Source organism: Streptomyces sp. RKAG293, assembly GCF_023701745.1.
Taxonomy (GTDB): Bacteria; Actinomycetota; Actinomycetes; order Streptomycetales; family Streptomycetaceae; genus Actinacidiphila.
The window spans coordinates 8,500,502-8,961,874 of sequence record NZ_JAJOZB010000001.1 but is presented as its reverse complement, the minus strand read 5'-3'; the positions used below and the strand labels follow the sequence as shown (position 1 = coordinate 8,961,874).

Below are 461,373 nucleotides of genomic sequence, written 5' to 3'. Positions count from 1 at the left end.
ATGGGTCACTTCGTCAATCAGTGGTCAAGTAGGCGTCATTGAACTCCACTTATGACGTTATATACCTTTTTCGGGCAGATGAGACCAGACTGTGAGAAGGCTCTCTGTGGCCCACGCCACTCCGGGAACTCCACGATCGCCCGAGGGCGCGGGCGACCAGGGGTGACGGTGTGTCAGTACTCCCGGGCCGTGCGCTGGACGCACAAATGGCCGCCGCCGCATTTCTGCGACAACGGCCATCGTCCGCACCATCACGACCAGCCCCCGGGACGGTCACCCGACCGACCGGCCGGACCCCGGGGCGTGCGGGTCAGCCGCCCTGACCGGCGTTTCCGACCGGGCCGACCTTCACCGGGGAGCCGGTGCCGTCCGTGACGGGCAGCGTGGCGCCTCCCGGCCAGGCGAGGGTGACCGTCTTCGTCTCGTCCGGCGGGGTCACCAGCAGCCCCGTGATGCGGACGCCGGAGCCACCCGACTTGTTGATCGGGTAGTTGATGCCGAAGAACGTCGACTGCCCGTCCTTCAGGATGGTCGAGGTGGCCCGCTCACCGGTGCGCTTCGCGGACAACGACCCCGCGTTGGTCTTCAGGTCGACCCCCGGGTACCCGGAGATGGCGCAGTCCCGGCCGCCGCCGTTCTTCAGCTGCACCGTGACGCTGCCATCGGGGTCGCCGTCGATGGTGCTTTCCTTCGCCGTGATCTCCAGCTCGTCGGTACGGCACTTGCCGACCTTGCCGTTCTGGTTGGAGCCGGTCCCGGCGGCCGTGCCCTGCCCTCCGGAACTCTTCCCTGCGGAGTTCTTGGCGCCACCCTGATCCGAACCGCCCGAGCTCGAACCGCCCGAGCTCGAACCGCCGGCCGAGGAAGACGCGGTGGACGCGGGCGACGGGTCGCTCTGTCCCGTGACGTCATCGCCGTTGCAGGCCGTGAGCGACAGGCTCGCGGCGACGGCCAGGGCGGCGAGGGTGAGCTGGTGAACGCGCATCGTTTCTTCCTCAGTATCGGTAAGTGGTGCCGGCTGCTCGTACGAGTGGGTACGAGCGAGCGCTTCTGATCACCAGGACCACCCGGCCGGGTGAACCGTTCCGCCCAACTGCCCGCTAATACATTCCTGTTACACGCACAGCCGCCGCCCACAGGGACGGACCCGTCAGTCTGCGGACCTCGACTCGCCGCCGCGAAGTGGTGCCCTGCGGCAAGAACCGGGGGGCCGTTCCATCCGCAGGCACCAATCGTGCGGCTCGAAGGGGACCTACTCTCCGTTCCAGCCATCCCTTCTGCCCAGAAAGGCCGCTCATGTTCGAGGAGCTGCACCGTCGCGCCGTCGTCGCCGACGCCCACAACGATCTGTTGACGGCGGTCGCCGCCCGGCCCCCGAAGCGCTGGGGCTCCTTCTTCAGGGAGCGCTGGCTGCCGCAACTGCGAGCGGGAGGGATCGACCTGCAGGTGCTGCCCGTGTTCATCGACGCGCCGTACCAACCCGAGGGTGCGCTGCGGCAGACGCTGCGGATGATCGAGTGTGCCCACGTCCTGGCCGAGGAGAACGCCGATCGGGTCGCGCTGTGCCGCACCGGCGCGGACATCGACGCCGCCCTGGTCCAGGAGAAGATCGCTCTCGTGCTCGCGCTCGAAAGCGCCCCCGGCGTCGGCGCGTCCACCGAGCTCTTCTCGACCCTGCACCGCCTCGGCGTGCGCATCGCCTCCATCGCCCACTGGGGCCGCACCCCGCTCGCCGACGGCAGCCGCGAGGACGCTACCGGCAGCCGCCTCACCGCTCCCGGTGTCGAGGCCGTCCGCGAGATGGAGCGCCTCGGCATCCTCTTCGACATCTCCCACCTCGGTCGGAGCGGCGTCGAGCATGTCCTGGAGCTGGCCACCCGCCCCGTGATCGCCACGCACTCCTGCGCCCGCGCCCTGCGCGACCACCACCGCAATCTGTCAGACGAGCAGATCCGTGGTGTGGCGGCGACCGGGGGGCTGGTCTCCGTGGCGTTCGTGCCCGACTTCCTCACCGATACCCAGGACAAGGTCCACGTCGACAGGATCGTCGACCACATCGAGCACATCGTCTCGCTGGTCGGCGCCGACCATGTCGGCATCGGTCCCGACTTCGTCCGCGAGGTCATAGCCGACACCACTCCGCCCTGCTGCGAGGACTTCGCGGACGCCGACGACCCCTCGTTCACCTTCCCCGGGATGGAGGCCCCGGCCGACCTGCCCCAGCTGACCAGGGCCCTGCTCGCCCGCGGTCTGCCCGAAGGCGACATTCTCAAGATCATCGGTGGCAATCTGCACGCATTCCTCGGCGCGCACCTCTGAACGCGGTTCCCGACGCGTACGGGCCCCGGCCGAACCGGCCGGGGCCCGTACGCGTCCTCGCCCCGGGAGCGATTGGTCGGGCCGGCTGAACAGCGCACGTCGATCCTGCCGGAATCGACAGATCCGCACGCGGGACGTTTCGAGACCCTGGGGCCATGACACCGGGAAACATGCTGATCGCCGATATCGAACGACTTGTCCGCTGCGAGTCGCCGTCCGAGGACCTGGCGGCGGTCGCCCGCAGTGCGGAGGTGGTCGCGGCGGTGGGGGCCGCGCGGATGGGCGCGGAGCCCGAGCGGGTCGTCATCGACGGCCGGACCCATCTGCGCTGGCGGTTCGGCGGCGAGCCCAGGGTGCTGGTCCTCGGCCACCACGACACGGTGTGGCCGATCGGCACGCTGGAGCGGCTCCCGTTCGAGGTCCGCGAGGGTGTCCTGCGCGGGCCCGGCTGCTTCGACATGAAGGCGGGGCTGGTGATGGCCTTCCACGCGGTGGCCGCGCTGGACGACACGGCAGGCGTGACCGTGCTGATCACGGGTGACGAGGAGCCGGGGTCGCCCACCTCACGTGCGCTGATCGAGGACGAGGCACGCGGGTGTGACGCCGTGCTGGTGCTGGAGGCCGCGGGTCCCGGCGGGGCGTTGAAGACCGCGCGCAAGGGCGTGTCCCGCTACGAGGTCCGCATCACCGGGCGGGCGGCCCATGCCGGGCTCGAACCGGAGAAGGGGGTGAACGCGGCCCTGGAATCGGCCCATCAGATCGTGGCCGTGGCCGCGCTGAGCGGCGGGGGCACCACGGTGACCCCGACCAGGGCCCGGGCGGGCACCACGGTGAACACGGTCCCGGGAAGCGCTGTTTTCGAGGTGGACGTGCGGACGTGGACGCAGGAGGAGCAGGACCGGGTCCACGGCGCCATGCTCGCCCTGCGGCCGCACCTCGACGGGGCCGAGGTAGCGGTGACGGGCGGCCCGAACCGCCCGCCCCTGCAGGCCGAGGCGTCCAAGGACCTGTTCGAGCTGGCCTGCCGGCTCACAGCCGAGCCGCTGACGTCCACGGCTGTCGGCGGCGCCTCCGACGGCAATCTGACCGCGGGCATCGGCATCCCCACCCTGGACGGACTGGGCGCGGTGGGCGGTGGGGCCCACGCCGATGACGAACACGTCATCGTCGGGGAACTGCCCGGACGCACACGACTGCTGGGGGACCTGCTGGGTTGTCTGCTCGAACGAAATCCGGGCGTCCGTTCCATCCAGCCGGACCAGCTGACCGTGACGAGCGACTGGAAGCATGATCAGCGTGATTGAAGACATCCGTCTCCTGGAGAGCGTCAGCGACCTGGAGGCCGTCCGGCGCCTGTATGAGCGCATCTGGCGCACCGGGGCGAGCAACCCGCCGGTGACCGCCGATTTCCTGCGCGCGCTGGCCAAAGCCGGCGGTTACGTGAGCGGGGCCTACGAGGACGACGAACTGGTGGGTGCCTGTTTCGGCTTCTTCGCTCCGCCGGCCCGCGAGGCCCTGCACAGCCATATAGCCGGCGTGCTCGCGCAGGCGCAGGGGCGCAATGTGGGGTTCGCCCTGAAGCTCCATCAGCGGGCCTGGGCACTGGCACAGGGCGCCACCGAGATCTGGTGGACCTACGACCCGCTGATCCGGCGCAACGCCTACTTCAACCTGGTCAAGCTGGCCGCCGAGCCGACCGAGTACCTGCCGGACTTCTACGGTCCGATGGATGACGACGTCAACCGCAGCGACCCCACGGACCGGCTCTTCGTCCGCTGGCGCCTCTCGTCCCCCGACGTCACGGCCGCCTGCGCGGGCACACCCCGGGAAACGGCGGTCGCCGCGGCCGCGATGCTCGACATCGGTCCGGAAGGGCGCCCCTGGGCACGGCAGACCGCGGCGAAGCTCGTCAAGGTCGCCGTCCCCGACGACATCGAGGCACTCCGGGCACATGATCCGGCGCTGGCCGCCGAATGGCGTGCGGCGCTCAGGGAGGTCCTCGGCGGGTTGATGGGGGACGGCGGAAGGATCGCCGGTTTCGACCGGGCCGGCTGGTACACCGTGGAGAGAGCATGAAGATCACCGGAGTAGAGCTCCGCACCGTTCGGATGCCGCTTGTGGCACCGTTCCGTACGAGTTTCGGGACCGAAACGGTCCGTGAGGCCGTCCTGCTGCGGGCGGTGGCCGACGAGGCCGAGGGCTGGGGCGAGTGCTGCGCGGGCACCGCACCCCTGTACTCCTCCGAGTACACGCAGGCCGCGGCCGACGTCCTGACCCGCTACCTGATCCCGGCCATGACGGGCGTCAGCGGCGCCCACCAGGTGGGGCCCGCCCTCGCCGCGTTCAAGGGTCACCGCACGGCCAAGGCGGCGCTGGAGATGGCGGTGCTGGACGCCGAACTCAGAGCGCGCGACCAGCCGCTGAGCCAGGCCTTCGGCGCCACCAGGACCCACGTCCCCTGCGGCGTCTCGGTAGGCATCACCGACACGATTCCGGAGCTCCTGGACGTCGTCGCGGAATACCTCGCATCGGGCTACCGGCGGATCAAGCTGAAGATCGAGCCGGGCTGGGACATCGAGCCGGTCGCGGCGGTACGCGAGCGCTTCGGCGACATCCCGCTCCAGGTCGACGCGAACGCGGCGTACCGGCTCCACCAGGCCAGGCACCTGGCCCGGCTCGACCCCTTCGATCTGATCCTGCTCGAGCAGCCCCTGGCCGAGGACGACCTCCTGGGCCATGCGGAGTTGGCGAAACGCCTCACGACGCCGATCTGCCTGGACGAGTCGATCGTCGACGCGCGCGCCGCCGCCACCGCGATCAAGCTGAAGGCCTGTCAGATCGTGAACATCAAACCCGGCCGCGTCGGCGGTTACCTGGAGGCCAAGCGCATCCACGACGTCTGTGTCGCCAACGACATCCCGGTCTGGTGCGGCGGCATGCTGGAGACCGGTCTCGGCCGGGCGGCGAATGTCGCACTGGCGGCGCTGCCCGGATTCCGGCTTCCCGGCGACACCTCGGCGTCCGACCGCTACTACACCACCGACATCACCCCGCCGTTCCTGCTCGAGGAGGGCCGGCTGCGGGTGCCGACCGGCCCTGGCCTGGGCGTGACCCCGATCCCGGAGCTTCTCGAAGCGGTGACGGTCAGCACGATGTGGATACCCGTATGAGCGGAAGAGCGCCTAGCATGATTCCGTCAGACAGGAAGAAAGGCCACGTCCCGGGGCCTCACGAGCTTCGGACGGGTGGGTGATTCTGTGACCGGCCTTGCCCGCGTTCTGGAGGAGCTCGGTTCGACCCTCCTCCACCTGGTCTGTGGAGAGCTGCCGCAGAAGGAGATCGGCGGCGTCGTCATCCACGACCCGCTGGACGAGCCCGAGCTGCCGGACAACGCCCTGGTCCTGGGGGTGGGTCTGCGCGACGACCTGCCAGGGGTCGTCGCCCGGCTCGGTGGGCGGGGAGCGGTCGGCCTCGTCGTCCGCGGACCGGTCGAGCCCGATGAACAGCTGGTCGCGGCGTCACGGGATTCCGGCGTCGCCGTCCTCGCGTTCACCCGCGGCGCCTCGTGGAACCATCTGACCGGCATGCTCCGCACCCTGACCGCGGAAAGCGATCCGTACGACGCGAACGGCCACACGCGTTCGGGTGATCTGTTCGCCGTGGCCAACGCCATCGCGGCCCTGCTCGACGCACCGGTCACCATCGAGGACCGCAACTCTCGCCTGCTGGCCTTCTCCAGCCGCCAGGAGGAGGTCGACCCGTCCCGCGTCCAGACCATTCTCGGCCGGCAGGTCCCGGTCCACTACACCCGCATCCTGGAGGAACGCGGCGTCTTCCAGTCGATCTACCGCAGCAACCGTCCGGTCTTCGTGGCCCCGCTGCCCGAGTCCGGCGAGCTCCCGCGCGTGGCCATCGCGGTACGCGCCGGCGATGAGATTCTCGGGACGATCTGGGCGGTCGTCCCCGAGCCCCTCGACGAGGAGCGGAGCGAGTCGCTCTTCGAGGCCTCCAAACTCGTCGCCATGCACATGGTCTGGCAGCGCGCCGACGCCGACAGCGAGCGGCGCCTGCGCGCGGACCTGCTGAGCGCCGCCCTGGGGAGCGGGCCGGGGAGCCGTGAGGCCGTGCAACGCCTCGGGCTCAGGGACGAGCGGGCGATCGTCATGGCGCTCACCGCGGCGCCCGCCGCGACCGAGGCGCCCGCCCAGGCGGGCGCGGACCGCAAACGCCTCGCCGATGCCTTCGCCATGCACCTCGCCGCGGCGCACCCGCGCGCCGTCGCCGCGCTGATCGGCGATGTCGCGTACGGCATCCTGCCGCTGGCCCGCCACGACGCCGAGGAACGCCCGAGGGTGATCGCCGCCGAGTTCCTGGCCCGGGTGGGCTCTCGCCTGCGCCCGCTGATCGGCGTCGGCCGGCTCGCCGACGACATCTCGGCGCTCGCCCGGTCGCGGTCCAGCGCCGAGCAGGCCCTGCGCGTCCTGCGCGCGGGAGTGCTCGACCAGCAGGTCGCGCTGTTCGACGAGGTCCACGTCGAGGCGTTGCTGCTGGAACTCGCCGACCTGGTCCCCCAGGCCGACCTGCCCAGCGGCGCCATCGCCCGCATCGTCGGCTACGACAGCGACCACCAGGCGAACCTCGCTGAGACCCTGCGCGCCTGGCTGGACGCTTTCGGCGACGTAGCGGAGGCGTCCGCGGCGATGTTCGTGCACCCCAGCACCTTCCGCTACCGCCTGCGGCGGGCCGCCGAGGTCGGAGGAATCGATCTCGGCGACACGAACGCCCGGCTGGCCGCGATGGTCCAGTTGCGCCTGATGCACATCAGATCCGCAGGCCGAGACTCCTGATCAGGAAGGCCAGCCACTCGGTCTCCTGCTCGACCGCGACCTCGTTCCCGGTCGCCGCGCCGTGTCCGGCGTCGTCGAACACATGGAGCAGGATCGGCGCGTCGCCCTCCTGGGCGGCCTGCAGGCGGGCCGCGAACTTCCGCGCATGCCAGGGCCTGCACCGCGGATCGATCGCCCCCGCCTGCACGTACACCGCCGGGAACGTGCCGGGACGCACCAGCTCGTAGGGCGACAGTCGAAGGAACCGTCGTACATCGGCGGGGTCGTCGGGGTCGCCCCAGGCCTTCCGGAGCACGAAGTCCATGTAGGGATCGCGGATCCCCCCGATCAGGTCGAGCAGGGGCGCGCGGGGCAGCACGGCGCGCCAGAGGTCGGGCCGGGTGGTGAGGGCGACTCCGCACATCAGGCCGCCGTCGGACCCTCCGGACAGGGCGAGGCGGTCCGGGGTCGCACGGCCGGTGGCGATGAGATGCTCGGCCACCGCGACGAGATCGGTGTCCCGCACCCGCTTGCGTTCCCGGTGCGCGGCCAGCCACCAGTCCCGGCCGAACTCGCCGCCACCCCGCAGATGAGCCAGGACCACGACTCCGCCGGCGGCGACGAAGGCGGCCAGATCACTCTGGTAGGACGGCAGCAGCGGCACGTTCGCCGCGCCGTAGGCGTACACCAGGACCGGACCCGAGCCCTGTCCCACCATGTGGTAAGGGATCGGGACGCCGTCGGACGCGATGGCCTGGTCCTGCTCCACGGTGGCGTCGAGAGTCACGGTGGGGGCGGCCAGCGTCTCGAGCGGTGCGCCCGGCCGGTGGCCGTACACGCCCCAGGAGCTGGTCGGTGTGGAGAAGGCGAACACGAAGGAGGGGGCGGGGTTGCCCACGGCCAGCCCCGTCAGCGGAAAGTGCGGTGCGGCCAGGGCCCCGCGTCCCGGCAGCGGCAGCTCCCCCACGACCGTCCCCGACCGGTCGAGGATCCGGACCCTGGCGAAGGTCCGGTCGAACTCGCTGAGATAGAGATGGTCTCCGACCGGGGTGAGCGACCGCAGTACCGTGTCGCCCTCGGGTACGAGGTCGACCCAGTCCGACGGGTCCTCCAGCGAAATGGCCACCACCCGCCCGCGCGGGGCGTCCACGTCCGTCACCGCGACATAGCGGTCGCCGACGATGTGTCCGGCGACCGTCCCCTGGCAGTCGGTGAGGAACGGCCTCCACTCCTGGCCCGGACGGCGGACCGCGATCGGGATCGGGCTGCCCACCCGGTGTGCGGCGACCTCCCATCGCTCGCCGGCCTGGATGAGCGTGTACTCCCGGGATGCCCCCACCGGGACGGGCTCCACCGTGGTGCCGGCCCCCAGGCGGTGGAAGAACACCGCCTGCCGGAACTCCTCCGGTGACCCGGTGAGCGCGAAGAAGTAGAACCCGCCGGAGTCCGGCAGCCAGGACACGCCGCCTGCCCACGCACTGTGCAGGACCTGCGGCGGGGCGCCGCCCAGCTCCCGTCCGCCGGCCACGTCGAAGAGCCGGATCGTGTTGTGCTCGGTGCCGTCCGGGCAGACCCCGACGGCCAGGACCCGTCCGTCCGGTGAGGGCGCCAGCCAGGACAGCACTCCCTCGTCCAGGCCCGCGATCCGCCGCCCCGGCCCGTACGGGGTCCCGGCGACGACCACGTCGGACCCGTGGACGCGAAACCATCGACCGGCCGCGTACCGGGGCAGGTCGGGCCGGGCTCCGGCGTGCTGGGCCAGCACCAGGTCCCGCACGGCGGACCGGTCCAGGCCGTCGAAGACGACGGAGGTGGCGAGTTCGGCCTGTTCCCGCTGCCACTCCCGCACCTCGGACGTCTCGTCCTCCAGCCATCTGTACGGGTCCGGCACCCGGACCCCCGCGACGTCCGCGACGACCTCGACGGTCCGGGCGGGCGGATACTTCATCGGTACTCCTGGAACTCGGCGCGGAGCCGTTCGAAGGCCCCGGGGATCAATGTGGCGTGGTCGAGGTGGATCAGTGCGTCGTAGTCCGCGCCCGGCTCGCCGGGCCCGGTCGGCTCCCGTTCCGCCAGGAGGACATCGCAGTCGAACGGCCGCGGTGACCGCTCGACGAACCGGATCACCGGCCCCGAGCCGCAGGTCATCCCGACGACGGCCAACTCGGGGCCCAGCGCCGCATCCAGCAGGCCGCCCATCATCGGGCGCCCCTCGAACGGCGTCCGCTGCACATGCGCGTTGTGCGCACTGACAACGATGCGTTCCTCCCGGTCCAGAACCCACCGCACAGTCTCTGCCATGAAGCGGTCCCTCGGGTAGGGCCTCCCGGCCGGGACCAGGTCCAGTTCCGCGAGGAACGCCGCGATGGAGGCCGCTGCCCGGCGCACCACCTCGTCCGAGGCTCCGGCGGCACGCGCCACCAGCGCATTCAGGCCCGCCAGCAACCGCTGCCGCTCGGCAGGCGACAGGGCCGCGAACCGGACCGCCGCCTCGGTCCGGCCGCCCAGTTCGCTCAGGCCGATCAGTTCTCGCAGGTCCCAGCCGGGCATCCGGTCCGAGATCACCCGAACCGCCGGTCCGGGCGAGGTGGCGGAGCCCGGCAGGTCCATCCCGTAGAAGCCGACCCCGGCGGAGCGCATCCACGCCAACTGCCGGTGCATCGGCGCGCACTCACCGAACCGGTAGGTGATGCCGTCCCGGGCGACGTCCGGCACCTCGCCCGGGCCGCCGCGGAGCCAGGCGTCGACGCCCAGCCCCTCGGCGAACCCGGACTCCATGACGAAGGCGGTGAACCCGTGCTGCTCCACCAGATACCGGAGGATCCGGTCCTTGAGCTCGTAGAACTCGGTGACGTTGTGCGCGTCCTCCCCGAGCGCGACCACCCGGACGTGGTCGGGCAGCTCGGTGATCAGCTGTGGAAATACCATTGTTCCGGCGCGTAGAGGCTGCTGAGCAGCGCTTGGAACGAGGACCCCGGTCCGGACAGCGTGTTCTTCCAGACCACCAGGGTGTTCGGGGTGGGCAGGAAGAGCGCGGGCAGGTCCTTGCCGAGTGCGGTGACCTCGGCGGAGAGCGCCTTGGAGTCCGCGCCGAAGGTCGATGCGTTGATCAGCTTGTCGGCCGCGGGGTCGGCGTAGGAGCCCAGGTTGAAGCTCCCGTCCGTGTTGAAGACCGTGTTGCTGCTCGGGTATCCGGCCGCGAGGTAGAGCGGTCCGTAGTCCTGCATCGCCCACTCGTTCGCCTTGGCCGGCGCGAAGGAGTTGCCGTAGTTGGCGTACATGTAGTTGAGGGACTTCGTCACGAGGTCGACCTGGATGCCGAGCTTCTTGGCCGCCGACGCGAAGGCCACGTCACGGGCGCCGACGTACTTGGGGGTGTCGGCCGAGGCGAGGGTGAACCTGAACGCCTGCCCCTGCTGGATCCCCGAGCCGCAGAGCGCGGGCTTCTCGCAGGTGGTCGCACCGTCGGGGACGACCTTCCAGCCGTGGTCGGCGAGCAGCTTGCGGGCCGCCTCCGGATCGTACGCATAGGGTGCGGTGCTGCCGAAGGCCGGCGGATAGGGTGAGTCGGCGCCGGCCGTGCTGTAGTTCTCCGAACCGGCGCCGCCGTAGATGCCGCGGCCGGCGATGTAGCCCTTCTGGTCGATCAGCCGCTGAAGGGCTTGCCGGACGTAGGGCTGGGCGATCACTTTGTCGAAGCCGTTGACGGTGTTCTTGAAGTTGATCGTGAGGGAGTCGAACCGGGCCGGCGCCGGAGCGCCGTAGACGTTGTACCCCTTGGTCTTCAGGGCGCCGACCTGCGAGATGAAACCGGAGTCCAGGGTGCCGACGGTGAGGTTGCCGGCCTTGAACTGGTTGAGGACCGCGGCGGCGGAGGTGAACGCCTTGAAGTCGACCTGGTCGAGCCGCTTCTCACCCGGCCCGCTGTAGGCCTTGTTCGCCACCAGGGAGAAGGAGCCGGTCGTCGGGTCGAAGGCCTTCAGCCGGAACGGTCCGTTGACCACCTGCCAGAGCGGGTTGGTCGCGAACGACTTCTGGTCGCTCGACTCCTTGGTGAGGTGGTCGTAGATCGCCTTGGCGTTCCTGGGCTGGGTGAAGTCCAGATGCGGGCCGCCGGTACGGGCGATGTTCCACTCGGCCGACGGCATGATGTACAGCAGGGACAGCATGGAGAGCAGGTAGGACGGGTTGTAGGCGGTGTCCAGGGTGAGGCTCAGGGTGTCCGTCGCGGTCGCCTTGGCGCTGATTCCGTCCGGGAACTGCCCCGGGGTGTAGAAGCTCCAGTTGGCCGGGCTCCCGGCCAGCGCGGCCTTGAGCAGATCGAGGGAGAAGACGACGTCATCGGCGGTGACCGGTCTCCCGCTGGACCACTTGTAGCCCTTCATCCTGATCGTCGCGGTCTTGCGGTCCTGGCTGTAGACCGGCAGTTCGGCCAGGCTCGGCCCGGTGTCGACGATCTGGTCGCCCGCGCCGCTCGGCCGGTAGAGCGAACGCCACAGCTGGCCGCGGGCGATCACCGTGCCGCTCGCCGAGGCCGGCGGGTAGGGGTAGATGTAGTTCGGGCTGAGCCCCGGCGTCAGCGCCACGACGGCCGTGCCGCCGTTCTTGGGCACGCCGGTCTGCTTCGGGGGCGTCTTGGCGATGTCGTCCGCCGTGCCACCGCCTCCGCCGCACGCCGCCGTCGCGAGCAGGACGACGAGCGCTGTCGAGATGCGTCCACGCATGGTGCTGTCTCCCTTAGTTCTGACTCGAAGGTGAAGTAGGTCGCCCGATGGCGTCCCTGAGCGCGTCCGCGAGCAGGTTGAGGGCGAGGACGGTGAGGACGATGCAGGCGCCCACCGGATAGACCAGCCACCAGTAACCGGTGGAGAGATAGCTGGCCCCGTCGGCGAGTTGGCTGCCCCAGTCCACCGTGGGGTAGGTCATGCCGAAGCCCAGGAAGCCCAGCGCGGAGACGACGATGATCGCATCGGCCACCTGGAAGGTGGCGTTGATGATGATCACGCCGAGAGCATGGGGAATCAGATGGGTGAAGATGATCCGCCGTCGTGAGGCGCCCATCACCTTCGCCGCCAGGACGAACTCCCGGACCCGCAGCGCCAGCACCTCGCCGCGTATCAGCCGGGCCGACAGGAGCCAGGAGAAGCCCCCGATGACGAGGCTCAGCGACACCGCGCTCGCCGCGAACCGGGCCGAGAGGATCAGCACGACGAAGAGGAACGGGATCGACAGCATCACGTCGACCAGGCGCATCAGGAAGCCGTCGACCACACCTCCGGCGAGTCCGGCGACCGCCCCGTAGACCGTGCCGATCAGGGTCGAGATGAGCGCGGCCAGCAGGCCGATCTCCAGCGACAGCCGGCCGCCGGTCATGAGCCGGCCGAGTACGTCGAACCCGTTGGTGTCGGTGCCGAGCAGATGGCCGGCTCCTGGCGGCAGGGCCGCGTTGATGAGGTCCACATCGGTCTGGTCGGTGTGGTGGATCAGGGGGCCGAGGAAGCAGAACCCGGCGATGAGCACCAGGACCAGGCCACCGGTGAGCGCGAGCCGATGCCGCATCATTTTCTCAACTCGATTCGGCGGTCGGCGGCCGCGACCAGGATGTCGGCGAGGAAGCTGCCCGCCACGGTCAGGAAGCCGCCGATGAGCGTGTAGGCGAGGAGCAGGGGATAGTCCTCGCGTTGCAGGCTGTTCAGGAAGAGCAGGCCGAGGCCCGGGTAGTTGAAGAGCGACTCCACGATGAGGTTCCCGGCGAGCACGGTGGGCACCAGCGTGCCGACGAGCGTGATCAACGGCAGGCTGGAGTTGCGGAGCAGGTGGCGCAGCAGGATCAGCCGTTCCGGCAGGCCTTTGGCCCGTGCGACCCGGATGTAGTCCTGGCCGAGCTGGTCCAGCGCCGAGGAGCGCTGGTACTGCGCGAAGACGGTGACGCTGCCGCAGGCCAGAGTGATCACGGGCAGGGCCATGGCGCGTGGATCGGTGAACACCACCCACGGTGAATGCGACTGGGAGGCTTCGGCCGGGAAGATCTGCAGCGTCTGGCTGAACACCGCGATCAGCAGCAGACCGAGCAGGAACGACGTTGTGGCGTACAGGACATAGGAGGCGGCCGTGGCCGCCCGGTCGGCGATGCTGTTGCGCCTGACCGCCTGGAGAATGCCGAGCGGTACCGCGACAGCCAGTGCGAGGAGCATTCCGGCGGCGGACAGCATCGCGCTGCGGCCGGAGTTCTGGGCGAGCAGGGTGCCGACGTTCTCGTTCAGCGTGTAGGAGCGGCCCAGATCGCCGTGGAGCAGTTGGCCCAGATAGCTGAGGTACTGCGTGATCAGTGAGCGGTCGAAACCGTGGTCGTGGTTGAAGGCCGCCACCGCCTGGGGCGAGGCCCGCTGGCCGAGCACGATCCGGCCGGGGCTGGCCGAGACCGTGTGCAGCAGCAGGAAGACGACCGCGGAGATACCGAGCAGGACGAGAACCGAGACCACCAGGCGGTGGAGCAGATATCTAGCCATTGCGGTTCCCTTGCAGCGGGTAGTGGCAGGCCACCAGCTGGCTGCCGGTGACCGGCGCCAGGGGTGGTTCGATCCGGGCGCACTTCTCCGTGCTCAGCGCGCAACGGGTGCGGAAGCGGCAGCCGCTGGGCGGATCGACGGGGCTGGGCGGTTCGCCGCGCACGCCCGTGCCGGCGCGTTCGCCTTCCGGGACCGCTGCCAGCAGGCCCGCGGTGTAGGGATGCGCGGCGGCGCCGTAGACCTCGTCGGTCGTGCCGGTCTCGACGAGCTTCCCGAGGTACATGACACCGACGCGGTCGGCGAGGTAGCGCACGACCGCGAGGTCGTGCGAGATGACCACGCTGCTGAGGCCGCGCTCGATTTGGATCCGGCGCATGAGGTTGAGGATCTGCGAGCGGATGGAGACGTCCAGGGCGCTGACCGGTTCGTCGGCGATCAGCACCCGGGGTTCCAGGGCGAGCGCGCGTGCCAGTCCGACACGCTGCCGCTGGCCGCCGGAGAGCTCGTAGGGGTACCGGTCGAGGACGCTCTCGGGGAGACCGACGTCGTCGAGGAGCCGCCGCACCCGCTCCGGGCGGTCACCGACGCCCTGGATGACCAGGGGTTCGCGAAGGATCCGGCCGACGCGCATCCTCGGGTCGAGGGCGGCACCGGAGTCCTGGAACATCATCTGGACGGCCTTGCGCGGCCGGATGACCCGGTCCCCTTCGAAGAGGACCTCGCCGCCGTCGGGGCGGTCCAGGCCGACGAGCATGCGGCCCAGGCTCGACTTTCCGCAGCCGGACTCACCGACCAGGCCGAAGGTCTCCCCGGCCGCCACCTCGAAGCTCACTCCGGAGACCGCCTTGACGGTCCGGCGGCCCGCCGGGTGCTCACGGACCAGGTCGACGACGCGCAGGAGTGTCCCGCCGCTCTCCTTCGACGGGAACCGTCGCCGCTGGCCGCCTTCGGCCGGGCCGGCGACCGGGTGCCAGCAGGCGTAGGAGTCGACGAACGGCGGCTGCTCCTCGCGGCACCGGTCCGTGGCCGCGTCGCAGCGCGGCGCGAAGGGGCAGCCGGGCTCGGGCTTGGCCAGGTCGGGCGGCGAACCCGGGATGCTGAACAACTCCTCGCCCTTGTCCTGGCCGAGGGTGGGGATCGAGGAGAGCAGAGCCCGGGTGTAGCGGTGCCGGGTCCTGCCGAAGATGTCCGCCGTGGGTGCGGACTCGGCCACCCGCCCGCCGTACATCACCCCGACCCGGTCTGCCCGCTGGGCGATCACCCCCATGTCATGGGTGATCAGGATCATCGACATGCCCCGCTGGGACCGCAGATCGTCGAGGAGATCGAGGATCTCGGACTGGACCGTCACGTCGAGGGCCGTGGTGGGTTCGTCCGCGATGACGATCTCGGGCTCGCAGACCAGCGCCATGGCGATCATCACCCGCTGGCGCTGGCCACCGGAGAACTGGTGCGGGTAGCCGTCCCGGTCGACGCCCACTCGGGCGAGCATCTCCAGGGCGCGGTCACGGGCGGCGCGCCTGGTCTCCTTGCGGTGCAGGCGGACGGGTTCTGCCACCTGCTCGACGATCTTCTTGGTCGGGTTCAGCGAGGTCAGTGAGTCCTGGAAGATCATGGCGATCTCGTTGCCGCGGTACCGCCTCGGCTCCATCGCGAGCAGATCCCGGCCGGCGAAGTCGATCGACCCGCCGGTCACCCGGCCCCCGGAAGGGAGCATGCCCATGATCGCCAGGCCCGTCATCGACTTGCCGGAACCGGTCTCTCCGACGATCCCGAGCGTCTCGCCGCGTTCCAGCTCGAGGCTGACGTTCGCTACCGGCCGGACGACACGGTCGCCACGCCGGATCTCGACCGACAGGTCCCGGAGCGTCAAACTCTTGCGCACATCCATTCGCCGATATTGAGGGCCGCGGCGCGTGCGCTGTTCGTCCGGGACGGTGAGTGTTCAGCCCTGCGTTCGTCCAGGCGAACGAACGTCGGCGCGACCCGTGTGCAGGTAGCGCGCCCGCCCCTCGCCGTCGTCGCCGAGGAACGCCACCGGTCCGTGGCCGGGCTCGACGGGGAGGAGGGAATCGCCGCGCCAGGCGGCCAACTCCGTCCGGTAGCCCTCGTCGCCGAGCTCCGCCGTGATGCCGAGGGGAACGTGCTCGAGCCAGAGCCTGCCCCGCTCGTCCTCATCCACCCTGGTCTCGCCCGTGCTCGACAGGTAGGTGCCGGCGTAGCGGTGTGTGTTCAGGCGGGCCGCCGGATCCGGGACCGGGTCCGCGGGCAGCTCCAGGACCCGGCCGAGGATCTCCTTCCGCAGCGGCTTGGGGTCACCGCCGTTGGTGAAGATCGCTACTGCGAGGTCGCGGCCGGGGACGACGCGCAGGACCGCCGACTGGCCGATGGTGTTGCCGTCATGGCCGAAGACCAGGCCGCCCGGCAGGTCGTAGAGCTCCCAGCCCAGGCCCCAGGCCGTGCCCCAGCCGATGTCCGGCAGCGCGACCTGCGGCTGCCGCATGGCCCGCGGGCCGTCGTCCGCGAGGTGCATCCGGGCGAAGGCCAGCAGATCGCGAGGGGTCATCGCGAGCATCGACCCCGCCGGCGCGTTCGAGCGGGCCATCGCCCAGACCGCGGACGGCTTCCCGTCGAGATGCCCGACCGCCGCGCGGTGGAGGATCGCCTCGTACGGGTCGTTCGCCGCGTGCGTCATGCCCAGCGGCGTGAACAGGTGATCCCGCAGGCACGCGTCGAAGGGCTTGCCCCGCACGACCTCGACGATGCGTCCCAGCACGCAGTAGCCCGCGTTGTTGTAGGAGAACATCGTGCCGGGCTCGAAGAGCTGCGGCACCTCGTCCAGCAGGTCCACGTACGTGGCCAGGCAGTCGTCGCCCTTGCCGGTGTCCGTGAAGACATCCCCTTCGAAACCGGAGGTGTGGCACAGCAGTTGCCGCACGGTCGCCTCCCGGAACCCGGGAAGGTAGGTCCGGACCGGGGCGTCGAGCGCTACTCGGCCTTCGCCGACCAGCTGCATCACCAGCGTCGCGGTGAGCACCTTGGTGACCGACCCGATCTGGAACACCGAGTCGACCGTCACCTCCACCCCCGTCGCGGTGCTCAGCACCCCGGCCGCCGCTTCGACCGTCTCCGCGCCCACGCCGATGGCGACGGCGGCCCCTGGCACACCATGCTCGGCCAGCAGCTGCGGCAGCCGCTCCCGCAGCCAATTCCCGATGTCCTGCAGTTCGTCCATTCGCGCAACCGTAGACGCCGGAAGGCACTCCCGGTTCGTCCACGGCGACCATCGTTTTCGCCTCATTTCGTGGAAACGACCAGGACCGGCACCGTCAGTGATCATGCGGCGATTGTGAAGCTGAGCTGTGGGCCCGCATAAGAAACCGTCGATGGACCGATGGGCGGCGCGGGCGGCAAGGTTTGGGGTCTCCGCCGTGTTCTCGGCGGATGTGCGTCGTACCGATCCCGAGAGGCTCCGCCGTGAAGGCACTGGTCAAGGCGAAGGCAGAACCGGGTTTGTGGCTGATGGACGTTCCGGAGCCCGAAGTCGGGCCCGGTGAAGTGCTGATCAAGGTGCTCCGCACCGGTATCTGCGGCACCGACCTGCACATCCGCAACTACGACGGCTGGGCGCAGCAGGCCGTGAAGACCCCGCTGGTGCTGGGCCACGAGTTCGTCGGCGAGATCGTGGAAGTCGCCGCCGGCGTCGCCGACTTGGCCCCGGGCGACCTGGTCAGCGGTGAAGGCCACCTCATCTGCGGAAAGTGCCGTAACTGCCTGGCCGGACGGCGGCACCTGTGTCGCAGCACGGTGGGCCTGGGCATCGGCCGGGACGGGGCGTTCGCCGAGTACGTGACGCTGCCGGCCACCAACGTGTGGGTGCACCGGGTGCCGGTCGACCTGGACGTCGCCGCGATCTTCGACCCCTTCGGCAACGCCGTTCACACCGCCCTGTCGTTCCCGCTCGTGGGCGAGGACGTCGTCATCACCGGAGCGGGGCCCATCGGCATCATGGCGGCAGCGGTCGCCCGGCACGCCGGAGCCAGGAAGGTGATGATCACCGACGTCAGCCCGTTCCGGCTGGAGCTGGCCGAGAAGGTCGGCGTGAGCCTGGCCCTGGACGTCAGCGGCTCCACCATCGCGGAGGGACAGCGCAGGCTCGGGCTGCGCGAGGGCTTCGACGTCGGGCTGGAGATGTCGGGACGGCCCGAGGCGCTGCGCGACATGATCGCCAACATGACCCACGGCGGACGGATCGCCATGCTGGGCCTGCCGGCCGAGGAGTTCCCGGTCGACTTCGCCAGGATCGTCACCTCGATGATCACTCTCAAGGGCATCTACGGCCGGGAGATGTACGAGACCTGGTACGCCATGTCGGTGCTGCTGGAAGGCGGCCTCGACCTGAGCCCGGTGATCACCGGCCGCTACTCGTACCGGGACTTCGAGGCCGCGTTCGACGACGCCGCCGGGGGCCGCTGCGGCAAGGTCATCCTCGACTGGACCGCCTAGGGCCTGTCCGGCCTCCGCCGGAACAGCCCCGCACCATCAGACTCCGCAGGTACTCAGACCTCCGCAGGAACAAGGAGAGACCCATCATGCTCGACGCCGTCCGCGAGGACCTCCGTGCCACCCTCGATGAGATCCGCTCGGCCGGGCTGCACAAGCCCGAGCGGGTCATCGGCACCCCGCAGAGCGCCTCGGTCGACGTCACCTCGGGCGGGCGCCCCGGCGAGGTGCTGAACTTCTGCGCCAACAACTACCTGGGCCTCGCCGACAACCCCGAGGTCGTGGCCGCCGCCAAGTCGGCACTCGACCGCTGGGGCTACGGCATGGCCTCGGTGCGCTTCATCTGCGGCACCCAGGAGGTGCACAAGGAGCTGGAGGCCCGGCTGTCGCGCTTCCTCGGCATGGAGGACACCATCCTCTACAGCTCCTGCTTCGACGCCAACGGAGGCGTGTTCGAAACGCTGCTGGACGAACGCGACGCGGTGATCTCGGACGCGCTGAACCACGCCAGCATCATCGACGGCATCCGGCTGTCCAAGGCACGCCGCTTCCGCTACGCCAACCGCGACATGGCCGACCTGGAGCAGCGGCTGAAGGAGGCCGCCGGAGCACGGCGCACGCTCGTCGTCACCGACGGCGTCTTCTCCATGGACGGCTATGTGGCCCCGCTGGACGAGATCTGCGACCTGGCAGAGCGCTACGGAGCGATGGTCATGGTCGACGACTCGCACGCGGTGGGCTTCGTCGGCCCCGGTGGGCGCGGCACCCCGGAGCTGCACGGCGTGATCGACCGGGTCGACATCGTCACCGGGACGCTGGGCAAGGCGCTCGGCGGCGCGTCCGGCGGCTACGTGGCGGCCCGCGCGGAGATCGTGGCGCTGCTGCGGCAGCGCTCCCGCCCGTACCTGTTCTCCAACTCGCTGGCCCCGGTGATCGCGGCCGCCTCCATCAAGGTCCTGGACCTGCTGGAGGACGACACCACGGGCGAGGGTGCCGCGCTGCGGGCCCGCCTCTACGCCAACACGGAGCTGTTCCGGCGACGGATGACCGAGGAGGGCTTCGAGGTCCTGCCGGGCGACCACCCGATCGCCCCGGTGATGATCGGCGACGCCGAGGAGGCCGGACGCATCGCCGACCAGCTCCTGGAGCACGGCATCTACGCCGTCGGCTTCTCCTATCCGGTGGTCCCGCACGGCAAGGCCCGGATCCGGGTCCAGCTGTCCGCCGCCCACTCGGCGCAGGACGTGGAGCGCGCGGTGGCCGCGTTCTCGGCCGCGCGAGCGGCACTGGCAGAATGACCGGGTGATCGACACCCGCAGACTGCGCACTTTGCGGGCCGTGGCGGACCACCGGACGCTGACCGCCGCGGCCGCCGCGCTGTATCTGACGCCCTCCGCCGTCTCCCAGCAGCTGGCCGCCCTCGAACAGGAGGTCGGTCACCAGCTGCTGGTCCGCGACGGCCGGGGAGTCCGGCTGACGGCGGCAGGAGAGATCCTGGCCGCGCACGGCAACACCGTGCTGGCCCAGCTGGAGCGGGCCGAAGCCGAGCTCGCCGCCTACGCGGCAGGGCATGCGGGAGAGGTGACGGTGGCCTCCTTCGCCACCGGTATCGCCACCGTGGTCGCCCCGGCGATGACGGCGCTGGGCACCAGCCATCCCGGCATCGGGCTCCGGGTTCGCGACGCCGAGGGCGACGCCAGCCTGACCATGGTGCTGGACGGGCACGCCGACCTGGCCGTGGCGGTGGAGTACCGGGGCGCGCCCCGTGAGGACGACGAGCGGCTGTCCCGGGTCCCGCTCTACGCGGAGCCTTTCGACGCGGTCCTGCCACGGAGCCACCGGCTAGCCGACAGCGCCGGCATCAGAGTCGCCGATCTCGCCGAGGAACCGTGGATCGGCCCCTACCCCGGCAACCCCTGCCACGAGGTGGTCATGCTGGCCTGCGAATTCGCCGGCTTCCAGCCCCGCGTGACGCACTCCTCCGACGATTTCCGGGCCGTCGCCGCCCTTGCCGGGGCCGGAGCGGGGGTGGCCCTGGTTCCGCGCTCCGCGCTGCGCGGAGTGGATCTGCCGGAGGTCGTGGTCCTACCGGTCGCCGGGGATCCACCGACCCGCCGGGTGTTCGCGGCGGTCCGGCGCGGAGCGGAGCAGCATCCGCTCATCCGACCCGTGCTGGACGCCCTGGCCATGGCTGCCGACCGCGCCCGGCCACGAGAAGACCCGCCTCAGCTCCTGGGCGTCAACGGGTGATGTCCGTCGCGGCGACCGCCTCGACGAAAGCACCGCTGGTCCTACGCGCATCGTCTCCGGCCTGATGGACACCAGGAGGCAATCCCCGGCTGAACTAGGTGATGGGGAAATCGAAATAGGTGTCCGGATAGGGTTCGTCGTTGAGCGTGTAATGCCACCACTCGCAGTCGTATGCGCTGAAACCGCAGGCCTCCATGATGGAAAGAAGGCACTGCCGGTTCCTCGCTTCGACGTGCGCGAGCCCTGGCGCCCCATGATGCGAGATGCAGTCCATCAAGTCATGGTCACCGCCCATGGGAGCGAGCTCACCGGTGGACAGATCATGGAGCGTGAGGTCGACGGTGCTGCCCCGGCTGTGGCCCGACTTCTCGGCCACGTATCCTCTTTCGAACATCTCGGCTCTGCCGATATTCGGATAGTGCCGTGACTTCGTCCGGCCATCCTCCGGCAGATTCGACCAGCGCAGAAAGCAGTCGACGGCGCGCTGCGGACGATAGCCATCCCAGAGGAGCAAGCCGAACCCAAGGGATTCGGCCTTCTCGCGCGCTCGTTCCAGGGCTGCGCACAGAGCCCTGGTACCGACAATTCGATTGGCCAGATACCCGTCCACCGGTTTGCCGGTGAAGTTGTCCCAGGTAGCGTACTTGGCATCCCAGCGTATTCCGGATGCCAGCTCGTCCACAAAGACGAAGTCGTCCTTCATCGCCTTTTTCCTGCCAATGCCAGCGACACCGTCCGGTCGATCACTTCGGCAAGCGGCATCCCCGCGGCCGCCATCATCCTCGGATAACGGCTGTACGAGGTCATGCCGGGCAGAGTGTTGACCTCGTTGAGGACCACCTCCCCGTCATCCTTGAGGAACAGGTCAACCCGCGACAGTCCCCTGCATCCCAGAGCGCGGTATACGGCCTTGGCTGTCTCCTGAACGAGCAATCGCGACTCTGCCGGGATGTCGGCGGGCACGATGACCGCCGAGTTGTCGGAGCCGATTTCCGGTGTGTCCTCCTGGTGGATTCTGAAGAATCCATGAGACAGGACGATCTGATCCACCTCACCCGCGATCAGATCCAGCTCGTTCCCCAGGATGGCGCATCCGATCTCGCTGCCTACGACCGCCTCTTCGATCAGCACCTTCGAGTCGTACTGCCGTGCGCTTTCCACCGCACTCGACAGCTCCTCCTTTCGGGACACCTTGGTGACGCCGAAGGACGACCCCGAACGAGCCGGCTTCACGAAGACCGGATAGGTGAGCCGGTCGGGATCAATGATCTCGTCCGCCGTGACGGTCCAGAAATTCGGCGTGGCGATTCCCGCGCTTCCGGCGACGAGGTAGGCAAGGGATTTGTCCATGCACAGAGCGGAACTCTGGATGTCGCAGCCGACGTAGGGGATGCCGGAGAGCTCCAGCAGACCCTGGATCGCACCATCCTCGCCGAGGGTGCCGTGCAGTACGGGCAACACGACGTCCAGACGGATCACTTCGTATCGTCCCTGCTCCTGCACGAGCAACCCGTGCACGCTGCTGTCCGGTGACAGCACAGCCGGACGGCAGCTGCCGTGCTCCCAATCCGCGCCGGGCCCGTCGCAGAGCGTCCAGGCACCGCTCTTCGTGATCCCGATATAGAAGGGCTCATACTTCTCGAGGTCGAGGTTCCGTGCGATCTCCTGCGCGGACTTGACGGAGACAGGGTGCTCCTCCGAACGGCCCCCGAAGAGGATTCCGACCTTCAACCTATCCATGCTGATTCCTGCTTTCAAATGTCAGGCAGTTGGTGAGGGAGTTTTCCACGGTGTCGCGCAGAGCGTGGTCCGTGTAGTAGGCGGTGTGCGGACTGATGAGAACGTTCGGCAGTTCCTGCAGCCGCAACAACGATTTGCTGTCAATGGGCTTGTTCCGGCAGTCGGCGTAGAATATTCCTTCCTCTCCTTCGATGACATCCAAGGCCGCACCGCCCAACCTGCCGCTTTCCAATACCTGCACAAGGGCCCCGGTATCGATCAGCGCACCACGTCCGGTGTTGACAATCAGCGCGCCGTGCTTCATCTGCTCCATGCGCTGCCGATCCAGCAGATGGTGCGTGTCCGCAGTGAGTGGCGCATGGAGGGTGACGATGTCGCTCCGCTGCAGCAACTCATCGAGCGGAACGTAATCAGCAGGGGCCTTGGGGTGATTGTCATAGGCCAGTATCCGGCAGCCGAAACCCCACAGCCGGTCCATGACCGCAGCACCGATGCGGCCGGTTCCGATCACCCCGACGGTCAGATCGCGCAGCTCTTTCCCGCGCAGTTCACTCAACCGGTAGTCGTGCATGTCTGCGCGACGGATGATGGATTTGGCGTCCCGCACTGCCATCAACATCAGCATCAGCGTGTAGTCGGCCACGCTGTCCGGCGAGTAGGTGACGTTTTCCACGGAAATTCCGACACTGTCCGCGTATTCCACATCGATATGGTTGTACCCGATGCTCCGCGTCGAGATGTACAGCACGCCGGCTTGACCCAGCGCAAGAAGAGCGGCGTTGGTGATCCGAGTCTTGTGGCCCACGCTGATGCATCGGCTTCCGGATGCCAGTTCACTATTGGCTTCCGATACCGGTGCGTCTGTGGTGATCGGCGTTACGCCGAAGCGAGGCGCCAGCTCTCGGAACAGAACGGCCTCATCCGGGCCGCACCCATAAATGGTGATGCGGGACAGGTCGCTGTAGGTCATGCCCACAGTCAAGGCGGCGTGACGTTGCCGGAACGTATGTGGTTTTCGATATGCCGGCGATACACCATGCTGCCTTGACTGGTGGCATGACCTTCAACGAAACAGCCTCCATGTGCCGCTGCCCCGTCACCCCGCTCCCGCTCGGCGGCCCCCGCGTCGCGCGGTCATGACCCCGCTCAGCCTCGGCGAGATCGCCGAGATCGTCGGCGGGACGGTCAAGGGCGACGGCGCCGTGACGGTGACCGCGCCGGCCGTGCTCGACGGCCGGCAGGTCGAGCCCGGCGGCCTCTTCGTCGCCTTCGCGGGCGAGCACGTCGACGGCCACGACTACGCCGGCCAGGCCGGCCGGGCGGGCGCGGTGGCCGTTCTCGGCTCCCGGCCCACGCAGCTGCCCACGGTCCTCGTCGAGGACGCCCGGTCCGCGTTGCAGGCACTCGCCGCCCACGTCGTGTCCCGGCTGCGCGACGGGCTGACCGTTGTCGGGCTGACCGGCTCCCAGGGCAAGACCAGTACCAAGGACCTGCTGGCGGCCGTGCTTTCGAGCGCCGGGCGGACGATCGCCACGATCGGCTCGCTCAACAACGAGCTCGGTGTGCCGCTCACCATGCTGCGCGCCGACGCGGCCACCCGGTTCCTCGTCCTGGAGATGGGCGCCCGCCATGTCGGCGACATCGCCGCACTCACCGGCCTGATCGCGCCCGACATCGGCGTCGTCCTCAACGTCGGTCAGGCCCACCTCGGCGAGTTCGGGTCGCGCGCGGCCATCGCCCAGACCAAGGGCGAGCTGGTGCAGGGGCTGGCGCCCGGCGGCACCGCCGTCCTCAACGCCGACGATCCCCGGGTCCTCGCAATGCGCTCACTCACCGACGGCCCGGTGCTGACCTTCGGGCGGGCGGCCCACGCCGACGTGCGGGCACTCGACCTGGCTCTTGACCGGCTCGGCCGACCGTCCTTCACGCTGCGGACCGCCGACGCCTCGGCTCCCGTAGTGCTGCCGCACGTGGGCGCCCACCAGGCACTCAACGCATCGGCTGCCGCGGCCGCTGGTCTGGCAGCCGGCGTAAACCTCGAGGTGGCCGCGGCGGCACTGGCCACCGCCTCGCTGTCGAGGTGGCGTATGGAGCCGCGCGACCTCACCGGCGGCGCGACGCTGCTCAACGACTCCTACAACGCCAACCCCGACTCGACCCGCGCCGCCCTGGACGCGCTGGCGGCGATCGAGGGCGGGCGCCGCATCGCCGTCCTCGGCGAGATGCTCGAGCTCGGCGCCGACAGCGAGGCCGAGCACCGCGCCGTCGGGGAGTACGCCGCCTCCCGGGCCGACGTCGTGGCCACGGTCGGCGAGGGCGCCCGGCCGATCGCCGACGGCGCGGGAGGGCGGGTGGTGGTGCTGGCCGACAACGACGCGGCCGTCGACTGGCTGCGCAGCCACCTCATCGCCGGCGATGTGGTGCTCGTCAAGGCCTCCCGCGGGGCACGCCTCGACGTGGTCGCCGCCGCGCTCGAGTGAGTCACTGGTACGCGGACACCAGGCCGAGGCCGTAGCCGTTGCCCTTGGCGACCGGCACCAGGCCGGACCTCCGGTCGGGTCCGGTCGGCGGTCGCCCCCACTTGGGCGCGGCCACCGGCCGGCAGGAGACCCTGACTCACCGCCCGCGCCGCCTCATGTGGAGTGCGAAGGCCCGGTAGATCATCGGCCGCAGCGGCAGGTCCCACTCGCCGACGTATCCCACCGCCTGACCGCCGGTGCCTACCTTGAACTGGATCAGCCCGACGTGCGGGTCGTCAGCATCGAGGGTGGGAGTGATGCCGCGCAGGTCATAGACGTCGCAGCCGGCCGCCAGCGAGTCGCGGATCATCGCCCACTGGCAGGCGTTGGAACCGCGCACCTCACGCTTCTCAGTCGAGGACGCGCCGTAGGAATACCAGGCGTGGGCGCCTACCCGGACCAGGATGGTGGCAGCGACCAGATCGCCCTGGTGGTGGGCCAGATAGAGCTTGATCCGCTCGGGGTCCTCGGCGCTCAGCGCCGCGAACATGGTCTCGAAGTAGCGCAGCGGCCGGGGCGTGAAGTGGTCGCGGTCGGCGGTGTGCACGTAGAGGTCGTGAAACGCCTTCAGGTCCACACCGACGGTGACCTCGACTCCCTCCTTGGCCGCCTTCTTGATGTTGCGGCGCCATTGCTGGTTCATGCCCCTGAGCAGGTCGTCCTCAGTCCTGCCGGCCAGCGGAACCTCGTACTTGAACTGCGGATGCCCGACCCCGAACCCGTCCTCCGGGCTCTGCGGCAGCCAGCCGGCGGCCCTGAGCCGGCCGGTCACGCGGGCGCCGACCGGGTCGGCCCACTGGCTCCGCAGCTCGGTGAGCCGCTGGATGCCCGGGTCGGCGATGCCCTCTTTGACCTGGGCGGCGCTCCAGGTGTCCGTGCACACCGGCGGGCCGAGCCGGATCGCGAACGCGCCGTGCGCCTTGAGATGGGCCGTCAGCGGATCGAGCCACGCGCGGATCTCGCCGGTCCAGTCGATGACCGGGCCCTCGGGCAGATAGGCCAGCGTGAACCGGTCGAACCGCGGCACCGGTCGGTGCAGGACGAGCCCCGCACCGACCAGCCGCCGACCGTCGAACCAGCCGAGGGACTCGCTGCGCCACTCGGTCTTGACGCGCCCCCATGCCGGGGTCTGCAGAAAGCTGACCGACCGCTGTGTCCGCACGAACGCCAGGTGCTCGGCGGCGCTGATCGGTTCGACGGTCAGGCTCACGCCCGCGGTTCGTGCTGGTTCGCTGTAGGACATGCCTTCAGTCAAGGCGGCGTGGCGTTGTCGGCGCGTATGTGGTTTTCGATACGCCGACGATATGCGCCGGTGTTCACCGGCTATGTACCTGTCCTGGTGTTCACCAGCTGATTCCGGCCGCCACCGGCAGGTGGTCGCTGCCGGTGGCCGGGAGTGACCACGAGCTCTTCGGCTGCACGCCGCGGACCAGGATCTGGTCGATCCGCGCCACCGGGAACGTCGCCGGCCAGCTGAAGCCGAAGCCGTCCCCCGCCGCGTCCTGGACCGAGTGCAGCTGCGAGGTGATACCCGCGAACGCGCGGTCGTCCATGGTGCCGTTCAGGTCGCCGAGCAGCACCACTCGCTCGTTCCGCTCGGCCGCGATGGCCTTGCCGAGCGCCGGCACGCCTCTGTCCCGCGAGTCCGTCCAGAAGCCCGCTCTGGGATTCACCCGCACGGACCCCAGATGGGCCACGTACACCGCGAGCGGCCCGTGGTCGGTGGTCACCGTGGTGCGCAGCGCCCGGTTGTAGGCCATCTTGACCTCCGCCGGCTTGGCGTCCCCCAGCGGCCCGGCGTCCGTCTCGATGTCGACCGGCCGGGTGTCGGACAGTGGCAGCCTGCTCCACAGTCCGACCGTGCCCTGCACCGTGTGGTACGGGTACGCCGTCGCCAGCTCCTTCTCGTAGATGCCCTGGACCTGCTCGGTCAGCTCCTCCAGTGCCAGCAGCTCCGCACCGGAGGCGGCCAGGTCGCGGGCGGTGCCGGCCGGGTCGGGGTTGTCGGCGCCGACGTTGTGGCTCACCACGGTGAGGTCACTGCCCGGGTGGGACTTGTCGCCGAGCAGCCCGCCGAAGAGGTTCAGCCACACCGCCACCGGCAGCAGCAGCGCGACCGCCGCGGAGGCGGAGCGGCGCCACACCGCCCCGACCAGCAGCACCGGGATGAACAGCCCGAACCACGGCAGGAAGGTCTCCACCAAGCTGCCGAGGTGCCAGATCCGATTCGGGATCTCCGCGTGCAGCAGCATCAACAGGCCAATGAGCAGTGCCAGCGCCGCGAGCACCGGACCGCGTTTCCAGGGCTCCGGCCGGAAACCGAAGGGGGCATCCCCTGCTCGGGCCCGGCGGAGAGCTGCGGGAAGGATCGGCCGGCGAACGCCCACGCGCCGGGTCCCGCCCGTGCCCGCCGCCGGGACACCGGCTCCGGCTCCTGTCGCGCGGGTATCCGACGGGCTGTCCTGCGCCGTCTCCGGCGTTGGTGGGGTTCTGCTCATACCGTCAGTCAAGGCGGCGCGGTGTTGCCGGCGCGTATGCGGATTTCGATACGCCGACGATATGCGCCGCCCCGTAGCCTGCAGAACATGCGTGTGCTGATCGTCGAGGACGAGCCCTACCTGGCAGAAGCCATCCGCGATGGCCTACGTCTGGAAGCGATCGCCGCCGACCTCGCGGGTGACGGCGACACGGCTCTGGAACTGCTGGGCATCAACACCTACGACATCGCCGTCCTCGACCGCGACATCCCCGGACCGTCCGGCGACGAGATCGCCAAACGCATCGTCGCCTCCGGCAGCGGCATGCCGATCCTGATGCTCACCGCCGCCGACCGTCTCGACGACAAGGCCTCCGGCTTCGGCCTCGGAGCCGACGACTACCTCACGAAGCCGTTCGAACTGCAGGAACTCGTGCTCAGGCTCAGAGCACTCGACCGCAGGCGTGCGCACACCAGGCCTCCCGTCCGGGAGATCGCGGGTTTGCGCCTGGATCCGTTCCGCCGCGAGATCTACCGCGACGACCGCTACGTCGCGCTCACCCGCAAGCAGTTCGCCGTGCTCGAAGTCCTCGCCGCCGCCGAAGGCGGTGTCGTCAGCGCCGAGGAACTCCTGGAACGCGCGTGGGACGAGAACGCGGACCCGTTCACCAACGCCGTACGCATCACGGTCTCGGCGCTGCGCAAACGCCTCGGCGAACCCTGGATCATCACCACCGTGCCAGGCGTCGGCTACCGCATCGACACGCACCCCGGGGCCGGATATACGGGAGATGGCCGTGGATAGGGCACCTGGGATGAGCGTTCGCCTCAAACTCACCCTCAGCTACGCCGGATTCCTCATGGTGGCCGGTGCCTTGCTGCTCACGGCCGTGTGGGTGTTCCTCCTCCGTTATGTCCCCGACCGTGCGATGCTCATCAACCCCGATGACACCCCGACGCATGGTGTCTTTCCCATCCGGTCCGGCCTCCTGAACGTCTTCGCGCCGAGAGCAGCCGCGGTCATGGTGTTCCTGCTGATGTTCGGCCTCGTAGGAGGGTGGATCCTCGCCGGCCACATGCTGGCCCCCTGACCCGCATCACTCACGCCACCCGCATGGCCACGAACGGATCACTGTCCCACCGGATCCGGCTACCGGGCAGCAAGGACGAGTTCCGTGAACTCGCCGACGCCTTCGACATCATGCTCACGCGGCTCGAGGCACACGACGCCGAACAGCAGAGATTCGCAGCCAACGCCTCCCACGAGTTGCGCACCCCGCTGGCGATCTCGAAGGCACTGCTCGACGTGGCCCGCACCGATCCGAACCACGACACGGGTGAACTCGTCGACCGCCTCCACGCCGTCAACACCCGGGCCATCGACCTCACCGAGGCACTGCTCCTGCTCAGCCGCGCCGACCGACGGTCGTTCACCCGAGAACACGTCGACCTGTCCCTCATGGCGGAAGAAGCCACCGAGACGCTCCTCCCGCTCGCGGAGAAGCATGGCGTCACCCTCGAGACCAGCGGCGACATCGCCCCGACGAGCGGATCGCCGGCGCTCCTGCTGCAGCTGACCACGAACCTCGTACAGAACGCGATCGTCCACAACCTGCCGGAACACGGCAGCGTATGGGTCCACACCAGCGTCCGCCCCAGGACCGTGGTACTCACCGTCGAAAACACCGGCGAGCAGCTCACCCCCCGGCTGGTCTCGACGTTCACCGAACCCTTCCAGCGCGGCACTGAGCGCATCCACACCGACCAGACAGGCGTCGGTCTGGGCCTGGCCATCGTCAAAACCATCACCCAGGCACACGACGGAACCCTCACCCTCACCCCGCGCCCCGCCGGCGGGATCCGCATCGTCGTGGAACTACCTGCGACATTCCCGTACGCCGGCGGGTGAGGACGAGCAGCAGCCCGGCCGTGCGCCGTGCGGCCCGGGTCGCGGGCTCCTGGACCGGCTCGGGAACCGTTCCCCCGTATCCTGCGTGACCTCTTGATGTGAAGTCGGCCGGTGAGGGGACGCAATGAGAACGCGGACGATGGTGAGCGTGGCGGTAACGGCCTGTGCGGCGCTGGTGGTGTGCGGGTGCGGTCCGGAGAAGTCGAAGGAGAACGCGGACACGAAGCCTTCGCAGCCGTCCGCGTCCACGCGGACGAACGAACCGTCGGCCACGCCGTCGGCGTCCGCTCCGACCGCGAAGCCGTCGGCCACTCCGACCGGCGTCCAGCCCGCGCCCAGGACGAAGGAACGCGCGATCCAGCGGTACGAGCAGTACCTCCACGCCCTCGGCCATGAGGACATCCGCACGGTCTGCGAGGTGGCCGGGCCCGGCGCGAAGAAGGCGGAGGACAAGGGATTCGGCCCGTGCACGTCGACGTACGTCGTCGTGTTCCAGATGATCTCGCCCGCGCAGAAGAAGGCCCTGCAAAAAGCGACGGTCGACCCGCAGCGGGTCGTCGTGCGCACGCCCGACAAGATCGAGATGCCGCTCGAATCGGTCAGGTCCTCCGCCACCTTCTCCGAGAGCGACCTCGGCGACTACACCCTGGAGTACCTCAAGAAGGACTGGTACATCACCGACGGAACCTGACACGCGCTACGCCGAGTGCTCCGCACCCTCACCTTCTGTCGGCGGTGGCGTCCCTGCTGGTCCCGCTGGTCGGTCCGCGCTATTGGTTCAGACAATTAACAACGATGTCGTTTCCATCTCGTTAACATTTTACTTCTTGACGACATGGCAATCGCCGAGTTGACTCCCGTGAACCTCGGCCGCAGCCTTGCGGCCTCGTCAGGGAGGCAACCCAAAAATGAACGCGGTAATGCGTCGTGCCGTCATAGGCTCTCTTGCGGTAACGATGACCGTGTCCGCGGCCGCTTGTGGCGAGACGGGCGGCGGCAGCGGAGTCAGCCGCAAGGACAAGTCGATCGGCCTGCTGCTTCCGGACTACGCCACGAAGCGGTACGAGAAGTTCGACCGTCCGTTGATCGAAGGCAAGATCACGTCGCTCTGCCCCGACTGCAAGATCGCGTACGAGAACGCCGACGGTGACCCGGCGAGACAGGCGCAGCAGGTCCGCGACATGATCACCCAGGGCGTCAAGGTCCTGATCCTGAGCCCGCAGGACGCGGTCGGCATCAAGGCCTCGGTCCAGGAGGCCGTGGACAAGGGCGTCAAGGTCGTGGCCTACGACCGCTTCGCCCAGGGTCCGGTCTCCGCCTACATCTCCTACGACAACGAGAAGGTCGGCGAGCTGCAGGGCCAGGCCCTGCTCGACGCCATGGGCGACAAGGCGACCCCGACTGCCAACGTTGTCATGATCAACGGTGACGACTCCGACCCGAACGCCGCGCAGTTCAAGGCCGGTGCCCACAAGGCGCTCGACGGCAAGGTCAAGATCGCCTACGAGGAGAGCGGTCTGTGGAAGGACACCGTCGCGAACCAGAAGGTCACGGAGGCGATCGGCCGCCTCGGAGCCAAGAACATCGACGGTGTGTACTCCGCGAACGACGGCATGGCCGGCGGGATCGCCACCGCCCTCAAGGGCGCGGGCATCAACGTTCCGCTGACCGGTCAGGACGCCGACCTCGCCGGCATCCAGCGGATCCTGGCCGGCCGGCAGAGCAGCACCGTGTACAAGGCGTTCAAGCCCGAGGCCGACGCGACCGCCGAGATCGCGGTCAAGCTGCTCAACGGTGAGGACATCAAGGTCATCGCGGACACCGTCGCGACCAGCGGCTCCGGCACCACCGTGCCCGCGAAGCTACTCCCCGCGGTGTCGGTGACCAGGGACAACATCAAGGACACGGTCGTCAAGGATGCCGTGTATCTCGTGATGCAGATCTGCACCGCCGGCTACGCCGCCGCCTGCGAGGCGGCCGGCATCAACTAGAACCCCGGCCCCCACCACTCCCCCGGTGGCTCAGGCCCGGACCGCTGTGATGACCACGGGGGCCTCCTCGCCCCGGCGCCGATCATTTGGCATGAGCTTCAGCGTGAGGGTGGTGCCGTCCCAGGTGACGGGGAGTTCCCGCGCGGGGTCGGTGGTGGGGGCCGGTGACCAGCCGAGCTTGGCGGACGCACCCTTGGCCACCTGCTCCGGCACCCCGACCCCGGTCCAACCGGTGGTGTCTCCGCCGTTGTCATTCCCAGGATCGATCACCGAGAGCGTCCCCGCCGAGAAGCTGTACGTCCCCGAACGCTCGACGTCGTTCATGTGCCAGGCGCCGGCCGTAATGGTGATCGTCGAGTACGAATCGTGGGTCCGGCCCGCCGGCGTTATCGTCAGCTTCCAGGTGCCGCGCGCGAACGCGTCCAGGGCAACGGCCCCGACGGTGAGCTTGTCGCCGGATTTCCCGGAGTTCCCGGAGTTCTTCTTCCCGCCACAGGCCGCGACAGCGACAGTGACCAGCCCGATCCCTGCGTACCTGAGCGCAGCCCGTCGACCCACGATCCGTTCCAGCTGCCTGAGGTCAGCAAGCACGATGAAACACCCCTCCGGTCCGAAATCCCCATGACGCGCCCGCACAGCAGCGCAGCCCACACCCGATCCCGACGGATGCCTGCGCCGCGCTGAGGCAGCAACTCCCCTGCGATGAGGTGCCGCCCCCGGCACGACTCACACGGAGCGTGTCACACCCCGCCCCCCGGAGTACGGCGCTCGGCCCGATTCACCCACCAGTGCGGCACCTGTTCGGCTGGCCTGCCAACGGACCAGCCGGGACGAGGAAGCCCGAGCCTGCCAGCCGGCTCGCCTGCTGCCCGGATCACCCGGTACCGGCGTCAACTCGCCTGCTGGACAGGCTCCGTTCTGGCCCTCTCGGTGGTGATGGCCCAGCGTTCGTGGTCTCTCCACGCTCCGTTGATGAACTGGAAGTCGGGCGAATAGCCCTCCCTCCTGAAGCCGAGACGCTCGACCAGCTTCAACGACGGCGTGTTCTCCGGTTGGATGTTTGCTTCGAGCCGGTGCAACTCCAACGTGCCGAAGGCGAACTGCATGACGAGTGTCAGGCCTTCGGTCATATAGCCACGGCCGGTCGTGGATGCGTAGGCCCTATAGCCCAGAGTTCCGCTCTGGATGGTGCCCCGGACGATGTTGTTGACGTTGATGCCGCCCACGATCGCGCCGGTGTCCCGCAAACAGATGACGAAGCCTTCATGAGTGGGCTGCTCGAATCGCTTGAGGTAGGTCTCGAAGGATTCGGCGGTGGAATCCCGGGCCGACAGCCAGCGCTGCGACATCTCAGAGCTCTCGCGGCCCAGGACGTCGAGCTCCTCGTAGTCCTGACGACAGACGTGGCGGATGGCCACGCGTGGCCCCTGCACAAGGTACGTGGTGGAAGGCATCCGGGAGATCCTACGCGGGCTTCGCCCAGCGAAGGCATGCGCCGTTCGGCTCCCTCGTCACGTGGCCCGCACGCGGGCTCTTCCTGCCTGGCACCTCGACCTTCGTCGCAGAGCCGTGGAGCGCCGCCATAGGATGGGGCCCATGCGAGGGTGCTGCAGCTCCTGACCTGATCCCGCCGCCCGACCGCTGCGCTCACCCCCGTCGACATGTGCCCACCAGCCGAACGCAGCGCCATCGACGCGCTGTTGTGCGAGGGCGGCACGGTCATACAGCCAGCCGGGCAGCGGGCCAGACACCTCAAGGGAACCGACGTGACCACGGCACGCCCCGTCCAGCCGGTTCGGCCCGAAGGCACCGCGCCCGCGCAGGTCTGGTACGCCGCCTACGGGTCCAACATGCACATGAACCGCTTGATGTACTACCTCGGCGGCGGGCAGCCTCCCGGCGCAGCGCGCAGCTACCCCGGCTGCCGTGACAGCCGGCCGCCGGCGCTCTCCGTTCCCGTGGAACTGCGCGGCGCGCTGTACTTCGCCACCGAGTCCCCGGTGTGGACCGGCGGCCGGGCCTTCTACGATCCGCACGCCATGGGGCGCCTGTACGCCCGTGCCCACCTGGTGAGCGCAGAACAGTTCTCCGACATCGCAGCGCAGGAGATGCACCGGGAACCGGGAACGGACCTCGACCTCACCGAGGTCCTGCGCGACGGCGTGGCCACGCTGGGACGCGGTCCCTACGAGACGCTGGTGTGCCCCGGATCGCTCGACGGCATTCCCCTGCTCACGTTCACAGCCCCCTGGACGGTCGGCGAAGCCGAGTGGACGTCACCCTCAGCCGCCTACCTCCGGCACCTGGCCCGCGGACTCCTGGAGGCCGGAGCCTGGGACGTGCCCGCCATCTGCACCTATCTGCAGGCCTGCCCGGGTGCGGCGGGACACTGGAACGCACACCAGATCGCCGACCTCCTCGCCCAGTGAGCCACAAGACGATGAGCGTCCACCACTAGTGACCTGAGTCGGAGGTTTGGCGTTAGTTCGGTATGAGCCGTCCGGGTCCGAAGATTCCGCCGTTGTTACTGACTGAGCCCCAGCGGGCCGTGCTGGAGGGCTGGGTGCGTCGGCGCACAACCGCGCAAGCGTTGGCTCAACGGTCGCGGATCGTGCTGGAGTGCGCGGACGGTCACTCGATCATGGAGGTGTCCCGTCGTCTGCGGATCGCTCCGGACACGGTCCGCACCTGGCGGCGGCGCTTCCTGGAGAACGGCTTGGACGGCCTGTGTGACGAGCCCAGGCCGGGTGTCCCGCGGAAGATTACCGACGCGGATGTGGAACGAGTGATCGTCAGGACGCTCGAGGAGACGCCGAAGAACGCAACGCACTGGTCGACCCGTTCCATGGCCGCAGCCACGGGCATGTCGCAGTCGACGGTCTCAAGGATCTGGCGGGCGTTCGCCCTGGCCCCGCACCGCTCGCAGACCTTCAAGCTTTCGACGGACCCGTTCTTCATCGACAAGGTCCGCGATGTCGTCGGCCTCTATCTCGATCCGCCGGAGAAGGCCCTGGTCCTCTGCGTGGACGAGAAGTCGCAGATCCAGGCCCTGGACCGGTCACAACCGGTGCTGCCGATGATGCCCGGCGTTCCAGAACGCCGCAGCCACGACTACATTCGCGCCGGCACCACGACGCTCTTCGCGGCACTCGAGGTCGCGACCGGCAAGGTGATCGGATCACTGCACCGCCGCCACCGGGCCATCGAGTTCAAGAAGTTCCTGGCCAAGCTCGACAAGGAAGTCCCGGCCGGGCTCCAGGTGCATCTGATCCTCGACAACTACGCGACCCACAAAACACCCGAGATCAAGAAGTGGCTGCTGGCCCACCCGCGCTTCCACCTGCACTTCACACCCACAAGTGCGTCGTGGCTGAACCTGGTCGAGCGGTGGTTCGCCGAGCTCACACAGAAGAAACTCAAGCGCGGAGTCCACCGCTCCGTCCAAGCCCTCGAACGCGACGTCCGAACCTGGCTGGCCGACTGGAACGACCAACCCCGGCCCTTCATTTGGACGAAGACCGCTGACGAGATCCTCGACAAGGTCGCCGCCTACTGCCACCGAATCTCTGACTCAGGTCACTAGGGTCTGTCGTCTGGATCTCCGCGGCGTCGCGGTGTCCAGCACGCACATCTGCCGCGTTGTCGTCGGACGCTCCGCGTCGCCTCCCTCCTCCGCCTTGCAGCTGCACGCACCGGACACCGCTCCTTCCCCCACGGAGATCCAGACGACAGACCCTAGTCGCGTGGGAAGCGCACTCCGTCCAGGCACTGCTGAATGAACGCCGGGGGACGCACCGACAGAATCGCGTCGGAGAACAGCGCCACGGCAAGCAGTGCGGTGGGCCACCACGGGTCGGGAGTACTGATCATGGTTGAGTCCCTTCGTGGTGGACGACGAAATGGATGACTTCCTGGAACTGGGCGATCGCGGCCTGCTGGTCGAGGGCGCCGTTGCCGACGGTCATGAGGATGCCCAGGTAGGCGAAGTAGAGGGTGCGCGCGCCGGCGCCCGCCTCGGTGGCGGTGAGCGGCGTGCGGGCCAGGAGGGTCTCGAGCTCGGTGAGCAAAGCCCGAGCGAGGGCCTGGAAGACCTCTGATGGATGGGTGCCGCGCACGATGACCGCGGCGTATTCCCGGGACAGCCCGAGGTCGAGGGCGAAGTAGGCGATGAAGGGTTCGACGAGGTTCAGGACCTCCTGGGCCGCCGCGGCGGGGAGCAGCGGTGTCATGTCGCCCTGCTCGTCCCGACCCTCCCGGCTGTGGCGCACAGCGGCGATCCAGATGTCGAAGATGGCGACGAGCAGGGCGTCCTTGTCGCCCGCTGACATGACGGTGCCGGTACTCACTTGGGCATCGGTGGCGATCTGGCGGATGGTGCTGGCGCCGAATCCCCGCTCGCGGAAGAGTCGTTCGGCCGATGACAACACTCTGCGTCGCGTCGCCTTCCGTTGCGCCGCTCTCGACTGAACATGTTCAGTGAACATGTTCAGGACGACAGGACGTGAGAACCGCGCGCACAAGAGGGCCCGACCCGACAAACATTCACGCCGCGTGAACGACCGTCAGGCGCGGCAACGCAGCATCGTCAGCGGAGGGTTGTCGTGGAGATCCGCCCAGAACTCCTCACCGAACGCGGCCACGCCGGGATCGGACACCGTCAGCGGAACCCAGGTCGACTCGGAGAAGCCGGCCGCCTGCAGAGACTTCTCGTAGACCTCGCGGTGGGGCGGGGTGGCGACGAACGAGATCGGCGGGTCGAGGAGCGCGGTGACCCGCACACGCGGCCCGAGATCGGACACCTCGCCGGTCGATTCGCAGCGGAACCCGTACTTGTCCAGGGGCGGCCCGTCGAAACGGAACTCGGGGCTCTGCATGAAGACGAAGAACTCGGCACCGTCCGCCAGGCTGCGGTGGATGTTGCGGCACATCCGCTCGATCGTGGCGACGTCCTCGGCGTAGTTGAACAGCTGGACCGCGACCGCGATGTCGAAGTACTTCGCGACGTCGCGCAGTTCGGCCACGTCGCCCACCTCGTAGCGCACGCCCAGCGGATCGCCGTCCTCCAACGCCTGCGCTGCGGCCACCATCTCACCGGAGATGTCCACTCCGAGCACCTCTGCCGCGCCGCGCCGCTTGAACTCCCGGCTGTAGAAGCCGGTGCCGGACGCCAGGTCGAGGACCGACTTTCCGCGCACGTCTCCGACCATCGCCAGAAAGCTGGGCACCTCCCCGTACTGCGCCAGCGGCAGGGTCTTGAAGCCCTCGAACGCCTCACCGATCTCGTCGTACAGCTGCGTGCTCATGGTGCTGTCCTCTCCCGCGCTTCGTCATATCCGTGGCCGGCCGGTTCCTCGGGAACCGCCAGGGCCTCTGGCGGACACTCTCCCCCCGCCCCGCAGGACAGCCGTATTGGCAGAAGACACAAAGATCGCGGACATCGTCCCGGCCTTCGTACGGGCCCGGAATGCGTGCACTGCAGCCCGCGGGTACCTCCTCGCGGTGCGGTCGGCCTCGACGAGGTTGCAGGCCGGGGCGTAACGGAACCACCCGTCCCCCGGCGGAACGACGCCCCAACCCCTTGCGGATCTGCGCCTGTTCATAGCCCCGGAGAGGAACATGTCCCGGCGACCGTCAAAGAGTCCTGACAACATCGCCGGGCTGCCCACGACTGCTCATCCGCGCTGTTCAACCCGGCGCTGATCCACGGCCGCGGCGTTCTCCAGGTGGCGGCGCGGCCGAGGTCACGGCGCCGGCTCGGGGCGCCGGGCCAGGACGGCGCCCAGCAGGAGGCCGGCGGCGATGGCCGTCACGAGGGTGATCATTTTGGTGAGGTCGTGGAAGCCCTGGATGGGGTAGCCGCCGGCCAGTGCGGTCAGCCCGCGCATGCCCAGGGAGCCGACGGTGAGGGTGAAGAATCCCGGCAGCAGCAGCACGATGCGTGGGGGTTGAGCGGGTCTGGCGGCCAGCCAGGTGGTGACCAGGCCGAGCAGTACGGCGGCGGTGAACGTGCCGCCGACCTCACCGATCAGCTTGGTGCCCGCGGTCTGCACACCCACGGTGGCGTACACCAGCACCAGGAGGATGCCCAGCAGCCTGACGGGGATGGCGAAGGCCAGAACGGTGCCGACGGTGAAGACGATCCAGGCCAGGAACAAGGCCCAGCGCGGCAGGTCGCCGTGGGCCGCCACGTCGAACAGCGCATGCCGTGATCTGCCGGTGATCACCAGTCCGAGGATGACTCCGAGGTAGAGCTGGACGAGCAGGAAGACCGCGTAGACCAGGCGGATCGCGCCCGTGGTGAGGAATCCGGCGGCCAACTCCGCGGTGGCCGCGCTGAGATAGTCGCCGGGAACGAAGTAGAAGAGAGCGGGCAGCATCAGCAGCACCGGGCCACCGTGTGCGGGCGTGCGGGCGAACGCCTCCAGCGTGATGAGGGAGACGGTGGCCGCGGCCACCAGCGGCAGCACCATGGCGAGTCTCGGCAGCCGCCCGGCGGCAACGGCCAGGGACGCGGTCACGGTGCCGAGGACGGCGGTGGTCCACACCTCGTACCAGGTGGGCTGCATCAGGGGTGCGAATCCGATGGCGAACAGGACGATGCCGGTCAGCTTGAGCCACCATGGGTACGGCGGCGGGGCCGACGTGATCGCTGCCAGCCGGCGGCCGGCCTCCGCGGCGCCCATTCGCCCTTCGGCAACCTGCGCGATCAGCGGCTTGAGCGCGATGACCCGGTCCAGCCGGAAGACCTCGGGAAAGCCGCGGACCGCGACGGTGGTCACCTGCCCGTGCGAGGCGATCGTGACGGTGGCGGCGTCGGGAACGACCAGCAGGCCGGCCTCGGCTTCCAGCCCGCGTGCCGCAGCCGTCACGGACCACTCGATCTGCTCCGCGCCCTCTCCGCTGGTCGTCAGCAGCAGCCGGGTCAGGCCTGCCAGGAACGCCGTCGTCTCCGGGTGGCGGTCGTCCGGTCGGTCCATGGCGGCCTCCCCGCGGCTGGCGCTGGGCGACGCCCGCACCCTCACAGCGTCGACCGCGCGTCGTCGATCGGCAGCCAGGGTGCGCCGTGCGGGTGACGGCCCCTTGCCGCCGCTACCACCAACCTGACTCGCGAATTCGAGCGACAGGAGGGCAGGGTTCATGGACGATGACGGCTCACGACTGATCGCTGACAGCAGCCGCCCTGCCGTTCGTCGCCGCGCTCGCCGCCGACCCGGCCATGGGCGTGCGGGTCACCCTCGTCGAGTTGCTGGCGGCCATGCAAGCCCCCGCTCTGGCGGACGAGGACTGGACCGCGACGTGGGCACTTCTGGCGGACCCGGACCCGGATCCGGCAGTACGGCGGGCGGCGATCCCGCTCGCGGGCGGGGGTGCGCGGCTCCTTGGGCGGTGCCGGGTGGAGAGCGACCCGGCCGCTCGGCTGCCGGTGCTGCTCGCCCTCGGCGAGGCCGCTTCCGGCAGGACCGGGCGCGACGCGGACGACGCGCGGGCGGTGGTGGCCGGCCTGCTGGCCGGGGACGATCCCGGTGACCCTCCCTGAACCAAGAGTGGACCGTAGGGGCGACGACTCTGTCAATCGATGATTGAAGAATAGCCATTTTGTGCATCTTCAAGCACGAATTGAGCGAGACTTGGCACGCCCTCTCGCGGCGGCGACCATCCCCTCACATGGGCCAGGAGGTAGGACGGCCCCTGCTCGGAGCCGACTTGATGCGATTGCGCGTGCCCTTGACCGTCCGTCCCGCGCGTGCCAGGCTCCCCGGCACGCAAGGTGGTTTAGACCACCGGTGCCCGGTCCCTAGCCGGCCCCTGAGCCACCGCCCGTCTCTCCTCCCCATGACCTGCGGGGCAGGAGAACCGCTGTCAGCGTCCTCCTGCTCCCCACCTGTACGGAGACTCTTCGTGAGACTGACACTGAGACGACTCGCCGGATCACTCCTAGGCGGAGTTCTACTGGCCGTTCCGCTGGCCGGCACAGCAAGCAGTGCACCGGCAGCGACAGCGGCGGAGGCGGTGAACACCGCGCCGCCCGGGGTCGTGCCGGCGCTCCAGGAATGGGCCGGCGGAACAGGGCGGCTGGTCCTCACGTCGACCAGCCGCATCGTCGTTCCGAGCGGATCCCCCAGCAGCCTGCAGAATCTGGCCACGCAGGTCGCCGCCGAGGCGGCCGAGCTGACGTCCCTGCACCTGGGGGTCGCCACCGGCACGGCCGGGGCAGGAGACATCGCTCTGCGCATCGACCCGGCTGCCGACTTCGGAGCGGCCAAGACCGCGTTGCGGCCCGAGGCATACCGGTTCAGCGCCGGCACCACCTCCGTCGACATCGTCGGCGGGAGCTCCAAGGGCGCCTTCTACGGCACCCGCACGCTGCTGCAGGCCATCCTGGGCTCGCCCGACCACGCCAGCGTTCCGGTGGGCACCGCGGTGGACTACCCGAACTACGCCGTGCGCGGGTTCATGCTGGACGTGGGCCGCCGCTACTTCACCCCGCAGTTCATCCAGTCCTACCTGCACTGGATGGGGTGGCTGAAGCTCAACACCCTGCAACTGCACCTGAACGACAACGAGATCAGTCCGCCGAACGGCGACTGGTCCCAGGCCCAGTCCGCCTTCCGGCTCAAGAGCACCAACCCCGCCTTCGCCGGTCTGGCCGCCACCGACGGCTCCTACACCCGAAGCGACTGGGACGCCTTCGAGACCACGGCAGCCGCCAACAGCGTCACGCTCGTCCCCGAGATCGACTCGCCCGCGCATGCCAGGGCCTTCATCAAGTTCCGTCCCACGCTGGGCCTCAACGGCGGCAATTCCGATCACCTGGACCTGAGCAAGCCGGCGACCACCACCTTCATGAAGAGCGTGTTCGCCGAGTTCGCGCCCTGGTTCCAGGGTCCGACCGTGCACATCGGGGTCGACGAGTACCCAGCCTCGCTGGCCGGCCAGTACCAGACCTACATCAACACCCTGGCCCCCTACGTGCGCTCCCTCGGAAAGACCGTCAACGCCTGGGGCAGCTTCACGCAGATGTCCGGCGGCGGTGCCGGCTACGACAAGGGCATGGTCATCAACAGCTGGAACAACGGCTGGTACGGGCCCAAAGCGGCGATCGCCGACGGCTACAAGGTCATCAACTCCAACGACGGCCTGCTCTATGTGGTGCCGTTCGCGAACTATTACCACGGTCAGGGGCTGGACGGTCAGTCCATCTTCACGAGCTGGGCGCCGAACGTCTTCGGAGGCGGCCAGGACCTCGCAGTCCAGGACCCGAACCTTCTCGGGGCGATGCCCGCGGTGTGGAACGACCTGGTCCACGCCACCTACTCCGAACTCGATGTCCACGGACTGATCGAGAAGAGCTTCAACGCCCTCGCGCAGAAGATGTGGTCCGGTGGCGCCGCCGGCACCGACTACACCGCCTTCCTCCACCAGGTGATCACCGTCGGCCAGGGCCCCGGCACCGCCTACCTGCCCGACACCCTCCAACCCCAACCCACACCGGGCGACCTGGCCTACAACCGTCCGGTGACGGCGTCGTCCGTCGAGACCCCGGCGTTCCCCGCGGCCTACGCCGTCGACGGAATCGAGACCACCCGCTGGTCCAGCGCCTACAGCAACAACCAGTGGTTGCAGGTCGACCTCGGCGGCGCCCGGCAGTTCTCCTCGGCACGGCTGAACTGGGAAGCGGCGTACGGGAAGGACTACAACATCCAGACCTCCAACGACGGCTCCACCTGGAACACCGTCGCCCAACGCCGCGGCCTGACCAGCGCCGGCCCCGACACCCTGACCTTCCCCACCACCACAGCACGCTACGTCCGCATGCAGGGCATCACCCGCGCCACCGCCTACGGGTACTCCCTCTACTCCCTCCAGATCATGCCCTGAGCCCGAACCCTCTCAGCGCGACCTCGGATCCTCACGACCCGGCGAAGGGGCGGTCAGGGGTGGTCGGGCGGGCAAGAACCTGGCCGCCGCCTCCTCCGCCCCGTGCCCCCCATGCCCCCGGTGGGTGCTCGGCGATCTTGCCTGCGACGTCCACGGCGATCTCGATCGCCCGTGCCGCGAGTGGGGAGTGGGTGCGACCCGCCTGCCACAGCAGGAAGATCTCACGTGGCGGGAGCGCCGGACCGAGTTCGTGGACGCACAGCAACTCATCAGTTCCGACATCGGCACCGTGGAGGGCGAGGTGTGGCAGTACCGCCACACCCATGCCGGCGCGCACCATCGACAGCACCGTTTCGTTGCCCGCGGTGCGGAACACGATCCGCGGGCGCACCCCGTGGCGGGCGAGCGTCTGCTCCAGCCGGGCCTGGTCGCAGATCGGTGGGTGCGCCACCATCGGTGCGGCGTCGAGTCGGGCCGGATCCACCGGTCCGTCGGGGAAGGTGCCGCGGCGGGCCACCAGTAGATAGGGATCGTCGAGCAGTTTAAGGTGTTCGACGTCGCCGTCGATGCGGCCGTCGAAGAACATCAGGTCGAGTTCACCGACGTGTGGCCGGTCGGTCTCCTCCTCGAACAGCCGGATGTCGCAGCCGGGGTGCTCGTCCCGGAGTCTGCGGACGACCAGCGGCAGGATCACGTTGGACACGCTCTGGAACGTGCCGATGTCGACCCGGCCATCACCGGCCTTGAACCGGTCCACGGCCGCTGCCATCACCTGGGCCTTCGCCAGCAGATCGCGTCCGTGCGCCAGCACCAGGGCGCCGAGCGGGGTGATCCGCACCGGTTTCGGCCCGCCCGGCCGGTCGAACACGGCGCCGCCGACAGCTTTCTCCAGAGCCGCGATCTGTTGACTCACCGTCGACTGGGTGTACCCGAGCCGCGCGGCGGCCCGCCCGAACGAGCCCTCGTCGTCGACGGCGGCCAGTGTGGTGAGATGCCGCAGTTCGACGTCAGCCATGCGGGCCGGACCCCCTCGCAACCGAAAGACATCGTAGATCATGATTGATGTGATCTAATTCTATCGCTTTTCGCGATGGACTGCCTCGCCTAGCGTGGGGTTCATGACCGATCACCTGTCCCACGGCGAGCGGCTCGTCGAGATCAACGATGTCGAGCTGTGCGTCGAGACCTTCGGAAGCCCCGCGAACCCGGCAGTCCTGCTCGTCGATGGTGCGGCCGCCTCCCTGCTGTGGCGGGAACACGACCTGCCGAGACCGTTGTGGGACGTGTTCGCAGCCGCTCTGATCCAGCACACCTCAGGAGGTAGGCCATGACCCGGTTGCGTTCGGCGCTCTGGCTGCCGATATTCGACGAACTCGCCGAACCGGCGGTGGTCGCACGTCTCGCCGCCGAGGCGGAGGAGGCCGGCTGGCACGGCGTGTTCGTATGGGACCACCTGCGCTGGCGGGCGCCGATCCGGCGGGTGGCCGACCCGTGGATCACACTGGCCGCGATCGCCACCGCCACCGAACGCCTTCGGCTCGGCCCCATGGTCACACCACTCGCCCGCCGCAGACCGTCCAAGGTCGCCAGGGAGACCGCGACGCTGGACCGGCTCAGCGGTGGCCGCCTCACCCTCGGCGTCGGTCTCGGCAGCGACCGCTTCGCCGACGAGCTGCGCGCGACCGGCGAGGAACTCGACGACCGGCGGCGGGGGCAGATGGTCGACGAGTCCCTGGAGATCCTCACCGCCGCATGGTCGGGCAGGCCGGTGCACCACCACAGCCGGCACTACACCGTCGACGGCATCTCCTTCCTCCCCCGACCGGTGCAGCGGCCCGGCGTCCCGGTGTGGGTCGCGGGACTTCCCGGCAACGTCAAACCGCTGCGCCGCGCAGCCCGGCACGACGGCTTCTTCCCGGTAAATCTGGAACACCCGGACCAGCTCGCCGACATCGTCGCCGGCCTCACCGAGCTCCGTGGGTACAGGGCGACCCCGTACGACATCGCCGTCGCCCTCCCACCCGGCACCGATCCGACGCCCTACGCCAAGGCGGGCGCCACCTGGTGGCTGACGGAGTTCCCGCCGGAGACGGTGTCGCTGGACCAGGTGCGAGGCGTACTGCGCGACGGGCCGGTGGAGCCCTGAGACATCGGCATCCCCACGACCGACGACATGTCGCAAATATCGAAACCAGTATCGAGAGGATACGGTGACCGTGATGTCCGACCAGCAGGGACCCCAGACGCCGCCGAGCTCCGAGCCCACCGCGGCTGAGCACGGGACCGGACGCACCGAACTCTTCGACTACGACGCGGAGTTGCGGCTGCACAACGAACACCTCCGCGCCGCTGCCCGCGTCGGCTCCGGCGACCGTGTGCTCGACATCGGCTGCGGCACGGGCCGGACCACGCGTGAGGCCGCCCGCGCCGCCGTCACCGGAAGCGCGCTGGGCGTCGACGTGTCCGCGCCCATGCTCGAACGGGCCATGCGGCTCAGCGACGACCAGGGACTGCCCAACGTCACCTACCAACAGGCGGACGCGCAGGTCCACCGCTTCCCGCCGGAGCATTTCGACCTCTGTATCAGCAGGTTCGGAACGATGTTCTTCGCCGACCCGGTCGCCGCGTTCACCAATATCGGGAGCGCCCTGCGCCCGGCAGCGCGCCTGGTACTGCTGGTGTGGCAGAACCGCGACCGCAATGAATGGGCCTCGGCGCTCCGCCGGAGTCTCACCCCCGCGACAGACACACCCAGCCCTCCCCCCTCCGGTCCTGACGCTTTCTCACTCGCAGACCAGGACATCACGGAAGGCATCCTGACGGCGGCAGGCTTCACGGACGTCACCTTCACCGACGTGCACGAGCCCGTCTACTACGGCCCGGACACCGCCACCGCCTTCGACAGTGTGCTCCGCCTGCTGAAATTCCAGGACCTGCTTGCCGACCTCGACGCCGCGACGGCCGAGCAGGCACGCACACGGCTACGCGCCACCCTTGCCGCTCATGACACCGGCAGCGGCGTGTACTTCGACTCACGTGCCTGGATCATCACAGCCCGCCGCCACTGACCACCACGGTGAGGCACCGTCCCAACGACATTGGCGGCTACCGTCGCCAAGCGTCGCCGACCAGGGGTCGACGCTCTCCTCAGCCCTTCAGTCCCGTCTGGGCGAGCCCTTCCACGAAGTGCCGCTGGGCGAAGGCGAACACGATCAGGACGGGAACCGCCGACATCGTGGCCGCGGCCAACTGGACGTTCCACATGGGGCCGCCGTAGTTGTCGACGAACTGCGTCAGCGCCGCGGCAGGGTGAACAGGCTGCGGTCGGACAGATACGCCACCGGCTCCAGGTGGAGATTCCACGACTGGAGGAAGGAGATGATCGCGACCGCGGCCAGCGCCGGCCGGTCCAGCGGCAGCGCGACCCGGAAGAACGTACCGAATCTGCCGAGGCCGTCGACACGGGCCGCGTCCTCCAGCATCGGTCGTTTCCCTTCGCGCACCCGCTAGTCGCTCTCGGCGCTACCAGCGCTGCCCACATTGTCGGCGTTGTCAGCCCTGTCGGCACCGGCCGAGGACCACACGCCGAACCACTGCTCGGCGCCGAACTCCTCGAACCGCCCCACCTCGGTGAACCCCAGCTTCGCCGCGAGGCGCACCGAGCGGTCGTTGGCGGTCTGGGTGCAGAGCACCACCGGCTCGCCGGGAAGCGCGCCGGCGAACCAGTCGAGCGCCGCTGCGCCCGCCTCGGCGGCGTACCCGCATCCCCACGCCTCCGGCAGGAACATGTAGCCGAGCTCGGCCTCCCCGCCATCCGGACGGACGTGGCCCGGACGCTCCGCGTCGCGCCGATCGAGCGTGACCATGCCGATCATCGCTCCGTCGAGATCGATGACGAAGAGGCCGGGGCGCCGTCTGGGCACCTCAGGCACCGCGCGCTCGAGCTCATCACGCGCTCGGGGCCACCGAGGTAGGTGCCCACCGCTGGCGAGGCCAACAGCTCGATGGACGCCGGACGGTCCCGGGCCTCGGGCTCGCGGAGTACGAGCCGCTCGGTCCTGATCGGGGCAGGTGGCCAGGCGACGGGTCCGAGCTCAGTCATGCCGGCCAACCTAACCAGCAGGCTCGGCAGCGATCAAGGCCGACGGACCGGTCGACCCACCGGCCGGAGCCCCACCTTCGCCAACGGGCCTGCAGCCACTCCTGTCAGAGACGCGGCCCGGCGGACCCCGTGCCGTCAAGCCGGCCGCCCCACCTCACCGGACGCTGCGCGCCGCACGGCACGCGAGCGGGCCCCCGATCGTGATCGGGAGCCCGCATGGTCACTACCTCTGCCCGCTGTTCACACCCGGCGCAGTGCGGAGCGGCCCGCGAAGCGCGCCGCGTCGCCCAACTCCTCTTCGATCCTGATGAGTTGGTTGTACTTCGCCGTGCGGTCGGAGCGGGAGAGCGAGCCGGTCTTGATCTGACCGCAGCCGGTCGCCACCGCCAGATCCGCGATGGTGGTGTCCTCGGTCTCGCCCGAGCGGTGCGACATGACAGCCGTCCAGCCCGCCTGGTGTGCCGTGGCCACCGCGGTCAGCGCTTCGGTCAGGGTCCCGATCTGATTGACCTTGACCAGGACCGAGTTGCCGACGCCGGTGCGGATGCCCTCGCGCAGCAGCGTCTCATTGGTGCAGAACACGTCGTCGCCGGTGAGCTGGCAGCGGTCGCCGACGCGGGCGGTCAGCTCGCGCCAGCCGTCCAGGTCGTTCTCCGCCATCGGGTCCTCGATGGAGACGACCGGGTAGGTGTCGATGAGTTTGGCCAGGTAGTCGGCGTTCTCGGAGGGGGTGCGGCGCACCCCCTCACCCCTGTAGTCGTACACCCCGTCGCGGAAGAACTCCGACGACGCCGGGTCCATGACCAGGCCGATGTCCGTGCCGGGGCGGTAGCCGGTGCGCTCGATGGCGGCCATCACGAAGTCGAGCGCCTCCTCAGCGGTACGCAGCGCGGGCGCGAAGCCACCCTCGTCGCCGACGCCCGTGGAGTGTCCGGCGGCCAGCAAATCGCGGCGCAGGGTGTGGAAGACCTCGCTGCCCATGCGAACGGCTTCGGCGAAGGTGTCCGCGCCCACGGGCACGATCATGAACTCCTGGAAGTCCAGCGGATTGTCGGCGTGGGCGCCGCCGTTGACGATGTTCATCATCGGCAGCGGCAGCAGGTGAGCGTCCGGGCCGCCGAGGTAGCGGTAGAGGGGCTGGCGGTGGGCCGCCGCGGCGGCCTTGGCGGCGGCGAGGGAGACGCCGAGGATCGCGTTGGCGCCGAGCCGGGACTTCGTGGCGGTGCCGTCGAGGGCGACCAGCGCGGCGTCGAGACCCGCCTGGTCCGCCGCGTCCCGGCCGCGCACGGACGCCGCGATCTCCCCGTTGACGTGGGCCACCGCGCGGTCGACGCCCTTGCCGTGCCAGCGCGCGGGGTCTCCGTCGCGCAGTTCCACGGCCTCCCGGGCACCGGTGGAGGCGCCGGAGGGGACAGCCGCGCGCCCCAGGGACCCGTCCGCCAGGACGACGTCGACCTCGACCGTGGGGTTGCCCCGGCTGTCGATGATCCGGCGGGCGGTGACGGTCTCGATGGCGGCGTCGACGGTTCCGGCTGCCTTTGCGGACATGGGAGGTCCTTCCCGTTGTCGTGTGCCGTGGCCCCGGCTGCGACAGCGCTGGCGCTGAGCCCGACAACACCAAACCATACAGCAATGCTGCCCAGTTTTGCTGTACAGCATTGCTGTACAGGCCAGGTGCGCAGCTTTGCTGACCAACGGGGTAAAGTGCCCTATGCCCACCCCGGAAGCCGCCGCCATCGCCGCCGAACTGCGCACCGCGATGGGCAAGCTCACCCGACGCGTCAAACACGAGGACCGCATCCCGCTGGGCCAGGTCGCCGTGCTCGGCACCCTCGACCGCGACGGCGCCATGACCACCAGCGACCTCGCCACCGATCAGCGCGTACGGCCCCAGTCGATGGCCCGCGCGGTGGGGCTTCTCATGGAACAGAACCTGATCACGCGCCGGGCGCATCCCACAGACGGCCGAAAGTCGCTGGTCGAGCTGTCGGACGCGGGCCGGGCCGCGCTCGAAGCGGAACGCGGCCGCAGGGTCGGCTGGCTCGCGCAGGCCATCGAGGCCGAACTCACGGACGAGGAGCAGACGTTGCTGGCACTCAGCGCCGCCCTGCTGGAGCGGCTCGCCACACGTTAGTTCCCCGACAGGCAACGGTGGCCGCACCTCGGTCGCCGTGGTGGAGCAGGGACGCTCGTGGTGGCCGTCTCCTCCGGGAGGTACCGGCACACTCAGATGCCTTGTGCTTCCCGCTTCCCGTCCAACACACTTCGGATATGCGCGTCGGGTTGGGTTTTGACCACTGGACCTGGGCTGTCGGCCTCGGCGTGTATCTGGTGTGCTGTGTCCTGGCCTGGCTCGCCGAGCGGCGAGGGGCAGGCGGGCGGTGCGAGAGGCTCAGGCGAGGATCGCTCGGCGGCTTGCCGAACTTGAGGCCGCGCTACCCGTGGCGCCCGATGCCGATCTGGCGTTGAACCCGGCTGAACTGGGGTATCTGGCCGACGGCTCGGTTGGGGCCATGCGGGCCAGCCTCGCGTGGCTGTGCCAGAGTGGCGCGATCGCCGAGTACCCCGACCTCAGCGCAGCGACCGCGCTACCTGCGGGAAGCTGGCCGTTGGCTCAGGCGATCCATGTGGCGGCCTCGGACACGCTCTCGCTGCGACGGTTGAACCCGTCCTACCGGGTCTACTACCAGCCGGATACCGACACTCCCCGGATCGACACATCAGCGACAGAACTGGCCGCGAACCTACAGCGCCAGAATCTGCTCCATAAGGGGCACGGACATCCCCAGGAGCGTTGGTCACGATGGCCCGCCATCGTGGCGTGGGGCGCGGCTCCGGTCGCCGGTACGGAACTGCTTCTCGACGGCTTCTGGTCGGCCGCGCTGATCGTCGCAGCCGCGGTGATCATGCTGTACAGCACGTACGGCCTGGTGAGGGCACCTCTGGATCCGGACGGCACGACTCAGGTGGGAATGAGCCTCCTCCGGCAGGCGCGAGAACGCCACTCGGCGCTGCGTCCGGAGCACAGACCCCACTACCGGAGCTTCACTCCGGACCTGCTGGCCACCGCCGTGGCCCTCTTCGGGTACGAGGTGCTCAAGAGCCAACACCCGAACCTGTACGAACTGGTCACCACGGAACCCTTCATCGGACTTGAGGACTACGGACCCTACGACTCGGGGACCTAACGCAGCGACGCCGGCAGACGCGAGCATCCAACCGCCGCCACGGGAGTGGCCGTTGACGTCCAACAGCCACTCCCCCAGGTCGATGACCGTCCTCCCGCGATCTGCGTTACGGGGGAACGGTTGCCGTCGGCCCGTCAGCAGACTTTGTAGTCGACCTTCGTCGAGTTGTAGGAGCACGCGCTCTGCACGCTGCCGGTGGAGCGGCGCAGGGTGGCGGTGTCCTTGTCGTTGTTCCAGACGTAGGCGGCGCGGCCCTGGTAGAGGTGTGCGCTGTTGTTGGTGCCCTTGCCGGTGTGGACGGCCACGATGGCACCGGCCTTGAGGGTGACGGCGGGGAAGGTGTAGCGGTGGTTGGAGGCGTCCGTCAGCGTCCATCCCTTGAGGCTGACCGATGTTGCGGTGGAGTTCTTCAGCTGGACCCACTCGGCGTCGAGGCTGGCGTTGCCGCCGAGGTCCGAGCCTGGCGAGTCGTAGTAGACCTTGTACAAGTGCACGGAGCCGACCGCTTGGGCCGGACCGGCCGTCAGGAGCGTGGCACACCCGGCAACTGCCGCCGACACAGCGGCAACAGAGCGAAATCGAGACATGAGGGGGCACCGATCATCCGGGCGCGATGCCTATGGCATCGCACGGAACGCTCAGCATAGGCGCCTCTCACCCTCCCATTGCGCGCTGTTACCGTCCCGCTACACGGGCGGGGTGCTGCCGCAGGCGGGGCCGCGATTCGCCTGGAGTCGATGCTCAACTGGTCTCTTCAGCTCCCGCCGGGGTGCTCGACCGCTGGTCGACCGATGCGGTGAGGCGTTGCAGTGCAGCATGGGCGGGTGGGCCCCAGGTGGGCTTGCCTCCGGGACGGCCGTGGACGCCGGCGTCGAACGCCCGCCACCCGATACAACGTCGCCAAAACCGTCGAACGAAACGACGGCGGTAACCCGATGAGGACGACCGGGTCGCACTCGAGCCCCCTACCCGGCCTCGTCCACGCGGAAGGCGCGCCGGTAGGCGGCGGGCGTGGTGCGCAGGGACTCGTGGAAGCGTCGGCGCAGGTTGACGGCCGAGGACAGGCCGGCCCGGCGCGCGATGGTCTCCACGGGCCGGTCGGTCTCCTCCAGCAGCGCCCGGGTGGCGGCGATCCGCCGGTCCAGCAGCCGGCGTCCGGGGCTGCTGTCCGGCCCGTTGTGGCCGCCGCCAGGGCACTACAGGATCATCACCGTTATTCTGGAGGTATGACGCATCCGTCGCAGAACACCGCGAACGGACCGCCGGACGCGCTTGCGGCCGCCCGGACGGCGGTCGGCGGGTATCTGGATCAACAGGTGGCGGCCGGCACGTCCGGCGCCGCGGACCAGCTGAGCCGATGGCAGGTCACGGGGACCACCGACGACAGCATCGCCGAGGCGACCGCGCAGGCGGCCTGGGACCAGGTCGGCGAAAAGCCCAGCGGTCTGTACGTCACCGGTCTGGAGGACCTGCGGAAGGAGTACGCCCGGCACTGGCAGGAGGCCGATCTCGTCACCCGCGGGTTGCGGCACCTCGGCCATGATGTGGCCGGACTCGACATCCCGCACGCCCCGGACGACGAGGGCGCATGAGTACGCCGTAGACGTTCGTCCCGAGTCGCCGTGGTGCTACGCCGCGGTCCGCAGTCGTCTGCCCCACGGGGACGCGATGGCGGGGATGGCGGGGATGGCGAGCAGCGAGGCGACTGAGAACGGCCGCTGCGCCATGTCACTGTCCCTCGGGCAGGTTCAGCTGCCAGGAGACGCCGAAGCGGTCGTTCACCCAGTCGAACTTCGCGGCTGGTGCGTACAAGGAGGGCCGGGCAGCCGGCGGGGTGCTCGTGGATGAGGCCGAGCACCGCCGCCCGCGCCGGTTACGCTCGTCGGCCGTAGCCGGGAATCAGGCCGCGTACTGGTGGGCCGAGTAGGTCAGGTAGCCCGCGTCACCGCCCTGGAAGTACGTGGCCTCGTCGACGGGGGCGATCGGAAGCCCGCCCCGCAGCCGCTCGACCAGGTCGGGGTTGGCGAGGAAAGCGCGACCGAAGCTGATGAGATCGGCGCCCAGGCCGAGCCAGTGGTCGGCGTCGTCCCGGCTGGTCTGCTTCGGTCCCATCGGAAGGACGGGGTTCATGACGAGGGTGCCAGGCCACGCCCGGCGCAGGGCGACGAGCACCTCTTCGTCGGCGGTGGCTTCGAGGTGCACATAAGCCAGTCCGAGGGGCGCCAGTTCGGCCAGCAGCGCGGTGTAGAGCTCGCGGACTTCGGTCTCCTCGACTCCCCAGAACGTCCCGCCCGGTGAGAGTCGGATGCCGGTCCTGTCCCCGCCGACGGCCTCCACAGCGGCGGCGACGGCCTCGACGGCGAACCGGATCCGATGGGCGATCGGGCCGCCGTAGCGGTCCGTGCGCAGGTTGGCGTTGGACGAGAGGAACTGTGAGATCAGATAGCCGTTGGCGCCGTGCAGTTCCACCCCGTCGAAGCCGGCGTCGATGGCGCGACGGGCGGCTTCGGCGTACGACCGCGCGTGCTCGGGCACTTCGGCGGTGTCCAGCGCACGCGGCATCGGCGCGGGCTGGAGCCCGGTCGGGGTGAACACGTCACCGGTGGCGGGGACGGCCGAGGGCCCGACCGGCTGCAGGCCGGTGGTGTCGGCATGCGAGACCCGGCCGCCGTGCATGAGCTGGGCGAAGATCCGTCCGCCGTTGGCGTGGACGGCAGCGGTCGTGGGACGCCATGCCTCGACCTGCTCGTCGGTGTGCAGTCCCGGCGTACCTGGGTTGGACTGCCCGATCACGCTCGGCTGCACCCCCTCGCTCACGATCAGCCCGGCGGTGGCCCGCTGGGCGTAATAGGCCGCCATCGACGGCGTCGCCAGACCTCCGGCGGCGGCCCGGACCCGGGTCATCGGGGCCATGACCACCCGGTTGGGCAGCGTCAGGCCGCCGAGCCGGTAGCTGGTGAAAAGGGTCGTCACGTCAGGACTCCTTCGTGCTCCACCGTGCCCGCGTATCGGGCACGACGGCTACGCTAAAACCTCACACCGATGTCAGAGGCAAGGGTCTGTGACGCAGAACTCAGCCAGGAGGGCTTTGTGCGGATCGGGGAGCTCGCGTCACGGGCCAACGTCAGCGTCCGGTCGGTGCGTTACTACGAGGAACAGGGGCTGCTCACCAGCACCCGCAGTCCCAGCGGGCAGCGGCACTACACGGACGGCGAGGCCGAGCGGGTCACGTTCATCCAGCGGCTGTACGCCGCGGGCCTGTCCAGCCGCACCATCGCCGAGCTGCTGCCCTGCGTCGACACACCCAGCGAGGAGAACTCCGACGCCGCGCTGGAGCGGATGGCGCTGGAGCGCGAGCGGCTCTCCACGCACATCGCCGACCTCGTCCGGACCAGGGCCACGCTCGACGCACTGATGGCCACGGCTCGGGCGCACCGGGAAAACGTGGGGACGACCACGGCCGGCTGACCGCCATCCCCAGCGGCCATGGCCTCCCCGGATCGGACCCTGACCTGGTGGCGCCCGGTCGACCGGCGAATCACGCCGCGCGCTTCAACTCCGCCGCACCGAAGGAGACGTCGAAGCGGTCGCACCAGATGCTGACGCTGGTGTAGACGGCGAGGTCGACCTCGGCCGGCAGATCGTAGTTCTGCTCGCCCTTGTTGCCCTTGAGCTTGCCGAGACTGATGTGCTTCGCGTCGTCGAAGACCCGCCAGCCCGCCGTGCCCTTCTTCACCGGCGCGTCGGTGACCAGGACCCGGAGGTCGGGGCCGTTGCTGGTGTCGAGGCCCTCCAAGCGCAACGTCCGCTTCCCGTCGGCGAGTTGGAGGATGCGTACGGAACCCTTCGTGGCGTGCTCGTGGCTGATCAGCTCGCCGGTCGCGAGGACGGACGGCGTCGCCCGCTCACCGTCGGCCTTGGCGGGGGCGGTGGTCGGCAGCGCGTCGTTGACCGTCTCGTCCACCCACAGCTTCCACGGCTGGAACCAGTACAGACCCACCGCCAGCAGCAGCACCGCGACGCCGGACAGCACGATGCCCAGCGGCTTCTTCAGAAAAGTGAGCAGTGCGGTGACCGCGCGCATGATGCTGATTCCCTCTCTCGTTCCTGGAAGAGGTCGGACCCCTCGTGTCATCCAGCTAAGCGGAACAAGGGACCCTGATGCGCGCTCACGCTGATGACGAGAGTCTTACGTGGTCGGCGGATTCCGTACGGCGTCGACGGTCGCCGCCGATCACCTGATCGACCTGCTCCGTGCCTGGGAGCCGAAGGAGTAGGAACCGGTAGTGTCGCCGCTGCGCAGAGCGAGCTGACGCGAACGGGGAGAGTGGGGCACGGATGTACGTCCTGGAACCGGGGGATCCGCGGCGGATAGGGGACTTCACGCTGATCGGCAGGCTGGGTGCCGGCGGTATGGGCCAGGTGTTCCTGGGACGTTCCGCGGGCGGGCGGGCCGTGGCGGTGAAGGTGGTCAAGGCGTCGCTGGCCGAAGTTCCGGAGTTCCGGGCCAGGTTCCGTCAGGAGGTCGCCGCGCTGCACCGGGTGGGCGGCGAGGGGACGGCGCCGGTGCTGGGTGCCGATACCGAGGCCGCGGCACCGTGGGTGGCCACCGAGTACGTGCCGGGACCTGCACTGGATCAGGTCGTCGGATCGGGCTACGGGCCGCTGCCCGAGGCCACACTGCATGCCCTGGCCGGGCGGCTGTCCCGTGCGCTGGCCGCCATCCACAGCGCGGGCCTGGTCCACCGCGATCTCAAACCGTCGAACATCCTGCTGACCGTCGACGGCCCGCGCATCATCGATTTCGGCATCGCCCGGGCGCTCGACACCGCGGCGGGCAGCGTGCGTACCTCCACCGGGGTCGTGCTCGGCTCGCCCGGTTTCATGTCACCCGAGCAGGTGCGCGGGCAGCCCGTGACGCCGGCCGCCGATGTGTTCAGCCTCGGCTCCGTGCTGGTGTACGCCGCGACGGGGCGGTTGCCGTTCGGCTCGGCCGACCTGGGGCCGCACGCGCTGATGTTCCGCGCCGCCGAGGAGGAGCCGGACCTCACCGGGGTGCCGCAGACCCTGACCGGTCTGGTGACCGCCTGTCTCGACAAGGACCCGCGGCAGCGGCCGACAGCCGAACAACTCGCCGTCCGCATCCCCGAAGCGGACGGGGACAGGCCGTGGCTGCCCGCAGAGTTGCTGGCCGAACTCGGCCGGCTCGCCGCCCGGATCCTCACCGCCGAGACACCGCCGCAGGTATCCCCCGCGGAGCCACCGCAGGTACGCGCCTCCGACACACCGCCGGTGGTACTCGCCGCGCAGACACCGCCGCAGGACTCGACAGCGCCGACGCGGTCCAAGCGGCGGTGGCGGTCACTGCTCGCCGCAGTGGTGGTGCTCGCCGCGGTGGCCACGGGCACTGCACTGATCCTGCGTGACGGCGATGAGAAGGACCCCGGGGCGGGCGGCGCACCGTCAGCTTCCGCGCCGGCCTCGACGTCGGCGTCACCGAGCACCGGGCCGGGAGTCCCGGCCGACTTCGTCGGCGCCTGGGAAGGCGTGGTCGAGGGCAATTCCGATCTGCCGAAGCGGGTACTGCGGCTGGAGATCTCACCAGGGCGGCCTGGCGACAAGGTCGCCGCGTACATCGACACCGACCGTGATCTGCAGTGCACCGGGCGCAGCAAGCTGGTCTCCACCGACGCCGACACCCTGGTCGTCGGCGCGGGCCAGGTGACCGCGGGGGTGCCGCAGGGGCGCTGCAAACCGCTGTCCCAGCAGACCCTCAAGGTGCGGTCACGGGACGTGCTGGTGTGGACCTCCGGCGGCCGGACGGCCGATTTCTACCGGTCGGCCGGCGGAGGGGCCGCGGTGCCGGACCAGTACGTAGGCGTGTGGGTGCCGGCCAACGTGACCTATCGGGAGAAGGCGATGATGGCGATCACCCAGGGCCCGGTCGGTGGCCGCCTGGTGCGGCTGTCGGAGAACGCGGGCATGGATGACGGCTCGGAGCAGCTCTGCGACAGCAGTTTCGCCATCGGCGCCGTGTCCCCGGTGCTGGCACTGAGCCCGCCGACCTACACCGCGGGGTCGGGGAAGGGCTGCCGCGAGCCCTCGGCGATCTTCCTCACGGTCGGCCGCGACGGCCATCTGCTGCTGTACAGCATGGACGCGGACGCGGAACCGTCAGAGTTCGTGCGGAAGACCTGACCGCCGCCCCGCACGAGAGCGGGACTCCCCTGGATCGCAGGCCGACGCAGCGGGTCGCCCGGCGTGCTTGACCCTTCGTCACTGATCGCAGGTCGCCCCGGAGCCGGTGGGCACGGCCCGCCCGGTGTCCCGGCTCCGGGGTCCCGTTCTCAGAGGTACTCGGTCGCGGCGTCGAGGAGCCAGTCCGCGACATAGTCGGCGAACGAGGAACGGACGAGGACCCAGAAGCCCCGCTCCCGGCCTACGAGTACGACCTGCGCGCGGGCGAGCGTCGTCTGCGCGCAGCGGCCGGGGCCGAAGGCGCGGGGGTGCAGGTCGAGGGAGCAGCCGTGGGAGAGCAGGTCGCCCGCTCGGGGGCCGGCGACCAGCAGGGTGGTGCGCTGGGCGGAGACGTCCGTGACGGCGGCGGCCTCGTCGCCGACTGCCGCACGCATCCGGGTCTCCAGGCCCTGCTGAGTGCCCGGCCGGCCGACGACGAGCCATTCGTCGGGTCCCAGCCAGAGGACGGCCAGGTCACGGACGGCATCACGGGCCCGTACCGCGGTGTCGGGTTCGAGAGGGAGCGGGAGGCCGAGGGCCAGGCCGACGGCGTCGGCGGCGGGGCCCTTCGGGTCGAGGCGGACGTTGAGCTGGGCGAGGAAGGGGAGTTCGGCCAGGCGGAGGTCACCGCCGGAGGTGCGGGTGGCGGCGGCGAAGCGGTCGGCGGCGTGCGCCAGGGGGCTGTGGCGGGTGGTCCGGGTGGCGGTCTCAGCCATCGCGGCGGGCTCCCTCGGGGTCGTAGAGGACGGGGCTGGCGACGGTCACCGAGATCAGCCGGTCGCCGACGGGGGCGTAGAGCCGCTCGCCGATGCGGTCCCGGCCGCCCTTGATGAGGGCGAGCGCGAAGGTCCGGCCGAGGGCGGCGCTGCGGTAGCTGGAGGTGACGTGTCCGAGCATCGGAACGGGGGGCGCCGGGAGCACGCTGTCGGCGACGAGGTGGGTGCCCTCGGGGAGGAAGGCGCGGGGGTCCTCGGGGAGCAGGCCGACGAGGTGCTTGCGGTCGGGGCGGAGGGTGTCGGCGCGGGTGTAGGAGCGTTTGCCGACGAAGTCCGGCTTCTTCTTCGACACGACCCAGCTCATGCCCAGGTCTTGCGGGGTGACCGTGCCGTCGCTGTCCTGGCCGATGATCGGGTAGCCCTTCTCCGCGCGCAGGACGTGCATGGTCTCGGTGCCGTACGGAGTGATCCCGTACGGGGTCCCCGCTTCGTCGAGCGCCTCCCACAGGGCGAGGGCGTCCCACGGGGAGACGTTGATCTCGTAGGCCAGCTCGCCGGAGAAGCTGATCCGGCAGACCCGGGCCGTGATGCCCGCGACGGTCGTGTCGCGCCAGGCCATGAAGGGGAAGCTGTCGTTCTGCACGTCCAGGCCGGGGGCCAGGCCGCCGAGGACCGCGCGGGAGCGGGGACCGACGAGGGCGACGGTGGCCCACTGCTCGGTGACGGAGGTGCAGCGGACCCGCAGGTCGGGCCACTCGGTCTGCAGCCACTCCTCCATCCAGTCCAGCACGGCGGCGGCGTTGCCCGTGGTGGTGGTGACGATGTAGCGGTCGTCGGCGAGGCGGATGGCGGTGCCGTCGTCGAAGATCATGCCGTCCAGGCGGGCCATGACGCCGTAGCGGACCATGCCGACCTTCAGCGTGCTCATCATGTTGGTGTAGATCCGGTCGAGGAAGACCCCGGCGTCCGGGCCCTGGACGTCGATCTTGCCGAGGGTGGAGGCGTCCATGAAGGCCACGCCCTCGCGGGCGGCACGGCATTCGCGCAGGACGGCGGTCTCCATGTCCTCACCGGACAGCGGGTAGTACCACGGGCGCTTCCACTGGCCGACGTTCTCGAAGCGAGCACCGTGAGCGGTGTGCCACGGGTGGAGGGCCGTGATGCGGGCCGGGTCGTGGAGGACGCCCCGGTCGCGGCCGGCGAGGGTGGCGAAGGAGACCGGGGTGTACGGGGGCCGGAAGGTGGTCGTGCCGAGGGCGGAGATGTCGACACCGAGGAGGTGGGCGACGGTGCCGGAGGCCAGCACGCCGGAGGTCTTGCCCTGGTCGTTGGCGGTGCCTGCGGTGGTGTAGCGCTTGGTGTGCTCGACGGACCGCATGCCCGTGCCGGTGGCCCGGACGAGGTCGGCGACGGTGACGTCGCGCTGGAGGTCGACGAAGCTCGACGCCTCGGTGGCGCCCGGGACCACGTGGACGTGCGCGGGCGACGAGGCCGGTTCGGCTGCCACCGAGGGGAGTTGGGAGGCCTCTGCCGGGTGGCCCGTCGCCTCGGTCGCGCGGACTCCGGCGGCCGCACCCTCGGCGAGGACGGCGGCCAGGTCGAAGACGCCGTTGGCGGAGCCCGCCACCTCGACCGCCTGTCGGCAGCTGTCGGGGACGAAGGAGCCGAGGGCGTCGTCGTAACGGAGCGTCCCGCCGGCCTGGCTGAACAGATGCGCCACGGGGTTCCAGCCGCCGGAGACCAGGAGCAGGTCGGCGGTGAACTCGCGCTGCGGTGGACCGGACCCGCCCGATCCCACCGATCCCCGCGATCCGTCCGATCCCTGCGATCCGTCCGGCCCTTCCGGCCCTTCCGGCCCTTCCGATCCGTTCGGCGCGACGGTGACCGAGGTGAGGCGGTCCCCGCCCTGCGTGCCGGTGACCGCGTGACCCGCCAGGACTTCGAGACCAGGTACCCGCGGCCCCGGTTCGTTGCGGGTGTCGACGATCGCCACGACGTCCACGCCCGCGGCGACGAGGTCCCGGGCGGCGGCGTAGGCGCTGTCGTTGGTGGTGAAGACGACGGCCCTGCGCCCCGGGACGACTCCGTAGCGGTTGACGTAACTACGGGCCGAGGCGGCCAGCATGACGCCCGGGCGGTCGTTGTCGGCGAAGGCAAGGGAGCGCTCGTGGGCGCCCGTGGCGAGGACGACCCGGCGGGCCCGGATCCGCCAGACCCGCTCGCGGGAGACGTTGTCGGGGGCGTGGGCGCCGAGGTGGTTGGTGCGGCGCTCCACGGCGAGGAGGTGGTTGTCGTCGTAGTAGCCGAAGACGGTGGTGCGGCGCAGGACGCGCACGTCCGGGGCCGCTGCGAGCAGCGCCTCGATCTCGCCCGGCCAGGAGGGGAGTTGGCCGGTGCTGAGGAGACTGCCGCCCAGCTCGGGCTGGTCGTCGGCGAGGATGACGCGGGCGCCGCCGCGGGCGGCGGCAGCGGCCGCGGCCAGTCCGGCCGGCCCCGCGCCGACGATCAGCACGTCGCAGTGGGTGTGCACGGCGTCGTAGCGGGCGGGGTCGGGCTCGGTGGCGAGCCGTCCTCGGCCGGGGAGGCCGGTCGCCACGAGGCCGTCGTACAGCTCGACGGTCGTCGCGGGGAGCATCGGCTCGGGGAACGGCTCCTCGATCTGGATGACGGCGTTGGGCTCCTCGACGCCGGCGGAGAAGATGCCACGGGGGCGGCCGAGCTTGATGCTGGTGTTGGTCCGGATGACGCCGTTGGCGAGGAGGGCGGAGGCGAGGGTGTCGCCGGGATGGCCTTCGTAGTCGACGCCGTCGAAGGTGAACGTCAGCCGGCCGCCGCGCGCGATGCGGCCGCCGGCGGCGAGCCGGAACGGCTGGGTCTCCCCCACTGCGCCGCTTCCCGAAACCGGTGGCTCCGCCCCTGCGCCCCGAGGCTTCGTCGTCGGCTGCGGGCCGGTGCTCGCGCTGTGCTCGCCACGCGGAACGGTCTGCCCGCAACGGGGTTCGATGAACTCGTTCGTCGACGTGTCACGTACCGCGTTGAACCAGCGGCGGCACCCCGCCGAGTGCATCCAGCGCTCGGCGAAGGGCCCCTTGGGGTTGTCCCGGAAGAAGAGGTAGCGGGCCCACTGCTCGTCCGTCAGGGCCGAGGGGTCCTCGGGGTGGGCGAGGTGTGCCTGACCGCCGTAGTGGAACTCGGCCTCGTCACGGGGTCCGCACCAGGGGCATGGGATGAGCAGCATGGTTTCGGGCTCCTCAGTGGGCTACCGCGGCCGCGCCGTGCTCGTCGACGAGCGCGCCGGTGGTGAAACGGTCGAGCGAGAAGGGGGCGTTCAGGTGGTGCGGGGTGTCGTGGGCGATGGTGTGGGCGAAGACCCAGCCCACGCCGGGGGTGGCCTTGAAGCCGCCGGTGCCCCAGCCGCAGTTGAGGTACAGGTTGTCCACCGGGGTCAGCCCGACGATCGGTGAGGCGTCGGGGCTGACGTCGACGATGCCGCCCCAGGTGCGCAGCACGTGCGCGCGGGCGAAGACGGGGAAGAGTTCCAGCGCGGCGGACATCTGCTCTTCGATGATGTGGAAGGCGCCGCGCTGGGTGTAGGAGTTGTACGAGTCGATGCCCGCGCCCATGACGAGCTCGCCCTTGTGCGCCTGGCTGACGTAGACGTGCACGGCGTTGGACATCACTACGGTGGGGTGGACGGGCTCCAGCAGTTCGCTCACCAGCGCCTGCAGCGGGTGGCTCTGCAGCGGCACCTCGAAGCCCGCCATCGCGGCGAGGACCGAGGAATGGCCCGCCGAGCAGAGCGCGACCTTGCCCGCGGCGATCGGGCCGAGGGTGGTCCGCACCCCGATCACCCGGCCGCCGGCCATGTCGATGCCGGTGACCTCACAGTTCTGGATGATGTCGATGCCGGCGGCGTCCGCCGAGCGGGCGAGGCCCCAGGCGACGTGGTCGTGCTTGGCGATGCCGGCGCGGGGCTGGTAGGTGGCGCCCATGACCGGGTAGCGGACGTCCGGGGAGATGTTGACGATCGGGCAGACCTCCTGGACCTGCCGCGGGTCGAGCCACTCGGCGTCGACGCCGTTGAGGCGGTTGGCCTCGACGCGGCGGACGCTGTCGCGCACGTCCTGGAGGCTGTGGGCGAGGTTGAGGACGCCGCGCTGGGAGAAGAGGATCGGGTAGTCCAGCTCCTCCTCCAGGCCCTCCCAGAGCTTGAGCGCGTGCTCGTAGATCCCGGCGCTCTCGTCCCAGAGGTAGTTGGAGCGGATGATGGTGGTGTTGCGGGCCATGTTGCCGCCCGCGAGCCACCCCTTCTCCAGGATCGCCACATTGGTGATGCCGTGGTTCCTGGCCAGGTAGTGGGCGGTGGCGAGGCCGTGTCCGCCGCCGCCGACGATGATGACGTCGTACGACTTCTTCGGCTCGGGCGTGCGCCACAGCCAGTCGGGGTGCTCGGGGAGATCGGCACCGGGGGTACGGGGACGCTCGCGCTGGCTCATCGGGCTGCTCCGTCTCGTCGTCGGGTGCGGGCCGGCATCGGGTACGGAGCCCGGGGTTCGCGGGTGAACACGGCAGCCCCTCAGCCGCGCAGGCGCGACATGCTCGGGTCGAACAGGGGCTCCTGCGCGACCTTCGCAGCCACCCGCCGGTCGAAGTAGCCGATGTGCAGCTCACGCCCCGGCTCGGCCAGTTCGGCCGGGAGCCAGGCGTAGGCGATGCCTTTGCCGATCGTGTAGCCGTAGGCGGCGCTGGTGACGTAGCCGACGGGGCGGCCGCCGTCGTAGACGGGTTCCTTGCCCATGACGACGGCGGACGGGTCGTCGATCGTCAGGCAGGTCAGACGGCGCTTCACCGCCGCCTTGCGACGCTCGAGGGCCGCCTTGCCGATGAAGTCGGGCTTGTCGAGTTTGACGGCGAAGCCGACGCCGGCTTCGTAGGGGTCGTGCTCGTAGGTCATGTCGGTGCCGAAGGACCGGTAACCCTTCTCCAGGCGCAGGCTGTTGAAGGCGCCGCGGCCGGCGATGATGCCGCCGAGCGGCCGGGCGGCGGCCCACAGCGTGTCCCAGAGCTTCAGGCCGTGATCGGCCGTGGTGTAGAGCTCCCAGCCGAGCTCTCCGACGTACGACAGCCGCATCGCCGTGACCGGCACCGAGCCGATGTGGGCGCGCTGGGCGCGGAAGTACTTCAGGCCCTCGTTGGAGAAGTCGCGGTCGGCCAGCGGCTGGAGGACCTGGCGGGCGAGCGGGCCCCACAGGCCGATGCAGCAGGTGCCGGGGGTGATGTCGCGGACGGCGACCGAGCCGTCGGCCGGGAGGTGCCGGGTGAACCAGTCGTGGTCGAGATTGCCGTTCGCGCCGACCTGGAAGAGGTCCCGGGAGAGACGGGCGATCGTGACGTCGCTGCGGATGCCGCCGTCCTCGTCCAGGAGGAGTGTGTACGTCACCGAGCCGACGGACTTGTCGATCTTGCCGGTGGACAGCCGCTCCAGGAACGCCGCCGCACCGCGCCCGCTCACTTCGAGGCGCTTGAGGGCCGTCATGTCGTACAGGGCGACGGTCTCGCGGGTGGTCTGGGCCTCGGCACCGACGATCGGGGACCAGTAGCGGGCGGCCCAGTCGTTGGGGGTGGGGATGGAACGGCCCTCGACCAGTGCGGCGTTGGCCTCGTACCACTGGGGACGCTCCCAGCCGTTCGCCTCCAGGAAGACGGCACCGAGCTCCTGCTGCCGTCCGTAGAAGGGGCTGGTGCGGATCGGGCGCGGGGTGCCCGGCGGCTGGAGGGGGTGGAGGATGTCGTAGACCTCGACGAAGTTCTGGCAGTCGCGGGCGAGGACGTACTCGGGGGCGAGCTGGTGCGGCTCGAACCGGTTGACGTCGCACTCGTGCAGGTCGAAGGAGGAACAGTATCCGTCGACCAGCCATTCGGAGACGGCCCGCGCCACGCCGGCGGAGTGGGTGACCCAGACGGCCTCGGCGACCCAGAAGCCCTTCACCTCCGGTGACTCGCCCAGCAGGGGAAGCCCGTCGGTGGTGAAGGAGAAGAGGCCGTTGATGCCCTCCTCGATCTTGGCCTCGCGGGTGGCGGGGAGGAGGGACTGCGTCTCGGTCCAGGCGTCCGCGAAGTCGCCCTCGGTGAACTTCAGCACCGACGGCATCCCGTCGGCCGCGTCCGCTGCCTGCACCGAGCGGATGTCGTCGACGGAGACCGGCATCGGGCGGTGGCCGTAGGAGCCGATCCCGATGCGGTCGAAGCGGTCGCGGTAGTAGAGGTCGGCGTCCTGGTGGCGCAGGATCGGGCGGACGGCCTCCTCCGTCTGGCCTTCCAGGGCGGGCACCGGGCCGGTCCACGCGAGCTGGTGGGCGAGCGGGGTGAGCGGGAGGTTCATGCCGACCATGCGGGCGATCTTCGGGCCCCAGATGCCGGCGCAGCACACGACGATGTCGGCGGGGATCTCGCTCTGGTCGGTGCGGACGCCGCTGACTCTTCCGTCGCTCTGCAGTACGTCGAGGACTTCGTGGCGGGCGAGGAAGCGGACCCCGCGCTCCTTCGCCTGCCGGATCTGCGCCTCGACCGCGAGCACGGACTTGGCGAGGCCGTCCGTGGGCACCAGCAGCCCGCCCAGGACCCGCGAGGGGTCGACGAGCGGGTGGAGTTCGACGCACTCCTCGGGGCTCAGCAGCCGGGCTTCGACGCCCCAGGCGGTGATCCAGCCGTGGCGGCGGTGGAGTTCGGTGAGACGGTCGGCCGTGGTCGCCACTTCGAGGCCGCCGACCTGGAGGAAGCAGGGCTGGCCGTCGACGTCGAGGGAGCAGAGCTTCTCGACGGTGTAGCGGGCGAGTTCGGTCATCGTCTTGGAGGAGTTGGTCTGGAAGACCAGACCCGGGGCGTGCGACGAGGAGCCTCCGGTGGCGGGGAGCGGGCCCTGGTCGACGACTGTGATGTCGGTCCAGCCCGCGGCGGACAGTTCGTCCGCCAGCGCCGCTCCCACGACGCCCGCTCCGATGATGACCACTCGGGGTCCCGCCATCGCCGCACCTCCGCCTTAAAGCAGTCCGAGTTGCTTTCAGCGCAACAAGCTTCAGGTTGCGCAACTCAATGTGCCGGTCCCTCCGGGAGGTGTCAAGGGGGCAAACGACAGTGCCCGGAGGGCTGTCGGACAGCCTTCCGGGCACTGCGGTGTGCTCGCGTCGGCGCGCGTCACGCCGGGAGTCGGGCGGGGCTCCCCCGGACGTCGTCCGGGAGGTCGCCGGCGGAACGTTTCTCCCGCCACCCGACAGGTCACTTCAGCCAGGCGGCCACCTTGTCGCCATTGGCCTCGACCCACTTCTTCGCCGCCGCCTCGTCCGACATCTTGTCGACGGCGATGTACTTCGCGACGAGGTTCTGATCGTCATTGGTCCACGAGAAACTCTTGACCAGGCTGTAGGCAGGACTGCCCGACGCGGCGAACTTGGTACTGACGATCTTGTCCAGGTCGTACACGGGATAGTCGCAGGCGACCGCCGCCGCGACGGCGTCGCAGCCCTCCTTGTAAGGGGGCAGATCGACCTTGACCAGCGGCACCTCGGAGAGGAACCACTGCGGCTCGTAGAAGTAGCCGAGGATCCACTCCTGCTTCTTCTCGGCCTGCCGGAAGGCCTGGATGAGCGCGGTCTCGCTGCCCGCGTACACCACCTTGAAGTTCAGGTTCAGATTCTTCACCAGCGCCGCGTCATTGGTGACGTACGACGGGTCGCCGTCCAGCAGCTGGCCATGGCTGCCCGACTCCGAGGTCTTGAACTGCGACGCGTACTTGTTGAGGTTCTTGTAACTGGTGATGTCCGGGTACTTCTTCGCCAGCCACGGCGGTACGTACCAGCCGATGACCCCGTTGTTGCCGGTCGGGCCGGCCGCGACGGCGGTCTTCTGATCGGTGATGTACTTCTTCTTCAGGTCGTCATGGCCCCAGTTCTCCAGGACCGCGTCGACCTCACCGGTCCCGAAGCCCTGCCACGCGACCTCCTCCTTGAGGTCCTTCTTCTTGACCGTACAGCCGAGTTTGTGCTCCGCGACGTAGGCGACGACCGCCGCGTCCGCCTCGTAGCCGACCCACGGATTGACGGCGAGGTTGAAGGTGCCGCACTTGCCGCCGCCCGAGCTGGCGCCCGCGTCGGAGGGGGTGTCACCGACCTTGGCACCGCCGCAGGCGGTGAGAGCCAGACCCAGTACCGTCAGTCCGGCGGCGCCGGCGCGCCATCTCGCGGAACGGGTACCCGCGACGAGGTGTATTGCCATGTGTCGTGCTCCTTTTGACTGCCTAGTGCCGACGGCCGTTCACCGCCGTGGTACGGCGCGCCGCCGCCTGTGTGATCCCGTCGAACATGACGCCGAGCAGCACGATGGCGAGTCCCGCCGCCAGCCCCTTGCCGTAGAGCTCTCCTTGCGAGAAACCGGCTACGACGTCGTAGCCGAGGGCGCCCGCACCGACCAGGCCGCCCACAACAACCATCGACAGCACGTAGATCAGGCCCTGGTTGACAGCGAGAGCCAGGGCGCTGCGTGACATCGGCAGTTGGACTTTGGTGATGATCTGCCAGGTGTTGGACCCGGCAGCCGTGGCCGCCTCGACGGTGGTCTCCGGTACGGCCCGCACCCCGTCTGCGATGATCTTCATCGTGACGGGCGCGGCATAGACGACCGCGGCGACGATCGCGGTGAACCGGGTCGCCCCGAACAGTGCGAGGAACGGCACCAGATAGACGAACGGCGGCATGACCTGCGCCGCGTCCAGGCTGGGCCGGATGAGCCGGTCGGCCATCGGGCTGCGTCCCATCCAGACGCCCACCACGACCCCGAGGGCCATCACCAGCACCGTCGCCACGGCGGTCGACGCCAGCGTCGTCATGCTGTCCGACCACATGCCGGTGCCGACGAGGAGGGCCACGCACGCCCCGGCCGTCACTCCGGCCCGCCGGCCGCCCAGTACGGCTCCGACGGCGACCAGGACGGCGCCGACCAGCCACCACGGGGAGTCGGTCAGCAGCGACTGGAAGGGGTTGAGCAGTCCGTTGGTGACGGTGTCGCGGAGGGCGTTCGTCATCCCGGAGAGATGGTCCTGCGCCCAGTTGGTCACGGTGTCCGCCGCACTGGCGATGGTGCTTCCGGTACTGCCCTCGCCGGGGAACTCCGCCGCCCACACGTAGGTGTGCGACAGGTACACCAGGACCGCCGCCGCCACGCCGCCCGCCACCAGCAGGTGCCGGCGCCACTTCAGGAAGTGCCCACCCGGGTGGCCGGCCGTCCGGCCCCTCCCCCGGCCTTCGGCAGCGGGGACCCCCGTCGCGCTCCGCTCGCTGGCCGCCGTCGTCACACGGTCGAGGACGATGGCCATGACGACGATGGCGAGACCGGCGTTGAACGCCGTTCCGACGTCCAGCGACTGCAGGGCCTTGACCACGGTCTTGCCGAGCCCGGGTGCGTCGATCAGCGCGGCGATGGTGACCATGGCCAGGGCAGCCATGATGGTCTGGTTGATGCCCATCACCACGGTCCGCTTGGACATCGGCAACAGCACCTTGGTGAGCGTCTGGCGCCGCATGGAGCCCAGCGAGTAGGCCGCCTCGACCGTGGTCTCCGGAACGGTCCGGATGGCGTGCGCGGTGATGCGGATCGCGGGAGGCGCCGCGTAGATCAGCGTGGCGATCGTGGCGGAGGCCGGCCCGATGAGGAAGAAGAGCGTGAGCGGGGCGAGATAGACGAAGGTCGGCATCGTCTGCATGAAGTCCAGGAACGGCGTCATGATCCGGTTGGCCCGGTCGGACATCCCGGCCCACACGCCGAGCGGGATGCCGATGAGGAGCGAGACGAAGACCGCCGACAGGGTCAGCGCCAGGGTGTCCATGCTCTCCTGCCACAGCCCCTGCAGCCCGAAGAAGGTGAAGCCGGCCATGGCGAGCAGCGCGACCCGCACGTTGCCCAGGGCCCAGGAGAGGTAGCCGACGATGCCGACGACACCGAGCCACCCGATCTGCGGGACCCCGCGGCCGCCCGAGGACTGGGAGATCAGCGACTGGATGAACGTCACCAGGTTGTCGATGACCAGCCGGATCTCGTTGAAGAAGTAGAGGAAGAGCGGGTTGCTGTTGCGATCGGCGCCGATCGAGTCGTTGACGTCGTTGAACCAGCGGTGCAGTCCGGTCAGGTCGGCCGCCGCCAGCGCGAGTGTCTGGTGGCCGCGGAACACGGCGAAGATCACCAGCCAGAGGGCCAGGATGCCGGCGATGACGAACCGGCGCGGGATGGCGCGGATCGCCCCCAGCCTCGTGGGCGCCTCGGCGACGACGGCCATCACGCGCCGCCTTCCGCGCCCGCGATCACCGCGAGGATCTCCTCGTCGCCGATGACCCCCAGCAGCTTGCCGTTCTCGACGACCTTGACCGGCTTCACCGCCTCGAACACCGCCCGGGTCGCGTCCCTCACCACCACGTCCGGGCCGAACTCGGGTCCGTCGAGGTCGTCGTCAGGTCCCGCCGGGCGCATGATCCAGCGCAGCGTCAGGACATCGGCGCGCGGCACGTCCTTCACGAAGTCGCGGACGTAGTCGTCGGCGGGGGCGCCGACCAGTTCGGCGCCCGTCCCGCACTGGACGGTCTTGCCGTCGCGCATGATCAGGATGCGGTCGCCCAGCTTGAGCGCCTCGGACAGGTCGTGGGTGACGAAGACCATGGTCTTGCCGACCTCGTGGTGCAGGCGGATGACCTCGTTCTGCATGTCCCGCCGGATCATCGGGTCCAGCGCCGAGAACGGCTCGTCGAAGAGCAGCACGTCCGGATCGCCGGCGAGCGCCCGGGCGAGGCCGACGCGCTGCTGCATTCCGCCGGAGAGCTGGTCGGGGTAGGAGTTCTCATAGCCGGACAGGCCCACCAGCTCGACGACCTCCAGCGCGCGCTTGGTGCGCTCGGCCTTGCCCATGCCGCGGATCTCCAGGCCGTACGAGACGTTGTCCACCACGCACCGGTGCGGCAGCAGCCCGAAGTGCTGGAAGACCATGGAGAACTTGTGCCGGCGCAGCTCCCGCAGCCGCTTGGGGTCGGCGTCGCGGATGTCCTCGCCCTCGAAGACGACCTGGCCGGCGGTCGGTTCGATCAGCCGCGTCAGACATCGCACGAGGGTGGACTTGCCCGAGCCGGACAGGCCCATGACCACGAAGACCTCGCCGGGCGACACGTCGAAGCTCACGTCCCGGACCGCCGCAGTGCATCCCGCACGGTCCATGAGTTCGCGGCGCGACAGGCCGCACAACTCCTCGGACTGCGGCACCTTTTCGGCCTTCGGCCCGAACACTTTCCACAGCCCGCGCACGGAGATGACCGGGGTCCGGTCCTGATCCGGGTCCTGGGACCTGTCGCGCCGCCGCGACACCTCGGTCTGTGCTGGGATCACTGTCGACCTCTCTCCATGCTTCAGGTGTTCGGCCTTCCGGGCTTCAGGTTTCGGGCCTTCGGCGCTTCAGCTGCGGAACCAGAGCTGCGGCCGCGGTCGGATGTTCTGCCAGATGTGCTTGGGCTCGCGGTACTCGTCCAGGCCGGCAGGTCCCAGCTCCCGGCCCACGCCCGACTGCCCGAATCCGCCCACTCCGCCTGCGGCACATAGGGGTGGTAGTCGTTGATCCATACGGTGCCGTGGCGCAGCCGCCGGGCGACTCGCTGTGCCTTGCCCGCGTCCTGCGTCCAGACGGCACCGGCCAGTCCGAAGTCCGTGTCGTTGGCTATGCGTACGGCTTCGTCCTCGGCGTTCTCGCCGCCGCTGAACCGCTCGACGGTCAGCACCGGGCCGAAGGACTCCTCGTGCACCACGCGCATGTCCTGGGTGCAGTCGTCGAGAACGGTCGGCGGGTAGTAGAAGCCGTCCGCGAGCGCTGGGTCGTCCGGGCGGGCGCCGCCGCAGCGCAGGACGGCGCCTTCGGCGATGCCGGCGGCGACGTAGGCCTCGACCTTGTCGCGGTGGGCGGCGGAGATCAGTGCGCCGGTCTCGGCCGCGGCGTCGAAGGGTCCGCCGAGGCGGATCTGCCGCGCGCGGCGTACGACCTCGTCGACGAGGGCGTCGTGGAGCGAGTCCTCGACGATCAGCCGGGCGCCCGCCGAGCAGACCTGGCCCGAGTGCAGGAAGACGGCCGTGAGCGCGAAGTCCACGGCCGTCTCGAAGTCCGCATCGGCGAATATGACGTTGGGGTTCTTGCCACCCAGTTCCAGCGCGACCTTCTTCACCGTCGCGGCGGCCGTGGCCATGATCCGTTTCCCGGTCTCCAGCCCGCCGGTGAAGGACACCATGTCCACGTCCGGATGCTCGGACAGCGGCGCCCCTACCTCCGGTCCGGTGCCCAGGACCAGGTTGGCGGCCCCGGCGGGGAGCCCGGCCTCCTCCAGCGCCCGCATGAGCAGGATCGAGGTGGACGGGGTCAGCTCACTGGGCTTCAGGACGAGGGTGTTGCCCGCGGCGAGGGCCGGCGCGACCTTCCAGGAGGCCTGGAGGAGAGGGTAGTTCCACGGGGTGATCAGGCCGCAGACGCCGATCGGCTCGTAGACGATCCGGCTGATGGCGTCGTCGCGGCCGGTGTCGATGACCCGGCCCGCGCTGGTGCCCGCGACCCCGCCGTAGTAGCGGAAACAGGAGACGACATCCGCGATGTCGTACTCGCTCTCCACCAGCCGCTTGCCGGTGTCGAGCGACTCGGCCCTGGCGAATTCCTTCGCGTCCCGTTCCAGGATGTCCGCCACGCGAAGGAGCAGCGCCCCGCGGTCCCGCTCCGGTGTGCCCGGCCACGGTCCCGAGTCGAAGGCGCGGCGGGCTGCGAGGATCGCGGCCTCGGTGTCGGCCCGCGTGCCCTCGGCCACGCTCGCGACGAGTGTGCCGTCGGCCGGGCAGCGAATCTCCCGGCGGCCGCCCGCAACCGGGGCTCGCCACTCACCGTCCAGATACAGGTCCGCCACGCGATGAGCCCTTCAGACGAATCCGTTGCGCATAGCGCATCGAATTGCTTGTGGTGGAACACCCTGGCCGAACGGGTGGCGCGCGTCAAGGGGTTGATACCTGCGGGCTTCACCTCTTGACCGCAGGCCGCGCGGGGCTGGACCATGTTGCGTATCACTCACTCTGTTGCTCATTACGCACCAGCGGAGGTCGTCAATGTCCCCTCGCCCCCAACCCGGCCACGAGTACGTCCTCACGCTCGCGTGCCCGGACCGGGCCGGCATCGTCCATGCGGTGAGCGGCTTCCTCGTACGGAACTCCGGCAACATCCTGCAGAGCCAGCAGTTCGACGAGCGGCTCAAGGGCCGGTACTTCATGAGGGTCCACTTCGACATTTCCGATCCGGACACCGGTCTGGAAACTCTGCGTTGCCGATTCGGCCCGGTCGCCGAGGCGTACGGGATCCGGTGGACGCTGCGGGACGCGAGCACCCCGACCCGCACGCTGATCATGGTGTCCAAGTTCGGGCACTGCCTCAACGACCTGCTCTTCCGGCAGCGGACCGGCGCCCTCAACATCGAGATCCCGGCGATCGTCTCCAATCACCGGGAGTTCGAAGGGCTCGCGGAGACGTACGGCGTGCCGTTCCTTCACGTGCCGGTGACGCGGGAGACCAAGGCCGAGGCGGAGGCGCGGCTGCTGGAGCTGGTGCGCGAGCTCGACATCGAGCTGGTGGTGCTGGCCCGCTACATGCAGGTCCTCTCCGATGACCTGTGCAAGCAGTTGGAGGGGCGGGCGATCAACATCCACCACTCCTTCCTCCCGAGCTTCAAGGGCGCGCGCCCCTACAACCAGGCGTACGACCGCGGGGTCAAGCTGGTCGGGGCGACCGCGCACTACGTCACCCCGGAACTCGACGAAGGGCAGATCATCGAGCAGGACGTGGTCCGCGTCGACCACTCGCTCGACCCGGAGGAGCTGGTGACGGTGGGCCGCGATGTCGAGGCGCAGGTACTCGCGCACGCGGTGAAGTGGCACAGCGAGAACCGCGTCATGATCGACGGGAACCGCACGGTGGTCTTCCGCTGACGCAGGTCGTACGCGCGCGCCGGCACCCTCTCCCAGGGAGGGGAGGGCATCAGCCGTCGGCGCGCTCGAGCATCGCGCGGCGCCAGCGCTCGGTCTCGGCGATCTGGTTGAACGTGAAGACGTGCAGCCCCGCCACCGCCGCTGACGGAGCCGTCAGCGCGGGCGCCGTGCGCGTGAGGAACCGCTCCGGCGAGTAGCCGCCGGGCGCGGAGAGCCGGACGAACCACGAGGCGTGCCGGGCCAGGAAGCGCGTCGACTCGCCCACGCCGATCTTGGTGGCCATGGCGAGCAGCTTCGTACGCTCGACCGGCCCGGCCACCCCCACATGCACCGGGAGCGCGACGCCGCGCCGCCGGATACGGCCGACCCACTCCCCCAGGACCTGCGGGTCGAAGCACAGGTTGCTGACGATGTACGTGGCGTGGACGTGCTTCTCCCACATGGCCTGGATGGTGATGTCGTCGTCGATCAGGGGATGTCGCTCGGGATAGCCGGTGATGCCGACATGGCGGAAGGGGCTGCCCAGCTCGCTCAACTGCCGCAGCACGGGCAGGGCCCCCTCGTACGCACCCGCCGAGGGGTTCGCGTCGCCGGCCGGGACGAAGACGTCCTCGACGCCGGCGGCCCGGAGCCGGTCGGCGATCTCCGCGACGTGCGCACCGTCGCGCAGGAGGCGTGCGGGCACGTGCGGGACGACGCGGTAGCCCTGGCCCGCGAGCCGGACGGTGAGGTCCAGGGTGGGGTCGAGGCCCTTGACCGGCGACGCGGTGACGGTGATCACCACGTCGCGCGGGACATGGGCGAGGACCTGGTCCTCGGTGGGGCCGGCCGGCAGGACCTCGTAGCGGACCCGCTCCAGCAGGGTCCTCACCGCGGGTCGCGGTGGCGGTAGTACGCCGCCTTGGAGGGCGGCAGGGGGTCCTTGCCGAGGATGAGGTCGGCGGCCCTTTCGGCGATCATCATCGTGGGGGCGTAGATGTTGCCGTTGGTGACGTAGGGCATGACGGACGCGTCCACGACGCGCAGTCCCTGGACGCCGTGCACCCGCAGGCTGTCCGGGTCCACGACCGCCATGTCATCGGTCCCCATCTTGCACGTGCAGGACGGATGCAGGGCCGTCTCGCCCTCCTTGGCGACCCAGTCCAGGATCTCCTCGTCCGTCGCGACCGACGGCCCGGGCGAGACCTCCCCGGCGTTGTACGGCTCCATGGCGGGCTGGTTGAGCAGCTTGCGGGCCACCCGGATCGCCTCGACCCACTCCCGCCGGTCCTGTTCGGTCGACAGGTAGTTGAAGCGGAGCGCCGGATGCTCGCGCGGGTCGCTGCTCTTGATCTTCACCGAACCGATGGCGTCGGAGTACATGGGCCCGACGTGCACCTGGTAGCCGTGCCCGCCCGCCGGCGCGGAACCGTCGTACCGGACCGCGATCGGCAGGAAGTGGAACATCAGGTTGGGGTAGGCGACGTCCTCGTTGCTGCGGGCGAAGCCCCCCGCCTCGAAGTGGTTGGTGGCGGCCGGGCCCTTGCGGAACAGCCACTGCAGACCGATGAAGGGGTAGCGCCACTTCTTCATGTACGGCTGCATGGAGACCGGCTGCTTGCACGCGTACTGGACGTAGACCTCGAGGTGGTCCTGCATGTTCTCGCCGACGCCCGGCAGATCGTGGACGACGTCGATGCCGAGTTCGCGCAGCTCCTCCGCCTTGCCGACACCGGAGAGCTGCAGCAGCTGGGGTGAGTTGATGGCACCGCCGCACAGGATGACCTCGCCGGCCCGTACCTGCTGCGGCTTGCCGCGACCGCGCTGGTACTCCACGCCGACCGCGCGCTTGCCCTCGAACAGGACACGGGTGACGAGCGCCCGGGTCATGACCGTGAGGTTGGGCCGCTTCATGACGGGGTGCAGATAGGCCTTGGCGGCGGACAGCCGACGGCCCCGGTGGACGTTGCGGTCGAAGGCGGCGAAGCCCTCCTGGCGGTAGCCGTTGACGTCGTCCGTGAGCGGGTAGCCGGCTTCCTGGACGGACGCGAGGAACGCGGGGAACAGCGGGCTGGAGGCGGGTCCGCGCTCGAGGACGAGCGGGCCGTCGTGACCACGGAACTCATCGTCCTGGTCGGCGGCCAGGCAGTTCTCCATGCGCTGGAAGTAGGGCAGACAGTGGGAGTAGTCCCACTTCTCCATCCCCGGGTCGGCGGCCCAGCGCTCGTAGTCCAGGGGGTTGCCGCGCTGGAAGATCATGCCGTTGATGCTGCTGGAGCCGCCGAGGACCTTGCCGCGTGCGTGGTAGACGCGGCGGCCGCCCATGTGGGGCTCGGGTTCCGACTCGTACTTCCAGTCGTAGAAGCGGCTGCCGATGGGGAACGTGAGGGCGGCGGGCATCTGGATGAAGATGTCCCAGGGGTAGTCGGAGCGGCCGGCTTCGAGCACCAGCACGCGGTTGGCCGGATCGGCGGAGAGCCGGTTGGCCAGCGCGCTGCCGGCCGAGCCTCCGCCGACGATGACGAAGTCGTACTGCAAGGGAGCCATGGCTGTCTCGTCTCGCTCGCGCCGTCGATACGCGAGGCATGCTAGTACGAGTACCGCCATACGCACTAGGTTGCGTGCCACGCAACTTGGCGGGTCGCGGTTCCCCTTTCACTTCCTCCGGGCCGTTGTTTACCGCGCGTATAGTTCCGCTATGGGCAACTTCAGCGCAGATAACGAAACAGCCGGACCGCAGACCGGCGGCGTCCAGTCCGTCGACCGCGCGATCAGCGTCCTGGAGATCCTGGCTCAGCGCGGCGAGGCCGGTGTGAGCGAAGTGGCCGCGGAGATCGACGTGCACAAGTCGACCGCGTTCCGGCTGCTGGGCGCCCTGGAGGCGCGCGGCCTGGTGGAGCAGGCCGCCGAGCGCGGCAAATACCGGCTCGGTTTCGGGATCGTCCGGCTGGCCGGCGCGGTCACCGGACGGATCGACATCACCCAGCAGGGACGCCCGGTCTGTGAACGGCTCGCCGAGGAGCTCGAGGAGACCGTCAACATCGCGGTCATGGAGAAGCAGTTCGCGATCAACCTCTTCCAGGTGCGCGGCCCGGCCGCCGTCAGCGCGCACAACTGGGTCGGCCAGCTGACCCCGCTGCACGCCACGTCCAGCGGCAAGATCCTGCTGGCCCACCTGCCCGCCGGCGAACGGGCCGAGCTGCTCGTGGAGGCGGGCCTGGAGAAGCTCACGCCGCGCACCCTGACCTCGAAGACCAAGCTGGAGAAGAACCTCGCCGAGGCCCGGGAGCGCGGCTACGCCTGGACCCTGGAGGAGCTGGAGGTAGGCCTGCACGCCATGGCCGCGCCCGTCCGCTCCCGCGACGGCGAGGTCATCGCGGCGGTCACCGTGTCCGGGCCGTCCTACCGCTTCACCGAGGAGCGGATGCACGAGCTGGCACCGGCACTGATCAGGGGAGCCGCGGAGATCAGCCACCGCATGGGCTACCTCGGCTGAGGAGCCGCCCCCAGCCGCTCCTGGACCCACTCGTGGAAGGCGCCGATGTGGTGCTCGCTGGGGACCAGGACGCCGCCCTTGGCGTACAGGCGGGAGCTCATGGCGGGCTGGCAGCGCTCGCAGGCGTCGAAGTCCTGCCGGTTGACGCGGTCGAAGAGCTCGACGGAGCGGCTGACGTCCCTGCCGCTGTCCACGACGTCCTTGAGGTAGAGCCAGTCGCACTCGACGATCGTGCGGTCGGCGGCGACGGGGTACATCCGGTGGAAGATGACATGGTCCGGCACGAGGTTGATGAAGACCTGCGGCTGGACGGTGATCGCGTAGTAGCGGCGGTCCTGGTCGGGGGACACACCCGGTATCCGGTCCAGGCCTTCGGTGCCGTCGACTGTGAAGCCCTGGATGTCCGAGCCGAACTCGGCGCCGTGGCCGACGTAGTACTGGGCGGCGTAGCCGTCGGCGAACTCCGGTAGGACCTCGGTGAGTTCGGGGTGGATCGTCGCGCAGTGGTAGCACTCCATGAAGTTCTCGATGATGAGCTTCCAGTTCGCCTTGACGTCGTAGACGATCCGCTTGCCGACCGCGAGATTGTCGATGTCGTAGTGCTCGATCGGCTCCACATCGCCCAGCCGCTCCACGACCGCGCCGATGACCTGCTCCTCGAAGGAGGGCGGCTCCTCGGCCAGGCACACCCAGACGTAGCCGAGCCATTCCCGGACGTGCACACCCACCAGGCCGTACTCGGTACGGCCGACGTCCGGCATCTTGGTGAGGTTGGGGGCGGCGATCAGCTTGCCCGTGAGGTCGTACGTCCAGGCGTGGTAAGGGCACTGGAAGGCCCGGCTGACCTCGCCCGACTCCTCGGTGCGGAGCTTTGCACCACGGTGCCGGCAGACGTTGAAGAAGGCGCGGATCGCGTTGTCGCGGGAGCGGGTGACGAGGATGCTCTCACGGCCCACCTCGACGGTCCGGAAGGCGCCGGGCCTGGCGAGTTCGGAAGCGCGCGCGACGCAGAACCACATCGTTTCGAAGATGCGCTCCTGCTCCTGGGCGAAGACCTCCGGATCGGTGTAGCAGGAGCCGGGGAGGGTGGCGATCAGGCTGTCCGGCAGGCTGGTCGATGTCACGTGGGCACTCCCCGGGGATGTTGTGTGATGTGCAACCTGACGTGGATGGCGCAACTTCTTGCGGGCAGAATGTGGCGCGTGGCCCCCGCTGTCAAGCCCCGGCGGCAGCCAGCTGTTTGCGCCAGCGGGTGAACAGCCGGGGCTGGTCCATGCCCAGCACCGCGACCGGAGCCCCGGCGCGGCGGTAGACCGCGAGGAAGCTGCGGTCGTCCGCCGCCCCTTCCTCGACGGTGACGCTGTCGGCCGCGGCCGCATGGCCCGTGAACTGGATCCGCACGCCGTACTGGTCCGACCAGAAGTACGGCGGCCTGACGGGACCCGGCTGGCCGGCGCCACCGGACAGCAGGGTGGCGACGGCGACGGCGGGGCGTTCCTTGGCGCCGGTCCAGTGCTCGACGCGGCGGTGCATTCCGGCGGCGGGGTCGTACCAGTTGGCGCAGTCGCCGACCGCGACGACGCCGGCGAGACCGGTGCGGCCGTCCGCACCGCATTTGACGCCGTTCTCCAGCTCGATGCCGGAGCTCTCGAGCCATTCCACATGCGGCTGGGCGCCCACCCCGACGACGACCACGTCGGCGGGCAGACGGCGGCCGTCCTCCAGGAGGACCGCCTCCACCCTCCCCCGGCCTTCGGCTGTCGGGACCCCCGTCCCGCTGCGCTCGCCGCCGCTGAACCCCTTGACCCCGACGCCGCACAACAGCCGTACGCCGTGGTCCGCGTGGAGCGATGACACGACGCCGCCCATCGTCTCGCCGAGCGGTCCGGCCAGCGGGGTCGGCGCCACCACCACGACCGTCACGTCCAGCCCGAGGGCGTACGCGGTCGAGGCGACCTCGGCACCGATGAAACCGCCGCCGATGACGACCAGGCGCCCGCCACGGGCCAGGTCGGCGCGCAGCGCACGGGCGTCGTCCAGGGTGCGCAGGGTATGGATGCCGGCCATGTTCGCACCGCCCGCACGGGCCGGCAGGGTACGGGCGGCGGCGCCGGTGGCGATGACGAAGCCGTCCGCGCGGACGGCTGTGCCGTCGGCGAGTCGTATCCGTCGCTCGGTGCGGTCGAAGCCGGTGGCACGGGTGCCGAGCAGCCATTCGGCGGCCAGGTCCTCGCCGTCCGCCTCCAGGGCGAGGTCGGCCTCGGCGACGGCCCCGGTGAGGAAGTCCTTGGACAGCGGGGGCCGGTCGTAGGGCCGGTGGGGTTCGTCCCCGATGATGACCAGCCGCCCGTCGTACCCCTGTTTGCGCAGGGAGCGGGCGGCCGACAGGCCGGCGAGCGAGGCGCCCACCACGGCCACGGTTCTCACGCGGAGCCCTGGGCGAGCCGGGCCCCGACGCAGGGCGGGAGGTTGGGCGCGGCCAGGGACAGCTCGACGTAGATCATGCCGTCCTCGACCAGGACCTGGTGCGTACGGACGGGCCGCTTGGCGGGCGATGTGTCGACCGCGCCGGTGCGCAGATCGAACTTCGACGCGTGCAGCGGACATTCGACCTCGCACCCTTCCAGCCAGCCATCAGCGAGTGAGGCGTCCTGGTGGGTGCACGTGTCGTCGATGGCGAAGACCTCACCGTCGTCGGTGTGGAACACCGAGACAGGGGGGTCGATTTCGAGCCGGTAGGCCTCGCCTCGCGGCAGATCCGCGAGCCGGCACACGGGAATCTTCATGACACCTCGGTGCGTATAACGAAACTGATTGCGGGAAGCGCAACAACAGTTTGGAGGCGCCCCCAGCCGCTGTCAAGAGACACGAAAACCGCCCCACAGCATGGGGCGGTTGACGTACGAACGGGCAGTTCAGGGGCGGTCAGTGGCCTCGCTTGATCCACTCGTCGAGCTGCGGCGCCTCGGCTCCGACGGTCGTCCCGTCGCCGTGTCCGGTACGAACGACCGTGCCGGGCGGCAGCGTGAGCAACCGCTCCCGGATGGAGTCGATGATCGTCGGAAAGTCCGAGAAGGAGCGGCCCGTGGCTCCCGGCCCGCCGGCGAACAGCGTGTCGCCGGTGAACACCGTGCCCAGCGCGGGCGCGTACAGACACACCGCACCTGGCGCGTGGCCCGGGGTGTGCAGGACGGCCAGCTCGATCCCGGCCACCGACAGCTGCTGACCGTCGGCGAGTTCACCGTCGGGAGACCGCTCCGGGTGGGCCTGCTTCCACAGGGAGAGGTCGTCCGGATGCAGCAGGATCGGCGCACCCGTCAGCGCGGCCAGCGCGGGAGCCGCGTCGATGTGGTCGTTGTGGGCGTGCGTGCACACGATCGCGCGCAGCGTACGGTCCCCGACGGCGGCGGCGATGGCGGCGGCGTCATGCGCGGCGTCGATGACGATCGCCTCGCTGTCGTCGCCGACGATCCAGACGTTGTTGTCGACGTCCCAGGTGCCGCCGTCGAGACTGAACGTCCCGCTGGTGACGAGGTGGTCGATGCGCACGGCGGAGGCGGCGACCATCAGAAGACCACCACCGAGCGCAGGACGTCACCGCTGCGCATCCGGTCGAAGGCCTTCTCGACATCCTCCAGGGCGATCGTCTCGGTGACGAAGGCGCCCAGGTCGAGGCGGCCCTGCAGATGCAGGTCGATGAGCATCGGGAAGTCCCGGGACGGCAGGCAGTCGCCGTACCAGGACGACTTCAGCGCGCCCCCGCGCCCGAAGACGTCCAGCAGCGGCAGCTCCAGCTGCATCTCGGGCGTGGGCACACCCACCAGCACGACGGTCCCGGCCAGGTCGCGGGCGTAGAACGCCTGCCGGTACGTCTCCGGCCTGCCGACCGCCTCGATGACGACGTCGGCGCCATTGCCGCCGGTCAGCCCGCGGATGGCCTCGACGGGGTCGGTGGTCTTGGAGTTCACGGTGTGGGTGGCGCCCATCCGCTTGGCGGTCTCGAGCTTCCGGTCGTCGACGTCGACCGCGATGATCCTCGCCGCGCCGGCCAGCCGGGCCCCCACGATGGCGGCGTCGCCGACACCGCCGCAGCCGATCACGGCGACCGAGTCGCCGCGGCCGACGTTGCCGGTGTTGATCGCGGCGCCGATGCCGGCCATGACACCGCAGCCCAGCAGCCCGGCGACGGCCGGGGAGACCGCGGGGTCGACCTTGGTGCACTGTCCGGCGTGGACGAGGGTCTTCTCGGCGAAGGCGCCGATGCCCAGCGCCGGGGACAGCTCTGTGCCGTCGAGCAGGGTCATCTTCTGCTCGGCATTGTGGGTGTCGAAGCAGTACCAGGGGCGGCCACGGCGGCAGGCACGGCACTGACCGCACACCGCACGCCAGTTGAGGATCACGAAGTCGCCGGGAGCCACATCGGTCACGCCGTCGCCGACGGACTCGACCACGCCCGCCGCCTCATGGCCGAGGAGGAACGGGAAGTCGTCGTTGATGCCCCCCTCGCGGTAGTGCAGGTCGGTGTGACAGACCCCGCAGGCCTGGATCCTCACAAGGGCTTCGCCCGGCCCGGGGTCCGGCACGATGATCGTTTCCAGACTGACCGGGGCACCCTTCCCCCGGGCGACCACACCACGAACCTGCTGGGCCATGACTACTCCTCGGCTGGTTTCTCATTGCGGCACGCAGCGCACGTATCGCAACGAAAGCATCCGTGAAGCAGATACGCCGGTCAAGGACCGGGGCCGGTGCCGGACATGACGTTACTCGCGGACCTGGGCGTTCACCGAGGGATACGCGTCACCGCTGTCCGCGCCCAGGCCCGCGAGCAGGCGCAGCCCGTCCTCGGCGGGGCTGCCGGGGGCCGCGGACAGCACCAGCAGCTCCCTGCCCGTCTCGCCCGGCAGGGCGAAATTCTCCTGGTGCAGTTCCAGCAGCCCGACCAGCGGGTGCCGGTAGGCCTTGCGGCCATGCGTGCGGGCGCGCACGTCCGCGCGGGCCCAGAGCCGGCGGAAGCGCTCGCTGCCCATCGCCAACTCGCCGATGAGCGAGGCCAGGCGGGGGTCATCGGGGTACTTGCCGGCGGCCAGGCGCAGATGCCCGACCACATCGAGGGTGCATTGCTCCCAGTCCGCGTAAAGGCCGCGCTCGGCCTCCTCGAGGAAGATGTGCCGTGCGGTGTTCAGGCCCGGCACCGGCCGGCCGAAGAGGAGCCCGGCGAGGCGGTTCCCGGCGAGCACGTCCAGACGGTGGTCCATGATCAGCGCGGGTGCGTCGACGACCAGGTCGAGGACGCGCAGCAGCTCCGGCCGGAGCCGCCCGCCCGGCGCCTTCGCGCGGCGGCGGCGCTGCCGGGCGAGCCGGTAGAGGTGCCCGCGTTCGGTCTCGTCGAGGCCGAGGACACCGGCGAGCGCGTCGAGAACCTGCTCGGAGGGCTGGGTCGCGCGGCCCTGCTCCAGGCGTACGTAGTAGTCGACGCTCACTCCGGACAGGTGCGCGACCTCCTCGCGGCGCAGCCCTTCGACCCGGCGTCGGCTGTCGGTGTGGATGCCCACGGCCGCCGGATCGACCCGGGAACGCCGGGTCCGCAGGAAGCCCGCAAGATCGTCCATGCCTCCCAGTATGGCCTCGGTGGTCCCGGTGGAGCGCCCGCGAAGTGCCCGCGAGGGTGGCCCTGCCGATACCAGGAAGTCCGGTCCGACGGAAGCGGCGCCCCTGAACACCGGGCGCCGCGGCGCCCAGGATCGAAGGCATCCGATCCGAAGACGTCCGATCCGAAGGAGTTCCCGTGAAGACGCTGATCGTCCACGCCCACCCGGAGCCGAAATCGCTCAACAGCTCACTGAAGGACCTCGCGGTGTCCACCTTGGAGGCCGCCGGGCACGAGGTACGGGTGAGCGATCTGTACGCGATGAACTGGAAGGCGGTCGTGGACGCCGCGGACTACGGCCCCGACGCCTCACGTCCGCTGAAGGTCGCCCTGGACTCCGGCCGGGCCTTCGACGCCGGGACGCTCACCCCGGACGTCCGCGCCGAGCAGGAGAAGCTGCTGTGGGCCGACACGATCATCTTCCAGTTCCCGCTGTGGTGGTACTCGATGCCCGCGATCCTCAAAGGCTGGGTGGACCGGGTGTTCACCCACCACTTCGCGTACGGCGTCGGCGAGCACAGCGACACCAAGTACGGCGAGCGCTTCGGCGAAGGCACCCTCGCGGGCCGGAAGGCCCTGCTGTCGGTGACCGCCGGCGGCCCGGAGTCCCATTACGCCGCTCGCGGGATCAACGGCCCCATCGACGATCTGCTGTTCCCGATCCACCACGGCATCCTCTACTACCCGGGCATCGAAGTGCTGCCGCCGTTCGTCCTCTACGGCACCGACCGGATGACCGGCGAGGACTACACGGACGTCGCCAAGGCCTGGGAGCAACGCCTGCTCACCCTGGAGTCGACTGAGCCGATCGCGTTCCGGCGGCAGAACTTCGGTGACTACGAGATCCCCTCGCTGCACCTCAAGGAGGGACTGGAGCCCGCGGGCCGTGGGGGTTTCGGGCTGCACGTGCGCGGCTGACCGCCGGCGCGCGGGCAGGTCAGGTGGCGAAGGAGAACCGGAGGAACTCGAGGATCTCCGCCCGCGCTGCCCCGGCCTGCGGCTCCACGCCGGGCATGCTGAGGAACGCGTGTCGCGCTCCGGGGTATTCGGTGAGCCGCGCGGGCGTCCCGGCCGCTCGCAGTCGCTCCGCGTAGCGGCGGCCGTGATCGGCCACGGGATCGTGGGTCGGCACCACCACGAGCGCTGGGGCCAGTCCGTCGAGATTGTCGGCATAGAGCGGCGAGAGGGCGCGGGAGTCGGTCCCCGTTGGAACGGCGAGCCTCTGGAACAGGAGCAGTTGGGGCTCGGCAAGGGTCGGGCTGGACGCGTGCTCGGTGGCCGAGGCGTAGTCCAACATCGTCTCGGTGACATCGACAGCGGGGTTGACCAGCACCTGCGCCGTGAGGCGCAGCCCGGCCTCTGCGGCCCGGATCGCCGCCATGGCGCAGATCAACGCGCCGCAGCTCTCCCCGAAGACGACGGCCCGCGCCGGGTCGATGCCCCACTGCACGGCATGCCGCACCACGTGCTGGAGCACGTCCCAGCCGTCGTCGACGGCCGCCGCCAGCGGACTGGCCGGAGCGAGGAGGCGGTGCTCCACCGAGACGACGACCGCGGGCAGTCGGGCGGCGAGGTGACTGTTGACCCAGTCACTCTGCACCGCCGTGCCGACGAACCCGCCTCCGTGCACGTGGAGCACGAGTGGCAGGCCGGTCCGGCCGGCGCCGTCGCCGGCCGGACCGGAGGCCGGCCGGTACACCCGTACCGGCAGTTCGCGACCGGGCAGTGCCACCTTCTCCCAGCGGATCGCGGCACCGGGATCCGGTTCCCCGGTGAAAGCCCGTGCCGTGCTGGACGCCCGGAAGCGGTTCTCGGCGTCGCGGTAGGCGACCAGTTCCTCGGCCGTGACGGCCGCCCAGTTGGGCTCCGGCGGCCGCACCGTTGCAGTGACCTCGCTCATGATCTTCTCCTTGCTCAGAGAGTTACGCTACCTCAGGTATCGAAACCTAAGGTATCGGAAAGGGGTATCGTGTGGGAATGGCAACGACCGCATCCGCCAGACCCCCCGGTCGCCCGCGCGCCGGCCTCAACGACGCGGTCTTCGCGGCCACCCTGAGCACGGTCCAGGAGCTCGGCTACGCGCGCGCCACCGTCGAGCGCATCGCTGCCGCGGCCGGCGTCGCGAAGTCGACCGTCTACCGGCGCTGGCCGTCGAAGGGCGAACTGATCGTGGACTGCCTGCTGGACGCGCTCGGCCCGGCGCCGCTGGAAGGACCTGACCGGGCTGTGCTCATGTCCTCGGCCGTCCGCTGGATCGCGGGGAAGATCGGCGAGCCCGGGGTGGGGGACGCGTTCGCCGGCGTGTTCAGTGACGCCGTCAGCGACCCGGCCCTGCGCGAGATCCTGTCCACGCGCTTCCAGGACCCGTACCGGCGCGCGCTCCAGGACGCACTCGGCGATTCGGAGCCCCGGGTCCTGTTCTTCATCGACGTCGTGGTCGGAGCCCTGCTCCACCGCATGGGCATGACCGGCGAGCCCATGTCCGATGCCGACCTCACCGCGCTGATCGACATGGTTCTGCCGCACTTCACCGACGGGTCCGCCCCCGGTTAGCCGCGCGTCGGACCAGATGTGCCCTGTTGCCCTTGCCTTTGGCCGTTCCCGATCCCGTTGCCGTTGCCGTTGCCGTTGCCGTTGCCGTTCCCGAGGGTCCAGGCCTCGATGTCGCGGTAGTGGATCGGTCCACTGCTACGGCCGGCGTTGCTGCCGACCAGGTGCAGCCGTTCGGCGGCCCATCGGCAGCCGGTGAATCCGGCGAACCCTGCGGCGATCTCTCCGATCGAGGACCGATCTCCCCGGCGGGCGCGGGCCAACGTCAGATGGGGGCGCAGCGGCCGCTCCTCGAGGGCGACACCGCAGTTCCTGACGGCGGTACGCACGGCGGTGGCGAGCACGTAGAGCTCTTCGAGGTCTCCGTCGATCCCGCTCCACAGCACCCGGTCGTCGAAGTTTCCGCTGCCGCGCAGTGCCAGACGCGGCGGCCGGTGGTCCCCAGCGAGGTCGGCCAGAGCCGGGCGCAGGAGCGGAACGGTCTCGGCCGGGAGCTCCCCGAGGAACGCCAGGGTGATGTGCCAGTCCTCCACACGGTTCCACCGCATGTCCGGGTGCGTGTCGTAGGCGGGGCGCAGCACCCGGGCCAGTTCTTCCTTCGCGTGATCGGGCGGGGCGAGGGCGATGAACACGCGAACGGTCGCGGGCTGAGTCTGTTCGTTCACACTGGACTTCGTACCACCCGGGCAGGCGCTACGACGGCCCGGGTGCCACAGGTCGTCACCCGCCAAGGCGGCGTTTCAGTCGAAAGCTCTGCCGGTGGCGGCGAAGAGGCGGGCGCAGCGTTCCGCCATGGCGTCCGGGGATTGGTCGGGGTGATTGATCCACCAGCGAACCAGGGCGGTGACCAGGCCCCGCCAGGCGTATTTGAGTGCGTCCGCATCGAGTGGGTCGGGGGACCCGGTCGCGCGCAGCAGGTCGGCGGTGCCGGTTGCGGCGAGCTGGTCGATGGCGGTCCGGTAGCGCGCGGCGGTGCGGGCGGGCTCGCTGTCGGCGGGCAGCGAGGCGTCGTAGAGCACGAACCACCCCTCACGTCGGCCGTCCAGGGCGGTGAAGATGCCGCGCAGCACCAGCAGTGGTGTGCGCGATGCGGTGGCGTCGCCCTCCGCCATCGCATCGCGCATGGCGTCCAGCAATCGGTCGCCGACCGGGGTCAGGCAGGCGAGGAAGAGGTCCTGCTTGGCGCCGAAGTACTGGTGCAGCAGCGTCTTGGTGACGCCGACGCGTGCGGCGATGGCGGCCAGCGATGCGGCGCCGTAGCCGTGGCGCCCGAACTCCTCGGTGGCGGCTGCCAGGATCTGCTGCTCACGGCGGGCCCGTGGGACGCCTTTGGTGCCGGCCCTGCCTTCGGGGGTGGTCATGACGTTGATATTACCCTAACGTAATTTACCAGCAGGTACATTACCCTCAGTCACCATGGAGTACCGGACCCATGCCCGACGCCACGACCGCTCCCCGCACCTCCCGCGTCCGCTCCTGGTGGGGATGGGGCTGGGCCGACGCCCAACCCGACGACGCCGAGTGCGCCGCCATGGGCGCCCTGCTGCCCGGCACCCTCCCGCGCCCGCTGCCGGTCCCCCGGATCGCCGACCAGAGCATCGGACGCCCCGGTGCCGAGCCCCCGCGGAGCCTCGCCCACCTGGTCACCGCCGACCCCGAACCGCGCGCCGCCCATGCCATGGGCAAGGCCTATCGCGACGTCATCCGTGCCCTGCGCGGGCAGCCCGGCCGGATCCCCGACCTGGTCGCCCACCCGACCCGCGACCAGGACGTGGCCGATCTGCTGGAGTGGGCCGGCCAACACCACGTCGCCGTGGTCCCCTTCGGCGGCGGCTCCTCCGTCACCGGAGGTGTCGAGTACCGCGGAGACACCCACCATGCCGTCATGTCCCTCGACCTGACCGCCATGGACCAGGTGCTGGAGATCGACACCGACAGCCGCGCCGCTCGCATCCAGGCCGGCACCTTCGGCCCCGCGCTGGAGGACCAGCTCCGTCCCCACGGCCTGACCCTGCGCCACTTCCCGCAGAGCTTCGAGTTCTCCACCCTCGGCGGCTGGCTCGCCACCCGGGCAGGCGGCCACTACGCCACCGGCCGCACCCACATCGACGACTTCACCCAGTCCCTGCGCGTGGTCACTCCCGCCGGTACCAGCACGTCCTGGCAGCTGCCCGCCTCAGGCGCCGGGCCCTCCCCCGACCGGCTCTTCCTCGGCTCCGAAGGCGCTCTCGGCGTCATCACCGAGGCCTGGGTGCGCGTGCAGGAACGCCCCCGCCACAGAGCCTCCGCCTCCGTCGCCTTCACCGACTTCCACGCCGCGCTGAACGGGGTACGGGCCATCGCCCAGTCCGACCTCACCCCCGCCAACTGCCGCCTGCTCGACGCCGGCGAGGCAGCACTCGCCGGCGCCTCCCGAGACGGCTCCTCGATACTCGTCCTCGGCTTCGAGTCCGCCACCGCACCCGTTCACGCTCACCTCGCCCAGGCCCTCGACCTCGCCCGCGCACACGGCGGACGTGGCGGTGAGTCCGCCGCCGAGGCCGGCGCCCCGGCCGATGCCGCCGTCGGTGCCTGGCGCTCCACCTTTCTGCGCATGCCCTACCTGCGCGACGGCCTGGCCAGGATGGGAGCCGTGGTCGAGACCTTCGAGACGGCTACCACCTGGAGCCGGCTGCCCGCCCTCATCGACGCCGTCCGCACCGAGGTCGGGACCGCCGCACGCGACATCACCGGCCACCCCGCCACCATCAACTGCCGCCTCACCCACGTCTACCCCGACGGCGCCGCCCCCTACTTCACGGTCCTCGCCGCCGGCCGCCCCGGCGACGAGGTCGCCATCTGGGACCACCTCAAGACCGTCGCAGGCGACGTTCTCCACCGCCACCGCGCCACCATCACCCACCACCACGCCGTCGGCCGCGACCACCGCCCTGAGTACGATCGCCAACGCCCCGAACCCTTCGCGCTCGCCCTGCGCGCCGCCAAGCACGCCCTCGACCCCCACGGCATCCTCAACCCCGGCGTACTCGTCGACTGAGCCGGGTGGCCGAACGCTGGAACGGTGGAACGTTGACTTCGGCGCGGCCGGGCAGAGTGTTCAGGCCGGTGCGGACAGGGCTGCACCGTAGCTGGACAGAGCCGCCTTGGTGTCGGCCAGTGGGAAGCGCGCGCCGAGGTATCCGTCCGGGCGGACGAGGAATCCGGTCGGGCCCTCAGGCCGGTAGAGCCGGGCGAACTCCCCGGCGGCGTCACGGTATCCGGGGACGGCCGGGGCTCCGGGATCGGTCGATGCGGTTTCGCGGGCCAGGACGGCGATGGTCCGCGGGCTCTGCGGGCCGGTCTCGAGCTCCGGGCCGTCGGAGGTGTCGGGGCCGCTGCCGGTCATCCGCAGCACCCCGGCGGCGTCGGCGGCATCGGCCAGGTCGGCTGCCTCGGCCGTGTACAGCAGCAGCACGTGCCCCGTGCGGCCGCGCAGCATGTCGAACAGGCGCAGCGAATAGGCGGCGATGGGAGTGGTCAAGCCGGCGCAGTCCGGTGCCCGGTCACCGGGCTGGGGTGCGCCGGTCGGCCCGTAGGGGCTGTCGGCGAGTGGGCCGTCCCGGTAGCCGACGAGGAGTTGGGCTTCGCGGAGCATGATGGTCCGCGGGTCGTCCGGGTCGGCCTCGATGCCGTGGGTGGCGTGCCGGACCGTCCGGCCGACGACCTCCTCGCCAACGGGGCGACGTTCCGCGTCGTAGCTGGTGAGCAGGGCCGGCCCGGCCTCACCGTTAATGACGAGCGCAAGTTTCCAGGCCAGGTTGCAGGCGTCCTGGATACCGGTGTTCATGCCCTGGGCGCCGGTCGGGGGGTGGATGTGGGCGGCGTCGCCCGCGACGAAGACCCGGCCGTCGGCGTAGCGGTCCACGATCCGGTGGCTGATGCGGAAGACGGAGGACCAGCGCATGGTGGAGAGGGTGGCCGGCCGGGGGGCCAAACGGTCCACGACGGCCTGGATATGCGACAGCTCCGGGATCCGGCCGCCCTCCAGGCCGTGCGCTACGCCGCCCGTCTGCTCGGGCCCCCGGTCTGTCGCCTGCTCTGTCGCCTGGGTGGAGAGTTCTGGCGGGACCAGCATCGACATGCGGTACCGTCCTGCGCCGGGCAGCGGGATACACACCAGCAGGTCGTCCGTGGCCCCGTCGTCGGTACGGTGCATGGAGCGCACGCCGTACCCCGGCGGAAGGTCCCAGTCCGCCTCCACGTCGGCCAGCATGTACTCCTCAGCGAAGGCGCCGCCCTCGAAGCCGAGTCCCAACCCTTTGCGCACCGTGCTGTGTGCTCCGTCGCAGCCGATCAGATAGCGCGTACGGACCTCCTCGGCACCGCCGGACGCGGTCAGCAGCCGGGCGGTGACTCCGTCCGCGTCCTGGGTGAACGACAGCAACTCGGTGGAGCGCTCGATCGCCGTGCCCAGGCCCCTGACGTACTCCTCCAACAGGCGCTCGGTCTCGTACTGCGGGAGCGCGGCGAATCCGTAGGGCACCTCGGGCGGCAGCTCAAGGTCGATCCGCGCCTGCTCCCGGCCGTTGACGTAGATCAGCTGGCCGCGCATCGGAACAGCGGCTTCCAGGACGGCGCGGGCCAGGCCCATCCGGTCCCAGATCTCCAGGGTGCGCGGCTGGATGCCGACGGCCTTGGCATACGGGAGGCGGGCCGGCAGCCGGTCGATGAGCCGACAGCGCACCCCACGGCGGCGGAGCTCCGCGGCCGCGCTCAGACCCACCGGTCCGGCGCCCGCGATCAGTACGTCGATGGATCGGGTGTGCGACACGGGCGCCTCCTTGGCTCGGCCCCCGTACCGCCCCTCTGCTCCATGGTCCCCCTCCTAGGCGCGGGTGGCGAGCCGAGACCCCACGACGTCGCTGAACCGCAACGGCGAGGTCAGTCCCGGTATCCGTAGTCCCGTTCGGACTTCCGGTAACGCTCCACCAGGATCGCGTCCATCGGCGCGGTCTGCGGTCCGAAGAACTTGCCGAACTTCTCACGGTATTTCTGGAACCACTCCGCCCGCTCGGACAGGAAGAAGATGTCATGCAGGGCGATGGAGCGAATGGCGATGACGGGTACGGGCGCCTTGCTCACAGCGAACTGCGGATTCCTTGCTGCCCTGACATCACAGTTCTCGTGGAACTGACCGACCATGAGGCCCTGCGCCACGTAGTCGTCCTTGACGCGTTCCTGAGCCTTGTCGAGCAGCTCGGTGTCCTCGCTGTGGAGATCGGGAAGGACGACCACCATGGCGCGCAGCATGGGATTCCGTCCCTGCCACGAGGTCAGTGAGTACTCGTGGAGGCTGCTCCGTACGATCTCCTCCACCAGGTCGGGGGTCGGCGCGTGCCCGACCAGGCGTATGCGGATCTCCATGGTTCTGTTCTTGCGGGAAGGCGCCACGAACGGGCAGATGGGACCCATTCGACCGATCTCTGGATGGCTGGTCGCGATGTAGTCGGTCAGCCACAGGTCGACCGACTCGAGCACGGACTCGAAATCGACGACAGATCCGGTGGAATTCATGGCGTTCCCGTCAGATCCGATACGCGATCGACCGCGATGCGCGCGAGGCGGCGGGGCTCGGACTCGTCCGGAATTCGGGTGTTCACCAGGGAAAGGATGTCGTCCTTCATCACGAGGACCCAGGCGGTCTCGATACGGAAGTGTTCGACGGTGGAAAGCCACCGCACCAGGAAGCTGCCGTCCCCGACGGAGATGGGTTCCAGGCCGACCTTCGTGATGTCGAGCTGGACGCCGTCGTTCAGTTCCATGCGGTAGTGCGTGCAGTCGCGTACCGCGGCGGAGATCTCCTCGAACACCTGCCGGCAGGCCTGCTGGCCGAACCGTGTGACGTGGTGGAATACCACCGAGCCCACGACGTTCGTGAACAGCGCGGAGGCATGCTGCGTCGCCTCGGGATGGGTGCCGTGCGTCAGCATGTTCGTCAGGTCGACAATGGCGCGCCCGGACTCGTCACCGGAAACGAAGGTGGGGTCGTAGGCGGCGCTCGGTTCCTCGCCGAAGAACGACTCTTCGAGGTCCTCTTCTCTGAGGAGCAGTGTCTGGAAGGCGGTGTCGTCCATCGCGTTCTCCTATCGGCGTACGAGGCTGAGGGGGCGTATGTCGGTCCAGTGCTCCTCGACATGGTCGAGGCAGGACTGGCGGTCGGTCTCGGCGAGGGCGACCGTCCATCCCGCGGGCACTTCGGCGAATGCGGGCCACAGCGAGTGCTGGCCCTCGTTGTTGACGAGTACGAGGTAGCTGCCGTCAGGGTTCTCGAAAGGGTTGGCCATCGTTTCTCCCTATAGAAATGGTCAGGTTCGGGTGGCTGCGCATGCTGCAGGTGCGCGGCATGCTTCATGCCCGCACCGGACAAGGCCGGCCGGATTCGTCATTCCTCGTCCAGGACCTTCATCACGTACTTGTGAATCCCGTTGATCGAGGTGAACAGCTCCATGTCCTCGAACTGCGGGTCCATGACCACACCGTGCTTCTCCTCCAGCACGTGTTGGAGGACGAGCAGAGTGAGCGAGTCGATCACCAACTCGGCGTCGTCGGGAAACTCTTCCGGGGGCCCGAGACCGGCGTTCTCGGACAGGATCACTCTGATGTCACTCTTTGAGATCATGCTGTGTCCCATGGATTCGACGATGCTTCCGACGTGACGTACTCATGCATCAATGCGCGGTCGCGGGTCAGCTTTCCCATCGAGTTCCGGGGCAGCTGCCGCGTCACAAAGAACCGCCTGGGGATTTTCACCGCACTCAACCGTTCCCGGCACCAGACGGTGAGTTCGTCCGTGGTGACCGCCTCATGGGCTCCCACGAACGCCTCGATGGCGTCCGCGTGGGTCACCACGGCATCGGTCACCCGGGGATGGCTCAGCAGCGCCGCCTCCACCTCGGTGAGGTCGACCTTCAACCCGCCGACGACGACGAGCGAGTCGGTCCGGCCGAGCATGGTCAGCACCCCGGTCGTCGGGTCCTGGTGAAACCGGTCGAAGGTCCGCAGCCAGCCGTCCCTGAAGCGGTCGGCATGTTCGCCGTAGAGGTACGGCGAGCGGTCCATCCGGACGTACAGTTCCTCGTCGACCACTTTCACCTCGGCGCCCGGCACCGGCGGCCCCACCTGTGGGGGCAGGCACGTCCCGGAGAGGTCGCCCGCGATCAGCCCGATCTCGGTCAGGCCGTAGACCTGGCTGATCGGCAGGCCGAAGCGCTCACGGAACTGCTCGTAGGTCTCCTGCGGAACCCGCTCACCGCCCGAGACGGCCAGCCGCAGCGCGGGCAGGTCCGGCCGATCCCGCGTGCGCACCAGGAGTTCGTAGTGGGCGGGCGTCCCGTACACGGCGGAGATCTCGGCGGCTGCCATCAGCCGCACCACCTCGGTGGGGCGGAGCGTCGGTGGGACGACGAGCGTCGCCCCGGACAGCAGCGCATGCAGCACGCCGCTGACCAAACCCATGTTGTGCATGACGGAGTTCAGCAGGAGGACCCGGTCGCCCTTGCCAGGTATCCCGGGGAGTGCGGCGTGCCGGTCGAGCTCGGCCAGCACGGAGTCCGCCGGCCGACCGATGACCTTCGGCCTGCCCGTCGAACCCGAGCTGAACTGCACCAGGCGGATGTCGCCGTCGGCCGGCCGGCCGTTCGACAGCCGCTGGACCGTGAACGCGGACTCCTGACGGAATCCGGCCACCGGCCCATCAGCCCCGGCCGCCACTACCAGGTACTGGGGGCGCACCAGCTCCACCAGCGGCTCGTACTCAGCCGGCCTCAGCCGGAAGTCGACCAGAATGACCCGTGCCCCGCGGCTCCACAGAGCCAGCAGTACTTGCAGATACGTGAAACTCGGCTTCATACGCAGGAGAACGGAGCTGCCGTCGGCAATACCGTGCTCCCGAAAATTTCCGGCAAGGCCACTGACCGCTGCTCGGAGTTCGCCGCGGGTGACGGGGGAACTGGAAATCGCCCACAGCTCGTCGTCGGCTCCTCGCCCCAGCAGGTGTTCTCCCCACCATGCATCCGCCATAAACGCATCCTTACGAGAAAACCGGGCCGCGCACTATTCGCTCCGGCATTTGATGACGGTGAAGTTAGCACCGCCGAGAAACGCCGAGCAAGCACGCCACCAACCCACCGGGACCCCTTCGGACGGAGCCGGCATTCGGCGCGATGCGCCGCTGGGTGACCCGGCGCGTGACGTGACCGGCGCGGCAGCAGGAGCTGTTCGCACTCCCGGCACGAGGGAGTCCCTGGCGGCGCGCACCTGCGGGGATCGTTGTCGAACCGTCCTGCGGGGCACCGCACCCACAGGGTTCCGCCGGCTTCGGCGTACGCCTGTTGTCCCGCCGGCGGGACAAATGCGAGACCTCCGACATTGATCTCCTTGACCGCCCAGTGCCCTCGGGTTAGGTTTCTAGGGATTTTGATTCAGGGCAGTTGCGCCGGTTCCGGTGTACGAGGCGACCCACCGTTCCTACGGTCAGGAGGTCGCGAATTCTCCGATGTCCTGTCGCGCTTTCTCATTGTCTTCACGGCTGTCAGGCTGTCTTTTACTTTTCTCCCCCGGGAAATATCAGCACGGGGGATATTCCGGAGGTGGGGACTTGTCCATCAGTGCTGGCGCCACACTGCCGCTCACGGCCGCGCAACGCGAGATATGGATGGCCGAACAGCGGTTGGCGGGAGCCAACCGGGTGTTCCGGGTGGGCGACTATCTGGAAATCCACGGACGCGTGGATCCGGTGCTCTTCGAGCAGGCATTACTGCGGGTCGTCTCCGAGACGGAGGCGCTGCACGTCCGCTTCGTCGAAGAGCGCGGCGACGGCCGGCAGGTCCTCCACGGGCTCGGTGACTGGGCGCCCGCGGTGATCGATCTCAGCACCGAGCCTGACCCCGAGCGAGCCGCCCACGCATGGCTGGAAGCCGCGGTGGCCCGGCCGATGGACCTCTCCAGTGACCGGCTCTTCGAGTACGCGCTGCTCCGCCTGGGCCCCGACCGCTTCTACTGGTACCAGGGCTACCACCACGCCGTGATGGACGCCTTCGGAGCACTACTGATCACCCGCCGGGTCGCCGAGGTCTACACCGCCCTCGTCCAGGACCGACCGGTGAAACCGAGCCCCTTCAGCCCGCTGCACGAGTTGTTGGCCGCCGATGAGAAGTACCGCTATTCCCAACAATTCGCCCTCGACCGGGACTACTGGACGGAGCAGTTCGCCGACCGCCCCGAGCCGACCGGGTTCGTCGACCGGCCGTCGACCACCCCGCAGCACTACCTTCGGCGGACAGCCGGCCTGGGTCCCGTGGAGCTCAGCGAATTGCGCACGGCGGCGCGGCGCGCCCGGGCCCCTTGGTCGCACCTGGTCATCGCGGCAACAGCCGTCTATCTCCATCGGATGACCGGCTCATCGTGCGTGGTGCTCGGCCTGCCGGTGACCGGGCGTCTGGACCAGCTCCAGCGCCGTACTCCCGGCATGGCTTCCAACGTCCTTCCGCTGCGGCTCTCGTTCCGACCGGATCTGTCACTCGGTGAACTCCTCGGACAGATCGCGGACCGGGTGGTCGAGCTCGGCAGGCACCAGCGGTACCGGGCCGAGGACCTGCAACGGGACCTGGACCTGCCGGGCAGTCTGGGAACGTGGTACGCACCGGTCGTCAACGTGATGTCCTTCGACTACGTGCTGGACTTCGCCGGCCTGCCCACCACCGCGCACAACCTGTCCTCGGGCCTGGTGGGCGACTTCACGGTCGCGGTGTGGGACCGGCGCGACGGGACCGGGCTCAAGGTCGATGTCAATGCCCACCCCGAAATCTGCTCGGCGGGCGAGCTGGCCGCTCATCATCAGCGCCTGCTCACCGTGTTACTGGCCGTGACCACGGCCGATCCCGCCCAAGCGGTCGGCCGGATCGACCTGCTCACCGACGAGGACCGCACGACCCTGCTGGGTATCGCCGCGGACGCTCCGCCGGTCGCGGAGACCACACTGCCGGGGTTGTTCGAGGCGCAGGTCGACCGTGCACCAGACGCGATAGCCGTGACATGCGACGACACCACCCTCACCTATACCGAACTCAACACCCGGGCCAACCGCCTCGCCCACCTCCTCATCAGCCACGGCATCGGCCCGGAAGACAACGTCGCCCTCGCCCTGCCCCGCACCACCGACCTCGTCACCGCCATCCTCGCCGTCCTCAAAACAGGCGCCGCCTACCTCCCCCTCGACCCCCAATACCCCACCCCACGCCTCACCCACATGATTACCGACGCCCAACCCACCCTCACCCTCACCACCACAACCCAGAACAACCTCCCCCACCACACCACCCCCACCCTCCACCTCGACCAACCCACCCACCAGACCAACCTCACCCACCAACCCACCCACAACCCCACCGACCACGACCGCACCACCCCCCTCACCCCCCACCACCCCGCCTACATCATCTACACCTCCGGCTCCACCGGCCGCCCCAAAGGCGTCGTCAACACTCACCGGAACGTGGTCAGGCTGTTCGACGCCACCCGCCAGTGGTTCGGCTTCGGCGCGGACGACGTCTGGACGCTGTTCCACTCCTACGCCTTCGACTTCTCGGTCTGGGAGCTCTGGGGACCGCTGCTGCACGGCGGCCGACTGGTCGTGGTGCCCTTCGAGGTCAGCCGAACGCCGGGGGCGTTCCTGGACCTGCTCGCCGACCAAGGTGTCACCGTTCTCAACCAAACGCCGTCGGCCTTCTACCAGTTGGCGCAGGCCGATGCGGACCCGTCCCGGCCGGCCCGACAGCTCAGTTTGCGCGTTGTGGTGTTCGGCGGCGAGGCGCTACAGCCCTCCCGCCTGGCCGACTGGTACCTGCGGCACCCCGACGATGCACCGGTGCTGGTCAACATGTACGGCATCACCGAGACCACGGTGCACGTGACCTATCAGCCGCTGACCCGTGACCGGGTGAACAACGAGGCAGCGAGCGTGATCGGCGTCGGCATCCCCGACCTGCGCACCTATGTGCTGGACGGCGGGCTGCAGTTGGTGGCGCCCGGTGTCGTGGGTGAGCTGTACATCGCCGGGGCAGGCGTGGCCCGCGGATACCTCGGCCGTTCCGCTCTGACGGCTGAGCGTTTCGTCGCCGACCCGTACGGCTTGGAGCCCGGCGGACGGATGTACCGCACAGGCGACATTGTGCGCTGGAACTCCGACGGTGAGATGGAGTTCGTCGGCCGCGCCGACCACCAGGTCAAGATTCGCGGTTTCCGCATTGAACTCGGTGAGGTCGAGGCGGCGTTGTCCGCTCATCCGTCGGTGGCTCAGGCGACCGCGGTCGTATACGAGGAACGGCCTGGTGACTCCCGCCTGGTGGCGTATGTGGTGGCACGGGATGCTCTTCTACCGCAGCAGGTAAGGGATTTCGCGCAACTGAGTCTGCCCGAGCACATGGTCCCCTCGGCCGTGATCCTGCTCGATCGCCTGCCGCTGACCTCTAATGGCAAGCTCGACCGTGCCGCCCTGCCGGCTCCGGACTTCGCGTCGGTCGGGTCGGGCCGGGAGGCCCGTACTCCGCAGGAGCAGATCGTCTGCGACCTGTTCGCACAGGTACTGGGTCTGCCGCGGGCCGGGGTCGACGACGATTTCTTCGACCTCGGCGGGCACTCACTCCTCGCCACCCGCCTCATCGCGCAGATCCGGTCGGTCTTCGGCGTCGAGATCGGTCTACGCACCCTCTTCGAGGGCCCGACGCCGGCGGCGGTGGCGGCCCTGCTCGATACCGCTGGGCCTGGACGACTGGCGCTCACCGCGCGGGAGCGGCCTGAGGCCATGCCGCTGTCGTTCGCCCAGCGCAGGTTGTGGTTCATCCACCAGATGGAAGGGCCCAGCGCCACCTACAACATTCCCCTCGTACTGCGGTTCACCGGCCAGTTGGACCGGGACTCGCTGCGCACCGCGCTCGGAGACCTCGTCGCCCGGCACGAGAGCCTGCGCACGGTCCTGCCCGAGGTCGACGGCACCCCGTTTCAACGGGTGCTCGACATAGCGACCATGGACCTGCCCATCACCGAAACCACTGAGTCCGAACTGGACGATGTTCTTCTCCAGGCAGCCCGTCATGCGTTCGACCTGGCCGTCGAACCTCCGCTGCGCGCCGACCTCTTCGAGGTCTCCCCCCAGGAACATGTCCTACTGCTGGTCGTCCACCACATCGCGGGCGACGGCTGGTCACTGGGACCCCTCGCCGCTGACCTCACCCACGCCTACACCGCCCGCACCCAGGGCGAGTCCCCTCACTGGGTTCCGCTGCCGGTGCAGTACGCGGACTACACCCTGTGGCAGAACGAACTCCTCGGCGATCAGAACGACCCCGACAGTCTCTTCGCGACCCAGATCGACTACTGGACGAGCACTCTGGCCGGTCTTCCCGACCAGCTGAGCATCCCCACCGACCGGCCCCGTCCCGCCGTGATGACCTACCGCGGCGACTACGTCACCGTCACCATCAACCCCGAACTCCACCAACGCCTCGCCGACCTCGCCCGATCCACCGGCACCAGCCTGTTCATGGTCCTCCAAGCCGGACTCGCCTCGCTCCTGACCCGCCTCGGCGCCGGACACGACATCCCCCTCGGCAGTCCCATCGCCGGGCGCACCGACCAGAACCTCGACCACCTCATCGGGTTCTTCGTCAACACCCTCGTGCTGCGCACCGACACCACCGGCGACCCCACCTTCACCCAACTCCTCAACCAGGTCCGCGAAACCTCACTCGCCGCCTACGCCCACCAAGACGTCCCCTTCGAATACCTCGTCGAAATCCTCAACCCCACCCGCACCCTCGCCCACCACCCCCTCTTCCAAATCATGCTCGCCCTCCAAAACGCACCCGTGAGTTCGTTGGAGCTTCCCGGAGTGCGTGCTGGTGTCGAGCTGGGCAGGACCGGGACGGCAAAGTTCGACTTGTTCTTCGGCCTCGCCGAGCAACGCGGGCCCAACGGCGAGCCGCAGGGCATCGGCGGCGTTGTCGAGTACTCCAGCGATCTCTATGACCCACCTACCGTCCATGCCCTGTTCGACCGGTGGATCCAACTCCTCAACGCCGCTACCACCCACCCCGACCAGCCGCTCAGCACCATCAACGTCCTCACCCCCACCGAGCACCACCAGCTCCTCCACACTTGGCAGGACACCGCCCTGCCCCTGCCCGAGGCCTCCCTGGCCGACCTCTTCAGCCGGCAAGTGGCGAAGACCCCGGAAGCTCCCGCCGTCGTGACCGACGACGCCACACTGTCGTACGCGGAGCTCAACACTCGCGCCAACCAACTCGCGCATCACCTCATCGCCCGCGGAGTCCGCCCCGGCGATGCCGTCGCTGTCCTGCTCCAACGCTCACCCGAGACCATCACCACCCTCCTCGCCCTCATGAAGGCCGGCGCCGTCTACGTCCCCCTCGACGCCCGCTATCCGAGTGAGCGCATCCACCACATCCTCGAACAGACCAACACCACACTCGTCCTCACCGACACCGCCTCACGAACCGCACTCCCTACCGCAACACCGCACCTCGTCATCACCGAAACCGACCCGGCCCAGTTCGACGGCGAAAGCCACCACGCACCCGACGTCACTGTCCACCCGGATGCCGCCGCCTACGTGATGTACACCTCCGGCTCCACCGGCACCCCCAAAGGTGTTGTCGTCAGCCACCGCAACGTCACCTCACTCGCCCTCGACCCCCGCTTCGACACCACCGCACACCAACGCGTGCTGCACCACTCACCCCCCGCTTTCGACGCCTCCACCTACGAGGTCTGGGTCCCGCTCCTCAACGGCGGAGCCATCGTCATCGCCCCCGCCGGCGACCTCGACATCCCCCAACTGCAGAAAACCATCACCGACCACCACGTCACCGCTACATGGCTCACCAGCTCCCTGTTCAACGTCATGACCGAACACCACCCCGAAACCCTCACCGGCGTCCATCAGATCTGGACCGGCGGCGAAGCGGTCTCCGGCACCTCCGTCCAACGCCTGCAAGAGGTCTGCCCCACCACCACCGTGGTCGACGGCTACGGACCCACCGAAACCACCACCTTCGCCACCTGCCACCCCATCCCCCGCCCCTACACCGGCAACACCACCGTCCCCATCGGCCGCCCCATGGCCAACACCCGCACCTACATCCTCGACAACCACCTCCAACCCGTCCCGCCCGGCGTCACCGGCGAGCTCTACATCGCCGGCACCGGCCTCGCCCACGGCTACCTCAACCAACCCGCCATCACCGCAGAACGCTTCACCGCCGACCCGTTCAGCCTGGAACCCGGCGAACGGATGTACCGCACCGGCGACCTCGCCCACTGGAACCCCGACGGCAACCTCGAATACACCGGCCGCGCCGACCACCAAATCAAAATCCGCGGCTTCCGCATCGAACCCGGCGAAATCGAAAAGATCCTCACCGACCACCCCGACATCACCCAAGCCGCCGTCATCACCCACGAAAACCAACCAGGCACGATCCGCCTCATCGCGTACGTCGCTGCCACCAACGAACTGCCTGCGGAGAGCCTGCGTGAGTTCGCCCGCAGGCGGCTGCCGGACTACATGCTGCCGTCGGTGTTCATCCAGCTGGACAGGTTGCCGCTGACTGCCAACGGCAAGCTTGACCATGCCGCGCTGCCCGATCCTGACCCGGCTCCCCAGGCGCAAGCGCCGGGACGCGAGCTGCGGACGGCGCGCGAGCGGCTGCTGGGTGAGCTGTTCACGCAGGCCCTGGGTGTGGACCGGGTCGGGCTGGATGACGACTTCTTCGCGCTCGGCGGGGACAGCATCATCTCGATCCGCCTGGTCAGCCTGGCGCGCACGGCAGGGGTCGGTTTCGCGGTCCGGGACATCTTCGAGCAGCGGACCGTGGCAGGACTGGCGGATGTCGCCGAGGACTTGTCCCCGTCCGCTGCGGAGCCCGACGGATCGGGCGTCGGTACCGTGGAGCCCACACCGATCATGCTCTGGTTCGACGAGCGCGGCGGCGCCATCGACCCGTTCTACCAGGCGATGCTGCTGCAGGTGCCGGCCGAGTTGGGCGAGGATCGCCTCACCGCGGCCGTCCAGGCGCTCGTGGACCACCATGACGCGCTGCGACTGACCCGGACCCCGAGCCGCGCCAGCGGCCGGCCGTGGTCGCTGGAAGTCCTTCCGGTCGGCGCCGTGTCGGCCGTCGATCTGGTGCACCGTGTCGACGTGGGCGGCGGCACCTTCGACGAGGCGCTGGTACGGGATCATCTGGGGAGGGCGGCCGCCCGCCTGTCGGCGGAGCGGGGGGTGCTGCTCCAGGCGGTCTGGTTCGACGCCGGGCCCAGTCGTGCCGGCCGGCTGCTGTTCCTGGTCAACCACCTGGTGGTGGACGGGGTGTCCTGGCGGCTTCTGCTTGCGGACCTGGTCGCCGGCTGGGAGGCGGTCACGCACGGCCGGCTCCCCGGGCTGGAGCCGGTGCACACCTCGCTGCAGCGCTGGTCCCGCCTGCTGACGGCGGAGGCCCGCCATCCGGCTCGTGCCGCGGAGGTGAGGCTGTGGGCCGATCTGCTGGCCTCCGCCGACCCACCACTGACCGCTGACCGGCTGGATCCAGGGCGGGACACCGTCGGCCGGGCCCGTGACCTCAGCCTGTCCCTGCCACCCGATGTCACCACCTCGCTCTTGACGACCGTGCCCGCGGCCTTCCACGCCGGGGTCAACGACGTCCTGCTGACCGCACTCGCCCTGGCGGTCGCCCAGTGGCGCCGCGGTCATGCCCGCGGGCGGCACACCGAACTGCTGCTGGATGTGGAGGGTCACGGCCGCGAGGAGATCATCGCGGACACGGATCTGTCACGCACCGTGGGCTGGTTCACCTCGCTGTATCCCGTCCGGATCGACCCGGGCGCACTGGGTTGGGAAGAGGTCACCGGCGGCGGACCGGTCCTCGGACAAGCCCTCAAAAGGGTCAAGGAGCAGCTGCGGTCGCTGCCCGACAAGGGCATCGGCTTCGGTCTCCTGCGCCACCTCAACCCGGCGACCGAAACGGAGTTGGACCCGCTCGCGGTGCCCCAGCTGGGGTTCAACTACCTCGGCCGCTTCCCTTCCGCCGGCACCCCCCTCGTTGCGGGCAACCCGGCGTGGACGGTGGCACCGGAGGCGGGCCTGCTGAGCGGCGCCGATCCGGCCACCGCCCTGGCGCACGGCCTGGAGGTCAACTCGATGGTCCGCGACACTCCGGACGGCCCCTGGCTGGAGGCCGTCTGGACGTGGGCCCCGGATCTCTGGCCCGAGCAGCACGTCCGTGACCTCGCCGAGGACTGGTTCCGCGCGATCCGCGGCCTGGTCCGGCACGGCGACCGGGCTGACACCGGCGGCCACACGCCTTCGGACTTCCCCCTGACCACCCTCAGCCAGCACGACATCGAGCAACTCGAAGCCGCGTGGAGGATCCAGAAATGACGTCGTCGGGCCTGGAAGACATTCTGCCCCTGTCCCCCATGCAGGAGGGGCTGCTGTTCCACTCGCGCTATGAGCAGGACGGCGCGGACGTCTACGGGGTGCAGCACGTATTCGACATCGCGGGCACCCTCGACGGTGAGATTCTGCAGGCGGCGGTCCGCGCTCTGGTCCAGCGGCACCCGAACCTGCGCGCCGGTTTCCGACAGGTGGGGTCGGGCCAGACGGTGCAGACGATTTCCCGTCAGGTCGACGTTCCCTGGGAGGAGTACGACCTCTCCTCGCTTCCCGGCGACGAGGCGGAGGCGGAGTTCGTCCGGCTCGCCGCCAAGGAGCACGGCCGCCGGTTCGACCTGGCCGAGCCGCCGCTGCTGCGCTTCTCCCTGGTGCGGCTCGCCGGGGAGCACCACCGCCTCATCCTGACCACCCATCACATCTTGCTCGACGGTTGGTCCACTCCCATCCTCGTGCGCGAGCTGACCGCGCTGTACGACAGTCACGGGGACACCTCTGTGCTGCCCCGGGTGACTCCCTACCGCCAGTTTCTGGGCTGGCTGGCCCAGCAGGACCAGCCGGCGGCCGAGGCTGCCTGGCGCGAGGTGTGCTCAGAGCTCGAACAGCCCACCCTGGTCACGCCGGCGGATCCCGGACGCGCGGCGCGGATGCCGGAACGGATCACCGTCGAGCTGGACGAGGAGCGCACGGCAGCGCTCACCGAGTGGGCGCGCGGCCAGGGCGTGACCCTGAACACCGTGCTGCAGGCCGGCTGGGGTCTGGTGCTGAGCCGCCGTACGGGCCAGGACGACGTGGTCTTCGGCGCCGTCGTGGCGGGTCGTGACCCGCAGCTGTCCGGGGTGGAGTCCATGGTGGGCCTGCTCATCGCCATGGTGCCCGTGAGGGTCAGGCTGGACCCGGCGCAGTCGCTGCTGACCACGGTCGTCCGGCTGCAGGACGAGCAGTCGCGGCTGACCGCGCACCACCATCTCGGGCTGGCCCGTATCCAGCAGCTGGCGGGATTGGGCGACCTCTTCGACACATCCGTGGTGTTCGAGAACTATCCCTGGGACGACTCCGCCACCAAGGCGGGTGCCGGACTGCAGATCACTCCCGATCTTGGCCGGGGACGCGACGCGACGCACTACCCGCTCACTCTGATCGCGGCGCCGGGCCGCCGTCTCCACCTGCGCCTGGACTACCGCGACGATCTCTTCGACCGGGCCACGGCCAGGACGTTCCTCGATCGGCTGATCCACGTACTCGACCTGATGGTCGCCGAAGCGGACCGGCCGGTCGGCCGGATCGACCTGCTCACGGACGCGGAGCGACGCGAGCTACTGGTCACCCGCAATGACACCGACGTGGTGAGTGGCGGGGCAACGCTGCCGGGGTTGTTCGAGGCGCAGGTCGACCGTGCACCGGACGCGATAGCCGTGACATGCGACGACACCACCCTCACCTATACCGAACTCAACACCCGGGCCAACCGCCTCGCCCACCTCCTCATCAGCCACGGCATCGGCCCGGAAGACAACGTCGCCCTCGCACTCCCCCGCACCACCGACCTCGTCACCGCCATCCTCGCCGTCCTCAAAACAGGCGCCGCCTACCTCCCCCTCGACCCCCAATACCCCACCCCACGCCTCACCCACATGATCACCGACGCCCAACCCACCCTCACCCTCACCACCACCACAACCCAGAACAACCTCCCCCACCACACCACCCCCACCCTCCACCTCGACCAACCCACCCTTGCAACCGACCTCACCCACCAACCCACCCACAACCCCACCAACCACGACCGCACCACCCCCCTCACCCCCACCACCCCGCCTACATCATCTACACCTCCGGCTCCACCGGCCGCCCCAAAGGCGTCGTCATGCCGGCAGCGGCGCTGCTGAATCTCCTCGCGTGGCATCACCGCACGGTCGGTGGCGCACCCGGAAGCAGGACCGCACAGTTCACAGCGATCAGCTTCGACGTGTCCGCTCAGGAGATTCTGTCGGCTGTCTCCTATGGCAAGACGCTGGTCATCCCCGATGAGGCCGTCCGCCGCGACGCGGCCCGGTTCGCCGCGTGGCTCGACGACTGCCGGATCGACGAGCTGTTCGCCCCGAACCTGGTGCTGGAGGCCCTTGCCGAGGCCGCCGTCGAGCAGGGCCGTACGCTGCCGCGGCTGCGAACCGTCGCGCAGGCCGGCGAAGCTCTGACACTCAGCGGTCAGGTCCGCGCATTCCACCGGTCGGCCCCGGGCCGGGTACTGCACAACCACTACGGCCCGACCGAAACCCATGTGGTCACAGCCCACACGCTGACCGGCGATCCTGACCTCTGGCAGCTACCCGCGCCGATCGGCCGGCCCATCGCCAACACGCGTGCGTATGTGCTGGACGGCGGGCTGCAGTTGGTGGCACCTGGTGTGGTGGGTGAGTTGTACATCGCGGGGTCCGGCGTGGCCCGCGGCTACCTCGGCCGTTCGGCCCTGACGGCTGAGCGTTTCATCGCCGACCCGTACGGCCTGGAACCCGGCGGACGGATGTACCGCACGGGCGACCTCGTGCGCTGGAACCCGGACGGTGAGCTGGAATTCATCGGCCGCGCCGATCACCAGGTCAAGATCCGCGGCTTCCGCATCGAACCCGGCGAGATCGAGAAGGTCCTCACCGACCACCCCGACATCGCCCACGCTGCTGTGACCACCCACGAGGATCAGCCGGGCCGATCTCGTCTGGTGGCGTACGTGGTGACGCGAGAGGCTCTTCTACCCCAGCAGATACGGGATTTCGCGCAACAGAGCCTGCCCGAACACATGGTCCCCTCGGCCGTCATCCTGCTCGACCGCCTGCCGCTGACCACGACCGGCAAGCTCGACCGTGCCGCCCTGCCGACACCGGACTTCGCGTCCGTCGGATCGGGCCGGGAGGCCCGTACTCCGCAGGAACAGATCGTCAGCGACCTGTTCGCCCAGGTGCTCGGCCTGCCGCGGGCCGGAATCGACGACGACTTCTTCGACCTCGGCGGACACTCGCTCCTCGCCACCCGCCTCATCGCCCGCATCCGCGCCACCTTCGGCGTCGAAATGGGCCTGCGCACCCTCTTCGAGGCGCGGACCGTAGCGGCAGTGGCAGCCCAGCTGGACACTGCCGGTCCGGCGCGACTCGCCCCGACCACACGGGAACGGCCTGAGGTCATGCCGTTGTCGTTCGCTCAGCGCCGGTTGTGGTTCATCCACCAGATGGAGGGACCCAGCGCGACCTACAACATTCCGCTCGCGCTACGCCTCACCGGGGAACTCGACCAGGACGCACTACGGTCGGCGCTCGGAGACCTCGTCGGCCGGCACGAGAGCCTGCGCACGGTCTTTCCCGAGATCGACGGCACCCCGTACCAGCACGTACTGACACCCGAAGCCGCCGCGCCACGCGTGACCGTCACTCCGACAACGGAATCGGAACTGCCGACCGCACTCGAACAGGCAGCTCGGCATGCATTCGACCTGGCCGTCGAACCTCCGCTGCGCGCCGACCTCTTCGAGGTATCCCCCCAGGAGCATGTCCTACTGCTGGTCGTCCACCACATCGCGGGCGACGGCTGGTCACTGGGACCCCTCGCCGCTGACCTCACCCACGCCTATACCGCCCGGACCCAGGAAGAACTCCCGAGCTGGGCACCCCTACCGGTGCAGTACGCGGACTACACCCTGTGGCAGAACGAACTCCTCGGCGATCAGAACGACCCCGACAGCCTTTTCGCCACCCAGATCGACTACTGGACGAGCACTCTGGCCGGTCTTCCTGATCAGCTGAGCATCCCCACCGACCGGCCGCGTCCCGCCGTGATGACCTACCGCGGCGACTACGTCACCGTCACCATCAACCCCGAACTCCACCAACGCCTCGCCGACCTCGCCCGATCCACCGGCACCAGCCTCTTTATGGTCCTCCAAGCCGGACTCGCCTCGCTCCTGACCCGCCTCGGCGCCGGACACGACATCCCCCTCGGCAGCCCCATCGCCGGCCGCACCGACCAGAACCTCGACCACCTCATCGGGTTCTTCGTCAACACCCTCGTGCTGCGCACCGACACCACCGGCGACCCCACCTTCACCCAACTCCTCAACCAAGTCCGCGAAACCTCACTCGCCGCCTACGCCCACCAAGACGTCCCCTTCGAATACCTCGTCGAAATCCTCAACCCCACCCGCACCCTCGCCCACCACCCCCTCTTCCAAATCATGCTCGCCCTCCAAAACGCACCCGAAGGAACCTTCCAACTCCCCGGACTCCGCATCGACCTCGCACCCGGACGCACCGGCACCGCAAAATTCGACCTCTTCTTCAGCCTCGCCGAACAACACGGCCCCAACGGCGAACCTCAAGGCATCGACGGTGCGGTCGAGTACTCCAGCGACATCTACGACGCACCCACCGTCCACTCCCTCTTCGACCGGTGGATCCAACTCCTCGACACCGCGACCGCCCACCCCGACCAACCGCTCAGCACCATCAACGTCCTCACCCCCACCGAACACCACCAGCTCCTCCACACCTGGCAAGACACCGCATCACCGGTGAGCGAGACCCTCCTGCCGGACCGCTTCGCGGAACAGGCTGCGGCCACGCCCGACGCGGTGGCTCTGATCGTCGGGGATTCCACCCTGTCGTACGCGGAGCTGAACGCGCGCGCCAACCGTCTCGCCCACGCCTTGTTGCAACGGGGTGCCGGGCCGGACCAGGTGATCGCCCTTGCGCTGCCACGCTCGGCCGACCTGGTGGTCACCCTTCTGGCAGTGCTCAAGACGGGTGCCGCCTACCTGCCACTGGACCCCGATCATCCGGCGGCACGCATCGAGTACGTGCTGAAGGACGCGCGACCTGCTCTGGTGCTCACGACGACGCGAACGGACCGGCTGGTGGCGGGCGGCTCGTCGCAGCGGTTGGTGCTGGACGCTGCCAATGTCCGCGCGCTGGTGGCTGACTGCTCCGACAGTGATCCGACCGACGCCGACCGTGCAGCACCGCTGCGGCCCGCCGACGCCGCGTACGTGATTTACACCTCCGGGTCGACCGGACGTCCCAAGGGCGTGGTCGTGCCGCACGCCGCGTTGCTCAACTTCTTGGAGGCGATGCGGCAGAAGGTCGAGATTCGGCCTGAGGAGCGGCTGCTCGCGGTCACCACCGTCGCCTTTGATATTGCCGCGTTGGAGCTGTATCACCCGCTTCTCTCGGGCGCCGCGGTGGTTCTGACGCCGAAGGAGTCGGTCGCGCAGCCCTCTGCCGTCCTCGACTTGATCGCGCGGCATGGTGTGACGGTCCTCCAGGGGACCCCCTCGCTGTGGCAGCTCCTGGTGGCGCACAACCCGGAGTCTCTGCGCGACCTGCGCATGCTGGTCGGAGGGGAGGCGCTGCCCACCGCCCTCGCCGAAGAAATGCGCGAGCTCACGGGCGACCTGACCAACCTGTACGGACCGACCGAGACAACCATTTGGTCGACTGCCGGGGACTTGGCCGGTGGCGCGGGCGCTGCCCCCATCGGACGGCCGATTGCCAATACGCGCACCTATGTGCTGGATGACGAATTGCAGTTGGTGGCACCTGGTGTGGTGGGTGAGTTGTACATCGCGGGGTCCGGCGTGGCCCGCGGCTACCTCGGCCGTTCCGCCCTCACGGCTGAGCGTTTCGTCGCCGACCCGTACGGCCTGGAACCCGGCGGACGGATGTACCGCACGGGCGACCTCGTGCGCTGGAACCCGGACGGTGAGCTGGAATTCATCGGCCGCGCCGATCACCAGGTCAAGATCCGCGGCTTCCGCATCGAACCCGGCGAGATCGAAAAGGTCCTCACCGACCACCCCGACATCGCCCAGGCCGCCGTCATCGTTCGTGAGGACCAGCCAGGTGACGCCCGGCTGGTCGGCTATGTCGTCGCCGACAGTTCAACGGACGATCGCGATGAGCAGGTCGAAGAGTCCCAGTTGAACGAGTGGCAGGAGCTGTACGACTCCGTCTACACCTCCGCGACCAAGACGGTGTTCGGCGAGAACTTCGCGAGCTGGAACAGCAGTTACGACGGCCGGCCGATCCCGCTGGAGGAGATGCGGGAATGGCGGGACACCACCGTCGAACGCATCAGGACGCTCCGTCCTCGCCGTGTCCTCGAAATCGGTGTCGGAACCGGACTTCTGCTCTCTCAGCTGGCGCCCGAGTGCGACGAGTACTGGGGTACCGACTTCTCCCCCACCGTCATCAAGGACCTTCAGGCCCAGGTCGACAACGATCCCGTCCTCCTCCCGCGGGTTCGCTTGCGGACCCAGGCCGCCCACGACTTCGGCAGCCTGCCCGACAACCACTTCGACACCATCGTGCTCAACTCCGTCGCCCAGTACTTCCCGAACGCCGGCTACCTCGAGCAGGTGCTTCACCACGCCGTACGCGCTCTCGCGCCCGGCGGGGCCGTGTTCGTGGGTGACGTCCGGAACCCCCGTCTGCTGCGCACGTTCACCACCGCGGTCCAGGCCGCCCGCGCCGACGACGCCGACCCCGCCGCCATCCGCCGCGCCGTCGAACAAAGCCTCGTCCTCGGCAAAGAACTCCTCATCGACCCCGAATACTTCACCACCCTCACCCACCACATCCCCGACATCGCCGGCACCGACATCCAACTCAAACGCGGCACCGCACACAACGAACTCACCCGCTACCGCTACGACGCCACCCTCTACAAAACCGGCATCAACCCCCACCCCCTCACCCACACCCCCCACCACCCCTGGAACCAGAACGCCGACGATGCCACCGCCGACCTGGCCAGTCTCAGGCAACGGCTCGAGACCCAGCAGCCCGCCGAGCTGCGGGTCACCGGAGTCCCCAACCCGCGCCTCACCCATGAACGCGCCCTGCAGCACGCCCTCGATCACCACGCACCTCTTCCCACCCACACCTCCAACCCCTCCATCGACCTGGAGATGTTCCATCAGCTGGGCGACGAGCTCGGTTACTGGAGCGGTATCACCTGGAGCACCCACGACGTCGACACGGTCGACGTCACCTACATCGTCCGCAGTCGGCTGGCCGACAGCATCCCGACCCACACCTACACACCGGTCGACAGCAGTGGCTCTGGTGCGGCCCTCTCGACCTGGGTCGTCAACCCGGCCACCAGCCGCGGCACCGCGGCACTCCTCACAGCCCTCCGTGAGCAAGCCCGTCAGCACCTGCCCGACTACATGCAACCCGCCGCCATCGTCCCCCTCGATCGCCTGCCACTGACCGCCAACGGCAAGCTCGATCGTGCCGCCCTGCCGGCTCCGGACTTCGCGTCGGTCGGGTCGGGCCGGGAGGCTCGTACTCCGCAGGAGCAGATCGTCTGCGATCTGTTCGCGCAGGTACTGGGTCTGCCGAGGGCCGGGGTCGACGACGACTTCTTCGACCTGGGCGGGCACTCGCTGCTCGCCACCCGCCTCATCGCGCAGATCCGGTCGGTCTTCGGCGTCGAGGTCGGTCTACGCACTCTCTTCGAGGGTCCGACGCCGGCGGCGGTGGCGGCTTTACTCGATACCGCTGGGCCTGGACGACTGGCACTCACCCTGCGGGAGCGGCCCGAGGTCATGCCCTTGTCGTTCGCTCAGCGCCGGTTGTGGTTCATCCATCAGATGGAAGGGCCCAGCGCGACCTACAACATTCCCCTTGCACTCCGGCTGACGGGCGAACTCGACCGGGACGCACTACGGTCGGCGCTCGGAGACCTCGTCGCGCGGCACGAAAGTCTGCGCACGGTCTTTCCCGAGATCGACGGCACCCCGTACCAGCACGTCTTGACGCCCGAAGCCGCCGCACCTCGTCTGACCGTCACTCCGACGGCAGAGGTCGAGCTGTCGGCCGCACTCGAACAAGCAGCCCGGCACCCCTTCGACCTGGCCGTCGAACCTCCACTGCGAGCTGAGCTTTTCGAGCTGTCGCCCCAGGAGCATGTGCTCTTGCTGGTGGTCCACCACATCGCGGGGGACGGTTGGTCGCTGGGACCGCTTGCTGCCGACCTCACCCACGCCTACACCGCCCGCACCCAGGGCGAGTCCCCTCACTGGGTTCCGCTGCCGGTGCAGTACGCCGACTACACCCTGTGGCAGAACGAGCTCCTCGGCGATCAGAACGACCCCGACAGTCTCTTCGCGACCCAGATCGACTACTGGACGAGCACTCTGGCCGGTCTTCCTGATCAGCTGAGCATCCCCACCGACCGGCCGCGTCCCGCCGTGATGACCTACCGCGGCGACTACGTCACCGTCACCATCAACCCCGAACTCCACCAACGCCTCGCCGACCTCGCCCGATCCACCGGCACCAGCCTCTTCATGGTCCTCCAAGCCGGACTCGCCTCGCTCCTGACCCGCCTCGGCGCCGGACACGACATCCCCCTCGGCAGCCCCATCGCCGGCCGCACCGACCAGAACCTCGACCACCTCATCGGGTTCTTCGTCAACACCCTCGTGCTGCGCACCGACACCACCGGCGACCCCACCTTCACCCAACTCCTCAACCAAGTCCGCGAAACCTCACTCGCCGCCTACGCCCACCAAGACGTCCCCTTCGAATACCTCGTCGAAATCCTCAACCCCACCCGCACCCTCGCCCACCACCCCCTCTTCCAAATCATGCTCGCCCTCCAAAACGCACCCGAAGGAACCTTCCAACTCCCCGGACTCCGCATCGACCTCGCACCCGGACGCACCGGCACCGCAAAATTCGACCTCTTCTTCAGCCTCGCCGAACAACACGGCCCCAACGGCGAGCTTCAGGGGATCGACGGTGCCGTGGAGTACTCCAGCGACATCTACGACGCACCCACGGTGCATGCCCTGTTCGACCGGTGGATCCAGCTCCTCGACGCGGTAACCGCCCACCCCGACCAACCGCTCAGCAGCACCAACGTCCTCACCCCCACCGAACACCACCAGCTCCTCCACACCTGGCAGGACACAGCTCTGCCCCTGCCTGAGGCCTCCCTAGCCGACCTCTTCATCCGCCAGGTGACGAAAACACCGGACGCCCCCGCCGTCATCACCACCGACAGCACCCTGACGTATCAAGACCTCGATGCCCGCGCCAACCAACTCGCGCACCATCTCATCGCCCGCGGAGTCCGCCCCGGCGACGCCATCGCCGTTCTCCTCCAACGCTCACCCGAGACCATCACCACCCTCCTGGCCCTGATGAAGGCCGGCGCCGTCTACGTCCCCCTCGACGCCCGCTATCCGAGTGAGCGCATCCACCACATCCTCGAACAGACCAACACCACGCTCATCCTCACCGACACCACCTCACATGCCGTGCTGCCGCCCACCACGACCAATCTCCTCATCACCGACACCACGCAACCCAACCAACACGACCAGCACGCACCCGACGTCACTGTCCACCCGGACAGCGCCGCGTACGTGATGTACACCTCCGGCTCCACCGGCACCCCCAAAGGTGTTGTCGTCAGCCACCGCAACGTCACCTCACTCGCCCTCGACCCCCGCTTCGACACCACCGCACACCAACGCGTGCTGCACCACTCACCCCCCGCTTTCGACGCCTCCACCTACGAGGTCTGGGTCCCGCTCCTCAACGGCGGAGCCATCGTCATCGCCCCCGCCGGCGACCTCGACATCCCCCAACTGCAGAAAACCATCACCGACCACCACGTCACCGCTACATGGCTCACCAGCTCCCTGTTCAACGTCATGACCGAACACCACCCCGAAACCCTCACCGGCGTCCATCAGATCTGGACCGGCGGCGAAGCGGTCTCCGGCACCTCCGTCCAACGCCTGCAAGAGGTCTGCCCCACCACCACCGTGGTCGACGGCTACGGACCCACCGAAACCACCACCTTCGCCACCTGCCACCCCATCCCCCGCCCCTACACCGGCAACACCACCGTCCCCATCGGCCGCCCCATGGCCAACACCCGCACCTACATCCTCGACAACCACCTCCAACCCGTCCCGCCCGGCGTCACCGGCGAGCTCTACATCGCCGGCACCGGCCTCGCCCACGGCTACCTCAACCAACCCGCCATCACCGCAGAACGCTTCACCGCCGACCCGTTCAGCCTGGAACCCGGCGAACGGATGTACCGCACCGGCGACCTCGCCCACTGGAACCCCGACGGCAACCTCGAATACACCGGCCGCGCCGACCACCAAATCAAAATCCGCGGCTTCCGCATCGAACCCGGCGAAATCGAAAAGATCCTCACCGACCACCCCGACATCACCCAAGCCGCCGTCATCACCCACGAAAACCAACCAGGTGACGTTCATCTGGTCGCCTACGTCGCCGCCGACCGGTCCGTCCCGACGAGCGATGAGGATGAGCGGGCGCAGATCGGCGAGTGGCAGGAGCTCTACGACTCGCTGTACACGGGGTCCGGTGCTGAGTTCGGTGAGGACTTCTCCGGCTGGAACAGCAGCTACGACGACAGCGCGATTCCGCTGTCGGAGATGCGGGAATGGCGTGAGGCGACCGTCGAACGGGTCAGGGCGCTCAAGCCCGGCCGGGTCCTGGAGATCGGCGTCGGTACCGGCCTGCTCCTGGCGAAACTGGCGCCCGAGTGCGACGAGTACTGGGCAACGGACCTCTCCCCGACCGTCATCGAGGCGATGCGGTGCCATGTCGATGCCGATCCCGAGCTCGCCGGGCGCGTCACCCTGCGCGCCCAAGCTGCGCATGAGCACGACGGTCTCCCGCAGGGTCACTTCGACACGGTCATCCTGAACTCCGTGGTGCAGTACTTCCCCAACGCCGAGTACCTCCGGCAGGTCATCGAGCAGGCCGTACACCTGCTGGTTCCCGGCGGAGCGCTGTTCGTGGGAGACGTCCGCAACCCCCGTCTGCTGCGCACGTTCACCACCGCGGTCCAGGCCGCCCGCGCCGACGACGCCGACCCCGCCGCCATCCGCCGCGCCGTCGAACAAAGCCTCGTCCTCGGCAAAGAACTCCTCATCGACCCGGAATACTTCACCACCCTCACCCACCACATCCCCGACATCGCCGGCACCGACATCCAACTCAAACGCGGCACCGCACACAACGAACTCACCCGCTACCGCTACGACGCCACCCTCTACAAAACCGGCATCAACCCCCACCCCCTCACCCACACCCCCCACCACCCCTGGAACCAGAACATCGACGCCCTCGCTGAGCGGCTGCGCGAAGAGCGGCCGGACCAGCTTCGTGTGACGAGCGTCCCCAACACACGCATCGCGAACGACCTCGCCGTCCAGCACGCGGTGGAGGCCGGCGCGCGCCGGGCCGCCCCGCATACGGCGTACGTCGACCTGGAGGAGTTCCATCACCTCGGCGACGAACTGGGCTACTGGACCGCGATCACATGGAGCAGCCATGACACCGGCGCCGTCGATGTCACCTACGTCAACCGCGGGCTACTGGGGGACGCCGCTCCCATCGGCACTTACGCGCCGGCGGGCAGCGCCGACGCCGGCACTCCCCTCTCGACCTGGGTCGTCAATCCGGCCACCAGCCGCGGCACCGCCGCCCTCCTCACCGCCTTGCGTGAACACACCCGTCAGCACCTGCCCGACTACATGCAACCCGCCGCCATCGTCCCCCTCGATCGCCTGCCACTGACCGCCAACGGCAAGCTCGACCGTGCCGCCCTGCTCGCGCTCGATCCCGAACGCGGCGACATCGGCCGGGCTCCCGGCACTCCGCAGGAGCAGGTCGTCTGCGAGCTGTTCGCGGAGACCCTCGGCCGAAGTGTGGTCGGCGTGGACGAGGACTTCTTCGAGCTGGGGGGACACTCGCTGCTGGCCACTCGGCTGATCGCCCGACTGCGCAGCGCGTTCGGCGTCGAGCTGGGACTGCGCAGCCTGTTCGAGGCGCCCACGCCGGGGAAGATCGCGGCGCGGCTGGATGTGGACGATCCGGACGGCTCCTATGAGGTGGTGCTGCCGCTGCGCACCCGGGGCAGTCGGCCGCCGTTGTTCTGCATCCACCCCGGGGGCGGTATCAGCTGGTCCTACAGCGCTCTGATCAAGCACCTCGACCCGCAGTACCCGCTCTACGGCATCCAGGCGCGCAGTCTGGGCCGTCCGGAGCCGCGGCCGGAGAGCATCGAGGAGATGGCGGTGGATTACGCCGACCAGATCCGGACGGTGCAGCCGCACGGTCCCTACCACCTGGCCGGCTGGTCGTTCGGCGGTCTGTGCGCCCACGCGGTGGCCGCGGAGTTCCAGCGGCGCGGTGAGCGGGTCGCGCTGGTCGCGGTGCTGGACGTCATCCCGAACTGGCAGGGGCTGACGCATGCCGACGTGCCGGCCCCCGATGACCGGGTGATGCTCCTGTACCACGTCGGCCTGGTCGACGACGGCAGCCATCGGGACAGCGGCGAGGAGATGACCTTCGCCAGGGCGCGGGAGATCCTGCGCCGTCAGGGAAGCGTGCTGGCCAATCTGGAGGAGGACCGGCTCGCGACGATCACCGAGATCTCGGCGAACAACACGCATCTGACCGTCGATTACCAGCCTGGTCCGATCGATGGTGACCTGGTGCTGATCGCCTGCTCGGAGCAGCAGGACCCGCCCGTGACCGCCGAGGCCTGGCAGCCCCACGTCCGTGGCTCGGTCGAGGCCCATGTGGTGTCCGGTGAGCACGGAACCATGCTCACCCGGCCGGGCACGCTGGCCCAGATCGGTCGGATCCTGTCGGCCAAGCTCCACGACGTCGCCGGTGACCGGTGACGTCCGCCGGCCCGCACTTGAGCTCCCTTCCACTCACTGTCTGCGAGGACTGATATCGATGTTGACCAATGTGCTCTCAGTCGACTTGGACAAAACGCTGGAGGCCGTTGAGGACTGGCTCAGCGGCTACATCCGTCAACCGCACAGCGAACTCGGCCGGTCCGGTCCGGTGTGCCCGTTCGTCGCCCCGGCCCAGGACGCCGACGCGCTGGAGATCAGAGTCAGACTCGTCGGGCTCACCCCGAGCCAGGCGCTCATCGACGAGATCGTGCGCTGCGGTCTCGACGAGTTCAGCGAGGTCGGCTGGAAGGCCGGCAATCCGAACCTCCGCTCCCTCCTGCTCGTCCTGCCGGACCTGCCGCCCGAGCACCTGCACCTGCTGGACACCGCGCACAGCGCGCTGAAGCCCGAGAGCGTGCGCCGCGGGCTGATGCTCGGACAGTTCCACGAGAAGTGCCGTGAGAAGGCGGCCCGCAACCCGGCATTCGAGGTCAGTTGGGCTCCGGTGCCGATGGTGGCGATCCGCTCGATGGCCATCCACGACGTGCTGTTCCTCGCGAATCGCAGGGACTGGTTCGAGGAGTACGCACGCCGTTTCGGGGTCCGCTACCGGAACTCGGCACACGGCGTCGACCCACTGCTGACCGAGGTGTACGAGCGCGCCTGCGCCGTCCACGGCCTGAGGGGCTGAGCGGATGCGCACCGCATCACGGCTGACGGGGTGGCGGCGATGACCGGCGTCGTCGTGTACCGGGGGATGAATCGGGCCACGCTGGACCGGCAGTACTCGCCGAGCTCCCGCGTGCGCAGTCTGCCGGCCTATCTGGACGAGTACCGGCGACTGAGCGAAGCTGCCCGCCGCGACCATCCGGTGCTCACCGGTCTCGCCTACGGACCGCACCCTGCCGAGACGCTCGACTACTTTCCCGCTACGAGTACGGGTGCGGTGACGGGAACGGGTGCGGGAACGGCCCGTCCGCCGCTGCTGGTCTTCGTCCATGGCGGGAACTGGCAGGCGCTCGGCCGGGCCGAATCGGCCTTCCCGGCACCGCCGCTGCTCGCCGCCGGCGCGGCGGTCGCCGTCGTCGAGTACGGGCTGGCGCCGGACGTCGGGCTGGACACGATGGCGGGGATGGTGCGCCGCAGCGTGGACTGGCTGCTGCAGAACGCGGACCGACTCGGATTCGCCCCGGACCGCCTCCACCTGTGCGGGACGTCGGCCGGCGCCCATCTGGCCGCGATGGCTCTGCTGCCTGATCCGCTCGACGGCCCGGACGTGTCCGGCCGGATTGCCGGAGCGGTCCTGCTGAGCGGCATCTACGACCTGGAGCCGGTCCGGCTGTCCTACGTCAACGAGGCGCTGCGTCTGGACGAGGCCACGGCGCTGCGCAACAGCCCGCTGCATCTGCTGCCGGCGCGACCGGCCGAGGTCGTGGTCGCGCGTGGCGGCAACGAGACCGAGGAGTACATCCGGCAGCACGAGCGGATGGTGGCGGCGCTACGGCCCCGGGCAGCGGTGACGGAGGTCGTCGCGGAGCGGCGCAACCACTTCGACCTCCCCTACGACCTGGGGGTCGGCTCCTCACGGCTGGGGAGCGCCGTCCTCGCGCAGATGGGACTGGGAGGGAGCACGACATGACCACCGAGCAGAGCGCCGGCACCGGGTGTCCGTTCGCCGGCGGTGCACCAGCACAGCCGAGGGACGCCGCGGCGGGCGCGCCGGCGGTTCAGCCGTCGGAGGGGTCGCCGCCGGGCAGCACCGCGTACGCGCACTACGCGCGGATGGACGCGCTGCTTGAACTGCAGCATCCGCTCAGCGCGGCGGACACCGAGCCGGGCTTCATCATCATGAGCCAGGTCAAGGAGCTGCTGTTCAAGCTGCTGCACACAGAACTCAGCACGGCACGTGACCAATTGGGCAAGGACCAGCTCGACGACGCGCTGTGGACGCTGCGCCGATCGGCCCGGGTGCAGCAGGTCCTGCTGGTGTCCTGGGAGACGTTCTCCGTACTGTCACCTGTGGAGTTCGCCGAGTTCCGGGACGTCCTCGGTTCCGCGTCGGGTTTCCAGTCGGCCGGCTATCGGCGGTTGGAGTTCCTGCTCGGCAACAAGAACCGGGGGATGGTGGAGCCGCACCGCGGCTCGGTCACCTACCAAGAGGTGCTGGACCAACTGCACGAGCCGAGCCTGTACGACGAGGCACTCGCGCTGCTGGCCCGCCGTGGGCTGCTGCCTGCGGACGAGGAGACTGCCCGCGACGCCACGCGGCCGTATCGGGCCGGTGAGGAGGTCGAGGCGGCCTGGCTGGCGGTGTACCGGGATCCGGTCCGGCACCGTGACCTGCATCTGCTCGCCGAGGCGCTCATGGACACCGCTGACCAGTTCGCCCGCTGGCGCTACACCCACCTGGTGACCGTGCAGCGGATGCTGGGCGCCAAGCCGGGCACCGGCGGCACCGACGGCGTGTCCTGGCTGTCCCGGATCAGCGAGCACCGCTTCTTCCCGGAGCTGTGGTCGGTGCGCTCGGCGCTCTGACCGGTGCGCGGCATCAGACGTTCGGCACCCGCGAGCGGCACGGCGAAGGAACCCGCAGGACACGTCCTGCCCAGCCACACGACAGACAAGGAGCAGCAATGGAAGGCGGCATCCCTCGCGCGGCGGCCGAGGAACTGGACGCGGCCGATCCACTGGCCGCGTTTCGTGAGCGGTTCGTCATCGCCGACCCGGAGCTGATCTATCTGGACGGCAACTCGCTGGGCAGAATGCCCGCGGCCACCCCGGACCATCTGCGCGCGGTGCTGGAGGAGGGCTGGGGCGAGGGGCTGGTGCGTTCCTGGCAGGGCTGGATCGACTGGGGCAGCCGGCTCGGTGACCGTCTCGCCGAGCACGTGCTCGGGGCCCGCCCCGGTGAGGTGGTGGTCTCCGACTCCACCTCGGTCAACCTGTACAAGCTGGCGGGCGCCGCGCTGGAGGCCGCGCCGGGGCGCGGGACCGTCCTGATGGACGCCGAGGACTTCCCGACCGACCGGTACGTCCTGCAGGGCCTGGCCGCGCAGCGCGGTCTGCGTCTGCACCAGGTCCCCTCCGACCTCGACGGCGGCCTCGACCTCGGCCAGTTGCGCGCCGCCCTGGACCGGGACGTCGCCCTGGTGGTGCTCTCGCTGGTGTCCTATCGCAGCGGCACGCTGCTGGACATGGCGAGGGTGAACGAACTGGCCCGCTCGGTCGGCACCCGTGTTTTGTGGGACCTGTCGCACGCGGCCGGAGCCGTTCCCGTGGACCTGGCGGCGACGGGCGCGGAGCTCGCCGTCGGCTGCACGTACAAGTACCTCAACGGCGGACCGGGCTCACCCGCCTACCTCTATGTGCGACGTGAGCTACAGGCCCAGCTGCGGCAGCCGATCTGGGGCTGGTTCGGACAGCGGGAACAGTTCCGGATGGGCCCCGCCTACGACCCCGTACCCGGCATCGAACGGTTCTTGGTGAGCACACCGCCGCTGCTGTCCCTGGCGGCGATCGACCCCGGACTCACCCTTGTCGAGCAGGCCGGCGTGGAAAACATCCGGGCCAAGGGCTTGCTCCTGGGTCAGCTGGTCTCCGATCTGGCGGCCGCCTGGCTGACCCCGCTCGGCTTCCGGTCGGCCTCACCTCCCGCGGCGGAGCAGCGCGGTTCACATGTGTCGCTGTACCACCCGGACGCCTGGCGGATCTGCCAGACGCTCGCCGCGGACGCCAAGGTCATCAGCGACTACCGGACCCCGGACCGACTGCGGATCGGACCGTCCCCGCTCTACACCCGGTTCACGGAGGTCTGGGACGCGATGGACCGCCTCCGCGACGTCGCCGGCCGGCGGACCTATCTGTCCCGGCCTGCCGGCCTGGCCCGTGTGACCTGACCTCCCCGTCGATGCGCAGTCCCTCGCCCCCGAACCCCCTCCACCTCATCCGATACGGAGTAGTCATGTCAGAAGCGTCCCCGCTCACCACCGACGGCCTGGTCCAGATCCTCTTCGGTTCCTCGGCCTTCCAGATGCTCAACGCCGGCCGCAATCTGGGCCTGTTCCCGCTCCTCCACCAGCAGCCGGGGCTGACGGCACAGGAGATCGGGGAGGAACTCGGTCTGGCGGATCGTCCGACCCAGATCCTGCTCCTGGGCACCACCGCACTGCACCTGACGGACCGCCAGGATGACCAGTACCGCAACGCCGATGTCCTGAACGACATGTTCGCGGACGGAACGTGGGACATCATCGAGGACCTCATCGAGTACGAGGAGCGGATCGTGCGCCCCGCCGAGGTCGACTTCACGGACTCGCTGCGCGCCAATACCAACATCGGTCTGCGACGGGTCAAGGGGACGGGCACGGACCTGTACCACCGGCTGTCGGCGGATCCGGACCTGGAGCAGCTGTTCTACCGCTGCATGCGGTCCTGGTCGCGGCTGTCGAACCCCATCCTGATCGAGAAGGCTGACCTGACCGGGGTGCGCCGGGTACTCGACGTGGGCGGCGGCGACGGCGTGAACGCCATCGCCCTCGCGCAGGCGAACCCGGGGGTCGAGTTCACCGTCCTCGACCTGCCGGGGACCGTGGAGATCGCCCGCCGCAGGATAGCCGAGCACGGCCTCAGCGACCGGATCTCCGTACGGGCGGCCGACATCTTCACCGATGCCTACCCCGGCGGGCACGACTGCGTGTTGTTCGCCAACCAGCTGGTGATCTGGTCGCCGGAGCAGAACGTGGGCCTGCTGGGAAAGGCCTACGCGGCTCTGCCCGACGGCGGGCGGGTACTGGTGTTCAACGCGATGTCCGACGACAGCGGCGACGGGCCCCTGTACGCGGCCCTCGACAACGTCTACTTCGCGACCCTGCCCGCCGCGAGCAGCACCATCTACCGCTGGGGCCAGTACGAGGAGTGGTTCGCCGCGGCCGGCTTCGCGAAGGCCGAGCGGCTCCCAGGTGGCCGGTGGACCCCGCACGGCGTGATCAGCGCGGTCAAGTGACGCCCCAGCGAGAACCGGAGCCGACCATGTCACTCACTTCCCACGGCACCTCGTCGAACGGCGGGGGCGCGACGTGCCCCGTCGGGCCGCACATGATGGACCCGGATCTGCTCGCCGACCCGTTCGGCGGGTACGGCCGGATGCGCGAGCAGAGCCCGGTGGTCCGCGGCCGGTTCGTCGACGGCACCCCGGTGTGGTTCGTGACCCGTTTCGACGACGTCCGCGCCGTGCTGCGCGACCCCCGGTTCGTCAACACGCCCTCCCACGTTCCGGGCGTGGGCGGCACGGATCCGCGCGAGAGCATGATGGACCTGCTCAACGTCCCCGAACATCTGCGGGCCTACCTGCTCGGCTCCATCCTGGACAGCGACCCGCCGGACCACCCGAGGCTGCGGCGCCTGGTGACCCGGGCTTTCGCGGCGCGCCGCATCCTCGACCTGCGGCCGGACATCGAGCGGATCGCCGACCGGCTGCTCGCCGAACTCCCGCACCACGAACAGGACGGTACGGTCGACTTCCTGGAGCACTTCGCGTACCCGCTGTCGATCACCGTGATCTGTGAGCTGGTCGGCATCCCGACGGTCGATCTCGAGCGGTGGCGGGTGTGGGGAGGCGATCTGGTGTCGATGCGACCCGACCGGCTGCAGCACTCGTTCCCGGTGATGATCGACTACTGCCATGCGCTGATCGAGCAGCGCCGCGCCGCGCTGGGGGACGATCTGCTCAGCGCGCTGATCCGGGCCCAGGACGACGACGGCGGCCGGCTCAGCGACATCGAGATGGTCACCATGATCGTGACCCTGGTGCTGGCCGGGCACGAGACGAGCGCGCATCTGATCGGCAACGGCACCGCCGCACTGCTCAGCCACCGCGACCAGCTGGAGCAGCTGCGCAAGGACCCGTCGCTGATACCGCGCGCGGTGCACGAGCTGATGCGCTGGTGCGGCTCGGTGCAGGTGGCCCGGCTGCGCTACGCCGCCGAGGAGCTGGAGATCTCCGGGACGCCGATCGCCCGTGGCGACGCGGTTCAACTGGTGCTGGTGTCAGCCAACTTCGACCCACGCCAGTACCCGGACCCGGACCGGCTGGACGTCACGCGCCACCAGGACGGGCAGGCCGAGAACCACGTGGGGTTCGGTCACGGGATCCACTACTGCCTGGGTGCCACACTGGCCCGGCAGGAAGGCGAGGCGGCGTTCGCCAAGCTGCTGGAGCACTACCCCGATCTGGCACCGGCCGACGGTGACACGGAGTGGGACCGCGCCCTGCTCCCCGGCAGCTGGCGGCTGAACTCACTGCGCCTTCGGTTGCGGCCCTGAGCCGACCGCGGGGTGATGGGGCCGCCGGGCGACCTCATCACCCTGCTGCCCCGCTCAGTTGGCGGACGGTTCGTCCGCCACGGCGATGGCCCGTACGGGACACGCCAGGGCGGCCTCCGTCGCCTGCCGCCGCGTCGCCACCTCAGTACCTCCGGGCACGAGCCGGGAGTACCCGTCGTCATCCTGGGTGAACAGGTCAGGCGCTGTCAGGACGCATTGCCCCGAGCCGATACAGGTGTTGTGGTCGATGCCGATCAGCATGAGCATGAGTCTCCGGTGTGTGCGTGAGTCTCCGGTGGTGTGGCAGTCAAAAGCCTTCAGTGATCCAGCTCGTGCGCGGCGGCGCGGTCGAGCGCCGCGACTATCCAGTCCTCGAAGTCCCGTTCGGCCTTGGACGCGGCTTCGCGCCAGAGCTCCACGCGGTCACCGGAGGCGCTTATCCGGGGTATGTGGTCACGTGCGGGCGTGGCCGCCCGGTTGCCCTGACGGCTCTCGCGCAGGGTGGCTCTGAGCTGGTTCCTCGACCAGCTGTGCTGCTCCGCCCGGTCGAGCCACACGTCCGCCTCCGCGGGCGGGAGGGAAGCGACCTCGGCATGGTGCCCAAAACTGAGTGCCTCGCGTCGTCGCCCGAGCTCGAAATGCCGCGCCACCCACGCGTAGTTGCGCAGTGTCTGGTAGTCGAGCCCGGCGGCCTCGGCGCCGGCCTGGTAGCGGTCGGCGTACTGCTCCTGGCCGTACACCAGCCAGTCCCCCAGGCACCAGGCCGAGGAGTCGGCGATCTGGAAGATGCGCTGTCCGGCCTTCTCCCAGCGGTCGTAGGTGAGCCTGGCCGGGAGCTGCAGGCCGACCCGGGTGGTCAGGATGCGTTCCGGTCCTGCGGTCCTGGGGCGTACCGCCCTACCACCCGTCGTGTGCCTGGCCGTTGATTGTATGGTCCGCTGGTTATCCTTGGTGATGTGCTCCATGTGGTGCTCCCCTGGAATTGAGGCACTGCCAAATCTCGTACCAGTCGTATGCGGCCGGGGGTCGTGATATGTAGCGGCCCAAAAAACCGTAGGTCAACCTTCAAGAATCAGTCAACAATCATTTCCGGTCGGCATATGACCGATCCGGTTGCGTTCCTGGGCCCTTGGCGATCAAGGCCGTCTCAAAATCGCCTATAGGTGTGCGCGCTGGGAGCCGGCCGCCCGGGGCGGGCGTGAACTGCCGCCTTGCACGCCTCCGCGCGGCGGCACAGCACCCCGCCCGCCCGGACGGTTCCGTCAACGAGCGGACGAGGTGGGCTGAGCGGGGCCGGCCGAGGTGGACCGGACGGCGGCGTCGATGCCGTCGAGGATCAGGTCCAAGCCCACCCGGAAGGCCTCCTTGGCCTCGTGCTCCAGATAGGGCGAGCTGTCGCCGCCCCCTTCCTCGACGGCGACGGGGGCGGCGCCCGACTCCAGAGCCGCAACGGCCGGAAAGCGCTCGGCGAAGTCCGGAACAGCCTCCATGAGCAGCGCGGACCGGACGGTCCACCACTCCTCATCGGACACGCCGGTCGCCGGCCCCGCCTGCTGAAGCTCCGCCGCGACCCGGGCCATCCCCCGGACGAACTGAAAGAGCACGGAGATGACACGCCGGACCCTCAACGGCTCCAGCCCGATCCCGTCGAGGATCCGCACCACCGTCTCCAACTGCGTGTACTCGCCCGGGCCGAGTACGGGCCTGGCCTGGGAGACCTGCAGGACCCACGGATGGCGCAGGTGGAACGCCCAGGTGTCATCGGCCCAGGAGACGACCGCGGGGCGCCATCCGCCGCCGGTCTCGTACGCGGTGGGCAGCTCGGCCAGCACACGGTCGTGCATGAGGTCGATCAGTTCGTTCTTGCTCGGCACATAGGTGTAGAGCGCCATCGCGCTCCGCCCGAGCCACACACCCACCGCCCGCATCGACAGGTCGGCCATGCCCTGCTCATCGGCCACCGCGATGCCCGCCGCCACGATCGTGTCGACGTCGAGACCGGGCTTGGGCCCGGGCGCCGTCTTGGCGTCCTTGGAACCGGCCGTGCGCCAGAGCAGGGCCATCGAGCGGCGAGCGTCGCCCTGTCCGGAAAAAACAACCACCTTGCAACTCCTTACTGCATAAAGTAACCTCTTCCACGCATCTCTTTACAGCGTAAAGATATCACGTCGGCACGGGCTGCCCCGGGATGGCCGACGTCCATGGAAGGTTTCCAATGGCAGAACTCCCTGTATCTTTCATCCAGGTCACCGACATCACCCGCGTCACACCGCACATGGCCCGCGTGACCTTCGACGCCGACCAGCTCGACGCCTCCGTCGGCCAGACACCGGACCAGCAGGTGAAGCTCTGCTTCCCCCTCCCCGGCCAGCGGGTGCCCATCCTCCCGGACGAGGGAGGAGACGCCACGAGCTGGTACTACGCGTTTCTGGCCATTCCGGAGGACGAACGGCCGACGATGCGCAGCTTCACCGTCCGCCGCCGCGCGCCGGGCACCAACACCATCGAGATCGACTTCGTCCTGCACGGCGAGACCGGCCCCGCGACCCGCTGGGCCGCCTCCGCCCAGCCCGGCGACCAACTCGGCATGGTCGGCCCCTCGGCCGTCTACGCGCTGCCGGTCTCGATCGACGACTCCATCGCGAACTCCGACTGGCTCCTGCTGATCGGTGACGAGACCGCCCTGCCCGCGATCGGCACCCTGCTGGAGGCGCTGCCCGAGGGAGCCCGCGCCCTCGCCTACATCGAAGTCGCCGACCACACCGAGCGTCAGAGCTTCGAGAGCAACGGCGACGTCGGCGTCCACTGGGTGTTCCGCAACGGAACCGCCCCCGGCCGGAGCGACGCCCTGGTCGAGACCGTAGGCAAGGCCGAGTTCATCCCGGGCCGCCCCTTCGTCTGGCTGGCCGGCGAGTCGGGCACCGTCCGGGCACTGCGCCGCCACCTCGTCGACGATCGCGGACTGGACAAGCGGTCGATCGCCTTCAGCGGCTACTGGCGGTTCAAGCTGACCCAGGACGACGCTCCGACCGAGCAGGACATGGCGGAGGCGCAGGAGCGGCTGGCCGAGGCGACCGCGGAATGAGCCGCAGCGAGGGGTACGCGGCCGGGCCCTTAGGCGATCCGAGCGAACAGCCGTACGTACCTGAGAGGGACCCCATGATCACCGTGCGAGGTCTTGCCCGGCAGTTCGCCCTGCGGGGGCGAACCGTCGACGCGGTGAAGGGCATCGACTTCGATGTGGCCGCTGGGGAACTCGTCGGGTTCCTCGGGCCCAACGGAGCAGGCAAGACCACGACCCTGCGGATGCTGACCACGTTGCTGCGCCCCACCGGCGGGACCGCGACCGTGGGCGGCTGCGATCTGCTGACGGACCCTCAGGGGGTGCGCCGCCGGATCGGCTATGTGGCCCAGGGCGGATCCACCTGGCCGGAGTCCCGGGTCGCCGAGGAGATCGAGCTGCAGGCCCGGCTGTACGGACTGTCCCGATCGGAGGCCAGACGCCGCGGAGCGCTGCTGGCCGAGCAACTCGACCTCGCCGGCCTGGACCAACGACCCGCCAAGACACTCTCCGGAGGCCAGCGGCGGCGGCTCGACATCGCCCTGGGCCTGGTACACGAACCGGCCCTCGTCTTCCTCGACGAGCCCACGACCGGACTGGATCCGCAGAGCCGGGCCAACCTCTGGGACCACGTCCGCCGGATGCGCGCCGAGCAGGGCATGACCGTCTTCCTCACCACCCACTACCTCGACGAGGCCGACGCCCTGTGCGACCGGATCCTCGTGACGGACCACGGAACGATCGTCGCGCAGGGCACCCCCGACGAACTCAAGGCCCGCGTGGCCGGCGACGCCATCACCATCCAGGTCGCCGACCGGTCCACCGAGGCCGCCGAGCTCTCCCGGCAACTGCCGGGCGCCCACGAGGTCACCATCACCGACGACACCGTTCGGCTCAGGGTCCCGCGCGGCGACGCCGCCCTACCCGAACTGCTGCGCGTTCTGGACCGTCAGGGCATCACCATGACCTCGGTCAAGGTCAGCCGCCCCACCCTCGACGACGTGTTCCTCAGCCTGACCGGCCGCTGTCTGCGCGACGACGATGCCGCACCGCCGGCCCTGGAGGCCACCCATGCTGCATGACACCGGACTCATCTTCACCCGGGACATGAAACTATCCCTGCGCAATCCCACCTGGCTCCTCATCGGAATCATGCAGCCACTGCTCTACCTGTTCCTCTTCGGGCCGCTCATGGTGACCGTGGTCCGCAACACCCCCGGCTTCCCCTCCGACGACGCCTGGACCGTCCTCACCCCGGCGCTCATCGTGCAGACGGCGCTGTTCAGCGGCTCCTTCGCCGGAGTCGGACTGCTCACCGAGTACCGGGTCGGCGTGGTCGACCGCTTCCGCGGCACCCCGGCCAGCCGGTCCGCCCTGCTGTTCGGCAAGGTACTGGCCCAAGCCGCCCAGGCCACAGCACAGTCCGCCCTGATCGTGGTCGTCACCCTGCTCGTCTTCGACCTGAACGCCCCCGTCTCCGGGATGCTGCTGAGCCTGCTGATCGCCGCGGTGCTGGCCATCACCCTGTCTTCGGGGTCCTACGCGCTGGCGCTGATCCTCAAGAGCGAGGCGGCATTTCCCTCGCTGATGAACATGGTGCTGCTGCCGCTCCTGCTGCTGTCCGGTGTGCTGCTGCCGGTCACCAGGGAACTGGCTCCAGGCTGGCTCTACAACCTGGCACGGATCAACCCCCTGACCCATATCGTCGACGCCGAACGTGCGGCCTTCAGAGGCGACCTGCACGCGAGCGGGCTGCTCACGGGTTGTCTGATCCTGTTGCTCATGACCGTGCTGGCGCTGGTCTGGGGCACCCGCACGTTCCAGAAGGAGAACGCCTGACGAACCACCGGACTGGCGGGCCGGGCCGCGGACCGGCCCGCCAGGCCGATGGCACCCCCTGCCCCGGTCACGACCACCCCCGAACACGACTACGACCACAACCACGACCCGAGGTTCCTCCGGAGCCTCACCCGTACCGCCCGAGGAGCGCATGTGAGTACCGAGGCCATCAAGGTGACCGGTGCGAGGGAGAACAACCTCAAGAACGTCTCGGTAGCGATCCCGAAGAACCAACTGACGGTCTTCACCGGTGTCTCCGGCTCCGGCAAGTCCTCCCTGGTGTTCGACACCATCGCAGCCGAGGCACAGCGCCAGCTCAACGAGACGTTCACCACCTTCGTCCGCAACTTCCTGCCCGACCGGGGCCGCCCGGACATGGACGCCATCGAGAACATCTCCGCCGCGATCGTCATCGGGCAGAACCGTCTCGGCGGCAACCCGCGCTCCACCGTGGGCACGATCACCGACATCCACCCGCTGCTCCGGCTGCTGTTCTCCCGTGCGGGAGAGCCCACCGGCCTTCCGCCGAGTGCCTTCTCCTTCAACAACCCCTCAGGCATGTGCCCGGTCTGCGAAGGCCTGGGCACGATCGTGGAGCTCGACCTCGACGCGTTCGTCGACCGCACCAAGTCCCTGAACCAGGGCGCCTTGCTGCACCCCGACTTCTCCCCCGACAGCTGGTACTGGCTGAGCTATGTGGAGTCCGGCCTCTTCAACAGCGACACGGTGCTGGCGGACTTCACCGATCACGAGTGGCAGCAGCTGCTGCACGGCGAGACACCGCACAAGATCCGCCTCAGCTGGCAGGGCAACACCCTGAACGTCAAGTACGAAGGCATCGCCGACAAGTTCACCCGGCTGTACATCAAGAAGGAGGACATGTCGGAGCGCAGCCGCCAGGTGTTCCAGCGGTTCACCCGCTCGGCTGCCTGCACGGCCTGCGACGGCACCCGCCTGGCTCCCGCCGTCCGCGCCACCCATATCGACGGCCGTCACATCGCTGACCTCACCGCGATGGAGGCCGGTCATCTCGTGACGGTCCTCGCGGAGTGGGACCTGCCCCACGTGAAACCCGTCCTGAACGACCTGATGGCCCGCCTCCGTCACCTGGTCGACATCGGTCTCGGGTATCTGAGCCTGGACCGGGAGACCCGTACGCTGTCGGGCGGCGAGTCGCAGCGGATCAAGATCGTCCGACATCTCTCCAGCAGCCTGACCGGAATGATGTACGTCTTCGACGAACCGAGCGTCGGCCTGCACGCCCGGGACGTGCACCGGCTCAAGGAACTCCTGGTCAAGCTACGGGACAAGGGCAACACCGTGCTGGTGGTCGAGCACGACCCCGACATCATGGCCATCGCCGACCATGTGGTGGACATGGGACCGAAGGCCGGAACGCTCGGCGGTGAAGTCGTCTTCGAGGGGACCTTCGCCGACCTCGCCGATGCGGACACCCTCACCGCCCGCCACCTCCGGCACTCGCTTCCCCTGCGGGCCGAGCCCAGGCGGCCCACCGGGGCCCTCGCTGTCCGGAACGCGAGCGACCACAACCTCAAGGACGTCACGGTCGACTTTCCGACCGGTGTCCTGACCGTGGTCACCGGTGTGGCCGGGTCGGGAAAGAGCTCACTGGTCAACGACGAGTTCCTGAGCCGGTATCCGGACGCCATCGTCATCGACCAGTCCGCGGTGACGGGCAGCCGGCGGTCCAACACGGCGACCTACACGGGGCTGCTGGAGACCATCCGCAAGCTGTTCGCCAAGGCCAACGGCGTCAGCGCCTCGCTGTTCAGCGCAAACTCCAAAGGCGCCTGTGAGAACTGTCAGGGGCTCGGCATGCTCTACACCGACCTGGCGTTCATGGAGACGCTGAAGTCCGTCTGCGAGGTGTGCCAGGGCCGCCGCTTCTCCGACGACGTCCTCGGCTACCGGCTGCGCGGCCGGTCGATCAGCGACGTGCTGGAGATGACGGCGGCCGAGGCCGCAGACTTCTTCACCGAACCCAAACTCCGCCAGGTTCTGCATGCGCTGACCGAGGTGGGTCTGGACTACCTGCGCCTCGGCCAGCCGCTCAGCACCCTGTCGGGCGGTGAGTGCCAGCGCCTCAAGCTCGCGGCCGACCTGCACCGTGTCGGCAGCGTCTACGTCCTGGACGAGCCCACCACCGGTCTGCACATGTCCGACACCCAGCGACTCCTCGGCATCATCGAGCGCCTCGTCGACCAGGGCAACACCGTGATCGTCATCGAGCACAACATCGACGTCATCAAGAGTGCCGACTGGATCATCGACCTGGGCCCCGAAGGGGGCAGCGGCGGCGGCCGGATCCTGTTCGAAGGAACGCCTTCGGACCTCCTCAAAACGGAAGAGTCCCATACCGCCGAGTATCTTCGCCGAGACCTCGCGAGCACCTGAGGTACGAAGCGGCGCGCCGGTCCGGGTGCGGCGCGCCGCGCGTTCCTCGCGAGCGGACCGGAGACCGCCGACGGCGAGTTCGCCCTCCCGATGCTGACCGCCGCACTGCACGTGCGGCGGCTGTGAAGGGTGAACGTGGGACACCTGCGCCTTTCGCTGAAGGGTCCGATCCATTTTCGTGACGGTCCGTCATAACACCAGCGCCACACGGCGATTCGTGCGTTCACCGTGCGTCCCGGCCCGGCCGGGAAGCGGCTGCTTTCGGCGATCGGCCTGCGCCCGGGGGCGAGATCGGCCAGGATACTGACGGGTTCGGCGGCGCCGACGAACCGGGGGGTGGGGGCGATGACTGCTGCACGGCCGGGCCTGGCCGTGTTCCTCGCCGCGAAGGCGGCGTCGGACACCGGGTACGCGCTGGACTTCGTCTGTCTGTCGGTGTTCGTCTGGGAGCGCACCGGCTCCGCACTCGCCACCGGGCTGGTCAGTGTCGCGCTCTACGCCGGGGCGATCCTGGGCGGGCAGGCGGGCAACCGCTACGGGCGGGCCTGGAACCGGCGCGGGGTGATGATCGGCGCGGACGCCGTCCGGATGGCGGTCCTGGTGCTGCTCGCCGTGCTGCCGACCGGGGCGCAGTTGGCATGGCTCTACCCGGTGGTGTTCTTCCTGGGGGTCGGACGGTCGGTCTTCGAAGCCACGTTGTCGGCGGCGACGCCGGTGCTGGCCGGCGATCGGGTGCAGGCCGTCAACAGCTTGCTGGCCGGGCTCAAGGGGATCGCGTTCGTGGTGGGGATGGGCGCGGCCACGGTCGTCGTGCCGGTCCTCGGCTTCCGGGGCGTGTTCGCGCTCGACGCGGGCACGTACGCGCTGTCGGGGATGGTGCTCATCGCGCTGCGGCTGCCGCTGCGGGAGGCCGCCGCCGTACCGCTGTCGGCCGGCGCCAGGGCGGGCCGGGATGTGGGTCGGCCGACATGGCCGCTGCTGGTGCTGACCGGGGTGGCGTCGCTGGTGGTGCTGCGCGGGTTCGACGCGTTCGGCAGCGCCTCGCAGCAGGTGGGCCTGCCCATTCTGGGCAGCCGGTTACGGCCGGACGAGCCGGCCCTGTTCGCCGGCACCATGTGGAGCCTCTGGGCGATCGGGTTGTTCGTGGCCGGATTCGTGCTGCGACCGATGGCCACCCAGATCGTTGCGCGGGCACCCGCGATGGTGTTCTGTCTGTCCACCATCGTCATGTCGCTCGGGTTCATCGGAGTGTTCTGGCTGCCGGGTTGGTGGCCGCGGCTGCTGGCGGCGCTGGTCGCGGGGGTGGGCGACGCGTTCAGCGAGATCACCTTCAAACAGGCCCTGCAGCAGCTCCCGGACGAGGAGCGCGGGCAGGCGTTCGGGTTCTGCCAGATCGTCGTCAACGGCGGTCTGATGGCGGGGCTGGCAGTGACGAGTGTGGTCCTGACGCCCGATCTGGCGGCCCGCTGGGTACTGCTGCTGCACGGCCTGCCGATCCTGCTGGCCGGCTGGCTGGTGCTGACCTCCCGGCGGTCGCGCCGGGTTCAGGAGCAGCCCACATGACCGCCGACGACGCGTGTTCGGAGGCGCCGCGCGCTTACCTCGACCACGCGGGGCTCGGCCGGGTCCGCGCACCGGCCGCCGACGCGATGCGCACCGCCCTGGACGAGGTGTATCCGCACGGCAGCGCCCGTATGGGGCGGATCTTCCCCGCCCGGGCCGCGGCCCGGGCGACCGCCGCCGCGCTGCTGGAGTGCTCCTCCGACGAGGTGGCCCTGGTGCCGAACACCTCCACCGGCCTGCATCTGGTGGCCGACGGGCTGCGCTGGGCGCCCGGTGACGAGGTGGTGGTCTTCGACCGGGACTTTCCGGCCAACGTGCACCCCTGGCGGGCCTTGGCGGAGCGGTGCGGGGTGCGGTTGCGATGGGTGGCGATGCGCCACGGCGGCTATGAGGCGGACGACATCGCCGCCGCGATCGGGCCGTCGACCCGGCTGATCGCGGCCAGCCACGTCAACTTCGCGACCGGCTTCCGGCTCGACCTCGATCTGCTGTGCGCACTGGCCGCCCCGGTGGGCGCGCTGGTCTGCGTGGACGCGGTGCAGGGGCTGGGCGCGCTGCCGCTGTCGACGGCCCGCACCCCGGTGGACTTCGTCGCCGCCGGGGCGCACAAGTGGCTGGGCGGCCCTCCGGGTACCGGCCTGTTCTACTGCCGGGCCGGGCGGCTGCCGCTGCTGCGCTCGGTCCCCGCCGGCTGGTTCGGCTACGACGGGGCCAACGACATGCTCAGCAAGGGCTCCGGCCACTTCCGGTACGACCTGCCGCTGCGATCCGGTATCGGCCGCGTGGAGGGCGGCATGTACGACGTGCTGGGCATGGTGGGGCTGTCGGCCGCACTGGACGAACTGGCGGCGGTGGGCGTCCGAGCGGTGGCGGATCGGATCGAGTTGCTGACCGGGCGGTTGCGCGAGGGGCTGGCCGCCAGGGGTTACCGGGTCGAGTCCCCGGCGGGCGCGGGCGCCTGGTCGGGGATCGTCAGCTTCACCGACCCGCAAAGGGACGGTGGGCGGTTGGTTCAGGAGCTGGCGGCGCGCGGCATCCATGTGTCGTACCCGGACGGCATGATCCGCGTCTCGCCGCACTACTGGACGGCTGGGGCCGAGGTCGAGCTGTTGCTCGACGCCCTGGCCGAACCCCCCGCGGGGGCCGCCGCCCGTGATTGAAGCGGTCGTTTCGCTTGGCAGCAACTGCCCAATGTCTTGCGGCCGTTGGCGCGCCGTGCGACAAAGGACGCGTACCCGCACAGACATGTGCGGGTCTTCCTACGACGGAGGGGATTCCCGATGGAAAAGGAATACGAGAGCTGGGAGCAGCTCGAGGACGAGGTCGAGATCACGACCGGTGCCGCTGACTGCTGGACCTGTCTGATCGACAGCGGCGCCTGACCGTCGCCCCGCACACCACGCTCCCCGCGGTCGCGCCCTGTGCGTGGCCGCGGGGAGACCTTTTCTCACCCGGGAGCTACGGATGGAACGGTGGCGGTTCAGCCACGGCGTGATCGGTGTGAACGCCCCCAGCTGGTTGACGTTCGAGGTGCACCGGCCGTACCTCGACGGCGCGGAGTCGCCGTTGGCCGAGATCCAGGCCCGCGCCCCGCTGCTGGCCGCCCGCCGTTTCGACCAGCGCGCCGCGACCGCTCTGCGGTTCGGGATGAACATGCCCGCCAGCTACCGCCGGCTGCTGATCGAGGAGTCGCGGCTGCGTGAGTACCGGGCCGTCGTCCCCACCGATCTCCCGGCGCACTTGGCTTCCGCGTCCTGGGCCCGGCTGACGCGGGCGTACGTCCGCCGCGCGGAGCTCGACCCGGTCGACCGGGCCACGTTGGCGCAGTGGCTGGTGGCGGTGTGCCTGCCGGCGGCGGTGCTGGAGGTGGTGCCGGACGATCTGGACCCTTTGCGCTGCCGCGACGAGGTCGAGGCCACCGTGCAGGCCGCTCGGGCGGCCGCGCTGTTCCAGGCCGAGGGGCTGTCCGCGCGCACCGCCGCGGCCTTTCAGGTGCTGGTCGAGGACCCGCCGGACACCTTGTGCCACGCCCAGGCCGCCGGTTCCTGGGGCTACCTGCTGGCCCGGCACGCCGGCGACGACGCGGCGGCCCCCGGTCTGGCCCGCCAGGCCCGGGAGCTGCTACTGGGAGCGGCCGGTGGGCGCACCGCGTTCGAGTGCGCGATCGCGGCGGTCCGGCTGGACCTGCGCGAGGTCATGCGCGCCGAGCGCGAGCAGGACTTCGACGGCGCCGCGACACTGCTGGCCGCCGCGGCCGCTTCGCTGGATCCGCTCGTCCCGGCGGACCCGGAGGACGAGCTGCTCCTCCTGGAGGCGCGGCGGCGGCTGATCGACCGCCGGCTGGAGATCGCGGTGCGCCGCGAGGACACCGTGGGCGAGCAGCAAGCGCTGGCCGAGGGCATCGCCCTGGACCCCTACTCGGTCAAGATCCGCATGCAGGCCGCGCAGGCGCAGCAACGGCTGGGCCGGCCGGATCAGGCGCTGGCCGGTTACCTGCACGCTGCCCGGCTGGGTCCGCTCGGCACCGGTTTCGCTCTGGTGGCAGCCGCCGAGTGCGCCCGGCAGGCCGGCCACGAGGAGTTCGCTTTGCTGCTCGCGGAGCGGGCCTTTCGGGCCGCGCCGCGCTCGGCCAGGACCCAACAGCTGCTCGCCGACGGCTACGCCCGGGCCGGTGAGGAGGCGCTGGCCAAGGTGGCGCGCCGGGCCGGCCGCCGCACGTGCCGGCCGCCCGGGTACGCGAACAACTGGCACTACCAGATGTACGCGTCCTACTTCAATCTGGGCCAGTCCCAGTCGCCCAACCTGTACGCCGAACTGCCCACCCTCGCCTACCGGCACGCAGCGGCGGGCACCGCCCCGGACATCACCTATCAGCGCCTGATGCCGCCGGCGTTCCGCGGCAACCTGGTGCGCGAGTCCGGGCTCGCGGAGTTCGCCGTCGACCACCCGGCGGAGCTGCCCGAGCAGCTGCGCACCCCGGCCTGGGACCACCTGTGCGAGTGGGTCGAAGGGTTCGAGAAGGCCGATCCGGAACGACAGTTGCTCACATCCGCGCTCCTGTTCCGGCTCGGCTTCGGCCGGCTGGTGCTCGACCTCATTCCGCAGCGCCCCGCCGCCGAACTGTCGGGGCCGGCCGATTTACGGCTGCACCACTGGCGCGACCTGGTGCGCTACGTGGGCTCCGTCGGCGGCGGCCGCCGGCAGGTGGCTGCGCCCACCACTTCCTTCGACGTCGCCCGGCACCCCGACTGCCCGCTGCGGCTGCGGTTCGTGATCGCGGTGTTCGCCGTTGTCTTCCACGCGCGGGAGACGAAGTCGCTGGACGAGGCGCTGGCCTGGCGGACCACCGCCGAGCAGGCGCTGGCCGAACTGCTCGCCGACCCCGGCTGCACACCGCTGGACCGGCTGATGCTGGAGAGCAGGTTCTACCGCAGCGTCACCTATGTGCCGTTCCTGCAGCGCGACGAGGCGCGGCTGACCGCCGAGATGGACCGGGCCGAGGAACTGGCCAGGGCGATCGAATCGACCACGCCGTACGAGGAGTTCCTCCGCCGGGAGAACCTGCGCGCCTGCTTGGAGAGCCGGTCCAAGGAGGCGCTGGGGTTCGGCCGCGACGACCTCGCCCACCGGCGGATCACGGAGGTGATCGCCCTCGACCCGTACGAGCCCAAGAGCCATATCGAGCTCGCCGAATCCCTGGTGCGGCAGGGCCTGCACCGGGAGGCCGCCGACGCCTATCTGCGGGCCGCGCGGCTCGGGCCCACGTCGACCGCGATGAGCTACGGCCTGGCCGGCGAGTGCCTGGCCAAGGCCGGGCTGCCGGAACTGGCCGAGGACTGCTTCCTCCAGTCCCTGCGCATCGACCCGTACGCCGTCTCGTCCGCTCGTGGTTGGGCCAGAACCGGGCGCGACGACGCGATGGGGGCGCTGGGCCGGGAGTACCGCGACGGTCTGGAAGCGTGGGCCACGACGCGCCGCGCAGCCAGGGCCGAGGCCCTGAACGGGACGACGGCGGACGGGGACGCCTCGGCGCACGTGGTGACGGCGGTGACCGCCGTGACGGCGATCGGCGGCGGTGCGGACTCGTCGGGCGCGGGCCGGGGGAACCGGTCCTGATGCGCTGGTCGCTGGCGGAACAGGCCCGACCCGGTACCGACGCGGTGGTCGTGCCCGCTTTCACCGACCGGCCGGGGCAGGTGCCCTCCGCCGGGTTCGTGGCGGCCTGCGGTTTCACCGGGCGGCCCGGCGAGGTGCTGCGCCTGCCGGGAGAGGCGGACGGTCCGGCGCAGGTGCTGCTCGGCTTCGGAACCAGCACCACCCTGGACGACGACACGATCCGGTCCTCGGTCGCCGAACTGGCTCGTGCGGTAAGCGGGTTCGGGCGGCTGGGCCTTCCGCTGCCCGCACCCGGGGGGCGGGCGCCCGGCCCGTCGGCGGTGCGCGCCGCCGTCGAGGGGTTCCTGCTCGGCGGCTACCGCTTCACCCGTCACAAGTCCGCCGTCGCGAGCGGCCCGTGCGGGCCCGAGTACGTCGACCTGCTCCTGCCGGACGGCGGCGGGGCGGCCGAGCGCGCCGCACTGGACGAGGGGCAGCGGCTGGCCGCCGCCACCCTGCTCGCCCGGGACCTGGTCAACGAGCCCGGTCAGGACCTGACTCCCGCGCTGTTCGCCGAGCGGGCGGCGGCGGTCGCGGCCGACAGCGGGCTGCGGTGCGAGGTGTGGGACGAGGAGCGCATCGCCGCCGAACGCCTCGGCGGGCTGCTCGCGGTCGGCCGCGGCTCGCTGCGCCCGCCCCGCATGGTCCGGCTGACCTACCAGCCCGACCGTCCGGTGGGCCGGTACGCGCTGATCGGCAAGGGCGTCACCTTCGACGCGGGCGGGCTGTCCCTCAAACCCAGCGCCGAGATGCTCACCATGAAGGCCGACATGGCCGGGGCGGCGGCCGTGCTCGGCGCGATGTCGGTCCTGACCGGCCTGGACTGCGGCACGCAGGTCGACGCCTGGCTGCCCCTGACGGAGAACATGCCCAACGGCGACCCGGTACGCATCGGCGACGTGCTGCGGATGCGCGGCGGCCGCACGGTGGAGGTGCGCAACGCCGACGCCGAGGGCCGGCTCATCCTGGCCGACGCCCTGACCCTGGCCGGCGAGTGCGCCCCGGACGCGATGATCGATGTGGCCACCTTGACGGACGCCGCCCCGATCGCCCTGGGCCGGAAGATCGCCGCCGTGATGGGCACCGACGACGCCCTGGTGGACCGGTTGCGGCAGGCCGCCAGGCAGGCCGGCGAGCCGGTCTGGCCCCTCCCGCTGTCCGACCGCTACCGCTGGCAGTTGGAGTCACCGATCGCCGACCTGGTCAACTACACCATCGGCAACCGGCACGGCACCGCCCTGCTCGCCGGCCTGTTCCTGCGGGAGTTCGTCCCCGCCGGCATCCCCTGGGCCCACCTGGACATCCAGGGCACCGCACTGTGCGACGCCGACGACGGCGAGTGGGCGCAAGGCGCCACCGGCTTCGGCGTCCGCACCCTGGCCACCCTGCTCCGCGAACCCCCGGCGGTCCCCCACTGATGGCTTGAGCCAGTGGTGTTCCCCACTCACCCCGCAGCAACTTACGTCAGATACTCTGGAGGGCCCGCCGTCGACATACTCGGCAGGCCCTCCAGGTCCTCACTATTTCCCCTGGCCGCCGGCCTCGAGGAAATGGCGGTAAACGAGGTCAAGCAGTGCCGCATATGCATGCTGCGACCGAACGACCGCCTGGTCGCCACCCGAGGCGACGTCGCCGAGCCGATCAATGCGGTGCATAAGCTCCTGCAGAAACGCGAGCACATCCACGGGTGCCGGCTTGAAGATCCCGCGTTCTACGTACCGAATCACCGTCGTCACGTACTCCTCGGCGAACGCCAGGTCGCTGTGCGCCATAATCATACCCTCGCCGGAGCCGCTCCGCGGGAACGGCAGTTGGCGCCACAAGGTATAGGAGTCCATAAAGCTCAGCATTCGATATTCCTTCGTTCTAGTGATCGTCCGTGTACCAGAAGGAGACAACTCTTCCATCTGGGCCGATAATCCCGCCCATGCCTCCATTGGGATCCGAGTACTTAACGCCGAACTTGCCATCGTCAAAGGGCATCCTCTTTGCGTTCAATCCCGCCTTACCTCCCGGCTGAGCCAGTCGCGCTGCCCAGTCCTTAGCATCCTGCAAATACTTTGCGGTCGAGATGTGAAGTGGTTCGGCGTGCTTTTCGAAGTGGTATGCGAAGCTGTCCTCGGCAGATTCGAAGGTTCCCTCGTGCCAGGAGCCCGAAAGCCCAGGGCACGGCCCGCTGTTGTGAACCAATACCGGTGTATCGCCCGCCAGCACATAGTACGTGTGCAGGTTGTCGACGGTGAGGTTGTAGGTACGGGCCTGCAGGGCGAAGGCACGGTTGGCCTGCACAGGGACGGTGCTCTTGTCGCTGCTCAGAAGCGTGGTGCCTGGGGTGAGTTCGCTTGTCTTGAGCCAGCGGTGTTCCGATGGGCTCCAGAACGGGTGGTCGGCGGTGGCGGTGAGCCTTTTGGGTCCGTTGCGGGTTGCGAGTGTGAGTTCGTTGAACTGTTTGTCGTCGTCGGTGACAATCTGACGGGTCACCTTGCGGGCGGCTGTAGTCCCGGTGACCGGGTCAGTGGCGAGGACGGTGTCGCCGTCGCGGACGTCCTCGATGTTCTTGGTGGAATTGTCCCCCATGAGCACCTTGGTGCCGGCCAGGAAGCACTTAGTGCACGGGACGCGCCGTAGCACTTTGATCATGGCCGTTAGGAGGTGGAGCCTTTCCCCGGTGAACTGGTCGGGATGGAGGAGATCACACCAGTCGTGATCATCCGGTGTGCCCATGGTCGCCTGCGCGACACACAGCATGACTGCGCCATTCGGTGACAGCGATATCACCATCTCCTCGACCGCAACGAGTTTCTTGGCGGCGTCGAGGATCACCGGTCCGTAGTTGATGACCTGGCAGACGCCGTCATTCTGCTGGCAGAAGTGGGGATCCGCCAGGCGGCACCCCAGGGGTGTTTCGCACCGGTACTGTCTGCGGGCGATCGCGCCGGGATCTTCCCGCTCGAACTTTGCAGCAGCTTCCTCGTCGGCCTTGAGCTTGACGGTGGCCGTGGCGAGGGCATCCTTGGCGGCCTGCGCCGCGCCGGCGGCGTCCTTGCCGGCGGCCAAGGCGGAGGCGCGGGCCTCGTTGGCCGCGTTCCAGGCGCCCGCTGCCGAGGCGTGAGCCATCGCGGAGGAGATCGCGGCCTCGGTGGCGGAGTTGGTGGCCTTGGCCGCGGAGGTCTCGGCGTTGGCGGCGGCTTGCCTGGCGGTCTTGGCCGATTCCGCGGCCCGGGCGGCGGACGCTTCGGCGTCCTTGGCGGACGCCTTGGCCTGCGCGGCGAAGTTCTCGGCGTCCTTGGCCGAGGCCTTCGCCTGGTTCGCGGCGGTGGTGGCCTCGGCGGCGGCCTTACGCGCCAGGGCTGCGGCCTTGCGGGCCTCGGCGGCGTTCTGCTGCGCGGTGGCAGCGATCCGGGAGGCTTCCGCGATCAACTGCTGGACCATCGCGACATGGGTGGTGGCCAGCATGTCCTGGCGCTGGGCCTTGTACCGCCCGTCCTGGAGGAAGTCGTGCAGTAGCTCGGGCGGGCCTTCCAAGGCGATGGTGGCTGCGGACTTCACCTCCGGGCTGCCGCTGTCGATCAACTGGGCCGCCAGGACCCGCTCGTCCTGGGCGCGGGCGGTGTACTGCCCGTCGGTGATGAACTGCCGGTACTGCTCGACAGACCCGGAGTCCAACGCGGCGTTGCCCGCGTCCTGGACCCGGCGCCCGCCGGTGGAGGCGACCTGCGCGATGTAGACGCGGAAGTCCCGGACAGCCACCTGGTACTGCCCGGTGGTCAAGAACGCGGTGATCGTCGCCGCGTCACCCTTCAGGGCCTCCTCAGCCGCCGCACGTACCGATGCCACCGGGCTCTGCCCGGCCAGCGTCGCGACCGATGTGCGGTCGTCCTGCTGCGCAGCCCCTCCTCCGCCGGTCCGCAAATACTCCATGACGTCGTCGTCAGAACCGGACAACGCGGTTTCAGCGGCGGCAACAGCCCACGGGCCGGCTGTCTGCATCGCTAGCAGCGCGGCCTTGCGGCCCTTGGCCGCGACGACCTGCGGGTCGGCTCCGGGCGCGGTGGCCTCGGCGGCCAGCTGCTGGGCCTGGGCGATGCGGTCCTTGTTCTGCTGGACCGTACGGACCTGGTCCGCCTGGGCCTTGGCAGCTGCTTCCTTCTGGTCCTGGGCCTGCTCGATCCCGGCGTTGGTGCGGCCGAGGAGTTCTTCGGCGTCGACCTCACGGGCCAGCGCGTAGATACTCTGGGCCTTGGCAACGGCGGCACTGGCATCGTTGGCCGCGGTGGTGGCCTCCCCGGCATGCTTGGTGGACTCGTTGGCGGCGGTCACCGCGTCATGCGCGCGAGCGCCGGCCTCGTCGGCGGCAGTGGCGGCGGCCAACGCGTGCGCGGCAGCCGACCGAGCAGCATCACCTGCCTCACCGGCCGCGACAGCGGACTTGCGGGCCAGGCTCACTGCGGCGTAGGCGGCGCGCTTGGCCTCCCCGGCATGCCGGCGTGCGGCCGCAGCGGCCGCCTTGGCCTTGGCCGTCTGGGCATCCGACTGATTCGCATAACCGCTGGCCTCATCGGCCGCATCCGCGGCTGCGGCGGCATCCACGCCAGCACCGACCGCGGCCAACGCCGCATCGCCGGCCTGTGTCGCGGCTTCCTTGGCCTTGTCGGCGGCCTTGGCCCCCGTCGTGGCCGCCGAGGCCGCGGCGCGTGCGGTATCAGCCGCCGTGTGCGCGGCCTGGGCCTTCGTGGCATCCACGGCCGCATCAGCCGCGGCACTACGCGCCTTGGAGGCGGCCTGCGCGGCCCCGGCCGCGGCGGAGGCGGCCTGCGCGGCCGCATTGGCCGCGACCCGCGCCGAACTGTTCGCCGCCCGCGCCGCATCGATCGCCTGCTGCGCGGCGGTTGCAGCCTGACTGGCCGCGGATGCCGCACGTCCCGCCGCGGACGCGGCCTTGTTCGCGTCGCTACCCGCCGCCTTCGCCTCAGAAGCAGCCAGCCTGGCCGCATCCTTGGCCAACTTCGAGGCCGTCACCGCACGCGCGGAGGCGTCCTTGGCGGCTACCGTCTCCGCGGCCGCCTGATCGCCCGCCACCCGCGCCTGCTCCGCCAGCTGCGCGACACTGGTGTATTCCTGGTCATGCGCACGCGCCACATACAGGCCGACCTGCAAGAACTCGCGGACGTCGTCCGCGGAACCGTTCAGTGCGAGGTTGCCGGCCGCCTGCACCGCAGGCCCGGCCGTATCCAGAATCTGAACAAGCTGAACCCGCTCGTCCTGATCCCGCGCCGTGTACTGACCCTGACTCAAAAACGCCAACACATCCGCGGGCGTCCCACTCAGAGCAGCGTTCCCAGCAGCCTGAACACGACGACCTGCCCCGTCGATGATCTGGGCCACCCGCACCCGCTGATCCTGCTCGTGCGGTGCCCTCCAACCATCCCTCACAAACACCGCCACTTCAGCGGCGTCCCCCGACAGGGCTGTGTTCACAGCCTCCTGCACCCGCCGACCGCCCACACTCGCGATCTGGGCGGCCTCCACCCGATCATCCCGGAACTTTGTCTCTTCCAGCTGAGCCGCGAAGCGTTGGACATCGGCGTCGGTACCGGTCAGGGCTACCTCCGCAGCGGCCTTGACGCCGGGCCCGCTCGTCTCCCACAGCCGGACGATCCAACCCCGGTCACTGCCGCCGGGAGCGTCATCGGCCATAGCCGTCGAGGATCCGAGCAGAGTCGCCATGAGCGTCAACGGCAACAGGCCCAGACACAACACGCGTATAGCGCGACGTGTCCATTCCGAATAATGGTGCAAGGCATGTCTTTGCCGCAAGGCGATACTCATCTCACTGACCGGCAACTCCCGTGGCCGGATGCCGAACCTCGGCACCGTGAGCATAACCATGCCTGCTTTACCCGTCCTTCACATTACCATCGATCAACACAGCAAGCTGGCGCGCACGGTTAGCCATCGCAAGCCGACGGCGGCACGCCTTCCAGAGGACCGGCCCTCCGTGCCCTACCACACCAACAGCCTGCGGTGAAGGGCGACTTGCCGCACCTTCCCGCGGCGAACGCGCCTCGATTCACCGGCCGGTTGGCACGCTGGGTACACAGTCTCAGTGTGTTAGCTTCTTGCAGTACTTTACGTTTCGATTACATCTGTGGGGGGCCGCGGATCTGCAGTCGCCCATGCCTGAAAGGAATTCTTCGGTGACATCTCGCCTCCGCATACTGCTACTTGCGGCTGGAATCGTCAGTGCGTTTACCGCATTGATCGGTGCGCCCGCCCTGGCCTCCACCACTTCCGCTTCCGTCACGGCAGGAGCCGCTGACACCGCGCCGCCTTCCGCGGTGGAGGACTTCCAGTACCCCAATGCGGCGAAGATTCTCAAGGACCGGAACATCAAGCTCCTCAAGGGTGACGGTCACATCCTGCTGCTCGACGCCTGCGGCACCTCACCCCAGCAGATCAAGGTCTGGACGGGAGCCTCAGAGATCTGCTTCCAGGCCAACAACAAGACGGGCTACCTCACTCTGGAGGTGCCCGACGTCATCCGCCTGCAGACCGGGGAACACCCGATCAGCGCCGACCTCACCGCTGAAGGCGCGACCCAGACGGTCGCCGTCGCCAAGGACAGCGCCAAGAGCGTCGGCGAAGGCACCGTGGACGGCGCCCCTTCCGTCCTGGTCGCCATCCGCGTCACCGGCTGATTCGCGAACCAGCTTCCCACCACGCCGGCGTAACGCCGGCGTCTCCCTCTCTTCTGAGGTTGAGTCCGCGCTCTTGCCAGCGCCTTCGGGCTGTCCAGGACCTTCTGGGGCAGCATGTCCGCCGTCTGCGGCGGACTTCAACATTCCTCTTCTGAAGGAAGCACATCGTGTCAGGCATACGTTCACGCACGGCGTGGACCACCGGACTTCTCGCAGTCACCGTCCTAGCGGGTGTTCTCACCGGCCCGGCGACCCAGGCAGTGACGGGTGACGCCGCCGATGCCGGGGTCTCCGCGTTCGCCGCGAAGCTCGACATCGGGGGCGGACAGCGGTCGTGCACCGGCACCCTTCTGAACAACCAGTGGCTGATCACCTCCTCCAGCTGCTTCGCCGATGACCCCGCCCTACCGCTGACGCTGCCCGCCGGGGCGCCGAAGCTGAAGACGACCGCGACCATCGGCCGCACCGACCTGACCGGCACCACCGGCGCCGTGCGCCAGATCGTCGACCTGGTGCCCCGTCAGGACCGGGACCTGGTTCTGGCCAAGCTCGATACCCCGGTCTCCGGCATCCGGCCCCTGCACCCGGCCATCACCGCCCCCGTTTCGGGCCAGTCGCTCATGGGTGCCGGCTACGGCCGCACCAAGGACACCTGGGTCCCCGACACCCTGCACACCGCCGCGTTCACCGCCCATCAGGTCGACGCCACCACCGTGGGCATCGACGGCACCGCCATCTGCAAGGGTGACACCGGCGCGCCCGTCTTCCGCGACGTCGACGGCAACTTCGAGCTGGCCGCCGTCGCAAGCACCTCCTGGCAGGGCGGCTGCCTGGGCTCCGACGAGACGCGCACCGGTGCGGTCGCCACCCGCGTCGACGACATCAACGCCTGGATCCGCCAGGCCACCGCCGTAACGGCCACGCCGTGGAAGCTGCAGATGCTCGCCACGACCAACACCGGTCTCTACCACACCGCGCGCGACAGCAACGGCGACTGGCTCGCCTTCGGCGACGTCCAGCAGGCCGCAGGCAGCATCGGCGAAGTGAAGGTCACCGCCGACGCCGCGATCAACGGCAAGAACTACGTCTTCGCCATCGGCGGCAACGCCCACCTGTACGAAGGCGCCCGGCTGCCCAACGGATCGTGGGAGAAGTTCCGCGACCTGACCGCCGAGACCGGCGCACTGCCCGGCCTGACGAAGATCGCGGTCACTTCAACCGGCAACGGACTCAGCCTGATCGCACTCGCGAACGGCCGGATCTACCACAACGTCCAGGACGCCAACGGCAAATGGATCAAATGGGGTGACGTCACCGCCGCCCTCGGCGTTCTCGGCAACGCCACCCAGGTGACCACCTCCCAGACCGGCACCGAGACCCAGATCGGCGTCGTCGCCGACAAGAAGGCCTTCCACGCCATCCGGCACGCCAACGGCACCTGGACCGCCTGGGGCGAACTCAAGCAGCTCACCGCGACCCTCGGCCCGGTCAGCAACATGGCCTTCGCCGGCACCGGTACCGACCTCCAGGTCGTCGTCACCAACGCCACCGGCGGCATCCAGCACGGCATCCGCGCCGCCAACGGCACCTGGGGAGTCTTCGGAGACCTCAGTCCCGTCCTGGGCAAGGACCCGGTGACCAACATCGACGCCGCCGCTGTTGACGGCGAGCTCCAGACCGTCGTCGTCACCGCCGACGGGCACATCAAGCACACCCTGCGCCACGTCAACCGCACATGGGACGCAGCCGACGAACCGTCCAACATCCCCGGCACCCCCACCACCGTCGCCATCACCGGCAGCTGGAACTAGCCTCCGCGCCATTCGCCACTGCACCCACGAGGTAGCCAACGCTCCCGGCCGCATCATCAGCGGCCGGGAGCGCGCCGTATGAGCACCACGCTGCGCACAGCGCGCCCCGGTGCAGCTTTCCTCCTCCCGCCCGTACGAAGGACTTGAACCGTGTTCGAAAAACATCCGCGCACCGCGCGGATATCCGGCCTACTCGCCGCTGCCGTAGCCGTTGGCCTGCTGACCGGCGCCCCGACAGCACAGGGGGTCGTCGGCGATAGCGCCGCGGACAACACCTACGCGTTCACCGCGAAGCTCGACATCGGCGGCACGCGGGCCTGCACCGGCGCACTCGTCGACGCTCAGTGGATCCTCACAGCGAGCAGCTGCTTCGCCGACGACCCGCGGGCCGGCTTCGCCATACCCGCCGGGGCACCAAAGCTGAAGACCCTCGCGACCATCGGCCGCACTGATCTCAGCGGCACCACAGGCACCGTCGTCGCGGTCACGGAACTGGTGCCGCGAGTGGACCGGGACCTGGTGATGGCCAAGTTGGCGTCGCCTGTGGTCGGCGTCAGTCCGGTCGCGCTCGGACTGTCGGCCCTGGTGCCCGGCGAGGTGCTCCGGACCGCGGGATATGGCCGTACCCAGCAGGAGTGGGTGCCGAACCGGCTGCACTCCACACAGGTCATAGTCGACTCGGTCGCCGCGACATCCGTCGCTCTGGCGGGCCGGACCACAGGTCAGGCCACTGTCTGCCAAGGCGACACGGGCGGCCCGGTGTTCCGGGAGCACGACGGCCGGGTCGAGGTCGCCGCCGTCAACAGCAGAGCCTGGCAGGGCGGCTGCCTGGGCTCGGAAGAGACCCGAACCGGAGCCGTCAGTTCCCGGGTGGACGATATCGACCCCTGGATCGAGCAGGTGCTGGCGCTGCCGCGGCAGACGCAGGTCACCTCGGGCGACTTCGACGGCGACAAGAAGGCCGACGTCGCGGTCCTGAACGACTACGGGAAGACCCCTGACGGGCGCAATCGCGCGGCGTTGTGGGTGTGGTCGGGCGACGGTCTGCGGACGGCGCGGGCCGTGTGGGACAGCGGAACGGACAGCTGGAACTTCGGCGCCGGCAAACTCACCTCCGGCGACTACAACGGCGACGGCAAGACCGACGTCGGCGTGCTTTACAACTACGGTGCCACCGGCGACGGCCGCAGCCGCACCGCCCTGTTCACCTTCCTCAGCAACGGTACCGGCTTCGGGGCGCCGACCAAGGTGTGGGACAGCGGAGCGGACAGCTGGAACTGGAACAGCAGCCTGGTGACCTCCGGCGACTACAACGCCGACGGCAAAGCCGACATCGGCGTGCTCTACAACTACGGTGCCACCGGCGACGGCCGCAGCCACACCGCCCTGTGGACCTTCACCAGCACCGGCGCTGGTGTACAGGCTCCCCGAGTGATGTGGGACAGTGCCGCCGACAGCTGGAACTGGAGCAACAGCAAGCTCACCTCCGGTGACTACAACGGGGACGGCAAGACCGACATCGGCGTCCTCTACAACTACGGCAAGTCCACGGACGGTCGCAATCAAACAGGTCTCTGGACGTTTTCCAGCAATGGCGACAGCTTCCAGGCGCCTCGCAAACTGTGGGACAACGGGGCGGACAGCTGGAACTGGAACAGCAGCCTGGTGACCTCCGGCGACTACAACGCCGACGGCAAAGCCGACATCGGCGTGCTCTACGACAACGGTGCCACCGGCGACGGCCGCAGCCACACCGCTCTGTGGACCTTCACCAGCACCGGAACCGGCATCCAGGCACCGCGCAAGCTCTGGGACAGCGCCGCCGACAGCTGGAACTGGAACAACAGCAAGCTCACCTCCGGTGACTACAACGGCGACGGCAAGACCGACATCGGCGTCCTCTACAACTACGGCACGTCCACGGAAGGCCGAACCCAGACCGGCCTGTGGAATTTCCCCAGCACGGGTACCGCGTTCCAGAATCCCAGCAAGACCTGGGACAACCGGGAGAACTGACCCAGGAACGGTCACCAGGCCGGAGGATTTCGGAGGGCAATTCGCGCGCCACGACGGCGCTGGCCTCGCGCCCGGTTGCTCGCACCAAGTCCAGGGCCCGCCTCCCGAGGATCAGTGGATCCTCGGGAGGCGGGCCGTCAGTGGCTCAACTCTCGGGTCACGAGCGAGCTCGGCGCACGCGGTGCGAAATCTTGCTGGTAACGACGGCCAATCACCTACCGGTCCACGCGGGGATCATGGGGGATGCATCGAGTGGCCGGCCCACACCGCCACCTTCTCCGTGCCGACCGCCGGAACAGCGAGCGGGCCCTGCTCACGCTGACCGCGGTTCTTGGCCTGCACTGCCGAATCTTGCACAACGACCAGACCCGCACGCCAGTCAACCGCTCACTGATCGCTTGCGACCAGGCCCTGGACACCTTCATCTAGCTTCGCGGGACGTCCTTGACGAACACGATCCCGTCGCTGTCCGCCAGGTGGGCCGGGTCGAGCGGGGCGTAGCCGAACCATGGGGATACCCGGAGCGCGGGCCCTGTGCCGACGAGGGCGGTGGCCAGTCGCGGGGCGTCGACGACGCAGCGGTCTTCCGGGAGCGCGTACAGGAGTCCTTCGACGGTGTCCGGTGACGGGGTGTCCACTCCCTGGTGCCGGATCGTGCCGAGGGCCGTGGCCACGAAGGCATACGCCTCGCCGAGTCGGGCGCTCACCAGCGCACCGGCGCTCCACCACTCCACCGGCCCCTCCCACATCTGCATCGTGCTCTTCCTCCGCTGGAGATGGGAGTTGTGGGCGTGGATGAATGCCGGTCCCCGTTCGGCGAGGGCGAGGAGGTTCTGGGCCATCATCAGATCCCGCAGCGCGCACAGCCGGGTCATGCGGGCCGGTGAGGTGTCGGCCATCCAGTGGTGGTAGCGCAGCAGGCCGGCCGCGGTGCGCCCGTGCAGGCGCGCCCGGTCCCAGTCGTCCCGCGAGGTCTCCTGGATCAGGTGTGGCGTCTGCGCGTCGAGCAGCGCTGTCAGATCGTCGGCGAGCAGCCGCAGTCGGCCGGCCTCGGCCGACTGCCCGGTGGACCGGGACGGGTCCATCATCGCGGCGGGATCGGTCCACCGGTCGTCGGGGCCGATCAGGCGGTCGAGTGCGTCCGCGGTACAGGGGAGCAGGTCCGCGTCCACCCGGGCCGCGAGGTAGCCGTGGAGTGCGGTGAGGGCCTGCCGGGGGCTCGCGGCGTGGGTGATCTCCAGCGGGCCGTCGAACCCGGCGAAGCGGAGCCGCTCGGACGCGGGGCGGCCGTCGTTGTCGACGCAGACGTTGTAGGCGCGCATCCAGCGCACGAGTTCGCGGTTGGCGGCGGAGGTGCCCCAGCCGTGGCTGATTCCCTGCTCCATGATCTCGTCGAGAGTGCCGGTGCCTGAGGTGACGTAGTCGTCCACGACCAGGCCCGTCATGCAATCGCTCTCGATCGCGATCGTCCGGTAACCCTCCTGCTCGACCAGCTGCCGGAAGAGTTCGTTGCGCAGGTCGAGCAGGGCGTCCTGGCCGTGGGTGGGCTCGCCCAGGGCGAGCAGCCGTGGCCGGGCCGGGAGCAGTCTCATGAGGGCGGCAGCCTCGACGGCATGGACGGTGTCCTTGATGTCAGTAGCCATGCCTTCAACGGTATCGTTGAACCTTCGGTTGAAACTTTTGAGCGATATCGTCTGCCTCATGGGGAGAAACCTTCAAAGCGCTGATCGGCTCAGGCCGGTCGATCTGGCCCGCGGGCACAGTCTGTCCACCCAGGCGATCAGGAATTACGAACAGGCCGGCATCCTTCCGGCCGCCGATCGCACACCCCACGGCTACCGCACCTACACCCCACTGCACGCCAGGGCTCTGAGCGCGTTCCTCGCCCTGGTGCCGGGCCATGGCCACCGGACGGCGACGTCGATCATGCGGGCCGTGAACCAGGGCGCGGTCGACGAGGCATTCCGTCTCATCGACGAGAGCCACGCCCAACTGCTCGACGACCGGAGGACCCTCCAGGCCGTCGACAGCGCCCTCCGCGACCTGGGGCCCACCACGGCGCCCGAGGCCGGCACGGGGTCTGAGCCCGGTGGCACGTTCATCGGGCCCCTGGCGGACAAGCTCGGAATCCGGCCCGCGACGCTGCGCAAATGGGAGCGCGCCGAGCTGGTGCGCCCGCGCCGCGACCCGCTGACCGGGTACCGCGTCTACGACGAGGCCGACGTACGGGACGCCCGGCTCGCCCACCAGCTCAGGCGGGGCGGTTACCTGCTGGAGCAGATCGCCCCACTGCTCGCCCAGGTGCGGGCGGCCGGCGGTCTGGAGCCGCTCGAGGCCGCACTCGCCGACTGGCATGCCCGGCTGTCCGCCCGCGGGCGGGCGATGCTGACCGGGGCCGCGGAGCTGGAGGCGTACCTCCGCGAGCGCGGATAGGGCGTCGGTCGCCGGACCGACGCCGGGACCCGTCCCGCAATGGCTGATTCCCGCTCAGCGACGGCTCCCTGACTCTTGGTTGTTTGGCGGATGCCTAGTCGAATGACCGCACAAATGTCCGCACGTCGCGTTCTGTCATGTTTTGGTTACTGACGGCCCGCTTCAAAGCGACGCCACGGACGCCACAGACGTCATCGCCGTCATGGACGCCGAACCGGACCGACGACCGGATGAATCCACAGCGGCGCGCCCAGCGCCCAACCCGACACCAGGAGTGCCGTGAGCCCGATCCTGTTCATCTACGCCAAGGGCGGCCCGCCTCTGGAATACGCGCTCCCGAAGATCGCCGCACACGGCGAGGTGCACGTACTGGCACTCGCACCGCTGCCGCGGTCCACCGAGGCGGCGTGGAAGCCGTGGTGCGCCTCGGTCACCCGCGTGCAGCCGCAGGAGGGCGAGGAGTTGGTGAGCCTGATCTGCGCCCACGCCGCTCGCGTCGAGGCCGCCGCCGTGCTGACACTGTCGGAATACGCGGTGGTGGCCGTCGCGCACGCCTGTCTGCGGCTCGGCCTGGCCGGTGCGGGTGAGCAGGTGCTGGCGGCCCGGGACAAGCGGCTGATGCGACAGATCTGGCATGACGCGGGGGTTCCCGTTCCGGGCTTCGCCGAGATCCACTCGCCCGACGACATCGCCCTCGCCTTCGAGTCGCTGAAGCCGCCGCTGCTCCTCAAGGCGGCGTGGAGCGCGGGCTCCACGGCTCACCTCACGGTGCGGAACGAGCAGGAGGCGGAGCGCGGCTGGAAGACCGGACGCTCCGTCATGGCGGCATCGTCCGAGGAGGGTTACGCGGAACTGCACCGCGCGGACGAGGGCGTGAGCGACTTCCTCCTCGAGGAGATCGTCATCGGAGACGCCACCGACTGGTTCGACGGACCCGGCTGGGGGGACTACGTCAGCGTGGAGGGAATCGTCGCCGACGGTGTCTACCACCCGTTGTGCATCACCGGCCGCATGCCGACCATCCCGCCCTTCACCGAACGCGCCAGCATCACCCCGGCCGCTCTGCCTGAGGTGCTGCAACGTCGCATCGAGGAGGTGTCCCGGGCCGCGGTCGACGCGCTGGGACTCGGCACCTGCGCCACCCACACCGAGGTCAAGCTCGGTGCGGACGGCGCGATGTGGCTGATCGAGACCGCGGCCCGGTTCGGCGGTGTGATGACCACGTGCCAGGTGGAGACCGTCTTCGGCCTCGACATGATCGGCATGCTGGTGCGCCAGCTGCTCGGTGAGACGGTCGAATACCCGTCCCGGATGCTGACCGAGGGATCAGGCGCCGCGGGCTCGCTGGTCATCCTCGCCGCCGACACCGCGGGCGAACCATGGAAGCACCTTCCGCGCTGGGACTTCACCGCGGTGGACTGGTCCTCCCTGCTCAGTGACGGGTCCCGCATCGAGCTCGTCCGCGAGCTCAGTCTCCCGCCCGGCACCGTCATGCCTGCCTATGAGGAGGCCGGCGGAGCCAACTCCATGGCGGCCTTGTGCTTCGTCGCCGCCGATTCCGGCCCCGCGCTGCTCGCCGACTGCGGACGCATCGTCGAGTCCCTTCCCCACGAGCTCACCGCCACCTGTCCGGCCTCGGGGAGCGCCTCATGACGAACTCCGGCACTCCCCTGACCCGGACCGGCGCTCCGACCGGCTCGCACCAGGGAGCAGTCGTGGGCAGTGTGCTCACGCTGCCCCTGTTCGAGCAGCTGTGCGGCGTTCTCGGCGGCCACCCCTACGTCAAGGTCGTCGTGGACCGGCAGCAGGGTGTCTGGCACATCCTGGACAGCGCCGTGCACTCCTTCCACGTCAACTACATCGCCACCGAGATCCAGGCACTGACCCTGGAGGAACTCGACGCCGAGCTCGACGGTTTCAACCACAGCGTCTACCAGGATCCGGAGCGCCGGTTCCTGCTCGGTGTCCTGTCCCTGCACTTCGGCGGGCCCGAGGACCAGTCACAGCCGTTCCTGGTGCTGGAGACGACCGAGGCCGACACCATGGGTGCGACGCTGCTGACCGAGTTCTACTCCTTCGTCCGCGAGCAGCTCGACAGCGCGCTGGCGCTGCTGGTCAAGCCGGCCAACCACGGCCAGGCGAACGCTCTCACCTCCGTGCCCGAGACCGTGCTGCCCCGCACCCAGGGCCACGAGCTCTTCGCGGCCGCCCCCTTCGTACCGCTCACCCTCGGCTCGGCCGTCGGCCGGCTGCGGGCCTTCGCCTCCACCGAGGAGTACCTCGCCGCCCGGCCGGGACTCACGTGGTACGACATCGTTGCCATGCCGGTGGTCCCGGACGACATCCCGCGGCTCGCCGGTCTGCTCAACGGCTCACCCACGACCCCTCTGTCGCACACCAACATGCTGGCGGCCGGCTGGGGCATCCCCAACGCCATCGTGCGCGGTGTCCTGGACCGGATCGCCGCCGACGACCTCGACGGTGCCTGGATCCGCTACGACGTGCTGGCCGACGGCGCCGTCGTCGAACGCGCCGAGCAGCCGTCCGACCTCACCGAGCCGACCTGGCACACCCAGCGCATCAGACTCGACGCCCCTCAGGTCGCCGACGTGCCCATCGTGCCGCTGAGCGAACTCCGTTCCCATGACCGGCGCAGCTATGGCACCAAGGCGGCCAACCTCGGCGAACTCCACCATGTGCTGCGCCACGGCTCCGCCCGGCTGACCGGCTACTACTCCGTCCCGCGCCCGCCCAGGCCCGACCTTCTCGGCCACCTGGCGGGTCGTCTGCGGACGTCCGAGCACGCCGATCTGGCCGAGGCAGCCGGCGCGTTCCTGGCCCGGCGGGTCAGCGCGCCGGAGGGGATAGCCGTCCCCTTCGCCGTCCAGCAGCGATTTCTGGACTCGTCGCCCGCGGTGCAGCAGAGCATCGGCAAGCTGAAAATGGCCCTGGAACTGGACGCCATGGACGCCGTGGACACCGCCTGCGTCCAGTTGCAGCATCTGGTGCGGACCCTGCCGGTGCCCGAGGACCTGGTCCGCGCGCTCGACACGCACCTGGTCAAGCACCTGGCCGGAACGAGCCGCTTCGCGGTGCGCTCGTCCTCCAACGCCGAAGACCTGCCGGGCTTCTCCGCCGCGGGCATCTACGAGTCGCACACCAAGGTCACCGATCTGCCCGGACTCCTGGACGCCATCCGCCACGTGTGGGCGTCCCTGCTGTCCCCCCGTAGCGTGCGGCTGCGCCACCAGGCAGGCATCTCCCTCGACGACACATATATGGGCGTGATCATCCAGCGGTACGAGGCATCCCCGCTCGGCGGCGTGATGGTCACCTGCAACCCGACCAACAGGGCCGACTTCCGCAACGTCTACCTGAACTGCGCGCACGGTTCCACCTCCGACGTCGTCGACGGCACGACGCTGCCCCTGCAGTACCTCTACAACACCGTGGAAGGCGGCGGGCGTACCATCTCGCTCGGTGCGGCATCCGAGGACCTGGACCCGCACACACAGGACCATCTCGGCGAGCTCGCGCTGGCCGGCCGTCTGCTCCAGTCCCACTTCGCCACCGACTACACGTTCGCGGTGCCGCTCGACATCGAATGGCTCCTCGCACCCGGTGGCCGGCTCCACATCCTCCAGCTGAGGCCCTACAGCGCCTGACGCCGCCCGGCGGGCCCCACCACCGCGGGACTTCCGGCGTGGTGCGGCCCGCCCCTCGTGGTCGCCCGCCCGCACTCGGGCGGAAGCCGGCCCCTCGCACCGTCCCCGCACACCGACGAAGGTCCCCCATGCCTGTTTCCCTGCTCGCGCGCGCGAAACGCCGTGCCCCCATGCCCAAGAACGTCCTGCGCGTGATCCGCCTGAACAACGGCTTCCAGCTGCTGTTCAACCTGCTGTGGTGGATGCCGGTCTTCTACGAGTACCAGAAGCAGGCAGGGCTGTCGGACAGTCAGATCTTCGGCATCCAGAGCATCTACTACGTGGCGTTCTGCCTGCTGGAGATACCCACCGGTCTCCTCGCCGACCGCATCGGCCAGCGACGCTGTCTGCAACTGGGGGCGGCGGTGATGACCGCCGCCAACCTGGTCCCGGTGGCCTGGCCCTCCTTCTCGGGCTTCCTGCTGCACTTCCTGGCCATCGCCGCCGCCCGGTCCCTGGTGTCCGGAGCCTCCAGCGCCTATCTGTACGAGTACTTGCACGCCAATGGTGCCGGCGAGCACTACGTCCAGGCGGAGGGCACCGCGAGATCCCTCGGGCTCTGGGCCAAAATCGCCTGCTGGCCGCTGGTCGGCGTCCTGATGCACCTCCAGCACCAGGCCCCCTACCTGCTGACAGCCGCCTGCACGCTCGGCTCGCTGGCCTGTGCCGGCGCACTTCCCGCCCTCGCCGCGGACCACGACGCACAGCGACCTCACACGGAACGCGCCGGTCTTCTCAGCTCCGCGCGCCAGGCGCTGGCCCTGCTCAAGAGCTCGAGGTCTCTGGGGCCCTTGATGGTGCAGGGCGTGGCCATCTTCACGCTGGCGCGCATCTGCCAGGTCAACCTCTTCCAGCCGCTGCTCCTCGACAAGGCCATTCCGGTCGCCGACCACGGAGCGGTGCTGTCCGCCATGACCGTGGCCGAGGCCGTTGGCTCCGCACGGCCGGGCTGGGTCCGCGGAAAGCTGTCGGACACGGCCGCCGTCACCGTGCTGAGCCTCGTGATGGCCCTGTCCCTGGCCGCCACCACGATGGCCGGGGCCATGGCCACCATCGGATGGCTGTGTGTCTTCGCGGCGGCGACCGGTCTCGCCTACCCGGTCCAGCGGAACCTGATCAACGCGGCGATCCCGAAAACCCCATACCGCGCAACGCTCCTGTCGTTGGAGTCGATCATCGACCGCGGGGTGTGCGCCCTGGTGGCTCTGGCCGTCGGCGCCTACCTCGCGGCCGACCGCCTCGACGCCCTCCTGGTGCACGCGGCCGTGGGAACGTGCCTGCTGCTGCTCGTCGTCAGCGTCGTCCTGTGGTTCGTCCGTCGCGACCGGGTCCGTCCAGCTCCCGGGGAAGCGTGATACCTGGTCAATGCTGAGAGAGAGTGTCGACGGCCCGCGGCGGCCAGGTGGTGGCGTCGAGAATGCCCAGGGCGTAGGCGCGGGCCACCATCGCCGGACGGGAGGCGGCGTCCAGCACACCGCGCAGCCGCCGCAGGTGATAGTCCAGCGCCTGCCGGGACAATCCCAGGTGGGAGGCTATGACCGTGTTCGGGCTGCCTCCGGCCATCAACGTGAGCACGCGCAGTTGCACCGGACTCAGGCCCGGCCTTCCGTGGAACTCGGCGCTCAGCGCGGTCAGTACGGCTGCGATGTGGTCGGGCGCCCCTTGGCGCCTGACCACCGCCAGGTCGGTACGCAGCACCCGGTTCCCGCCGGAGGCCGTACGGCAGACCACCGAGCCGCTGTACCGGGAGGTCCGTCCCGCAACGAGGTCCGCCCAGACGCCCCGCACCGAGCCGACGTCGAGACCGCCGTCCAGATGCTCGGCGGCCCAGCTTCCCTCCAGCGCGCTGCGGCCGCTCCCCAGCAACTGGGCCGCGCCACCGCTGACCCGCTGCACCCGGCCGCTCAGGTCCAGTGCCACGACGGCGAGACCCGAGCGCTCCCGCAACGCGTGCAGTTCCTCGTCGGCGACGGTCTTGTCCTCCAGGACCCGGGTGTGGTCGGTGACGTCCAGGTAGATCCCGCCCACGCGCGGTCCGCAGCCGACGTCGAGCACGAAGCGGTGCCCGGTCACCTGGCGGGGCAGGCCGTCGGGATGCCGGAAGGAGAGGGTGTGACGGACCGGACGGCCGGACAGGAGCACCTCGCGGTCGAGCGCGCGGAACATCGCCGCGTCGGCGGGTGTGTCGATCTCCTCGACGGTCCTGCCGACGACAGCGTCGGGCTCCATGCAGTACAGGTGGGCGTAGGCGGCGTTGGCCCACAGGTACCGGCCCTGTCCGTCCCGGATGAACGCCGGTGCCGGCGCGAACACGGCAATCGCCTCGAACCAGCGCGCGAATTCCGAACGGTCCTGATGCACCGGCGGTTTCCGGCTCGGCTCCTCCCAACTGCCCTGCTGCCATAGGCCCCGCCCGTCATCCGCTTCTACGTACATGCCCAACTCCCCCATATGTCATCGGTACCTCGTGTTCGCTGCCGGCCACCCGCCACTCAACGCCCTCGTGCAGGCCCGGCGCCGGCACGCGTCGGGTGCTGCGGGCTCATCGCCGGCGTTCCCACGCGCGGGCTACGGGACAGGGCCGCTGCCCGCCGACAGGAGAGCACTTTTCTGGACGGTACCGGTGGTGTGCGTGCGACGGCCGCGGCGACGGGCGAGAACCCGCCAGTTCCACCGGCCGATGACTTCACCGCGAGTAACGCGCCGTTCCGGGCACGTTGGCCCCCTACGCCGAGGGGCGTAGGCGCGAAGCCGCCCGCGGTACGACGACGCCGGCCGTGACCGCGCCGAGGATGGTGCGCACGCCACCAGCGAAGGAGCCTGTCTCGTGACAGCGCAGACACCGCCCACCGATCACCGGTTGCCGGATTCCGTGGGACCACCGCGACGCGGTGGTGCGGCCTGGACCGCGATCGGCCGGGCTCACGGCCACCACCGGATGTTCCTGATCGCCACCTGCATGGCTCTGGTCCTGGCCGCCATCGGCGACGAAGCTCCCGGCTATGACGGGCCCGGCCCGTTCATCGACCTCGCGTTCGCCGTGATGGTGGCGCTGGTCCGGTGGCGGTTCACCCCGCTGTTGATCCTCGCCATGAGCGCCTTCTTCGTCTTCGGCGGACTCGCCACGCCCGAGTTCGCATCCCGGCTGATCGAACCGGACCGCGCACTGGACTTCACCGCCGGCTGGCTACAGATGCTCGGCTTCGTGGCCGCAGCCGTCTTCGCGGTGGCCTCGGCCGTCCACGCCCGCCGCACATCCCGTTGACCCGACCGTGCAGCTACCCGGAGGGACCAGGGGCAGAGGTACGGAACCTGACTCAGCTCTTCCAGCTGATCGCACTCGGCCGCACCACCGTGATCGTGCCCGAGTCGGCCGGCGCCGACCTGCGCAGGGATCTGGCCGCCGTGCCGGTTCTGGATGCTCCACCCGTGACAACGGTGATCGCCTGGCCGCCACAGAGCCGACTGCGCACAGTCGCCGACCTGATCCGTGTGGCGACACGCCTCCGACCGGGGCGGCCCCGGACAGGGCGTGCCCGACACCGTGCAGGAACGAGGCAGCACGGTGACACGCAGGCCGCCACCGGTCAGGGCGCAGGCGCAGGCGCAGGCGGGGCCGGAGAACTCGGCGCCGACCACGATCACATGGTCGCCGGGGAGTGCCGCCCTGATGATTTCGGCGGCCGCTCCCGTGTTGCCCGGCGCTCCGGCTCGCGCTGTCGTAGCGTCGCAACCATGACGACCTGGAAAGAGTTCACCGAGGGCGCGCCGCGGATCGCCGGCATCTTCACGCGCCGCCATGCCGCCACCGGCAACCTGTGCCTGCTTGCCACCCTCCGCTCGGACGGATTCCCGCGGATCAGCCCCATCGAGCCGAGGGTGTTCGAAGACCAGTTGTGGATCGTCGGCATGCCGGACACCACCAAGTTCCGGGACCTGGGTCGCGACCCGCGCTTCTGCCTGCATACGGCGACGGTCGACGCCGAGGTCAAGGACGGTGACGCGAAGCTGTGGGGTGTGGTCGAGGACGTCCAGGACAAAGCGCTGCATCAGCGGTTCGCCGATGACCTGTTCGAAAACATCGGGCTCGACCTCCGGGGACGCGACTTCGACCGCTTCTACGCGGCCGATGTGACCGGAGCGTCAGCGGTGGAGGTCGGCGGCGGCCACATGGACGTCACGATCTGGAAGCCGGGTACGCCGGAGCGCGTCGTACGGAAGCACTGATTCCACCAGGCACGACCTACAAGCAAGCACCTCGGCACGGTGACTGAGAGCGGGCACGCCCAGGCGTCCGGGGCGCAGCTCTGTCCGCCTGTCCGTAGGCGACGCGAGGCGCGCCGTCCAGCCGGAGCGCGACCCGGCCGCCGCGGGTGGTGCGCACCGGTTCTCGAATGGGTTGCCAATTCAAACTCACGAGCGCTAGCTTGTCGCCGTGATAGTTGGAAAATCAAACCCTCCCCTGTCCGTGGCCTCCCGGACCTCCCCCCGCGCCTCATCGCGCGCCTCTGTGTGGATCGTCTCGGCCGGTGTCTTCGTCGCGAACCTCGATCTGTTCATCGTGAACGTCGCGGTCCCCGCGATGGGGGCCTCCTTCGACGGCAGCTCGCTCGCTTCGCTGTCCTGGGTGCTCAACGCGTACGCGATCGTCTTCGCCGCCCTGCTCGTCGTCGCCGGCCGGCTCGCCGACCGGTACGGGCACCGCCGGGGCTTCCTGCTGGGCCTCTTCGTCTTCACCCTCGCCTCCGCGCTGTGCGCAGTCGCTCCCGACCTCGGTTGGCTGGTCGCGGCCCGCGTCCTGCAGGCCGCCGGAGCCGCCGCCCTGATGCCGACATCGCTCGCACTGCTGCTGGCCAACACCGCGCCGGAGCAGCGCCCGCGGGCCATCCGCAGCTGGGCCGCGATCGGCGGGATAGCCGCCGGCCTCGGGCCGGTCGTCGGAGGTCTCCTCGTCGAGGCCGACTGGCGCTGGGTGTTCCTCGTCAACGTCCCGGTCGGAGTGGTCGGCCTGGTGGCCGGCGCCCGGCTGCTGCCCGACTCCCGCCCGGACCGCGCGGGCCGCATCCCCGACCTGCTGGGTACCGCCTTGCTCACCCTCGCGATAGGAGCCCTGGCGCTCGGACTGGTCAAGTCGAACGCCTGGGGCTGGAGTTCCCCCGGGGTCCTCGGCTCCCTGCTCGCCACGGTCGTCCTCACCGGCGCCTTCGTGCTGCGGTCGGCCCGGCACCCCGCTCCGATCGTCGAGTTGCCGATGCTGCGCACCCCTGCCTTCGCCGCCGCGACCGTCGCGGCCCTTTTCTTCACGGCCGCGTTCGCGGCCATGCTGCTCACTTCGGTGCTCTGGTGCCAGCAGGTGTGGGGGTACTCGCCGATCCGCACGGGGCTGGCGATCGCACCGGGCCCGCTGGTCGTCCCGCTCCTCGCCATCAGCTCCGGTCCTGTCGTCCGCCGCCTCGGTGCCGGCCGTACCGCCGCGCTCGGCTGCCTGCTGTTCGGCGCCGGACTCGCCTGGTGGGCCACCGTGCTCAGCACGGACCCGCATTACGCCACCGGGCTCCTCCCCGGCATGCTGCTCACCGGCATCGGCGTCGGCTTCGCCCTCCCCACCCTCGTCGGCGCGGCCGCCACGGCGCTGCCGCCCACTCGCTTCGCGACCGGCTCGGCCGTCACCACGATGGCCCGCCAGACCGGTTCCGTCCTGGGCGTCGCGCTGACGGTCACCCTCCTCGGAACCCCCGCCACAGCGGACGCGACGCTCGACGCGTTCCGCCAGGGCTGGTGGGCTGCGGTCGCCACGGCCCTGCTGGCCGCCGCCGCGGCCCTCACCCTCCCCCGGCCCGGCGGAGCAACACACCGTCCCTGAAGGCACGGTTGGTGCCCCCGCCTTCGACTCGACCCGCTCCACCATCCGGTTACGGGTTGTTGAAGACGACCTCCGGTTCTGTCGGCGTCGGACCGTCCAGCAGCGGCTGCGGAGTGTGCTTCAGCTGCAGGTCGAAGAAGGCTCCGACGTACGCGCGCGTGATGTCCAGCGATCGGCCGCCGGGAAGGGTCTGCTGCGACTGCGCTCCAGGCAGGCCTAGTTCGTCCAGGAAGAGCGGGATGTCGGAGAAGCTGTAGTGCGTCGCGCCGGCCACGGGCAGCCAGCGTTTCCATCCGTCCAGCCGGTGCCACGCCTGGTCCCAGCTGGCGTCCGTGCCAGAGCGAGCGTGAGCAGCGCAAGGGTCCCGCAAGTCCTCGCTGACGATTCCCTGACCTCCGGTTCACAGGAAACTGACAAGTATTGGCGATCTTGATGTCTTCAGACGGTCCCTGAAGCTGCAGCGGGCACTGCCCGGCAGCGGGACCTCGCACCGGATCCGAGGGACACCCAGCGATGAGATTCCGAACGCGCGAACTGTTTCTGGCGGGGGCACTGACCGTCAGCACGGTGGGCCTCGCCATGCCCGCCTCCGCCGCCACACCTGTGGCGGATCTCCGGACCGACACCGCCACGGCTCCCGGGCAGCCTGCGCTCTTCCTGGCCAACGTCGACGATGACGCCGGCGTCTGCAAGGCCCGCTCCAAGGAGCTCCTGGTCAGTGCCGCCGGTCGGGAGCAGGCCGACAACGAGAGTTTCCGGGTACAGGAGGCGGCGCTGCGTGAGGAGGCCAAGGACCCCGCCAAGAAGGATGAGGCGGAGCGGAAGTACGCCGCGTTGAAGCGGACCCATCGGCTGGCGCAGTATCAGGCCGACCGTGACATGGCCGGGTGCAACGACGCCGCCGACACGGTGGTCAACGGCGCCCAGGACGAGGCCGATCTGGCCCGTCTCCATACGGCACCCTGGGCCGCGGCCCCCGCTTCCGCGACCGGGCGCGTCACCGTGCCGGGCGCCGGGGCCGACCACGTGCGCCTGTTCATCAAGCGCCCCAGGAGTGCCGCGCCCAGGGGCTGGGAGGTCGTCGGCCCCGACACGAAGCTGACCGCCGCCGAGCTGCGCGCAGGAGTCGAACTGGGCATCGAGGGGCGCGACATCGTCCGTGACTCCGCCGTATGGGCCGGCCGCGTCACCGTACGACTGGACGTCACTGCGAACGGCGTGACCTCCTCGCGCACCGTCGCCCTCCAGCAGGCCCCGGTACTCACTCAGCTCAACACCCAGCGTCTGCAGGAGGCGCTCGCCTCCGACGACCAGGATCCGGAGACCGGCAAGCCCTTCACCGACGCCCTCGCCGCCGCCGTGAAGGCGAACGGACTCGACACGCCGCTGCGCCGGGTGGACACCGGCGGCGACCAGTGGATGCAGGACCTCTTCGAGCCGGCCTACGCCTCCATCCCCGGCTCCGGCGGCAAGCCGCACGGGATGCGCGTGCTGATCCCCTCCGTCAACGAGAACCGGCACGCCGCCTCCCGTGTCGTGTTCACCGACTTCGCCGGGCCCGACGTGGCCGCCGTGCACATCGCGCACGTGCCGACCCCGGACGAGGACTCGACGTACGACTCGATGGGCAACCTGGAGACGGTCCCCGCGTACCGGGGCTACCCGGCGGGCCGCATCGTCATCGGCGGTGACCCCTCCGACGGCAAGAAGGGCCCCGCCACGGAGATGCTCACCTTCCTGCGTTCGCAGAGCATGCAGAAGCCCCTGTCGCTCGACACGTCGTGGCTGTCGGTCGGCCACATCGACGAGTTCATCCAGTTCCTGCCCGCCCCGGGCAGCCGCCTCGGCTGGCGCGCGATCGTCGCCGACCCGCGAAGCGGCATGAAGGTTCTCCAGGACGCGAAGAAGGCCGGGCACGGGGGCCAGATCATGCACGGTGGGCTGCCCGCACTGGACTGGCGGTACACCGACCACGTCGACCAGCGCAGCATCGACCAGTTCCTCGCCGACCCGCAGTTCCTGCACGTCAACGACCGCAGCGCGCAGAGGATCGACGCCAACGTCGCCGTACTGAAGCGCGAGGTGGGTCTGACCGACGCCGACATCGTGCGGGTCCCCGCCTTGTTCACTGCCCGCACGATGGACTACCTGATGCTCCAGAGCGAAATCAGGGGCATGAAGCCGGGTCCCGACCGGGACGCGGCCGAAGCCCGGCTCGGCGCCATGGACCAGGCGGTGGCGTTGATCCCCGGCACGGTCAACGGTCTGGTGCTGAACAACGGGGAATACGTCGCGCCGAAGCCCTTCGGTCCGCTGATCGGCGGGAAGGACGTCTTCACCGAGGCCATCGACAAGGCCTTCGCCACCACCGGCTACACGGTCCGCTACGTCGACGACCTGCTCTCCACCCATGTGTCAGAAGGAGAGATCCACTGCGCGACCAACACCCTGCGCGCGGTCTTCGCCACCGACCAGCGGTGGTGGCGGCACTCCGCATAGCCGACCGCGGGTAGATCCCACCCAGCAAGCAGCGCCCTCCGGTGCGGCGGCGGCAGTCCGGCCCGAGGTCGGGAACGGCGTCGTCGCACCGGCTCCCGAACCTCCCGAAGCCGTGAAGCACCCGGCCCGGCAGCATCCGGTCCGAGGCCGGAGGGGGCCGATCGGCCGGTCCCGTCGTCGTGTTGTGCTTTCATGCTTCGGTGAATCGACAGGGTGTACCTACGGCCGACGAACCTCCGACCTGCCGCATCCGGCGGCGCGAGGCATCCGATGTCGATGACTGCGTCGGCGTGCTCGCCGAGGTCCATGCCAGTGACGGCTATCCGGCGAACTGGCCTGACCGTCCCAGTGAGTGGCTGATGCAGCCTTCCCTGCTCGCGGCATGGGTGGCGGAACTGGACGGACACGTCGTCGGTCATATCGGCCTGTCGCGCAGCGGGGCGGGAGATGCGGCACCTGCCCTGTGGAGCGGCCGCGAGGGCGTGTCCGTCGAGGACACCGCTGTGATCAGCCGGTTGTTCGTCTCACCTGCCGCTCGTGGCCACGGAATCGGCGCTCTGCTGATGGAGCGGGCGGTGCAGGACGCTCACCAGCGTGCGCTGCACCCGGTCCTCGACGTCCTGGCCTCCGACACGTCGGCCGCGGCCTTGTACGAACGCCTGGGCTGGAGCTTGCTGGCCACCGTCGATCAGCGGTGGAGTCCGACGCAGACGGTGACCGTGCATTGCTATGCCGCGCCTGCGTGACCATTCGATCTGCGGCAGTGCAGGGGGTCCCCTCTTACCGCGCCTGGGCGGGCAGGGTGACCTTCTCGGGGAGCCCGAATCGGGGCAGCAGCTCGTTGTCGAGGAACCTGGTGACGGCGAGGATGCGGTCATGTCCCATGGTGAGCACGATCAGCCCGGCCGGGTACGCGATCGGCTCGGAAGTGTCGGGGAGGTAGCAGCCGAACGCGGGCTGGGTGTTGGCCCGGGTGGGTACGAGCAGGAACCGGCGACCGTCACGCCAGGCCGCACCGGTCCGGAGGAACGCGGCGATCGCCGCCGCACCTCGGTACTCATGCGGTGCCGGCGGCATCGTCAGCCACGCGTCGTCGGTGAGCAGAGCGACGACCCCGTCGATGTCGTCGGCGGTGAATGCCTCGGCGAAGCGCCGGGTGAGCTCGCGTTCCTGGGCGGAGCCGGGCCGAACGGTGGTCACGGAGCGGCGGTGTTCGTCGAGGCGGGCGCGGGCGCGTTGCAGGACGCCTTTGACGGCGGTCCCGGTCGTGTCCAGCATGTCGGCGACCTCTGCCGTGGAGTAGCCGAGCACGTCGCGCAGCACCAGCGTGGCCGTCTGGCGGGGCGGCAGCTGTTGGAGCGCGGCGACGAACGCGAGTTCCACCGCCTCCTTGCTCTGGTAGCGCGCCTCCGGCCGGGAGCCGGCGTCGGGAATCCGTTCGAGCAACGTGTCCGGGTACGGCTGGAGCCAGGTGGTTTCGCCGCGGCGGGTGGGTTCGGTCGGCTCGAACGGTGGGACCGGCGTGGGTGGGGTGCGTCGCCCCGCGTCGCGGAGCGCGTTGAGGCATCGGTTGGTGGCGATGCGATACAGCCAGGCCCGTAGCGACGCCCGGCCCTCGAAGCCTTCGAGGCCGCGCCAGGCCGCCAGCAGCGTCTCCTGCAGCATGTCTTCGGCGTCGGTGAGCGAGCCGAGCATCCGGTAGCAGTGCAGTTGCAGCTCGCCGCGGTACGGGTCGGTGAGCGTTCCGAACGCCTCCGGATCGCCGGCCTGGGCGCTGGCCAGGGTGTCCTCGGTCATGATCGCATCCTTGCACCGTTCCGTTGGAGGTGGCAGCGGTGTCTCAACACATATGGGTACTTTGGAACAGGCACTCGAACGGTTGCTCGAACTGCACCCGGGCGACGAGCTGGGCCGCATGCTGCAGAGCCCGGGCCTCAAGGCGGCCGGACGGTTCTATGCGTTCACCACCCGGCATGACCTCGTCGTCAAACTTCCCGCCGTGCGGGTCACCGAGCTCATCGCCGCCGGCGCGGGGCATGCCTGCGATCCGCGCGGTGGACACCCCATGCGGCAATGGGTCCGCCTCACCCCAGCCGACGAACAGGCCGGCGTCGCGTATCTCCAGGAGGCGCGCGACTTCGTGACCGGAGAGGAACGACGATGACCGACCACCCCAGCCCAGCACTCAAGACCGCGCTGGCGTACCACGACGCCTGGACCGGCAAGGACTTCGAACGCGCCATGACGTACATCGCCGACGACATCATTTGCGACGCGCCGGCCGGGCGCATCGAGGGCGCCGCGGCGTACCGCGCCTTCATGGGCCCGTTCGTGCAGATGCTCATCAGCGCGGAAATGATTGCGGCCTTCGGCGACGGCGAGACCGCGCTGATCATGTATGACACCGAGACGGTCCCGGTGAAGCACGCTCCGGGCGCCGAATGCGTCACCGTGCAGGACGGCAAGATCACCTACAGTCGGTTCCTCTTCGACCGGACACCGTTCGAGGCGGCACGTCAGGCGGCACACCCGGCGCCACGTCAGGCGCCACGTCAGGCGGCGACCTGAGTCTCAAGTACGGGATCCTGTCCCTGGCCAGGGCGTCTGTGGCCTGACCTATTCTGGTCCGGTGAACAGCGAACCGCTTTCGTCCGAGGACACCGCCGTCGAGCTGATGCGGGCGATGACGCGGCTACGGGCGCGGCTGCGCACCGAGGCCCCGATCGACGACCTGCCGTGGAACTGGTCGCATCTGACCACGCTGCACCGGATGGTGAAGCACGGTCCGGTGACCACGAGCGCGCTCGCCCAGGCCGAGCACGTGCGGCGGCAGTCGATGGCGGAGATCGTGGCCGTACTGCGCGCGGGTGGGCTGGTCACCAGAGCGAAGGATCCGAACGACGGGCGCAAGTCGCTGCTCAGCGCGACCCCGGCCGGGCGGGCGCTGACCGAGCGGATTCCGGCGGCACGTGAGGCGTGGCTGGCCGGCGTAATCGGGTCCACGCTCAAGGCCACCGAGCGCCGCACGCTCGAGAAGGCCGCCGAGATCATGAACCGCATGGCGGACTCCGAGCTCTAGGGAGTGTTCTGGGTTCGGATCGCGTGGTGGGCTGGAGGCTGCGGAGCACAGTGTGGTGCCGCGTAGGTGGAGCCGGGTGAGGTGGGCCGGTGGTGTCTTGTTCAGCTCACCGTGCGGCATCCGAAGGCTCGTACCAGAGGCTCGTCATCGGGGAGCGCATGGTCCAGCCCAGCGAGGAGTAGAGCGCCCGACCCTCGGGCGTGCCGACCAGGAGGCCGGTCCTTGCACCGGCTTCGTACGCGGTGCTCTGCAGCGTGCGCATCACCAGGCCGCCGAGGCCCTTGCGCTGGTGCTCGGCGGCGGTCTCGACCTGGTCGACCACGACATGGGCGCCCACATGAGCGATCTGTCCACGGGCGGCGAAGTGCCCGGCGCGCGTGCGGACCAGCACTCGGCTGATGCCGCCCCTGGTCCACCTGGTGAGCGTGTAACCGGCCGGCACCTCAGGGCGCTCCGGTGCCAGGTGACAGGTCATCAGAAAACCGGCAATGCCACACCGCCAGCCCGGCCCGACCCAGGGCAGGACCGCCTGCTCCTCGGCGAACAGCTTCAGCCACGTCCCGGGCGCGCTCGTCGCGGCGACGATCTTGCGCACATCGCCCTCGGAGGGCTCCGGCAGCACGTGCCGGGCGACGTGCTTCGGCTGACCGACGTCGATCGTCCACCCCCACGGCTCGTCGATCGGATCCGAGCTGCCACGGGAGACGACCCAGCCGTCGATCCACATCCGCACGAGTTCACTGATCCTGATGTCCGGCATCGCCGCCCGCCCCCTGAATTGTAATGGTTCATAGTACACACTGAACCTTACGCAACGAGGGTGGGATTTGACCAGAGGAGCGGGCTGACCGGGCAAGGAGCACGAGCGCTTCCCGCCGGTCGCCACTGGGACCTTTCCGACTTCAGATCACGGTTTGTGGTTCATCGACGCCGGGCGATCACGGCCCGGCAGAACGCTGAACTCAGAGCAGTCCGCCTAGTGACCTGAGTCAGAGATTCGGTGGCAGTAGGCGGCGACCTTGTCGAGGATCTCGTCAGCGGTCTTCGTCCAAATGAAGGGCCGGGGTTGGTCGTTCCAGTCGGCCAGCCAGGTTCGGACGTCGCGTTCGAGGGCTTGGACGGAGCGGTGGACTCCGCGCTTGAGTTTCTTCTGTGTGAGCTCGGCGAACCACCGCTCGACCAGGTTCAGCCACGACGCACTTGTGGGTGTGAAGTGCAGGTGGAAGCGCGGGTGGGCCAGCAGCCACTTCTTGATCTCGGGTGTTTTGTGGGTCGCGTAGTTGTCGAGGATCAGATGCACCTGGAGCCCGGCCGGGACTTCCTTGTCGAGCTTGGCCAGGAACTTCTTGAACTCGATGGCCCGGTGGCGGCGGTGCAGTGATCCGATCACCTTGCCGGTCGCGACCTCGAGTGCCGCGAAGAGCGTCGTGGTGCCGGCGCGAATGTAGTCGTGGCTGCGGCGTTCTGGAACGCCGGGCATCATCGGCAGCACCGGTTGTGACCGGTCCAGGGCCTGGATCTGCGACTTCTCGTCCACGCAGAGGACCAGGGCCTTCTCCGGCGGATCGAGATAGAGGCCGACGACATCGCGGACCTTGTCGATGAAGAACGGGTCCGTCGAAAGCTTGAAGGTCTGCGAGCGGTGCGGGGCCAGGGCGAACGCCCGCCAGATCCTTGAGACCGTCGACTGCGACATGCCCGTGGCTGCGGCCATGGAACGGGTCGACCAGTGCGTTGCGTTCTTCGGCGTCTCCTCGAGCGTCCTGACGATCACTCGTTCCACATCCGCGTCGGTAATCTTCCGCGGGACACCCGGCCTGGGCTCGTCACACAGGCCGTCCAAGCCGTTCTCCAGGAAGCGCCGCCGCCAGGTGCGGACCGTGTCCGGAGCGATCCGCAGACGACGGGACACCTCCATGATCGAGTGACCGTCCGCGCACTCCAGCACGATCCGCGACCGTTGAGCCAACGCTTGCGCGGTTGTGCGCCGACGCACCCAGCCCTCCAGCACGGCCCGCTGGGGCTCAGTCAGTAACAACGGCGGAATCTTCGGACCCGGACGGCTCATACCGAACTAACGCCAAACCTCCGACTCAGGTCACTAGGGCCGTGCCGTCGGTTCTTCGGCCCGGCTCAGCGCGGCGAGGTCAGCGGTGGTGACGACCTCGGCCTGGCGCGGGAAGACCTTCTCCATGAGCACTTGGTGCACTTCCGGGTCGGGGTCAGCGGTGGCGTCGGCCAGGACGAACAGACGGTAGTCCTCGTCAGCCGCCTGCCGGAGTGTCGTCAGCACCACGCCGCTGGTGGAGATCCCGGCGAGGACCAAGGTGTCGACCTTGCGGGCGCGCAGCTCGGCGCGGAGATCGGTGTCGCTGGCGAAGGCGCCGACCCGTATCTTGCGCACCGTCAAGTCGTGGTCCTGGACCGCGAGGGATTCGTGCACCGCCGTCGCGGGGGTGCCGTCCGCCAGGTACCCGGCTGCGGCGACCTGGGAGAACGTCGTGTTGTGCGCGGGTACGGCGGCGGCGTCCGCCGCGGTCAGCGCGACACGCACGAACACGACCTGCGTGCCATGGGCGCGGGCCCAGGCCAGTGCTTCTCGGGCGCGAGCCAGCACGCCCTCCGAGTCGGGCACGGCGCCCAGAGTGACGGGCTGAAAGTCCATCAGCAGCAGCGCGGTGCGGGCCGGGTCGATGGTGGCGGTGATGTGCGTACCGGTGGTCATGTCGGTGGATCGCCTCTCAGTGGATTCGGTGGTTGCTGTGGCGGTGCACCGGGCCGGGTCGCCAGCCCCGCCGGCGCGGTGTGAGTTCGCGTGCCGCCGGTCGGCCTTGGCCAACCGGCGGTCGAGGACGGTCAGGATCAGAACGAGTGCGGAGATCACGACCAGGACCCACGCGATGAGGTGCAGGCCGCTGTCGTTCACGCTGCTGTGGAAGGCGGCGCCGGTGATCGCCGCGGAGGCGATGGCTCCGAGGTAGCCGAAGGTGCGCAGCAGTCCGGAGGCGGTGCCGAGCGTGGCGGCGGGGGCTTCCTGATACAGCACGGTCTGGTTGGCGACCGTCCCGGCACCGGACGTCAGGCCGAACACCGCGCTGACACAGATGACCGCCACCATCGGTGTACCGCTGCCGATGAACAGCACGGCCACCGCGCCGACGAGCAGCAGTACCGCACAGAGGATCAGCGGCAGCCGCACCCCCGTCCGCCGTGACACCACCCGGGCGGTCACTGCGGTCAGGACGCCCATCGGCATCAGCGCAAGACCGGCCTGGTACGCGGACAGCCCGCGGGCCACCTGTAGCCACTGGGTGAGCCCGTACAGGATCACGTACGTGCCCATCAGCGTCAGGCCGTTGCGCAGGTAGGTGCGGGTCAGAGCTCCGTTCGAGACCAGCAGGCGAACGTCGAGGAAGGGGTGGGCGGCCCGCAGCTCCCAGGCGACCAGTGCCGCGGCGAGGACGAGGGCGGCGGCGAGCGCGGGCCGGTCCAGGCGCGGCAGCGCGGAGAGAAAGATCATCAAGGCGGCGAGCGAGCCGCCGAACCCCAGCATGCCGAGCAGGTCGATGCGGGAGGCGAGAGCGCGCGGCGAGCCGGGGCGCACGGGGTCGGGGTCCCGGGCGATCCCGGTCAGCACCAGGATCAGGGTGATGGCCGCGACCGGAATGTTGATCCAGAAGGCACTCCGCCAGCCCGCCCAGGCGACCAGCAGCCCGCCGAGGGCGGGACCGACCGCGACGGTGGCGGCGCCGGTGATCGACAGTCCGCCGAGCACCCCGCGCGGCGGGGCCTCGTGTCCGGCCTGTTCGGCGCGGCGGCGGATCAGCAGCATCGCCGCCGGATATCCCGCCGAGGTGCCCGCGCCGATCAGCACTCGGGCCACGATCAGCGCGGCCAGCGAGTGGGCCAGCGAGCCGACGATCCCGGCCGTGAACACCAGCACGATGCCGGCGACGAAGACCCGCCGGGGCCCGAACTCCTCGGCGAGGCGTCCGGCGGCGGGCTGGGCCAGCGCACTGGTGAGGTAGAGACAGGAGATCAGGATCGCGGTGTCCCCGACGGCAAGGTGCAGGGCCGCGGCGATGGCGACCAGCGCCGTCGCGATGATCGAGCTGTTGACCGGGTTGAGCGACGCCCCCACGTACAGCGGCGCCACAAAGCGGGGTCCGAAGGGATTGTCGCGGGGCGGGCCGACCTGGGTCGTCCGCCCTGGAACGTGGGTGTCACCGGCTCGGGACACGCGCGGCTCCTTCCTCCAGGACCTCTGCGACGGGGTGGCCCGCTGAGCGGAACCTCAGCGTGAATGAGCAGGCTACCTGACAAATATTAACAGGCAGCCTGCCCATTGAAGCCGTCTTGCCTTCACCCGCCGCCGCCTCGACTTCCCCGGCCACCGGACCCGCCCCGGACTCACCGACGACGGACGCGCCGCCCGACCACTCCCCCGACTACTCCCCTGACCAGGGAGGCCTTCCCGGCACCTGAGGGCCAGTCACCTCTCTGACGCAGCTGATTCAACGCCCGGCGTAGGGCCGGGTCATGATCTCCATGTTGTGGCCGTCCGGGTCGGCGAAGTACGCGCCGCGGCCGCCGAAGAGACGGTTGATCCGGCCCGGGTCGGTGTGGTTGGGGTTGGCGTAGTAGGTGACCCCGATCGCCTTCAGGCGCGCGATCATGGCGTCGAACTGATCGTCGGGCACGAGGAACGCGTAGTGCTGCGACTGGATCGGTTCGTCGCGCTTCGCGCAGTAGTCGAGCGTCACGCCGTTGCCGAGGTCGACGGGCAGGAACGGCCCCAGCGGGGCGCTGACCTTCAGGCCAAGGATCTCGGCGATGAACTCGGCCGACAGCTGCCGGTCCGTGGCGTATACGGCGGTGTGGTTGAGCTGAACGACGGTGACGGGTGACTGGTGCTGGTCGTGCGACATTCTGTTGTGCCTCTCCGAGTCTTGGGTTCCGCTGAGACGGGGCGCCGTGTGAGGGCCCCGGAAATGAAGACAGGGAGAGGGCAGGGCGGGCCTCGTGCCCGCGTGGTGCTCAGGGCGAAGCCGGGGGCCTCACTCGTGTATGGCTCAGGGCCGACCCGGCAGTCACCCGGCCGACCCTAGTACCCGGTCAGAGGCCGGGCAAGGCCACCAGTGCGCGCCCTCATGGACCCGGCCGCGCCGCGCGGCGGACGGTGGAACGGCCGGATTCACCGCCTGGCCCGGACTTCGCCGGACAGTGGGACCGGGCCTGAGCTACTCCCTGAGCTACTCCCTGTGCTGAACCAGCTGATGGGTCTCCCGCGAGACCTTCCCCGTTCCCGCCGGCGGCAGGCCGGTGATGGGCCGGACATAGCCGTCGTACACCAGGAACGCGACCACTGCCGTGCCCAGGGACAGGCCGTCCTTCTGTCCCAGCTTCCAGCCGCCGCCCGGAATCACACCGCGCACCTGCGGCGCGTCGCGCCGCTCCACCCGCAGGAAGCCGGGGCGCTCCCTGGCGGAGACCAGCCGGCCCTCCTCCTGGTCCAGAACAAGAGCCATACCATCCGCGCCCCAACTCTCCACCCGCATCTCCGTCTCGTTCTCGTCCGAGCCGGGCGCTGCGTCAGGGTCCGTGAAGCAGGCCCAGTACTGCACATCGTGAGTGTCCATCGGAAGATCATGCCTCACGGCGCACGGCAGGAGGAGCGGACCAGGTCTCCGACCTGAGCTTGTCTCCGGCCTGAGCCTGCCGAGCGTCATCGCACGGCCTGCGAACCCGGCAGCATCGTCAGGGAGCGGTCTGCGGCCAACGCCTTCCACTCCCCTCCGCCATCGTCCTGACAGATCGTGCGATGGCGTTTGCCCGGTGTGGTCGCCGCGCGGTACGCGAAGGGCGCGGTCCTCCTGCCCACCGCTTCCCCGGAGATCCGTACCGACCGTGCTCGGCTCTGGGGACGATCCTCATGGGCCGGGCGCAGGGGCGATGTCAGCGATCAGGTCCTCGATGCGGGCCTTGATCTCGTCGCGGATCGGACGAACGCCCTCGACGCCCTGGCCGGCCGGGTCGTCCAACGTCCAGTCCAGGTACCGCTTGCCGGGGATCACCGGGCAGACGTCGCCGCAGCCCATCGTGATGCACACGTCGGACGCCTGGACGGACTCGACGGTGAGGACCTTGGGGATCTCGGCGGAGATGTCGATGCCGACTTCGCGCATCGCCTCCACGGCGGACGGGTTCACCTGGGCACCGGGAGCGGAGCCGGCGGAGCGGACCTCGACGCGGTCGCCGGCCAGGTGGGTCAGCCACGCGGCGGCCATCTGGGAGCGGCCGGCGTTGTGAACACAGACGAACAGGACGGAAGGCTTGTCGGACACGGTGCTCTCGTTCCTTCTGTCGGCGAGCAGCGAGGGCCAGGAGGTGGCGAGGAACTCGGCAAGCTCGGCTGCACGGCTGCGGCACGCACGTCGAGCGAAGCGTTCGCCCAGCACCTCCGGGTGCTGCCGCAAGGCCGCCTCTGCGGCGATCCCTTCAGGGCCACGAGCCGGGCGGACGCTGGCATCAGCGCCCACTGATGTGACAGTATCAGCACATGCTGACGTCAGTCGACACTGATCTGATGCGGGTTCTCGCCGACCCGCTCAGGATGCAGATCGTGACCCTTCTCGCCCACGAGACCCTGTGCACCACACATCTGGTGGAGGAGACCGGTGCCAGACAGACCAACCTCTCCAATCACCTCAAGGTGCTGCGCGACGCGGGCGTCGTCGAGACCGAACCCTGCGGCCGGTTCACGTACTACAAGCTGCGCCCGGACGTCATCGAAGCCCTGGCCGGCTCCTTCGCCGAGCTCGCCACCACCGCTCGCGCCACCGCCGAGGGCAACCTCAAGCGCTCCTGCCCTTGATTCCCTGATCCCCTGATCACCCCGATCACCCCGATCACCCAACACCCTCACACCTAGGAGTCCGGTTGAGCGCCACCGATGCCGGCGTCGAAATGACGGCGGAATCGTCGCCAATAGCCGACCCCGGACCCCGGCCCGCCCCCGGCGCCATGCCGCCCCGCGCCCCGCTGGCACACCGGGCAGCAGCCGAACTGGTCGGCACCGCCGCCCTCGTGGCCATCGTGGTCGGTTCCGGCATCCAGGCCACCCAGCTCAGCAAGGACGTCGGCCTGCAACTGCTGGCCAACTCCACCGCCACCGTCTTCGGCCTCGGCATCCTGATCCTGCTCCTGGGCCCGGTCTCCGGCGCCCACTTCAATCCCGCAGTCACCCTCGCCGAGTGGTGGAACACACGGCGCGGTGGCCCAGGTGTGACCGGCCGCGAGGTCGCCGCATACCTCCCCGCGCAGGCGGTCGGGGCGATCGGTGGGGCGATCCTTGCGGATGCGATGTTCGGCGAACCGCTCGTGAAATGGTCCACGCACGACCGCTCGAGCGGACACCTCCTGCTGGGCGAGGTCGTCGCCACCGCCGGACTCATCCTGCTGATCTTCGGCCTGGCCCGCACCGCCCGATTGCGCTTCGCACCGGTCGCGGTCGCCGCCTACATCGGCGCCGCTTACTGGTTCACCTCCTCCACCTCCTTCGCGAACCCGGCGGTGACGATCGGGCGCGCCTTCACCGACACCTTCGCCGGAATCGCCCCGGGCTCGGTGCCCGGCTTCATCGGCGCCCAACTCGCCGGCGCCGTCGCGGGCCTGGCCCTGGTCGCGCTCATCTTCGGCCGGACCGGCACCGCCGCCGCTGCAGCCACCGCCGCCGTGACAGCCACCGCCGCAGCGGGAGCTGAATAGCCGCACGGCGCACCACCATCAAACGAACAGCGGCACCACGACGATCAACACGACGAGTGGGCCGGTGTAGGAGTGCGCGCCCAATCAGGTCAGCCTGGAGACGATGACGTTCGAGGACCTCGGCGGCGGCCGCACCCGGGTGCACAGCTGGAACGAGTCGATCGACTACGGCGCCGACCGCAACACGCCACCACCCGTCTTCGTGATCACCCACCAGGCACCGAAGACATGGCGGCTCGGCGACCGCTTCACCTTCGTCACCGACGGACCGCACAGCGCCCTGGACCAGGCCCGTGCGGCGGCAGGAGAGAAGGACGTCGTCGTCATGGGCGGCGGCGCCGTCTGTCGCGAGTTCCTCGCCGAGGGCTTGGTTGACCTGCTGAGCATCCACCTCTCGCCGATCGTGCCCGGCGCCGGGACGCGGCTCTTCCCGGCGCACCACGCGAAACGGCTGCGGCTGGAGCAGGTCGGCATCGTGTCCACCCCGTCGGCCCACCACCTGTCCTATCGGGTGATCAACTGAGCCTGCCGGAGGCCGATGCCGGTCCGCCCAGCGGCCGGGTCGGGCGACGCGCAGCGGCCGTCACCGGTCGGTGACCGGTGACGGCCGCTGCTCAGGTTGTCACCCGTGCCAGAGTTGGGTGGCGCCTCCGTAGCAGTCCCACTGGTTCACGACGGTGCCGTTGCTGTGGCTCCACACAGCGTCCAGGCACTTACCACTGTCGACGTTGACGACCTCGTATCCGCCGCTCACCAGCCGCAGCGTCCAGAGTTGGGTAGCGCCGCCATAGCAGTCCCACTGCGTCACGGCGGTGCCGTTGCTGTGACTCCACACGGCATCAAGACACTTGCCGCTGTCGGTGTTCACGACCTCCTGGCCGTTCCAGCTCCACTGCTGAGTCGCGCCGCCGTAGCAGTCCCACTGCGTCACCGAAGTGCCGTTGCTATGGCTCCACACGGCGTCCAGGCACTTACCGCTGTCGACGTTGACGAAGTATCCACCGCTCAACGCGACGGCCGGACCGACGGGCTTGACCTGAGCGCCGGCCGGTGCGGCCGCTACGAGACTGCCCCCGATGAGGGAGGCGACGCCGACCGCGAGAGCGGCCATGCGCTGGACGTGATTCCACGCCATGATGAAGTGCTCCTTCGCTGATGCCACTGGTGTGGTGGGTACGGGCCGAACCTTGCTGCCGGTCCCAAAGCTCTCGGATGTTCCGCCCCGGGTCGAGAAGCTTTTCGGACGATCCTGGACGTTCTTGGACAGAGCACCATGGATAGCGGAATCGATGCCACCAGCGAACAATTCACGACACCGGCCAAGGGCGTCATCTCGCCCCCGAGGGAGGCTTCCCGGGAACGCAGAAAGGGCCCCCGCAAGCCTTCGCCTGCGAAGACCCTTCGCGCCGTCGGCACACCAGGAGCCGGGAGGCGACGTGGCGTCAGCCCGTGCCGAGTGGCGAGCTTTGCCCGGCGTCGAGCTGGTGGTCCGACCAGACGTAGCTCTCGGGAAGCAGGTCGGTGATGGGGATGGTCCGGAGGCCGCCGCTGGTGCCGACGATGACGTTGAGGGCTGGGAAGTAGTCGAGCAGGACCTGGCGGCAGCGGCCGCAGGGAGGCACCACCCCGCGGTCGCGGTCGCCCACGGCGACGATGGTGTCCAGGTCGTAGGCGCCCTGAGCGGCAGCGGCGCCGATGACGACCAGCTCTGCGCAGGGGCCGCCGGTGAAGTGATACGCATTCACCGCAGTGACGATCCGGCCGTCCCGGGCGCGGGCCGCGGCGGCCATGGTGTGGTTGTCGCCCCGGCAGCGGGTGGCCGCGACGTGCGCCGCGGCCTCGATCAGTTCATGGTCGACGCGGTCGGTCTGTGGGGTCATTCTTCTCTGCCTTCATACGGTGTCAGGCGACGTCGGCCGGGCCGACGGCTGACGATGGTACGGAGCCGGCATCAGCATTGTACAGGGCGAAGGTCGCCGGAGACGGCCGTGACCGCCGGAAGCCCATGGCCACCCCCATGCGGCTCTGTGGGCCAGTCCCCCAGGCCCCGTGCCCCCGGCCCCCCGCGCTACCGGGTGAGGTCGAGCGCGGCCCGGATGATGCTGTCGGTGTCGATCCCGTGGTAGCGGTAGACGTCCTCCAGGGAGCCGGACTGGCCGAAGCGGGTCACGCCCAGGGTGCGTACCGGCACCTGGTGGATCGTCGCCAGGAACGCCAGGGTGTGCGGGTGGCCGTCCAGCACGGTGACCAGGGGGGTCGCACGGGCGAGGGGGAAGGCCTGGTCGAGGATCCAGCCGGCGGCGTCCGGGTCCTGTCCGGTACGGGAACCCAGCGCCCGGAAGAGCAGGTCAGGGCTGGTCACACAGACGACGTCCGCGGCGACGCCCTGCGCCGCGAGCCGGTCCGCGGCGGTCAGTGCCTCGGTCACCATCGCGCCCATCGCCGCGATGGTGACCTCCGCGCCCGCGACGCGCCGCAGCGGGTAGGCGCCGGCCACCACCTGCCGGCGGCGGCGCTCCCGGGCGGCGGGATCGGTGGGCACAGCGGCCAGCGACTGGTCGACGGACCGGGTGGACAGCCGCAGGTACGCCGACTCGCCGTCCGGGCGGCCGAGCCGGGCCAGCGCCGCCAGCAGCGTCCATTCGACGTCGATGGCGAAGGCCGGTTCCCAGGTCGTGCAACCGGGCTGTTCGAGGCCCACCGACGGCGTGGTGATCGACTGGTGGGCGCCGCCCTCCGGCGCCAGCGTCACCCCGGACGGCGTGCCGACCAGGATCGACTGGCCACCGGCGTAGATGCCGAACGACCACGGTTCCAGGGCGCGCTGCACGAAGGGGTCGTAGAGCACGCCGATCGGCAGCAGCGGCCGGCCCCAGCGGCTCCAGGTGGCGCCCAGTTCGCCGAGCAGGCCGACCAGGTTCGTCTCCGCGATACCCAGCTCGATGTGCTGGCCGGTCGGCTTCTCCCGCCAGTGCAGGATGGTCTCCGGGTCGTCCGCGAACCAGTCCGTGCGCTCGGCCACCGACCACACGCCGACCTTGTTCACCCAACCGCCCAGGTTGGTGGAGGAGCTGACGTCCGGGCTGACCGTCACCACCCGTGCGGCGGCCTCGGGCGCCTGCCGGGTCAGATCGAGCAGCGCGCGGCCGAGCGCCGCCTGGGTGGTGCCCGAGCCGGTGGGGGTGCGGCCGATGTCGGTGGGCAGCGCGGGCGGCGGCTGCAGCGCCGGGACGTCGCGGCGCAGCCGCTCGGCCGTCTCGGCGCACACTTCCGCCGCTGCGGAGCCGGGCGCGAAGTCCGCCCAGGGCCGGGCGGTATCGCAACCCAACTGCTCGGCCAGCTGGTCCATCTGCTCCTGGGTGAGCAGTGAGGAGTGGTTCTGCGGGTGGCCCTGGACCGGGAGGCCGTAGCCCTTGACGGTGTACGCCAGGATCACCGTGGGCCGGTTGTCGTCGACCGCGGACAGGGCGGAGTCCAGCATGGCCAGGTCGTGGCCGCCGAGGTTCCGGACGGCCGCGACGAGCTGCTCGTCCGCCAGTTCCGCGAGGAGTTCGGCGATCCCGGCCGCACCCGGTCCCGTACCGGGCAGGCGGCGCCTCAGTTCCTGTGGCGCACAGCGCAGCAGCCGCTGGTACTCGGCGTTCGTCATCGCGTCCAGACGGGCGCGCAGCGCGTCGCCGCCGGGGCGGGTGAACAGTTCCTCGAGTACCCGTCCGTACTTGACCTCCAGTACCTGCCAGCCGGCCGCCGCGAACATCCCGCGCAGCCGGTCCGCGGTGGCCAGCGGCACGACGCGGTCCAGCGACTGCCGGTTGAGGTCGACGATCCACACCAGCTCGCCGAGTCCGGCCACCGCCGGGTCGAGCACCGCCTCCCACACCGCTCCCTCGTCCAACTCGGCGTCACCCACCAGCGCGTACTGTCGGCCGGCGAAACCGGCGTCCGCCGCGGCCGCTGCCCCGCTCTCCGCTCCCGACGTCGCCGCGTCGCCAGGACCCGTCCGGGTCGCGGCGTCCGCGCCGTCGCGGACGTAGCGGCGGGCGAGCGCGCCCCAGATCGTCGCGGTCGCGCCGATGCCCACCGATCCGGTGGAGTAGTCGACCGGGTCGGGGTCCTTGGACCGGCTCGGGTAGCTCTGCAGGCCGCCGAGTTCCCGCAGCGTCGGCAGATACGCCTCCGGCAGCTCGCCGAGCAGGTAGTTGATGGCGTGCAGCACCGGCGAGGCGTGCGGCTTCACCGACACCTGGTCCTGCGGGCGCAGATGGCGGAACCACAGCGCGGTCATGATCGACACCAGGGACGCGCACGACGCCTGGTGGCCGCCGACCTTGAGCCCTGACGGGTTGGGGCGCACCCGGTTGGCGTGGTGCACGATCGAGCTCGACAGCCAGAGCAGGCGGTCCTCCACCTCACCCAGCACGCCGTAGGGGCCCGATCCGCGGGATTCGGCACGGTGCCCGAATGGAGTGGCGGTTGTCATGGCGGAGATTCCTCCTGGGGTTCTGCCGGTCTTCGCCTGGTGGGGGCGTTCGGTCATCATCCCAGCCTGCACCACACGGCGGCGAGGCGAGTGCTGTCTTCGCCACCGCGAGCAGGGCGCTTCGTCAGGCGCCCCTTCTGGCCCGCGACCGCGAATCCGGCGGCCACGGACACGGCGGCCGGGTGAAGGTGCCGTCAAGTGCCAGGAGGAACCCGGCGAGCCGTCCTAGCGGTCGGCGTTCGGCTGCTTTCCGGCCACCGGGTACGGGATGAAGGTGCTGCTGTTCTCGTCGATGGCAAGTCGGCGGTCCAGCGGCGGGACGGCCCGCTGGGGGCAGTCGGTGCGTTCGCAGAGGCGGCAGCCCATGCCGATGGGCACGGCCGAGGAGACGTTGCCGAGGTCGAGGCCGTCGGAGTAGACGAGCCGCGAGGCGTGCCGGATCTCGCATCCGAGGCCGATGGCGAAGGTCTTGCCCGGCTCTCCCCAGCCGCCGCGGTGCCGGGTCACGGCTCGGGCGGTCCACAGGTAGCGCTGCCCGTCGGGCATGGCGGCGACCTGGACGTGGATACGGCCGGGGGCGGCGAACGCCTCGTAGACGTTCCACAGTGGGCAGGTGCCGCCCGCGCGGGAGAAGTGGAACGCGGTGGCGGACTGCCGTTTGGACATGTTGCCCGCGCGGTCGACCCGGACGAAGGAGAAGGGTACGCCCCGCAGCCGGGGACGCTGCAGCGTGCTGAGGCGGTGGCAGACCGTCTCGTATCCGAGGCCGAAGTGGTCGGTCAGCCGCTCGATGTCGTAGCGGAACTCCTCCGCGGCCGCGTGGAAGCGGCCGTACGGCAGGATCAGGGCCGCGGCGAAGTGGTTGGCGATGCCGATGCGGGCCAGCGGCCAGGCGGCGGAATCCCGTTCGAAGTCCTCCGAGGCGAGGGCGGAGATCTCGTCCGCGTACTCGAGCATTGCGAGCTGGGTGGCCATCCGGAACGCCTGCTGGCCGGGGCGCAGCCGGCCGGAGAGGTGGAGGACCCGGGCCGCCGGGTCGTAGTGGTGCAGGAGCCGGTCGGAGTCCGTGGCGAGGCGCACGCCGTGGTGTTCGGTGAGGCGCGTGGACAGCGCGCGCACGACCTCGCCGGGTCGTACGCCGATCGTGGCGGCGAGCTGTTCTGCGGCAAGGTCGGTGTCGTCGAGGTAGTTCTGCCGCCGGTAGAAGAACTCGCGGATCTCCTCGTGCGGGGAGCGGGGCTGCAGGGCCGTTGCCGGGCCACGTCCCTCCGCGGTTTCGGAGAGCTGTTCGGTGAGGTGCTGGTTGCGCCGGCCGAGGTCCACCAGGAGCGTGGCCACGGCGGGCATCCGGGACGCCAGGTCCGACAGGTCGGACGTGGACACCCGGCCGGCCGTGACCTCGCCGGTGAGCGCGTCCCGCAGGTCGGCCACCAGCCGGCTGGCGTCGCGCTCGGAGAAGAAGCCCGGATCGACGCCGAACGCCTCGGTCAGTCGCAGCAGCACGGGCACGGTCAGGGGCCGGGAGTCGTGCTCCATCTGGTTCAGATAGCTCGGCGAGATGTCCAAGGCGCGGGCCAGGTCCGCCTGGCTCATACGTCGTTCCTCGCGCAGCCGTCGCAGCCGCGCTCCCGCGTACGTCTTGCTCACCGCGGCTCCTCTCCCGGTCACGATCATCGGCACTGATGGCGATGGTAGCCATGCCAACGCGGTTCTCAGCATTAACAGACTTGGCAGAACGCCGCGGAAAGATGCGCAGGACTTAACAGCTTTCCCTGCTTGATGGCACTGAGTGCCGATGACACAGTCGTACTGCGACCCGCCGGACCCCGTCGGGCGGAGCGAAATCCGGGCGCGATTCATGCCCTGACGTCGGAGATCCCGGCCCCTTCGCTCAGCTCGACCCCCTTGTTCCGATCACCCATCCGGGAATCGGCGGGTCGCATCCCAAGGTCATTGCGGCACTCAGTGTCAGATATTCGCAGAGTTCACGAGTCTCCGGGAGACGGTCATGGCACAAGCAGGGACGACGACGGCGACGGCCCGGGAGCTGGCTCAGCGGTGGGAGACCGATCCCCGGTGGAAGGGGATCGAGCGGACCTACACCGCCGAGGACGTGGTCCGGCTCTCCGGCAGTGTCCGTGAGGAGCACACACTGGCCCGGCGCGGCGCCGAGCGGTTGTGGCGGCAGCTGCACGCACAGGACTACATCCACGCGCTGGGCGCCCTGACCGGTGGTCAGGCCGTACAGCAGGTGAAGGCCGGTCTGCAGGCGATCTACCTGTCCGGGTGGCAGGTGGCCGCCGATGCCAACCAGTCAGGCCACACCTACCCCGACCAGAGCCTGTATCCGGTCAACTCCGTTCCCACGGTGGTCCGCCGGATCAACAACGCCCTGCTGCGCGCCGACCAGATCGCCACCGCCGAGGGCGGCACCGACACCACCGACTGGCTCGCCCCGATCGTCGCCGACGCCGAGGCCGGCTTCGGCGGACCGCTCAACGCGTTCGAGCTGACGAAGGCGATGATCGCCGCCGGAGCGGCGGGCATCCACTACGAGGACCAGCTCGCGTCCGAGAAGAAGTGCGGCCACCTCGGCGGCAAGGTCCTGGTCCCGACCGGTCAGCACATCCGCACGCTCAACGCGGCCCGTCTCGCGGCCGACATCGCCGATGTCCCCACCCTGATCGTGGCGCGTACGGACGCGCTCGCCGCGAACCTGCTGACCAGCGACGTCGACGAGCGGGACGGGCGGTTCTGCACCGGTGAGCGCACCGCCGAGGGCTTCTACCGGGTCCGCAACGGCATGGCGCCGGTCATCGCCCGCGGCCTGGCCTACGCCCCGTACGCGGACCTGATCTGGGTGGAGACCGGTACCCCGGACCTCGCCCAGGCGCGCGAGTTCGCCGAGGCGATCCACGCGGAGTACCCGGACCAGATGCTGGCCTACAACTGCTCGCCTTCCTTCAACTGGAAGGCGGCACTGGACGACGACCGGATCGCCACGTTCCAGAAGGAGCTGGGCGCGATGGGCTACCGCTTCCAGTTCATCACCCTGGCGGGCTTCCACTCCCTCAACCACGCGATGTTCGACCTCGCACGCGGTTACGCCGCCGAGGGCATGACCGCCTATGTCGGCCTGCAGGAGCGGGAGTTCGCCGCTCAGGAACACGGCTTCACCGCGGTCAGGCACCAGCGCGAGGTCGGCACCGGCTACTTCGACCAGGTCTCCACCGCCGTCAACCCGGCCTCCTCGACCACGGCACTGGCCGGTTCCACCGAGGAAGAGCAGTTCCACTAGACCGCTGCTGAGCGACCGGACCCCGGGCCGCTCATCACCCCTCCCACTCCGCCACCCCCCGTGTCCAGGTCGGGGCCGGACGACCGTCTCCGTCCGGCCCCGACCACTCCCGCTGAGGAGACCCGTATGCCCATCTCCGCTCCGACCAGCCAGGTTCCTCCGACCAGCCAGGTTCAGGCCCTCGGCACGCCGGGTGACCGTCACGACGAGATCCTTACGCCCGAGGCCCTGGAGTTCATCGGCCATCTCGTCGAAGCCTTCGCGGACCGCCGCCCGGAAATCCTCAAGGAGCGCAGGCGGGTGGCAGACCGGCTGGCTTCCGGCTCCCCGTTCGACTTCTCCATCGCGACCGCGGCGATCCGTGCGGACGACTCCTGGCGGGTGGCACCCCCCGCACCCGGGCTCCGCGACCGCCGTGTGGAGATCACCGGTCCGCCGGAGCGCCGGATAACGGTCAACGCGCTCAACTCGGGCGCGCAGGTGTGGATGGCGGATTTCGAGGACGCCACCTCGCCCACCTGGACCAACGTCATCGGTGGCCAGCTGACGCTGCTGGACGCCGTCGAGCGCCGGATCGACTTCAGCACGCCGGAGGGCAAGCAGTACCGGCTCGCCGAGGAAGTGGCGACCATCGTCGTCCGCCCCCGGGGCTGGCACCTGCTCGAAGAGCACCTGATCATCGACGGCCGGCCCGCGCCCGCGGCCCTGGTGGACTTCGGCCTGTACTTCTTCCACTGCGCCCAGCGGCAGATCGACGCGGGAAGCGGCCCGTACTTCTATCTCCCGAAGCTGGAGAGCCGCGACGAGGCACGGCTGTGGAACGACGTGTTCGTCCTCGCCCAGGAACTCCTCGGCATCCCCCGCGGCACGATTCGGGCCACCGTCCTGATCGAGACCATCACGGCGGCCGTCGCGATGGAGGAGATCCTCCACGAGCTGCGCGAGCACAGTTCAGGACTCAACGCGGGGCGCTGGGACTACCTCTTCAGCCTCATCAAGACCTTCGGACACCGCACCGACTTCCTGCTGCCCGACCGGGTCCAGGTCACCATGACCGCCCCCTTCCTGCGCGCCTACACCGAACTCCTGGTCCGCACCTGCCACCGGCGGGGTGCCCACGCCATCGGCGGAATGTCGGCCCATGTGCCCGGCAAGGACGCCGACGCCCACCAGGCGGCACTCGCCAAGGTACGGCTCGACAAGGAGCGTGAGGCCGAGGACGGATTCGACGGCTCCTGGGTCGCCCACCCCGGCCTCGTCCCCGTCTGCCGCGAGGTCTTCGACGGGGTGCTCGGCACCCGCCCGCACCAGTTGGAACGCACCCGGGAAGACGTCGACGTGACGGCGGCACAGCTGCTGGCGGTGCGCCGCATCAGTGCCCCGCCCACCCCGGAAGGGGTCCGCACCAACGTCGCGGTCGCCCTGCGCTACTTCGCCGCATGGCTGCGCGGCCAGGGCGCCGTGGCCCTGTACGGCCTGATGGAGGACGCCGCCACGGCCGAGATCGCCCGCGCCCAGATCTGGCAGTGGCTGCGGCTGGGAGCCGTCGACCGCGCGACCGTGTCGGAGCTGTTGGACGACGAGCTCGCCGCCCTGGGGGCGGAGTACCCGTGGGCGCCCCTCGACGACATCCGTGCGGTCTTCGAACGCAACGCCCTGGCAAGGGAACTGCCGGCCTTCTTCACGACGGACGCCTACACCCGCCACCTCGTGCACCTCGTGCACCTCTCGGAGGAGATCTCATGACCACGGACATCCGACGGATCGGTGTGGTGGGCGGCGGCCAGATGGGCGCCGGCATCGCCGAGGTCTGCGCCCGCGCCGGACTCGACACCGTCATCTGCGAAGCGGACAACCACGCTGCCCGCGCCGCACGCGAGCGTGTGACCGCTTCTCTCGAACGTACCGTCCAGCGCGGCAAGCTGGAGCGCATCACGGCCGAGGACGCGCTCGCCCGGATGATGTTCACCAGCAGCCTCGACGACCTGGCCGACCGCCAGCTCGTCATCGAAGCCGTCGTCGAGAACCCCCAGGCGAAGACGGAGATCTTCGCCGCTCTCGACAAGATCGTCGAGGACCCCGGGGCGATCCTCGCCACGAACACCTCCTCCATCCCGGTCATGCGCCTGGGAATGGCCACCCGACGCGCCGACCGCGTCCTGGGGCTGCACTTCTTCAACCCGGTACCCGTCCTGCCGCTGGTCGAAGTCGTCTCCTCCCTGCACACGTCCGCGGAAGTGGCCGCCACCGTGTGCGACTTCGCGGAACACACCCTGGGCAAGACGGTCGTCCGCTCCCAGGACCGGGCAGGGTTCGTCGTCAACGCCCTGCTGATCCCCTATCTGCTCTCGGCGATCCGCATCGCGGAGTCCGGGTTCGCCACGGCCGCCGACGTCGACGCGGGCATGGAGTTGGGCTGCGCGCACCCGATGGGACCGCTGAAGCTCGCCGACCTGATCGGCCTGGACACGGTCGCCGCCATCGCCCAATCGCTCTACGACGAGTTCAAGGAACCCCTGTACGCCCCGCCGCCGCTGCTCCAACGCATGGTGGAAGCAGGGCTGCTCGGCCGCAAGAGCGGCCGCGGGTTCCACACCTACGACCGGGGCTGAGGAGCCCGGGTTCGCTGCGGGACCGCCGGGCGGAGGCAGCCCGGGCCACCTCGGTCCGCTCGGGGCTCATGGGATCGGAGGCGGCCTGGTGGGTGCGGTGGTCGCGGCGTGGGCGTAGCGACGGGCCAGGAGAGCGAAGGCGTCCTTGAGTTCTGGTGGGCCGATGACCTCGATGTCGGCGTCGAAGCCGCCGATGGCGGCGGCCAGGCCGGGCCATGACCAGGAGCCCAGGGCGAGTCGGCAGCGGTTCGGGCCGAGTTCCTCGACGATTCCGTCGCGGGTGTAGCGGGACACGACGGCGGCGGGCAGATCGAGGATCACTTCGCCGCGGCACGGCCAGGCGCCGGTGCCGCCCGCAACGGCAGGGTTGTCGGAGCCCTGGAACCTGGCGGTGACGAAGGCGGTCACATCACCGCCGGGCAGTTCGCGCGGGGTGAAGCGGGGCCCTGTGGGGGTGCGCGGGGTGATCCGGTCCGCGCGGAAGGTGCGCCAGTCCTCGCGGTCGAGGTCCCAGGCGACGACGTACCAGCGCCCGCCCCAGGTGACGAGGTGATGGGGCTGCACCCGACGCGGCGGGAGTTCGGCGCGGTCGGCGTCGGCGGTTCCTGGCGGGGATGCGGGAGCGTAGTCGAAGCGCAGCACTTCACGGGCGTGGACGGCGTCGCTGAGTGCCATGAGGACGCTGCTGTCGACCTGCGGATTCGGCCGGTTCGCGGGCCGCTCGACGGCGGTGACCTGGAGGGTGTCGATGCGGCGGCGCAGCCGGGCGGGCATGACCTGCCGGACGGTGGTCAGCGCGCGTGCCGCGGCTTCCTCGATGCCGGCGCCGGTGGTGGTGGCGACCTGGAGTGCGACGGCGAGGGCGACAGCCTGCTCGTCGTCGAACAGCAAGGGGGGCAGTGCCGTGCCGGCCTCGAGACGGTATCCGCCGTCGGGTCCTTTGAAGGCCACCACGGGATAGCCGAGCTCGCGCAGGCGGTCCACATCACGGCGGACGGTGCGCGGGCTGATGTCGAGGCGCTCGGCCAGGAGCGCCCCGGGCCAGTCCCGGCGTGCCTGGAGCAGTGAGAGCAGTGCCAGCAGCCGCGATGAGGTCTTCTGCATGATCCCATGGTGCCTTGAGAAGCGGCCACACCCTGTCCGCTTCCCTTGCGATCGTTCTCCCGTACCCGAGAGCAACCGGAAGGACGTCACGACGATGACCGCCACCACCAACACCTCGACCTCCCCGCCCCTCGACGCCGAGCGGGCCGATTTGCTCGACCAGCTCGAGGCCGCGCGGTCCGCCCTGCTCACCACCGTGCGCGGACTCAACGACGAGCAGGCGGGCGAGTGCCCGACGGCCGGCGCGCTGTGCCTGGGCGGCCTGATCAAGCACGTCGCCTCCATGGAGGACGCATGGACGCGCTTCGTGACCGAGGGCCCGTCGGCGATGCGCTACGACCTGCCCGAGGGTGTGACCTGGGACGACTTGGCGGCAGGCACCGCGCGTGAGTACCCGCGGTGGGCGATCGACCACCAGAACGACTTCCAGGTGCTGCCCGGCGAGACACTCACCGGGATCGTCGCGCGCTACGAGCAGGTCGCCGCGCGGACGGCGGAAATCATCACCACCGTCCCGGACCTTTCGGCCACCCATCCGCTGCCCGAGGCGCCCTGGAACGAGCCGGGGGCGGTGCGCAGCGTGCGCCGGGTGCTGACACACCTCATCGCCGAGACCGCCCAGCACGCCGGACACGCCGACATCCTGCGCGAGACGCTCGACGGGCAGAAGTCGAGCTGACCTATGCCAGGTGTCCCGTTGGGATGATCGAGATGTGGCCGAGATTGCAGACCCCGGCCGCGGCGTCGGCCGTGCGGTGGGTCTGGGCGCGCAACGCGACGCTGGCCAGGGTGATCAACAGGTCAGCGTCGTTGTCGCCCCCCAGCACCACGCTCACCCACCCCGAGCCCTGGATCAGGCGTACCGCGGTGGAGTGCCCCAGTTCCTCGTGCAGGCGCTCGATCGCAGGTCGGCCCAGGTACAGGTCGGCCTGCCGCTCGGAATGGAAATGGACGATCTCCGCCCCGTCGGCCAGCACAGCCGTCCCGGTACCGCACCGGGCAGGGGCCGCGGAGAGACCCGGCCATGTCATCAGGTCTTCCAGAGCGCGTCGCGCAGATGCCATGCCCACATCCTCAACCGTTCGCCCTCGGCACCGCTACCCCACCCTCGTAACATCTGGCCGTGACGACGGCGATTCCTGTGCGTGGTGAGGGGATTCCTGAAGACCGGGGGCTGGGGCTGAGCGCGGGGCGCCCCGCCCGGACCTCGGTCCGCGTCAGTCGATGACGCGTGCGGCGAGGACAGCGATGTCGTCGTCGGGCGTAGCGGGTGTGACCGTGGCCAGGACGTGGTCCAGCAGGTCTTCCAGGGACTCGCCCGGCCGCGGGCGGCGCAGACGGGTGAGTCTGGCCAGGGAGGCGTCGATGTCCTCGGTGCGCCGCTCGACCAGACCGTCGGTGTACAGCAGCAACACCTGCTCGGGGTCCAGGGAGTGGACCACCGCCTGGTAGTCGCCCAGGCCCGTTCCCAGCGGTGGGCCGGTGGGGACGTCCAGCAGTTCCGCCGGCCCGTCCGGGCGGAGCAGGGTGGGCGGCGGATGCCCGGCGCTGGCGAAGGTGCACCGGTGACGCGCCGGTTCCACCAGGGCGAGCAGGCAGGTTGCGGGGCGGGTGGCGTCGCTCTGCGAGGTGAGGTGGTCGAGTTGCCGCAGGATGCGGTGCGGCGGCAGGTCGGTGGCCGCCACGTAGCGCAGCAGCATGCGGTAGGCGTTCATGTCGACGGCCGCCTCCACCCCGTGGCCCATGACATCGCCGATGACCAGCAGGGTGCGGCCGAAGGACAGGCGGATGGTCTCGAACCAGTCGCCGCCCACCATCGCGGAAGTGCCGCAGGGCAGATACCGGGAGGCCAGCTCCAGGTTCGCGTGTGGGCTGCCGGGATCGGCCAGCAGCGCCCCCTGCAGCTCCATCGTCAGGTCCTGCGCCAGGGCGTAGCGCCGAGCGTTGTCGATGCTCCGGGCCGCCCGGTCCGCGACCGCCTGCACCAGGGCGGCGTCGTCGTCGAAGGCGGTACCGGGTATGGATCGGAGCAGCGACAGGACGCCGATGAGCCGGCCACCGGCCCGCAGCGGGACGACGAGCGCCGACGCGCCACCGGTGCCGCTGCCGAGCTCGCAGGACCAGTCCTCGCCTGCCCCGTCACCCTGCCCGCCGGACCCTTTATGGCTCAGGAAGGCCTGGCCGGTCTCCAGGCACTGCGCGGTCGGGCACCCGGGCCGGTGCCGCACCCACGCGGCAGTCGGCGAAGGGGGCTCCACGCCGTGGCGCAGTCCCGGAACCGCCTCCAAAGCGGTGCGCCGCACCCGCAGCGAGCCGGTCCCGACGGTCAGCCCGGCCGGGAGCGACTCGGGGGGCAGGATCTCCACGCTCGCCAGATCGGCGAAGCGCGGGACGGCGAAGCGTGCCAGTTCCGCGCAGGTGACATCCAGGTCCAGGCTGGTCCCGATCTGCTCCGTGGCCTCGTTCAGCAGCGCCAGCCGCGTCCGGTCGGCCAGCAGAGCCCGCAGGGCATCGGCGTCGTCGAAGGCCGATGCAAGCACCGTCTCACCTTCGCCCGGGCCGGTGCCCGCTGCTGTGGAACGCACCCTCGCCTCCCTGGTCCGGCCCCCGTCCCGGAAGAGCAATCATCGGCTCCCGGAACCCCGTGCGCACCCCGGCAGCCTGTGACGTAGCCGACACCAGCAATCCTATGCCGTCACACACGCAACACAGACCTCAGGAGACCCACAGGATCCTGACGGCTGCCGAGGCGAGTGCTGGCGGTAGGTGTGCCGTGAACCGACCCATCACTCACGACCTGCCCGTTCACGGCATGGTTGTCACCTCACGGGCGGATCGATCGCCCTGAGTCCGGCGGCGATCACCGCGGTTGGTGGTTCCGTACGAGGCCCTCAGGCCGACCGACGGTGAGGTGGCCCGGTTCGCCGGCGCTGATGCTTCTCAGCAGAGCCCGCCGCCTAGGGCCTGTCCGGTCGATCATGGGCGGCCCAGGCGTCGTCTGGTGCGGTGCCTCGCAAGGCGCCGGAGCGCCCGCATACCGGTTGCATTCGGGCGTTTCGGCAACGCCGCGAGGGGCCGTGCCAGGCGGCGAAGGGGCCGTTCGTGATCGGCCGGACAGGCCCTAAGCGCTCAGGCGGGCTGCCACAGCTCGACACGATTGCCCTCAGGATCGGTGACCCAGCCGAACCGGCCGACACCCGCCATGTCCTGCGTCTCCTGAGCCACGTCCGCTCCCTTGGCGCGCAGCTGCGCGAGCATCGCGTCCAGGTCGGCCACCCGGAAGTTGAGCATGCTCTGCTGGGCGCGGGACCCGAAGTAGTCGGTCTCGGACTCGAACGTCGCGAACACCGTCGGCCCGGCTCCCGGACGCCACAGACCGTTCTCATCGGCGTCCAGACCCAGGCAGTCGCGATACCAGGCGCCCAGAGCCGCAGGGTCCGCGGCCCGCATGAAGTACCCACCGATTCCCAGCACACGTTCCATGCCGCCATCCTGCCAGGACGGCGATCGGACGTGGTGACACCACACCATCGCCCGCCTCACACCATCGTCCTCATCGGGGCGGCTCGGCTTGAACAAGGGGGTTGCGGCACTCGCGGAGTGCAGCCCCTGATGGTCTACCGTGCTTGCGGCGTATCGGCCGGGGCGGACGGCGGTCGCGGCGGCGTGCGGGGAACTGCCCACGCGCTGCGGCTCTCTGATTAGGCTTCATCTGTTCGCAGGAGATCCAAAGCTTCTGTCCCTGAGAGGGAGTGGCCCCATCGCCGGGCATCCGACCTTCGCGGAGCTGCTGCGCCGGCATCGGCGCGCGGCCCGCTTGACGTTGGAGCAGCTCGCCGCGGCCTCTGGGGTCAGCGCACGGACCTTGTCCGACCTGGAGCGCGGACGGAGCAAGGGGCCCCAGCAGCGGACCGTCGCCGCGCTGGCGGACGCGCTCGCGTTGGAGAACGACGGCCGCAAGCAGCTCGTCGAGCTGGCGCGCGATGGCCGCCTGCGGGATCACTGGACGCGTCCGACCGGCCTGTGTGAGCTGCCCCGGTCCGTGGACGACTTCACCGGCCGCGCCGCGGAACTGGCCTGGATCGATCGCCTCGTTGCCGACCACTCCCCCGGCGCCCCCGTGGTGGCGCTCATCACCGGCTCCGCGGGGGCGGGCAAGACGACCTTCGCCGTCCGCTCGGCCCACACCCTGCGATCGGGCTTTCCCGGCGGAGTGTTCTTCCTCGATCTGTTCGGTATGTCCCAGCACCCTCTCGCCGTCGACGACGCCCTGGTGCTGGTGCTGGGCGCCCTCGGCGTCGCGGATCAGCACATGCCGACCGACACCCAAGGGCGTAGCTCCTTGTACCGCTCGCTGCTGCGGGACCGGCGCGTCCTGGTCGTGCTCGACAACGCCGCGTCCGAGGAGCAGGTCCGCCCGCTGTTACCGGGAGAGGGCTTCGGCAGGGTGCTGGTCACCAGCCGGCGACTGCTGGCCGGTGTGGAGGGCGTGCGCCGGCTCATCCTGGGTCCCCTGCAGTTGACGGAGGCCACGGAACTGTTGACCGGGATCGTCGGCGAGCGTTCCGCTTCGGACGGTGAACCGGCGCTCGCCCGGCTCGCGCAGCTGTGCGGAGGGCTGCCCCTGGCACTGCGGATCATCGGCAACCGGTTGGCCAGCCGGCCCGGATGGAGCGCCGTCGAACTCGCCGCCCGCCTGTCGGACGAGGAACGCCGCCTCGATCAGTTCACGGCCGGCGACCTCAAGATCGCCAATGCTTTCGGGATGTCCTACGAGCAACTGGCACCTTCCGCCCGGCGGGTCTTCCGCCGGCTCGCCGTGGCGCCCGGCCGGGACTTCGACGCCACCCTGGCGGCGGTGGCCGGCGGCACCTCGATCGAGGACGCCTGGAACGCGCTCGACGAACTCGTCGACCTGGGCCTGCTGCAGGACAGCACCTCGGGCCGGTACCGGTTCCACGACCTGGTAAGGCTCTTCGGCCGCGACCGACTGCAGCAGGAGGAGACCTCGGCCGAACGCGACGCGCTCGCCGAGAGGACGACGTCGTGGCTGCTGCGGATGGCCACGACGGCCGGACGGTGGTTCGAACCGGCCTACGGACGTCCCGACCGCCCGGATGCCGACCTCGCCGTCCTGCACGCGCCGGAGCAGGCCGAAGTGTGGCTGCGCGTGAACGTGGACAACTGGCTGGGTGCGCTGCGGATCGGGGCGGGCGACGGTCAGCACGCCGCCGTCCTCGACTGCGCCGAGTCGATGCACTGGTTCTCCGACCGGTGGATCCACGGCCCGCACTGGCACGACGTCTTCACCCTCGGCGCGCAGGCAGCCGACGCCCTGAATGATCCGGCGCAGCACGCGACCCAGCTGAACTATCTGGCCTGGGTGCACGGGATTCCGCTGAACGACCCGGAGACCGGACTGCGGTACGCGGCCGAGGCATTGGACCTCGCCATCCGCGGCGACACCCCTGTGCAGATCGCCTGGTCGCACCACTACTCCGCCATTTCGCTGCGGAAGCTCGGGAGGAGCGATGAAGCCATTGCGTCGGCGTCCCAGGCGACGGCGATGTTCGAGTCCCTCGGGGACATCGATTCCTACTACGCCTGCATCAGCAGCCTCGGCCACTGCCTTCGTGACAACGGGCGCCACGACGAAGCGCTGGAGCGGTACCGCGAAGCGCTCACCCTGGTGAGCGACGACGCATCCGGAATGACACCGAGCATCGCGCAGCACCTCCGGCCGTACGCACTGGCTGATGTCGGCCGGTGTCTGGGGCTGCTGGGCCGCCGCGGCGAAGCGATCACCACGCTCACCGAGGCGACCGCGGTGATGGAGCCGCTGAATTCCAACTCCATGCAGGCTCTCGCTCTGCAGACCCTCGCGGCCCTGCTGGCCGAGGATGGCCGGACCGGCGAGAGCCGCCGAGCCTACGAGCGTGCGGCGCAGGTGTTCGAGGCGATCGGCGACGCCGTGGCGCACAGCCACTGCCACGCCCTGGCGACCGCCGCACCCTGATCCGCCTACGCCGAGGTGCGCAGCAGTTCTGCGTGCTGTTCTGCATGGTCCGGCCGCTTCCCCGCGCCTTGACTTGGCTGCACCGGACGGGCGCTGGGCCTGTCCATCGCGTCAGGAGTGACCATGGCGGCAATCAGGAACATCGTGCTCGTGCACGGTGGTTTCGTGGACGGTTCGGGCTGGCAGAGCGTCTACGAGCAGTTGACCGCCGACGGCTACCGGGTGGCCGTCGTGCAGAACCCGACCCTGTCGCTGGCCGGTGACGTCGCCGCCACCCACCTGGTCCTCGACGGCCTCGACGGGCCGGCCGTTCTGGTCGGCCACTCCTACGGCGGCGTCGTCATCACCGAAGCCGGCAACCACCCCAACGTCGCGGCACTCGCCTACATCGCCGCGTTCGCCCCGGACAAGGGCGAGTCCGTCAGCTCCCTCATCGCCGACCCGCCGCCGGGCGCACCGGTCCCGCCGATCCTGCCGCCCCAGGACGGGTTCCTGTTCCTGGAACGGGACGAGTTCGCGGCGTCGTTCGCCGCCGATGTGCCCGCGGCGCAGGCGGCGTTCATGGCCGACTCACAGGTCCCGTGGGGCGTCGACGCGCTCGGCGGGGCGGTCTCGGAACCGGCCTGGCGGGCCAAGCCGTCCTGGTACCTGGTCGCCGCCGACGACCGGATGATCCCGCCGCCCGCCCAGCGGGTCATGTCCGAGCGGGCCGGCGCGACCGTCACCGAGACCCCGGGAAGCCACGCCGTCTACGTGTCCCGCCCGGCCACGGTCGCCGCCGTCATCATCCAGGCGGCCGAAGGCCCCAACGGCCGGCCCTAGTTCGTGTCGTCGCAGTCCCGTCTGGCCTCCGGGCGGACGACGCGGCTTCGACGACACTCCCTGGCGACCGCGGGCGCCACCACATCGCAGCACCGTCCCGTCCGGGCGGGACCACTGCCCGGACGGGACACGCTCATCCCAGCCCACCCTTCAGGCGTTTCCGCAAGCCCGAACGCCGTACGTTCACCCGCCGAAGAGTGATCGCCACCGGAGCGGCCACTGCCGCGACAGCGGCCTTCGTCACCCCGGGCAGCTCCACGGCCGCGGCCGCCGGCCACGGCACGCCCGGGGCCAAGCCGACGATCGTGCTGGTGCACGCCGGCTTCGCCGACGCCTCCAGCTGGAACAGCCACCCGGCGACGACCACACCCGCCTGATCGAATCCGCTGTCAAGGCCACCAGCTAACCACCGGCGCCGGCACCAAGGGGGTACCGGGGTCGCGTCGGCGCCTGTGACAAACCCGCGGCCGTGCTCCCCGACCTCGCCCTGCTTCGCATCTTGATCGACACATCGCCTGCGATCACCACCCGGCCCGGGTCGGGTGCGCCGGAGGTGTGGATCCGCTCGACGGAGTCGGCCATGGGCTCGCTCGCGCCGTCGTACCGGTGGTGGCTGGCCGAGTACAACGACGGCGAACTCGACGGCGAGCCCCTCGCGACGCTCGCCCCGCCCGGCGAGCGGGACGCCGACGGACTCACCGCCAGGTGGCGCCTCGACGGGGACCGGCTCTGCTTCTACGCCGAACCGGACGGCGGCGACACCTAGCCCGAAGTGCCCGTTGATGATCTCTGAACGCCGCCGTCCGGTCGTTGCACCGGTTCATCCGGCCGGCAGGAGCAGCGGCGCCGGTACGTGAGCCCTACTCCTCCTGGTAGGAGTGGCGTTGCTCCGTCCAGGGGTCACCGATGTTGTGGTATCCGCGCTCTTCCCAGAATCCTCGGCGGTCCTGCGTCATGTACTCGATGGCGCGAAGCCATTTCGGGCCCTTGTAGCCGTACAGGTGAGGGACCACGAGGCGCAGCGGGAAGCCGTGTTCAGCGGTGAGCTGCTCACCGTTGTGGTGGGTGGCCAGCAGGGTCCGAGCCGAGTCGAAGTCGCTGAGGCGGAGGTTGGCGCTGTAGCCGTATTCGGCCCAGGCCATCACGTGGGTCACCCGGGGGGCCGGCGGCGCCAGTTCCAGCAGGGTGGCGGCCGGCACGCCGAAGAACTCGTGACCGGTGGAGGTCGGGCCCGAGGCGCAGTGCATGTCCGTCTCGATCGTGATGCCGGCCAGAGCGGAGACCTCCTCGAAGGTCCAGCTGTACTGGGCCCCGGTGGCGGTGGCGCCGAACACCTGCAGGTTCCAGCGATCAGGTCGGAACTTCGGCACGGGCCCGTAGTGCGCGACCGGCCAGCCCTTGGTCAGACGCTGACCGGGAGGAAGTTCCCCTGCTCCCACGATCTCGCTCTCCTCTTCCGTCGACCGGTGCGCTGATGCGCTGGTGCGCTTGCGCTGATGGCGGGCGCATCGCCGTGATCGCAGTCTGCCAGCATTCGCCGTTCACCTCGTGTCATCAGGCCCGGCGGCCGGGGCGGACCCCGTCCACCGCGGCAGCGGGCGCGTCGTAGGTTTCCCTGGCTGATCGCAGAACTGGCCGGCACCGCCGTCCTCGCGGTCGTCGTCGTACTCGTCCTCACACGTGGACGATGGCGCGCCTGGCTGCGGCACCGCCCGAAGGAGGCCGCGCTGTCGGAGCCGTTCGCTAGAGTCTGCGGCCATGACTGAGATCACTGCGGAATCGTGGCCCGAACCCCCACTCGCCGGTACCGAGGCGGCGGCCGTCGTCGGCGCTCTCGAACGCCAGCGGGCCACGCTCGCCTGGAAGTGCTCCGGCCTGGACGCGGCCGGCCTGCGGACCACGGTCGGCGCATCCAGCGTCACTCTGGGCGGCCTGCTCAAGCATCTGGCGCACGTGGAGGACAGCCATTTCGCCCGGCTGTGGCTCGGCTCTCCGGTCGGCGCCCCCTGGGACACCGTCGACTGGGACAGCGTCCCCGACTGGGACTACCGCTCGGCCGCCGAGGACTCTCCCGAGCACCTGCGCACTCTCTGGCAGGAATCGGTCGCGCGCTCGCGCGCCCTTGTCGACACAGCGCTCAGCGCGGGCGGCCTGGATCAGTTCGGCGCCTATGTCACCCGCAGCGGCGAACGTCCCAACCTCCGCCGCATTCTCCTGGACCTCATCGAGGAGTACGCCCGCCACGTCGGTCATGCCGACCTCATCCGCGAATCCGTCGACGGTCTGACGGGCGAGGATCCGCCGAGGTGAACAGGCCGGGATCCGAAGGCATCGTCGTCGGTCCGGCCGAGCAGCTCAGCTGAGGCGGCCGGGGCCGCCGTGTGGCGGCCATACCCTGGACCGAACCGTAGCGAACCTGGGGGCGGCACAGTGAGCAAGAGGCGGTACGTGGCAAGGGGAGTCCCGGGCGGCTATCGGATCTGGGACAACACAGGACGCCGATGGTGGGGGGAGCACTACGAGCTGTGCCCCGACGACCTCCTCACCGAACTGAACGGCGCCGCCGACCCTGCGAAGATCACGGCACTGCTCAAGCGGTACCGAGCTCTCAAACGATGATCATCCGCTCATGAGGCCCACCGCTGACACACCTCCCGACACGACACCAAACAAGAACGTTCGTTTACGTTAAGCGTTCCGCAAGTGCTAGCTTCACGATGAAACGAAAACGCTCGTTTCGCCATGAAGTGACGGGGCTTCCCTCCGACCGCGTGAGGTCCCGCACGACGAGGAGGCGTCATGTCTACGTCGCCCACCACCGCCCTTCCCGCGCACACCGACGTCCTGATCGTCGGCGGGGGCCCCGCCGGGTCGACCCTGGCCGCGAGCCTTCGGCAGCTGGGCGTGGACCACCTTCTGATCGACCGGGCCGCCGACATCCGGACCGGCAGCAGGGCGGCGGCGCTCCAGCCGCGCTCCCTCGAATACCTGGACCGGATCGGCGTCGCCGAGCACCTGGTGGCGGCGGGTGAGCGGGCCCGGGGGTTTCGCGTCCACGACCGGGAGCGGACCCTGCTGCGCGCTTCCTACGCCGACCTGGACACGCCCTACCCCTACGTCCTGCTCGCGTCCCAGCAGACCACGGAGGAGCACCTGCTCCGACGTCTGCGGGAGCTCGGCGGCAAACTGCACCGGGGACACCGGTTCCTCGGCTTCACCCCCGACTTCCCCGGGATCACGGCGGTGATCGCCGATCCGGAAGGCCTGCTGCGCTCGGTCTCCGCGCGCTACCTCGTGGGCTGCGACGGGCTGCACAGTGCGGTCCGTACAGCCGCCGGAATCGGCTTCCCCGGCGAGGCTCCCGAGCAGTTGTTCGCCCTCGCCGACGTCCGCCTGACCGCGGGAGCCGACGGCCCCGCGGAGGACGACACCACCTTCTTCCTCTCCCCCGCGGGCATGCTGCTCCTCTCGCCGCTCGCCGGCGGCCTGCACCGCATCGTGATTCCCGCCGCTCCGGGGTCGGCCGCGCCGTCGGCCTGGGAACTGGAACGGCTGGTGGCCGAACGTGGACCGGTGGGGGGAGGCATCCGGGTGGCGGAGGTGGTGGCTGCCTCCATGTTCCGCATCCAGGAGCGGGTGGCCGAGCGGTTCCGGGCCGGGCCGGTCTTCCTCGCAGGCGACGCCGCCCACACCCACAGCCCGGCCGGCGCCCAAGGCATGAACACCGGCATCCAGGACGCCGGCAACCTGGCCTGGAAACTGCACGCCGTCCTCACCGGCAGCGCCCCCGCCGAACTGCTGGACAGCTACCACCGCGAGCGGCACCCGATCGCCTCCGAACTGGTCGCCTTCACCAGCCAGTTCGCGAGGATGGCCACCCTGCGCGACCCGGCTGCGGGCCGGCTCCGCAACGACCTGCTCGTCGCCGCCGCGACCACTGCGGGCATCACCGCGTGGCTCACGCGCAAGCTCGCCCAACTGGACGTCGGCTACGCCCAGGAGCCCGACCACGGCTTCCCCCGCATCGGAGACCGGGTCTCGCCGCTGACCGTTCCGCAGGCGGGCCTGCGCTGGACGCTGGCCCTCCCCACCCGCGGCGAGCCCACTCCATCGGAACCGTCACAGCACGACGGGCAGCGGGGCGTCCTGGCCGTGCGCCACGTGCCCGGACTGCGCACCGCCCTGCTGGTCCGCCCAGACGGCTACCTGGCCGCAGACGGAGTCCCGGCCGAGCCGGCCGAAGTGCTCCGGCAACTGGCCGAACACCTGCCCCTTCACTCCACGCGATGACCCCGCGTTTCAAGGAGACAAGGTCGTGTCGACTTCCGCCTCCACGTCCGTCCCCACCCTCATCCGCAACGTCGCCACCTTTGACGGCTCCTGACGCCCGACCGGTGCGTCAGGCGTTCCAGGACGCCGAACCGAGGGACGACAGCCCCTCGATGAGGTGCTCGGCGGACACGGGTGCCACCAGGTGCCGGCCGACGAGGAGCCCCGGCATGAGCGTCATCAGCACCATGGCGATCCCCCGGGGATCGGCATCCGCCGCGACGTGGCCCTCCTCGCGCCACCGCAGCGCCAGTTCCGCCAGCTGACTCTGCACACCGAGATAGAAGGCACGGATGCGTTCCTCCATGCCCGGCCTGCGCAAAGCCTCCCCCCACGACTGGATGGCGATCCGCGTGAGGTCGTACTCCGACCGGGAGTCACGGTCCCGGACCTCACCCACCATCGCCGCCACCACCTCGGCGGGCGACGCGGTGGGCCGCTGCTCCAGCAATCCGTCGAACAGGCTCCGGACCAGAGCCAGGGCCTCGTCGGCGGCCGCGTCGATGAGGTCGTCCTTGCTCCGGAAATACCGGTAGACGGCGCTGGAGGACATGCCGGTCGCGGCGATCACATCGTCCATCGACGTGGCATGGAAGCCGTTCCCGGAGAAACAGGTCCAGGCGCTGGTCAGGATGTGGCGGCGCCGTTCTTCACGGCGCTCGTCGGTCAAGCGAGGCATCCTCTCACCCTAAACGAAAACGGCTGTTCCCGTTATCGGCATGCGGGGGTGGACCCCCGACGGCCCAGGCCCACCAACGCGGGCCCGCCAACGGCACCGCGTTCGAACATGTCGGGGCTGATTCCCGCGGACGCTACTACGAGGTCGGCTTCGCGTATTCGCCGTAACCGATCCGGCCATGCTCAACCGCCTCGGCGGGAAATGGCCCCGAGTCCACGTCCGGCCTAGACCCGTCCTGGACAAGCCTGCCACCTCGACGAAGTGGCAGGCCGAGCCGGCATCTCGTCACGCCTGCCCTTGATCATGACGCTCTACGCGGCTCACTCCGTGCGGGAGTTGAGCTCCCCCGCGTCGCTCACCTTCAGCTCACGCGTCATGAACCTCCGAGGCGGCCGCCCTGGCCGTAAAGAGGTGTCGGCCCGGTCGCGGGGGCGGTGGACGGGATCATCAGGCCCGCGACCAGAGCCGCGAGCAGCAGGATGCCGGCCACCCACCAGAGGGTGTGGATGTATCCGCTCATGGTCGCTTCGGCGAGCGGCTTCGACAGCGACGTCGGGAGTCCACGCTGGCTGATGGCGCGCCCGCTCCGGGCAAGCGCGTCAACGCCTGGCGGAAGCCCGGACAGATCGCGCACTCGGGCGACGATGGCCGAGCCGAGGATGCCGCTGAACCCCACCGCTCCGATCAGACCCCCCAACTGCTGGGCGGTGTTCACCGTTGCCGAGGTCACACCGGAGTCCTGCGGGGTGGTGCCGGCCGTCGCGATGGCGAAGAGCGGCATCAGCGCCATCCCCGTTCCGAGGCCGCTGAGGAGCATGCTCGGCAGTACCTGGGCGGTGTAGGTGCTGTCGAGCGTGAGGCGCGTCAGGAGCAGAACACCGACGGCCACGAGTGCCAGGCCCGGCACCATCAAGGTGCGGGGGCCGACGCGGTGCAGCAGACGGGCGGAGACCTGGGTGGAACCGATGACCATCGCGCCGAGCGTCGGAAGGAAGGCCACACCGGAACGGAACGGATCGTAGCCGAGGACATCCTGGAGGTAGAAGGTCTGGGTCAGGAACAGCGCGACAAGGCCCATGCCCGCCAGGACCATCGTGAGGAAGGCGCCGAGGCGGCCCCGGTCCCTGAAGACGTAGGGCGGCAGGAACGGGCTCGACGCCTGGGTCTGCCACCACACGAAGGCCGCGAGCAGCAGGACGCCACCCACCAGCAGGGCCCCGATCCGGGGGTCGGTCCAGCCCCACGTCCCCGCCTTGTCGAAGCCGAAGGTGAGGGCGAAGAACCCGCCGGTGCCGAGCACCGCGCCGAGCACGTCCAGGCCCGCCGTGGTGCGGCCCGGACGGTCGTGCACCAGGGTGGCCGCGCCGATCACGGCGACCAATGCGATCAGGACGTTGATGTACAGGCCGAGGCGCCAGTCCAGTCTCGTGACCAGCCAGCCGCCCACGAGCAGGCCGATCGCCGAGCCGCCGCCGGCAATGACGCCGAAGACCCCGAAGGCCCTGCCGCGCTCCTTCGGGTCGGCGAAAGAGGTGGCCAGCAGGGACAGCGCCGACGGCCACAGCAGCGCGGCGAAGACACCCTGCAGCGCCATGGCCCAGATCAGCATGTCGCCGCCCGCGGCCGCGCCGCCGAGCGCGGAGGCCACCGCGAAGCCGGCCAGACCGATGACCAGCGCCCGTTTGCGGCCCATGAGATCCGCGAGGCGACCGCCGAGGAAGAGCAGACCACCGAAGGCGAGCGGATAGGCAAGGTACAGCGAACCAAGGTCGGCATGGGGGATCTGCAGATCGGCCATGAGGGACGGCCCGATCATGCCCAGATACGACGCATTGATCAGCACCAGCAGCTGCGCCAGCGTGATCACCACCAGACCCCACCAGCGCCGGCGATGCGGTCCGTGGACGTCCGCCGGGACGGGGGGCGCGGGCCAGGCGCCGGGGTACGGGCCCGGCGGCGGGCCGAAGCCCGGCGCCGGGCGGAAGTCCGCCGGGGACGTCGGGGTGTACACGGGCATGGGGGGCAGCGGCTGAACGGGGACGAGGGGAGCCGGGGCCGGTGGAGCGGTCCGCGTCGCAGGGGCGTAGTCCAACAACTGGGCGGCGTGCCGACCGAGTTGGGCCAGCACCGGGCCGGGCAGCCATTCGCCGTTCCCGTCGGCCCCGGTCTGCGCGGCGATCTGCTGCAGTGCGGGCCGCTCGGCCGGGTTCTTCTGCAGACAGGCGCGTACGAGATCGACCAGCGTCTCCGGTACGCCGGCCAGGTCCGCCTCCTCCTCGGCGATCCGGAAGAGATGGGCGTTGAGACCGGTGTCCGTGGCGCCGAAGAGGAGGCGCCCGGTCGCGGCGTAGACGAGGACGGCGCCCAGGCAGAAGACATCGCTGGCGGGGGTGAGTTCAAGGCCTCGCACCTGCTCCGGCGACATGAACCCCGGGGAGCCGATCAGCATGCCGGTGCGGGTGCGCAGGCTGTCCCCGGCGAGGCTGTCCATCGCCCGGGCGATGCCGAAGTCGATGACGCGGGGGCCGTCGACGGTGACGAGGACGTTGGACGGCTTCAGGTCGCGGTGGATCAGGCCCACCTCGTGGACAGCCTGCAGCGCGAGGGCGAGACGGTTGGCGAGGGTGCGGACCGAGTGCTCGGGCAGCGGTCCGAAGTCCTTGGCGACCACGGTGTGCAGGTCGGGCCCCGGGATGTACTGGGTCGCCACCCAGGGCACGGCCGCCTCGGTATCGGCGTCGAGCACGTCCGCCGTCCAGGCCCCGCCCACCCGACGGGCGGCCGCTACCTCACGCGCGAACCGCTTGCGGAATTCGGGGTGCTGGGCGTGCTCGGCCTGTACCACCTTCACGGCCACGGTCCGTCCGGCCTCCGAGCGGCCCAGGTAGACCAGGCCCATCCCGCCCGCCCCCAGGCGGGCTATCAGGCGGTACGGGCCGATATGAGTCGGGTCTTCGGTGATCAACTGGTCCACCGGAGCACGATACTTGAGGAGCCCGGACCCTGGTGTCCGATCCCGGAGTCCGGGGGCGGAAGTCCACTACGCAATGAAGTCCCTTATGCGAGGAGGTCCCTTGTGTGAGGAAGCTCCTCGTGCGAAGCCGGTGTCTCGCCCGCGGCCATCCGCGGGCAACCCGCCCCCTCGCGCGGCTCCTCCGTTCAGCGCGGCCGCATTCGCCGTGAATGCCTCCTCCGGCAGGGCGCTGTTCACCAAGGCGCCCGACGGGCAGCGTCGCCCCAGGTAGCCGCGCCAGCACCCACTGTCATCATCCCGACGGGCACAGTGAGCGAGATCGGCATTGTCGTGGAACTCTGGAAGAGGAGCTGCCGACCGGCCTGCTCAGAGGGCCGCTCCGCGCGACTCCCCTGATCACGGAGGCACCTATGGCCAGCAACGTCAACCAGCCGCAGGCCGCGGGCACCCGTACCGGCGGTTCATCGTTCACGGCACAGTCCGGCTGGATCATGTTCGCAGCGATCATGATGATCTTCAGCGGGGCCATGGCCATCCTCGAGGGGATCTCCGCCATCGCCAAGGACGACCTGTTCGTCAGAACCACGAACTACACGTTCCAGTTCAACCTGACCAGCTGGGGCTGGATCCATCTCATCCTCGGCATCATCGTGCTTCTCGCGGGCTGCGCCCTGTTCTCCGGAGCGGTGTGGGCGCGCGCCGTCGGCGTCATCCTCGTCGGACTGAGCCTGATCGCCAACTTCATGTGGGTGCCCTACAACCCGTTCTGGGCGATCGTCCTGATCGCCATCGACATCTTCGTCATCTACGCGCTGTGCACCCCCGCACGCTCCGGGACATCAGCAAGCCATTCCTGACCGACCGGTGTGTTCGGCATCGCCCGTGCCGGGCCGTAGCCGCAGGCCCGGCCACGTCACCCGGACAGGGTGAGGCGCCTGGCCGGAAGTCATCACACCGTGGGGCAAGTCCGGCCTGAAAACCGCGACCGACGGAGAAGACCATGAACCAATCGGTGAACCTGGCATCGGACTATCCGTTGCTGAACCTGTTCTGGACCATAGCGGTCATCTTTCTGTGGGTGCTGTGGTTCATGCTGCTCTTCCGTGTCATCGCGGACATCTTCCGTGACCACGAACTGAACGGCTGGATGAAGGCCTTCTGGGCGTTCTTCGTTCTGATCCTGCCGTTCCTGGGCGTCTTCGTGTACCTGATCGTGCGAGGCAGCGGCATGCACGAGCGAGACGTGCACCAGGCCAAACGCCATCAGGACGAGTTCCAGACCTACGTACGTGCCGCCGCCGGCACCAGCAGCACCACCGACGAGCTCGCCAGGCTCGCCGAACTCAAGAACCACGGCGACATCACGGACAAGGAATTCGAGCTGGCCAAGACCAAACTCCTGGCCTGAGGGCGGACAGCCGGGCAGCGCTGCGGGAACATGCTGTACCGGCCGGACGGCCCCATGGCCGGATCCGCCAGAACCTCGTCATTGCGGCCGTCCAAGGCCGGACGACATCATCAGGGCATGCCCCAGCCACCCCACAGAGTCGTCGTCGCCTTCCCCGGCGTCGAGTTGCTGGACGTCACCGGACCTGCCGAGGTGTTCTCGGTCGCCACCCGGGTCGCCGGACCCGACCGACCCGGCTACGCCGTGCGGATCGCGACGGCCGACGGCGGCCCGGTGGCCCGGGCCGGCCGGGTCGGGTCGATCTGCGCGGGTGCGCACCTGCTGGCCGCGGCGGGGCTGCTCGACGGCAGGCCCGCCACGACCCACTGGCTCACCGCCGCCCGACCGGCCGCCGAGCACCCGCGGGTCGCGGTCGACCCCGATCCGATCTTCATCCGATCGGGGAACGACTCCGAGAACAGCTCCGGGAACGGCTCCGGGAGCGTGTGGACCTGTGCCGGTGTCACGTCGGGGATGGACATGGCGCTGGCGATGGTCGCCGAGGACCAGCGTCAGGCGCTCGCGCTGACCACCGCCCGGATGATGGTCATGTATGTGAAACGCTCCGGCGGGCAGAGCCAGTTCAGCGTGCCGCTCTCCGTCCAGGCGTCCGCGGGCGACCGGATCGACGAGCTGCGGGTGTGGATCGCCGAGCACCTGGCTGAGGACCTCTCCGCCGAAACCCTCGCCATGAGACTGCACCTGAGCGTCCGTCACTTCTCCCGGCCGTTCCGCCGGCGCGCCGCCACCACTCCGGCCGCTTACGTGGAGTCCGCCAGGCTGGAGGCCGCCCGCCGGCTGCTGGAGGAAAGCACCCGGAGTCTCCCGGACATCGCCGCAGTGGAGGAGCCGTCCGGATGAGCCGGGCGTGGCAACGGCCCCGGCCGCGAGAGTCGACGGTCACCGCCGCGGTGGGTTTGGGTGGCTCAGCCCGCGACGAGCTCGATGTCCTGCTGCTGGGCCACGTGGATCCTCGGCAGCGGGAGGCCTGAGCTGGAGTCCAGTTCCATCACGGTGGCTTCAACGCGGACGGCGCCGACCTTGACGGTGCCCGGGGCAAGCGTCGCGGAGTTGGTCCAACGGTGCTCCGCATGGTCGCAGACGGCGTTGCTGCCGCCGATGCCGTAGCGGACACCGGTGTCACCCTGGGACATGGAGGAGGAGACGAACACGGGATTCTGTCCACTCGCACAGCGGTAGGTGCCGGAGAGGGTGACTGTCCCGTCGGCTGCGAGGCTTCCGGTCGAGTCGACTGTCATGACCTCGCTCGGGTCCGCCGATGCCGTGGGGACGTTGAGCAGTAGCAGGAGCGAGGCACTGGCGACGGCGCCGAGAACGGGGCGCAAGGACATGAGGGCACCTCTTGGAGTATGCGGTCAGGAACAAGAGACCACATGTACCGGATCCCCGCCCTCCGCCGACCGAACGTCCGACGGCATACATCCCACGTCACCCGGTTGCATCACAGCCAAGCGCTCAAGGGCGAGCTCCTGCCCCCGGAGCGCGAGGGAGCGCGGTCGGCAGCCGACAGCCGACAGCTGTGCCCGCCTCCGGGTGATGGAGGCGGGCAGAGCCTTGGCGCACTGATGTGTCGTCAGACGTGCGTCGAGTTCTTCGTGTACGGCGACTCGACGACGAGTTCCGCCGTGGGCTCATGCACCGGGCCGCCTTCGCTGAGGCCGAATCGCCCGTGGAACGTGCGCAGGAAGCCGGGCGCGTACCAGGCATGGCGGCCGAGCAGCCGCATCGCGGCGGGTACGAGGATGCCGCGTACGGCGACGGCGTCGATGAGCACGGCCAGTCCGCTGCCCAGGCCGAACATCTGCATGAAGCTGAGTTCGGCCGTCCCGAAGGCGAAGAAGCTCACCGCGAGCAGGCAGGCCGCCGCGGTGACGATGCGTCCGGTGTGCCCGAGGCCGTTGGTCACGGCGGACGCGTTGTCCTCGCCCAGGTCGTGCAGTTCCTTGATGCGGCTGGTGACGAACACCTCGTAGTCCATCGACAGTGCGAAGGCGATGCAGAACATCAGCACGGTCATGGACACCTCCATGGGCTGCGCGGTGAAACCGAGCAGAGAGGAGAGGTGGCCGTCCTGGAAGATCCAGGTCATGACGCCGAGGGTCGCTCCCAGGCTGATCATGTTGAGGAGCAGCGCACGCAGCGGCTGCACGACGCTGCCGGTGAACAGGAACAGCAGGAGGAAGGTGGTGAGGGCGACCAGGGCCACGGCGAGCGGGAGCCGGTCGGCGATCGAGGCCTTGGAGTCGACCAGTGCGGCGTCGACTCCGCCGACCAGGGAGTGTGTTCCGGCGGGCGGGGCGACCGCCCTCACCTCCTCGACGAGGCTCTGGGCCTCCCCCGACTTCGGTGACAGGCTGCTCACCACGTTGATCTGCTGTGCGTCGGGGCGGCCGAGGGCGGTGTTGCCCGGGTCGGTCGCCGTGGACCGTCCGCCGGCGTACATTCCTGTGCTGGTCTCGACGCGGACGACGCCCTTGAGTCCGGACAGTTCGACCGCGTACGACTCCAGTGGGGCCTTGCTCACAGGTTGGTCGATGACGACGTGGAGGGCCGCGTCGTCGCTGCCGTTGAACTTCTCCCGCAGGACCGACGAGACCTGGCGGCTCGCGGCGTCGTCGGGCAGCACGCGTTCATCCGGTGTGCCGAAGGTGATGCCCAGCAGCGGGCTCGCCGCCAGCAGCAGGACCGCGAGCACCGGCAGTGCGGTGAGTGCGGGCCGCCGCATGACGGTGCCGGCCAGCCGTCCCCAGAACGGGGCCCGGGTGTCGGAGCGCCCGGGCTTCGCCCACGGCAGCCGCCCGCTGTTGACCCGGTGGCCCAGGACGACGAACAGGGCCGGCATGACGAACAGGGTGCTGAGGGCCGCGATGGCGACGACGCCGATCCCGGCGTAGCCGAACGAGCGCAGGAAGTACTGGGGGAACACCAGGAGTGCTCCGAGTGCGGCCGCCACCGTGGCGGCGGAGAACGCCACCGTGCGGCCCGCGGTGCTCACCGTCCGCCGGACGGCGTCGTCCACGCCGGCCCCTGCCGCGAGTTGCTCCCGGAAGCGGCTGACCATGAGCAGGGCGTAGTCGATGCCCAGGCCGAGCCCCAGGGCAGTGGTCAGATTGATCGCGAAGATGGAGACGTCGGTGACGCTGCCGAGGACGTAGAGCTCCGCGAACGTGCCCACGATGGCGATGGTGCCGATCACCAGGGGCAGGAGGGCTGAGACCACGCTGCCGAAGACGAGCAGGAGCAGTATGAGCGTGAGCGGCACGGCGATGCCCTCGGCCAGGACGAGATCCTCGCCCGACTGGGTCCCCATCTCGCTGGTCACGGCGGCGCCGCCGCCGGCCTGGACGGTGAGCGCGCCCTCGTACGGTCCGGTGTAGGCGTCGATGACGCTCTTGGCGTTCTCCCCCCGCTCCGTGTCGTCACCCTTCACATGGGCGAGCACCATGGCTTCGCGGCCGTCCTTGGACAGGAGGTCGGGGCCGGCGGTGTCCCAGTAGGAGATGACGTTCTCCAGGTTCTGGTTCTTCTTGAGGTCGGCCACCAGGGCGCGGCCGCTCTGCTGGGCGGCCGGGGTGTCGACGCGCCCTTCGGAGGCGCGGACCAGCAGGACCAGGTTCGTCTCCCCGCCGAACTTCTCGTCGATGACCTTCCCGGCCCGGGTGGAAGGGGAGGCCGGGTCGTCGTAGCCGCCGCCCAGCAACGTGCCGAACGCGCCGGTGCCCAGGACACCCATCAGGGCCACAGCCACGACGGCGACGATGAGGATCAGCCGGGACCGGCGAATCGCCAGTTCGGCTATGTGTTCAAACACGAACGCTCTCCTTTGGTGTCCCTACGGTGAAAACGACGCGAAGCGGCCGGAGTCGACCCACGGGGGCCGGGCGCGCGGTGCTCCGCGGAGTCGGTTCACCCCCGTCGGAAGCAGGTGCGTGTCGCACTCTTCGTCGCCATGAGCGACGTTAGTGAGGCGGCGGAAAATTTGGCAGTGTTAGATTTTCTTCACACCCCGCTGGTTCGGGTGGCCCACCGGGGCGACCGTCGTAGGTCGCCGCCTGCCGTAGAGGAACACGCCATGGCCCCGCCAACCCTGCGCGAGCGCCGCCGGGCCGCCGCCACCCAGGAGATCCTGGACGCCGCGGAGCATCACATCACCGAACACGGACCCGCGGCCCTGTCCCTGCGAGCGGTCGCCCGCAGCCTCGGCATGACGGTGCAGGCGCTCTACCACTACTTTCCGAGCCGGGACGCTCTCGTCACGGTGCTCGTCACCAAGGCGTACGACGACCTGGCCGATGCCGTGCAGGCTGCCGTCGACACCGTGGCGGACGACTCGGCTCTGCCGCGCCTGGTGGTCGCCGCCGAGGGCTACCGCCGGTGGGCCATCGCCCATCCCGAGCGCTTCCAACTCCTGTACGGAACGCCGCTGCGGGACTACGCGGCACCCACCGACGGCCCGACCACCCAGGCGACGCGCCGGATGAGCTCGATCTTCGAGCGCGAGATGTTCGCGGGTTTCACCGCAGCGCAACTCGCCGCGGCCGACGCCCCCGCGCTCTCGCCCTCACTGCGCACGTACCTGGAACAGCTCCCGCACTACGGTCTGGGATACCTGCCGCCCCCCGCGACCGCTCTGCTGCTGAGCGCGTGGGGACATCTGCACGGCCTGGTCGTCCTGGAGGTGTTCGGGCACACCGCGTTCCTGGGCGACCAGCAGGCCGAGATCTTCCGCATGGCCATGCGGAACCTGCTGGAGGACGTCCACCGCCGGATCCCGTGAAGGCTGCCCTTCAGGGCTGCCGGCCGTTCACGCACACGAGGCCGGGCCCCGCAGATCCTCTCCGCGGGGCCCGGCCTTGTGCGATGGGTCGTTCAGCGGCGGGGTGCCAGCACCTGGGCGAGCACGTCGTGCACGTAGGTGTTGGGGTGCTTGCCGGAGAAGCGGTCGGACAGCGGACCGCTGGCCGTCACCGGCACGTCCACGCTGGTGTGACCCGACGTCGTCCAGTCCAGGGTGAACGTCCTGCTGCTGCCCGCGATGGTGAACGGGCCGTCCTCCGCGGAGATGGCGGTTCCGGACTCGTCGTTGGGGTCGTTCTCCTCCACCGCCAGACCACCGGTCTCGTGGTCACCGGTGACGACCAGCAGGGTGTCGGGGTGGGTGGCGACGTAGGCGCGGGCGACCGCGACCGTCTTCTCCAGCTGCTGCATCGACTGCAGGAGACGGGCACCGTTGTTGGCGTGCGCGAACTCGTCGGTGCCCTCTTCCTCGACGAACAGGAAGAAGCCCTTCCTGTTCTTGTCCAGCGTCGTCAGGGCCTTGGTGGTCATGGTCGCGAGATCGACCACCGGGCTGTAGACATCGCCCTGGCCCTCGGGCCGCTGCTGGAACATCTCCTCGTTGCTGAACAGGCCGAGGAGCTTGCCGCCCTTGGCCTTGTCCAGCTGCTTGGCGCTGGAGACGTACGTGTAGCCGGCCCGCTGGGCCTTGTTGATGAGGTTGCCCTTGGTGCCGAGGCTGCCCTCGGTCGGGTCCTCGGCGGGCTTGTCCTGGAACGCGCCGGGGGTGCCCTTGGGCAGCCACCAGTCCTCGCCGCCGCCGAGGATGACGTCCGGCTTGCTGACGTCGAGGTACTGGCGGGCGATCTCGTCCTGCGCCGACCGGTTCGCGGTGTTGGCGAAGAACGCGGCCGGGGAAGCGTCCGTGACCTGTGCGGTGGTGACCAGACCGGTGGACTTTCCGGCCGCCTTGGCCTGCTGGCCCAGCGTCGCCAGCGGGTTGCCGTCGACGTCGACGCTGATCGCGCCGTTGTACGTCTTCTCCCCGGTGGCCCACGCCGTCGCGGCCGCCGCGGAGTCCGTCACCACGGACTTCGGGTCGTGCGGCGTGGTGGTCAGCTGACCGGACGCGGTGAGCTTGTCCATCGCCAGCTGCCCGTCCAGGCCGGCCAGGTGCAGCCGGGCCGCCTCGCGGGCCGCGGCCCCCATGCCGTCACCGTTGATGAAGATGACGTTCTTCGCCTGGGTCCTCGCCTGCGCGCTCGGCGCGGTGGCGGAGGCACCCATCGTCGGGCTGATCACCATGGTCACCGACGCCGCGGCCACCGCCGCCACCAGGGGCGCACCCCAACGTCGTGCATTATGCAACCGCCCGCTCACGGAACCTCCATAGACACTTGACTATCTCTTGACCCCCTGAACGTAGAGAGCGATGGGGTATCACAGCTGAACGCCGTGCATCCGCAGGCGGAACGTCCGGGGCCCTCGACACACGGCGCAGCCGGCTCGCGGTCGGTCGCGGTGCGCACCATCAGCGCCGCCGTGCCCCTTGTCACCGGTTCCCCCCGGAACGGCTTGGGGGTAGCTCCGCGTCGATAAGGTCAAGGACGGTTTCCGAGCAGAGGTGGGTCCAGGTGTTAGGAACGACAAGGACCAGGAGGGAAATCGGGACGGCCACGGCCTACTTGGCCGTGAGCGGTCTCCTTTTCCTGGGACTCATTCTCATCACCCCGTTCTTCCTCCGAGCGGTCGGACCGTCGGGAACCGACTGGGCGAAACTGAGCGAGATCAGTCAGACGTACGGTGCCGTATCGGTTCCCCTGTCGATGGTCGCGCTCGCCGGCGTCATCGCATCCCTGGCGTACCAGGCGAGGCAGACGCGTATCGCCCAGGCGGAAACCAACCGGAGCAGCCACCGCGAACTGGTGTTGCTGGCCATCTCCAAGCCCGAACTCCGGCAGTGCTGGGAACCGCCGGTAGTCGCCATGACCACCGCGGAATGGGAGCGCATCGCCTTCACGAATCTGATCCTGAGCGGCTGGGAGAACGCATACCGCCTCGGCTCACTCACCGATGTCCAACTGCGCCTCATGCTCACAGGACACTTCAGGGGCGGCCCCGCACGCACCCACTGGAGCCAGGCCCGGACCGGGTGGCTCGAACTCGCGGAAGAAGCGAGGGACCGCCGCGCCCACAGCTTCGCGGTGATCGCCGAGGAGTGCTTTCAAGCGGCAGTTGCCGCGGGTGCGGCGGTAGCCGGCGATGACTATTTCGCTCAGTAGCGGAGGACGATCGTCCGGCCGCCGCTAGGCAGGGGGTGCCGCCGCTAGGCGGGAGGTGGGCCCTGCGCGAGGATTCGGGCTGCGGCCAATTCCTCGCGGGCTTCCTGTTCGGCCAGGTCCAGATAGCCGTACGCGTCGTCGCCGACGGGGATCCGCAGGGGCGTGGGCGCGGCGGTGGCGACGATGTCGAGGACCCGTGCCGCGAAGTCCTCGGGGCGGCCGGTCTCCGGGTTGTCGGCGAGGCCGCGGGAGCCTTCGAGCATCTCGCGGTTCGTCCCGTCGTAGGCGGGGACCCGATGGCCCGCTTCGGTCATGGACGTGCCGTAGCGCGTGGCGAACATGCCCGGTTCGAGCACGGTGACGCGGATGTTGTGCGGGGCGGCCTCGATGGCCAGTGCCTGGCTCATGCCTTCGAGGGCGTGCTTTCCGGCGACGTAGGCGGCCAGGCCCGGGAAGGCCATCCGGCCGACCACGGAGGAGACGTTGAGGATGTGACCGTGCCCCTGGGCCCGCATCAACGGCAGGACGAGGCGGGTGAGCCGCCAGGGGCCGACGAGCAGGGCCTCCAGCTGGTCGCGCAGTTCGGCGTCCGAGACTTCCTCGACCGCGCCGAACAATCCGACGCCGGCGTTGTTGACGAGGATGTCGATACCGCCGAGGCGGTCCACCGCGATACGGACGGCCTCGTCGCACGAGGCGGCGTCACGTAACTCGAGGGGGATGGGGGTGATACGGCCGCGCCAGGCGGCCGCCAGTTCCTCCAGGTCGGCGGTCTTGCGGGCGGTGACCGCCAGTTCGTCCCCGGCCCTGGCCGCGGCCGTGGCCAGGGCGTACCCGAGGCCGGAGGAGCATCCCGTGACCAGCCAGCGTCGTCCCATCGTTCCCCCGTCAAGACTGAGTTGTTCCGGATGATCGTGGCGCCCCGCAGTGACCGACATGCCGTCACCGCTCCCACGGAGTCGTGGTCGCACGCGGTCGCGGCGGCCCGGTCGATGGCAGCAGTTCATGGTCTGGGGGGTTCCGGTGCACGGTCACCCCTCCCGCGGGGGCGCACGGAGGCGCCCGGGCGCACAGACGGGCGCCCCCGCACCGACAGCGACGGGTCAGAGGGCGCTGAGGCCCAGCCACGCGGACCACGGGACGTTCCAGTCGCCGTAGCCGTTGCCGGCGACGACCTGGTCCTTCGATCCGGTGACGCGGACGATGTCGCCGGGGATGACCTGCTCGAAGAAGCGGCGCGCCGTTCCGTCGTCGGCGAGGCCGATGCAGCCGTGGGTGACGTTGCGGTGGCCGCCGTACGTGTTGGCCTTGGGGTTCTCGTGGAGGTAGGTCCCCGACGTCGTGAGGTGGACGGCGTAGTTGTACCGCCCGAGGTAGGCGGTCGAGGGCGGCCCGGGACGGCCGGGCCTGCGTGGCCTTGGCCGCGGTCGGCGCGGCGCCCGCGGTGGCCGCGGTGGCGGGCCCCCTGCGCTCCGCTGCGGCGCGCGACTGCCGCGCTGGCGGCACCGCGGTTGCTCCCGTCGCACCAGCCGCCGGCCCCGCCCGCCGCGTCGGCACCACCCGCCCCGCGTCAGGACCCGAGCCCTTCCCGGACCGGGCGGGCGACGGTGTCCCTCGATCTGAGCCGGCAGCGGGTCACCGTCGACCGGGGCGGACACCAGGTCCGGTCGATCCCGGTGGCCGTGCGGAGCTCCTCGCCGGCGGAGCGGCTGACCGTGGTGTCCAAGTCCGCCGAGCGCAGCGTGCCCGCGCCCGCGGTCGGCCCCGGCGAACAGTACGACTACCGGGCCCAGTGGGTGGTGGAGCTGACGTCGGACGACGGTGCGCCCGTCCTGCTGCTCGCGTGGCCGTTCAAGTCGCCACGCGACGGCCAGATCGAAGTGCCGCTGAGCGAGTACGCCCAATGGCTCTACCAGCAGCTCGAGATCGGCGACACGATCACCGTGCACCACGGATGAGCCAGCACACTCGACAGCCCGGACCGCGGTCCTCCCCTGCCCGGGCTCCGAGGAACGGCTCGACTCCGCATCCAGACCAGGAGTCCTGACTCGGACTCCTGACTCGGAGTCCTACCTCGGACTACTGACTCGGACTACTGACTCGGAGTCCTGGCTCAGCGGCCGGTGAACGGGCGGCGGCGGTTCACGAGAACCAGACCGGCGCCCGCGCCGAGGGCGACGACGGCACCGCCGACGGCCCACTGCGGGGTGTCCCCGGCGCCGGTGGAGGCCAGCTCGGTGCCGCTGTTCCCCGCGGGGGCGGCGGCGTTCGGCTGGGACGCCACGACGGCAGCGGGCTTGCCACTGGTCTCCGTTCCCGGCTTCGGCTGGCCACCGGTGGTCGGCTTGCCGGTGGTCCCGGTTCCCGGCTTCGGCTTGCCGCCCGTGCCGGGCGTCGGGGTGGGCTTGTTCTTGGCCGCGTCCTCGGCAGCCTTGTCCTTGGCGCGGGCCTCGTACTGGCCTACTTCGAGGAAGTACTTGATGCTTTCGGGTGTGCCGCTGCGCAGTGCGGCGATGCCGGCCTCACGCACCGCGGGGCCGCCGGAGTTGACGATCCGGGCGACCCGGACCCGGTCGTCCTGAAGGCGGGCCTGATACTGGCCGACCTCGAGGAAGTACTTGATGGCTTCGGGAGTGTTGGCGGTCAGCGCGGCTTCGCCGGCCTCCTGCAGTCCGGGGCCGCCGTCGCTGATGATCCGGGCGATCCGGACCCGGTCGTCGTGAAGGCGAGCCTGATACTGGCCGACCTCGAGGAAGGACCGCAGGTCCTCCGGAGTACCGTCGAGCGCCTTCTGCGCCGCTTCCCGCACGGCCCGGCCGGTGTTCTTGTCGGCGAGCATCCTGAGGATCGCGACCCGGTCGTCGTCCACGGAGGAGTCCGAACCCTGGGCGGGACCGGCCGGCTTCGTGTCCGGGGCCGTGTCGGGCGTCGAGGTGGTGACCGGCTGCGCGCCTTCGGCGGCGACCGCCGGAGAGGAGAAGAGCACGGCCGGTGCTATCGCGGCCGCGGCGACGATCGCCGAAATGCGGGCCAGCTTCATCTGGTGAACCTACTTTTATGAGAAAAGTCTGAGAATGTCACCACAGAATAAGCCTGATTTGATCTTCTCTTGACCATAGCCGATCTCTCCCACCATCCCGCTCCGGGAGTGGATCTGTTCTCCCGGGAGGGTGGCGCTGGGGTCAGGGCGACGGGACGATGGGGAACGGGCGGTATCCCCTGGCCCACGATCCATGCCGCGGGTACAGGGACGAACGTGAGGGGGGTCATGCGCAGCTACGGCCGTGTGGTGATCGGCAAACTCGGCTGCGCCGTGCTCCTGTGTTTTCCGGTTCCACTTGCCCTCATCGTGGGACTTGGCGCCTGGCGTGCGGGCGAGGACTGGGCCTGGATCGCGCTCGCCATCGGAGGAGTCGGCCTGCTTGCGATTCCTCTGCCGACACTCCGGTACACACGCAGCACATTCCCCCGGATCACGCGCAGGGACCGGCTGAAGGACCGAAGCGTCCCCTACGGGGACGACACCTTCGTGCTGTTGGCTCCTCGGCCGGAACGGAGCTCGGCACAGGCGCGGTTGGTGCGGGCGGACGTCCTGGAGGCGTCGCTCGTGCGCTACGACCCCGAGGGCGGGGCGGGGTTCACCACCTACGGCGGCGGGCTCGCCCCCGACGAGTTCACGCCGCTGCTCAGGATGCGGCTGCGCGTGCACGACGGCGACGAGACCGAGGTCTCCGACCGGTTCGAGACCACGGGCGAGTGGCGGGTGCCGTCCCTGTGCCTGTCGGCGGTCACCGCGGGCCGGCTGGCCGTGCTCGTCGATCCAGACCGTCCTGCAAACCCGGCCGATCCGCGGGTCCCCGGCCGGGTCACCCCGCTCTGGCCGCAGAGCGCCCTGCTGGCGGGCACGAGAACCTGCCGATTGATCGGCCTCGACGGCCGGCTGACCGAGGTGACCCGGCACCCCGTGCGCCAGTTGCGCCAGATGCGGATCTCCCGGGAGGCCGGGGGCATCGTGATGGCCGGCGACACGATCGATCTGCGGCACCTGGACCCGGCCGTCGCGGCGCGCTACACCGCCGTGGCCGACCAGGACCGCGCCACCCCCGAGGACCGGGCGCCGGCGACCGAGCCGGGCGAGGAGTCCCGGTGGCTCGTGGACGGCCTTCCGGGTGAGAGGGCCGGGTTCGGTTCCGTCGGCCGCCGGTGGTCACGCCGCGGTGGCGTGCTGGTGCGGGCGCGGTTCCTGCAGATGACCGCCACCCACACCTTCCAGACCCACGGGCCGGTCCTCGACACGGTGCTGCGCATCCATCCCTCCGACGGCACACCCGCGTTCGACGCCGCCCGGCGGCTGACGGTGCCGATGAACTACCTCGCCGTCCTGCACCGCACCCGGGAGGTCGTCCTGTACGCCGACCCGAAGGGCAGGTCGTTCGTCGTCGACTGGGCCCGCACCAACCTCCTCGCCGGCACCACCGCGGCCACGGTCATCACCCCCGACGGCCACGAACTCCCCGTCACGGGCCGCCCCGATGTGATCTGGGCCCTGATGAACCTGCTCGCCTCCGACGGCCTGTCGAACCCGACCCCCGTCCTGGACCTCCGCAAGCACCGCGTGAGCGCGGTGGCAGGGGCGGTGATGGACGCGGTGCGGGGCAGCGCGTCCGAGGTGGGTGCGGGACGGGGATAGCCCGTATTGAGCTGAGCCATGAGGTCCCCCGGGGATGGGGCACGCCGCCGCGGTAGCACACGGCCCTTGCCTCCCGCCGCCACGGACTCCGGCTCGGGTGGGGGCAGCGCACCCCCCTTCGGCGCTCGTTTCGCCGACGACGCGGCCATAGCCTCGACGTCATGGAGATCAACACGGGCAACATGCTCGGCCAGTACCTCAGGGCCAGGCGCGAGGTGCTCAGGCCGGAGGACGCCGGACTGCTCGACTCGACCAGGCGCCGGGTACGCGGGCTCCGCCGCGAGGAGGTCGCTCGGCGGGCCGGTGTCAGCACCGACTACTACATTCGCCTCGAACAGGGCCGCGAGCGCCACCCCTCGGCCCAGGTCGTGGACGCCCTGGCCCGGGCCCTGCGCCTGGACGACGACGAGCGCGCCCACCTTCACCGGCTCGCCCTTCCCCGGCCGACGGGCAGGCATGGGGGTGGCCGGTCCCGGACCGTCGGTCCGCAGCTGACGCGCATGATGACGGCATGGCCGCAGACCCCCGCGGTGGTCCTGGACCACTGCCTGTCGGTGGTCGCCGCCAACTGCCTGGGCCAGGCACTGTTCGCGGGCCACACCTACAGCGGTGACCTCGTCCGGCTGGTGTTCCTGGACCCCGACGCGCGTACCTTCTACCCGGACTGGGAGCAGGTTGCGGTCAGCACCGTCGCCGGCCTGCGGGCCGCCGTCGGAACCGAGTACGACGATCCTCAACTCCTGGAGGTCGTCGGGGAGCTGTCCGTCAGAAGTGAGGCGTTCCGCACGCTGTGGGCGCGCCACGACTTCCGTCGGAAGACCCACGAGAGCAAGCGGTTCCACCACCCGGTGGTGGGTGAGCTGACCTTGCACTACGAGACGTTCTCCGTGAACAGCGCTCCGGGACAGCAGCTCGTCGTCTACCACACCGATCCGGGCAGCCCCTCCGAGGAAGCCCTCGCGTTGCTCGGCAGCTACAGCGCCACCGGGCAGGCCGGCGTACCTCGACGGCCCGAACGCGAACCGCTGCCGCTCGGAACCGAGTTCGACACCCGGCGCGGGGTCACCCCTGGCGCCGACCACCCCACCGACCCCGAAACGGAGTCTGCATGAGCACCCCCGCACCTTCCAAGGTCGTCCTGATCACCGGCGCCAGCAGCGGCATCGGCCGGGCAACCGCGCTGCGGCTTGCCCGCGAAGGACACCGAGTGGTGCTCGGCGCCCGCCGCCAGGAGCGGCTCGCCGAGGTCGTCGACGAGATCGCGGCCACCGGCGGCACGGCCGAGGCATGCCGCCTCGACGTGAGCGACCGTGCGTCGGTGGCCGCGTTCGTCGACACGGCCGTCGAGCGCCACGGCCGCATCGACGTCCTGGTCAGCAACGCCGGGGTGATGCCGCTGTCGCGCCTCGACGCCCTGCTCACCGATGAGTGGGATCGCATGATCGACGTCAACGTCCGCGGCCTGCTCCATGGAATCGCCGCCGCGCTGCCGCACTTCCAGCGGCAGCACAGCGGCCACTTCGTGACCGTCGCCTCGATAGGAGCCCACCAGGTCGTACCCACCGCGGCCGTCTACTGCGCGACGAAGTACGCCGCATGGGCCGTCACCGAGGGGCTGCGCCTCGAACTCGAGCCTGCCATCCGTGTCACCACCCTCTCCCCCGGCGTAGTGGAATCCGAACTGGCCGACTCCATCAGCGACCCCCGGGCCCGCGAGGCGATGCGCACGTACCGGGCCGACGCCATTCCGGCGAGCAGCATCGCCGATGCCGTCTCGTACGCGATCGGCCAACCCCCGGAGGTCGACGTCAACGAGATCGTCATCCGGCCGACCCGCCAGCGCTGACCGCAGAAGCGTCTCGCCCAGTTGCTTGACTGAATCCAGAGGCCTCTCTAATTTTAGAGTATTCTCTAAGTTGAAGCGAAGGGGTGTGGGCGTATGCAGACGGTCGAAGGCGGGCTGCGTGAGCAGCACAAGGCCCAGCGAAGGCTCCGGATCCTCGACGCGACGCGCGAGCTCCTGCGGGACGGCCCGGAGGCGGTGATCAGTACCGAGCGGATCGCCGAGCGAGCGCAGGTCGCTCCAGCCACCGTGTACAACCTGATCGGACCGCGCGACAAGATCTGGGAGGCGCTCGCCACCGGGTTCATGGACGAACTCGAGCGCCGCCTGGCGGCGCTCGGAGCCGGTGACCCGCGGGAGGTCGTCAGGTCGACCGTCCAACTGTTCGTGGACGACCCGGTCGTGTCGCGTCGCATGGTGCGTGAGTGGGAGGAAAGCGGGCTCGTGCTCGACCGCAGCCCGCTCACCCAGCTCCGTCAGGCGATGGTGGACGCCCGGACCCGAGGCCTCCTGCGCGCCGACATCGACGCGGACGCCTTGGCCGCCGCCGTCGCCACCGCGTGCGTGGGTGCGCTGCATCAATGGGTCGCCGGCCTGATCGATGACGACCGGTTCCTCGCGCGTGCTCTGTTCGCGCTGGACGTCGCGCTCGCCGCGGCGGCCGCGGATGCCTACCGCGACCGACTCCTGGCGCCGCTGCGCACCCGGAGCGCGGTATGACGGCCGGCGCACTGCCGCGGCCCCGGATTTTCGTGGGCCGCGGCGGGATCCTGCTCACGGCGAGTGTGTGGGGTGAGGCGTCCTCGCCGCCTCTTGTCCTGCTGCACGGCGGCGGCCAGACGCGCCACGCCTGGGATCGGACCGGCCCTCGACTGGCCGCACTCGGGTGGCGGGTCATCGCCCCGGATCTGCGCGGGCACGGCACCAGCGGATGGTCGGCCGATGGTGACTACGACCTCGGCCTGTTCGCCGGGGACGTCCGGGCGCTCGTCGCCGAAGTCGGCGACCGGCCGGTGCTCGTCGGTGCCTCGCTCGGCGGCCTCAGTTCGCTGCTCGCCGCCGGAGAGGCACCCAGGTCGGCGATTCGCGCGCTGGTGCTCGTCGACGTCGCCCATCGACCGGACCCCCGCGGGGTTCGCCGCATCGTCGAGTTCATGCGCCGCGAGCCCGACGGATTCGCCAGCGTCGGGGAAGCGGCCGCGGCGGTCGCCGCCCATCTGCCGCATCGCCAGCGTCCGGACGACCCCGAGGGGATACGGAACAACCTGCGACGCCACGACGGTCGCTGGGTCTGGCACTGGGACCCCCGGATGCTGGACAGCTTCGAGGGCCGGACGGATCCGCCCGGCATGGCGGACCGTCTCCTCGACGCCGCGCGCCACGCCGACGTGCCGATCCTGCTCGTCCGCGGCGGGGTCAGCGACGTGGTGCGCGAGGACATCGCCGACGAGTTCTGCGACAGGGTTCCCACCGCACGGCGCGTCGATGTGGCCGGCGCGGGGCACATGGTGGCCGGCGATCGGAACGAGCACTTCATCGATGCGGTCATCCCGTTCCTGGAAGGCATCGGGTAAGGGCCTCCGCTGGGATCAGGGCGCCCGCGCGGTGCCTCGGCAGCAGTCGACGGCCGCCCTGGGATCCTCCCCGGTCGGCGGCCGACGTGAACGTGGTGACGGAATGCCGGGTGAGGGTCCGCGGGCGTGGCAGGGTAGGTGACATGTGTGGCCGATACGTCTCCACCCGTACCCCGCAGGACCTGGCTCCCCTGTTCCAGGTCACCGCTCGGCATCCCGAACAGATCCTCGCGCCGAGTTGGAACGTCGCTCCGACGGATGACGTGTGGGCGGTGCTGGAGCGCGCCGACCACGAGAGCGGCGAGCTGGTGCGACAGCTGAGGCCACTGCGGTGGGGCCTGGTGCCGTCCTGGGCCAAGAGCCTGGGCGTCGGCGCGAAGATGATCAACGCCAGGGTGGAGACGGTGCACGAGAAGCCCGCCTACCGTCGCGCGTTCGCCAAGCGGCGCTGCCTGCTGCCGGCGGACGGCTTCTACGAGTGGCAGGCCGTCCCGGCGACGGACAGCGCGAAGGCGCACAAGCAGCCGTACTTCATCAGCCCCGAGGACGGGGCGGTGATGGCGATGGCGGGACTGTACGAGTTCTGGCGCGACCCGGAGATCGCCGAGGACGATGACCCGGCGGCGTGGTGGATGACCTGCACCATCATCACCACCGAGGCCACCGACCTGGCCGGCCGGATCCACCCGCGCATGCCGCTGGCCATCGCCCCGGCCGACCACGACGCCTGGCTCGACCCGACCCACCAGGACCCGCACGACCTCCGGGCACTGCTGGCCACTCCCGCCGACGGACATCTCGACACCCGGGCGGTGTCCACCGCGGTCAACAGCGTCCGCAACAACGGGCCGCAGCTCCTCGACGCCCCACCGGCGGATTCCGGCACCGGGTGAAGTGCGGCTCTCCTCGCAGGATCGTCGTCGCCTCGGTCAGAGAGTCGCCGGCTCGGTTGTGCGGGGCGACGCGTCGATGCCGAACACCGCCGGCCCCAACTCGGCGAGATGTGCGGAGACATGGCCGGGCCCGCACCCCAGGTCCGCGACCCGACCGCCCCCGCTCTCACCGACGACCTCGGTGAAGGCCCCCAGGATCGCGCGGTCCAAGGGCCTGTTGCACAGCTCGTCGTTCGGCCGTTTTCCGGGGTGGGTGCGGGGGTCGGCTCAGGCGTGCAGGGTGGGCCGGTAGGTGAGCTCCTGGATGTGGGCGTCGAGCGTGCGGCTCTCGATCAACTCGAGGTCGAAGTCGGCCGCGCCCTGGAAGATCGGATCCAGACCGTTCTTACCGGTGATCACAGGGAAGAGCGTCACCTGGACGCGGTCGACCAGACCGGCGGCCATCAGCGCCCGGTTCATCGACAGGCTGCCGTGCGAGCGCAACGGCACCTCGGACTCCTCCTTGAGCCGGGCGACGACGTCGACGGCATCGCCGCTCACGATGTTCCCCTCCGGCCAGTCGAGGGGGCCTTCCAGCGTGGTCGACACCACCGTTGTCGGCAGGCTCCTCATCCGCGTGACCCAGGGGTCACGCACATCGGAGTCCTCGGTGCTCGCGGCCAGCATCTGCGCGAACAACCGATATGTGTTGGCCCCGAAGACCATCCGCTGCTCCTCGGCGTACAGGCCCAGGCGGTGATCGAGGAGCTCGGGGCCTTGCTTGCCCCAGTAGCCGGTCCAGTCGCCACTGGCGCCGCCGAAGCCGTCGAGGCTGGAAAAGACGTCGAATGTGTAGGTGGCGGTCATGATGCTCTCCTCAGGTGCCGCTGTTGATGACGTGCTGGGAATACAGACCGGCGATCACTGCGAAACTCATCGCCCTGGGACTTCTGGAGTCCGGCCGCCCCGGCCTTGATGGCCCTCCTGCGACTCCCGTGCGTCTCATGCCGCACTATGTGCGGACGATCCATGCCACATCAGTCAGGACACTCGGCTCGGTCCTCCGTTCGGCGGACACCCGCGGCCCCGTGGCAAAAAAAGATCGGCCCGCGATGTCGAGAACCTGTGTCCGGCTCCGTCCCCGCGGTGAAGGCGACCACAATGGGTCGCACCAGTACCGAGGAGAACCACGATGGCCAAGTACCTGCTGCTGAAGCACTACCGAGGCGCCCCGGCTCCGGTCAACGACGTGCCCATGGAGAAGTGGACGCCGGAGGAGGTCACGGCGCACGTGCAGTACATGAACGACTTCGCGGCCCGGCTGGTGAAGACCGGCGAGTTCGTCGACAGCCAGGCGCTCGCCCCCGACGGGGTGTGGGTCCGCTACGACCGTGAGGGGCGCCCGCCGGTCACCGACGGCCCGTTCGCCGAGACGAAGGACCTCATCGCGGGGTGGATGGTGATCGACGTCGACAGCTACGAGCGTGCCGTCGAACTGGCCGGGGAACTGTCGGCCGGGCCCGGGGCGGGCGGGAAGCCGATCCACGAGTGGCTGGAGCTGCGCCCGTTCCTGGGCGCGCAGCACACCATCACGGAGTGACCACATCGATGGATGAGGCCCTGCTACGGAGCCTCACACCGAGCGTGCTCGGGATCCTCGTCCGCCGCGGAGCCGATTTCGCGGCGGCCGAGGACGCCGTGCAGGACGCGCTGGTCAAGGCCATGAGCGTCTGGCCGGCCGACCCGCCGCGGGACCCGAAGGGCTGGCTGATCACCGCGGCCTGGCACCGGTTCCTCGACGCGACCCGGGCGGATGCCGCCCGCCGGCGGCGTGAGGACGTCGTCGACGAGGAACCGGCGCCGGGACCCGCGCCATCGGTGGACGACACGCTCCAGCTCTACTTCCTGTGCGCCCACCCGTCGCTGACACCGTCGTCCGCGGTCGCGCTCACGCTGCGCGCCGTCGGCGGGCTCACCACCCGGCAGATCGCGCTGGCCTACCTGGTGCCCGAGGCGACGATGGCGCAGCGCATCAGCCGGGCCAAGCGCACCGTCTCCGGCGTGCGCTTCGACCAGCCCGGCGACGTCGCCACCGTGCTGCGCGTCCTGTACCTGGTCTTCAACGAGGGCTACTCCGGAGACGTCGACCTCGCCGCGGAGGCCATCCGGCTCACCCGGCAGCTCGCGGCCGCGATCGACCACCCCGAGGTGGCGGGGCTGCTCGCCCTCATGCTGCTCCACCACGCCCGGCGGGCCGCCCGGACCGCGCCCGACGGCAGCCTGGTGCCGCTCGCCGAACAGGACCGCGGCCGGTGGGACACCCGGTCGATCGCCGAGGGCGTCGAGATCCTGCAGGCGGCGCTCGCCCGCGACCGGCTGGGCGAGTTCCAGGCCCAGGCCGCCATCGCGGCACTCCACGCCGACGCGCTCACCGCCGAGGAGACCGACTGGGTGCAGATCGTCGAGTGGTACGACGAACTCACCCTCCTGACCGACAACCCGATCGTCCAGCTCAATCGCGCGGTGGCCGTCGGCGAAGCGGACGGACCGCGCGCCGGGCTGACGGCCCTCGTCGCACTGGACGAATCGCTGCCCCGCCACACCGCGGTGGCGGCGTACCTCCACGAACGCGAGGGCGACCTGACGACGGCGGCACGACTGTACGCCGAGGCAGCGCAGAAGGCCCCCAACCTCGCCGAGCGCGACCACCTCACCCGCCAGGCAGCCCGTCTCAACACCCACCGGAGGCACTGACGATCGGAGCATCCGCAGGAGGGAGCGGTCGGCTCAGCTCTGCGAGAGTTCGGCCAGGGCATCGAGCCGGGTGGGGGTCCAGCCGAGCTCGCGTCGGGCGCGGGCGCCGGTGAACCGCTGCTCGAGTGCGAACGCTTCCGCGATCGGACCCATCTGCCGCAGTGCCTCGTCCAAGCTCAGCGAACGGATCCGGCCGGGGCATCCGGCGGCTCGGCTGAGGGCGGTGGTGATGTCCGCCAGCGGGAGGTTCTGTCCGCTCGCCCCGGCGTAGCGGGACCCCGCCGGGGCGTTCAGGGCCCGGACGTACAACTCGGCGATGTCGTCGACGTGGACCAGCGCCCAGTGGGCGGAGCCGTCCCCGATGCAAGGGACGGCACCGGCGGCGCGCCCCGGCTCGACGAAGAAGGACTGGGCCAGTCCACCGGATCGGCCGTAGACCAGTCCGGGCATCACCACCACCGGATGCTCCCCGGTGGCGGCTCGTGCCAGCACGCGCTTCTCGTTCCGCAGCCGCCAAGCGGTGATCTGCGGCGGGGCGAGCGGGGCGTCCTCGTCCACGACCCCGTCGGTGTCGCCGTAGACCCACACCCCGCCGGTGTGAACGTACGGGCGGCTGCCTGCGCCGTCCTGCATTGCCTCCGCCGCGGCGCGGTCGACCTCCGCGGTGCCCTCGGAGTAGTCCACCCCGAGGTGGATCACCGCATCGGCGCCTGCGGCGGCCTCCCGCAGGACGCCGGTGTCGGTGAGCGCCCCCGCGACGGGGGTGGCGCCCAGGTCGGCGACCGTACGCGCGGACTGTTCGCTGCGCGCAAGAGCCGTCACCTCGATGCCGTTCCTGATCAGTGCCTGGATGGTGGAGCGGCCGAGGTAGCCGGAGCCGCCGGTGAGAAAGACCTTCATCGCTTCGGTCCTGTCGGGTGTCGGGGTCGGGGGTCTGATGCGGTGGGAAGTGCGCCGCTCCTCCACCCTGCGGCCGACCGGACGTGAGCGTCCAAGGCCCTTTCTGTCAGCTGTGATGCCCTCAGGGCATCAGTGCTGCGCAGCAGCGATGTCAGCGAACTCGGGCACCAGCGGAGAGCGCCGGTCCGCACTCCAGGCGAGGCAGACCTCGTTGGGGCCGATGTCGTCGATCGGCACATGGGCGACATCGGTATGGGTGTAGTAGGCCGCCGTCGACAGCGGGAGGACCAGAACGCCGCCCGAGGTCGCGACGTGCTCCAGCTTCTCCTCGACCGTGCGGAAGACAGGCCACGATCCTGCCTCCCCCGCGCTGGTGCGGCCGGGAAGGTCGCGCCACTCGGGGACCGCGTCGGGGTCCTGGAGCAGTTGCTCGGCGGCGAGGTCCGCGATCACGAGGGACTGCTTGCCGGCCAGGCGGTGGAGCGCGGGAAGGACGGCGACCCGCGGCTCGTGGAACAGCGGACGCAGCGTCAGGCCACGGTGCTCGACGGGCAGGCGTACGAAGCTCACGTCGAGGATTCCCTCGTGCACCGACTGCACCTGGGTGTCCCAGGATGTGCGCACCACCTGCACGTCCAGCTCGGGGTGCCTGGCGGTGAACTCCCGCACGGCCCGCGTCACGGTGATCCCGGGCATGAAGCCGACGGTGAAGGTCGCCGCCCCGTGCCCGACTTGCTGGACCCGGAGAACGAGCGCCTGCGCGGAGGCCAGCAGGGGCCGCGCGTCCTCCAGCAGTTGCCCGCCCGCGGCGGTCAGCTCGGTGGCCTGCCTGCCCCGGGTGAAGAGCTGTGCGCCCACTTCGTGCTCCAGGGCGCGGATCTGGCGCGAGAGCACCGGCTGGGTGATGTGCAGCCGCTCCGCCGCACGGCCGAAGTGTGACTCCTCGGCCACCGCCACGAAGTAGCGCAGCTTGCGCAAATCGACATCCACGACATCTCCCACGGTACCGACAGCAACCGCCTCACCCTAGTCCTCAGGGCCTTGCGCGGTGCCGCACGCGCCGCCGGCCGCAACCCGGGAGGCCGGGAAGGTCAGTGGTCGTGGGGGCCGGGGCGGTGGACGGGTCCGTGGGCGTCGTCGCAGTGCGGGTCCTGGTCACCGACGGGCAGTGCGGTGATCTGCAACAGGTCCGAGGAGTCCTCCTCGCCGACGTGGTCGACCTGCAGCGTCGCGTGCTCGATGCGGTACTCGTCCTGCAACAGCTGCCGCAGCGTACGGCGTACGGCGTGGCAGTCCTTGCCGGGCTGGACCAGCACGTGGGCGGACAGGGCGTTCTGGCCGGAGGTGATCTGCCAGACGTGCAGGTCATGGATCTCCACGACGGAGTCCTGGGCGGCGAGCCGGTCGCCGAGGGCGTCGGGGTCCACGCCGACGGGCGCGGCTTCGAGGAAGATCCGTGCCGAGTCGCGGATCAGTCCGTACCCGGCCTTGAGCATCAGCGCGACGACGAGAAGGGAGGCGATGGCGTCCGCGCGCTCGAAACCGGTGGTCAGCACGATCGCTCCGGCGACTGCGGTGGCGATGAAGCCGAACAGGTCGGTGAGGATGTGCTGGTAGGCGCCCTCGACGTTCAGCGAGGTGCGGTTGGCCTTGGAGATCGACCAGGTCGCGACGAGGTTGACCGCGACGCCGACCAGGGCGGTGGCCAGGACCAGGCCGCCGGTGACGGCCGTCGGGGTGATCAGCCGGTGGACCGCCTCGTAGCCGAGCCACACCGACAGGAGCAGCAGAGTCAGACCGTTGGCCTGCGCGGACAGGATCTCCACCCGCTTGAGACCGTAGGTGTAGTGCCCCTTCGCCGGCCTGGCCGCCAGGCGCATCGCGACGAGTGCCAGCACGATCGAGACGACATCGGTGAGCATGTGCGCGGCGTCCGAGATCAGCGCGAGGGAGTTCGCGGCCACGCCGATGACGACCTCGGCGCACATGAACACAGCGATCAGCACCAGGGCGATCGTCAGCCACCGCCGGTCCGCATCCGCGGTGACTCCGTGCGAGTGCCCCGCATGACCGCCCCCACCGCCGGGTCCGGCGGCGTGATCATGCTCGTGGTCACTCACAAGGCCTCCAAGGTGTGCGGACGGGTGCGGCTGGGGTCAAGTGAACCGCAGCAATGCCGCTTCCACCAAAGGTTGCAATGGGGACCGTTACCACTGTCACCTGCGGCGATGTCCCAGCCGTCGCGGCACACCGAACGGTGCGGCGGTTTCCCTCAGGTGGCCGCGACGGCGCGGGGACCCAGGGGCGGACCTTCGCCGTCCCCGTCGCCTCTCCCGCGCCATGAAGGAACCCGAGCCGGGTGCGCCCTCCCGGCGACTTCGCCGCCCAGGTCGAGCGCTCCGTCGCCAACCTGCGCAGCGCGCTCGCCGGCGTCGGACTCGGCCTGGAACATGTCGTACGACTCGGCTCGTACATCGTCGACCACGACCCAGCGCTGTTCGCATCACGCCGAGGCTGTGGCAAGATTGTTGTCTTACGACAACAGATCATTTGGAGCGACCGTGGAAGCTACGTCCGCCCCCGTTCCACGGGGCGCCCGCCTGACGGTTTCCCTCGCTCTGGGCGAACCCAGTGTCGTTACGGTGGCCGGGGAAGTGGACCTGAACGGGGTCGGTCCGGTGCGGGACGCGGTGGATCGCGCCCTGGACCATCACCCCCATCTGGTCCTCGACCTGGCCGGCGTGAGCTTCGGCGACTCCACCTTCCTCAGCACCCTGCTGCAGGCCCGCCTCCACGCGCTGGAACGCTCCGGGAGCGTGATCCTGCTGGCTCCCAGCACCCCGGTTCTGCGGGTACTGACCATCACCGGCGCCCTGGAGTTGTTCCTGGTCATGGGCCAGGAAGAACTCCGGCAGGCGGAGCTCCGCCGGGACCTCGGCGTCAGCTAGGGCCTGTCCGGTCGATCATGGGCGGCCCAGGCGTCGTCTGGTGCGGTGCCTCGCAAGGCGCCGGAGCGCCCGCATACCGGTTGTATTCGGGCGTTTCGGCAACGCCGCGAGGGGCCGTGCCAGGCGGCGAAGGGGCCGTTCGTGATCGGCCGGACAGGCCCTAGCCCCACGCGCCTGTCGCCGCGCGTCTTCGATCTCGTTGATGTGATGCTCCGTCCACTGCCGGAGCGCACTGATGGGCTCGGCCAGGCTGCGGCCGAGCGATGTGAGGTCGTAGTCGACCCGGGGCGGGATGGTGGGATGGATCGTGCGGGTGACGAACCCGTCGGCCTCGAGACTGCGCAGGGTCTGAGTCAGCATCTTCTGCGAGACGCCCTCGATGCGCCGACTGAGCTCGGTGTATCGCATGGTGCCCTCGGTGAGGGCGTCCATGACCAGGATCGTCCACTTGCCTGCGATGTGGTCGAGCACCTGGCGGGTCGGGCACTTCGCCGAGAAAGCGTCGGCCGGCAGTCCTGAGGACTCCACGGTGGTCTTCATGAACGGAGAGTAGGGCACTAATTAGTGCCCTCTTCCCGTTGGAGATCCGCTCTCCAATAGTGACTCACATGACGCATCCCACCATGTCCGTTGCCGAAGCGATCCTCACCCGCCGCACCGTCCGCCACTACCGGCCCGATCCCGTCCCTGCCGCCGCCCTCGACCGCCTGGTCGCTCTCGCCGTAGAAGCGCCCACCAGTTGGAACCTCCAGGATCGATCGGTCGTCGCTGTCACCAGCGACGAGGTCCGGAAGGGTCTGGCCCTGGCCACCGGCGGTCAGCCCCAGCCGCAGGAGGCACCCCTCATGCTGGTCTTCGTCGCCGAGCCCGCATCCTGGCGCGACGACCACAGCGACGTCCATGAACTGGCGCTCCGCAACGGAGCGTGGAGCGATGAGTTCGCCACGATGTTCTCCGCGGCGGCACACGCGTTCCAGGAGGACCTCGAGGAACGCGGCCTGCTGCGTGAGTACGCGGTCAAGGACGCCATGATCGCGGCCACCTACGTCATGCTCGCCGCCACCGAGATGGGGCTGGCCACCTCCCCGATGAACGGCTGGGACGAGCTCCAGGTGAAGCAGGCGATCGGCATCGGTGATCGCGACGACCTGGCGATCGCGCTGCTCGTGTCCGTCGGATATCCGGCGGAGGAACGACGCCATCCCGGCCGCCGGGACCGGGAACGCAACGTCTTCCACGAGTCGTACGGATCGCAGGGGAATACCGCGCGGGTCGGCTAGGGCCTGTCGTCTGGATCTCCGCGGCGTCGCGGTGTCCAGCACGCACATCTGCCGCGTTGTCGTCGGTCGACGACGCTCCGCGTCGCCTCCCTCCTCCGCCTTACAGCTGCACGCACCGGACACCGCTCCTTCCCCCACGGAGATCCAGACGACAGACCCTAGTGCCGCCTCCGGGGGCGCGCATCCGGCCCGGCCCCGCGAGGTGCGGGGCCGGGCCGGAACGTTCGTCGGCGCCATGCGGTGGTCACCGTCGTGCGGTCACCTCACGGCGGCGAGCCGGTAGGCGTTCGTGATCGTCTCCCGGACGGTGTTGCCGGCCTTGTCCTTCAGGTCCACCTGGAGGGACACGGTCCTGGCCGTCGCCGGGTGCCGCACGCTCACCGAGCGATCCCCCGTCGCGTCGGTCGTCACCGTGAGCGGCTTCCAGGTCGTACCCCCGTCGAAGGAGACCCTGACGGTCAGTGCGGCGACCTGCCCGGCCGCGGCGGCCGTGCCGCCCAACCGCAGCGGCACCTTCAGCGTGCCGCCCCCGGGCGCCGTGCCGCTCAGGCTCAGGTTCGGCGAGAACCGCACCGTCGACAGCGGCAGTTCGACCGTCCGGTCCGCGGGCGGCCGGCCCGAGGTGAACGTCCAGGCTGCGGCGACCTTCGTGCTGGTGGAGGTGTCCTCGGCGGATCGGCTCGCCTCCATGCTCAGGCGGTACACCGCGGAGGCGGCAGGAACCTCGGCGCTCAGCCAGTCGGTGGCCGACCCCTCGGCGATGACCCGGCCGCCGGACTCCAGCCGGGTGAAGCCCTCGGTGACGACGGACGAGCCCGAGTGACCGCTGCCGTCGTTGAACAGCTGGATCCTGGTGTCGATGGAGTCGCCGGACCGGAGGGCGCCCTGATCGTTCCCCGCCTCCAGCTCGGGCCCGACCACGCCGGTGTTGAAGTTCAGCGTGTGGCGCGTGGCCGGCTGGTAGGCCACCGGGCCCTCGTTGTACGCGATGCGCCCTTCGCCTTGGGCGTTGACCTGCAACGCGCTCCAGGACCAGCGCAGCCCGGCGGCACTGACGTACTGCGTGGTGGCCAGCGGCAGACTCTGCGGGTCCGGGTCCTGCACGGCGACGCCGTAGTCGTTCTCGTCCGTCGGATTCACCCAGACCAGACCCTTCGCCCCGGAGACGGATGCACCGAAGCCGAGTTTCACCTCGGCGACCTCCGCCGGGGTGACCTTGCGGGTGAGACCGGTGAACCAGCTGCCCTTTCGGGGGAAGACCAGCCGGTAGTCGACGTTCTTGCCGGCCGCGCCGGGGGTCTTCCACACGCCGCTGTACTGCGCGTGCAGCTGAGCACCGGCCGGCCCGAGCGCGGCGGTGAGGATCTGCGTCTGCCCGTCCGTGACCCAGGAGTTGCTCACTCCCGCTGCCAGGTCCTCGTATCCGACGGTAGCGCTCACCAGCCGTGCGGCCGGATCCGGGGCGGTGACGGTGAACGGCTTGGCCTTACGGGAATCGAGCGTGATCGTGGTCTTCGCGCTCAGCTTCAACACCGGCTGGACGAAGATGGCCATCCGGTCGTCCGGGCTGTAGACGAAGCTCTCCAGCTGGTAGTCGCCCTTGGGCAGCCGCTGGGTGATGACGCCCGTCGGGTTGTTCGGGAAATCAATGCGTGCCGGCAGATCCCCGCCGACCGCGGTGACCGTGGTGTAGAAGCTCAGCGGAGCCGCGCCGTTGACGTCCGTGTGCCGCAGGGTGAGTTCGTACGACTCCACCTCGCGGACGACCGCGAGGCCGGTGCGTACCGACTGGCCGTCCCCGGCGGCCAGCACACCGCCACCGAACGCACCGTCGACCGTGCCCTTACGGGTGTCGACGGTGACGGTGGTCGTCGCGCTGCCACCGGCGGGGACGGTCAGCACGGCGTCCTTGACGGTGAACATCCCGGCCGGAGCCGGGTGGCCCGCCGGGTCGGTCCCGGCCGCGCTCAGCCGCAAGGTGACGGCTTTGGCGCCGTAGTTGCGGTAGGTGAGCGACTTCGCGACCGGCTTGTCGTCGGCGTGCGGCCAGAGCTGCGTGCCGAAGGCGAGCGAGCCGGGCTCGGAGACGACGACCGCCGTGGCGGCCCGTGTCAGGTCGACCCGGCCCGCGCCCTGCTGGTACGCGTTGAGCGCCGGGTTGGGCTTCGCCGATCCGGTCAGCAGCGCCTTGATCTGGGCACCGCTCCAGGTCGGGTGCTGCTGGAACAGCAGGGCGGCGGCGCCCGCGGCGTGCGGGGCGGACATCGAGGTCCCGGACATGGTGGTGTAGCCGTTGCCCGAGGGCTCGGTGTTCTCCGTGGTCAAAGCCGCGGTGATGTCGACGCCCGGGGCGGTGAGGTCCGGCTTGGACTCCCCGGTGGCCGTCGGGCCGCAGCTGGAGAACGGCGCGAACTGGTCCTGCTTGTCGACCGCGCCGACGGTGAGCGCCGCGGGAGCGCTGCCGGGCGAGTTGATCGTGTGGGCCCCGTTGCCCGTGTTGCCCGCGCTCACCACGAACAGGGCCTTGCCGGAGAGTCGGGCGATCGCCTCCTCCATCGGATCGATGTCCAGGTCGTCGCCGCCCCCGATACTCATGTTGACGACTTTCGCGCCCTGGTCGACGGCCCACTGCATGCCGCTGACGATGCTTGAGGAGTCGCCGAAGCCGCTGTCGTCCAGGACCTTGCCGTCCAGGAGCTGCACGCCGGGCGCCACGCCCTTGTAGCGGCCTCCCGATTGCGCGCCCGACCCGGCGAAGATGGACGCCACATGCGTGCCGTGCCCGAAGCGGTCCTTCGAGTCGGGCGATGAGCTGAAGTTCTTCTCCGCCGTCTCGACGCCCTTGAGGTCGGGGTGGTTCTGGTCGACCCCCGAGTCCAGGACCGCCACCTTGACGCCCTTTCCGGTGTAGCCCGCCTGCCACATGGTGGGCGCGCCGATCTGCGGCACACTCGTGTCGAGGGCCGCGCGGACCTTCGCGTCCAGCCACAGGTGGGCGATGGGTGCCACGGGCGCGGCTCCCGCCGTACGGGCGTTCGTGCCGCCGCTGACCACCGACCACAGGGCCGTGGCGTCGGACTTGGGCGCGTTGAACGCCTCGCCGTCGACGGCGGGCAGCGGCCGGCGCTCGTGCGCGACCCCGGCGAACGCGTCGCTTGCGGCGGTCAAAGCCCCCGCTGCGGCGGCGTCCCGCCGATAGCCGACGATCAGGGGCAGCGTGGTGCGGTGCGCGTCGTCGTACTCGTCCTTGACGAGCTGGGCAACGTCGAACAGCCGCCGGTCGAGGACGCCGTCGCCGATCATGTGGAGGGCATCCTGCGGGATGACGTATGTGTGCTCGCCCTCGCGCCGCACCGAGAAGACGGTCCCCTGGCGGCCCTTGCCGCGCATGAGCTGGACGACGCGGCCGTTACCACCGACGACGACGCGGTCGCCGGTGATCAGCGTCACGGTCGCGGTTCCGGCGGCCGACGCCTTCGCCGTCGCCGTCGTGCCGTCCTGTGCGGTGGAGCCGGCGGCCCGCGCCGGCTGCGTGCCGGCCGACGCCGTCCCCGTGATCAGCGTCCCGGCCACCGCGGCAGCGAGCGCCGCCGTTCTCGCCCTTGATGTGGATCCCATCCGTGTTCCCCCGTATTCGTCTGCCCGCAAACGTGTACTCCGTTATCACGCACGGGAGTTGGCGTTCGGTTCTCGCGGGGCGCAGGCAGCTCGGAGGGAGGGCTGAGACCGGTCGGCAGCGCGGCGATGACGACGGGAGCGGGAGTGTGCGGCGGATCGCCGGCCGGGGTAGCGGGTCGGTGGTGCGGGGGGTTATCCCGATGGTGCCGACAGCTCGTGGCCTGCAGGATTGGTGCACATGACGAAGGAACAGCCGCTCAGGCAACGAACCACCCGGCGTCGCGGGCCGTGGGCCGCGGTCGCCTTCTCGGTCCTCACGATCGGCGCTCTGACCGCCGTCCTGCCCGCCGAGGCCGCCACGACCGGTGCCACAACCGCGCACCCGGCCCGCCCGGGGCTGCCCGTCCCTACGGGCAGGTTCCAGGTCAGCGAGGTGGCTGTGCACCTCGTCGACCACTCCCGGCCCGACCCGTGGCAGACCGGCCAGAACTACCGCGAACTGATGGCCACCGTTTACTACCCCACAGCTCATGCGGCGCACCACCCCGCACCGCCGTACATGCTTCCCCGTGCGGCGGAGCACTTCGACTCGGTGACCGCCAACGACTACCTCGGGATGACCCTGCCGACCGGGCGGATCGACTGGGCGGCCACGGTCACGCACGTAGCCGAGGGAGCTCCCGTTGCCGGCGGAGACGGGAAGAGGCCGGTGCTGATCTACTCCCCCGGACTGGGTGAACCCCGGACCTGGGGCACCACCCTGGTGGCGGATCTCGCCAGCCGGGGCTACATCGTGGTCACCATCGACAACACCTACGAAGCCCCGGAAGTCCAGTTCCCCAACGGATCGCTGGCCACCATGGTCACGCCGACGGATCCCAACGCGTTCATTCAGAAGTCCCTCGCCGTCCGGACCGCCGACACCGGTTTCGTACTCGACCAGTTGGGCCTGCTGAACACCGGCCGGAACCCTGACGCGGACGGCCGGCGCCTGCCGAACGGCCTCGCCGGAGCGCTCGACCTGTCCAGGGTCGGCATGTTCGGCCACTCACTGGGCGGCACCGCCGCGGCCACGGCCATGGACGCCGACCCGCGGATCCGCGCCGGCATCAACATGGACGGCAACCTGACCGACTTCGACGGCACGCTCATGCCCGTGGCCGAGCACGGACTCGCCCGGCCGTTCCTGCTGATGGGCAAGGACGGGATGACGGACACCGGCCCCGGCTGGCAGGCGTTCCGCGCCCACACACCCGGCTGGACCCGCCAGCTCACGCTGCGCGGTTCTGAGCACGCGTCGTTCACGGACGCGGAAGCGCTGCTCCCGCAGCTGGGCCTGCCCCCTGCCACCCGGACGCAGGACATCGGAACCATCGAGCCGGCCACGGCGATCCGTACCAATGAGGCCTACGTGGCGGCGTACTTCGACCACTGGTTGCGTGGGCGGAGCGGCCGGCTGCTGGACGGGCCGTCGGACCGGTACCCGGCGATGGAGTTCGTCGACTGACTCAGGGTGCGGCCCACCGTCTCGGCGATCTCGGCGAACGGCGGCCGAGGCGAGCTGGTCGAGGCAGATCCGGCAGGCGACCCGGGTCATCCAGGCCAGCGGTACCTCGATCGTGGGGTGGGCACGGCGTCGTCATCCCCCCTGGGCGACGTGCTCGGCGACGTGCTCGGCGAGCCATGCGTCGAAGGTCTGGCCGCCTCGGGGCCCGGGCCCGATCGGCAGCTGACCGCCGCCGGTCATGGCCGTGGCCATGCCCTGCGCCGGGGCCAAAGTGATCGTGCGTCACCCCGTGTTCATGTCTCTATGACGGCACAGCACCCACCGATGTGAGGTGAGCCGACCGCGGTTCCCCTTGCCACCCGCCCGGTGATCACTCTTCTGCAACGACTGTCGTCCAGGCGTTCGAGCACGCGGGCCGCCAGGTAGTGTCGTCCGAACGCCGTGGGGGGGAACCCACAGAAGCGTTGCCGCGACCGCACAACGTCGCCTTCCGCAACAGCAGGGGAAATCTCGTGGGTGAGCAGTGTGGCCGCCTCGCGGCCGCAAAGGGATCGAGGACCCCCGCAACGACCGACCTGTGGGCCCCCTCGCATGTCCCGAACGTCGACCCGCCCCAAGGAGACCAGCTCCACCGTGAACGACCTGCCCACGCCGCCACCGCCGCCACCGGCTCCTGAGTCACAGGATCCGTACGCTTCGCAGCCCGTGAACCACCCGTATCCCCAGCAGTGGGCACCCGCATTTCCCGTACCCGCGCCAACGACCAACGGCGCAGCCATCGCCTCACTGGTACTGGCGCTGCTGTGCCTGCCTCTGGTGGGTCTCATCACCGGTCTGGTCGCGCTGTCCAAGATCCGGCGGAGCGGCGAGCGGGGCCGGGGGCTCGCCATCGCGGGGATCACGATCGACTCGCTGCGGTCGGGTCTGCTGGTGGTGGGCCTGATCGCGGGGGGCCTGACCGGAGCACAGCACGGGCGCGGTGCCCACTCCGATCCCCTGCCCGGTGCCGCACGCCTGACGGTTGGGGAGTGTTTCACGCTGCAGGACGGCACGCTGCAGAAGGTCGAACCCGGTGAGACCACCTACTCGAGGTCGGCGAGCAGGACGACGACAGTGCCCTGCACTGTCGAGCACGATGCCGAAGTCGCGGGCACCTGGCACTTCGACGCCGACAGCGACTCCCGCTACCCGGGCGATGATCAGATCTCCACGGTGGCGGAGAACAAGTGCGATCCCCTGGTGGACGGCTACGCCATGGACACCTGGGCACTGCCGGACTCGGTGAGCGCCTACTACTTCCTGCCGTCCAGAAGCAGCTGGGCGGTGGGAAACCGGCAGATCGTCTGCTTCCTCGCCAGCGACGCGGCGAAGCTGACCCGGCCACTGCGTGCCGACGCCACGGTGCTGAGCCCGGACCAGGTGGCGTATCTCAAGGCCGTCACCAAGTTGAACGCGACCGATGCCAAGGCCCCTGACACCGAAGCGGTGAAGGACCTGGTGACCTGCCGCGACTTCGCCGCCCGTATGGCCGAAGCGCTGCACGACGAGTCCGCACAACTCACGGCACGGACCTGGCCGGCGAAGGCGAAGCAGCCGGTGGCCGACATGCTGGCCGAGATCAAGATCAGCGCTGGTGCCTGGGAGGACGCGGCGACGGCGTCGGACGCAACGCAGTTCAGGACCCATGTCCACCGGGCCGAAGACCACATGGCCCATCCCGAAGCGGTCCAGGTCCGTGCCGCCCTCGGCCTGTCCACGGGCCAAGGGTCGGCCCAGGACGTCTGACCCGAACCGTAGCGCGTGGAACAGGCGGCGCCCGCAGGGGAGTTGAGAGGCAGCAGCAGCGCCGTCAGGCCCCGGACCCACGGGCGGAGTGCGTCCGCGAGCGGATCCGGGGCCTGACTGTGAGCGGAAAGGCATCCGCGAGGGCGTGAACGGGGGTGTCAGCCGTCGCGCGGGCCGGTTACGGCCACGGGTTCGGATTGTCCGGGCATTCCTTCCAGGCGAGGCGGTAGATGGTGTTGACACTGCCGTCCGTCGAGTCCATCGTCATGAAACTCGTGGTTTTCTTGTCCGAGCTTCCGAGATTGACGCGCAACTCGGTGTTGATGTTGAAGTTGCGGATCTCCCCGCAGGGGGCCCAGACCAGGGCGCCGACTTCGGTCACGTCCGAGGTCTGCCAGTTGTCGCTGTACGGGCCGCGGAACGAGTGGACCTTGCGGTCCGTCTGCGACGAGCCCTGGAAGTAGTAGCCGGCCCGTTCCTCGCTGCTGGCCCCGCGCTCCAGGGACGCGAAGCCGCGGTAGTCGGCCTGGGCGATCGCGTAGGTGAAGCCCTGGGGTACGAAGACCCGCAGGTTGAGCTGGCAGTTCTTGCGGAAGTCGGTCGGCAGGGCCCCGGCGCCCACCTGGGCGAGGTAGTCGCTGTAGGTGACGGTGAAGGCGGTGTTGTCGGGGGAGACGGCGATGGCGGCCGTCCCTTCACGACAGCCCGAGCCGTTGACGGTCGCGACCTTGATCACGATCTTGTCGGGCGGCGGTTCCGCTGCCGACGCCTGCTGGGGAGAGACGGTCGCGGCCATGAGCGCCACGATGGCTCCGCCCGCGGCAAGGAATCCGGACATGAATTCTCCAATCGGCCGTGTTCACGTCGTGGAGGCCGGGTGAGCCTCCGGTGAAGGCCGTGTACATGCCAGCACCTCCGGGGCCTTGCTGAACAGAGCGAGAACCGGCCGAGGACAACCGCCCGGAATTCGACCGCAGAGATACCGGCCACAATCGCTTCGACCGGAAATGGCATTGCGGCGTGCGGCCGGAAGGAATCGAATTCGCGCGCCCGACGAAATGCAGAAATCGGAACCCGCCCGATGCCCAGGGGACGCGCTCAGTGAGACAGCGTGACGAGCTCCATCTCGTACGCGGTGATCACGAGTTGAACCCGGTCCCGGGCGCCCAGCTTGGCCATCAGACGTGACACATGCGACTTCGCGGTGGCCACCGTGATGAAGAGATCGTCCGCGATCTCGGAGTTCGTCCGGCCGAGCCCGATGAGGGTCAGGACCTCCCGCTCCCGCTCGGTGATGCCCTCGACCGGGCGTGGGGAGCGCTTCGGGACGGTACCGGGGCGCCCGACGAAATCGGCGATCAGCCGGCGCGTCACACCTGGCGCGATCAGCGCATCGCCGACGGCGACCACGCGGATCGCCGCGAGGATGTCGTTCAGCGCCATGTCCTTGACCACGAAGCCGCTCGCGCCGGCCCGGAGGGCGCCGTACACGAGGTCGTCCTCGTCGAAGGTGGTCAGGACGAGGACACGGGTCGTCGCCGGCCCTGCGGTGATCAGGCGAGTTGCCTCGATCCCGTCCATGCCCGGCATCCGGATGTCCATCACCACGACGTCGGGACCGATGTCCCGGACCAGTTGGACCGCCTCGATGCCGGTGGCGGCCTCACCGACGACTTCCAGGTCGATGTGATCGGCCATGATCATGCGCAGGCCGGACCGCACCAGCGGCTGGTCGTCGACGAGTACGACGCGGATGGTCATCGGGCCTCCACCGGGACTGCGACGGGTTCGGGCAGCGGCAGCCGGGCCGTCACCCGGAAGCCGCCTTCGGGACGCGGCCCGGCGCTGAGGTGACCGCGCAGCAGGCCGGCCCGTTCTCGCATGCCCACGATGCCGAAGCCCTGGGCCGAGCCGTTCGCCGCGATGCCGTGCCCGTCGTCGACGACCTCCACGGACAGCTCCGCATCCCCGTAGTCGATGAGCACCCGACACCGCCCGATGCCCGCGTGACGGACCACGTTGGTCAGCGACTCCTGGACGATACGGTAGGCGGACAGGTCGATGTCGGCCGGCAGGGACCGCTGCGCCCCACTGCGGCGCACGTCGACTCGCACCCCCGCCTCGGCCGTTGCCGCTGCCAGCCGTTCGATGTCCGCCAGCCCCTGCGAGGGCGCGAGCGGTGCCTGCCCCGGGGCCGCCGCGTCCGCGTCGGCCTGACGGAGCGCCACCAGCGTGCGCCGAAGGCCCGACAAGGTCTCTCTGCTGGTGGCCTCGATGGCCCGCAGTGCCTCACCTGCCTCCTCAGGACGGGTCGTGATGACCTGGCTCCCCGCCCCGGCCTGGATGGCGATGATGGCGATGCTGTGCGCGACCATGTCGTGCAGTTCCCGTGCGATCCGCAGCCGTTCGGCCGTCACCGCCTCGGCCACCTCCTGCGAACGCAGCGCCACCGCGTGCTCGCGGCGCTCGCGACTGAGCAGCCCGACCGTGCAGGATGCGGCCATCGCCAGCAGGGCGATCACGATGTTGACGGTCACGTCGTCCCCGTGGGCGAAGCCGCCCACGACCAGGAGTTGCACGGCGAAAGACACGGCCACGGCGGCGATCGACGCCCGGCGCGTGCAGGTGGCGACGATGAAGCCCAGGACGAGGTCCACCGCCAGATACGACAGGAACTGGGCCTGATACCCCACGGCCCGGTTCACCTGGACGGAGCCGGGAGTGCCCACCACCACGGCGGTGGATCCGACGAGCGCCATGGCCAGAGCCAGCAGCGGCATCCGTCGCAGCACCCCGACGAGCAGGCTCACGGCCAGCATCGCACCGACAGCGTGGACGGTGCCCGAAGCCTGATTCGCGCCCCCGATCAGCAGACCCACCATCAGGAGGTAGAGGGCGCCCCCCGCCCAGGCCATGGCCGTGGTTCTCGTCATCGGCGGTGTGCTCTTTCCACAGGGAGACCGCGATGCGCGAGGCACGCGGACAACAGGATGGTCAGTGTGGCGTCCATGCCGCGAGATTAACCTGTCGGTGCCCGCGCGACATTGGCCCAAGGACGTACGTCCACGGGTTGAACCGACCGCACGATTGCCGTCCATGGCCGCATGACCGGACGCGAACGTCCCGGCAGGGTTGCTCCTGTGATCGAAGTCAACGAACTCACCAAGCGCTACGGCGGCACGACCGCCGTCGACCAACTGTCCTTCACCGTGCGGCCGGGTCAGGTGACCGGGTTTCTCGGCCCCAACGGAGCCGGCAAGAGCAGCACCCTGCGGATCATCCTCGGCCTGGACGCGCCGACCAGCGGCACCGCCACCGTCAGCGGCGTCCCCTTCCGCAGCCACCCGCGCGGACTGCGGCACGTCGGCGCCCTCCTCGACGCCGGCCAGGTCCACGGCGGACGCAGCGCGGTGGCCCATCTGTCCGCCATCGCCCGCAGCAACGGCATCCCGCTGCGCCGGGTGGACGACGTACTGCAGGAGGTGGGGCTGGCCGATGCGGCGACCCGCCGCATCGGCGGGTTCTCCCTCGGGATGAAGCAGCGGCTGGGCGTCGCCACGGCGCTTCTCGGCGACCCGCCCGTTCTGATGTTCGACGAGCCGGTCAACGGCATGGACCCGGAGGGTGTGCTCTGGATGCGCCGCCTCTTCCGGCACCTGGCCGCCGAAGGGCGCACGGTCTTCCTCTCCAGCCACCTGATGTCGGAGATGGAGAACACCGCCGACCAGCTCGTCGTCATCGGCCGGGGCCGGCTCATCGCCGCCGAGTCGGTACGGGACTTCGCGGCCCGCAGCACCCGCCTCAGCGTCGTGGTGAGCACCCCGCACACCGCCGAGCTGGCGGCGGTACTGACCGCTGCGGGCGCATCGGTCGAGGTGGCGGGCGCGCCGGGCGCCGACAAGCTCGCCGTGACCGGGCTTCCGGCGGACCGGATCGGCGCGCTCGCCTTCGAAAACCGGATTCCGCTGAACGAACTGACCAGCCGGACCGCCTCCCTGGAGGAGGCCTTCATGGAACTCACCGCCGACAGCGTCGAATACCTGGCAGGACAGCCCCGATGACCACACTGACCACCGTCCCCCCGACCACGTCGGCCGCACCCCGAGCCGAGCCGCCCGCCCACTTCCGCGACCTGCTCGCCTCCGAGTGGATCAAGATACGGTCGCTGCGCTCGACCCCGTGGACGCTCGCCCTCACCACCCTGTTCGTCATCGGATCCGCCGCCGTCGCCGCCCTGGCGGAGAACGACAACCTGGCGAAAATGAGCCCGGCGGCCAGGACCGGCCAGGGGTTCATGGTGTTCGACGCCTTTCCGCCGGCCGGCTACATGACGCTGATGCTTGTCGCGGGAAGCATCGGTGCTCTCGCCGTCGTGAGCGAATACAGCAGCGGCCTCATCCGCACCACCACCATGGCCGTACCCGCCCGCGGCACGGTGGTGCTGGCCAAGGCGGTCGTCACCGCCGCGCTCTGGAGCGCGGTGGGTACGGTCATCTCCGTCGGTTGTTTCCTGGTCTCCCAAGCCGTCCTGAACGCGAACCACGCCGGGGTCCCGCTCACCCACCCCGGAGTGTTCCGGGCGCTGGCCGCGTCCGCGCTGCTGGCCCCGGTCTGCGCACTGACCGGCCTCGGCTTCGGCGCCCTGATCCGGCACAGCGCCGCCACCATGGTCACCAGCGTCTTCACGCTCCTGATGCTGCCTCCGATCTTCTCGCAGAGCGCGCACTGGTCCGCCGCCGTCAGCCACGCGATGCCGGTCACCGCCTGGAAGCGCCTGGTCCAGAACTGGCCCCCGGATCCGCACTCCCTCGCGTACACCGCCACGGTCCCCGGTTCCTGGATCGTGTACGCGCTCTGGCCACTGATCGCGGTCGTCCTCGCGGTGACCGTGGTGGGACACCGCGACGTGTGAACGCGCCTCCGGGACACGCGGACCGGGTCCCGGCGGCTCGGAGGGCAGGGTTTCGAAGCTCTCCGCAGGCGAGCCCTCCCGCGCACAAAGCCGTGCAACGGGCGCGTCGTAGCAAGCACGACCGGGTGGTCGAAATCGTCGAGGTCCTCGGCCCGGATGGAACGCCGCCTTACCGGGTGAGGGCCGAAGACGGCCACGAAACCATCATGACCCCCGGTCCTTGCACGATGGTCGAGCACCGGAAGTCGTCCGACTGACCCGGGGGATCAAGTGCAGCCGGTCGGCCGCCGCGTCGTATGCGATCGGGTCGCCTGGCTGCTGGAAGTGGACGGCGAGTCCGCCGCCCATCCGATAGGCGTCGAGGCCGGCCCGGCAGTAGGCCACCATCGGCGCCGGCAGGGCATCGAGCGGATACCAGCCCATCGCATCACAGACGGCAGGTTCCCTGACCTGGGGTGTTCCTTGCCAACGCCGGACTTCGAAGAAGACGCCGATACGGGCGCTCCCGCCGGGGCTGCGGTGGTGCACGGTGACAGCGGCTCGGACGTCGACAGCGTCGATGAGCACACCGGTCTCTTCCTCCGACTCGCGGAGCAGCGCGGTGACGACGTCCTCGTGCGGGCCGTCCAGGTGGCCTGACGGGAGGTGCCACAGTCCGGCCGCGTACACCGTGCCGGCCCTGCGGGACAGCAGCACCTCCGGCCCGCATTCCCTGTCACGGCGCAGGATCAGATGGACGTCGAGTGGCTCGGTGTGCCGCTCGCCCGCGCTCACTTCTCACCTCCTTCACCTCCTGCCAGGCAGTCCTGCTTCGCGCATCGTTCCACCGTCCTGCTCGACCGTGTTGGCGTTCTTCACCCTTCCAGCAGCGGACGCAGCTGGGAATGAGCCCAACCGCTGAGCTGGGTGGGGGTCGTGGTGAGCACGTCACGGGGCTGCTCAGGTACCAGATCGCGCGATCCGGAGGCCATCCCCACGATGCTCTCCACCGCCGACGGGGGCAGTCCTGCCGCGCGCATCGCGTCCCGCGCCGCGTCGTCGGTGACGGCGTTGACGTGGACCGGCTGCCCGAGCGCCTCGGTGAGGATCTGTGCCACCTGGTGGAAGCTGAGATCCTCCGGCCCGTGGACGGCCTGCACCACCCGGCCCTGCCAGGTGTCGGCGAGCAGCCGGGCCGCGATCACGTCGCCGATGTCGCGCGGATCGACCCACGGCATCGGGTGGTCGGGATCGAAGGTCGTGGTCAGAACTCCCTTCGAGAGCCCTTCGAGATCGAGCAGCAGGTTGGTGAAGAAGTACGCGCACCGCAGATGCAGCACATCCGCTCCGGTGGTATCGAGTTGTTCCTCGATCCCGGCCAGGGCATCGATGTGGCCGACCCCGTGCCGCTTCTCCGCCCCGATACTGCTCAACAGCACCACCCGCCCCACATCACCCACTCGGGCGGCCTCCACCAACGGCGCCGCGGTCCGCAGCGAAGCCTCGATCGGATCCTCCACCGCAGGCGGAGTGGGGTCCACCCACAACACGGAACGCGCCCCCGCCACCGCCTCACGGACGAACCCGGCGTCCGTCAGATCACCCTGGCGCACGTCGACCCGCGCGCGGGTCTCCTCATCCAGGCGGGCAGGGTCACGGACCAGAACGCGCGGACGAACGCCCGCCTGGAGTAGTAACCGGACCACGCGCGATCCCACGTGTCCGGTCGGTGTGGTGACCACGATGCTCATCGAAATACCCCTTTCCTGCATAAAATCGGCGATCCCTGCACTCTAGAGCTCCGTGTGACCGCAGTCGCCTCACCGGGCAAACTCACACCCGTGAATCGACCCCTTGCCCACACGGACCTCCAGCGGTTGGAGCCTGCCCGCCAGATGCGCAACCATGACTGACGTGCAGCCCGTCAGGTCAGCCGATGCGCTCGATGCGGGCCTTGCGGATGAGGAACTTGCCCGGCTCGCGGACCTGCTCGAAGGCCGCGTTGTTCAGGAGGGCACAACTGCCCGACGTGGAGGCGACCTTCACGGTCGTCGACTTCTGGTTGTCGAGGTTGGTCACCTTGAGCGTGGTGCCGATCGGGAACTGATTGCTGGATGCGGCGGGGGCGCCGCCCTCGCCGGAAAGGGTCACCGTCGAGCCGGCGCAGACGACGTCACCCACGTTGGCCCGGTCGCCACCGACCTGGTCGGCGCCGGAAGGCTGTTCCTCGGCGGGCGGCGCATCCGCGGCCGGGGGCTGCGCCTCGGCCGGCGGCTGAACATCGGCCGGCGGCTGGACCTGGGCAGGCGGCGCGGCCACGTCCCCCCCGCCTGCGACCTGGCATCCGGAGGCGGCCTGCATTCGCTTGATCTGCTCGATGACGGCCTGCCGGTTGGCGATACGTGCCTCGGACTGGGCGTCGGGCTCGGCGCGCTGGCCTGCGATGAACTGCTCGTTGTTCTGCAGAGCGGTGGTCAGCCCGTCGCAGACACCTGATGCCTGGCTGGTGCCGGTCATCACCACTGCCGTACCGCCGATCGCTACGGCGGTTCCGACGAGCAGAGCGATCTTCTTCTTCGTGGTGAGCGTCTTCTTGCGTGACACGTGGGACTCCTGTGGGGTCGGTTCCGTGTGTCGCTAAGTACGAGGGGCGGTTCCGGTTCTTCTCAGCCGACTCACCACAACTTCCTTAACTTTCCTTAAGGTTGTGGCGGCGCATCGGAGCGGCGCCCGGCGCGGCGCGTCCAGCAACCCTGTGCAAATGCGCTCACACGACGGCGTGCCCCTGCGACCCCCGGGCACGACGAGGACACCGCACGCGTACTGCGGTAACAGGCCGACGAGCACCCGCCTCGGCGACGCTGCCCGGCTCCTCCGTCAGCTCTCGCGGGACGTCGAGTGCACGGGTTTCAGTCCGTCCAGGGTGAGGTCGAGGAGGCGTTCGGCCTGCTCTCGCTGCTCGGGCTTGGCCGAGGTGAGGGCGATCCCGGCAAGGGCGGCGAACATGTCGGTCGGGCTGATGTCGGACCGGATCGTTCCGGCAGCGGTGCCGGCGTCCATGAGGGAGGTCAGGGCGGCTTGAATCATCTCGTGACTGTCGGCGTAGGGATTGGTTCCCGAGGCGACGACGGCTCGCAGGGCGTCCGCCATGCCGAACTTGGCAGTCGCGTAGTCGATGAAGCGGCGAGTCCACGCACGCAGGGCCTCGGGCGGCGACATCGCCGCGAGAAGGCCGGGGACGGCGTCGCACAGCCGGGCCACTTCGTTGCGGTACGCCGCCTCGATCAGGGCCTCCCGGGTCGGGAAGTTGCGGTAGAGGGTGCCGGTTCCCACACCCGCTTCCTTGGCGATGCGCTCGAAGTGCGCGTCGAGTCCCTCCTCGGTGAAGACGCGCACCGCGGCGGCCAGGATCTTGTCCCGGTTGCGCTGTGCGTCAGCCCTCAGCGGGCGTCCTGCATCTCGGGCCATCGGCCGCTCTCCCCTCATCGCCATTTGCTAAGTGGAGGCACCGCCACTTAGTGTGGCTTAAGTGGCGGCGCCTCCACTTCACTGTAGGGCATGAGTACGGCCTGCCCTCGCTCTCCTCCTGGAAGGACTGTCCGATCATGTCGGGAATCGAAGGCAAAGTCGTGGCGATCACCGGCGCCAGCAGCGGCATCGGTGAAGCGACCGCGCTCCTGCTCGCCGAGCGCGGTGCGAAAGTCGTCCTCGGTGCACGCCGTCCGGAGCGCCTCGAGGCTCTGGCCGCCCGCATCGCGGCGGCCGGCGGCGAAGCCGCCTGGACCCGCACGGATGTGACGCGACGCGAGGACCTCGACGGCCTCGTCAAGCTGGCCCGCGAACGGTACGGCCAGCTCGACGTCCTCATCAGCAACGCCGGAGTCGGTCTGATCTCCCCCCTCGACGACCTCCGCGTCGAGGACTGGGTCGAGATGATCGACGTCAACCTCAAGGGCGTCCTGTACGGGATCGCCGCAGCCCTTCCCGTCTTCCGGGAGCAGGGCTTCGGACACTTCGTCAATACCGTGTCCACCTCCGGACTCCGTGTCGTGCCGCTCCAGTCGGTGTACGCCGGCACGAAGAACGCCGTGCGCACCATCTCCGAGGGCCTGCGCCAGGAGGCCGGCGACAGCCTGCGCGTGACCGTCGTCTCCCCCGGCGCCGTCCGCACGGACTTCTCCGACCGCATGGACCCGGCTGCGAAGGTCCAGATCGACAAGTTGATGGAGATCGCCCTCCCGCCGGAGGCGGTGTCCCGAGCCATCGCCTTCGCCATCGAGCAGCCGGACGGTGTCGACGTGGGTGACATCGTCGTTCGCCCCACCGCCCAGAGCTAGCACGTCTGACGCGGATCGTGCCGGACGGCTCAGGTCGGGCAGGATCCGATGGACGCTCCTGCGCGCTTCGGTTATCCGCGGGCCTGACCTGGCCATCGCTTCCGTCTAGCCGGCTTCTAGACTGCGGCGATGATCACATCCGACACAGCCGTCCGCTCCGCCGTGGAGTCCTTCGACGCCGCGATTGCGGAGCGGAGCGTCTCCCAGCTGGAGGCGGCGTACCAGACCCTCGCTGCGCTCCCCCGGGACACTCTGGCGGAGCAATCCCGGGAGCTGGGGCCGCACCTCGCGGGGCAGCTGGGCGAGATGCCACAGTGGCATGCGGCCGTCTACGGCGTGTTCGTGGGCGCCCTGGTCGAGTGGAACGCCGACGCGGTCGCCTGCGCGCGCCCCGTCCTCTCGGCCCTGCGGGCGAGTATGGAGCAGGCCCTTGAGTTCACCGAGCTCTGGCGCGAGCACTACGGTGAGGAGCAGGAGCTTCCGAATCCGTCGGGCGTGCCGACCCCGGAACAGCAAAAGGCCTTTGGGGCCGACTACGCGCAGGTGTGGCACGCCCCGTACTTCGGCTGGCTCACCGTGCACCGATGGGAGAGCGCCGCAGTCGCCGTCCTGGCGGATCCCCGGGTTCGGGCGGGTCTGGACGCCCCGGACGGACCCGCCGACCGGGACACGCTGGTGTCGCTGACCCGCAGGCTCGAACCGCACATCGGTGATCTGCAGTGCGCCCAGCGCGCGCTCCTGCTCCTCGACGACGAGCCGCTGTTGGTTCTGGACCGCGCTTCCGGACGGGCCTTCCGTATGCGGATGAGCGGGATCGCCGACAACTACCAGCTCCAGACCCTGCTGGCCGGATCCCTCATCGGCGGCGGGCACCTACCCGGGGATGCCCCCAGTGCCGAGGCTGTCGCACTGAGTGCCACCGCCCCAATCGACATGGACCGCCTAGAAGAGCTGCCGAGCGCCGTGGAGTGCTTCAACTTCGCCGAGCCTTCAGGCCGTTGGATATGGAGCGCGACGACTCCTGACCGAATTCCCGTGATCGGCGGCGCGCGCCGACTCGTCCTGGACCCGCCGGTCCTCCAGCACCACTACCAGGCCGTACGCTTCCTGCCGCGCGTGCCTGGCAAGCTCACGCTGGAAGCAGTGCTCGAGCCGGCCGAGGCGGCGCCCTACTTCACGGGCCTTGGGCCGTTGATGTCCTGGGAGGAAGCGGGCCGACTGGCGGCGGACGGCTACTGAGCGCCGGCCTCCTCGACGCTTCCTGACAAACGTTCCAACGATCGCTCCAATAGCCGGAACGGGCGCTCAGCTTGCCGCTGTGAGCGGCCGGCTGCGGTCCTTCGTACGGCGTCGGCATGATGACGCCATGCACTGCACCGAATGGCTCGCCCGCGACGGTACTCCCGGCACCAGCTCGGTCAGCCCGCCGCGTGCTGCAGGTACGCAGGGAGGTTGGGGGTTCCGGAGGGGGTGGTGATGGTTCCGAGGTAGTTGTCCGGGCGTATCAGGAAGAGGGTCGGGGTGGTGACGTCGTATGCGGCGTGGGCGTGGCCGGCGGTGTCGATGAGCGCGGCTGGAGCGGACGGCGCGTCCGGGCGGACGATGTGGTGGATGTGCAGGTCCGGGGTCGCCGGTGGGAGATCGGCGTCGGGTGCGTCGAAGGCCAGGAGCGTCCAGTGCGGACCGCGGAGCAGGTCGAAGACGCGGGTCGGGCCGCACGGAGCGTCGGGGGCGCGGTCGCCCGCGCGCAACTGGCCCGTCTCCGTCCTTGATGCGTCGGTCAGCGGCCCACCGCGGTAGTTCAGGGACAGCTGACGCAGTATCGGATCGTCCCGTCGCAGGGCGTCCTCGGTGTTGTCTCGGTGGCTCTCGTGCAACCGGGTGCTGATGCCGAGCACGCCGGCCGCGACCGGCAGGCGCTCGGCCTCGTAGGTGTCGAGCAGCGTGTCGTCCCCGCTCGCCAGCTTCCAGCCGAGGTTGAAGGCGTCCTGGATCCCGGTGTTCAGGCCCTGTCCGCCGGCCGGCGAGTGCACATGCGCGGCGTCTCCCGCCAGGAACACATTGCCGACCCGGTAGTGGTCCACCATCCGGATGCTGGCCCGGAACAACGAGGTCCACCCCACCTCGGTGAGCGTGACCTCGGGTGCGACGTCGTCAACGAGCTTCTGCAGTGATGCCAGAGAGATGTCGTCCTGGGACACCGCGGAGGTCCCTTCCACCACGGGCGCGGTGAGCTGGAAGTCGTCAGTGCTCGGCAGCGGGCACAGCCCCAGGCGGATGGAGTGCGACTCGGCGCCGGGCCACACGTGCCAGTGGTCGCGGTCCAGGCCGGTCAGACGGACATCGGCGATCAGCATCCGCTCGGTGTCATACGTCTCGCCGGCGAACCCCACCCCGAGCTGCCGCCGGATGGTGCTGCGTCCGCCGTCGGCCGCGACCAGGTAGCGGGTGGTGACGCGCTCTCCGGTGCTGAGCGTGACGTGCACGCCCTTCTCGTCCTGGGTGAAGCCGGTGACCGCGACCCCCAGCTCGACCTCCCCGCCCAGCTCGGCCAGCCGTTCGGCCAGCAGTTCACCCGTGCGCCACTGCGGCATCATCAGCACGTTCGGATACGGGACCGAGGGCATCGGCTCGTGCAGCTCGTCCATGCGCAGGGTCATCGTGCCGCCGTCCGGCAGGCGGATCAGCAGCTCGGGATAGTCGGCGCCGAGTGCTCTGAACCGGTCGAGCACCTCCAGGTCCTCGAGGATCTCCTGGGTCCTGGGCTGGATCCCCTTGCCCCGCGAGCCGTAGTACGGGTTCGGCGACTTCTCGACGATCCGGAACGGCACACCCCGCCGCTTCAGGTCGATGGCCAGTGCGAGCCCGGTCGGCCCGGCGCCCGCCACCATTACGCTGAATTCAGATTCAGTGAACATGGATTCAAGCTAAAGGTGGGTTAGCCTGCTGTCAAGACCCGGATTTCGGAGGTGGGGCATGGCGGTTGGCGTGCGCAAGCAGCAGGCGGCCCGGACCGAGGCGGAGCTGAAGGCCGCGGCAGTCCGGACGTTCGCGCGCCTCGGCTACCTGAATACGAAGATCACCGACATCACCGCCGAAGCGGGTCGGGCGGCCGGATCCTTCTACACCCACTTCGCCAACAAGGAGTCGCTGCTCGAGGCTCTGCTGGCCGATCTGCTGGCCCAGGCCGACGAGTCCGTGGTGGCCCCCGGCCACGGCGACGACTTCCGCGACCGGGAAGTGGTGCGCTGGCACGTGGCCGCCTACTGGGACTTCTACCGGCGGTACCGGACGACGGTGGTGGCTCTGCAGCAGGCGGCCACCGTCGACGAGTCGTTCGCCCGGCGCGGCCGGGAGTTGATGGAACCGGACCTCCGGCACATCGCCGACCACCTGCAGCATCTCGACCTGCCGGGCGATCCGCTGGTTGTGGCGTCGATGTTCACTACGCTGCTCTCGAACTGTGCCGACCTCTGGCTCTCCGGGCGCGGCCCGCAGCTCGGCCGGGAGTTGTCCGACGATGAGGCGATCGAAACACTGACCTCATTCCTCCACGCCGGGATCGGCGGAACCGGTGGGAGTGGCGGAAGGGGCGGGACCGGTGGAAGCGGCGGCGGGAAGTCGTGATCCTGAGTCAGGTCATGGTCCGGCCGACGGACGTCAGGACAACCACCCCGCGACGACCTGGCTGCTCGTCTCGCCCACGGGGTGCGGATGAGCAAGCGGCGCCGTGCGGACGGTTCGTGGGGGCATGGGGGTACGGGCACGATGCACGCGGACGAAGCGGAGACCGACGCCGACCTGGTTCGGCGGCTGCTGCGTGCGCAGTTCCCCCATTGGGCGGACCTGCCGATCACCCGGCTGGCCTCCGGAGGCACCGTCAACGCGATCTACCGGCTCGGCGAGGAGCTGACCGTACGGCTGCCGCTGCGCCCCGGCGGCGCCGAGGCCATCGCGATGGAGGCACGGCTACTCCCGCGGCTGGCGCCACTGCTGCCACTGCCGATCCCGGAGGTGGTAGCGACCGGCATCCCGGGCGAGGGATACACCCTGCCCTGGGCGGTACACCGATGGATCGACGGCCGCAACCCGGCGGAAGGTGACCTGGCCGAACCCGAGCTCGTGGCCCACGCCCTGGCGGAGTTCGCGGTCGCCATCCGCTCGATCGATCTCCCCGGCGGCCCGCCCGCGCACCGGGGCGAAGCGCTGATCGCCGAAGACCAAGAGATGCGGGCGGCGATCGAGGCACTGCGCCGCACCGACGAACCCTTCGACGCCGACGAGATCACCGCGGCCTGGGAGGAGGCGCTCGCAGCGCCCCAGTGGACGGGCCCGGCCTGCTGGACGCACTCCGACCTCATGCCGAGCAATCTGCTGCTCGCCGGCGACCGCGTCTCGGCGGTCATCGACTTCGGCACCGTGGGCATGGGTGAACCCGCCACCGACCTCATCCCCGCCTGGAACCTGCTGCCCGCGTCAGTTCCGCGGGTGTACCGCGAGGCGGTGGACGTGGACGACGCGACGTGGGCCCGCAGCCGGGGCTGGGCGCTCTCCATGGCGGTCATCCAACTGCCGTACTACCGAACGACCAATCCGATCATTTCAGCCAACGCCCGACACGTCATCCGGGAGATCCTCTCGACCACCGCATGAGCCCCGACCGCCTCGCCCCGCACGACGTCGACACCCTCGACGCTCCCCGACACCGCCCGGACCTCGTCGTCGAGTTCTCAACGAACGACGCTGTTGCTGGTCGACAACGCATTCCTGGACGTCTTTTCCCTCGACATCGAGGGAAAAGCCGCCCGACTACGAACAGTTGCTGCGCGATCTGCCGGCCGACCTCAATGAAGGGGCGGTGCATCCCAGCCTCGGCAGCCAGGATTCGCAGGCCGTGGATGAGGGCTGGCGGGTGCGCCGAACGGACGACGAGTTCCTGACATCATCCAACAGCCGGGCGTGCTCACCGTGATCCCGGTCGCCCGCTCCCAGCGTTTACCCCATGGTGACGATCGGCACCTCGCGGTACTCGACCTGGCACCGTCCCGTCCGGGTCGTCGGCTCGCAGAACGCTCGGGCGCTCCCGCCATCGACCATCACGTTCACGATGTAGTCGGTGTCGTTACCGTGGTAGACCGCCATGCCACCCACGGTGAAACTGACGTCGCCCTGGGCGTTGAACGGCAGGGACGTGGGGAAGACCGCATCTCCGGTGTGCGACTGGAGCGTGACCGAGTCGAACCCGGTCTGGATCCTTACCACCTTCTGATCCGTGGGCCCTGTGGGCGCCGGAGCCCCGACGCCACCCGCACCGTCGCCGGAACCGACCGTGTTGTCGCGACCGGCGCTGAAGATGTCGCTGCCGGCGACCATGTTGCCGTTGCCGACGATCACGATCGGACCGCTGCCGTGATCGTCCGCGACGGCCGTTCCCGGCAGAGACACGAGGCCGATCAAGGCGAGCAGTACGGATGCATGCTTGAGAGTGCGGTTCACTTGGTCCCTTTCCGAGGCTGTGTCACCGCGACAGTAGGCAGCATCAGCTCTCGGAACGGGGACGTTACGCCGCTCGTGGAGTGTCGCCACTCCGGCCGCGCTCATTCGACGGGGACTGCGTTTCCGAGGGGTATTCCGGATTCCGGAGATGGAGAGATGCTCTCCGACGAGGACCGGAGAAATCTGGCTGCTGATCCGGCTGCTGATCCGCCCAGCCACTGGCCCGGAAAATGCGGCGCCGCATCCGATGCCGCACGCGATCCTTTCGGCGACCCGATTCCGCGGTACCGATCGCCGTGGATGGCAGTGGCTTTTGTCCGCCCGGGCGGACGGAAGGGCAAACACCGGGCCAGTGTGAGCCTCGTCATATGACGCACGCCACATACGACTCCGGGTAGTGGCCGATTCCGCCCGTACACCTGGCGCGGGTACGGCGGGAATGGCTTGCGGTTTCAGCGGCCACGATGGCGATTAGTAGCGAGGGTGGTTGCTGAGTCGTTTTACCTGGCGCTAGACATCTCCCCCACCCGAAGAGTGCGCCCGCAGAACTTCCGTCCCTTTTCTGCCCGTTGAGGTGTACTCGCACACCCGGAGAGATGGGGTCAGTCATGGGCAAACACGCCCGGAAACGACCGAATCGGACTCGAGTTGCCGTCGTTGCCACCGCGTCGGCAGCCGCTGTGACGGCGACCATCGCCTGCACCGTCCTGCCAGGAACTCCGGAGGCCGATGCGCAGAACGCGTCCGCTTCGGATGCCGCGCTCGCCCGCGACCTGGTGCCCGCGAACCACGTCATGGCCCAGCAGGCCGGTGTCGCCCGGCAGAATCTGCAGACGGCCGAGAACGAGGCCAAGGCCCGCTCACAGGCGCAGGCGGCTGCCCGGTCGCAGGCTGAGGGCCGCAAGAAGGCCGAGGCCATCAGAAGGGCCGAGGGCGTCAGAAAGGCGGAGGCCCGGTCCAAGGCCGAGGCGCGCCAGCGTGCCGAGGAGGCCGCGCAGAGCCGCCAGGACTCGGCGGAGCGCGCCGCCCGATCGCAGACGCCGAAGCCGACCGCCAGTGCGAAGCCGACCGCCACCGCGTCGGCCACGCCCTCGACCGGCAGCTACACCGATGACCTCGACGGCTGGATCAAGGAATCGCTCGCTGTCATGGCCGCCCACGGCATACCCGGCACCTACGACGGCATCTACCGCAACATCATCCGCGAGTCCTCGGGCAACCCGCAGGCCATCAACCTGACCGACTCCAACGCGGCGGCCGGCATCCCGTCCAAGGGCCTGCTGCAGGTCATCGACCCGACGTTCCAGGAGTACCACGTCGACGGCACCTCGATGGACATCTACGACCCGGTCGCCAACATCACCGCCGCATGCAACTACGCGGCCGCGAACTACGGCTCCATCGACAACGTCGACTCGGCGTACTGAGCCCGGCGCACTCTCACCCCCGGGCTCGGGCCGCACGGCTCTCGCTGTGTGGCCCGGGGCCGTACGGTCAACCGGACTCCTGGAGCGTCACCGGCGTTCGTATCGGGTCGCCATCACGTGGAACACCCTTTCCGGCTCCCATTCGGCCGCCCCCTTGGTAGGCGCGGGTGCCGAACTCGGTGACGGCGACGGGCTTGCCATGGCGGAAGTGCTCGCGAAGTTCGGTACGGAAGGTGTCGGCGCTGTACGAGGCCCGGTGGCGTTGATGCCGTCTAGATCGAACGGATCCCCGTCGCAGGGTGAGCATGGACGCGGCGATCTGGGCTGCCATGAACGCGGCTGCGGTCTCGCCGTGATCCTCGGCAAGGACCCGGGCGAGCGCCTGACGCTGTTGGTAGAGCAGGTTGTTCGCGGCGCTGCTCAGCACAGGGCTGTCGAAGATCACCCGCAGTACGCGAAGACGAGAAGACCGCCATCCGCTCGAGCCCGGGCGGGCGCGCAGGGCAACCCACTCGACCTGATTGCCTCCTTGAAGGGATCCTGGGGGCATGGAGTTCTTCTGCTACCACCGCGACCGGCCCAACTCTCTGGCGCTGCGCGACGAGCTGCTGGAGGAGCACTGGTCCTATATGGACCGGTACGCGAAGGAGCTGATCGCCCGCGGCCCGACCCTCGACGCCGACGGCGACACTCCCACCGGCAGCATGCACATCGTCGACCTGCCCGATCCCGCCGCCGCCCGCGCGTTCGTCTTCGACGAGCCCGGCTACCAGGCGGGCGTGTACCGGGATGTGCTCCTGCGACGGTGGCGCAACGCGCTGGGGCGCACCATGTGGGACTTCCCCGGCGGCCGGACCGGCGGCAACCGGTACCTGGTGCTCGGCCTCGGCACGGGGCCTGCCGCCGACCTCACCGTCCCGACCGACCAGGACGAGCTGATCGCCTACGGCCCGCTGCTGTCCGACGACGGCGACACCTGGTTGGGCACGGCGGCATTGGTCCGGGCGCCGGACCCGGCCACGGCCCGCGCCGTCCTGACCCAGGACCGGTACGCCGATATCGAGGTGCACAACTGGCAGTTCGGCGGCCGGTCGTCCTGACCCGAGCCTGACCCCGCCGGATACCAGGCCCCGCGCCGCCGGCGCCGGTTCCATCACCACACCGGCCTGTTCACGGGCCTGTACACCTGCCTTTACGTCCTGCCGTACGGCACCGAGGTCGAGCTCGGCGTCACCCCGTTTTCGCTGAACCTTGGGTCCAGCCGAGCTGGACGATCATCCGAGGATGAGCGGAAGTCTCGCGGCCAGCCCGCCCAGTTCGGCCTTCTCCGCGTCGGTCGGGGCACGCCGTCCCGTGCCGACCAGCAGCGCGTCCGTGTCGCGGAACGACGCGGGGAAGCCGGCCCCGGCGATCTTCTCCAGCATCTCGCGGGACCGGGCGAGCCCCTCCGCGGGCGGCTCCGCCGCGTCAGGGAGGTGCGCCATCAGGTCGAGGTGGTGCGGCGTCCATTCCATGACGTACACGGAGAGGAAGTCGGTCACGGTCAGGACCTCGTCGCGGGTCGCGACCCGCAGGCCCGGATCGGCGAGCTCCGCGGCACGGCCGGCAGCGGAGCCGACGTCGTCGAGGTGGAACTTGGGCAGCCAAGACTCCCCGTACGCGGCGGCCAGCCGCACGGTCAGCGCGTCGAGCGGGTCGTCGCCGGTCGGCGGCGTCCCGGCGACCTCCCAGTAGGTCACCGCGTCGCGGGTCGGCTCGGTTTCGGCGGGGGTGACGAGGGTGATCAGAACGTCCTGAGCGTCGATGACCAGATGGCACACCAGGTCCCGTACGAGCCAGCCGGTACAACCGGACGGCTGTCCGAACGCCTCGTCCGGGAGTTCGGCGACCGCCGTGCGCAACGCCGCCCAGGAGCGTGAGAAGAGCTCCACATCGGCACGGTAGTGCGGTGCCGATGGGGCGGACAAGCGCATTCCCGCCTGTCATCACCGCCTGAAACGGGAGGTTCCCTTCACGGGGCCTCCGGCGCCAGCGCCGGTGACGATGCCGGTGACGATGCCGATGCCGATGCCGATGCCGACGAGCGGGCAGTGACCTCCTCGGACGGTCGCCTCACCGTGGGCAACGGCCAAGCCCGGCTTGACCCTGACGTGCGCGTCAGGGGTTAGCGTCGCCGCGCCCCGGCAGCGGACGTTCCTCGTACCGCTGCCCCGAACCTGCCCCGGAGCCCGACCATGACCGCGACCTTGCCCGGTACCGCCCGCGAAGTCCGCCTCGCCGCCATCCCTGAGGGACTGCCGACGCGTGAACACTTCACCGTCGCCACGACGACGCTGCCCGAGCCCGGACCAGGCCAAGTCGTCGTCAAGAACCGGCACTTCCTGGTCTTCCCGGGCCTGCGCACCCTCATCAGCGCGGACGGTGCCGACCTGCCCCTACCGCCGCTGCGCAGCGGGGACGCCCTGTTCGGTCCCGCCGTTGGCGAGGTGGTGGCCGCGCCGGCGGACAGCCCGCTGCGTACCGGCGATGCCGTTGTCCACATGCTCGGTTGGCGGGATTACGCGCTGGTGAGCGCAACCGACTGCGCCCCTTTGGACGGCACGCTGCCCGATCCGGTCGCGTACCTCTCCCCCGGATCGGCCGCCTACGGAGCACTGACCCGCCTCGCCGACGTCCGCGCGGGGGACATCGTCTTCGTCACCGGGGCAGCGGGAGCGGTGGGTTCCCTGGCCGGGCAGATCGCCCGGCTGCTGGGTGCCAAGCGGGTGATCGGCAGCACCAGCTCTCCGGAGAAGGCGGAGCGGCTGGTCTCCGAGCTCGGCTACGACGCGGTCGTGCTGCGGGGAGCCGGGTCCATCGCGGCCCAGCTCACGCGGGCCGCACCTGAGGGCATCGACGTCCTGGTGGACACCGTCGCCGGCGAACAACTGGTCGCGGCCATCGGCGCGGCCCGGCAAGGTGCGCGGTTCGCCCTGGTCGGGGCGCTGTCGGGACAGATGTCGGCGCACCGGGCCGGCGACAGTTCGCCCGTGGAGATCGACGCCTTCCGTTTTGTCGTCAAGGGCATCTCGTTGCGCGGATACAGCGGCGCGGACCACCCAGACGTGGAGAAGGAGTGGACCGGTCGTTTCGGCGACTGGCTGCGCGCCGGCGAACTCACCTTCCCGCATACGCGGATCGCGGGCATCGATCGCGCACCGCAGGCGTTGCAGGAAATGATCGAAGGCAAGCACTTCGGGACCGTCGTCGTGGAGCTGTAGCCGCCGCAGGGGGGCAGTTCGCGTTCGGCAGCCGTGGTCGGACGCGGGACGGAGAGTGGCGCACGATGCGGATCGGTGATGCGGCAGCAGCAGCCGGCACCACGCCCAGGGCTCTGCGGTTCTACGAGCAGCGCGGGCTTCTGCCGCCGCCGGTCCGCACGGCATCCGGCCAACGCGAGTACGGGGCCGAGGAGATCGCACGAGTCCGGGTCATCCGCGATCTGCTGTCCCTCGGACTCACCATCGAAGACCTGCGCAGCTGCGCCGACCGCCTGCACGTGCTCGCCCAGGAGCCACCGCCACGGTGCGGCGGCTCCGCCGATCCCAGCGCCCCCGCTTCCGCTCGCGGGATCGTCGGCCGCAGGCTCGCGGCCCTCGAGGCCGAGATCGACCGGCTGGCGGGACTGCGCGAGAACCTCGCGCGGCGCGCCTTCGGGGACGACTGACGCCGACGGCTCGTCCAGCCTCCCGCCACCCGACGTGCGGCGCCGCCGCACGGGACGCCACCGGCGCCTGGTGACAACGCAGTCGCCACCCAGTCGCTCTCGCAGGGTGAGACGCCTCTTGTAAGACGGAGTGTCAGTCCACCACGATGGCCCGCATGGATCGCCACGTGTACCTGAGCCGTCGACTCGACGTCGACCTGGCCTACGCGTGCTCCGCGATCTGTCGCCGCGCCTTTCTCTGAGCGCGGTCACCCGCCCGGCTGAGCCGGGCTTTCTCGTCCCGTCGGGCGGAGTGCACCGCTCTGCTCCCTCTCACACCCACGGACGGGATCCTCCATGCGCTTCGCGCTGCTCTCCGCTGCCGCCCTGCTCACCCTGGTGAGTGCCACACCGGCGCAGGCCACCGCCTCGTACGCCCCGCTGCCGCCGCACAACCCGTACGCGGGTCCGGACGGCACCGCGACCATGCACGGCGACACCGGCTCGTCCGACGCCACCCCGCTGCCGGGCCCGGGTGCCGGCTCGCTGAGCTCCCACCGGACGGCGCTCGCCTCAGCCTGCCCGACCGTGCTGGTCGGCGGCGACGGCTTCCCCGTGGCGCTCTGCACCACGATCTTCGGACTGACCCCGACCGTCCATCTGCTCGATCCGGGCAGCGGCGAGTCGCTCGCCGAGCTGCCGATCGCCAAGGGTTCGCTGCTCGGCGGCGTCTACGCCTATCTGGACGACCAGGATCGTCTGGTGGCCGTCGACGGACTCGGCACGCTGCTGCGGATCGCCCACCGCCGCACTTCCTCCGGCAACTGGGAGCTGTACGTCGACAGTTCGCTCCCGCTGACGGGCGCGGTGCCTGAAGGCGACGCGGTGACGGGAGTCTCCCCGGACTGGCAGGGCCGGGTCTGGTTCGCCACCGGCGGGGGCGTGGTCGGCACGGCCGACGACCGGACCGGCACCGTCCGGTCGCTGACGCTGCCCGCCGGCGAGAAGATCGCCAACTCGATCTCCACCTCCCCGCTCGGCACCGCCGTCGCCACCACCCACGCCACCTACCTGCTGACCGCCGGGGCTGACGGCACACCGCACATCGCTTGGCGCCAGGCCTACCACCGCGGCCCGGGCCGCAAGCCCGGCCAGCTCAGCTGGGGCACCGGCTCGACCCCGACCTTCTTCGGACCCGGCACCGGCACCGACTACCTGACCGTCGTCGACAACGCCGCGCCGACCGTGAGTCTGCTGGTCTACCGGGCGGCCACCGGCGAACAGGTCTGCTCGGTGCCGGTACTCAAGGCGGGCGGCAGTGGCAGCGAGAACTCCCCCATCGCCGCAGGGAATTCCGTCTTCGTCGCCAGCACCTACGGCTACCCGTACCCGAAACTGCCCGCCGACGCGGGCGACAGCGTGCCTTCCTCGGCCACCTTCTACGGCGGTCTCTCCCGCGTCGACGTCCGGGCCGACGGCTCGGGCTGCGACCTCAAGTGGGACAACAAGGTGCGCTCGGCGGCGGTGCCGCGGCTGTCCACCGGCGACGGGCTGATCCACACGGTCATCCGGAACCCGGTCATCCCGGGCACCAACGGAACCTCGATCATCGACCCCTACTACTACGGCGAGATCGACCCGGAGACCGGCAAGGTGGTGCGCACCAAGTACCTGGGCGCCGGCTTCATCTTCGACACCCTCCAGATGGCCGGCACCATCGCACCGGGCCGGACGGTGCTGCAGGGGACGACCACGGGGGTGCTGCGGATCACGGCACAGTAGAACGTCGCAAAGCGCCCGCCGACCGATACCGATACGGATACGGGGCGGATGCGGATGCGGATGCGGATCCGGCACGGTCAGGCGCGGTCGAAGCAGTGCGACTGTCCGATGACCGTGAAGCCACGGCGTTCGTACCAATGACGCGGCCAGTCGGCCGCATCGGCGGCCAGGAAGCGCGTAGCGCAGTCCGAGTCGGCGGCCCGGCGCAGGGCGGTGGCCAGGACTGCGTTCGCGTATCCGCGCCCGAGGTGGGTTTCCGAGGTAATCAGGTCCTCGATCTGGGCGATGCCCGCTCCCGGATCCAGATAGAGATCGGCCCAGGAAGCGACCTCGCCCTCCTCCGTGCGGGCACCGATGAACTGCACGACGTCGGCGCCACGGCGGCGGGCCTCGCGTCGGTCGACGAGGTGGCGGATGACCTCGTCGTCGACATCCGGCAGGAAGCCCCGCCAGCGCCGGGTGAGCGGTGGGCGAAGCGCGGCGAGGTCGACCTCCTCCGCCCGCCCGGCGGCCGGCACCGGGCCCGTGTGCAGCATGACCAGATGGGTGGACTGGGTGTATCCGGCCCGGAGCAGCGGCTCTGCGCACGCTGTCGCCACCGCGTCGTCGAACACGGAGATCATGCGGTGCGGCAGATGCCCCAGCGCCTCGTCCACGATGGCGGGCAGCGCCTCCGGGTCGACCGACGACTGGTCGATGACGACCTGGTTGTTCGCATGGGAGTGTGCGAAAGCGTCGTCCAGTGCGGCGAATCCTCCGGGGAGGGCGACGGTGTGCGCAGCCTGGCGCCGGGCGAAGTCCGACAGAAAGGCGTTGATCCGTCGTAGTTCTGGGCTTGGCATAGCAGGGAGCCTACGCAGCCGGGGCCCATGACCACCTCCCAATCATCCCAAGCCGGGACCGAAGAACCGAGGACCCGCAGGCCGGTTCAGCCGTCGCGGCCCGTCGGTGTGGCGGGCGTCATGACCTCCGACGCGTACCGCCCGAGCGTCCTGGCCCAGGCCGACTGCGAGGCGACGGAAGGCGGCTGGACGCTGGTCTTCACCCGCGACCTGCGCCACTCGCCCGAGAAGGTGTGGGCCGCGCTGACCGAGCCCGGACGACTCGCCGCCTGGTCGCCCTACACCGCCGATCGCGATCTCTCGGAGGCGGGCGTCGCCACGATCACGATGATCGACGATGAGAATCCGCAGGACATGGCCGCCGAGGTTGCGCGCCGAACCGCCGGCGCTGCTGGAGTACGCCCTCAACACCGACCTGCTGCGCTGGGAACTGGCGGCCACCGACACCGGCACCCGGCTGACCCTCCGGCACACCGTCAAGGACCGCGACTGGATCCCCAAGGTCGCGGCCGGCTGGCACCTCTGCCTCGACGTGGCCGAGAGGCTTCTGGAAGGGCGCCCGATCCCGCCGATCGGCGGTACCGCGGCAGTCGGTTTCGGCTGGTCCGAACTCAACGAGCAGTACGCCCAGAAGTCCGGCATCCCCGACACCGGCCTGCCCCAGCAGGGCTGACCCTCGGCGTCACCGGCCTGGGCACCCGCGTCGGGGCTTCAGCTCCGGGGTGCAACGGGTGGCCGCCGCGCCGCCGCAGGGCGGACGGAGCTCTTCCTCGACTCCCCTGTCTGGTTTCTGCGCCGGGCCAGGAGCAAGACGCAGGCGACGGTGCCGAGCGCCACCGTGGCGAGCCCTGAGCCGCCGAGCGTCGCTCGTGGGCCCAGCGCTGTCGTGAGCGGCCCGCCGAGTGCCGTGCCGAGCGGCGCTGCGGTGAGCAGCGCCGCGCTGCGGGCCGCGAGCATCGCGGCCAAGTCCTGCGGCGGCGACTTCTCCTGCATGAGCGTCACCGAAAGGGCCACGAACGGTCCGTAGACGGCGCCGCCGAGCGTGAAGCACGCGACGGTGACGGCCGTCGGCACGTCGAACCCGAACGGCAGCAGGCAGCACCCCCAGACCACCACGATGGCCACGGTCACCGGCCACAACGGCAGCCGCCGCAGCGCGCCGACCGTGAGCCCGCCGAGCAGCGCGCCGATGCCGAACAGCATCCAGTAGAGGCCGAGGAGCATGCCCGGTGCGTGCAGGTCGGCGGTCACGTGGAGCGGCAGGGCGACTTCGACGGGGCCGTACAGCAGGTTGAAGAACCAGGTGAGCGTCAGCAGCCCGAGCAGCTCGGGGTACTCCCGCAACAACGCGAGCCCACCGCGGGCGGACGCCTGATCGACGGGGGAAACGCGCCCTGACGCCGGCAGCCGGGTGCGGACGACGAGCACGGCGAGGAACACGTAGGTGAGAGCGTCGAGGCCGAGTACGAGCGCGGAGCTGACGTACGCCACCAGCACACCGGCGATCGCCGGCCCGGCGATCGTGGCGGCGAAGCCGAGCGAGCTGACGAGGGAGTTCGCGGCGAGCCGCTGCCCGTCGGGCAGCAACTCGGCCAGCAGGGTGTACTTTCCCGCACTCCCCCACGCGTGCAGCAGCGACGAGACGGCGAGCAGCCCGAGGTAGACCGGCAGCGTCAGTACCCCGGCGAGCCACGCCAGCGGTACGGCCCCGAGAAACACAGCGCGCACCACGTTGTCGGCGAGCAGCAGCCGCTTGGCCGGCCTCCGGCGCAGACGGCGACCGAACGCCAGGGCGCCGACCACGCCGGGCAGGGTGTACGCGGCCACCGCGCCGCCGACCCACAGCCCCGCGGTCGCCTGCGGCGCGAGTTCGATGGCGAGCCACGCGACCGCGACGAAGCTCATCCCGTCGCCGAGGTACGAGACCGCGAACCCGAGGATCAGTCGCCGGAACACCCGGTTGGCGAGGACCGGCCGGTAGGCGTTGGGGACGAGGCGTCGGAGCACCAGGGGAACCAGGGACACCAGAGGGACCTTGTGAGGACGCACCGGAGATCGATCTCGTCTCAGCGGATCTCGTTGATGCGGATCAGGTTCCCCGCGGGATCGCGGACGGCGCAGTCGCGCACGCCGTAGGGCTGCTCGGTCGGCTCCTGGACGACTTCGGCGTCGGCCTGCAGCCGCTCGAAGGTGGCGTCGAGGTCGGGGGTGGCCAGCGTGATGATGGCGTAGGTGCCCTTGGCCATCATCTCGGTGATGGTGCGGCGCTCGTCGTCGGTGATGCCCGGGTCGGCGGCCGGCGGGCGCAGGACGATGGACGTGCCGGGCTGGTCGGCGGGGCCGACGGTGATCCAGCGCATCCCGTTGTACCCGACGTCGTTGCGGACCTCGAAGCCGAGGAGGTCGCGGTAGAACGCCAGCGACGCGTCCGGGTCGTCGTGCGGGAGGAACGTCGAGTGAATGGTGATGTCCATGGCTCTCACGCTAGTTGCGGTTCGGTGGGCGGAGCTTCTCGATTCCTGATCGGTTCCCTCACCTGCGCCGCCGTGCACACGGCGCCACCGGCGCAGCGCGGGTCGGCTCGGGGGTGCAGTTGCGGACGACGGTGTCGGCGAACGTACGGGCCGGCGGGCGACACTGGTGTCGGACGCCAGCCGGATCCCCAACTCGGCGAAGCAAGCGTCGAGATGACCCCGCGAAGTCGAGTTCTCGGGAGAGCCGGACGAGCTGGACGGCCGCCAGGTCCGCCGGCTCGATGCGGCTCTTGGCCGCCAGCGGGTCATCGGCTGTGACGGCCGGCACCCAGGGCCGTTCGACGACGGGGCGCTGCTCGATGCCGCGGACGGTGGCGCCGATGGTGATCCAGGCCAGGGCCAGGTCGTTGGCGGCGAGTGCGGGGAGTCGCAAGCACATCAGAGGATTGACTTGGGTCTTGCCGCGGACGACGATCGCTTCCGGTACCAGGGCGGCAACCCGCCCGGTGGCCGGGCGAGGGTCCGGATCCTCGCCCGGCCACCGGAAGGGTGCCGACCCGACCGTCCGAAGGGAGCTGTCCATGGAGAACGCAGCAACAGCGCCGACCGGACACGGTCCGGAGCGGGACGACGCTTCAGATGATGCCGTCACCTTCCTGCGCACACTGGGTGCGGCAGAGATCGAGCACCCCGGAGGAACGCTGCTGGAGCATCTCCAACGGGTGAGCCGGCTGCTGAAGGCATGGGACGCCCGGCGCGATCTGCAACTCGCCGGCCTGTGCCATGCCTTCTACGGAACCGATGGATTCGCAACGTCCTTGCTGCCGCTGGAGTCCCGAGGAGAGTTGGTCGGACTCATCGGAGCGGACGCGGAGGAACTCGTGTACTTCTACGCCAGCTGCGACAGAAAGGCCTCGTACCGCACCCTCACCGGCGAGGGCGGGACGTTCCGCGACAGGTTCACCGGGCACACCTTCTCCCCCGCCCCGCACCGACGCCGGGACTTCGCCGAACTCACCGCGGCGAACGAACTGGACCTCGCCGCCATCGACCCGGCCTTCCGCACGGAATGGGGAGACGGCCTGCTGGGCCTGCTCACCCGGCTGCGGCCGCTACTGAGCGACGAAGCCTGGGAACACACCCGGAAGGTCCTGACCTGACGTCCTCGCCGATCCGCAAAGGAACGCTGAAATGCGCACCGACCGGCTGGACCACACACCGGCGCCCCGGGAGCGATCAGCAGCGTCTACGTCCGGGATCCCGACCACAACCTCATCGAGATCAGCGCCTACCAGTCCTGACGGAGATCGCCGGCACCGATCAATGAGCGGCGAGGCTGCCTGAGGCGGTCAGGCGGGGAGGAAGAACCCGGTCACGTCGGCGAGGAGACCGTCGCGGTGCACCGCGCTGCTCACACCTGTCATGAAAGCGCCGCCGTCCGGGCCGACCTGGGTCCAGCGGGCCAGCGACCGGTCGTGGTGGTCGAAGACCTCGTCGATACGGAATTGGTGTCCGGGGAACGCTCCGGCGAAGCCGTTCATGTAGGCGTCCAGTTCGGCCAGACCGCCGACCTCGGTTCCCGGGTCCCGGTAGGCGACGTCGTCCACCGCGACCGCGCCGAGTGCGGCGAGTCGTATCGCGGGGTCGGCCGACCAGCAGGCGGCGTAGTCGTTCCACAGCTGCTGTTGGTCACTCATCGTTGTTCCTCATTCTCGACTTGTTGGCTTGTTGGCTTGTTGGCTTGTTGAAGGTCTTGGATTGCCCTGCGCCGATCGAGGCCAGGGCTCCGTCGGTGATGGCGTGCAGTTTGGCGGCGGCCGTACCGGAACGGACGAGGACCAGGAGGCCCTGGTAGAGGGTCAGGAGCTGGACGGCCGACATCTCGACGTCGAGTTCCGCGGGCAGGAGCTGCTGGGCGCGGGCGCGCGTCAGTGCGTCGGCGAAACCGGACTCGATCGTCTCCAGCCCCCGGCGTACGCCTTCCGTGGCCTGCGGAACGGTGTAGGACTCCACCGCGGTGTTGGTGAGCAGGCACCCCGGATCGGGTTCCGGGCCGGGGTTCGCGTCGAAGGCCGAGGTGAAGAACGAGCGGATGCCGGCCACCGGGTCCTGCGTTTCTCGCAGGTGGACGCGGACTCTGCCCTCGACCACCTGCTCGTTGTAGGCGTCCAGTGCGGCGCTGAACAGTCCCTCCTTGCTCTGGAACGCCCGGTACAAGCTGCCCGGGTGCATCCCGGTCGCCTCTTCGAGGTCGCGCAGAGAGGCGCCGAGGTACCCACGACGACGGAACAGCCCCATGGCGGAGGCCAGTACCTCCCCCTCGTCCCACACCTGTTTGCGACCCATCACCTGCTCCTCGTAGTTGAACGATCGCTCACAAAATAGCATGCGCGACGCCCGACGGACACAGCAGACGTCGCCATCGGCCGTCAGACATGCGGGTGCGGGTCGAAACACGCGAGCGCCAGGTCAGCGGTTGCGCCCTGGGTCGCGAACCCTCCGTCGCAGGCCTCAGCCTCGGATAACATCCCATATCCGAGGCGACAAACCGGATATGACGCTCTGTCGGACCGGCGCCCGTGACCGAGGGGAACCGCTGCACGTGACCGAGCCCGCCGAGTCTGCCGAGTCCGCCGAACCCGAGCGCACCCTGCACTACGCCGACGACATCTCCGCCGCCGACGTGGACGCCCTGGCCGCCTTCATCGACGACCGGCTCAAGGCGCTGGCCACCCGGCACCGGGGCCAGCTCGAGGAGCAGCGCGCCACCCTGGGGCTGGTCAACGTGACGCACCACCTGATGTCGTCACTGCGTCACCATCTGGAGCAGCGTTCGGCCCGGCCCGACGAGGCGTCCACGGAGTCATTCGACCGCCGCCTGGACATCCAGCGGGACTGGAACCTGCTGTGCGAAGCGGTGTCCCCCTGGCGCGACGCCGAGGGCTACGACTCCGCGCGCTGGCACCACCTGCAGCACCTGGACGCCGCAGCGCGGGCCCGGCATGAGGCACTGGCCGCTGGGGCCGACAGCGAGACGGCTGCCGAGAACGCGACCGGCCGGGGGCAGGGAGCCCCGGCATGAGCCCGGTCAGGCCCGGTCAGTCCCGGTACCTGGCCGCCCCCGCATGCCGTAGCGAACAGCGCGTGGTCGCCGCTCGCCGTGGCCCCGCGCGGACTCCGCTCGTGCCGTGCTCCTCACGCACCACCCGTCGCGGCGGCGGACTGCGGGACACAGTCGAGGATCACGTGGCCGAGGGGTGTCGTGTGCACGCTGGCGACGTGCAGCCCGCTGCTGGCAGCCAGAGCTGAGTACTCGTCGAGGCTGCGCTCCCGGCCGCCCGCGAACACCAGCATGCGCAGGTCCATCTCCGCGAAGCCCTCCGGATCGTCGCCGGACGTGCCGTGCCCCTCAATGACGATGACCCTGCCACGCTCCCCGGCCGCCTCCACGCACCTGCGCAGGATGGCTCGGGCCTGTGTGTCATCCCAGTCGTGCACCACCCGCCGCAGGACGTAGACGTCGGAACCGGCCGGCAGCGGGTCGAAGAAGCTCTGCCCGACGACCTCGCAACGGTCCGTGAGCCCGCGCGCGGCGAGGAACTCCCGGCCCCGCCCGGCGGTCGCCGGAAGGTCGACCAGGGTGGCCCGCACGCCGGGGTGGGCTTCGAGCACCTCGGCGATCAGGGCGCCGGTGCCCCCGCCGACATCGGTCACATGCCGGACCGCGGACCAGTCGTAGCCTCCCGCCTCGTCCGTCACCAAGGCGGCACTGGACGACATGTTGGCGTCGAAGGAGGCGCCCATCTGCGGATGGGCCGCCAGGTAGGGCCAGAACGGGGCGCCGAACACCGTCTCCCAGGCGGGCTCCCCGGTGCGGACGGTGTGCAGCAGGCCGGTGAACGCCAGATCCATCGTGCCGCCGAAACCGTCGAGGTCGAGCCCGCGCCGCAGTTCCGCCGGATGCCCGGAGCGCAGCAGCTCCGCGATGTCGTTGAGCCCGAAGTGCCCGGGCTCCGACTCGGTGAAGACGCCGTGGCGCACCAAGTGGCGCAGTATCCGGCCGAGCGCGTCGGGATCGGTCTCCGAGCGCCGGGCGAGGTCGTCGATCTGCCCGGAGCCGTCGGCGATCAGGTCGGCGAGGCGCAGCGTGGCGGCCGCCCGCAGGGCCATGGGCGTGATCAGGTCCATCAGCGGCGCGATCGTCCGCCAGGCGCGGCGCACGCTGTCGCCCTCGTTCTCGTCCTCCGGGGCCGTCCGGTCCATGGTCGTCTCCCTGTGTCGGGCGGCCGGCAGGGGGCCGCGGCGGGCCCGGCTTCGTTGCCCGCGGAACCGGACTTCGTAGCCCGTATCAGACCAGACGGGAGCCTGCTGCTCCAGCCAACAGGCAGTACCGGCCGAAACCGGCATGCCCCGCCCAGCCGCACAGGACGCCGACACCCGGCGTCTCACCACGAAGGTGATGAATCCCCAGGTCAGGGGCGCCAGGAGTGGCCCCGGGAACCGTCACTGGAGGGGCCTTCACGGTCGTAGGGCACCCTCGGTCGCAGAGCGGCTCATACCGTTGATCGGTAGTGTCGGAAGTGATCGCCGCTCACTTCCCACGCCCGGCGCGCGGACCGGAGCGGCCGAGCGGAGGGAGGCAGGCTGCCATGACCGTGATCTCCCTGAAGTCCGCCGTGGTGCGGGGAGGAGTCACCCTGCCCTACGCCGAGGCCGGCTATCCCAATGGCACACCGGTGGTCTTCGTGCACGGGCTCTCCGACTCCTGGTGGTCCTTCGAGCCCCTGCTGCAACGCCTCCCGGCGTCCCTGCACGGTTACGCACCGACCCAGCGCGGCCACGGCGACGCCGACCGTCCCCCCGACGGCTACACACCAGAGGATTTCGCCTCCGACCTGGTGGCCTTCCTCGACACCGTGGGCATCGAGCGCACGCTCCTCGTCGGATCCTCGACCGGCGGGGTCACCGCCCGGATCGTCGCGGGCAGCCACCCCGACCGGATCTCCGGACTGGTCCTGATCGGCGTCCCGGCCACGCTCGCGGACAAGCCCGCGACGGCCGAGATGAACGAAACGGTCCAGGGCCTCTCCGACCCCGTTCCCCGCGCATTCGTCGAGACCCCCCTGTCCGGCATCATGGCCCGCCCTGTCGCCAGGGGACTCATCGAGACCATGATCGACGAGCGTCTCAAGGTCCCGGCCCGCGTCTGGAAGGAGACCCTGCGCGGACTGCTCGCAGCGGACCTCGGCGCGACCCTCGCCGGCATCCTGGTGCCGACGCTCGTCATCTGGGGCGACCAGGACGATTTCCTCCCGCGCAGTGACCAGCAGGCCATCCTCGACGCCATCCACGGCACGCGTCTGCTCACCTACGAAGGCGCGGGCAACGTCGTCCACTGGGAACAGCCCGAGCGCGTCGTCGCCGACATCGCCGCATTCGCCACCGGCCTCGTGCGCCCCAGCCCTCCCGGCACTTCCAGCACTCCGTGACATCCGGACCGGCGACACCGACTCCCGCTCCCGGACCGGGCGTTGTCACCGGCGGGGAACAACGTCTCGTACCTGCCTCGCACCACTCCACCCCGCCCGGTCGACGTCACCGCGCAGTTCCCCGAGCTCGCGCCGCTGGCTCGCGCGGCCGTACGACTGCATCCCCGCGCCGGTGTTCCGTCGACGACGGACAGTTCGATCGGCGGTCCGCTGCTGTGGCCCGCAGGGGAACCCTGGCACGGCCAGGTCCCGATGGTGCCGGTGGCCCAGCTGTATGCCGAGGACGTCCCCGGTCTGCCGCGCCCGGACAGCTGCGCGCGCGTGCGTCCGGCGATGGTGACACCTTCACTACTGGCGAGTAAGGTCGGGGTCCGACGAATGGAGTCCCCATGGCCCGCACGTTCACCGTGTCGCGCAGCATCCTGATCGAGGCCGCCGCGTCGACCGTGTACGAACAGGTCAGCCGGCCCGCGCAGATGGGACGGTGGAGCCCCGAGAACCTCGGCGCGACCCTCACCGGCGAGGACGAGTGCGCGCCCGTCGGCCTCGTCTTCGACGGGCACAACAAGCGCGGCCCGTTCCGCTGGACCACCCGCTGCACGGTGACCGCCTCAGAGCCCGGCCACCGTTTCGCCTTCCGCGTCCACGCGATCGGGCTGCGCCGTCCTCGTCTGTCCGCCCCCATCGCCTCCTGGGAGTACCGCCTGGAGGACTCCGGAACCGGCACCAAGGTGACGGAGACCTGGACGGACGACCGCCGCTCGTGGCCCACTCTCGTGGCCAACTCCTTCGACCGCATCGCCACCGGCGGCCACACCTTCGCCGCGTTCCAGGTCCGCAACATCGACAGGACGCTCCGCAACCTGAAGCGCGACCTGGACACTTCGGCGAACGCCTGACCACGGCCGGCCCCGTACCTGGACCGCCGGCAACACCTCCCTTCGGCAGAGCGTGCGCCGCGTGCGATCGGCACGATGGGCTCCCCTTCCCGGCGGACGAATCCGGTCACGGCCTTTGACCTCCCTTGCTCACTTCCCCCCTCTTCGGGCGGTGGAACGCTCGTCTGAGGACGGCCCGCGCGGCGAGGCCGTCCCGGCTGAAACGGTCCCCCGGTGAACCGGCCGCGCGACCGCGCCGCGAGCGTCCCGCGAGGGGTATCCGACGTGGGGACCCCAAGATGGTGACCGGGACCCGGCAGCCCCCGCCGGCCTGACACCCACCCCCGCGCGCCACCACTCCCCCGTGCCATCGCCCCTCCACGTCGTCGGCTCCTCCGCGCCACCGAGCCCACTCCGCTCGCTCTGCGAGAACCCCCGCACGCCAGGGGCCCCGGCACCCGCTGGCACCCGCTGGATCCGCCGCGAGAGAGGAAGAAGCCTCCTGATGTCTGACACGCCACAGTTGTGGATGCGGCAGGAGTCCCGGCCCGGCGAACGGCGGGCGCCGATCGTTCCCGAGGATGCCGCGCGGCTGGTGGACAGCGGGGTCCGGATCACGGTGGAGGAATCCCCGCAGCGCGTCTTTCCCATCGCGCGGTACGCGGAGGCGGGATGCCGGATCGCGCCGGCGGGCGGCTGGAGCGGGGCCCCGCACGACGCCTACGTCGTCGGATTGAAGGAACTCCCGCCGGAACCGCGGGACTTACGGCACCGGCACATCTACTTCGGCCACGCCTACAAGGGCCAGCAGGGTGCCCGCGCACTGCTGGAGCGGTTCTCGGCCGGTGGCGGGGCGCTGCTGGATCTGGAGTACCTCGTCGACGCGAACGGCGGCCGGCTCGCCGCGTTCGGTTACTGGGCGGGGTACGTCGGCGCGGCACTCGCCGTGCTCAACGCGACCGGACGGCTCGCCCGGCCACTCGTACCGCTCGCGCGAGACGAGTTGGACGCCGCGCTGCGCGCCGCGCCGACCCGACAGGAAGCGGACGGGCGGCTCCTGCGCGCCCTGGTGATCGGGGCGCTGGGCCGCTGCGGCCAGGGCGCGTGCGACGCTCTGGAGACGGCCGGTCTGGCACCGACCCGGTGGGATCTGGCGGAGACCGCGGAACTCGACCGTCCGGCGATACTCGCGCACGACCTGCTGGTCAACACCGTCCTGACCACGCGTCCGCTACCGCCGTTCCTCACTCCCTCCGACCTGGACGACCAGGAGCGCCGGCTGTCCACGATCTGCGACGTCACCTGCGATGTGACCTCGGACTGCAACCTCCTGCCGGTCTACGACGACATCACCGACTGGGAACAGCCGGTCCGCAGGCTCCGCGACGGGGACCGGCCGGTCGAGATGATCGCCATCGACAACCTGCCCTCCCTGCTGCCCGAGGAGGCCAGCCGCGCCTTCTCGTCCGACCTGCTGCCGCAGTTGCTACGCCTGATGTCGCAGGGCGACGACGCGCCGGCGTGGGCCCGCTGCCGGGACACCTTCGACACGGCGGTCCGCGCCGGGAGCAAGGAGAGCGACCATGCCCGATGAGTCGAGCGGTACCCCGACCGTGCCGCCCGTAGCGCCGGTACCGGCGAGCGGCACCGTGCACTGGATCGGCACCGGCCTGTCCACCGGCGCCGCCGGGCTCGGCCTGCTGTGCGACCGGGCCGAGCGGGTCCTGGTGTGGGGCCGCACCACGGAGCGCGCCGCCGCGCTGCTGGCGCGCCTGGAGCTGACCGGCCGCGCCGGTGTGCGGGCGCTGGAGGGCGGGGCGCTCGCCGCCGAGATGCGCACCGGCGACGTCGTGGTGTCCATGCTGCCCGCCACCGAACACGCCGGTCTGCTGCGGCTGTGCACCGAACGAGGTGCCCACTTCGCCTGTTCCAGCTACGTATCGGAGCCCGTCGCGGAACTGTCCGCCGACGCCGCGCGCACCGGTGTCGTCGTGCTGACCGAGGCGGGACTCGACCCCGGCATCGACCACCTCCTGGCCCACGTGCTGATCGAACGCGCCCGGGACGCCGTCGGCGACCGCGCCGACTCGGTGCGGTTCACGTCGTTCTGCGGCGGCCTGCCCGCCGAGCCCAACGACTTCCGCTACCGCTTCAGCTGGGCGCCATACGGTGTCCTCGCCGCCCTGAACTCTCCCTCGCGGTACATCGACGAGGACAAGGAACACTCCTCCGCACACCCCTGGGAGGCGACCCGGCCGCACCACCTCGGCGGCGAGGACTTCGAGGTCTACCCCAACCGTGACAGCCTGCCGTTCATCGCCCAGTACGGGGTGCCGGACGGCTGGCACCTGACGTCCTTCGTCCGGGGCACGCTGCGCAACGCGGGCTGGCTCGCGGCATGGGAGCCGGTCTTCGCGACCGTACGCACCGGCGACGAGGCACGGATCCGCGCCCTGGCCACGGAGCTGGCCGAGCGCTACCCGACGACGGACGCCGACCGGGACCGCGTCGTGCTGTCCGTCGCGCTGGACGTGCGCCGCACGGGCGGAGCGGACGGAGCGGTTGGAGCAGACGGGGCAGACGGCTCAGGCGCATCAGGCGGCGCGGACTGGCAGGGCTCGTACGTGCTGGACCTGACCGGTGACGGCACACACAGCGCGATGGCCCGCTGCGTATCCCTGCCGCTCGCCTTCGGCGTCACCCGCATCCTGGACGGCGCGCTGCCCGCCGGCCTCAACCGCGCGGCGGAGGACCCCGGGGAGGCCGGCCGCTGGCTGCGTTTCCTGGACGACAACGGCGTCCGCTCCACGTTCCAGGAGACCACCGGTACCGGCCGGGGGGCGCCGGCGTGAGCACCGGCCCACCGCGGCCCGGGACCCTGCTGAGTCTGTACGCCATCGCCCCGCACCTGGGGGCGGACGATCTGCGGCGCGGCGTCTGCCGCGTCCTGACGGCCGACGATCCGAGGCCCGGCCCCTGGCCGTGGCCCGAGGGACGGCACGGGCAGATCCTGCGGCACGCCGGCGTCACGGCCGAGGTGGCCGGATCGTGGGACGGACCCCACCTGCGGCTGCGCTGCGCCTACGACTCGCCGCACGCTTCCCGGGCCGGCGAACTGCTGGCGGACATCGCCGCGGCGGCCGAGGGGACGGCGCCCGGCCCCATCCCCCGCCCGGCCATCCGGAGCGAACGCGGCGACGTGCGCGTGAACGGCTACCGTGCCTGGCGGGCGATGATGCGCCGGTGGGACGTTCCCGCCGCCGCACGGGCGGAGATCACCACCCCGGGCCGACTGGATACCGTCGGCCGGCCGGACCACAGCGATGAGTCGCAGTTGACCTTCGTCTTCGACCACGTCTCACCCCCACAGCCGCCCCCGGGTTGGCTGCTGCGGTCCTGGTTCTTCCCGGACGCAGGCACCTTCCACTGCGCGCAGGATGCGGCCCCTTCGGGCCGGTTACGCGTACGGACACCCCGCACCGCGGACCGCGAGCAGGCGGCAGCGCTCCTGGCGGCCTGGCGGGCGGTGACGGCCGAACTGGACGCCCGGCCAGGCCTACCGCCCGATGCCCTGAACGTCCCACCCCGCGCCTTCGTCTTCGCCCACCGCTCCCCGGTCCACGACTGATCACTCGGTATCGGACAGGTGCGGCAGGAACCGCAGGTCATCGGGCATGAGTGAAGTCGCGGTCAGGGTCGGGGTCAGCGCTATCGGCCGACCAGCGGAATTGCTGGAAAGGTGTGGCCCTGCCAGATCAGGCGGGAGGTCTCCTCCGGATAGGCGGTGACCGTCGGCCGGGTGTCGAAGAGCTGCACCAGTCGCTGCTCGGTGTCGTACGCGGGCCAGCCGGGGTCCCCGTGGGTGGCGAACGCCGTCCACGCGGCGCGCATGTGGGCGGAGAGCGCCTCTGCCTCCGGGGAGGGGCTTTCGCCGATCAGCAGGGCGGGCTGACCGCGGTCCAGGTTGCCGAAGACGAGCGGCACGTCGAGGCCGTGGCAGGCGCCGAACGCACCGCCCATGCCTGGGGCGGTCCAGGTCAGCTCGTAGACGTGGGCGCGGCCGCCGGCGGCGGTCTGGGCCTGGGCCAGATGGAGGGTCGGCATACGGAACAGCCAGTCGGAGTGGACCAGTTCGTACAGCTCGTCCGGGCCGGCCGCCGGGAACCCGTCACGGTAGCGGCGTGCGCCGTCCCCGTCGGGGGCGAAGATCTGCAGGGCAGCGGCCGCCTGCTCCGGCGTGACCTGGCCGAGCAGGCCTTCGAGCGCGGTGAGCAGCCGCTGTTCGTCGCGGGTGTGGCCGACGAGGAGTTCGATGTCCCGGGCGGCGCCGGCGGCCAGGGCCTGCCATGGCGTGACCGGCAGCGTGTCTCCGTCGACGACCGGTGAATACGGGATCGACCGGTGTGCGACCTGATCCCAGCGTTCCGCCCACTGGGCCATCTTGGCGCCGACCGCGTCACCGGCGGCGGACAGCCGGACCGGGGCCACCGTGGACAGGTCGGTCACCGTGGGCCGCAGCCCCAGTTCGGTGGCGCACGCGGTGGCGATGTCGGCGGCGAGCTCCGGCGAGAAGAACGTGCCCGGCACGCTCTGCGCGACGGCCCGGCCGAAGAGCCCGGCCGCACGCGGCATCGCCAGCAGCGCGGCGACGGATCCGCCGCCCGCCGACTGGCCGAAGACCGTGACGCGGTCCGGGTCGCCGCCGAAGGCCCGGATGTTGTCACGCACCCACTCCAGAGCGGCGACCTGGTCCAGCAGGCCCCGGTTGGCGGGCGCCCCTTCGATCTGGCCGAACCCTTCGAGGCCCACACGGTAGTTGAACGTCACCACGACGACGCCGCCCTCACGCGCCAGACGGCCGCCGTGGTACTCGGGAAGACCGGACATGCCGACCGTGTAGGCACCGCCCTGGACCCACACCATCACCGGCAGCCCCGCACCGGGACCCGGGTCCGGCGACCAGACATTGACCGTCAGCCAGTCGTCGCCCACCGCGTCCTTCGCCAGAGCGGCCATGCCCAAAGCGCCGCCCTGAGGAGGCGGCGGCCCGTACGACACCGCCGGCCGCACGCCGTCCCAGCCCTGCACGGGCCGCGGCGCCGCGAAGCGCAGCGGTCCGACCGGCGGCTCGGCGAACGGGATGCCACGGAAGACCGCCACGCCCCGCTCCCGGCCGCCACGCAGCGCCCCGGCCGCAGCGCGGACTTCTGGCTGGTACCCGGACGGCTCGGAGGACTCGGACGGCTCGGAAGCGACAACGTTCATCACAGTTCCCTCGCTGGGCAGGTGGGGCGCATTCACCGCGGTTCGCGTCGGCCCGGACACCAGGAATCGCGTCGGCCCGGACACTCCGGATCATCCCGCCGCATCACGATGCCCGCCAGCCATTTACGGACGGCCCGGACTTCCGGATCTGTCGAAGGGGTCGGGTCACAGCCCCCCGACGAGGATGTCGAAGGCCTCGTCGAGAAGGTCGTCCAGATCGCGCGGGTCGACCCGGCCGTGGTTCTCCGCTACCCGCAGTGCGGCGAAGGCCGCGCCGATCAGCACCGACGGGTACCTGTCGGTGGAGCGCGCGGGCCGACACGGCCACCGGCTCGTCGAGCGGCCGGGCGCGCAGCTCGGCCACGATCTCCTCGGTCGCGCGGGACGATTCCTGGAGCCGGTCCGGCTGCTCCATGTAGCGGGCCGCGTACGAATCCGCTAACTTTCCTGCTAGTAGTCGTGGATCCGAAGTCTCAACGCCCGCGGTTCGCACCGTGGGCGTCGTGCTGTGCGGCAATGTCCGAGGACCAGGGCGATCACCTCAACACGGGGGCACTGACAAAGACAGTGCCCCGAGATCCTGGACAAGGGGACAAACATGGCCACCGGTGTCGTGAAGTGGTTCAACGCGGAAAAGGGCTTCGGCTTCATCGAGCAGGACGGCGGCGGCCCGGACGTCTTCGCCCACTACTCCAACATCGCCGCCCAGGGCTTCCGTGAGCTCTTCGAGGGCCAGAAGGTCCAGTTCGACGTCACCCAGGGCCAGAAGGGCCCGCAGGCGGAGAACATCGTAGGAATCTGACCCACCGCCTCGGCGCCCCGCACCGGTTCTCGTATCCGGTGCGGGGCACCGTGCCGACGTGGAGTTCACCCGAGGTGATCTCCACTCCGGGCCGCGTGATCATCGAATACGCCGCGCTCGCGCGCGAACCCGATCGTGGCGCGGGCGAGCGGGTAGGTCAGACCGCGTCGGTGGAAGCCCTTGCGGACGACGAGGCACCCCGGACTGTCGTCTCCCGGCCAGAGGTGTCCAGAGTGTCCAGCGCGTCAAGAATGTCCGGCGTGTCCAGCCATTCGCCGATGCGCGCGACCGCATCCTCCACCATCGCGCGCGGCGCGCCAGAGGATTCGACCGAGGTGTGGGCGATCGCGGCGATCTGGGGGTCGGTGAGAGCGAAGGCCGTCCGCGCCGTTTCGTACTCCTCCAGCAGCCCCGGGCCGAACAACAGGGGGTCGTCGGCGTTGAGGGTGCACCGGACGCCGGCTCGCAGCAGGACGGGGAGGGGGTGCGCGGACAGGGACTCCACGACGCCGAGGGCGACGTTGGAGGTGGGGCAGACGTCGAGGACGATGCCCTCCTCGGCGAGGCGGGCGACGAGAGCCGGGTCCTCGACCGCCCGCACGCCGTGGGCGATCCGCCGCGCGCCGAGCACGTCAAGGGCTGCCCGCACGCCGGCCGGACCGGCGAGTTCCCCCGCATGCGGGGCGGAGATCAGCCCGGCCTGGCGGGCGATGGCGAAGGCTTCGGCGAACGGCTCGGAAGCGTATCGGGCCTCGTCCCCGGCCAGTCCGAAGGAGACCACCCCGTCGCCCGCCCGCCGGGCCGCGAGGCGGGCGGTCTCGACGGCCTCCGCGGGGTCCGCGTTGCGCCGGGCGTACATCACGACGCCGAAGCCGATGCCCAGCCGGGCAGCGGTACTGCGGCCCTCCTCGATCACCGCGTCGAGCAGCTCGAGCGCGGCGCCCGGATCGTCCTCGTAGGTCAGGGGGTTCACCTGCGGCTCGATCCATACCGCTCCGTCCGCGGCGGCGTCCTCGACCACTTCGCGCACCAGCCGCAGAAGATCGTCCCGCGGGCCGTCCCGCACCAGTCGGGCAGCGGCGCGGTACACGGCCATGAACTCCTCGAACGACGTGAAGCCCGCTCCGTCCAGAGGCTGTTCGCCACGCTTTCCCGCCAGTTCCGCGAAGGTGGCGGGGCGCATCGCGCCTTCGAGATGGACGTGGAGATGGGCCTTCGGCAGACGGACCAGGCTTCGCATGAAGCGCCACTCTAGGGCCACGCACGCGACGGTCGTCGGGAGATGCTCCGCCCCCATGGCGACCGGCCCGGTCGGCGAGCCGTGCCGGACGCCGGACCTGCCGGGTGGGCCTGGACCTCCCGCCGTCAGCCCCTGGCGGGAGGTCCGTCCTGTACTGCCTGTCGTGTCAGGGCCGGGACGGCTTGCCCGCCGTACCGATCCAGGTGTGGAACAGCGTGTCCAGCTTCTTGCCGGACTGCCGCTCCGCGAGACGGATGAACTGCGCGGTGGTTCCGTGACCGTCGCGGTTGTCGGTCGCCCAGGTGCGCAGGATCCGGAGGAACGTCTTGTCACCGACCGCCTGGCGCACCTTCTGCAGCGCCATGGCGCCGCGTGAGTACACCGGTGCCTCGAAGATGTGCTCCCCGCTGCCGGGGTCGGCCGGCGCGAACGACCACAGTTCGTCGTCCGCGGGGGTGGCGTAGAGGTCGTCGAAGGTCTTCTGCGCGCTCTGGCCGCCGTGCTGCTCGTCGTAGAGCCATTCGGCGTAGGTCGCAAAGCCCTCGTTGAGCCAGATGTCCTTCCACGTCGTGAGGGAGACGGAGTCCCCGAACCACTGGTGCGCGCTCTCATGGACCAGGGTGCTCAGGTCCGGCGCCCGGTCGTACACCGGCCGGCTCTGGGTCTCCAGCGCGTATCCGACCTTCGGCGCGTGGTCCACGATGGCTCCGGCGGCCCGGAAGGGGTAGGGGCCGAAGATCTTGCTCTCCCAGTCCAGAACCGACGGAAGCTTCTTGAGTACGGGTGCTGAGGCGGCCGCCTCACGAGGGTCGACGGCGTTGTAGACCTTGAGGCCGCCCGGGGTGGTGTACTGCTCGACCTTGAACGTGCCCACGGTCGCGGTGGCGAGGTACGCGGCCATCGGCTCGGACTGCCGCCAGCGGAACGTGGTGCGTCCACCGGAGGTGGTCTGCCCGAGGAGGACACCGTTGGCGACGGCGCTGCGCCCCTGGGGGACGGTGACGGTGAAGTCGTAGCTCGCCTTGTCCTTCGGGTGGTTGTTGGCGGGGAACCACGTCATGGCGCCCTGCGGTTCCCCGGCGACGAACGCGCCGTCGTCCGTGGGGATCCACCCGTCCAGGGAGCCGTCCGGGTCGGTGACCGGCTCGGGTATGCCGCTGTACGTGACGACGGCACGGAACTCCCGATCCTTCGCGATGGACTTCCGCGGGGTGACCACGAGTTCCTGTCCGTCGCGGGAGAAGGCCGCGGTGGCCTGATCGACCGTGATGCTCGTGACCTTCAACCCGTTCAGGTCCAGGTTGAAGCGGTTCAGCTGCTGGGTGGAACGCGCGGTGATGACCGCCCGCCCGTCGAGATGGCGGGTCCCGGGGTCGTAGCCGAGGGTGAGGTCGTAGTGCTTCACGTGGTAGCCCCCGTTGCCCGCCAACGGGAAGTACGGGTCGTTCACACCGGGCGCGCCGGCGGTGCCGGCCGCCGCGGGCCCGGCAGCGGAGGCGAGGAGCGCCACGACGGCGACGGGGAGACCTGCCGCGACAAGGGCTCCTCTCCGGCTGATGGCCGAACGCCTGGTGGGCTGCTGCAGGGGTGGCGTCACAAGTGCTCCTCTGAACGTGGCGGGAAGGCGGAGGTGTGCGGGTGGCGAACCTCGTCTGACCGTTGCTGCGTTTGCTGCGTTGCTGCGTCTACTGCGCTTCGCAGGTGTCGCCACCTGTTAGTGATCAGTGTTGAGGGAAAGTTCCGCGGGCACCAGCGAGCACGGCAGACTGGTTCGAGTCCGGCCGGAAGCCGGAAGAGCCCCGCGCCGAGCCGAGCCCCACCCGCCAAACGACGTCGTGCACTGGTCCCTTCGGGTGAAGCCACCCCAACACGGCGGCGGTCGACCGCATCGTGACGCCCTGACCCCTCGCAGGAAATGCGTCGGCCCGCCGGACTGGTCCGGCGGGCCGAGGGTCGGGAACTCATCCGCGCGAGTGGCCTCTCTCGTGGAGAGGCCACTCGCGGGTTCTTTTACTCCGGGGCGGTCACGTCCGATACCGCTTGGACGAGGCTCAGTGCCAGGGCGTCGAAGTTCTCCCGGTGGAAACTCAACTTCACGTGGAAGTGCTCCGCCGAGAAATACGTCGAGCTGTTGAGGAACTGTGTGGCGGCCGCCGTCAGTGCCGCATGGACGGCATGCAGTTCTCGCAGGTCCAGGACGTAGTCGCGGGTGGTCTTGTGGTCACCCGCGAGCTTGTCCACCAGCACCCCGACCTCGTCCCGGCCCATCCCGAGATGCACGATGACGGCGGCATCGGAAAAGTACTGATCCGCGAGCAGGACCAGCGCTCCGACCATCGCGTCCGCCTGAACCCAGGTGAGCCGTGCCCGGAAGGACTCTCCGTCCCGGGTCAAGCTGAAGTTCGTCCTCATGGCAGGGGAACATACTTTCGTAGGAAGTTGGCCTCGGTCATCGAGTATCCGTGGATGAACCGGGAGTTGATGATGATAACGACACCCCCGTGCTGCGGGTCCCACACCGTGCCGTTGCCCGTCAACGGATCCTTGTGGGTCGCCTTCCCGCGCCACTTGGCGAAGTAGGCGGCCATCTTGTCGGTGTCCATCCCGATCCCGGGAATCGTGTGGTCGGCGGCCTCCTTCGGCGTACCGTTGTGGATCTTCTTGTAGTTGTAGTCCACGCCGTCGGCGGCATCCGTCCCGTAGCGCTTGTCGAGGTCGTCAAGGATCTCGAGGTCGAGCTCACCGTCGCCGTCGTGCGTGCTGCCGTCGTGCCCCTCGATGTCGCACTCGTCCGAGGCGGCCGAGGCGTGCGCCGAGGCCTGGACCACGCCGGTGCGCGCGAACCCACCCGCGGACGGCATGAACGCCGCCACTCGCAGCGGCGTCTTGCACGGCGGCTTGTGCTCCGGGTCCTTCTTGACCTTCTCGATGAGCTTGCGGAGCCGGTCCAGGGTCCGCTTCCCGGCGGCGGAGGCCTCGAAGAACTTGGAGAGTCCCGCGCCGATCTTCACCATGGCGGCGGCCACGGCTTCAAACTTCAGGATGAGCAGGGCATAGCTTCCGGCGTTGACCAGCGTCCACAGGCAGGCTTCGATGTCGCCCTTGCTGAAGCACGCCTTCGCGTCGGTGTACCCGACGAGGTCGAGGATGATCCCGGCGCCGTTGGCCTTGATCCAGTCGATGACGTCCTGGGCGGTCACTGCCTTCGCCGCGCGCCATTCGTCGACACAGACCTGGCCACAGGTCTGCAGGAGGATGGCCTCCTCGTCGGCGGTGAGGTCGGGACCGGTGTCCGGTGCGCCGTTGACCCGGTCGGCGCGGTTGGCCTCGATCCGCTGGCGCTGCTCCTCCTCCGCGCGGGTGGCGGCCTGATCGGCCTCCGTGGCGCTTTCGTGGGCGTTGGAGGCGGCGGTCTCGGCGCTGGTGGCGTCGCGCTCCGCCGCGCTGGCGATGGTGCCGGCCTGGGTGGCGTCGGCTTGGGCGGCGTTGGCGGCGCCGCGTGCGCTGGCGGCGTCCTGTTCGGCCTCGGTGGCCGAGGCGCGGGCTGCCGTCGCCTCGCCGGCGGCGACGCCCGCGGCGACCTTGGCCGCCAGGGAGTCCGCGACCGCCTGCCGGTCGTATTCGACGGTGTTGGTCTCCGCCTTGGTCGCGGCTGCCGCGGCCGTTGCGGCCTCGGCCGCCGAGGCACGGGCCTGGGCGACGGAGGCGGCAGCCTTGGACGCGGAGTCCGCGGCTTCGGCGGCGGCGGTCGCCGCGGCCTTGGCGTCACCTGCGGCCTTGGCGGCGAGCGCCTTGGCCTCCGTGGCGGCCTTGGCGGCCTGCGCCGCCTTCGCCGTGGCGAGCGCGGCCTGCTGCTCGGCGGCGGTCTTGGCGGCCTGGCCGCTCAGAACGGCGAGCCCCGCTGAGGCGTCGGTCTCCTTGTAGGGCGAGCCGAGCTCGATCGCGTCGTTGGCGGGGTTGATCACCTGTGCCGCACTGTCACGGGCGGCGACGGCGGCCTGGGCGGTGGCGTAGGCGAACCCCGCGGTGCGTACCGCCGAGGCGGCGGCCAGTACCGCTTCGCTCTGCGCCGCCGTCGCGTTCTGGCGGGCGGTGATCGCCTGGGCGGCGGCCTCCTTCGCCAGTGCCTCCGCGTTCTTGACGTTCTGCGCGGCGCCCTCGGACGCGGCGATGGCCTCGGCCGCGGCCGCGTGGGCCTTCTTGACCGCGGCACCGGTGATCACCACATCGGCGGCCGCGGCCTCGGACGCCGCCTGAGAACGTGCCGCCGCACCGGTGGCCTGGGTCGCGGCGGTGCGGGCCGCGACGGCGGCCTCGCCGGCCTGCCCGGCGGCGGTACCCGCCGAGGTCGCCGCGCTGGCGGCCTGGTTGGCCGCGGTGCGTGCCTCAGTGGCGGCCTGGCGGGCGGCTCCGGCCGAACTGGAGCCTTCGGCCGCTGCCGCGGCGGCTTCCAGGGCTCGTGCTCGGGAAGCCGTGGCGTTCTTGTTGCGTTCGGCTGCGACGGCCTGATCGCGCGCCGTGGCGGCCCGGATCTCGGCCGCCACGGCCGCGCCACGCTGCGTCTCCGCGGTGGAACCGGCGGTCTGGGCGGCGCTCAGTGCGGTGGCCGCGGCGGTGCGCTGCTCCTGGGCGCGGGCTTCGGCGGCGCTCGCCTTGGCGCGTTCGGCGTCCGCCGTGGCGCGGTAGGCGGCGGCCTTGTCACGCTCGGTCTCGGCGGTGGCGCGCTTGGCCTTCGCGTCGGCGGCCGCGTTCTTGGCGGTGTTCTCGGCGGCTTCGGCCTTGGCCTGGGCGGCCTTGGCCTTGGTGGCGTTCTCCGCCGCCTTGGTGGCCTGCACCGCAGCGCCGTCCGCGGCGGCCTTCGCCTGGGCCGCGGCCTCCTGGGCGGCGATCCGGCGGAACTCGGCGGCCGAGGCGTGCGCCTGGGTCTGCGCCAGAGCGTTGAGGGTCTTGCTGTCGGCCGCCGAAGCACGCGTGGCGTTGGACGCCGTCTCCGTCGCCTTCGCCACCGCCGCGGCGGCAGCCGCGGACGCCCGGGTCACCTGAACGGCCTGCTGGCCGTAGAGAAGTCCGCGACCGCGGGGCAGCCCCGCGGCATCCGCGATCCCGTACGCGGCCTGCTGGGCGGTGACGGCGGTGTTCGCGTGCAGCTGGGCGGACTGCGCCGCCCGCGAGGCGACGAACAGCCGCCCCAGCGCCATGGCCTGCGCCTTGACGATATCGGCCTTGACCTTGGTGAACACGGACGCTGCCGGGTAGGACAGGCCGGCGCTGGCCGGGGTCTGCTTCAGCCAGTAGGCCTGCCAGTCCGCGAGCCGGCTGGCGATCGTCGACTGGCCGAGCGCCTCGCCCAGGGCCTGCGTGGCGATCTGCAGGTCGGCGGAAGCCCGGGCCTCCTCGCCGAGGATGGTGTCCCGCTGGGCCCGCTGACCGTCGATCTCCTGCTGCCACTCCGCCGAGGCAGTGATCAGCTCGGCCGTCAGCACATGGTGCGGGTCGGGCGGATTGTGGGATGTGCAGGACGCGAAGCGCGCCTTGAGCGCCTCGACGTCGACCCGGTACTCCATGCTCGCCGGATCGGGGGCGCTGGTCGGGAATCCGCCGTTCTGCAGGAAGATCCGTGCGTCGTCGGCGTAGATGGGATGCATGAACTGCATCTCCGTGGTCCACGCCTTCCAGTCCTCGTAGTCCGCCGGGCGGTCCTCGGAGTACCGGGTGGTGGCGATCTTGGTCACGGCGGCGACGGAGTCCGCGTTGGCGACCGGGGCCTGGTCCTCGTGGAACAGGTCGTACTCGGACTGCCAGAACTGGTCGGCGATCCAACCGGACAGGCCGGTGGTGCTGAAGGGGTTGTCCTTCTGCTCGATCCACTGGAATCCGACGTTGGTGTACCCGGCGGGGGGCTCGACGTTGAGGGACTTCTCCCACTCGTGATGCCGGTCTGACAGCTCGTCCATCTTCGCCGAGGCGGACGCCTTGTCCTTGTTGTACGCACCGTCGAGCGGTGGCCGCGGATCCGCGTAGTACGCCGGGTTGGCCGCCTGCAGCAGCTCGGCGTCGGTGCCGTTCAGGCCGCCGCGGGCGACGCTCTTCAGCTCCTGCCCGCCCTTGCGCTGCATGAGATTGAGCAGGCACTGGGCGGCACGGGTCTTGGCGGCCGCGTCCAGGTCGAAGCCGGGTGCGTCCTCAGCCGCGCCCACCGGGACGGTCCGGGTGAGGGGCTGGATCTGACTGCCCGTGAATGTCACCGCGGCGACCGTCACCAGGGCGGTGGAGGCGAGCATCCGGCCTAGCAGACGCCGGGGAAGGCGGGGGAAGGGTGGCGCGTTTGTGCGCATGGGTGGTGTGAGCCGTTTCTGCTGGTGCCGCCCTCGGGGCCGCCGGAGGGCTGGGCCGCGGGGCGGGAGGAAGCGGGGGAGGCGAGAAGTGGGGAAGGGCGACTGGGGTCGGACACCCGCCTGGAAGCGAACCCGGAGTCGGACGCCGGTCTCAGAACAGGGTGTTGAACGCGCCCCAGCCGCTGGTGCCGATCTGTACCCGGGCCGCGAACGGAGTGGCGGCGGTACCGGTGCCCTTGAACAGCCACAGCGCGCCGGCCGCGTCGCGGCCGATCAGGTCGGCCTTGCCGTCCCCGTTGTTGTCACCGGTCGACACCAGGGTGGTGTAGTTCTTCCAGTCGGTTCCCGGCACCGTCAGCCGCGCTCCGAGAATCGCGTTGGCCGTCACGCTGCCCGTTCCCGGGTAGATGTAGAGCGCTCCCGCCGTGGTGCGGGCGATCACGTCGTTCTTTCCGTCGCCGGTGTAGTCCCCCACTCCGGCCAGGGTGTCCATGCCGTTCCAGCCGGCGGTTCCGGCCTGGACCTTCGCGGCGAAGGTGCCGTCGGGCTTGCCCTGGTAGAGCCACAACGCGCCCGCGGCGTCCCGGGCCAGCAGGTCGGGATCGGCACTGCCGCCCAGGTTCCCCGGCGACACCAGCGCGTTGTAGGCATCCCACCCGCCACCGACGACCTTCGTCTCCGTGCCACGGCCGGCGGTGTAGTAGAGCGTCCCGCCGACCCGGTAGTACAGGTCGACACCACTGCCACTGTCGGACGTCTTCGTCTGGACGAACGCGGTGGCGACGGAGAATCCGCCGCCCAGGTCCACCGCCGCCCGGACTCCCCCGGTGCCCACCGGTTCGTAGTCGTAGAGATGGCCGTCGGCCTTCCGGCCGAACAGCGGCAGCATCGGGGCGGCGGCAGCGGCTTGGACGGCCGGCAGGTCGGCCGAGGCCGATGACGATCCGGGGGTGCCGGCCGGCGACGGCGCCGATCCGCCGACCACCAGGGCGAGCACGGCCGCCACGGTCAGACCGGCGGCTCGTATCACCACCCGGTACGCCGGACGGTTGACATAACTCAGCATGCGAAAGGACGTCCTCACGAGCGCGCGAGAGCGGGCACGCGCTCAGTCGCTCGGACGCTCGGACGTGTACCGCCCGCCGGCTCCCCCCACGGATACCCGCACGCCTGGTCCACGACCACGGCCTGCGCACTTTACAAAACAACAAGATCAAAAAGGAACAGTCTTTAGCCAACCGTGACTCTCCGACCCGAGTGCAACGGCTCACACACGAACAACTCATCGCCCGGCACGCTCGACCGAACCGCAGCAGCAGCGCGGGCGCGTGCGTCGTGGGTCCGGCGGAGCGCCCCGACCCGGCCGGTGGCCGCCCCAAACGGCGAGGGGACGAACCCGCCTGACAGATAGTCATCTCCTGCATCCACTCAAGGCCAGGCCGGGGCCGCAGCCATGACGGCTGCGGCCCGAGCCATATCCGAGTGCGTCAGATCGCCGGCCTTGAGGCCTGGAGGGCGTCGACGGTGCCGGCGACCGTACCGAACAGGTCGGAGACCGTGGTCAGGCTCGCGGTCTGCAGGACGTGCGACGGAAGGGTGGTTCCGTCCGGTGCCCGCAGGGGGCGGGTCGCGGTGGCCTCGGCGACGACGGTCGGGCGGTAGCCGAGGTTGAAGGCGCCCTGTGCGGTGAACAGGACGCACATGTGGGTCATGAACCCGGCGATGACCAGCTCGCCGCCGGCGCCGAGGTCCCGCAGGGTCGCTTCGAGGTCCGTGCCGTGGAAGGCATTGGGGAACTGCTTGACGACCACCTTCTCGCCCTCGATCGGAGCGACTTCGTCGCTGATCGAGCCGATCTCGGCCCGTATGTCGTACGGAGTGCCCTCACCGCCGTCATTCACGACGTGGACGACCGGAGTGCCCGCGGCGCGGGCGGCTGCGAGGAGGCGGGCGCCGGCGGCCACGGCCTCCTCGGCGTCGTCGAGCCGCATGACGCCGCTGCGGTACGTGTTCTGAAAGTCGATCATGATGAGGACCGACTCACTCAGAAGCGGCAGCTCGTTCGGAAGGCCGATCACATCGCGCAGGGTGGTGGACGCGGTCATGGGAGGTCCTTTGCAGTCGTGGAGTGGCGGGGCGCTTGTCAGGCGTCGTGCACTGGGAAGTTGGGGCGGGGCTCTCTCGCTACGAACACTCGGGCAACACCTTGGAAGCGGCCGGAGGGCGGGCCGGCAGGCGGGCCAGCCCCCAAGGTGTTTTCAACGCTAACACATCACGTAATCAACGATTACTAATCTTCGCGATGAGCCTCTACCTGACCCGGATACGCCCAGGCTCAACCTGTTAGCGCTGATATCATCGGAGTCATGTCGACAGCACGGGAGCGCATCCTGGAAGCCACCGCGGAACTGCTCGCGACCAAGGACGCCCTGGCGATCTCGACCCGGGCCATCTGCGACCGGGCCAAAGTCGGCATGCCGGAGATCTACCGCCAGTTCGGCGACAAAGAGGGGCTGCTCACCGCGGTGGCCGACATCGGCTTCGAGCGCTTCCTCGCCAACAAGAGGCGGAACCCGCTCACCGACGATCCGGTGGCGGACCTGCGCACGGCCTGGGACAGCCATGTCGCGTTCGCACTCGGCAACCCGCACCTCTACCGGCTGATGTTCACGCCGACGGGAAGCGCCAAACCACAGGCGATCAAGGAAGCGCAGGCCCTGCTGCTGTCGGTCGTGGAGCGCTGCCGTGAGGCGGGGCGGCTGCGTACGACCCCCGAACTGGCCGGTCAGTCCATCCTCTCCGCCAACGTGGGCGTGTGTCTGATGGCACTGTCCTTCCCCGAGCTGTTCGGGGGCCTCGACATCTCGCAGTCGGTGCGCGACGCCGTGATCGGAAAGGTCACCGGCGACGAGCGGGAAGACACACGGATCGGCACCGCGACCGTCCTCGCCCAGGCACTGGTCGGCACCCTCACCGGAACGGCACCCGCGGACGGCGCCGCCGTCGACCGGCTGGCCCGGGCACTTCGGCCACCGGTCCCGTCCTCGGACACGTGAGACCGCCTTCCGCACCGCCGACCACCACGACGTCGCCGAGTAACCTTGCGCCGTGACGATGCGCAGAACTGCCGACGCGAGCGTTGAAGCGATGCTCGATGACCTCAGGACACTCGTCGAAATCGAGTCTCCATCGCGCGACCTCAACGCTCTGACGGCATCGGCCGAAGCTGTCGCCGCTGTCATCGAGAGCCGTCTCGGCGGGCAGGCCGTCCTGATCGAGAGTGCGGCCGGACCGCACGTCCACTGGTCGGCCGGCGGGGATCCCAAGGTGCTGATCCTCGGCCACCACGACACCGTGTTTCCGCTCGGCACCCTGGAACGCCGCCCGTTCCGGGTCGAGGACGGGCACGCGACCGGCCCCGGGGTCTTCGACATGCTGGGCGGTCTGGTGCAGGCCGTTCACGGCCTGGCGACGCTCGATGACCGTTCAGGCGTCGAGATCCTGATGACCGCCGACGAAGAGGTCGGCTCCCGCTCCTCGCGCGCCCTCCTCGAAGAACGAGCCCTCGCCTGCGGCGCCGTGCTGGTGCTCGAGGGCGCCGCTGACGGCGGCGCCCTGAAGACCGGCCGCAAAGGCTGCGGCACGTTCCAAGTCACCATCACGGGCCGGGCATCACACGCCGGCCTTGAGCCCGAAGCCGGCGTCAACGCGCTGATCGAAGCCTCCCACCAGGTCCTGGACATCGCGGCGCTCAGCCGACCCGACATCGGCACGACCGTCACCCCGACCGTCGCGTCCGCGGGAACCCTGGACAACGTCGTTCCCGCGGAAGCGACCGTCATCGTCGACGTCCGGGTCGAGTCGGCCACGGAGAAGGAACGCATCGAATCCGCCTTCGCGGCACTCGCTCCGCATCTCGAAGGAGCCCGGATCACCGTTCAGGGAGCCGTCGGCCGACCCCCGATGCCCGAGTCGGCATCGACGAAGCTCTTCGCGCTGGCGCAGCGACTGCTTCCCGACCTCGAAGGCAAGGCGGTCGGCGGCGGAAGCGACGGCAACTTCACGGCGGCGCTGGGCGTACCGACACTGGACGGCCTCGGGGCCGTCGGCGGTGGCGCCCACGCCGACCACGAGTACCTGGTGATCGACGCCATGGTCGAGCGGGCCCACCTCGTCGCCGGCCTGGTGAACGCGATCCAGAACGCGTAGTCGGGCACGTGGAGTGCCCGCTCTTCGGGCGAGTGCCGCCTTCCAGAGATCGGGTGTCCACGGCCGTGGATTGAAACGATACCGGCGGAGTGTGTCGACGCGGTGGAGTGCCGCCGATCGCACGGAGGCGACGACGTGTGAACGGTGACCCGTGAGCCACGTTCCGGGTGCAAGGTCGGCAGCGCAGGTCCATGGACAGCAACAACCCTCACGATCAAGGGTGTTGACCCTCCCGATCGACCCGTAGGAATCAGGCCATCGACGGATTCGGCCGCTCGTTGCCGGGTTCACGTCCCGCCCCGAGTGCGGCTGTCGAATCCCTGGACGACATGGGGGTGGACGCCGTAGCATCCCGCCGAATGAATCGATTCATTCCTAGGTGGGAGTAGCCATGCCGCTGGACGAGCCGTCCCCCTCCGGGCACGAACGACGCGTGATTCTGAAATGGGGGCTCGGCGGAGCCGCACTCGCCGCGGCGGGATTCCCCGCGCTGACGGCCGCCTCCGCGAGCGCCGCACCGGCCGCCGGATCCGTGCTGCCCGTCGGTCTCACCGGCGCGCACTGGGTGTGGTTCCCGGAGGGAAGCCCGGCGAGTTCCGCCCCGGCCGGTGACCGGTACTTCCGCCGGACGTTCACCGTCCCGGCGGGCGCTGTCACCGAAGCGCAGTTCGTCGTCACCGGCGACGACACCGTGGACGTCTGGCTCAACGGCACTCCCCTGGCCTCGTCTCCGCGGGCCACCGACTCCTGGGCCCAGGCGCTCTACGTCGACCTCCAGTCCGCACTGCTCCCCGGCGCGAACACCCTCGCGGTCGTGGCGCGCAACACCTCCACCGGTCCGTCCGGCCTCATCGGGCGGATGCACGTGGTGGCCGGCGGCACCGGCGTCGACCTCGTCACGGACGGGGCCTGGAAGGCGTCGCAGACCGCGGCGGGCGACTGGGAACAGCCCGGGTTCAACGACTCCGCCTGGCCCGCGGCCGCCGACCTCGGGGCCTACGGGTCGGGCCCGTGGGGAAGCCGCGTCATCGCGCCCGACCCGGCGGCAGCCTCGCCGCTGAGCGTCGCCTCGGCCACCACCGAGCGCCGCACCGACCCGCTCGGACTGGACGCCGCCCGGCCCCGGTTCGGGTGGAAGCTCAGCGGATCCGGTGGGCAGGCGCAGGGTGCCTACCAGGTCATCGTCGCCACTTCCGGTGAGTTGGCCGACGCCGGAACCGGCGATGTCTGGGACAGTGGGCGAGCCCCGAGCGGGCAGTCCGTCGACGTCGTGTACGGCGGTCCGGCGCTGGCCTCGCGGACCCGCTACTACTGGCGGGTGAAGATATGGGACACCCAGGGACGCGTCAGTGCGTGGGGCGCGGTCCGGACCTTCGAGACCGGCCTGCTCGCCCCGGCCGGCGAGTGGAAGGGCGCCTTCATCGGGCAGCCGCTGTCCACCGCCGGACTGAGCGGCGCCACCTGGATCTGGTATCCGGAGGGCGACCCGGCCTCCGGCGTCCCGGCCGCGACGCGCTACTTCCGCAGGACCGTCAGCCTCGCCGCGGCACCGGCGTCCGCCACACTCGTCGTCTCCGGCGACGACACCGCCACCGTGTGGGTCAACGGCACCCAGGTCAGCGCCGCCACCGCGTGGCAGCAGGCCTCCGTCGTCGACGTCACGAGCCGGCTGCACGCCGGATCCAACACCATCGCGGTGTCGACACAGAACACCAGCCAGTCGCCGGCCGGCATGATCGCCCAACTGACCGCGACCGGCAGCCCGGTCGTCAACACCGACACCACCTGGAAGGCCGCACAGACGGGACCGGCCGGCTGGGAGCAGCCCGGCTTCAACGACTCCGCCTGGGTGCAGGCGAAAGCGGTGGCGGTGTACGGGGGCGGGCCCTGGGGGTCCGGTGTGGCGATACCGCAGGCCAAGCCGTCGCCGCTGCTCCGCAGGGCGTTCACCGTCTCGAAGCCGGTGGCCAGAGCACGGCTGTTCACGACGGCCCTCGGCCTGCAGGAGACCCGGCTCAACGGTGCCAAGGTCGGCGACGACGCGCTCGCGCCCGGCTGGACGGACTACTCCAAGCGTGTGCAGTACAAGGAGTACGACGTGACCGACCGGATCACGCAGGGCGCCAACGCGCTCGGCGCGTGGCTGGGCAACGGCTGGTACACCGGCCATATCGGCTGGCACGGGCCCCAGTTCTACGGTGCGCAGCCCTGGTACTCGGCGCAGCTGCACCTGACGTACAGCGACGGTACGAGCTCACTGGTGGCCACCGACAGCAGCTGGAAGTACGCACCCGGCCCGATCCGGGTCGACGACCTGCAGATGGGTGAGGAGTACGACGCCCGGGCGGCCGTGGCGGGTTGGGACGGCGCCGGGTTCGACGACGCCGCCTGGAGCGCCGTCACGGTGCGCTCGGGTGCGCTCCCGAACCTGGTGTCGCAGGTCGACGAGGGCGTCCGGGTGCAGTACGACCGGATCCCCGTCGCGCTCACCCAGCCGAAACCCGGTGTGTGGATCTTCGACCTCGGGCAGAACGCCACCGGCTGGGACCGGTTGCGGGTGTCGGGTCCCGCGGGCACCGTCGTGACGCTGCGGCACGGCGAGATCCTGAACGCGGACGGCACGCTCTACACCGACAACCTGCGGGTGGCGGGCCTGGGAACCGACCGGTACACCCTCGCGGGCACCGGGACGGAGACCTACGAGCCACGGTTCACCCTGCACGGATACCGGTACGTCGAAGTGACCGGCTTCCCCGGTACCCCGACGACGTCCGCCCTCACCGGTCGCACCGCCTGGACGTCCGCCGCCCAACTGGGCACCCTGACCACGTCCAGCGCGCTGCTCAACCAGGTGCAGCAGGCGATCGTGTGGGGCCAGCGGTCCAACATGCTCGCGGTCCCCACCGACTGCCCGAGCCGCAACGAACGGCTCGGCTGGACCGGTGACATCGCCGCCTTCGTCGACACCTCGACGTACAACATCGACATGTCGTCCTTCCTCAACAAGTACACCGACGACCTGACCGACGCCCAGCACGCCGACGGATCGTTCACGAACACCGCACCGGACACGCAGGACGGCTCGGGCGTCGCCGGCTGGGGGGACGCGGGCGTCATCGTCCCGTACACCCTGTGGCAGCGCACGGGTGATGTACGCGTCGTCGACGAGCACTTCGCCGCGATGGTCCGGTGGGTGGAGTACCTCAGGTCGACGGCCGACGCGAACCTGATCCGTGATCAGGGCGGCTTCGGGGACTGGCTCAACGTCAACGACGACACCGCCCGCAACGTCATCTCCACGGCGTTCTTCGCCTGGGCGGCGCGGCTGGTGTCGAGGATGGCGCGGGCCACCGGGCGCACGGCGGAGGCCACTACCTACGGCACCCTCGCGGACCAGGTCGCCGCCGCTTTCACGAACTACTTCGTCGCGGCCAACGGAACGGTGTCCGGCAACACCCAGACCGGCTACGTGCTGGCGCTGGCCTTCGGGCTGGTCCCGGAGAACCGGGTGCAGTCGCTGGTCGACCGACTGGTCTCGAAGGTCGCCGCCTCCGGCGGGCATCTGTCCGTCGGATTCCTCGGGGTGAAGGATCTGCTGCCGGTCCTCACCGACCACGGCCGCGCCGACATCGCCTACCAGATCCTGCTCCAGCCCGGCTATCCCGGCTGGGGGTACATGATCAGCAGGGGCGCGACCACCATCTGGGAGCGCTGGGACGGCATCAGGACCGACGGAAGCCTCCAGGATCCCGGGATGAACTCGTTCAACCACTACGGGCTCGGCTCGGTCGGCGACTTCCTCTACCGCCAGGTCGGCGGCCTCGGCCCGGCGTCCCCCGGCTACCGGGCGCTGCTCGTCGCACCCCGGCCCGGCGGGGGGCTGACCTCGGCACGATCCGCGTACGAGACGCCGTACGGGCCGGCGGTCAGCGACTGGTCCGTCTCCGGCGGGGTGTTCACCCTCAAGGTCACCGTGCCCGCCGGTACGTCGGCGACCGTCCGGGTACCGGCCGGCTCGGCGGCCGCGGTGACCGCACCGGCCCAGGCGGTGCCCTTCGGCTACACACAGGGCGCCGCGGCCTTCCGGCTTCCCGCCGGCAACCACACCTTCACGGCCCCGGCCTGAGCCCCGGTGTGAAGTCCCGGCCTGAGCTCCGGCCTGAGCGCTGACGCGATGGCCGGCGGACCTTGTCCGGCGGTTCCTAGGCCATTCGGGTGGCCACGGCAGCCGTTCCGGTGAAGGTCATCGCCCGCCCGCGGCACCTGTGCGGTCCCCTTCTCGGCGAAGGAGACCGCACAGGCTGTCCGCTCTCACTCCACGGACAGGACGAAATCCGGTGGGACGGCCGCGATGTCGACGCCGTCCGGCCAGACGTCGATGCGTACCAGGCGGAGGTCCGACCACTGGGACGGATCGACTTCAGGGTGCTCGTCCATGGCCAGGATCTCGTCACGCTTGGTGTTCGCATAGCTCTGCGCGTCGGGGGCTTCTTCCGGGTGGTCGGCGATTTGCACGGTACCCAAAGGTCCATTCGCCTCGAACGTAGCCACAGCGATGTACAGGGGCATGTGAAGATCACCTCTCCTCCACGATGCACGTACCGAGGCGTACGTGCACGTCGAAGGGGTCGCCCTCAGTACCTGGACGAGACGCGCGCCCCATTTGGCGGCTTCTTACCCAGCTGGGATCCTTACTGAACGGCGGTACGTGAAACCCCGCCGTCCGAGGTCAGTAGATGGTGATCCCCGGGTCCGCCCCACGGCCGCGGACCACCCGCAGCGCGGGCAGCGTGGCGATGGTGACGGCGGCGGTGACCACCGCTCCCCCGGCCAGCAGCAGCGTCGTCAGGGCCGGCGTCTGCGCTATGCCCGCGCCGATGCCGCTGGAGCGCCCTTGCAGGTCGATCAGCCAGTGTGAGGTGAGGACACCGACGACGGTGCCGGCCAGCGCCGCCGCCAGGGCGATGACCGCGGCGCTGATCTGGATGACCGCGACCGTCTGGCGGGGAGTCAGCCCGATCGCGCGCAGGGCCCGCAGGTCCCGGCTGTGGTCCCGCACGGCGGCGGTGATCGAGGTGGAGAGGTCCACCAGGCCGATGAGCGCCAGTACGGCGACCAGCCCGGCGATCACACCGCGGATCGGGGACAGTTCGTCGGCGGGGCCGGCGGTCGTGCGGATCTCCAGCCGGCCGTCCGAGGCCTGGGGCAGGGCCCGGGACACCGCGGCCGGGTCGGCGCCCGGCCGCAACGCCAGGTGGTAGAACTGCGGGCGCAGCGTGTTCTGCCCTTCCTGGAGGGTGTCCAGGGAGGTGGAGATGACCATCCCGTTGTGTTCGGTTTCGATGCTGCGTCCCACGATGTGCAGGATGTGCGGTGTGCCGGCCACGGTGACCCGGACCCATTCGCCGACCCGGACGTCCATGGCGTCGAGCAGTCCCTGTCCGGCCATCGCCTCGTCCGGTGCCGTCGCGGCCCGGCCTTCGGCCGCGGCGAAGGGGTAGCGGTGGCCGGCGGTGCCGAGTCCGCGCAGGGTGATGGTGCGGGTCTGCCCGGGAACGAGCGCGGCTACCTCGGTCGCCGGGTACACGCCGGAGACGCCGGGCAGCTGTGCCAGTCGGCTTTCCAGCCCCACGGTGGACCCGCCGTCCTCGCGCGCCGTCAGCTGAGCCGTCAGTCCTGCCCTCTCGGGGGGATGCTGGAAACGGTCCAGCGTGGCGGCGGCGGAGAGGGCCACGGTGATCATGACGATGGGCAGCGCGAGCCGGGCCACGGACGCCGCGAAGCGCCCCGGCCGGTGTACGGCTCCGCGCCAGCCGAGCACCAGTGACGGGGGTGTCCTGAAGCGGAACGCCGTCCGCCCCTTGCGAGCCGAGCGGCGCCCGCCCGGGGCGGTGGTCCGGGCGGCGGGTATCGGCGGGATCCGGGCAGCGCGCCAGGCGGCGAACATCGTGGCGGCGGCGATGGCGGAGACGGTGGCGGCGCAGGTGTACGCCAGGGACGAGCTCTGTCCGGGCAGCGCCTGCCAGAGCGTCACCGCCTCGCCGATCGGGCCGGGCACGGCGGAGCCCGCGATCTGGACGGCGGCCGTTCCGACCGCGGCACCCAGCACCGCGAGCACGGCGTGCTGCGCGAAGAACATCCCGGCGATCTGTCCGGGGGTGAAGCCCACCGCCTTGAGGACGGAGATGTCCCGGACGTGGGCGAGGACGCGGGTGCTGACGCCTCCGGTCACCGCCACCGCGGCGGCCAGCAGCGCGCCGAGACCGAAGATCCTCAGCAGCAGCCCGAGCAGCCGGTTGTCGCCCTCGGCGGCGGAGCGGGCATCGCGCCAGGTGGAGACGGAGAGCACATGGTCGGGGCCCACCGCGGCGACCGCCCGCTGCACCACGAAGTCCGTGTCGCCCGGGTCGGCGAGCCGCAGTCCGACGGTCTGCCCCGGGTGCGTCTGCGCGGAGGCCAGAGCGCCGACCACGTCGGGCGCGGCCCAGCCCACGCCGGGGACGTCGCCTCGGACGTATCCCCGTTCGGCGGTCCTGGCCGTTCCGACCACGCGCAGGGTCCGGATGCCCGTGCCGCCGGTTTCGATCTGCAGGGTGTCGCCGGGCTGCGCCCACAAGGCGGAGGCCACGGACTGTTCCAGCACGATCCCGTCGCCTTGTGTGCCGTCCAGCCAGCGCCCGGCGGCGATCTTGGGCTGGGCGACGTCCTCCATGCGCGGCCCGGCGGCGCGCAGGTCGAGCGCGGCCGTCTCGGCACCGAGCCGGACGGTCACCGAATCGGTGCGGAACGGGCCGGACAGCGCCTGGACTCCGTCGAGCCGGCTCAGCGGCCCGGCAGGGGTGCCTTCCGTGGTGCGCAGCCACACATGGCCGCCCTGGGTCTCGGTGAACAGCCGCTGCCAGGGACTGACCGCGTACTGCAGCAGCGCCACGGAGAGCAGCAGGGCCACGGTGATTCCGGCGGTGGCGAGGACGATGGACAGGGCCTGACCACGGTGTGTGCGCAGGTCGGCGAGTGCCCAGCGGGTGATGGCGCGCATCTGGTCAGCCCGTCAGTTTCACGATGTCCGCGGCGGCTGCCCGGTGCTGGTCCGTGGTGTCGAGGGTGGTGTCGTCGGTGATCCGGCCGTCGTAGAAGCTGATGACGCGGTCGGCCGCGCTGGCCACCCTGGCGTCGTGGGTGACCAGGACGATGGTCTGGCCCTGTTGGTGGAGCTCGGTGAGCAGCCTGATCACCTCCCGGGTGCCCTTGCCGTCCAGGGAACCGGTGGGTTCGTCGGCCAGCAGCAGATCCGGCTTGTTGACCAGGGCTCTCGCGAGTGCCACCCGTTGCTGCTCGCCGCCGGCGAGGTCGCCGGGCAGGCTGTTCTCCTTGCCGCTCAGTCCGAGCCGGCCGACGAATTCCTCCCGCGACGCCCGCGCCTGGCGGGGTGTGCGGCCCGCGAGGAGGGCGGGCAGTTCGATGTTGTCCGCGACGGTGAGGGTGGAGACGAGGTTGAAGAACTGGAAGACGATGCCGATCCTGCGGCGGCGCAGTACGGCCCAGCGCGCCTCGCTGAGATCGTCGACGCGCCGTCCGTCGAGGGCTATGCGCCCGCTGTCGGGGCGCTCCAGGCCCCCAGGAGGTGCAGCAGGGTGGATTTCCCGGCCCCCGAAGTCCCGGTGACGGCCACGAACTCGCCCCGCGCCACGTTCAGGTCCACACCGCGTACGGCCCGTACGCTGGCGCCGTCGGTGGAGTGGGTCTTGGTCAGACCCGTCACGCTCAGCAGGTGCGGCGCTGGACCGGTGGCCGGCTCGGTTCGTGTCATTCGAGTTCCTCCTGGCAGCGCTCCAACCAGTCGAGGTCGGCCTGAAGATGCAGGGACGCGCCCTCGATCAGCAGTTGTGCGATGCGGTTGTCCTGGTCCTCCCCTGCGGCCAGCTTGGACAGGGCCCGCATGAGGTTCAGGTAGTGGCGGCGCTGCTTGTTGATCAGGGTGACCTGGTCCGCCCTGCCGGTCCGGGGGGCCAGGGCGAGCTTCATGAAGAAGTCGTCCCGTACCCGGGGGGTCGGTGACGGCTCTTCGAACCAGGCGTCGACGCTCTCGCGGCCCGCCTCGGTCAGTTCGTAGATGCGTTTGTTGGGGCGGTCCGGCTGGACGATGTCCTCGCCCGCGATCAGGCCGGCCTTTTCCAGCCGGCCCAGGGTCACATAGATCTGACCGATGTTGGGCTGAGGGTACGCCGCTCCGAAGAGCTTCTCCAGGCCCTGCTTCAGTTCGTATCCATGAGCGGGGCCCGCGGCGAGCAGGGCGAGCAGGGGAAGACGCACAGTGGTTGAGCCTCCTCCCCGGCTACCTGCTTGTTAGGGGTATCGGCCGTGCCCGGACGGGCAGCTGACCGCGGCCCCTAGTATCGCGCATGCTCAGCAGGTATACATGACGCCTCGGCCATGCGGAACATGTCGCGGGCGGAGCGAGGAGTGGAGGGACCGATGCGCTGGGCGCGAATCATGGGCAGGGGACTGCTCGTGGGCGCCCTGGTGCTGGCCGGTTACGCCGGTTCGGGGGCCGGTGCGGACGCCGCGCCGCCGGGCGCCGCCGACGGCAGGGGGCCGATGACCCTGGTCACCGGCCGGGACCTCACCGGCTATCTGCAGCCGGTACTGGACGGCTGGAACCGGACCCATCCCGATGAGCCGGTGAAGCTGGTCGAGCTGCCCGAGGCGGCGGACGAGGTCCACGCGCAGATGGCGGACAGCCTGCGGTCGGGCAGCAGCCGCTTCGACGTCCTGAACATCGATGTGGCCTGGACCTCCGAGTTCGCCGGGAACCAGTGGATCGCCCCGGTGGACGGGCGCGGTCTGCCCTTGGACCGGTTGCTGCCCTCCGTCGCGGACACGGCCACGTTCCGCGGCCGGCTGTACGCCATGCCGTATGTGACCAATGCGGGGCTGCTCTACTACCGCAAGGACATCCTCGACCGGGAGGGCCTGCGCCCGCCGCGCACCTGGGCCGAGCTGGAGAAAGAGGCCTCCACCCTCGCCGCCAAGTACCGGATCGGCGGGTACGCGGGGCAGTTCCTGCCGTACGAGGGGCTGACGGTGAACGTGGCCGAGGCGGTCCAGTCGGCGGGCGGGTCGATCCTGGGCGGTGACGGGCGACAGGCGACGGTGAACTCCCCGGCCGCGCTGGAGGGCCTGCGGTTCCTGACGCGGGGCGTGACCGACGGCTGGATTCCCCGGGAGGCACTGACCTTCAAGGAGGAGGAGTCGCGGCAGGCGTTCCAGGACGGCAAGCTGCTGTTCCTGCGGAACTGGCCCTACGTCTACAACCTCGCCTCGGCCCGCGACTCCGCGGTGGCGGGAAAGTTCGGCGTCGTCCCGCTGCCCGGCCCTGACGGGCCCGGCAGCGGCGTGCTGGGCGGCTCCAACCTGGCCGTCAACGCGCACTCGCGGCACCAGCGGTCGGCTGCGGAGCTGATGGCCTACCTGTCCAGCGAGGGCGTGCAGCGCCAGGTCCTGACCGACGGCGGGCTGCCGCCGGTGTGGGCATCGCTGTACTCGGACCCGGCTCTCATCCGGCGCTTCCCGTATCTGCCGGTCCTCAAGGAGAGTGTCCGCACCGCCAGGCCGCGCCCCAAGAGCGCGCGGTACGAGCAGGTGAGCCTGGTGGTCGCCGCCGTGACCTATGACGCGCTGGCCCTGCGGCAAACGCCAGAGCAGGCGCTGGCCCGGCTGCAGCGAGAGCTCCAGGACGTCGTTCGGGGCGGCTGACCCCCGCTTCAGCCTCACCTTCCTAGTTACTTGTTAGGCATGATCGTCGGGACATCTCGTTCCAATTTTCTGCACATACCGGGATGAATGACGCTCCATGACGGCCTGATGGCCCGAGAGCGTTGACACCTCCCCGACTCTCCTACTTAACATGCATGCATCACAGGGTGAGGCTGCCGTTGGCAGTGCGCACCCCACCCCAACCCCGCCGATCGCACCGTGGTGCGCCGCTGCCCCCTGCCCGCATGCCGCGGGCCGGTCATGGCACACCGATCGGTTCTCACGGTTCCCAACTCCAACGACGGCCGCTCGCGCGTCAGATTCAGGATGGTGACGGGATGCTCGCAGTCCCAGTCGAGAACCCCGCAGGCCGCTCACCGGCGGCCCGGCCGGCCGACGGGCAACGCCCCTGGTGGCGCGATGCCGTGGTCTACCAGGTCTACATCCGCAGCTTCCTCGACAGCACCGGGGACGGCGTCGGCGACCTCGCGGGAGTCCGGGTGGGACTGCCCTACGTGCGCAAGCTCGGAGTGGACGGCATCTGGCTCAGCCCGTTCTACCCCTCCCCCCAGCACGACCACGGTTACGACGTCGCGGACTACAGCGCGGTCGACCCGCTCTACGGCGACCTCGCCGAGTTCGACCGCCTCGTCGCCGACGCGCACCGGCTCGGGCTGAAGGTCGTCATCGACATCGTCCCCAACCACTGCTCCAGCGCCCATCCCTGGTTCCGGGCGGCGCTCGCCGACGTCCCCGGCGGCCCGGCCCGGTCCCGTTTCCACTTCGCCGACGGCCGGGGGGAGCACGGGGAGCTGCCACCGAACAACTGGCGGGCGATGTTCGGCGGACCGGCCTGGTCACGCGTCAAGGAGGCGGACGGCAGCCCGGGCCAGTGGTACCTGCATCTGTTCACCCCCGAGCAGCCCGACCTCAACTGGCGTGATCCGCGGGTCGGGGACCACTTCGAGGAGGTGCTGAGGTTCTGGCTCGACCGGGGTGTCGACGGCTTCCGCATCGATGTCGCCGCCGGGCTGTTCCGGCACCCGGAACTGCCGGACTCCCCCGACCCGGAGGCCGACGAACGCACCCGCGACTCGGTGAACCCGCTGGCCTGGAACCAGCCCGAGGTACACGACGTGTGGCGCCGGTGGCGAGCGCTCTGCGAGTCGTACACCGCACACGACGGACAGGACCGGCTGCTGGTCGGCGAGGTCTCCGTACCCACCGCCGCCGATCAGGCCCTGTACGTGCGCCCCGACGAACTGCACCAGGCGTTCTTCTTCCACCTGCTCAGCGCCCCGTGGAACGCCGCCGACTTCCGCCGGAGCATCGTCGAGGCGCTGCGCGACATCGCCGGAACCGGCTCCACGGTGACCTGGGTGCTCAACAACCACGACCAGGTCAGGACCGTCACCCGCTACGACGCCGACAGCGGAGGAGTGGGCGCCACCCGCGCGCGGGCCGCGGCGCTGCTGATGCTGGCGCTGCCGGGCGCCGCCTACGTCTACCAGGGCGAGGAGCTCGGTCTGCCCGAGGTGCTCGACCTGCCCGACGACGCGCTGACCGATCCGATCTTCCGCCGGACCGGCAGCCGCCGTTACGTCCGCGACGGCTGCCGGGTCCCCCTCCCCTGGTCCGGGCACGCCTCACCGTTCGGGTTCACCGCACCGGGCTCCACCGTGCAGCCCTGGCTGCCGCAGCCCGCCTGGTTCGCCGAACACACCACCGACCGGGCCCTGAGCGACACCGGCTCGTTCTGGCACCTGTACCGCGACGGCCTGAACCTGCGCGAACAGCTTCCCCAGCTCGGCGAAGGCAGCCTGCGCTGGCTGGAGTCGCCGCCCCAGGTACTGGCCTTCGTGCGCGGCGACGGCATGGTCTGCGCCGTCAACTTCGGCGAGGAGCCGGTACCCGCCCCCGTTCCCGGGGTGCCGCTGCTGGCCAGCGCCCCCTGCCCCGCGGGGCTGCTTCCGGGCAACACCGCCGCCTGGTGGGTCTGCGACCTGCCCGCGTCCTGAGGCCGGCCCCCGGCCCGACCGGCCGGACCACCCCACCACCGCCGCCCCCGGATCCGCGGGCGGATTCGACGAAGGGATCTACCGCAATGAAGCGCATCGTGGCAGCGACAGCAGTGGTACTCGGCCTCACCATGACGGCCACCGCCTGCGGAGGCGGTCAGGACAAGACCGCCGCGCAGGACGGCAAGCAGGAACTCAAGGGCCAGTCCGTCACCGTGGCCGCGGTGTGGACCGGCGTGGAGCAGCAGAACTTCAAGAAGGTGCTGGACGCCTTCTCGGCGAAGACCGGCGCCAAGACCTCCTTCATCTCCACCGGTGACAACGTCTCCACCGTCGTCGGCAGCAAGATCGAGGGCGGCAACGCACCCGACGTCGTCATGGTCCCGCAGGTCGGCGTGGTCCAGCAGTTCGCCCGCAAGGGCTGGCTGCGGCCACTGTCCCCCGCCGCCCGCACGGCCGCCGCCGCGAACTTCGCCAAGGTGTGGCAGGACTACGGCACCGTCGACTCCGCCTTCTACGGGCTGTATTTCAAGGCGTCCAACAAGTCGACGGTCTGGTACAACCCCAAGGCGCTCGCTGACGCCGGGGCCGCCGTCCCCAAGAGCTACGAGGAGATGATCAGCGCCGCTTCGGCCGTCACCGACTCCGGGCTCCCCGGCTTCTCGGTCGCGGGTGAGGCCGGCTGGCCGCTGACCGACTGGTTCGAGAACATCTACCTGTCCCAGGCGGGACCGCAGAACTACGACAAGCTGGCGCAGCACAAGATGCCCTGGACCGACCCCACCGTCGTCAAGGCGCTCACCACCCTGGGCGGTCTGTTCGCCAAGGACCAGCTGATCGCCGGCGGCCGCAAGGGCGCTCTGGAGACCGACTTCCCCGAGTCGGTGGAGCAGGTCTTCGGCAAGCAGCCGAAGGCGGGGATGGTCTATGAGGGCGACTTCGTCAGCGGCCTGATCTCCGGTGAGCTGGGCAAGAAGGTCGGCGAGGACGCCAAGTTCTTCCCGTTCCCCGCGGTGACCGGCGGCACCGCACCGGTGGTCGGCGGCGGCGACGCCGCTGTGGCGCTGAAGGCGGGCAAGAACCAGGAAGCCGCGATGAAGTTCATCGAGTACCTGGCCACCCCCGAGGCCGCGGCCGTGTGGGCCAAGGCGGGCGGGTTCCTCTCCCCCAACCAGAAGCTGGACATCGCCACCTACACCGACGACACCACCCGGCAGACCGCCAAGTCACTGGTCGACGCCGGTGAGACCGTCCGCTTCGACATGTCCGACCAGGCCCCGGCGGCCTTCGGCGGCACCCAGGGTTCGGGCGAGTGGAAGATCCTGCAGGACTTCCTGCGGGACCCGTCGTCCCCGAAGAACACCGCCCAGGCCCTGGAGACGGCCGCGCTCCATGCCTACAAGGGCTGAGGGCGGCCGACATGTCCGTCATGAACCACCGCAGCCGGCCGATCGGTGCGGCCCCCGGCGGCCGCACCGCGCGTCAGCGGTCGGTACGCCGCCGCAAGATAAACGCCGTGGTCTTCGCCCTCCCCGCCCTGCTGCTGCTGGGCGCGCTCGTCGGCTACCCGATCGTCTTCGCCGTCGTGCGGTCGCTGTTCGACGCCTCCGGGGAACACTTCGCCGGCCTCGACAACTACACCGAGATGTTCGGCGACCCGGCGACGCTCAAGGCGATCCGCAACACGGCGATCTGGATAGCGGTCGCCCCGGCACTGCTCACCGGGCTGGGCCTGATGCTGGCGGTGCTGACCGAGAAGATCCGCTGGGCCACCGCGTTCAAGGTCCTGATCTTCATGCCGATGGCGATCTCCTTCCTCGCCGCCGGGATCACCTTCCGGCTCGTCTACGAACAGGACCCGCAGCGCGGGGTGCTCAACGCGGTCGCCGTCGGCGCCCACGACGCCTTCACCGATGCGTCCCCCTACCCCGGCGCCCGCACCCGCGGCTCCCAGGTGCTGGAGGCGCAGCCGGACGGCGGATACCGGACCGCACGGCAGGTGCGTCCCGGTGACTCGCTGACCCTCGGGCTGGTCGGCCTCAAACCGACCGCCCTTCCCGCCACGGCCGCCCAGGCGAAGACCGCCCCGGCCGCGGCGGGCGCGGTCACCGGAACCGTCTTCCTGGACTTCGTCCCCGGAGGCGGCGGCCGGCCCGACGCGGTCGACGCCCGAGAACGCGGACTGCCGCGGATGACGGTGGAGTTGGTCCGAGACCAGCGGGTGGTCGGGCACGCCACGACCGGGCCGGACGGGACCTTCCGCTTCGCCGCGGTGCCCGACGGCTCCTACGAGGTGCGCCTTCCGGCGGAGAACTTCGCCGAACCGTACGGCGGTGTCTCCTGGTTGGGACCGGCACTGATCACCCCTGCCATCATCGGTGCCTACCTGTGGATCTGGACCGGATTCGCCATGGTCCTCATCGGCGCCGGACTGTCCTCGCTTCCCCGCGAGGTCCTGGAGGCGGCCCGCATCGACGGCGCGGGCGAGTGGCAGATCTTCCGCCGGATCACCGTGCCGCTGCTCGGCCCGGTCCTGACCGTGGTCTTCGTAACTCTTCTGATCAACGTGATGAAGGTCTTCGACCTCGTGTACATCATCGCCCCCGGTCCGGTCCAGCAGGACGCGAACGTGCTGGCCCTGCAGATGTGGCTGGTCTCCTTCGGCGGCGGAAACAACCAGGGGCTGGGGAGCGCCATCGGAGTGGTGCTGCTGCTCCTGGTGGTACCCGCCATGGTCCTCAACATCCGTCGCTTCCGCAGGAGCCAGACATGACGACCCAGCACACCGCACCCGTCGGGGCCGCGCCGCGAACGACCGCGGCGCCCGCGGCGGCCCGCCGCCCCGTCCGGCTGACCTCCCGGCTCACCGCCTGGCTGGGCAAGGGCCTGGTCCAGGCGCTCCTGGTGGTCGTCGCCCTGGTCTGGCTGGTGCCCACGTTCGGTCTCTTCATCTCCTCGCTGCGGCCCTCCACCGACAACGCCACCACCGGCTGGTGGACGGCGCTGGCCCACCCGGGCGGTCTGGGGTTCTCCAACTACGGATCGATCCTGGCGGACAGCGGCATCACCCATGCCTTCTGGAACACGGTGCTGATCTCCGTGCCCACCACGGTGGCCGTCGTCGTCCTCGCGTCCCTGGCCGGATACGCCTTCGCCTGGCTGGAGTTCCCGGGACGTGACGTGATCTTCCTGCTGGTCGTCGCCATGCTCGTGGTGCCGGTGCAGATCGGGCTGCTGCCGGTGGCCAAACTCTTCGGCGCGCTCGGCATCTTCGGGTCGCTCACCGGCGTGATCCTGTTCCACGTCGCCTACGGGCTGCCGTTCGCGATCTTCCTGTTGCGGAACTACTTCGCCGACATCCCCCGCGAGATGCTGGAGGCGGCCCGGATGGACGGCGGCTCCGAATGGCTGATCTTCCGGCGGCTGATCCTCCCGGTGGCCAAACCGGCGATCGCGAGCCTGAGCATCTTCCAGTTCCTGTGGGTGTGGAACGACATGCTCGTCGCACTGATCTTCGCCGACAGCGGTTCACAACCCCTCACCGTCGCGCTGCAGTCGCAGATGCGGCAGTTCGGGTCCAACATCGACGTCCTCGCCCCGGGCGCCTTCCTGTCACTGGTCGTCCCCCTGATCGTCTTCTTCGCCTTCCAGCGCCACTTCGTCCAGGGGGTGATGGCCGGCTCGGTGAAGTGACGGTCCTGCGGCGGGCGCGTCGCGGTGCCTCCCATCACGATCGGGAAGGCCCCGCGCGGCGGCCGGAGGCGGCCGCGCGGGGTCCGATGTCAGGTTTTCACTACCGCTTCCACTGCTGTGACGCGGAACCCGCGCACTTGGCGGTGGTCGCGCCGCCGCCGAAGGCCAAGTCCAGGCACTTGCTGTCGTATTCGTCGGCGAGGCTGCTGTGGGAGCCGGAGTACCAGGACGTGAGACCGCTCTGGGCGCAGTCGCTGATGGTGGACAGGTTGTTGAACATGCCTGCCTGGAGGCACTGGCCGGTCCCCTTGTTGACCACCTGGAAACCGCCGCCCGAGACGGTCTTGGACGACCACAGCGCCGCGTTGCCGGAGCACGACCCGAGGGTGAGGCCGTTGCCGAACTGGTTGACCCCGAGGCAGGCCCCGCTACTGCCGTTCTTGAGTACGTAGTAACGGGATCCGCCCGGTGGAGTGGTGGCCGGGGGCGGCGCAGCCGTGGGCTTGCTGGTGGGAGCGGCGGTGTGACCGGGCCCGCCGGTGCTTCCCGCGTTGCCCGTGCCGTTGCTGCCGGTGCCGGTATTGCCGGTGCCGTTGCTGCCGGTGCCGTTGTTGCCGGCACCGTTGTTGCCGGTCCCGTTGGCGCCTCCGGCACCGCCGCTCGCAGCGGGGACTGCGGCCACGCTGCCCGGTGAGGGCGGGGCCGACGGCTGGCCGCTCGCGGCCGGCGCGCCCGAGGGGCGGGTGCCTGCGGACGGTGAGCCCGACGTCGCGGATGCCGCCGGCCCCGGCCCGGCCGAGCCGGAGGCCGAGGGCCCGCTCTCCGCCCCGCGGGGTCCGGTGAGCTGGGGGAGCAACTGCACGCCGATCGTCGTTCCCGCGACCAGGACGATGGGAACCACCGCCAGCAGCAGCCGGGTTCGTCGCCGCGGTCGTTCGGCCGCGGCGATCGGTGCGTTGCGCCCCACCACGACGGGCCCGGCCTGTTCCGGAAGGTCCGGCTCCGGCTCGAGCAGCAGCTGCGGTGCCGTCCGGGCCGCGAACGCCGCGCGCCCGGCCAGCCGGTCCATCACCAGCGCGGGCCAGCCGGGCCTGGCCGAGGCGGCCCTCTGGTCCGCGAGCAGGAACAGCCGGTCCGCCGTGGGGCGTCCGAGCGGGTTCTTGTCCAGGCACGCCTCGACGACCTCCGCCAGATCCCGGTCCAGTGCGCGCAACTCGTCCAGGTCGGGCTCACCGTGGACGATGCGATAGAGCACGTCCACCCCCGACCCCTCGCCGAAGGGCGGCCGGCCGACGCCCGCGTAGGCGAGCAGCGCACCGAGTGCGAACACATCCGTGGCGCCCGTCAACACCTTCGCGGCGGAGGCCTGTTCCGGCGACATGTAGGCCGGGGTGCCGACCACCACTCCGGTCCGGGTGAGCCGGCTCTGGTCGGCGGCGCGGGCGACCCCGAAGTCGATGAGGGTGGCGCCGTCCTGAGTCAGCATCACGTTGGACGGTTTGAGGTCCCGGTGCACCATGTCGAGGGCGTGCACCGCCTGGAGTCCCGCGGCCGCCTCCCGTAGCAGCAGCCACAGGGCCCGCACCGGAAGCGGTCCGCCGTGCAGGGCCATCGCCTCGGTCAGGGTGAGGCCGGGTATGTACGCGGTCGCGAACCACGGCGGCCGTGCCTGCCGGTCGCTCGCCAGCAGCGGCGCGCTGACCTCGCTCGGCAACCGGGCGAGGTTGTCGAGTTCATGGCCGAAGTGCCGCAGGAAGTTCTCGTCCTCGGCGAAGTGCGGCAGCACCTGTTTGACCGCGGCGTAGCGGCCGTCGACGACGCCCAGATACACCCGCCCCATGCCGCCGGAGCCGAGCTTGCCGAGCAGTGGGATCGTCCCGATCCGCCGCGGGTCCTCCCCTTCGAGTGGCTCGGCTCCACTGCCACTGATGTCCAACGACTCTCCCCCGTTCACCGTCACAACTCCGCAGCGTACCCAGGATCCAAGGACCCGTCAGGAGCACCCCGGCGCAGCGGCATTACCGCGACTGGCGACCCTTGTGGCTCCGTCGCCGTCCGAAGAGAGCTCCCTGCCCTTGCCGCACGTCGCCGCCGTCAGGGGTGTCCTGCGATCGGGGTTCCGCCGGAGGCACGCGACCCCGGGATGCGGTCCGGATGCGACCCGGATTCGGCCCAGATATTGCCTCCGATTTACTTCCAGCCCCTTCTCCTGTGATGTGACATGTGCAATGTTATTGCGCGCAGGCTGTGTTCATGTCAAATGACACAGCGCGGCCCGCGGTCCGGCCTCGTCACGCCCCGAACCCGTCGGAAGTCATCGGCGACCTGGACGTTCGAAGCCCGCGGTTCCCCCCACGCCGTGCAGTGCAGCACGGCCTTCACACCGCTGGGAGGCGGCACGTGAACACCCCACCGCTACGACGAAGTCTCACCGGATTCCTGATACTTGCCCTCGCACTGTGCCTGGGCATCGCCATGCTGATCCAGCCGGGCAGAGCCACGGCAGCGGACAGCCGGCAAGGACCGGCCACGCAGTCCCCCAAGGTGCCGCCACCGCTCGGCTCGACCGCCGACATATCGGATCGCGCCGAGGTTCAACGCCACCCGCTCGACACCGCCCAGCTTCCTCCGCAGAGCCCGGTCACCTCGCGGACCCCGTCGAAGGCCCCGCCAAGAGGGAACACGGCGAAGGGTGTTGCCGCCGCGTCGTGCACCCCGGCCGACTTCGGCAGCCGGACCGGATCCGCGCTGGTCACGTTCGTCCAGGCCTCGACCACGGAGTGTGTCAACACCCTGTTCGGCCTCACCGGCACCAACGCCTACAACGCCTTCCGCGAGGCGCAGATGGTCACCATCGCCAACGCCTTCAAGAACACGGCGAGGACCTACCCCGGTGACAACTCCGGCAACGTGTGGCAGCTCGTACTGTTCCTGCGCGCCGGCTACTACGTGCAGTCCTACAACTCCGCCGCCGTCGGCCCCTACGGCCCGACCCTGGCCACCGCCTCCGAGGGCGCGCTCGACACCTTCGTGGCATCCCCCCACTTCCTGGACGTCAGCTCGGCCAACGGCGACATCCTGGGCGAAGTCCTGATCCTGACGGACAGCGCCAACGAGCAGGGCCGCTACCTCAGCACCTACAAGAGGGTGCTCAACGCCTACAACAGCTCCTACGACGCCTACTGGAGCATGGACTCGGCCGTCAACAGCGTGTTCACCCCGATCTTCCGCGGGCACTGGAACCCCGCGTACATCAGCGCGGTGACCGCCGACCCGAGCATCATCGACACCCTCAGCACGTTCGCGCTGAACCACCGGGACATCCTGAACGGCAGCTGGTTCTGGCTGGACGCCAACGCCGGCACCGAGATGGCGCGCTTCCTCGACACGCCCGCGCTCCAGGCCAAGGTACGACCGCTCGCGAAGGCCCTGCTGGGCGCCTCGTCGATCACCGGCACGACGGCACCGCTGTGGGTCGGGGTCGCCGGCATGACCGACGCCCACGACCAGACCCAGTGCTCGTACTACGCGACGTGCAATTTCACGGCCCAGCTCACCGCCGCGTCGCTGCCGATCACCTACCCGTGCGACGCCGGACACACCTTCCGCGCCCAGTCCCTGACCAACGCCGCCCTGTCCGACGCGTGCACCAGTCTCAAGGGCCAGGACGCGTACTTCCACGGCATCGTCAAGGACAGCGGGCCGGTCGCCGGCGACAACAACACGAACATCCAGATCGTGACGTTCGCGAGCCCCAAGGACTACCAGGTCTACTCCGGCTGGATCTTCGGCAACAGCACCGACAACGGCGGCGAGTACCTGGAGGGCGACCCCGCCACCCCGGGCAACCAGGCCCGGTTCCTGTCCTACGTGAAGAGCGTCAACGACGGCTTCCCCGGCGACATCTGGAACCTCAACCACGAATACACGCACTACCTCGACGGACGCTACGACATGTACGGCGACTTCACCGCCGGGCAGGGCGTCCCGGACATCTGGTGGATCGAGGGCTTCGCCGAGTACGTCTCCTACAGCTACCGCAACATCCCCGACACCGAGGCCATCGCCGATGCCGGACAGCACACCTTCGCGCTGAGCACCCTCTGGCAGAGCACCTACGACAACAGCAGCCTGGACCGCACCTACCCGTGGGGTTACCTGGCCGTCCGCTACATGATCGAGAAGCACCCCGCCGACGTCCAGAACATGCTCGCCAAGTTCCGCACCGGCGACTACAACGGCGCCTACGCCGTCTACAGCACCGGAATCGGCACCCGTTACGACGCCGACTTCAACACCTGGCTCGACGCGTGCGCAGCCGGCGCCTGCGGCGGCACGAGCAGCGGACCGACCGCAGCCTTCGACGCCGCCGTCTCCGGCCTGACGGTGAGCCTCACCGACAGGTCCACCGACACCGGCAGCACCATCACCGCCCGCTCCTGGAACCTCGGCGACGGCACCACCTCCACCGCCACCAACCCCTCCAGGACGTACGCCGCCGCCGGCACGTACACGATCACCCTGACCGTCACCGACGCCAAGGGCCTGACCTCCACCACCGCCAAGCCCGTCACCGTCAGCGGCGCCCTGCCGACCTGCACGAACGCCGACACCCGCGTCATGGGCCAGAACTGCTCCCGCTCGGGCCGGTCGGCCTCGGCGGGCAACCTGGACTACCTGTACCTCTACCTGCCGGCCGGGACCACCACGCTGAACATCACGACCACCGGCGGCACCGGCAACGCCGACCTCTACTACAACCCCAGCACGTGGGCGACCAGCACGGCCTACACGGCGCGCTCGGCCAAGGCCGGGAACACCGAAGCCATCACGGTCACCAACACCACCGCCGGATACCGCTACATCAGCCTGTACGCGCAGACAGCGTTCAGCGGCGTAACGGTCACCACCAAGTACTGATCCCAACTCCCGTCTGCCTTGAGGCGGCGACACTGCGGGCAGCGGTCCAGACCGCTGCCCGCAGTGCGCTGCGCCCCACATCGCCGCTAGGAGGGACCTCGGCCGTGCAGCTTGTCCAGGTGCATGAGGCAGGCATCGTCCGCGACCCGCCGAGCCGCGCCAGACACGTACCGGCGCAACCTGGGTGTCGTCGAGCGGCGGTTCGGTCTTTCGCTCTCCCCCGCATACCTGTGTGAAGCCCGTCTGCCGGCGTATGCGGTCCGCAGGACTCCGGACATGCGTATCTGAGATGACGCGTGACCAGTAGTCGAGTTCCGTGTAGTCGATGTGTGGACCGTCAAGGCCGCTCCCACACCGTCACCGCCAGCGTCTGGCGGCCGGCGCCCGCCGTGCCGCCCGCCGTGAAGAACCCGACCCGACCGCCGTCCGTCCCGAAGCACACGATGGAACCCGGTGTCACGTCCGCCGTCCGCTGTCCCAGGTGCGTGTTGAGCAGGGTGACGCACTGCTCCCGCTGCGGCGGGGCCGCACCGCTCCAGGACACGACCGTGGTGCCGACGATTTGGCCCGGTTCGCAGCTGAGTTGGCAGGCGAGTCCGAGATCCCCCATCGGTGCTCGCAGTGGCGGTACGGAGTCCAGCGACCAGCCCGTGATCGGACTCCCGCTCGCGCTCCCGTCATCCAGCGTCAACGTCCCCTGCCAGCGCACGTGTACGGCTGCGGGAGCCGTCGAGGCGGGCGGCTCGGTGGCAGGCGGCGTGGGGGGTTCGGCGGAGGGCGGCGGGGTGGTGGTGGAGGGTGCGGTGGTCGAGGTGGGCGGCGGGTCCGGCGTGGGTGCCTGGGGCGGGGCGCTCGCGCCGCTCACCGAGCTCCCACCCGACGGAACCGCTGCCGACGAGCCTGCGGCCGACGGTGATCCTTCGTGCTGGAAGAGCACCGTACCCAGCACGATCGCCGCCACTCCGACGAGCGCAACCACCAACTGCGCCCAGGTGGTTGTGATCGCTGGGATCTCCACCCCGCCCAGTTTCACCGCTTTCCCCACCACGGACGCGACCAGGCACCCCACGCCGAAGATCCACAGCGGCGCGATATAAGCGATCACAGCGACCCCTCCCCCATGCGTACACACGACACCACCACGCCACCGCGGTGCATGCGACGGTAGCGGCCCGCCATGACCGGGAGAAGGAGACGTCACCGAGCGCCGTCCGACCTGCCTTTCCAGCGCCACTTTGGCCAGGTCGCGACCGGATCCGCTGGGCCGGGAGCGGTTCTAGACCCGTTCGGCCGTCCGCTGCGGCGTCAGTTCCGCGCCGGGCGGGCGCAGATACAGGCGCAGGGTGTGGGCGGGCTCGGCCGTCCCACGGTCCCAGCGGGTATCGACGACGGCGCAGGCTGGCCCTTCCCCCAGCCAGTCCGCGGCGGCTTGGAACAGGGCCGCGGGCTCCTGGCCGGCCAGGATCAGTGTTCCGTCGTCCTCCACGGTGACCCACAGGTCGACATGGGAGTTCACGAACGCGCCCGCCCGCTCACGCAACTCTTCGACCAGCGTCGCCGTACCAGAATCCGTCGTCATCGCTCTGCCTTCCGCACGATATGTCAGTGACTGTTCGTGTGCCCCGCTTACCTTCCGTCACTCCCCCGAGTCCCTCCGGATCGTGTGAAGGCCAAAAAGGTGGAGCGAACGCGAAGAGCCGTCCCGCCCCCGGCATCAGGGATGGGACGGCTCTTCAGCAGCGTCGGCTGCGACGTTACGCGGCGCTGGTCGTCGTGCGCGGCGCGGGGCGTTCGCCTGATGCGGAGCGGCGGGCCTGGGCGAAGCGGCTGCGGCGGCCGCGGGTGGCGGAGGCGCTGCGCTTGGCGCGTTCCACGACCGGTGCGGCGATGACGCACGGGACGCCGCTGGGGGCCTGGGCGCCGGTGATGCGGGTCAGTTCGGCCTCGTCGGGGCGGACCTGTGCGGTCTGCGGGGTGATGCCGGCGTCCCGCATCAAGCGGATCATGTCGCGGCGCTGGTTGGGCAGGACCAGGGTGACGACGCTGCCGGACTCGCCGGCGCGCGCGGTGCGGCCGCCGCGGTGGAGGTAGTCCTTGTGGTCGCTGGGCGGGTCGATGTTGACGACCAGGTCGAGGTTGTCGACGTGGATGCCGCGGGCGGCGACGTTCGTGGCGACCAGCACGGTGACGTGTCCGGTCTTGAACTGCTCCAGGGTGCGGGTCCGCTGCGGCTGGGACTTGCCCCCGTGCAGTGCCGCGGCGCGCACTCCGCTGTTCAGCAGGTGGTCGGTGAGCTTGTCCACGGCGTGCTTGGTGTCGAGGAACATGATGACGCGGCCGTCACGGGCGGCGATCTGCGTCGTCACGGCGTTCTTGTCGGCGCCGTGCACGTGCAGCACGTGGTGCTCCATCGTGGTGACCGCGCCGGCCGACGGGTCGACGGAGTGGACGACCGGGTCGTGCAGGTAGCGGCGCACGAGCAGGTCGACGTTGCGGTCCAGAGTGGCGGAGAACAGCATGCGCTGCCCGTCCGGACGCACCTGGTCCAGCAGCGCGGTGACCTGCGGCATGAAGCCCATGTCGGCCATCTGGTCGGCCTCGTCGAGCACCGTGATGCCGACCTGGTCCAGGCGGCAGGAGCCACGGTCGATGAGGTCCTTGAGCCGGCCCGGCGTGGCGACGACGACTTCGGCGCCACCGCGCAGCAGGTGGATCTGCCGTCCGATGGACATGCCGCCGACGACGGTGGCCATCCGCAGCCGCAGCGAGCGGGCGTACGGGGTCAGGGCGTCGGTGACCTGCTGGGCGAGCTCACGGGTCGGGACCAGGACCAGGGCGAGCGGCTGCAGCGGCTCCGCGCGCTGTCCGGCGGTCCTGGCGAGCAGCGCCAGACCGAAGGCGAGCGTCTTGCCGGAACCGGTACGGCCGCGGCCCAGGACGTTGCGGCCGGCCAGGGCGTTGGGCAGCGTCGCGCCCTGGATGGGGAACGGCACCGCCATGCCCTCGTGCGCCAGCGTCTGCAGCAGGGCGGCCGGCATGTCCAGCGCGGCGAAAGTCTCCACCGCGGGCAGCGCCGGAGTGAGAGTGACCGGCAGGGCGAACTCACCCTGAACGGACGGGCGCCGGCTCGAACCGCCGGAACGGCCCGACCCCGCATAGCCACCGGAACGGCCGGAGCCACCGGAGCCCGCGTAGCCGCCGGAACGGCTCGGCGCACCGGAACGGCTCGGGGCACCGGAGCGGCTCGGGGCCGAACGGCCGTAGCCGCCGGCGCTCGAAGCGCCACCGCGACCGCTGGAACCTGAGCTGGAACTGGAATACGAGCGGTTGGAACGTACGGGGTTCACAGAGAACCTTCCTGGATACGGCGCGCACCCAGGAGGCCCCAGCAGCGAACACGCCGCGCGAAGGCATCGCAAGAACGAACCGGAAGAATGAGCAGGAACGAGGCGGGAGCGAAGCGGCGCGGAATCAACCGCGCGAACACACTTCGCCAGATACCTCGCCACGAGCGGCGCTGCCAGAAATGGCGGCCGGGAGCTGGACCCGCAGAGGGCGGGCCCGGGGCAGTGAGCACATCGCGGTCGTGGACCGCGGAGCCGCCTGCCGTGCGGCGTGGAACCGGTGCTGCAGCGGCCCTGCCCCACTCGGCACTGAGCGGGGGGCGAGGGACGTGCGAGCGACGGTCAGGGCCCGCGACCTTGCGGAGCGGGCCCTGACCGTGTGATGCGCGTCAGTGCTTAGGCGGGAACGATGTTCTCCGCCTGCGGGCCCTTCTGGCCCTGCGTGACGTCGAAGGAGACCTTCTGGCCTTCCTGCAGCTCGCGGAAGCCCTGGGCGGCGATGTTCGAGTAGTGGGCGAAGACGTCAGCGCCGCCGCCGTCCTGCTCGATGAAGCCGAAGCCCTTTTCCGCGTTGAACCACTTCACGGTGCCAGTAGCCATGTGTGTCTCCTTAAGACAATGCAGAACCGAAAACCGCACTGTGCGGCGTTCGCGTCGCCGCGATGAGCCCATCCGGAGATGACCGGCAAAACAAAAAATGCACCCGCGGGTCATGCCCGTCGAGTGCACACAAAGTTCATGGGTACCACAACTGCAACTGGCATCAAGGTAGCACAGAAGGGCCCTCGGTGCGGGTTTCCCGTCCTTCAGTCGGTCCTTCCTGAACGGGACTTGATGTGGGACTCTGGGCAATACCACCACCCCCCTTCCTTGCTGAGGCACTATGCGCTGCATCATCGCCGGCTTCCCGTTCGACCTGATGAAGAGCGAGGTGCTGCACAAGATGCAGGGCATCAAGCCAGAACCGGTCACCGGAGAATCCGTGATCATCAGCCGCCGCACCTACCCCGTCAAGCAGGTCGGCCAGATCCTCACCCGCCAGGACCGGCGTGACTTCACCGCCGAGCAGATCACCCGGGCCATGACCCGACTCGGCTTCACCTGCCGTCCCGCACCCGCCGCCGTCACGGAACCGGCCGGCACGGCCTCGGTCGGCACGGACCCGGCCACCGCGGTGCCGAGCCCGGACCAGCCCGAGGCAGCGATGCCGGGCAACCACCACGCCTACAGCTGACCGGCGCTACGCGCCCCGGCCGACGCTTTCCCCGGCCCCAGCTCCGGCCCCGGCCCCGACTCGGTCGGGCTCCCGGAAGACGGCGCTGCACCGCCACGGCCGTGGCGGTGCAGCGTGGGCCGGCTCACAGGACACACAGGGCGCACATGGCACGCGGGTCTAGCGAAGCTGCTGCCGGACCCGTGCGGCTGAACGGTGCAGCCGGACCGCCGCGGCCACCGGGAGGGGCACCGCTGCCAGCAGGGCGACCATCAGCGCGACCGGAGTCAGACCGCCGCCCGCCACGGAGAAGACGACAGCGAGTACGGGTACCGCGACGACCGGCGAGAGCATCAGCAGCGTCGCCTGTCGCTTCTCCTTTCGTGCCCACTGCGGAGACCTCCACAGCCGTACGAGTGCGGCGATCGTGGCGGCCGGCGCGAAGAACGGTCCGATCACCGGAATGAGTGAGGCCGGCAGCGCGACGACGATCAGACAGAGAGTGATCGCGGTGCGCCTGCCGCTCTCCGGCACCGGGCCGCCGCCGGCCTCCTCGGCCAGGGCGGCCGCGACGATCTCCCCAGGTGTCCCCAGCTGGTCCAGGACCCGGCGCACACTGCCCTCGTCGACGGTCTCGGAGTCCGCAAGCGCCACTTCGATGTGCTCACGGAGATCCGCCAGCAGCTCCCGGCGGCGGACGTCGGGAAGCGCCGCGGTGCCTTCCCCGACCGAGGACAGATAGGCCTGCACGAGGGGATGGGCGAGAGTGTCGTTCACGTCGTCTCTCCGGGGGCGAGGAAGTGGTCGACGGCGGTGCGGAAGGAGGGCCAGTTCACGGCGAACTCCTCCAAAGCGCTGCGGCCGGCGTCGGTCAGTGTGTAGTACCTGCGCGGCGGCCCGTTCTCGGATTCCTGCAGGTGGGTGTCGGCGAGTCCGGTGCGTCGCAGGCGCGACAGCAGGGGGTAGATCGTGCCCTGGCTGGTCACCATGACGTCGACCCTGGCAAGCTCCGCCAACAGCTCCACCCCATAGCGGGGGCCGTCCCGGAGCAGCGCCAGGACGCAGTACTCCAGCACCCCCTTACGGAGCTGACTCGCCACGCGGCCGTCCGCTCCGGGGATGCTTGCATAACCATCTACCATGCAAAGCAAGCTACCACGGGCGGCGGGCCGGGCGGACGTCGGCCGGGGCCGGCACCTCGGCTGACGCGTCAGCCGGCGGTCCAGCCCGGGATCGTCGGCAGCACCTTTTCGGCGACGTGGAACAACGCCGCGTCATCGGGCAGCACGTCGTCCTGGCGCCAGATGGCGACCTCGAAGGAACCACCGCCGTCCTTCGCGTCCTGGCGACCAGCAGGTGGCGGGCGATGCCGCCGGGGCCGGTGCCGGCCTTGCCGCCGCCGTTGAAGGTGATGGACATCGTCCGGTCCGAGTAGAGGACAGCCGGATGGCCCAGGACCGTGCGGGGCTGCGCCGTCCTGCCCAGGAACGCCGCCGAGTGGGCGACCGAGAGATGGTCGTAGGACACCGAGATCTTCACGGAGTAGCTCTTCAGCACGACGTTCCCCTCGGGAGCGACGATCTTGGCGCCACCGGCAAAACGGATCCATCCCCCGCCGCCGCTGGCGGTCTCGGCGTGGTCCGCCGGCGTTCCGAGGAGGGCCGGCAGGTCCTGACGGTTCAGCGCCGCGCACAGCTGGGCTCCGGAAACGTACTGCGGCGGGAGCGTTTCATGGGTGAAGGCCCGGCCGTCCGCGGCCCGCGCGGTCACCCGCGTCTCCGGTGCCATGATGATCGCCATCGGCGGGTTCCTCCTCGCCGGGAGACCGCCCGGCCGAGGCAACGTCCGTTGCGAGTACTGGCCGTTGTCCGTTACAGCACCGGCCGTTGTCCGTTGCAAGTACTGGCCGTTGAAGGAGAGCACATGGAAGACCGGACTCACGAGGAGCAGGCAAGCCCCGAGACCCAAGCGCGCATCCAGGGGAGCTTCGACCGGCAAGGGCTCATGAGCCACCTCGGCGCCCGTATCACTCGCATCGCACCCGGGCGCGTGCACATCGTGCTCCCGAGTCGCCCCGAAGTGACGCAGCAGCACGGCTACTTCCACGCCGGAGCCACCAGCGCCATCGCCGACAGCGCCGGTGGCTACGCGGCCTTCACCCTGTTCCCCGAGGACACCTCGGTGCTCACCGTCGAATACAAGATCAACCTTCTGGCACCGGCCGTCGGCGAGCACCTTGAGGCCGTGGGAACGGTTCTCAAGTCGGGACGGACCCTGACCGTGTGCCAGTTGGAGGTGTTCGGGGTCCAGGACGGCAAGCAGACGCTCGTCGCGAACGGTCAGCAGACCCTGATCTGCATCAACAGGCCGGACCACTGATACCGCCACTGATACCGCCCCGGACCCCGTGGCGCACAGCCGCCCCTAACAGGCGCGGTTCAGCGGCTGCACAGGGCCGTGTCCACGACACTCTCCACGTGCTTCATGGCCGCCTCGTCGTTCGGCTGAATGGTCACCGCGACGTTGGCGGCGCGGCCCTCACTCGTGACGCCGCCCCGGGTCTCATATCCCGGGAAGCTGCCGCCGTGGCCCCAGTAGACACCGCCGCACGACAGGGGCGTGCTCACCAGCCCCAGTCCGTAGCGGGCGCCGGAGGCGAAGGGGTATCCGGCCGTGACCGTGGTACGCATCTCGGCGAGCTGGGCGGGCGGGAGGAGGCGGCCGCCCAGGAGCTCGGTGAAGAACCGGTTGAGGTCGGAGTTGGTGGAGATCATCCCACCTGCCGACCAGGCCCAGGAGGGGTCCATCTCCGTGACGTCGACCAGCGGCGCGCCCGCCGCATCCTGGTTGTAGCCCTTGGGATGGGGTTCTCGGATGGTGCTGTCACCAGGGGCCGGGAAGTAGGTGTGGCGCAGCCCGAGCTCCTTGATGATGCGCCGGTCGATCTCCTTGGCGATGGGGCGGCCGGTGACCTTCTCGACGATCAGGCCGGCCAGCACGTAGTTCGTGTTGCTGTACGCCCACTTCTTCCCGGGTGCGAAGTCGGCCTTGTGCTGGAGGGCGAGGTCGAGGAGCTCGCGCGGCTCGAAGTACCGGACGTCGTCGCCGAGGTAGTCGGTGTAGTTGGGAAGTCCGCTGGTCTGCTGGAGGATCTGGCGGACGGTGATGCGGCGTCCGTCGATGCCCTCCCCGCGTACGAGGCCCGGCAGGTAGGTGTCGACCTTGGCGTCGAGGCGGATCTTCCCTTCGCCGACCAGTTGCAGCACGACCACCGAGGTGAACACCTTGGTATTGCTGCCGATCCGCACCTGACCGTCGACGGGCACCTGCGAGCCGGTGGCCAGATCGCCGACCCCCGCGGTGTAGGTGCGGGTGTGACCCCAGCGGTCCTGGACACTCGCGAGTGCGGCGGGCAGTCCATCGGAGCGCACCAGCGCGTTCAGACCCTGCTGGACCGTGTCCGACCTGTCGGCGGCAACGGTGTCCGACCCGCCGGCCGCGACGGTGTCCGACCGGCCGGCCGCGAACGCCGCGGGCGGCGCCAGGGCACCCATCGCCATGGCACCCAAGACCACCGCGGCAGCGGCCGGCGCGACTCTGCGCCGACCGTCCTGCCACCGACCGTCCTGCCGTCGCCCGGATGAACGGAACCTCTGCCATGTCTGCTCGCGCACGCGCCAACTCCTGGGGAATCACTGGACCGGTAATGTGTACCGGTTCAGCATTTCCGGCAGCGACCGCCCGGACGATCCTGCTGTCCGCCCAGCTCAGGTAGGGCTATCCCCCGGGTACGACGGGTCAGCGCGCCGGATCGAACGCCTGCCGATACCGGTACGGAGTGGTCTGGTTGATCCGGGTGAAGTGCACGCGCAGGCTCTGCGCCGACCCGAACCCGCATCGTTCGGCGACGCGGTCGACGGTGTCGTTCGTCGTCTCCAGCAGGTCGCGGGCGCGGGACACGCGTTCGTGCACGAGCCACTGCAGCGGTGTGGTTCCGGTGCTGGCGCGGAAGTGGCGCAGGAAGCTGCGCTTGCTCATCGCCGCCCGTACGGCCAGGTCGTCGATCGTCAGTGGGCGGTGGAGCTGGCTTCGCGCCCAGTCGAGCACGGGGGCAAGACTGGTCGACTCACCGGCCGGCACCGGCTGGTCGATGTACTGGGCCTGGCCGCCTTCGCGGTGCGGCGGGATGACCATGCGGCGGGCGAGGGTGTTGGCGACGCGGCTGCCGTGGTCGAGTCGGACGAGGTGCAGGCACAGGTCCAGTCCCGCGCACTCGCCCGCGGAGGTGAAGATCCGCTCGTCCTCGGTGTAGAGCACATTCGGGTCCAGCCGCACCGCCGGCCACCGTTGGGTGAGTTCGGCGGCGTACATCCAATGCGTGGTGGCGCGGCGGCCGTCGAGCAGCCCCGCCGCTGCCAGGGTGAACGCTCCGGTGCAGATGGACGCGATCCGGGCCCCTCGCGCGTAGGCCTTGCGCAGTGCTTCCAGCAGCTCCGGCGGCGGATCGCCCTGCAGGTCGGCGCAGGCCGGCACGATCACGGTGTCGGCGCGCTCCAGCTCCGCGAGATCCACCCCGTCGAACGACAGGCCTTCGGCCGTACGGACCGGACCGTCGCCCACCATCGCGCACAGCGTCACTTCGTACCAGGGAACGGGAAAGTCCTGTCGGGGACGGCCGAACACCTCGAACGCGACAGCGGCCTCGAACACCGGGACATTCGCGGTGAGCGGCACGACGATGCGGTGGGGCTTCTGCATGGCACGAACCTAGCATCATGTGGCGTTCTTGCCACTGCCGGAGCGGGTCCGGCGGGACCAGGATGGTGTCCAGCGGTCGGCGAGCGAACCGCTCCATCCACACCATGACCAGGAGTTCCGCCATGACATCGAATCCGACGGTCACCGTCTTCGGGGCCTACGGGCACACCGGGCGCTTCGTCGTCGCCGAACTGCTCCGCCGTGGATGGACCCCCATCCTCTCCGGCCGGGACGCCGCGAAGCTGGCGGTCCTCGCGGCCGACAACCAAGACCTCGAGACCCGCCCGGCGTCGATCGACGACGCGGCGTCACTGGACCGCGCTCTCGTCGGCGCGGCGGCCGTCATCAACGCCGCCGGGCCCTTCGCCGCCACGGCGACGCCGGTGATCGACGCCGCCCTGCGGGCCGGGATCCCCTACCTGGACGTGGCCGCCGAGGTGGAAGTCGCCCTGTCCACCGTCGACCAGTACGCGAAGGGCGCACGGGAGGCGGGCATCGCGATCGTTCCCGCGGCTGCCTTCTACGGCGGTCTCGTCGACCTCCTCGCCACCGCGGCGATGGGAGACTGGGCCGCCGCGGACGAGGTCTCCATCGCCTATGCCCTGGACAGTTGGCGGCCCACGCACGGCACCGTGGCCACGGGCTACGTCTCCGACGCCCGCCGCGACAGCAAGCGTCTGGTCTTCAGCAAGGGCCGGCTGGAACTGCGCTCCGACGACCCCGCGACCACCGAATGGACGTTCCCCGAACCGTTCGGAACCCAGCGCGTCCAGGCGGACTTCACCACCGCGGACAGCGTCACCCTCCCGCATCACCTGAAGGTCTCCGAGATCAGCAGCCATATGACGGTCGCCCCGCTCGAAGACCTGACCGGTTCCCAGCTGACGGAGCCGACCGGGGTCCGGTCGGACCAGCAGTTCCTCGTCGAGGTCGTCGTCCGGTCAGGAGACGAGCAGCGCCGCGCGGTCGCGCGCGGACAGGACATCTATGCGGTCACCGCCCCCATCGTGGTGGAAGCGACGCGGCGGCTCCTCGAAAGCCCCGTCCCACTCGCCGGAGTCATCACCGTCGGCGCGATCCCCGACGCGGCGGACTTCCTGCGGTCGCTCAGCTCGGAACACTTCACCGTCGAGCTCCCGTAGGCGGTTGAGGTCTCGTCAGCGGCGGAGAAGCCGGCTGTGACGGAGCGTGGGACCGCAGGTGTGTCGTAGGCATCCTGGAGAATCCTGGAAACACATCTGGATCTGTTCTCACTTGGAGTTGTGATGGCCGTTCGCCGTGTCGTGCCCAACGTCCAGTCGGAAGCGGTGCCGGAGAGCCGGGAGTTCTACGGCCTGCTGGGCTTCGAGGAGGTCATGAACCACGGCTGGATCATGACGCTCGCCTCCCCGTCCAGTCCGGCGGCGCAGGTCAGCTTCATGGCCGACGACAAGACCGCACCGGTCACGCCCGACCTGAGTGTCGAAGTGGACGATGTGGACGCGGCCTACGCGGTCATGCGGGACAGCGGTGCGGAGATCGTGCACCCCTTGCAGGACGAGGAGTGGGGAGTGCGGCGATTCTTCGTCCGGGATCCCAACGGCCGGGTGGTCAACGTGCTGGGCCACCGCTGACGACCCTCCCTGGCCTACGCCGGCCCCGGCCGGAGTAGGTGAGCGGGTGGCCGAAAGGGCCGCACACCCCTGCGCCGGGGTGTGCGGCCCTTTCGGCCACCCGTTCACGCAGTCTTCGCCATGAGGTCGTCGCCCGGGCCCCGACGTGCACGAGTCTTTCGCCTAGCGTGCTCAGCGATCACCCGACGAACGCCCGCGGAGACCTCCATGTGCAGTCCGCTCCACCAGCCCGACGGTCCCCTCCCGACCGGAGCCAGCCGTCGTACGTTCCTCCGTGTCACCGGACTCACGGGCGCCGCCGCGGCCGCGGCGGCCGGGGGGCTCGCCACCGCAGCGTCCGCGGTCGCCCTGCCCCGCCAAGAGGCGGCTGACAACGTTGCCAATCGGAGTCCCGACCCCGACAGTCCCCGCTTCACGCTGGTCGTCATGCCGGACACCCAGTACCTCTTCGACGGCGCCAGCATCAACGCCGCACCCGTCGAGGCATCCCTGCGCTACATCCTCGACCACGGACGCGACGAGAACATCGCCTTCCTGTCGCATCTCGGCGATCTCACCGAGCACGGGCTCAAGGAGGAGTTCGGGCCGCTGAGCAAGGCCTTCGAGCTGCTGGACCGGCGGCGCGTCGGCTACAGCGTCCTGGCGGGCAACCACGACATCAACTCGTCGACCGACGACCAGCGCGGCCCCACCCCCTACCTGGACGCCTTCGGCCCCCGGCGGCTGCGCAAGCTGCCCACCTTCGGCGGAGCGACGCCCGACGGCTACAACACGTACCACCTGTTCCGCGCCGCGGGCCGCGAATGGCTGGTGCTCGCCCTCGACTGGCGGCCGTCCGCCGCCGGACTCGCCTGGGCCCAGGAGGTCATCAGGAAGCACCCGAAGACGCCCGTCATCCTCACCACGCACGAGCTCGTGTACGCCGACCGGGACGGTGACGAGGCCGAGTTCTCCGAGCACGGCAAGCACCTGTGGGACGAGCTGATCGCCGGGAACGACCAGATCTTCCTGACCCTCAACGGTCACTACTGGCCCGCCGCCCGCACCACGCGCAAGAACGCCGCGGGCCACGACGTGCATCTGCACATCACCAACTACCAGAACCGCTACTACGGCGGCAGCGCGATGATCCGCCTCTACCGCTTCGACCTCGCCAGGAACACCATCGATGTGGAGACCGTCTCCCCATGGATCCTCGGCCGCGCGGGCGAGGGGCTCAACGAGCTGGAACGCCGCGAGATCGAGCTCACCGGGCCGCAGGACAGCTTCTCCGTGCCGCTGGACTTCGAGCAGCGCTTCGCCGGCTTCGCACCCGTCACCCCGCGCGGCCCCCGCCCCGCCGCGCAGATGCTGGTGCCCGGCACCGTCGCGTACTGGCGGTTCGACGGCTCGCACCGGGACGGTGCCCCGGCCGACCCGGCCCTGCGTGTCCCCGACCTGTCCGGTCACGGCAACCATCTGACCCGGGTGCCGGTGCCCGGCTCCGCTGCGGACGCCCTGCGCTGGTCCGCCGACCACCACCCCGACCAGCCGGGCCACGGCAGCCTCTACTTCGACGGCGGCAAGCCCCCGCTGCACGGCGCGTACCTGCAGACGGCCAAGGACGCCCCGCTCAACAGCAAGACCTTCCGCACCGGCTACACCGTCGAAGCCTTCCTGAAGCTCCCCGCCGACTGGGACGCCGGCCACCACGCCTGGGCCTCGGTCCTCAGCCGTCGCGGCACCCTCGGCGCCGCCGGAAAGACCGCAGGCGACCCGGAAGAGCCCGTCGCCACCCTGTCCCTGTCCGACGGGCCGGGCCTCCAGTGGGCGGCCGCGCCGCTCGACCAGACCGGTTTGGTCACCAACTGGAGCCACGAGCTGGCGCGGGGCACCTGGTGGCATGTCGCTGTCGTCAACGACGGCAGGCACACCACCTTGTACGTCGACGGCTGCCGGGTCGCCCGCAACCCCGCGACGCGCACCAACGGGCTCGCGACGCTCGGGCTGCCGTGGCTGCTCGGCGCCTACGAGTACGGGGGCGTCCTCGACCAGCTGATGCACGGCTGGGTCGGGGACATCAGGATCACCGAACGCGCGCTGCCCGTCCGCGACTTCATGAGCTCCTGACCGAACCCCACCGCCGCAACCCTCCCCACCGCCACATTCCCTCACCACCGTCAGAACCCCGTCAGAACGCTCACCACCGCTGATGACACCACCCCTCAAGGAGACACCTCATGGCGCGACCGCATCAGCCCCTCCCGACCTGGGCGGACCCCGACGTACCGGTCGGCTCGCTCGACCCGCAGGGACTCTCGCGCCGCGGACTGCTCCGCAGCGCCGGCCTCTTCGGCGCGGCTTTCGCCGGAGCGGGCCTGCTCGCTCCGACCCCGGCCGCGGCGCACACCGACGGCGGCGGGGACCCGGACCTCGCCTATCTCGTCGGCGACCACCATGTGCACTCGGTCTACAGCCACGACGCGAAGTACACCTTCTCCCAGCTGGCGCAGGCCGCATCCCGGTACGGCCTCGACTGGATGGTCCTCACCGAGCACAGCAACTTCGGCCACGCCAGGGCAGGCGGCGCCCAGGCCGAGCACCGCGAGATCCTCAAGGCCCGCCGCGACAACCGCCGCACGCTGATCTTCCAGGGTCTCGAGTGGTACATCCCCGGCGCCGAGCACTGCACCGTCTTCTCCCCGCCCGGACGCCACGAGGTCGAACTGCTGACGCGCTTCGAGGAGGCGTACGACGGCAAACTCCTCGGCTACACCGCGGGCGCGCCGGGCCACCCCGACACCCCGCGCAACGAGGCGCACGCCGTCAAGGCCATCAAGTGGCTCGACCAGCAGCGCCGCAGTGGCTACGTCGACGACGTCCTCGTCCTCGCCAACCACCCGCTGCGGCTGGGCATCGACTCCCCGCACGAGATCCGCGCCTGGCGCGACGCGGCCCCCGGCATCATGATCGGCATGGAGGGCGCGCCCGGCGCCCAGTCCGCCGCCATGCCGGGGCGCGGCTCGACCAGCCACCGCGGCGAGTACGACAACTCCCCGTCCGAGAACTCCTGGCCCGGCTATCCGCGCGAGGCCTATCAGACCTACGGCGGCTTCGACTGGGCGACCGCGACGGTCGGCGGTCTGTGGGACGCCATGCTCGCCGAGGGCAAGCTCTTCTCGGTCACCTCCAACTCCGACGTGCACCGGGTCACGTTCGACACGTGGAAGAACGGCGACTGGCTGCCCGGCCAGAACTTCGACAACACCGGACGGCTCCCCGACCCGGTCAACACCACCGAGCCGCAGCCCGGCAGCGACTTCTGGCCCGGCCAGTTCAGCCGTACGCACGTCGGCGTGACCCACTACGGTTACCGGCACGTGATGGCCGGGATGCGGGCGGGCCGGGTCTGGGTCGACCACGGCCAGCTCGTCGACGGCATCGACGTCCGGGTGAACAGGGAGCACGGCCCCGGCCGTGGTGTCACTCTCGGCGGCCGGCTGCGGGTGCGCCGCGGCGAGCGGATCGTCCTCAATGTCACCGTCACCACCGCCTCGCGCCCCAACCACCACGGCGAATTGCCGTGCCTCGCCCACCTCGATGTGATCCGCGGCGCCGTCCGCGGCCCGGTCGCCGACCGCGACGCCTGGCGCGCACCCGACACCCGGGTCGTACACACCGCCGACGTCTCGGGCCGCAGGGGCCGCTACACCCTGCGCATCCCCCTGGGCCGCGCCGAGGAGTCGTCCTACCTGCGGCTGCGCGGCAGCGACGGCAAGCGCAACGGCCCCGGGCTGCTGGGCACGGCGATCGACCCGCACGGCCCGATCACCCACGAGCCGGGCAACGGCGACCCGTGGCTGGACACCTGGCTCTACACCAACCCGGTCTTCGTGGACGTCGTGCGCTGACCGTTCACGGGACGTGATCCTGGCCGTCGAAGGGAGCCGCAGCCGCCGCTAGAGGGGCGGCTGCGGCTCCGCCGACTTCGCGTCGTGGATACCGCGCGCGGCCTCGATCTCCCGGAAGTGCTGCTGCGACCAGTCTCCGATGGCCAGGGCCAACCGTGCCGCCTCGCCGCCGAGTTCAGTGAGTGAGTACTCGACGCGGGGCGGCACGGTGGGGTAGACGTCACGGCGCACGAGTCCGTCGCGCTCCAGTGAACGGAGGGTCTGCGCGAGCATCTTCTGTGTGACGGTGCCGAGTTGCCGCCGCATCTCGTTGAACCGCATCGGCGCGTTGTGCCGGCGCAGCAGGATGAGCGTGAAGAAGACCCACTTGTTGGCGAGGAGCTCGATGACGGTGCGGGCCGGGCAGTCGGGCTGGTAGATGGGGAGCTCGACCGACGAGGTGGTATCCATGAGGTACCTAGGTACCAAGAAAGTGCCTTCTTCACAAGAGATACCACTCGTACGCAGGATGTTCCTTGGAACCGATCACCCACGTGTCCTCAAGGAGCAAGCCATGCGCGCCATCCGTTACGAGTCGTTCGGCGGCCCGGAAGTACTGCGGCTCGTCGAACTGGAGCGCCCGGCACCCGGCCACGGCGAGGTCCTGGTCCGGGTGCGCGCCGCCGGCGTGAACCCGGTCGACTGGAAGGTCCGCCAGGGCATCCTCGACAAGTGGGGACAGCCGCCGATCACCCCCGGTTTCGACGTGTCGGGCGAGATCGCGGAGGCCGGTCCCGGCGTGACCGGCTTCCGGCTCGGCGACGAGGTCTTCGCCGCCCTCTCCAGCCCGAACGGTGCCTACGCCGAGTACACGGTCGTACCCGCCCCCGCGCTCGCCCTCAAGCCCGCCGCCCTCGACCACATCACCGCCGCCGCACTGCCCATCGCCGGGCTGACGGCTTGGCAAGCGGTGGTCCACGCTGCCCACCTCAGGCCCGGTCAGCGCATCTTGGTGCACGCCGCAGCCGGCGGCGTGGGCCATCTCGCCGTGCAGATCGCCAAGGCGCACGGCGCGTACGTCATCGGCACCGCGAGTGCCTCAGGTCACGCGCTGCTGCGCTCGCTCGGCGCGGACGAGGTGATCGACTACCGCGAGGCCGACTTCGCCGACGCCGTCCGCGATGTCGACGTCGTCCTCGACTCCATGAACGACGACTACGGCCCCCGATCGCTGGAGACCCTGCGCCCGGGTGGCCTCCTGCTGGCCGTCAGCGGCACCGGAGCCGACGAGCGGGTCACCCCGGAGGCCGCCGCTGCCCGCGGTCTGCGCTACGAGCTCTTCGGCATGACACCGTCGGGCGCCGACCTGGCCAAGCTCGGCGAACTCGCGGCCGCGGGCACCGTACGCGTCCGGATCGCCGCGACCCTGCCCCTCGATGAGGCCGCCCGGGCCCAGGAGCTGAGCGCGTCCGGCCGGGTCCGCGGGAAGATCGTCCTCACCATCGCGTAGCGCCGGCACCGTTCCCCCGCCCTGGCTTCATCATGCGCCCCTCTGCACGGTAGTCCGGGGCAGCAGGCATCGGGAGGTCTGCGGAATGGTGCAACAGCCCTTGCCTCAGGGGCCGTTGTATCACCGGTGGCCGCCGCGGGCGGGGTCGTCAGGTGCGGCGTCGGCGCGCGTGTGGTCGGGTCGGCGCCGTAGTGAGGGAGAGCGTGCTTTCTGGCGCTGGCAGACGGCGCCGCCGACGCTGGGTGCCGCGGCCAGGATGATCGCGATGTGATCGGCGAAGTGCGGTCCCGGCAGCGGGATCTCGAAGTCGGGGTTGTCGGCGTAACCGGCCGCGACGGCGTTGGGGACGTACTCCATCACCGCGGTCACGACTTCGGTTCTGGACCGGTCGGCCGGGCTCAGCAGCCGGCCCAGGACGCGCAGGACGGTCGGGGTGCTGGAGTCGAGGTCGAGGTTGTCGCCCGGGTCCGTGTTTCCCGGGAGGTTGACCTTCTCCGGCGCGGGCTGGGTGTCGATACCGGTCTGTTCACCCCACCATGCGGCGGCGTGGGTCTCCCCCAGGGCGAGGTGGTGCAGGTACAGGCAGTAGGAGGCCACGTCGTCGCCGGCCCCGGCGGCGTACTGCCACCAGAAGCGGGCGCCGTCCTCGGAGTCGGCCAGATGCAGGATGCAGCCCAGGACCCGGGCACCGCGCGGCTCCGGCAGCTGCTCGGTGACGAAATCGCTCAGCGACGTCGCGGCGGTCTGGGTCACGACGGTCTCGCAGAGCGTCTGCAGATCGTAGGCCGCGTCCCGCCCGGGAGGGTTCTCGTTGAACGGGCTCGACGACGGCCAGGACAGCACGTCGTGCGAACCGGCCGAGGTGTAGACGTCCTCGTACGTCACGACGTCGTGCGGAATACCGGGTTCCGTCATCAGGAGGGCGCGGGCGAGGAGTTGATCGATCGACGTCATAGGGAAGCGCCTCCCGGGCGGTCGTGGAGGTTGAGGGTCTCGGTCAGCGTGCGTTTGGCGTGGCGGTCGTCGGAGCGCGCCGAGGCCAGCGGAACGCCCAGCACCTCGGCCGCGGCGGTGGTGTCCATGCCGCACAGGTAGCGCAGGATCGTTACGTCCATCTGGTTGTCGGGCAGGCGGCTGACGGCGTCGAAGAGCATCAGCGACTCGCCGACCTGGGCGAACCGGGCCGCGGGGTCCACGGCCCGGTCCTGTGCGACGGTGGCGAAGGCGGCGGCGGCCAGCAGCGGGTGTTTGTCGATGTGCGGGGTGCGCGCCATGACCCGGGCCCGCAGGAGCCTCCAGCCGAACCGCTGGACGTTCGCGCTCCCCAGTGCCTCGTCCCAGCACAGCCACAGGATGTCGAAGGTCTCCAGGACCACGCAGGCGGCCCGCTCGTCGGTGAGCAGGAGCGCCTTGGCGTAGGAGGTGTAGGGGGCCTGGTGGGTGTCGGTGAAGCCCTGGTGGTCCAGCGGCCGGACGTCGGGCCGTTTCGACGGCGGAACCTCCGCTATGCAGCCGTCTATCCAGTCCTTCTTCTTCTGCGCCTCGCGCGCCGCCGCGACCCACAGGCGCCGCATCGGACGGGCCGGTATGCCCAGCACCCGGATCACGCTGTACGTGATCTCCCACCGCGGGTACAGGCCGGCGCCGCGCAGCAGTTCCGAGATCCGCGTCTTGGAGTACCCCGAGCGCTCCACCAGGTCGTCGAGCGTCAGGCCGCTGGTGAAGAGCCGGGTACGCACCGGCTCGAGCCAGGCGCGGTGGGAGGTGCCGGCCTGGTCGGTGATCGGTTCCGGCTTCCGGCCCCGCCGGATGGGAGGCTCGCCCTCGGTCTGCTCGGGCGGAATCGCATGGGGGCTCACCGGGCGGCACCTTCGTCCGGGCCCGCGACGGCCCCGGCCCCCGCGGCGGTGGATTCGGGCCTCCCGCAGGCGGACGCATGGACGACCTGCTGCACCAGCAACCCGAGCGAGGGCACTAACGCGGCCACCGCGGTCAGCTGCCCGAGTGCGGCCATGACCGCACTCCACGAGAAGACCGACACCAACACGATGACGGTCAACACCTGCTTACTGGACATCGGGACCTTTCCCATTCCGACGACGAGGGGCATCCGGAAGGCCTCTTCGCGGCGGTGCTGACGCGCCGTCGAGGAGCCGGGACGCCAGCATGGTGGGAAGACCACCCGCTACGCCATGTGATCATGGGATCAGGGAACAATGACGGGTTCCCCTGGTATTTGCGCACCGGCCGCCTTCAAGGCGGTGGGAAATAGTGCCGGGTTGAGCACTCTTATGGGCGAACTTCCCTTATCCGCCTGCGCGGACGGCGCCGACGACCGCCAATGGGAGACCGGACGCCTTGGCGTCGGACCTTCCTCCGGAAGGCCGTGCTGTCCCCGTGCTGAGCGACAAGGGGGGCGCACACACCGCTCCCGCCCGTTCCCTCGCCGGCGGGAGCGGTTCCGGGATCGAGCCCACGACGACCCGACGGTTATAGGGCCGCGGTCGCGGCTCCCCGGATGATCCGAACGGGTGAGTCACTTCGCCGAAGTATCGTAGCCAGGTGTGGGTAGCTGCCGGCGCGTGCCGCCGCCCGCACACACCGGACCCATCCGCAGGCCGGGCAGATCCGAATAGGGAGTGCGGGGGTATCCCTCCCGCGCCCCGATCAGGAGGTTCATGTGGCACAGGCCCCGCCGTCGGCAGCGGTACTCGTCCTGCACGGCGGTCGTGAAACAGGGCTCAAGCCACCCCCGCCCGGCCTGCTCAACCTGCCCGCCGTACGTATGCGCCCGTTCGCCCGGAGCCTCGTACGGGCCACCCGCGATTCGCGCGGCGACGACGGAGGGCGGCTGCTGGTCCGCAGCACGCGGTACACCCACCGTGGCTGGAACGGTGCCCGCGAGGACCCTCTCCACGATGTCCTGCGCGCCCTCGACGCCCTCCAGGACGAGACCGGAGGGATCCCGGTGGTGCTCCTGGGCCACTCCATGGGCGGCCGCGCCGCCCTCCGTGCCGCCGGTCACCCCCTGGTCACCGGCGTGGTCGGCCTCGCCCCGTGGTGCCCGCCGGGCGATCCGGTCACCCAGCTCGCGGGCCGTGACACGGTCCTGATCCACAGCAGCCGTGACCGGACAACCAGCCCGGAGGGCACCCGATCCCTCACCACCCGGGCCCGCCAGGCAGGAGCCCATACCTGCTTCATCACGATCCGGGACAGCGATCACGCGATGCTGCGCCGCGCCCCGTCTTGGCACCGCCTGGCGACCACGGTGGTCACCGGCCTCCTCGGCCTCACGCCCCTGCCGGCCGACGTCACGGAGGCCCTGGCCCTGCCCATGGACGCGGCGGCCACGGACGGCACCCTGGACCTGGACCAGTTGCGCCCCGCGGCGGAACCCGACGCCTCGGGCGCCGCCTCCGCCGCGCGGGCGTGATGTCGGGCGTAGGCCGGCGGCCGGGGATCAGCCGATCTGGTCGCTGTCCTTCAAGGTGCCCCAGCCGTGCCAGCGGTCGATCTCGATCCAAGCGCTGAACCGCCGGCGATCCCGCCGGGGGTAGGGCTTGCCGAGGTACTGCTGGGCCAACCGGTCGATGTCGGCCAGACCCTCGTCCTCGCGCAGTTCGACGACCCGACCGATGATGCTGATGTGGGTGTACCAGTTGCTCTCGTCGAGCACGGTGAGCGTCACCCGCGGGTCGTTGCGCACATGCTCCAGCCGTTTGCGGCCCTCATCCATGTTGACCAGTACCCGGCCGTCGTCCCAGAGGTACCAGGTGGCCGTGGACACGGGCTGACCGTCCGACCGCAGAGTCGTGACGACGGCCGCATTGGCCTTCGTCAACATCGCGACCGCATCGTCGGGAAGCGGCGGTTTCGACATCGAACACCCTCCGTCATGCCGTGCTGAATGCACCGGTCTGTTTCACGCTCGCAGGACTCCGAGTTTTCTCCATCGCGTGCCGCCGCGCCACCGCACAGGACGGGCGCCGCGGTCACCCGCGTCGCACGTGGCCGCACGGTGAGCGCCCGCTCCGGCCGCCTCGGCGCCACCTACGTCGCACAACGGGCTGCGATGATGATCACCCGAAGTCGATGGGTCCCCGTGACCGACAAGGAGCAGACGATGGCACAGGCGCGGACCGTGACGTTTCCCTCCGGCATCCAGGTGCCCGCCCTCGGGCAGGGCACGTGGCACATGGGGGACGATCCCTCCCGGCGTTCCGACGAGATCGCCGCTCTCCGGCGCGGCCTCGACCTCGGGCTGACGGTGATCGACACGGCGGAGATGTACGGAAGCGGCGCCGCCGAGGAATTGGTCGCCGAGGCGATTCGCGGCCGAAGGGACGAGGCCTTCCTCGTCAGCAAGGTGTTGCCGTCCCATGCCGACAGAAAGGGCACCGTCGACGCCTGCCACGCGAGCCTGCGCCGCCTGCGGACGGACAGAATCGATCTCTACCTGCTGCACTGGCGGGGCGGCATCCCGCTCCACGAGACCGTCGAGGCCCTGGAATCGCTGGTCTCGGCAGGCAGCATCGGCGCCTGGGGTGTGAGCAACCTGGACGTCGACGACCTGGCAGACCTGCCCGACGGCGCCCTGCCCCAGACAGATCAGGTGCTCTACAACCTCTCCCGGCGCGGCCCGGAATTCGATCTGTTCCCCTATTGCCGGGAGCGATCCATCCCGGTCATGGCCTACTCACCCGTGGAACAGGGCCGTCTGCTGGGCCACCAGGCGCTGCAGGCGGTCGCCGCCAGCCATGGAATGTCCCCGGTCCAGGTGGCACTGGCCTGGGTGCTGCGCCGTGACGGCGTCCTGGCCATCCCCAAGGCCTCCACCGCCGCCCACGTCGAGGAGAACCACGCGTCCCTCGATCTCCACCTGACGGAAGACGACCTCCACACCCTCGACAGGGCTTTCCCGCCCCCAACGCGGAAGCAGCCCCTCGAAATGCTGTGACCTGTGCGGCCCCCTCCCGCCGGGATGGCCGACCGTCCACCGACTGGGCTGTGGGATCGCAGTACGACACCCGCCGACCGCGCGCCCTCACCTTCAAGAACGGCAATCTCCCCCGCCCGCTGAGAAATCCGCCGGGAAGTCCGGGGCATCTGGATAGGGCCCTGTTTCCGTTTGGCGCCGGTGAGATCATCAGGGCATGACTCTGATCGAGGTCGTGCAGGGTGACATCGCGCTTCAGGACACAGACGCCATCGTCACCGCGGCGAACGAGTCGCTGATGGGCGGCGGCGGCGTTGACGGCGCCATTCATCGGGCCGCCGGCAGACGCCTGGCGGAAGCCGGTGCCGCAATCGGTCCCTGTGAGCCGGGCGACGCCATGGCAACGCCCGCTTTCGACCTCAACCCGCCCGTCAGGCACGTCATCCATACCGTCGGCCCGGTCTGGGAAGGTGGCGACTACGCCGAGGCGCAAGTGCTTGCCTCCTGCTACAGGCGCTGCCTTGAGGTCGCGGACGGACTCGGTGCCAGGACCGTCGCCTTTCCATCGATCGCCACGGGCGCCTATGGGTTCCCGGCGCAGGAGGCGGCACGGATCGCAGTCTCAGCTCTCCTGTCCACGCCGACGAACGTGGAACGGATCAGGCTCGTGGCCTACGACCAGGCATCGCAAGAGCTGCTGAGCTCTGCGCTCGCCTCATAGCACCAACAGCGGTTCCCCGGACCGACAAAGCTGGTGGCGGCGAACGGACCAAGCGCCATAAGGGAAAGGGTCTGGCGCAAATCGGGGTGGGTCGTCATCATGGGGAGTGAGGGAACACCCCGGGGGGCCGACGACGCGGACCGTCGAATCCGGGCCGGCGCCTCAGCGCCAGGGGTCCCGGAGAACGGATCCCTCCCATGGACCTGATCCTCCTCACCGTGGACGGCCTCCTCGGCGTCCTCGCCTCCGCTCTCGCCCTGTCAGGGGAGATCGTTCGCGCACGACAGCGCACAGCGGCGGACCTGCGGCCCAACCGCCCTCAAGGACACGTTCAACTCCCCTCGGCCTGCGCGTGCGACTGCGCCGGGCGGGATCAGTACGGGCAGCAGCGGACGAACACGGCCGCCCGTGACGTGAGTCACATGCACTGGACCTCAACCTGAGTTCAGCTAGCAGGCTGTCGTGCAGAGCAGGGCAGTCGTTCCGGCAGCCCTGGACCCTGTGTTCGCGAGGAGATTTCCATGGCTGACAGCCGCGTCGTACTGGTCACCGGAGGAACGGGACGGCAGGGCGGTGCCACCGCGCGCGCCCTGCTGGCGCGCGGATGGCAGGTCAACGCACTGGTCCGTGACCCGGGCAAAGCCGAGGCGCTTGCGCTCAGGGAGCACGGAGCGGTCCTGGTCCGTGGGGACTTGGACGACCCCGCCTCGCTGGATGCAGCAGTGCGCGACGTGTACGGCGTCTACAGCGTGCAGACCTTCACCGGACCCGACGGCATGACCGGTGAGGTACGTCAGGGAAAGGCGCTCGCAAAGGCGGCCGCCCGAGCGGGCGTCGCACACTTCGTTTACAGCTCCGTCGACGGCTCGGACCGGCCCGGAAAGGTGACGCATTTCGCGAGCAAGGGGGAGGTCGAGCGGTACATCGAGGAACTCGGACTGCCGGCGACGGTGCTGCGGCCGACCTTCTTCATCACCAACTTCGAGGGCCTGGGCCCCCAGTGGGTGGACGGTGAACTCGTCCTCACCCTGCCGCTCGACCCACGGACGAAACTGCAGATGATCACCCCCGACGACATCGGAGCCATCGCCGTCGACGCCTTCGATGCCCCGGCAGACCATCTGGGCCGCAGCATCCCGATCGCCGGGGACGAGCTGACCGGCCCGCAGATGGCCGGGGTCTTCGCCCGCGTAGCCGGCCGTCCCGTGCGCTTCGCCCGCCGGCCGATCGAGGAAGTACGGGTCCACAGCGAGGAGATGGCCGCCATGTTCAGCTGGTTCGACACCGTCGGCTTCCAGGCCGACCTTCCCGCTCTGCGCGCCGGACACCCGAACCTGACCACCCTGGCCGACTGGGCGAACAAGCACTGGACGGCCCCGGCAGAGCAATCGCGTATCTCCTGAGATCGTGGGGTCTCCCCCACCCAACGGCCGTGCTGGCTACGGCCGTCCGGTACGGGTGAGAAGGAAGCGGATGAGCCTGACGTCCTTGTCGTCGACGGAGGCGGTGGCGTCGTGCAGCAGGTCGAGAAGGGTCTGTCGCTGCTCGTTCGTGGGGCGCGTGTGGGCCGAAGCGGCCGATGTGGCGCAGGCTCGGAGGTCTCGCTGTGCTGCCGCTGCCACGCCCGGGTCGGCGTCGTGGAGCAACCGCAGGTCCAGTTCCAGCCGGCCCCAGGTGCCCGCGGCCCGCAGGATCCGGGCCGCCTGCGCCCGGAGCGGGGCCGGGTGCCCAGGGGCGAGCAGGTCGAGGAGACGCTGCCGGGGGATGGTGCCCGACGCCGCCTCCAACAGGGTGGCGGCGGTCCGCAGGACTCGGGGCGACGGGTCGTGCTCCAAGACGGCCAGGAGTTCCGCGGTGGTGACCGCAGGGGGCCGCATCGTGCCGAGCGCGCGGAGAACGGCCGCGCGGACCCCCGGGCGCTGATGGGTCAGATGCGGGCGGACCAGATCGGCGGCCGGCCCGCCGGTGACGTCACCGCACTCCGCCAGGCCGGCGATCGCGCCAGGCGTGATCTCTCGGGCCGGACGGGCAAGGCGGGCACGGCAAACGGGTGCGGGGTCCTGGCGGTGGCTGCGCAGAACCCAGCGCGCGATCTCACGCACCTGCTGGGAGCGGTCCGCGGTGAACGGTTCGGCCAGGTCGGGGCGCTGGGCCCGGCGCAGCACGGTGACCGTGACCGCCCGCACCGCCGACACCCGCGAGGCGAGCAGTTGACGGAGCACGGTCTCGGCCTGCGAGGTGGTCCGAGTCTCGGTCCCCGGTGGGACGAGAGAACGGAGGAGGTGTTCGGCCGCGCACCGGGCCACGACGACATCCGGGTCCGATCCGGCAAGGGCCAGCAGCTGCGCCGGTTCGCACCGGTCGAGGTCGACCGCCGCGCTCAGGGCGCGCCGCCGGACCCGGTGGTCGGGGTCCGCGAGCAGTCCCCTCCACACTTCCGGGGCAGCGTCGGCAAGGCAGCCGGCCACGATCCGAACCGCGTCCTCACCTCGCTGACGCTCCTCGCACGACCACGCCATGACCGCCGCCCGAGCGAGCTCCGCAGGACCGGAGCGCGTCAGCACGTCGGTGAGCGCCGTCCGGGCGGCGACCCGCACCGGCGCGGCCCAGTCCGAGCAGCGCACCACCAGCAGCGGGATCAGGGCGTGCGCCCCGAGCGGAAGAGATTCGCGGGCGAGCGCACGCTGGCGGGTCCGACCGTCGGCGGCGCAGACCGCCAGCGCCCAGTCCCAGACCGGAAGCAGCTCCTGGCGTTCCGGCGCAGTCGAGCCCGCAGGACGTATCCCGCCCCATGACGGCGTCGCCGATGCCGGCACGGTGGCGCCCAGCCCCGACGGATCGACGTGACGGGCGTGCTCGTCGAAGGCGATCCACCAGTGCGGCCCCGTCGCATGGAACCCGGCGCTGTCGGCCAGCTCGTTCAGCACTCCGATCAGTTCGGCGCCCCGGTGCGCCAAGGGGTAGGGATACTGCACCTCCTGAAGCAGGAGCAGCACCGCCGCGGATCGCGTGATGGTTTCGGCGTCGGCGTCGGCTTCGGCGGTCATCGGGGCGTCTCCTCGCAGCGGCACACCGGCGGTCGACGACACGGCGGCGAACCCGACAGTAGCGGCCCGCCGTGTGACCTGACCAGCGCTTTTGTCCGGACTCCAGCGCCTGCTACGCCACCCCTGGGGCGTGCTACTGAGCGCCCGGTGTGGTTCAGGAGGAGAGTTCGACACCGGCGGTGATCGGGGCCGCAGGCCGGCTGACGGTGAAATCCCGTGCCACGGACGGGTGACGTCGTCGGCTTCCGAGAGCAGCCGGGTGCCTGCTTCGGGATCATGGTTGGGCTGATCACGACGAGGTTCGCCGGTGGATATCGGAAGCGATGGAAAGAAGGCCCAGATGCACGAGGTCCGCCTTTGACCACCACGAAGACAACAGACCGGATCCCGTCCGCTCTCCGCCCGACCGGACCAGCGCTGTGATCCCGTCGCAGGCCACGCGGCCTGCCAAAGACGTGCGTGTCGTGGTCGTCGGAGCGGGGTTCTCCGGTATCGGCGCCGCCATCCGGCTGCGCGAGGCCGGGTACCGCGATGTGGTCGTTCTGGAGAAGGCGTCGCAACTCGGCGGCACGTGGCGGGAGAACACCTATCCGGGCTGCGCCTGTGATGTGCCCTCGACGCTCTACAGCTACTCGTTCACCCCGGATACCGCCTGGAGCAGGATCTTCGCCGGACAGCCGGAGATCCACGCCTACTTACGGACGACCGCCGAGCGGTACGGACTCGGCGACGTCCTGCGCTGCGGGGTGCACGTGCGGGGAGCCCGCTGGGAGCCCGCGGCCGGGCGGTGGTTGCTGGAGACGAGCGACGGGGCGTACAGCGCCGCGGTGCTGGTCCTGGCCACCGGACCATGGCACGTCCCGCGCCACCTCGACGTCCCCGGGATCGAGGACTTCCCGGGGCCCGTGCTGCATACCGCCCGGTGGGACCACACCGTCGACTTGACCGGGCGCCGCGTGGCCGTGGTCGGCAGCGGCGCCTCCGCGGTCCAGGTCGTCCCGGCCATCGCGGACCGGGCGGCAGCCGTGCACCTCTTCCAGCGGACCGCGCAGTGGGTACTGCCGAAGCCCGACCTTCCGGTCCCTGCGGTGTTCAACCGGATCCTGGACCGCTTACCCGGTGCCCGCGCCACCCTGCGCGCCGGACAGTACGCACTGCAGGAGGGCTTCGGCCATGCCTTCCGTCACCCGCGGATCGCCCGCCTCATCGAGGTGGGAGCCCGCGCACACCTGCGGCTCGCGGTCGGTGACCGGGGCCTGCGTCAGTCGCTCACGCCGGACTACCGGCTGGGCTGCAAGCGTCTTCTGACTTCCAGCACCTTCTACCGTGCCCTGGCCCAGCCGCATGTCCGCCTGCATTCCACCGCTGTGACGGCCGTACGGGGTGACGAGGTCGTCGGCGCCGACGGCACCGTGACCCAGGCGGACGTCCTCATCACGGCGACGGGCTTCCGTATCGGTGAACTGCCGCTGGCCCAAAGCCTGTACGGGACGGACGGCCGGACGCTGCACGAGACCTGGGACGGCGAACCGCAGGCGCATCTGGGCACCACGGTCACCGGCTTCCCCAATCTCTTCCTGTTGCTGGGACCGAATCTGCTCGGCGGCTCCACCTCCGCGATCACCGTCCTCGAAGCCCAGCTGAGGTACCTCACCGCCGCCCTGACGCACCTCGACCGAAGCGGCCACCGGGTCCTGGATGTGCGGCCGGCCGCACAGGCCGCGCACAACACGGCGGTGCAGGAGGCGTTGCGGACCACGGTGTACAACTCCGGCGGCTGCACCAGCTACTACTTCAGCCCCAGCGGGCGGAACACCTTCGCCTGGCCGTGGTCCACCGGACGACTCACCCGCCGGCTGAGCCGCTTCGACGCCGATTCCTACGTCTGCGACACCCCAGCCGACTCCACCCCCGAAACTTCGCCGGTACCCGCCCCTACGGCGCCGCGGTGATGTGCTTCTGGAACCAATGATCGGCGTAGGGCTCGTCGTTGAAGGCGGTGACCTCTTCAAAGCCGCAGGAGTGGTAGAGGCCGATCGCGGCACCGAGAGCCTTGTTGGTGTCCAGGCGCAGTACGTCGCGGCCGTGCTGGGCGGCCCGTGCTTCCAGCTCGGCCAGGAATCGGCGGCCCAGGCCGAGTCCGCGGGCGTGGGGGGCCACCCACATGCGTTTGATCTCGGCCGGGGCGCCGGGCGGAAGCTTCAGGCCGGCGCAGCCGACAGGGTCGCCGTGCAGCCGGGCGACCAGGAACAGACCGTGCGGTGGCTGGAGTTCGCCCGCGTCGGGCAGCAGGCTGCGTGCCGGGTCGAAGCCCGTCTCGAAGCGTTCCTGCAATTCGGTGAAGTAGGACCGCAGGCAGTGCTGAGCGTCGGGGTGGTCGGGGCCGATGACGGTCAGCGTGACCGTTGCGGCGGTCAGCAGCCGGTCGACCTCGGTCATGGCGGCGACCAGCTTGGCCCGCTGGACGCTGTTGAGCGGTTCCAGCAGGGAACCGGCCAGCTCGTCGCTGCGGGAATCGAGCAGGGCGCGCTCCGCGCGGCCCGCCTCGGTGAGCCGCACGGTGCGCACCCGTCTGTCGTGGGGCTGCGGCTCCACCGTCACCAGGCCGTCCGCCTCCAGCGAGCGCAGCAGCCGGCTGACGTACCCGGAGTCGAGCTCGAGACGCTCCCGCAGCCGCCGGACGTCCTGCCCCTGCTCGCCGATCTCCCAGATCAGCCGGGCCTCGCCGATGGGCCGGTCGCGGCCCAGATAGTGGTCGTGGAGCACGCCCACGCGCTCGGTGACGGTGCGGTTGAACCGCCGCACATGGCCGATCTGCTCCGCATTCATTCTCTGACTTTAGTCAGAGAATTCGCGCCACGCCAGAGCTACCAGACATCGCCGTCGCGCCAGTCGCAGGTGAGTTCCCGCGACAGCTCCAGCGGGACCGTCAGCGGAAGGACATGCAGGCAGCCGTTCTCCGCGGGTGTGGGCACGATGCCGCGGGGTGTCAGGGCCGAGGTCGGCCCCTGCCACCGCTTCCAACCGCGCGCCACGTAGAAAGCCGCCGCCTCGTCGGTGGCGCCCAGCGCGCCCAGATCGTAGGCGCGACGTGCCACTCGCTCCAGGCCCCGCATGACGGTCGCGCCATGCCCGCGCCCCCGGCGGTCGGCGCGCACGCCGACTCCCTCGACGTAGCCGGTGCGCAGCGCCCGACCGCCGTGCAGCAGCCGGCGCTGGACGAGGGAGCCGTGCCCGATGAGCTCGGCTCCCTCCCACACCAGGACGTGCACTCCGCCCAGCGTGTGCTCCCAGTCGTGGTCCGTCAGGCCGTCGGCGAAGACCTCTTCGAGCAGGGCCCGAGCCGCTCTGAGATCAGCGACGTCCAGGTCCGCGGTATGGGCGGTTCGCACTTCGGTCACGCACTCCATAGTGCAGGAGTCCGTGCAGGAGTCCGTACTGGAGGTGGTGGCTCCGAGGCCGGCGGCACCGCGTCAACGGGCTCAGCGGCCGCTCAGCACCTCGCGCAGCCGGATCACGAACCCGTCGGGATCCTCGGCGAACCCGATGTGCCCGCCGGGGAACATCGTCGGTTCGCCATCGAGCGCCGAGGCGAGCGCGATCGAGGTGCGCTCACACAGCTGGCCACCCGACTCCTTGCCCAGGCCGATCAGGACACGTGCCGTCGTCGAGCGCAGGGTGACGAGGTCCGGGCGCCACCGGGTGGTCGGCCGCAGCATGTGCGCGAACTGGAAGTGGTCGTCCGCGATCTGCTGCGGCTCCCACTCCCCGCCGAACATGTGCTCGAACACGTCGTCGGGCAGGTTGATGTTGGCCAGCGCCATGAACTTCCTCCATGCGCCCGTCACGTCACCGGACAGGTGGGTCGCGACGATGTCCTCGGTCCGCTCATGGATCTGCTCGCGATCGTCGAGCAGGTCGTTCAGCGGGGGTTCGTGGGCGATGACCGTGTCGACGAGTCCGGGGTGCGCCTGGACGAGGGCGAGGGCGCTGACGGCTCCACCGCTGGAGCCGAGGACCGTGGCCGGGCCGGCGTCGAGGTGCGTCAGGAGCCGTGACAGGTCGTCGGCCCTCATCTCCGGCGTCGAGTCCCGGTCGGGGTCGTCGACCGGGCTGCGGTTGATGCCCCGGGGGTCGGTGGTCAGTACGGTGTGGTCGGCCGCGAGCCGCTCCGCGAGCGGCGCGAACGACCTGGCGTCCATCGGCGCGCCGACCAGCACCACCAGGGGACCTTTGCCCCGTACCTCGTAGTGCAAGCGCGCATCGGGGACCCGGAGGGTCGCAACGGTGGCGGGGACGGGAGACGTCGGATTCATTCTGATCCTCCTGGTGCGGGGCGACGATGCGTGAGCTCGCACAAGGGGAGACTCCCCTCCGGCGGAAAACTCGTCGGTTCCGCGCGAACGGCTTTCCGTACGAGGATCGGCAATTGCGCTCCACCACACCGCGGTACGTCCTCCGACCAGGACGTACGCATGCGTGAGCGCCCGATCGCTCCGGGAACGACGTACACGTACGGCACGCGGATCACTTCACGATGGGGCCGGGCGGCAGTAGGCGGACGGCGACGCGTTCATCCTGAACGTCAGGCAGAGCCTCATGGCACGGTCCGCGAGTGCGCTTCGTTCGGTTCGACGATGGGCAGGTCGCAGGTACGCCGCACGCTGTTCCTTCTGCGGGTGAGGAGTTCAGGCCTCAGTGGCGGCAACAATGCGCCACTGGCCGACCTCCGCGTAGTCGGAGTCGTAGATGGCCGAACCATCGCCGGGACTCAGCGGGTAATGCTGGAGGTTCCCGCCCCAGTACCGGAGGATGCGGCCCAGCTCGGTCGCGGCGTCCTCCGCCAACCGCCCGTCGGCCATGTTCACTTCGAGAAGGAACTTCACGATCGTCGCCCCTCACCACGGATCCGTTCGGCCCCGCCGAAAGACAGGGCCCTGCGGTAGCGATTGTTCCATCGAATGGCCTTCGGAAACGCTGTGTCACCGGTTGCTCCCACACAGCAGCGTCACTCTGTGTAGCAGGATCCGGAGGCGGGCCAGAGGCGTCCCCGTTCGGCCCAGTCCTCCTGCTGGCGCTCGGCCGAGGCCGCAGTGTGGGAACCCCCCTCCTCGAGGGCAGGGCCGGCAACAGCCGCCTGCCGGGCAGCCGCCGTACAACTACCGATGACTTTCGGCATTCGACGCAGTCATAAAGGTTGGAACGAGCACCCTCGCAGGAGAGGCGACATGCGCACACTCGCGATCACCCAGAACATCACCGTCGACGGCTCGATCGAAATGCTCACGGACTGGTTCAACCCGCAAGGGCAGGGCCAGGTGGACATGGCCGACGTCCTGGAGGAGAGCCACCGGCAGGACCGCCGGGCCGACGCCCTGCTCCTGGGCCGGCAGACGTTCGAGGACTTCCGCAGCTACTGGCCGCAGCTGACCGACGACACCACGGGCATCTCCGACTACCTCAATCAGGTGCAGAAGTACATCGTGTCCTCCTCGCTCACGGACCCGCGGTGGGAGAACTCCACCGTGCTGGCCGGCGACCCGGTCAAGGAGGTGGCCGCGCTCAAGGCGCAGGAGGGCGGTAAGGACATCGTGCTCACCGGCAGCATCCGTCTGGGGCACGCACTGATCAAGGCGGGCCTGGTCGACGAGTACCGGTTGTTCGTCTATCCGACGGTCCAGGGCCGCGGCCGCCGGCTCTTCCCCGAGGGTTACGAAGTGCCGCGACTGAAGCTTGTGGAGTCGAAGGCCTTTCGCAGCGGAATCACCCTGCAGCGCTACGCTCCGGCCTGACCGGAACCTGAACAGAACAGGGTCGGGCCCCGGCGATACCGGGGCCCGACCCTGTTCTGCGTTTGTGCCGTTTGACCGCTACCAGCGGTACCAACGGCCGCGACTGCCGGACGCACCGGAACCGCGCATGACGAAACCGAGCAGCCAGACCACCAGCACGACGACGGCAACCCACCAGAGAATCTTCAGCGCGAAACCGGCACCGAAAAGAATCAGAGCGAGCAGCAGAACCAAAAGCAATGGACCCATGGTTATCAACCTCCTGACCAGCGGATACCCCGGACTGGATCGATCATTCACCCGAATTTCCACTCGCTGCGCCGCACCGTCTCGGGCGGCGCGGACGGCAGGGTTCTGATACCGATGGATACGGAAAGAGCGGCATTGCCGTGGCCGACCTGGGTAGGCGGCCCTGTGCAACACCGGCACCGATCTTGGAGGAAACGCATGGGCACGGAAGACAAGGCCGAGAACACCGCGGACAAGGCCAAGGGCAAGATCAAGGAGGCCGCGGGCAAAACCGTCGGCAATGAGCGCCTCGAAGCGGAAGGCAAGGCCGACCAGGCCAAGAGCGACGTCAAGCAGGCCGGCGAACACATCAAGGACGCCTTCAAGCACTGACCCACGAGCACCGCACGTCCCGGGGCCGCAGCCGTGAACGGCTGCGGCCCCGCGCGCTGTCCGGACGACTCGGTTGAGGCCTTCTGCCGGCAACCCCCGCCGGTGCCCGCGATACGGTCCTGACATGGCTGATGTGCGGTTGACTCCCCCTTCGTTCCTCGTGCTCGGCATCATCGACAAACTGGGCGAGGCCAGCCCGTACGACGTGAAGGTCGAGGCGGCCCGCACGGTGGCTCCGTTCTGGTCGATGCCTCACGCACAGGTGTACGCGCAGTGCGACCGGCTGCTGGGAGCGGGCCTGTTGTCGGAGGTCCGGGATACGAACGCGCGGAACCGGCGGGTGATGAAGGTGACCGCGGCCGGCAAAGCCGCGTTGGAGGAGTGGCTCGCCGACCCCGCCTTCGTGCCCGTCGAGGCGCGCGAACGCGGCATCCTGAAACTGTGGTTCGGCGCCGAACCGGAGGTCATCGCCCCGGCGCAGATCGCCGAGCACCACCGCACCCTCGCGGAGTACGAGGAACTCACCGAGAGCGTAGGCGACTTGCTCACGCGGGGGCAGCGCGAGGCGCTGGAGTTCGGGCTCCGTTACGAGCGCATGATGGTCGACTTCTGGCAGTGGGTGGACCAGCGCGGATCGTGATGCCGGGGAGGTTGACCACGACGGCGGATCGCCTCTACCTTCTCGATAGTCCAAAGAGGACTATCGAGGGTCGCGATCGAGGGAGCCGCCGTGCAGCGTCCGAGGAGCATCCCCTGGGCCCGCGTCGCCACGATCGCCCTCGTGGCCGTCTGCGTGGGCTACGCGCCGATGGCGATGACCGAGCTGTGGCCGTACGCACGCCCCGGCGCACCGGCGTTCGGCGAGTGGTTCCTGTCCCACATGGTGTCCGGGCGCTATGTCGCCGACGCGGTCGCCACCAGGGTCGGGCCGTACGGTCGTGTCCTGCTGCCGATGATCATCCACTCCGTCCTCGGCGGCGCGCTGATGCTGCTCGGGCCGGTCCAGTTCCTCACGGCGGTGCGACGGCGCACCCGGCTGCACCGCGCCACCGGGGTCGTGTTCGCGGTGACGGTGTACGTCTCGATGACCGGCGCGGCGATCTACCTGGTCCGTACGGCACCGGCTGACGCGTTCAGCGGGGCGGCGTTCTGGATCGATCTCACGACGATCCTCATCGGCACGGTGATGGGCATGACGTTCGGCATCTTCGCGGCCGTCGGGAGGTTCCCCGACCTGCACCAGCGGTGGATGCTGCTGTGTTACGGCTACCTCATGACCGCGCCGCTGCTGCGCTTCGAGTGGGGCGCACTCCCCTGGTTCTTCCCCGGCCTGTCCATGGAGGAGATCAACCGGGTGGCGATCATGCACCTCGGTTCCGTGGTGGTGTTCGGCGCGCTGGTCGCCTCCCGGGCCATGGACCGGCGGACCTCCGTGACCGGGGTGACGGGGACCTGGGTGCCGATGCCCGTGCTCGTCGTGGCACATCTCGCCGGCGCGGCGGCCATGGCCTGGATCGTCAGGTTCTACCTGGGCCGGGGCGCGGAAGGACACCGCCTTCTGGCGGCGTACCTGGTGCCGTACGCCGCGGCCTACGCGGTGATGTTCGTACGCCAGCGGAGCGCCGGCCGGAACCGGCGGAACTGGGCGCGCGAGGAGTGGCGCGTGCATCTGGCCGCCCTGTGCCTGGCCCCGGCGTTCTCCGTCGCCGCGGCACTGCCCCTGGAGCGCTACCTGGATCTCGACCGGGCGACCGCCCTGTCGGCGGGAGTCGGCATCGGCTGCGGTGTGCTGGCCTTCGCGGCGACCGCCGTGGTCAGTCTGCGCGTCATGTACGGCCGCGAGCTGATCAAGCGGCAGGGCCTGACCACCGCGCGCAGCACACGGCAGATCCCGTCGCCCACCGCGGAGACCAGCCCGGCCGCCGGGCCATATGTCGCACCGCCCGTAGCCCGGGCCACCCGAGAGACGATCTGAGAGCCGATCCGAGACGGAGCGCAGATGACCGACGCAATGGACCTGCCCGGGACCGCGGGTCCCGCTGTCACACCGGCGGCGGATACCGGTGGCCGTGAACTCACTCCGGCCGTAGCGATGCTGGCCGTCGCCGTCGCGATCGTCAGCCTCCTGGTCGGCGCGCTCATGGCCGCGGTCAGCCTGGCCGGCCACGTCTTCGGTGCCTGGAAGTCACCCGAGGCGCTGACCCCCGGACTGATCGGTGCGGCGATGCTCGGCGTGTCGCCCGGCCTGCTGGTGGTCGGCAGGGCCCGCGTCTGGGAGGAGGTCCGCACGCTCGTGCTCCCGCTCGCCATCGTGCTCGTCGGCCTGCTCGCCGTGAGCCTGCGCAACGCCGGGAACCTCCAGTTGGCGGAAGGCGGGTCGGTGATCCTCGTCCTGTTCAGCCTCGGCTGGATCGTCGTACTCGGCGTGCTCGCCGCGGGCGCGGTCGCCTGCGTGGGCTGGCAGTACACGAAGCCCGCCCTGCCGCTCGATGAGCGGGGCACCCCGCTGCCGGGCTGGTCGAAGCCGCTGCTCGCCGTCCTCGGATCGTCATGGCTCGGCATCGGTGCGGGCCTGGTGGCCCGGCCGCGGTTCTGGGCCGACTTCGTTCCGTGGACGGTCAACCGTTCCGACGCCCAGGCACTCGGCGTCTGGGCCCTCGCGCTCGGCGTCGGCGTCCTCGGCGCACTGGCCGAGGACGATCTGCACCGGCTCCGCCCCGCGCTCCTCGCCGTCCCCGGCGTCGCGCTCGCCGCCGCTGTCGTGCTGGGCGTCCACGCATCCGATGTCGACTGGACGTCCGGCCCCGGCCTGTCCCTGACCGTCATGATCGTGGGCCTGCTGCTGACGGGCGCGACCGGAACTCGGCTCCTGTCGTCCGCCGGCCCGGCTCGAAGGATCAGTGGGAACGCCGGCGCAGTTCCTCGTTGAGCGCCAGCGCCTCTTCGAGCTGGTCCTCCAGCGCCACGATGCGGCACGCGGTCTCGATCGTGGTGCCCTCGTCGACGAGTTCGCGGGCCCGGGCGGCGATGCGCAGTTGGTAACGGGAGTAGCGGCGGTGGCCGCCCTCGGAGCGCAGCGGGGTGATCAGACGGGCCTCGCCGATCGCCCGCAGGAACGCGGCATTGGTGCCGATCATCTCGGCGGCCCGGCCCATGGTGTAGGCGGGGTAGTCCTCATCGTCGAACCGTTCCGCGGGGGTCGCGGGGGTCTGCTCGCTCATCACACCTCTTCATGTCTGACGGTCATACGGCCTCCTGGAGAACACATGGAGGGGCCCCGGGAGCCGAACTCGGCTTCCGGGGCCCCAAAGGGCGGTTTCAACACCATCTACATCTACCGGCGTCTGTACGCCGGTCCTGCCGTATCCGCACTGCCGCGCCGGGGGAACGCGGGGTGCGGGGATCGTGAATGCCTGACCGGGGACCACCTTCCAATCCGGGGCCTTGCGAGTGCCCGCACGAGCGCGTCGTGTGGGCGATCCTGATGGCGTTGCGCCGTACCTTCCTGCTCGAATCTGGACATCGGATCCTGCGGAACTGCTGGTACTCCAGAGACTGCGGTCCTGCGTGGCGGCTCCTTGTCGAGCCGCCGAGCCCGGCAACCAACCCTGCGACCATCCGCACTCACCGGCCGCCGGATTCCCTTGCCGTGCCCTGCACGCCGAGCGGCAGTTCGTTTCTGCCGCTCCCTGCTGTCTTCTTGGCTACGACAGGAACATTACCCACACTCGGAATCGGATGTCTACCGCACCCGCGATAGATTTTCGTGTCGCCGAGTAGCAGGCATGTTGCCGCAGGTCCAGGCCCCCGCGGGCGTCCGCGGTGATCGTCAGCCGACGGGGCCGGTGTCCGGGCCGGGTGCTGGCTGTATGCGGAAAATCTGGTCCAGGCCGAGGAGGCGCAGGATGCGGACGGTTGCTGCGGGCACCTCCGTCAGCGTGATGTCGGCGCCCTGCTCATGGACCTGGTGACGGGCGGCGATGAGCGCGGTGATGCCGCTGGAGTCGCAGAAGGTCAGACCGCCGAAATCCACGATCAGCAGTTGCCCGGGCTGCAGGGCTATGAGGGCCACGGCGCTACGGAACCGGCCGGCGCTCGCGTGGTCGAGATCGCCGGCCACGGCCAGCACCGCGCCGGCGGGCGTCTGTCGGGTGGTGAGGTTCAGATCGGTCATCGTGCGCCGCCGGTGTGGGTGTCGCGAGCGGGAATGCCGAGGGCGAGCAGGGCGGTGTCGTCGTCCAGACCGTCCCCGAAGCTCTCCAACAGGCCGGTCATGGCGTTGACGGTCTGCTGGGCGCCGGCCGGCGCCAGGGTCCCGGCGAAGGCGTGCAGGGCGTCCTCGCTGTACCGGGGGCCGTCGGCGGTGCGCGCCTCGGTCAGACCGTCGGTGTAGAGCAGCAGCGTGTCGCCCGGGTGCAGGACGGTGGTGGCCGAGGTGAAGTGCGGACGGGGCATGATGCCGACGAGCATGCCGCCTGGGGTGGGGAGATAGTGCGCGGTGCCATCGGCACGCAGCAGCAGTGCGGGCGGGTGACCGCCGCTGGCCACCGTGACGTGGAGATCGCCGCCGCGCGGGGTGAGGGTGCCGGCGATGGTGGTGCAGTAGCGGGGGTCGTTGCCCGTGTAGCGCTCGAGCAGCGCGGTGTTGAGGGTGTCCAGGGCCTCGGCCGGGTCGCCGGCGCGCAGAGACGCGGCGCGCAGCGTGTAGCGGATCAGCGAGGTGACCGCGGCGGCCTCGGGGCCCTTGCCGCAGACGTCGCCGAGGAAGAAGCCCCACCGGCCGTCGCCGAGCGCGAACAGGTCGTAGAAGTCGCCGCCCAGCTGGTCGGCGGAGGCGGTGTGGTAGTACGCGGCGGCCTCCACACCCGGCACCTGCGGCAGAGCCGGCGGCAGGAGGCTGTTCTGCAGGATGGCCAGCACCTGGTGCAGACGCATCCGCTCGGCCTCGGCGACCTCGTGGGCCCGCTCGGCCTCCTTGCGGGCGCGCAGCAGCTCCTGCTCGTAGGCGCGGCGGTCGCGGGCGTCGAAGACGGTGGTGCGGATCAGCAGCGGCTGCCCGTCCGTACCGGTCTTGACCACCGAGGTGACGAGGACCGGCAGACGGCTGCCGTCGGCGGCCTTGAGCTCCAGGGCGATTCCGGAGATCTGACCCTGCATCGCCAGCAATGGAGCGAAGTGCGTCTCGTGGTAGAGCCTGCCGCCCACCGTCAGCAGATCAGCGAAGCGCTTGCGGCCGACCAGCTCGGCGCGGGTGTGGCCGAGCCAGTCCAGCAGCGTCGTGTTCACCTTGGCGATCCGGCCGTCGAGCAGCGTCGACAGGTATCCGCACGGAGCGTTGTCGTACAGGTCCTCGGCGCTGTCCTCCAGCAGCGCCGAGAACTGCGCCCGCTCTGCGCCGTCCACGTCGTCGCCGGCCGCGTCCGGGTCCTGGTCCCGGCCTTGGTCCTGGCCTTGGTCCCGGCCTTGGTCGTGCTTCCTTGCCTGGTCCTTGTCCTGATCGTTGTCGCGGGCCGAGCGGTCGGACTCGCCGTCCGCGGTCTCGCACATCACCGGGCGGCGCCGGCGAACGCCGAGATCTCCCGGGCGGTGGCCTGGGGGGCGCTCAGCTGCGGACAGTGCCCGGTCGCGTCCAGCGTCACCAGCCGGCTGCCGGGGATGGCGGCCTGCACGAACGCGCCGACCTCGCGCGGGGCGATGGCGTCCTGCGCACACTCCAGGACCAGCGTGGGCACGCGGACCGATGCCAGTTCGGAGCGGGAGTCCGAAAGGAACGTGGTGCGCGCGAACACCGCGGCCATGCCCGGATCGGTGGCACAGAAGCTGTTGGTCAGCTCCTGTCCGAGCTCGGGCCGGTCCGGGTTGCCCATGATGACCGGCGCCATCGCCGCCGACCAGCCGAGATAGTTGCTGTCCAACGACTCCAGCAGCTCATCGATGTCGGCGGCGCTGAACCCGCCGACGTAGCCGGTCCGCGGGTCGTCGATGTAGCAGGGCGAGGGCGCGACCATCACCAGCTTGCCGAACCGCTGCGGCTCGCGGGCCGCGGCAACGACCCCGACCATCGCGCTGACCGAGTGCCCCACGAAAACCACCTCGGACAGATCCAGCTCCGTACAGATGTCCAGCACGTCGGTCGCGTAGCCGTCCAGGGAGGCGTAGCGCCGCTGGTCCCAGGCCGACAGGTCCGAGCGCCCCGAGCCGACGTAGTCGAACAGCACCACCTGGAAGCGCTCGGCCAGCACCGGCACCACCAGACGCCACATGTTCTGGTCGCAGCCGAACCCGTGCGCGAGCATGATCACCGGCGCACCGGGTTGTCCGGTAACCGTCACGTTGTTCCTGCTGACCGCGTCCATGCCAAACATCGTCCCATGGAAGGTCACACCGGCAACCGCCGCACGGCCGCACGCATCGCGGGGGGCGGGCCGATGTGGTCCTCAGGTCGCCGCGCGGCGCCCAAGAGGCAGGCTCCGGCGGGTCACGGGAGTCAGGAGGTGGACCGTTCAGGAGGGATGCCCAGGAGTCACGGCGGAACGTCGCTCAGGGGCGGTGAGTGCCGTAGTAGGCCTCGACCTGCTGGTGATAGCCCGAGTCACCGGTGTGCTTGTCCTTGTCGAACTCCGGGGCGTTCTTGATCTCGTCCTTGTCGCGGGCGACGTAGATCTTCCGCTCCGCGACGTCGATGGACTGGATCGTCCCCGCCGGGAGCAGGACGTGCTTGCCGAAGATCCACACTCCGGTGTCGACCACGATGTAGGCGGCGCTGACGTCCTCGGAGTGCTTGTCGACCTTGCCGATGCTGCCGTTGGTCGCCTCGACCTTGAACCCGGTCAGGTCCGTTCCGGCCTGGTGACCCGACGCTGCCTGGTATCCCCACATGCTGTCCGTCACAAAGAGTCCTTCCGTCGTGGTGCGGTGGTGCGAGGGACCCTTCCGGTCTGATCGGTGGGTGACCCTCGAAAGGCGCCTGCCCTGCAACCTCCGGCGCACACTCGTCCGATCCGCGGCGGGGGAAGGCGGCTGGAAACCGGCCGACCGTCACGCGACGGGGTGGTTGGGGGCGGCCCGCCGGCCGGACTTCGTCAGGCGCTGCCGAACCATGTCTCGGCCAGTGAGTCCAGCGTGTCCTCCGGCGGTGCCGGCAGCTCTCTGAAGTACCAGGGCAGGTTGCTGTAGACGTGCAGCAACGTGTGCGCCATCAGTTCGCGAGGTGAGAAGGTCCGGCCGTAGGCAGCGACCACCCGGCCGAACAGCCGAGGATCGCCGCGCGAGACGAACAGGCCGACGGCGACGAATTCGTAGGCGCGGTCGCCGAGCATGGCGGGTTCGAAATCGAAGAGCCCGCTCAGCGTCCACCGGCCCGGATCCACCAGCAGGTGCTCCCGCATGATCTCGGTGTGCAGCAGCACCCGCTCGGGTTCGCCGGCCAGCGGCACCGACGCCAGGAACTCCGGGATCTGTTCCACCCAGAGCTCGGGCAGCTTGCGCGCACGCTGCCGCGCCACGGTCGTCGCACGTTGCCCGGCAAGAAACGCACTCCAGTCGGGCGGGCCGAGTACCTCGCGCATCGGCTCCGTGTCGAGAGCGTGGAGAGCAGCGAGCGCTGCGCCGACCTCACTCGCCAACCGGTCCCGGTCGGCGTCCGGCACGTGCGGCCACGTCCCGGCCAGCCCCTGGCCGGGGAACTGCGTCATCAGGATGTAGCGCCAGCCGTTCTCGTACTCACCGTCGGCGTGAACCTCTGGGGTGACGATGGGCAGCTTGCCCTGGACGTGTTCGAGAACGCGCGCCTCCGTGCGCCCGTCCTCGGCGGAGACGGTGGGATACAGCTTGAGCACCTGCCGGTCACCTTGAGCACCTACCGGTCACCGATCGCGTAGACGGGGAAGGAGCCCTCGGGATAGCGCCGGAGGGTCTGGCCGGCCAGGCCGAGGCGGTCGGCGAGATGCTCGGCACCCGGTCGCATGACCCCCTCGTCGCCGACAACGGCATCCCACTCTTCGTCCGTACCCACGACAGGCAGCATGTACCGGAGCGCAGGGGCCACTGGTCGCCCGCACGAATCGATTATCCCGGGCCGACGCCGGACCATGCCAGGCGGGACCCTGCCAACAGGCCCTGAACAGAAGGCCGGTGGGAATGCAAGTGACCGGACGATGGCGGAACCGTGCGCCCCGGATCAGACTGATGTCGCACAACCCCGCCGTCCGCATACGTCTCCAGGGGCCGGGCAGGCGACGGGCCACCGCAGGACGCAGTCAGGGAGATCGCATGACGGCCCACCCCCGCCGAACTCAGCGCCCCGGCCCCCATGCCGGCGAGATCGTCGGCGGCCGCTACCGCCTGGACGAACTGCTGGGTGCGGGCGGCACCGCGGACGTCTTTCAGGGAACCGACCTGCAACTGCCGCGTGAGGTCGCGATCAAGGTGTTCAGGCCCGGTGCCACCGCGGTGACGGCGGACGGATTCTGCAAGGAAGCGGTACTCCTGGGCCGGCTCGCCCACCCTGCTCTCGTCCCCGTCTACGACATGGGACGGCACGAGGGCGGCGCCTACGTGGTGATGCATCTGGTCAAGGGCGCCACGTTGCGCGAACGCTTAACCGACGGCCCCCTCAGCGGCGAGCACGTGGCGCGCCTCGGCATCCGGCTGGCCTCCGCGCTGGCCCACGTACACGCGGCGGGGATCGTCCACCGCGACGTGAAGCCCTCCAACATCCTGATCGGCCCCGACGACGCCCCTTATCTGGCGGACTTCGGGCTTTCCCGCCTCATCGACGAACCCACTCGTGCCGAGCCGGGCACGATCGTCGGCACCATCCCCTATCTGTCTCCCGAGCAGGTGCTCGGAAAGGCTTCCGGGCCCGCCAGTGACATCTACGGCCTGGGCCTGGTCCTGCTGGAAGCCCTCAAGGGCGAGCCGGAGTACCAGGGATCTTCCCCGGAAGTCGGCACCGCCCGACTGTTACGCCCCCCGGAGATCTCCCGGTGCGTGCCCGAACCGCTGGCGTCCGTCATCGAAGCGATGACCCATACCGATCCCGGCGCCCGGCCCGACGCCACTCGATGTGCCCAACTGCTCCAGGACGCGGCCGCCCCGCCCCGCCCCGACACAGCGGGCGGAACAGTCGCCGGGCCGTTGAGCGACACCGCGATCCACCGCACGCACTCCAACTCCGGTCGCTCCGCCCCTCCCCCGGGCCTGGCAGGCCTTCCGCCCCGGCGACGGCGCGCTCTGATCGCCGCGCTGGCCGCCGGTGTTCTCCTGGGGGCCGCCGGAGTCACCCTGTCGGCCCTGGGCGATCAGGACACCACCCCCGACGCGGCCGTCCACCACCCCACGCCCAGCAGCAGTGCTCCTGTCCTGCCGTCACCGTCACCGTCACCGTCGCACGGCGCTCCGGCGCCCGCCCCGCCTTCCACAGCGGCGCTCGCCACGGTGCCGGCGCCCGCCTCACGCCGTCACCCGACCTTGTCGTCCGAGGGTCCGGGAGTCCCCACTGCTGAAGCTGACAAGGCCCACGGGAAAGGCAAGGGGAAGGGCAAGGGGAAGGGCAAATCTCACGGCAAGGGTGGCAAACCCTCCGAGTAGCGACCGCAGCCGCGATCCTCAAGGGAGACAGCGACCGCGCCGATATGATCAAGCAAGGCGTCAAGGCCAAGATCCAGGAACCTCACCGGCAACCGCAGGAAGGCGGGCGAGCACGGATGACCCCACCCGCGGACCGGGCGTCGACACGGCGCGACGAGGATCAGACCGGACCGTCTACCTCACCACGGTCCTGCTGGGCGCCGCCGCCACGGACGCTCTCATCGCACCCGTCTTGCTGCACCGCATCGTCGCGGGCCACCGGCTGAAGCCCGAAGCCGTGGTCCGGGGCTCCCGGTTCACCATGGCCGGGCTGATTCTCCTGCTGGGTACGGTCGCCTCGGCGCTGCTGCTGATTCTGCGCGTGACCGCGTCCGGCACGACCGCCGCGGTGTGGGTGACCGTCATGGTGGGGTGGTTCGCGGTCTGCTGGTTCCTGCCGGCCGCCTGGCTGCGCCACCGGGAGCGGAGCGACTCGAACGGTCCGAGAGGGCCAGAGGTGCCGCAGGGATCCGACGGGCCGTCGTAGGGCGTGCCGGCGGTCCGTGGCGTCCGGGACTGCGGATTCGCGGATCGCGGATCGCGGATCGCGGATCGCGGATCGCGGATCGCGGATCGCGGATCGCCGAATGCCGAATGCCGAATGCCGAATGGATCACCGAAGTTGGGGCACGCGTGACCACACGGCATTGAGCGGGTCCGACCGGCGGATCCGCCGCCCGCGACACGCATCGGAGGGATTCCCATGAACTGGCGACACCGTGCGGCCTGTCGTGCCGAGGACCCCGAACTGTTCTTTCCCGTCGGCACCTCCGGCCCGGCCCTACTGCAGATCCAAGAGGCGAAGGCGGTGTGCCACGGCTGCCCTGTGCGGGAGGACTGCCTGAGCTGGGCCCTCGAGGCCGGTCAGGACGCGGGCGTCTGGGGCGGGCTGAGCGAGGACGAGCGACGTGCGGCGAAGCGCAGAGCGGCCCGGGGCCGTGCGGTCGCCGCCCGCAAGGCCACCGAATGACTCCCCCTCGCGCACGACGCGACCGCCAGTCCTCGGGCCGGTAGGCGCTCAGTCGACGCGGTGCTGTTTCAGCTTCTGCCAGACGGCCTCCAGTGACTGGATGTCGTCGTCGTCCAGGAGGTCGTTGAAGACCTCGGCCAGAGCCTGTCTGCGGGTGGCGTCGGCCGCGGCGAAGACCTCGTGCCCGGCCGGGGTGAGGGTGATCCGCACCGAGCGGGCGTCGCTGGGGGCGGTGCTGCGCTCGATGAGGCCGCGGGCCTGCAGCGCGTCTGCGACGCGGGAGACCTGGCTGCGGCTGAGGAGGGTTTTCGCGCCGAGGTCGGACGCGGCCACCGGTTCGCTCTGGCTGTGCAGCCACAGCATCACCTCGAACCACGACAGCGGCAGGTCATGCGCGCGTACGAGGGCGCGGTCGACGCGCGCGGTGAGCGTGGTGCCGGCCCAGACCAGGCCGTAGAAGGCATGATCTCGGGCGGCCAGATCACCCAGGTTTATGTCGGCTCGTGGCATGCGCCAATCCTACGCGACTTGCGTGCGTGCACACACAGACGTATGGTGTGTGTGCACGCACACGATGTCCGGGAGTCATCTCCCGACCCCCGGCAGAGACGAGGCCCCCCGCATGTCCGCCCAGCCCCAGAAGACCGTCCTGATCACCGGCACCTCCTCCGGCATCGGGCTGGCCACCGCCGTGGCCGCGGCTCAGGCCGGATGGCTGACCGTCGCCACGATGCGCGACCCCGGCAAGGCCGGCGCCCTGCGCACGGCGGCCGCCGAGGCCGGAGTGACCGACCGGATCCAGATCAAGCGCCTGGACGTGGTCGACCCCGCCTCCGTGGCCGACTGTCTGACCGAGGTCATCGCCGAGCACGGCCGATTGGACGCGTTGGTCAACAACGCCGGAGCCGGACATGTGGGCACCATCGAGCAGGGCACCGTCGCGGACGTCCGCGGGACGATGGAAGTGAACTTCTTCGGCGTCGTGGAGGTCACCCGGGCCGCGCTGCCCCACCTGCGGGCAGCACAGGGACGGGTGCTGACCGTCACCAGTGTCGGCGGCGTTGTCGGGCAGCCGTTCAACGAGGCCTACTGCGCCGCCAAGTTCGCGGTCGAAGGCTTCATGGAGTCCCTCGCCCCGGTGGCGGCCACCGTCGGCGTCTCGGTGACCGTGATCGAACCTGGCGCCGTGGCCAGCGAGTTCGTCGCCAGCCAGAGCCTCGACGTCCCGGCGCTGACCGCGGCCGCCGGACCGTACGGCCCCGCCCTCCAGGCCTACATCGACCGGACCATGAAGGCCTTCGGCGGCGCGCAGACCCCCGCCGAGGCCGCCGCACCGATCATCGACGCCCTCACGGCGGACCGGCCGGCGTTCCGCGTCCAGACCTCCGACCGGGCCCGCGACTTCGTCGGCACCAAGCTCGCCGACCTCGACGGCTCAGCCGTCCAGGGCCTCACCGGCACCTGGGTCGCCGGCTGACCGCGCCCCTCGGCAGCGGCGACGGCCCGCTCAGTAGTCCTTCAGGACGAGGCCATTGACCACCTGGCCGAAGTCCTGCATCTCGATGTCGGCGATGGCTTCACCCTGAGCAGCACCGGTCTGGGCAGCGATGCGGGCCTGGTTGGTGAGGGCGAGCTGCTGGTTCTCCGCCACATAGCCGCGCAGCGCCTCCTGGTAGGCCGGGTAGGCGATCCGGTGGTCACCGTGGGCGGCCTTCAGTTCGCCCGCCAGCACGTAGGCACCGACCATGGCCATGCTGGTGCCCTGCCCGGACATGGGCGATCCGCAGTAGCCGGCGTCACCGACCAGGACCACCCTCCCGCGCCACCACTCGTCCAGGTGGATCTGGCTCATCGAGTCGAAGTGGAAGTCGGGCGCGTCCCACATGTACTGCAGCGCGCGGGGAAACTCCCAGCCGACGTCGGTCAGACGGTCGTGGACCAGCTTCTTCTGGGCCTCGGTGTCGCGATGGTCGTAGTCGACGATCTCCGGTGCCTCGAATCCCGCGAAGACCCGGATCTCGGCGTTGCCGCGGGCGGTCATGATCGCACCGCCCGCGGTGCCGCCCTGGTGCCAGACCTGCCAGCGGTCCAGCCCCAGGTAGTTGGGGGCGGTGAAGACCGACAGGTAGGTGCCGAGGTGGGTGATGTAGTCGGACTCCGGGCCGAAGGCCAGCCGCCGTGTGGTGGAGTGCAGCCCGTCGGCGCCCACCACCAGGTCGAAGGTGCACGGAGCGGCGTTCTCAAAGGTGACGTGGACCCCGTGCGCGTCCTGGACAAGGGCGGCGATGGAGTCGTCGAAGAGATACTCGACGCGGTCGGCGGCAGCCCGGAACAGCACCTGGCACAGGTCGTCTCGGAGGATCTCGACATCCGGGGTGGCGAAGTCACCGCCGCTGATGGTGCCTTCGGTGCTGCGGTAGAGCTCCTTACCGGTGGCGTCGACCATCGACATGCCCCGCATGTCGGTGGCCAGGCCCCGCAGCTCGTCCAGCACACCCATCCGCTCCGCGACGTCCAGCGCCGGGCCGCGCACATCGACCGCCTGACCGCCCGGCCGGAAGGCAGGGGCGCGTTCCACGACGGTGACCTCGAAGCCGTACTCGGCCAGCCAGTAGGCGAGGGCCGGGCCGCCGATGCTGGCGCCGGATATGAGGACGCTGGTGCTCTGCATGGTGTGCTCCTTGCAGGTGCCGCTCGGGCCGATCCCGTGCGCTGCTCAGAGACTCCCTGGGGTCGCGCACCGCGCGCTGACCGCTCGCTGACCATGCGTGGAAGGACCCGGTGCTACTTGCTGGGCCACCGGCCTGATGAGATCGGGCGACCCACGCCACATCGTGAAGGCGCCGTGCCGAAATCGGCACGGCGCCTTCAACTGATCCGCAGGCTTCCGGTTACTTCGTGCCGCTGAAATTCCAGACGGCGCGCGGGCCCGGGCCGACGGTGAGCGTCGAGTGGCCGAGCTGTTCCTGGTGCCGGTACGCGACGGACCGGTTGAGTGACATCTCGACCTGGCGCAGCCCCACCTTGTCGCGCGCGACGGCGTCGAGTCGGATCGTGGTGCCGCCGCCCTGCGCAACGACGCCACCTACCACGGCGTGCACGCGGAACCCGCCGGCCTTCAGCAACGGCACCGTACTGGCAAGATCGCGTTCGGTGACCGCGAGACGGACCATCGTCACGTCACGCATCAGATGGCTGCGGTAGTCGTCGGACAGGTAACGCTCCCGGCCGACGTCACCGGGGTAGCTGGCCGGCTCGGTCTTGCTGCGCGGGTCGGCGAAGTACTCCGGCAGGTACTCCATCCCCCAGGCGCCGAAGGTGTCGTACTGGTCGGTGGTGAACACCGCGTCGAACCACGGCACCGGGACGCCGTCGCCGAAGTCACGCGTCTGGCGGAACCCGATCGGGTTGGGGGTCCCCTGATCCCGCAAGCGCTGGGTCACCGTCGCCAGGTCGCCGGCCCGCTCCGCTGAGATCCCCATCCCGGTGGAACCGAGAGCAGAATCCTGGCCGGGCAGATCGCCGATCCCGAACAGTTCGAGGTAGGTCTGGCGGCCCATCAGATAGCGGCCGGTCCAGGTCTGTCCGCCGGTACCCGTCGTGGTGCGGACCTGGAAGCTGGCGAAGTTCCGCAGATAGTCGGAATGCTCGATGGCATCGGCCGTTTCCCGGTCGAACACGCCATAGGCATGGTTGTAGAACAGCAACTGCCGATCGGACGACGGCCGGCTCTCCCCGGCCCACGCGGTCCCCACACCCCCTTGAACCACCCCGGTGAGAACCACAGCAAGGACCATGACCATGCGCAGCATTCGGCGAAGCAGCATGTAAGTGATCGTAGAACGCGGGGGCCCACATTGGCTGCCGGTTCCAGCAAAGGCGGACCGCCGTCACGAAATGCTGCACAGACCGCGGCCGGACCCCGGGGCCGCCGGTCCGGCCGCTGGGTACGGGCTTGCGCTCACCGGTGCCCCCCGCCGGACAGCACCACCTCCAGTGCCGTGGCCGTGTCCGGATGAAGAGCGGCCAGTGCCGCGCCCCGCGACTCGGGACCGGCGGTGTCCCACGGCTCGTCGCAGCCCAGCAAACCCGCCACCGCGTCGCACGTCGCGGGGTGGGCGGCGAGCAGCGTGCAGCCGCGGTTGCCGTCCGTACGGCGCGCCACCGGTACGGCCTCCGGTCCCTGCCGTGCCCGCCACGGCGGCACCCACGCGTCCAGCGCGGCGAGCCGGCCGGGGAAGATGCGTCCGGCCTCACGGATCAGCAGCGGGGCCAGTTCGGCGCCGCCCGAACGCAGGGTGGTGATCAGGGTCGGCAGCCACGGCAGGAGCACCGGGTCCGGCAGCCGGCCGAACGCGTTCGACACGGCCTCCACGACGAAGTCGGTGAGGCCCGGGACGGGCTCCAGGGCGTGGACGAGGCCGCTGAGGTAGCGCGGATGGGCGGGCACCACCATGGGGTTGCCCAGCAGCTCGCCGCACCGCGCCCGGAGCTCCGCGCGGCCGAGGTGCCCGAGCTGTACCTGGGCGGCCCACAGCAGTGCCGTCCTGGACGGGTCCTGTGGATGCGACTGGGCGACCGCCAGTTCGCCGGGAACCCCGGCCGCGATCTTCCCGGCCTTCGACGGCACGCCCGCCTGTCCCGCCAGGCGGTACGGCCGCACACGCGTGCGCTTGACGTTCTTCGCCCAGACCGTCGCGGCGATCGACACCGAGCCGGCGGCGAGGCCGAACTGCGCCTCGATCGCGGCATGGCTGGACGGGATCAGACCGTGCAGCCACTTGGTGGCGGTGCGCGGACTGATCTCGAAGGTGTCGGTGCCGTGGATGCCGAACTCCGCGACGCGGCCGGCCGCGTGGAACGCACCGCAGACGTAGAGGCAGTCGGCGGGATCGGTGCCGGTCGCGGCCGGGTGTTCGCGCATCCTGGTCCACATGAAGCGCTCGCGGTCCTCGTCCACGCGCACGCGGCCGGCGTCGCCGGGTGCCAGCCGCCGGAACAGGCTGCCGATCAGCAGCATGACCTGGCGGTAGGTGTCGTGGTCGCTGTCGCCGAGCGGCAGTTCGACGTACTGGTGCCACCACTCCGGCCAGTGCCGCACCCGGCCGTGGCGCAGCAGGTACTCCTCCAGCTCGGCGAAGCGCAGCCGCAGGTCACCGATCTCCACGCCGATGGCGTCGCCGTGCAGCACGGCTTCCTCCTCGGCGGGCGGTGCCTCCGGCGCTCCCGGATCGGCGCCGGGCTCGGCCGGGTCGTTCCCGCGCGCGTCCCACTGGAAGACGTGGTTGGAGGAACGGTCCACGAGGACCATCTTCGGCTGCTTCTCCCGCAGGCGGCGTGCCATCGCGATCGCCGAGGCGGGCGAGTGGTGGCAGACGGGGAAGATCTCCAGCGGCTCGCGGACGGCGTGGTCGACCGAGGACAGATCGCTGACGCCTCGGTCACGGCTGTTGGCGGTGGCGATGATCGAGAAGCCGGGCTTGCCCCGGTTGGCGCATCACCCGTGCGGGTTGCGGCGGCCGACAACGGAGTCGGCGGAGCGCGGACCGATTCCGGCGGAAGCCCGCCGTCAGTCGATCGAGAGCTCGCCCATCGCACTCCAGCCGGTCGCGTCTTCGATCGTCGTGCTCACGATGTCGGGCGTCCGGCGCAGCAGGGGGCGCATCTGCTCCAACGCCGCACGGAAATGATCGGAGTTCACGTGCGCTGCGGCCGCGTCGTTCTGGAACGCCTCCACCAGGACATAGGTGTTGGGCTCTTCGAGGCTGCGCGACCACTCGAACCACAGGTTGCCGGGCTCGGCCCGGGTGGCGGTGGTGAAGGCGTCCACGTGCGTCGGCCACTCATCCGCGTGCTCGGGCTTCACGGGAAACTTGACGACAATAAAGATCATCCGGCGATTCTAGGTCATCCGGAACATCTTGCGCCGGGACACGCTCCGGTGGAGAGCCGACCTCAGGGAGCCGAGCAGTCGAGCGCCGCGGTGAGTTCGGCCGCGCGGCCTTCACCGCCGGACGTGGCGCCTGAACGGGCTGGTCCTCACGGTCGCGTCGGCACGGCGGTCAGGGAAGGAGGCGCCGCTGACGGCCTGCCGGACGAGCCGCCGGGTGCCGGCCGGATCGTGTCGTCCTTCTTCCAGGGGCCCACCCCGAGCTTTCCTGTCGAGCCCAGGTCGAGTTCCGGGATCACCGTCATCGGGGCGGCACCGGGCTTCGCCCACACCCGCACGTACGGGGCGTTCACCGGATCGCCGGCCCCGGCTTCGTACGTGTTGCGCCAGATCAGATCGGCGTAGGCGCCGTCGCCCGGCTTCAGGGCCAGCGGCTGGGGCACCCCGTCCGCTCCGGAGCTCGCGGTGATCGCGCTGCCGCCGTGGAGGACCTTCACGCTGCTGACGGGCTGGTGTCCCTCGTCGAGGATCTGGAGCTGCGGGTAGCCGTTGAGCCGGTAGGTCTGCGTGCCGCAGTTCCGCAGGTGGAGGCCGACGGCGCGCAGTCCCATGGCGGCATCGCCCTTGTCGATGTACACGCTCACTCCCGAGGGCGGACACGAGCCACCTGCGGGAGCTGCTTCGGCGGTGGGGACGCCCCTGACCTTGGTGATCCGCACTCCTGCCTTGCCCTTGGCGTTGCCGTCCGCGTGCGAGTGCATCATGTCGACGGCGAAGACGCGCTTCACGGACCGACCCGGTGCGACGGACGCAACCGTCTGCTCCGTGTATTCCGGTTCCCTGCCGGAGCCCGACAGGAAGGCGAAGGCGATCGTGTAGGTGAAGGGTTCGGCCCCGTGGTTGGTGACGTCGAACTCGGCGCAGGCACTGGAGCCGCCGCTGAATCGCGTGATCCTGACTCCGTCCCTCTCGAGACCGGAGGGGTATCCAGGCAGAGCCAGATCGCTGGGCGCGACCCACGCGTCGGAGGGCCGCGCCCCGCAGGATGCCGTGCCCGAGGGATCCGCGGAGTCGGCCCCCTCCGTCCGTGACGAGCCGTCGCCCGACGAAGCGACCCTCTGCGTTCCGCAAGCCGTGAGCACAAGGACGCCTGCGACAACGAAGGGCAGGGTGAGGGAGACGCTACGCATTCGCCGAGTCGATCAGGCCTGGACCAGGTGGGCCATGACGGGTGTCACATCGGTGGTAACAGGCCTGTCACAGACGGGAGAAGCAGAGCGGACGGGCTCCCGGAGGCGGGCCTGACGAGGGGCCGGCTGTGCTCTCGGACCTGAGCCGCATCCGGTCCCGAAGGTAGTGTGGGCGGCTTGTGCCTGTTCGGGCGACCGCGTATGAGCTCGTAGGAAAGAGAGTCAGACCATGGCCGCGCCCTACCCACCGATCGAGCCCTACGACCACGGCATGCTCTCCACCGGAGACGGAAACCTCGTCTACTGGGAGACCTGCGGCAACCCCGACGGCAAGCCCGTCCTCGTCGTCCACGGCGGCCCCGGTTCGGGCTGCTCGACCGGCCGCCGCAGCTCCTTCGATCCGGAGCGCTACCGGATCGTCCTCTTCGACCAGCGGGGATGCGGACGGAGCACACCCCATGCAAGCGATCCGGCCGCCGACATGGACCTCAACACCACCGAGCATCTGATGGCCGACATGGAGCAGTTGCGCGAGCATCTCGGCGTCGAGCGGTGGCTGCTCTTCGGCAGCTCCTGGGGTTCCACGCTCAGCCTCGCCTACGCCGAGCGGCATCCGGAACGGGTTTCGGAGATCGTCCTCGTGGCCGTCACCAGTTCCCGTCGCACCGAGATCGACTGGCTGTACCGGGGTGCGGGCCGCTTCTTCCCTGAGGCCTGGCAGCGGTTCCGCGACGGTGTTCCCGAAGCCGACCGCGACGTCGACCTCGTCGGGGCGTACGCGCGCCTCATGAACGACCCCGACCTGAACGTACGGACCAAGGCCGCGCTCGACTGGTGCGCCTGGGAGGACGCGGTCCTGTCCGCGGAACCCAACGGAGCGCCCACCCCGTACAGCGACAAGCCGGCGCTGGCCATGCTGGCCTTCGTGCGGATCTGCGCGCACTACTTCGCCCATGGGGCCTGGCTGGAGGAAAGTCAGTTGATCCGCGACGCGGGACGTCTGGCGGGCATTCCGGGCGTCCTGATCCACGGCCGCCTCGACATGAGCGGACCGCTGGACACGGCCTGGGAACTCAGCCGCGCCTGGCCCGGCTCGGAACTGGTGGTCATCGACGACTCGGGACACAAGGGCAGCGCCACGATGAGCGCGGCACTGTACGAGACGTTCGAGCGGTTCGCGGCACGGTGAGTTCAACTGGCCCGGATGGTGCCCCACGGCCGGTGCCGTGCGGGCCGTTCAGTACCGCACCGGGAGGGCCAGCAGTCCCCGGGCGCGCATCGAGGGCCGCCAGCGCAGGGCGTCGGGTGGGACGTCGAGGGCCAGGTGGGGGAAGCGGTCAAGGAGCGCGGTGAGCGCGATCTCGGTCTCCATGCGGGCCAGCGGAGCGCCGAGGCAGTAGTGGATGCCGTGCCCGAGGGCGAGGTGACCGGTGGCGTCGCGGGTGATGTCGACGTGGTCGGGATCGGCGAACTGGTCGCGGTCGCGGTTCGCCGCGGCCAGGGACAGTAGGACGGTCTCGCCGGCCGGGATCGTGACACCGCCGATGGTGATGTCCTCCAGAGGGAAGCGCCGGATCGCCAGCGGTGCGGGCCCGTCGTGCCGGGCGAACTCCGCGACCGCGCCGCCGACCCGGCCCAGGTCCGCCCGCAGTGCCCCGAGTTGGTCGGGCGCGGTGAGCAGCGCCAGGGTGGCGTTGCCGATGAGGTGGATGGTGTTCTCGTAGCCGGCGAACAGGATGAGGAAGACCAGTGACACCAGCTCGTCCTCGCTGAGCCGGTCCTCGCCGCCCTCTTCAGCCCTGGAGCTGTCCTGGTGGTGGTTCTCGTGGTGGTTCTCGTCCCGTGCGGCGATCATCGCGGAGAGCAGGTCGTCGGCCGGGTGGTTCCGCTTGTCGGCGATCAGCTGGGTGAAGTACCCCAGCATGCTCCCGACCGCTTCCTTGGCGCGCGAGGGCTGGGCGGGGTCCGGACGCTGTGGTGGCCATGAACCCACCCTAAATTCCCCACCTCACGGCCTCACTCCCGGTACCGCACAGAGCTACCGCCCGCACAGGCTGCCGCACAGGACGCCCGCGCCGCCCGCGCCGCCCGCGACGACGGAGCAGTGCGGGATGTCCCGGAACCCCGACCGGCGTACGAGCGCTTCGTTCAAGACCGGCCGGCACCATGCGATCGAGACTGCACGCATGACCGAACGAACCTTCACCCCAGCACTGGGCCGTTTCGCCCCCACCCGCTTCTATGACCCCGTGATCGCACTGACCCGGGAGCGCATGTGGCGGAGCCTCCTGGCCATGCATGTGGCACCGCAACCCGACGACGTGATCGTCGACGTGGGCTGCGGCACCGGCTCGCTGGCCCTGCTGCTCAGCCGAGTCCAGCCGGCGGCGCGGATCGTCGGGGTCGACCCCGATCCTGATGTGCTGACGGTGGCGCGGCGCAAAGCCGATGCCGCTGGTGTGGCACCGGAATGGCGGGCCGGCATGGGGGACGCGCTGACGGAGGTTCTCGGGGTGGACGTGGCGAGCACCGTGGTCTCCAGCCTGGTGCTCCACCAATGTCCGGTCACGATGAAGCGGGGGATCCTCGCGTCGATGTTCGCGGTGCTGCGGCCCGGTGGGAAGGTGGTGATCGCCGACTACGGGCTGCAGCGGACGAGGCGTATGCGGCTGGCCTTCCGGGTGGTGCAGATGGCGGACGGCAAGGCGGACACCCAGCCCAATGCCGACGGGATCCTTCCGGCGCTCATGTCGGAGGCCGGTTTCCGTGACGTGCGCGAGGCCGAGCTCGTGTCAACGGTCACCGGCTCGATTTCCGTCTACGTCGGACGGCGCGATTGACGGGCGCAACGCCGACAGCACGGCCGACGGCGTGAGGCCCATCATCTCGCGCATCTGCCGGGTGAAGTGCGCCTGGTCGGCGAAGCCGCCCGTGACGGCTGCGTCGGCCAGCGACTGGCCCGCGCCCAGCGCGTCCGCCGCGCGCGACAGACGCTGCCAGATCCGCCAGCGCGGCAGTGGCATCCCCAACTGATCTCGTGCCAGGGCGCGCAGGCGCTGGGGTGACAGTCCTGCCGTCGCGGCGAGGCCCGGCATCGGAACTCTCCGCTCCGCCAGTGTGTTCATCGCCTTCACCAGCCGGGCATCGAGCTCGGCCGATGGGAGCGCGCCGGCGGCGCTGAGGTCCTTCTCGCTGAGGCAGCACAGCTCGGGGGCCGGGGTGATGCCGTCGCCGCAGCGGTCGCGCAGCCGGTCCGCGAACGCGCAATGCGGCTCGATGAAGAAGGTGACCAGGGTCGTCATCGCCAGGATTCGATGCCGCGCCATCGGCGGCACGATCAGCGCCGCGGCGCGGTGGTGGGTACCGGAAGCGTCCACCATCGTCACCTCGCCCCGGACGGCGATGGCGACCTGGAAGGCGGCGTGGGCATGCAGCGAACTGTCCGCCGACGGGCCCCGGTACACCGCGTACCCCTCGCGGATGGCGAACCCCGGCACCATCTCCTCCCCCACCTCCACACACTCTCGATACTGCCGGGCCGACACGAGATCAGCGGTCGGGTCCTGGGGATGGTGTCCGGTCCGGGGCCCGCCCCTAGTTCTGCTGGGTCTCCACGAGACCTGACTCGTAGGCGGCGATCACCGCTTGGGCGCGGTCCCGGACGCTGAGTTTGTCGAAGATGCTGGTGATGTAGTTCTTGACGGTGGAGACGGTGATGTCCAGCGCGCGGGCGATCTCCGCGTTGTCGAGGCCGGTGGCGATCAGGCGCCACACCTCGACCTCGCGGGGCGTGAGTTCGCTGAGGCTGATGGGAGGCTTCTGCGGACGGTGCGGGCCTCTCACGTAGGTGGAGATGAGCCGGGTGAGCAGCCGGGGCGCGACGGTGGCCTCACCCGCGTGGACGATGTGGATCGCCGCGACGAGTTCCTCCGGGGAGATGTCCTTGGGCAGGAATCCGTAGGCGCCGGCGCGGAGCGCGCCCACGACGTACTCGTCCATGTCGAAGGTGCTCAGGGCCAGCACACGGCAGCCGGGGAGCGCGGCGGCGAGCTGCTCGGTCGCCTGGACACCGTCGAGGACGGGCATCCGGATGTCCATCACGACGACGTCCGGCCGGAAGCGGTGCGCGAGGGCGACGGCCTGTTCGCCGTCCTCGGCCTCGGCCACCACCTCGAACGCCGGGTCGGGGGCGAGGATGAGTGCCAGCCCGCGCCGGACCAGCGGCTGGTCGTCGGCGATCAGCACGCTGATCTTCTTCTGCGGAAGTCCGCTCATTGGAGGAGTTCCGCTCTCTCATCCGCTGCCAGTGGCAGGCTGGCCGCCACTCTGAATCCGCCGCCGTCGAGTCCGCCGGTCTCCAGGGTGCCGCCCTGCAGGACGACACGTTCGTGCATACCGATCAGCCCGTAGCCGGTCCGGGCCGCGGCTGCAGTCTCCAGCGCTCCCACGGGCACCAGCGCGCCCGCGCCGTCGTCGAGGACCTCGACGTCGACCCGGTCCGGGAGGTACGTCAGCTGTACCGACGCGCGGGCCCGGCCGGCGTGTTTGCGGGCGTTGGTGAGTGCTTCCTGTACGACCCGGAACACGGTGAGCCCGACGGTCGGCGGCAGTGGTCGCTCCTTGCCGCAGACCCGGAACTCGGTGGGCAGACCGGCCAGCCGGGACTCGCTGACGATGCGGTCGATGTCACCGGCTCCGGGTTGGGGTGCGTGCGGCGCGAGCTCCGGTTCGTCGCCGGCGCGCAGGACGTCGAGGAGCTGGCGCATCTCGCCCAGGGCCATCCGACCGGAGGACTCCAGGGTGAGCAGTGCGTCCCGCGCGGCGTCGGTGTTGCCCGCGAGGTTGGCCCGTGCTCCGCCGGCCATGAGCTGCATCGTGGTGATGTGGTGGGCCACGATGTCGTGCAGCTCCCGGGCGATACGGCGCCGTTCGTCGGCCACCGCGCGGTCGGCCAGCAACCTGCGGGTCGCCGCGACCTCCTGTTGCCAGCGGCTGACCACGATCGCCGTTATGACGACGATGAGGACGGCGATGACATTGGCGAGGATGTCCGTCCTCGACGTGGTCCGCCCGAAGCCCTGGCTCAGCAGCGTCAGGGCCACCGTCGCGACGGACACCACCGCTGTCATCGGAGCGGAGCAGACCCGGGCCGCCGAGTACAGACCGACCGTGATGACCGCGCCGAAGTGGCTCGGCTGCGACGAGGACAGATTCAGCACCGAGGTGAGGGTCAGCACGGCGACGAATGCCGGCATCGGGTGGCTACGGCGGGCCAGCAGTGGCAGGGCGGACAGGACGACGAGGATGCATCCGAGGGCCGTGACGGAACCGTCCTCGGTCGGGCTGCCGATCAGGTAGCCGAGAAGGTCGACGACCGCCGCCCCGACGGCGACGAGCCCGTCGTTGCGCGTCCACGGCAGTGCGCCGGGAATCAGTGGCGCGGTGTACCGGCGCGTTCGCATGGTGCCCCTCCCTGTTCTCTGCCCTCCGGGTGCTCCCGCGAGCGGACGACCTGCTGGCCCTGATCCATTCTCGCATCGGGCCGACGGCCGGACGTTGTCCCTGCGGCTGATCTTCGACCAGGACCACGGTCCTGGTCGGGGGCCGTTGCCGGACCTCGGACCCCTGATCGTGTTCATCCTCTGCTCGGACGATCTCCAGGCCCCCGCGTGATGGTCTGGAAACCGACCGGGAGCCCCCGGCGATGAAGTCCATTTGCCGGAGGACACAGTGATCCGCGCCCTGACCGGATTCTCCACCAGAAACCCGTGGAAGGTCATCGCCGTCTGGGCGGTGCTGGGTATCGTTCTGACCGCTCTGAGTTCGACGTTGATCTATCGGGTCACGCAGAACCAGACCGGGGATTTCCTGCCCAAGACCTATGACTCGGCCGCCGCGCTGAAAATCGCCGAGGACCAATTCGGGGTGAAATCCGACGCCAATACGGTCACCGTGCTGGTCGCCCGGCCGGACGGCAAGCCCCTCACCGCTGCGGACCAGCGGCGGGTCGGCTCCGAGGCCGAGAAACTCGCCCGGCACCGGGTCACCATGCCCAAGCCCAAGGACGGCGGGCCGTCCTTCCTCCTCAAGGACTATTCGCAGACACCCCGGGTCACCCCGGCGATGATGGCGCCCGACCGGAGTTTCGAGCTGCTCTCCGCGGAGCTGGTCGGAAATTCCACGGCTCCCGGAATGCAGGACCTCTATCGGGCCTTCCGGGACGACGCCCGCGCGCAATTCACCGACGCGGGAATGCGCACCGGATTCACCGGCGGCCTGGCCGACACCGTGGACACCACCGATGCCGGGGAGACCGCCTCGAAGGTCACGTCGATGCTCGTCATCGGGCTCATCGTGCTGCTCAACGTGCTGGTGTTCCGGAGCGTTCTCGCGGCCGTGCTGCCGCTCCTCGCCGTCGTCTTCATCGGCGGTGCGGCGTCGGGTGCCGTGGTCGGCGCCGCGATGCTGACCGGAATCAAACTGGACCCGGGCACCCCCTCGCTGATCAGCGTGGTCCTGCTCGGCATCGGTACCGACTACCTGCTGTTCCTGCTGTTCCGCTTCCGCGAACAGCTGCGGGCGCACCCGGAGCGGAACGCCCGTACGGTGGCCGGTGAGGTATCCGGCCGAGTGGGCAACGCGATCACCTCGGCGGCGCTGACCATCGTGGCCGCCTTCGCCACCCTCGGGGTCGCGTCCTTCGGACAGTTCCGGGTGCTCGGTCCGGCCATCGCCGTCTCGGTCCTGGTCATGCTGCTGGGCAGTCTCACCTTGATGCCGGCCATGCTGGCGGCGGCCGGGCGCAAGATGTTCTGGCCCTCGCGGGCTCTCCGGCGCGAGCCCCGCGCGGGCTCGGCCGCCCGCTTGGGCGACCTGGTCGCACGACGGCCGCTGCTGATGCTCGTCGCCTCCGTCGTCATGCTGGGCGCACTGTCCGCCGGGCTGGTCGGGATCCGGATGGACTACGGCCTGAATCACGGAGGACCGCAGACCGCGGCGGCGACCACCGCCACCGAGATCTCCCGTGCCCTGCCGGCCGGTGTGTCGGACCCGACGAGCGTCTTCGTCACCGCCAAGGACGGCGGCACCCTGCGTGCGGACCGGTTCGACGCCCTCTCCCGTGCGCTGACCCAGGTCAAGGGTGTGGGCCAGGTGGGCAGCACCACCCTGAACCAGGACCACCGCGCCGCCCGGATCGACCTCTACCTGACGGCGGATCCCCAGAGCCAGCAGGCTCGCGACCTGGTCTCCGGACCGGTCCGGGATGCGGTCGCCGCGCACACGCCCACCGGTACGACGGCACACGTCGGCGGGACGGCGGCGATCTTCGCCGACATATCGACGGCCGTCGACCATGACCTGAAGATCGTGTTCCCGGTCGCGGCCGTGCTGATCTCGCTGATCCTGCTCGTGCTGCTGCGAAGCCTGCTCGCGCCGATGATCCTCATGCTCTCCGTGGGCCTCGGCTTCGCCGCCACCCTCGGTGCCTCCACCCTGTTGTTCCAGCACCTGTTGAACAAGCCGGGGGTCAACTTCACCCTCCCGCTGGTGCTGTTCCTGTTCGTGGTCGCGCTCGGCACCGACTACAACATCCTGATCAGCGACCGCATACGGGAGGAGATGGAACGGCCGGGGCCGGCCCGCGCAGCCGTGGCCCGTGCCGTACGGCACACCACACCGGCCATCGCGACCGCGGGACTGGTGCTGGCCGGCTCCTTCGCGAGTCTCGCCGCGACTCCGTCCAGCCAGCAGGTCGGCTTCGCGACGGCCCTCGGCATCATGCTCTCCGCGTTCGTCCTGTCGATCGTGCTGGTGCCGGCACTCGCCGCACTGCTCGGCCGGAGCATCTGGTGGCCGGTCCGTCCCGGCAGGAACGCGGGCCGTCATCCGCAGCACCGCGCGGACGTGCCGACGCAGGAGCGCGACCGGGTCCCGTCCTACTGACCGGGCATCCCACGGTGTCCCCGCTCACGAGCGGGGACACCCGCGCGGCCTGCCCGGCGCATGCGGGCCGCGCCGCTGTCCGCGACAGCGCGGACGAACGCCGTGCCGTGGAATCATCAGGAGGTGATGGGCGACTGGGAGTGGGACGACACGTTGTTCCTGGGCGCGGCCGCCTACTACCGGCGCGGGAGGCTGCCCTATGCCCCTGGGCTCGCGGACCTGCTGGCCGCGGCTGTGCAGCTCGACGGGCGCGGGCGGCTGCTCGACGTGGGATGCGGTCCTGGCACCCTCGCCCTGAGCCTGGCGCACCTGTTCGGCGAGATCGTCGGCCTGGACCCGGACGGCGGGATGATCGCCGAAGCAGAGCGCGAGGCCACCCTGGCGGGAGCAGCCCGGAAGGCGCGGTGGGTGCGGGCCCGGGCCGAGGAACTGCCCGCGGGTCTGGGTGAGTTCACCGTCGCGACCTTCGGCCAGTCCTTCCACTGGATGGATCGCGACCTGGTGGCGGCCACCGTCAGGGACATGCTCCGGCCCGGCGGGGCGCTGGTGCACATCGCCGATCTGAAGACGGAGACCCGGACCGTCGACGGGCTTCCGTATCCGGCCGTGCCCTACGCCGCGATGGACTCGCTGGTCAGGCACCATCTGGGACCGGTCCGACGAGCCGGCCGCGGGGTGCTGACCCACGGAACACCCGGTGATGAGGCGGCGGTGCTCACCCGAGCCGGCTTCTCCGGACCCCAACGCCATGTCGTGCCCGGCGGGCAGGCGCTGGAACGCACCTCTGACGACGTCGTCGCGTGGGCCTATTCCATGTCCTCCTCCGCTCCACATCTGTTCGGCCCACGCCGCGATGACTTCGAGACGGATCTGCGCCGGCTGCTGCGGGACGTGTCCCCGGCGGACCGGTTCTCCGAACGACAGCCGAGCACCGAGGTCTTCGTCTGGTGGAAGGACCCCGCCGGGCCGGCTCCCGTCAGGAGCTCGTGAGGATGACCAGCTGCTGGGTCGCCCGGGTCATCGCGACATAGCGGTCGACGGCTCCTTCGATGCCCGTGCCGAACGACTCCGGGTCGATGAGGACGACCAGGTCGAACTCGAGCCCCTTCGACAGCTCCGGAGTCAGCGACCGGACGCGGGACGTCGCCTGGAACGTGGGATCGCCGATGACGCACGCGATGCCTTCGTCATGGGCGGTGAGCCAGGTGTCGATGAGGGAGTCCAGCTCCGCAACCGATCCGTGGACGACGGGGAGGTCGCTGCTGCGGATGGAGGTCGGCACGTTGGCGTCCGGGAGCGCGGCCCGGATGACCAGCTCGGCTTCGGTCATCACCTCTTCCGGAGTGCGGTAGTTGATACTCAGGGAGGCGACAGTGATCCGGTCGAGCCCGACCCGCTCGAGCCGTTCCTGCCACGACTCCGTGAACCCGTGCCTGGCCTGGGCGCGGTCCCCGACGATGGTGAAGCTCCGGGACGGGCAGCGCAGCAGCAGCATCTGCCATTCGGCATCGGTCAGCTCCTGCGCCTCGTCCACGACGATGTGCGCGAACGGGCCGGCGAGCAGGTCGGGTTCGGCGCCGGGCAGGGCGCTCTCGTCGATCAGGGTGTCCTGCAGGTCCTGTCCACGCAGCATCCCCACCGCGCCTTCGCTCTCGTCGATCAGCATGTTCTGCAGCAGGCTGTCGATGGCGTCGGCCCTGGTCGCGCGTTCGGCGGCGACGGTGGCCTGGTTCCGGCGCATGCGCCGGGACGCCTCCGGGTCGCCGAGCCGCTGCCGTGCCGCGTCCAGGAGCGGCAGGTCGGACACCGTCCACGCCTGGGCCTGGGTCTGCGCGCGCTGCAGCTTGCGCACGTCATCGGGGCCGAGCCAGGGAGCGCATTTGCGCAGATAGGCGGGCACCGACCACAGGTCCGCGACGAGGTCGGTCGCCTCGACCAGCGGCCACGCCCGGTGGAGGGCCTTGAGCAGCGCCCTGTCCTGCAGCAGTGACCTCCGGAGCAGCTCGGGTGAGGCCTCGCTCTCGTCCTTCTCCATCAGGATCGTGAGCAGCTCCTCCATGATCTGCTCATGTGCCTCGTTGTGCGGAGTGCCCTGCTCCACCGCTTCGAACGCCACCGCCCAATCGCGGGGGCTCAGCCAGATGTCGGACCAGTGGGTCGCGACCGTCATCCCCTCGGTGGGCGGCTCCTCGTAGATGCCGACGGCCGCCTCGATCGCCTTCACCAGGTCCGCGGACGACTTCAGAAGGGCCACGTCCGGGTCGGTCTCGATCGCTGCTCCGGCCCCCTCGGTGACGAGGTCCCGCAGGGTGCAGGTCTGCACGCCCTCCTCTCCGAGGCTGGGCAGGACATCCGCGACGTAGGCCAGGTAGGGCTGGTGCGGGCCGACGAACAGCACTCCGCCCCGACGGTGACCGAGGCGGGGATCGGAGTAGAGGAGGTAGGCGGAGCGGTGCAGGGCGACGACGGTCTTCCCCGTACCCGGGCCGCCGTCGACCACGAGGGCGCCGCGGGATCCCGCCCGGATGACGGCGTCCTGGTCGGTCTGGATGGTGGAGAGCACGTCCCGCATCCGGGCCGACCGGTTGCTGCCCAGGCTGGCGATGAACGCGGACTGGTCGTCGAGCGCGGCGCGCCCTTCGAGCCCGTCGGCGGTGAACACCTCGTCCCAGTAGTCGCTGATCCGGCCGCGGGTCCAGCGGTATCTGCGGCGGCTCGCCAGACCCATCGGGTTGGCGTGGGTCCCCGCGAAGAACGGCTCAGCCGCGGGGGAACGCCAGTCGAGCAGCAGCCGGCCACCCGCGCTGTCGGTGAGGCCGAGTCGTCCGATGTACACCGGCTCGGAGTCCTCCGCGCTGACCATGTGTCCCAGACACAGATCGAGACCGAAGCGACGCAAGGCGCGCAGGCGACCGGTCAGGCGGTGGATCTCCGTGTCGCGGTCCATCGCTCCGCGGCCGATGCCGCCGGGTGCCTTGCGCTCGGCATCGAGGAGATCGGACAGTTCGGCGATCGCCTGCTCGAGGCTCTCCGCGATGGACGCGAAGTGCTGCTCGTCGCCGGCGATCATCGCCGGGTCGGCCTTGGGCGCGAGGCGGTCGGGAAGGTCGAACGCGCTGGTGGCGGTCAGAGGGTTCATGTCATCGCCTCCGGTCCGAGGTCCCTGCCGCGACGTCCCGCGGGGCGCACACCTGCATCTCGGTGCCGAGGGCTCGCACCAGCAGCGCGTGTCCCCTCACCACCGACTCGACGTCACCGCACGACCCGTAAACCGACAACAACACATGCACTTCGTGAATCTCCCATTTCTGCAGGTTATGACCTAGGCCCGTGATTGTGCCCCACGACCGGGGCCTTGCCGCAAGCCCCCTGGTGCGCTATAAGTTAAAAGTGGCAAGGAGTGGGTCTTCCTCCTACCGTCATCACCCGCTCGGGGCGGACAAGCCACCTGCATCCTCAGAACGCAACGTTCCCGCCCACTTGAGCACACTCCTCCTGAGCACATTCGAGGCTGTTTCCTTGCTGCGCAAGCGAGTCCAGGCGGGTGGGTGTGTGATCTTCCCGGGTGTCTCGTAGGCTCCGGGCCATGAGTAACGGGGAGTCCGGCAGACGGGTCATCGACGGTCGCTTCGAGCTGGAGGCGCGGCTAGGCAGCGGTGGCATGGGGCTGGTGTGGCGGGCACGCGATCTCGTGCTCGACCGGGCGGTGGCGCTCAAGGAAGTACGCCCGTCGGATCCCGGGCTGGCCGAGTACGATCCGCCCGCCGCAAGCCTGTTGCGGGCCCGGGTACTGCGGGAGGCCCGTGCGCTGGCCCGGGTCGAACATCCCAACGTGGTGACCATCCACCATGTCGTGGACGGCGGTGAGGGCACCTATCCCTGGCTCGTGATGGAGCTGGTGACCGGCGGATCGCTTCAGGACCGGCTCGCGCGCGGGCCGATGGATCCGGTGGAGGCGGCCGTGTTGGGCCGCGAACTGCTGGCCGCACTACGGGCCGCGCACGCCGTGGGAATTCAGCACCGGGACGTGAAACCCCCCAACGTCCTGCTGCGCCCGGACGGGCGCCCGGTGCTCACCGACTTCGGCATTGCCGCGATCCGTGAGTCATCCACGGTCCTGACGGCCACCGGATCGATGATCGGCACCCCCGACTTCATGGCCCCCGAGCGGATCACCGGGGACGGCGGCGGGCCGAGTTCGGACCTGTGGTCCCTGGCGATGATGCTGTACGTGGCGGTGGAGGGCCATCACCCGCTGCGCAGGGCAACCACGCTGGCCACGCTGGCCGCCGTCCTCAACGAGGAGCTTCCGCCGCCACGGCAGGCCGGGCCGCTGACAGCATTCCTCAACGCCCTTCTGGTCAAGGATCCGGCCGACCGGCCGGACGCCGAATCCATGGACCGCATGCTGGCGGTCGCGGCTCAACACCGGGCGACCGGCCCCGTACTCGGCTCAGGACCGGTGCAAGGTCCTGGATCCGTGCCCGAGGCGACGTCCTTCCCGCTGAGGCCTCCCGTCGCGGAGCCCACATCGGCGCGGCCGGACGGATTCGGGCCGCCCCCGCCCCACGACGCCGTTCCGCACGGCGCCGGACCCTCGCCCCATCCCTCGCAGTACCCCTCCCCCTACGCCTCGCAGTACCCCGGCCCGGGAGCGGGCGCGACACGGCCGTCCATCGGCGACGAGCGGCGCAAACTCCGCACTCGGCGGGTGGCGATCGGCTCGGCGGTCTGCGGAACCGTGCTGTCGGGCCTGCTGGTGTGGACGCTGGTCCCGGAGCACGACGGCGACAACGTCGTGTCCGGGAAGCCCGGCTCGAGCGCCGCCACGTCACACTCATCGGGACCGGCACCGACGACCGCACAGCCCACGACGCCACCGGAGAAGGATCCGGTCAAGGTGAGCCTGCTGACGCCCGACGGCATCCGTGCGGCGATCAAGGAACTGAAGGCGCGGATGGGGACCGACAAGGTCGGCCGCTTCGTGGTCTACCCGGAGTACATCTCCGCCGAAGGCATGGTCAAGGGCAGCGCCACCCACTACGACAGCTACGACTACCGCGTCGGCGAAGGCGTGACCCGCAGCACGATCAGCGGGACGCTGATGGGCGGCGAACAGCCCGTCAGCATGGACCTCTTCAACTGGGACGCGCTGCCCGCCCTGCTCAGCCGGGCGCAGAAGGACCTGAAGGTCCCCAAGCCCACGACGCGCTACCTCGTGATCCGCCAGCCCAACAACATCTTCAACACCCCCGCGGGCATCGCCGTCTACCTCGCCGACGCCTACGACGGCGGCTACCTGGAAGCAGATCCCAAGGGCAAGGTCACCAAGCTGATGCCCGCCGGCGACTAGGGTCTGTCGTCTGGATCTCCGTGGGGGAAGGAGCGGTGTCCGGTGCGTGCAGCTGCAAGGCGGAGGAGGGAGGCGACGCGGAGCGTCGTCGACCGACGACAACGCGGCAGATGTGCGTGCTGGACACCGCGACGCCGCGGAGATCCAGACGACAGGCCCTAGCTTCCCCGCCGGGCCGTGTTCCCGGGCGTCAGGAGGTGCCACCGAAGTCGACGTCCTTGGTCGCGACCGTCCCGGCGGTCCGTCCGGGGGCCGTCTGGTAGGTCCAGTACAGGTTCGTGTGCGCGATGACCTGGTCCGGCGGCGGCGCGCCCCATTCCGACTGGTCCCCGGTCGTGTGGGCGTCACTGACGAGCGTCGCGTCGTAGCCGCGCGCGAAGGCACCGTGGAGGGTCGAGCGGATGCACGCGTCGGTCTCCGCACCGGCGACGACGAGCCGCCCGACGCCGAGGTCCGACAGCACGCTCTCCAGGGTGGTGTCCTCGAAGGCGTCGCCGTAGTTCTTCTCGACCAGCGGCTCGGCCTCGCCCGGAGTCAGCTCGGGGACGATCCGCCAGTCGTCGCTCCCCCGCACGAGGTGCTCGTCGGAATGCTGGACCCAGACGACCGGGACCCGCTCCCCCCGGGCCTGCTCGACCAGGCTGCCGACATTGGCGACGACCGCGTCGCGCTCATGGGCGTCCTTGACGACGCAGACCTGCACATCGACGACGAGCAGCGCGGTGTTCGGCCGGTTCTCGAGAGTGGTCATGGGCCCTCCTGATCACAATGGGTTCCTCGCGCCATCCACGGTAGACCCACCCACTGACAGCGAGGGCGAGCACCGGCACGGCACCAGAACTCACCGGCCTGACGGAGACCTGCCGGCGGCGCTCGCCTCGGGCCGGCGCACACCGGCCGGAGCCCGTGCAGGGGGCCGCTCGGGTGTCGGGACTGCTCCATCCGGGCCCATGGGGCAGTAGAAGCCACCTCGCTCGGGGCACAGCTCCTTCCGTGCCGGCGTCCCGCCGCACACCGCACCACGTCCCGATGGAGATCCCCCATGAAGTTGCGCACTGCCGCGTCAGCCGCCACGACCACGTTGGTTCTGCTCGCCCTGGCCTCCCCCGCCGTGGCACAGACCGCGCCGCCCGCCCCGACCGCCCCCGCCGCCACTCCGGCCGCGTGTGCCAAGGAGCACCTGGCCTACCTCACGGCCGAGGACCAGGCGATGGCAACCGCCCTCCAGGCGGACACCGCACGGAAGGCGGCCGACGCGGCCGAGAAGGACGTCGCCGTCCTGAAGGAGAGCTCGCACGTGGCGGGCGACCTGGGGGCGCGGTACGGCTCGGAGGGGCTGCAGGCCGGCATGGCGGTCTCCAAGGCCACCGACGCCCGGGATGCCGCGGCCGCAGCCACGGCGCTCAAGAAGCTGGCGGCTCTCGCCAAGAGCAAGGGCGGCGCCGACGGCACCTACCAGGCCGACCGGCTGACCCGTCAGGCGGCCCTGGCGCAGAAGGCCACCAAGGCCAAGAACGCCATGACCCTCAACGCCACCGCCGAGAGGGCCGAACTGACCGCCACGACCGCGTTCAAGAACCTGGCCAAGCCCCGCACCCAGCTGGAGAGCTGCCTGAAGAAGGCCTCCGCCTGATTCTCCGGAAGGCACCACGGTGAGCTGGGCCCCTGACAGTCCCGACGTCCCGGCGGAACCCACCGTCCGGAACGGCGCGGACAAGGTCCCGGAGACCTGGACCGATCACCGACTGGCCTGACCGTCAGGTGCGGAGCACCCATCCCGACGCCCCACACCTGACGGTTTCCGACCCGGCTCGTCTCACACCCGCGCGAGCGTCGGGTAGTCCGTATAGCCCTCCGCTCCGTGCACGTGCATCATCAGCTCCGGGCGGATCTCGTTGAGCGGTGCACCCGCACGCAGCCGCTCCACGAAGTCGGGATTGGCGAGGAAGCCCCGGCCCAGTGCGATCAGGTCGGCGCCCTCGTCCAGCAGGCGCTCGCCCCGCTGTTTTCCGCCGTCGGTCACGACCTCTTCGCGTGACAGCACCGGGTTGGCGATCAGGGTGCCCGGCCAGGTCCTGCGGATTCCGGCGAACAGGGGCTGGTCCGGATCGGCGTGGACCAGGTGCACATAGACCGGGTCGATGTCCGTGAGTGCCTCCAGGAGCGCCGGATAGAGGTCCGCGGTGTCGCCCTCCTCGACGGCGTTGACACCGGATCCGGGTGAGATCCGCAGCCCGACCCGCTCCGGGCCGACGGCCTCGGCGACGGCCCGCACCACCTCGGTCGTGAAGCGAATGCGTCCTTCCACCGCGCCGCCCCACTCGTCGGTCCTGCGGTTGGTGTTCCGCGCCAGGAACTGGTGCAGCAGATGGCCGTTGGCGGAGTGCACCTCCACACCGGCGAATCCCGCCTCGACGGCGTTACGTGCGGCGGTGGCGAAGTCGGCGATGGTGGACGTGACGTCCCGGGCGGTCATCGCACGGGGCGCGACGGCGGTCCGGAGCCCGCTCGGGGTGTGCAGCGTCTCGGGGAACGGTACGACGGACGGCGCCAGCGGGGTGTGCCCGCTGGTGTCGGGATGGCCGACCCTGCCGCCGTGCTGCAACTGCAGGAACATACGGCGGCCGCCGGCCGCGTGCACCGCGTCGGTGACCCTCCGCCACCCGGCGATCTGGGCCGGGTTGTGGATGCCGGGGATGTGCGGGTAGGTCTGGCCGACGGCGTTCGGCGTCGCGGCCTCCGCGATGATCAGTCCGGCCGAGGCGCGCTGCGCGTAGTAGGCGGCCATCAGCTCGCCCGGGACGCCGTCGGCTCCGGCGCGGTTGCGCGTCAGCGGCGCCATCACCAGGCGGCTGGGCAGTTCCAGACCGCCGAGGCGAGCGGGTTCGAAGAGACGGGACGGGACGGGGACCTGATCGGTGTTCGTCATGCCGGTAACGTAAAACCTGACACTGATGTCAGTTTCAAGTCGCGGGGTGGGCATGCGGATCGGTGAACTGGCGGCGCGCACCGGGGTCAGCGAGCGTTCGCTGCGCTACTACGAGCAGCAGGGCCTGCTGGCGTCCGACCGGACGCCCGGCGGCCACCGCGACTTCGCCGAGCGGGCCGTCGACCGGGTCATCCGCATCCAGGAGCTCTACGCGGCCGGACTGCACAGCTCGAAGATCGCCCGGATCCTGCCCTGTATGCGGGACGAGGACGGCGGCCCGTCGGTGTGTGCCACCCCGGAGCTGGTCGCCGAACTCACCACCGAGCGGGACCGGATCGACCGGATGATCAACGAGCTGCTGCGTTCCCGCGGTGTCCTGGACGAGGTCATCGACACCGCGGCCGGCTCCGTCGGCGCAGACCCGGCCTAGCTACCCGGGCCCGGGGCTGGGTGCCGAGGTGCCGGGGTGCCCGTCAACTGTCCAGGCTCGCATGGAAGTCGTTCAGGACGGCGGCACCCTGCCGCGGGTCCTGGAGCATCCACCAGTGCCCGAGACCCTCCAGCACGGCCTCCCGGGCGCCGAACCGGACGGCGGCACGGTGCGCGAACTCCGGTCCGCCGACGTACCTGTCCTCGGTCGCGTTGATGACGAGTCCCGGGGGCAGCTCCGACCGGTCGAGCCCGATGCCCCATTCCGTCAGGGCCGGCTGCGCGGCCGAGCGGTACAGCGCCAGGATGCATGCCCCCATCGCGGGGCCCGATGCCCGAGCGGAGGACTCCGCGGCCTCGGCGGTCATCCCGAGGGCGACGAGCCCCGCGCACCGCTCCTCGACCGGAGCGCCGAACATCGCCGCGACCGCTTCCTCACCCGCTCCGGGTGTCTGCCAGATCTGCGCGAGTTCGTGCCAGACGTAAGCCGGATCGGCTCCCCCGACGATGTCGCTGCACCATGACCGGACGAGTCCGGGCCGGGTGGCCACGACGCGCTGGACGTGGCCGCCGCCCCAGTCGTGCCCGACCAGGTCGATCGGCCCTTCGATGCGCTCCAGCTCACCGACGAGCCAGTCCAAGTAGCCGTCCGCCGTCGCGGCGAAGCCTTCCGGTACGGGCGCGCCGAATCCGGGGGGCGACAGGGTGACGACATCGTCGCGGCCCAGCTCACGGCGTAGCGGCGTCCAGATCTCGGCGGTCTCGGGAACACCATGAACGAGGACAAGAGTCATCGGGAACCTCCAAGAGGGTCGTTGCACGAGCGGGCGATGCTGTCGCGTTCAGCGCCGCCCCGGCGACACGGAACATCACACCGGGTGCCGACAACTGTGCCGGAACGTCAACGAGGTTGAGCACAGGAGGTCCGTAGTGCCCGCGGAACACGGCTGGTCCCCCGGCCGCGGACCGGTCCCGTCGCAGGGTTCACGAGTCCAGCCACGCAGCGATCTCGTCGGTGTGCTCTCCCAGCCGGGGCGGGCGCCGGTCGTAGCGGGGCGGGGTGCGGGACAGACCGATGGGGTTGGCCACGAGGTCCATCGGCCGGTCGTCGGTCGTGACCGTGGCACGCGGCGCGAGCCCCAGCCGCTCGGCCAGCCCGAAGGCCTCCGCCAGGTCGTTCACCGGCCCGCACGGTACGCCCAGCGGTGTGAGGACCTCGAACCAGTCGGCTGCGGTGCGGCGTTCGAGCAGCCGGGAGAGCTGTCCGGCGAGTTCGTCGACGTGCGCGACCCGGTCGGTGTTGGTGGCGAACCGGGGATCGGCCGCCAGCTCCGGTGCTTCCAGTCCCTGGCACAGGGCGGCGAACTGCCGGTCGTTGCCGACGGCGATCACCATCGGGCGGTCGGCGGCGGGGTAGACCTCGTACGGGGCGATCGAGGGATGCCGGTTGCCCATGATCCCCGGCACCGCGCCCGCCAGCGTGAAGCCGCCGGCCTGGTTCACCAGGCTGGACAGCAGGGACGACAGCAGGTTGACCTCGACGTGCTGTCCCTCGCCGGTCGCATCGCGGTGCCGCAGCGCGGCCAGGACACCGATCGCGGCATGCAGGCCGGTGAGCACGTCCACCACGGCCACGCCCGTCTTCACCGGCTCGCCGGGTTCCGGGCCCGTCACGCTCATCAGTCCGCCGACGGCCTGCAGCAGCAGGTCGTAGCCGGGCAGGGCGGCGCCCTCGCCGGAACCGAAGCCGGTCACCGAGCAGTAGACGACGCCCGGGTTGACCGCGCGGGCCTGCTCGTAGGAGAGCCCGTACTTGGCCATGGTCCCCGGCCGGAAGTTCTCGAACACCACATCCGCCCGGCGGACCAGTTCGAGAGCCCGCCGACGGCTCGTCCCGTCGCCCAGATCGGCGGCGAAGGAGCGTTTGTTGCGGTTGACGGACAGGAAGTACGTGGCCTCCCCCTCGGCGTGCGGCGGGCCCCACGCCCGGGTGTCGTCGCCGGTGTCGGGGTGCTCGACCTTGACCACGTCAGCGCCGAGGTCGGCGAGGAGCATCGTCGCGTAGGGAGCGGCCAGCACACGGCCGAAGTCGGCGATCAGGATGCCTGACAACGGCAGTCGGACGGCATCGTTCACTGGGCACCTGCCTGGGAACTGGGGTGGTGGACGGGCGTCGCGCCGGACGGAAGCCACACACGGCCTGGACCGGAGTTCGGTCAGATCAGGCCGTGCTGCTGGGCGTACCGGGTGGCCGCCGAACGGTCGCGGGAGCCGGTTTTGGCGAAGATCCGGTTGATGTGGGTCTTGACGGTGTTGCCGCTGAGGAAGAGTTCCGCGGCGATCTCGGTGTTGTTGCGACCGCGGCCGATGAGGGTGAGGATCTCCACCTCGCGGCGGGTCAGACCGTCCGGAGGTTCGGCGGTCGGTGCCTGCTCGGGCGGATCCTCGGACTGCCGTGGACCGGCTTGCGCGGCGGCCAGCAGGGTGGCCTGAACCTGCGGGTGGAGCACGCTGAGGCCGGCGGCGGCGCTGTGCAGGGTGTGGGCGATGTCCCGCCGGTCGGCGTCCTTCGTCAGATAGCTGCGGGCGCCTGCCTGGAGGGTGTCGAGCACGGAGCGGTCGTCGGCATAGGTGGTCAGGACGACGATGGCCACCTCCGGGTGCTCGGCGGTCAGCCGCCGGGTGGCCTCGATGCCGTCCATCACCGGCATGTGCAGATCGAGCAGGATCGCGTCCGGGTGGTGCCGGGCGACCAGGTCCAGGGCCTCCTGGCCGTCGGCGGCCGTGCCCACGACGTCGAGGTCCGGGAGCAGGTCGAGCATGAGCGCGAGGCCCTCCCGCACGCTCGCCTGGTCGTCGGCCACGATCACCCGCAGCGGCTTCTCCGGCGTGGTCATCGGGGAACCGTCGCGGTGACGGTCCAGCGCTTGCCGTCCGCGGCGCCCGCCGTGAGGGTGCCGCCGAGCAGCAGCAGGCGCTCCCGCATGCCCGTCAGGCCGTAGCCGCCGTCGAGGGTCGCGAAGCCGTGGGCGGCCGCGGCTCCGAGCGGATTGGCGATACTCATCGTCACGTTGTCGTCCCCGTAGGTCAGTGTGAGCGTCACCGGCTGGTGCGGCGCGTGTTTGGCGGCGTTGACGAGGGACTCCTGAGCCGTACGCACCAGGGCCAGCGTCTGGTCCGGCGGCAGCGGTACCGGACCGCCGTCCACCCGCAGGGCGACCGGTGTGCCGTGGCGCTGTTCATGGGTGGCGGTCATCCGGGCCAGCTCCTCGTCGAGAGGGAGCATGTCGGTGCGCAACGCGTGCACGGCACGGCGTGTTTCGGTCAGTCCGTCGGAGGCCATCCGCTGGGCCACCGCGAGCACACCGTCCGCCCGTTCCACATCGGGGGTATCGGCGAGGAGGGCGCGGGCGGCCTGGATCTGGATGCCGAGCGCGCCGATCGAGTGCGCCAGCACATCGTGGATCTCGCGGGCGATGCGCGTGCGTTCGTCGAGGACGGCGCCGCGGCGCTGCTCGGCCCGCAGTTCCTCCGACCGGGCCCGCAGTTCCTCGGACTGGGCCAGCAGAGCCGCGCTCTGGTCCGCACGGAGCCGGTAGGCGCGGCGGTTGAAGCCCGCCAGCAGACCGAGCATCAGCAACAGCGGGATACCGAGCGCCTTCGCCGGGCTCGCATCGGTGAGCAGAGCGCCCACCTCGGCCGCGACCACCCCGCCACCGAAGACGGCCCAGGCGGCCGTCAACCGGGCTTCGGTACCGGCGTCCATGACGGCGATCACGCCGAGCGCCACCAGGGAGGTGACGTCCTCCTGGGCGCACACCCCCGCGGAGACGGCCGTGATCAGTCCGAGAAGCACCGGCAGCGCGGGTGCTGTGCCACTGCGCTTGATCACCGCCGCGCACACCACCAGCAGGATCCCGCACAGTGCGTAGGCCGTGACGGTGACCGGCAGCGCCACCGGCCCCAGCGAGGCCCGGAGGAAGACGTCGACCCCGATCAGGCCGTACGCCCCCGCCCTGATGAGCCAGGACACCGTGCGCAGCATGAGCTCACGATAGCGGTCACGATCACGGGCGGCCGTCATGCGGTCCGCGCCGCGGAGCCCGGACGGCAGGGCGGGGTGGCCGGGCGCGACCGGGAGCTCCGCAAGGTGGAGTCCCATCGCTACCTCCGGGTGGTCGGCCGGTCGTACGGGTTGGTCGGGTTCGACGGGCTGGACGGGTGTGAAGTGCTGGACGGCTTGGAGGATGTGCCCGTCAGGCCGTCAAGGCGCGAGTTGAGTTCCCGCAGACGGCCGCCGAGGAAGACGGAACCGTCCTTCTCCTGGGCGAACGGGATTCCGGACCGGTGAGCGCGCCGGGTGATCATGGCGGCCTGTGCCAGGCGGTTGATGCCGAGCATCAGGACGATCGGTGCGGAGGACGCGGCGACATGGGCTCCCATGCTGCTCGCGAGCAGCATCAGGGTGAGGCGGGATCCGACGAGGGCCGCCCACAGCCACAGGCTGCGCGCCGGCATCTGGCCCCACAGGCCACCGTCGCGGTTGCGGAGCCGCATCATCGATCCCTGTCCGGTGCCGATCGCGGCCGCGATCACCGCGCCGACCACCAGCAGCGCCACGTCCGCGGGCCGCACCGCGCCGTGCCCGCCGAGCCGGGTCAGTCCGACCACCGCCAGGACGAGCGGCAGCAGGATCACCCGCTTGCCCCGCAGCGGCTCTCCGAGGAGCTGGCGTCCGATCACGTAGGCCACGATCGCGATGACGGCAAGCACTTCCAACATGTCTGCGCCCTCCTTCTGTCGATGCGGGTGGCGGGCCGTCCAGCCCGACACCTGCGACGTTAGGGAGAGAGCCCCCGCTCGGGCGTCACACCGCGGGGTGAGGTCCGGGGTGACGTCCGGGTCACCCCTGGAGCCGTATCGGGGCTCGGCCGGTCGCCTGGGTACTACGCGGTCCCGGGCAGGTCACACCGGATCTGGACCCGTGCTCCGATTCCGCCGGCGGCCGAACGGCCGAAGGTGAGGGCATCGCAGGAAATGAAGCCTTCACCACCAGGGAGCACACCTTGCTGTCGCAACTGACCGAGGCAATGATCGTCAACGGCGCCGTGCTGGTGGCCGTGCTGGAGAGCGACCTCGGCGGTCACCGCAAGATCGGCACGTTGCGGATCCTGCGGCCCGCGCTGATCGCCGGCGCCGTCATTCCGCTCTTCCTCGAGCAGCCGGCCACGCACGGCACCGGCCTGGTGCTGGAGACAGCCGCCATCGCCGTCGGATTCCTCTGCGGGCTCGCCGCCGTCGGCCTGATGCGGGTCTACCGGAGCCCTCGGACGGGCCTGCCGGTCAGCGGCTCCGGAGCGCCGTACGCACTCCTCTGGACCGCGGTCATCGGCGCCCGCGCCGCCTTCTCGTACGGATCGGCCCACTGGTTCCCGCAGCAACTGACCGACTGGTGTGTGAGCCACGACGTCACCGGAGCGGCCATCACCGACGGGCTGATCTTCATGGCCGTGGCGATGCTGCTGACCCGCACCATCGGCCTGGCCCACCGCGCCTACCGGCTCCCGGCCGTCGCCACCGCCTGAGCCGGACCACGTCCCCGGCCGACACACCCGAACCCCGGCTCCGGTCCGCCCCTCAGGGCGATCCGGAGCCGGGGTTCAGTGCGTAACGGCGCTCCACAGGAGTCCGGCCCGGTGGCCTCAGGAGCCTGACGGGCGGTCACGGCCCCTGTACGGAAACGTCATCCCGTCGTGACGACCTCGGTGTCGTAGAAGCAGAAGTGGTCCTTGATCGCGGCCACTTCGTCCTTCGGCTCGTGGTACCCCCAGACCAGATCGGCCGCGCCTGGCACCGACCAGTACGAGGCGTCCCCCTTGAACGGGCAGTGCGTGCTGGTGTCGGAGGCGGTGAGCAACTCCGTGCGCACATCCCCTGGCGGCAGGTAGTAGCGCACCGGACAGCCCGTCTCACGGAGCTCCAGCGGGCGGCTGCTCTCCGCCAGGACCTGTCCGTCGCGCACGACACGTACCGCGGTCGTGCCCTCTTCGATGGTGATGCGGTGTCCATTCGTCATACCCAGTGCAGCGCCCGGGGACGGTCGGTTCTTCCCACTGCGGCCGCCCAACGGCACACCATTCCGCCCACCGTTCCTCATGAGGCTCCGGCCACAGCGGCGAGATCCGGCACCCGCTGCTTCCGTTCCCTGGCGGCGAGCGCCCGGGCGACCGGGACCTGGCCGCCGGCGAGCGCCACGGAGACGGCCGCCAGTCCCGACCACAGCGCCGCCGGTCCCGCGTGTTCGAGGATCTGGGTGCTGACGACCGGCGCGGCGACGCCGGCGATGCCCCAACTGATGCCGTAGACGGCCAGGTAGCGGCCGGTGCCGCCGGGTGGGGCAAGGTCCGCGACGAGTGCGTAGGACCGTCCGAGGATCACCAGGTCGCCCAGGCTCCAGACGACCGTGGCCAGCAGCGAGGCCGTCATGGTGTGCGCTGCCGCGTAGCCGGTCAGCCCGGCCGCGAGCAGGACGTAGCCGAGCGCGAGCGCCGCGGGCGCGGACAGCGCCGAGAGGCGCTGGAGCCGCAGCAGCGGCTGAGCGGCGACGATGGTCACCGCGGAAACCGTGAAGAGCACTCCCGCGTCCGCCGGTCGCATGCCGCGGCGCGCCAGAGACAGCGGAAGCGACATCATGACCTGCAGGTACACCAGGGCGTACACGGTGCCGGACGCGAGCATGAGGAGCAGCACCCGATCGCGCCACGGCTTGGTGCCGGCGGCAGGTTCGGGGGATGCCGGCCGGTACGCGGCCCGGCCACCTCGAACGGGACGGTCGCCGGGCAGAATGATCCGGATGATGACCGCGCAGGCCAGGCAGCTCAGTGCGTCGGCGACGAACAGCCAGCGCAGGTCCCACCGGCCCAGGCCCGCCGCGATCAGACCGGCTCCCATGCCGCCGACGGCCAGGGCGGCGTTCAGCAGGCTGTAGGCGCGGACCCGGTCGGCGGGGCCCACGGAGTCGGCGATCATCGCCTGGCTCGGCGGTTCGTACAGCTCGAAGACGAGCCCGAGCAGCACGGCGAAGACCGCGGCCTCCGTCAGCGAGCCCGCCGCGGCGATGCCGAGCTGGGCGACGGCGCAGCCGGTCAGGCCGAGGACGATGGTGCGACGCCGTCCGAGTAGGTCCGCGAGGCGGCCGCCGGCCAGCCGTGACGGGATCGTCGCGAGCCCGAAGGCGGCCGAGACCAGTCCGGCGGTGGCGACGCCCGCTCCGAAATCCGTGCTGATGAGGACGGTGAGGAACGACAGGGAGAAGGCCCCGAGCCGGTTGATCGCCCTGGCGGCGAGCAGCAGCCAGACGGTGCTGGGCAATCGGCCTCCGCGCGCCATGAGTCCCATACACGTCCCCGCATCTTCGTCACTGGTGAATCGACTATTGTCAGTGACGGACGTTAGGCCCGGAGGGAGTAACTGGTCAAGTGCTATTCGACAGTCACATGGCGGTCCTGCTCGATGCGGGCGTTTCGCTCGTCAACGCGTTGACCGACGGCGAAGCGCGCGGCAAGCCGTTCACCGCCCCGCGCGGCGCGGACCTCCCCGCAGCCGTCGACGCCGCGCTGACCGCGTCCAGCGCCGGCCCGGGCACGATCGAGCCGGCGCAGGCCGCACACCTGGCCGGCACGGCGCAGAAGCTGCGACGGGTCTTCGAGGGCGTGAGCGGCGGCCGCATGGATGACGCGGTCGCGGTGCTGAACGAGCTCCTGCTGTCGAACGGCGCCCGCCCGCAGCTGGACCGTGTCGAGGGCGAGCCCTGGCAGGTCCATTTCCATGGCGCGGACGACACCCTTGCGGTGGGGTGGAGCGCCGGCTGTGCGACCGGCCTGGCCATGGTGATAGGCGGCGACCTCGCCGGCCGACTCGGCGTCTGCCAGGCGGTCCAGTGCGATCGCGTCTACGTCGACACCTCACGCAACGCCGGCCGCCAGTTCTGCTCGACGGCATGCCAGAACCGCTCCAAGACGGCCGCGTTCCGCGCGCGCCGGGCCACGAAGCCCTGAGCGCATCTGGTCTTGCGGGCAGGTGCCGTCGATGGGCTTGCACCCGGCCGGGGCATGTTCCTCGGCCGGATGGAGCACTGCGAAGAGTGCGGCAGGACGCGCCGCCTGAAGCTGGGCACGTGAGTGCGAGGTCGGACCCCGCGCCACGCTCCCCGGGAGGTACGCACGTGCTGTCACGATCGTCCGGACGCCGCAGGACCCGCCGCCTGATGCCGGTCGCCGTGGTGATCGCCGCCGCGGCGGCCGGCGGGCTCGTCCAGCCCGCGCACGCCGGGGACGAGGCCCGCCCCCAGCCCGACCAGGCACTCCAGCGCAGCATCCAGAAGCTGGTCGACACCGCGGGCGGCCCGCCCGGAGTGATCGCCGCACTCAAGCGCGGCGACCGGACCGAGGTCTACCGGGCCGGTGTCGGCGACCTCGAGACCGGCAGCCCGCTGCACGCGACCGACCACATGCGGCTCGCGAGCCTCTCCAAGGCGTACAGCGGGGCCGTCGCCCTGCGGCTGGTGGACCGGGGGCGGCTCAAGCTCGACACCACGATCGGCGAGCGGCTGCCCTCGCTGCCCGCCGCCTGGTGCAAGGTGACGCTCCGCCAGCTGCTCAACCACACCAGCGGACTGCCCGACTACACCGGGTCCGCCGAATTCCGGCGGACCCTGGGCGCGGACCCGCACCACGTCTTCGATTCGCGGAAGCTGCTCGACTTCGTCGCCGACGAGCCGCTGGTCTTCCCGGCGGGCGCGCGGTACCAGTACTCCAACTCCGACAACATCGCCGTCGCGCTGATGGCCGAAGCGGCGACCGGCCGGCGCTACGAGGACCTCCTCAAGGAGCTGGTGTACCAGCCGCTGAATCTGCGGCAGACCAGCCTCCCGCAGGGCTTCCGGCTCCCCCGGCCCTACCTGCACGGCTACGCGGTCGACCCGCCCGCTCCGGCCGAGGACGTCACCGAACTCTTCGGCTCGTCGGGCGTGTGGGCCTCCGGCGCCGTCGTGGCGACGCCGAACGACCTCACCGCGTTCATCCGCGGCTACGCCGGCGGCAGCCTCCTGTCACCGCAGACCCGCAAGCAGCAGCTGACCTTCGTCCCCGGCGGAGCGTCGGAACCGGCCGGCCCGGGTGTCAACGCGGCGGGGCTGGCGATCTTCCGCTACACCACCCGCTGCGGGATCCTCTACGGCCACACCGGCAACACCGCGGGCTACACGCAGCTGGCCGCCGCGACCCCGGACGGCAAACGGTCCCTGACCTTCTCGATCACCACCCAGACCAGCAAGAGCATCAAGCCCGAGCTGCTCGCCCAGGTCCGCACCGTCGAGGAAGACTTCGCCTGCGCCCTGCTGCGTCGCTGAGGTCTTGCGGACTCGTCGTACGAGCCGTGCCGTACGCGCCTCAACGGGCGCGGAAGGCCTGGCGGTAGGCGGTCGGCGAGACGCCGATCGTGGTGGCGAGGTGCTGGCGGAGGGAGACGGCGGTGCCGAAGCCCGCGTGGGCGGCGACCTGGTCGACCGGCAGGTCGGTGGTCTCCAGCAGGCGTCGGGCATGGCCGACGCGCTGTTGGACGAGCCACTGGCCGGGGGGCATGCCGACCTCGTCGTGGAAGCGCCGGCAGAACGTCCGGACGCTCATACGGGCGTGCTCCGCCAGCTCGGCCAGCGAGATGGGCCGCTGCAGCTGCCGCAGGGCCCAGTCGCGGGTGGCGGCGGTGCTGGCGGTCGAGGGCTGCGGCATCGGGCGCTCGATGTACTGGGCCTGGCCGCCTTCCCGCCAGGGGGGTACGACGCACAACCGGGCCACCCGATTGGCGATGTCGCTGCCGTGGTCGCGGCGCACCAGATGCAGGCAGAGGTCGATCCCGGCCGCGACACCGGCCGCCGTGAGGACCTGGCCGTCGTCGACGAACAGCACGTTCGCGTCGACCTGGATCCGCGGGAAGGTGCGCTGGAAGTGGTCGGCCTCGTTCCAGTGGGTGGTCGCGGAACGGCCGTCGAGCAGACCGGCGGCGGCCAGCACGTAGGAGGCGGTGCAGATCGAGACGATGCGCGCTCCCGGCGGCAGGAGGGCGAGCGCCTGGGCCAACTCGTCGGGCAGCCAGTCCCGTTCCTCGTCGGGGCCGCAGGCGAAGGGCGGGATGACCAGAGTGTCGGCGCTGCGGAGGGCCTCGCTCCCATGGGCCACGGTGATGGCGAAATCGGCACTGGTGGTGACGGGTTCCCCGTCCAGGCTGCAGGTGACGACGTCGTACAGTGCCTCGCCGTCGCGCCCGGCGGCGGTGCCGAAGATGCGCACGGGGATGCTCAGTTCGAAGGGATAGACGCCTTCGAGGGCCAGGACCACGACACGATGCATGGCAAGATTCTTTCAGATGCTGGCAATCTTGCCACTCGTTCCCGGCGGCGAAATGCGAAAACCTTGATCCCAACGGGCCACAGGGGCCCGGCGAACAGGGGAACAGGGGAACAGGGGAATGACGATGCGTGCGATCGGCCAGGACGAGTTCGGCGGACCCGAGGTGCTGAAGGTCATCGAGGTGGAGCGCCCGGAGCCCGGGCCGGCCGAGGTGCTGGTGCGGGTGCACGCGGCCGGGGTCAATCCGACCGACTCCTGGCACCGGGCCACCGGCGGCCTGGCCGGCACCGTGATCCGGCTCGGCTGGGACGTCTCCGGTGTCGTCGAGGCGGTCGGGCCCGGGGTGACCACACTCGCCCCCGGCGACGCGGTGTTCGGGATGCCGCGCCACCCGGTCCCGGCGGGCACCTACGCGGAGTACGTGACCTCCCCGGCCCGGCACCTGGTCCGCAAGCCCGCCGGACTGACCCATGTACAGGCCGCCGCGCTGCCGCTGGCCGCGCTCACCGCCTGGCAGGCCCTGGTGGACGTCGCCGACGTGCGCCCCGGACAGCGCGTGCTGATCCACGCCGCGGCGGGCGGCGTCGGCCACCTCGCCGTCCAGATCGCCAAGGCCCGCGGCGCCCACGTCATCGGCACCGCCCGCTCGGCCAAGCACGACTTCCTGCGCGGCCTCGGAGCGGACGAACTGGTCGACTACACCCGGACCGACTTCGAGACCGCCGTCGCACCGGTCGACGTCGTGATCGACACGATCGGCGGCGAGTACGGGCCGCGCTCACTGCGCACCCTGCGCGAGAGCGGCACCCTGGTCGCCCTCGCCTCCCCGGCCGAGGCGTACCTGGCGGACCAGGCCCGCCCCTTCGGGCTGCGCGCCGCCTTCATGGTCGTCGAAGCCGACCAGGCGGGCATGCGGGAGATCGCCGCCCTCGCCGAGGCGGGCCTGCTGCGCCCCGGGATCGACACGGTGCTCCCGCTCGAGCGGGCCGCCAAGGCCCATGAACTCGCCGACAGCCGCCGCACCACCGGCAAGATCGTCCTCACCGTCACCGACTGACCCGCATCGTCACCGACCGACCCGCGGAAGGACTCGCCCGATGACCACGTTCGTGCTCATACCCGGCGCCTGGCACGGCGCATGGACCTTCGAACCACTCGCCCGCCGGCTGCGCGCACACGGACACCAGGCCTTCCCCCTGAGCCTGACCGGAGTGGGCGACCGCAAGCACCTGCTCACCCACTCGGTCAATCTCGACACCCATATCGACGACGTCGTCAACCTTCTGACGGACCAGCAGATCACCGACGCCGTCCTCGTCGGGCACAGCTACGGCGGCATGGTGATCACCGGCGCCGCCGACCGCACCCCCGAGCGAGTGGCCGGACTGGTCTACGTCGACGCGCTGGTCCCCGAGGACGGCGACTCGTGCTGGTCCCTGGTCACCGGCCAGGAGCGCGAGTGGTACCTCAACGGCGCGCACGAGACCGGCTTCACCAGTGCGCCACTGCCGTTCTTCGACCCCCGCGCCACCCCGCACCCGCTGGCCTCCCTGCTCCAGTCGGTCCGTCTGGCGGGCGGACTCGACCGGTTCGGGAGCAGGGACTACGTCTACGCCACCGGCTGGGACGGGCAATCCCCGTTCACCGGGCTCTACGAGCGGCTGCTCGACGACCCCGCCTGGCGCACACACGCCCTGTCCTCCGGCCACAACGTGATGCGGGACGCTCCCGACGAGCTGCTGAAGGTCCTGTTGGCGAGCGCGGAGGACTCAGCAGCGGAGGTCTGAGGGGCGGGGCACCGGGAGCCGAGGACCGACAACCGGCGTCAGAACGCTCCGGCCTGGCGTCGGACTCGCGCAGCAGACGGGCCGCGGTCGTCATGCGCCAGCGGGTCCGGACGGCTCTCTCGGCCGTGTGCCCACAGCGCCAAACATACTCAGCCGTCGGTCGCACCGTCACCCGGTGCCGCGGTGCGCGCTCCGGCACGGGTGGCGCCGATTCCCGCGACCACGACGAACCCGACGCCGACCGCGGAGGCCGGGCCGGGGATCTGCCCGAGGCTGACGAGGCCCACTGCGAGCGCGATGGCAGGCTCCAGGCTCATCAGGGTGCCGAAGGCCGTGGTGGTGAGCCGGCGCAGGGCGAGGAATTCCAGGCTGAACGGGAGCACCGGATGCAGCGCGGCCAGCGCCAGGCCGGTGAGGATCAACGGCCAGGTCAGGTGGCTCAGTTCGGTCGGCGCGGCGAAGAACGTGGCGACGATGGCGGCGACCGGCATGGAGAGGGCCAGCCCCTTCAGTCCGGTGACCTGGTCGCCCACCTTCTGGGTGAGCGCGATGTACACGGCCCAGCAGAGCGCGGCGGCCAGCGCGAACCCGACCCCGACGAGGTCGGTGCCGCCGTGCCAGGGCTCGGTGAGCAGCACCACGCCGACCCCGGCCAGCAGGGCCCATATCCTGCGCCCGCCCGCGGCACCGTAGAGGGACAGGCCGAGCGGTCCCAGGAACTCCAGCGCGCTGGCGGTGCCGAGCGGGATACGGGTGACCGCGCACATGAAGAGCACCATCAGGCCGGCGGTCGCGGCGCCCAGGACGGTGCACGCGAGGAGGTCCTTCCGCGTGAAGTCCGACGGGCGGGGCCTGACCAGCACCAGGAGCAGGATTCCGGCCCAGGCGAGCCGCAGCCACGCGGTGCCCAGCGGACCGAGCTGGTCGAGCAGCGGGACGGACAGCCCCAGGCCGAGCTGGACGCAGGACATGGACGCGACAGCCATGAGCGCTCCGCCCCGGGCCCCGCCGGGCAGCCGGCCGAGGGCGGAGGAGGCCGCGGGAACGGTGGGAGCGGCGGTGGCTGCGGAGGTCATGGCTCCAGTAGAGGGCCGACACATCGTTGATGTCCACGTGGCGATCATGGACAGTCCGTTCAGGAATACTGAACAATGGCGGGATGGAGACACGGAGGCTGGAACTGTTGGCGGAACTGTCCCGGCTGGGGTCCATGCGGGCCGTCGCGGACGTTCTCGGCACCACGACCTCGACGGTGTCGCAGCAGATCGCAGCCCTGTCCCGGGAGACGGGCACCGTGCTGGTGGAGCCCGACGGGCGCCGGGTGCGGCTGACGCCCGCCGGGCGCCGGCTGGCCGAGCACGCGGTGACCATCCTCGCGGCGGTCGAAGCGGCGCGGCTCGACCTGGGTCCGGAAGCGGAACCCAACGGCACGATAAGGATCGCGGGATTCGCCACCGCCATCCGCAGCTTCCTGCTGCCGGTCATCACGGATCTGGCGGCGAGCCATCCACGCGTGCACATCCTGATCCGGGAGCACGAGCCCGCCGAGGCTCTCGCGCTGCTGACCGGCGACCAGGCGGACCTGGCGCTGACCTACGACTACAACCTCGCTCCGGCGACCGTCGACCCGTCGTTGACGGCGACACCGCTGTGGACGGCGACATGGGGTCTCGGCGTTCCCGCGCTCGCCACCGCCTCGGCCGCGCCCACCGGAACGGCCCAGGAGGTGTTCGCCGGGTTCCGCGAACACGACTGGATCGTCAACTCCCGCAACACCGCGGACGAGCACGTCATTCGCACACTCGCCTCCATGGCCGGCTTCAGCCCCCGGATCACCCACCAGGCCGACAGTCTCGACCTCGTCCAGGACATGATCGCCGCGGGCCTGGGCGTGGGCCTGCTGCCCATCGGCCACGCCACCTACCCCGCCATCCGGATCCTGCCCCTCACCTCCCCCAGCGTCGAGTTGCACTCCTACGCCGTCGCCCGACAGGGCCGGCTGAACTGGCCGCCGCTGGCCCTCGTCACCGGCCTCCTCACCGACCGTGCCGGGCACATGACCCCGGGCCACGACGGTCTCGACGCACCGGGAAGGTGACCGGGGTCGTGACCGGGCGGGCATCACCGCCCCGGAGCATGCCCGCACCCCGCTCCCCGCACCCCGCTCCCGGTGGCGTTCGGCCACCGGCGAAACTGGACCCATGATCCAGTCCCGGCAGCCCGTCACTCTCGTCCCGGTCTCCCCCGAGTCCGCTGAGGCGCGCGGCCTGATGAGGGCCTACTTCGACGACATCCTCAGCCGGGCGTACGGACGCCGGGCCACCGGCACCGAGATCGACGCCGTGCTGCACAACGCCCCCAGCGACGATCTCGCCCCGCCACACGGCCTGTTCCTGGTGGCCCGCCAGGCCGACACCGCCGTCGCCTGCGCCGGCCTGCTCCTGCTGCCGCCCGCGACCGCCGAGATCCGCCGCGTCTACACCGCGCCGCCCGCCCGCGGGCAGGGCATCGGGGCGCTCCTCCTCCAGGAACTCGAGACCCGCGCCCGCGAACTCGGGGTGACGCGGATGCGGCTCGACACCCGTGACGACCTCGTCGAGGCCCGCAGGATGTACGCCCGGTTCGGCTACGAGGAGGTGCCCGCGTTCAACGACGACCCCCATGTCGACCACTGGCTCGCGAAGACGCTGTCCTGAACCTCCCCGAACCTCCCGGACGATCACAGCGATGTGAGTCATGCCGAACCAACCGGCTCCGCGGCACCAGTGCGTAACCTTGCGCCATGCCTGTCATGCAACTCCTCGACCTCCGACATGCCCCGGCCCTACTGGAGTTCGAGCAGAAGAACCGGACCTATTTCGCCGCGTCGATTCCCGACCGTGGTGATGACTACTTCGCCCACTTCGATGCCCGGCTCGATGAGCTGCTGACCGACCAGGCCGCGGGGCTGCTCCACTTCCATGTGCTGGTCGCCGACGACGGCGCGGTGCTGGGGCGGGTCAACCTGGTTGATGTGGAAGGGGGTTCGGCGGAACTCGGGTACCGGATCGCCGAGGAGGCCGCAGGGCGCGGGCTGGCAACCGCCGCCGTTCACCAGATCTGCGAACTGGCTGCCACGGAGTACGGCCTGACCGCACTGCGGGCCAGGACCACACTCGACAATGCCGGCTCACGGGCCGTACTGGCCCGAACGGGATTCACCCCCATCGGCGAAATCCGGTTGAGCGGTCGCCCGGGCCTCAGCTTTGTACGGAACCTCCCGGCAGCCCGGCCGAGCGACGACTCACCCGCCTCGCCGTGAGAAGAACCTTGGAAAACGATCTCGACGCACTCAGAGCCGGGCGTGGGCGGTGATGTCCGCGCTGAACTCCTCGGTCATCGCGGGGGTGACGGTCGGCCGGCACTGGGCGATCGCCGCCAGGTAATCACCGGTACTCGCCCCCGGCGGCCCCTGCATGCCCGCCCCGCCGCCGATCGACTCCAGGTCCCGTTCGAAGGACGCCTGGGCGGCGGTGCGGGCCGCGTGCTCGATGTCCGCCGGGGTGAAGAGCTCACTGGCCGTCACCAGAGCCGGCACCTCCACGTCGGGGCGGCCGCCGGTGTACCGGGACCAGATCGCCGAGCGGGCGGCCGCGTCCGGCGTACCGATCGGGATCAGGTAGTCGAAGCGGCCCGGACGCAGGAACGCCGGATCCAGGGAGCGGATGGAGTTCGTCGCGCACACCAGCAGACGCTCGTCGCCCTCCCGGAAGCCCGGGATGAGCTTGAGGAGTTCATTGGTCACCCCGTGCATGCCGCCCGGCTGCACCGGCTCGGTGCGGACCGGTGCGACCTCCTCGACCTCGTCGATGAAGACCAGCACCCGCTCCAGCTCCGCGATCCGGGCGAACGCGCTGCGCAAGGCGGCGGCGAGGTTGCCCTCGTCCGCCAGCCGGGACGGCAGCAGCTCGACGAACGGCCAGCCGAGTTTGGACGCGATGCCCCGTGCGAACGTCGTCTTGCCCGTGCCGGGCGGCCCGAACAGGGCGATGGCCCGCGGCGGCCGGACCCCGTGCCGGGCCGCCCGCTCCGGCTCCGCCAGCGGCAGCACGACCCGCCGTTCGATCAGGTCCTTCTCCGCTTCCATCCCGGCCACCTTGCCCCACAGGTCGCCCGGCAGGAACCGGCCGCCGAGGTCTTCCAGCAGGCTCGCCGCGGGGCCGTGCGACGGTTCGACCTTCTCGAAGTAGGCCACCGCGGGCTGCCGGGTGTAGCCGGCGTTCAGGAGTCCCTCGCCGAGCAGGTCCTCCTCCGGCAGCACGTAGGCGATCCGGCCCACCCGCGCCGCGACGAGCCGCCGCTCCAGCTCCACCAGCAGGGCGCTGGCCAGTCCCCGCCCGCGCCAGACCGAGGAGATCGCGATGCGCATCACCCAGGCCCGCTCGCCGGCCACGCTCGCGAGCGCAGCGCCGATCGGGACGCCCTGGTGGACGGCGACCACCGCGGGCTGCCGGGACGTCAGAGCGCCGATGCACTCGGCGAGGGAGAAGACCGACTCCTGCCCGAGCTCGGCCGTGGTGTCGATCAGGTGGACCACTGCCGCGAGATCGCTCTCGCGGTAATCGTGGATGAGCCAGTTCACCGGTACCGCCCCTCGTCCGTGCCGTTTCGGTGAGGCTAGGGGCGGTGCCGGGGCGGGGCCCGCTCCACCGTGCACAATCCGGCGGACCGAACGCTACGTTCCGTCCGTAGGACCCGGACTCCGCTGCCCCTATGCGTCCGGACCCACGGTCGGGGAGGCCGGGGAGGCCGCATCGCCCGGGACGGCGCCGAGCGCGCGCCGCTGGCGGCCGATGGCGTCGGGGTCCCAGCCGGTGCGGGGTACGGAGGCCAGCAGCAGCCGGGTGTAGGGGTGCCGCGGCGCGGTGAGGAGATCGGCGACCGGCTGGTGTTCCATGGTCCTCCCCCGGTACATCACCAGCGCCTCGTCGCAGACGTAGCGCACCACCGCCAGGTCGTGGCTGACGAAAACCAGGCCGATGCCGGTGTCGCGGCGGATGTCCGACAGCAGGTTGAGCACCTGGGCCTGCACCGAGACGTCGAGGGCCGACACCGCTTCGTCGAGAACCAGAACAGCGGGCTCGACCGCCAGCGCACGGGCGATGGCGGCACGTTGCCGCTGCCCGCCCGACAGCTGACGGGGCAGCGCCGCCGACTCGCGGTCGCCGAGACCGACCTGGGCCAGCAGCTCCCTGACCCGGCCGGCCCTCGCCACACGGTCACCGAATCCGTGCAGCCGCAGCACCCCGTCGATGGTCGTCCCGACGCTGATCCGGCCGTCCAGCGAGAGGTAGGGGTCCTGGAAGACGATCTGCACGGCCTTCGCGCGGGCGAGCCGTGCCGCCCTTCCGCGCACCGTCGCGGCGATCGGCGCGCCCTGGACCAGGATCTCTCCGTGGTCGGGGCGTTCGAGACCGACGAGCATCCGCGCCGTGGTCGTCTTGCCCGAACCGGACTCGCCGACCAGGCCGAGGGCACCGCCCGGATGCAGGGAGAACGACAGATCGTCGACGGCGACCACCTGGGTGCCGGCGGTCGAGTAGGTCTTGCGCAGACCGCTGACCTGGAGCAGCGGGCCTCCGGCCGATGCGGCGGCCGGCGTGGGAGCAGGGGCGGGAGCGGGTGCGGTGTTCAACGGTCCTCCTCGCTGGGTGAGACGCGGACGGCCGCCATCGCCGGCCGGCCACCGATCTCGTCGGCCAGATGGCAGGCGACGAGCGCGGGGCCGCTGTGCGCTGTGGACGCCGGGACCTGGGCGGCAGGCGGTGCCAGGTCGGGCGCCGTCCGGTCGCAGACTCCCGGCCGGGCGTGCGGGCACCGGGCGGCGAAGGAGCAGCCCGGTGCGGATTCCAGCAGGCCCATGGGGACGCCGCGGATCGGTGTGAGGCGTCCGAGCGGACCGTCCAGGGGCGGCGTCGAACCGAGGAGCCCGGCGGTGTAGGGGTGCCGGGGCGCGGTGAGCAGTTCGGTCGCGGTCCCGGTCTCGACGATCCTTCCGGCGTACATCACATAGATCCGGTCGCAGGTCGCCGCGGCGAGATCGATGTCGTGGGTGATCAACAGCAGGCCGAGGCCGCGTTCGCGTTGCAGCCGGCGGAGGATCGCCATGATCTCCGCCTGGGTGGTCACGTCGAGCGCCGTGGTGGGCTCGTCGCACAGCAGCAGCCGCGGCTCCGCGGTGAGCGCTCCGGCGATCATGACGCGTTGCAGCATGCCGCCGGAGAGCTCGTGCGGGTACTGCCGCAGGTGCCGGGCGGGGTCCGGCAGGCCGACTGCGGTCAGGAGTTCCAGCGCGCGGGCGTTCGCCCGTGCCCTGGACCAGCCGCCGGTCAGCCGTAGCGACTCGGTGAGGAAGTCCCCGACGCGGCGCACCGGGTTGATGCCCGCCCGGGGGTCCTGGAAGATCATCGACGCCTTGCCGGTGCGCACCTCGCGCAGGCGTCCGGCGTCCGCCCCGACCAGTTCGGCACCGTCGACGCGGACCTGGCCGCCGATCGCGGCCCCGGCCGGGAACAGGCCCAGCGCGGCACGGGCGGTGACCGACTTCCCCGAGCCGGACTCCCCGACCAGCGCGACGGCCTCGCCGGCGGCGACGGTCAGGCTGACGCCGTCCAGGATCGGACGGGCCATGGCCGGCAGCGCCACACTCAGGTCGTTGAATTCGAGCAGCGGCATCAGGACTCCCTCCCCGCGAGCCGGTCGCCGAGGTTCTCCCCGACGACGTTGAAGGCGACCACGACCAGGACCACCGCGACCGCGGGAACGATCGCGGACAGCGGCTGCCCCTGCAGGACGGCTGCCTGCCCCTGATTGATCATCGAGCCCCAGTCGGGTGTCGGCGGCTGCACGCCCAGACCCAGGAACGACAGGGCCGCGAGGTCGAGCAGGGCGTACCCGAAGTTCACCGTCGACTGGGCGAGCACGGTCGGGGTGATGTTGGGCAGCAGCCGGCGGAAGGCGATGAACACCGCCGAGTGGCCCTGCACCTGGTAGGCGGCGATGTACGGCCGCGTCTTCTCCTGCGCCGTCAGACCGCGCACCAGACGGGCGGTGTAGGGCATGTACGCGATGGCCATGGCGAGCACCGGCGCGGTCAGTCCCTTGCCGAACAGGGCGACCGCGAGGATCGCCAGCAGCAGCGCGGGAAAGGCGAACAGGATGTCGAGCACCCGGCCGACCGCCGTGTCGACCCACCCGCCGCGCCACGCGGTGAACAGACCGACGGCGACTCCCAGGGTGGTGGAGAACAACACCACGGCGAGCGGGCCGGCGAGGCTGGTGCGGGTGCCCTCGATCAGGGCCGAGAACGTGTCGTGCCCGCCCAGGTCCGTGCCCAGCCAGTGCTCGGGCCCTGGCCCGGCGAAGCCGTTGCCCAGCTCACCGAAGGTCGGGTCCTGCGGGGCGATCCAGGGCGCGAACACAGCGATCAGGACGAAGAGGGCCAGCAGCAGCAGACAGCTCCGCATCAGCCATCCGCCGCCGGCCCGCCGCAGCCACATCAGCGGGAGTCGCCACCGGGACGGCGACGGGGCGGGCCGGTCGACCCGGCGGTCGGTCATGGTGGGGGAAGGGGCATTCATCGTGCGCTCCCTGCTGCTGCCGCGACGCGCGGGTCGATCAGCGGATACACCAGGTCAACCAGCGTGTTGACGACGACGAACGCGGCGACCACCAGCAGCACGATCGCCTGGACCACCTGGAAGTCCATCTCGTTCACGGCCTGCACCAGCAGCGAACCCACCCCGGACATCCCGAACGCTGTCTCGACGATCGCGGTGCTCACCAGCATTCCCGAGACCAGCAGCCCGGAGACGGTGACGATGGGCCCGAGCGCGTTGCGCAGCACATGGCGCCGCACCACCGACGACTTGGACATCCCCCGGCTGAGCGCGACCTCGACGTGTTCACGGCGCAGTTCGTCCAGCATCGCCGAGCGCGTCACCCGCGTCACCAGTGCCATGAACGTCACGGACAGGGCGATGGCGGGAAGCACCACATGGTGCATCCGGTCCAGCAGCCCGGTGCCGTTCCCGATCGTCGGGAACCAGCCCAGGCGTACGCCGAGCACCGAGCGGAGCATGATCGCCGCGACGAAGGACGGCACCGCCGCCCCCACGGTGACCATCAGCAGCACCGCCGTGTCGGTGCGCGTTCCGCGCCGCAGGGCCCCGACGATCCCGGCGCCGACCCCCACGACCGCGATCATCAGCGCCGCCGTGCCCACCAGGAGCATCGAAGCGGGCAGCCGGGACCACAGCACCTGGTCGACGCTCTGGTGGAACAGGTACGAGCGGCCGAGGTCCCCTTGGAGCACGCCCTGCAACCAGTGCCAGTACCGCTCGGGGAACGGGTCGTTGAACCCGTACTGCTCCCGTATCGCGGCGATCTCCTGCGGGCTCGGGCTGCGCCCGCGCACCAGGAAGCTGACCGGGTCACCCGGTGCCAGGTACAGCGAGGAGAACACCACGAACGAGGTGACCAGCAGCGTCACCGCCATCGTGAGCAGCCTGCGCAGCACCGACACCGCCAGGGCGCCGAACCTCCCGGCCCGCCGGGCACCGTCCACCGCGGTGGTCGCCAGGGCGGCTGTCATCCGCGGGCTCCGATCTCGGCGGCCCACGGGTAGTACAGGTAGGCGATGGACGGCTGGACCCCGGTGATCCGCTTGCCGAGGAAGACGCTCACCGGTTCGGTGTACAGCGGCAGCCAGGGCAGTTGCTCCATGGCCGTCTGCTGCGCCTTCCCGGTCGCGGCGGCCACGGCCGCCGGGTCCTGGGCGACGGTGGCCGCGTCGATGGCCGCGTCGAACTGCGGGTTCGACCAGTTGCCGTAGTTGCTGAACGCGCCGGTCTGCAGCGAGCCGTACATGTCCAGCGGGTCGGTGATGGACGTGTACCAGAAGGTGAGGAAGAGATCGATGCCCTTGCGGGCGGCGGCGTCGGTGAACAGCGCCGTGTACTTGTCGGCGGAGATGGTGTCGATCTGCGGGTTCAGCCCGATGGCCTTGGCCGCCTGCGCGACGGCCTGGGTGATGATGGTGGTCTGGGAGTCCAGCGGGCTGCTGGCGATCACGACCTTCTGCCCGGTCACTCCGGCCCGGGCGGCCAGCGCCTTGGCCTTCACCGGGTCGTAGGGATAGCTCGGCAGCGCCTTGAGCAGTCCCTTGACGGTGGAGTCGGGCGTACCGCTCCAGGTGTTCGAGCTGACCAGTGAGTCCGCGACATCGGCGACGCCGCCCGCGCCCGCCTTGACGATGCCCTTGCGGTCGATGGCCATCAGCAGGGCCTGCCGTACCCGGGCGTCGCCCAGCGGCCCCTTGAGGTTGTTGACGATCTCGGAGGCGACCGTGGTGTTCCGGCCGAAGTACAGCGTGCCCGCCTGGCTCGCCTTCAACTGGGCGTAGGCGTGCGGCGGGACCATCCAGCCGCCGTCGACCTCCCCGGTCTGGAAGGCGTTGACGCGTGTCGTCGGGTCGGACAGGAAGACGAACTTGACCTCGCCGGCCTTGGCCTTGAGCTTGGCGTCCCAGTACCCGTCGAAGCGCTTGAGCACCAGTGACTGGCCCGAGGTCCAGGACCCGAACGAGAAGGGGCCGGTGCAGTTCACACCCTTCGCCGGGTTGCCGTAGTCCTTGCCGTCCTTCTTCAGGGTGGCCGCGGACTCCACCGTGCCGGGGCTCGCGGCGAGGTACTTGTTGAACGTCGAGTCCGGTGACTTGAGGCTGACGGTGACCTGCGACGGTCCGGTCCGGTCGATCGACTTCACATTGCGGAACGGGTAGGCCCAGTTGCTGGCCACCTCGGGGTCGAGGTTGCGGCGCAGCGAGGCGACGACGTCGTCGGCGGTGAGGGTCGTACCGTCGTGGAAGCGCACACCGGACCGGATCTGGTACACCCAGCTGGTCGGTGTGGGGTGGGTGTAGGACGTCGCCAGGCCGGGTGAGGTCGTCAGGTCCGGGTTCCAGCGCAGCAGGCTCTCGCAGACGTTGGCGAGGATCTGGTTCGGCGGGTAGTCGAAGGAGTAGGCGTAGTCGATCGAGGTCGGCTCGGCGAAGAGCGACCAGGTGAACGAGTTGACCGGGCCCGCGGCGGCAGGGGTCTTCGCGGTGAGCCGGTACGCGGCGTCGGCGGTCCCGGCCTTCGGGTGGGCCGTGCCGCTGCAGGCGCTCAGGGTGGTGAGGGCGAGTGCGGCGGCCGCGGCTACGGCGGCGGTCAGGGTGCGGCGTACCGGGCGCCGGGCGGATCGCCGGTCAGGTCGCCGGACAGGGCTCGGACAGGCTGCTGGCATGGTGTTCCTCCGTGAGTGGTGCGCCTGAGGGTGCGCGTGGGAACAGCGTGGGAACGGCTTCGGCGTGCGGGCGGCGCAGCTCAGCCGGTCGCGGCGAAGACGAGCCGCCCGTCGATGTACGTCCGCAGCACCCGGGTGTCGGCGATCTCCAGGGCGGGCCGCTCGAAGGGATCCCGGTCCAGCACCACGAGGTCGGCGTACTTGCCCACCTCGACCGTCCCGGTGACGTCGTCGAGGTGGTTCACCCAGGCGCTGCCCGCGGTGTAGGCGGTCAGGGCCTGGGCGAGCGTCAGTGCCTGCTCCGGGTAGAACGGCTTGCCGGGCTCCTGCGCGACCGAAGCGTCGGAGCTGTGGACGTCTTCTGCGGTGTCATGCGCCTGCGGCGCGTTGGGGGCTTCGGCGGGCACCGTCCGGTTGACCGCGACATGGATGCCCCACAGCGGGTTGGGGCTGCTCACCGACCAGTCGCTGCCGGCGACCAGCCGGGCGCCGGCCCGCTGCAGGTCCCCGAACGGGTACTGCAGGGCCGCCCGCTCCGATCCGAGGAAGGGGATCGTCAGCTCGTCCATCTGCGGCTCGTGCGCCGCCCACAGTGCCTGGATGTTCGCGGCGGCCCCCAGCTCGGCGAAACGCCCCAGGTCGTCGGGGTGGATCAGCTGCAGATGAGCCAGATGGTGGCGGTTGTCGTTGGTCCCGTTGGCCGCTTTGGCGCCGGCCAGCGCGTCGAGCGCCTCACGGACGGCGCGGTCCCCCAGCGCGTGGAAGTGGATCTGGAAGCCCGCCTCGTCGAGCACCCGCACGGCGTCGGACAGCAGCTGAGGATCGACGAAACTGAGACCGGAGTTGTCCGTGGCGCAGCCGCAGTGGTCGAGGTAGGGCTCCAGCAGGCCCGCGGTGAAGTTCTCCGCGATGCCGTCCTGCATGATCTTCACGGTGGTCGCGTTGAACCGCCCGACCTGGCCGGTTCGCCTGCGTTCCTCGAGCTCGGGAAGCTGCTCGAGACCGCGCTCGCGGTCCCACCACAGGGCACCGACCACCCTCGCCTGAAGCGACTCTTCGCGGGCCGCCCGCACATAGACGTCGAAGTTGTCCGGGTTGCCGGGGAAGACGCCGATCATGGCGTCCTGCCAGGTGGTCACCCCGAGGGAGAACAGGTACTCCTGCGCCACCAGCAGCCCGGCGAGCGCCTCGTCCGGTGTCGCGACCGGCAGATGCGCGCCGACCAGGCCCACGGCACCCTCCTGAAGGGTGCCGGCCGGCGTGCCGTCGGGCTCCCGCTCGATCCGGCCGTCCACCGGGTCGGGGGTGTCGCGGTCGACACCGGCCAGCCGCAGCGCGAGCGAGTTGACCCAGGCCCCGTGGCCGTCCCGGTTGCTGAGCAGTACCGGCCGGTCCGGCACGACCGCGTCCAGCATCTCGCGGGTGGGAGTGCCGCCGGGGAAGATGTCCATGGACCAGCCGCCGCCGGATATCCAGGCAGCGTCCGGGTTCGCCTTCGCGTACTCGGCGACCACCGCCAGGTACCCCTCGACGGAGCGCTCCTCGGACAGGTCGCAGCGCAGCATCTGGACCCCGGCCACCGCCGGGTGCATGTGCGCGTCCTGGAAACCGGGGACGAGCAGGCCGCCCGCGAGATCGACGACCTCGGTGTCCCCGTCGGCCAGGGCGCGGACCAAGGCCTCGTCGGCGACGGCCAGGATCCGGCCGCCCCCGACCGCGACAGCGGCATCGATCGGCGCCGGCGTGGTCCCGGTGAAAACCCGGCCCCCCACGAAGACGGTGTCGGCCCGCTGCCTGGTGTTCCCCATCGACGTACCCTCCGGCTCGGCGGGCCAAGCCCGCACTGCGTGTGTGTTGAGGAGGAGTGAACGGCAGCGCAACACTGTTGTCAACGGTGTTGCGCGCATTCGTCCGGACGTCGTTAGACTGGCCGCACCATGCCGAACCCACACGCCGCCACCCCCGCCCGGACGAAGCGCGCCGGCGCGCAGTTGTCACCCGACGCGATCATCGAAGCGAGCCTGCGCATCGCGGCTCGCGGCAGTGCCGACGCCTTCACGGTCCGCCGCCTCGGCGAGGAGCTGAGCGCCGACCCGACCGCGATCTACCGGCACTTCCGCGACAAGGACGAGCTGCTGCTGTCCGTCGCCGACCGGACCCTGGGCGAGGTGCTCGACGGCATCCCCGGCGGCCTCGACTGGAAGGGACGGCTGCGCGCTCTGGCCGCCGGCTCCCTGCGGGTCGCACTCAAGTACCCGGCGGTCGCGTCCGCCATGGCCAGCCGCACCACCCGGCGCACCAACGAGTTCCGGATCGTCGAGCTCATCCTCGGAGCCGTCATGGAGGCAGGGCTCTCGGGCCAGGACGCGGCCGTCCACTACCGGATGGTCGGCGACTCACTGCTGGCCCACGTCGGCCAGCGCGCCGCCTATCTGCTGTTCGACCCGGATGTACGGGCCGGTGACGAGTCCTCGTGGAACCGCGAGTACCGGCGGGTCGACGCCACCGCGTTCCCCCACATCACCCAACTCAGCTCCCAGCTGGCCGAAGTGACGGATGACCAGATCTTCGAGGCCAGGGTCGAGTCGCTGATCGCCGCGATCGAACGGAAGGCCGAGGCCGTTCGCGGGGCATGACACCCCCACCGGCCCACCCCATGGCATTGCCGCGTTGGCGCAACACTGTTGACAACACTGATGCGCCAGCGCTTCACTCCCCCTCAACTCGGATACCCGCGGCGGGTTCCACCCCGCCGCCCGAGCCTGGCTGACCTACCGTCAGCCACCCCGACCCCGGGAAGAGGGATTCAATGCACCAGGAACCAGCCGCTCCGCGCTCATCCCCGGTCCTGATCCACCCGGCCAAGACGCCGTCCGACGTCCCGTCAGGCGCCCTGTCCGACAACGCCGGTCGCGTGGCAGACCGAGTGGTCAGCCGCCGCCGGGTCATCGGCACCGCGGGCGCACTGGCCGCCGCCCTCCCCGCCGGGCTGCTCACCCCGTCGCGGGCGGCGGCGGTCACCGCGCCCCGCGTGGTGGTCGTCGGCGCGGGCCTCGCCGGCCTCCGCTGCGCGCACCAGCTGTGGAACCGTGCCAGGCCGGTCGCCGCGACCGTGTACGAGGCGGACACCACCCACCTCGGCGGCCGCTGCTGGTCCCTGCGCGGCTTCTTCGACAACGGCCAGGTCAGCGAGCACGGCGGGGCCTTCATCAGCTCGACCGACACGGCGATCCTCAAGCTCGCCGCGAACCTGGGCCTCAAACGCGAGTACGCGAACGGCGGTGCGCTGGACACCGGTGACTACGTCGCCCGGATCAACAACAGCACCTACACCGGCGACCAGCAACAGAGCGACTGGGACGGCGACGTCTACAACGCCTTCAGCGCCTCGTACGCCGCGGCGGGAACGCCCCGCTACAACAGCTGCACCCCTGAGGCGCACCGCCTCGACCAACTCTCCTGCCTGGACTACCTCGACGAGATCGGCCTCGCCCCCGGCTCCCGGCTCGGCCAGCTGATCCAGTCCCTGCAACTGCAGTCGGGCGGCGAACCCTCCGAGGCCTCCGCGCTGGGCATGATCGGTTTCCTGGGCGGCTCCTCCGTCTTCGACGGCGGCGGCTTCGACGAGAAGTACCACCTGGTCGGTGGCAACGACCAACTCGTCAGCGGCATGGCAGGACAGCTCCCGGCCGGGAGCATCAAGCAGGGGTACGAACTCGTCGCGCTGTGCCGCAACGGCGACGGCAGCTACACCTGCACGTTCAACCACTCCGGAAGCACCGTCTCCGTTCCCGCCGACCATGTGGTGCTGGCGCTGCCCTTCAGCACGCTGCGCAAGGTCGACCTCTCCAAGGCGGGCCTGTCCGCGCTGAAGCGAACGGCGATCCAGCAGCAGGGCATGGGCCAGAACGCCAAGCTCGTCACCCAACTCGCGTCCAAGACCTGGCCCAGAGCCGGGTACAACGGCATCACCAACACCGGCCCGCTCGGCTACCAGACAGCCTGGGACGGCTCGGTCGCCCAAGGACCCAAGGGCTCCCCGGCCCTGCTCGTCAACTTCCCCGGCGGAAGCACCGCCCGCAACACGCTCACGGGCGCGGCGCACGGGCCCGCCCCCGCCGCGGACGTGAACTGGTTCCTCGGCCAGATCGAGCACCTCTACCCGGGCACCACAGCGGCCTACACCGGCAAGGCCTACGAGGACCACTGGTCCCTCGACCCCTGGCATCTCGGCGCCTATCACTACTACAAGGTCGGCCAGTACACCTCGTTCGCCGGCTACGAGGGCATCCAGGAGGGGCGGATCCACTTCGCCGGCGAGCACACCGACGTCGAAAACTCCACGCTGAACGCCGCGGTGGCCTCCGGCGAACGTGCTGCGAGCGAGATCACGACACAGATCTGAGCCCGTGGAACTCCTGAGCTGACCACACCGCATCAGGGCCCGGCAGGACCGCCCCTTCCCGCGAAGCGGTGGTCCTGCCGTCGCGCGCCGGACTCAACTGCCGTACTCGGCATGGTTGCAGATCCGGTAGGCCTCCAGATGTTCGACCAGTTCCTGCGGACGGGCCAGCGCCGGGAGGTGGCCGCCGTCCATCTCGTCCGGGGTGAAGCCCAGCCGTTCCCGGACGACGCGGCGCTGGAAGTCGGCCGGGAAGAACCGGTCCTGTCGGCAGAGCAGGAACTTCGTCGGCACCTGCGGCCAGCTCGGCAGCGGCCAGGGTTTACGGAAGGGCGCCTCGGCCTGGTCGAGCACCGGCCGCGCCATCAGTGCGGCGGCCACGTCCTCGGGAACGTCGTGCAGGAACGTGACGCCCGGATCGAACTCGGCATCCGGGTCACGTCCCTCCCGCACATCCAGCTCCCGTCTGGCCCCGGGCTGACCGGTATTGGCCCACCAGTCCCCCGGCGACTCCCCCGGCGCAGGAACCATGGCGGCCACCAGCACCATCAGCTCCACCGGAACCCGCGCACAGACCAGCGGGGCCGTGAAACCACCCATCGACTGCGCCACCAGCACCAGGCCCTTGCGGTCGCCGATGGCTTCCACGACCACCTCGGTGTACTCCGCCAGCCCGGCCGTCTCGTCCGCGCACGGCAGATCCGGCGTCACCACGTCGTGCCCCCGCGCCCGCAGCAGCGGCGCCACCCGGTGCCAGTACCAGGAGTCGGATCCCGCACCGGGAATCAGCACATAGGTCGCCATCGTCAGTCCTCACCCAGCCAGGCGACGCGCGTATCGAGCCGCCACAACGGTAGACGCTGCCACGGCCCGGAACTCATCGCACGCACCGCGGTGTCGCGTCGCCGGACACTTCACATCCGATTCAGGCTCGTGAATTGACCCATCTTTCCGGAGCGGAAATGCACCCGACAGCAGGTCTCTTGGCTAACTAGAGTGGTACTCACCAAGCCACGGAACAACCCGCGGCCACTGCCCGGAGCAGGGAGTACCACCATGAACGCCACCACACTGACGCCGGTTCTGACGCGCGCCGCCACCGCTGAGACCACCAGTGACCCGAGCAGCGTCATGACCCTCCTCGCCGACTGCGGTACCGACGGCAGCTCGCTGACGAGTTACCGCTCGCAGTTCGCGAAGGGCGCGGTGGGTGCTCCGGCCCATTTTCACACGCGGGCCTCGGAGCTCTTCTTCGTCATCGGCGGCTCCCTTCAGGTGCTCGTCGACGACGAGGTGAAGATACTGGACGAGGGCGACTTTCTCCTCGTGCCGCCGCACACCCCGCACGCCTTCGCGGCGGCCCCCGGCGCCGAAGCCGACGTGCTGTTCGTGTTCACGCCGGGTATGCCGCGCTTCGACTACCTGCGGCTGCTCGGCCGGGTGATGCGCGGTGAGGCGAGCCCGCAGGAGATCAAGGACTCCTCCGAGCAGTACGACAACCACTACGTCGACAGCCCGGTGTGGCGCGCTGCTCTCGACGCGGCGAAGTAGCCCGAAGGGTTGAGCTCAGGGTTCGTGAGAGCCCTGGGCACCAGCGGGAAATGGGCCTGCGATGTGGGCAGCGCCTCTGCTAGCGTGGATTCCATGAAGCGCGCTGCTATGACGACGACGCCGGAGAACGTCCCGGCGCGCTGACTGATGTCCTAGTCCGAAGCCCCGGGGCGAGTGCCCCGGGGCTTCGCCGTGTGGTCACTCGCCTCGATGTCCGCGAGGAGACCACGATGCAGGACCACCGCAAGCTCGGTCGTGAGCTGGAGCTGTTCGACACCGACCCGCTGATCGGCGCGGGGCTGCCGTACTGGCTGCCCGACGGTGCGACCGTGCGCCACGCGCTGGAGGAGTACATCCGCACCGCCGAGCGGCGGGCGGGCTACCGGCACGTGTACTCGCCGGTGCTCGGCAAGCGGGAGCTCTATGAGATCTCGGGGCACTGGTCGCACTACAGCGACGACATGTTTCCACCGATGGACCTCGGCGGTGAGCAGGTCGTGCTGCGGCCGAGTCTGTGTCCGCACCATGCGGTGATCTACCGCTCGCGCTCCCGCAGCTACCGTGAGCTGCCCCTGCGCATGGCCGAACTGGGAGGCATGTACCGCTCCGAGCAGTCGGGCGTGCTCGGCGGGCTCACCCGCGTGCGGGCCATCCAGCTCAACGACGCGCACATCTTCTGCACCCTGGACCAGGTCGCCGACGAGGCCCGGGCGGCGCTGGAGATGATCCGCCGGGCGTACGAGGCGCTCGGCATCAGCCCGAGCCGCTACCGGCTCTCGCTCCCAGGACCCGGCGGGAAGTACGTGGCCGCGCCGGAGATGTGGCAGCGGTCCACCGCCCTGCTGACCGAGGTCCTGGACCGCTCCGGCCTGCCCTACGAAGCCGCCGAGGGGGAGGCCGCGTTCTACGGCCCCAAGATCGACGTCCAGGTCGTCGACGGCGCCGGCCGCGAGTCCACCCTGTCCACCATCCAGATCGACTTCCACCAGCCCGAGCAGTTCGACCTGCGCTACATCGGCGCGGACGGCGCGAAACACCGGCCGGTCATGGTCCACCGGAGCATCATCGGCAGCGTCGAACGCGCCGTCGCGCACCTCATCGAGCAGCACGCCGGCGCCTTCCCCGCCTGGCTCGCACCCACCCAGCTCGTCGTTCTCCCGGTCTCCGACGCCGAGTTGCCGCAGGCCGCCGAGCTGGTCCAACGCTGCCTCGACCAGGGGCTGCGCGCGGAACTCGCCGGGCCGGAGCGCGGCAGCCTGGGTGCGCGCATCCGGCTCGCACGGCTCGTGCCCTACCAGGCGGTGATCGGTGCGAAGGAGGCCGTGGACGACCACGTCGCCCTGCGCCTGCGGGACGGTCGCCGTCTGGAAGCCCTGCCCGCGGCAGCGGTGCTGGACCGCATCTCCGCTCTCGTCAACGCTCACAGCACCGACCTGTGGGACGGCGACGCCGAGGCGTAGCGCCGCGGTTCGAACCGGCCCGCGGTGGGGCCGGGATGAGCCGGATCGGATGGTCCTGGCCAGGACCGTCCGATCCGGCGTCTCAGCCCACCGCGGTCCACGGCACAGGGAGCTGCCGCAGCTACCGGGTGTCGCCTTCCCAGTCCCAGTGATCCGGGTCGCCCGCGCGGGGGCCGTAGAGGGCACGGCCTCCCGGACCGAACCTGCCGATCTCGGTGACCAGCGCGGCACTTTCCTGCAGTTGCCGCTTCGTCCAGCCGGTGACGTCGAGGAGCAGTCCGTCCAGGGGACCGCCGACCAGTTCCCGGTACACGTGACCGGTCCGTGGCCCCGGATCCGGATCGTCATGGTCGGCGCCGTAGACCCGGCGCCAGATGAGTTCACCCATGCCCATCAGCATTGCAGCCGGCACTGACACCGCACCGGAACCGGCTGCCCGTACCCGGAGCCGGCCACCGTCATCCCGCGATGAGGCCGATACGGATGGAGTCGTCGTAAGGGACGACGAGGGTCTCGCTGCTGCCGGCGATCCACCGCGCGGGAACGAGGAACAGCCGGCCGTTCGACTCGACCAGAAGACGCAGCCCTCGGTAGCGGAAGCGGTAGGTGTCCTTCTCCGCGGCGGCGACCTCCGTCTGTTCCACTCCGGTGGGGACGTCCCGCAGCGGTTCCTTGGTGTACAGCACGACCTCCGGACGGTGCTCGAGTGACGCCGCGTCGTCCAGGGCCCGGCCCCGGCCGTACGCGGCGGCGAAGCTGTTGGCCGTCCAGAACGAGCCGGCCACGACGATGACGGCGACCCAGGCCAGGGCATACCGGCTGATGCGCCGGACAGCGGGAGACTCCAGCCAGTCGGCGAGCTCACCGCTGTGCGCGGCGGGCATAGGATCCGCGGGCGGGTCGGCGACCGCCGCACGGTGCCGGTCCCAGCGGATGGCGAAGGTGCGCAGCAGTCCTAGCCCGTAGGCGATCGCGAGGGCGCCGCACCCCAGACAGACCGGTGTCGTCGCGATCGTCTCGGTGCGCGCCACGCGCGGTATCAGGAGGCCGACAACACCCCTGGTGAACGCCAGCAGCCCGAGGAGAACGGTGAACAGTCCCACCCATCCGGTGATGGCGTCGCGGTCCGAGGACGACACCATCCAGCGGACCGCGGTGTGGGCGGCGATGACCAGCAGGCTGATGACCGCGAGGACGATGAGGGGCGGATAGACGACCTCCACGCCGTAGAGCAGCATCTCCTGCAACGACAGGTCGACCATGTCGAGGTAGACGCCGAAGTAGCGGAAGCGTGCTGTCGTCGCCACGTAGCCGAAGTAGAACAGCAGGGTGGTCAGCGCGGTGGTCGGCGCGATGACGTTGGCCACCGTCCAGAGGCGTGCCCAGATCTGACCGTCCACGAGCGGAGCGTCGGGCTCAGGGGCTGGACTCGGCTCAGGGCCTGGACTCGGTTCGGGATCGGGAGTCGGTTCGGGATCCGGGGTCACGTCCCGCCCTCGGAGGGCGTCGCGGAGTCGGACGGTGTCACGCCGGAGGGGTCACCGGTCGGGCCCTGGGTGTCGTCCGAGGACGAATCCGACGGGTCGGGATGATCGGTACCACCGCCGGAAGCCGAGGAGTCCGGAGCAAAGGTCATCGTCCGTGTGGTGGTGACGAGCGCCGTCACGGGCTGCCCGGAGGAAGGCGCGTACTGCCTGCCGAGCAGCGAGCACGGGCGGGGCGAACGCGACACGCACCGCACCGTGACCTTGACGTCGAGTGTCGCCTTCCCGGCGCCGAGCCCGTCCGGCCTGGCGAACCGGATGCTGCAACCGTGCCTCGGCGCCTGCGTTGCGGGTTCCAGCAGGGTCCCGGACGAGCAGGCGTTCACCGGGTCCTGCACGTCCGGCGCTCCGTCGCGGATGTTCCATGAGGCGGGTTCGCCGTCGTCATCGAGCGCGCGCACCTCGCACGGCCGGTCGGATATCTGTGCCTGAGCCCCCAGCACGCTGACCGACTCGAACTGCACGGGAACATCGGCGTCGTTGTTGACGAGCACGAAACACGCGTCGGCCCGGTAGCGGCCCTGGCTGTCGGACTGGTCCAGCGGATAGACGTTGTCCACGGTCGGCCCGGAGATCCTGGCGGTGCCGGACTGCCCCGACCCACCGCTCCCGCCCCCGCCCGAGGAGCCCCCGGAGCCCCCGGATCCCGCGGACCCATCGCCTCCACCGCTGGACGACCCTTGCGATGTCGGAGCGGGCGAGTCGTCGGAGACGACCTGGATGATGCCGTAGACGCCGAAGATCAGGAGCAGGGCCGCTAACGCGGCGAGCGCGACGTGGGTCCCTCGGTTCGCAGCCATGGTTTTGTCCCCCTTGACCGGATGATAGGAGCCCGTCCGGCCCGGGTGAAGAGGGCCGTCGCCACCTTGCACGGTCGAGTTCGCGTGCCCGGGGCGCCGGATCAGTCCATCCGGCGCCCAACCACCCCTGACGCACGGCGCTCACCGGACGCGCAGGGACGCACTGATCGCCTTTCCCGTGCGCTGCACGACATCCGCGAGCCGTTCCAGACGCTGTGCGGGATGCGTCAGGACGCACAACGCCGCCACCGGGACGTCGTCCGCGGCGTACAGCGGAACGGCCACGCAGCACACTCCCGGCACCACCTCCTCGCGGTCGAACGCGGCACCGCGGGCCCGGATCGCGGCCGCTTCGCGAGGCCAGGACGCGGGGAGCCGGTCGAGCGGCAGGGCCCGGTCCGCCCCGGCCACCAGCACCTTGCCCGCCGCGGTGAACCACGGCCAGACCGTGCCGCTGCGCGGCGGCGGCAGCGCCGTGTCCTCGCCAGGCGTCCAGTCCAGTACCAGCGTCCTCCCCTCGCGTAACGCGCTGATGCCCACGGTCGCGCCGGTCGCACCCCGCAGGCGGCGCACGGGCTCCCGCACCGCGGCCCGCAGCCCGGGATGCGGCTGCCACTCCTGCCCGAGCTGGAACATGCGCGGACCCATCCGGTATCCCCCGTGACACCGCTCGACGGCGTTCAGCGCGACGAGTTGCTCCAACAGCCGGTACGCGGTCGTCTTGGGCAGCCCGCACTCCGACGCGAGCCTCGTCAGTCCTGCCTCCCCGGCCCGGTCCACGGCCCCCAGCAGCCCGAAGGCGCCCTGCAGCACACCACGCCCGCCGGCCCACGGCGAGAAGTGCGCCAGGGACCCGGTCTCCGGCTCGTATGCGTCTGGCCGGTTCAACGGCTCGTTCAACTGCCTCATCGATGAGACCCCCGTCTCGATGCGATCACCACGCTGCCGGCGCTGCCCGTGGTGTCGTCGACCGACACCCACGGCCGCGCGCGCCGCCCACCCTGACCGAACGCCGGCGCGTACCCCGCACCTCCGGCTTCGCAGGGAAATACGGCTCCGGCGGTGCTCGAGTTCAGCACCGCGGAGCGTGAGTTCCGTACGCACCGCGACGTGGACAGGTCGTAGTACGCCCGGCCCACCGGGTTGACGCCCATCTCGCGGCGCAAAGACGGAACCGGGAACCGATCGCTTTCCTTGCCGGTCCTCGATGGGCGTGGAAGGCTCGCACGATGCGTACGGATCTTGTCGACTGGTCGTCGATCGCCGCCACGGATTTCCCGTTCCCCGTCACTGTGCCGGCCGCCCGGCTCGTCGACGAGCTGGCGGCCATGCTCGTGTCCCCCGACCCCGAAATCCGGGACGAGCACGCCTACACCGCCGCCGCGCGCTGGATACGCGAAGGCCATCTCGACGAGGTCCTGGAGGACCTGGGTGACACCGCCGCGGACCGTTTCACCCATCGGGAGATCCAGGCCAGGACCTTCGCACCGCTCGTGCTCCGCTGCGTTCTGACCCGCGGACAGGCTGCCCCCGGCACCCTGCCGGAGACGGCCGCTGAGCGCTGGTACGCCGGATTCGCCTCCTGGTACCCGTCGGAACGCGACACCCGCGGCTGGGACGACTCCCTCGGCTGGCTGCACGCCGTCGCCCACGGCGCCGACGCGGCCGCCGCGTTCGGACGGGCGCTGCCCGCCCGCCGCACCGGACTGCTCGAACTGTGCGCCCGCAGGATGACGGCCGAACACACCGACTACCGCTACGCACAGCTGGAGGATGCGCGTCTCGCCCACGCGCTCAGCCGCATCCTGCTCGCTCCGGAGCTGACGGCCGAGCAGGCCACCGGCTGGCTGGGCGTCGTGACGGACGCCCTCGACGGTGGTGGCCCCGGCCCTGTTCCCCCTGGGCCTTCAACACCTTCGCCACGCTGCAGTCCCTCCATCTCCATCTGACCCGCGGCCTGGCAGACGGAGGCGTTCCGCCGCACGCTCCGGTCGTCGCCGCTCGGGTCGCCGCCGTGCTACGGCTGCCGTACGGCTGGCTCGCCTGACCGCATGACGCCGCCCGGACGGGAGGCCACCGTGCGTGGCCGCCCGTCCGGGCGGATGGTTCCATCGGGTCAGGACGTCCAGGCCGGTCCCTGTCCGGTCCAGCTGACGACCAGCTGGATGTCGTCCAGCTTGCCGGAGTCGAACAGAGCGGCGGCGTCCTCACCGAATCCGAGGAACCAGTCTCCCCTGGGACTGGTTCCGGAGAGCGAGGCCCAGGTCGCGGCGTTGCCCCGCCGGGTGCTGGCCGTGCCGTCCGTTGTCGTAGCGCTTCCGCCGCCCTTGATGCGACGCAGCGACAGCAGCGTGTTGGGCACCGGTTCACCACTGTCGAGCCGGACGGCGACCGCTGAGGCGACGAGGCTCGAGATCCCGACCGGGAAATCGACGTCCCGCAGGTTGATCGTGACCGAGCGGGCCTTCGGGTCGACGGGGTTGTTGAGGTCGTACCACTGGTCGGGGAAGTCGGTCGCCAGGCTGAACACCCGGTCCGAACCGCGCTCCCAGGCGCCGTTGAACCGAGTGATCAGCTGGCTGCGGTAGCCGTCGTCGTACAGGGCCGTGTAGTCGATCGTGAGCATCACATCGGCGATCGCGGCGAAGTCGATCGGATTCGCTGCGGGCGGAAGTTGGAGTTCCCACGTGGTGTCCACGCCGCTGGACTCGAATGGCCGCAACATGTCGGCCTGGGCATCGAGTTCGAACACCCCACTTGCGTTGACCGGTGAGGTCAGGGCCACCAATCCGGGGTCGTGTCGCACGATGATGTCCTTGAAACCGCTGTCCTGCCGGGTGGTCACCCGCGAGATGCCGTTGGAGGCCAGCGTGGCGCGAACGCCCCGGTCCGGCGGGAAGAGCCCGGCGATACTGAGGCGCACCTGGCTGATCATCCGGCAGAACTGACCGGGGAAATCCCGGTCGAACAGGGACATCGGGGTGGCGAAGGCGATGGATCCGGTACGACGGAACTCCAGGAACTCCACCGGCATGAGCTGAGCGAGGGAGAACGTCTGGGACAGGTTGAGACGTCTGCGTTCCGACCGGAAGGCGTACTCCTCCAGGCCGCTCAGGTCCTGGCTGAGCCGTTCCGCTCCGGTCAGCCCCCGGCGATTGACCTGACTGCTGGTGTCGGTCGTCTCGGCCGGCGTCTGCCAGTAGTCGTTGCCGATCAGGGTCTGGGCCGATTCGGCGCGCTCGAAGGCCAGTTGCGCCTGCGCCAGCCGTGCGGTGGCGGTGGCCTGCTGCAGGAAGTACCGGTACACCCCGCCGAGCGTGTTGCTCATCCACAGATACAGGTCGGCGTTGGTGAACTGGTCGTTGAGGAACTTCAGCGTCGCTGCCGCCTGATCGCGCTGGAGGGTGGCGATGGCCCGCTCCTGGGTGGCGATGCCGACCTGGTCGTTGGCCGTCACCACCTGCGCGGCCGCGACCAGCGCGTCCTGCTCCGCGGAGGTCTTCTGCAGGCGCCACTCGTCCTTGTGCTGTTCGATGCCGGCCTTGAGCTGGTTGGCGTCCATCTGGGACTGGAGGTTGATCTGATTGGCCTGGAGAATGCCCTTGGTGCCCACGCCGGCCATGATCGTCATGGCGATGGCCTGCCTGGCGCCGCCGGAGAAGATCGCACCGGCGAGGTCGGCCGCGTTGTAGGCCTGTTGCATGATGCCGATCGCCGTGTCGACGCCGTTGATCTCCTCCCTGACGGATCGCATCTCGCCGTACTGGTCGAGGAGGTCGTGCTCGTACTGGTTCGGCGGCAGATTGATCTGCCGGTCGTAGGTCCTGACCATGACGTCGGCCTTGGCACGCTGGGCTGCCGCCGCCTTGACCGCGTCGTTGGCCTCCGTCACCCGACTCGTGGCGAGGCTGATCTGTGCGTTGGTCAGGTCGATCCCCTTGCCGGCGTCGAAGGCCCGCAGGCTGCGATCGTCGTACTTCTCAAGTGCGGCGAGGTAGCCCGCCTCCATCTGGGTCGCCTGGGCGACCAGTTGATGGGCGCGTTCCATCAGCGCCTTGAAGCGGAAGGGCGTGGGCTGGCTCACCGTGATCGTCCCGACGAAACCTTGCGTACGGGGCATGCCCGCGATGTTCCGCCCCTGCCGCAACTTGGCGAGCTGTACGTTCACCCGCGCCGACAGCGACTCCAACTCCGGGATCGGCAGGATCGGCTCACCGGGATTCGTCGGCTCGAGCGGGCGAAGCGCGGGGACGGCGAGCAGTCGGCGGGCGGCGAGGTAGAGGGTCCTGGCGTGGGCGACCGACTCATCGGTCTCACGGCTGAACTCTGAGTCCGCGAAGTCGATGTGGCACCGGATCACCGCCAGCAGCGTGGCCCGGGTGTAGGGGGCCGGCCGGTTGTCCACGAGCCCGAACGGATCCAGCTTCTCCGTCCACTGCGGAGGGAATTTGAGATCGGGGCGGACCGCCGTCTCGGTGGTGATCCGGAGGTAGCTGGATTTGGCCACGCCGTCGTCGTAGGGGTACACGACCCAGTACCAGTCGAGCGCCGCACGGTAGTCACCGGCAGTCTGCAGACGCTGGGCCAGCAGGAGAGGCACGGCCCAGAAGGTCTCCCGGTTCTCCGCATCCGGCCTGCCCACCTGGAGCTTCCTGAGGTCGTCCTGGTGGGTGGCCGACCTGGGAGGGTCAAGATACTTGAAGGCTGAGCCCGCGTAGTCGCCCGCTGCTTTCACGGCCTTTTGTGCGCTGAAGACGCCCGGCCCGCGGATGGCCTCGAAGAAGGCGGCCAGTTGCGGCCTGCCACGCGACACCAGCAGTGTCGGATCGAGGTTGCGCTCGGGAAACAGGAACGCCGTGGTGGCGGCCTGCCAGTTTCCCATTTCGCCCATCCAGACCCATGCGCGGGTGAACGCGTCAGGGTTACCGAGCTTCCAGCTGAACGCGGGATGCGTCGGCAGCATCTCGCCGGATCTCTTGGCGGACAGGAGTGACTGAATACTCTCCAGCGCCTGCTTGACGCGGGTGGTGCGCAGCGTTCCGCCGGCGAGGACGTCGACGAGGAACAGGGCCGTCATCTCCTCGCCGATGACACCCGTGGTCGTGGGCTTCAGATCGTCGAGCAGCGCGTCACGCAGGATCGGCAGGGCGGCCTGCTCGGCCGCGATGACCGCCTGCGCGTTCCCTTCGACGACGTCCTCGCGCTGCGTGGTCCTGCTGCGCAGCACGGACTGCCAGTCGTGACGGGCATCGCCGTCGACGCGGTACGCGCTGACCCGCGGACCGGCACCCGAGAGGACGAAGTAGTCGGGGGAGAGCGCGAACGCGGTCTCCTCAGTCACCCAGACCGGGAACTGCTGGCGCTTGTGGGCTCCGGTGAGGACCGCGACGGCGTCCTTCCACTCGGCGGCCGTGAGGTTCCCGGTGGCGGCGAGCCGGGCGAGCTTGCGCAGGAGGAGGAAACCGGGCCGGCTCAGTCCGGCCGACGCGAGCAGGCCACTGATGTCGGCGCCCAGGTTCTCCTTGCTCTCCCAACGGGCGAGGTCGACTCCGGGCAACGCCTGGGTCACCATGGCCGTGAGTCCCAGGATCGCGGTGGCGGCATTGATGCGCAGTGTGTCGAGCATCTGCTCGTAGCTGGCGAGCGTCCCGGCCCGCTGCGTCAGGAACAGCCGGACGGGGTCACCGTTCGGTCCCTCGATGACGTCGTCGGCGCTGATCACATCCGGGTCGGCGAGCACCCCGTACGTCCGCGGCGCGTTCGGGTGCTGGTCCTGATCGGCCCAGGACAGCGCCAGCCCGGCCAGCTGCCAGGTGAGCAGGCGCGGTGTCGATGGCATACGCAGCGGGTCCGACTGGGTGGTGGAGGTGAGACCGAAGAGGGTCTCCAGCGCCGTTTCGGTGAGCCCCGGGCCGTCCAGCACCAGTTGGTCCAGCTCATCGGGTTTGGCCGCCGACAACCGGATGCCCAGTCGTGCCGCCAGCGCCTGGCGAACGGCGGGCGCGGCGCCCCGGACCATCCGCAGTTCCGCGTAGGAGGTGCCCACCGCGGCGAGCAGCGACGCGTACGCCGCGTTGCGGTAGGCCTCCTCCCCTGCCGCCCCGGGGCCGGTGGGGGTCTTGATGGCGGCAATACGTGCCCGGAGGAGTTCGACGGGCACGCGCAGCTGGTTGATCCCGACGTTGCCCCGGTCCGCCTCAGCTGACACCGGCTGGCTCAGCCGGTCGAGCGGCTGACCCAGAACGCGGACCAGGGTGGCGGTGTCCAGCGACGCCTCCGGTGGTCCCGGAACCCTGACCTGCTCCTGGGTGAAGGACAACAGGGCAGCCAGGTACTCGCGTTCGTTGAGCCGTTCCTCCAGGGTCTTCGGCAGGTAGCCGCTGACGACGTCGACCGGGAACTTCGTCGGAGCGGGCATCGTGTTGCCTGCCGCGTCGGTCGCCCACACATAGACCGTGTGCGCGCCGAACCCTTCCAGCGGCACGTCGGCGAGCCAGTTGCGGAAGTCGCCGGGTGACAGCGGCCGCGCCTGCTCTCTCTTTCCATCGGGGCTCAGAGCCCAGGCCACCGCCGCCTTTCCGCCGATCATCCCGCTCTGGGGATCCGCCGCGGTTCCGCTGAGCTGCGCGATCCCCTTCCCGTGGTCGTCACCGACGACGTCGGGCTGCGCGGTGACCGGCACGGTCGGCAGTCCGATGTCACGGCCGGTTATCGTTCGGGTCTTCGTCGAGAAGGCGTTGTCCCGGTCGGCGACGGTCACCGCGATGGGCCGCGCCCCCAGCGGCATCGGGCCGGGGGTGAGGGTCGTCTGGTACTGGGTGCTGGAGATCGTCTCGGCCACGACGAGCTGACCGTCCAGGGCGATGCTGACCGTGACGGGGAAGAACTGGTCGGCCGGAATGCTGACCTTCACGTCGACGAACCCGCCTCGCTCCCCCAGATCGACCACGGCGCCTTCGGCCGGCGCCGTCACCGTGAACGCCGGCGGAAGCGGCGACGCCACCTGGAAGGTGACCGGACCGGACCGGACGATCTCCCCCCTGTCGGTGACCGCTTCAGCTGTGACGGAGTGGGTTCCGGGGGTCGGGAACGTCAGGGTGAAGGCTCCGCCGCTGCGGTTCTCCCGGACCTTCTCGACGCCGTCGACGCTGACGGCTGTCTGTACGTACGTGACGAGAGGAGTCGGTTTCCATCCCCCGTTGATGAAGTCCCAGCTGAAGCTCGCGCCCCGGTAGGCGGTCACCGCTACCGTGGCGGCGACCCCCGCCACCACCCGCCCGGCCTGCGCGGAAACACTCACGCTTTCCAGGATGTCGGGCGGTGGCGGCCCGTCCGGCGGTATGACGATGGACTCGACCGGTCCACTGTCCACTGCTGATAGTGCTCTGTCCATCACGAGAAACCCCGTCCGGGATCGAAGGAAGTGAAGTGGTGTTCCTGACAGTGCTCCCGGCCACCACGGCGGGGAGCGGGACCCCGTCTACTGATGGCAGGAGGGCGACCAGGAGAGGCAGGACATACGGAGCGCTGCCTCCGCCTGCTTCGGATCGTGCATGGTGGCCCGCATGTGCTCCGTGAGTTCTTGCCGGGCGGTCGCTCCCGCCAGCATGATCGGGCCGGGCGACAGGTCCCAGGCGAGCAGCCCCACTTGCTTCAGGGCCGCCCATCCGTGTCCTTCGCGGAGCTCGGCGCCGACCATGAAGGATCGGTAGGCGACGGGTATGGCTATGGCTGCCTTGCCGATGAACCCGAAGACGCGTCCGGCCTTGCTCAAACCGGATCCCACTTCCGCCACCTCGGCCACCGCCGACTCTCCGGCTGCCGCACTTGGCGCGCCACTGGAAGCCCCTGCCGGCGCCATCATGCGGTATCCCTTGCCGGGGACATTCTCGAACCCGAGATCACTGAGAGCAGCCCGAACGCGAGTCGCCGCACTACCGGTGTCGGTTTTGATGATGTCCCAGATATGGCTATTGATCGCTGTCTTGAGTGCGGTGGGGGACATTCCCATGGGATCACGTATCTTGGCGACAGCTTGGGCGAAGATCGTTCTCATCTCGGTTATCTCGTTGAAGTTCCTGGTCATCAGGATGTTCGCGTCATCGGCTACCGAAACGGCCCCACGACTGAGGTTCGTAGCTCGCGCATCAGCGCCGAGGTACTTGGTGGAGCGATTCGTGGCCGGGTCCAGGAGTTGACGGTTCGACACGTCGAGTGCCCTGCCCCGCGCATCGCCAACGGAGACACCTCTCTCTCCGACCGCCAACGGTTCGTCGATGTCCATGGATATGGGGATGGACCGCATTCCGGCCTTCCCGGAGGCCATGAACGGGTTCTCCGCCGAGTCGATGTGACTCAGCGCCCCGTCCAGAGCGTCATTCACGGAATCACCGTTCGTGCCCCGGGTGTCCACCATCCGGAGCGGGTTGGCACGAACGTACAGATAGAGGTTCAGCCCGTCGACGATTCCCAGCGGGTCGCAGCTGCACCATCTCATGCTCCACGGAGCGAAATAGCGAGCCTGCTGGTAGTTAAGACCGCTCTCCTCATCCCGCTCGCAGCCGGTGAACCGGTAGCGCTTACGGGTGAAGCTACCGAAGCTGGTTTCACCGTAGGGGGTGTACTCCTCGCGGTTGGTGAGGGTACCGGTCTCGTCGAGGACGGCGGTGCTGCTGCCGAGGTGGTCCCCGAGATGGAAGGCGATGGCCGGGCCGCGGTCATCGGGATGGGCGGCGCCGAGGCGGACGAGTGCGACACGCCGGCGGTCGTCCATCACATGTACATGGTTGCTCTCGCCTGTCCCGGGGACGGCAGTGGACGCGGTCCCCGTGGACGTGGCCGCAGGGGCCCAGCGGTGATGCTCGAACACCTCGTCGAGGTAGTGGGTGACCTCCACGGCACCGCCCTGGCGGCGGACGAACTTCTTCACCCGATGGCCGGTCACGTCGTAGAGGTACTGGGCGTGCACGGACGGCTCGGCGCCCGCGGTCTGGGTGGCGAACACCGTGAGCTGGTCGGAGTGGTTCCACTCGAAGTGCCGCGAGGTCGTCTCGGCGACCGTGTTCCCGTTGCCGTCGAAGGTGTAGTCGTACGGCGTCTTCCCAACGGACATCCGCTGCAGCCGGTTGCCACCGGCCGCCATGGTGAAGTCGCGCCCGAAGCCGCCGGTGCCGCCGTGGCCGAGGCTGAGGATGTTGTCCGCCGCGTCGTACCGGTACGTCTCCGTGTACGCCTGCGCCTTCGTGACGTCGGTACCGCGCGGCAGGCCGGGCCACGGGTCCCCGGCAGGCGGCGCCTGGTGCTCGCGGCCGGTCGCGGTGAGCAGTCGGTAGACCGGGTCGTAGGTGAAGCGCCGGTCGAGCGCGTCACCGCTGCCGAGCAACTTGCGCAGTACCGGGTCAGCGGCACCCAGCGCTTCGGGGTTGTTGGGAATGCCGCTGCCGGGCGCCCGGTCATGGATGGCCAGGAGGTTCCCGACCAGGTCGTAGTCGTAGTGGTGGTCCTGCAGCGGATCCCCGGCCGGGCGATAGGTGAGGTCGCCGGCGAGGGTGTAGTGCTCGCTGCGCAGCCGCAGCAACCGGAACGTGTGCGGGTCGAACGCGTAGCGGGTCATCACCCCGTTGCCGTAGGCGATGAGGGCCCGCTGGCCCTTGGCGTCGTACGTGATCCGCTGCACATGGACCGCGTCGTCCAGGCGCACCTGCTCCAGCGCGCCGGCCCTGTTGTACGTCGGTCGAAGCTCCCTGCGGCTCCCCTCCACATCGGTCGGGAACACATGCCTGACGATCCGGTTGAGCGCGTCGCGGCTCGTCGTGGTGACATAACCACCGGGCTCGAGCAGCTGCGCGTCGCGGGCCGCCCGGGTCTGGCCGGCCGCTGGAGTCCACTCGATCCGGAAGGGCACCACCTGCCAGCCCTTGCTCCTGGCCTGTTCGTACGTAGCGAGGATCGGCGCGTCGGCGACCACCTGCCGCTTGGACTCCAGAACATTGCCCTTGAAGTCGACTGCCGCGACGGAGATGAGCCCGGCCTCGTCGTGGTGCCGGACAGGACGGCCGAGCAGGTTCAGCGCGCGAGCGGCGGCCCGGTCCGCGGCCGGCTGCCCGACGGCACCCCCGTCGCCGTACTCGACGAGCTGGCGCAGCGTCACCGGACCGGACCGGCCGTCGCGCGCCCACACCCGGCTCGGCCGGTGCAGCACGTCGAATGTGCCGAGGGTCAACGCCCCTTTGCTGTCACGGGATTCGACCGGCCGGCCGAGGGCGTCGGGCACCGCGTCGCGACGTCCGATGTCCATGCCGTCCATCCGCCAGCGCCGCTTGGCCACGTCGAAGGAGTACGTGAAGGCCGGCCTTCCGAGCGCGTCGGTGGTCGAGACGAGATTGCCCGGGATGTCGTAGGCGGACCTGGTGGTGAACCGGTCCGCATCCGCCACGCCGTTGCGCGCGACGGCACGCACGGTGCGGCCCAGCGCGTCGATCTCGATACTGGCCGGGGTGTTCCAGTGACCACGGTAGGGCGCGGCGGTGTCGCCGTGAGTGCGACCCGCGTTGTCGTTCGCGTCGTAGGTGTAGGTCTCCCACGGCGTGGGTTCGAACACCTCGGGGACGCCCAGATCGGCTGGGACTCCGAAGATGACGCGCTGCTCGCTGCCGTCCGGGTTCAGCGTCCGCACCACCTGCCCCCGGGGATCGTGGAACATCGTCGCCTTCTGCCCGAGCCGGTCGTCGAGCGGTTGCGCGTAGGCGAAGCCGGTGGCGAAGAACGGCTCGTACTTCATCACCACCCGGCTCTTGTTGTCGTAGATCTGCCAGCCGGAGACGATCACGTTGTCCGGGTCCGACGGTCCCCGGGTGCGCCCGGTGGTGTCGCCCACCGGCGCGAGGTCCTCGGCCGGTATGACGCCGCCGCCATAGGCCAGGTCGCCGAAGAGGGTGTCCTCGGCCTGGGAGCGGGTCTGCAGCAGTCGGCCGAACCCGTCGGAGTACGCCACCGACACGATCGTCTCGCCGCGCTCGGCGGCGGGGACGTCGGTGTCCATGTCGTGGTGCACCCGCCGTTCGGTGCGCACCGATGCCGGTTGGCCGCGCTCGGCGAACGCGAGCAGGTCGTAGGTCGTCCGCGAACTCGGCGTGTCGCGATCGCCCTCGCCGTTCTTGCCCCGCACGTACTGGGCGGTGACCAGTCCGGTCGGGGAGAAGGTCACCGAGACCGTGTTGCCGTTGGCGTCGGTCAGCGTGTGGGGGCGCAGCAGCCGGTAGTCGCTCGCTGCCTCACTCGCCAACCCGGCGGGGTCCACCGACCGCACCGGCAGCAGGTCGTGCTCGTCGTGGACGATCTGGCTCAGCGCGCCCAACGGGTCGAGCGACGCGACCGCCAGTCCTCGCGGCACCCGGCCCGCGAGGTGCACGTCGTACCGGTGCCGCGCGCCGGTCACGTAGTACCCGCCGGGCGATCCGGGCACGTCGATGTCCGCGTAGTGGGTGTAGCCGGCGAGAGCCGGAAGGGCCGCGCGGAACTCGGGCGGGTACTCAGCGGTCCACGCGGTGACCCCGCCGGGGGCCAGGTAGACCGGCCGCGGGCCGGTCGCGAGCGGGTCGCCGGGCAGGTAGAGGGCGTCGAGGAAGGCGTCCGTGAAGGCGAGGGACTCCGCCCGTACCGGCAGCCCGTGGTCGCCGAGAGTGCCGAGCGGCAGTCCGGTGAAGGCGTCGCCGTCGTAGTACGTGCGGGCGTGGCCGATCACGCGCAACGACAGCCCGGCCTGCGTCGGGCCGGCGAGGATCGCGTCGCGCAGCTGCGCGACACTGAGCCGGCCGTCGTCGACCACTTCGTAGCTGGTCGTTCTGGCGACCCGGTCGATCAGATAGTGGTCGGCGTCGTCGCGGCGGGCGAACTCGGTGGTGGCGTACGTGGCCAGGTACGGCGTGGTCGTGGCGGCGACGGCGGCCATCGGGTCGCGGCCCCGGGGGACGGCGATGGAGAGCTGCCCTGCCGGGAACCCGTAGGCGTCATGGCCGACGGGAAAGGCGAACCGGGTCATCGGTTCGTCACCGCGCTCGTACTGCGTGGTCCGGCTGCCGAGGCCGAACGGGAAGAAGATCCGTTCCCGCACGTCCGTCGACTGACCCTGGTCCGGCACGGGCGACTCCTCCCGCATTCCGGAGATCGACTCGGTGACGGTGTAGGGGCGGTGCTCGCGGTCGGTGCCGTCCAGGCCGTACAGCTCCGTGCGCAGCAACTGGCCGCGCAGGGTCCGCAGCGCGGCCCTGCGGGCGCTTCGGGGCAGGGCGGCCAGGAAGGCGGTCTGCCCCGGCGGGCGGGACAGCATCGGTACGTCCAGGCCGGAGTACTCGTGCCGCAGATCCAGTTCGGTCCACTCCCCCGCCTCGACGGCGGCGACCGGTCCCGGGTGGAACCAGCTCTTCGTGAGGGTGGGCGGCGAGAAGTGCCCGTCCGGGACCGCGCCGGGCCCTGTCGTGGGCGCCGTGCCGAAGTATTCGCTGTCCAGCTGTTCGACCATCGCGAAGCCGCGGAACTCCCGCTCCACGCCGTCCCAGTAGCCGTGGTGGTAGCGGTACTTCGTGGTCAGCCGGCCGCCCGAGATCGCGTCGGCCACCTCGACCCGGGACACCACGTGCACCGGGAACGGGAGGGTGGTGCGCCAGCGTGTCTCCGGATAGCTTTGGTCGCGGAGGTACTCCTGTGTCGACGGCGCGTACGTGACCTGAGTGGTGGCGCCGAGGTGGTTGTCCATCACGGTCAGCAGGTGCGGCTTGACGCCACCGGCGAAGTCCAGGAAGCGCAGGTGCGGCCTCCCCGAACCGTCCGCGGCCCGGCTGAAGAGCAGGCCGGCCATCCCGGTCCCGTACACGTCGGACAGCTGGAGGGAGTCGCTGCCCGTCACAGCCGGAGTGCCGGTGATCGTCACCGGCTGTTCGGTCCAGGCGTTGCCGGACCGGTTGCCCCACAGCAGCACCCGCCCGTGGTCGACATAGATCAGGTCGGCCGCGCCGTCCCCGTCGACGTCGCCGAGCAGCACCCGGCGCGGATCGAAGCCGTCGGGCAGCCGGGGCGACCGGCGCATCGTGACGCGCGCTCCCCAGCGTCCGTGGCCCTGGTTCGGCCAGTACGCGACGTTCCCGTTGCGGAGCAGCACGATGTCCTGCAGTCCGTCGCCGGTCATGTCCGCGAACCGCACCCGGGGATCCGCCAGATCCACGAGCGGGGCGGTGCTCTGTGCGGTGCGCTGCCACGCCTTGCTCGGATCGGGGTCGTTGAACCAGCACTCCAGACGGGTACCCGAACGCAGCACGTCGGTCAGCCCGTCACCGGTCAGGTCCACCAGTTTCACGTTCGGATCGGAGAGCCGGGCCGACGGCGACTGCCGGTAGCGCCGGAACGAGCGGTGGCTCCAGCCGCCCGCGAACGTCATCGGGTAGTAGCCGGCCGTCACCCCCGCGGTCCGTCCGCCCGAGGTCGTCTCGGGCACGACCAGATCGGCGCGACCGTCACCGTCAGCGTCCATGAAGCGCACCCCGGGATCGGCGAGGGACACCGGCGGCGCCTGGGCCAGCTGACGGGGGAGCTCGAACCGGCCGCCGCCGGCGTTGCGCCATACGCGCTTCGTGGCCCCGAGCTCGACCAGGTCGGGAAGTCCCGTTCCCTGTAGGTCGACGAGGGTCAGCGTCGGGTCGCCCAGCGACGCCGTCGGCAGGGCCGGCCCGGCCAGCGCCTCGAACCGGCGCCCGGCCGGATCGAAACCCGAGTAGGCGAAGGTCAGCGGCGGCAGGTTCTCCAGCAGCGGATCCTGGGCCGGCGGCGGGTCCTGGCCCGGGGGCAGATCCTGGCCCGAGGGGAGATCCTGGCGTGGCGGCGGGTCCTGGCCTGGCGGCAGAACCTGGTCGTCGATCCCGACCACGTCGACGCGCGTGAGCAGCGATACACCGTTGAACCCGGCCTGCTGGTAGGCGAACCGGCACTCACGGGCCACCCGGGCGATGCCGTCCGCTGCGTGCGTGGTCACCCGGACGGTGCGGCAGCGCAACGACGTCCGCACCTCGAACCCGGGCCGGTGGTCCGAGAACGCGTCGGGCCGCGACTCGTAGTCGAAGTCCACCGCGACGAGGAACGACGGTTCGGCCCGGTCTCCGTAGTCCGCGTAGGAGATCCGGGCGAGCAGCGGGCCGTCCCACGTGTGTCCCGGCTCCTGGCCGTGGTCGCGCAGGTAGTCGTAGCGGATCACGTTGCCCAGCGCGTCCTCGGTACGGGTGATCCGCCACGCGAACACCCGGTCGGGATCATCAGGATCAGCGACCACCGCGGGGTCGCGCCAGGTGGCGTCGGCGCCGGCCGGCCGGGGCGTCCCGTAACGGGTCAGCAGACCGTCCTTCCCGCGGACCTCCCAGTAGTTGCCGGAGGCGTCCCTGACGTGCTCGATCCGGGCGAACAGGCCCTCCGTCCGCGGCCGGTACCGCACCCGGCCCGGCCGGCCGCCGTCGACGGGAACCAGATCCTCGGCCCCCGACAGGACGAACACATCGGCCGGGTCCGCCCCGGGCCCGGCGGGCCCGGCCGTCGCCGGGTCCGCGTAGCGGGGAATGCCTCGGGACGTCTTACGGGACACCCCCGGCAGACTCAGCTGCCACCCCAGCCCGAACGACCCGTTCCCGTTACCGGTGCTGTAACCCAGCGACAGGTGCGGTGCCAAGCCGAGCCGGCCGGCGGGGACCGTGATCGGCACCGTGAAGTTCCCCGTCCCGGTGAACAGGTCCGGAGTGAACGTCTCCCCTATGCCGCCTACCGCACCGCCGCCCTTCGGCAGCGACAGCACCGCACCCTCCGCCGTGGAATCCGCTCCGCCGCTCATTGACCCGCCCCCGCTTCGACATCGCCGAATCCCACGAAGGAGTCGGACTGACGGTCTGCAGCATGGGAGCGGCGGGAGCCCCCTGTCATGCCGCGTTCCGGTCAGCGGACCGGAGCACCGGCCACCGGTCGTGGAGCGGGTGGTGACGTGTCGCGTGAGGGTCTCCGAAACCGCGCCCACCAGCGCTGCCGCCGACGGAAGCGCACGGAGTTGGGTTTAGTGTTCGGCTCATGGAGTCCTACACCATTGGTCAGGCGGCGAACCTGCTCGGCGTGAGCGTCGACACGGCGCGGCGCTGGGCGGATGCCGGCCGTTTCCCCACCCATCGCGAGAACACCCGCCGGTTCGTCGACGGCCCGGATCTTGCCGCCTTCTGCGTGGAAGTCGCGCAGGAGGCCGCCGCGGAGAACGGCGAGGCGTACACATCCGCGCGCAACGCCTTCTCCGGCATCGTCACCGCGGTGAAGCTGGGCGACGTCGCCGCCCAGGTCGAGATCCAGGCCGGGCCCCACCGGCTGGTCTCACTGCTCACCCGCGAGGCCGTCGAGGAGCTGCAGCTGCAGGTCGGCATGCAGGCGACCGCCCGCGTGAAGTCCACCAGCGTCCACATCGACCTCGCCTGAGGGAGAATTCTCGGAGGAGCTGTCGATTCGGCCGTGTCTCGTTCGACGCAGATTCATCCGCACCCGCGTGCGCCTGTTCGACGATGGGCGACGCGATCGACGGCTATCAGGTGGCCGAGCAGGTCAGCTCCGCTGCGGTCACCCATGTCCGCCTGATCCGTCGCTGACGCGCGCCGCCGAGGTGGCCGGTGCATGACCGTGGTCGCCGGGTTCCGCCGTTCGGTTCCAGCCGCTCGGTTCCCGCCGTTCGGTTCCCGCCGTTCGGTTCCCGCGCTCGGTTCCCGCCGCTCACTTGCGGCGGGACAGCGCGACCATGACGAGCACCAGGACACCGACCAGCAGCAGAACCCCCACCACCGTGAGGACGACATGCCCGCCCGAGGAGGGCGGATCGGGAGCGATATCAGCAAGTAGAGACACGTGCGTTCTTCCCTTCGACGGGCCCGGCGACCGGAGCCCGGGCCGGACCCATCCCCAGAATGAGCATCAGCAGGACCGGAAACTCCAGATAGGCGTGGTAGCTCGCGATCGCCGCGTACAGCGCCTTGCCCTGTGCGTAGTCCGTCGCGAACAGTGACGCCAGCGCGGCGGCCACGCCCAGGCCCAGCGCCCAGGCCCGCCAGCCGCGCAGTACCGGCACGCGCCGCTCGAACGACCGCGTGGCGTCGGGCGCGTAACGCGGCAGGAACCAGACCCAGACCACGTAGTGCATGGTCTGCAGGAAGGCGAACACGGCGACGAAGCGCAGGCTCACCGTCGAGTCCAGCCAGGCCGGCGGCGTGTACGCGGCGGACAACCGGTCCGTCCAGGCCGTACCGGCGGCCAGCCAGTGATCGAACACCCCGGCCATCAGCAGCGTGGGCACGGCCAGGACCCACCCGCACTGCACCGCGCGGAAAGTGGCCCGCCCTTGCGGCAACCGGCGCGACCACTCCCACAGGAAGAGCAGCGGCACGATGTTGTGCAGATGCGTCAGCACCACGAAGTGATAGGCGGGGAAGGCCAGTGAGGTGCCGGCCGCCGCCGCGAGCACGGTGACCGAGGCCGCCAGCAGGGGCGGCCGGGAGCGCAGCGCGTGCACACACGCGGTGCCCAGCAGCCCGTAGGCCAGCAGGATCTCGCCGGTGCGCGTCACCGTCGACGGCGGCAGCAGACGGCACACCACGATCCCCGTGATCAGCAGACCCAGCAGCCGCAGGAACGGTCCGCGCAGCACCCCTTCGAAGCGGCCGGCCACGTACCGAAGCTCCAGCACGTTGTGCAGGATTCCGAACGTCGCCAGCCCTAGGACGGCCGTCCCGGCCGGCAGCCGCAGCGCCGCCACCAGTGCGACGGCCGCCGCGCACACGAACCCCACCACCGGCGCGGCGCCCAGCCCCCGCACGGCGGGCAGGCCCGCCGCCTGCGCGCTCGCCATCCGTCCCCTCCCCGTGACACGATCCCGCCGTGCCGTACCTGTTCGCCCTCGCCCTGACTCTGCTCGTCGAGGTCCCTGTCTACGTCGCGGCGCTCACCGTACCGGCCCGCGTCCGGCCGGCGCGCGCCGGTGCCGCCGCCCTGATGGTCAACTGTGTGACGCACCCGCCCCTCTGGTGGTTCCTCGCCCACGTCCCGGCCGCCGACTACTGGGCGTACTTCGCCGCGGCCGAAGCAGCCGTATGCGTGGTGGAGGCGCTGCTCCTCCGCCGTCTGCTCCGGCTGACCGGCCCGGTCCCTTACGCGGCATCCGTGACGGCCAACGCGGCGTCGGTCATCGCGGGGCTCCTGCTGATCTGAGCGCCTGCGACGTGACGGCTCCGGTGTGGGGAGTCGGCAGCGGTTCGGGTTGGTACCGGCAATGGATCCAGTCGGTCAGACGGCATCCGTGCCGGGGGTGCGGAGTTCTCGGGCACGCGTCGCGATGGTGCAGCGGATCCGTACCGGCATCACCAGCGAACCGTCCGGGGCACCCAGCCGCTGCGCCGCTGCGCAGGCCGCAGCCCGTGCGTGTTCCCGCTGCTCGGGAGAGAGATCCATCACCCTCGCTCGGTGCACACTCCACGGCAGGTATTCCCACCACTGCGCCGGATCGGCGAAGGTCAGCTCGACGGTTCTGTCCTTCTCCCGCACTCCGGTGAATCCGGCGGCCGTCAGGTGCGTGGCGAGCGAGTCCTCCACCGGTGCGGCCGGAGCCAGGGCCCGCTCCACGTCGGCCCACTCGGACGGGAATCCCGGTACGAAGTCGCAGATCCCCACCGTTCCCGCCGGCCGCAGCAGCCGGCCGTAGGAGCGGAGTACGGCGGACACGTCGGTCAGCTGACGCAGGACGAACCCGGAGGTCACCGCGGAGAAGGTGCCCGCCACGAACTCCGGCGCGGCCGCGTCGCCGACCAGCACCTCGACCTGGCTCAGCCCGCGCCGAGCCGCCTCCGCGGCCGTGGCGCGGACCATGCCCGGCGAGATGTCCACCCCCACAGCCCGGCCGGCCGTCCCTACCGCGGCAGCAGCCGGAAAGAGGCACGCCCCGCGCCCGCACCCCGCGTCGAGCACATGGCCGCCAGGAGTCAGCTCCATCGCATCGACGAGGATCTGCCCGGCAAGCGCGTAGAACGGCGGTCCCGTCCGGTCGTAGCCCTCGGCCAACTCGTCGTAGCGCGCCGCGACCTCCCGGACCCGGGTGCCGGGAGAGTCGGCCGGCGCGGCCACACCCAGCCGCAGCGCCAGTGCCTCGGCGGCCGCCAGGAGGGACTCGCGTTCCTTGTCACTCGGATACCGGTGGGGGCTCATCAGCTCACTCAGCAACGCCGTGTCGACGGATCGCTCCGCGACCCGGGCGATGAACCGCCCGGCGAACTTGGCCCGTTCGGCATCCCCGATGTCGAAGTTCTCGAGCAGCGCGGCGCTGTCGAGCACGCCCCGGTTGCACGAGGCGATCAACCCGTCGTCCTCGACGAAGTCCGGGTACGGCGCGCGAGCCCACTTCCCGTCCTCCCACCAGTACAGGTAGCCCAGCTCATAGCCGTCGACGAGTTCGCGCAGCATGTCCTTCGGCAGCCAGTCCGGCGCGCCCACCAGCACATCGACGGGCTCGTCCCCCGCGTAGGTGGTGTCGCTGCAGTCGACATCCTGACCGAGGAAGAAGGCCCTACCGCCGTCCGGCAGCAGGTTCAGCGTCCAGCTCCCGTTGGAGTGGTGGCACGTCAACCCGTCATCACTCAGGGAGTACTCGGCGCCCAGTGTGCTGACAGCATCCATCAACGCCAGCACCGCGCCGCGTTCCCACATCCGCTCGGGCCGGTCCAGATCCTCCGGAAGTCCAGGCCGGTCCGTCATGTGTCCCCCGATGGTCGCCCGCGTGCTCATCCGTACTTTTCCTTGCCCACCACCGTAGTAGCCACCACTGACACACCACCCGGTGGCTCGCGTCGGGCGACCGGACTCGACGAAGGCAGCCACTATCGTGCAACCGTGACCGGTTCCCCCCAACGCCCACTGCTCTTCCTCGATGTCGACGGCCCCCTCATCCCGTTCGGGGCGACACCGCAACAACGTCCCGACGGCTATCCGACGTATCGGACCAGTACCGGCCCGCAGGGGGCCGGTACGCATCCGCTCCTGGCCAGGATCAACCCCGAGTACGGCCCCCGGCTGGCCGCGCTGCCGTGCGATCTGGTCTGGGCCACAACCTGGATGGCCGACGCGAACGAGTGCATCGCCCCGCTGCTGGGCCTGCCGGACCTGCCGGTCGTGAGCTGGCCCGAGCCATCCGACGAGGACGAACCGAATCAGCCAAGTGCCGTGGATGCTCTGGATGAACGCGCTGGACTGCACTGGAAGACCCGCACCCTCGTCGCGTGGGCCGCAGGCCGCGCCTTCGTCTGGGTCGACGATGAGATCACCGACGCCGACCGCACCTGGGTGTCCGCACAGCACCAGGGACAAGCCCTCCTCCACCGTGTCGACCCCCGTTGGGGCCTGACCGAACGGGATTTCCTCGCCCTCGAGGACTGGCTGTGCCGAACCACCGGGATGCATCCGCCCCGCGGTACGGGACATCACCCCTCCCGGCCGACAGGCTGAAAATCGCCCATGGCGCCCTGCCCCGAGCCGCACTTCGCTGATTACGGGCCCGTACGGCCGGGCTCAGCGACACGATGGCGGCGTGAGACTCACTCCCCCCGAAGCTGTACTGATCGGAACCGCGCTGGGCGCCCTCGCTTCGCTCTGCAGCGTCGGGATCGCGCAGCGCTCCACCACCAGGCGTGAGCGCGAGCAGCGCGTCTGGGATCGGCGTATGGCGGTCTACGACGAAGCCCTGATCCTGATCCACCGTATTGCCCACGACCGCGGGGAGATGCTCCGGACGGGAATCCTCCCCGAGCGCCGGAATCCCCAGACCGACCGGGCGGACATCACCCCCGTCCTGGCCAAGCTCGAGATCTATGCGTCCGATCAGCTCCTCGCGGCGCATGAAAAGACCTTCGAGGCCATGCGTGAGTGGATCAATGCCTGGGGTATATGGAAGACCCAGGAGGAGACCAACCCCCGGCGCTCCGACCGAGATCCCTTATGGGTGATCGTCATGGACGGGGTCAGGAGAGCGGAGGAGGCGGACCGGCGCTTCGTCGAACTGCTGCGCGCGGAGGCGCGTGCCGATGGGCACGGAAAGCGCAAGGGGGTTCGCTTCTGGAACCGAACGGGGGGTCCGACGCGTGACGCACAATGAGAACTTCATAGAGATATTCCGCGACGATCTCCTCCTGGGATTCGGAGTAAGGCTGACACGGAACTTTGCTGTCACCGCCGAGCACTGCCTTCGGGATCGCCCGTCCGACAGTGAGCCGTTGAAGGTTCGCCTGCCGGACGGAACGTTCGCGACCGGGCTGCTGAAGGACCATGACATGCTGTCCGACCTGGCGTTACTGAGGCTTGGATTCCAGCAACCGCCACCGCTTCCCGAAGCCGTCTTCGATCGGGTGAAGCACGGCGACCCCTGGAAAGCCGTTCATCGATTATCGGACTCCGACGATTTTCTGTCCGGCAGTGTCGTCGACATTTCCCTGCTGTACGGAAGCACGAAGCACAGGGTCGTCAACGCCCTCCGCCTGCAGTGTGACGGGCCGTGCGATGACCACCGGCAGTTCTCCGGCAGCCCGATCGAACGCGAAGCCCCGCATCGCGCACCCACCGTACTGGGCCTTCTCGTCAAGAGGCCTCCGTACTGCACGGCGCCGGCCGACTCGGCGTTCGCCGTGACGATAGAGGAGGTGGTTCGCAGCTTGGGAGGTATCCGACTGGTCGCCCCGGCCGGGATATGGCCGGGCACCGGCGACGGAACGTCAGCGAGCGGCACGGCGGGCATCCAGACTTCTCCGCTGGTCAAGCCATACGCCGTGGCGGAGGAAGGAGATCTGGAAGATGACTCCTCCTCCAGAAAAGCCATAGCGGAGGCTCTCGAAAGATCCGATCTGGGCGGCAACATATACCCGTTGTGGAGGGGACGGCTGTCATGACAGAACGATCACCCATGGGTGGCAGCGCTCCGCAAGGAAACGTGAACGCACTCGAGACCCTGAACGACGCCATAGAGCTGGCGGAGGGCTGCCTCCTGGAATCGGGCGAATCGCGCCCGACGGGAGATGATCTCCTTGTGCGATTCGTGGCGTGTCTCCGCCACCGCGATCTGGTGGGGGAACCCCACCAGGCGATCGCCCAGCGACTCGCCCATTTCGCGAAGCTTCTGTCAGCCCTCGGCCTGAAGCAGGGATCACTGACCACCGTCGATCTGACCTTGCGCCATATGGAGATATCGGAGGCCGACCAGGAGATCTACCCCGCCGCCGTCTGGAACGACCTCGGCATGTTGCTGGCGGAACACGGTGATCTGGAGCGGGCCCGGCTCGTCCTCAGCTGCGCCCTCAACAGGGCGCGCCGCAGCGCCGCCCCTGAGCTCGCCCGGATCCTCTCCAACCTCAGTGCCGTGAGTCTGCGGGCGGACGACCTGGAGGACGCCAGAATATGGGCGGAACAGTCGGTGCGGGCCATGGGGAAGTACTGGAGCGTCGACAATCCGGAGGCCCGGCTGACCACCGACTGGGTGTTGCTCGACATCGCCAGGCTCCAGCAGGACGTGCCGGCCATCGGACGAGCACTGGACGACTTCAGCAAGTCGGCCGATCAGTTCGTTCGCGTCAAGGGAAGTGACCATCCGAGAGCCCTCGCGGCGCTGTCGGCCCTGACCGCCGCGAAGTTCGAGATGTCCGCGGCATCCGATGACATCGACATCAGCGAACAGGCCTTGGGCGATCTGGAGACCATATCTCTGAACGCCTCGGCGATTCTCGGTTCCGGCCATCGGCAGACCATCATCACCCAGGCGTCCCTGGCCGAAGCGGAGTTCACGGCAGCGGGGCAAGGCCCGACATTCGACGCTCGAAGGAAACGCGCCGTTGCCCTGCTGGAGACCGTCGCGGACAACTCCGCCCTAACGCTCGGCAGGGATCATCCCCAGACTCTCGAAGTGCGTCGCACCCTCGCGCGGCTGCGTGCCGCCGTGTCACCCGCCCAGGAACTTCCCTACCTGATCGATCAGGTGTACCGGCCTCAGCAGAACACCGAGCGCAACGAGGCGAAGAAGGCGGCGCTCACGAGGGAGCGATCCATCATCCGGCTGATCGCGCACGCCGGCGCCTCATACTTCCTCAGCCACGTGGACCTGTTCTATCCCGCGATCATTCGCGCGCTCGAACGACATATCCACTTCCACGTCGTGCTCAGCAGCCCGTGGAACAGCCTGGCCGTCTTCAGCAAGCGCGACGCGACGACGGAGAAGGCCAACGTCCAGAACATCGTGGACCTCGTCGAGGACAGCCAGTACTACCTGGAGACGTTCCTCCCGGTGATCCAGTCCTATCTGAGGCTCCAGGCACGATACGGAGACCTCATAGAGTTGCGGCTGACCCCGATGGACATCTCCGGGTCCACGCTCCTCACCACCGACATGGGATTCTTTGAACCCTTTATGACGGCAAACCCGGACCTTCGGACCCGTCGCGGACTAAGTGCCTTCGAGATCAGGTTCAGCCAGAGCAGCAGGTACTACGACGACAGCGTGGCAGCCTTCAATACCCAGTGGAAATTGGCCAGCACCTGGATGGAGTTCGGAGCCCACGAGGAGCAATACAAACAGAATCTCCGCGATGTTGTGTCCGAGCTGAGTGACGACACGGATGGGGGTAATATCGGTGCGGCGATCAACAACCGGGCCTGACCGCCCGCCTCCATGACGGCCCAGCCCGCTCGCAGCGGAGTGGAGCGCAGCCCAGGTTCAGGGCGGCCGGCCGGCGTGGGGCCGCATGTCAGGATGTCCCCATGAGGTCGCGACTGCCGTTCGGGGACGAGTTGAGGAGTGAGCTGGGATCGACCGGTCGCTCCCGCAGACTGAGCAGCAGCCCCCGTTCACGTGTGTGGCGCATTGAGCTGCCTGGAGCGTCGGCCGTGGTGAAGCAGTTCGTGGACGGCCCTGACGCCGCCGATCGGTATGCACGTGAGGTGACCGCCCTACGGCTCGCCGGCCGTGCCGCATCACCCGTGGTGCCCGTGGTGCTGGCCGTCGATCCCGGCGAGCGTGTGGTGGTGCTGGAGCACTGGGAGCAGCAACGCCCGGCCGGCGACTGGATGGTCGGCTACGCCGCCGCACTGGCGCGACTGCACGCCACTACCGGTCCGGAGGATGTCGGCGCGCTCCCCCGCTGGCAGGGTCCGCGTCAGGCCGACGTCGACTCGTTCCTCCGGTTGGCCGCGGTGCTGGAGGCTCCCGTGCCGCCCGGTGTGTCCGGTGAGCTGGAAGCCCTCGTCGACCGGCTCGGGCGAGCACCCGGGCATGCGCTTCTGCACGGGGATCCGTGCCCTGGCAACGACCTGCACACCACGGTGGGAGTCAGGTTCATCGACTTCGAGCAGGCCTCGCTGGGGAGCGGTGTGATGGAGCTGGCCTACCTGCGCATCGGATTTCCCACCTGCTGGTGTGTCACCTCGGCGTCCGAAGCGCTGCTGGAGCGGGCGGAGAGCGCCTACCGAACCGCGTGGCACGCGGCGACCGGCTCCGAGATGCAGGGTGATCTCACCGACGCGTGCGCCGGGTGGCTGATCCGCGGCGACGCGCTCGTCCAGCGTGCGTACCGCGACGGCACCGATCACCTGGCGCGGGTCCCGAGGCGGGACTGGAAGTGGGGCACCGCGACCGCCCGGCAGCGGCTCGTCCACCGGCTCGGTGTCGTCGGCAGGATGACCGCCGGCCATGCCTCGCTCCAGGGCGTGAGCAGCCTCAGTACGGACATGCGTCAACGGATGCTCGCCCGCTGGTCCGCGATTCGGCCGGTCCCGGGCGAACGACCGTAACGCTCCGGGGTGTGCCCGGCCGGCTCGAGGGCCGGCCGGGCACATGACGCTCCGACGTGCTGGTCAGGTCAGGTGGCGAGGTGCCACTGCTGGTTGGCGGCGGAGCTGTTGCAGGCCCAGATCTGGAGCCGGGTGCCGTTGGCGGAACTGGCGCCGGTGGCGTCCAGGCAGCGGCCTGATCCGGTGTTGACGAGAGTGCTTCCGGCGCCCGCGGTCCACTTCTGCGCTGCGGTCCCGTTGCAGTCGTAGAGCTGGATCTTGGTGCCGTCGACGGTGCCCGCGGCGGTGACGTCCATGCACTTGCCGAGCGCTCGCAGGGTGCCGTCGGACGAGGAGGTCCAGGCCTGCGCGCCCGTTCCGTTGCAGTCGTAGAGCTGTACGGGCGTGCCGTTGGCGCTGTTCGACGCCGCTACGTCGACGCACTTGTTGCCGATTCCGGTGAGCGGGTGGCCAGTGCCGCCGCCCGTGGTGTCGCTGGTGGTGACGTGCACGTAGTCCACGACGAGCTGCTGCGGGAACGTGGTGCCGGAGTTGGGGTCACCGGGCCAGTCGCCGCCCACGGCGAGGTTGAGGAGCAGGTAGAAGGGGTGGTCGAACACCCAGCGGTTGCCATTGAGGTCGGCGGGGGTGCGCGTCTCGTAGACGTTGCCGTCGACGGACCACTTGATGGAGTTCGGCGCCCAGTCCACGGCGAAGGTGTGGAAGGCGTCGGAGAAGCTCTGGCCGCCGGGGAGCGTGTAACCGGCACCGATGCCTCCGGCACCGGAGTAGCCGGGGCCGTGGATGGTGCCGTGTACGGAACCGGGCTCGAAGCCGACGTTCTCCATGATGTCGATCTCACCGCTGCCGGGCCAGCCGGCCGTGCCGATGTCGTTGCCGAGCATCCAGAACGCGGGCCACATGCCCTGGCCGCGCGGGAGCTTCATACGGGTCTCGAAGTGACCGTACGCCTGGGTGAACTTGGTGGGCGTGGAGAGCCGGGCGGAGGTGTACTGGCAAGTGCCGTACCAGCACTGGTAGTTGGCCGGGTTCTCCTTGCGGGCGGTGATGACGAGATTGCCCTGGCCGTCGAGGGCCGCGTTGTGGTTGCCGCTCGTGTAGTACTCGCGCTCGTGGTTGTTGACGTTGTCGCCGGTCTCGTAGCCCCATTTGGAGCTGTCGACCGCGCTTCCCGCGGCACCGTTGAAGTCATCGGTGAATGTGGCGGCGGCCGCCGCGGGAGAGGTGTTCTTGGCGCCGGCGGCTTGTGGGGACAGCGCCTGCTGGAGCCAGCCGCAGAGCAGAAGCACGGCGGCGGCGAACAGTGCGAGGGGGCGGGGGCTTATACGTCGGGTGGGGGGTGACGCCGACATGACGGGCTCCTCAGTGGGGGAACGAGGCGGGGGCAAGCGCTCAAGCCGCTGGACATGGCGACACCTGGGCTGCACATACCGGCCCGTGCGGGCACGCGTGTGCGAGGGGTCAGCTGGGGCAAGGTACCGCTTCCGGCGCCCCGCAGCGTCGGAACAGTCGGTACACGACAAGCCCCAGGCAGAGCCCCACGGTTGATGTCCGGCCGGTCGAGGTGCGGCCCGAGCTGGTCGGGACAGTGTCCTGAAACGCTGTACGACCACGACCATGCTTGGACTAGACCACGACGCTGTCAAGACCACGGCGGCTTCTTCCGGTCCTTCCGTGGCCATCGGCGCAGTACAGCACCCCTGTGGGTTGCGCGGGCCACCGAAAACCATCCTCGAGCGACAACCGCGGGGCCTGTACGAGGTCTTGACGGGGCCGTGTCCCCTCGGTTAAATCACCACCTGGATTAAGTCGTGAACAAAGTGAAGTCTTCTACTGATGCTCTGTCAGGAGGGTGTCCGTAGGCCTTCCCGCCCGCCCCACCAGGCCGCGACCGACCCGCATCGGCCCCGGCCACCGATCCCTGTCGGCACGCCCTCTGCCGACGGCCGCACCTCGGTCTCTCCGCGCGATCCCCCCACTGTCACTCCGCCGTGCCCAGGAGGAACCCCGTCCCATGTTGCGAACCCGCACGGCACTCCCCGTGCAACGCGTACTGATACGCCTGCTCGCGCTCTGCATGCTCCTGCTCGGCCTCACCGCGGTCCCGGACTCGGGCACCGCGCACGCGGCCCCCACCTTCAAGGTGCTGGCCTTCTACGACGGCACGTACGACGCGGCGCACATCAGCTTCGTCCACGAGGCCAACCAGTGGTTCCCGCAGCACGCGGCGGAGAACGGCTTCACGTACACCTCTACCAATGACTGGAGCCAGCTCAACACCGCCAACCTGGCCAAGTACCAGGTGGTCCTGTTCCTGGACAACTACCCGCAGACCGCGGCCCAGCAGAGTGCGTTCAAGACGTACATGGACAACGGCGGCGGCTGGATGGGCTTCCACGTCTCGGCCTACAACGACGCCACTCCCAGTGACTGGTCCTGGTACCACAACACCTTCCTGGGCACCGGCACCTTCAAGAGCAACACCTGGGGCCCGACGGCCGAGACGCTGAAGGTCGAGGACCGTGCGCACCCGTCGATGGCGGGGCTGCCGGCCACCATCGCCTCGTCGGTCAGCGAGTGGTACAGCTGGAACAACGACCTGCGCCAGAACCCGAACATCGACATCCTGGCCTCCCTCGACCCGTCGACCTTCCCGGTCGGCACCGACCCCGCCCAGACCTGGTACAGCGGCTACTACCCGATCATCTGGACCAACCGCCAGTACAAGATGCTGTATGCGAACTTCGGTCACAACGCGATGAACTACGACACCAACACCGCGCTGTCGTCGACCTTCGCCAGCGCCCAGCAGAACCAGTTCCTGCTCAACGGCATCAAGTGGCTCGGTGGCGGCGGTGCGTCCAATCCGGGCGCCGGCTTCACGCTCGGCGTGACGCCCGCCTCGGGCTCGGTGGCACCCGGCGCCTCGGCCACCTCCACGGTCACGACGGCCGTCACGTCCGGTGGTACGGCGCAGAGCGTGGCGCTGACCGCGAGCGGTGCTCCGTCGGGAGCGACGGTGTCGTTCAGCCCGGCGTCGGTGACCTCGGGAGGCAGTTCGACGCTGACCGTGGCCACGACCGCGGCGGTCGCACCGGGCACGTATACCGTCACCGTCACCGGCACCGGTTCGTCGGGTGCCCAGAATGCCACCTACAGCTTGACGGTGACGGGCACCGGCGGCGGCTCGGGTGCGATCACGGGCTACGGCGGTAAGTGCGTGGACGTGGCCGGTGCGAGTGCCACGAACGGTGCCGCGGTGCAGCTGTACGACTGCAACGGCACCGCCGCGCAGAGCTGGGCGGTGGGCGCGGACGGCAGCGTGAAGGCGCTGGGCAAGTGCATGGACGTCACCGCCGCCGGTACCGCCAACGGCACCAAGGTCCAGCTGTACGACTGCAACGGCAGCACCGCGCAGAAGTGGACCCCGGGCACCAGCAACACCCTGGTCAACGCCGGTTCCGGTCGCTGCCTCGACGCCTCGGGACCGAGTTCCGCCAACGGCACCCGGCTCCAGATCTGGACCTGCAACAGCGCCGCCGCCAACCAGCAGTGGCATCTCCCCAGCTGAACGACCGGTGATCCCCCGGATTGAACCGGGGGATCACCGATCGGCCGCGGAATTCAGGACCCGATCGATTTCACCCGGGCCGCTCGTCGATCAGTTGGTGTTCGCCCACACCGTGACGTTCAGTACGACATAGGCCGGCTGGGCCGACGCGATCGTGACGCCGGCCATTCTACCGTTCTCGATCAGACAGAACGATGTTCCCGGAGCGCTGTCGGCCTGAGTGGCGAACACGGTGTTGGTCGCGCAGGCCTCGTAATTGGGCGTGCTACCCGCCGAAAGGCTCAGCATCTTGTCCCCGTTGATGGGAACGAACACCAGATGGTCTGCCGGCGCGGCCGTGCCCAGATCTCCTAAACCCGTCGTGCTGAACTGGGACTGCGTGGGCTTCGTGGGACCCAGGGGTATGGAGTGGCCAAAACCGAGATTGACGCTGTAGCTCCCGAGAACCGTTCCGTTGGGCACGGCGGGCGTCGACGGTGGCGACGAAGTGGTCGGAGTGGGTTCAGGAGTGGTCGGAGTGGGTCCGGGAGTGGTCGGCGGGGTCGTCACCACCGGCGGCGCCGGGACGGTGGGGGCCGGGCCCGGCTCGGGCGAGGCGGTCTGGTGGCCGACGACGGCACCGGCTCCGAAGGTCACCAGCGCGGAGGTCACCACAGTGACGATGCCGACGATGTTGGTCAGCAGCTCCCTGATGTTCGTCAGCGTGGTGTTGAGGTCGCTCCGGCCGGCCGCTACGTTCGGCGCGGCACCCTCCGGTGGATTCACCGGTCGCGGCGGATTGGCCGGCCGCGGAATACCGGGCGTCGGATTGCCCGGGATCGGATTGCCCGGGGTCGGATCGCTCGGCTCCGGAGAGCTCGGCCGTGTGGTTCCGGACTGACTGGACATGATCTGGTTCCCCCCAGAGTTTTGACGGACTCGCGCCGTGGTCAGGCCAGGACTTCCCCAAGATCACGCCGCGGAGCGCAAGATCTATTTCCTGGCCGCTACGGTTCGAGCACCCACCAGACAGATTAGGAGAAACCCTTATCCTCCACAGCACTTCTCGCAGACTTCCCCAAGGCGCCCACTACCGACGAACTCATTCGGTCGCATTCCGCTTGAGTTCCTTTGGCCTTGCGAACCAGGATCCGGCCCGAACCCCTCACAGAAAAATAGCGACTCGCGGCATATGCCCTGGAATATGAATGTTCTCGCGTGATTGCCTGCGCGGGTGAAAACCAGAAGCAAGCTCGCCCTCGCGACCGCCGTCACCGCTGCCCTGGTGACCGCGGGTCCGCTGTCCGCCGCCGCGAAGCCCGGCCCCGCCGGGGCGGGCGCACCCGTTCTCGCGCCGCTCCGCATCCCGGCGTCGTCCCCCATCGCCGACCAGTACATCGTCCAGCTCAAGCCGACGGCCAACGTCGCCGACGCGGTGACGAAGTCCGGGGTGCCCTCCCTGTTCAGGTTCAGCAGGGTGCTGCGGGGCTTCGGCGCCAAGATGTCCGCCGCACAGCTGGCCAAGGTCAGGGCGAACCCGAACGTCCTGGCCGTGGAGCAGGACGCCGAGGTCCGCGCTCCTGAGCCCGGCACCCCGGCGAAGGCGGCCTCCGCCAGGGCGGTGGCGCCCTCGGCGTCCTGGGGTCTGGACCGGATCGACCAGCCGAACCTGCCGCTGGACGACACCTTCACCGTGACCGCCACGGGTGCCGGCGCCAACGCCTATGTCCTCGACTCCGGCATCGACTACAACCACAGCGAGTTCGAGGGCCGCGCCGTCCCCGGCTTCGACGCGTTCCCGTCCCAGGGACGCAACGGAGCGGACTGCGAGGGACACGGCACCCACGTCGCGGGCACCATCGGCGGCAAGACGTACGGCGTCGCACGCCAGGCGACGCTGATCAGCGTCCGGGTCCTCGACTGTGCCGGCAAGAGCAGCAGCCTGAAGGTCATCGCCGGACTCGAATGGGCGGGGGCGAACGCGGCGATGAACCCCGGCAAGCCGGCGGTCCTCAACGCCTCGCTCGGCGGCCCGGTGTCCTCCATGGTCAACAGCGCCGTGAGCTCCCTCCTCGATCTGGGCGTGCTGCCCGTCGTCGCGGCGGGCAACGAAGCGACCGACGCCTGCAACACCTCCCCGGCGTCCGCGGACGGCGTGGTGGCCGTCGGCGCGAGCAGCCGGCTCGACCAGGAGACCGACTTCTCCAACTACGGCAAGTGCGTGACGCTCTACGCTCCCGGACAGGCCATCGTGTCGGCCAGGATCGGCGGCGGCAGCGTCGCCCTGGACGGCACCTCCATGGCCGCCCCGCACGCCGCCGGGACGGCGCTGCTGTACAAGACCACCCACCCGGCCGCGACTCCGCAGGACATCGCGACCTGGTTGGCGGACACCGCCACCAAGGACGTCCTGAGCGGGGTCAGCAAGACCTCCCCCAACAAGCTCCTGTTCACCGACGGCATCTGACCCCCACCCAGAACCCGTACCCGCACCGCGCGGCCGGCGGGCCGGCGGCTCCAGGCCCGCCGGAGCCGCCGGCCCCGTTCTCGGGGGCCGCCGCTCGGCCATTCGCGATGTCCTCCAATGGGCGTTTCACTACCATCCGCCAGGGATCGTTCACCTCGGGGTGAACCTCCCCGGGCTCATGCTCCGACCGCATCCGCGAGAGGCAGGATCGTCACGATGCTCACGACCGACTTCACCACCGGCGCACCCAACACCAAGGCGGTGGAGCAGGCCGGCGGGACCGTGCGGTCGAGCCCTTCGACGTCATGGATGCGGGACGGATGTCCTGCCTGACCGACCCGGGCGGCGCCGAGTTCGCCGTTCTCAAGCCCAGCCCGCGCGCTGTCTGATCCCATCGGGAGGCTCGTGCGGACCGGGGTCTCCGGGCCGCATGCCCCAGTTCCACGCTGTCGGGACTGTCGACGAGTCGGCGGCCCGGCGCCGCGTGGGGCTGCGGGAGGACGTGTCATCCGAAGCCGATGCGTTCCAGCCAGTAGTCGAGCAGTTCCACATCACCGATGATCTCGATGCCTTCGGTCCTGACCGGGAGGCGTTTGTAGATGATCAGGAGGAGGTCGGACAGCGGGCCGCGTACGGCGACCGCGGCCTTCTCGTGGGTCCGGCGCCAGACGATGGCGTCGCCGGTGAGATCGATCAGCCACTCCGCCGCCGCCTGCGGCGGGGTGTCCGTGGCGTGGAAGTGCAGGGTGCGGCCGGGGCCGAGGAGTTCGCGCATCCAGGGGTGGACCTCGAAGTGCATCGGCAGCGCGCCGAGTTCCATCCACTCGTCGATGCCGTCGAGGGCGACCTCCTCCTCGACGGTGAACCTCTTGCCGATCGCCAGGGTCGCGTCGGCCCGGTGGATGACCGTCTCGTGCAGGAACCGGCGCGCGTAGAACGCGGTGGTGCCCCCGGTGACCGGGGTCCACAGCTTCGTGTCCGGCCCGGCGCCGCGCAGCGTTTCCGCCAGCTGCGCGGCGCCTTCTACGAGCCACGGTCCGAGCACCGCGGGGTCCTCGCGGGTGTACGCGGACAGATCACGGAAGTGATCGTCCGGGACCGGCTCCGTGACCCGCTTCCGGACCACTTCCTCGGCCCAGCGCTGGCCGCCGCCGAGATGTCGCAGCAGCTGGCCGGCGTTCCACCCGGGGCAGGAAGGCACCGGGACCGTCAGGTCCGCACCCTCGATGGAGGCGTACAACAAGCCGGTCTGCGCGACGATCTCGGAGCAATGGCGGTCATGGCTCAAAGCACTCATGACGTCACGATAGACCGCACCTCCGACAGCGCCACCGCTCTTGGTGCGCGTCTCCGCCGCCGGGCGGGTCAGGTCAGGCGTAGGTGTAGCGGGAGGTGTGGTCGAGCAGTTCGGCCGGGGTGATGTCGTTCCACGGCTTCATGGTCTCGCGCAGGTCGACGACGTCCGGCGTCCCCGTGGCCGGCAGGTACGGCGAGGTCGGGTGCAGTCGCTGCCAGTCCGCCCACAGCTTGTCTATGAAGCAGTGGTGCAGCCAGAACACCGGGTCGTTGGGCGACACGCCGGTGCCCATCTGGCCACCGATCCACACATGGACACGGTTGTGCAGATTCACGCCGCGCCAGCCCTCCAGGTGGTTGCGGAAACCGTTCGACTGGCTGTTCCACGGGGCCATGTCGTAGACGGGCATGGCGAGGACGGAGTCGACCTCGGCCCGGGTCGGCAGGGGGCGGCCTCCGCCGCCGAGCTGGCGGCGCAGATAGTTGCGGGAGTCGACGCGGACGTTCACCGCCCACCGTCCGGAGTTGAAGGCGAACGGGCCGGTGGTCACTTGCGCGTCGCTGGCGCGTCCGTCGCCGCCGAGGAAGTCCGCACCCCACAGGGAGGCGGACGCCGTACGGTCCCGGGTCCAGTCCCAGTACGGCAGCATGACCGTGGCATCGACCGACTGCAGCGCCTGCTCGAACTCGAGAAGGAATCTGCGGTGCCAGGGCAGGAAGGACGGCGATCGGTGCCCGACCCGCTCTCCGTTGTCGACATCGGACATGATGAACGCGTTGTGCGTGGTGACGAAATCGTCGTACCGGCCACTGCGCTTGAGTTCCAGTACGGCGTCGGTGAAGGCACGCTTCTGCGCGGCGGTGAGGTTCGCTTGGTTCTGACGGACTGCCATGGAAAGTCTTCGTCCTTTGCGGGTGGTTCGGGTTCCGACGGGTCGGGTCACGACGGGCCGGATGCCGGTGCGGCGGTTCGGGTGGGGCGGCGATCGGGTCAGACGGCGACCGGAACGAGCGCGGCGCCCTGCAGTTCGAGCACCGCGGCCCGGGCCGCCGCACGCGGCGTGGCGAACGTCTCGTAGTGGTTCACGACGCTGATCCAGGAGGAGTCGGCGTTCTGCATCACATGCAGTTCCTTGCCGTCCACGAACACCGCGTAGCCCGGCCCCCGTGGTGGTGTCCGCCGCCGGCCTGCGGCGCGCCGTGTATGCGCCGGCCCCGGTAGGTCTCGTCGAACGCCTCAGGTCCGGTGTGCGGGACGGACCCCGCGGTGTTGTCGATGTCGTTCCCGGCGTCGTTCCCGGTGCCCCGTGCGGCCAGCGCCACCGGCAGACCCAGCGCGACCCCGGTGAACGCGGCGGCGGCAACGCCGGTGACGGCGCCGCGCAGCACGCTGCGGCGGGTGAGTTCAGACATGTACGGCCCCCATCTTGTCGCCTTCGGGTACTTCGACCCCAGAAGGCAGGAATCCCAACGGGTAGTCACATTTCGTGATCTCCCGACCGGGATGTTCGCAGGCGGCGGCCGCACGGGGAAAGGAGTGTCTTACCGGTTGGCTCCTTACCGGACATTCCCTCGCAAGATGTGGAAAGTTGAACGGAGTGGATCTTGCAGAACGTCCGGCACCATGGGGGTAAGGACGCAAGAATCTCCCGAATACAGCCAGCGAGACGACAAATCCTCGGGTTGTACGGGAATTATGGTGATGTCCCCCACCAAAAGATCACGACGCAAAAGCGTGCGACGTCGAGCAGGGGACCAGCACGTGGGGTGGAGTGAACGCAGGCTCACGCCACGAGCCGGGACGGCATCGTCCGGTCGACGTCGTCCAGGCTCAGGACGCACTGGGGCACGCTGGAGCCGAAGCGCGGCTGGTGGATGCGGATCTGGAACGGCTGGGCGGGGTCCTCCGGCAGTTCAGCGGTCAGCACGCTCGACCCGGCGCGGACGCGCTGGTGGGCGACTTCCTTGCCGTCGACCAGCACCTCGACGTCATGGCTCACGCCGGAGCGGATGTTGACGGTGATCGAATGGCCGAGATGATCCAGGTGGAAATGATGGCGTCGGGGCACAGCGCACCTCCGGAGCGAACCTCACCACCAGCGTAAACCCGTCCTTCGACTCCCGCGCTTCGCCCTAGCATGAACGACGACGCCTTCCCCCAGCCGACATCCTTGGAGGCCCGCTGTGCCCGGCCCCGTCTCCGATCCCGGCCAGGACACCGACGATCCTCCGGGGCAGGTCGCAGACCCTGGCCGGCCGCCGTGGCACGGCCGGCGTCGGCAGCTGTGGCTGGCGGGAGGCATGGTCGCCACCGTGGCACTGATCGCGGGGCTCGCCCTGTGGGCGGGCTCGCCCGACGGCCCGCGGACGGCGGACGACCCGGCGCCGCCGCACGCGGCCGACGGCCTGCCGCACACCTCGGTGGAGGTGTCACGGAGCAGCTGCGGCCGGGGATGGGTACGCCCGCAACCGGGGACGCAGGTGTTCGATCTCCGCAACACCTCCAGCGGGGCGGCCGAGGTCGACCTGCTGGATCCGGCCACCGGCGCGGTCTACGGCGAGGTGGAGGGGCTGGCGCCCGGCACGACCCGGCCGCTGCGGGTGGTGCTGGGGAACGGCGCGTACGCGTTCAAGTGCCTGCCCGACGACGCGGACGCCGTCACCGGCCCCACGGTCCGGGTGGCCGGGGGGTCGGCCGCACGGGGACCGGCCGCCGTGCCCGTGACGGCGCACGACCTCATCCCGCCGACGCTGGCCTACCAGCAGTGGATCCAGGCCAGAACCGTCGAGCTGGCGCAGCGGACCGATGCGCTGAAGGACGCCGTCGACGCCGGAGACCTGGCGGCGGCCCGGCGCGCGTGGCTGCCCGCGCATCTGGTCTACGAGCGGATGGGCGCGGCGTACGGAACGTTCGGGGACGCGGACTCCGCGATCGACGGGACGACGGCCGGGCTGTCCGGCGGCCTTGCCGACCCCGGTTTCGCGGGCTTCCACCGCGTCGAGTACGGGCTGTGGCACGGGGAGTCCGCGGCGTCGCTGCGCGGTCCCGCGAACGCTCTCGCCGAGGCGGTGCGGACGCTGCGTGACGGGTGGCCGCAGGAGCGGATGGACCCGGCGGATCTGGGGCTGCGCGCGCACGAGATCCTGGAGAACACCGTGCAGCGGGAACTGACCGGGCGCACCGACTACGGCAGTGGCAGCAACCTCGCCACCGCCCGCGCCAATCTCGACGGGACACGGGAGCTGCTCGGCCGGCTGCGGCCACTGCTGGCGACCCGGTTCCCGGAACTGCCGCGACTGGACTCCTGGTTGGACCGCACCCAGCACACCCTTGACGCCTTCGACCGGGACGGGGCCTGGGCGCCGCTGGGCACGCTGCCCCGCGCGGACCGGCAGCGGATCAACAGCGACATGAGCGAACTGGTGGAACGGCTGGCCCCGGTGGCGGCCCTGTGCGATGTGCGGAGAACGACATGAGCGAGGTGCGACGACGCGGATTCCTGCGCGGTGCGGCCGCGGGTATCGGTACCGCGGTGGCCGGAGCCGCGATGTCGGGAGCCACCCTGCCGGACGCCGAGCCCAGCGCGGCCTCGTCCGCCCCCGACTCGACGGACACCACCGCGCCCGGCGACTTTCACGGTGCGCACCAGAGCGGAATCCTCACGCCGACGCAGCGCGCCACGGCGATGGTCTCGTTCGACGTGACCGCCGAGGGCCGCCGGGAGCTGACGGAGCTGCTCCGTACGCTCACCGACCGGGACCGGTTCCTGGCCACCGGCGGGACCCCGCCCCCGGTCGGGATCACCGCACCGCCGTCCGACTCCGGGGTGCTCGGCCCGCAGGTCCCCTCAGGTGGTCTGACCATCACGGCCGGGGTGGGGAGCTCCCTGTTCGACGGCCGCTTCGGACTGACGGGCCTCAAACCGTTGCGGCTGGGTGTGATGCCGTCGTTCCCCGACGACGATCTGGACCCGGCCTGGTGCCATGGTGATCTGAGCCTGCAGCTGTCCGCGTCCAGCCCTGACGTCGTGCTGCACGCCCTGCGCGACATCGCCCGTCACACCCGCGGCGGTCTGCAGGTGCGCTGGCGAATGGACGGCTTCACCAGCCCGCCCCGCCCGAGCGGAACGCCCCGCAACCACCTCGGGTTCAAGGACGGCACCGCCAACCCGGACACGGCGAAGGCGACCGAGGCGGACCGGCTGCTCTGGGTGGGCGCGGGCGCCGAGCCGTCGTGGACCGCAGGCGGCACCTACCAGGTGGTGCGGCTGATCCGGATGCTCGTCGAGTTCTGGGACCGGGTCTCGATCACCGAGCAGGAGCGGATGTTCGGCCGCAGCCGCGACACCGGTGCACCGCTGGACGGTGACGCCGAGTTCGACGCGCCCAGGTACGCGCAGGATCCCAAAGGCGATGTGATCCCGCTGGACAGTCACATCCGCCTCGCCAACCCCCGCACCCCGCAGACCGAGGGCCAGCGCATCCTGCGCCGCGGCTACAACTACGACCGGGGCATGGACACCAACGGCAACCTCGACATGGGGCTGATCTTCTCCTGCTACCAGCAGGACCTGGTCCGGCAGTTCGAGACCGTGCAGAAGCGCCTCGCGGGCGAGCCGTTGGTGGACTACGTCCAGCCGTTCGGCGGCGGCTACTTCTTCGTCCTGCCCGGCGTACGGGACCGCACCGACTGGCTCGGCCGGGCACTGCTCGCCCAGAATCCGCACATACCGTCATAGCAGGCGATCACTCCGGCGATGCCCCACCCGGAACGGTCAACGGCGAGTCAAGCCTTGGCCTGTTATTCCTGACCGGCTGTTCACCCGCACGACACTGATAGGCGGTCAGAGTGTCGCGGGCCGAACGAAGGATCGCGTTCCGTAACCTACATCGCGACTGGTCGACAGCGGAGGCTGACAGAACATGGGCAACGCAGGAAGAGCGACGGGTCCCGGACGCCGGGCCGCGCGCTGGGGAGCGTTCGCAGGTGCCGCGGCACTCACCCTTCTCGGTGGGGCGGGCCCCGTTCAGGCGGACTCCCCCGACCACCACCCCGGCGGCGGCGCGACGGCCACCCCGGTGAAGCATCTGGTGGTCGTCTTCCAGGAGAACGTCTCGTTCGACCACTACTTCGGCACCTACCCGGTGGCGGCGAACACCGACGGTACGACGTTCACCGCGGACCGGCGCACCCCGAAGAACATCGACACCCTGCGCACCGCCGGTCTGCTGACGAAGAACCCGAACCAGTACCTGCCCAAGCGGCTGAGCCCGCAGCAGGCCATGACCTGCGACCAGAACCACAACTACGGCCCCGAGCAGTACGCGGCCAACGGCGGCAAGGCCGACCAGTACGTCCAGAACACCGACTCCGGCAAGTGCTCCGGCAACCTGTTCGGCGAGCCCGGCCTGGTCATGGACTACTACGACGGCAACACCGTCACCGCGATGTGGAACTACGCCCAGCACTACTCGCTCGGCGACAACTCCTACGGCACGACCTATGGACCGTCCACCCCCGGGGCCCTCAATCTCATCTCCGCGCAGACCCACGGAGTGATCTCCGTCGATCCGGCCTCCGGCACCGAGCACCCGAAGCAGACCGCGACCCCCGACCCGTACACCGTTGTCTCGCCCGACGCCAAGGGCGTCGGCACGCTGATCAACGACCCGGACCCGGCTTTCGACGACTGCTCGGACACCGACCACAGCAGCAAGAACGCCCTCGCCGTCATGCAGGGCCGCAACATCGGTGACCTGCTCAACGCCCAGAAGGTCAGCTGGGGCTGGTTCCAGGGCGGATTCCGCCCCAGTACCGCCTGGGACGGACAGCAGGACCACTACGCGAAGTGCGCGGGCAACACCCACACCAATCTGGGTGGCGCCCAGGTCGTCGACTACAGCCCGCACCACTCGCCGTTCCAGTACTACAGGTCGACGTCCAACCCGCACCACCTGGCGCCCGCGAGCGTCGCCGAGATCGGCCACAACGGGCAGGCCAACCACAACTACGACCTCACCGACTTCGACAGCGCGCTGAAGACGGGGAACCTGCCCTCGGTCAGCTTCCTCAAGGCGCCGGAATTCCAGGACGGCCACGCCGCCTACTCCGACCCGATCGACGAGCAGCACTTCCTCGTCGAGCAGATCAACAAGGTGCAGCAGTCGCCGGAGTGGAAGGACACCGCGGTTGTCGTCGCCTACGACGACTCCGACGGTTGGTACGACCACGCCTACGCCAAGCCGGCGAACGGCTCGAAGAACACCGCGATCGGCTCCAACGGCAAGACGGTCGACAGTCCCGCCTGCCAGGCAGGCCCCGCCGCCGCCCATGGCTACGCCGACCGCTGCGGCCCCGGCACCCGTCAGCCCCTGCTGGTCATCTCCCCCTACAGCAAGGTCAACTCCGTCGACCACACCCGCACCGAGCAGGCCTCGATCACCCGGTTCATCGAGGACAACTGGCACACCGACCGCATCGGCGACGCCTCGTTCGACACCCGTGCCGGATCGCTCACATCGGCCTTCGACTTCCAGCACCCCAACGGCAAGCAGGTGCTGCTGAACACGGACGGCTCGGTGAAGTCCGTCAAGGACATCCCCAGCAACCCCGCCCCGGCGCCCGCGGCGTCCACCGACCCGGCGCCGTCGGCGTCCACGGGCCCGGTCAGCAACATGGCTCCGCAGACGCTCGCCGACACCGGTTCCTCCTCGGCCGTCCTCCCCTTCGGCATCACCGCCGGGGTGCTCGCGGCCGGCGGCGGCCTCGCGCTCCTGATCCACCGCCGCAAGGCGCGCACGAACACCGCCCGGTAGGAACCGCCCGCCGAAGGCCGCCCCCGCGGATCCCGGGGGCGGCCTTCGGTGCGCTCAGGGACGGTCGGCGGACCCGACGGTCAGGCGGGCCGGGCCCCCAGGGCACGCAGCAGGAACGGGCGCAGTTCGCGGACCATCGCCTCGCCCGTGGGGGACGGCTGGGACGGGCCCGGCGTCAGGAAGACCCGGCTGACCATCGCTCCCACCACCAGGTCGGCCAGCACGTGGGGGTCCTCCAGGGGCGGGATGTCGCCCCGCGCGACCGCGCGCGCCACCAGCGCGGCGGACCGGTCCCGGACGGGCTGGACGACGGCGTCGTCAAGGACCCGGGCCAGCGCCGGGTTGTGGGCGGCCTCGCCGATGAGGACGTGCAGCAGCCGGCCCCCGGGTCCGTCCAGGGTGCTGGCCTTGTCCCGCAGGAGCGCGGTGAGGTCTCCGTCGAGGGTGCCGGTGTCCTCGCCGGGCCCGAGGTCTCGGGCCCACTGGGTGGCGGTGCCGATGACCAGCTCCTGCTTCGAACTCCACCGGCGGTAGAGCGTCGCCGTGGACACGCCGGCCCGTTTGGCGACCTCGGCCGTCGTCAGCCCGCCGTAGCCCTTCTCGTACAGGACCTCCAGCGTGGACTCGAGCAGGACACGGTCACGGCCGACGTCACGGCGCCTGCCCCGTACGGGGGAATCGTTCTCGGTGTGCTCGGTCACGTCATCAGGGTATACGAAACGAAAGCTTTTCGTTTTGTGTACCGTTGGGTCTCATGACACCCCATGACGAAACCCCTGACCTGGACGCCGCCGGCGTCGTCGACCGCCTGCGCTCCACCTTCGCCACCGGCCGCACCAAGCCGGCGGCCTGGCGTAGCGCCCAGCTCGCAGCCCTGCGCACCCTCCTCGTGGACAACAGCGACGAGATCACCGCCGCTCTGCGATCAGACCTGGGCAAGGGCCTGAAGGAGGGCTACCGGACGGAGGTGGGCTTCACGATCAACGAGATCGACCACACCCTCGAGCACCTCGACACCTGGCTGGCCCCGCGCCCCGCCGCGCTTCCCGACAAGCTCCTGCCGGCGCAGGCGTACGTCGTCCGTGACCCGCTCGGCGTGGTCCTGGTCATCGCGCCGTGGAACTACCCCCTCCAGCTCGCCCTGACGCCCGTGGTCGGAGCACTGGCGGCCGGCAACTGCGTCGTCGTCAAGCCCAGCGAGCTGGCGCCCGCGACCTCCGCCGCGATGGCCCGGCTCCTCCCCCGCTACCTCGACACCGAGGCCGTGGCGGTCGTCGAAGGCGCGATCCCGGAGACCACCGCGCTGCTGGAGCAGCATTTCGACCACATCTTCTACACCGGCAACGGCGCCGTCGGCCGGATCGTCATGACCGCCGCCGCCAAGCACCTGACCCCGGTCACGCTGGAGCTCGGCGGAAAGAGCCCCGTGGTCCTCGACCAGGACGCCGATCTGGCCGCGGCGGCGCAGCGGATCGTGTTCGGAAAGTTCCTCAACGCCGGCCAGACATGCGTCGCCCCCGACTACGTCCTGGCCATCGGCGACACGGCCAAGGCCGTCGAGCCGCACCTCGCCTCGGCCGTGCACGAGCTGTACGGCGCCGACCCCGCCGCTTCCGCCGAGTACGGGCGCATCGTCAACGAGCGGCACTTCGACCGGCTCACCGGCCTCCTCGACAGCGGACGCACCGTGACCGGCGGCACGCACGACCGCGCGACGCGCTATCTGGCACCCACCGTGCTCGCCGATGTCTCCCCCGGCTCCCCCGTCATGAAGGAGGAGATCTTCGGCCCGGTCCTCCCCATCGTGTCCGTACCGGACCTCGACGCCGCCATCGCGTTCATCAACGACCGTGACAAGCCGCTCGCCCTGTACGCGTTCACCGCGTCCGACGACACCAAGCAGCGCCTGCTGACCGAGACCTCCTCCGGCGCGCTCACCTTCGGCATCCCGGTGGCCCATCTCACCGCCCCGGAACTCCCCTTCGGCGGCGTCGGCGAGAGCGGGATGGGCCGGTATCACGGCGAGTACTCGATCGACACCTTCAGCCACAGCAAGGCGGTCCTGGACAAGCCGCTGTCGTGAGGCCGGGGTGCGGCTGGACCGGGACGCGCCGGGACGGATCGTGCGGCTCGGGACCGATGATTCCGTGCCGCGGCGGGAGTCCTGCCTCTGACCGCACACTCGAGAAGGTGGACCGATGACGAACCTGCACGACATCCTGCAAGCGCATGTCAGCGAGGGACCGCTGCCGGGAGCGGTGGGCCTGGTGGCCCGCGGCGACCAGGTGGAGGTGCGGGTCGTCGGTTCCGCCGACGCCGACGGCACCTCGCCGATGGCCAGGGATTCGATCTTCCGGATCGCCTCGATCACCAAACCCGTCATCGCCGCGGCGGTCATGATGCTGGTCGACGACGGCCGGATCGCACTGGACGACCCGGTCGGGCAGTGGCTGCCGGAGCTGGCGGCACCGACGGTCGTCCGTACCCCGGCGGGCCCCGTCGACGACGTGGTCCCGGCGGTCAGAGCGATCACCGTGGCCGATCTGCTCACCTTCCGTGCCGGGTACGGTTTCCCGTCCGACTTCTCGCTGCCCGCGGTCGGCCTGCTGTTCAGCGAACTGAAGCAGGGACCGCCGCAGCCGCAGCACACCGCGCCGCCGGACGCCTGGATGGCGACGCTCGCCGGCATTCCCCTGCTCCACCAGCCGGGCGAGGCCTGGCTGTACAACACCTGCTCCGACATCCTGGGCGTGCTGATCGCCCGGGTGGCGGGCCGTCCGCTGCACGAGTTCCTGGCGGAGCGGCTGTTCGAGCCGCTCGGCATGGCCGACACCGGCTTCGAGGTGCCGGCCGGCAAACTCGACCGGTTCACCAGCTACTACCGAACCGATCCGGCGGGCGGGCTCCAGCTGGTCGACGCCCCCGACCGGCAGTGGAGCAGCCCGCCGACGTTCCCGTCCGGCGCCGGTGGGCTGGTCTCGACCGTCGACGACTGGCACGCCTTCGCCCGGCTGCTGCTCGCCGACGGAACCGCCGACGGCCGCCGGCTTCTGTCGTCCGCATCGGTGCGGCGGATGACCACCGACCACCTCACCGGTCCCCAGCGCGACGCCGGCCGGCTGTTCCTCGAGGGCCAGGGCTGGGGCTACGGCGGCTCCGTCGACGTCGCGGCCATCGACCCGTGGAACGTGCCGGGACGCTACGGCTGGGTCGGCGGCACCGGAACCGCGGCGCACATCACCCCGTCCACCGGCGCCGTCACCATCCTGCTCAGCCAGCTGGAGATGTCCGGCCCGACCCCACCCGCCGTGATGCGCGACTTCTGGCGCTACGCGGCGGACGCCTGAGCGCCGAAGCCTCACGCGACGGGGACTTCGGCCGTCGTGCCGGTGCCTCCGACGACTGCCGACCACTGCCAGAATCGGCCCATGCTGAGAATCGGCTCCATCGTGCTGGGTGTCTCGAACGTGCCGCGCGCGGCGGCCTTCTGGAGGGAGGCCCTGGGATACGTACCGCGCGAGGAGGCCGAGCACGACTGGGTGGTCCTGGTACCGGCGGAAGGCACCGGGGCACAGCTGTCCCTCGGCCTCAGCGGGACACCGGTCCAGGACCAGCCGCGTATCCATCTCGACCTCTACGCCGGCGACGCGGCCGACCAGGCCGCCGAGGTCGAGCGGCTGGTCGCGCTCGGCGCCGAACGCGTCGACTGGGACTCCTATCCGGATGACGCGGACTTCATCGTGCTCGCCGATCCGGAAGGCAACCGCTTCTGCGTCATCGACACCACGCACGGCTGACGGGCACCGTCAGACCGCCAGCTCGGCCGGAACCGCCGCCAGGGCTTCCTGGAGGGCGGCGATCAGGCGGCGGCCGGAATCCGCGGTCAGTTCGAGGGCGACGCGTGCCGAGGGGCCCTTGGCGGGGTCCGCGAAGTCGATGTTGAGGGTGTGCTCGGCCATGGCGTGCACGGGGTGGTCGAAGTACACCGTCACATCGGTGACATGGAACCAGGAGCCGTTCGGGCCCTTGGCGCTGCCGTCGACGGAGTCCTTGACGGTGGTGTAGGTGCACATGCTCAGGCCCCCAGGTGGTCGGCGTAGAAGGCGGCGATGCGTTCCCAGCCGTCGTTGGCCGCCGCCACGTTGTAGGCGGGGCGGTTCGTCGAGAAGAAGGCGTGGCCCGCGCCCTCGTAGCTGTGGAACTCGAAGTCCTTGCCGTTGGCGGTCAGGATCTGCCCCAGTTCGGCCACCTGCGCGGGGGTGGGGTACGTGTCCTCGGCGCCGAACAGCCCGAGCAGCGGAGCGCGGAGCCGGGGCAGCTGGCCGACCAGGTTGGTGATCCGCAGCGGGAACTCCGCCGGCACGGTGCCGGTGACGAACGCGCCGTAGCAGTCCACCGCGGCATCGAGGTCCAGGTTGCAGGCCGCCAGCACACTCTGCCGGCCGCCCGAGCAGTAGCCGATGACGCCGACCTTGCCGTTGCTGGTGGGCAGCGCCCGCAGGTGGGCCGCCGCGGCGGAGACGTCGCCGATCAGCCGTGCGTCCGGGACTCCGCCGTTCGCCCTGCCCACCGCCGCCGCGTCGTCGGGAGCGGCGCCCGGCGCCTCGCGGAAGTAGAGGTTGGGGCAGATCGCGTCGTAGCCGAGCTCGGCGAAGCGGCGGACGATCTCCTTGGTGCCCCGGTCGTAGCCGGGCATGTGGTGGATGACGATGACGCCCCCGCGCCGCTCCTGGCCCTGGGGCCGGGCCAGGTACGCCTCGATCTCGTCGCCGCCGTGCCCGGTAATCCGGATGGTTTCGGCAGTCAGGGAATCACTCATGGAACACCTATATCATAAGGGAGAACTGATCAGTTTATACTGATGACTGTGATGATCCAGAGTGACGCGGCACGCATCGCGGCGGACCTGCGCGCCTGTCTGGGGCCGATGGTTCGCAGACTGCGGCAGGTGAAGCCGGACGGCGAACTGACGCTGTCGCAGACCTCGGTACTGGTGCGGCTCGGCCGTGAAGGCCCGGCCGCGGCGGCCGAACTCGCCGCGGGCGAGGGCATCCGCCCGCAGTCGATGTCCACGATCATCGCCGGGCTGCAGGAGCGTGGACTGGTGGACCGGGCCCCGGACCCGGACGACGGCCGCCGGATCGTGCTCTCGCTCACCGATGCGGGACGGGAAGGCCTGTTGGGGGCCCACAAGGAACGCGCCCGGCGGCTGACCCGGGCCATCTCCGAGGAACTGACGCCCGCCGAGCGGGCACAACTGGCCGCCGCCATCCCGCTGCTCGAACGGATCGCCCGCAGCGTCTGACCGCCGGGCCGTCCCGCGCCCAGGGCGCCGAGTTCGTTCCGTCATCGAAAATGCCTGGTGGCAGGGGGTAAACCCGTCAATACTCGAGCATGTGTTCCTGACGATATCTCTCACCGGCAACGACGAGCGTCCCGCAACGGACCTCGGCTTCCTGCTGCACAAGCACCCGGAGAAGGCCCAGGCCTTCTCGACCTCCTACGGCGACGCGCACGTCTTCTACCCCGAGGCGTCCGCACAGATCTGCACGGCCGCGCTCCTGCTGGAGGTGGATCCGGTGGCGCTGGTGCGTCGCGCCAAGGGCCAGGGCAAGGACCGGGGCGGGGCGCCCGACGCCGCGCTCGCGCAGTATGTGAACGACCGGCCGTACGCGGCCTCGTCGCTGCTGGCCGTCGCGCTGCGCACGGTGTTCTCCAGCGCCCTGCGCGGAGAGTGCCGCACGCACCCCGAGCGCGCCGCGGCCCCGCTGCCGCTGCGGATCGAGGTGCCGGTGCTGCCCGCCCGCGGTGGCGCCGGCCTGGTGCGGGCGCTGTTCGAGCCGCTGGGCTGGACCGTCGGAGCCGAACCCATCGCGCTGGACCCGCAGTTCCCCGAGTGGGGCGACTCGCGGTACGTGCGGCTGACGCTGGAGGGCGAGCTGCGGCTGTCGGACGCGCTGCGGCACCTGTATGTCCTGCTGCCGGTCCTGGACGACTCCAAGCACTACTGGATCTCGCCCGACGAGGTCGACAAGCTGCTGCGCTTCGGTGAGGGCTGGCTGGAGAACCACCCCGAGCAGCAGCTGATCGCCAGCCGCTATCTGTCCCGCCGCTGGGCCCTGACGCGCCAGGCCATGGAGCGCCTGGAGCTCGCCCGGCTCGCGGACGCCGACGACATCGAGGTCGAGGAGATCGACAACGCCGTCGACGAGACCACCGACACCGAGGAGAAGCCGGCGCCGCTGGCCGCCCAGCGGCGCGACGCGATCCTCGGAGCGCTGCGCTCCGCGGGCGCGGCCCGGGTACTCGACCTCGGCTGCGGGCAGGGTCAGCTGGTCGGCGAGCTGCTGAAGGACGTCCGCTTCACCGAGATCGTCGGTGTCGACGTATCGGTGCGGGCGCTGCACACGGCTTCCCGCCGGCTGCGTCTGGAGCAGATGGGAGAACACCGGGCCGCCCGCGTCAAGCTGCTGCAGGGCTCACTGACGTACACCGACACCCGGCTCAAGGGCTATGACGCCGCTGTGCTCAGCGAGGTGATCGAACACCTCGACCTGCCGCGGCTGCCGGCCCTGGAGTACGCCGTCTTCGGCGCCGCCCGGCCCGGAACCGTCGTCGTCACGACGCCGAACTCCGAGTACAACGTGCGTTGGGAGACGCTGCCCGCGGGACACGTCCGGCACGCGGACCACCGGTTCGAGTGGACGCGCGCGGAGTTCCGCGAGTGGGCGGACCGCGTCGCACGGCGGCACGGGTACGACGTGGTGTACGTCCCGGTGGGACCCGACGACCCCGAGGTCGGCCCGCCGACGCAGCTGGCGGCCTTCACCCTCCAGCAGATCACTCAGACCGCTCGGACCCCGAAGGAGGAGTCGGCCGCATGACCAGCAAGCGCACACTTCCCGTGACCGACCTGTCCCTCGTGGTCCTCATCGGAGCCACCGGCTCCGGCAAGTCGACGTTCGCGGCCCGTCACTTCAAGCCCACCGAGATCCTGTCCTCCGACTTCTGCCGCGGCCTGGTCAGCGACGACGAGAACGACCAGAGTTCCAGCCGTGACGCCTTCGAGGTGCTGCACTACATCGCGGGCAAGCGGCTCGCCGCCGGACGTCTGACCGTCATCGACGCGACCAGCGTGCAGAGCGAGAGCCGCAAGCAGCTCATCGGCCTGGCACGCCAGTACGACGTACTGCCGATCGCCATCGTCCTCGACGTGCCCGAGCAGATCTGCGCCGAGCGCAACGCCGCGCGCCCCGACCGGGCCGGCATGCCCAAGCACGTGGTCCAGCGCCACCAGCGCGAACTGCGCCGCTCCCTGCGCGGGCTGGAGCGTGAGGGCTTCCGCAAGGTACATGTCCTGCGCGGTACCGAGGAGATCGACGACGCCGAGATCGTCCTGGAGCGCCGGTACAACGACCTGCGGCACCTGAGCGGGCCGTTCGACATCATCGGTGACATCCACGGCTGCCGTTCCGAGCTGGAGACGCTGCTCACCAAGCTCGGCTACGCCCTGGAACGGGACGCGGCGGGCCGGCCGGTGGGCGCCGTGCACCCGCTAGGGCGCACCGCCGTGTTCGTCGGCGACCTCGTCGACCGCGGTCCCGACAGCCCCGGCGTGCTGCGCCTCGTCATGGGCATGGTCGCCGCCGGTTCGGCGCTGTGTGTGCCGGGCAACCACGAGAACAAGCTCGGCCGCTACCTCAAGGGCCGCAACGTGCAGCACACGCACGGGCTCGCCGAGACCATCGAGCAGCTGGAGGAGACCGCCGGGGAGGAGCCGGAGTTCGGCGCCCGCGCGCTGGAGTTCATCGAGTCGCTCGTCAGCCACTACGTGCTCGACGAGGGCAAGCTCGTGGTCTGCCACGCCGGTCTGCCGGAGAAGTACCACGGCCGTACCTCCGGCCGGGTCCGCTCGCACGCGCTCTACGGTGACACCACGGGCGAGACCGACGAGTTCGGCCTGCCCGTCCGCTACCCGTGGGCCGAGGACTACCGGGGCCGCGCCACCGTCGTCTACGGGCACACGCCCGTCCCCGACACGTCGTGGATCAACAACACCATCTGCCTCGACACCGGCGCGGTGTTCGGCGGGAAGATGACCGCGCTGCGCTGGCCCGAGCGCGAACTCGTCGACGTTCCGGCCGAGCGCGTCTGGTACGAGCCGGTGAAGCCGCTCGTCACCGAGACACCGGGCGGCCAGGACGGCCGGCCGCTGGACCTCGCCGACGTGGCGGGCCGTCGCGCGGTCGAGACGTCGCAGCACGGCAGGGTCGCGGTCCGCGAGGAGAACGCGGCCGCCGCGCTGGAGGTCATGAGCCGGTTCGCGGTCGACCCGCGGCTGCTCGCCTACCTGCCGCCGACGATGTCGCCGTGCGCGACCTCGCGGGAGGAAGGGTATCTGGAGCACCCGCACGAGGCCTTCGCGGCCTACCGCGAAGACGGTGTACGCCAGGTGGTGTGCGAGGAGAAGCACATGGGCTCGCGCGCGGTGGCGCTGGTCTGCCGTGACGCGGAGGTGGCGCGGGCACGCTTCGGGATCACCGAACCGGGGGTGAGCGGCGCGCTGCACACCCGCACCGGGCGTCCGTTCTTCGACGACCCGGCGGTCACCGAGCAGATCCTGGCCCGGCTACGGGAAGCCGTCACGACCGCCGGGCTGTGGGACGAGCTGGAGACGGACTGGCTGCTGCTCGACGCCGAGTTGATGCCGTGGTCGCTGAAGGCGTCCGGTCTGCTGCGCCGGCAGTACGCCGCCGTGGGCGCCGCGTCGGGCGCGGTGTTCCCGGGCGCGATCGCCGCCCTGGAGGCCGCGTCGGCACGTGGCACCGCGGTGTCGGACCTGCTCGCGCGCCAGCGCAGCCGGGCCGCCGACGCCGCCGCGTTCACCGACGCGTACCGGCGCTACTGCTGGCCGACCGAGGGCCTGGACGGGGTGCGCCTCGCGCCCTTCCAGATCCTGGCCGCCCAGGGCCGCAGCCTCGCCGCGCTCCCGCACGACGAACAGCTCACCCTGATCGACCGTCTGGTCTCCAACGACCCGACGGGACTGCTGCAGGCGACCCGCCGGCTCATCGTCGACACCGCCGACGAGCAGTCGGTCGCGGCGGGTACCGAGTGGTGGCTGGAGCTGACCGGCGCCGGCGGCGAGGGCATGGTCGTCAAGCCGCTCCAGGCTCTGGTGCGCGGTGAGAACGGGCGCCTCGTCCAGCCCGGCATCAAGTGCCGGGGCCGCGAGTACCTGCGGATCATCTACGGTCCCGAGTACACCCGCCCGGACAACCTCACCAAACTGCGCTCCCGCTTCCTGGGCCACAAGCGCTCGCTCGCGCTGCGCGAGTACGCGCTCGGCCTGGAGGCCCTGGACCGGCTGTCGGCGGGCGAACCGCTGTGGCGCGTCCACGAAGCGGTCTTCGCGGTCCTGGCCCTGGAGTCCGAACCGGTCGACCCGAGACTGTGACCGCAGTCCCGGCCGAACCCCAACCAGGGGGACATTTCCCCTTGACCCGTGCACATCACCCCCCTATCGTTCTCCCGTCTGGCTTGATCCACTAGGACGGGCCTATCAGTCCTATGGGGGGACGAAATGCACTACTACTTCGATGTACTCAAGAAATACGCGGTATTCGGCGGGCGCGCACGGTGCCGGGAATACTGGATGTTCACCCTGTTCAGCACCGTCATCGGCGTCGCTCTGGCAATCATCGACTTCGCGGTCGGATCGCAGCCGTGGATCGAATTGGTGTACGCCGTTCCCACGTTCCTCCCCACGTTGGGAGTCACCGTCCGCCGGCTGCACGACAGTGGGCGCCGAGGCTGGTGGGTGCTCATCGGGCTCATCCCGTTCGCGGGCTTCATCTGCCTGCTGGTGATGCTGAGCGCCGACAGTGAGCAGCGGACGAACGCGCACGGCCCGAACCCCAAGGCCGTCCCGGTGGAGGACGCCCACTTCGCCTGACCATGTGCGGCCGGCGCCGCCCGCATTCCTCCGACTGCCCACCGGCCTCGCCGGTGGGCAGTCGGCGTTCCGGCGCTTCGCGGGCGGTGGTTAAAGCGGTTGCCCTGCGGGGCGGCCGTCTGTTGCACTGCCCTGTGACAGCCCGATCGACCTCATCGACCTAGGAGTCCCGATTATGTGCGGAACGTTCATGTCCATCCAGGAGGGAATTGCCGTCTATCTCAAGGACATGACACCGAGTGCATACACTGAACCTGGGAATCCTGGCGCATGTTGACGCCGGAAAGACAAGCCTGACCGAGCGGCTGCTGCACGCCGCGGGCGTCATCGACACGATCGGCAGTGTCGATGACGGCAGTACGCAGACCGATTCGCTGTCGCTGGAACGGCAGCGCGGCATCACGATCAAGTCCGCCGTCGCCTCGTTCCTCGTCGACGACGTCACCGTCAATCTGATCGATACTCCCGGCCACCCGGATTTCATCGCCGAGGTGGAGCGGGTGCTGAACGTGCTCGACGGAGCCGTGCTGATCATCTCCGCCGTGGAGGGCGTGCAGGCGCAGACCCGGGTGCTGATGCGCACGCTGCAGCGGCTGGGGATTCCCACGCTGATCTTCGTCAACAAGATCGACCGCAGTGGGGCCCGGTACGACGGCGTGCTCCGCGGCATCGCCGAGAAGCTCGCTCCGGCGAGCATCTCCATGGGCCGGGCCACCGCGCTCGGCACGCGCGGCGCAACGTCCCGGCCCCACGACGACGCCGACTTCAGGTCCGCACTCGTCGACCTCCTCGCCGGTCACGACGAAGCGCTGCTGGCCGCGTATGTCGACGACGAGGCCGCGCTCTCCTGGCCACGGCTCCGGGGCGAACTCGCGGCGCAGACGAAGCGGGCGCTGGTGCATCCGGTGTTCTTCGGCTCGGCGATCACCGGTGCGGGGGTCGATGCGCTGATCTCCGGGATCACCGAACTGCTGCCCACCGCCGAGGACGATGCCGACGGTCCGGTCTCGGGCACCGTCTTCAAGGTCGAACGGGGTTCCGCCGGGGAGAAGATCGCCTATGTCCGCATGTTCTCGGGGACGGTGCGGGTGCGGGACCGCGTGCTGTTCCGCGGGAACGAGGAGGGGAAGGTCACCGCGCTCAGCGTCTACGAGCGCGGCTCGGACGTCCCGGGTGACGCCGTCACCGCGGGTCGGATCGGCAAGCTGTGGGGAATCGGCGACGTCCGCATCGGTGACGCCATCGGCGTTCCGCGCGCGACACGACCCGGCGGTCACCACTTCGCCCCGCCGACCCTGGAAACCATCGTCGCGCCGCTTCACCCCGCCGACAAAGGAGCACTGCACGTCGCGCTGACGCAACTCGCGGAGCAGGACCCGCTGATCGACCTGCGCCATGACGACCTGCGGCAGGAGACCTCCGTCTCGCTCTACGGCGAAGTGCAGAAGGAGGTCATCCAGGCCACTCTGGCGAACGACTTCGGCGTCGACGTCTCCTTCCGCGAAACGACGACGATCCACCTCGAACGGCCGGTCGGCACCGGCTCGGCCGCCGAGTTCATCCATGTCGATCCCAATCCGTTCCTCGCCACCGTGGGACTGCGCATCGATCCGGCTCCGGCCGGCAGTGGTGTCGAGTTCCGGCTGGAGGTCGAACTCGGCTCGATGCCGTACGCGTTCTTCACGGCGGTCGAAGAGACCGTCAGGGCGACGCTGGAGCAGGGAATCCACGGCTGGCAGGTCACCGACTGCACGGTCACCATGACGCATTCCGGTTACGCGGCCCGGCAGAGCCACGCTCATGCCGTCTTCGACAAGAGCATGTCGAGCACCGCCGGGGACTTCCGCAACCTGACGCCGCTGGTGTTGATGAGCGCGCTGCGGCAGGCGGTGAGCCGGGTGTACGAGCCGATGCACCGGTTCAGCCTGGACATCCCCGCGGACATGTTCGGGCTGGTGGTGCCCGTGCTCGCGCGACTGCGGGCCGTACCGCGGACCTCGGACCTCGGTGGTCCGGGGCCCGTCGTATGTGCTGGAGGGTGAGATCCCGGCCGCCTCGGTGCACGCACTGGAACGGCAGCTGCCGTCGCTGACACGCGGCGAAGGCGTACTCGAGTGCGCCTTCGACCACTACCAACCGGTCCGCGGCACGGTCCCCGACCGGCCGCGGTCGGACCACGATCCGCTCCACCGCAGGGAGTACCTGCTGCGGGTCACGCGCCGGGCGGTCGGCGGGTGACGGCCCGAACACCCTACGAGGGACCCCGGATCAACCGTCCGTCGCCCGCGATCGCAGGACTCTGGCGGTGAAAGCCGCCAGGTCGGCCCGCAACTGCTCGCGAGTCGTCCGCTGTTGGCCGACGAGGTGTTCCACGAGGTCGGCGCGGGTGGTGGCGAGCAGCGCGTGGGCGGTGAAGTCGCTGTCGGCGAATCCCGGAATCTGTTCCAGCGCGGTCCTGAGGGTGCCGTGCCATAGCGCGTAGTGCTCTGCCGCATAGGGGCTGTCGCCGCCGGTTCCCTCCAGCGCCAGGGCGAGGTGGCGGTTGTCGAGCTTGAAGCACAGAACGGCGTCGAGGAGGGCGGGCACCCGCTGGAGGGGCGGGGTGGTGGGCCCCAGCGGCGGGGCCCCTCCTCGGCGGCGAGCCGGATCGGCGCGAGCCGCGTCTCGTACAGCGCCTGGATCAGACCGGTGCGGTCGCCGAAGCCGCGGAAGAGCGTCGCCTTGCCGACGCCGGCCGCCACCGCGATGTCGGCCATGGTGACCGACTCAGGGCTCTCGCACTCGGCGAAGAGTGTGTCGGCGGCGGCGAGGACGGCCTCCCGGTTGCGCGTGGCGTCCGCGCGTGGCTTGCGTTCGGTCATGCGGTTCCTCCAGTTGCAAAGCGGACCCCGGGTCCGTATCGTCTCTCCTATGAAACGGACCCACGGTCCGTATCGTACGGGATGGAGCAACCATGAGCGTGACCACCGCACCGGCGGACCTCTTCCGCCACGGACTGCAGCTGCTGCTGGACAAGGACATCACCGCCTGGACCGACCTGTGGGACGAGGACGGAGTCCTCGAGTTCCCCTTCGCCCCGGACGGCTGGCCGAAGCGCCTGGAGGGCAAGGCGGCCGTCACCCAGTACATGAGCGGCTACCCCGACCACATAGACCTGCACGACTTCCCCTCCGTGGAGATCCACCAGACCGTCGCCCCGGAGACCATCGTGGTCGAAATGCGCGGTGTAGGACGCCTGGTGGAGACCGACAGCCCCTTCGACATGACCTACATCGCCGTGGTCACCGTCAGGAACGGGCTCATCACCGGCTACCGCGACTACTGGAACCCGCTCGCCGTCCAGAACCCCGCCGCCCACTTCGCCGGGAGCAACTGATGGCCGAGTCGGAGAAGTTCACCCTGGTCATCGGTGCCACCGGCACCACCGGCAGCCGCGTCGCCGCCCGGCTGGCCACCGAAGGGCGGCGCGTTCGGGCCGCCGGCCGCCGCGCCACCCCCGTGGCCGGGGCCGTTCCCGTGCGGTTCGACTGGGACGACCCCACCTCCTTCGAAGACGCGCTCGACGGCGCGGACCGGGTCTATCTCATCCCGCCGCTCGGCGCTCCCGATCCGGCAGCCGTCATGCTGCCCTTTCTCCGGCAGGCCCGCACCGCGGGCGTCCACCGGGCGGTCCTGCTCAGCTCGTCGGCGATCCCCGCCGGCGGCCCCGCCGTGGGGCAGGTGCACGAGGCCCTGCCCGGCCTGTTCTCCGAGTGGGCGGTCCTGCGGCCCTCGTGGTTCATGCAGAACTTCACCGGCGACCACGCGCACGCCCGGACCATCAGAGCGGACGGCACCATCCGAACAGCGGCCGGTGAGGGGCGCGTCGGGTTCGTCGACGCCGACGACATCGCCGCCGTCGCCGTGCACGCACTGACCGCGGCACAGGCCCCGAACACCGACCTGATCATCACCGGGCCACAGGCGCTGAGTTACGACGACATCGCCGCCGTCCTCACCCGGGCCACCGGCCGCACCGTCACCCATGAGCGGCTGACCTACGAGCAGATGCACGACCGCCTGGCCGCCGACATGCCCGCCGGGTTCGCCGCGATGCTCGCCGGCATGGACCGCTCCATCGCCGAAGGCGCCGAGGACCGCACCACCGACACCGTCCAGCGCCTCACGGGCCGCGCCCCGCGCAGCTTCCGCGCTTTCGCGGAACGGGAGTTGGACCGGATCCGGGGCTGAAATCCCCCGGATTCCCGCTGCCGGGAGCCCTGGGGCTCGTCAGTCGGTGGCGGCCGTCAACCGGGTACGGGCCAGGGCGTGGGCACGGTCGAGGGCCTCGGCAGCGGTGCAGGCGACGTCCGGCTGTACGCCGGTGCCCTCCCAGTCGGTGCCGGAGACGGGGTTGATCGCCCGGCCGGTCGGGATGCTCGCCTCCAGATGCGGGTGCACCGTCCAGCCCTGGCGGGGATGCGCACCGCCGCGCGTCACCTCGCCGACGACGACGGCACGGCCCAACTGCTGCAGGTCGTAGGCCAGTTCCTCAGCGGCGGAGAAGGTGTGGCCGCTGGTCAGCACGTACAGCGGCTTGCTGCCGCCGAAGCGTGCTCCGGGGACGTACGGCAGGCTCCAGGACTGTTCCAACCGTTCACCGTCGCGCCAGTGCATGGTGTTGAGGTGGGTGCGCTCGTCGAGCAGATAGCTGCAGATGAACGCGACCGTGTCCGGGTCCCCGCCGCCGTTGCCGCGAACATCCAGAACAAGGGCGTCGGCCCGGGCGACCAGGGTGAGGGCGGCCGCCAGCGGCTCGGCGGCCCATGCCAGCGGGAAGAGCATGGGAGTCAGCTCCAGCAGGGCCACCCCGCCGTCCAGCAGCTCCACCCGGGGAACTCCGCCGAGCTGGGCGTCGAAATCCCTGCGTATGGAGGTCAGGGTGGCAGCGCCCTTCTCCTTCGGCACCGGTTCGGCGTGATGGAGCAGCCGCAGGTGCCGGTCGCCGTTGACCGACTGCAGGTCCTCGGTGACCAGTCGGCTGAGCTCCTCCGCGCTGTCGACGTCGTACGCCCCGTCGGCGAGGCGCCGCCGCAGCAGGGTCGCCAGGAGCTCGGCCGCTTCGGGGAAAACGTAGTGATCCAGGAGGAGTTGGGCCGTCTCCTCGACGACGGGAACGGTGCTGGTCTGCGTCAGAATGGTCATGGCAGGGAGTAGAACACCGCCCTTCCCAAAGCGTCAAGAGTATTGGACACTTGGCGCATGTCCGAGCAACCGCCTTACTCCCCGACGCCTCACGAAGTCCAGGAGATCAGCTCGCCCGAGCAGTTCGCGGCGCTCGCCCACCCGTTGCGCCAACGGCTGCTGTTCGCGCTGGGCCGTCGCCCCGCCACCATCAGCCAGCTCGCGGCGCACCTCGAGACCGCCAAGGGCAACGTCGCACACCACCTGAAGGTGCTGCGGACGGCCGGCCTCGTCCACATCGCCGAGACCCGCCAGGTCCGGGGCGGCACCGAGCAGTACTACCAGCGCGTCGCCCGGCGCATGATCGTCGCCGAACCCGAGGCGGCCGGCACGGCGGCGATGCTCGGCGCGGTCGCCCAGGAGCTGGACCGCTCCCCCGCCGAAACCCATCTGACCCTGCGCCACCTGCACCTGAGCCCCGCGAAGGCGCAACGCCTCGGCGAGAAGCTGGCCCGGCTGATCGACGAGACCGAGGAGGACGCCGAGTCCGAGCCGGTGCACGGCATGCTGTTCGCCCTGTACCAGCACGCACAGCTCCCCGAACCCGGCGGTTCGGCCTAGGCCGTGTCGGACAAATCCCTCCCCCAGCTACCGCTGGGAGGTGCCCCCAGTTGTCGGGCTCATCCACGTACCCCGGTACGAGGACGACCCTCCGCCTTGCGATCGCACGCACCAGACGCCCCGGGCCCCGCCCTCCGGGCGGACGCCGCTATTTGTCAGACCCGGCCTAGATCGTGTCGGACGGCAGGTGGGGCGTCGCTTCCTCCGGGCCGATCTCCGCGGTCTGCGCGGCGACGCTGAACAACGTGCCCTCCGGATCCCGCAGGAGTGTCGCCAGACCCGGAGCGGTGTCGTCCGGCGCGCTGACGATCGCGCCGCCCGCCGCTGCGGCGCGTTCGGCGGCCAGGTTCGGGTGGGGGGTTCTGAAGGTGACCTGCCAGCGCGGGCGGACCTTCGGGTCCGGGGCCTCCTCCACCGCGCCGCCGTGCAGGGCGGCCACCGTGCGGCCGTTGATGTCGACGAACACCTGGTCGTTCTCGTACCGCAGGGTGCAGCGCTCGGGTGGTTCGGTGTCCCAGCCCAGGGCCTGGCTGTAGAAGATCGCCGCCGCGAAGACATCCCGGGTGTGCAGCTCGATCCACAGCCCGCGACCGCCACCTCTGGGGGTCCAGTGCGGCTCCCGGGGCCCTTCCCAGAGGGCGAACGGCGCGCCTGCCGGATCGATGGCCCAGGCCACCCGGCCAGGACCGAAAGGAAGTGGACCGACGGCGACGGTACCGCCACGTTCACGGATCCGCTCAGCGGCGCGGTCCACGCTGTCGACCGCGAAGTGCACCGACCAGCAGGCCGGAACGCCGAAGGAGTGCCCCGTCTCGCCGAGACCGGCGATCGGTTCGCCCTCGCTGATCGCCTCGGCGTACTCGGCGAGCCCGAATCCGGGCCGGTACTCCCAGCCGAGCACGCGGCTGTAGAAGGCCTTGCTCGCCGGCAGGTCCGCGGCGGTCAGGCTCACCCAACACGGCGCTCCCTGGACCGCGCTTTCAGAAGGAGCCATGTCTGCAGCCTCGCCTCACGCAGGGGGACACCGTTCACTTTGCCACTGTTCATGCATGTTCGCTCTTGTTGGCACCCTTATGCCGCGCGTGGCGCCGCAGCGGCGCGGACCGGTACCGCGAACGGCGGCTCCGGCCGACTCGGCATCACGCAGAGTTACCGGCCGGGGGCGCCTTCCGGGTGCGTGTCCACTCGCCGAGCTGGGGCGCGGTCCAGGTGTTGACGACCCGCTCCGCCGGCACTCCGCAGGTCTCGGCGCGCGCGCATCCCAGAATCTGCCAGTCGAGCTGGCCGGGGGCGTGGGCGTCCGTGTCGATGGCGAAGAACACTCCGGCGTCGACCGCCTGGACCAGCAGGTCACGCGGCGGGTCCAGGCGTTCCGGGCGGCTGTTGATCTCGACCGCCGTACCCGCCTCCGCGCAGGCCGCGAAGACCTCTGCCGCGTCGAACTGCGACGGCGGGCGGTTCCGCCCCGACAGCAGACGGCCGGTGCAGTGCCCCAGGACGTCCATCAGCGGGTTGCCGACCGCATTGATCATGCGCCGGGTCATGGCGGGAGACGCCATCCGCAGCTCGGAGTGGCTCGAGGCGACCACCAGATCGAGCTGATCGAGCAGGTCGGGTTCCTGGTCGAGGGAGCCGTCGGCGAGGATGTCGCACTCGATACCCGTCAGCAGACGGAACGGAGCCCACTGCTCGTTCAGTTCGGCCACCACCTCCAGCTGCCGGCGCAGCCGCTCGGCCGTCAGTCCGTTGGCGATGGTCAGACGGGGCGAGTGGTCGGTGAGCACGGCCCATTCGTGCCCGAGTTCCGCCGCGGTCCTGCCCATCGCCTCGATGGGGCTGCCGCCGTCCGACCAGTCCGAATGCAGATGGCAGTCGCCGCGCAGCAGGGCACGCAGCGCCGTCCCGCCCTCCACGAGCGGTGCCGCCGCCTCCGCCTCCAGCCGTTCGAGGTAGCCGGGCACGGCCCCGGCCAGCGCCTCTTTGACGACCTGGGCCGTCTTGGGGCCGATGCCCTTCTCCGCCTGCAGCGTGCCGGCCGCCGAGCGCGCGGCGACCTCCTCGGGCGGTAGCCCCGCGACCACCTCCGACGCCGTACGGAACGCCTCCACCCGGTACGTGGCCGCCTGAGCGCGCTCCAGCAGAAAGGCGATCCGGTCCAGCGCCTTCACCGGTTCCATCGTGGCCTCCTCGGGCCGGCCGCCTGCCTCGGACGGTAGCCGTCACCGCAGGAGCGGCACGTCGGCGGGCCCGCCGCACCGTTCCACTCTGGCCCGGCACGGCTGCCGGCGCACCCCGGACGCCTCCCGCACCGGCTCGCCGCGCTCCGACGGTGACCTGATCGGGACTTGATCGTTTCAGTGATGGCGGCCGGCACACTCCGGTCGCGGATCCGTACCCGCGGCCGGCACATGCGTCACGGGGCCGGATCCCGCTACGTACAGCCTGCCGCTCGTGCGGAGGCGCGGGGGAGTTTCGCCGATGTGTGGGCTGGCCGGCTATGCCGGGTTCGCGGGTTGCGCACCCTCGGGGACCGAAGAGGTCTCCCTCAAGGAAATGACGGAGACCCTGGCCTGTCGGGGACCGGATGCCTCGGCGGCCTGGACCGGGGATGCCGCGGGGCTGGGGCACACCCGCCTGGCGACCGTCGACCTCGTCGGAGGGCGTCAGCCGCTGGTACTGACACGTGGCGGGAGCACTGCGCTGGCGGTGGTGTTCACCGGTGAGGTGTACAACCACGCGGAGCTGCGGGCGGAACTGGCCGCGCGCGGGCGCCGGTTCAGCACCCGCTGCGACAGTGAGGTGGTGCTGCAGGCCGTCGACGCCTGGGGCGAGCAGGCTCCGGCCCGCATGGAAGGCATGTTCGCGTACGCGGCCTGGGAGCCCGCGCACCGGCGGCTGACCCTGGTGCGTGACCGGTTCGGGATCAAGCCGCTCTGCTACGCGCGGATCAGCGATGGGGTGGTGTTCGGCTCCGAGCCCAAGGCGGTGCTGGCGCACCCTGCTGTGCCGGCCCGGCTGGAGCTGGACGGGCTGCGGGAGCTGCTGCTGTCCGCCCACCCGATGATCAAGACGCCGGGGCGCAGCGCCTTCGCGGGGCTGCGCGAGATCGAACCCGGCACCGTGACGACACTGACTCCCGACGGGGTGCGTACCCGCCGCTACTGGTCGCTGACGCCCGCCGAACACCGTGACGACCTTCCGACCACGTTGGAGCGGGTACGCACCCTGCTGGGCCGGGCCGTCACCGGACAGCTGCGGGCCGATGTCCCGGTCAGCGTCCTGCTGTCCGGCGGGCTGGACTCCAGCGCCATCGCCGCCCTGGCCCGCCCCGAGGCCGACGTCCTGCACACGCTGTCGGTGGACCTGGGCGCCGGCGCCTCCGGCGAGGACGCCATGGGGCGTGACCCGGACGGACCGTACGCCGACCTGATGGTGCGCCATCTGGACACCGCGCACCGCACGGTCGCGCCGGCGGCCCGGGACCTCGCGGATCCGTCCCACCGCGCCCGCGTCGGCCGGCTGCGCGACGGGCTGACGATGGGCGACTTCGACACCTCGCTGATGATGCTGTTCCGCGCGGTCCGCGAGCACTTCCCGGTCACCCTGTCCGGCGAGGGGGCCGATGAACTCTTCGGCGGCTACCGCTGGTTCACTCCTCTGGCCGCAGCGGCAGAATCCTTTCCCTGGGACACCGTACTGGACCGGGCCGATCTCACCCGGCTGCTCGACCCCGCCCTGGCCAGGGCGCTGGATCTGCCCGCGCACCGCGCCGAACTGCACGCGGCCGCAACTGCCGAGATCGAGCACCTGCCGGGCACCGCGCCCGGTGAGGCCGCGCTGCGCCGCGACAGCTATCTCAACCTGACCCGTTTCCTGCCCTGCCTGCTGGACCGCACCGACCGTCTCAGCATGGGATCGGGCCTGGAGGTCCGGGTCCCCTTCCTGGACCACCGGCTGGTCGAGTACGTCTTCAACACCCCCTGGGAGTTCAAGACCTTCGACGGCCGCGAGAAGAGCCTGCTGCGCGCCGTCGTCGCGGACCTGCTCCCCGCACCGGTCCTGGCCCGCCGCAAGAGCCCCTATCCAATGGTCCGCGACCCCGCCTACCGTGCCGCGCTCACCGGCCAGGTCGACCGGCTGCTCACCACCGGAAGCCCGGCCGCCGAGCTGCTCGATGTGCGCGCGGTGCGGAGTCTGCTGCTGGAACCTTCGGGCGAGAAACGTTTCCCCCGTGAGGGGCTGGAGCTCGTCCTGGACCTGGACCAGTGGCTGCGCACCCACCGGCCCGCCCTGCAGCTCTGAACCTCGGCCGACCTCTGGACACCGGCGAGCACGTCTCCTCGCACCTCCGGGCACCGCCCCGAACGTCCCCTCCCACCACCTCAACCGCACAGGATGCCCGCCATGCAGCACGCCGTGATCGTCTCCACCGTCCGCACACCCATCGGCCGCGCCCACAAGGGCTCGCTGGCCGGCGTCCGCCCCGACGACCTGCTCGCCCGCACCGTCGCCGAGGCTCTCGCCCGCGTTCCGGACCTGGCACCGGAGAGCGTGGACGACCTGGTCGTGGGCTGTGCGCTGCCCGGCGGGGAGCAGGGCTTCAACATCGCCCGGATCGCCGCGATCCTGCTGGGCTGGGACCACGTCCCCGGCGTCACCGTCAACCGCTTCTGCACCTCCTCCCTGCAGGCCGTCCGGATGGCCGCCCAGGCCGTGCGCTGCGGTGACGCCGACGTCGTGATCGCGGCCGGTGTCGAGTCCCAGTCCCGGCTCGCCCACGGCAGCTCGGACACCTGGCCCGGCACCGAGAACCCCGCCTTCGGAGCCGCCGGGCAGCGCACCGTCGAGCGCTCAGGGCCGGGCACGGCACCCTGGAGCGACCCCCGCGAAGAAGGCCGGACGCCCGACCCCTACATCCCGGTGGGACTCGCCGCCGAGAACGTCGCCGATGTCTACGGCATCACCCGCACCGACATGGACGCCTACGCCGCCCGGTCCCATCGGCTCACCCAACTCGCCCTCGCCGAGAGCTTCCACTTCGGTGACATCGTCGCGGTGAAGAGCCCGGACGGTACGACCACCGCGACGGACGACTGCCCCCGCACCGGGGTGACCGCACAGACCCTCGCCGCCCTGGCGCCGCGCTTCCGCCCCGACGGCCGGATCACCGCGGGCAACAGCGCGCCGCTGTCCGACGGAGCCGCGGCCGTCGTCGTGATGTCCGAGGAGTACACCCGCGCTCACGGCCACGTCCCGCTGGCCCGTATCCTCTCGACCGGCGTCAGCGCCGCCACACCCGAGACCGAAGGCCCGGCCCCGGTCGCCGCGACCCGAACGGCACTCGCGCGAGCCGGGCTGACGCTGTCGGACATCGACACCGTCGCCGGGAACGAGCCCTTCGCCGCCCAGGTCCTGGCCTACTGCGCCGAACTGGGCCTGGACCCCGAGCGGATGAACCCGCACGGCGGGTCCATCGCCCTGGGCGAGCCGTACGGAGCTGCCGGGGCCCGGCTGACCACCACCGGACTCACGGCGTTGCGCCATGACGACCAGAGCACCGCCCTGGTCAGCGTCGTCGCCGCGGGCGGTCAGGGCATGGCCATGGTCCTGGAGCGCACCTCCTAGACCGGTCTACCGCCGGTCGTGCGGCGGACCGTATCCGGGCCGGGAGCAGCGTCAACGCCCTTGCAGGGCGTTGACGTTGTTCCCGAACGTCCATCCCTTCGAGCCGTCCCAGTTGATCGACCAGGTCATGAGTCCCTTCAGGCCGCCGCTGTACTTGTTCCAGGCCTGGGAGACCAGGTTCGGTGCCATGTACCCGCCCCCGGCGCCCGGTTGGGCGGGCAGTCCCGGGACCTGCTTGTCGTAGGGGACCTTGATGGTGGTGCCCTGGACGACGAGGCCCTTGTTCAGGCAGTCGGTCTGCGCGGTGAACCCCGCGACGGTGCCGGCGGAGTAGGAGTCGCCGGAGCAGCCGTACATGCTGCCGTTGTAGTACTGCATGTTCAGCCACCACAGCCGGCCGTTGTCCGCGTACTTCTTGACGATGGGCAGGTACGCGCCCCAGATCGAGCCGTAGGCGACGCTGCCGCCGGTGACGTAGGCGGTCTCGGGCGCCATGGTCAGACCGAAGTTCGAGGGCATCTGGGCGAGGACCCCGTCGATGATGCGCACGAGGTTGGCCTGAGAGGTGGACAGCTTGGTGATGGTGCCGCTGCCGACGAGGCCGGTCTCGATGTCGATGTCGATGCCGTCGAAGTTGTAGGCCTTGAGGATCGGCACCACGGTCGCGATGAACCGGTCGGCGACGGCGGTGGAGTTGAGGTCGATCCCTGCCGCCGCACCGCCGATGGACATCAGCACCGTCTGGCCGGCCGCCTTGGCCTGACACATCTCGGCCGGGGTCGGGACCTTCACGGTCGAGTCCATCCCGTCCTGCCACAGGACGGTGCCGTCCGAGAGGATGACGGGGAATGCCGCGTTGATGACGTTGTAGCCGTGATCATGAATGCGGGCGTCGGTGACCGGGATCCAGCCGAGCGGGGGGTGCACACCGTTCGCGGCGCCGTCCCAGTTCTCCCAGTACCCCTGGAGGACCTTGCCCGCCGGCTTCGACTTGACCGCGCACACGGTGGCCTGGGGTGCGGCGCTCGGCGCCGCGGCGACGAGCATCTGGACGGCGAAGGCCGTCGCCAGCCCGACGCCCAGCAGACGTGATGTCCGACCGATCATGTTTCGCTCCGTCTCTCCATGAACACCATCACCGGGTCCACATGGCGTCCACGAGCGCAGGACAGTGGGTGAGTTGGCAGCAGGCACAGATCTCGTCGCGAGCGTCGCCCACGGTAGATTGGTCCAGACCTACCGTCAATAGGTCTGGACCAACTGCCTCACTGCCCCACTGCCCCGCGACGGCCGTCAGGCCCGCAGCACCCGGACACCGCACTCGACGATGGCCTGCTCCCGGGCCTCGTCGAGGCTCTCGTCGGTGACGAGGTCGTCGATGTCGGCGAGCGGGCAGATCTCCGCGAAGGTCACCCGACCGATCTTGGTGCTGTCCGCGACGACCACCGAGCGCGCACTGCTGCGCAGGAAGGCCCGGTCGGTGTGGGCCTCCATCTCGTCATGCGTGGTGCAGCCCTCGCTCACGGTCAGGCCGTCCACACCGATGAAGGCGATGTCCAGGTTGTACTGGGCGAGCATCCGCTCGGCGGCCGGCCCGACCAGTTCGTAGCTGGCCGTCCGGGCGTTCCCGCCGACGACCACGAGGCGGATCTCGGACCGGGCGATCAGGTCGGCGGCGATGTTGACCGCGTTGGTGACGACGGTGATACCGCTCCGGTCGGCCAGCGCCCGGGCGATCTCGGTGACCGTGGTGCCCCCGGTCATCCCCACCACCGCGCCGTCCGGGACCAGACGCGCCGCGGCGAGCGCGATCCGCCGCTTCTCGGCCTGCTGGCGTCCCGCCCGGTGGCGCAGCGGCAGCTCCAGGTTGAACGTGCCGGTCACGGCGCCGCCGCGGGTGCGGTGCAGGAGCCCCTGTTCGTGCAGCGTCTGCAGATCGCGCCGGACCGTCGCCCCTGACACTCCGAGCAGTTCGGTGAGCACATGGACGTCGGCACTGCCCTCCTTGGAAACGTGATCAAGGATTCGGGCGATTCTGTCAACTTTGAGCATGAGGGGAGTCTAGCTCCAGGTCAGAACAGTGAGGTGAGCATTCCCGCCGTCGGCGGGACGGCCTGCCGACCGGACGGCAGAAGGGGTCCGCGGCATGGGACATCGCCACGGACCCCTCCGGCGGAACCGGTCGCCGTCAGATCACGAGGCGGGCGGCGTGCTGAAGGGAGCCGCCCAGGTCTGGTTGGTCTGGAGCGAGCCGGGTGCGGTTCCGCAGGTGTACAGGTCGACGGGCGTGCCGCTGGTGGTCGTCGCCCCTCCGTAGCTGTCGAGGCACTTGGTGGTGCCACTGAGCTTGAGGTTTCCGTCCCGGTTGTACGTCCAGGTCTGGTAGCCGGCGGCGGACCCGCACGGGGCGACGCCGGCCCACTGACCGGACTTCCCGTTGATCGCCCCGGTGGTCGTACCGCTCTGGGCGGTCAGGCAGAGGTTCGTGGTGCCGGACTGGAGCAGTTGGATCGTGCCATCGGTGTTGCGCCGCCACTGCTGGTTGGAACCACCGGTGCAGGGATAGAGGTCGACCGGGTTGTTGGTGGCGGTGCCGGAGCGGTAGTTGTCGAGGCACAGCGACGCCTTGCCCCAGTTGTCGCGGGAAGCGGTGATCTGTCCGCTCGGGGTGAAGCTGCCGCAGCCGGCCTGCGGAGTGATCCTGAGCATCGCGTTGTCGTGCGCGCCGAGGGTGAGCGGTACCGACCCGGTCGACGTGCTGCTGGCCTGCGCCCACAGGTCGCGGACGTCGTAGCCGCAGCCGGCGGTGCCGAAGCCGAGACCGGCGAGGGAGAGCGAGTAGTTCACGGCCGCGGAGCCCTTGTTGAGCACGACGACGGCCTTGCCGCCGTCGGCGAGGGGCTTGAGGACGACGTCGACACCGGTCGCGGCGGCCGGGGTGCCGTCGGTGTTGGCCCCGCCGCCGGAGACGCGGTAGCCACCGGCGCCCAGCGGGTCCTGGTCCACCGCGATCACTTCGGAGTTGCCCAGGATCGCGACGGACGCGTTGAGGTGCGCCGCTTCCGCGGGGTGGGCGGCGATGTACGACGGCTGGAACTTACGGGCGTCGGTGCTGATCACCAGGGGTGCGGCCAACGCGGAGAACAGTGCCATCTGGCTGCGTTCCTCGGCGGTGGTCATACCGTTGTCGCCGATCAGCAGCATGTCGGCGTCGTTCCAGTTGCCCGGTCCCTGGTAGCGGCTGAGCTCCAGGGTGTTGTCGAAGCTCTGGTACGCGCCGAAGTTGTAGCCGGCCAGCGGCACGTTCCACGGATTCTTTCCGTCGCCGTAGTTCCAGATGTCGGGGCCCACCCGCCAGAGCTGGCCGAGCCCGCGCACCCAGTTCATCGCGGCGAACTTCGTGGAGCCGTTGCCGTACCCGGCCGGGGCGGAGATGTTGAACGTGATGTTGGGCGTGGCGTCGCCGCCGCCGGCCGCGGCGGTGACCGCGGTCCGCAGATCGTTGGACATGCGGGTGTCGAGCGTCTGCACCGGCTCCTCGTCGCCGCAGTTGTCGTACTTGAGCTGGTCGACGCCCCAGGAGACGAACGAGCCGGCGTCCTTCTGCTCGTAGTACTCGCTGCCGTTGGGCAGGTTGGGCGCCGTGGGCGTGGCGGTGCTGCAGGTGTGCGTGCCGGAGGTCTCGTAGATGCCGAACTTCGCGCCGAGACTGTGCAGGTAGTCGCCGTAGGCGGTCAGTTCGTAGTCGAAGCCGGGCTGCTTCGCGGGGTTGCGGACGTCGGTGGCGCCGCCCCAGTTGAGTCCGCCGTGCAGATAGCCGGAGCTGTTCCGGTACATCCAGCAGTCGTCGACGGTGATCGTCCGGTAGCCCTTGGCGATCAGACCGGTGTCGGACAGCCCCTTGGCGTTGTCCTTCATGTACTGCTGGAAGGAGTAGTCCAGCCGGTTGGAGCCGTCCAGCGGTGCCTGGGGCGCACACGTCGAACGGGACCAGTTGTTGAAGCCCATGGGCGGGAGAGCGGCGATGGGCGTGCTGGGCGTCGCCGCGGACGAGTAGTTCGCCGCCGGCCCGGTCACGCCGTCGTTCGCGGCGGCCGGGCCGGTGCCCAGCAGACAGCCGGCGGGTATCAGAGCGGCGCTCAGGACCACGGTGAGCGGTCTGCGGAGGAGTCTGGTTGCCACGGGGGTGGCTCCTTCGGGGTGGGGGGTCGCCGTACGGCACGGACGGTCGGGACGCTACGAGCGATTGACATAATCTGCGCAGAATTGCCAAGCCGTCAACAACTGCGCGCACAGAGATCTCGCCCGCCGTGCCCGTCGAGGACCGCCGTCGGCAACCGGTCCGGCACCGCTCCACTTGGCCGGCAAGTACTCCTTACCTGCCGATTCGCAACATTCGGGTAACAGCGACTGGACCTGGCCGCCGGGCTCGTGAATACTCCGCGAGACCAGACCGGTCGCTCATATTTGCTCGAATGGTGCATCATTGAATCATCTTCGATCAGCTCCACGCCGAGTGCCGCCTCACCACCTCTGAAGGAAGCGTCGTATGCCCAGCGCCACCCCCTCCCGTACGTCCGTCGAGATAGCCACCCAGCCCGCCTGCTGGCGGCAGGCGGCCCGGTCGCTCCCCGCCCATGCCCCCGCACTCCCCCGCCGGGGCGAGCGCGTGGCGGTCGTCGGCTGCGGTACCTCCTGGTTCATGGCGCAGTCCTACGCTGAGCTGCGCGAGAGCGGCGGCCACGGCGAGACCGACGCCTTCGCCGCCTCGGAGTTCCCGGTCGGGCGCCGCTACGACCGGATCCTCGCGATCACCCGTTCCGGCACCACGACCGAGGTGCTGGACCTGCTCGGCCGGGCGCGCGCCGCCGGTGTGCCCACGACCGCGATCACCGCCGATCCCGCGACTCCCGTGCTGACCGCGGCCGACTCCCTGGTGGTCCTGGACTACGCCGATGAGGAGTCGGTCGTACAGACCCGGTTCGCCACCACCGTGCTCGCCCTGCTCCGCGCCCATCTGGAGGCCGAGGGCGCGCTGCCGCCGGGGGTGCGTTCCGTCGCTGAGGCCGCCCGGGACGCCGAGCGGGCCGTCTCGGAGCCGCTGGCCGCCGAGGTGTGCGGAGCCGAGCAGTTCACCTTCCTCGGCAGCGGCTGGACGTACGGTCTGGCGCTGGAGGCCGGGCTGAAGATGCGCGAGGCGGCGGGCGCGTGGACCGAGGCGTACCCCGCCATGGAGTACCGGCACGGCCCGATCAGCATCACCGGACCCGGGCGCGTGACGTGGATGTTCGGCACGCTGCCGCAGGGCCTCGAGGGCGACGTCGCCCGGGTCGGCGGCACGCTCGTCGCTCACTCCCAGACCCAGACCCAGACCCAGGCCGGGGCCGGGGCCGGGGAGCTCGACCCGCTGGCCGACCTCGTGCGCGCCCAGCGGCTGGCCGTGACCATCGCCGAGGCCCGCGGCTACGACCCGGACCGGCCGCGCAACCTCACCCGCTCCGTCGTACTGGAGGGCCGCCATGCGTGAGGGACACGACGCCGGGGAGTGCGTGATCGCCCTGGACGTCGGCGGCACCGGTATCAAGGGCGCGCTTCTCGACCGGGAACTGCTGCTGTCCACCGTGCGCCGGCCCACCCCCCGGGCCGCCGGACCGGAAGCGGTGGTGGACGTCATCACCGAGACGATCCGGGCCCTCGCGCAGCAGGCCCGCGACGAGGGACTGCGGGTCCGCAGGGTCGGCGTGGTCGTCCCCGGCCATGTCGACGAGGACCTCTCGAACGCCGTCTACTCCGCCAACATCGGCTGGCGCGACCTCCCGCTCGCGAACCTGCTCGAACGGCGCACCGCGCTCCCGGTGACGCTGGGGCACGACGTCCGCGCCGGCGGGCTCGCCGAGTGCGTCCTGGGGGCGGCCCGCGGCGCCCGCGATGTGCTTTTCGTGGCCATCGGCACCGGCATCGCCGCCGCCGTCATCAGCGACGGGCGGCCCGTCCGGGCCGGCGGTCACGCCGGCGAACTCGGCCATGTGGTCGTCGATCCCGGTGGCGTGAAGTGCCAGTGCGGCGGCCGTGGTTGCCTGGAGACGGTGGCCTCGGCCGCCGCGATCAGGGCGGCCTTCACCGCACGGTCCGGCCGTGCCGTCCAGGGCGCCGACGAGGTCGCGGCGCTCGTGGCGCAGGGCGACGCCGACGCCGTGGCGGTCTGGGACCACGCGGTCGACGCGCTCACCTCGGCCCTGGCGACCGCGTCCTCGCTGCTCGGCCCCGAACTCGTCGTCCTCGGCGGCGGCCTCGCCCAGGCGGGCGACACTCTGCTGAAGCCGGTCCGTGCCCGGCTGACCCAGCGGCTGACGTTCCAGCGCCGGCCGGCCGTCGTGCGGGCGGCCCTGGGCGACATGGCCGGCTGCCTGGGCGCCGGACTGTACGCGTGGCAGGCCGTGGACGCCGCGACGCGCGGCGCCGGTTCGGGTACGGCGGACGGGGAGTTCGCCATGCGCGGCGCCACCGCCGGTTCCGCGGGGGTCGGGTCACGGTGATCCTGACCGTCACGCTCAACGCGGCGCTCGACGTCACGTACTTCGTCGACCGTCTCGTGCCCCGCACCTCGCACCGTGTCGACACCGTCCACGAGCGCGCCGGCGGCAAGGGCGTCAACGTCGCCCGGGTGCTGTCCACGCTGGGCCGGCCCGCGGTCGTGACCGGGCTCTGCGGCGGTGACACCGGCGACCGGCTGCGCGGCGAACTGCGGACGGCCGGACTGCGGGACGAACTGGTTCCCGTCGCGGGCGAGTCACGGCGCACCGTGACGATCGTCTCCCGCGAGGACGGTGACGCCACCGTGTTCAACGAGACCGGACCGTCCGTGACGCCCGCCGAGTGGGCGGCCTTCACCGCGCGGTACACGCGGCTGCTGCGTGACGCCGACGTGGTGGTGCTCGCCGGCAGCCTTCCGCCGGGCCTGCCCGCCGACGCGTACGCACACCTCGTCACCCTGGCCCGCGGGGAAGGCGTCGCCACGGTCCTGGACACGAGCGGACCCGCGCTGCGCGCCGCGCTGGCCGCCGGCCCCGACGTCGTCAAACCCAACGCCGATGAACTCGCCGCCGTCACCGGCCTCGAGGACGTCGCGGCCGCCGCGGCCGGCCTGCGGGCGATGGGCGCGCGTACCGTCGTGGCCTCCCGCGGTCCCGACGGACTGCACGCGATCACCCCGCAGGGCTCCTGGCGGGCCACGCCGCCCGAGCGGCTGACCGGCAACCCGACGGGGGCGGGCGACGCGTGCGTCGCAGCGCTCGCAGCCGGGCTCGCCACCGGGGCACCGTGGCCCGCCGTCCTGTGCGAGGCCGTCGCCCTGTCGGCCGCCGCCGTCCTGCGTCCCACGGCGGGCGACTTCGACGCCGACGCCTACCGCCGTTTCCGTACCGCCGTTCCTGTGGAGGAAGTCCATGCCGCTCGCACCCACCCATGAGATCGCCGACGACGCGGCCGGAAGGGTCGCGGGCCTGGGCGCGTTCAACGTCGTCCAGTTGGAGCACGCTGAGGCGATCGTCGCCGGCGCCGAGGCGGCCGGGCTTCCGGTGATCCTGCAGATCAGCGAGAACACCGCCCGCTACCACGGCGCCCTCGAACCGATCGCCCTCGCCTCGCTGGCCATCGCGCGGGCCGCGAGCGTTCCGGTGGCCGTCCATCTCGACCACGCGGAATCGGCGGTCCTCGTGCGCGAGGCGGTGGAACTCGGCTTCACCTCGGTCATGTTCGACGGTGCCAAGCTCCCCTACGCCGAGAACGTCGCCGCCACCCGGGAGATCACGGCGCACTGCCACAGCCGGAAGGTGTGGGTCGAGGCCGAGCTCGGCGAGGTCGGCGGCAAGGACGGCGCCCATGCTCCGGGCGTCCGCACCGACCCGGATGAAGCGCGGGAGTTCGTCGCCGCCACCGGAGTCGACGCGCTCGCCGTGGCGGTGGGCAGCTCCCACGCGATGCACACCCGCGACGCCGTCCTCGACTTCGAGCTGATCACCCGGCTGCGCGACGCCGTCAGCGTCCCGCTCGTCCTGCACGGCTCCTCCGGAGTCGGCGACGCGGACCTCATCCGCGCGGTGGCGGCGGGAATGACGAAGGTCAACATCTCCACCCACCTCAACAAGACGTTCACCCGGGCGGTCCGGACGTACCTCGACGCCGATCCCGGCGTCTCCGACACCCGCAAGTACCTCGGCCCGGCCCGCGACGCGGTCGCGGTGGAGGTCGCCCGCCTGCTGCGCGTTCTGGCCGGCGGGGCCTGAGCCCGCTCGACCCCACCGGTCGGTCCTGAGCCCTTCGACCCGACCGGTGGGTCCGAGCCCCTCGACCCGACCGGGGACCTGATCTCCCTCGCCCGACCCGTGAAGTGATGACGCCCGTGGCCGAACATCGGCCCACCTCGCCGGAGTTGGCGTTCAAGAGTTGAATTCTGCGCATCGTCTTGACGGCTCGCCGCTGCCACTCAACACTGCCTAAACAGATCCAGTGTCTCGGCGATCCGTAGATTGAGAGCGTTTTCAATAGGTTGAATCAAAGGTCAGTTGGTCTTACGTAACTCTAATCCGCAGTTTCGAGACCGCCTTCACCTTTCTTCCGCGCCGACTCGGTGTTCACTTCACGAAACCAGGCGAAAGGACCCCCCACCCATGCGCAGCACCGCCCTTTCCGGCCGCATGCGTCCGCCACCACGTCTCCACCAGCGCAGCGTCGCCTTCCTGAGTGCACTCGTGCTCGTGCTGACCGGGCTGCTCGGCCTCAGCCGGCTCGCCGGTCCCGCCTCGGCGGCCGCGCCCGACTACACCCAGAGCGTCACGCAACTGAGCACCACGCAGGCACAGATCTCCTTCACGCCGACCACGGCCGCGCTCTACGTCGATGTGCACTACGTCGCCAACAGCGCCGGCCAGCAGAACGTCCGTATGACCAACAGCGCGGGCACCTGGACCCAGACCGTGGGCTCACTCACCAACGGGTCGGTCCTGGAGTACTGGTTCACCTACGAGAAGAGCGGGCCGCAGTACGACACGCCCCACTTCACGTACACCCAGGGCGGTGGCGGCACCGGTTCGGTGGCCACCCCGACCTTCAATCCGGCGGGTGGCAGCTACACGTCCGCCCAGAGCGTGACGCTCGCGGACGCGACCGCCGGCGCGAGCATCCACTACACCCGTGACGGCTCCACCCCCACCGCCACGTCGGCGCTGTACAGCGCGCCGATCAGCGTCACGGCCACCACCACCGTCAAGGCCGTCGCCGTCAAGTCCGGCCTCACCGACTCCGCCGTGGCCAGCGCGACCTACACGATCGGCGCCTCGGCCGGCTGCCCCACGCAGTCGGACACGCCGAACTTCGGCCCGAACGTCCACATCTACGACCCCAGCATGTCCAGCGCCACCATCCAGGCGCAGCTCGACGCGCAGTTCGCCCAGATGAAGGACACCAACACCGCGCAGTTCAGCTCGAACCGGGTGGCACAGCTCTTCAAGCCGGGCACGTACGCCGTCAACGACAACGTCGGCTTCTACACCTCGGTGGCCGGCCTCGGGCAGAACCCGGACGACGTGACGATCAACGGTCACGTCACCGTGGACGCCTTCAACGCCTCCGACGCGGGCAACGCGACGCAGAACTTCTGGCGTTCGGCCGAGAACCTGGCGATCAACCCGGTCGGCGGCAACCGCTGGGCCGTCGCCCAGGCCGCCCCGTTCCGCCGGATCGACGTCCACGGCGATCTGCAGCTCTACCCGGCCAGTTACGGCTGGGCCAGCGGCGGCTATGTCGCCGACACCAAGGTCAGCGGCCAGGCCGCGTCCATCTCGCAGCAGCAGTGGTACACCCGGGACAGCAACCTGGGCAGCTGGGCCGGCGGCGTGTGGAACATGGTCTTCTCCGGCACCACCGGCGCTCCGGCGAACACCTTCCCCAACCCGCCCGAGACCACCCTGGCCACCACCCCCGTCTCCCGTGACGTGCCGTACCTGTACGTCGACGGCACCGGCAAGTACCGGGTGTTCCTCCCGTCGCTGCGGACCAACGCCTCCGGCGCGAGCTGGGCGAACGGCAGCACTGCCGGCACCTCGCAGCCGATGAGCCAGTTCTACGTGGTCAAGGCGGGGGACACCGCCGCGACCATCAACAACGCGCTCTCGCAGGGCTGCAACCTGTTCGTCACCCCGGGCGTCTACCACCTGAACCAGACGCTCAACATCAACCGGGCCGACACCGTCGTCCTCGGCATCGGCTACCCGACCTTCGTTCCGGACAACGGCGTCAACGCGATCCAGGTCGCCGACGTGGACGGAGTCCGTCTCAAGGGCCTGCTGATCGACGCCGGCACCACCAACTCGGCGGCGCTGCTGACCGTCGGGCCGGCCGGATCGTCCGCCAACCACGCGGGCAACCCGACGACCATCCAGGACGTGTTCTTCCGGATCGGCGGCCAGATCGCCGGCAAGGCCACGACC

Annotated in this window: 388 protein-coding genes and 15 pseudogenes (1 of these 403 running past the window's edge); 200 read left to right on the top strand and 203 right to left on the bottom strand. The window is 70.1% G+C overall.

Going from position 1 to position 461,373, the window contains the following annotated elements; genetic code table 11:
• Positions 1–310 precede the first annotated feature (310 nt).
• On the bottom strand, positions 311–985 hold the full coding sequence (locus LNW72_RS39495; protein ID WP_250979841.1) for a DUF4232 domain-containing protein: 675 nt from the start codon (positions 983–985) through the stop codon (positions 311–313).
• A 311-nt stretch (positions 986–1,296) separates the two neighbouring features.
• On the opposite strand from LNW72_RS39495, the gene LNW72_RS39490 reads away from it, so the two are divergent.
• From LNW72_RS39490 to LNW72_RS39470, 5 genes are all read left to right on the top strand, one after another.
• Entirely contained in the window at positions 1,297–2,319 is a 1,023-nt protein-coding gene (locus LNW72_RS39490) for a dipeptidase (RefSeq protein ID WP_250979840.1), read from the top strand.
• A gap of 155 nt (positions 2,320–2,474) precedes the next feature.
• Complete coding sequence (locus LNW72_RS39485) at positions 2,475–3,623, top strand: M20 family metallopeptidase (RefSeq protein ID WP_250979839.1); 1,149 nt, start codon at positions 2,475–2,477, stop codon at positions 3,621–3,623.
• A complete protein-coding gene (locus tag LNW72_RS39480; RefSeq protein WP_374117384.1) occupies positions 3,616–4,395 on the top strand; it encodes a GNAT family N-acetyltransferase in 780 nt (259 codons plus the stop codon). Before LNW72_RS39485 ends, LNW72_RS39480 begins: the two co-directional genes overlap by 8 nt.
• On the top strand, positions 4,392–5,489 hold the full coding sequence (gene menC, locus LNW72_RS39475; RefSeq protein WP_250979837.1) for an o-succinylbenzoate synthase: 1,098 nt from the start codon (positions 4,392–4,394) through the stop codon (positions 5,487–5,489). Before LNW72_RS39480 ends, menC begins: the two co-directional genes overlap by 4 nt.
• A gap of 75 nt (positions 5,490–5,564) precedes the next feature.
• On the top strand, positions 5,565–7,166 hold the full coding sequence (locus LNW72_RS39470) for a helix-turn-helix domain-containing protein (RefSeq protein WP_250979836.1): 1,602 nt from the start codon (positions 5,565–5,567) through the stop codon (positions 7,164–7,166).
• On the opposite strand, the gene LNW72_RS39465 is transcribed toward LNW72_RS39470, so the two are convergent.
• From LNW72_RS39465 to LNW72_RS39435, 7 genes are read right to left on the bottom strand one after another with little or no spacing between them, the layout of a single operon-like run.
• Positions 7,141–9,093, bottom strand: coding sequence for a prolyl oligopeptidase family serine peptidase (locus LNW72_RS39465; RefSeq protein ID WP_250979835.1), 1,953 nt, complete (start codon positions 9,091–9,093; stop codon positions 7,141–7,143). The genes LNW72_RS39470 and LNW72_RS39465 overlap by 26 nt on opposite strands.
• Positions 9,090–10,073, bottom strand: coding sequence for an erythromycin esterase family protein (locus LNW72_RS39460; protein ID WP_250979834.1), 984 nt, complete (start codon positions 10,071–10,073; stop codon positions 9,090–9,092). The genes LNW72_RS39465 and LNW72_RS39460 overlap by 4 nt, the downstream gene beginning before the upstream one ends.
• Positions 10,055–11,869 (bottom strand): ABC transporter substrate-binding protein, encoded by a 1,815-nt coding sequence (locus LNW72_RS39455; RefSeq protein ID WP_250979833.1) that lies wholly within the window; start codon positions 11,867–11,869, stop codon positions 10,055–10,057. Before LNW72_RS39455 ends, LNW72_RS39460 begins: the two co-directional genes overlap by 19 nt.
• A 13-nt stretch (positions 11,870–11,882) precedes the next feature.
• Complete coding sequence (locus tag LNW72_RS39450; RefSeq protein ID WP_250979832.1) at positions 11,883–12,707, bottom strand: ABC transporter permease; 825 nt, start codon at positions 12,705–12,707, stop codon at positions 11,883–11,885.
• The gene (locus LNW72_RS39445) at positions 12,704–13,654 is read right to left on the bottom strand and encodes an ABC transporter permease (RefSeq protein WP_250979831.1); all 951 of its coding nucleotides are present in this window, start codon (positions 13,652–13,654) and stop codon (positions 12,704–12,706) included. Before LNW72_RS39445 ends, LNW72_RS39450 begins: the two co-directional genes overlap by 4 nt.
• Complete coding sequence (locus LNW72_RS39440; protein ID WP_250979830.1) at positions 13,647–15,545, bottom strand: ABC transporter ATP-binding protein; 1,899 nt, start codon at positions 15,543–15,545, stop codon at positions 13,647–13,649. The genes LNW72_RS39445 and LNW72_RS39440 overlap by 8 nt, the downstream gene beginning before the upstream one ends.
• A gap of 54 nt (positions 15,546–15,599) precedes the next feature.
• Positions 15,600–16,889 (bottom strand): serine hydrolase domain-containing protein, encoded by a 1,290-nt coding sequence (locus tag LNW72_RS39435; protein ID WP_250979829.1) that lies wholly within the window; start codon positions 16,887–16,889, stop codon positions 15,600–15,602.
• Between the two features lie 242 nt (positions 16,890–17,131).
• Between LNW72_RS39435 and tdh the strand changes: the two genes are divergently transcribed.
• From tdh to LNW72_RS39420, 3 genes are all read left to right on the top strand, one after another.
• Entirely contained in the window at positions 17,132–18,160 is a 1,029-nt protein-coding gene (gene tdh, locus LNW72_RS39430; RefSeq protein WP_250979828.1) for an L-threonine 3-dehydrogenase, read from the top strand.
• Positions 18,161–18,246: 86 nt separating this feature from the next.
• Entirely contained in the window at positions 18,247–19,455 is a 1,209-nt protein-coding gene (locus LNW72_RS39425) for a glycine C-acetyltransferase (RefSeq protein ID WP_250979827.1), read from the top strand.
• A 4-nt stretch (positions 19,456–19,459) separates the two neighbouring features.
• Positions 19,460–20,407 carry a LysR family transcriptional regulator gene (locus LNW72_RS39420; RefSeq protein ID WP_250979826.1) on the top strand — a complete coding sequence of 316 codons (948 nt, stop codon included), beginning with the start codon at positions 19,460–19,462 and terminating at the stop codon, positions 20,405–20,407.
• A gap of 94 nt (positions 20,408–20,501) precedes the next feature.
• On the opposite strand, the gene vanX is transcribed toward LNW72_RS39420, so the two are convergent.
• Genes vanX through vanH form a run of 3 tightly spaced genes read right to left on the bottom strand, consistent with a single transcriptional unit; the run spans position 20,502 to position 23,117 of the window.
• Positions 20,502–21,110: a D-Ala-D-Ala dipeptidase VanX gene (vanX, locus tag LNW72_RS39415; protein ID WP_250979825.1), complete on the bottom strand. Its 609-nt coding sequence runs from the start codon at positions 21,108–21,110 to the stop codon at positions 20,502–20,504.
• Positions 21,107–22,147 carry a D-alanine--(R)-lactate ligase VanA-Sc gene (vanA-Sc, locus tag LNW72_RS39410; RefSeq protein WP_250979824.1) on the bottom strand — a complete coding sequence of 347 codons (1,041 nt, stop codon included), beginning with the start codon at positions 22,145–22,147 and terminating at the stop codon, positions 21,107–21,109. Before vanA-Sc ends, vanX begins: the two co-directional genes overlap by 4 nt.
• Positions 22,140–23,117, bottom strand: a complete 978-nt coding sequence (vanH, locus tag LNW72_RS39405) for a D-lactate dehydrogenase VanH (RefSeq protein WP_250979823.1) — start codon at positions 23,115–23,117, stop codon at positions 22,140–22,142. Before vanH ends, vanA-Sc begins: the two co-directional genes overlap by 8 nt.
• Positions 23,118–23,283: 166 nt before the next feature.
• On the opposite strand from vanH, the gene murF reads away from it, so the two are divergent.
• Complete coding sequence (gene murF / locus LNW72_RS39400) at positions 23,284–24,627, top strand: UDP-N-acetylmuramoyl-tripeptide--D-alanyl-D-alanine ligase (protein WP_250979822.1); 1,344 nt, start codon at positions 23,284–23,286, stop codon at positions 24,625–24,627.
• Positions 24,628–24,763: 136 nt separating this feature from the next.
• On the opposite strand, the gene LNW72_RS39395 is transcribed toward murF, so the two are convergent.
• Complete coding sequence (locus tag LNW72_RS39395) at positions 24,764–25,909, bottom strand: peptidoglycan bridge formation glycyltransferase FemA/FemB family protein (RefSeq protein WP_285369904.1); 1,146 nt, start codon at positions 25,907–25,909, stop codon at positions 24,764–24,766.
• A gap of 100 nt (positions 25,910–26,009) precedes the next feature.
• Positions 26,010–27,164: an endonuclease/exonuclease/phosphatase family protein gene (locus LNW72_RS39390; RefSeq protein ID WP_250979821.1), complete on the bottom strand. Its 1,155-nt coding sequence runs from the start codon at positions 27,162–27,164 to the stop codon at positions 26,010–26,012.
• Positions 27,165–27,251: 87 nt separating this feature from the next.
• Here LNW72_RS39390 and LNW72_RS39385 point away from each other — a divergent pair, with 87 nt between their 5' ends.
• The 4 genes and pseudogenes from LNW72_RS39385 to LNW72_RS39370 all read left to right on the top strand — a co-directional run bounded on the left by LNW72_RS39385 (position 27,252) and on the right by LNW72_RS39370 (position 31,042).
• Positions 27,252–27,947, top strand: coding sequence for a response regulator transcription factor (locus LNW72_RS39385; RefSeq protein ID WP_250979820.1), 696 nt, complete (start codon positions 27,252–27,254; stop codon positions 27,945–27,947).
• 10 nt (positions 27,948–27,957) lie between these two features.
• A pseudogene (locus LNW72_RS39380) lies at positions 27,958–29,051 on the top strand (sensor histidine kinase).
• A gap of 124 nt (positions 29,052–29,175) precedes the next feature.
• Entirely contained in the window at positions 29,176–29,742 is a 567-nt protein-coding gene (locus tag LNW72_RS39375; protein WP_250979819.1) for a hypothetical protein, read from the top strand.
• A 229-nt stretch (positions 29,743–29,971) separates the two neighbouring features.
• Complete coding sequence (locus LNW72_RS39370) at positions 29,972–31,042, top strand: sugar ABC transporter substrate-binding protein (RefSeq protein WP_250980478.1); 1,071 nt, start codon at positions 29,972–29,974, stop codon at positions 31,040–31,042.
• A 30-nt stretch (positions 31,043–31,072) separates the two neighbouring features.
• Here the strand turns inward: LNW72_RS39370 and LNW72_RS39365 are convergent, their stop codons facing one another.
• A complete protein-coding gene (locus tag LNW72_RS39365) occupies positions 31,073–31,600 on the bottom strand; it encodes a hypothetical protein (RefSeq protein ID WP_250979818.1) in 528 nt (175 codons plus the stop codon).
• Positions 31,601–31,932: 332 nt separating this feature from the next.
• On the bottom strand, positions 31,933–32,496 hold the full coding sequence (locus LNW72_RS39360) for a GNAT family N-acetyltransferase (protein ID WP_250979817.1): 564 nt from the start codon (positions 32,494–32,496) through the stop codon (positions 31,933–31,935).
• Between the two features lie 312 nt (positions 32,497–32,808).
• Between LNW72_RS39360 and LNW72_RS39355 the strand changes: the two genes are divergently transcribed.
• Together LNW72_RS39355 and LNW72_RS39350 are read left to right on the top strand one after the other, a co-directional pair.
• Positions 32,809–33,471 carry a histone deacetylase gene (locus LNW72_RS39355; protein ID WP_250979816.1) on the top strand — a complete coding sequence of 221 codons (663 nt, stop codon included), beginning with the start codon at positions 32,809–32,811 and terminating at the stop codon, positions 33,469–33,471.
• Positions 33,472–33,533: 62 nt separating this feature from the next.
• Positions 33,534–34,625: an IS630 family transposase gene (locus tag LNW72_RS39350; RefSeq protein WP_250973875.1), complete on the top strand. Its 1,092-nt coding sequence runs from the start codon at positions 33,534–33,536 to the stop codon at positions 34,623–34,625.
• Between the two features lie 152 nt (positions 34,626–34,777).
• Here the strand turns inward: LNW72_RS39350 and LNW72_RS41465 are convergent, their stop codons facing one another.
• From LNW72_RS41465 to LNW72_RS39335, 4 genes are all read right to left on the bottom strand, one after another.
• Positions 34,778–34,912, bottom strand: coding sequence for a hypothetical protein (locus LNW72_RS41465; RefSeq protein ID WP_285369903.1), 135 nt, complete (start codon positions 34,910–34,912; stop codon positions 34,778–34,780).
• The gene (locus LNW72_RS39345) at positions 34,909–35,526 is read right to left on the bottom strand and encodes a TetR/AcrR family transcriptional regulator (RefSeq protein WP_285369902.1); all 618 of its coding nucleotides are present in this window, start codon (positions 35,524–35,526) and stop codon (positions 34,909–34,911) included. The genes LNW72_RS41465 and LNW72_RS39345 overlap by 4 nt, the downstream gene beginning before the upstream one ends.
• Before the next feature lie 78 nt (positions 35,527–35,604).
• On the bottom strand, positions 35,605–36,345 hold the full coding sequence (locus LNW72_RS39340) for a class I SAM-dependent methyltransferase (protein WP_250979814.1): 741 nt from the start codon (positions 36,343–36,345) through the stop codon (positions 35,605–35,607).
• Between the two features lie 438 nt (positions 36,346–36,783).
• Positions 36,784–38,019 carry a threonine/serine exporter ThrE family protein gene (locus tag LNW72_RS39335; RefSeq protein ID WP_250979813.1) on the bottom strand — a complete coding sequence of 412 codons (1,236 nt, stop codon included), beginning with the start codon at positions 38,017–38,019 and terminating at the stop codon, positions 36,784–36,786.
• 239 nt (positions 38,020–38,258) lie between these two features.
• On the opposite strand from LNW72_RS39335, the gene LNW72_RS39330 reads away from it, so the two are divergent.
• Positions 38,259–38,579: a hypothetical protein gene (locus tag LNW72_RS39330; protein WP_250979812.1), complete on the top strand. Its 321-nt coding sequence runs from the start codon at positions 38,259–38,261 to the stop codon at positions 38,577–38,579.
• A 362-nt stretch (positions 38,580–38,941) separates the two neighbouring features.
• Positions 38,942–40,921 (top strand): family 20 glycosylhydrolase, encoded by a 1,980-nt coding sequence (locus LNW72_RS39325; protein ID WP_250979811.1) that lies wholly within the window; start codon positions 38,942–38,944, stop codon positions 40,919–40,921.
• Positions 40,922–40,952: 31 nt separating this feature from the next.
• Here LNW72_RS39325 and LNW72_RS39320 read toward each other — a convergent pair whose 3' ends face one another.
• Complete coding sequence (locus LNW72_RS39320; protein ID WP_250979810.1) at positions 40,953–41,936, bottom strand: LysR family transcriptional regulator; 984 nt, start codon at positions 41,934–41,936, stop codon at positions 40,953–40,955.
• 103 nt (positions 41,937–42,039) lie between these two features.
• Here LNW72_RS39320 and LNW72_RS41895 point away from each other — a divergent pair, with 103 nt between their 5' ends.
• The 3 genes from LNW72_RS41895 to LNW72_RS39305 all read left to right on the top strand — a co-directional run bounded on the left by LNW72_RS41895 (position 42,040) and on the right by LNW72_RS39305 (position 43,989).
• Positions 42,040–42,252, top strand: coding sequence for a hypothetical protein (locus LNW72_RS41895; RefSeq protein WP_308402121.1), 213 nt, complete (start codon positions 42,040–42,042; stop codon positions 42,250–42,252).
• A complete protein-coding gene (locus LNW72_RS39310) occupies positions 42,249–43,067 on the top strand; it encodes an LLM class flavin-dependent oxidoreductase (protein ID WP_250979809.1) in 819 nt (272 codons plus the stop codon). Before LNW72_RS41895 ends, LNW72_RS39310 begins: the two co-directional genes overlap by 4 nt.
• A 73-nt stretch (positions 43,068–43,140) precedes the next feature.
• On the top strand, positions 43,141–43,989 hold the full coding sequence (locus LNW72_RS39305; protein ID WP_250979808.1) for a class I SAM-dependent methyltransferase: 849 nt from the start codon (positions 43,141–43,143) through the stop codon (positions 43,987–43,989).
• 79 nt (positions 43,990–44,068) lie between these two features.
• Here LNW72_RS39305 and LNW72_RS42210 read toward each other — a convergent pair.
• The 3 genes and pseudogenes from LNW72_RS42210 to eno all read right to left on the bottom strand — a co-directional run.
• Positions 44,069–44,400: pseudogene (locus LNW72_RS42210) on the bottom strand (carbohydrate ABC transporter permease); the annotation flags it as partial.
• Between the two features lie 27 nt (positions 44,401–44,427).
• Positions 44,428–45,023, bottom strand: a pseudogene (locus LNW72_RS39295) (GNAT family N-acetyltransferase).
• 240 nt (positions 45,024–45,263) lie between these two features.
• A complete protein-coding gene (eno, locus tag LNW72_RS39290; protein WP_250979806.1) occupies positions 45,264–46,571 on the bottom strand; it encodes a phosphopyruvate hydratase in 1,308 nt (435 codons plus the stop codon).
• A gap of 163 nt (positions 46,572–46,734) precedes the next feature.
• Here eno and LNW72_RS39285 point away from each other — a divergent pair, with 163 nt between their 5' ends.
• Positions 46,735–47,157 carry a MarR family transcriptional regulator gene (locus LNW72_RS39285; protein ID WP_250979805.1) on the top strand — a complete coding sequence of 141 codons (423 nt, stop codon included), beginning with the start codon at positions 46,735–46,737 and terminating at the stop codon, positions 47,155–47,157.
• Positions 47,158–47,404: 247 nt separating this feature from the next.
• On the top strand, positions 47,405–48,211 hold the full coding sequence (locus tag LNW72_RS39280) for a TIGR04222 domain-containing membrane protein (RefSeq protein WP_250979804.1): 807 nt from the start codon (positions 47,405–47,407) through the stop codon (positions 48,209–48,211).
• A 134-nt stretch (positions 48,212–48,345) separates the two neighbouring features.
• Here the strand turns inward: LNW72_RS39280 and LNW72_RS39275 are convergent, their stop codons facing one another.
• Both LNW72_RS39275 and LNW72_RS39265 read right to left on the bottom strand, forming a co-directional pair.
• Positions 48,346–48,798, bottom strand: a complete 453-nt coding sequence (locus LNW72_RS39275) for a lamin tail domain-containing protein (RefSeq protein WP_250979803.1) — start codon at positions 48,796–48,798, stop codon at positions 48,346–48,348.
• A gap of 378 nt (positions 48,799–49,176) precedes the next feature.
• Positions 49,177–49,362: pseudogene (locus tag LNW72_RS39265) on the bottom strand (helix-turn-helix domain-containing protein); the annotation flags it as partial.
• A 75-nt stretch (positions 49,363–49,437) separates the two neighbouring features.
• Here LNW72_RS39265 and LNW72_RS39260 point away from each other — a divergent pair.
• The gene (locus LNW72_RS39260) at positions 49,438–49,803 is read left to right on the top strand and encodes a hypothetical protein (RefSeq protein ID WP_250979802.1); all 366 of its coding nucleotides are present in this window, start codon (positions 49,438–49,440) and stop codon (positions 49,801–49,803) included.
• A 307-nt stretch (positions 49,804–50,110) separates the two neighbouring features.
• On the opposite strand, the gene LNW72_RS39255 is transcribed toward LNW72_RS39260, so the two are convergent.
• Complete coding sequence (locus tag LNW72_RS39255) at positions 50,111–51,184, bottom strand: alkene reductase (protein WP_250979801.1); 1,074 nt, start codon at positions 51,182–51,184, stop codon at positions 50,111–50,113.
• Between the two features lie 117 nt (positions 51,185–51,301).
• On the opposite strand from LNW72_RS39255, the gene LNW72_RS39250 reads away from it, so the two are divergent.
• Positions 51,302–51,679 carry a MerR family transcriptional regulator gene (locus LNW72_RS39250; RefSeq protein ID WP_250980477.1) on the top strand — a complete coding sequence of 126 codons (378 nt, stop codon included), beginning with the start codon at positions 51,302–51,304 and terminating at the stop codon, positions 51,677–51,679.
• 70 nt (positions 51,680–51,749) lie between these two features.
• Here the strand turns inward: LNW72_RS39250 and LNW72_RS39245 are convergent, their stop codons facing one another.
• Positions 51,750–52,295 carry a DM13 domain-containing protein gene (locus LNW72_RS39245; protein WP_250979800.1) on the bottom strand — a complete coding sequence of 182 codons (546 nt, stop codon included), beginning with the start codon at positions 52,293–52,295 and terminating at the stop codon, positions 51,750–51,752.
• A gap of 254 nt (positions 52,296–52,549) precedes the next feature.
• Between LNW72_RS39245 and LNW72_RS39240 the strand changes: the two genes are divergently transcribed.
• Positions 52,550–54,409, top strand: coding sequence for a serine/threonine-protein kinase (locus LNW72_RS39240; protein ID WP_250979799.1), 1,860 nt, complete (start codon positions 52,550–52,552; stop codon positions 54,407–54,409).
• A gap of 149 nt (positions 54,410–54,558) precedes the next feature.
• On the opposite strand, the gene LNW72_RS39235 is transcribed toward LNW72_RS39240, so the two are convergent.
• The 8 genes and pseudogenes from LNW72_RS39235 to LNW72_RS39200 form a co-directional block, all read right to left on the bottom strand.
• Positions 54,559–55,164, bottom strand: coding sequence for a sarcosine oxidase subunit gamma (locus LNW72_RS39235; RefSeq protein WP_250979798.1), 606 nt, complete (start codon positions 55,162–55,164; stop codon positions 54,559–54,561).
• A complete protein-coding gene (locus LNW72_RS39230; protein WP_250979797.1) occupies positions 55,157–58,402 on the bottom strand; it encodes a sarcosine oxidase subunit delta in 3,246 nt (1,081 codons plus the stop codon). The genes LNW72_RS39235 and LNW72_RS39230 overlap by 8 nt, the downstream gene beginning before the upstream one ends.
• Before the next feature lie 13 nt (positions 58,403–58,415).
• Entirely contained in the window at positions 58,416–59,660 is a 1,245-nt protein-coding gene (locus LNW72_RS39225; protein ID WP_250979796.1) for a sarcosine oxidase subunit beta family protein, read from the bottom strand.
• A gap of 80 nt (positions 59,661–59,740) precedes the next feature.
• Positions 59,741–62,188, bottom strand: coding sequence for an FAD-dependent oxidoreductase (locus LNW72_RS39220; protein ID WP_250979795.1), 2,448 nt, complete (start codon positions 62,186–62,188; stop codon positions 59,741–59,743).
• A gap of 251 nt (positions 62,189–62,439) precedes the next feature.
• Positions 62,440–63,435 (bottom strand): ABC transporter substrate-binding protein, encoded by a 996-nt coding sequence (locus tag LNW72_RS39215; RefSeq protein ID WP_250979794.1) that lies wholly within the window; start codon positions 63,433–63,435, stop codon positions 62,440–62,442.
• Positions 63,436–63,457: 22 nt separating this feature from the next.
• Positions 63,458–65,488, bottom strand: a complete 2,031-nt coding sequence (locus tag LNW72_RS39210; RefSeq protein ID WP_250979793.1) for an ABC transporter permease subunit — start codon at positions 65,486–65,488, stop codon at positions 63,458–63,460.
• Positions 65,488–66,582, bottom strand: a complete 1,095-nt coding sequence (locus LNW72_RS39205; RefSeq protein ID WP_250979792.1) for a glycine betaine/L-proline ABC transporter ATP-binding protein — start codon at positions 66,580–66,582, stop codon at positions 65,488–65,490. Before LNW72_RS39205 ends, LNW72_RS39210 begins: the two co-directional genes overlap by 1 nt.
• Before the next feature lie 66 nt (positions 66,583–66,648).
• Positions 66,649–68,129 (bottom strand): annotated as a pseudogene (locus LNW72_RS39200) (aldehyde dehydrogenase family protein).
• 196 nt (positions 68,130–68,325) lie between these two features.
• On the opposite strand from LNW72_RS39200, the gene purU reads away from it, so the two are divergent.
• On the top strand, positions 68,326–69,198 hold the full coding sequence (gene purU / locus LNW72_RS39195) for a formyltetrahydrofolate deformylase (protein WP_250979791.1): 873 nt from the start codon (positions 68,326–68,328) through the stop codon (positions 69,196–69,198).
• A gap of 49 nt (positions 69,199–69,247) precedes the next feature.
• On the opposite strand, the gene LNW72_RS39190 is transcribed toward purU, so the two are convergent.
• Positions 69,248–70,069: a methylenetetrahydrofolate reductase gene (locus tag LNW72_RS39190; RefSeq protein WP_250979790.1), complete on the bottom strand. Its 822-nt coding sequence runs from the start codon at positions 70,067–70,069 to the stop codon at positions 69,248–69,250.
• A complete protein-coding gene (gene betA / locus LNW72_RS39185) occupies positions 70,066–71,724 on the bottom strand; it encodes a choline dehydrogenase (RefSeq protein WP_250979789.1) in 1,659 nt (552 codons plus the stop codon). Before betA ends, LNW72_RS39190 begins: the two co-directional genes overlap by 4 nt.
• A 151-nt stretch (positions 71,725–71,875) precedes the next feature.
• On the opposite strand from betA, the gene LNW72_RS39180 reads away from it, so the two are divergent.
• On the top strand, positions 71,876–72,673 hold the full coding sequence (locus tag LNW72_RS39180; RefSeq protein ID WP_250979788.1) for an IclR family transcriptional regulator: 798 nt from the start codon (positions 71,876–71,878) through the stop codon (positions 72,671–72,673).
• Here LNW72_RS39180 and LNW72_RS39175 read toward each other — a convergent pair.
• From LNW72_RS39175 to LNW72_RS39150, 6 genes are all read right to left on the bottom strand, one after another.
• The gene (locus LNW72_RS39175) at positions 72,661–73,797 is read right to left on the bottom strand and encodes an aromatic ring-hydroxylating dioxygenase subunit alpha (protein WP_250979787.1); all 1,137 of its coding nucleotides are present in this window, start codon (positions 73,795–73,797) and stop codon (positions 72,661–72,663) included. The genes LNW72_RS39180 and LNW72_RS39175 overlap by 13 nt on opposite strands.
• Positions 73,798–73,888: 91 nt before the next feature.
• Positions 73,889–75,100 carry an FAD-dependent oxidoreductase gene (locus tag LNW72_RS39170; RefSeq protein ID WP_250979786.1) on the bottom strand — a complete coding sequence of 404 codons (1,212 nt, stop codon included), beginning with the start codon at positions 75,098–75,100 and terminating at the stop codon, positions 73,889–73,891.
• A complete protein-coding gene (locus tag LNW72_RS39165; protein WP_164292307.1) occupies positions 75,097–75,459 on the bottom strand; it encodes a bifunctional 3-phenylpropionate/cinnamic acid dioxygenase ferredoxin subunit in 363 nt (120 codons plus the stop codon). Before LNW72_RS39165 ends, LNW72_RS39170 begins: the two co-directional genes overlap by 4 nt.
• A 139-nt stretch (positions 75,460–75,598) precedes the next feature.
• A complete protein-coding gene (locus LNW72_RS39160) occupies positions 75,599–76,240 on the bottom strand; it encodes an MBL fold metallo-hydrolase (RefSeq protein WP_250979785.1) in 642 nt (213 codons plus the stop codon).
• Positions 76,240–77,325: an S-(hydroxymethyl)mycothiol dehydrogenase gene (locus LNW72_RS39155; RefSeq protein WP_250979784.1), complete on the bottom strand. Its 1,086-nt coding sequence runs from the start codon at positions 77,323–77,325 to the stop codon at positions 76,240–76,242. The genes LNW72_RS39160 and LNW72_RS39155 overlap by 1 nt, the downstream gene beginning before the upstream one ends.
• A gap of 111 nt (positions 77,326–77,436) precedes the next feature.
• Positions 77,437–78,285 carry a helix-turn-helix transcriptional regulator gene (locus tag LNW72_RS39150; protein ID WP_250979783.1) on the bottom strand — a complete coding sequence of 283 codons (849 nt, stop codon included), beginning with the start codon at positions 78,283–78,285 and terminating at the stop codon, positions 77,437–77,439.
• A 176-nt stretch (positions 78,286–78,461) separates the two neighbouring features.
• Here LNW72_RS39150 and LNW72_RS39145 point away from each other — a divergent pair, with 176 nt between their 5' ends.
• Positions 78,462–79,241 carry an NAD(P)H-dependent oxidoreductase gene (locus LNW72_RS39145; protein WP_250979782.1) on the top strand — a complete coding sequence of 260 codons (780 nt, stop codon included), beginning with the start codon at positions 78,462–78,464 and terminating at the stop codon, positions 79,239–79,241.
• Between the two features lie 19 nt (positions 79,242–79,260).
• On the opposite strand, the gene LNW72_RS39140 is transcribed toward LNW72_RS39145, so the two are convergent.
• Positions 79,261–80,223, bottom strand: a complete 963-nt coding sequence (locus LNW72_RS39140) for an alpha/beta hydrolase fold domain-containing protein (RefSeq protein WP_250979781.1) — start codon at positions 80,221–80,223, stop codon at positions 79,261–79,263.
• 77 nt (positions 80,224–80,300) lie between these two features.
• Here LNW72_RS39140 and LNW72_RS39135 point away from each other — a divergent pair, with 77 nt between their 5' ends.
• The gene (locus LNW72_RS39135) at positions 80,301–80,876 is read left to right on the top strand and encodes a TetR/AcrR family transcriptional regulator (RefSeq protein WP_250979780.1); all 576 of its coding nucleotides are present in this window, start codon (positions 80,301–80,303) and stop codon (positions 80,874–80,876) included.
• Here LNW72_RS39135 and thpR read toward each other — a convergent pair.
• Positions 80,873–81,538: an RNA 2',3'-cyclic phosphodiesterase gene (gene thpR, locus LNW72_RS39130; protein ID WP_250979779.1), complete on the bottom strand. Its 666-nt coding sequence runs from the start codon at positions 81,536–81,538 to the stop codon at positions 80,873–80,875. The genes LNW72_RS39135 and thpR overlap by 4 nt on opposite strands.
• 75 nt (positions 81,539–81,613) lie before the next feature.
• The gene (locus tag LNW72_RS39125; protein WP_250979778.1) at positions 81,614–82,234 is read right to left on the bottom strand and encodes a TetR/AcrR family transcriptional regulator; all 621 of its coding nucleotides are present in this window, start codon (positions 82,232–82,234) and stop codon (positions 81,614–81,616) included.
• 71 nt (positions 82,235–82,305) lie between these two features.
• On the opposite strand from LNW72_RS39125, the gene LNW72_RS39120 reads away from it, so the two are divergent.
• Positions 82,306–83,910 (top strand): FAD-binding oxidoreductase, encoded by a 1,605-nt coding sequence (locus tag LNW72_RS39120; protein ID WP_250979777.1) that lies wholly within the window; start codon positions 82,306–82,308, stop codon positions 83,908–83,910.
• Between the two features lie 60 nt (positions 83,911–83,970).
• On the opposite strand, the gene LNW72_RS39115 is transcribed toward LNW72_RS39120, so the two are convergent.
• From LNW72_RS39115 to LNW72_RS39090, 6 genes are all read right to left on the bottom strand, one after another.
• Positions 83,971–85,683, bottom strand: a complete 1,713-nt coding sequence (locus LNW72_RS39115) for an FAD-dependent monooxygenase (protein ID WP_250979776.1) — start codon at positions 85,681–85,683, stop codon at positions 83,971–83,973.
• A gap of 110 nt (positions 85,684–85,793) precedes the next feature.
• The gene (locus LNW72_RS39110) at positions 85,794–86,426 is read right to left on the bottom strand and encodes a DUF6875 domain-containing protein (RefSeq protein WP_250979775.1); all 633 of its coding nucleotides are present in this window, start codon (positions 86,424–86,426) and stop codon (positions 85,794–85,796) included.
• Complete coding sequence (locus LNW72_RS39105) at positions 86,423–86,986, bottom strand: hypothetical protein (RefSeq protein WP_250979774.1); 564 nt, start codon at positions 86,984–86,986, stop codon at positions 86,423–86,425. Before LNW72_RS39105 ends, LNW72_RS39110 begins: the two co-directional genes overlap by 4 nt.
• Before the next feature lie 9 nt (positions 86,987–86,995).
• Positions 86,996–87,196 carry an MbtH family protein gene (locus LNW72_RS39100; RefSeq protein ID WP_250979773.1) on the bottom strand — a complete coding sequence of 67 codons (201 nt, stop codon included), beginning with the start codon at positions 87,194–87,196 and terminating at the stop codon, positions 86,996–86,998.
• A 98-nt stretch (positions 87,197–87,294) separates the two neighbouring features.
• Entirely contained in the window at positions 87,295–87,531 is a 237-nt protein-coding gene (locus LNW72_RS39095; protein WP_250979772.1) for a hypothetical protein, read from the bottom strand.
• Positions 87,528–88,931: a class I adenylate-forming enzyme family protein gene (locus tag LNW72_RS39090; RefSeq protein WP_250979771.1), complete on the bottom strand. Its 1,404-nt coding sequence runs from the start codon at positions 88,929–88,931 to the stop codon at positions 87,528–87,530. Before LNW72_RS39090 ends, LNW72_RS39095 begins: the two co-directional genes overlap by 4 nt.
• A 577-nt stretch (positions 88,932–89,508) precedes the next feature.
• Here LNW72_RS39090 and LNW72_RS39085 point away from each other — a divergent pair.
• The 10 genes and pseudogenes from LNW72_RS39085 to LNW72_RS39045 all read left to right on the top strand — a co-directional run bounded on the left by LNW72_RS39085 (position 89,509) and on the right by LNW72_RS39045 (position 116,434).
• Entirely contained in the window at positions 89,509–97,365 is a 7,857-nt protein-coding gene (locus LNW72_RS39085; RefSeq protein WP_285369899.1) for a non-ribosomal peptide synthetase, read from the top strand.
• Positions 97,362–99,266 (top strand): condensation domain-containing protein, encoded by a 1,905-nt coding sequence (locus LNW72_RS39080; RefSeq protein WP_285369898.1) that lies wholly within the window; start codon positions 97,362–97,364, stop codon positions 99,264–99,266. The genes LNW72_RS39085 and LNW72_RS39080 overlap by 4 nt, the downstream gene beginning before the upstream one ends.
• Positions 99,185–100,189, top strand: a pseudogene (locus LNW72_RS41460) (amino acid adenylation domain-containing protein); the annotation flags it as partial. The gene LNW72_RS39080 and the pseudogene LNW72_RS41460, both read left to right, overlap by 82 nt.
• A complete protein-coding gene (locus LNW72_RS39075) occupies positions 100,175–110,113 on the top strand; it encodes an amino acid adenylation domain-containing protein (RefSeq protein ID WP_374117444.1) in 9,939 nt (3,312 codons plus the stop codon). The pseudogene LNW72_RS41460 and the gene LNW72_RS39075, both read left to right, overlap by 15 nt.
• A gap of 70 nt (positions 110,114–110,183) precedes the next feature.
• On the top strand, positions 110,184–110,804 hold the full coding sequence (locus tag LNW72_RS39070; protein ID WP_250979770.1) for a DUF6875 domain-containing protein: 621 nt from the start codon (positions 110,184–110,186) through the stop codon (positions 110,802–110,804).
• Between the two features lie 39 nt (positions 110,805–110,843).
• Positions 110,844–111,752, top strand: a complete 909-nt coding sequence (locus LNW72_RS39065) for an alpha/beta hydrolase (protein ID WP_250979769.1) — start codon at positions 110,844–110,846, stop codon at positions 111,750–111,752.
• Positions 111,749–112,648 (top strand): tryptophan 2,3-dioxygenase family protein, encoded by a 900-nt coding sequence (locus LNW72_RS39060; RefSeq protein ID WP_250979768.1) that lies wholly within the window; start codon positions 111,749–111,751, stop codon positions 112,646–112,648. The genes LNW72_RS39065 and LNW72_RS39060 overlap by 4 nt, the downstream gene beginning before the upstream one ends.
• 98 nt (positions 112,649–112,746) lie before the next feature.
• The gene (gene kynU, locus LNW72_RS39055) at positions 112,747–114,009 is read left to right on the top strand and encodes a kynureninase (protein ID WP_250979767.1); all 1,263 of its coding nucleotides are present in this window, start codon (positions 112,747–112,749) and stop codon (positions 114,007–114,009) included.
• A gap of 65 nt (positions 114,010–114,074) precedes the next feature.
• Positions 114,075–115,115 carry an acetylserotonin O-methyltransferase gene (locus LNW72_RS39050; RefSeq protein ID WP_250979766.1) on the top strand — a complete coding sequence of 347 codons (1,041 nt, stop codon included), beginning with the start codon at positions 114,075–114,077 and terminating at the stop codon, positions 115,113–115,115.
• Between the two features lie 26 nt (positions 115,116–115,141).
• Positions 115,142–116,434: a cytochrome P450 gene (locus tag LNW72_RS39045; RefSeq protein WP_250979765.1), complete on the top strand. Its 1,293-nt coding sequence runs from the start codon at positions 115,142–115,144 to the stop codon at positions 116,432–116,434.
• A 54-nt stretch (positions 116,435–116,488) separates the two neighbouring features.
• Here the strand turns inward: LNW72_RS39045 and LNW72_RS39040 are convergent, their stop codons facing one another.
• The 3 genes from LNW72_RS39040 to LNW72_RS39030 all read right to left on the bottom strand — a co-directional run bounded on the left by LNW72_RS39040 (position 116,489) and on the right by LNW72_RS39030 (position 118,536).
• On the bottom strand, positions 116,489–116,695 hold the full coding sequence (locus LNW72_RS39040) for a ferredoxin (RefSeq protein WP_250979764.1): 207 nt from the start codon (positions 116,693–116,695) through the stop codon (positions 116,489–116,491).
• A 56-nt stretch (positions 116,696–116,751) separates the two neighbouring features.
• Complete coding sequence (locus tag LNW72_RS39035; RefSeq protein ID WP_250979763.1) at positions 116,752–117,399, bottom strand: LmbU family transcriptional regulator; 648 nt, start codon at positions 117,397–117,399, stop codon at positions 116,752–116,754.
• Between the two features lie 297 nt (positions 117,400–117,696).
• On the bottom strand, positions 117,697–118,536 hold the full coding sequence (locus tag LNW72_RS39030) for a TetR/AcrR family transcriptional regulator C-terminal domain-containing protein (protein WP_250979762.1): 840 nt from the start codon (positions 118,534–118,536) through the stop codon (positions 117,697–117,699).
• A gap of 113 nt (positions 118,537–118,649) precedes the next feature.
• Between LNW72_RS39030 and LNW72_RS39025 the strand changes: the two genes are divergently transcribed.
• The 8 genes from LNW72_RS39025 to LNW72_RS38990 all read left to right on the top strand — a co-directional run bounded on the left by LNW72_RS39025 (position 118,650) and on the right by LNW72_RS38990 (position 130,885).
• The gene (locus LNW72_RS39025) at positions 118,650–119,519 is read left to right on the top strand and encodes a siderophore-interacting protein (protein ID WP_250979761.1); all 870 of its coding nucleotides are present in this window, start codon (positions 118,650–118,652) and stop codon (positions 119,517–119,519) included.
• A gap of 74 nt (positions 119,520–119,593) precedes the next feature.
• A complete protein-coding gene (locus LNW72_RS39020; RefSeq protein ID WP_250979760.1) occupies positions 119,594–120,577 on the top strand; it encodes an ATP-binding cassette domain-containing protein in 984 nt (327 codons plus the stop codon).
• Entirely contained in the window at positions 120,567–121,334 is a 768-nt protein-coding gene (locus tag LNW72_RS39015; protein ID WP_250979759.1) for an ABC transporter permease, read from the top strand. The genes LNW72_RS39020 and LNW72_RS39015 overlap by 11 nt, the downstream gene beginning before the upstream one ends.
• A gap of 153 nt (positions 121,335–121,487) precedes the next feature.
• Positions 121,488–123,749, top strand: coding sequence for an excinuclease ABC subunit UvrA (locus tag LNW72_RS39010; RefSeq protein WP_250979758.1), 2,262 nt, complete (start codon positions 121,488–121,490; stop codon positions 123,747–123,749).
• Positions 123,750–124,094: 345 nt separating this feature from the next.
• Entirely contained in the window at positions 124,095–125,312 is a 1,218-nt protein-coding gene (locus LNW72_RS39005; protein ID WP_250979757.1) for an MFS transporter, read from the top strand.
• Positions 125,309–126,472 (top strand): aminotransferase class V-fold PLP-dependent enzyme, encoded by a 1,164-nt coding sequence (locus LNW72_RS39000; RefSeq protein WP_250979756.1) that lies wholly within the window; start codon positions 125,309–125,311, stop codon positions 126,470–126,472. The genes LNW72_RS39005 and LNW72_RS39000 overlap by 4 nt, the downstream gene beginning before the upstream one ends.
• Before the next feature lie 304 nt (positions 126,473–126,776).
• Positions 126,777–129,428 (top strand): tetratricopeptide repeat protein, encoded by a 2,652-nt coding sequence (locus LNW72_RS38995; protein ID WP_250979755.1) that lies wholly within the window; start codon positions 126,777–126,779, stop codon positions 129,426–129,428.
• Positions 129,428–130,885 carry a leucyl aminopeptidase gene (locus LNW72_RS38990; protein ID WP_250979754.1) on the top strand — a complete coding sequence of 486 codons (1,458 nt, stop codon included), beginning with the start codon at positions 129,428–129,430 and terminating at the stop codon, positions 130,883–130,885. Before LNW72_RS38995 ends, LNW72_RS38990 begins: the two co-directional genes overlap by 1 nt.
• 102 nt (positions 130,886–130,987) lie before the next feature.
• Here the strand turns inward: LNW72_RS38990 and LNW72_RS38985 are convergent, their stop codons facing one another.
• Together LNW72_RS38985 and LNW72_RS38980 are read right to left on the bottom strand one after the other, a co-directional pair.
• Entirely contained in the window at positions 130,988–131,317 is a 330-nt protein-coding gene (locus tag LNW72_RS38985; RefSeq protein ID WP_250979753.1) for a hypothetical protein, read from the bottom strand.
• 16 nt (positions 131,318–131,333) lie between these two features.
• Positions 131,334–135,356 carry a polymorphic toxin-type HINT domain-containing protein gene (locus tag LNW72_RS38980; RefSeq protein WP_250979752.1) on the bottom strand — a complete coding sequence of 1,341 codons (4,023 nt, stop codon included), beginning with the start codon at positions 135,354–135,356 and terminating at the stop codon, positions 131,334–131,336.
• A 368-nt stretch (positions 135,357–135,724) separates the two neighbouring features.
• Between LNW72_RS38980 and LNW72_RS38975 the strand changes: the two genes are divergently transcribed.
• The 3 genes from LNW72_RS38975 (at position 135,725) to LNW72_RS38965 (ending at position 139,992) form a co-directional block, all read left to right on the top strand.
• Positions 135,725–136,165 (top strand): hypothetical protein, encoded by a 441-nt coding sequence (locus LNW72_RS38975; RefSeq protein WP_250979751.1) that lies wholly within the window; start codon positions 135,725–135,727, stop codon positions 136,163–136,165.
• Between the two features lie 167 nt (positions 136,166–136,332).
• Positions 136,333–137,976, top strand: coding sequence for a S1 family peptidase (locus tag LNW72_RS38970; RefSeq protein WP_250979750.1), 1,644 nt, complete (start codon positions 136,333–136,335; stop codon positions 137,974–137,976).
• A gap of 150 nt (positions 137,977–138,126) precedes the next feature.
• On the top strand, positions 138,127–139,992 hold the full coding sequence (locus LNW72_RS38965; protein WP_250979749.1) for a trypsin-like serine protease: 1,866 nt from the start codon (positions 138,127–138,129) through the stop codon (positions 139,990–139,992).
• A gap of 425 nt (positions 139,993–140,417) precedes the next feature.
• Here LNW72_RS38965 and LNW72_RS38960 read toward each other — a convergent pair whose 3' ends face one another.
• Positions 140,418–141,635 carry an erythromycin esterase family protein gene (locus tag LNW72_RS38960; protein ID WP_250979748.1) on the bottom strand — a complete coding sequence of 406 codons (1,218 nt, stop codon included), beginning with the start codon at positions 141,633–141,635 and terminating at the stop codon, positions 140,418–140,420.
• A 58-nt stretch (positions 141,636–141,693) separates the two neighbouring features.
• On the opposite strand from LNW72_RS38960, the gene LNW72_RS38955 reads away from it, so the two are divergent.
• From LNW72_RS38955 to LNW72_RS38940, 4 genes are all read left to right on the top strand, one after another.
• Entirely contained in the window at positions 141,694–142,425 is a 732-nt protein-coding gene (locus LNW72_RS38955) for a TioE family transcriptional regulator (RefSeq protein WP_250979747.1), read from the top strand.
• A gap of 279 nt (positions 142,426–142,704) precedes the next feature.
• Positions 142,705–144,078: an ATP-grasp domain-containing protein gene (locus LNW72_RS38950; protein WP_250979746.1), complete on the top strand. Its 1,374-nt coding sequence runs from the start codon at positions 142,705–142,707 to the stop codon at positions 144,076–144,078.
• A complete protein-coding gene (locus LNW72_RS38945; RefSeq protein ID WP_250979745.1) occupies positions 144,075–146,090 on the top strand; it encodes a PEP/pyruvate-binding domain-containing protein in 2,016 nt (671 codons plus the stop codon). The genes LNW72_RS38950 and LNW72_RS38945 overlap by 4 nt, the downstream gene beginning before the upstream one ends.
• 170 nt (positions 146,091–146,260) lie before the next feature.
• The gene (locus LNW72_RS38940) at positions 146,261–147,484 is read left to right on the top strand and encodes an MFS transporter (RefSeq protein ID WP_250979744.1); all 1,224 of its coding nucleotides are present in this window, start codon (positions 146,261–146,263) and stop codon (positions 147,482–147,484) included.
• A gap of 7 nt (positions 147,485–147,491) precedes the next feature.
• Here LNW72_RS38940 and LNW72_RS38935 read toward each other — a convergent pair whose 3' ends face one another.
• Entirely contained in the window at positions 147,492–148,565 is a 1,074-nt protein-coding gene (locus tag LNW72_RS38935; RefSeq protein ID WP_250979743.1) for a PAS domain-containing protein, read from the bottom strand.
• 391 nt (positions 148,566–148,956) lie between these two features.
• On the opposite strand from LNW72_RS38935, the gene LNW72_RS38930 reads away from it, so the two are divergent.
• The 3 genes from LNW72_RS38930 to LNW72_RS38915 all read left to right on the top strand — a co-directional run bounded on the left by LNW72_RS38930 (position 148,957) and on the right by LNW72_RS38915 (position 151,992).
• Positions 148,957–149,394: a hypothetical protein gene (locus LNW72_RS38930; protein ID WP_250979742.1), complete on the top strand. Its 438-nt coding sequence runs from the start codon at positions 148,957–148,959 to the stop codon at positions 149,392–149,394.
• An 89-nt stretch (positions 149,395–149,483) separates the two neighbouring features.
• Entirely contained in the window at positions 149,484–150,356 is an 873-nt protein-coding gene (locus tag LNW72_RS38920; RefSeq protein ID WP_374117383.1) for a pyridoxamine 5'-phosphate oxidase family protein, read from the top strand.
• A 283-nt stretch (positions 150,357–150,639) separates the two neighbouring features.
• Entirely contained in the window at positions 150,640–151,992 is a 1,353-nt protein-coding gene (locus LNW72_RS38915; protein ID WP_250979741.1) for an MFS transporter, read from the top strand.
• Positions 151,993–152,041: 49 nt separating this feature from the next.
• Here the strand turns inward: LNW72_RS38915 and LNW72_RS38910 are convergent, their stop codons facing one another.
• Complete coding sequence (locus LNW72_RS38910) at positions 152,042–152,266, bottom strand: hypothetical protein (RefSeq protein WP_250979740.1); 225 nt, start codon at positions 152,264–152,266, stop codon at positions 152,042–152,044.
• Positions 152,267–152,505: 239 nt separating this feature from the next.
• Here LNW72_RS38910 and LNW72_RS38905 point away from each other — a divergent pair, with 239 nt between their 5' ends.
• Together LNW72_RS38905 and LNW72_RS38900 are read left to right on the top strand one after the other, a co-directional pair.
• The gene (locus tag LNW72_RS38905; RefSeq protein ID WP_250979739.1) at positions 152,506–154,491 is read left to right on the top strand and encodes a protein-arginine deiminase domain-containing protein; all 1,986 of its coding nucleotides are present in this window, start codon (positions 152,506–152,508) and stop codon (positions 154,489–154,491) included.
• Positions 154,492–154,691: 200 nt separating this feature from the next.
• Positions 154,692–155,237 (top strand): GNAT family N-acetyltransferase, encoded by a 546-nt coding sequence (locus LNW72_RS38900; RefSeq protein ID WP_250979738.1) that lies wholly within the window; start codon positions 154,692–154,694, stop codon positions 155,235–155,237.
• A 34-nt stretch (positions 155,238–155,271) separates the two neighbouring features.
• On the opposite strand, the gene LNW72_RS38895 is transcribed toward LNW72_RS38900, so the two are convergent.
• Positions 155,272–156,288 carry a sigma-70 family RNA polymerase sigma factor gene (locus LNW72_RS38895; protein ID WP_250979737.1) on the bottom strand — a complete coding sequence of 339 codons (1,017 nt, stop codon included), beginning with the start codon at positions 156,286–156,288 and terminating at the stop codon, positions 155,272–155,274.
• 52 nt (positions 156,289–156,340) lie between these two features.
• On the opposite strand from LNW72_RS38895, the gene LNW72_RS38890 reads away from it, so the two are divergent.
• From LNW72_RS38890 to LNW72_RS38880, 3 genes are all read left to right on the top strand, one after another.
• The gene (locus LNW72_RS38890; RefSeq protein ID WP_250979736.1) at positions 156,341–156,655 is read left to right on the top strand and encodes a hypothetical protein; all 315 of its coding nucleotides are present in this window, start codon (positions 156,341–156,343) and stop codon (positions 156,653–156,655) included.
• Positions 156,652–157,059: a nuclear transport factor 2 family protein gene (locus LNW72_RS38885; RefSeq protein WP_250979735.1), complete on the top strand. Its 408-nt coding sequence runs from the start codon at positions 156,652–156,654 to the stop codon at positions 157,057–157,059. Before LNW72_RS38890 ends, LNW72_RS38885 begins: the two co-directional genes overlap by 4 nt.
• Before the next feature lie 61 nt (positions 157,060–157,120).
• Positions 157,121–157,570, top strand: a complete 450-nt coding sequence (locus LNW72_RS38880) for a MarR family transcriptional regulator (protein WP_250979734.1) — start codon at positions 157,121–157,123, stop codon at positions 157,568–157,570.
• A gap of 106 nt (positions 157,571–157,676) precedes the next feature.
• Here LNW72_RS38880 and LNW72_RS38875 read toward each other — a convergent pair whose 3' ends face one another.
• The 6 genes from LNW72_RS38875 to LNW72_RS38850 all read right to left on the bottom strand — a co-directional run bounded on the left by LNW72_RS38875 (position 157,677) and on the right by LNW72_RS38850 (position 163,914).
• Positions 157,677–158,330 (bottom strand): GNAT family N-acetyltransferase, encoded by a 654-nt coding sequence (locus LNW72_RS38875; RefSeq protein ID WP_250979733.1) that lies wholly within the window; start codon positions 158,328–158,330, stop codon positions 157,677–157,679.
• 216 nt (positions 158,331–158,546) lie between these two features.
• On the bottom strand, positions 158,547–159,638 hold the full coding sequence (locus LNW72_RS38870; protein WP_250973875.1) for an IS630 family transposase: 1,092 nt from the start codon (positions 159,636–159,638) through the stop codon (positions 158,547–158,549).
• Between the two features lie 33 nt (positions 159,639–159,671).
• The gene (locus LNW72_RS41890) at positions 159,672–161,810 is read right to left on the bottom strand and encodes an MFS transporter (protein WP_250979732.1); all 2,139 of its coding nucleotides are present in this window, start codon (positions 161,808–161,810) and stop codon (positions 159,672–159,674) included.
• A 274-nt stretch (positions 161,811–162,084) separates the two neighbouring features.
• Positions 162,085–162,498 carry a VOC family protein gene (locus LNW72_RS38860; RefSeq protein WP_250979731.1) on the bottom strand — a complete coding sequence of 138 codons (414 nt, stop codon included), beginning with the start codon at positions 162,496–162,498 and terminating at the stop codon, positions 162,085–162,087.
• Positions 162,499–162,822: 324 nt separating this feature from the next.
• Positions 162,823–163,209, bottom strand: coding sequence for a hypothetical protein (locus tag LNW72_RS38855; protein WP_250979730.1), 387 nt, complete (start codon positions 163,207–163,209; stop codon positions 162,823–162,825).
• 291 nt (positions 163,210–163,500) lie between these two features.
• A complete protein-coding gene (locus LNW72_RS38850; protein WP_250979729.1) occupies positions 163,501–163,914 on the bottom strand; it encodes an arsenate reductase ArsC in 414 nt (137 codons plus the stop codon).
• Positions 163,915–164,129: 215 nt separating this feature from the next.
• Between LNW72_RS38850 and LNW72_RS38845 the strand changes: the two genes are divergently transcribed.
• The 3 genes from LNW72_RS38845 to LNW72_RS38835 all read left to right on the top strand — a co-directional run bounded on the left by LNW72_RS38845 (position 164,130) and on the right by LNW72_RS38835 (position 165,860).
• Complete coding sequence (locus LNW72_RS38845; protein WP_250979728.1) at positions 164,130–164,444, top strand: metalloregulator ArsR/SmtB family transcription factor; 315 nt, start codon at positions 164,130–164,132, stop codon at positions 164,442–164,444.
• 92 nt (positions 164,445–164,536) lie between these two features.
• Entirely contained in the window at positions 164,537–165,337 is an 801-nt protein-coding gene (locus tag LNW72_RS38840; protein ID WP_250980473.1) for an MIP/aquaporin family protein, read from the top strand.
• 103 nt (positions 165,338–165,440) lie between these two features.
• On the top strand, positions 165,441–165,860 hold the full coding sequence (locus tag LNW72_RS38835) for a dihydrofolate reductase family protein (protein ID WP_250979727.1): 420 nt from the start codon (positions 165,441–165,443) through the stop codon (positions 165,858–165,860).
• A gap of 99 nt (positions 165,861–165,959) precedes the next feature.
• Here LNW72_RS38835 and LNW72_RS38830 read toward each other — a convergent pair whose 3' ends face one another.
• The 4 genes from LNW72_RS38830 to LNW72_RS38815 form a co-directional block, all read right to left on the bottom strand.
• Positions 165,960–166,472: an RICIN domain-containing protein gene (locus LNW72_RS38830; RefSeq protein WP_250979726.1), complete on the bottom strand. Its 513-nt coding sequence runs from the start codon at positions 166,470–166,472 to the stop codon at positions 165,960–165,962.
• 307 nt (positions 166,473–166,779) lie between these two features.
• Entirely contained in the window at positions 166,780–167,217 is a 438-nt protein-coding gene (locus LNW72_RS38825; protein ID WP_250979725.1) for a cytidine deaminase, read from the bottom strand.
• Positions 167,218–167,405: 188 nt separating this feature from the next.
• A complete protein-coding gene (locus tag LNW72_RS38820; RefSeq protein ID WP_250979724.1) occupies positions 167,406–169,817 on the bottom strand; it encodes a transketolase C-terminal domain-containing protein in 2,412 nt (803 codons plus the stop codon).
• 225 nt (positions 169,818–170,042) lie between these two features.
• Positions 170,043–171,464 carry a short-chain fatty acyl-CoA regulator family protein gene (locus LNW72_RS38815; RefSeq protein WP_250979723.1) on the bottom strand — a complete coding sequence of 474 codons (1,422 nt, stop codon included), beginning with the start codon at positions 171,462–171,464 and terminating at the stop codon, positions 170,043–170,045.
• Between the two features lie 361 nt (positions 171,465–171,825).
• Between LNW72_RS38815 and aceA the strand changes: the two genes are divergently transcribed.
• The 3 genes from aceA to LNW72_RS38800 all read left to right on the top strand — a co-directional run bounded on the left by aceA (position 171,826) and on the right by LNW72_RS38800 (position 175,727).
• Positions 171,826–173,115, top strand: coding sequence for an isocitrate lyase (aceA, locus tag LNW72_RS38810; protein WP_250979722.1), 1,290 nt, complete (start codon positions 171,826–171,828; stop codon positions 173,113–173,115).
• Between the two features lie 126 nt (positions 173,116–173,241).
• Positions 173,242–174,861 (top strand): malate synthase A, encoded by a 1,620-nt coding sequence (gene aceB / locus LNW72_RS38805; RefSeq protein WP_250979721.1) that lies wholly within the window; start codon positions 173,242–173,244, stop codon positions 174,859–174,861.
• On the top strand, positions 174,858–175,727 hold the full coding sequence (locus tag LNW72_RS38800; protein ID WP_250979720.1) for a 3-hydroxybutyryl-CoA dehydrogenase: 870 nt from the start codon (positions 174,858–174,860) through the stop codon (positions 175,725–175,727). The genes aceB and LNW72_RS38800 overlap by 4 nt, the downstream gene beginning before the upstream one ends.
• A gap of 66 nt (positions 175,728–175,793) precedes the next feature.
• Here LNW72_RS38800 and LNW72_RS38795 read toward each other — a convergent pair whose 3' ends face one another.
• The gene (locus tag LNW72_RS38795) at positions 175,794–176,831 is read right to left on the bottom strand and encodes a YafY family protein (protein WP_250979719.1); all 1,038 of its coding nucleotides are present in this window, start codon (positions 176,829–176,831) and stop codon (positions 175,794–175,796) included.
• A gap of 94 nt (positions 176,832–176,925) precedes the next feature.
• Here LNW72_RS38795 and LNW72_RS38790 point away from each other — a divergent pair, with 94 nt between their 5' ends.
• Positions 176,926–177,510, top strand: a complete 585-nt coding sequence (locus LNW72_RS38790) for a DinB family protein (protein WP_250979718.1) — start codon at positions 176,926–176,928, stop codon at positions 177,508–177,510.
• Between the two features lies 1 nt (position 177,511).
• Here LNW72_RS38790 and LNW72_RS38785 read toward each other — a convergent pair whose 3' ends face one another.
• The 3 genes from LNW72_RS38785 to LNW72_RS38775 form a co-directional block, all read right to left on the bottom strand.
• Complete coding sequence (locus LNW72_RS38785; RefSeq protein WP_250979717.1) at positions 177,512–177,895, bottom strand: luciferase family protein; 384 nt, start codon at positions 177,893–177,895, stop codon at positions 177,512–177,514.
• A gap of 153 nt (positions 177,896–178,048) precedes the next feature.
• The gene (locus LNW72_RS38780) at positions 178,049–179,416 is read right to left on the bottom strand and encodes a GAF domain-containing SpoIIE family protein phosphatase (protein WP_250979716.1); all 1,368 of its coding nucleotides are present in this window, start codon (positions 179,414–179,416) and stop codon (positions 178,049–178,051) included.
• 544 nt (positions 179,417–179,960) lie between these two features.
• On the bottom strand, positions 179,961–180,314 hold the full coding sequence (locus LNW72_RS38775; protein WP_250979715.1) for a VOC family protein: 354 nt from the start codon (positions 180,312–180,314) through the stop codon (positions 179,961–179,963).
• Between the two features lie 139 nt (positions 180,315–180,453).
• Here LNW72_RS38775 and LNW72_RS38770 point away from each other — a divergent pair, with 139 nt between their 5' ends.
• From LNW72_RS38770 to LNW72_RS38755, 4 genes are all read left to right on the top strand, one after another.
• Entirely contained in the window at positions 180,454–182,847 is a 2,394-nt protein-coding gene (locus tag LNW72_RS38770; RefSeq protein ID WP_250979714.1) for a helix-turn-helix domain-containing protein, read from the top strand.
• Between the two features lie 123 nt (positions 182,848–182,970).
• On the top strand, positions 182,971–183,669 hold the full coding sequence (locus LNW72_RS38765) for an alpha/beta hydrolase (protein WP_250979713.1): 699 nt from the start codon (positions 182,971–182,973) through the stop codon (positions 183,667–183,669).
• Positions 183,670–183,866: 197 nt separating this feature from the next.
• Positions 183,867–184,046 carry a hypothetical protein gene (locus LNW72_RS38760; RefSeq protein ID WP_250979712.1) on the top strand — a complete coding sequence of 60 codons (180 nt, stop codon included), beginning with the start codon at positions 183,867–183,869 and terminating at the stop codon, positions 184,044–184,046.
• A gap of 122 nt (positions 184,047–184,168) precedes the next feature.
• The gene (locus LNW72_RS38755; RefSeq protein ID WP_250979711.1) at positions 184,169–184,435 is read left to right on the top strand and encodes a hypothetical protein; all 267 of its coding nucleotides are present in this window, start codon (positions 184,169–184,171) and stop codon (positions 184,433–184,435) included.
• 94 nt (positions 184,436–184,529) lie between these two features.
• Here LNW72_RS38755 and LNW72_RS38750 read toward each other — a convergent pair whose 3' ends face one another.
• Complete coding sequence (locus LNW72_RS38750) at positions 184,530–185,108, bottom strand: molybdopterin-dependent oxidoreductase (RefSeq protein WP_250979710.1); 579 nt, start codon at positions 185,106–185,108, stop codon at positions 184,530–184,532.
• Between the two features lie 319 nt (positions 185,109–185,427).
• On the opposite strand from LNW72_RS38750, the gene LNW72_RS38745 reads away from it, so the two are divergent.
• The 3 genes from LNW72_RS38745 (at position 185,428) to LNW72_RS38735 (ending at position 187,959) form a co-directional block, all read left to right on the top strand.
• The gene (locus LNW72_RS38745; RefSeq protein WP_250979709.1) at positions 185,428–185,979 is read left to right on the top strand and encodes a DinB family protein; all 552 of its coding nucleotides are present in this window, start codon (positions 185,428–185,430) and stop codon (positions 185,977–185,979) included.
• Between the two features lie 120 nt (positions 185,980–186,099).
• Complete coding sequence (locus LNW72_RS38740) at positions 186,100–186,288, top strand: hypothetical protein (RefSeq protein WP_250979708.1); 189 nt, start codon at positions 186,100–186,102, stop codon at positions 186,286–186,288.
• 180 nt (positions 186,289–186,468) lie between these two features.
• Entirely contained in the window at positions 186,469–187,959 is a 1,491-nt protein-coding gene (locus LNW72_RS38735) for an FAD-dependent monooxygenase (RefSeq protein ID WP_250979707.1), read from the top strand.
• Between the two features lie 109 nt (positions 187,960–188,068).
• Here LNW72_RS38735 and LNW72_RS38730 read toward each other — a convergent pair whose 3' ends face one another.
• Complete coding sequence (locus tag LNW72_RS38730) at positions 188,069–188,677, bottom strand: TetR/AcrR family transcriptional regulator (protein WP_250979706.1); 609 nt, start codon at positions 188,675–188,677, stop codon at positions 188,069–188,071.
• A 373-nt stretch (positions 188,678–189,050) separates the two neighbouring features.
• Entirely contained in the window at positions 189,051–191,651 is a 2,601-nt protein-coding gene (locus LNW72_RS38725; RefSeq protein ID WP_250979705.1) for an MDR family MFS transporter, read from the bottom strand.
• A gap of 410 nt (positions 191,652–192,061) precedes the next feature.
• Between LNW72_RS38725 and LNW72_RS38720 the strand changes: the two genes are divergently transcribed.
• The 3 genes from LNW72_RS38720 to LNW72_RS38710 all read left to right on the top strand — a co-directional run bounded on the left by LNW72_RS38720 (position 192,062) and on the right by LNW72_RS38710 (position 193,959).
• Positions 192,062–192,508, top strand: coding sequence for a hypothetical protein (locus LNW72_RS38720; RefSeq protein ID WP_250979704.1), 447 nt, complete (start codon positions 192,062–192,064; stop codon positions 192,506–192,508).
• A gap of 143 nt (positions 192,509–192,651) precedes the next feature.
• Positions 192,652–193,059: an SHOCT domain-containing protein gene (locus LNW72_RS38715; RefSeq protein ID WP_250979703.1), complete on the top strand. Its 408-nt coding sequence runs from the start codon at positions 192,652–192,654 to the stop codon at positions 193,057–193,059.
• A 117-nt stretch (positions 193,060–193,176) separates the two neighbouring features.
• A complete protein-coding gene (locus LNW72_RS38710) occupies positions 193,177–193,959 on the top strand; it encodes a GlxA family transcriptional regulator (RefSeq protein ID WP_250979702.1) in 783 nt (260 codons plus the stop codon).
• 65 nt (positions 193,960–194,024) lie between these two features.
• Here the strand turns inward: LNW72_RS38710 and LNW72_RS38705 are convergent, their stop codons facing one another.
• On the bottom strand, positions 194,025–194,450 hold the full coding sequence (locus tag LNW72_RS38705; RefSeq protein WP_250979701.1) for a DUF6299 family protein: 426 nt from the start codon (positions 194,448–194,450) through the stop codon (positions 194,025–194,027).
• 242 nt (positions 194,451–194,692) lie between these two features.
• On the bottom strand, positions 194,693–196,930 hold the full coding sequence (locus LNW72_RS38700) for an MMPL family transporter (RefSeq protein ID WP_250979700.1): 2,238 nt from the start codon (positions 196,928–196,930) through the stop codon (positions 194,693–194,695).
• Between the two features lie 261 nt (positions 196,931–197,191).
• On the opposite strand from LNW72_RS38700, the gene LNW72_RS38695 reads away from it, so the two are divergent.
• Positions 197,192–197,896 carry a TetR/AcrR family transcriptional regulator gene (locus LNW72_RS38695; protein ID WP_250979699.1) on the top strand — a complete coding sequence of 235 codons (705 nt, stop codon included), beginning with the start codon at positions 197,192–197,194 and terminating at the stop codon, positions 197,894–197,896.
• Between the two features lie 92 nt (positions 197,897–197,988).
• On the opposite strand, the gene LNW72_RS38690 is transcribed toward LNW72_RS38695, so the two are convergent.
• On the bottom strand, positions 197,989–199,200 hold the full coding sequence (locus LNW72_RS38690) for an alkaline phosphatase (RefSeq protein ID WP_374117443.1): 1,212 nt from the start codon (positions 199,198–199,200) through the stop codon (positions 197,989–197,991).
• A 386-nt stretch (positions 199,201–199,586) separates the two neighbouring features.
• Here LNW72_RS38690 and LNW72_RS38685 point away from each other — a divergent pair, with 386 nt between their 5' ends.
• Complete coding sequence (locus LNW72_RS38685; RefSeq protein ID WP_250979697.1) at positions 199,587–200,177, top strand: DUF6082 family protein; 591 nt, start codon at positions 199,587–199,589, stop codon at positions 200,175–200,177.
• 44 nt (positions 200,178–200,221) lie between these two features.
• On the opposite strand, the gene LNW72_RS38680 is transcribed toward LNW72_RS38685, so the two are convergent.
• Together LNW72_RS38680 and LNW72_RS41885 are read right to left on the bottom strand one after the other, a co-directional pair.
• Positions 200,222–201,055, bottom strand: a complete 834-nt coding sequence (locus LNW72_RS38680) for an SDR family oxidoreductase (protein WP_250979696.1) — start codon at positions 201,053–201,055, stop codon at positions 200,222–200,224.
• Positions 201,056–201,280: 225 nt separating this feature from the next.
• On the bottom strand, positions 201,281–201,703 hold the full coding sequence (locus LNW72_RS41885; RefSeq protein WP_250979695.1) for a L,D-transpeptidase: 423 nt from the start codon (positions 201,701–201,703) through the stop codon (positions 201,281–201,283).
• Positions 201,704–201,784: 81 nt separating this feature from the next.
• Here LNW72_RS41885 and LNW72_RS41880 point away from each other — a divergent pair, with 81 nt between their 5' ends.
• Positions 201,785–202,135 (top strand): hypothetical protein, encoded by a 351-nt coding sequence (locus LNW72_RS41880; RefSeq protein WP_250979694.1) that lies wholly within the window; start codon positions 201,785–201,787, stop codon positions 202,133–202,135.
• Between the two features lie 155 nt (positions 202,136–202,290).
• On the opposite strand, the gene LNW72_RS38665 is transcribed toward LNW72_RS41880, so the two are convergent.
• Complete coding sequence (locus tag LNW72_RS38665; RefSeq protein ID WP_250979693.1) at positions 202,291–203,217, bottom strand: ALF repeat-containing protein; 927 nt, start codon at positions 203,215–203,217, stop codon at positions 202,291–202,293.
• A gap of 537 nt (positions 203,218–203,754) precedes the next feature.
• On the opposite strand from LNW72_RS38665, the gene LNW72_RS38660 reads away from it, so the two are divergent.
• The 6 genes from LNW72_RS38660 to LNW72_RS38635 all read left to right on the top strand — a co-directional run bounded on the left by LNW72_RS38660 (position 203,755) and on the right by LNW72_RS38635 (position 209,177).
• Positions 203,755–204,867: a hypothetical protein gene (locus tag LNW72_RS38660; protein ID WP_250979692.1), complete on the top strand. Its 1,113-nt coding sequence runs from the start codon at positions 203,755–203,757 to the stop codon at positions 204,865–204,867.
• Between the two features lie 161 nt (positions 204,868–205,028).
• The gene (locus LNW72_RS38655; protein WP_250979691.1) at positions 205,029–205,979 is read left to right on the top strand and encodes a helix-turn-helix transcriptional regulator; all 951 of its coding nucleotides are present in this window, start codon (positions 205,029–205,031) and stop codon (positions 205,977–205,979) included.
• Positions 205,976–206,713, top strand: a complete 738-nt coding sequence (locus LNW72_RS38650) for an SDR family oxidoreductase (protein WP_250979690.1) — start codon at positions 205,976–205,978, stop codon at positions 206,711–206,713. Before LNW72_RS38655 ends, LNW72_RS38650 begins: the two co-directional genes overlap by 4 nt.
• 93 nt (positions 206,714–206,806) lie before the next feature.
• Positions 206,807–207,430, top strand: coding sequence for a TetR/AcrR family transcriptional regulator (locus LNW72_RS38645; protein ID WP_250979689.1), 624 nt, complete (start codon positions 206,807–206,809; stop codon positions 207,428–207,430).
• Positions 207,427–208,284: an alpha/beta fold hydrolase gene (locus LNW72_RS38640; protein ID WP_250979688.1), complete on the top strand. Its 858-nt coding sequence runs from the start codon at positions 207,427–207,429 to the stop codon at positions 208,282–208,284. The genes LNW72_RS38645 and LNW72_RS38640 overlap by 4 nt, the downstream gene beginning before the upstream one ends.
• Before the next feature lie 143 nt (positions 208,285–208,427).
• Positions 208,428–209,177, top strand: coding sequence for an SOS response-associated peptidase (locus LNW72_RS38635; RefSeq protein WP_250979687.1), 750 nt, complete (start codon positions 208,428–208,430; stop codon positions 209,175–209,177).
• A 45-nt stretch (positions 209,178–209,222) separates the two neighbouring features.
• Here LNW72_RS38635 and LNW72_RS38630 read toward each other — a convergent pair.
• Together LNW72_RS38630 and LNW72_RS38625 are read right to left on the bottom strand one after the other, a co-directional pair.
• Positions 209,223–209,408, bottom strand: a pseudogene (locus LNW72_RS38630) (methyltransferase domain-containing protein); the annotation flags it as partial.
• Positions 209,409–209,444: 36 nt separating this feature from the next.
• A complete protein-coding gene (locus LNW72_RS38625; RefSeq protein WP_250979686.1) occupies positions 209,445–210,023 on the bottom strand; it encodes a dihydrofolate reductase family protein in 579 nt (192 codons plus the stop codon).
• A 325-nt stretch (positions 210,024–210,348) separates the two neighbouring features.
• Here LNW72_RS38625 and LNW72_RS38620 point away from each other — a divergent pair, with 325 nt between their 5' ends.
• Positions 210,349–210,756 (top strand): YciI family protein, encoded by a 408-nt coding sequence (locus LNW72_RS38620; protein WP_250979685.1) that lies wholly within the window; start codon positions 210,349–210,351, stop codon positions 210,754–210,756.
• 8 nt (positions 210,757–210,764) lie between these two features.
• Positions 210,765–211,910, top strand: coding sequence for an RNA polymerase sigma factor (locus LNW72_RS38615; RefSeq protein ID WP_250980472.1), 1,146 nt, complete (start codon positions 210,765–210,767; stop codon positions 211,908–211,910).
• Positions 211,911–211,943: 33 nt separating this feature from the next.
• On the opposite strand, the gene LNW72_RS38610 is transcribed toward LNW72_RS38615, so the two are convergent.
• The 3 genes from LNW72_RS38610 to LNW72_RS38600 form a co-directional block, all read right to left on the bottom strand.
• Complete coding sequence (locus LNW72_RS38610; RefSeq protein ID WP_250979684.1) at positions 211,944–212,810, bottom strand: NAD-dependent epimerase/dehydratase family protein; 867 nt, start codon at positions 212,808–212,810, stop codon at positions 211,944–211,946.
• A gap of 129 nt (positions 212,811–212,939) precedes the next feature.
• Positions 212,940–213,800 (bottom strand): LysR family transcriptional regulator, encoded by an 861-nt coding sequence (locus LNW72_RS38605; RefSeq protein WP_250979683.1) that lies wholly within the window; start codon positions 213,798–213,800, stop codon positions 212,940–212,942.
• A gap of 101 nt (positions 213,801–213,901) precedes the next feature.
• The gene (locus tag LNW72_RS38600) at positions 213,902–214,930 is read right to left on the bottom strand and encodes a cation diffusion facilitator family transporter (RefSeq protein WP_250979682.1); all 1,029 of its coding nucleotides are present in this window, start codon (positions 214,928–214,930) and stop codon (positions 213,902–213,904) included.
• Positions 214,931–215,178: 248 nt separating this feature from the next.
• Between LNW72_RS38600 and LNW72_RS38595 the strand changes: the two are divergent.
• A pseudogene (locus tag LNW72_RS38595) lies at positions 215,179–215,298 on the top strand (RidA family protein); the annotation flags it as partial.
• A gap of 154 nt (positions 215,299–215,452) precedes the next feature.
• Positions 215,453–215,758, top strand: a complete 306-nt coding sequence (locus tag LNW72_RS41875) for an STAS domain-containing protein (protein WP_250979681.1) — start codon at positions 215,453–215,455, stop codon at positions 215,756–215,758.
• Between the two features lie 15 nt (positions 215,759–215,773).
• Here LNW72_RS41875 and LNW72_RS38585 read toward each other — a convergent pair whose 3' ends face one another.
• Positions 215,774–216,298: a helix-turn-helix domain-containing protein gene (locus LNW72_RS38585; protein WP_308402119.1), complete on the bottom strand. Its 525-nt coding sequence runs from the start codon at positions 216,296–216,298 to the stop codon at positions 215,774–215,776.
• A gap of 68 nt (positions 216,299–216,366) precedes the next feature.
• On the opposite strand from LNW72_RS38585, the gene LNW72_RS38580 reads away from it, so the two are divergent.
• Positions 216,367–217,038 carry a nitroreductase family protein gene (locus tag LNW72_RS38580; protein WP_250979680.1) on the top strand — a complete coding sequence of 224 codons (672 nt, stop codon included), beginning with the start codon at positions 216,367–216,369 and terminating at the stop codon, positions 217,036–217,038.
• A 258-nt stretch (positions 217,039–217,296) separates the two neighbouring features.
• Here LNW72_RS38580 and LNW72_RS38575 read toward each other — a convergent pair whose 3' ends face one another.
• A complete protein-coding gene (locus LNW72_RS38575) occupies positions 217,297–220,656 on the bottom strand; it encodes a S8 family serine peptidase (RefSeq protein WP_250979679.1) in 3,360 nt (1,119 codons plus the stop codon).
• A 238-nt stretch (positions 220,657–220,894) separates the two neighbouring features.
• Here LNW72_RS38575 and LNW72_RS38570 point away from each other — a divergent pair, with 238 nt between their 5' ends.
• Positions 220,895–222,163 carry a Tat pathway signal protein gene (locus tag LNW72_RS38570; RefSeq protein ID WP_250979678.1) on the top strand — a complete coding sequence of 423 codons (1,269 nt, stop codon included), beginning with the start codon at positions 220,895–220,897 and terminating at the stop codon, positions 222,161–222,163.
• 705 nt (positions 222,164–222,868) lie between these two features.
• Entirely contained in the window at positions 222,869–223,948 is a 1,080-nt protein-coding gene (locus LNW72_RS38565; RefSeq protein WP_250979677.1) for a DUF4190 domain-containing protein, read from the top strand.
• A gap of 178 nt (positions 223,949–224,126) precedes the next feature.
• On the opposite strand, the gene LNW72_RS38560 is transcribed toward LNW72_RS38565, so the two are convergent.
• The 3 genes from LNW72_RS38560 to LNW72_RS38550 form a co-directional block, all read right to left on the bottom strand.
• On the bottom strand, positions 224,127–224,786 hold the full coding sequence (locus LNW72_RS38560) for a DUF4360 domain-containing protein (protein WP_250979676.1): 660 nt from the start codon (positions 224,784–224,786) through the stop codon (positions 224,127–224,129).
• A gap of 260 nt (positions 224,787–225,046) precedes the next feature.
• Positions 225,047–225,709 carry a response regulator transcription factor gene (locus LNW72_RS38555; protein WP_250979675.1) on the bottom strand — a complete coding sequence of 221 codons (663 nt, stop codon included), beginning with the start codon at positions 225,707–225,709 and terminating at the stop codon, positions 225,047–225,049.
• Positions 225,706–226,881, bottom strand: coding sequence for a histidine kinase (locus tag LNW72_RS38550; protein WP_250979674.1), 1,176 nt, complete (start codon positions 226,879–226,881; stop codon positions 225,706–225,708). The genes LNW72_RS38555 and LNW72_RS38550 overlap by 4 nt, the downstream gene beginning before the upstream one ends.
• Positions 226,882–227,088: 207 nt before the next feature.
• On the opposite strand from LNW72_RS38550, the gene LNW72_RS38545 reads away from it, so the two are divergent.
• The 3 genes from LNW72_RS38545 (at position 227,089) to LNW72_RS38535 (ending at position 229,117) form a co-directional block, all read left to right on the top strand.
• Positions 227,089–228,009, top strand: coding sequence for an ABC transporter ATP-binding protein (locus LNW72_RS38545; RefSeq protein ID WP_250979673.1), 921 nt, complete (start codon positions 227,089–227,091; stop codon positions 228,007–228,009).
• Positions 228,006–228,860: an ABC transporter permease gene (locus tag LNW72_RS38540; protein WP_250979672.1), complete on the top strand. Its 855-nt coding sequence runs from the start codon at positions 228,006–228,008 to the stop codon at positions 228,858–228,860. Before LNW72_RS38545 ends, LNW72_RS38540 begins: the two co-directional genes overlap by 4 nt.
• Before the next feature lie 92 nt (positions 228,861–228,952).
• Positions 228,953–229,117 carry a DUF1918 domain-containing protein gene (locus LNW72_RS38535; protein ID WP_250979671.1) on the top strand — a complete coding sequence of 55 codons (165 nt, stop codon included), beginning with the start codon at positions 228,953–228,955 and terminating at the stop codon, positions 229,115–229,117.
• Here LNW72_RS38535 and LNW72_RS38530 read toward each other — a convergent pair.
• From LNW72_RS38530 to LNW72_RS38515, 4 genes are all read right to left on the bottom strand, one after another.
• The gene (locus LNW72_RS38530) at positions 229,065–229,634 is read right to left on the bottom strand and encodes an NUDIX domain-containing protein (protein ID WP_308402116.1); all 570 of its coding nucleotides are present in this window, start codon (positions 229,632–229,634) and stop codon (positions 229,065–229,067) included. The two genes, LNW72_RS38535 and LNW72_RS38530, sit on opposite strands and share 53 nt — an antisense overlap.
• A gap of 80 nt (positions 229,635–229,714) precedes the next feature.
• Positions 229,715–230,590 (bottom strand): NAD(P)H-binding protein, encoded by an 876-nt coding sequence (locus LNW72_RS38525; RefSeq protein ID WP_250979670.1) that lies wholly within the window; start codon positions 230,588–230,590, stop codon positions 229,715–229,717.
• A gap of 178 nt (positions 230,591–230,768) precedes the next feature.
• Positions 230,769–231,443: a septal ring lytic transglycosylase RlpA family protein gene (locus LNW72_RS38520; RefSeq protein WP_250979669.1), complete on the bottom strand. Its 675-nt coding sequence runs from the start codon at positions 231,441–231,443 to the stop codon at positions 230,769–230,771.
• 273 nt (positions 231,444–231,716) lie between these two features.
• Positions 231,717–232,307, bottom strand: a complete 591-nt coding sequence (locus LNW72_RS38515; RefSeq protein ID WP_250979668.1) for a TetR/AcrR family transcriptional regulator — start codon at positions 232,305–232,307, stop codon at positions 231,717–231,719.
• A gap of 137 nt (positions 232,308–232,444) precedes the next feature.
• Between LNW72_RS38515 and LNW72_RS38510 the strand changes: the two genes are divergently transcribed.
• On the top strand, positions 232,445–233,176 hold the full coding sequence (locus LNW72_RS38510; protein ID WP_250979667.1) for an SDR family oxidoreductase: 732 nt from the start codon (positions 232,445–232,447) through the stop codon (positions 233,174–233,176).
• A 129-nt stretch (positions 233,177–233,305) separates the two neighbouring features.
• Positions 233,306–234,415 carry a hypothetical protein gene (locus LNW72_RS38505; protein WP_250979666.1) on the top strand — a complete coding sequence of 370 codons (1,110 nt, stop codon included), beginning with the start codon at positions 233,306–233,308 and terminating at the stop codon, positions 234,413–234,415.
• A 179-nt stretch (positions 234,416–234,594) separates the two neighbouring features.
• Here the strand turns inward: LNW72_RS38505 and LNW72_RS38500 are convergent, their stop codons facing one another.
• Positions 234,595–236,094 carry an FAD-dependent monooxygenase gene (locus LNW72_RS38500; protein ID WP_250979665.1) on the bottom strand — a complete coding sequence of 500 codons (1,500 nt, stop codon included), beginning with the start codon at positions 236,092–236,094 and terminating at the stop codon, positions 234,595–234,597.
• Positions 236,095–236,152: 58 nt separating this feature from the next.
• Between LNW72_RS38500 and LNW72_RS38495 the strand changes: the two genes are divergently transcribed.
• From LNW72_RS38495 to LNW72_RS38485, 3 genes are all read left to right on the top strand, one after another.
• Positions 236,153–236,803: a TetR/AcrR family transcriptional regulator gene (locus tag LNW72_RS38495; RefSeq protein ID WP_250979664.1), complete on the top strand. Its 651-nt coding sequence runs from the start codon at positions 236,153–236,155 to the stop codon at positions 236,801–236,803.
• A gap of 141 nt (positions 236,804–236,944) precedes the next feature.
• Positions 236,945–237,829, top strand: coding sequence for an aminoglycoside phosphotransferase family protein (locus LNW72_RS38490; RefSeq protein WP_250979663.1), 885 nt, complete (start codon positions 236,945–236,947; stop codon positions 237,827–237,829).
• Positions 237,830–237,995: 166 nt separating this feature from the next.
• Positions 237,996–238,148 carry a hypothetical protein gene (locus tag LNW72_RS38485; protein WP_250979662.1) on the top strand — a complete coding sequence of 51 codons (153 nt, stop codon included), beginning with the start codon at positions 237,996–237,998 and terminating at the stop codon, positions 238,146–238,148.
• A 23-nt stretch (positions 238,149–238,171) separates the two neighbouring features.
• Here the strand turns inward: LNW72_RS38485 and LNW72_RS38480 are convergent, their stop codons facing one another.
• Entirely contained in the window at positions 238,172–238,672 is a 501-nt protein-coding gene (locus tag LNW72_RS38480) for a hypothetical protein (RefSeq protein ID WP_250979661.1), read from the bottom strand.
• 608 nt (positions 238,673–239,280) lie between these two features.
• On the opposite strand from LNW72_RS38480, the gene LNW72_RS38475 reads away from it, so the two are divergent.
• Entirely contained in the window at positions 239,281–240,099 is an 819-nt protein-coding gene (locus tag LNW72_RS38475) for a transglycosylase SLT domain-containing protein (RefSeq protein WP_250979660.1), read from the top strand.
• A 67-nt stretch (positions 240,100–240,166) separates the two neighbouring features.
• Here LNW72_RS38475 and LNW72_RS38470 read toward each other — a convergent pair whose 3' ends face one another.
• Complete coding sequence (locus LNW72_RS38470) at positions 240,167–240,544, bottom strand: hypothetical protein (RefSeq protein ID WP_250979659.1); 378 nt, start codon at positions 240,542–240,544, stop codon at positions 240,167–240,169.
• Between the two features lie 103 nt (positions 240,545–240,647).
• On the opposite strand from LNW72_RS38470, the gene LNW72_RS38465 reads away from it, so the two are divergent.
• Positions 240,648–241,199 carry a YciI family protein gene (locus LNW72_RS38465; RefSeq protein WP_250979658.1) on the top strand — a complete coding sequence of 184 codons (552 nt, stop codon included), beginning with the start codon at positions 240,648–240,650 and terminating at the stop codon, positions 241,197–241,199.
• A gap of 174 nt (positions 241,200–241,373) precedes the next feature.
• Here the strand turns inward: LNW72_RS38465 and LNW72_RS38460 are convergent, their stop codons facing one another.
• Entirely contained in the window at positions 241,374–242,030 is a 657-nt protein-coding gene (locus LNW72_RS38460; RefSeq protein WP_250979657.1) for a maleylpyruvate isomerase N-terminal domain-containing protein, read from the bottom strand.
• A gap of 303 nt (positions 242,031–242,333) precedes the next feature.
• On the opposite strand from LNW72_RS38460, the gene LNW72_RS38455 reads away from it, so the two are divergent.
• The 3 genes from LNW72_RS38455 (at position 242,334) to LNW72_RS38445 (ending at position 245,566) form a co-directional block, all read left to right on the top strand.
• The gene (locus LNW72_RS38455; protein WP_250979656.1) at positions 242,334–243,359 is read left to right on the top strand and encodes an NADP-dependent oxidoreductase; all 1,026 of its coding nucleotides are present in this window, start codon (positions 242,334–242,336) and stop codon (positions 243,357–243,359) included.
• Positions 243,360–243,424: 65 nt separating this feature from the next.
• Positions 243,425–243,805 (top strand): MerR family transcriptional regulator, encoded by a 381-nt coding sequence (locus tag LNW72_RS38450; protein WP_250979655.1) that lies wholly within the window; start codon positions 243,425–243,427, stop codon positions 243,803–243,805.
• Positions 243,806–244,141: 336 nt separating this feature from the next.
• Positions 244,142–245,566, top strand: a complete 1,425-nt coding sequence (locus LNW72_RS38445) for a hypothetical protein (protein ID WP_250979654.1) — start codon at positions 244,142–244,144, stop codon at positions 245,564–245,566.
• Positions 245,567–245,643: 77 nt separating this feature from the next.
• Here the strand turns inward: LNW72_RS38445 and LNW72_RS38440 are convergent, their stop codons facing one another.
• Positions 245,644–246,408, bottom strand: a complete 765-nt coding sequence (locus LNW72_RS38440; RefSeq protein ID WP_250979653.1) for a GNAT family N-acetyltransferase — start codon at positions 246,406–246,408, stop codon at positions 245,644–245,646.
• A 337-nt stretch (positions 246,409–246,745) separates the two neighbouring features.
• Between LNW72_RS38440 and LNW72_RS38435 the strand changes: the two genes are divergently transcribed.
• Positions 246,746–247,081, top strand: a complete 336-nt coding sequence (locus LNW72_RS38435) for an SRPBCC domain-containing protein (protein WP_250979652.1) — start codon at positions 246,746–246,748, stop codon at positions 247,079–247,081.
• A gap of 38 nt (positions 247,082–247,119) precedes the next feature.
• Here the strand turns inward: LNW72_RS38435 and LNW72_RS38430 are convergent, their stop codons facing one another.
• The 3 genes from LNW72_RS38430 to LNW72_RS38420 are packed head-to-tail and all read right to left on the bottom strand — an operon-like array spanning position 247,120 to position 249,315.
• Entirely contained in the window at positions 247,120–248,433 is a 1,314-nt protein-coding gene (locus tag LNW72_RS38430; RefSeq protein ID WP_250979651.1) for an MFS transporter, read from the bottom strand.
• A gap of 41 nt (positions 248,434–248,474) precedes the next feature.
• A complete protein-coding gene (locus LNW72_RS38425; protein ID WP_250979650.1) occupies positions 248,475–248,882 on the bottom strand; it encodes a VOC family protein in 408 nt (135 codons plus the stop codon).
• 58 nt (positions 248,883–248,940) lie between these two features.
• Positions 248,941–249,315 (bottom strand): LysR substrate-binding domain-containing protein, encoded by a 375-nt coding sequence (locus tag LNW72_RS38420; protein ID WP_250979649.1) that lies wholly within the window; start codon positions 249,313–249,315, stop codon positions 248,941–248,943.
• Positions 249,316–249,463: 148 nt separating this feature from the next.
• Here LNW72_RS38420 and LNW72_RS38415 point away from each other — a divergent pair, with 148 nt between their 5' ends.
• A complete protein-coding gene (locus LNW72_RS38415; protein ID WP_250979648.1) occupies positions 249,464–250,042 on the top strand; it encodes a DUF6817 domain-containing protein in 579 nt (192 codons plus the stop codon).
• 189 nt (positions 250,043–250,231) lie between these two features.
• On the opposite strand, the gene LNW72_RS38410 is transcribed toward LNW72_RS38415, so the two are convergent.
• Entirely contained in the window at positions 250,232–250,579 is a 348-nt protein-coding gene (locus LNW72_RS38410; protein WP_250979647.1) for a nuclear transport factor 2 family protein, read from the bottom strand.
• Positions 250,572–251,228 (bottom strand): TetR/AcrR family transcriptional regulator, encoded by a 657-nt coding sequence (locus LNW72_RS38405; RefSeq protein WP_250979646.1) that lies wholly within the window; start codon positions 251,226–251,228, stop codon positions 250,572–250,574. The genes LNW72_RS38410 and LNW72_RS38405 overlap by 8 nt, the downstream gene beginning before the upstream one ends.
• A 256-nt stretch (positions 251,229–251,484) precedes the next feature.
• Here LNW72_RS38405 and LNW72_RS38400 point away from each other — a divergent pair, with 256 nt between their 5' ends.
• Positions 251,485–251,964, top strand: a complete 480-nt coding sequence (locus LNW72_RS38400; protein ID WP_250979645.1) for a hypothetical protein — start codon at positions 251,485–251,487, stop codon at positions 251,962–251,964.
• Between the two features lie 113 nt (positions 251,965–252,077).
• Here the strand turns inward: LNW72_RS38400 and LNW72_RS38395 are convergent, their stop codons facing one another.
• A complete protein-coding gene (locus LNW72_RS38395) occupies positions 252,078–253,145 on the bottom strand; it encodes a methyltransferase (RefSeq protein WP_250979644.1) in 1,068 nt (355 codons plus the stop codon).
• 386 nt (positions 253,146–253,531) lie between these two features.
• Between LNW72_RS38395 and LNW72_RS38390 the strand changes: the two genes are divergently transcribed.
• The 6 genes and pseudogenes from LNW72_RS38390 (at position 253,532) to LNW72_RS38365 (ending at position 258,877) form a co-directional block, all read left to right on the top strand.
• Positions 253,532–254,371, top strand: coding sequence for an alpha/beta fold hydrolase (locus LNW72_RS38390; protein WP_250979643.1), 840 nt, complete (start codon positions 253,532–253,534; stop codon positions 254,369–254,371).
• Positions 254,372–254,443: 72 nt separating this feature from the next.
• Positions 254,444–254,677, top strand: a pseudogene (locus LNW72_RS38385) (DUF1963 domain-containing protein); the annotation flags it as partial.
• 83 nt (positions 254,678–254,760) lie between these two features.
• Entirely contained in the window at positions 254,761–255,270 is a 510-nt protein-coding gene (locus LNW72_RS38380; protein WP_250979642.1) for an SRPBCC family protein, read from the top strand.
• Positions 255,271–255,754: 484 nt separating this feature from the next.
• The gene (locus LNW72_RS38375) at positions 255,755–256,843 is read left to right on the top strand and encodes a saccharopine dehydrogenase (protein ID WP_250979641.1); all 1,089 of its coding nucleotides are present in this window, start codon (positions 255,755–255,757) and stop codon (positions 256,841–256,843) included.
• Entirely contained in the window at positions 256,833–258,101 is a 1,269-nt protein-coding gene (locus tag LNW72_RS38370) for a saccharopine dehydrogenase C-terminal domain-containing protein (RefSeq protein WP_250979640.1), read from the top strand. The genes LNW72_RS38375 and LNW72_RS38370 overlap by 11 nt, the downstream gene beginning before the upstream one ends.
• On the top strand, positions 258,098–258,877 hold the full coding sequence (locus LNW72_RS38365; RefSeq protein ID WP_250979639.1) for a hypothetical protein: 780 nt from the start codon (positions 258,098–258,100) through the stop codon (positions 258,875–258,877). The genes LNW72_RS38370 and LNW72_RS38365 overlap by 4 nt, the downstream gene beginning before the upstream one ends.
• An 80-nt stretch (positions 258,878–258,957) precedes the next feature.
• Here the strand turns inward: LNW72_RS38365 and LNW72_RS38360 are convergent, their stop codons facing one another.
• Positions 258,958–260,514 carry a carboxylesterase/lipase family protein gene (locus LNW72_RS38360; RefSeq protein ID WP_250979638.1) on the bottom strand — a complete coding sequence of 519 codons (1,557 nt, stop codon included), beginning with the start codon at positions 260,512–260,514 and terminating at the stop codon, positions 258,958–258,960.
• Between the two features lie 598 nt (positions 260,515–261,112).
• Between LNW72_RS38360 and LNW72_RS38355 the strand changes: the two genes are divergently transcribed.
• A complete protein-coding gene (locus tag LNW72_RS38355; protein WP_164293274.1) occupies positions 261,113–261,316 on the top strand; it encodes a cold-shock protein in 204 nt (67 codons plus the stop codon).
• 157 nt (positions 261,317–261,473) lie between these two features.
• Here the strand turns inward: LNW72_RS38355 and add are convergent, their stop codons facing one another.
• The 6 genes from add to LNW72_RS38325 all read right to left on the bottom strand — a co-directional run bounded on the left by add (position 261,474) and on the right by LNW72_RS38325 (position 270,996).
• Complete coding sequence (gene add / locus LNW72_RS38350) at positions 261,474–262,556, bottom strand: adenosine deaminase (RefSeq protein WP_250979637.1); 1,083 nt, start codon at positions 262,554–262,556, stop codon at positions 261,474–261,476.
• 166 nt (positions 262,557–262,722) lie between these two features.
• Positions 262,723–264,114 (bottom strand): M1 family metallopeptidase, encoded by a 1,392-nt coding sequence (locus tag LNW72_RS38345; protein ID WP_250980471.1) that lies wholly within the window; start codon positions 264,112–264,114, stop codon positions 262,723–262,725.
• A 452-nt stretch (positions 264,115–264,566) separates the two neighbouring features.
• Complete coding sequence (locus tag LNW72_RS38340; protein ID WP_250979636.1) at positions 264,567–264,968, bottom strand: hypothetical protein; 402 nt, start codon at positions 264,966–264,968, stop codon at positions 264,567–264,569.
• The gene (locus LNW72_RS38335) at positions 264,965–268,837 is read right to left on the bottom strand and encodes a hypothetical protein (protein ID WP_250979635.1); all 3,873 of its coding nucleotides are present in this window, start codon (positions 268,835–268,837) and stop codon (positions 264,965–264,967) included. Before LNW72_RS38335 ends, LNW72_RS38340 begins: the two co-directional genes overlap by 4 nt.
• Before the next feature lie 205 nt (positions 268,838–269,042).
• Complete coding sequence (locus LNW72_RS38330) at positions 269,043–269,957, bottom strand: FG-GAP-like repeat-containing protein (protein ID WP_250979634.1); 915 nt, start codon at positions 269,955–269,957, stop codon at positions 269,043–269,045.
• Positions 269,958–270,378: 421 nt separating this feature from the next.
• Complete coding sequence (locus LNW72_RS38325; protein ID WP_250979633.1) at positions 270,379–270,996, bottom strand: isochorismatase family protein; 618 nt, start codon at positions 270,994–270,996, stop codon at positions 270,379–270,381.
• A 261-nt stretch (positions 270,997–271,257) separates the two neighbouring features.
• On the opposite strand from LNW72_RS38325, the gene LNW72_RS38320 reads away from it, so the two are divergent.
• The 3 genes from LNW72_RS38320 to LNW72_RS38310 all read left to right on the top strand — a co-directional run bounded on the left by LNW72_RS38320 (position 271,258) and on the right by LNW72_RS38310 (position 277,226).
• Positions 271,258–271,947 (top strand): TetR/AcrR family transcriptional regulator, encoded by a 690-nt coding sequence (locus LNW72_RS38320; RefSeq protein WP_250979632.1) that lies wholly within the window; start codon positions 271,258–271,260, stop codon positions 271,945–271,947.
• A 58-nt stretch (positions 271,948–272,005) separates the two neighbouring features.
• Positions 272,006–273,100 carry a M20 family metallopeptidase gene (locus tag LNW72_RS38315; RefSeq protein ID WP_250980470.1) on the top strand — a complete coding sequence of 365 codons (1,095 nt, stop codon included), beginning with the start codon at positions 272,006–272,008 and terminating at the stop codon, positions 273,098–273,100.
• A gap of 433 nt (positions 273,101–273,533) precedes the next feature.
• Entirely contained in the window at positions 273,534–277,226 is a 3,693-nt protein-coding gene (locus LNW72_RS38310) for a family 78 glycoside hydrolase catalytic domain (protein WP_250979631.1), read from the top strand.
• A gap of 185 nt (positions 277,227–277,411) precedes the next feature.
• Here LNW72_RS38310 and LNW72_RS38305 read toward each other — a convergent pair whose 3' ends face one another.
• From LNW72_RS38305 to LNW72_RS38290, 4 genes and pseudogenes are all read right to left on the bottom strand, one after another.
• A complete protein-coding gene (locus LNW72_RS38305) occupies positions 277,412–277,669 on the bottom strand; it encodes a hypothetical protein (RefSeq protein WP_250979630.1) in 258 nt (85 codons plus the stop codon).
• A gap of 160 nt (positions 277,670–277,829) precedes the next feature.
• Entirely contained in the window at positions 277,830–280,139 is a 2,310-nt protein-coding gene (locus tag LNW72_RS38300; RefSeq protein ID WP_250979629.1) for an FtsX-like permease family protein, read from the bottom strand.
• Positions 280,140–280,143: 4 nt separating this feature from the next.
• A pseudogene (locus LNW72_RS38295) lies at positions 280,144–280,910 on the bottom strand (ABC transporter ATP-binding protein).
• Positions 280,907–281,413 (bottom strand): PadR family transcriptional regulator, encoded by a 507-nt coding sequence (locus LNW72_RS38290; protein WP_138358653.1) that lies wholly within the window; start codon positions 281,411–281,413, stop codon positions 280,907–280,909. The pseudogene LNW72_RS38295 and the gene LNW72_RS38290 overlap by 4 nt, the downstream one beginning before the upstream one ends.
• A gap of 162 nt (positions 281,414–281,575) precedes the next feature.
• Between LNW72_RS38290 and LNW72_RS38285 the strand changes: the two genes are divergently transcribed.
• The 5 genes from LNW72_RS38285 to LNW72_RS38265 all read left to right on the top strand — a co-directional run bounded on the left by LNW72_RS38285 (position 281,576) and on the right by LNW72_RS38265 (position 288,567).
• Positions 281,576–282,856: an ABC transporter substrate-binding protein gene (locus tag LNW72_RS38285; RefSeq protein ID WP_250979628.1), complete on the top strand. Its 1,281-nt coding sequence runs from the start codon at positions 281,576–281,578 to the stop codon at positions 282,854–282,856.
• A gap of 338 nt (positions 282,857–283,194) precedes the next feature.
• A complete protein-coding gene (locus LNW72_RS38280) occupies positions 283,195–284,874 on the top strand; it encodes a glycoside hydrolase family 13 protein (RefSeq protein WP_250979627.1) in 1,680 nt (559 codons plus the stop codon).
• Between the two features lie 86 nt (positions 284,875–284,960).
• Positions 284,961–286,283 carry an ABC transporter substrate-binding protein gene (locus LNW72_RS38275; protein WP_250979626.1) on the top strand — a complete coding sequence of 441 codons (1,323 nt, stop codon included), beginning with the start codon at positions 284,961–284,963 and terminating at the stop codon, positions 286,281–286,283.
• Positions 286,284–286,303: 20 nt separating this feature from the next.
• Positions 286,304–287,647, top strand: coding sequence for an ABC transporter permease subunit (locus LNW72_RS38270; RefSeq protein WP_250980469.1), 1,344 nt, complete (start codon positions 286,304–286,306; stop codon positions 287,645–287,647).
• On the top strand, positions 287,644–288,567 hold the full coding sequence (locus LNW72_RS38265; protein WP_250979625.1) for a carbohydrate ABC transporter permease: 924 nt from the start codon (positions 287,644–287,646) through the stop codon (positions 288,565–288,567). Before LNW72_RS38270 ends, LNW72_RS38265 begins: the two co-directional genes overlap by 4 nt.
• Positions 288,568–288,667: 100 nt before the next feature.
• Here LNW72_RS38265 and LNW72_RS38260 read toward each other — a convergent pair whose 3' ends face one another.
• On the bottom strand, positions 288,668–290,503 hold the full coding sequence (locus LNW72_RS38260; protein ID WP_250979624.1) for a protein kinase: 1,836 nt from the start codon (positions 290,501–290,503) through the stop codon (positions 288,668–288,670).
• Between the two features lie 464 nt (positions 290,504–290,967).
• Between LNW72_RS38260 and LNW72_RS38255 the strand changes: the two genes are divergently transcribed.
• Positions 290,968–293,487, top strand: coding sequence for a collagenase (locus LNW72_RS38255; protein ID WP_308402114.1), 2,520 nt, complete (start codon positions 290,968–290,970; stop codon positions 293,485–293,487).
• Between the two features lie 337 nt (positions 293,488–293,824).
• On the opposite strand, the gene LNW72_RS38250 is transcribed toward LNW72_RS38255, so the two are convergent.
• The 4 genes from LNW72_RS38250 to LNW72_RS38235 all read right to left on the bottom strand — a co-directional run bounded on the left by LNW72_RS38250 (position 293,825) and on the right by LNW72_RS38235 (position 297,431).
• The gene (locus LNW72_RS38250; RefSeq protein WP_250979623.1) at positions 293,825–294,592 is read right to left on the bottom strand and encodes a hypothetical protein; all 768 of its coding nucleotides are present in this window, start codon (positions 294,590–294,592) and stop codon (positions 293,825–293,827) included.
• Positions 294,593–294,763: 171 nt separating this feature from the next.
• Complete coding sequence (locus tag LNW72_RS38245) at positions 294,764–295,066, bottom strand: hypothetical protein (protein WP_250979622.1); 303 nt, start codon at positions 295,064–295,066, stop codon at positions 294,764–294,766.
• A gap of 175 nt (positions 295,067–295,241) precedes the next feature.
• On the bottom strand, positions 295,242–296,834 hold the full coding sequence (locus tag LNW72_RS38240) for a DEAD/DEAH box helicase (RefSeq protein WP_250979621.1): 1,593 nt from the start codon (positions 296,832–296,834) through the stop codon (positions 295,242–295,244).
• Positions 296,835–297,227: 393 nt separating this feature from the next.
• Positions 297,228–297,431: a cold-shock protein gene (locus LNW72_RS38235; protein WP_034275260.1), complete on the bottom strand. Its 204-nt coding sequence runs from the start codon at positions 297,429–297,431 to the stop codon at positions 297,228–297,230.
• Positions 297,432–297,714: 283 nt separating this feature from the next.
• On the opposite strand from LNW72_RS38235, the gene LNW72_RS38230 reads away from it, so the two are divergent.
• On the top strand, positions 297,715–298,065 hold the full coding sequence (locus tag LNW72_RS38230; protein ID WP_250979620.1) for an SCO5918 family protein: 351 nt from the start codon (positions 297,715–297,717) through the stop codon (positions 298,063–298,065).
• 159 nt (positions 298,066–298,224) lie between these two features.
• Here the strand turns inward: LNW72_RS38230 and LNW72_RS38225 are convergent, their stop codons facing one another.
• From LNW72_RS38225 to LNW72_RS38215, 3 genes are read right to left on the bottom strand one after another with little or no spacing between them, the layout of a single operon-like run.
• On the bottom strand, positions 298,225–298,821 hold the full coding sequence (locus tag LNW72_RS38225) for a hypothetical protein (RefSeq protein WP_250979619.1): 597 nt from the start codon (positions 298,819–298,821) through the stop codon (positions 298,225–298,227).
• Complete coding sequence (locus tag LNW72_RS38220) at positions 298,818–299,186, bottom strand: PadR family transcriptional regulator (protein WP_250979618.1); 369 nt, start codon at positions 299,184–299,186, stop codon at positions 298,818–298,820. The genes LNW72_RS38225 and LNW72_RS38220 overlap by 4 nt, the downstream gene beginning before the upstream one ends.
• A 10-nt stretch (positions 299,187–299,196) precedes the next feature.
• Positions 299,197–299,844, bottom strand: coding sequence for a DUF6215 domain-containing protein (locus LNW72_RS38215; RefSeq protein WP_308402113.1), 648 nt, complete (start codon positions 299,842–299,844; stop codon positions 299,197–299,199).
• Between the two features lie 123 nt (positions 299,845–299,967).
• Here LNW72_RS38215 and LNW72_RS38210 point away from each other — a divergent pair, with 123 nt between their 5' ends.
• A complete protein-coding gene (locus LNW72_RS38210) occupies positions 299,968–300,423 on the top strand; it encodes a PaaI family thioesterase (protein ID WP_250979617.1) in 456 nt (151 codons plus the stop codon).
• Between the two features lie 59 nt (positions 300,424–300,482).
• Here LNW72_RS38210 and LNW72_RS38205 read toward each other — a convergent pair whose 3' ends face one another.
• Positions 300,483–301,604 (bottom strand): serine hydrolase domain-containing protein, encoded by a 1,122-nt coding sequence (locus LNW72_RS38205; protein ID WP_250979616.1) that lies wholly within the window; start codon positions 301,602–301,604, stop codon positions 300,483–300,485.
• 238 nt (positions 301,605–301,842) lie between these two features.
• Positions 301,843–302,802: a helix-turn-helix domain-containing protein gene (locus LNW72_RS38200; protein WP_250979615.1), complete on the bottom strand. Its 960-nt coding sequence runs from the start codon at positions 302,800–302,802 to the stop codon at positions 301,843–301,845.
• 122 nt (positions 302,803–302,924) lie between these two features.
• Between LNW72_RS38200 and LNW72_RS38195 the strand changes: the two genes are divergently transcribed.
• The 4 genes from LNW72_RS38195 (at position 302,925) to LNW72_RS38180 (ending at position 308,305) form a co-directional block, all read left to right on the top strand.
• Positions 302,925–303,944, top strand: coding sequence for a trans-acting enoyl reductase family protein (locus tag LNW72_RS38195; RefSeq protein ID WP_250979614.1), 1,020 nt, complete (start codon positions 302,925–302,927; stop codon positions 303,942–303,944).
• A gap of 123 nt (positions 303,945–304,067) precedes the next feature.
• The gene (locus LNW72_RS38190) at positions 304,068–304,415 is read left to right on the top strand and encodes a VOC family protein (RefSeq protein ID WP_250979613.1); all 348 of its coding nucleotides are present in this window, start codon (positions 304,068–304,070) and stop codon (positions 304,413–304,415) included.
• Between the two features lie 207 nt (positions 304,416–304,622).
• The gene (locus LNW72_RS38185; protein ID WP_250979612.1) at positions 304,623–306,524 is read left to right on the top strand and encodes a LamG-like jellyroll fold domain-containing protein; all 1,902 of its coding nucleotides are present in this window, start codon (positions 304,623–304,625) and stop codon (positions 306,522–306,524) included.
• Positions 306,525–306,634: 110 nt separating this feature from the next.
• Positions 306,635–308,305: a PHP domain-containing protein gene (locus tag LNW72_RS38180; RefSeq protein ID WP_250979611.1), complete on the top strand. Its 1,671-nt coding sequence runs from the start codon at positions 306,635–306,637 to the stop codon at positions 308,303–308,305.
• Positions 308,306–308,353: 48 nt separating this feature from the next.
• On the opposite strand, the gene LNW72_RS38175 is transcribed toward LNW72_RS38180, so the two are convergent.
• Positions 308,354–308,755, bottom strand: coding sequence for a helix-turn-helix domain-containing protein (locus LNW72_RS38175; RefSeq protein ID WP_250979610.1), 402 nt, complete (start codon positions 308,753–308,755; stop codon positions 308,354–308,356).
• A 103-nt stretch (positions 308,756–308,858) separates the two neighbouring features.
• Here LNW72_RS38175 and LNW72_RS38170 point away from each other — a divergent pair, with 103 nt between their 5' ends.
• On the top strand, positions 308,859–309,794 hold the full coding sequence (locus LNW72_RS38170; protein ID WP_250979609.1) for an NADP-dependent oxidoreductase: 936 nt from the start codon (positions 308,859–308,861) through the stop codon (positions 309,792–309,794).
• 120 nt (positions 309,795–309,914) lie between these two features.
• Here LNW72_RS38170 and LNW72_RS38165 read toward each other — a convergent pair whose 3' ends face one another.
• From LNW72_RS38165 to LNW72_RS38155, 3 genes are read right to left on the bottom strand one after another with little or no spacing between them, the layout of a single operon-like run.
• Positions 309,915–310,748, bottom strand: coding sequence for a hypothetical protein (locus tag LNW72_RS38165; RefSeq protein WP_250979608.1), 834 nt, complete (start codon positions 310,746–310,748; stop codon positions 309,915–309,917).
• A complete protein-coding gene (locus tag LNW72_RS38160) occupies positions 310,745–311,653 on the bottom strand; it encodes an XRE family transcriptional regulator (RefSeq protein WP_250979607.1) in 909 nt (302 codons plus the stop codon). Before LNW72_RS38160 ends, LNW72_RS38165 begins: the two co-directional genes overlap by 4 nt.
• The gene (locus tag LNW72_RS38155) at positions 311,650–311,871 is read right to left on the bottom strand and encodes a hypothetical protein (protein WP_250979606.1); all 222 of its coding nucleotides are present in this window, start codon (positions 311,869–311,871) and stop codon (positions 311,650–311,652) included. Before LNW72_RS38155 ends, LNW72_RS38160 begins: the two co-directional genes overlap by 4 nt.
• A 603-nt stretch (positions 311,872–312,474) precedes the next feature.
• Here LNW72_RS38155 and LNW72_RS38150 point away from each other — a divergent pair.
• Entirely contained in the window at positions 312,475–313,230 is a 756-nt protein-coding gene (locus LNW72_RS38150) for an alpha/beta fold hydrolase (RefSeq protein WP_250979605.1), read from the top strand.
• A 27-nt stretch (positions 313,231–313,257) separates the two neighbouring features.
• Here LNW72_RS38150 and LNW72_RS38145 read toward each other — a convergent pair whose 3' ends face one another.
• Entirely contained in the window at positions 313,258–313,677 is a 420-nt protein-coding gene (locus LNW72_RS38145) for a PPOX class F420-dependent oxidoreductase (RefSeq protein WP_250979604.1), read from the bottom strand.
• 243 nt (positions 313,678–313,920) lie between these two features.
• Here LNW72_RS38145 and LNW72_RS38140 point away from each other — a divergent pair, with 243 nt between their 5' ends.
• From LNW72_RS38140 to LNW72_RS38125, 4 genes are all read left to right on the top strand, one after another.
• On the top strand, positions 313,921–314,754 hold the full coding sequence (locus LNW72_RS38140; RefSeq protein ID WP_250979603.1) for an aldo/keto reductase: 834 nt from the start codon (positions 313,921–313,923) through the stop codon (positions 314,752–314,754).
• Between the two features lie 196 nt (positions 314,755–314,950).
• On the top strand, positions 314,951–315,454 hold the full coding sequence (locus LNW72_RS38135) for a macro domain-containing protein (protein WP_250979602.1): 504 nt from the start codon (positions 314,951–314,953) through the stop codon (positions 315,452–315,454).
• Between the two features lie 197 nt (positions 315,455–315,651).
• Positions 315,652–315,897, top strand: coding sequence for a hypothetical protein (locus tag LNW72_RS38130; protein ID WP_250979601.1), 246 nt, complete (start codon positions 315,652–315,654; stop codon positions 315,895–315,897).
• 78 nt (positions 315,898–315,975) lie between these two features.
• Positions 315,976–316,857, top strand: coding sequence for an NmrA/HSCARG family protein (locus LNW72_RS38125; RefSeq protein ID WP_250979600.1), 882 nt, complete (start codon positions 315,976–315,978; stop codon positions 316,855–316,857).
• Between the two features lie 36 nt (positions 316,858–316,893).
• On the opposite strand, the gene LNW72_RS38120 is transcribed toward LNW72_RS38125, so the two are convergent.
• On the bottom strand, positions 316,894–318,501 hold the full coding sequence (locus LNW72_RS38120; protein WP_250979599.1) for a HEAT repeat domain-containing protein: 1,608 nt from the start codon (positions 318,499–318,501) through the stop codon (positions 316,894–316,896).
• 464 nt (positions 318,502–318,965) lie between these two features.
• On the opposite strand from LNW72_RS38120, the gene LNW72_RS38115 reads away from it, so the two are divergent.
• Positions 318,966–320,453, top strand: a complete 1,488-nt coding sequence (locus tag LNW72_RS38115; RefSeq protein WP_250979598.1) for an NAD(P)/FAD-dependent oxidoreductase — start codon at positions 318,966–318,968, stop codon at positions 320,451–320,453.
• Here the strand turns inward: LNW72_RS38115 and LNW72_RS38110 are convergent.
• The 4 genes from LNW72_RS38110 to LNW72_RS38095 form a co-directional block, all read right to left on the bottom strand.
• Positions 320,437–321,330: a helix-turn-helix domain-containing GNAT family N-acetyltransferase gene (locus LNW72_RS38110; RefSeq protein ID WP_250979597.1), complete on the bottom strand. Its 894-nt coding sequence runs from the start codon at positions 321,328–321,330 to the stop codon at positions 320,437–320,439. The genes LNW72_RS38115 and LNW72_RS38110 overlap by 17 nt on opposite strands.
• A 38-nt stretch (positions 321,331–321,368) precedes the next feature.
• Positions 321,369–321,911, bottom strand: a complete 543-nt coding sequence (locus tag LNW72_RS38105) for a GNAT family N-acetyltransferase (protein WP_250979596.1) — start codon at positions 321,909–321,911, stop codon at positions 321,369–321,371.
• Positions 321,912–321,983: 72 nt separating this feature from the next.
• Positions 321,984–322,817 carry an alpha/beta fold hydrolase gene (locus tag LNW72_RS38100; protein WP_250979595.1) on the bottom strand — a complete coding sequence of 278 codons (834 nt, stop codon included), beginning with the start codon at positions 322,815–322,817 and terminating at the stop codon, positions 321,984–321,986.
• Positions 322,818–323,189: 372 nt separating this feature from the next.
• Positions 323,190–323,387: a hypothetical protein gene (locus LNW72_RS38095; protein WP_250979594.1), complete on the bottom strand. Its 198-nt coding sequence runs from the start codon at positions 323,385–323,387 to the stop codon at positions 323,190–323,192.
• Positions 323,388–323,729: 342 nt separating this feature from the next.
• Here LNW72_RS38095 and LNW72_RS38090 point away from each other — a divergent pair, with 342 nt between their 5' ends.
• The gene (locus LNW72_RS38090; RefSeq protein ID WP_250979593.1) at positions 323,730–324,293 is read left to right on the top strand and encodes a dihydrofolate reductase family protein; all 564 of its coding nucleotides are present in this window, start codon (positions 323,730–323,732) and stop codon (positions 324,291–324,293) included.
• Positions 324,294–324,371: 78 nt separating this feature from the next.
• On the opposite strand, the gene LNW72_RS38085 is transcribed toward LNW72_RS38090, so the two are convergent.
• On the bottom strand, positions 324,372–324,542 hold the full coding sequence (locus LNW72_RS38085; RefSeq protein ID WP_187145171.1) for a hydrophobic protein: 171 nt from the start codon (positions 324,540–324,542) through the stop codon (positions 324,372–324,374).
• 198 nt (positions 324,543–324,740) lie between these two features.
• On the opposite strand from LNW72_RS38085, the gene LNW72_RS38080 reads away from it, so the two are divergent.
• The 4 genes from LNW72_RS38080 to LNW72_RS38065 all read left to right on the top strand — a co-directional run bounded on the left by LNW72_RS38080 (position 324,741) and on the right by LNW72_RS38065 (position 327,843).
• A complete protein-coding gene (locus LNW72_RS38080) occupies positions 324,741–324,914 on the top strand; it encodes a CsbD family protein (protein WP_138355412.1) in 174 nt (57 codons plus the stop codon).
• Positions 324,915–325,038: 124 nt separating this feature from the next.
• Positions 325,039–325,554 carry a PadR family transcriptional regulator gene (locus tag LNW72_RS38075; RefSeq protein ID WP_250979592.1) on the top strand — a complete coding sequence of 172 codons (516 nt, stop codon included), beginning with the start codon at positions 325,039–325,041 and terminating at the stop codon, positions 325,552–325,554.
• 90 nt (positions 325,555–325,644) lie between these two features.
• Entirely contained in the window at positions 325,645–326,889 is a 1,245-nt protein-coding gene (locus LNW72_RS38070; RefSeq protein ID WP_250979591.1) for a DUF2306 domain-containing protein, read from the top strand.
• 24 nt (positions 326,890–326,913) lie between these two features.
• Entirely contained in the window at positions 326,914–327,843 is a 930-nt protein-coding gene (locus LNW72_RS38065) for a hypothetical protein (protein ID WP_250979590.1), read from the top strand.
• On the opposite strand, the gene LNW72_RS38060 is transcribed toward LNW72_RS38065, so the two are convergent.
• From LNW72_RS38060 to LNW72_RS41870, 7 genes are all read right to left on the bottom strand, one after another.
• On the bottom strand, positions 327,812–328,135 hold the full coding sequence (locus tag LNW72_RS38060; RefSeq protein ID WP_250979589.1) for a MerR family transcriptional regulator: 324 nt from the start codon (positions 328,133–328,135) through the stop codon (positions 327,812–327,814). The two genes, LNW72_RS38065 and LNW72_RS38060, sit on opposite strands and share 32 nt — an antisense overlap.
• 608 nt (positions 328,136–328,743) lie before the next feature.
• Positions 328,744–329,088 carry an STAS domain-containing protein gene (locus tag LNW72_RS38055; protein WP_250979588.1) on the bottom strand — a complete coding sequence of 115 codons (345 nt, stop codon included), beginning with the start codon at positions 329,086–329,088 and terminating at the stop codon, positions 328,744–328,746.
• Positions 329,085–330,461 (bottom strand): SpoIIE family protein phosphatase, encoded by a 1,377-nt coding sequence (locus LNW72_RS38050; RefSeq protein WP_250979587.1) that lies wholly within the window; start codon positions 330,459–330,461, stop codon positions 329,085–329,087. The genes LNW72_RS38055 and LNW72_RS38050 overlap by 4 nt, the downstream gene beginning before the upstream one ends.
• A complete protein-coding gene (locus tag LNW72_RS38045; protein WP_250979586.1) occupies positions 330,461–331,270 on the bottom strand; it encodes an alpha/beta fold hydrolase in 810 nt (269 codons plus the stop codon). The genes LNW72_RS38050 and LNW72_RS38045 overlap by 1 nt, the downstream gene beginning before the upstream one ends.
• Positions 331,271–331,454: 184 nt before the next feature.
• Positions 331,455–331,805, bottom strand: a complete 351-nt coding sequence (locus LNW72_RS38040) for a PRC-barrel domain-containing protein (protein ID WP_250979585.1) — start codon at positions 331,803–331,805, stop codon at positions 331,455–331,457.
• A 191-nt stretch (positions 331,806–331,996) separates the two neighbouring features.
• On the bottom strand, positions 331,997–332,752 hold the full coding sequence (locus LNW72_RS38035) for an aminoglycoside 3'-phosphotransferase/choline kinase family protein (RefSeq protein WP_308402110.1): 756 nt from the start codon (positions 332,750–332,752) through the stop codon (positions 331,997–331,999).
• 20 nt (positions 332,753–332,772) lie between these two features.
• Positions 332,773–332,928: a hypothetical protein gene (locus LNW72_RS41870; protein WP_308402109.1), complete on the bottom strand. Its 156-nt coding sequence runs from the start codon at positions 332,926–332,928 to the stop codon at positions 332,773–332,775.
• 257 nt (positions 332,929–333,185) lie between these two features.
• Here LNW72_RS41870 and LNW72_RS38030 point away from each other — a divergent pair, with 257 nt between their 5' ends.
• From LNW72_RS38030 to LNW72_RS38020, 3 genes are all read left to right on the top strand, one after another.
• Positions 333,186–334,505, top strand: a complete 1,320-nt coding sequence (locus LNW72_RS38030; protein WP_250979584.1) for a serine/threonine-protein kinase — start codon at positions 333,186–333,188, stop codon at positions 334,503–334,505.
• A 190-nt stretch (positions 334,506–334,695) separates the two neighbouring features.
• Complete coding sequence (locus tag LNW72_RS42205) at positions 334,696–335,031, top strand: DUF6328 family protein (protein ID WP_374117442.1); 336 nt, start codon at positions 334,696–334,698, stop codon at positions 335,029–335,031.
• A gap of 216 nt (positions 335,032–335,247) precedes the next feature.
• Positions 335,248–335,514 (top strand): WhiB family transcriptional regulator, encoded by a 267-nt coding sequence (locus LNW72_RS38020; protein WP_250979582.1) that lies wholly within the window; start codon positions 335,248–335,250, stop codon positions 335,512–335,514.
• Between the two features lie 48 nt (positions 335,515–335,562).
• Here the strand turns inward: LNW72_RS38020 and LNW72_RS38015 are convergent, their stop codons facing one another.
• A complete protein-coding gene (locus tag LNW72_RS38015) occupies positions 335,563–336,024 on the bottom strand; it encodes a MarR family transcriptional regulator (protein ID WP_250979581.1) in 462 nt (153 codons plus the stop codon).
• A 112-nt stretch (positions 336,025–336,136) separates the two neighbouring features.
• Here LNW72_RS38015 and LNW72_RS38010 point away from each other — a divergent pair, with 112 nt between their 5' ends.
• On the top strand, positions 336,137–336,991 hold the full coding sequence (locus LNW72_RS38010; RefSeq protein ID WP_250979580.1) for an SDR family oxidoreductase: 855 nt from the start codon (positions 336,137–336,139) through the stop codon (positions 336,989–336,991).
• A gap of 30 nt (positions 336,992–337,021) precedes the next feature.
• Here the strand turns inward: LNW72_RS38010 and LNW72_RS38005 are convergent, their stop codons facing one another.
• From LNW72_RS38005 to LNW72_RS41865, 5 genes and pseudogenes are all read right to left on the bottom strand, one after another.
• On the bottom strand, positions 337,022–338,185 hold the full coding sequence (locus LNW72_RS38005; RefSeq protein ID WP_250979579.1) for an FAD-dependent monooxygenase: 1,164 nt from the start codon (positions 338,183–338,185) through the stop codon (positions 337,022–337,024).
• Between the two features lie 220 nt (positions 338,186–338,405).
• Positions 338,406–339,317 (bottom strand): DUF5829 family protein, encoded by a 912-nt coding sequence (locus LNW72_RS38000; RefSeq protein WP_250980467.1) that lies wholly within the window; start codon positions 339,315–339,317, stop codon positions 338,406–338,408.
• 158 nt (positions 339,318–339,475) lie between these two features.
• Positions 339,476–340,939, bottom strand: a pseudogene (locus LNW72_RS37995) (hypothetical protein); the annotation flags it as partial.
• 144 nt (positions 340,940–341,083) lie between these two features.
• Positions 341,084–341,407 carry a putative quinol monooxygenase gene (locus tag LNW72_RS37990; RefSeq protein ID WP_250979578.1) on the bottom strand — a complete coding sequence of 108 codons (324 nt, stop codon included), beginning with the start codon at positions 341,405–341,407 and terminating at the stop codon, positions 341,084–341,086.
• Between the two features lie 146 nt (positions 341,408–341,553).
• Complete coding sequence (locus tag LNW72_RS41865; protein ID WP_308402107.1) at positions 341,554–342,192, bottom strand: DUF4232 domain-containing protein; 639 nt, start codon at positions 342,190–342,192, stop codon at positions 341,554–341,556.
• Positions 342,193–342,823: 631 nt separating this feature from the next.
• Here LNW72_RS41865 and pip point away from each other — a divergent pair.
• Positions 342,824–343,783, top strand: a complete 960-nt coding sequence (gene pip, locus LNW72_RS37980) for a prolyl aminopeptidase (protein ID WP_250979576.1) — start codon at positions 342,824–342,826, stop codon at positions 343,781–343,783.
• Between the two features lie 48 nt (positions 343,784–343,831).
• Here pip and LNW72_RS37975 read toward each other — a convergent pair.
• Positions 343,832–344,563: pseudogene (locus tag LNW72_RS37975) on the bottom strand (cytochrome P450); the annotation flags it as partial.
• 142 nt (positions 344,564–344,705) lie between these two features.
• On the opposite strand from LNW72_RS37975, the gene LNW72_RS37970 reads away from it, so the two are divergent.
• Positions 344,706–345,434 (top strand): class I SAM-dependent methyltransferase, encoded by a 729-nt coding sequence (locus tag LNW72_RS37970; RefSeq protein ID WP_250979575.1) that lies wholly within the window; start codon positions 344,706–344,708, stop codon positions 345,432–345,434.
• On the opposite strand, the gene LNW72_RS41860 is transcribed toward LNW72_RS37970, so the two are convergent.
• Genes LNW72_RS41860 through LNW72_RS37955 form a run of 3 tightly spaced genes read right to left on the bottom strand, consistent with a single transcriptional unit; the run spans position 345,387 to position 348,056 of the window.
• The gene (locus LNW72_RS41860) at positions 345,387–346,139 is read right to left on the bottom strand and encodes an AraC family transcriptional regulator (RefSeq protein ID WP_250979574.1); all 753 of its coding nucleotides are present in this window, start codon (positions 346,137–346,139) and stop codon (positions 345,387–345,389) included. The genes LNW72_RS37970 and LNW72_RS41860 overlap by 48 nt on opposite strands.
• A 49-nt stretch (positions 346,140–346,188) precedes the next feature.
• The gene (locus LNW72_RS37960; protein WP_250979573.1) at positions 346,189–346,869 is read right to left on the bottom strand and encodes a response regulator transcription factor; all 681 of its coding nucleotides are present in this window, start codon (positions 346,867–346,869) and stop codon (positions 346,189–346,191) included.
• Positions 346,866–348,056, bottom strand: coding sequence for a histidine kinase (locus LNW72_RS37955; protein WP_250979572.1), 1,191 nt, complete (start codon positions 348,054–348,056; stop codon positions 346,866–346,868). The genes LNW72_RS37960 and LNW72_RS37955 overlap by 4 nt, the downstream gene beginning before the upstream one ends.
• A gap of 268 nt (positions 348,057–348,324) precedes the next feature.
• Between LNW72_RS37955 and LNW72_RS37950 the strand changes: the two genes are divergently transcribed.
• Both LNW72_RS37950 and LNW72_RS37945 read left to right on the top strand, forming a co-directional pair.
• A complete protein-coding gene (locus tag LNW72_RS37950) occupies positions 348,325–350,538 on the top strand; it encodes an MMPL family transporter (protein WP_374117441.1) in 2,214 nt (737 codons plus the stop codon).
• A gap of 126 nt (positions 350,539–350,664) precedes the next feature.
• A complete protein-coding gene (locus LNW72_RS37945; RefSeq protein WP_250980466.1) occupies positions 350,665–351,528 on the top strand; it encodes a class I SAM-dependent methyltransferase in 864 nt (287 codons plus the stop codon).
• Here LNW72_RS37945 and helR read toward each other — a convergent pair.
• Positions 351,515–353,677, bottom strand: coding sequence for an RNA polymerase recycling motor ATPase HelR (gene helR / locus LNW72_RS37940; RefSeq protein ID WP_250979570.1), 2,163 nt, complete (start codon positions 353,675–353,677; stop codon positions 351,515–351,517). The genes LNW72_RS37945 and helR overlap by 14 nt on opposite strands.
• A 447-nt stretch (positions 353,678–354,124) precedes the next feature.
• On the opposite strand from helR, the gene LNW72_RS37935 reads away from it, so the two are divergent.
• Positions 354,125–355,891: a serine/threonine protein kinase gene (locus LNW72_RS37935; protein WP_250979569.1), complete on the top strand. Its 1,767-nt coding sequence runs from the start codon at positions 354,125–354,127 to the stop codon at positions 355,889–355,891.
• Positions 355,892–356,081: 190 nt separating this feature from the next.
• On the opposite strand, the gene LNW72_RS37930 is transcribed toward LNW72_RS37935, so the two are convergent.
• Complete coding sequence (locus tag LNW72_RS37930; RefSeq protein WP_250979568.1) at positions 356,082–356,642, bottom strand: cysteine hydrolase family protein; 561 nt, start codon at positions 356,640–356,642, stop codon at positions 356,082–356,084.
• Between the two features lie 291 nt (positions 356,643–356,933).
• Between LNW72_RS37930 and LNW72_RS37925 the strand changes: the two genes are divergently transcribed.
• Positions 356,934–357,524, top strand: a complete 591-nt coding sequence (locus tag LNW72_RS37925) for a hypothetical protein (protein WP_250979567.1) — start codon at positions 356,934–356,936, stop codon at positions 357,522–357,524.
• A gap of 183 nt (positions 357,525–357,707) precedes the next feature.
• Here the strand turns inward: LNW72_RS37925 and LNW72_RS37920 are convergent, their stop codons facing one another.
• Positions 357,708–358,820 carry an alkene reductase gene (locus LNW72_RS37920; protein WP_250979566.1) on the bottom strand — a complete coding sequence of 371 codons (1,113 nt, stop codon included), beginning with the start codon at positions 358,818–358,820 and terminating at the stop codon, positions 357,708–357,710.
• A 52-nt stretch (positions 358,821–358,872) separates the two neighbouring features.
• Between LNW72_RS37920 and LNW72_RS37915 the strand changes: the two genes are divergently transcribed.
• Positions 358,873–359,250, top strand: coding sequence for a MerR family transcriptional regulator (locus tag LNW72_RS37915; RefSeq protein WP_250980465.1), 378 nt, complete (start codon positions 358,873–358,875; stop codon positions 359,248–359,250).
• Positions 359,251–359,293: 43 nt separating this feature from the next.
• Here LNW72_RS37915 and LNW72_RS37910 read toward each other — a convergent pair whose 3' ends face one another.
• From LNW72_RS37910 to LNW72_RS37890, 5 genes are all read right to left on the bottom strand, one after another.
• Positions 359,294–360,043, bottom strand: coding sequence for an alpha/beta fold hydrolase (locus LNW72_RS37910; protein ID WP_250979565.1), 750 nt, complete (start codon positions 360,041–360,043; stop codon positions 359,294–359,296).
• A 190-nt stretch (positions 360,044–360,233) separates the two neighbouring features.
• Positions 360,234–361,385, bottom strand: a complete 1,152-nt coding sequence (locus LNW72_RS37905; RefSeq protein WP_250979564.1) for a CoA transferase — start codon at positions 361,383–361,385, stop codon at positions 360,234–360,236.
• Positions 361,386–361,465: 80 nt separating this feature from the next.
• Entirely contained in the window at positions 361,466–362,146 is a 681-nt protein-coding gene (locus LNW72_RS37900) for a response regulator transcription factor (protein WP_250979563.1), read from the bottom strand.
• On the bottom strand, positions 362,143–363,411 hold the full coding sequence (locus tag LNW72_RS37895; protein WP_250979562.1) for a histidine kinase: 1,269 nt from the start codon (positions 363,409–363,411) through the stop codon (positions 362,143–362,145). The genes LNW72_RS37900 and LNW72_RS37895 overlap by 4 nt, the downstream gene beginning before the upstream one ends.
• 2 nt (positions 363,412–363,413) lie before the next feature.
• Positions 363,414–364,031, bottom strand: coding sequence for a hypothetical protein (locus LNW72_RS37890; protein WP_250979561.1), 618 nt, complete (start codon positions 364,029–364,031; stop codon positions 363,414–363,416).
• A 284-nt stretch (positions 364,032–364,315) separates the two neighbouring features.
• On the opposite strand from LNW72_RS37890, the gene LNW72_RS37885 reads away from it, so the two are divergent.
• Complete coding sequence (locus LNW72_RS37885) at positions 364,316–364,834, top strand: hypothetical protein (RefSeq protein WP_250979560.1); 519 nt, start codon at positions 364,316–364,318, stop codon at positions 364,832–364,834.
• Positions 364,835–364,992: 158 nt separating this feature from the next.
• Here LNW72_RS37885 and LNW72_RS37880 read toward each other — a convergent pair whose 3' ends face one another.
• Both LNW72_RS37880 and LNW72_RS37875 read right to left on the bottom strand, forming a co-directional pair.
• Positions 364,993–365,325 carry a DUF427 domain-containing protein gene (locus tag LNW72_RS37880; RefSeq protein ID WP_374117382.1) on the bottom strand — a complete coding sequence of 111 codons (333 nt, stop codon included), beginning with the start codon at positions 365,323–365,325 and terminating at the stop codon, positions 364,993–364,995.
• 77 nt (positions 365,326–365,402) lie between these two features.
• A complete protein-coding gene (locus tag LNW72_RS37875; RefSeq protein WP_250979559.1) occupies positions 365,403–366,620 on the bottom strand; it encodes an MFS transporter in 1,218 nt (405 codons plus the stop codon).
• A 107-nt stretch (positions 366,621–366,727) separates the two neighbouring features.
• Here LNW72_RS37875 and LNW72_RS37870 point away from each other — a divergent pair, with 107 nt between their 5' ends.
• Together LNW72_RS37870 and LNW72_RS37865 are read left to right on the top strand one after the other, a co-directional pair.
• The gene (locus LNW72_RS37870) at positions 366,728–367,306 is read left to right on the top strand and encodes a CGNR zinc finger domain-containing protein (protein WP_250979558.1); all 579 of its coding nucleotides are present in this window, start codon (positions 366,728–366,730) and stop codon (positions 367,304–367,306) included.
• 209 nt (positions 367,307–367,515) lie between these two features.
• A complete protein-coding gene (locus tag LNW72_RS37865; RefSeq protein WP_250980463.1) occupies positions 367,516–368,658 on the top strand; it encodes a serine hydrolase domain-containing protein in 1,143 nt (380 codons plus the stop codon).
• A gap of 40 nt (positions 368,659–368,698) precedes the next feature.
• Here LNW72_RS37865 and LNW72_RS37860 read toward each other — a convergent pair whose 3' ends face one another.
• Entirely contained in the window at positions 368,699–369,655 is a 957-nt protein-coding gene (locus LNW72_RS37860; RefSeq protein ID WP_250979557.1) for a GlxA family transcriptional regulator, read from the bottom strand.
• 124 nt (positions 369,656–369,779) lie between these two features.
• Between LNW72_RS37860 and LNW72_RS37855 the strand changes: the two genes are divergently transcribed.
• Positions 369,780–370,712 carry an NADP-dependent oxidoreductase gene (locus LNW72_RS37855; RefSeq protein ID WP_250980462.1) on the top strand — a complete coding sequence of 311 codons (933 nt, stop codon included), beginning with the start codon at positions 369,780–369,782 and terminating at the stop codon, positions 370,710–370,712.
• A gap of 40 nt (positions 370,713–370,752) precedes the next feature.
• Entirely contained in the window at positions 370,753–371,442 is a 690-nt protein-coding gene (locus tag LNW72_RS37850) for an alpha/beta fold hydrolase (protein ID WP_250979556.1), read from the top strand.
• Positions 371,443–371,591: 149 nt separating this feature from the next.
• On the opposite strand, the gene LNW72_RS37845 is transcribed toward LNW72_RS37850, so the two are convergent.
• Positions 371,592–372,518: a DMT family transporter gene (locus tag LNW72_RS37845; protein WP_250979555.1), complete on the bottom strand. Its 927-nt coding sequence runs from the start codon at positions 372,516–372,518 to the stop codon at positions 371,592–371,594.
• Between the two features lie 83 nt (positions 372,519–372,601).
• Here LNW72_RS37845 and LNW72_RS37840 point away from each other — a divergent pair, with 83 nt between their 5' ends.
• The 3 genes from LNW72_RS37840 to LNW72_RS37830 all read left to right on the top strand — a co-directional run bounded on the left by LNW72_RS37840 (position 372,602) and on the right by LNW72_RS37830 (position 374,743).
• Positions 372,602–373,540, top strand: a complete 939-nt coding sequence (locus LNW72_RS37840; protein WP_250979554.1) for a LysR family transcriptional regulator — start codon at positions 372,602–372,604, stop codon at positions 373,538–373,540.
• A 103-nt stretch (positions 373,541–373,643) separates the two neighbouring features.
• Positions 373,644–374,138, top strand: a complete 495-nt coding sequence (locus LNW72_RS37835; RefSeq protein WP_250979553.1) for a GNAT family N-acetyltransferase — start codon at positions 373,644–373,646, stop codon at positions 374,136–374,138.
• A gap of 86 nt (positions 374,139–374,224) precedes the next feature.
• Positions 374,225–374,743, top strand: coding sequence for a GNAT family N-acetyltransferase (locus LNW72_RS37830; RefSeq protein ID WP_250979552.1), 519 nt, complete (start codon positions 374,225–374,227; stop codon positions 374,741–374,743).
• A gap of 30 nt (positions 374,744–374,773) precedes the next feature.
• Here the strand turns inward: LNW72_RS37830 and LNW72_RS37825 are convergent, their stop codons facing one another.
• From LNW72_RS37825 to LNW72_RS37795, 7 genes are all read right to left on the bottom strand, one after another.
• The gene (locus tag LNW72_RS37825) at positions 374,774–376,063 is read right to left on the bottom strand and encodes a bifunctional GNAT family N-acetyltransferase/ATP-binding protein (protein ID WP_250979551.1); all 1,290 of its coding nucleotides are present in this window, start codon (positions 376,061–376,063) and stop codon (positions 374,774–374,776) included.
• A gap of 129 nt (positions 376,064–376,192) precedes the next feature.
• Entirely contained in the window at positions 376,193–377,116 is a 924-nt protein-coding gene (locus tag LNW72_RS37820) for an ATP-binding cassette domain-containing protein (protein WP_250979550.1), read from the bottom strand.
• Positions 377,113–378,156 (bottom strand): ABC transporter ATP-binding protein, encoded by a 1,044-nt coding sequence (locus LNW72_RS37815; protein ID WP_250979549.1) that lies wholly within the window; start codon positions 378,154–378,156, stop codon positions 377,113–377,115. The genes LNW72_RS37820 and LNW72_RS37815 overlap by 4 nt, the downstream gene beginning before the upstream one ends.
• The gene (locus tag LNW72_RS37810; RefSeq protein WP_250979548.1) at positions 378,156–379,061 is read right to left on the bottom strand and encodes an ABC transporter permease; all 906 of its coding nucleotides are present in this window, start codon (positions 379,059–379,061) and stop codon (positions 378,156–378,158) included. Before LNW72_RS37810 ends, LNW72_RS37815 begins: the two co-directional genes overlap by 1 nt.
• On the bottom strand, positions 379,058–380,074 hold the full coding sequence (locus LNW72_RS37805; protein WP_250979547.1) for an ABC transporter permease: 1,017 nt from the start codon (positions 380,072–380,074) through the stop codon (positions 379,058–379,060). Before LNW72_RS37805 ends, LNW72_RS37810 begins: the two co-directional genes overlap by 4 nt.
• Positions 380,071–381,768 carry an ABC transporter substrate-binding protein gene (locus LNW72_RS37800; protein ID WP_250979546.1) on the bottom strand — a complete coding sequence of 566 codons (1,698 nt, stop codon included), beginning with the start codon at positions 381,766–381,768 and terminating at the stop codon, positions 380,071–380,073. Before LNW72_RS37800 ends, LNW72_RS37805 begins: the two co-directional genes overlap by 4 nt.
• A gap of 80 nt (positions 381,769–381,848) precedes the next feature.
• Positions 381,849–383,576, bottom strand: coding sequence for an amidohydrolase (locus LNW72_RS37795; protein ID WP_250979545.1), 1,728 nt, complete (start codon positions 383,574–383,576; stop codon positions 381,849–381,851).
• Between the two features lie 129 nt (positions 383,577–383,705).
• Here LNW72_RS37795 and LNW72_RS37790 point away from each other — a divergent pair, with 129 nt between their 5' ends.
• On the top strand, positions 383,706–384,404 hold the full coding sequence (locus tag LNW72_RS37790; RefSeq protein WP_250979544.1) for a TetR/AcrR family transcriptional regulator: 699 nt from the start codon (positions 383,706–383,708) through the stop codon (positions 384,402–384,404).
• Positions 384,405–384,682: 278 nt separating this feature from the next.
• A complete protein-coding gene (locus LNW72_RS37785) occupies positions 384,683–386,173 on the top strand; it encodes an NAD(P)/FAD-dependent oxidoreductase (protein WP_250979543.1) in 1,491 nt (496 codons plus the stop codon).
• A gap of 93 nt (positions 386,174–386,266) precedes the next feature.
• Here LNW72_RS37785 and LNW72_RS37780 read toward each other — a convergent pair whose 3' ends face one another.
• Entirely contained in the window at positions 386,267–386,974 is a 708-nt protein-coding gene (locus tag LNW72_RS37780) for an alpha/beta hydrolase (RefSeq protein ID WP_250979542.1), read from the bottom strand.
• Positions 386,975–387,226: 252 nt separating this feature from the next.
• On the opposite strand from LNW72_RS37780, the gene LNW72_RS37775 reads away from it, so the two are divergent.
• On the top strand, positions 387,227–387,721 hold the full coding sequence (locus LNW72_RS37775) for a cupin domain-containing protein (RefSeq protein WP_250979541.1): 495 nt from the start codon (positions 387,227–387,229) through the stop codon (positions 387,719–387,721).
• 140 nt (positions 387,722–387,861) lie between these two features.
• Complete coding sequence (gene thrS, locus LNW72_RS37770) at positions 387,862–389,181, top strand: threonine--tRNA ligase (RefSeq protein WP_285371108.1); 1,320 nt, start codon at positions 387,862–387,864, stop codon at positions 389,179–389,181.
• A gap of 121 nt (positions 389,182–389,302) precedes the next feature.
• On the opposite strand, the gene LNW72_RS37765 is transcribed toward thrS, so the two are convergent.
• The 4 genes from LNW72_RS37765 to LNW72_RS37750 form a co-directional block, all read right to left on the bottom strand.
• Positions 389,303–389,569 (bottom strand): hypothetical protein, encoded by a 267-nt coding sequence (locus tag LNW72_RS37765; RefSeq protein ID WP_250979539.1) that lies wholly within the window; start codon positions 389,567–389,569, stop codon positions 389,303–389,305.
• 70 nt (positions 389,570–389,639) lie between these two features.
• The gene (locus tag LNW72_RS37760) at positions 389,640–390,581 is read right to left on the bottom strand and encodes a hypothetical protein (RefSeq protein WP_250979538.1); all 942 of its coding nucleotides are present in this window, start codon (positions 390,579–390,581) and stop codon (positions 389,640–389,642) included.
• An 83-nt stretch (positions 390,582–390,664) separates the two neighbouring features.
• A complete protein-coding gene (locus LNW72_RS37755; protein WP_250979537.1) occupies positions 390,665–391,525 on the bottom strand; it encodes a hypothetical protein in 861 nt (286 codons plus the stop codon).
• Positions 391,526–391,666: 141 nt separating this feature from the next.
• Positions 391,667–392,434: a helix-turn-helix domain-containing protein gene (locus LNW72_RS37750; RefSeq protein WP_250979536.1), complete on the bottom strand. Its 768-nt coding sequence runs from the start codon at positions 392,432–392,434 to the stop codon at positions 391,667–391,669.
• A gap of 320 nt (positions 392,435–392,754) precedes the next feature.
• Here LNW72_RS37750 and LNW72_RS37745 point away from each other — a divergent pair, with 320 nt between their 5' ends.
• A complete protein-coding gene (locus tag LNW72_RS37745) occupies positions 392,755–393,474 on the top strand; it encodes a DUF2785 domain-containing protein (protein ID WP_250979535.1) in 720 nt (239 codons plus the stop codon).
• A gap of 167 nt (positions 393,475–393,641) precedes the next feature.
• On the opposite strand, the gene LNW72_RS41855 is transcribed toward LNW72_RS37745, so the two are convergent.
• Together LNW72_RS41855 and LNW72_RS37735 are read right to left on the bottom strand one after the other, a co-directional pair.
• A complete protein-coding gene (locus LNW72_RS41855; RefSeq protein ID WP_250979534.1) occupies positions 393,642–398,825 on the bottom strand; it encodes a neuraminidase-like domain-containing protein in 5,184 nt (1,727 codons plus the stop codon).
• Positions 398,826–399,005: 180 nt separating this feature from the next.
• Positions 399,006–406,391 carry a SpvB/TcaC N-terminal domain-containing protein gene (locus LNW72_RS37735; RefSeq protein WP_250979533.1) on the bottom strand — a complete coding sequence of 2,462 codons (7,386 nt, stop codon included), beginning with the start codon at positions 406,389–406,391 and terminating at the stop codon, positions 399,006–399,008.
• Positions 406,392–406,621: 230 nt separating this feature from the next.
• Between LNW72_RS37735 and LNW72_RS37730 the strand changes: the two genes are divergently transcribed.
• A complete protein-coding gene (locus LNW72_RS37730; RefSeq protein WP_250979532.1) occupies positions 406,622–407,014 on the top strand; it encodes a TOBE domain-containing protein in 393 nt (130 codons plus the stop codon).
• Between the two features lie 288 nt (positions 407,015–407,302).
• Here LNW72_RS37730 and LNW72_RS41425 read toward each other — a convergent pair whose 3' ends face one another.
• Together LNW72_RS41425 and LNW72_RS37725 are read right to left on the bottom strand one after the other, a co-directional pair.
• On the bottom strand, positions 407,303–407,434 hold the full coding sequence (locus LNW72_RS41425; protein ID WP_285369885.1) for a hypothetical protein: 132 nt from the start codon (positions 407,432–407,434) through the stop codon (positions 407,303–407,305).
• Positions 407,418–408,431, bottom strand: coding sequence for a hypothetical protein (locus LNW72_RS37725; RefSeq protein WP_250979531.1), 1,014 nt, complete (start codon positions 408,429–408,431; stop codon positions 407,418–407,420). The genes LNW72_RS41425 and LNW72_RS37725 overlap by 17 nt, the downstream gene beginning before the upstream one ends.
• A 29-nt stretch (positions 408,432–408,460) precedes the next feature.
• Between LNW72_RS37725 and LNW72_RS37720 the strand changes: the two genes are divergently transcribed.
• On the top strand, positions 408,461–408,790 hold the full coding sequence (locus tag LNW72_RS37720; RefSeq protein ID WP_250979530.1) for a hypothetical protein: 330 nt from the start codon (positions 408,461–408,463) through the stop codon (positions 408,788–408,790).
• A 75-nt stretch (positions 408,791–408,865) separates the two neighbouring features.
• Here the strand turns inward: LNW72_RS37720 and LNW72_RS37715 are convergent, their stop codons facing one another.
• Positions 408,866–410,356, bottom strand: coding sequence for a methyltransferase domain-containing protein (locus LNW72_RS37715; protein ID WP_250979529.1), 1,491 nt, complete (start codon positions 410,354–410,356; stop codon positions 408,866–408,868).
• Between the two features lie 105 nt (positions 410,357–410,461).
• On the opposite strand from LNW72_RS37715, the gene LNW72_RS37710 reads away from it, so the two are divergent.
• From LNW72_RS37710 to LNW72_RS37690, 5 genes are all read left to right on the top strand, one after another.
• Positions 410,462–411,073, top strand: coding sequence for an HAD domain-containing protein (locus tag LNW72_RS37710; RefSeq protein WP_250979528.1), 612 nt, complete (start codon positions 410,462–410,464; stop codon positions 411,071–411,073).
• Between the two features lie 82 nt (positions 411,074–411,155).
• Positions 411,156–411,719 carry a hypothetical protein gene (locus tag LNW72_RS37705; RefSeq protein ID WP_250979527.1) on the top strand — a complete coding sequence of 188 codons (564 nt, stop codon included), beginning with the start codon at positions 411,156–411,158 and terminating at the stop codon, positions 411,717–411,719.
• On the top strand, positions 411,706–412,506 hold the full coding sequence (locus LNW72_RS37700) for a hypothetical protein (protein ID WP_250979526.1): 801 nt from the start codon (positions 411,706–411,708) through the stop codon (positions 412,504–412,506). Before LNW72_RS37705 ends, LNW72_RS37700 begins: the two co-directional genes overlap by 14 nt.
• A 41-nt stretch (positions 412,507–412,547) precedes the next feature.
• Positions 412,548–414,263 (top strand): tetratricopeptide repeat protein, encoded by a 1,716-nt coding sequence (locus LNW72_RS37695; RefSeq protein ID WP_250979525.1) that lies wholly within the window; start codon positions 412,548–412,550, stop codon positions 414,261–414,263.
• Positions 414,264–414,364: 101 nt separating this feature from the next.
• Positions 414,365–415,393, top strand: coding sequence for an aminoglycoside phosphotransferase family protein (locus LNW72_RS37690; protein WP_250979524.1), 1,029 nt, complete (start codon positions 414,365–414,367; stop codon positions 415,391–415,393).
• A 68-nt stretch (positions 415,394–415,461) separates the two neighbouring features.
• On the opposite strand, the gene LNW72_RS37685 is transcribed toward LNW72_RS37690, so the two are convergent.
• The gene (locus tag LNW72_RS37685; RefSeq protein WP_250979523.1) at positions 415,462–416,745 is read right to left on the bottom strand and encodes a glycoside hydrolase family 16 protein; all 1,284 of its coding nucleotides are present in this window, start codon (positions 416,743–416,745) and stop codon (positions 415,462–415,464) included.
• A 662-nt stretch (positions 416,746–417,407) separates the two neighbouring features.
• On the opposite strand from LNW72_RS37685, the gene LNW72_RS37680 reads away from it, so the two are divergent.
• Positions 417,408–418,964 (top strand): ThuA domain-containing protein, encoded by a 1,557-nt coding sequence (locus LNW72_RS37680; RefSeq protein WP_250979522.1) that lies wholly within the window; start codon positions 417,408–417,410, stop codon positions 418,962–418,964.
• A gap of 90 nt (positions 418,965–419,054) precedes the next feature.
• Here the strand turns inward: LNW72_RS37680 and LNW72_RS37675 are convergent, their stop codons facing one another.
• Complete coding sequence (locus tag LNW72_RS37675) at positions 419,055–419,729, bottom strand: hypothetical protein (protein ID WP_250979521.1); 675 nt, start codon at positions 419,727–419,729, stop codon at positions 419,055–419,057.
• A gap of 448 nt (positions 419,730–420,177) precedes the next feature.
• On the opposite strand from LNW72_RS37675, the gene LNW72_RS37670 reads away from it, so the two are divergent.
• On the top strand, positions 420,178–421,410 hold the full coding sequence (locus LNW72_RS37670; RefSeq protein WP_250979520.1) for a S8 family peptidase: 1,233 nt from the start codon (positions 420,178–420,180) through the stop codon (positions 421,408–421,410).
• Between the two features lie 505 nt (positions 421,411–421,915).
• On the opposite strand, the gene LNW72_RS37660 is transcribed toward LNW72_RS37670, so the two are convergent.
• From LNW72_RS37660 to LNW72_RS37645, 4 genes and pseudogenes are all read right to left on the bottom strand, one after another.
• The gene (locus LNW72_RS37660; protein WP_250979519.1) at positions 421,916–422,707 is read right to left on the bottom strand and encodes a maleylpyruvate isomerase family mycothiol-dependent enzyme; all 792 of its coding nucleotides are present in this window, start codon (positions 422,705–422,707) and stop codon (positions 421,916–421,918) included.
• Between the two features lie 73 nt (positions 422,708–422,780).
• The gene (locus tag LNW72_RS37655) at positions 422,781–423,599 is read right to left on the bottom strand and encodes a tyrosinase family protein (protein ID WP_250979518.1); all 819 of its coding nucleotides are present in this window, start codon (positions 423,597–423,599) and stop codon (positions 422,781–422,783) included.
• A gap of 98 nt (positions 423,600–423,697) precedes the next feature.
• Positions 423,698–424,119: pseudogene (locus tag LNW72_RS37650) on the bottom strand (tyrosinase family oxidase copper chaperone).
• A gap of 371 nt (positions 424,120–424,490) precedes the next feature.
• Positions 424,491–424,775: a hypothetical protein gene (locus LNW72_RS37645; RefSeq protein WP_250979517.1), complete on the bottom strand. Its 285-nt coding sequence runs from the start codon at positions 424,773–424,775 to the stop codon at positions 424,491–424,493.
• 232 nt (positions 424,776–425,007) lie between these two features.
• On the opposite strand from LNW72_RS37645, the gene LNW72_RS37640 reads away from it, so the two are divergent.
• The 3 genes from LNW72_RS37640 (at position 425,008) to LNW72_RS37630 (ending at position 429,522) form a co-directional block, all read left to right on the top strand.
• Positions 425,008–426,183 (top strand): EfeM/EfeO family lipoprotein, encoded by a 1,176-nt coding sequence (locus LNW72_RS37640; RefSeq protein WP_250979516.1) that lies wholly within the window; start codon positions 425,008–425,010, stop codon positions 426,181–426,183.
• Positions 426,180–427,445, top strand: coding sequence for an iron uptake transporter deferrochelatase/peroxidase subunit (efeB, locus tag LNW72_RS37635; RefSeq protein WP_250979515.1), 1,266 nt, complete (start codon positions 426,180–426,182; stop codon positions 427,443–427,445). Before LNW72_RS37640 ends, efeB begins: the two co-directional genes overlap by 4 nt.
• Before the next feature lie 184 nt (positions 427,446–427,629).
• Positions 427,630–429,522 carry an alkaline phosphatase family protein gene (locus LNW72_RS37630; RefSeq protein WP_250979514.1) on the top strand — a complete coding sequence of 631 codons (1,893 nt, stop codon included), beginning with the start codon at positions 427,630–427,632 and terminating at the stop codon, positions 429,520–429,522.
• Between the two features lie 80 nt (positions 429,523–429,602).
• On the opposite strand, the gene LNW72_RS37625 is transcribed toward LNW72_RS37630, so the two are convergent.
• The gene (locus LNW72_RS37625) at positions 429,603–430,223 is read right to left on the bottom strand and encodes a TetR/AcrR family transcriptional regulator (protein ID WP_250979513.1); all 621 of its coding nucleotides are present in this window, start codon (positions 430,221–430,223) and stop codon (positions 429,603–429,605) included.
• 53 nt (positions 430,224–430,276) lie between these two features.
• Between LNW72_RS37625 and LNW72_RS37620 the strand changes: the two genes are divergently transcribed.
• The 3 genes from LNW72_RS37620 (at position 430,277) to LNW72_RS37610 (ending at position 433,319) form a co-directional block, all read left to right on the top strand.
• Entirely contained in the window at positions 430,277–431,605 is a 1,329-nt protein-coding gene (locus LNW72_RS37620) for an aldehyde dehydrogenase family protein (protein ID WP_250979512.1), read from the top strand.
• A gap of 115 nt (positions 431,606–431,720) precedes the next feature.
• Positions 431,721–432,869 (top strand): serine hydrolase domain-containing protein, encoded by a 1,149-nt coding sequence (locus LNW72_RS37615; RefSeq protein WP_250979511.1) that lies wholly within the window; start codon positions 431,721–431,723, stop codon positions 432,867–432,869.
• Between the two features lie 81 nt (positions 432,870–432,950).
• Positions 432,951–433,319: a VOC family protein gene (locus LNW72_RS37610; protein WP_250979510.1), complete on the top strand. Its 369-nt coding sequence runs from the start codon at positions 432,951–432,953 to the stop codon at positions 433,317–433,319.
• Between the two features lie 9 nt (positions 433,320–433,328).
• On the opposite strand, the gene LNW72_RS37605 is transcribed toward LNW72_RS37610, so the two are convergent.
• A complete protein-coding gene (locus LNW72_RS37605; RefSeq protein ID WP_250979509.1) occupies positions 433,329–433,595 on the bottom strand; it encodes a DUF6295 family protein in 267 nt (88 codons plus the stop codon).
• Between the two features lie 2 nt (positions 433,596–433,597).
• Positions 433,598–434,341 carry a dienelactone hydrolase family protein gene (locus tag LNW72_RS37600; protein ID WP_250979508.1) on the bottom strand — a complete coding sequence of 248 codons (744 nt, stop codon included), beginning with the start codon at positions 434,339–434,341 and terminating at the stop codon, positions 433,598–433,600.
• A 51-nt stretch (positions 434,342–434,392) separates the two neighbouring features.
• Between LNW72_RS37600 and LNW72_RS37595 the strand changes: the two genes are divergently transcribed.
• From LNW72_RS37595 to LNW72_RS37575, 5 genes and pseudogenes are all read left to right on the top strand, one after another.
• The gene (locus tag LNW72_RS37595) at positions 434,393–434,827 is read left to right on the top strand and encodes a MarR family transcriptional regulator (RefSeq protein WP_250980461.1); all 435 of its coding nucleotides are present in this window, start codon (positions 434,393–434,395) and stop codon (positions 434,825–434,827) included.
• 91 nt (positions 434,828–434,918) lie between these two features.
• On the top strand, positions 434,919–436,406 hold the full coding sequence (locus LNW72_RS37590; RefSeq protein ID WP_250979507.1) for a 3' terminal RNA ribose 2'-O-methyltransferase Hen1: 1,488 nt from the start codon (positions 434,919–434,921) through the stop codon (positions 436,404–436,406).
• Positions 436,403–438,979, top strand: a complete 2,577-nt coding sequence (locus tag LNW72_RS37585; RefSeq protein WP_250979506.1) for a polynucleotide kinase-phosphatase — start codon at positions 436,403–436,405, stop codon at positions 438,977–438,979. The genes LNW72_RS37590 and LNW72_RS37585 overlap by 4 nt, the downstream gene beginning before the upstream one ends.
• A gap of 126 nt (positions 438,980–439,105) precedes the next feature.
• A complete protein-coding gene (locus tag LNW72_RS37580) occupies positions 439,106–439,477 on the top strand; it encodes a DUF805 domain-containing protein (RefSeq protein ID WP_250979505.1) in 372 nt (123 codons plus the stop codon).
• Positions 439,478–439,716: 239 nt separating this feature from the next.
• Positions 439,717–441,715 (top strand): annotated as a pseudogene (locus LNW72_RS37575) (GTP-binding protein).
• A gap of 30 nt (positions 441,716–441,745) precedes the next feature.
• Here LNW72_RS37575 and LNW72_RS37570 read toward each other — a convergent pair.
• A pseudogene (locus tag LNW72_RS37570) lies at positions 441,746–442,338 on the bottom strand (TetR/AcrR family transcriptional regulator).
• A gap of 92 nt (positions 442,339–442,430) precedes the next feature.
• Here LNW72_RS37570 and LNW72_RS37565 point away from each other — a divergent pair.
• Together LNW72_RS37565 and LNW72_RS37560 are read left to right on the top strand one after the other, a co-directional pair.
• Complete coding sequence (locus tag LNW72_RS37565) at positions 442,431–442,853, top strand: nuclear transport factor 2 family protein (RefSeq protein WP_250979504.1); 423 nt, start codon at positions 442,431–442,433, stop codon at positions 442,851–442,853.
• Positions 442,853–443,707: an NAD(P)H-binding protein gene (locus tag LNW72_RS37560; protein ID WP_250979503.1), complete on the top strand. Its 855-nt coding sequence runs from the start codon at positions 442,853–442,855 to the stop codon at positions 443,705–443,707. Before LNW72_RS37565 ends, LNW72_RS37560 begins: the two co-directional genes overlap by 1 nt.
• Positions 443,708–443,746: 39 nt before the next feature.
• Here LNW72_RS37560 and LNW72_RS37555 read toward each other — a convergent pair whose 3' ends face one another.
• Positions 443,747–444,661 (bottom strand): S41 family peptidase, encoded by a 915-nt coding sequence (locus LNW72_RS37555; protein WP_285369883.1) that lies wholly within the window; start codon positions 444,659–444,661, stop codon positions 443,747–443,749.
• Between the two features lie 57 nt (positions 444,662–444,718).
• Between LNW72_RS37555 and LNW72_RS37550 the strand changes: the two genes are divergently transcribed.
• Entirely contained in the window at positions 444,719–445,261 is a 543-nt protein-coding gene (locus tag LNW72_RS37550) for a winged helix-turn-helix domain-containing protein (protein ID WP_250979502.1), read from the top strand.
• 166 nt (positions 445,262–445,427) lie between these two features.
• Here the strand turns inward: LNW72_RS37550 and LNW72_RS37545 are convergent, their stop codons facing one another.
• Entirely contained in the window at positions 445,428–446,213 is a 786-nt protein-coding gene (locus tag LNW72_RS37545) for a VOC family protein (RefSeq protein ID WP_250979501.1), read from the bottom strand.
• A gap of 187 nt (positions 446,214–446,400) precedes the next feature.
• A complete protein-coding gene (locus LNW72_RS37540; protein ID WP_250979500.1) occupies positions 446,401–447,438 on the bottom strand; it encodes a PHP domain-containing protein in 1,038 nt (345 codons plus the stop codon).
• Positions 447,439–447,739: 301 nt separating this feature from the next.
• Here LNW72_RS37540 and asnB point away from each other — a divergent pair, with 301 nt between their 5' ends.
• Positions 447,740–449,563 (top strand): asparagine synthase (glutamine-hydrolyzing), encoded by a 1,824-nt coding sequence (gene asnB, locus LNW72_RS37535; protein WP_250979499.1) that lies wholly within the window; start codon positions 447,740–447,742, stop codon positions 449,561–449,563.
• A 102-nt stretch (positions 449,564–449,665) separates the two neighbouring features.
• Positions 449,666–450,886, top strand: coding sequence for an acetyl-CoA C-acyltransferase (locus LNW72_RS37530; RefSeq protein ID WP_250979498.1), 1,221 nt, complete (start codon positions 449,666–449,668; stop codon positions 450,884–450,886).
• A gap of 51 nt (positions 450,887–450,937) precedes the next feature.
• On the opposite strand, the gene LNW72_RS37525 is transcribed toward LNW72_RS37530, so the two are convergent.
• The 3 genes from LNW72_RS37525 to LNW72_RS37515 form a co-directional block, all read right to left on the bottom strand.
• Complete coding sequence (locus tag LNW72_RS37525) at positions 450,938–451,993, bottom strand: chitinase (RefSeq protein WP_250979497.1); 1,056 nt, start codon at positions 451,991–451,993, stop codon at positions 450,938–450,940.
• Positions 451,994–452,179: 186 nt separating this feature from the next.
• Positions 452,180–452,938 (bottom strand): DeoR/GlpR family DNA-binding transcription regulator, encoded by a 759-nt coding sequence (locus LNW72_RS37520; protein ID WP_250979496.1) that lies wholly within the window; start codon positions 452,936–452,938, stop codon positions 452,180–452,182.
• Between the two features lie 141 nt (positions 452,939–453,079).
• On the bottom strand, positions 453,080–455,068 hold the full coding sequence (locus LNW72_RS37515; protein WP_250979495.1) for an alpha-galactosidase: 1,989 nt from the start codon (positions 455,066–455,068) through the stop codon (positions 453,080–453,082).
• Positions 455,069–455,435: 367 nt separating this feature from the next.
• Between LNW72_RS37515 and LNW72_RS37510 the strand changes: the two genes are divergently transcribed.
• The 5 genes from LNW72_RS37510 to LNW72_RS37490 form a co-directional block, all read left to right on the top strand.
• Positions 455,436–456,413, top strand: a complete 978-nt coding sequence (locus LNW72_RS37510) for an SIS domain-containing protein (RefSeq protein WP_250979494.1) — start codon at positions 455,436–455,438, stop codon at positions 456,411–456,413.
• Positions 456,406–457,422 (top strand): ROK family protein, encoded by a 1,017-nt coding sequence (locus LNW72_RS37505; RefSeq protein WP_250979493.1) that lies wholly within the window; start codon positions 456,406–456,408, stop codon positions 457,420–457,422. Before LNW72_RS37510 ends, LNW72_RS37505 begins: the two co-directional genes overlap by 8 nt.
• Positions 457,419–458,354, top strand: a complete 936-nt coding sequence (locus LNW72_RS37500; protein ID WP_250979492.1) for a 1-phosphofructokinase family hexose kinase — start codon at positions 457,419–457,421, stop codon at positions 458,352–458,354. The genes LNW72_RS37505 and LNW72_RS37500 overlap by 4 nt, the downstream gene beginning before the upstream one ends.
• A complete protein-coding gene (locus tag LNW72_RS37495; protein ID WP_250979491.1) occupies positions 458,332–459,171 on the top strand; it encodes a class II fructose-bisphosphate aldolase in 840 nt (279 codons plus the stop codon). The genes LNW72_RS37500 and LNW72_RS37495 overlap by 23 nt, the downstream gene beginning before the upstream one ends.
• A 384-nt stretch (positions 459,172–459,555) precedes the next feature.
• Positions 459,556–461,373, top strand: partial view of a chitobiase/beta-hexosaminidase C-terminal domain-containing protein gene (locus tag LNW72_RS37490; protein WP_250979490.1) — the 5' portion only. Its footprint extends 537 nt past the window's final position; the window shows 1,818 of its 2,355 coding nt (coding positions 1–1,818); the start codon lies at positions 459,556–459,558; the stop codon falls past the right edge of the window.

Excerpts from the sequence above, each read along its gene's own strand:
- LNW72_RS37860 (WP_250979557.1), bottom strand. The coding sequence starts at position 369,655 with ATGCATCGTGTCGTGGTCCTGGCCCTCGAAGGCGTCTATCCCTTCGAA.
- LNW72_RS39335 (WP_250979813.1), bottom strand. The coding sequence starts at position 38,019 with ATGGACCGACCGGACGACCGCCACCCGGAGACGACGGCGTTCCTGGCA.
- LNW72_RS37685 (WP_250979523.1), bottom strand. The coding sequence starts at position 416,745 with ATGTCGGCGTCACCCCCCACCCGACGTATAAGCCCCCGCCCCCTCGCA.
- LNW72_RS39090 (WP_250979771.1), bottom strand. The coding sequence starts at position 88,931 with ATGGCGGATGCATGGTGGGGAGAACACCTGCTGGGGCGAGGAGCCGAC.
- LNW72_RS39050 (WP_250979766.1), top strand. The coding sequence starts at position 114,075 with ATGTCAGAAGCGTCCCCGCTCACCACCGACGGCCTGGTCCAGATCCTC.
- LNW72_RS39225 (WP_250979796.1), bottom strand. The coding sequence starts at position 59,660 with ATGAGCCAGCGCGAGCGTCCCCGTACCCCCGGTGCCGATCTCCCCGAG.
- LNW72_RS39235 (WP_250979798.1), bottom strand. The coding sequence starts at position 55,164 with ATGGCTGAGACCGCCACCCGGACCACCCGCCACAGCCCCCTGGCGCAC.
- LNW72_RS37755 (WP_250979537.1), bottom strand. The coding sequence starts at position 391,525 with ATGGCTGCGAACCGAGGGACCCACGTCGCGCTCGCCGCGTTAGCGGCC.
- LNW72_RS38220 (WP_250979618.1), bottom strand. The coding sequence starts at position 299,186 with ATGGTAGATGGTTATGCAAGCATCCCCGGAGCGGACGGCCGCGTGGCG.
- aceA (WP_250979722.1), top strand. The coding sequence starts at position 171,826 with ATGGCACAAGCAGGGACGACGACGGCGACGGCCCGGGAGCTGGCTCAG.
- LNW72_RS38050 (WP_250979587.1), bottom strand. The coding sequence starts at position 330,461 with ATGTGCGAGACCGCGGACGGCGAGTCCGACCGCTCGGCCCGCGACAAC.
- LNW72_RS38135 (WP_250979602.1), top strand. The coding sequence starts at position 314,951 with ATGACTCTGATCGAGGTCGTGCAGGGTGACATCGCGCTTCAGGACACA.
- LNW72_RS39340 (WP_250979814.1), bottom strand. The coding sequence starts at position 36,345 with ATGAGCACGCAGCTGTACGACGAGATCGGTGAGGCGTTCGAGGGCTTC.
- LNW72_RS38860 (WP_250979731.1), bottom strand. The coding sequence starts at position 162,498 with ATGTCGCACGACCAGCACCAGTCACCCGTCACCGTCGTTCAGCTCAAC.
- LNW72_RS38795 (WP_250979719.1), bottom strand. The coding sequence starts at position 176,831 with ATGCAGAAGACCTCATCGCGGCTGCTGGCACTGCTCTCACTGCTCCAG.
- LNW72_RS38555 (WP_250979675.1), bottom strand. The coding sequence starts at position 225,709 with ATGACCATCCGCGTCGTACTCGTCGACGACCAGCCGCTGGTGCGGTCC.
- LNW72_RS37990 (WP_250979578.1), bottom strand. The coding sequence starts at position 341,407 with ATGATCTTTATTGTCGTCAAGTTTCCCGTGAAGCCCGAGCACGCGGAT.
- LNW72_RS37660 (WP_250979519.1), bottom strand. The coding sequence starts at position 422,707 with ATGAGTGCTTTGAGCCATGACCGCCATTGCTCCGAGATCGTCGCGCAG.
- LNW72_RS37745 (WP_250979535.1), top strand. The coding sequence starts at position 392,755 with ATGCGTACGGATCTTGTCGACTGGTCGTCGATCGCCGCCACGGATTTC.
- LNW72_RS38610 (WP_250979684.1), bottom strand. The coding sequence starts at position 212,810 with ATGAAGGTCTTTCTCACCGGCGGCTCCGGCTACCTCGGCCGCTCCACC.
- LNW72_RS37970 (WP_250979575.1), top strand. The coding sequence starts at position 344,706 with ATGTCCCGGAACCCCGACCGGCGTACGAGCGCTTCGTTCAAGACCGGC.
- LNW72_RS37790 (WP_250979544.1), top strand. The coding sequence starts at position 383,706 with ATGCCGAACCCACACGCCGCCACCCCCGCCCGGACGAAGCGCGCCGGC.
- LNW72_RS38145 (WP_250979604.1), bottom strand. The coding sequence starts at position 313,677 with ATGTCGAAACCGCCGCTTCCCGACGATGCGGTCGCGATGTTGACGAAG.
- LNW72_RS39045 (WP_250979765.1), top strand. The coding sequence starts at position 115,142 with ATGTCACTCACTTCCCACGGCACCTCGTCGAACGGCGGGGGCGCGACG.
- LNW72_RS38825 (WP_250979725.1), bottom strand. The coding sequence starts at position 167,217 with ATGACCCCACAGACCGACCGCGTCGACCATGAACTGATCGAGGCCGCG.
- LNW72_RS38570 (WP_250979678.1), top strand. The coding sequence starts at position 220,895 with ATGACGAAGGAACAGCCGCTCAGGCAACGAACCACCCGGCGTCGCGGG.
- LNW72_RS39035 (WP_250979763.1), bottom strand. The coding sequence starts at position 117,399 with ATGGAGCACATCACCAAGGATAACCAGCGGACCATACAATCAACGGCC.
- LNW72_RS38055 (WP_250979588.1), bottom strand. The coding sequence starts at position 329,088 with ATGACCGATCTGAACCTCACCACCCGACAGACGCCCGCCGGCGCGGTG.
- LNW72_RS38440 (WP_250979653.1), bottom strand. The coding sequence starts at position 246,408 with ATGCCAAGCCCAGAACTACGACGGATCAACGCCTTTCTGTCGGACTTC.
- LNW72_RS39000 (WP_250979756.1), top strand. The coding sequence starts at position 125,309 with ATGACCGCCGACGACGCGTGTTCGGAGGCGCCGCGCGCTTACCTCGAC.
- LNW72_RS39180 (WP_250979788.1), top strand. The coding sequence starts at position 71,876 with ATGGGCAACTTCAGCGCAGATAACGAAACAGCCGGACCGCAGACCGGC.
- LNW72_RS38575 (WP_250979679.1), bottom strand. The coding sequence starts at position 220,656 with ATGGGATCCACATCAAGGGCGAGAACGGCGGCGCTCGCTGCCGCGGTG.
- LNW72_RS37640 (WP_250979516.1), top strand. The coding sequence starts at position 425,008 with ATGGTCGCCACCGTGGCACTGATCGCGGGGCTCGCCCTGTGGGCGGGC.
- LNW72_RS38205 (WP_250979616.1), bottom strand. The coding sequence starts at position 301,604 with ATGGCGATGGGTGCCCTGGCGCCGCCCGCGGCGTTCGCGGCCGGCCGG.
- LNW72_RS38765 (WP_250979713.1), top strand. The coding sequence starts at position 182,971 with ATGGCGGCAATCAGGAACATCGTGCTCGTGCACGGTGGTTTCGTGGAC.
- LNW72_RS38065 (WP_250979590.1), top strand. The coding sequence starts at position 326,914 with ATGACCGACGCAATGGACCTGCCCGGGACCGCGGGTCCCGCTGTCACA.
- LNW72_RS37495 (WP_250979491.1), top strand. The coding sequence starts at position 458,332 with ATGCCGCTCGCACCCACCCATGAGATCGCCGACGACGCGGCCGGAAGG.
- LNW72_RS39240 (WP_250979799.1), top strand. The coding sequence starts at position 52,550 with ATGTACGTCCTGGAACCGGGGGATCCGCGGCGGATAGGGGACTTCACG.
- LNW72_RS39330 (WP_250979812.1), top strand. The coding sequence starts at position 38,259 with ATGGGCGTGCGGGTCACCCTCGTCGAGTTGCTGGCGGCCATGCAAGCC.
- LNW72_RS38540 (WP_250979672.1), top strand. The coding sequence starts at position 228,006 with ATGACCACACTGACCACCGTCCCCCCGACCACGTCGGCCGCACCCCGA.
- LNW72_RS38330 (WP_250979634.1), bottom strand. The coding sequence starts at position 269,957 with ATGCTGAGTTATGTCAACCGTCCGGCGTACCGGGTGGTGATACGAGCC.
- LNW72_RS38085 (WP_187145171.1), bottom strand. The coding sequence starts at position 324,542 with ATGGGTCCATTGCTTTTGGTTCTGCTGCTCGCTCTGATTCTTTTCGGT.
- LNW72_RS39495 (WP_250979841.1), bottom strand. The coding sequence starts at position 985 with ATGCGCGTTCACCAGCTCACCCTCGCCGCCCTGGCCGTCGCCGCGAGC.
- LNW72_RS38130 (WP_250979601.1), top strand. The coding sequence starts at position 315,652 with ATGGACCTGATCCTCCTCACCGTGGACGGCCTCCTCGGCGTCCTCGCC.
- LNW72_RS38370 (WP_250979640.1), top strand. The coding sequence starts at position 256,833 with ATGCCCGATGAGTCGAGCGGTACCCCGACCGTGCCGCCCGTAGCGCCG.
- LNW72_RS38230 (WP_250979620.1), top strand. The coding sequence starts at position 297,715 with ATGCGCTGCATCATCGCCGGCTTCCCGTTCGACCTGATGAAGAGCGAG.
- LNW72_RS38195 (WP_250979614.1), top strand. The coding sequence starts at position 302,925 with ATGACATCGAATCCGACGGTCACCGTCTTCGGGGCCTACGGGCACACC.
- LNW72_RS38000 (WP_250980467.1), bottom strand. The coding sequence starts at position 339,317 with ATGGTCATGGTCCTTGCTGTGGTTCTCACCGGGGTGGTTCAAGGGGGT.
- kynU (WP_250979767.1), top strand. The coding sequence starts at position 112,747 with ATGGAAGGCGGCATCCCTCGCGCGGCGGCCGAGGAACTGGACGCGGCC.
- LNW72_RS38935 (WP_250979743.1), bottom strand. The coding sequence starts at position 148,565 with ATGTACGTAGAAGCGGATGACGGGCGGGGCCTATGGCAGCAGGGCAGT.
- LNW72_RS38960 (WP_250979748.1), bottom strand. The coding sequence starts at position 141,635 with ATGGCTACTGACATCAAGGACACCGTCCATGCCGTCGAGGCTGCCGCC.
- LNW72_RS38315 (WP_250980470.1), top strand. The coding sequence starts at position 272,006 with ATGCGCAGAACTGCCGACGCGAGCGTTGAAGCGATGCTCGATGACCTC.
- LNW72_RS38855 (WP_250979730.1), bottom strand. The coding sequence starts at position 163,209 with ATGGACACTCACGATGTGCAGTACTGGGCCTGCTTCACGGACCCTGAC.
- LNW72_RS37865 (WP_250980463.1), top strand. The coding sequence starts at position 367,516 with ATGCCGGTCGCCGTGGTGATCGCCGCCGCGGCGGCCGGCGGGCTCGTC.
- LNW72_RS38705 (WP_250979701.1), bottom strand. The coding sequence starts at position 194,450 with ATGTCCTTGCGCCCCGTTCTCGGCGCCGTCGCCAGTGCCTCGCTCCTG.
- LNW72_RS38105 (WP_250979596.1), bottom strand. The coding sequence starts at position 321,911 with ATGGAGTGCGTGACCGAAGTGCGAACCGCCCATACCGCGGACCTGGAC.
- LNW72_RS38625 (WP_250979686.1), bottom strand. The coding sequence starts at position 210,023 with ATGACCGCCACCTACACATTCGACGTCTTTTCCAGCCTCGACGGCTTC.
- LNW72_RS37935 (WP_250979569.1), top strand. The coding sequence starts at position 354,125 with ATGAGTAACGGGGAGTCCGGCAGACGGGTCATCGACGGTCGCTTCGAG.
- LNW72_RS38495 (WP_250979664.1), top strand. The coding sequence starts at position 236,153 with ATGGCGGTTGGCGTGCGCAAGCAGCAGGCGGCCCGGACCGAGGCGGAG.
- LNW72_RS37765 (WP_250979539.1), bottom strand. The coding sequence starts at position 389,569 with ATGGGTGAACTCATCTGGCGCCGGGTCTACGGCGCCGACCATGACGAT.
- LNW72_RS38830 (WP_250979726.1), bottom strand. The coding sequence starts at position 166,472 with ATGGCGTGGAATCACGTCCAGCGCATGGCCGCTCTCGCGGTCGGCGTC.
- LNW72_RS38410 (WP_250979647.1), bottom strand. The coding sequence starts at position 250,579 with ATGAGTGACCAACAGCAGCTGTGGAACGACTACGCCGCCTGCTGGTCG.
- LNW72_RS39395 (WP_285369904.1), bottom strand. The coding sequence starts at position 25,909 with ATGTCCTACAGCGAACCAGCACGAACCGCGGGCGTGAGCCTGACCGTC.
- LNW72_RS38500 (WP_250979665.1), bottom strand. The coding sequence starts at position 236,094 with ATGTTCACTGAATCTGAATTCAGCGTAATGGTGGCGGGCGCCGGGCCG.
- LNW72_RS37925 (WP_250979567.1), top strand. The coding sequence starts at position 356,934 with ATGAAGTTGCGCACTGCCGCGTCAGCCGCCACGACCACGTTGGTTCTG.
- LNW72_RS37930 (WP_250979568.1), bottom strand. The coding sequence starts at position 356,642 with ATGACCACTCTCGAGAACCGGCCGAACACCGCGCTGCTCGTCGTCGAT.
- helR (WP_250979570.1), bottom strand. The coding sequence starts at position 353,677 with ATGAACCCTCTGACCGCCACCAGCGCGTTCGACCTTCCCGACCGCCTC.
- LNW72_RS37690 (WP_250979524.1), top strand. The coding sequence starts at position 414,365 with ATGAGGTCGCGACTGCCGTTCGGGGACGAGTTGAGGAGTGAGCTGGGA.
- LNW72_RS39385 (WP_250979820.1), top strand. The coding sequence starts at position 27,252 with ATGCGTGTGCTGATCGTCGAGGACGAGCCCTACCTGGCAGAAGCCATC.
- LNW72_RS37845 (WP_250979555.1), bottom strand. The coding sequence starts at position 372,518 with ATGACCTCCGCAGCCACCGCCGCTCCCACCGTTCCCGCGGCCTCCTCC.
- LNW72_RS38155 (WP_250979606.1), bottom strand. The coding sequence starts at position 311,871 with ATGTCCAGTAAGCAGGTGTTGACCGTCATCGTGTTGGTGTCGGTCTTC.
- LNW72_RS37810 (WP_250979548.1), bottom strand. The coding sequence starts at position 379,061 with ATGAATGCCCCTTCCCCCACCATGACCGACCGCCGGGTCGACCGGCCC.
- LNW72_RS38735 (WP_250979707.1), top strand. The coding sequence starts at position 186,469 with ATGTCTACGTCGCCCACCACCGCCCTTCCCGCGCACACCGACGTCCTG.
- LNW72_RS39275 (WP_250979803.1), bottom strand. The coding sequence starts at position 48,798 with ATGTCTCGATTTCGCTCTGTTGCCGCTGTGTCGGCGGCAGTTGCCGGG.
- LNW72_RS38710 (WP_250979702.1), top strand. The coding sequence starts at position 193,177 with ATGCCCCAGCCACCCCACAGAGTCGTCGTCGCCTTCCCCGGCGTCGAG.
- LNW72_RS37805 (WP_250979547.1), bottom strand. The coding sequence starts at position 380,074 with ATGACAGCCGCCCTGGCGACCACCGCGGTGGACGGTGCCCGGCGGGCC.
- LNW72_RS39105 (WP_250979774.1), bottom strand. The coding sequence starts at position 86,986 with ATGGACGACACCGCCTTCCAGACACTGCTCCTCAGAGAAGAGGACCTC.
- LNW72_RS39360 (WP_250979817.1), bottom strand. The coding sequence starts at position 32,496 with ATGCCTTCCACCACGTACCTTGTGCAGGGGCCACGCGTGGCCATCCGC.
- asnB (WP_250979499.1), top strand. The coding sequence starts at position 447,740 with ATGTGTGGGCTGGCCGGCTATGCCGGGTTCGCGGGTTGCGCACCCTCG.
- LNW72_RS39155 (WP_250979784.1), bottom strand. The coding sequence starts at position 77,325 with ATGGCCCAGCAGGTTCGTGGTGTGGTCGCCCGGGGGAAGGGTGCCCCG.
- LNW72_RS38340 (WP_250979636.1), bottom strand. The coding sequence starts at position 264,968 with ATGAGGACGAACTTCAGCTTGACCCGGGACGGAGAGTCCTTCCGGGCA.
- LNW72_RS39150 (WP_250979783.1), bottom strand. The coding sequence starts at position 78,285 with ATGGACGATCTTGCGGGCTTCCTGCGGACCCGGCGTTCCCGGGTCGAT.
- LNW72_RS37540 (WP_250979500.1), bottom strand. The coding sequence starts at position 447,438 with ATGGAACCGGTGAAGGCGCTGGACCGGATCGCCTTTCTGCTGGAGCGC.
- LNW72_RS37595 (WP_250980461.1), top strand. The coding sequence starts at position 434,393 with ATGATCCAGAGTGACGCGGCACGCATCGCGGCGGACCTGCGCGCCTGT.
- LNW72_RS38515 (WP_250979668.1), bottom strand. The coding sequence starts at position 232,307 with ATGGCCCGAGATGCAGGACGCCCGCTGAGGGCTGACGCACAGCGCAAC.
- LNW72_RS39490 (WP_250979840.1), top strand. The coding sequence starts at position 1,297 with ATGTTCGAGGAGCTGCACCGTCGCGCCGTCGTCGCCGACGCCCACAAC.
- LNW72_RS39465 (WP_250979835.1), bottom strand. The coding sequence starts at position 9,093 with ATGAAGTATCCGCCCGCCCGGACCGTCGAGGTCGTCGCGGACGTCGCG.
- LNW72_RS37855 (WP_250980462.1), top strand. The coding sequence starts at position 369,780 with ATGCGTGCGATCGGCCAGGACGAGTTCGGCGGACCCGAGGTGCTGAAG.
- LNW72_RS39220 (WP_250979795.1), bottom strand. The coding sequence starts at position 62,188 with ATGGCGGGACCCCGAGTGGTCATCATCGGAGCGGGCGTCGTGGGAGCG.
- LNW72_RS37815 (WP_250979549.1), bottom strand. The coding sequence starts at position 378,156 with ATGCCGCTGCTCGAATTCAACGACCTGAGTGTGGCGCTGCCGGCCATG.
- LNW72_RS38720 (WP_250979704.1), top strand. The coding sequence starts at position 192,062 with ATGGCCAGCAACGTCAACCAGCCGCAGGCCGCGGGCACCCGTACCGGC.
- LNW72_RS38455 (WP_250979656.1), top strand. The coding sequence starts at position 242,334 with ATGACCGCGACCTTGCCCGGTACCGCCCGCGAAGTCCGCCTCGCCGCC.
- LNW72_RS39245 (WP_250979800.1), bottom strand. The coding sequence starts at position 52,295 with ATGCGCGCGGTCACCGCACTGCTCACTTTTCTGAAGAAGCCGCTGGGC.
- LNW72_RS38790 (WP_250979718.1), top strand. The coding sequence starts at position 176,926 with ATGACCGCCACCACCAACACCTCGACCTCCCCGCCCCTCGACGCCGAG.
- LNW72_RS38395 (WP_250979644.1), bottom strand. The coding sequence starts at position 253,145 with ATGGACCGGACGGCCCCGGAGGACGAGAACGAGGGCGACAGCGTGCGC.
- LNW72_RS38280 (WP_250979627.1), top strand. The coding sequence starts at position 283,195 with ATGCTCGCAGTCCCAGTCGAGAACCCCGCAGGCCGCTCACCGGCGGCC.
- LNW72_RS37920 (WP_250979566.1), bottom strand. The coding sequence starts at position 358,820 with ATGACGAACACCGATCAGGTCCCCGTCCCGTCCCGTCTCTTCGAACCC.
- LNW72_RS38475 (WP_250979660.1), top strand. The coding sequence starts at position 239,281 with ATGGGCAAACACGCCCGGAAACGACCGAATCGGACTCGAGTTGCCGTC.
- LNW72_RS38015 (WP_250979581.1), bottom strand. The coding sequence starts at position 336,024 with ATGCCACGAGCCGACATAAACCTGGGTGATCTGGCCGCCCGAGATCAT.
- LNW72_RS38980 (WP_250979752.1), bottom strand. The coding sequence starts at position 135,356 with ATGGTTATGCTCACGGTGCCGAGGTTCGGCATCCGGCCACGGGAGTTG.
- LNW72_RS39075 (WP_374117444.1), top strand. The coding sequence starts at position 100,175 with ATGGTCCCCTCGGCCGTCATCCTGCTCGACCGCCTGCCGCTGACCACG.
- LNW72_RS39120 (WP_250979777.1), top strand. The coding sequence starts at position 82,306 with ATGCCCGACGCCACGACCGCTCCCCGCACCTCCCGCGTCCGCTCCTGG.
- pip (WP_250979576.1), top strand. The coding sequence starts at position 342,824 with ATGGCCGCGCCCTACCCACCGATCGAGCCCTACGACCACGGCATGCTC.
- LNW72_RS37895 (WP_250979562.1), bottom strand. The coding sequence starts at position 363,411 with ATGGGACTCCACCTTGCGGAGCTCCCGGTCGCGCCCGGCCACCCCGCC.
- LNW72_RS38185 (WP_250979612.1), top strand. The coding sequence starts at position 304,623 with ATGTGCAGTCCGCTCCACCAGCCCGACGGTCCCCTCCCGACCGGAGCC.
- add (WP_250979637.1), bottom strand. The coding sequence starts at position 262,556 with ATGCGAAGCCTGGTCCGTCTGCCGAAGGCCCATCTCCACGTCCATCTC.
- LNW72_RS38175 (WP_250979610.1), bottom strand. The coding sequence starts at position 308,755 with ATGGATACCACCTCGTCGGTCGAGCTCCCCATCTACCAGCCCGACTGC.
- LNW72_RS38435 (WP_250979652.1), top strand. The coding sequence starts at position 246,746 with ATGAGAATCCGCAGGACATGGCCGCCGAGGTTGCGCGCCGAACCGCCG.
- LNW72_RS39350 (WP_250973875.1), top strand. The coding sequence starts at position 33,534 with ATGAGCCGTCCGGGTCCGAAGATTCCGCCGTTGTTACTGACTGAGCCC.
- LNW72_RS38180 (WP_250979611.1), top strand. The coding sequence starts at position 306,635 with ATGGCGCGACCGCATCAGCCCCTCCCGACCTGGGCGGACCCCGACGTA.
- LNW72_RS38010 (WP_250979580.1), top strand. The coding sequence starts at position 336,137 with ATGTCCGCCCAGCCCCAGAAGACCGTCCTGATCACCGGCACCTCCTCC.
- LNW72_RS38100 (WP_250979595.1), bottom strand. The coding sequence starts at position 322,817 with ATGAATCCGACGTCTCCCGTCCCCGCCACCGTTGCGACCCTCCGGGTC.
- LNW72_RS38505 (WP_250979666.1), top strand. The coding sequence starts at position 233,306 with ATGATCACATCCGACACAGCCGTCCGCTCCGCCGTGGAGTCCTTCGAC.
- LNW72_RS38940 (WP_250979744.1), top strand. The coding sequence starts at position 146,261 with ATGCCCAAGAACGTCCTGCGCGTGATCCGCCTGAACAACGGCTTCCAG.
- LNW72_RS37830 (WP_250979552.1), top strand. The coding sequence starts at position 374,225 with ATGCCTGTCATGCAACTCCTCGACCTCCGACATGCCCCGGCCCTACTG.
- LNW72_RS39445 (WP_250979831.1), bottom strand. The coding sequence starts at position 13,654 with ATGGCTAGATATCTGCTCCACCGCCTGGTGGTCTCGGTTCTCGTCCTG.
- LNW72_RS38445 (WP_250979654.1), top strand. The coding sequence starts at position 244,142 with ATGCGCTTCGCGCTGCTCTCCGCTGCCGCCCTGCTCACCCTGGTGAGT.
- LNW72_RS38560 (WP_250979676.1), bottom strand. The coding sequence starts at position 224,786 with ATGTCCGGATTCCTTGCCGCGGGCGGAGCCATCGTGGCGCTCATGGCC.
- LNW72_RS38655 (WP_250979691.1), top strand. The coding sequence starts at position 205,029 with ATGGAGATCAACACGGGCAACATGCTCGGCCAGTACCTCAGGGCCAGG.
- LNW72_RS38045 (WP_250979586.1), bottom strand. The coding sequence starts at position 331,270 with ATGGACGCGGTCAGCAGGAACAACGTGACGGTTACCGGACAACCCGGT.
- LNW72_RS37780 (WP_250979542.1), bottom strand. The coding sequence starts at position 386,974 with ATGGCGACCTATGTGCTGATTCCCGGTGCGGGATCCGACTCCTGGTAC.
- LNW72_RS39095 (WP_250979772.1), bottom strand. The coding sequence starts at position 87,531 with ATGATCTCAAAGAGTGACATCAGAGTGATCCTGTCCGAGAACGCCGGT.
- LNW72_RS41465 (WP_285369903.1), bottom strand. The coding sequence starts at position 34,912 with ATGATCAGTACTCCCGACCCGTGGTGGCCCACCGCACTGCTTGCCGTG.
- LNW72_RS37655 (WP_250979518.1), bottom strand. The coding sequence starts at position 423,599 with ATGGCAGTCCGTCAGAACCAAGCGAACCTCACCGCCGCGCAGAAGCGT.
- LNW72_RS37680 (WP_250979522.1), top strand. The coding sequence starts at position 417,408 with ATGTTGCGAACCCGCACGGCACTCCCCGTGCAACGCGTACTGATACGC.
- betA (WP_250979789.1), bottom strand. The coding sequence starts at position 71,724 with ATGGCTCCCTTGCAGTACGACTTCGTCATCGTCGGCGGAGGCTCGGCC.
- LNW72_RS39060 (WP_250979768.1), top strand. The coding sequence starts at position 111,749 with ATGACCACCGAGCAGAGCGCCGGCACCGGGTGTCCGTTCGCCGGCGGT.
- LNW72_RS38200 (WP_250979615.1), bottom strand. The coding sequence starts at position 302,802 with ATGCAGAAGCCCCACCGCATCGTCGTGCCGCTCACCGCGAATGTCCCG.
- LNW72_RS39455 (WP_250979833.1), bottom strand. The coding sequence starts at position 11,869 with ATGCGTGGACGCATCTCGACAGCGCTCGTCGTCCTGCTCGCGACGGCG.
- LNW72_RS37890 (WP_250979561.1), bottom strand. The coding sequence starts at position 364,031 with ATGTTGGAAGTGCTTGCCGTCATCGCGATCGTGGCCTACGTGATCGGA.
- LNW72_RS39345 (WP_285369902.1), bottom strand. The coding sequence starts at position 35,526 with ATGTTCACTGAACATGTTCAGTCGAGAGCGGCGCAACGGAAGGCGACG.
- LNW72_RS37580 (WP_250979505.1), top strand. The coding sequence starts at position 439,106 with ATGCACTACTACTTCGATGTACTCAAGAAATACGCGGTATTCGGCGGG.
- LNW72_RS39230 (WP_250979797.1), bottom strand. The coding sequence starts at position 58,402 with ATGCTGCTCATCCCATGCCCCTGGTGCGGACCCCGTGACGAGGCCGAG.
- LNW72_RS38635 (WP_250979687.1), top strand. The coding sequence starts at position 208,428 with ATGTGTGGCCGATACGTCTCCACCCGTACCCCGCAGGACCTGGCTCCC.
- LNW72_RS38820 (WP_250979724.1), bottom strand. The coding sequence starts at position 169,817 with ATGACAACCGCCACTCCATTCGGGCACCGTGCCGAATCCCGCGGATCG.
- LNW72_RS38390 (WP_250979643.1), top strand. The coding sequence starts at position 253,532 with ATGACCGTGATCTCCCTGAAGTCCGCCGTGGTGCGGGGAGGAGTCACC.
- LNW72_RS38075 (WP_250979592.1), top strand. The coding sequence starts at position 325,039 with ATGGCTGATGTGCGGTTGACTCCCCCTTCGTTCCTCGTGCTCGGCATC.
- LNW72_RS38955 (WP_250979747.1), top strand. The coding sequence starts at position 141,694 with ATGGGGAGAAACCTTCAAAGCGCTGATCGGCTCAGGCCGGTCGATCTG.
- LNW72_RS38030 (WP_250979584.1), top strand. The coding sequence starts at position 333,186 with ATGACGGCCCACCCCCGCCGAACTCAGCGCCCCGGCCCCCATGCCGGC.
- LNW72_RS39435 (WP_250979829.1), bottom strand. The coding sequence starts at position 16,889 with ATGGACGAACTGCAGGACATCGGGAATTGGCTGCGGGAGCGGCTGCCG.
- LNW72_RS39425 (WP_250979827.1), top strand. The coding sequence starts at position 18,247 with ATGCTCGACGCCGTCCGCGAGGACCTCCGTGCCACCCTCGATGAGATC.
- LNW72_RS38835 (WP_250979727.1), top strand. The coding sequence starts at position 165,441 with ATGACGTTCGAGGACCTCGGCGGCGGCCGCACCCGGGTGCACAGCTGG.
- LNW72_RS39140 (WP_250979781.1), bottom strand. The coding sequence starts at position 80,223 with ATGAGCGAGGTCACTGCAACGGTGCGGCCGCCGGAGCCCAACTGGGCG.
- LNW72_RS39215 (WP_250979794.1), bottom strand. The coding sequence starts at position 63,435 with ATGGCAATACACCTCGTCGCGGGTACCCGTTCCGCGAGATGGCGCGCC.
- LNW72_RS38405 (WP_250979646.1), bottom strand. The coding sequence starts at position 251,228 with ATGGGTCGCAAACAGGTGTGGGACGAGGGGGAGGTACTGGCCTCCGCC.
- LNW72_RS37735 (WP_250979533.1), bottom strand. The coding sequence starts at position 406,391 with ATGAGCGGCGGAGCGGATTCCACGGCGGAGGGTGCGGTGCTGTCGCTG.
- LNW72_RS38695 (WP_250979699.1), top strand. The coding sequence starts at position 197,192 with ATGGCCCCGCCAACCCTGCGCGAGCGCCGCCGGGCCGCCGCCACCCAG.
- LNW72_RS38890 (WP_250979736.1), top strand. The coding sequence starts at position 156,341 with ATGGGTACTTTGGAACAGGCACTCGAACGGTTGCTCGAACTGCACCCG.
- LNW72_RS41895 (WP_308402121.1), top strand. The coding sequence starts at position 42,040 with ATGACCGATCACCTGTCCCACGGCGAGCGGCTCGTCGAGATCAACGAT.
- LNW72_RS39165 (WP_164292307.1), bottom strand. The coding sequence starts at position 75,459 with ATGAAGATTCCCGTGTGCCGGCTCGCGGATCTGCCGCGAGGCGAGGCC.
- LNW72_RS38615 (WP_250980472.1), top strand. The coding sequence starts at position 210,765 with ATGGATGAGGCCCTGCTACGGAGCCTCACACCGAGCGTGCTCGGGATC.
- LNW72_RS38745 (WP_250979709.1), top strand. The coding sequence starts at position 185,428 with ATGACTGAGATCACTGCGGAATCGTGGCCCGAACCCCCACTCGCCGGT.
- LNW72_RS39100 (WP_250979773.1), bottom strand. The coding sequence starts at position 87,196 with ATGGCCAACCCTTTCGAGAACCCTGACGGCAGCTACCTCGTACTCGTC.
- LNW72_RS38080 (WP_138355412.1), top strand. The coding sequence starts at position 324,741 with ATGGGCACGGAAGACAAGGCCGAGAACACCGCGGACAAGGCCAAGGGC.
- LNW72_RS38875 (WP_250979733.1), bottom strand. The coding sequence starts at position 158,330 with ATGCCGGACATCAGGATCAGTGAACTCGTGCGGATGTGGATCGACGGC.
- LNW72_RS38125 (WP_250979600.1), top strand. The coding sequence starts at position 315,976 with ATGGCTGACAGCCGCGTCGTACTGGTCACCGGAGGAACGGGACGGCAG.
- LNW72_RS37530 (WP_250979498.1), top strand. The coding sequence starts at position 449,666 with ATGCAGCACGCCGTGATCGTCTCCACCGTCCGCACACCCATCGGCCGC.
- LNW72_RS38415 (WP_250979648.1), top strand. The coding sequence starts at position 249,464 with ATGGAGAACGCAGCAACAGCGCCGACCGGACACGGTCCGGAGCGGGAC.
- LNW72_RS39005 (WP_250979757.1), top strand. The coding sequence starts at position 124,095 with ATGACTGCTGCACGGCCGGGCCTGGCCGTGTTCCTCGCCGCGAAGGCG.
- LNW72_RS37510 (WP_250979494.1), top strand. The coding sequence starts at position 455,436 with ATGCCCAGCGCCACCCCCTCCCGTACGTCCGTCGAGATAGCCACCCAG.
- LNW72_RS38640 (WP_250979688.1), top strand. The coding sequence starts at position 207,427 with ATGACGGCCGGCGCACTGCCGCGGCCCCGGATTTTCGTGGGCCGCGGC.
- LNW72_RS38120 (WP_250979599.1), bottom strand. The coding sequence starts at position 318,501 with ATGACCGCCGAAGCCGACGCCGACGCCGAAACCATCACGCGATCCGCG.
- LNW72_RS38945 (WP_250979745.1), top strand. The coding sequence starts at position 144,075 with ATGACGAACTCCGGCACTCCCCTGACCCGGACCGGCGCTCCGACCGGC.
- LNW72_RS39305 (WP_250979808.1), top strand. The coding sequence starts at position 43,141 with ATGTCCGACCAGCAGGGACCCCAGACGCCGCCGAGCTCCGAGCCCACC.
- LNW72_RS37775 (WP_250979541.1), top strand. The coding sequence starts at position 387,227 with ATGAACGCCACCACACTGACGCCGGTTCTGACGCGCGCCGCCACCGCT.
- LNW72_RS39160 (WP_250979785.1), bottom strand. The coding sequence starts at position 76,240 with ATGGTCGCCGCCTCCGCCGTGCGCATCGACCACCTCGTCACCAGCGGG.
- LNW72_RS38645 (WP_250979689.1), top strand. The coding sequence starts at position 206,807 with ATGCAGACGGTCGAAGGCGGGCTGCGTGAGCAGCACAAGGCCCAGCGA.
- LNW72_RS38190 (WP_250979613.1), top strand. The coding sequence starts at position 304,068 with ATGGCCGTTCGCCGTGTCGTGCCCAACGTCCAGTCGGAAGCGGTGCCG.
- LNW72_RS37550 (WP_250979502.1), top strand. The coding sequence starts at position 444,719 with ATGTCCGAGCAACCGCCTTACTCCCCGACGCCTCACGAAGTCCAGGAG.
- LNW72_RS38355 (WP_164293274.1), top strand. The coding sequence starts at position 261,113 with ATGGCCACCGGTGTCGTGAAGTGGTTCAACGCGGAAAAGGGCTTCGGC.
- LNW72_RS37850 (WP_250979556.1), top strand. The coding sequence starts at position 370,753 with ATGACCACGTTCGTGCTCATACCCGGCGCCTGGCACGGCGCATGGACC.
- LNW72_RS37840 (WP_250979554.1), top strand. The coding sequence starts at position 372,602 with ATGGAGACACGGAGGCTGGAACTGTTGGCGGAACTGTCCCGGCTGGGG.
- LNW72_RS39450 (WP_250979832.1), bottom strand. The coding sequence starts at position 12,707 with ATGATGCGGCATCGGCTCGCGCTCACCGGTGGCCTGGTCCTGGTGCTC.
- LNW72_RS38580 (WP_250979680.1), top strand. The coding sequence starts at position 216,367 with ATGACGCATCCCACCATGTCCGTTGCCGAAGCGATCCTCACCCGCCGC.
- LNW72_RS38665 (WP_250979693.1), bottom strand. The coding sequence starts at position 203,217 with ATGAAGCTGGCCCGCATTTCGGCGATCGTCGCCGCGGCCGCGATAGCA.
- LNW72_RS37565 (WP_250979504.1), top strand. The coding sequence starts at position 442,431 with ATGAGCGTGACCACCGCACCGGCGGACCTCTTCCGCCACGGACTGCAG.
- LNW72_RS38895 (WP_250979737.1), bottom strand. The coding sequence starts at position 156,288 with ATGACCGAGGACACCCTGGCCAGCGCCCAGGCCGGCGATCCGGAGGCG.
- LNW72_RS38110 (WP_250979597.1), bottom strand. The coding sequence starts at position 321,330 with ATGAATGCGGAGCAGATCGGCCATGTGCGGCGGTTCAACCGCACCGTC.
- vanH (WP_250979823.1), bottom strand. The coding sequence starts at position 23,117 with ATGACCTACAGCGACCTGTCCCGCATCACCATTTATGGGTGCGGCCCG.
- LNW72_RS38510 (WP_250979667.1), top strand. The coding sequence starts at position 232,445 with ATGTCGGGAATCGAAGGCAAAGTCGTGGCGATCACCGGCGCCAGCAGC.
- LNW72_RS38450 (WP_250979655.1), top strand. The coding sequence starts at position 243,425 with ATGCGGATCGGTGATGCGGCAGCAGCAGCCGGCACCACGCCCAGGGCT.
- LNW72_RS38325 (WP_250979633.1), bottom strand. The coding sequence starts at position 270,996 with ATGACCGCGTCCACCACCCTGCGCGATGTGATCGGCCTTCCGAACGAG.
- LNW72_RS38620 (WP_250979685.1), top strand. The coding sequence starts at position 210,349 with ATGGCCAAGTACCTGCTGCTGAAGCACTACCGAGGCGCCCCGGCTCCG.
- LNW72_RS39025 (WP_250979761.1), top strand. The coding sequence starts at position 118,650 with ATGGCAGAACTCCCTGTATCTTTCATCCAGGTCACCGACATCACCCGC.
- LNW72_RS38885 (WP_250979735.1), top strand. The coding sequence starts at position 156,652 with ATGACCGACCACCCCAGCCCAGCACTCAAGACCGCGCTGGCGTACCAC.
- LNW72_RS37605 (WP_250979509.1), bottom strand. The coding sequence starts at position 433,595 with ATGTGCACCTACACCACCGTCAAGGACTCCGTCGACGGCAGCGCCAAG.
- efeB (WP_250979515.1), top strand. The coding sequence starts at position 426,180 with ATGAGCGAGGTGCGACGACGCGGATTCCTGCGCGGTGCGGCCGCGGGT.
- LNW72_RS38715 (WP_250979703.1), top strand. The coding sequence starts at position 192,652 with ATGAACCAATCGGTGAACCTGGCATCGGACTATCCGTTGCTGAACCTG.
- LNW72_RS39260 (WP_250979802.1), top strand. The coding sequence starts at position 49,438 with ATGACGCATCCGTCGCAGAACACCGCGAACGGACCGCCGGACGCGCTT.
- LNW72_RS38245 (WP_250979622.1), bottom strand. The coding sequence starts at position 295,066 with ATGACGACGGATTCTGGTACGGCGACGCTGGTCGAAGAGTTGCGTGAG.
- LNW72_RS39020 (WP_250979760.1), top strand. The coding sequence starts at position 119,594 with ATGATCACCGTGCGAGGTCTTGCCCGGCAGTTCGCCCTGCGGGGGCGA.
- LNW72_RS37555 (WP_285369883.1), bottom strand. The coding sequence starts at position 444,661 with ATGACCATTCTGACGCAGACCAGCACCGTTCCCGTCGTCGAGGAGACG.
- LNW72_RS38845 (WP_250979728.1), top strand. The coding sequence starts at position 164,130 with ATGCTGACGTCAGTCGACACTGATCTGATGCGGGTTCTCGCCGACCCG.
- LNW72_RS37585 (WP_250979506.1), top strand. The coding sequence starts at position 436,403 with ATGACCAGCAAGCGCACACTTCCCGTGACCGACCTGTCCCTCGTGGTC.
- LNW72_RS38140 (WP_250979603.1), top strand. The coding sequence starts at position 313,921 with ATGGCACAGGCGCGGACCGTGACGTTTCCCTCCGGCATCCAGGTGCCC.
- LNW72_RS37910 (WP_250979565.1), bottom strand. The coding sequence starts at position 360,043 with ATGACTCTTGTCCTCGTTCATGGTGTTCCCGAGACCGCCGAGATCTGG.
- LNW72_RS38170 (WP_250979609.1), top strand. The coding sequence starts at position 308,859 with ATGCGCGCCATCCGTTACGAGTCGTTCGGCGGCCCGGAAGTACTGCGG.
- LNW72_RS37560 (WP_250979503.1), top strand. The coding sequence starts at position 442,853 with ATGGCCGAGTCGGAGAAGTTCACCCTGGTCATCGGTGCCACCGGCACC.
- LNW72_RS38995 (WP_250979755.1), top strand. The coding sequence starts at position 126,777 with ATGGAACGGTGGCGGTTCAGCCACGGCGTGATCGGTGTGAACGCCCCC.
- LNW72_RS37525 (WP_250979497.1), bottom strand. The coding sequence starts at position 451,993 with ATGATCGGTCGGACATCACGTCTGCTGGGCGTCGGGCTGGCGACGGCC.
- LNW72_RS38905 (WP_250979739.1), top strand. The coding sequence starts at position 152,506 with ATGAGATTCCGAACGCGCGAACTGTTTCTGGCGGGGGCACTGACCGTC.
- LNW72_RS38985 (WP_250979753.1), bottom strand. The coding sequence starts at position 131,317 with ATGCTGAGCTTTATGGACTCCTATACCTTGTGGCGCCAACTGCCGTTC.
- LNW72_RS38785 (WP_250979717.1), bottom strand. The coding sequence starts at position 177,895 with ATGGCATCTGCGCGACGCGCTCTGGAAGACCTGATGACATGGCCGGGT.
- LNW72_RS38465 (WP_250979658.1), top strand. The coding sequence starts at position 240,648 with ATGGAGTTCTTCTGCTACCACCGCGACCGGCCCAACTCTCTGGCGCTG.
- LNW72_RS39320 (WP_250979810.1), bottom strand. The coding sequence starts at position 41,936 with ATGGCTGACGTCGAACTGCGGCATCTCACCACACTGGCCGCCGTCGAC.
- LNW72_RS39390 (WP_250979821.1), bottom strand. The coding sequence starts at position 27,164 with ATGAGCAGAACCCCACCAACGCCGGAGACGGCGCAGGACAGCCCGTCG.
- LNW72_RS38650 (WP_250979690.1), top strand. The coding sequence starts at position 205,976 with ATGAGCACCCCCGCACCTTCCAAGGTCGTCCTGATCACCGGCGCCAGC.
- menC (WP_250979837.1), top strand. The coding sequence starts at position 4,392 with ATGAAGATCACCGGAGTAGAGCTCCGCACCGTTCGGATGCCGCTTGTG.
- LNW72_RS39015 (WP_250979759.1), top strand. The coding sequence starts at position 120,567 with ATGCTGCATGACACCGGACTCATCTTCACCCGGGACATGAAACTATCC.
- LNW72_RS38165 (WP_250979608.1), bottom strand. The coding sequence starts at position 310,748 with ATGACGTCGATCGATCAACTCCTCGCCCGCGCCCTCCTGATGACGGAA.
- LNW72_RS37730 (WP_250979532.1), top strand. The coding sequence starts at position 406,622 with ATGGAGTCCTACACCATTGGTCAGGCGGCGAACCTGCTCGGCGTGAGC.
- LNW72_RS37505 (WP_250979493.1), top strand. The coding sequence starts at position 456,406 with ATGCGTGAGGGACACGACGCCGGGGAGTGCGTGATCGCCCTGGACGTC.
- LNW72_RS38265 (WP_250979625.1), top strand. The coding sequence starts at position 287,644 with ATGACGACCCAGCACACCGCACCCGTCGGGGCCGCGCCGCGAACGACC.
- LNW72_RS38215 (WP_308402113.1), bottom strand. The coding sequence starts at position 299,844 with ATGGCGATCATCATGGCACCGGAGACGCGGGTGACCGCGCGGGCCGCG.
- LNW72_RS37900 (WP_250979563.1), bottom strand. The coding sequence starts at position 362,146 with ATGACCACGCCGGAGAAGCCGCTGCGGGTGATCGTGGCCGACGACCAG.
- LNW72_RS37600 (WP_250979508.1), bottom strand. The coding sequence starts at position 434,341 with ATGAGTGATTCCCTGACTGCCGAAACCATCCGGATTACCGGGCACGGC.
- LNW72_RS38275 (WP_250979626.1), top strand. The coding sequence starts at position 284,961 with ATGAAGCGCATCGTGGCAGCGACAGCAGTGGTACTCGGCCTCACCATG.
- LNW72_RS38090 (WP_250979593.1), top strand. The coding sequence starts at position 323,730 with ATGCGCACACTCGCGATCACCCAGAACATCACCGTCGACGGCTCGATC.
- LNW72_RS37955 (WP_250979572.1), bottom strand. The coding sequence starts at position 348,056 with ATGCGAACGCGCCGGTACACCGCGCCACTGATTCCCGGCGCACTGCCG.
- LNW72_RS37715 (WP_250979529.1), bottom strand. The coding sequence starts at position 410,356 with ATGAGCACGCGGGCGACCATCGGGGGACACATGACGGACCGGCCTGGA.
- LNW72_RS38235 (WP_034275260.1), bottom strand. The coding sequence starts at position 297,431 with ATGGCTACTGGCACCGTGAAGTGGTTCAACGCGGAAAAGGGCTTCGGC.
- eno (WP_250979806.1), bottom strand. The coding sequence starts at position 46,571 with ATGTCCGCAAAGGCAGCCGGAACCGTCGACGCCGCCATCGAGACCGTC.
- LNW72_RS38690 (WP_374117443.1), bottom strand. The coding sequence starts at position 199,200 with ATGGTGATCAGCCCGACGATGGGTGCCTCCGCCACCGCGCCGAGCGCG.
- LNW72_RS38360 (WP_250979638.1), bottom strand. The coding sequence starts at position 260,514 with ATGAACGTTGTCGCTTCCGAGCCGTCCGAGTCCTCCGAGCCGTCCGGG.
- LNW72_RS39125 (WP_250979778.1), bottom strand. The coding sequence starts at position 82,234 with ATGACCACCCCCGAAGGCAGGGCCGGCACCAAAGGCGTCCCACGGGCC.
- LNW72_RS39040 (WP_250979764.1), bottom strand. The coding sequence starts at position 116,695 with ATGCTGATCGGCATCGACCACAACACCTGTATCGGCTCGGGGCAATGC.
- LNW72_RS38490 (WP_250979663.1), top strand. The coding sequence starts at position 236,945 with ATGCACGCGGACGAAGCGGAGACCGACGCCGACCTGGTTCGGCGGCTG.
- LNW72_RS38285 (WP_250979628.1), top strand. The coding sequence starts at position 281,576 with ATGCGCTGGGCGCGAATCATGGGCAGGGGACTGCTCGTGGGCGCCCTG.
- LNW72_RS39080 (WP_285369898.1), top strand. The coding sequence starts at position 97,362 with ATGACGTCGTCGGGCCTGGAAGACATTCTGCCCCTGTCCCCCATGCAG.
- LNW72_RS38020 (WP_250979582.1), top strand. The coding sequence starts at position 335,248 with ATGAACTGGCGACACCGTGCGGCCTGTCGTGCCGAGGACCCCGAACTG.
- LNW72_RS37520 (WP_250979496.1), bottom strand. The coding sequence starts at position 452,938 with ATGCTCAAAGTTGACAGAATCGCCCGAATCCTTGATCACGTTTCCAAG.
- LNW72_RS38300 (WP_250979629.1), bottom strand. The coding sequence starts at position 280,139 with ATGCGCGCCATCACCCGCTGGGCACTCGCCGACCTGCGCACACACCGT.
- LNW72_RS39135 (WP_250979780.1), top strand. The coding sequence starts at position 80,301 with ATGGCAACGACCGCATCCGCCAGACCCCCCGGTCGCCCGCGCGCCGGC.
- LNW72_RS38730 (WP_250979706.1), bottom strand. The coding sequence starts at position 188,677 with ATGCCTCGCTTGACCGACGAGCGCCGTGAAGAACGGCGCCGCCACATC.
- purU (WP_250979791.1), top strand. The coding sequence starts at position 68,326 with ATGTCCCCTCGCCCCCAACCCGGCCACGAGTACGTCCTCACGCTCGCG.
- LNW72_RS39065 (WP_250979769.1), top strand. The coding sequence starts at position 110,844 with ATGACCGGCGTCGTCGTGTACCGGGGGATGAATCGGGCCACGCTGGAC.
- LNW72_RS39210 (WP_250979793.1), bottom strand. The coding sequence starts at position 65,488 with ATGGCCGTCGTCGCCGAGGCGCCCACGAGGCTGGGGGCGATCCGCGCC.
- LNW72_RS38525 (WP_250979670.1), bottom strand. The coding sequence starts at position 230,590 with ATGAGCATCGTGGTCACCACACCGACCGGACACGTGGGATCGCGCGTG.
- LNW72_RS37620 (WP_250979512.1), top strand. The coding sequence starts at position 430,277 with ATGACACCCCATGACGAAACCCCTGACCTGGACGCCGCCGGCGTCGTC.
- LNW72_RS38840 (WP_250980473.1), top strand. The coding sequence starts at position 164,537 with ATGACGGCGGAATCGTCGCCAATAGCCGACCCCGGACCCCGGCCCGCC.
- vanA-Sc (WP_250979824.1), bottom strand. The coding sequence starts at position 22,147 with ATGGATAGGTTGAAGGTCGGAATCCTCTTCGGGGGCCGTTCGGAGGAG.
- LNW72_RS38210 (WP_250979617.1), top strand. The coding sequence starts at position 299,968 with ATGGAAGACCGGACTCACGAGGAGCAGGCAAGCCCCGAGACCCAAGCG.
- LNW72_RS38305 (WP_250979630.1), bottom strand. The coding sequence starts at position 277,669 with ATGCCCCTGTACATCGCTGTGGCTACGTTCGAGGCGAATGGACCTTTG.
- LNW72_RS38380 (WP_250979642.1), top strand. The coding sequence starts at position 254,761 with ATGGCCCGCACGTTCACCGTGTCGCGCAGCATCCTGATCGAGGCCGCC.
- LNW72_RS39285 (WP_250979805.1), top strand. The coding sequence starts at position 46,735 with ATGCCCACCCCGGAAGCCGCCGCCATCGCCGCCGAACTGCGCACCGCG.
- LNW72_RS38425 (WP_250979650.1), bottom strand. The coding sequence starts at position 248,882 with ATGGACATCACCATTCACTCGACGTTCCTCCCGCACGACGACCCGGAC.
- LNW72_RS37915 (WP_250980465.1), top strand. The coding sequence starts at position 358,873 with ATGCGGATCGGTGAACTGGCGGCGCGCACCGGGGTCAGCGAGCGTTCG.
- LNW72_RS37880 (WP_374117382.1), bottom strand. The coding sequence starts at position 365,325 with ATGACGAATGGACACCGCATCACCATCGAAGAGGGCACGACCGCGGTA.
- murF (WP_250979822.1), top strand. The coding sequence starts at position 23,284 with ATGACCCCGCTCAGCCTCGGCGAGATCGCCGAGATCGTCGGCGGGACG.
- LNW72_RS38990 (WP_250979754.1), top strand. The coding sequence starts at position 129,428 with ATGCGCTGGTCGCTGGCGGAACAGGCCCGACCCGGTACCGACGCGGTG.
- aceB (WP_250979721.1), top strand. The coding sequence starts at position 173,242 with ATGCCCATCTCCGCTCCGACCAGCCAGGTTCCTCCGACCAGCCAGGTT.
- LNW72_RS37795 (WP_250979545.1), bottom strand. The coding sequence starts at position 383,576 with ATGGGGAACACCAGGCAGCGGGCCGACACCGTCTTCGTGGGGGGCCGG.
- LNW72_RS37610 (WP_250979510.1), top strand. The coding sequence starts at position 432,951 with ATGCTGAGAATCGGCTCCATCGTGCTGGGTGTCTCGAACGTGCCGCGC.
- LNW72_RS38005 (WP_250979579.1), bottom strand. The coding sequence starts at position 338,185 with ATGCAGAGCACCAGCGTCCTCATATCCGGCGCCAGCATCGGCGGCCCG.
- LNW72_RS37800 (WP_250979546.1), bottom strand. The coding sequence starts at position 381,768 with ATGCCAGCAGCCTGTCCGAGCCCTGTCCGGCGACCTGACCGGCGATCC.
- LNW72_RS37945 (WP_250980466.1), top strand. The coding sequence starts at position 350,665 with ATGGGCGACTGGGAGTGGGACGACACGTTGTTCCTGGGCGCGGCCGCC.
- LNW72_RS37960 (WP_250979573.1), bottom strand. The coding sequence starts at position 346,869 with ATGAGCGGACTTCCGCAGAAGAAGATCAGCGTGCTGATCGCCGACGAC.
- LNW72_RS38775 (WP_250979715.1), bottom strand. The coding sequence starts at position 180,314 with ATGGAACGTGTGCTGGGAATCGGTGGGTACTTCATGCGGGCCGCGGAC.
- LNW72_RS37630 (WP_250979514.1), top strand. The coding sequence starts at position 427,630 with ATGGGCAACGCAGGAAGAGCGACGGGTCCCGGACGCCGGGCCGCGCGC.
- LNW72_RS38680 (WP_250979696.1), bottom strand. The coding sequence starts at position 201,055 with ATGGGACGACGCTGGCTGGTCACGGGATGCTCCTCCGGCCTCGGGTAC.
- LNW72_RS38320 (WP_250979632.1), top strand. The coding sequence starts at position 271,258 with ATGTCGACAGCACGGGAGCGCATCCTGGAAGCCACCGCGGAACTGCTC.
- LNW72_RS38060 (WP_250979589.1), bottom strand. The coding sequence starts at position 328,135 with ATGAGCGAGCAGACCCCCGCGACCCCCGCGGAACGGTTCGACGATGAG.
- LNW72_RS38870 (WP_250973875.1), bottom strand. The coding sequence starts at position 159,638 with ATGAGCCGTCCGGGTCCGAAGATTCCGCCGTTGTTACTGACTGAGCCC.
- LNW72_RS39440 (WP_250979830.1), bottom strand. The coding sequence starts at position 15,545 with ATGGATGTGCGCAAGAGTTTGACGCTCCGGGACCTGTCGGTCGAGATC.
- LNW72_RS37835 (WP_250979553.1), top strand. The coding sequence starts at position 373,644 with ATGATCCAGTCCCGGCAGCCCGTCACTCTCGTCCCGGTCTCCCCCGAG.
- LNW72_RS38270 (WP_250980469.1), top strand. The coding sequence starts at position 286,304 with ATGAACCACCGCAGCCGGCCGATCGGTGCGGCCCCCGGCGGCCGCACC.
- LNW72_RS37615 (WP_250979511.1), top strand. The coding sequence starts at position 431,721 with ATGACGAACCTGCACGACATCCTGCAAGCGCATGTCAGCGAGGGACCG.
- LNW72_RS39460 (WP_250979834.1), bottom strand. The coding sequence starts at position 10,073 with ATGGTATTTCCACAGCTGATCACCGAGCTGCCCGACCACGTCCGGGTG.
- LNW72_RS38335 (WP_250979635.1), bottom strand. The coding sequence starts at position 268,837 with ATGCTCGCCTCCACCGCCCTGGTGACGGTCGCCGCGGTGACATTCACG.
- LNW72_RS38550 (WP_250979674.1), bottom strand. The coding sequence starts at position 226,881 with ATGACGAGAACCACGGCCATGGCCTGGGCGGGGGGCGCCCTCTACCTC.
- LNW72_RS38800 (WP_250979720.1), top strand. The coding sequence starts at position 174,858 with ATGACCACGGACATCCGACGGATCGGTGTGGTGGGCGGCGGCCAGATG.
- LNW72_RS39310 (WP_250979809.1), top strand. The coding sequence starts at position 42,249 with ATGACCCGGTTGCGTTCGGCGCTCTGGCTGCCGATATTCGACGAACTC.
- LNW72_RS39485 (WP_250979839.1), top strand. The coding sequence starts at position 2,475 with ATGACACCGGGAAACATGCTGATCGCCGATATCGAACGACTTGTCCGC.
- LNW72_RS37750 (WP_250979536.1), bottom strand. The coding sequence starts at position 392,434 with ATGAGGCAGTTGAACGAGCCGTTGAACCGGCCAGACGCATACGAGCCG.
- LNW72_RS38585 (WP_308402119.1), bottom strand. The coding sequence starts at position 216,298 with ATGAAGACCACCGTGGAGTCCTCAGGACTGCCGGCCGACGCTTTCTCG.
- LNW72_RS38375 (WP_250979641.1), top strand. The coding sequence starts at position 255,755 with ATGTCTGACACGCCACAGTTGTGGATGCGGCAGGAGTCCCGGCCCGGC.
- LNW72_RS39375 (WP_250979819.1), top strand. The coding sequence starts at position 29,176 with ATGAGAACGCGGACGATGGTGAGCGTGGCGGTAACGGCCTGTGCGGCG.
- vanX (WP_250979825.1), bottom strand. The coding sequence starts at position 21,110 with ATGAAGGACGACTTCGTCTTTGTGGACGAGCTGGCATCCGGAATACGC.
- LNW72_RS39110 (WP_250979775.1), bottom strand. The coding sequence starts at position 86,426 with ATGAATTCCACCGGATCTGTCGTCGATTTCGAGTCCGTGCTCGAGTCG.
- LNW72_RS39370 (WP_250980478.1), top strand. The coding sequence starts at position 29,972 with ATGCGTCGTGCCGTCATAGGCTCTCTTGCGGTAACGATGACCGTGTCC.
- LNW72_RS37725 (WP_250979531.1), bottom strand. The coding sequence starts at position 408,431 with ATGGCGAGCGCGCAGGCGGCGGGCCTGCCCGCCGTGCGGGGGCTGGGC.